Genomic DNA, 461,373 nt, shown 5'->3' with positions numbered 1-461,373 from the left:
TGGGGCACCGCTTCTGATGCTCGCTCTATGGGCGATTTTATTAATAATTGGATCACAATTAATCAGCGTTGGAATTCACCTAAACATATCTTGGGTTTAAGTTACGGAACGATAAGAGCGGTAAGTACAGCTGATTATTTAAGTGCGGCTTACGGAATGGATTTGAATGGTCTTATTTTAATGGGAACGGCAATTGATTTAGGTGGTTTAGCTTCTGTTGATAACAATATTTTAGCCTATATTGGATATATGCCAACGATGGCAACTATTGCTCATTATCATGGCAAAGCTGGCGTAGGTAAAACATTAGAAGCTTTTGCAAAAGAAGCGCGAGAATTTACCATTAAAGAATATGTGCCAGCATTACTCCTTGGAGAAATGATGCCAGCTGAAGAAAGAGATAAAGTTGCAGAACGCTTCGCGTATTTTACCGGCCTAAGTAAAAAGTACATATTACAATCAAATTTAAGAGTGTTAGTACCTAGGTTTAGAAAAGAGTTATTACGAGATGAAGGTTTAACTATCGGTTATAGCGATGGGCGTTACACAGGACAAGAGTTTGATAATGCTGCTGATGAACCTGTGATGGGAGATCCGTCTAATTATAGAGAGCTAAGCATGTATAACGCTGGATATAATCATTACTTAGCAGAAATTGGGGTAAAAATGGACACCCCATATAAGCTTGTAAATTATAATGTTGGTAAGAATTGGGATTGGCAACCTGACATGAAAGCTTTTACTGACCCGCAACGTTACAGAGTTGCAAGGCGTTCATTAGTGAGTGAAGTTGCGAGTAAATTAGGTTCACTCATGCGTAAAAATGAAGACTTAGATGTGATGGTGGCTTCAGGTTTATACGACATAATCACTCCATTTTTTAATACTGAACGTAGTTTTGCTAATAATGGTATTGTGCTTGATCGCGTTAATATTAACTACTATGAATCAGGCCATAAAATATGGATAGATACTAAATCTCGTGAAAAGCTATCGAATGATATTCGTCAGTTCTTTTTATCGCAAAAATAAATATGAGCGTTGTAACACACGTTTCATTTTACTGAGACTGAAATAATAAGTTTAAAATAGGAAATAGTATGAGAACTTTAGTGAAATTAGTAGGTTGTGCATTAGCGTTAACGCCTCTTATAGGGAACAGTGCTGATTTTGTTGTTGTACACGCAGGTAAGTTAATGTCGATACCTGGCGAGAGCGTTAAAAGTAAACAAAGTATTGTGATCCGTGACGGAAAAATCACAGATGTTAAGTCGGGCTATATATCAGCTAGCTCATTGAATATCACTAAAGATGACACCATCAAAATCCATGACTTAAAAAATAAGTTTGTATTGCCAGGCCTTATCGATGGTCATGTTCACATTACTGATGAACTGGATAATAAACATAAAATTCGTAGAGTCGAATTCTCTGACCCGGATACGGCTTTATTTGGTGCTAACAACGCAAAACATACACTAGATGCAGGGTTTACCACCGTGAGAGATTTAGGTGGTCGTGGTGGTGATTCAGTATTTGCATTACGTGATGCTATTGCAAAAAACTATATTCCTGGTCCGAGAATTTATGCCGCAGGGTTTGTTATTTCTCCTACAGGTGGTCATGGACAACGTCATGGATATAGACAAGAAGTATTTGAAGTTGTTAACCACAGTGGCGTATGTGACGGCGTTGCTGATTGTCGCCGTGTTGTACGTGACCAAGTAAGGCGTGGAGCAGATCAAATAAAGTTTGTGGCTACTGGTGGAGTAACATCAGAAACAGCAGCCGGTACGGGGCAGCAGTTTTTTGATGATGAAATAAAAGCTATTGTTGATACCGCTCATGCATTGGGGCGAAAGGTTGCAGCTCATGCGCATAATGCAGATGGTTTGAATGCGGCATTACGTGCAGGTGTTGACTCAATTGAGCATGGTACTTTTTCTGATAAAGAATCCTTACGTTTATTTAAGAAAACAGGCGCTTACTTAGTACCAACATTATTAGCAGGAGCAACCGTTACAGAAATAGCAATGAGTGAAAATTCATACTACCCATCAGCGGTTAAAGCGAAAGCAATTAAAGTGGGCCCTAAGCTAATAGAAACCTTAAGAGTAGCACATGATAATGGTATTAAAATTGCCTTTGGTACTGATAGTGGTGTATCTAAACATGGACTTAACGCAAGAGAATTTGAATTATTAGTGCAAGCGGGATTAACGCCTACAGAAGCCATTCAAACGGCCACTGTTTATGGTGCAGACAATCTTGGAAAATCAGACGTTTTAGGTTCTATTGAAGCAGGTAAATATGCTGATATTGTTGCGGTAGATGGTGATCCGACTAAAGACATTAAAGAGTTAATGGATATTGACTTTGTGATGAAAGAAGGTGCTGTTTATAAACAATAATAAGCAGCGTATTGCTTTTATTCATTGTGAATAAAAGCAATACCAACTTCGTTAGTATCAGTTTGTTCCTCGCTATCTATCAATCTACCTATAAATTAATCCTCTTATAAAAAAGGAAACGAGTGTGCTAATACAATTCAATGTTATTTTTTATAAAGCCCACCTAGCGAGAAGAAAGTACCTCCAGTTATTCTTTACTTATTTTTTAGCAATAATAGGTGTAATGGGATTATCTGGTTGTGTATCAACAGATAGGGCGCAATCTATTTTAGCTGACGAATCACGTTTATCATCTACACCGCTTATTCCACGTAGTGATCTTTTTGGTTATCAAAAATACTCAGCACTTAAACTTAGCCCTGATGGAAAACAAGTTGTTTATAAAAAATTGTTTAATGGTGTTTTAAATCTTTGGGTTGGTCCTGCAAATAATCCAGAATATGCAAAACCTGTTACTTCATTTATGCGTGCTCCTAAACGTTTTAGTTGGAGTGTAGATGGAAAGTTTTTACTGATTTTAGAAGATATAATTGGTAAAGAAATGGAACAACTATGGTCTGTAAATCTTGAATCAGGAGTTTTGAAAAACTTAACAAATGATACAACTGTTCGTACTGAAATTATAAAAATATCAAAAAAATATCCTACTAAAGTTTTAGTGAGTATTAATGAAAGAGATGGGCGTTTTCATGATGTATTTTTAATTGATATAGCAACGGGCGAACGTAAAGAAGTGTTCCGTAATGATGGTCACTTTATTGGCTTTTATGCAGATTCTGACTTAAAAGTACGCTTGGGTGTACATGGAAATGAAGATGGATCTTCAACATATATTCGTTTAGGTGAGAAAAAAAGAACGGAACTGATGACAGTGCCATTGGCTGCGCTTCGTAGTACAAAGATATTGTCGTTAAGTGATAATGGAATATTAACATTACTTGATAGCATTAATTCTGAATACTCAAACTTGGTTACCATTGATATGGCTACGGGCAAAAGAACGTTGGTTGCTGAAGCTATAGAAGCCGACATCGACGCTGTTTTTTATGATAAAAAATCTAAAGCTCTATGGGCGACACGTGAAGATCCTATTGTACCTAAATGGACGATTAGATCACCAGAGGCTGCTAATGAGTTTGCCGCACTTGAAAAGACCTTCGGCACTTCATTTTCTATTGTAGGGCAACCTAACAATAAAAAATTACTGATTCTACAATCACTTAATGGTAAACCTGAAAGGTATCATTGGTGGGATAGGGATACTAAAACGGCTACGCTTATTTTTTCAACGCGGCCCAATCTAGAAAAGCATACCTTAGCCCAGCGTAAGCCTGTTATGATACCAACTCGCGATGGTTTGTCGCTTCCTTCTTATTTAACTTTGCCGCCAGGTACGCCATTAAATGCAGAGGGCTTTCCTGTAAAAGCAATTCCACTTGTTGTTATTATTCATGGAGGGCTTTGGCTGCGTTCTAATCTTAGGTTTAATGACGTTAACTATTGGTTAGCCGACCGTGGCTATGCCGCATTGTCTATTAACTATCGTGGTTCTGTAGGTTTTGGTAAGTCGTTTACATCCGCTGCTGATAAACAGTGGGCTGGAGATATGCATAATGATGTGATTGATAGTGTGGATTGGGCTATTGAAAAAGGCATAACCGTACGTGATAAAGTTGCCTCTTACGGTCGTTCGTATGGTGGTTATGCTTCTTTAACTTCATTAACGTTTACACCTGATCGCTTTCAATGCTCTGTTGCAATGGTAGGTCCTTCAAACTTACAAAGACTTATAGCGGATATGCCCGATTGGTGGCGATATCAGTACCCTCAATGGGTTAATCGTGTAGGTGATCCTAACGACCCAGAAAGTGCTATTGATTTAATGGATCGTTCACCCATCACACGAGTTGCTGATATTGAAGGGCGTTTACTCTTAATGGCTACTGGAGATGATCCTCGTGTACTTATGCGTCAATCTGAATCATTAGTTGGCGCTATGGACGCTTTAGGTAAGCCAGTAACTTACTTACTTTATGAAAAAGAAGGTCATAATGCTTATCCTGCTGAAGTGGTTATTTCTTTACGTGCGGTTACGGAGCATTTCTTAGCTGATTGCCTAGGAAATGCCGCAGAACCTTTTGGTTCAGATTTAGAGCGTTCAGATATGGAAGTTAAAGCAGGGGGGCATTTAATTAAAGGTTTACCAGAAGCGTTGAAAGCAACGGGAGAGAAACGGTTTTCTAAACCTCATATATCTAATGATATTTATAACTAACCGTTAGTTTAATCAGGTGTGTCAGTGACGCACCTGAAATCATTTAACTAGAACTCTGATTAATGGATTTTATAGTGATTTAACATTAACGTGGCTAGACATATGTTCCAAAGGCAATTCTGTTTTATAACAAATTTGTTTTAATGAAAAACTACTTTTTATATGGCTAATACCTTCCATTTCTGTGAGTTGCTCTAACAGTTCTTGATAGCTAGTTAAATCAGGCACGGCAACTCGAACTAAGTAATCAAAATCACCTGTCATTAAATAGCACTCCATTACTTGTGGCCATTGGCTTATTTTGTTTTCAAATTTTTCTAAATTATTCTTTTTTTGGCGGCTTAAGGTAATTTGAATAAAGACATTAACAGGCAACCCCACTTTTTTAGGATCGAGTAAGGTGACTTTGCCTCTAAAAAAACCCGCCTCTTGAAGTAGCTTAACTCGTCTTGAACAAGGTGAGGCTGATAATGAAACTTTATCAGCTAATTCAAGATTAGAAATGCCTGCGTCTTGTTGTAACTCTTTTAATATTTCTATGTCGGTTTTATCTAAAATTAAATTGCTCACGTTGAATTCCTTATTTCTACTATGTTTTGTTTTTGTGGTGATACTCTCTAATTTTATATTTATTTTTGGTTTTTTACACCACTATTTTGCATTTTTAGACGTTTTTTGGTAGGACTAGCTACGGTTTTACATGATATATTTTTCTTATAATTTTAAAACATTCACGCGTTTTAAACATAATAGATAAAGCATTCTGCTTTGGAGAAAACATTAACATGAATGATGAAAAACCGTTGAGCTTGCACGTACCAGAGCCGTCTTCTAGACCGGGCGATAAACCCGACTTTAGTCATATTAGCGTACCTGAGGCAGGCGTTGTTCGTAAGCCTGAAATAGATTGTACGCCTGCGAGTATTCGTGATCTTGCCTATGACATGGTTAGAGTTATGGATGATAACGGCAGGGCTGTTGGTGATTGGATCCCTGATGTTGATGATGCCTTTTTGCTAAAAGGTTTAACCGTAATGTTAAGAACACGGATATTTGATGAGCGTATGTTCATGTCGCAACGCCAAGGAAAAACCTCTATTTATGTACAGTGTCGAGGTGAAGAAGCCATCGCTTGTGCACAACGTATGGCGTTATCGCAAGGCGATATGTGTTTTCCAAGCTACAGACAACAAGGGCTATTGATTGCTCAAGACTTTCCAATGGTAGATATGATTAATCAAATCTATTCCAATTCAAAAGATAAACTAGGCGGGCGTTCATTACCTTTTTTCTATTCAGAGCGCGATTATGGTTTTTTCTCTATTTCTGGCAACTTAGGCACTCAATTTATGCAAGCCGTCGGTTGGGCAATGGCGTCTGCTATTAAAGGCGATACAAAAGTTGCTTCGGGTTGGATAGGTGATGGTTCAACGGCGGAAAGTGATTTTCACTCAGCACTTGTTTTTGCGTCAACTTATAAGCCGCCAGTGGTATTAAATGTCGTGAATAACCAATGGGCAATATCAACCTTTCAAGGTATTGCGAGTGGCGAGTCAGCTAATTTCGCCTGTCGTGGTCATGGTTTTAATATTCCTTCTATTCGTGTTGATGGCAACGACTTCTTAGCGGTTTATGCTGTGTCTAAATGGGCAATCGATCGTGCGCGTAAAAATTTAGGCCCAACATTAATTGAATGGGTAACTTATCGCGCCGCCGCTCATACCACGTCTGATGATCCAACAAAATATCGTCCAGCAGATGAAGCCGAACATTGGCCATTAGGCGACCCGATTGAGCGTTTGAAAACACATTTAATTGCTAAAGGTGTTTGGGATGAAACCAAACATGAAGCGCTAACTAAACAGATAAAAGCTGAAGTTAAAGCCGCAGCAAAAGAGGCTGAAAGTTACGGAACCTTAGGTAAAGGTGCGGTTCCTCCTGTGAGTGAAATGTTTAACCATGTTTATAAAGACATGCCTCCTCACCTTCGTAAACAACGTCAAGAATTGGGAGTATAAAAATGCCAGAAGGAAAAGTTATGCCTCAACATAAAACAACTGAGAAACAAGTGTCTCGTAAAAATATGATAGAAGCCATTCGTGATGCCCTTGATGTAAAAATGGCGCAAGACGATAACGTGGTTGTTTTTGGTGAAGATGTTGGTTATTTCGGTGGCGTATTTAGAGCAACAGAAGGTTTGCAGGCTAAATATGGTAAATCACGTTGTTTCGACGCACCAATTTCTGAGCTAGGCATTATAGGGGCTGCCGTAGGCATGGGCGCTTATGGTTTACGACCTGTTCCTGAAATTCAATTTGCTGATTATATTTTACCAGCATACGACCAAATTGCTTCTGAAGCAGCACGTTTACGTTATCGATCTTCGGGTGAGTTTATTGCGCCAATTACCATTAGAACACCTACTGGTGGTGGTATATACGGTGGGCAAACCCATTCGCAATCACCTGAAGCATTGTTTACTCATGTTGCAGGATTAAAAACGGTTATTCCTTCTAATCCTTACGACGCTAAAGGTTTGCTTATTGCGTCAATTGAAGACGATGATCCCGTTATATTTTTAGAGCCTAAACGATTATACAACGGCCCATTTGATGGTCATCACGACAGACCGGTAACCCCTTGGTCTGAGCATGAATTAGGTGAAGTTCCAGACGGTCATTACACCGTACCTTTAGGTAAAGCGGCTATTGCCCGTGAAGGTTCAGACGTTACTATTTTAGCTTACGGCACTATGGTGCATGTTGCTATATGTGCAGCTGAAGAAACAGGTATAGATGCGGAAGTTATTGATTTACGTACGCTACTACCACTTGATGAAGAAACCATTGAAAAGTCTGTTAAAAAAACTGGGCGCTGTATTGTTGTCCACGAAGCCACTAAAACCAGTGGTTTTGGTGCTGAGTTGATGGCCATAGTTCAAGAGTTATGTATGTACAATTTAGAAGCTCCTATTATTCGAGTTACTGGCTGGGATACACCATATCCCCATGCACAAGAATGGGATTATTTCCCTGGGCCTGCTCGCGTTGGTGATGCATTAAGAAAAGTGATGGGAGAATAGAAATGAGCAATTTTTTAATTGAAGTACCAGACATTGGTGAAGGTATTGCAGAAGTTGAAGTTGTTGAGTGGAATGTTGCAGTTGGTGGAACCATCGAAGAAGACGATGTGTTATGTGTCGTAATGACCGACAAAGCGACTGTTGAAATTCCATCTCCTGTAGACGGGACAGTAACGTGGCAAGCTTGCCAAGCGGGCGATATGATTGCCGTTGGTGCCGACTTTGTAAAACTACAAGTAGACGCTAGTGTTGCAAATTATGATGAAAATACAGTTGTTAGCTCTGCACCTGAACAGGAAGTTGAAGCACCAGAAACAACGGTAGAAAACGCAGTTGTTGAAGAAGGCGTAGCGGTTCAAAACTCATCTTCAACTAATAACTTACCGGGTAACTATTATATTGATGTACCTGATATTGGTGAAGGTATTGCCGAAGTTGAAGTGGTTGAGTGGAGCATAAATATTGGCGACAACATCGAAGAAGACGATGTGTTATGTGTCGTAATGACCGACAAAGCCACCGTTGAAATTCCAGCTCCTACAGATGGAAAACTAGTATGGCGTGCTAGCGAAGCGGGAGAAATGATTGCTGTTGGTTCAATGTTTGTACGTTTAGACGTTGAAGGTGCAGGTAATATTTCTGAGTTAGCGAGTCAGGCACCATCAAATAGTAAAGCTGAAACACCTGCTGTTACGCAAGTTAAAGTCGAACAAGCAAAAAGTGCAGTGGCTCAAACTAATGTAGCTCAAACTAAAGTTGTTAAGTCAGCTAAAGCGGCATTTGAAAAGCCGAATATATCTAAAATACCTACAGCAAATGCTCATGGTAACGCGCCTACTTTTACTGGCGTTCCACGCGCCGAAGGAGAAAAACCAACAGCAGCGCCTGCGGTTCGTCAACGTGCTATGAATGCCGGTATTAATTTAAATTATGTACGAGGAACAGGTCCTGCTGATCGCATTACTCATGATGATTTAGATGCCTTTATCGCGGGTCAATCGTCAGCTATAGCTTCTACATCTTCCAATTCTAGTACCAATGCTGTTGCTAACGAATCAATTGAAGAGGTTAAAGTTATTGGTTTACGTCGCAAAATTGCCGCCATTATGCAAGATACCATGCAACGTATTCCTCACTTTACGTATGTGGAAGAAATTGACGTTACTGAATTAGAAAAGCTTCGTGCCAAGCTCAATAAAGAACGTACAGATGATCAGCCCAAATTAACCATGCTACCTTTTTTCATTAAAGCCTTGGTTATTGCTTTAAAAGATTACCCTGAAATGAGCGCACGTTTTGATGACGACGATAATATTGTATATCGCTATGGCGCAGCTCATGTCGGTATTGCAACTCAAACAGACAGCGGCTTAGTTGTACCGGTTATTAAACACGCTGAAACATTGGATTTATGGCAATCAGCCGACGAAGTTAAACGTTTATCAACAGCAGCGCGTAGCGGTAAAGCTAAGCGTGAAGAATTAAGCGGTTCAACGATCACTATAACAAGCCTTGGCCCAATGGGCGGCATTGTTACTACACCCGTTATCAACTCTCCTGAAGTGGCCATTATTGGTATTAATAAAATCGCTAAACGACCTGTTTGGCAAGATGGTGGTTTTGTTCCTCGCGATATTATGAATATTTCATCTTCGTTTGATCATCGAGTCATTGATGGTTGGGAAGCGACACTATTTGTACAACGTATTAAAAGCTTGCTTGAGTCTCCAGCAACCTTATTCATGTAGGAGTGAAAATGACTAATTTAGTTTCATGTAAAGTATTAATCGTAGGTGCAGGCCCTGGCGGATATGTTGCTGCAATTCGTGCCGGACAGTTAGGGCTAGATACCGTGATTGTTGAAGGCGACAGAGCTGGTGGAACATGCTTAATTCGTGGCTGTATCCCGTCAAAAGCGTTAATTCATGCGGCATCACGTTTTGAAGAAATTAATGCGCATACTGGCGACGGTAAACTCGGCATTTTAGTACCACAACCTGCGCAGCTTGATATGCCAAAATTGATCGACTGGAAAGATTCAATCGTCGCGCGTTTAAGTAGCGGTGTTGAAGCTTTACTGAAAAAGAACAAGGTGAAACAAATTAAAGGTTGGGCTAATTTCTCAGACGCTAAAAATTGTACGGTTGATACTGCAGAAGGTGTTGTAAGTATTAAAGCGGAACACGTTATTTTAGCAACGGGATCAACTGCAACTGAATTGCCTTTTTTACCCTATAGCGAAAATGTTATTTCGTCTACGCAAGCACTTGATCAAAACGAATTACCTAATCATTTAGTGGTGATTGGGGCTGGTTATATCGGCCTAGAAATGGGCATCGCTTACCGTAAGTTGGGTGCTAAAGTGACCTTTATTGAAGGCATGGATTCTATTGTACCGCTGTTTGATAAAGAGCTAACAAAGCCGGTGACCACATGGTTGAAAAAACATAATGTAGACATTGAATATTCAGCTCGCGCCCAGTCGGTTGTTGACCATGGTACAGGTGAAGGAGCCACATTAACCTATACCGACAAAAAAGGTATTGAGCATTCAATTCATGGCGACAAAATCTTAGTCACTGTTGGCCGTCGACCTAATACGCAAGGTTACGGTTTAGAGAATATGTGTGTCGATATGAATGGCGCTTTCGTTAAAGTTGACAAGCAATGTCGTACAGCAATGAAAAACGTTTGGGCAATTGGTGACTTAGTTGGAGAACCTATGTTGGCACATAAAGCGTCAGCACAAGGGGAAATGGTTGCCGAAATTATTTCTGGTTTAAAGCGAGAGTTTAACCCAACGGTTATTCCTGCCGTTTGTTTTACTGAACCTGAACTTGTTGGTGTGGGTATAACGGCCGCGGAAGCAAAATTACAAGGTACAGAAACCCTTGTAGGTAAATTTCCTTTTGCTGCTATAGGTAAAGCGTTAGCAATGGAAGCCGGTAACGATGGCGGTTTTGTTCGTATAACCGCCCGTAAAGATAACCATGTGGTTATCGGAATTCATGCTGTGGGTGCTCATGTTGCAGAGTTAAGTAATCAATTTGCTACTGCGATTGAAATGGGGGCACGGCTAGAAGATTTAGCTAATACCATTCATGTTCATCCAACATTAGGCGAAGCCACTATGGAAGCTGCCATGTCGACCTTAGGTCATGCGATACATATGTAATTAGAGTGTTGCTGATTAACGTAATAAATATCTTGAGATAAAAATATGCAAATAGAATTTAATGAAGAAGAAATAATGATTCAAGACACAGCAAAACAATTTGCTGAAGCTGAATTAAAACCTAATGCTGAATTAGTTGAGCAAGAAAGCGGTAAAGAGCTGTTTTTATCGAATATTAAAAAACTCAGCGAATTAGGTTTTATGGGCATTAATATCGATAGCCAATATGGCGGTATTGAGGCTGGCAGCGTTGCTTTTTCTTTAGCGATAACTGAACTTGCCCGAGGATGTTCTTCAACTGCAGTTACCACATCGGTAACGAATATGGTGGCTGAAGTGATTCAAGCTGTAGGTAACGAAGAGCAAAAATCACATTACTTACCCAAAATTTGTAGTGGTGAGTGTTTTGCTGCTGGTTTTTGCTTAACTGAAACGGTTGCAGGTTCTGATCCTGCAGGTATGAAAACCCAAGCAGTAAAAGAGGGAGACGAATACGTGCTTAACGGCACTAAAACGTTTATTACTTCAGGGGATTATGCTGGCGTATTTGTTGTGTGGGCAGTAACAGATCCTAGCTTACCTAAAGGTAAAGGCATAAGTTGTTTTTTAGTGGATGGCGATACTCCAGGTATCACTATTGCTAAAGCTGAAGAAAAAATGGGGCAAAAAGCCTCTTCAACGAATCAAGTGATTTTCGATAATTGTCGTATTTCTGCTTCTGCTTTGTTAGGTAAAGAAAACCAAGGTTTTAAAATAGCGGTAACTGAACTAGCGGGTGGCCGTATAGGCATAGCTTCATTAGCATTAGGCTTAGGGCTTGAAGCGATTGAATACGCTAAAGACTATATTAAAGAGCGTAAGCAATTTGGTCAGTCGTTATCAAACTTTCAAGGTTTGCAATGGATGTTAAGTGACCGATACACCGAACTAGAAGCGGCTCGTTTGTTAATCATGCAAGCGGCTGTTAACAAAGATAATGGTTTACCATTTTCTACTTCTGCCTCTATGGCAAAGGTATTTGCATCTGAAAAAGCGAACGATGCTTGTTATACCGCATTGCAACTATTAGGTGGGGCAGGGTACATAAAAGAATATCCGATAGAGCGCTTAGCTAGAGATGTCAGAATTACCACTATATATGAAGGTACAAGTGAAATTCAGCGAGTGATCATCGCTAGAGATATCTTAAAAGATTAATAAGCGTTAATAAATCAGACATAAAATAGAAAATATAAAGAGAAGTAAATGACAATTACAATAAATTCAAAACATCCAAATGAACGTGGTACTTGCCCAGCTGAATATAGTTTTGGTGAAACCTTCTCTGATCATATGTTTATGCAGCAATATACCCCAGATAAGTGCTGGCACAATCAAGAAATTTATCCTTATCAGCCTTTATCGTTAGATCCTTCCGCTGCGGTTTTACATTATAGTCAGGAAATATTTGAAGGCCTAAAGGCGTACCGAAACGTGAACGATAGTATTAATTTATTTCGTCCTCAAGAAAATATAAAGCGCTTTAATCGTTCAGCAAAACGTATGGTAATGCCAGAGGTTGACGAAGCTTTGCATTTAGAAGCGTTAAAGTCGTTAGTTTACTTAGATCAAGATTGGGTGCCTCATCAAAAAGGTTCATCCTTGTATATACGCCCAACGATGATCGCTACAAGTGCTAAATTGGGCCTTGGGGCTAGTATGAACTATAGCCATTATATTATTGCAGGGCCAGCAGGAAGCTATTTTAAAGGTGGATTAGTGCCTATTTCAGTTTTTGTTGCTGATGAATATCGTCGAGCTGTAAAAGGTGGTGTTGGCGAAGCTAAAACAGGTGGTAATTATGCTGCGAGCCTTTTTGCTTCAGAAGAAGTTATTAAATTAGGTTACTCGCAAGTGCTTTGGTTAGACGCCGTAGAAGGTAAATACATTGAAGAAGTTGGCGCAATGAACATTTGTTTTGTGTATGAAAATGCACATATTGTAACGCCTGAGCTCAGTGGCAGTATTTTACCGGGAATTACACGAGATTCTATTTTGAAACTAGCTCCAGCATTAGGCTATGAAGTAAGCGAACAGCGTTTAGATATTGACGTGATTTTAGCTGATATAGCCAGCGGGAAAATAACCGAGGTATTCGGTTGTGGTACGGCTGCAGTTATATCCCCCGTAGGAAAGCTGGGCTTTAAAGGAAAAGAATACGTTATTAATAATAATGAAACCGGTGATGTCGCTACAAAACTTTATGACAACTTAACCGGTATTCAATACGGTACTTGTGAAGATAAATTTGGTTGGGTTGAGTCAATTTAATTGAGGTTAGTAGTGCTAATTCAAATTAACGAGGAAAAGTAATGAATATTGAAAATAAAGTTGCTGTGGTAACGGGTGGAGCATCGGGCTTAGGCAGAGCCGTATTAGAAGAATTAAATAAAACAGGTATAAAAGTCGCGGTTTTTGATCTTAACCAAGAGCAGGGCGCACAACTTTCAGCGGAATTTGGTAACGATAAAGTTATGTTTGTTTGTACCGATGTAACCAACGAAACGTCTGTTGAAAGTGCTTTTGAGTCTGTTATTGCTCAGTTTGGCCGTGTAGATATTTGTATTAATTGTGCCGGTATTGCCCCTGCTAAAAAAGTACTCGATCGCGACAAAAAAGCGCAAGCGTTATCCGCTTTTAGTTTAGCCATTAATATTAATTTAATTGGTAGTTTTAATGTTGCTCGAATGGCAGCTGAAAAAATGGCATTAAATGAACCTAATAACGACAACGAGCGTGGTGTTATTATTAATACCGCATCAGTTGCTGCTTATGATGGGCAAATGGGGCAAACCGCTTATGCGGCAAGTAAAGGTGGAATTGTCGCTTTAACTCTACCTATGGCGAGAGATTTAGCGTCTTCAGGTATAAGAGTAAATACCATAGCCCCAGGGATTATGGGAACACCTATGTTATTAGCGATGCCTGAAAAGGTACAAGAGTCATTGGTTAATAATATTCAATTTCCTAAACGTATGGGAGCACCTAATGAGTTTGCTCGCCTTGCGTTACATATTATTGAAAATTCATACCTTAATGGTGAAACCATTCGCCTAGATGGCGCTATTAGAATGCCAGCAAGGTAAGTTACTTAAGTAAGTTTTTTACGGATATAGCAGAGAAACGTGTGATATATGTTTTTCTGCTATTTTATTTGTTTAGTAGAAACGGCAATTATTGCTTTTTATGCGGCAACTTCTTTCCTCAAAAATAGCTATTTAACCTGAGTTCGGTTTAATAAGTAGTTAATTCATTGAAAAATAAATATTAAAATCTTGGTTTGCTTCTAGCTTGATATTTTTACTTAATTCAAGGCAAATTTATGCGTCAATAGCTGGTCTATTGCAAGTGAATTTAACGCCGAAGTTAGTAAAAATAGCGGCTAGAAGAACATTTATTAAGTTAAACTCAGGTTATTTAACCTGAACCTCCTTAAGTTTATTAGCTTTGATATTCTCTTTATTTTGGTTCGGTTTATGCAGGTAGCATCAGATAAATACCTACTGTAAAGGAACTACTATGTCTGCTGCTATCACGTTAACAACTTCGCAAAGTGTATTGTCGCAACTTTCAGCATTATCACAAAAACCATCAAACCAGAGTGTCGAAGGAACGTCGTCGTATACTAGTGCCATTGAAAATAAGTCTTCCACGAGTAACTCGATAGATGAACTTAGGCGTTCAACTAAAATTACAAGTATAAATCCTGAAGAAGTAAGAAGTCTTTTTAATCAAATTAAAGCTAAGTCTAATACTGAATTAGAAACAAATAATATTACCAATAAAAAGTTAGAGCCATTTGATTATTTAAGTAACAATATTGATGAAATTATGGATCATCCTATTGAGGTTAAAATCGAACGTGATGAAATTGAAATAGCTATTTTATATAACAGTTTAGGTATCAATTATCTTGATGTTAAGCGCATTGAAGTTCGTATGGAATTATTAGAAATTGCTAGGGAGGAGGTCAGCGAAAACGCTAAAAATGGGAGTATAACCAAAGAGCAAGAGCAGTCTTTGAATAAAATTATAAAAGGTCACATGGAGTCGTTACTTGAACAAAAACAAAATCTATTAGAAAGAAAGCACATTACTGAAAACGAAGATTTACTTCTTGAGCAGTTAAAACGTAGTTCTGCTGTGATAGCCCATGAATAAAATAGAGTATTATCCTCACCTGTGATGAGATAAATGCTCAATTAGGGTATCAATAAACTTTCTTTTAGCGGTGCTTAAATGTTTTCTGCTGGGGTAAACAACTGAAATAGGTAGAGGTTGAGGCATAAATTCTGTGAGTAATTGAACGAGTTCTCCTTTGTTTATTTGTTCTTGTGCCATAAAGTCAGGTATATATGAAATACCTAATCCTGCGGTAGCAAACCTTTGTAGCATAATATCGTTATTTGCTTCTAAATTCCCTTTTACTTTTACCAATATATTTTTCTTTTCATCGATAAACTTCCACTTAAATGGGGTTTTCATTATGGTATTAATAATACAGTTATGATTTGTTAACTCTTTTGGGTGAGCAGGTATCCCGTATTTTTTTAGATAACTTGGGCTTGCAACGACAATAAGAGGGAAAAGGTGAATTTGACGAGAAATCAAGTTCGAATCTTCTAATACTCCTATTCTTACCGCTAAATCATAACCTTCTTCTACAAGATTAACTTCTCGATTGACGAAATTTAACGACAAGGAAACATTGGGGTATTTTTGAGAATATTCATTTAGCGCATTTTGCAGTATGTTTTCACCTAATACAGGAGGCGCAGTAAAGTGGATATGATCTTTTACTATTTTTTCGTCGGTACTTAAAGAAATTAACTCTCCAACGTTTTGTGTAATAACGTCCATTTTTTGCAAATAACGTCTGCCATCATTGGTTAAGCTGATTGAACGTGTTGTTCTATTGATTAATCGTGTATTTAAGTGTTTTTCTAATTCATTTATTTGCCTACTCACTGCTGAAGGCACCAAATTTAAATGGTTAGCGGCTTTGCTAAAGCTTTTGTGTTTGCATACTTCTTGAAAAACTTCGATTGATTTGAGTAAGTTCATTGTTCACTTATTATGAAAGGTGAATTCATTTTTATATTATTTATCACTTAATGTGAATTGTCTATGATCTGTTTAATATACCTTGGATCTGTTAAATACATCCAACTAATCAAAATTTATTCTTTATTTTTAATCTTCGTACAGGAACATAAATGGTTACTACAAAGCGCCTTAGTAAAATTACAATTGTACTTCATTGGTTTATTGCTTTTTCAATTATAGGTTTGCTAGCTTTGGGCTGGTATATGACTAATTTTGAGCTGTATCAGTATTATCAAATTCATAAATCATTAGGGGTTATATTAGTTGCGTTTGTTTTAATACGTGTTGTTTGGCGTATAAAAAAAGGTTGGCCTGAACACGCATCTAATTACCCTAAACATGAAGTTGTATTAGCGAGTGCTACTCACTGGGTTTTAATTGTATCTACTGTTTTAATGCCTATTTTTGGAATGTTATATTCCGGAGGGAGTGGTCATGGTTTTGGTATATTTGGCTTAGAAATTTTTCCAAGTAATCATAGCCTTGAAGATCCTTCTGTTGTTGTACCATTAAGTGAATTTTGGAGTGATTTTGGCCATATTGCTCATGAATATAATGGTTATATATTAATGGCAGCTATTGCTTTACATGTAGTAGGTGCCTTTAAACATCATATTATTGATAAAGATACTACGCTTTCGCGTATGTTAGGTAAGTAATCCATATGTTTATACATTATCAAAAACACACGTTACCCTTTAAAGAATTTGTTGGTTTGATGGCACTTGTTATGTCATTAGTTGCTTTATCGATAGATTCTATTTTACCAGCCTTAGGTGCTATAGGTGATTCTATGGGGAATAAAGATCCTAATGATAATCAGCTAATGGTTGGTTTTTTATTTATAGGTTTAGCGCTGGGACAATTTTTATTTGGGCCTTTGTCTGATTCGATAGGTCGCCGTAAAAGCATGTTAATCGGTTACTCTATATTTTTTATAGGAAGCCTGTTAGCTATTATAGCGAGAGATTACGACACCATGCTGTTTAGCCGATTTTTACAGGGCTTTGGTGTTTCAGTGGCTAGAGTATTATCAACCGCTATTGTACGAGATTTATATAGTGGAAGACGCATGGCTAAAGTGATGTCTTTTATTATGATGATCTTTATATTAGTGCCTATGCTGGCGCCTATTATTGGGCAATCGATACTAACGTTATTTAATTGGCAAGCTATTTTTATTTTTACTGGGCTTGTTGGTTTAATTTCATTATTTTGGTATTTAATCAGGCAAGGAGAAACTTTAGCGGTTGCAGACAGAACCGATTTTACTTGGTTAAGGGTAAAGCAGTCTTTCCATATCATTTTTACTGATCGTAAAATTATTGGTTATGTTGTTGCTTCAGGTTTTATTACAGGACCTTTTGTTTTCTTTCTGGGTTCTTCGCAGCAATTACTACAATTTTCTTATGCGTTAGGTGAATATTTTCCTCTATATTTTGCAGGTATTGCTTTTGTTTTAGGTATTGCTTCGTTTGTTAATGGTAAACATGTTGTTAAGCATGGCATGTTAAAAATAGCATCGATTTCTTTATCGCTATTAGCCGTATCGTCAATTGTGTTTTTTGTTACTTCTCTTTTTTTTGATGGTTTACCGCCTTTATGGATAACAACTATTTATTTGTTAATTTTATTTTTTTGTTTAGGTCTTACTTTTGGTAATTTAACTGCATTATCGATGGAACCTCTAGGGAATATGGCTGGTATGGGGGCTGCTATTGTTGGTTCTGTATCTACGCTAATGTCAGTATTAATTGCCATTGTTATTGGTCAATTTTTCGATGGCACTACCTATGTTTTAACGCTAAGTTTTTTAGCTGCCTCAGTAACGATTTTATTGTTATTTAAGTGGATTAATTCAGTGCAAGCAGTGATCACTAAAAAGGATCTAGCGGTGTAGTCGGTGGGAAGATAAACCAAAACATTTAATTGTCTCGGTTTATCTTAGCCTATATTAGAACAAAATTTTATTTCGTACGTGTTAGGGCTTGGCTTGAATTAAATACTTGCAAAGCTGCCGTACTAACAAAACCACCTGAATCACTGAATTGAATCGTAACCGTGTTGTCTTCTTGCAAAGCAGTAAGGGCTACGGGAATTTCAATCACACCAAAGTAATTATCTCGACCAGGATTTACGGCACCTGTTTCTTGATCATAGCCTCTAAAATCAACAGGAACAGTAACTTCTGTAGTATTTACCCTAACTGTAGGTGTTAGTGACTTACCGTGGTCACGTCCAATACCTAAACGTAATACTGCTTCACCATTTGAACCAACAACAACATCATTGATATCAAAGGTAATGGCGGTATTAGCCGTGATAGCTTGTTTAAAATCACTTGAATAATATTTAGTTTCTTCGCTCGTTTGGTTAACGGTAATATCTGTGTTGTAAGTGACTTTAATGATCATGGTACCTTCACCATCAAGTGTTACCGAATCAGGTAAGCTGCTTGTGTTGCTTTCTTCAAGTGAAGATGTCCAGTTGTCGGTTTTTAAATGTTTAATATTTACAGCGCTGATATTAGCTGTGTCGATACCAAAGGCGTTTAAGTTAACGTCAGCTTCATCAAACTCTAAGTTGTTTAAAATTATATAAGCATCATCCCCGTCAACATAAGCATCAACTTGAATATCTAAATCAGAAGACCAAGTATCAACTCGAGTACCATTAACTTCTGCCCATAGGTTATAAAATAATGCTATATCAGAATAAACCCATTCAGTTTCAGTAGTAACTCCAGTACGTTCAAACTTTTGTACCATTAAACGTGGGCCGTAAGGAATTGAAACACCATTTTGTGTGGTTCTACCCCATTCTGCTTTTACCACAATAAATGGAATGGTTTTAGCGATCACATCAGGGCGTTCTAAAAAGCTCATTAACATTTTATTGGTGGCACGCATAACTAAGGTGTCTTTTTTCGGCGTCCAACCAAGGCTTCTTTCACAATGACTTGCTGCGCCATATTCTGAAATAACATAAGGTTTCATTTCACCTATGGCAATACGGCTATAGTTTTCCATCATATCCATAGTTGCTTCCATATTACTGCCAGAGCGATATTTTTCGGTATTGCCCAGACAAGGGAAGTCATATAAATGGATTGAATAAAAATCCATTTCAGCGCCTGAGGTGTCGATAAATAATTTATCTCGGTCTTCCCAGCGTTGGAAGTTGTCTTTATCAAAATCAGGGAAGGCGACTGTGTAACCACCTACTTGAATGTCATTATTTTCAGCAACTTTACGCACTTCAGCTTTGATGGTGTTATGGAATTTAAATGCTGCTAATGGTGTTACATAATTAGCATCATTTGGATTGCGAACGGTTGTTAAGTCATAAAGTGGCTCATTCATAACCTCAAAATATTTAGGTTTGGTTTCCCAAGTATCAGTATCATTATTTTTGAAAAATTTTGATAAATATTGAGATATAAAGTGGCCCGTTGCTGTACCTAATGGCTCTGCTTGAGTATTTGTTTGAGAAAATGACCATGCATTACCCGTTAATGCATTAATATTTGTACCTTCAGGCCAATAAGGGTGTTGTTGAGCACCTTGTATCATATCAAGCGCGCGTGCTTTAATTTGTGGAAGGCGTGCATCAACATGCTTTTTAGCCGTAGAGTTGGCATAAGTCCAACGAAAATTTCCACCGGCTTTAGTTGCGCTTGCTTCATCAACAAATCCTGTTTTTGTAGGATCTTCATTAACATTACGTAATGCCCAGCTGATAGAGCCAGTTACACGCCCAAAATAAACATCATTATCGGTAACAAAGTTAACCATTAAATCGGGGTCTTCATTGGGAGCATTTCTTGATTGCCCATCGTTTTCTCCCCAATCGTTTTCTGAGGGTGATGAATGTATGGTTATAAACTTTTGACGGTCAAAAGTTTCGATTCCACCCACGCTGTGCTTAGTGTCAAAATTAATATCAACTTGAATGCCTGATGGAGGAATAACAACTACGGCTTCTGCAGTGGTTATAGAGAAAGTGCCAGACACGCCGCCAATCGTTAATACGGCATTTACTGTGGTAGCAGAGGTTGCTGAACTTAATGCCTTAACTCTTACTTTTTGGTTGTTGCTAACTGTACCAGCAGCAGATGTATAAGCCCCATCATTAATAGAATATTCACCGCCAGTAATAGAAATGGTAGTGTTGCTGTTAATACCAGAAACCGTTATTTCGTTTGAAATAACTTCAATGCTGTTTGCAAGGTTGGTTTGGTCAACAAAGTTATAATTGTTTGGTGTTGTATCTACTGCCGGAGGTGTTTCAATAGGTGGTTTTGTAGTTGTATCACTACCATCACCGCCACCACAACTGGCGAGAGCGATTGTAAATAAAGCTGCTTGGGTACAATGTACCAGATGTTTTTTCTTTATGTTTAAACTCATTGTATCTTCTTACCGTTAGTTGTTTTTATTTTATATGTTTTTTTATATGTTTTTTTATAGGGAAACGTAGTGTAAATATTTTCTAATTCAATCTCTTTGTGTATTGTTAACTATTTATTGTTAACTTGTTTTGTGTTCTTTAGATTATCATAATTCAGTATTAAAGCTAGGTTTTGGATTGTTAAGGGCGATATGAAATTATAATGCTTTGTTTTTTAATCTAATTAAGTGTTTTATTTTTTGTGATTTTTGTTAGATAAATAAAGATATAGCGAGTGAAGGGGAGGTTTTATCAGGGCGTTTTTAGTAAACGTATTATGTTATCCTGAAGAGCCTAGCGTATTTTACACTAGGCTTTATGAAAAGAGCTGTGGCTTATTAATGATTTTTTTTATAAGGTGATATTTCTGAAATTGTTAAAGTTTGCTGCGTAAAAATATCGCCTTTAACATCTTTTAAGCTGAGTGTGATAGTTGGGTCGGTTTGCTGCCAATTAATCAATAATTCGCCGTAATTAACTTTGTGAGTATATTTCCCCACGCGGTGTTTATTCGGGCTAACTTCTTTCCATTCTTCTGTTAAACCTGAGCTTGTTACTTCCCATAAAGGGTAGTCAAGATCGTTTGTTACTTTTGATAATTCTCCCCAATGAGTATCGCCACTGATAATAATAACGCCATTAATTTTGTGTTTTTTAATTAACGACATTAATCGATTACGATCATGAGGGAAGTTTGCCCACGATTCCCATCCAGTAAATTCAGGTAATAGCTGTAAACTTGAAGCGATAACTTTAATTTTTGCGGGTTTTTGTAACTCAGCTTCTAACCATTGCCATTGCGTTTCGCCTAACATAGAAGCTGTTGGATTTTTAGATGGGGAGTAAGGACCCATATTTTTAGGTTTACGTTCAGTAAAATACTTTTCTTTGCCTACAGAGTTGAGTTTCTCTCTATTCCAGCGTAAGTCAGGCATAATTACGTGAACTTTTTGATTGTTTTCTCCATACATGTACGAGGTATAAATACCGTCTTTGCGGGTATAACGGGCAGAGTTCTTTGGTTCGTTCCAAAAATCTAACATAAGTTTTCTTGAGGCTTCTTTTTGTGGGTATTCACCGCCTGCGTCATTCTCACCGTAATCATGGTCGTCCCAAATAGCGATAGCGGGTGTGTTTTCTAATAGTGTTTTTATGCCTGCGTTATTACCTAATAAAGTATATTTATTGGCGAGATGTGACATGTTTTCAGTGTCGCCATAAACGTTATCCCCTAAAAAAATAAAGAGATCTGCTTTTTCTTTGTTGATGGCATTTAAAATAGGCATAGCCTTATCTTGATGGCTACATGAGCCAAATAGAATTTTTTGTGTTGCAAGTTGTTGAGGGTGTGATGATTCTGCAAAGGCTTGCGAAGTTATTATTACCGTAGTGAATATGAAGGAATATATAAATTTGAACATGTGCTACTCGTGGGTTTAATAGTAAATAACCTGAGTTCGGCTTAATAAATGTTCTCCTAGCAGCTACTTTTACTAACTTCTGCGTTAAATTCACTTGCAATAGGCCAGCTATTGACGCGTAAATTTGCCTTGAATTAAGTAAAACTATCAAGCTAGAAGCGAATCGAGTTTTTAGTTATTACTTTTCAAGGAGTTAACAATATCTTAAACCGAACTCAGGTTAAATAGGTTATTAGAAACAAAAATGTTACTAGGCAATGTCTTGCCTAGTAACATGTAAAGTCGTATTACTGCTGAATTAATCGTGTTGAACTTTATCGATTAAAAGCTAGTAGTAAACGTAATAGTTGCTGTACGTGGTGCACCAATAAAGAAGGTTGTACCATTGCCTGTGCCTGTAGAAAGGTAATCTTCATCGGTTACATTACTAACTACAAAAGCAATATCTATTGTTTTAAATGGGCTGTTTTGTATTTGTGCACTGTAGCCTGCATTTAAATCAAATATAGTGTACGAGTCAGCTGCACCGCGGTCGCCAGTGTATTTTACGGATGCGCCTGCGTATAAGTCGCCTTGTGTGTAGTCTGCTGCAACTACAAACATATCGTCTACAGAATCAACAACTTTCTGACCCGATTCAAATCCAACAGCATTACCTACATAAGTAGAATCGTTATTCGTGTAAGAAGAATATACTGATAAGTTATCGTTAATTCGGTAATTTAGGCTTAATTCAAACCCGTTAGACTCAATACCACCTACGTTTAAGTATGAACCGTTTGTACCTATGGTGTAGTCAATACCGCCTGTATCGCTACCTGGTGCAATGAAAGTAATTCTGTTTTCAAAGTCAATTTGGTAATACGTTGCAGAAAATTGAATATCTTGCGTATTGTAGCGTAAACCTAATTCCATATTTTCAGCAGTTTCAGGCTCAATTTGAGTAAGAGAAGATGAATCTCTTTCTAAAACGCCGTCTTTAATTGCTGAGAAGTTTTCGCTAAAACCAGCAAATAATTCAATTTCGTCATTAACTTGGTAAATACCACCAATGCTGAATAAAACATCTGAATCACTGTCTACTTTACCGGTAACTTGGTTAACAAACTTATCAAACTTTTCTACGTCAACCATGTACTTTTGAGCGCCAATGTTTAAAGTGAAATCGTCAAACGATATGGTATCTTCAACGTAAAGTTTTAATGTATCAGTAGTAAACTCATTATCATATTGGATCCAGTAAGGTGCGCTATCAAAGTGATGATAAGTACGAGCATCTATCACTTTATGCCAATCGCGAGACTCGTCACGATCAGTTTTTTCCATCCATAACCCCATTGAAATATCGTTATTAGCGATAGTGAGGTCGAAGTTAGCTGTTAAACCTGTACGTTGTTTTTCATAGTGTGTATGGCGGTAAGACATAACCGGTACTGCACCGTCAGCAAAACAGTCTTCATGATATGCTGGGCCTGAATTATAAGGAAATGGGTGTGTTGCAGAACAGCCTTCAATTTTTGTTAATGGGTTACCTAATGCATCTGTAAACGTAACATTTCCACTGTTTTCACCACCTTTATTGGTTGGATTACCATTTGTGTCAACAGGTGATGCTAAGTAAGGAGGGATCCAATCACCACGACCTGAGTTTTTATGAAAGTAAGGTGTTACTTGGAATGCCATTGTTGAATCAATATCGTATTCAAATTTAACATAACCTAAGGTGTTTTCACGTAGTGTTGACCAACCTTCAGCAAAGTATTGATCAATATGAGGAACGCCTGTCCAATTCCATGTTAAACGATCCCAATCAGGTGTTGCATCAAATTGTTCACGCGTTACTGAGTTGTAGTTGTCTTCGTCAGCATCGTCGTAAGATAAACGACCTGTAATGTTTAATTGGCCTAAATCGGTTACAAATTTAACTTCAGCATGTTGTCTTTCTGAACCACCGTTAGAGCCTTCGCCAACCCAACGACTTGTCGATGTTTGCGAGTAACTTGCGTAAGCAGTAGTGTTACCAAAAATCTCACCTGTATCGTGTCTTACAAAGTAACGAGATGCATTATGGTCGCCTTGTGTGTAAGCTATTTTAGTTTCTTGAGACATTAATGGCTGTGAACTAACAAAGTTAAATGTGCCACCTAATGCTTCTAACGAAGCTGATGAAATGTCTGAAGTCCCTTGAGAAACTTCTACGGTTTCCATGTTTTCAGTATCTAAATAACGGTTTGCTTTTGCGCCACCGCCATAGTTTGAACCACCGTTTGGAATACCGTCGATAGTCATACCTAATTGTTGTTGGTTGCCATCAATACTAAAGCCACGCATAGTAATTGAAGTAGACCAATCGTCACCACCAAAAGCATCACCTTCATTGATACTAATACCCGGTAACTTGTTCATTACACCAATAACACTGGTAATATTTGGCACTTGTTTGGTCATTGAGCTATCAATAACGTGATTAGCACGGGTTAATTTTTTTACAACAACAGAGACTTCTTCCATTGATGAGTCTGTTTCAGCGGCTGCATTTACAGATAACGTAGATAAAACTGCAAGTGCGATAGCACTTTTTATTGGTTTAAGATTCATGACTTGCCCTTAGATAAAAAATTATAGTTTTTAATGGGGGCATTATGATGAGGGTTTATGACAGTTCTGGTGAGAAAATATGACTGTTTGGTTATAGTAAAGTTTCAGAATTATGAAAGATATATGGCTGTAGTACTTTGAGATGTAAATAAAAAAATGAGCCATAGAGGCTCATTTTTATTGGCTGTGATTTTTATTTAAAAATTAAATTGTTTTATTGGTGAATATTCTTATGAGTAATGTTACAGCTAAAATAGCGCTGTATATGCCAAAAACAACAATCATCATTTGCGGCATAGTAAAGTTAAAAAATTGCCAATTAATTTCACCACAATCGCCCGTAGCTTCAAACAATAAAGGTAACCATTCATGTAAAGGTGCCCACTGTGGAAAATTAGGTACAATTTCACAAACATACATAAATGAAAATTCTGAGGTTTGTATATCAACATGTTCAATGGCAATCAGTAATCCCCAAACAGAGCTGATCCCCCATAGTATGTAAGATAATAATCGAAGAGGCATTGATTTATTACCTAACATTCCAACAATACCCGCCGCAAATATTCCCCAAAGTGCGGTTCGTTGATAAATACACATAATACAAGGAGCTAAGCCGAGTACATATTGAAAATACAATGCGGCAATCTCTAGCCCTAATGCACTTATTGTTAATAAAAACCAAGCTCGAGAATTGGTCACTAAATTACTTATAAATTCCACAGTAAAACCTTATAACTATTGATAATGCTACATTATCTTAACTCAATAAAAAGCGCCATAATTGGCGCTTTGAAATATGTAACACAATTTTATTATCTCTTAATGTGCTGCAGGTGCACTATGAGATGAAGTTGCAGAATGATGTTGAATTGTTCCAGCTTCATACATTTCAACCGTTCTATCCGCTAAATAACCTGATGAAATAGCGATTAAACCTACCAGTGTTAACACGATTGTATAAGGTAGCGCCATAATAACCATTCTACCGTAAGACAAACGTACTAACGGAGCAATTGCAGAGGTTAGTAAGAATAAGAAAGCAGCTTGACCATTAGGTGTTGCTACACTAGGTAAGTTAGTACCTGTGTTAATGGCTACCGCTAATAAGTCAAATTGGTCGCGCGTAATTTGTCCAGCAGCCAATGCTTTTTGAATTTCAGTAATGTAAACCGTACCAACAAATACGTTGTCGCTCACCATTGAAAGTAAACCATTTGCCAAGTAGAACATGACAAGTTGCATATTACCTTCGTAAGTTAGTACCCAATTAATTACAGGGGTAAATAATTGTTGGTCAATAATTACAGCAACTACAGCAAAAAATACAGCAAGTAACGCGGTAAAGGGAAGTGCTTCTTCAAAAGCGTGCCCAATTTGGTGCTCTTCTGTAATACCGGTGAAGGTGGTTGCTAAAATAATTACCGTAAGGCCAATTAAGCCAACAGGCGCTAAATGTAGTGCTAAGCCAATAATTAACCAAATGGCAATAACACCTTGCATAATAAGTTTTATTTTATCGCTTTTAGTACGTTTTTGGCTTTCAGCTACATCATAATCATTTAAAATTGTACGTACGGTAATCGGTAGTTTTACACCATAACCAAACAATTTAAACTTCTCTAAAGAAATACAGGTAAGCATACCTGCAATAAAAACAGGGATTGTTACTGGAGACATACGAATGGCAAATTCTACAAATTCCCAGCCCGCTTGTTGTCCTATAATTAAGTTTTGTGGCTCACCAACAATAGTACAAACACCACCTAAAGCCGTACCGACACCTGCGTGCATTAGTAAGTTACGTAAATACCCTCTAAATTGCTCTAAGTCGTCTCGACTAGGTGCTGGTAGTTGGTTGTCTTCATTGTGGTCATGAGATTGACTTGAGTCTTTACCTGAAGCAACTTTGTGGTAAACCGAGTAGAAACCAATGGCAACACTAATAATTACGGCAATAACGGTTAGTGCGTCTAAGAAGGCTGATAAAAAAGCACCTGAAAAACAGAATAAAAAGGATACCATGACTTTGGACGTTACTTTTGTGACTATTTTGGTGAACAAAAATAGCAGTAAGTTCTTCATAAAGTAGATACCAGCAACCATGAAAATAAGTAAGAGAATAACCTCAAAATTCACAATCATTTCATGCATAACCTGATTAGGTGATGTCATGCCAATAGCTACGGCTTCAATTGCTAGTAAGCCGCCGGGTTGTAACGGATAACATTTTAATGCCATAGCCAGAGTAAATATAAACTCTACAACTAATGCCCAACCTGCTGTATACGGGTCGACAAGGAAAAATATAATAGGATTTATCACTAAAAAAGAAATTATCGCGAGCTTGTACCACTCGGGAGAGTTTCCTAAAAAGTTTTTATAAAATGCAGCCATAGATGATTGTTGCATAGTTGACCTTTTGAAGTTAAGTTAAGTTGATGTTTATTGATTTTTTATAATTGTAATTTTTCTATATTATAGAGATAAATATTAATACTCTAAGTAGTTTAAGCCGTATAGTGACGCTTGTAAATAATCAGTAAAGCGGTTTTATATCAGCTTGTGCCTATACACTGTTCTGGTACAATCAGTACAATAAATAATAAAAATATTAAGTGATTGGTGATTTATGGTTATTAAAGCGCATAGTCCAGCAGGCTTTGCTGAGCAATACATTGTAGAGTCTATATGGAATGGTGGCTTTCCTCCTGGTTCTATTTTACCAGCTGAACGTGAATTGTCTGAACTTATCGGTGTTACACGCACTACGTTACGTGAAGTTTTACAACGTTTAGCGCGAGATGGTTGGCTAACCATTCAACACGGTAAGCCCACTAAAGTAAATAACTTTTGGGAAACCTCAAGTTTAAATATTTTAGAAACATTAGCACAATTAGATCAAGAAGGTATTCCTGATTTAGTTGATAATTTATTATCGGCTCGAACGAACATCAGTGCAATATATATTCGTGGAGCTTTGAAAAACAGTCCGTCGCAAGTTATTGAAATATTAAGCGGTTATAAAAATATTACTGATGACGGTGTCTCTTTTGCTGAATTTGATTATAACATTCATAAAGAGCTTGTTGTTGCTTCTGGTAATTCTATCTATTTATTAATATTAAATGGCTTTAAAGGCTTGTATTCTCGATTAGGTAGCTTGTATTTCTCTCATCCTAAAGGTCGTGAAATTTCTCGTCAGTATTATGAAAACTTGATTGAATTGGCTAACGAAGGAAAGTTTGATCAGGCGGTTTTTGTAACACGTGATTATGGTGTGGAATCAGGTAAGCTTTGGTTAGAGTTAAAAGACGAAATGTTGAAAGAACTGGTAAAATAAGTTTACGTTTTTGTTAAAAATGATTAAAAAAAGGTAGCTATTATTAGCTACCTTTTTTGATCTGAAATAAACTTATGGCACTTCTTCTGTTGTTTTAATTGGGCAACTTGCCAATATCTTTTGGTTACCTTGCTCATCTTCTTGCATTATTTTTACTTCAAATTGCCATAAATAAAATAAATGCTTTATTACTTCATCTTTTGAATCCCCCAAAGGAATTTTTTGATGTGGAGTGTATTTTAACGTTAACGATCTATCGCCATTAACCTTTGCATCAATAATTTGAATATTGGTTTCTTTATTACTTAGGTTGTATTGGTTAGACAATGCGGTTCGTATTTTTTGATAACCCTGTTCGTTATGAATAGCGCTTACTTCTAAAAAATTGTTTGAATCGTTATCATGAATATGAAATAGCTTAAAGTCGCGCATTAATTTAGGCGATAAATATTGGCTAATAAAGCTTTCGTCTTTAAAGTTTTCCATCGCAAAATGTAACGTGTCGAGCCAATTACTGCCTGCAAATTCAGGAAACCATTGCTTATCTTCTTCTGTTGGGTGCTCGCATATTCTTTTTATATCAATAAACATATTAAAACCTAAAGCATACGGATTTATGCCTGAATAATAAGGGCTGTTATATTCAGGTTGAGCAACCACATTGGTATGGTTATGAAGAAATTCGAGCATAAATTTATCGGTGACTAATCCTTCATCGTATAAGTGATTCAAAATAGTGTAATGCCAGAAACACGCCCAACCTTCATTCATTACTTGAGTTTGTTTTTGAGGGTAAAAATATTGTGATATTTTACGAACAATTCTTACTATTTCTCGTTGCCAAGGTTTTAGTAGGGGCGCATTTTTTTCGATAAAATATAAAATGTTTTCTTGTGGCTCTGACGGAAAACGAGGTTTAGGCTTATTTTTTACTTCTTCACTTTCGGGTACCGTTCTCCATAAGTTATTGACCTGTGATTGTAAGTATTCTTCTCTCGATTTTTGGCGTTTTAGCTCTTCTTCTAACGATATTTTTTGTGGCCGTTTGTATCTGTCTACACCATGATTCATTAGCGCATGACAAGCGTCTAATGTGGATTCTACTTCACTAATACCATATTTATTTTCACAGTCTGCAATATAGTTTTTAGCAAACAATAAGTAATCAATAATTGAGCTGGCGTCAGTCCAAGATTTAAAGAGGTAATTACCTTTAAAAAAAGAATTATGTCCGTAACAAGCATGCGCCATAACAAGGGCTTGCATGGTCATTGAGTTTTCTTCCATAAGGTAAGAAATACATGGATCTGAATTAATCACAATTTCGTAGGCTAATCCCATTCTGCCTCTTCGGTAGGTTTGTTCTGTTTGAATAAACTTTTTGCCGAAGGTCCAGTGATTATAGCCAATAGGCATACCTACACCCGCATAGGCGTCCATCATTTGTTCAGCGGTTATTACTTCAATTTGATTAGTATAAGTATCTAACCGGTAATGCTTAGCCACACGTTCAATTTCTGTTTGGTATTCACCTAATAGGTCAAAAGTCCATTCAGGTGAGTCACTTAAGGGGGCTCTTTTTTTCATATCATGAACTCCTATTTACATAAATGAATTAACTTGAATCCGGGGGGATTACCATTAAAGCCTTTAGTGGCTTTGTTAATTTCATTCATGCTCATTCATCAATTAAGCGGCTTGCTCAGCACGTTTTTTAAATAACTCTCTAAATACTGGGTATATATCGGTAACATCTTTAATATGTTGCATAGCAAAGTGATTTTGAGTTGCTGCAACGGTTTCGTAGTGTTGCCATAGCGTTTGATGTGCTCGTTGAGTTATCTCGATGTAACTGAAGTAACGCGCTACAGGTAATATATTTTTCTCTAAGATATTCGCGCATTTAGGCGAGTCGTCAGCCCAGTTATCGCCATCAGATGCTTGCGCTCCGTATATATTCCAATCTTTTGAGTCGTATCTCTCTTTAATTATTTTATCCATTAACTCTAAAGCGGTTGAGGCTATAGTACCGCCTGTTTCTTTAGAGTAGAAAAAGGTTTCTTCATCAACTTCTGACGCTTGTGTGTGGTGGCGAATATAAACCACATCTATGGTTTTATAGGTACGTGTTAAAAATAAATATAAAAGCACGTAAAAGCGTTTTGCGATGTCTTTAGTGGCTTGGTCCATAGAACCTGATACATCCATTAAACAAAACATAACCGCTCTAGAAGTAGGTATGGCTTGTTTAGCGTAGTTTCTGTAATGTAAATCAAAGCTGTCAATAAACGGTACTTTAGCTATTTTGTCTTTAAGGTCTTGAATGCTTTTTTTCAGTTCTTTGGTTTTTTTTATATTGTCGTGTGGATCTTGCTCTAACTGAACAAGTGCAGCTTCAAGCTCTTTTAATTGTTTACGTTTGCTTGATGTCATGGCGATACGTCTAGCAATAGAGCCTTGTAATGATTTAACAATATCTATATTTGAAGGTACACCTTCAGCGCAATAACCGCTACGAACTGTTTTATACTCAACAATTTTACTCAGTTGAGATTTTTCTAAATTAGGTAACTCTAAATCTTCAAACAGTAGATCAAGATATTCGTCTTTAGAAATTGAAAACACAAAGTTGTCATCACCTTCACCAGAGTCACTTGCTTCACCTTGTCCTGAACCTTGGCCTTGCCCTTGTTGTGGACGCTCTATGTGGTCTCCTGTGGTAAATTGGTCATTACCTGGGTGTACAACATCGTTAATGCCGCCTTTACCTTGATGGAATACAGGTTCGCCTAAGTCTTTTTTAGGAATGGTAATGCTTTCACCTGAGTTAACATCAGTAACGCCGCGTTGGGTTACTGCATCAGATACCGATTTTTTTATTTGAGTTTTATAGCGGCGTAAAAACCTTTGCCTGTTGACGGTGCTTTTGTTTTTACTGTTTAAACGTCTGTCAATAAAATTAGCCATAACGCCTCTTTATCATTGGTGTTCACTTTTCACCTAGTGAAAAGTGAATTTTTGCTTCGATGGTCTAGTGAGTTAATTCCTTTAAATGCTGAGTAACTCCATTATTTAATGGAATCGTACTATGAAGATTTTCTTACACGTAAATACCATTCAGATAAGAGTCTTACTTGTTTTTGGGTATAACCTTTACTCATCATTCGCTCAACGAAGTCGTCATGTTTTTGTTGATCGTCTGTTGATGTTTTAGTGTTAAAGGAAATAACAGGCAGTAAGTCTTCAGTATTTGAGAACATTTTTTTCTCGATTACTGTGCGGAGTTTTTCATAACTTGTCCACGCTGGATTTTTGCCATTGTTGTTGGCTTTGGCCCGTAGAACAAAGTTAACTATTTCATTTCTAAAGTCTTTAGGATTACTAATACCAGCTGGTTTTTCTATTTTCTCTAGTTCATTATTCAATGCTTCTCTATCAAATAATTGACCCGTTTCAGCATCGCGATATTCTTGATCTTGAATCCAAAAATCTGCGTAGGTTACGTAACGATCAAATATATTTTGTCCGTATTCCGAGTAAGACTCTAAGTAGGCGGTTTGAATTTCTTTACCAATAAATTCAATATATTGTTGAGACAAATAACCTTTAATAAACTCTAAATAGCGTTCTGTGGTTTCCTGTGGAAGCTGTTCACGTTCAATTTGTTGCTCTAGTACATAAAATAAATGTACTGGGTTTGCGGCAACTTCCATATGATCAAAGTTAAATACGCGTGATAATATTTTAAAGGCGAATCGAGTCGATAGCCCCGACATGCCTTCGTCCATACCTGCGTAGTCTTTATATTCTTGATAAGACTTGGCTTTAGGGTCGGTATCTTTAAGACTCTCGCCATCGTAAACACGCATTTTTGAATAGATGCTAGAATTTTCTGGTTCTTTTAAACGAGATAATATTGAGAACTGTGCAAGAGTTTCTAGTGTGTCTGGCGCACATTGAGCATTAGCCAGTTCGCTGTGTTCTAGTAATTTTTTGTAAATTTTAACTTCTTCGCTTACGCGCATACAGTAAGGCACTTTTACGATGTAAACACGGTCTAGAAAAGCTTCGTTGTTTTTGTTGTTTCTGAAGGTCTGCCATTCAGACTCGTTTGAATGAGCAAGTAATATGCCGTTAAAGGGCAGGGCTGATAAACCTTCGGTTGGGTTGTAATTACCTTCTTGAGTGGCAGTCAGTAACGGATGTAAAACCTTGATAGGGGCTTTAAACATTTCTACAAATTCCATTAAACCTTGGTTAGCCCTACATAAAGCGCCTGAATAGCTATAAGCGTCAGGATCATTTTGTGCAAAATGTTCTAGCTGTCTTATGTCTACTTTACCAACTAGTGCTGAAATGTCTTGGTTGTTGTCATCACCGGGTTCTGTTTTAGCTATGGCTATTTGATCAAGAATTGATGGGTAAAGTTTTAGTACTTCAAACTTGGTTATATCACCTTCAAATTCATGTAAACGTTTGGCTGCCCAAGGTGAAATTATAGTATTTAAGTATCTTTCGGGAATGTTGTATTCGTCTTTTAATATTTTTCCATCAGCATTCGCATCAAATAAACAGAAAGGGTGATCATTCACTGGGCTACGCTCACCATTAACACTAAGCACATAAATCGGTTCTTTTTGCATAAGTGCTTTTAGCTTTTCAGCAAGAGAGGATTTACCGCCACCAACAGGGCCGAGTAAATATAAAATTTGTTTTTGTTCTTCTAAGCCTTGAGAGGCGTGTTTAAGGTAGGAAACAATTTGTTCAATAGCTTCTTCCATACCATAAAACTCTTTGAAGGCAGGATAACGTGAAATAACTCTGTTTGAAAATATACGGCTTAATCTAGGCTCTTTTGAAGTGTCGATCATCTCTGGTTCGCCAATCGCATTTAACAGACGTTCTGATGCGCTGATATAGGCATTTTTGTCTGTACGACAAATTTCAAGAAATTCTTGAATGGTAAACTTTTCTTCCTTCGCTAAATCGTACCTTGATTGATAATGTTGAAAAATACTCATGCTAACCTCCAGAAACTTAAGTTATGCTTGAAAGGAGTTGTAATACTAATTTCACGAATGAAACCAGTTTAAAGATTAAAAATCCTTATCTTTAAGACTAGTAGAAAGTTATAAAGTTGCGTATATAAAATTAAATAAAAATTGAATTAATTCAATGGAAAGCCTTAAAACAGGCATATTAAATTTTAATATTTAATAGAGAGTGGCTCTGTGGATATTATTTATAAAGGGGATAAGACTATTACATCAGTTACGTATTTTTTTGAGGAGGAGTAAGGTTTTTGGCTAAGGTTATTTATTCTTTTTGTTCAAACCGACTTAAAATTATAATTAAGTCGGTTTGAACACGTAAAGTATTACCAAATTTTTACGCGTTTTTCAGGAGCTATATACATTTTGTCACCTTCTTTAACATCAAAGGCTTTATAAAACTCAGGCATGTTTGATAACGAACCTAATGCTCTAAATTCTCCTGGTGAATGAGGGTCTGTGGCCACTCTATTTCGCATTGATTTTTCTACGGTTTTTGAACGCCAGACTTGTGCATAACCCATGAAGAATCGTTGATCACCCGTTAAGCCATCAATAACGGGAGCTTCTTTACCATTTAAAGAGGTTTTATAAGCTTTATAGGCGATAGTTACACCTGATAAGTCTCCAATGTTTTCACCTAAGGTTAATTCACCATTAACGTGTAAATCATCAAAAACTGCGTAACTGTTGTACTGAGCAACTAGGTTGTCTGAACGTTCTTTAAAGGCAGCTAAGTCTTTGTCTGTCCACCAATTTCTTAAATTACCTTTGGCATCATATTTACTGCCTTGGTCATCAAAGCCGTGTCCCATTTCATGGCCGATAACAGCACCAATTCCGCCATAGTTAACAGCATCGTCAGCAGCCATGTTGAAAAATGGTGGTTGTAAAATAGCGGCAGGGAAAACAATTTCATTTACCGTAGGGTTGTAATAAGCATTAACGGTTTGTGGTGTCATTCCCCATTCCCATTTACGGATAGGGCCTCCTAATTTTTCTACTTCTTTTTTATGGGTAATTTCGCCAGAACGTATAATGTTTCCTACGAGATCATTTGCTTTAATTGTTAAGGCTGAATAATCTTCCCATTTGTCTGGATACCCAATTTTGGGTGTAAATGCAGCAAGTTTTACATGAGCCGCTTTTTTAGTATCGGTAGACATCCAATCTAACTCGTTAATGCTATTGCCGTATGCTGATCTTAAGTTTTCTACCAATTGGCTCATTCTTGATTTAGCTTGTGGAGTAAAGTGCTTAGCGACATAAACTTTACCAATAACTTCACCTAAATTTGCATTAACTGTTGATACACCTCTTTTCCACATAGGACGTTGTTCTTCACGACCACTTAATTGTTTTGAAAAGAAATCAAAATCTTCGTTATCTAATTCAGCGGTTAAGTATGAAGAAAATTTACTTAAGGTGTGAAACGTTAAATAGGTTTGCCAGTCAGCCACTGAGGTTGCATTGAACACTTGACCAAAACCTGCAGCGTAATCGGGTTGATTAACAATGAGGTCGTTTTGTTGAGAAACGCCTATTGCATCTAAGTAGGTTACCCAGTCAAATTCGCTGGTTACTGCTTTATCTAAGTCAGACACATTAAACTTGTTATAACGTTTTTCGCTATCTCTTGTTTGTACGCGAGTCCAATGATATTCCGCTAATTTTGTTTCTATTGCCATAATGGACAGCGCTGCTGATTTACCATTTGGTAGCTTAGCTAAATCAAACATTTTCTCTATATGAGCTACATAACCTTGGCGAAGTTTTACGAAGCGTTCTTCTTCATTAAAGTAATAATCTTTGTCAGGTAAGCCTAAACCACTTTGCCAAACATGGGTGGCGTAGCGGCTAGAATCTTTAGCGTCTACGCTAATATAAAATTCGAAAGGGTTTGTAATACCTACTGCTTGATATTGACCAAAAAAACGCGCGATATCTTGTTTGCTTTTAAGATTATTAATGGAGGTTAGAATTGATGATATAGGTTTAATGCCTAAAGCATTACGTGTTTCTATATCGGTAAATGACTTGAATAAATCGGCTACTTTTTGCTCGTCACTACCGGGAGTTAGGTTTTGTTTTTTGGCTAATTCTTCAATAATCGCTTTAACGTTGTCATCGGCTTCGTCGCGTAGGTCATAAAAAGCGCCTATCGCTGTTTTATCGCTGGGGATTTCTGATGTTTTCAACCAGCCACCGTTAACGTATCGGTAGAAGTTATCTTGCGGGCGAACTTCTGCATCAATATTGGCTTTTGTTATACCTGATACTAATGTTTTGTTTGGTGTTGTTTGTACTTGAGTATTCTCATTTTGGTTTTCAGGTGTTTGATTACAACCTGAAAGTAATATAGATGTGCAAATGGCACTCGCTATCAATGTTTTCATGTAGTTACTCTTAATAATGATTGATTAGACCTAGTTAACTTTTGAGATGATTTTTATGACAATCAATAAAGCCTTTTGAGGGGATATACTCTAAAGATAAACAGCCCTAGTTATTTAAGCTATATATTTTTATAACAAAGCTGAAAATTTTTATACAACGCGATACGACCATTGGTGATAAAAACAAGCTGAGTTATTTATTCATTCATTAGAAAGTAACTTACTCACTTTATTTTCACAAAGAAAGTAAGTTATTCAGGTTGAGTAAAAATTATTTAAATTACAGACTTTTAAATTACAGTATTTTACGAGGAGGGAAGGCCACGTTTGAAAAGATTAGCCCTGCCACTAACGACATAAAAATAAGGAATGTTTGTGATCCTAAGTCGTAAGAGTTGAGCATGTTTTGTCCTGAAACTGCGGTATTTAAGCCGATGTAGACTTTACTCCCTGGTACTAAAACAACAAGACCAAGTAGTTTTACAACGCTTGAAGGTAGATTGGTTATTCTTGAAAATAAATTACTGTATATCCCTAAAGCAAATGCTCCAACAAAAGCGCTGAGGGGGCCACCTAAGAAAAGTGCTGCCCAAACGCTTGCACCATAAGCAATATAACCTGAAACAATTCCCCAAGGCGCATCTTTTAATCGTGCTTTAAACTGTACAACTAAACTTACTGATAGAACGGTTACAGCTAACCAAGCGGTCCAAGAAGGAATAAATGTTGATTGAACCATTTCTACTTCTCCCCACATTAAGCGTCCTATCGCTAAACCTAAGAAGCCACCAAAGTAGAGTTTGAATAACGACATTAAAGCATCCATTATTCTTGCTGTGCCTGATATTAAGTTTCTGGCGGCAAGCTCTGACAAGCCAAGAGTTAATGCTAAACCGGGAATAAAGGCAATAATACTCGATAGAATAACTAAGGAGGTATTTAAACTAGGATCTATTAGGGTGATAGCTGAAGCAAGTATCGCTACAGTGAGAGCGGATATTGGCTCTAACATGTCAGTAACACGACGAGAAAACTCACTCCATAGTACAAATAAGTACACCACCAAACCTAAGATAGCAGACCAAAAAACATCATTCCAACTTGTGTGCATTAACATGGCAAATGCACCACTTGAACCGCCAAAGGCTAAAAATGTTAAAAAGCGTCCGTATGGCGTAGGTTTTTTTTCTATTTCGTCTAAACGTTTAATGGATTCAGAAAGTGTTCGTTGTCCAGAACTTAACTCATCAACTAGTTCATCCGTTCTCGCTAATGAACCTAAGTCGAGCTCGCCAGGGCTTACACGTATAACATGAGCATACTCTTGTTCGTCATCTGTTTCGGATAAAACAAAAGTAAGAGAGGTAGGCGTTATTAAAAAACATGAATCTAAACCCAGAAAAATAGAGACATTATGTAAATGTGCTTCAAGACGATAAGCCGGAGTACCAAATTTATGAAGCGCTTTGCCTAACTTGATAATAAAGCGTCTTTTTTCTTCGAAGTCTATACTTTTTTCCATAAATGGTATTCCTAATATTTTAATAGGGTATATTAGTCGTATTGTATAAAAATGTAATGAACTTTTTGATATAAAACTTAGTTTGATAAGGATTGATTTATGGCGCTTCTGGTTATTTTGTTGGTTATTTTTGCTGCGGTTGCTTTGATGGTGATTTTGGGAGAGCGTTTTGGTAAACCAATGGAACAAGAGCAACAATCTAAGTTATCTAAAATTGCTGCCATTGCGTGTTTTATATTAATTATTTCGTTGGTTATTAAAGAAATGTTTTAAAGCCTGATAGGGTTTATTCAGCATTAAATAATGTTTTTAATGCTAACTTTTGATAACTCGCTTTCTCGCCAGAAGGTCGGTATGTACATTCGGTAATTTCAACATTATTGTTAAAGTCTTTGGTAATAATAATCGTTGAGCGTGTGCCGTAGTCAGGTGAAGTAATAAAAATAGAACTTAGCAGGGCTTCTCGTTCTGTGGGTAATCCTGTTTTAGGTAGTTTTTCTGGTGGTGCTTGAACTGTGTCGTTCATTAGGGCTAATAATAAATCACCATCAAGTTCATTTTCATGTTTTTCATCTGTAATTAATGCCTTTAGCTTTTGTTGTCCACGCGTCATTTTTGGCCAACTGTCTGTAAGTGCGCCATTACAAATGCTGTAGACGCCATTATCTATTAGGTGTTCTTTTTTATGTACACTATCAAAGCAGTAGAGTTTATCTAAACTTCCATATATCAAATTAAACCCATTGTAAATATGACTATGATTAGCAAGATGCGTTTTAATATTTTGATTGTTGGAAGTTATGTTTTCTTCAGATAGTGCTTCAAGTACTAAATTACCACGTGATGTTTTGGTGTTATCAATTAAATGGGGTTGTCTGAAATTAGTGAGCGCTGAAAAATGCTCAGACTGAGTTAACCCTAACCAAGTGCCGCCTGCCTGTAAGTCTTTTCCTGCTAATATTGAGTTTTCAGGCCATACGTGTAAATTTTGTGTTGGTCTTTGGTGAAATTCATCTCTGTTTGCACAGATAATAACGGGATATTTAGGATGTTGCTTTAAAGCGATAAATAAAATGCACATGATTAATTTAATACTACGTTATGTGTGAAAAATATAACCTTAATCGGGATATTCAGGTTAGATAAGTTTAAAAGCATAGCGCTATGCTTTAAACTTCATAGTATTAAAGTGAACGTGATGAAACAAGGTGTTTATGTTTGAATTACCTAATATAAGTTTAAAAAATAAAGTCTCGCAAAGTGAGTGGAATACTCGAGTCGATTTAGCGGCTTGTTATCGTTTAGTGACTTTACATGGTTGGGATGATTTAATTTACACGCATATTTCAGCGCGTATTCCTGATACAGATCACTATTTAATTAATGCTTTTGGTGTGGCGTTTGACGAAGTAACGGCATCGAATCTTGTTAAAATAGACATAGACGGTAATATTATTGATGCTGATTGTCCTTTTGAAATAAACCCTGCTGGCTTCACCATTCATAGTGCAATACATGCGGTTCGACATGACGATATGTGCGTTTTACACCTTCATACCAATGCAACTATTGCTGTGGCTAGCGTAGAAGAAGGTCTATTACCGTTAAGTCAGTATTCTATGTTTGCTCTTGCTTCGATGAGCTATCACGATTATGAAGGCTTAGCCGTTAACCCAGCCGAAAAAGTTAAACTGCAAAATAACTTGGCAGACAAAAACTTTATGCTATTAAAAAATCATGGTGCATTAACTTTAGGAAAAACCATAGGCGACGCCTTTATGCACATGTACGATTTAGCGCGCGCATGCGAAATTCAAGTACAGATAATGTCTATGGGTATGAAACCTAATTATGTCGATCAAAACATAATTGACGGTATTAAAGCCCAAGCTAATATTGTACATACAGGATTAACGGGCGGACAAAAAGCTTGGCCTGCTATGTTAAGACGCGCGTATAAACATGATCCGAGCTTTGCTCAATAAGCTATAACGTACCGATTAGCAGATATTAAAATTTTATTTATTCCCCTTTTTATATAGAGAAACAGATGAAAGTAACTCACGTAGAAATATTCGATATACATTGTCCTGAACGTCCACCTTGGAATCCCGTTTTTATTCGTATTCATACTGATGAAGGTATTACGGGCGTAGGTGAAGCGGGTTTAGCTTACGATTGGGGACACAGCGCGGCAGCGGCTATGATCAAAGAAATAGTTGAAGCTGTTTTGATTGGTTACGACCCATTTCAAACTGAAAAATTATGGTCGCGTATGTTACGTGAAAGCTTTTGGGGATTAGGTGGCGGCCCGGTTTTATATTCGGCAATGAGCGCAATAGATACAGCGCTTTGGGATATAAAAGGTAAAGCCTTAGGTGTACCGGTTTATCAGTTATTAGGGGGGAAGGTTAATGATGAATTACGTACCTATGCTAGCCAATTACAATTTGATTGGGATACCACTATTACTAAATTAATTGAGCCACAGCAGTACGCTGAAGCGGCTTTAAAAGCGGTAGCTGAAGGTTATGATGCCGTGAAAGTTGATCCTATTGTTTACGATGCAAATGGTGAATCGTCATTCGATCGCACTAAACTGTTTACTAAACCGCAAATGCGTTTATTTGGTAATCGCTTACGTGCTATTCGTGATGCTGTTGGCCCTGACGTTGATATTATTTTTGAATCTCATTCATTAATGGGTGCAGCTTCCGCTATTCAAATGGGCGAAGTGATCGAAGAAGTTGGCTGTATGATGTACGAAGAGCCAGTCAATTACTTAAATTCAGCGGTACATAAAAAAGTAGCTGACAATGTAAAAGTGCCTATTGCTGGCGGTGAGCGTTTATATCATCGTTGGGATGTACGTCCTTATTTTGAAGATCAAAGTATTGATGTGTTACAACCAGATGTCGGTTTATGTGGCGGTTTTACTGAAGCCAAAAAAGTGTGTGATTACGCTGATGTTTACGATATTCGTATTCAAGCTCATGTATGTGGTGGGCCAGTTGCTACGGCAGCGTCTTTACACTTAGAAACCGCAATTCCTAACTTTTTAATTCATGAGCATCATACGTATGCGACTAAGTCTTGGAACCGTGAATTATGTATTCAAGATCCTCAACCTAAAAATGGCATTTTCAAAGTATCTGAAACACCGGGTATTGGTATTGAATTAAATGACGAAATAGTAAAACGCTCGCCACATGTAGTGGTTAAGTAAGCATAATAATTAAAAATCAATCAGATTGAGGTTAAGTATATTCAACAGGTAAAGCTGTGGTGTACTTAATCTCTTCCATTGCGAAGCTTGAACTAATATCAGAAAAATTAGCACGCGTTATTAGTTTTCTGTAAAAGGTATCGTAAGCCTTCATATCTGGTACAACAACACGTAATAAATAGTCTACCTCACCACTCATTCGATAAAACTCTACAATTTCTTTAAAGTCGTTAGCGACTTTTCTAAAATCATTTAGCCATTGAGGGTTATGTTGATTAGTTTTAATGGTAACAAAAACTGTTAACCCTACATTGAGCTTTTCTGGATCGGCTATGGCTACACGGCCTTTTATTACGCCTGATTTTTCTAATGCTTGAATGCGTCTCCAGCACGGTGTTGTTGATAGGCCTACTTGTTTAGCTATTTCGCTTACTGCGGGAGTACAATCTTGTTGTAGTAATTGAAGGATTTTCTTATCAAACTTATCCATAAGGAACTCTATGTTTTATATTTAACTATAAAAAGAATTTTGTTCTAATTTTTTTGCTTTTACAAGAAAAAACAACTTTGCTTTATCAAGGGGGAAATTAAAAATTATACCAATGCTTGGTGTTTTCTAAATAGAGTTTTGCTAATTCTTGTGAATTATATTTTGAAAGCTGAGTTTGATATTGCCACAGCGCTTGGTAGCTTTTACTGAACAAACAAAGGGGAAAGTTACTGCTTAACATTACTCGGTTTATGCCAAAGGTAGTCACACATTGTTCAATCACTAAATCACACCATTGCGTATTATAGTTTCTGTTTAACATTTCCCAGCCAGAGCACTTTATTGCGCATTGTTTAAATTTTGCGAGTTTAGTTAAGCCGTTTAGCCAGTTGTTATATTCTTCTGAGTTATTCAGTGCAGGTGATATTTCAGTGAAGTAAGGTGGAAAGCCTGCATGGTTAATAATAATTGTTAGCTCAGGTAATTGTTCTAACAGCTGAGTTAACTTATCAATGGCGTTGAGCTCAGATAAAAGCATTTGTAGATCGAAGCTGAGTTGATGATCAGCTAATGCTTTTAAGTTAGTTGGTGTGTTGTGATGATTTAAAATATCGACTGCTGTGTCATCTAAAATATGCCGACAACCTACAACACTTTTGTAATTTAAGAGTGTTTGTAGTTGTGTTAAAAAATTGTTTGGCGATAACGTTAAATCGACACAAGCCACCGATTTAAATGACTTTTTACAGTTTAATTCTAGCCACTGTATTTCTCGCCAAGGTGCTTGGTTATCAAAACCAGCTTCAATATGTACAAAACCAGAGAGTTCAGGGCTATTTAAATCGCCGAGTAAATTAATGTCTGCTTCTGAAAAATTTTGGATAATGATATGCTTATCTGGCCAAAAAGGTGGGTTTTCAGGTTTTAACCATTGATATTGACCAAGTGTTAAATCAAACAAATGAATATGTGGGTCAATAAATTTCATGTTAAAACCTGATATAAAGTCTATTTAAAATAACGGTATTATTGCGCTGTATAGCCGCCGTCTATTACTTGTAAGCTACCGGTAATAAACCTTGATTTATCTGAAGCTAAAAATAACACAAGCTCAGCCACTTCTTCTGGTTGGCCTAGTCGCCCTAAAGGTTGCAAGTTAGCTTCTTCTTGATGGATTTTAGCTTTATCTTCGCCTGAGCGTTCGCAATATTTATCTATGGCTTGATGGTAAAGAGGGGTTTCAATGGTGCCAGGACAAACCGCGTTCGAACGAATATTGTAGCTTGCGTAATCTAAAGCGGTTGTTTTTGCTAATGAGGCTAATGCCGCTTTACTTAAATTGTAGGCAAATGAATTACGTTTAGCGATTAATGCTTGATCAGACGCCATGATAATAATAGAGCCTTGGTTGTTCGATTTCATTGATGGCAATACGGCTTTTACTGCAGCATACGCACCTTTAACATTGATATTAAAAACACGCTCAAAGTCAGCTTCCGTTGTATCTTCAATCGTGCCTGAAAAATGTACTCCTGCGTTTGATACCAGAACGTCTATTGTATATTCATCACTAATGCTTTTGATGACTTGTTCGACTTCTTGCACATTGGTGATATCACATGATTTAAATGTACCAAATGTTGAGGCTTTAATATCTAAGTTAAACACTTGGTAATTGTTGGCCAAAAAAAGCTGAATAATACTTAAACCAATGCCTGAACTACCGCCAGTGACAATGCATGTTTTTTTCATGGGAGTATTTTTTTAAGGAAATAAAAACTTAAGGGGATATTAACGTTATTAGCTTAGAACTTCTATTGTTTCAATGCGGATTGTTATTTTGTGTTGCGGAATAAAAAAGCCAAATATTTTTATATACCCGTTACCAATCAAGAGGCTATTTCAGAGTGCTTGAGCGATATCAATTCAAGGCAACGCTTTGTAATAATGGTCGTTCCCTTATAAAAAGCGTTAACGAAGAAGTGATTTTGCTCAAGCGCTTCTTCGATGGGTCTAAAAACAATTTATGCTTCGTTATTAACTTTAGTCAGGTTCCTACATGGATGTAGGATATTAGGGTAACGCAGGAGCAGTTACCGAGAATAACCATGACGTCAACTTAATACCTTGCATACATGGATGTATGTACTTAGATTTCGTCTGGAACATGAAATCTGTGCCTAAATTGTTTTTAGTTCCCACTGAAACCTGCATCTTGAATGATAACGGGTATAAACACTTGGCTTGATATGAGATGTTTTTAATTTATTTAGCGAGTTCAATAAATGCTGCCGTGTACATTTTTAAATTCAACATAAACTGATCCATAGTAATAAATTCACTTTCAGTATGCCCAGAGTATTCAGTATTTGGCATAGACGGCCCAAAACTTATTGCTCTTGGGAACATTCTTGAATTAGTACCACCACCAATTGATATTGGCTTAGCGCTTTTAATGCCTGTGTAGTGTGAAAAAATTGTCAATAATGTTTCTAGCTGAGGCGCATCTTGCTGAACCCAAGGCTCTTTTACTGTGGTGCTTACATCGGTAAGTACATATTCATTACTGTTTGACCACTGAGTTATCGCTTGCGTAATTTGCTCTTTAAGCACTGTAGTGTCTTTTCCACGTGGGCGACGAATATTAATATTTAGCTGCATGCCATTGTCTAGCTGTTTTAATACCGTTGGAGATACCGTAAGTGGCCCCATAAATTCATCGCTAAATGCGATGTCGCCAAACTTTTTACCGTATAAGCCAGTGCCAATATTATCGTTAATAAAGTTAACTAATGCGCCGCTTGTATTGGTTGGCCAGCGTTTAAATGAAATTAAATCGGCAAGGTAAGTAATTGCATTTACACCATCTTCAGGTTTTGAAGAATGTGCTGATTTACCTAAAGCACTTATTGTTAATTTTTGATCCGTTAGATCAAAGCTAAATCCTATGTTGTTATAGGCCTTTGCTTTATTCATTAATTTTTGCAGCAGTTTTACGTCTGCGTTTTCAATAATAACAACAGCATCTTCAGGAATTTGGCTACCAAAAAAGCCACCAGTAAAAGACTTTAAGTAAGCTTGTTGAGTGTTAATGCTTTTATTGGGAAATGTTAAGCTGATTGTTCCATAACCTTTTTCTGCTATAACGGCAGGGTATTCAGCATCAATAGTAATATTGGTTTCTGGTAAATCATGAGTTTTAATATATTCTTCTAATGGTGCCCAGTCAGACTCTTCAGCCATGTATATATATAGCTCTAAACGCTTATTAAGTTGAATTTTTTTATCTTTAATTGCTTTCATTGCATATAAAGCGGTAGATATTGGGCCTTTGTCGTCTTCCGTTCCACGACCAATGATAAGCCCCGGCTTTGATGTTAAATCAATAGTATAAGGCGACTGTTTCCATTTGCTTGGGTTTGCTGGTTGTACATCACCATGGGTAATTATGCCTAGTCGTTCTTTTGCATTACCTAGGCCAATAATAACTACGAAACCGTCATCTTTAAAATCAAGACCAAGCTCAGTAGCTTGCTTTTTTAGTTCTTGTTTAAAGGCTATATGAACAGGGTTTTCAGGAGAAGGAACGCCATCAACCACAACGGTATTGTGTTTTACCAATTGAGCAAGGCTATTTACCATGTCTGTTTTATAGGTATTTACAGCATAGTTTGCCGTTTTATCTGCTAATGTACTCACTTCATTTGCGTGAGTTGAAGTGGTAAACATTAATGGAGTTAAGAGCGTTAATAAACTGAGTTTTTTAAGCACGAGATATCCTTTATTTTTAATTACTGTTGATGATAGCTGGATTCATTACCCATGATTAGAGAAATAATGAATAGATACTCCTATAGTATTTAATATTATAAATTAAACCACTAAAAAACCGACCAGCGTAGCTTTTTAATCGTTTAATACCTTTTGAGTTATTATTTCAATGCAGATTATAAATTATTGGTTGTTTGTTTATTTCTTAATGGTATGTTTATAAAGAGTAAAACCATATTTTAAGTTATGGTTATACATTATGGCTAAATTTAAAGAAATGCACTTTAATGATTAGAAGTGTATACGCTTTGAGTTTGATCTTTAAACTATTTGTTATTGTTTTTAAGTAAAATGAAAGGGAAGGTAACATGGTACTTACACCACAAGAGTATGCTCGGCAGGTTGAAGATTTATTTGTTTTACCTGATATTTATTTAAAGTTAAAAGAAATAATGGACGATAAAAAGTCATCGTTGAGTGATATTGCTGAAGTTGTTGTACTTGATCCTTCTTTATCTTCTACTTTATTGAAATTAGCTAATAGTGCTTTATTTAGTTTTCCTCGTGAAATTGATTCTATCGCGCGCGCTATTATGGTTTTAGGGATTAAAGAAGTACATAACTTAGTTAATTTGTATGGTGTAACTAACGCATGTAGTAATGTTGAAACGACGATTGTTGATATGGATAGATTTTGGGAAGTCAGTGTTGATTGTGCTTTGCTCTGTAAATTTTTCGCCCAAAAATTAAAGTTAAAAGATGTTGATGGGCTTTTTCTATCTGGTTTAATGCATAACATAGGGGAGCTGGTTGTTGTTCAGAGCTCTCCAAAACAAGTTGAGTTTTGTCAAAAATATAATAAAGAAGAAACACCATGGCAATTACAAATGGATGTTTTTGGTTTTACCTACTCAGAGTGTTCTGTTGAGTTACTCAATCTGTGGCAGTTACCTGAATCGTTGATTGAGCCCATTAGGCATTACCACAATATCAAAACAGAAAGTGATGTAACCTCTGCAGCTAAGTTATTAAATATTTGCAGTCGGTTAGCGTTAATTAATTCACATCCTGGTATGTATTCTAAACAAAATTTTGTGATGCCATCATTGCTTGAGGAATTTGAGTTATCTATTACGGATATTGATGAAGCTTTGAATTTTTGTAATGTGGAAGGTTTAACTATTATGTCAGCTCTCGCGTTAAAAAATAGCTAATCTGAGGGATTTTCTCATGGTTTTTAAGGTAAAATGTTTTTATTTTATAAACGACTGATTAGGAAAACTATGACACTACCCACATTATTAACTCAATTGTCTGAAGCACCAGAACAAGTTTCTTTTGATGAGGTTATCAATACAATTGCAGAAAATTACCAATATACTCCAAGTACTTTCTCTAATGGGAGTGTAGTAAATGACGCTGGAACGAATGAAGGTTCATGTAAAATATTTGCTTTTGCTAAATTACATAAGCTTTCTAAAGAGCAAACATTAGCGTGTTTTGGTAAATATTATCGTGAAGATGTTTTAAAACACCCTGAAGGTAATGATCATGGAAATATTCGTAACTTTATGATTTCAGGTTGGGAAGGTATTGTATTCTCTGGAGATGCTTTACTTAAAATCTGATTGATGTGTGGTTAAATTATTTTGAGGTTTAACCACTAGCTTTTTTCCGATAAGGTCAAGTTCATGCAAGCTAGGTATACTTGATCTTAGTTCTTCTTCTAATAAATCTAGCTGTCTTAAGTTACTACAAAATATTCTAGCTTTCTGATCCAATACGCGAGTTTGAGCACTTAATTCAGACATGAGCTCTTTTTCTAAAGGAGTCATTTTATTATTAATAATAATGTTTTGATTATCTTTTTTTCTATCTTGTTCTCTTCCTGTACGTTCTACTATTGCATCACCAACAGCCATTAAAATACTACCTAATGATTGGGTAACTATGTGTTCTATTTCTTTTTCAAATTGACCTGAAAAAATTTCATCAAAATCATTAAAGCTTTGAGGTGCAACATAGTAATTATTGTCGCTATGATTAAATCTATTTCTTAAATTCCATTGCATATCATTAAAGCGTTTTTGAAACAATCTATGCGATTCACTATCTTTTTTAGATAAGCCTCCAATAGCTTTATTTACCGCTTCTAACCCTACATCAACCCCTTCAATCGCTATAGATATAATTTGTGGAACTTGTTCGCGTAAACTTCTTGAGTATTGATTTAATAATTCTTTTTGTTTATTTGTTAATAATGCTTCTCGACCTGAAACAAATAATTGTTGATCTCGTGTGATCTGGACATAGGTTTGATTTTCTTGGCGTAAACGAACATGAATAGGATCTATGACTACGCCATATTTAAAGCTTATATTACATTCAGCGTAAACAGAATGTGAAACAAGTCCTGTAAGTAATATGGGTAGTGCATAGCGCTTCAAAGTGAAATTCCTATATTCGAGTATTGGTGGTAATGCTAATTAATTATTGTTAATTAACTATGAGTGATAGGCTTTATATGAACTTTCCTTTCAAAATAAGTCATTTTACTTGGGCCATATTCACGTTTCGTTTTATCATTGAAATCCCCAACATTCATTTGCACACCATGATAAATGCGTTCGGTTGCTTCAACATAAACTTCAGTCATATAGGTTTGCATTTGTTCTTCTATGTTTTCTTTTTCAAATAAAATATCACCCATTTTAGCTGCATGAAATTGATAGGTTGAAACCACTTTTTTAAGCATTTCTGGGTTGGCTTTATCTTTAGGTAGGGCTTTGAGTTTATTTGTAGCTACTTTTAGTCCTTGTGTTTTTTCTGTTTCAATTTTTAATTGTTCATCAATCTCATGTAATTTATCTTTAAAGTCTTTGATTTTTCTATTAAAAGTAATCGTTGTTGAGCTGCCAGCCGTAGCACCTACAGTGCCAGCATGTACTGAATTGATAGCATTAATGTAGCCGGCAATTAATTTTCCATTTGCTTTATCTTCTGAACCAACCCAAAGTTTGTCATTAACATGAATGATACTATGCATTAATTGGTTTTCTATTCTCAAAATGTTACAGGTAATGTCTGAATACTGGCAATATTTCGCAAATACATTACCCTCAGCTTTAATGTTAACACTCATGGTAATATCAGTAGTCGATAGATCTTCAACTTCTTGTTTTTTACCTATAATGCCACCAATAATAGTGATATCCCCACCTGCTTCTAATTGCGCAGATTCCACAAAACCACCGACTGTAATATCGCCTTTGGCATATACTTTCATGCCTTCGCAAACATCACCATCTATAATTACGCTGCCTTCAAATTTGATATGACCTGTTGTTACATCAACATTTTTAAGCTTGTACACCTCATCTATTTCCATACCATTTTCTATAGAACGAGGTAAGCCGATTGAAGTTGAAATGAGCACATTTTCATTTTTGGGACTAATAACCGTACCTTCACCGGCTTTCATTTGAATGTCTTCACCGGGACTTGGTTCTAGTGGAATACCTGTAACGGTATAGCCTTTTATACCTTCCGTAAGTGGAATAACTTTAGCAAGAGGCTCGCCTATGCGCACACAAATAATATCACCTAAATCTCTCATATCAACGCTGCCATCATCACGCTCTTTAGGACGTAATATGCGATCTTGAGCACACTGTACAAGTTGTTTTATACGAGCATTTTTACCGTTAATAGGCGTTTTACCTAAAGCAATAACACCTTTTATTAGCATACCTTCAGATTCTTTAAGTGATTGTTGAGCTAATTTTATTAGACCTTCTTTGATAAAGCCTTTTTTTATGCCTACTGCTTGCGCTGCAGCTAATATATCTTTTGGAGAGAGGTTTTTGCCACCTAAGGCGGTAGTAATTTCTGCTGTTGCTTTCATCGCGTCATCATCTACTTTTATTTCGATTGTCGCGTCTTTTCTTTCTAAAATTTGATAACGTATTTCTCGACCGCTTTTATCTTCTTGTAGCGGTTTTAATATACTGTTTAATTCAGCAATGGCATTTTTGATATTACTTGTATTAATTTGTAGGTTGCTATATTCAGATTTTTCAATTAATTCGAGAATAGAGGCCTCATTAATGACAGTATTGTTTTTGATCGGCTGTAAAACCAAGTCGATGTTATTTTTTTTATTTTCAACAAAGTTAACCTGAGTCACGTAATGTAATCTCCATGTTATATATTTTTATTATTTAAATATAACTTTCTTGATGTATTTTAATAAATGCAGGGGTATTTATTTTTGAATAATCAATTTTGTATTCTTTATTATCTAAAGCTTGGATAAACAAGAGCGTTTTTTCTTCACCAAAGCATTCGACAGAGCCTATATCAATCACTTCTTGGTAAACTTTTTTGGCTTCAGATCTTTTACGTGGGACTTCACCAGTGTATACACCAATACCTCTATTACTAATAATAATAACAGGGTGACCACCATTAATGATTAAAAGATCAAATTTTCTATTTTTGTGGATTATTGTGTTTCTTCCACTGGTGATAAAGTTTTTTTCAATCAAAATAAGTCCCTAATTTTATCTACTGATTTAAATTGTATTCATGAGAATGGGTAAGTTTTTTATAAAAATTATAATAAAATACGTTGGTTATAAAGTTTTACTTAACAGAAATAATAGCAATAAAAACTGCTTTAATACTAAATATATAAAGTTTTAATTTACTAAGCAATAAATAACAGGCCTATCTCAGTAAATAAGCCTTTAAAAAATTTACATTATTTTATGTATAAAGGCTTATGGTTACTTTTAATTAGAAGTCTACGAACTAAATCTAAGCATCTTGCTGCCACTATTTTTTGGAAGCTATTTCTATCACTTTTTATAATAAAATGTTGAGTATTAATAAAAGTAGTATTTCCCCATGCTATCCATACCGTACCTGTTGGCTTTTCTTTTGTGCCACCTGTTGGGCCTGCTATACCTGATACGGCTATAGCTATATCAGCATTACTATGCTCAAGCGCACCTTTTGCCATGGCAATAACGGTTTCTTTACTCACGGCACCATAACTCTCTAATGTTGTTGGTGGAACTGACAGCATTTTAGTTTTCATTTTATTGGAGTAAGTTACATAACCGGCTTCAAATATTTGAGAAGAACCTGCTAACGCGGTTATTTGGCTTGCAATTAAACCACCTGTACAAGATTCAGCCGTGGTTATCGTTAATTTATTATCTAATAATTGCTGAAACACACATATAGGCAAAGTTAAGTCATCGTCTTTTATTTCACCTAATATATGGTCATCCAATACCTGATGTACTTTTGTTAGCCATGTTTCTTTTAATGTGTAGGCCGCTTTTGTGTGAGTGGTTAATTTTAGTTCTAAAGTAGGGGAGTTAGCACGGTAACCGATTTCTATATTTGATGGTAAGTCAGGTAAGTGTTCATCAATTAACATTTGAAGTTTGGACTCACCAATACCAAAGGTTTGTAATCGCGTAGTATGAAGAAATTCTTGTTTCGGTAATTTACTTTTTAATTGAGGAAGTATTTCTTCATTAAGCATTATTTTTAATTCGCTCGGTACTCCGGGCGTGCAAAAAATATCACAATTATTTAGCTTGATGTGAATCCCCACTGCACTGCCTGTTTTATTATGAATAATATTGCAATTTTCAGGTAATAAGGCTTGTTTTAAGTTAGCTTTATCAAGTGTTAATTCTCTTTTTTCTGCCCATAGTTGAAGGTGCTTAATAGCTTGTGGATTTTCTTTTAAAGTTAAGTTTGCGGCAATAGATAACGCTTCAGAGGTTAGGTCATCACTTGTTGGGCCTAATCCTCCATTTATAATAAGTATGTCCGCAATTTCACTCATTACTTTTATTTCATTAATAAGTGTAGGTAAGCTATCGGCTAGAGTTACACGTCGGTTAACATCAATACCTATATCTTTCAATTGCTTGGCTATATAGGCGGAGTTGGTATCAATAACATCACCGTTTATAAGTTCATTACCCGTAAGTAGTAATTGCAAATTGATATGAGACATGAATTAACCTTAAAAAATAATAATAGGGATTATCATAAATACTATCTTGATATATTTATACTTTTATCATTGATTTTGTTCTATTAATGTCGACTCAAACGTATCTAATAAACCTGTTTAGCGTTAGAATAAATACAAGGCTTTAGGTTAAGGAGTACTTATATTTTGGCTAAGCTATTTGATCGAAATATGCTTTTAGGGTACTGGTATCGTGGAGATTCCGATGCCCATGGTAACCAAATGACAGAGTTTGCCCGTATAGAGCCAGACGGTAGTTTTGAATTTTCATTTATTCAATATAATCAACAAGGAGAAGTTGTTGAAGAAATTACTGAGTTGGGGGATTGGGGATTAGTAGGCGATATTCACTTTACCATAACAAAAGGTGAGCTCATCGATGAAGAGCATTACGGTGCTGATATGGCTGATGAAGAAAATTATCAAGCCTATAAAGTACTGGAATTAGACAGCAACATTGTAAAATACCAACACATAATTACTGAAGAAGTATTTATCCTAAGGCGTGTTGTTGATAAAATAGCACACTGCTAGTGACAGTTTGATTTAGCTAATAGCACTGTTATCTATTGTAAGTTAGATTTATGTAAATGTTTTTCGTTTTTTGAACGAATACTATTTACCGCATTTTTTTAAATTTTGAGAGAGCAATGAAAAGAATTAAAGACGCAAGTTTAATCACAGCAATAAAAACTCCTTATAATGAGAAAGGTGAAATAGACCTTGCGACCTATGACTTACTTGTGGCTAAACAACTAGAAGCTGGCGTAGACGGAATTATTGTTGGAGGCACTACTGGCGAAGGTCACTTACTCAGCTGGGAAGAGCATTTAATGCTTATTGCTCATAGCGTTAATCAATACGGTGAACAGTTAATTATTGTGGGAAATACGGGTAGCAATAATACCCGTGAAGCAATAAAAGCAACAAAAAATGGTTTTGCTATGGGGATGCATGCTGCTTTACAAATTAACCCATATTATGGACGTACTTCAGAGAAAGGGGTTTTAGAACACTTTAAAGCGGTTTTAGAAATTGGTCCTGCTTTTATTTACAATGTACCGGGTAGAACAGGGCAAGATGTGACTCCTGATATTATCGAACCCTTATCGACTCATAAAAACTTTATTGGTGTAAAAGAATGTACAGGCAATGATCGTATTGCTTACTACGAAAAACAAGGCATTGCTTGTTGGTCGGGTAATGATGATGAAAGTTTTGCGGGTAGACATGAGTTCGGTTCGCATGGTGTAATTTCTGTTACGTCTAATATTATTCCTAAAATTATGCGTACATTAATGGATAAACCTGATCATGCGTTAAACGATAGTGTTAAAAACTTAATGAGCTGGATGTTCTGCGAGCCTAACCCTATTGCATTAAATACGGCACTTATGATGACCAAAGCGGTTAACCCTGTGTTTAGATTGCCATATCAAGCATTAAACCTTCAGCAAAGAGAAGAGGGCTTAGCGCTTTTAAAAGAGATAGATAGTAGTGATCTTGTTGGTGATGGTTTATCGCTAATGTCTGACGACGACTTTACTTACAGAGCTTAACTTTTATTTAATGCTAAATTGTTAGAGCAGCTAAGGAAGGCCTTAGGTGCTCTGGTAAGCTAAAGGTTTTATACTCAGGTGTTGTGTTTATTTCACCTAAAGGGCAATCAAACGATAACGAAAATGCACACAGCTGCAGATCAATATTTTTTTTAATCTTCTCTTCAAGCACATTATCTTTTTCTTTATTACCATGTAATCTGTCACCAATAACCGGCATGCCAATACTAGCCGAGTGAATACGTATTTGGTGTTTTCTACCCGACTCTATTTTTACGTTAACTAAAGACACATCAATATTTCTATTGTAATCAATACAAGTAAAAGTACTGAGTGCTTTCTTCCCATCCACGTTAATACTAATATTGTCAGGTTGTGAGCGTTGGTTATGATCACCATGAACTAAAATTAGATAATGTTTTTCTAATTGATGATGTTCAAATTTTTGACTAAAAGCTTGTGCCATTTTTTTTGTATGAGCAATAACAATAAAACCCGTTGCCGCCCGGTCTAATCGATGCACAATAAATACAGGACGCTCTGGCTGTAAATGAGTTTGAGCCCAACGTGCTATTGTACAATGGTCGCTCCATTTAGAGCCTTGCGAGAGCATACCGTAAGGTTTGTACCATACACTATAATCGCCCATATCTTCGATTAAGATTGCTTCATTAGGCTCTTGCTTAAGTACACCTTCGTTATAATAAAAATGTAATTCATCACCTTTTTTTAAGGTTTTTTTTAATCGACGAAAACGCTGAGTTGATTTACCTCTAGTTAACCACAAGGCACCTTTAGCTATCGCTTTTTTTATATCCGCAATACTTATGTTACAAACCGCGTCTAATTCAATTAATGCATTGCTCGCCTCAGTAGTAACAATAAGGTGTTTTTCAAAAATAATATTATCAGAAGTGTTCATTGAGTTTTTCAAATAAGTAGAACGAAAATAGTTCAAGCTAAAGTTATAAGGTGTAGTTTATCAAACAAGACAATGATCTGTCGGACTTTTGATAGTAATATACAAAATTAATGAAATGATACTTTTAATTAAATAGCAGGGGTTGTAATGGAACGTGATTTAACACTTTTTCCTCAAGATGATATTGGTGAATACTTATGGGATGCCGTTAATACGGGAAATGATATTAACCAAGAAAGAGAAATTGAATTTACTGTTATTTTTAAGTCGCAAGAGCAAGCACTAAAGTTTGGTCATTTATTATTAGAAAACAACCAAAAATTGTCTTTATGTCCGTTTGATGAAAATGCTGATTATCCATGGGAAGTTACCGCTTATCCGTTTATTGGTGCTTCGTATGAAAATATTACGGCTTACCGCCATTTATTAACCGAAAGCTCAGCGCCTTTTGAAGGGGTATTTGATGGTTTTTATTTTCCAGTTAATTAGTTCCTTTCTATAAGCTAAAGAGCACTATGATTGATATTAAAAAATTTGATGGCATCAAAAAAACGAGTGCTAAATCATTTAATAACCAAAAAGCGTTAATAAAAAAAGTCATGGCGGGGAGGGTTATTACTTGCGAAACCTGCGGTACGCAAATAAAGCTTGTATTACCTGAGCAATCTAAAACACCAGGGCTATATTGTACTAAAGGCTGTACCGATATTGCTTTAGATTTTGAGCTTTAGCTATACCCGTTAGCAATCAAAATGCGTATTTCAGAGTGCTTGAATGATAACGGGTATATATGTGTCGATAACTTTCTCAGGCAGTAATGTTAATAATTGGCTGAAAGAATTTAGCGCTTATTTTTCACTATGTAAGTATGTATCTAAACTGAAATCTATAAAAAAGTCGCAATATCATTAATACTTTTTTTAGTGGTTGCATGGTGAGGTATGCTTGCATCTTCAGCAGGGTAGCCAGCAATTATGAGCATGTATGGTCGTTCATTATCGCTTCTATTACATACTTTACTTAAAAATGTCATAGGTTTAGGTGTATGAGTTAATGTCGCTAAACCTGACGAATGCAGGGCATTAATCAAAAACCCCGTCGCTATACCTACCGATTCATGTACATAATAATTCGTGTTTTTTTCTTCAGCTGTTATGCCTCCTTTCTTTTCGCTAAATATCGCAATTAACCACGGCGCATGTTCTAAGTAAGGTTTATTTGCATCAGTACCTAAAGGTTTTAAGGCATCTAACCATTCATCACTGGCTCTACCATTATAAAAATTTTGCTCATGGGCTTCAGCTTGTTCGCGTATTTGCTTTTTTACATCATGTGAGTGTATTGCTACAAAATGCCATGGTTGATGATTAGCACCACTTGGCGCAGTTCCCGCAGCTTTAATACAGTTTTCAATAATCTCTTTCGGCACAGTACGATCGCTAAACTTTCTAATAGAATGTCTGCGTTTTATGTTGGTATAAAATTCTTGCGATTTTAATAGCATCTCATCTTGTGGATATTCTATAAAATCGGTTAGTGGTGATGAGTCGTGTTCTTGCATGCTATTGTTTCCATATTATTTGAGCTGTTTGGAGATTACTTCATTGTAACGGTTATTTAAATTTAGATAATAAAAAAAGACGCTAAAAGCGCCCTGTTTTAAGTTATATGTTTAATCAGCTTTTAACTTGTTAATAAGCTTTGTTCATCAGCCCAAGAAAGTGCTTGGTTATAATATTCAATGGTTTGGTCTTTTGTTAAGCCTAGTTTATCCATTGTTGCGGCAGACTCATCCCATTGTGCGTGCTCTATAAATTCAACCAATTGAATTAGTTGAGCCATATCACCTTTTTTTGTGAGTAAAGTATCTTTAATTTCTTGAGCTAGCGGTAATTTAGCTAAAACACTTTCAATATCTTCATCTAATATTGCATCTATCAGCGAGAGTAAACCTGTTAAGAAAGCGATAGAGCTATTTATATTACTTTTTACGTTTTCAGCCGCAAGTTCACAAAATTTAGCTCTTGCCATTGCTGAATTAATTAGTTCTGAGGGCTTATCTGGATTGATATTTGCGGTAAACATTAATCCTATAAATCGTTTTAATTCTACTAGTCCTAATGTCACTAAGGCTTGTTTAATGGTAGATATTTCAGCTCTTCTTCTAAAAATAGCTGAATTGGCGTATCTTAATAATTTGTACGAAAGTGTAACATCGCGTTCAAAAACAGAGGTAATGCTTACCAAGTCTAAATCCGGCTTTGATGTTTCATAAAGAAGTTCTGCCATTGCCATTTGAGATGGAGATAATGATTTTGTTTTGATCATTTCAGGCTTAGCAAAAAAGAAACCTTGAAATAATTCACAACCTAATTCAACGGCTTGGTTATATTCTTCGTATGTTTCTACTTTTTCAGCCAATAACTTGATATGAGGAAATTTTTCTATTGCGGAAATAACTTCTTTAATTTCGTCAACATTTGATACTTGCCAATCAATTTTAATTATTTTTATATAAGGATAAAAGTGTGACCAAACCGCTTGATGTTCATAATCGTCGAGTGCGAGTGTGTATCCTTTTTCATATAAATCCTTACATAGAGCTAATAAACGCTTACCCGGTTTTATTGTTTCTAAAATTTCAACAACGACTTCATCAGTCGTTAGCATTTCAGGGTAACCTTTACTTAAGGTTTCAAGAGTAAAATTAATAAACGCTGGTTTATTTGAAGTGAATTCAGATATACCCATATTGAATTTACTGGCTTCAACCATTTTACTGGTTGCCACATCGCCATCAACATCTGGAAAAACATTGTCTATGCTATCTCGAAAAAGTAATTCGTATGCATATAGTTTTTTGTTTATATCTAAAATAGGCTGTCTAGCCGCGTAAAAATACATATTACCCCTAGTACTCTATTTTGACTTTAATCGGTTTTAAAAGTATTCACCCACATATGAACTATACACTTAGATCTTAAATTTTTCCTGAGATGAATACAAAATAAGTAAAAATAATTTGATTTATATAGAGTTTTCCTTCGTTAGTAAGAATATATTGTAATTAATAGGTTATTTCATTAAGTTTTTTGTTTTTTTTGTAATATATTTTATACGTTAGTAAATAAGAGCTAATACATGTTTAAGATATAAAATATATACTTATGCTTTAGTATGTTACCTTTTAAATTACTTATTCTAAGAGGAGAGCAATTTGGAAGTTGGTAATTATATTTCATTAGCTATTTATTTTATTTTAATGATTTTTATTGGTGTGTATTCCTATCGGAAGTCAGTAAAAGATATTTCTGGTTATATGTTGGGAGGACGAAGTTTGAGTCCTTCTGTAACGGCATTATCTGCTGGCGCCTCAGATATGAGTGGTTGGATGTTAATGGGCCTTCCTGGAGCAATGTTTGTCTCAGGTTTAAGTAGTATTTGGGTGGCGATAGGTTTAACTTTTGGTGCGTTACTTAATTATATTATTGTTGCTCCGCGTTTAAGAACTTATACCGAACTCGCTAATGATGCTATCACTCTACCTGATTACTTTGAGAATCGTTTTAATGATAATACTCATGTATTGAGGGTTGTTGCATCACTTGTTATTGTTGTTTTTTTTACTGTTTATACTTCATCAGGGGTTGTGGCCGGAGGGAAGCTATTTGAGAGTGCCTTTGGATTGTCTTATGAACTAGGTTTATATATAACTGCAGGTGTTGTTGTTGCTTATACGTTATTTGGTGGTTTTTTAGCAGTAAGTTTAACTGACTTTGTTCAAGGTTGTATTATGTTTATAGCTTTGATTTTAGTGCCTGTTGTTGTTGTTATGGATGTAGGTGGGATTAACGAACTTCATCAAAGTGTTGTTGCAATTGACCCTGATTTATTAGATATGTTTAGTGGTGTTACGTTAATCACTATTATTTCATCGTTAGCTTGGGGTTTAGGGTATTTTGGGCAACCTCATATTATTGTTCGTTTTATGGCTATTCGTTCTGTTAAAGATATTCCCGTTGCTAGAAATATAGGTATGAGTTGGATGATTGTTTCTGTATGTGGTGCTATGGCAACGGGCTTTGCTGGTATCGCTTATGCTTCATCAGCTAATTTAGATATTAAAGATCCTGAAACTATTTTTATCGTTTTGTCTCAATTACTTTTCGATCCATTAATTGCTGGTTTTTTACTTGCTGCTATTTTAGCGGCGATTATGAGTACTATTTCATCACAGCTGTTAGTCACTTCAAGCTCATTAACGAATGATTTTTATCAGTTATTTTGTAATCAACAGGCTTCAGATAAGCAATTAGTCTTTATAGGTAGAGTTTCTGTTTGTTGTGTGGCGTTATTAGCTATATTTTTAGCTCAAGATCCTAATAGTTCTATTTTAGATATTGTAAGTAATGCATGGGCTGGCTTTGGAGCAGCTTTTGGGCCTGTTGTTATATTAAGTCTTTATTGGAAAAAAATGACTAAAGATGGCGCATTAGCTGGCATTATCGCTGGTGCAGTAACGGTCTTGCTTTGGATATATCTTCCTGTTTCAATTGGAGGGCAATCTCTTAGTTCTTTGGTTTATGAAATTGTTCCCGGTTTTATTGTTTGTACGGCGACTATTTTGTTTGTTAGTTCAGTAACGTATAAACCATCGTCAGAGATAGAAACTGTTTTTGATAAGGTTCAAGGTATTCATCAATAGTGGTAAATTAATGGTTATCAAGCCTAATAATTAATTGATATTATAAGTATAAAAAAAGGTTAGCCATATTGGCTAACCTTTTTTACAACTGATTTCTATAGTTAATAATCAAATGATTAGATTGACCAAGTTACATTTGATTTTATATTTTCTTGCCACTTTTGTAATGACTCAGTTTTATCGCCTACAACAATAATGCTAGCATCTTTAAATTGTAGAGACTTTCCATTTAACTCTTGATTTGAAAAGCTATTTATAAAAGCTAAATGTTCGCTTTTAGGAATAATAAAAACGTTAACGGGGGAGTTTTCACCTTTATACACGAGATGTAAACTCTTCATTTTATCAAAGCGACAGTAATCTGCAAAAATCAATTCACCGAGCTTATCCGAGAAACTGCCGTGAAATGAAGCCATCTTTTTGTTTAATGACGCTAAAGTTACTGTGGCATTATCATTATTTGAGAAATGTGCAGCTTCATGAGTTGTGTGTGCAAATGCATAGTCTCCCATATTGGTGTAAGCGTTTGAGAACTGCATAAAGTTAATCGTTAACCCCATAGCAAACGCTACTGATGCAGCTAAAGCTAAATGAATTCTTTTTTTCTTTTTCTGTTGTTGATGACTGTCAAGTGCTTGACGTAAAATAAGTTTTTGCGCCATATCATCAGGAACAGGTACTTTAAGTGCGTTTAATATTTGTTGATCCAGTTGCTCTATTTCTCTAGCAAATTTTTGTTTACTAGGATCTGAAGCTTTCGCGTTAATAATATCTTCGTCTGCGCATTGAGGATCTGCGTATATACTTCGTCTAAATTGCAAATCATCCATTGTATGTACCTCGTACTTCTGGTTCTTTTTCTAATGCATCTTTCAGCTGGTTTCTTGCTCTGAATAAGCGTGTCATTACTGTATTTTTATTTAAAGATAGAAGGCCTGCGATTTCTTCACCGCTAAAACCACCTATCACCTGTAAAACAAGAGGTTCTCTGTATTCCTCTGGGAGTGAGCCTATCTTTTCACGTAACCAATGATTTTCAATATCTTGTTCTGAATTAATCGATTGAGTATCTATTATCGTAGCTTCTTCATATTCACTCATATCGAAACGTTTTCGTTCGAAACGACGTGCATTTTCACGTCTTAAAATAGTGATCAGCCAAGACTTAGCCGCTTTTTCATCCTTAAGTGAATCTAAAGCGCGCCAAGCACGTAAAAAGGTTTCTTGCACTAGGTCTTCTGCGACTTGTTTTTCGTGGCATAACCAGTATGCATAACGATATAAGTCGGCATGAAGAGCTTTAACGAGTGCTTCGTATCTAACTTGTTTAGTAGCCATGTTAGAAGAGACCTGAGAGGGGGCTTTTTTATTTCCAAATAGTTTTTTTATCATTAAAATATTTTTATAAGTTGGTTGATAGCGATGGAAAGCAAGGGATTACTATGACATTTTTTGGGGTGTTTTGCGAGTTCCCCATAAGCCTAGGTTAATAAACTTATGGGGAAATATATACTATGGGTTTAACGTTATTGGTTGATTTTGAGTGTTTTGGGGCTGCTTATTAATATCAACAATAAGTGATTTTAATGTATTACCATTCCAATTTTTGGCTGCTTTCCCATAAAAACATTGTTGAAGATCCATAACCGCTTGGTTGAACTCTGTTCGGTTAATAAAGTGTTTGGCATCTTCTAATGTTGTAATGTTAACGTTAGAAAATAATTCAGCGACCCATGGTGCAATTAGTTGTAGAGCTTTTTCTCCATTATTTTTGTCGCATGCATTAATTAAATCTTTGTAGCTATTTTGAGTGACTGCTTTTATCGTTTTAGTGTTTTTCTTCTTTTTATTAAATGAAGAGATTAACCAAGCAAAGGAGGTTAGTAACCAAAGGGCTAAAAATAGCCATTGTAGCCACGAAGCTTCTTTAACTATAACGGTTTTAGTTTCTAATGGTTCATTTTCATTAACTGTTGCAGGAATGGTTTGCGCAGTGCTATTGGTTGCGTTGTTATTTTGTTTATCATTAGCCATGTCTTCATTAGGTGTAATGGTTATGCTTTTTGCGGGTATAACGGCATATTGCATTTTATTAGTAACTGTATTCCACCAAGGAATACGAATTTCAGGTAACTCATAAGTGCCTACTTTACTTGCTACTAATGCAAAGTTTTGTTTTTTCTGACTAACGAGTTTGCTGTTATTCATACCAGTATGAAGTTCTGCTTGATCGGGATAAACTTTTATTCCCGATGGAACACTCATTTCAATTTTAGGTAATTGTTCTTCAGAAAGGCCAGCGGCTGTTAATATAACTGTTCTTGTTATGGGTTCACCTACCATAAAACTTTCGTTATCAGGTTGCCATTCTTGATGTAAGGTAAGTATTTCACTGGGTAACCAAAAGCCTTGGTAATTATCAGGAATAGGTTTTACTGTTAAGTTAATATCTTCGCCTAAAGCACTAACGGGTTTAGTGTCAGCAAAGCTTAAAAAATTACTTCTACGATTTGTTTGTGAAATGATTTCGCCAGAAAAAACCGGTGTTTTTATAATGAACTCACCACTGTTTTGCGGGTTAATCGCGTAATTACGTTCAATAACGCGATATCGTTTACCGTTGATAATGGTATCGCTTTCTTTATCTTTACCTATTTGAGTGATTGATGCGCCGTCTAAAGTTGGTTCAGATAAACTGCCACGCTTTAATTCTGCAGCAAAGTGAAGCTTGACTGTTAAGGTCAGTTGTTCTTGTACATAGACTTCTTTTGACGACACGTCGGTAGTAATAAATATGTCTTGGGAAGCGGAAGTCTTTTGGTTACTTGTTTTTAGTACTTCTAATGAGATAGGGCTGGTAGATAACGATTCTATCGTTAGGGCTGGAATCGTAAATGTACCTGCTGTACGAGCAATAAGTACTGTTGTCCACTTTGTTGTGCGTGTGGTATTAAAATTGACCATGCTCGTTTGTGAACTAACTGATGTTCGTCCAACAATAAAATCTTTTAGCAATGGTGATGTATCTAATGCATTAGTATCAACATCATCATCAGCAATTACTTGTAGAATAAAGGATTCTTTTTCCATTACTGGATTTTTATCAACGGTTGCTGTTACTTGTGTTAAGGCAAAAGCCGACTGAATAAGTAATAAGCTTGTTAATGTTGATAAAGCTATTAAACGAATAAAATGTATTACCACTTTTTAGTTGCTCCTAAACTACTTCTGTTTTGACGACGTTTTTTGTATTCCAATTGCATTTTATTGCGTAATAATTGGTAAGGGTCATCAGTCACTTTATTTAATATTTGTTGATGTTTTTGTTCCGATTCTTGGGCTAACTTTTCTGCGGCTCTTATCGCTTGAGCTTTTTGTTCTTCTGTTTCTTCTGAGTCGATTTCATCTTGTTGTTCAGCTGAGGATTGAGTTTGTTCGTTATTTTCAGATTCATCGGCATCGTTTTTTTCCGCTTGTTTTTGCTCTTCCGTTTGTTCTGAATCTATTTCATCGCTTTCTTCATTTTGCGATTGAGAGTTATCTTGTTCGCCATTTTGTTGGTCGTTTTGTTGTTGGCTATTTTGTTGATCACCTTGCTGTTGATTTTCACTGTTTTCGTTATTATCTTGATTGTTTTCACTATTCTGGCTTTCTTGTTCTGATTGATCTTGATCGCCATCTTTTTCTTCTTGGTTATCACCTTTTTGATTCTGATCCGATTGCTGTTGCTGTTCTTGTAGCTTTTCGAGCAAGGCTTTATTGGCTTTAGCATTTTCAAAGCTGGGATCTTTTTCGAGTGCTTTTTCGTAATGTTTTATTGCTTCGTCGAGTTTGTTCAATTTAGCTAATGCATTACCTTGGTTATATAAAGCATGAGCTGTATCGCTTTGTTGAAATGATTTTAAGGCTTCTTCAAAGTTTCCTGCTTTGTATTGAGCACTGCCTTGCCATAGTGGATCGTTAAATTGCTCTGCGGCTTCTTTATATCGTTTTTGATCAAACTTAGCTTGCGCTTGCTGATTTTTAGTTTTCCATAAATCATCCCAAACATTTGCGTACACTTGGTCTGTAGGTGTTAATAGTATAGCTAGTGGAAATAAAGCGAGTAATCGGCCTCGTCTAAAATACATTAATACCAAAGGTAACATTAGGAGAATAATATAAGGCCCGGCTTCCTCCCATTGGTCTCCTGTATTTGAGCTTTCCTTTTTTTCGGTTTCTTTGTTGTCGGATAAACTATTGGCGCTTTTAAGTAACTTTTTAATATCATCGCTATTGTTGTTTAATTTAACATATTGGCCGTTACCGCGTTCTGCTAAGCCTTTTAGTGAATTACCTCTTAGTTTAGGAACAACGATGGCGCCATTATTGTCTTTCATAAACTCGCCATTGCTTAATTTTATGGGAGCGCCATTTTTTGTACCTACACCTAAAATATTTAATCGATAGGTGTGGTTTCTAGACCACTCTGTAATATCTTGAATTTCGCTGCTTTCAACGCCATCAGTAAACCAATAAATGTCTCCGTCTATGTGTCCTGCATTTTTTAACATTTCATCGGCAAGCGTGAGTGCTCTCATAGGATCACTTCCTAACTCTGGCATAAGTTCGGGAGAAAGAGAGGGGAGTAATAGTTTTATATTATTAATATCTTCCGTTAACGGACTAATAATAAAAGCATCACCAGCGTAGGCTATTAGGCCCATCTCGCCTTCGTTAATATTATCGAGTAAATCTATCGCTTTATAACGTGCTCGCGTTAGTCGGTTGGGTGATAAATCAGTTGAATACATAGAATATGACATATCCATGATCAATACCGAACCACGTGCGAGTTGGTATACGGGTTGAGGAAGTTTTTGCCAGCTAGGACCTGCCATAGCAATTATGGCTAATAGTCCAAGAATAAAAGGCATGATCAATGATAATGGTTTGTTTTCTTTTGGATTTTTAATTAATACATGGGCTAAATGTTTAGGTAATAAGCCTTGCCAACCTGATTGGCTTATTCTCATTTTTTTTAATAAATAAAGCGCTAAAAATAAACCTATAAGCGCTAAAAACCAATAGGGGCGAATAAAGTGAAAATCAGCCATTGCTAGATACTCCTATTTGAAATGCGAGAAGTAATGTTTGTTAAACTCAAGTAGATAAAGCATAGCGTTAGTGCTATCCCTAAAGGCCAGTAATACAATGCGCTAAGAGGACGCATTTGTTTTTGGTCTTGTTCTACGGGTTCTAGCGTATCAAGTAATTGATAGATTTGTGCTAAATCAGCACTGCTCCGTGCTCTAAAATAATGCCCATTGGTTTTATCGGCTATATTTTTAAGTGATTTTTCGTCTAAGTCGCTTGAAGGGTTAACTTGTCGTGTGCCAAAAATAGACTGTTGAAGCATAACATCAGCCCCAATACCAATAGTATAAATGGTAACATCTTTAGCGATAGCTATTTCTAACGCTTCTTCGGGGGTTATTTTTCCTGCGGTGTTTTGTCCATCGGTAAGTAGTAATAAAACACGATTAGATTCTTCAGCTTCGTTAAATCGCTTCACAGCTAAAGCGATAGCGTCACCTATGGCTGTTTGTTGGCCTACTAAACCTAATACCGTTTCGTCGAGCATTTGTTGTACTGTTTTTCGGTCAAAGGTCATAGGGGTTTGCATGTAGGCATCATCACCAAAAAGAATTAAACCTAAGCGATCACCTGTTCTTCTTTCAATAAAGTCACCTAATAGCACTTTGAGCATATCAAGGCGATTCACGGCTCGGCCGTTTAATGACATATCTTCTACTTGCATACTGCCTGAAAGGTCAACGGCTATCATCATTTCTCGACCTTCTGAAGGGATGTTTACAGCTTCACCCAGCCATTGTGGTCTAGTAGATGCCAACACTAATAATATCCAAATAATAGTGAGTAATATTAATGATGTTTTTTTGTTTGACGTTGCAGCAACAGAGCTATTCATGCCTTCGAGTAATACGGGCACTTTTAAAGGAACAACTTCTGATTTATTTTTTGATGGTAGCCAGTATACGAGTAAAGGAAGTGGCAGAGCAAAAAATAGGTATGGCCATTCAAAATGGATCATGACTTATTCTCCGGTAATGCTTCACTGACCGCTAAGCTGTTTGTTGTAGCAGCGAGATTATTCTTGGGAGGTAATGCATGTTTTAGCCAGTATATTGATGCTTGATGAAAATTATTATTCTCTTCAACCGAGCTATTTTTTTGGTACATGTTTTGTAATGAGTCGGCGCTTAATGTTTTAAACTTTTCTTGATGCTGTAATGGCAGAGTGTTTTGTAGAAATAAATAAAAACCTTCGCCATATAAATTTGCAATGTTTTTTCTTGGAAAATACTGTAAAGCGGCCCACTTTAGTACCGTAACACATTCTTCTATTGTTGTTTCGGTAGAGCTAAGTTTTGATAGAGCTTGCTGCTGAGAGTGTTTTATTTTTTTATTTTTAATTATTTTAAAACTAATAAATAAGAGTAGTGCTATACAAATAATAGCTAAAATCCACCAACCAATTGCAATCGGGTAGTTGTGTATTTTATCGGGTAGTTGAATATCTTGCAGTTGTGCTAACGGGTCCACGACGTAATCCCATTTTTTAATTGAGTTTCTAAGGTTGTACCAGCCGAAAAATGTAAAATACGAGCACCCGCTTTAGCGAGTAATGCTTCTTTATTTTGGGTTAATTCTTCTGCTTGCTGTTTATATTTTTTAGCTAAGTTTTTATCGCCAATTAATAGCTGCTGTTTTTTCTTACCATCGGTTACTGCTACATTAATTTTTTTATCGCTTTTTGGAAGTTCAATTTCAAGTGGATCGCTAATCAGGCAAACCACCAGTTCACAATGACGACTTATATTGGTTAAGTGCCGGAGTGACTCTTGCGATAAATGATTACCATCGGTAATTAAATAAACTAAGCTTCCAGGTTTTGATAGTTGTCTTATTCGTCCGCAGTTTTCATCAAAAGACTTTTGGGCTGAACCTTTGCTTGTATCACTTTCTGAGTGTGTATTAAATAATGCTTCAGAGGTGTTTTGATGAATATTTGATAATGAGTACAGGTAATGTAAAACGCCTTGCTGGCGACTACGAGGCTTTAATTCAGTGTGTTTATACTGATTAAAAACAATACCGCCAATACGGTCGCCGCGTTCTTTTGCATGCCAGGCAACAAGTGCTGCCAAATGTGATGCTTGAACAGATTTAAATAATAGCTGGCTACCAAAGAGCATGTTGTCGTTTAAGTCGGTTGCAATAAATACTGGGCGTTCAACTTCTTCACGAAATACTTTGGTATGAGTTATGCCTGTTCTCGCTGTAACTCGCCAATCAATAGCTCTAATATCGTCGCCAGTTTGATAATGTCTTACTTCATCAAACTCCATACCTCGGCCTTTACTACGGGCAAGGTAATTGCCTGACATTTTACCATGTAGGTCTTTTCGGGCAGCTAAATTAATTAGTGAGGTTTTTGTTTGGTATTGAATGAGTTCATTAATTGATACATCAATGCCATTAGAGAGTATGTTCGCTAATACCTGCGTTGTATTATGTTGTGTTACTTTTTGTTTTTTCTGACTAAACCACATAATGTTTTTCTTGTTTCATATGAATGGGGCTAAGCAACAGCAACTAAACTTAATAAATGATCAAGTAATTGATTGCTGGTTATACCTTCAGCTTCAGCTTGGTATGTCAGTAAAATACGGTGTCTTAATACGTTATGAAATACGGCTTGAACATCTTCAGGACTGACAAAGTCTCTGTTATGTAACCATGCTCTGGCTCGTGCACATCGATCTAAAGCAATAGTTGCCCTTGGGCTGGCACCATAAGCTAACCAAAGCTTTAATTTATCGTCATATTTTTCAGGCGCTCGAGTTGCCATGATCAAATCAACAATATATTTTTCAATGCTAGGGGCCATGTGAATTTTCATGACTTCATCACGAGCCGAAAAAATATCTGCTTGCGAGATTACACTAATGGCTTTTTTAGCTTCTTTTAAAGCTTCACCACGGTTAAGCTTTAAAATAGCTAATTCGCTTTCAGCATCAGGGTAATCAATTTCAAGGTGCATTAAAAATCTATCGAGTTGTGCTTCAGGTAAAGGGTAAGTACCTTCTTGCTCGATAGGGTTTTGTGTTGCCATAACAAGAAATAGTTCAGGTAGTGGATACGTTTTTCTACCGACAGTAATTTGACCTTCTGCCATAGCTTCTAATAAAGCCGATTGTACTTTAGCTGGCGCACGGTTAATTTCATCCGCTAATACTAAGTTTCTAAAAAGAGGCCCTGGTTGAAATACAAAGGTTCCATCTTCAGGTCGGTAAATATCTGTACCGGTTAAATCTGCTGGCAATAAATCAGGAGTAAATTGTACACGATGAAAGTCTGCTTCTAAACCATCTGCTAACGCATTTACTGCTCGAGTTTTTGCTAAGCCCGGAGGACCTTCAACAATTAAATGTCCATTAGCTAATAAAGCAATAAGTAAGTTTTCTACTAGTGCTTTTTGTCCAATAATTTGTTCAGATAAATGTTCTTTTAACGATGAGAAATGTGCTATTGCCATAACGTATACTTAATTAGTTCTTAGTTTTGGGGTTAAAAGGCTTTAATGTTAACTATTTTTGTAAAATTAACTTTAAAAGCACTCATTTAGATTAATAACAGATATATGGTTAATCATTTAGAAAACAACTGCTAGTCTCAATTTGTAAGTAAGTTTTTCATTAAATATTAAGAATATTACAACGCAAACAAATTAAGAGGCGTTATATTTATTGAATATTTGATAAAAAAGGTTAGAATTAAATCAATTTAAGAGGTCTGACCTCTCAAGCTAAAGCAATGTAAAAAACGTTTTAAATATTTTAAGGCAAGAGCTTATACCAATCGCTATTAATGGGAAATAATATGAAACAAACTAAGTTAGTCACATCAAGTGGTGAGCGCATCGCCGTTGTCGCAGGGCTACGTACACCATTTGCAAAACAAGCGACTGCATTTCATGGAGTGCCAGCTGTCGATTTAGGCAAAATGGTTGTTAATGAATTGCTTAAAAAGCATGACATTGATCCTGATATTATTGAACAGCTAGTTTTTGGTCAAGTGGTTCAAATGCCTGAAGCCCCCAACATTGCGAGAGAAATAGTTTTAGGTACAGGTATGAATGTTCGTACCGATGCTTATAGTGTTTCGCGTGCTTGTGCCACAAGCTTTCAGTCAGCTGTAAGCATTACTGAGTCTATTATGGCCGGGATGATTGATGTAGGTGTGGCTGGCGGTGCTGATTCTACTTCAGTTGCACCGGTTGGAGTCACTAAAAATTTGGCAAAAACCTTATTAGATTTAACTAAAACGAAAACGCTAGGACAAAAATTATCCTTAATTAGACGATTAGGTTTGAAAGATCTTATGCCCGTTCCACCTGCGGTAGCCGAATATTCCACTGGATTATCAATGGGGCAAACGGCTGAGCAAATGGCAAAAACTTATTCAATATCAAGAGAAGATCAAGACGCGTTAGCTCATCGTTCTCATACTTTAGCCACTCAGTCATGGGCTGAAGGGAAGTTGGCAGGTGAGGTTATGGTTGCTCATAGCGAACCTTATAATGGCTTTATTGATAAAGATAATTGTATTCGTGAAAATTCTGTTTTGGAAAGCTACGCGAAATTACGTCCTGTATTTGATCGTAAATATGGCAGTGTTACAGCGGCAACAAGTTCTCCTTTAACCGATGGCGCTTCTGCTATTTTACTCATGCGTGAAGGGAGAGCAAAAGAGCTAGGTTATAAGCCGTTAGGTTATATTAAAAGTTATGGTTTTTCTGCCATTGATGTTTGGGAAGATATGTTAATGGGACCAAGTTTTTCAACACCTATTGCACTTGCAAGAGCGGGCATGGAGTTAAAAGATTTAGACTTAATTGAAATGCATGAGGCTTTTGCTGCACAAGCTCTAGCTAATGTGAAAATGTTTGGAAGTCAATCATTTGCTCAAAAACATTTAGGAAGAGATAAAGCGATAGGTGAAATAGATATGGATAAGTTTAATGTTATGGGGGGCTCGTTGGCTTATGGACATCCATTTGCGGCTACAGGCACACGTTTAATTGTTCAAACGTTAAATGAATTAAATAGAAGAGGTGGTGGAACGGGTTTAACCACGGCATGTGCGGCAGGTGGTTTAGGCGTAGCAATGATAGTGGAGACAGACTAATGACTAAAACAGCAGTTAAAGAAGACCTTCAAAGTACATTCACATTAATCAAACAAGATAATGGTATTGCCCATCTCATTATGGATGTTATTGGCGATGCTATGAATACGCTAAAAGCTGAATTTGCTGAACAAGTTGTTGGTATGTTATCTGAAATAAAAGCTGACGATTCAATTAAAGGTATTGTACTGCTTAGCGGTAAGCCGGACTCTTTTGTTGCAGGTGCCGATGTTACAATGATTGCTGAATGTAAGTCTGTAGAAGAAGCAACGGCTTTGTCTCGACAAGCGCATACGGTTTTTGAGCAAATTGAAACGTTATCTATCCCTATTGTTGCGGCGATTAATGGTGCATGTTTAGGTGGTGGCTTAGAGTTAGCTATGGCTTGTCATTCACGAGTATGTAGCGATAGTGCTGAAACGGCTTTAGGGTTACCTGAGGTTCAGTTGGGGTTGCTACCCGGCGGCGGTGGTACGCAACGTTTACCTAAACTTGTTGGTATTCAAAAAGCTTTAGATATGATGCTAACAGGTAAGCACTTGCGTCCAATACAAGCATTAAAATCTGGCTTAGTTGATCATGTTGTTCCTAAAAGTATATTAATCAAAACAGCTGAAGATATTATTTTATCTAACAAGGTGTCTCTGTCTGTCAACGCACGCTATTTAAATACAACACGTAAAATATCTTTGATGGATAAATTATTAGAAGGTAACCCTATCGGGCGCAGTATTATTTTTAGCCAAGCTAAAAAAACGGTTTTATCTAAAACTAAAGGGAATTATCCGTCTCCCCTTAAGATCATAGATTGCGTAAAAGTGGGAGTTCAAGAAGCCTCTGCTAAGGGGTATCAAACAGAAGCTAATCATTTTGGCGAATTAGCTAAGAGTGAGGTTTCAGGGCAGTTACGCCAGTTGTTTTTTGCTACAACGGAAATGAAGAAAGAATACGGTGTTGAGGGTGTTAAACCTAAAAAAATTAACAATGTAGGTGTATTAGGCGGTGGGTTGATGGGAGGTGGTATCGCCTTTGTAACAGCAACTAAAGCTAATGTTCCCGTGCGTATTAAAGATATTTCACATAAAGGGATTAGTTACGCGCTTAAGTATGCTTACAATCTATTGAATAAAAAAGTTCAACGTCGTTTTATTCGTGCGAGCGAAATGCAAAAACAGCTTTCAGCGATTTCAGGAACTACTGATTATACGGGCTTTAAACATTGCGATATAGTGATTGAAGCCGTATTTGAAGACTTAGCTTTAAAACAAAATATGGTTAAAGAAGTCGAGTTAAATAGTAGTGAAAAAACTATTTTTGCGAGTAACACCTCAAGTTTACCTATTGGGAAAATAGCAGAAAAAGCTGAAAGGCCTGAAAATGTCATTGGCCTACACTATTTTTCACCGGTAGATAAAATGCCTTTGGCAGAAATTATTCCTCATGCTACGACTTCTGAACAAACCATTTCTACTACTGTTGAATTTGCTAAAAAACAAGGGAAAACACCTATTGTTGTAGCCGATAAAGCGGGATTTTATGTGAATAGAATTTTAGCGCCTTATGTAAATGAAGCTGCATTTATGCTACTTGAAGGTGAATCTATTGAAACCATAGATAAAGCGCTAGTCTCTTTTGGTTTTCCTGTTGGGCCATTACAATTACTTGATGAAGTGGGTATTGATGTCGGCTCAAAAATAAGTCCCATTTTATATAATGAGCTAGGTGAACGATTTGCCACACCTCCAGCCTTTGATAAATTAATTGAGGATGGACGTTTAGGTAAAAAATCAAATAAGGGCTTTTACAGTTATGGAAAAAAAGTAAAAGGTAAACAAGCAGATGAATCAATTTATGGTTTATTAGGGGTTGTTAAAAACGCTAAATTATCAAATGAAACCATTAGTCAACGCGCTGTATTTTTAATGCTAAACGAAGCTGCTCGGTGTTTAGATGAAGGAATTATAAGGAGTACTAGAGATGGTGATATTGGCGCTATATTCGGTATTGGATTTCCTCCTTTTTTAGGTGGTCCGTTTCAATATATCAATCAAATTGGCGCGAGTTACATTGTTGAGAAATTAAAGTTCTGGGGGCAAGAATATGGTGAGCGTTATACTCCATGTGAAGCTTTGATAAAAATGGCACAAGAGAATAGCAGCTATTAAGCTTATTTTAAAATAATAGATAGGCTAAAAATAGCCAGGTTAACGGACTATTTTTTCCATAAAAGAGGCGGTTTAATGCCTCTTTTTTATATATAGATAGTTGAATTTGTTCTAGCCTTTGTCTTGAGGCACTGTATTAATATTGCTATATTTTCCAACAATAATTTATTAAGAGTTTATACTCTAATTTCTATGAGACTGACTTATGTTGTATCTTCTATTGCTTATAGGGGGCGTCTGCGCTGCTTTTTTCTATTGTCAGGCATTAAAAAGTGGTTTAGGTTACAAACGCTGGACTTTAGCCGGTATGGTGTTTGGTCCATTTATATGGCCAATGTTTTGTATGCAGAAAAGAATGAAAGTTAATAAGAAGTTTGGGTTTAATAGCTTAATATTTAGAGCTTAATATTTAAAAAAATAAAAAATAAAAAATAAAAAATAAAAATTATAAAATGGCGAACATCCCTGTGGCGCTATTTATAATGGTTAATCAACGATTAAGACCACCATGAATTTGCAGGCATTTCTTTAATTTCAATGCGATCAGCAATAGTCTTTTTTTTGGGCTTTTGTGCAAACAAAGCTTTAAAAATAGAAATCATATTATCTCCTACATACGTACATTACGACGAGCTGTTTTTTCGATAGAAAATTCATCTTGCATACGTACATTACGGCGAGCAGCTTCTTCTATAGAAAATTCATCTTGCATACGCACATTACGGCGAGCAGCTTTTTCGATAGAAAACTCATCTTGCATACGTACATTCCGGCGAGCAGCTTCTTCGATAGAAAACTCATCTTGCATACGTACATTACGACGAGCAGCTTCTTCAATAGAAAATGCATCTTGCATACGTACATTACGGCGAGCAGTTTTTTCAATAGAAAATGCATCTAGCATACGTACATTGCGACGAGCAACTTCTTCAATAGAAAATGCATCTTGCATACGCACATTACGACGAGCAGCTTCCTTAAACTCTACTTGATTTACATCTGCCACAGGAGCCGGTTGTGTCATTACTAGCGATAAAATAATTGAACTTAGCATGTGTATTCCTCATTAATTAATTATTATTAGTACTATTTTTTAATAGCATGATTAATAAAGCGAAATGCATGCCATAAATATAGAGTTGGCTCTAGGTTATGTATAATAAGGCTTTGAATTATTAGTGGAATGATAAGTCGTAATTTTGACACTACTCATACCTGTTTAATTTTTTAAGTGTTGGGTTATTGAATAAAAAGAATAATAGTAGGGAACTATTTAGTTTATGCTTTTTAATTGGTTATTTATTTTATACGAAGCATAAATGCGCAATGAATTATTATGATTGATCTTAATAATATGTTGATAGGGTAATTTAGGAAGATTACTTAAATGTATCTTCCTAATAAATTATCAATTTATTAGTCTTCGTTTAGACTAATTATTGAAAGAGGTAGATTTATTGGTGATCTGATGTGAGAGTAAATATTTTTGAAAATCATTTTCCGGTAAAGGCTTGCTGTATAAGTAGCCTTGCAGTTGTTCGCAACGTAAACCTGATAAAAAACTGAGTTGTTGATTAGTTTCTACACCTTCAGCAACGACATGTAAGCCTAAGTTATGGGCAATGGTGACTATAGTCGCTACCATATTTCTACCTTGTTCAGAGGTTTCAATATCATCAACAAAGGCTTTATCTATTTTTAACGTATTTAATGGGAATTTTTTCAGATAGGCTAAAGAAGAATAGCCCGTCCCAAAATCATCTAGCGACAAGTGAATACCCATAGCTCGTATTTGTAACATAGTGTCTATGGCTTGTTGTGGTGAATCCATAACCGTGCCTTCCGTTATTTCTAGCTCTAAGTGTTTTGCAGGAAGTTGGCTTTCTTTTAGTATATCGGAGATCATACCCACTAAATTGGGCTGAGTGAATTGAACTGCTGATAAGTTTACAGCAATTCTGCCTTCAAAGAGGCCAGAATCAACCCATTTTTTAGTGGCAAAACAAGACTTCCTTAAAACTATTTCACCAATATCAATGATTTGACCTGTTTCCTCTGATACAGGAATAAAAACAACAGGGCTGATGATGCCTTTTGAGGGCGTTTCAAAGCGAACTAGCGCTTCCATACCTGCTATTTTTCCTGTGCTGATTTCAATTTTAGGCTGATAAAATACAGAGAAATAATCTTCTTTTAATCCATAGCGAATTAAGTTTTCAATTTGTAGTCGTTTTACAGCTTTTTTGTTCATTGATTCACTGAAAAATTGATATTTATTACCACCTGTGTTTTTTGCGTGGTACATAGCTGTATCAGCATTTTTAAGTAATTCTTGTGATGACGCCCCATCTTCTGGAAATAAAACAATACCTATACTGCTATATAGCACCACTTCTTGATTTTTTAATTTCATTGGTTGAGCAATAGTTTTCAGTATGTTTTTAGCAATAGTGGTTATTGTATGAATGTCATTGGTATTTTCTACCATGATACTAAATTCATCCCCTCCTAAACGATATACAGTGTCTTTTTTTCTACTGGAGGAAATAATACGTTGAGCAACTTTACATAATAAAGCATCACCAACACCGTGCCCCATTGAATCATTAATTTTTTTAAAATTATCTAGATCGAATACTAATAAGGCATGGGGCACTTTAGTTTTAACTAAACGGGTTTGATTCGCTTGGAAATACGAACGGTTAGGTAAGCCTGTTAATGTGTCTGAGTTAGCTAGTTTTCTTAGTTCTGCTTCATTTTTTTTACGCTCAGTAACATCTGAAAATACTCCTACAAAATGTGAAATATTATTATTTTCGTCTTTTATAATATCGATATTTAAATCAATAATATAAATGTCGCCATTAGCATGTTTATCTTCTATTTCACCATGCCACCCACTCTGCGTAATAAGATGTTTTTTGATGTTTTGAGTAAAGCTTTCAGGATATTGTTTAAAGCGTAAACTTTTACCTAACATATCACTTTTATTGACTTGCGTAATACGCTGATAAGCTTTGTTTACATCGACTATGGTAAATTGTCGATCATAAATGACAACAGCATCTGATATATTTTCAATGCATTTAGCAAATAATTTTAATCGCTCATCTGCTCTTTTTATTTGACTGATATCTTTTAGGGTTCCTGTCATACGAGTAGGAGAGTCGCTTTCATCTCGCTCTACTATTTTTCCTCTATCGAGTACCCAAATCCAGCGTTCATTTTTGTCTTTTACTCGATAAGTTGCCTCAAAATGATCTGTTTTTTTACTGAAGTGCGCTTCTAAGGCTTCTCTAACTCTTGGAATGTCGTGTTGATGTATGTTGGTTTGTTCAGCGCCAACATTTCTTTTTCCATCTTGGGGAAACTCTAAGATCCCCCATATGTTAGAACGAAAAATTTTACCGCTTTTAATATTCCAATCCCACATTTCATCTCCACTTCCCCATAATGAAAGTTTTAAGCGCTCTTCACTAAGCTCTATTTGAAGATGAGATAAACGTTTTTGCCTTAACTGAAATAAAAAATACATAAAAATAAGAAAAGTGAACAGTGTGTATACCGTAATGGCTAATTTAGATAACCACCAAGGAGGCATGATGGTTATATTTAATGTTTTAGTTTGGCTTATTACCGGGTTTAATAAGTCTATAACTTGAACTTCAAATGTATAGGAACCCGCATCTAAATTAGTGTAAGTAGCTCTACGATTACTATCGTCTGTTTCAATCCAGTTTTCTTCTAAACCTTTTAGACGATATCTATAGGCAATTTGATTTAATATTTTAGCATTTGGTGAGATAAACTCTAAACTAAAAGGTGATTGTTCGTGTTGTAGGGTAAGTGTTTTTGTATTATTTAATTGTGTAGTTAAAGTAAACTTTGCTTTATTTTTTTTACTCTCATTGTTAGGTGTAATATCTATTTTTTTATTGGCAATTAATAAGTTAGTAAGAATTGGCTGATGTATTTTTTGTTTTTTACTTGCTACTTCATTTAAATTTGCACGATGAAAACCATTAAGCCCGCCAAAATAAGCGACTTTGTCTGATGAATACAAAATACTATCGTTGATAAATTCATTTTCTTTAATGCCGAATTGTTCCCCATAATTAATTACTGTTTTTTTAAAGGGGTTAATTGAGGAAATACCTTTATTGGTACTAAACCATGCATTATGTTCGTCATCAACAAAAATACCATTGATGGTATTATTAACTAATTTATTGTTTTCGTTAAATACTTGGGGGATCTGTGTTTCTATATCAAATAGTAAAATACCTTGATCAAAGGAGCCTAACCATAGCCATTTTCCTGATTTGATTATGCTTTTTGAATTACTGATAAGGTAATTATCAGTTTGAATATTATAAATGCTTTTAAATGATTTTGTTTTTAATGAAAACTTCACAATTTCATTATCTATTGAAGTAGCCCAAATAAAGTTTTCATTTTCGTTTTTTTCTAAATATAAGCTTGTTACTTTGGTCGTGCTAACTTCATCTGCTAAATAGCTCACAAATTCATGTGTTGATAATTCATAGCTAGTTAATATGTTTTTATTATTGAAAAACCACAAAGAGTTATCTGTTAAAACTATATTACTTTCGAAAGGGTAGTTGGAATTTGACTTCCATCTAGTGTGCGGGGTCAATGAATTTTGAATTAGGTTATATTCAAGCAGCTTGTTGTTCATTGTTAAGATAATGATTTTTTCAGGTGATTGACTTATTATGTTTGAAATACCTTCATCAAATTGAATAGGAAGTTTAGTACTTTCTTGTCCACTGATGTTGAATATACTTCCATCACCTCTAGCTAAAAGTACACTTCCATCCGATAGCTCTGTAAATTTATCAACAATTTGGCTGGCAGCTTCATCGTTAAATTTATAATGATTAAAACTCATTGATATTGGAGAAAAAATATTTATTCCGCCGTAAGTTCCCACCCAAATGTTATCGGAAGAATCTTTGAATAAATTATAAATGGTGTTATTAACTAAAGAATAATTTGAATCGTTAGTTTTATATTGAACCGTTTTTTGATTGTGTAAATTAAAGGTTGTTAAACCGTTTCTGGTTCCGATCCATACCTGTGTATCATCTTTTTGAATAATAGACTTAATAATATTTGATGAAATAGCAGAGTTAGTAGAGTCTTTCGTAAGGTGATTCTTGAGTTTGTAGTTTCTATCCACTACGTATACACCTTTATCTGTAGCTAGCCAATAGTCATTATCTACTACGGTAATATCTGACAGCTTATTAGCATTAATAGATAAACCCCACTTGTTTTCTGTTTGTAACGATATTGCGTTTGTTAAGTCTTCGCCTACGATATAAATGCCGTTTTCATACGTACCTAACCAATAATTTTTTTGGGCATCTTGAAAAAACACTTTAATTTCTTTGAGTTGTTTTTCATGATTTCTAATTCTTACTGGGTTAAAGCTATTATCTTTCTCATTATAGTAATGAATACCTGATGCGGTAGTGACCCAAATGACATTACTTTGATCTTGGTATATATCCCAAATAACATTGTCTTGAAGTGTCGCTATGTTGTTTTCATCATGATAGAAGTTTTCAAAGTTATCCGTATTAGGAATATATCGGCTTAAGCCGTTTTGGGTGCCTACCCAAATTGTACCGGTATTATCAATAAAAATTTTTCGTATAAAGTTATTTGCGATTGAACTCTTATCTAAAATATTATTTTTATAATGAATAAAGTTTTTACCGTCGTATCGATTGAGGCCATCTTGTGTTGCTATCCACATAAAACCTTGCTTATCTTCAGTAATACCATAAGCATAACTTTGAGATAAACCATCTTGAGTGGTTAAGGATTTGAATTTTAATTGAGGAATACTGAAGTTCTCATTAGCAACTGCATGATGAGTTGAGCTAAATAGCGCAAAACAAAATGAAAAAGTAATAACAACTTTTTTTAATGGTGTAGCCCAAAGGCGGCTTAAAAAAATAAACACTACAACAACCTTGAAAGTATATGCGTTTAGGAATGATCACTACAACTTTGTTTAAAAGATTCTATTTTAAACGTGTAATCACTATGATTTTATAATTATTTTAGTATCACACTGCTATTTAAAGTCATGGTTGAGACTAAGTCAACTATTCACTCGAGCAAGTATAATATAAGGGGTTAAGTAAATAGTTAGGCTTATGTATTAATGTTATCGGCAGGTTTAATGTTTTCTTTCGTAATTATTTAATAAATATAAAGTATTTGTAATATCTTTATTTTCTATATTGCTAGCTTGTAATTGATCTTTACTAGTAAAAGATAATAAATTAATTCTGTCTGGTGAGTTAGTTGTGCTTAATGTTTCTTTTAAAAAGTTTTTTATCTCAAGTAAAGTTAAGTTATTTATTGTATCGATAAGCTGCCTTTTTTGATTAAAATTACATTCATCGGTACAAATAGCAGCCCAAAACCTTTGGCTTTTAATACGTAAACTTGAATCTCTTTCGAGTAATTGACTTGCTAGGCCCTGTTTAACATGCTCCCAGTGTTCATTGTCCATACCTTCAATATTTTTATAAGCATTATTAATAAAAGCATCAATAGCACCTGATAAATGTGGAGATTCTGTATTGGGAGATTGAATATAAAAAGCAATACCTGGGTATCTATTAATTGGAATAAAATTAACCCCTACTAAATAACCATATTGTTTTTCGGTACGCATTTCTTGGAAAAATAAAGGGGATAACAACTGGCTGGTTAACATGCTTTTTGCAACAGACGTTAAGTCTTTTTTAGGAGCAGGGTAGTAAGTGATAGTAGCGTGGTCATGCTTAGGTAAAATAATAGGACAAGTAATTTCACCGTGATTTTCAATAGATATCACAGAAGGCTTAACGCTGTGTTTTATATTTATGTTTTTTATGAAGAATTGCTTAATGATATCTCCTATATATTCAGCATTTTTTATTGTCCAATTTCCATGTATTAATGATTTTACCGAAACATGTTCAAAAATCTTATGTATAAATTGATTGAATTGATTATAGGTTACTTTTGTTAATGCATTTGCAAGAGCTACACAGCTTGGGTTGTTAGGTTGAATTGAAGAACTTAAAAAAGAAAATAGCTGTGAAATAGACTTACTTGTATCGGTATTTTGCCAGTGTTGGATCAGTTGTTTTTTTAGTAAACTAAATTGGTTTTCTGTGAATTTAGTTTGCTTTAAATCTTTTAGTAATCGTGCAAGTAGATGGCTTTGTTTGTCGGTAAAGCCAGACAATTGTAATGTTACTCCTCCTTGATGCGCGTATAAGTGATATTGTATTCCTGCAATTTCAGCGTCGTAGTGTTTTTCAATAACGGAGTCGGTAAATAAATCAACAAATAATCGAGTTATTGCAATATTTTCATCGGATTGAATAATTATAGGTGAGTCGATACCTATATATATGTAACCCTTTGGAACACTAAATGTTGTATCTTGTTTAAACCACAGCTCATAACCATTCTCTTTGTCGATACATGTTGGTACTGAAGGTAAACTTTGTTTTTCTTGTTCGGTAAGCTTATTTGATAATACTGACGGATTTTTAATTATATATGGGTTTTTAGTGGGAAGAGCTAAAGCGTCGATAGTTTGAGTGTTTTCCCAGTGGTTTAATAACTTATCGCTGATTTTAGATACCGTATAAGGAACTCCATACCACTTGCTTGTTTGATCAAAAGTATTTTCTTTGCTGATATGAATAATACGCATATTACTCGGAGATAAGTACTGCAGCAAATTATTAACTTCTTCTTGGCAATATCCATCCATAGCATAATCACCAAATATGTAGTCTTTTTCTGGATAATGTTGCATGTTGACAACTAATTGACAGGCCGAGTCAAGTGGCTTTAACTTTTCAGCATATTGAAAAGCAATATCAGCTAAGGTTTGTTTTTCTTCATAATAAAAATGAGCTAAGGGTTTTTCTTTCATTAATTGAATATATTGAAAAACAATGGCGACAATGTCATTTATATGCTTTTCACCAATAGATGTTAATTGAAAGCTGATATTAAAATCTTTAAAGTTGGAACCATTAATTCCTGAACCTGCTGTTAACCCCATTGCCCACTGCTTTCTCTTTAATAAAGAATAAATACTTCCTATACCTTCATGCCCTAATAAGTAGGCTAAAATAGACTCAGGTTTGTTTCTATATAGATTGTCTATCGCAGGCATTGCAAAACTAATAATGAGCTGATGCTCGTTTTTTACTGGGTATACATTAATTAATCTTGATTGATGCTCAGGTAAATATAACGGAGCTTCAATTTTATTGATCTGGTTTTGAGTACTAGGAATACTGGAAAACTTTGATTTGGCTAACGCTTTTAACTCGTTTAATGGTTGTGGACCTTCAATAACAAGTGTCATTGCTGATGCTTGATAATACTTTTTATAGAATGCTTTTATTTCTTGTTGAATACTTTGGTTGTTTCTATCAGCAAGTGTTTCGTGATTCCCTACAGAAAATTTTGAAAAAGGGTGTGCTTGGTTGATGGTTTCCTTATGTACATCGTAAAGTCGTCGAATATCATCTTTTAATTTTAATTTATATTCAGCATCAATGTTTTCTCTTTCTGATTGTACAAATGTTTCAGAGAGAAGGGGGGAGGTAAAAAATTGACTAAAACGGTCTAAGGCCTCTTCAAAATATTGATGATTAATATCTAAAAAGTAACAAGTATGTTCAGTTGCTGTCCATGCATTATTGCTCCCACCGTGTTGGCTGATAAATTTTTGATATTCACTACCATCGGGATATTTTTCTGTTCCTAAAAATAACATATGCTCTAAAAAATGCGCTAAGCCTTGTCTGTCAAAAGGATCACTAAAATGACCAGCATTAACGGCAAGTGCTGCAGCAGACTTTTTAGTTTCATTATTATTTACTAATAAAACACGTAAACCGTTTTTTAATGTAAGAGGTAAATAGTGTTTATGATCATTAGGGCTTTTTTTCAAAGGAGGCTCCCGCTTTAGTTTATTGTATTTTTTTATACGTCACACGAAAACTAAGCGATGTGTTGTAATCTATTTTTGAGCTTTTTAAATTACCGTATGGAATAAGATGAGTCCATTATATTCTTAACAGTTGTTATAAAAAAAAGTGGTATTGCTTTACTATAGCCTCAATTTGGGAAAGCTGTTGCATACATTGAGTATGCGTGGATAATTTATGCAAGTTTATATAATGCGTCATGGTCAAGCATTTACTTCGGGTAGTAGTGACGCACTTCGTGGATTAACGGCTCAAGGTAAGTTAGAAGCTCATGTTATGGCCCAGTGGCTAGATAATAAAAAAATTACTATTGATCAAGTTATTGTAAGTCCATTTATCAGAGCTCAAGAAACTACAAAAGAATTAATTAATTATTTAGGTGATGATTTATTAATTACCACACTAGACTTTATTACCCCATCAGGTTCTGCTGAGCAAATGCATGATTATATAGACGGTGTTTGTGTGACGGATAAAATTCAAACCCTGCTAATTGTTTCTCATATGCCATTGGTAAGTTACTTGGTAGCAGAATTAACCGTTGATGGGAATGGACCCATTTTTCAAACCGCGGGAATTGCTCATATAGATTACGATGTAAAACGTATGAAAGGTCACTTGGTGAGTTTAACTTCTCCAAGTGATTTGTGTTGATAAGTTTAGCCATTTTTATTTAGCTAAATTTATCTTCTATTTCAACTAGCGCTAAAATAGCACCATTCCCTCCCCATTCTAGTGGTGCTTGATGAAAGGCCATTATATCAGGGTGTTGTACTAACCAATGGGGAACTTTGTTTTTGAGTATTCGAGAACCTAGCCCATGTATAATGCAAATACAGTGAGCATGTTCTTTTTGACAAGCAAATAACAACGAAGCAATTTCTAATTTGGCTTGCTGCTGATCAAGTCCATGAAGATCTAAAATCAGATCCGGCGCGTAATCACCTCTACGTAATTTTTTAGCTTCAAAGGTATCAACATCTTCACGTATATATTTTAATGGTCCTTGCTGATTAAGATCTGGTTCAAAGTCATCAGAAAAATAAAATTGCGCGTTTTGTTTATTTGATTCTTTATCTTTAATAATTCTTTTGGTCTTAGTGCTTTTCTTTGAGGGTTGGATTTTATCCTGTACAATAGGTTTCACTTTACCTACAGCATCTTTGAATAGTTGTTTTTCTTGTGGCGTTAAGCTGTCTTTTAGTTTCATGGCGTAAGTTTAAAAACATCTATCATTAATCACAAGTCTCTTATAGGAAAACATGTGAAAGAGTTGAACTTTTCATCTATTAATGAGCAATTAAATACAACGGGCGATTTTGTTCGGTTTGCAACAAGTCAGTTTAACCAGGCAGATCTTTATTTTGGGCACGGTACAAATAACGCCTGGGATGAAGCTATTTCGTTAATTATGTTTACGTTAAATTTACCTGAAAGTTTATTTGAGCAAGTTTTTTCTTGCCAGTTAACCTCAGACGAAAAAAATGACGTATTATCTATTATTGAAAAACGTATTGTTGAAGAAATCCCTGCTGCGTATTTAACTAATCAAGCCGTTTTTGCCAATTTACCCTTTTATGTTGATCAACGTGTTCTGGTACCTCGCTCTCCAATTGGAGAGTTAATTGAAAATAGATTTGTAAATTTAATTGATGAAAACAGCGTACCTCATAGAATTTTAGATTTATGTACAGGCAGCGGCTGTATAGCTATCGCATGTGCTTATGCATTCCCAGAAGCTGAAGTTGATGCGGTTGATTTATCGATTGATGCGCTAAATGTTGCCAACATTAATATAGAAAATCATGGCTTATCAGAACAAGTTATTCCAATTCAATCTGACGTTTTTTCTGGGGTTGAAGGGCAAGTTTATGATTTAATTGTGACTAATCCTCCTTATGTTGATCAAGATGATGTTGATTCCCTTCCGCAAGAGTATTTACATGAGCCTGAAATGGGCTTGGGATGTGGCGAAGATGGGTTAGACATTGTAAGAAAAATATTAGCGGAAAGTGCAGCGCACTTATCAGAAAATGGTATATTAATTTGTGAGGTTGGTAACTCACAAATTCATGTTGCATCAGTATATCCCGAAGTACCATTTAAGTGGTTAACCTTTGAACATGGTGGTCATGGTGTATTTATGTTAACCAAAGCACAATTAGAAGAATTTTCAGACATTTTTAAACAAAATGTATAGATTCATTTTGAGTTTTATTTTCAGTAAAGGTAGTTAATTTAGTATGTCAGGTAATACGTTCGGAAAATTATTTACAGTAACCACTTATGGTGAGAGCCACGGTTTAGGTTTAGGCGCCATCATTGATGGTTGCCCTCCTGGTTTGTCGTTAACGGAAGAAGATCTGCAAGTTGATTTAGATCGACGTAAACCTGGTCAATCTCGATTTACTACAGCTCGTCGTGAAGACGACGAAGTTACTATTATGTCAGGTGTATTTGAAGGTAAAACAACCGGTACGCCAATTGGCTTAGTGATCAAAAATAAAGATCAGCGTTCGCAAGATTACGGCAATATCTCTGAAAGCTTTCGCCCAGGGCATGCTGATTATACCTATTGGCAAAAATACGGTATTCGTGATTACCGTGGCGGCGGGCGTTCTTCTGCTCGTGAAACGGCTATGCGAGTGGCTGCAGGCTCTATTGCGAAAAAATTCCTAAAAGAAAAACTCGGTATTGTTATTCGTGCTTGTGTAACACAAATTGCAGATATAAAAGCTGAAACGTACGATTGGGACATTGTAGAAACTAACCCGTTTTTCTTCCCTGATGCAAACAAACTTGAGCAACTTGATGAATATTTACGTGATATTATGCGCCAAAAAGATTCTATTGGCGCCAAGTTAACGGTTGTTGCTGAAAATGTGCCTGTTGGTTTAGGTGAGCCCATTTTTGATCGATTAGATGCTGATATTGCTCATGCGCTGATGGGCATTAATGCCGTTAAAGGTGTTGAAATTGGTGACGGTTTTGAAGTGGTTAATCAAAAAGGCTCTGTACACCGTGATGAACTTACGCCTAATGGCTTTGCCAAAAATAGTGCTGGTGGTGTTTTAGGCGGCATTTCTTCAGGTCAAAATATTGTCGCACATATTGCACTTAAACCGACATCAAGCATTGGTGTTAGTGGTAAAACCATTAACAAACAAGGTGAGTCTACTGACTTAATCACCAAAGGTAGACACGATCCGTGTGTTGGTATTCGAGCAGTTCCTATTGCTGAAGCTATGCTGGCGTTAACGTTAATGGACCATTTTATGCGTAATAGAGCACAAAATGCTGATGTTATGTGCGAAACGCCAGATATATCAAAATAATTAATCCTATTCTTTTAAGGGGAATAGTATAATTTATCATCATAAGCCGATATAAAACTTTACTTTATATCGGCTTACTTTTTTATGTTTCATTTCTCATTCAAGTCTTTTTATTCCTAGGAAAATAAATGAAGTCTGCATTGTTTTTACGTTCGTCATTTAGCTACTTTTGGTATTTTGGCTTACTTGGCTTGATCATTCCTTTTTTACCACTGTTTTTAGATGGAAAAAATTTTTCGTCAGTGGAGATAGGAGAAATCCTTGCTATTTTTACAGCAACTAAAATTATTGGGCCTACATTATGGGCTGTTTTGGCTGATAAAACAGGCCAGCAGCTAGGAATTATTAGGTTAGGCGCTTTTTTAGCCTGTGCTTTTTTTACGTTTCTTTTTTGGCTAAATGATTATTGGCCCGTTGTTTTTTGTTTAGCAACTTTCAGCCTATTTTGGACCGCAATTTTACCTCAGCTTGAAGTTATGACACTTAACTCTATCAGGCGAAGTGCCCAAATTTACGCACGTATTAGATTGTGGGGAAGTATTGGTTTTATATTTTTTGCTGTTGTAGCAGGGGAAGTCATTGAGCAATTTAGTTCGGAAGCTTTTACCTACATAGGTTTTATTATTCTATTTGGTTTGTTTTTATCTACATTATTGATTAAGCAATCTAAAATTAAGCAGTCTCAAATAACTAAAACATCATCTATTAAAGGTAAACTTTTCAATATAAATTTTGCTGTATTTTTCATTGCGGGTTTATTACTGCAATTAAGTTTTGGGCCTTATTACAGTTTTTTTGCTTTGTATTTAAGAGATTTGCAATACCCTGGTTTTGCCGTAGGCATATTAATTTCTTTAGGGGTTATTGCTGAAATCACGATTTTTATTTATGCAGGTAAAATATTTAAACATTTTAGTGTTAAAAATATTTTAGTATTTAGCCTTATAACAACATCTTTCCGCTGGTTTTTAATGGGGCATTTAGGTGATTCTATGTTAGTTATGATCCTATCTCAGGCTATACACGCCGCAAGTTTCGGTTTATATCACAGTGCTTCAATACAGTTTTTACAACGACATTTCGATCCTAGTCAACAAAATAGGGGGCAAGCCGTATATATTGGTGGTGTTTATGGTATCGGTGGTGCAATAGGTGCGTATTTAGCAGGTGTACTTTGGTTAAATGGAGCGGGGTCAACTACTGCTTTTGATATGGCCATGCTTGCTGCATTTATTGGTGCTGTTTTCGCTTTATTTATTAAGGTAAATGATCGAGACAAAATTACTTAATCCGATTTAATTAACTCGATTAGGGGGAATTAATCTGAATTAAAGCCAACTAGGGAATAGCTATAGTTGGCTTTAAGGTCATTTTTGAATTAATTTATATTACAATGAAGCGTGAGGACCAAAAACCTCATAATGAATACGCTCTTCACAAACACCTAGTTTCATCAAGTCCGTTTTAGCAAACTTCATAAAACCAACAGGTCCGCATAAGTAAAAATTACCATCGTTTAACGGTAGATCAACTTGGTTGAAGTTAATAAAACCATGATGAGTATTCTCTTTTTCCGTAGCTTGTTCTTTATACCAAGTATTGTAAGACCAGCCTTTAGTATGACATAAATCTTGAGTTCGCTTTGCGAATGAATGCTGATCCTCGTTTTCACAAGCGTGAATATAATGAATTTGATTGTCGTAATCTTCATCAGCCAGTTTTTCTAACATAGCTTGCATAGGCGTGATCCCAACACCTGCAGAAACTAAAACCACAGGCGCGTCACGATTTACAAAAAAGAAGTCACCTGCAGGAGCATGTAAATCCACCAAATCGCCTACATTTAGGTTGTCGTGTAAGTGGTTAGACATTAAACCATTTTGTTCACCTAGCTCTCGCTTTACCGAAATACGATAGCTTTTACCGTTAGGTTTATCAGAAAGAGAATATTGGCGTATCTCAATGTTTTCACTTCCATGAGGTGTTAATTCTATACCAATATATTGTCCTGCTTGATAATCAAGAACAGGTTGTTGATCCATAGGCTCAAAAACGAAGCTTGTAACTAAAACAGATTCCACTTTTTTATCCACTAAACAAAAAGCCCGTTTACCACGCCAACCGCCATAACTAGCTTCACGTTCACTGTATAACTCTTCTTCGCGGTTAATAAAGATAGTCGCTAAAACGCCATAAGCAGCGGTCCAAGCTGTCTCTACTTCCTCGGTAAATTGTTCTGGCAGTAATTCTCGTAAGGTTTCAATTAAGTGTAAACCTACAATTTTATAATGCTCTGGTTGAATATAAAAACTAGTATGCTTTTGCGTAATACGTTCAACAGCGTGTTTTAATACGGCTAAATTATCAATATTTTTAGCATAAGCTAATATAGCTTCAAATAATGCTGTTTTTTGACGTCCTGTTTTTTGATTACTCATATTAAAAATATTTTTTAATTCAGGGTTATGAGCAAACATACGTTGATAAAAATGGTCTGTAATAGCTGGACCTCCAGCTTCTAATAAAGGAATTGTACTTTTTACAACAGCAATATGTGCGGTAGTTAACATTAATGGCTCCTAAGTGATTAAATATGTAATGCCCACCTATTAGTTCATTTACATTGCTACAAGGTAAATAAAGCCTAATTAAAAAATGGGTAAATTATTGTTAAAAACGTAATGAACTAAGTATTACAATAGTTGAGCCATCTTTTATTTATGTTTTAATTTCAAAGGGTTATGTTTTTATTTGTATGTTGTATTGATTTTAAGAGTCAAAATGACTTCTTTATTTTTGTGTCTTTTTGACTTGTTGTTTTTTATTTGACACACTGGGTTGTGTTTTACTTAAATGATTAATGCTATGAATGAAATTTCTTCAGCGGCACTTATTGAATTGTCGTTAAATTTAACTAAAAGTCTCACTAGTAATGATCGTTTTGATAATTTGTTATCGACAATCAGAAAAGCTATTACTTGCGAAGCCGTTGCGGTACTTGCAGTTAAAGGTGAATACTTGGTGCCTTTAGCGCTACAAGGGTTAAGTAAAGACACGTTAGGGAGACGCTTTGTTATAGCAGAACACCCACGCTTAACTAAAATTTGCCAATCAGAAAAGTTTGTTAGGTTTCCAAGTAACTGCCCATTACCCGATCCGTATGATGGTTTGTTAATTGCTCATGACGGCGACTTACCTATTCATTCATGTATGGGGATACCGCTACACTTTGAAGACCGATTAATTGGTATTTTGACTTTAGATAGTTTAATTCCTGAACTTTTTGACAACATTCCTGAACGTACATTGGAATTGATCACCGCAATGGCTTCAGTGAGTTTAAATACTGCTTTAACACTTGAACAGTTAGAGCGAAATATTGATCATTCCAACCAAGTTGTTGCTGCATTAAGTCAACCTAATGTTGTTTCTGAACAAAATGAATTAATTGGCCAAAGCGCCAAAATGATACATTTGAAGAAAGAAATAACACTTGTGGCATCATCACATTACAACGTATTAATACAAGGTGAGAGTGGTTCAGGTAAAGAGCTAGTGGCACATGACATTCATCAACAATCTTCTCGAAACACTTTACCTATTGTTTATGTTAATTGTGCCGCATTACCTGATAATTTAATCGAAAGTGAGTTATTTGGTCATGTTAAGGGGGCTTTTACCGGAGCTGATAAAAATAGAGCAGGAAAGTTTGTTATTGCCGATGGTGGTACTTTGTTTTTGGATGAAGTAGGTGAGTTACCTTTAGCTGCACAAAGTAAGCTACTTAGAGCTATTCAAAGTAATGAAATTCAAGCTGTAGGGCAAGACAAACTAATCACTGTCGATGTAAGAATTATTGCAGCGACCAATCGTAATTTACAAAATGAAGTTGAGAAAGGAAATTTTCGAGCCGATTTATTTCACCGTTTAAATGTGTATCCAATTGAAGTGCCACCTCTAAGAGAAAGGGCAGGGGATATTGCCTTATTAACAGGATTCTTTATTGAAAAAACGAAACGTAAATTAGGTATTAAGCAACTTAAAACATCACCAGATGTTATTGAGTATTTATCGGCTTATCATTGGCCGGGTAATATTCGTGAGTTAGAACATTTATTAAGCAGAGCCGCTTTAAAGGCTTTTGCTAAACAAAAAAATAAAGCGGTGGTTAAAATAACATTATGTGATTGTGATAATTTAAGCAATGAGTTTTTTAATCAAAATAGAACAACTCTCCAAGAAAAAACGAAAATAATAGCTGAAAGCTCTGTTCAGTCGTCAATGAACTTACGGCATGAAGTCGATGAATTTCAAAAGATGCTGATCAGTAAAGTATTAACGGAAGAAAAGGGGAGTTGGAGTATGGCAGCTAAGCGTTTAAATACTGATAGAGCTAATTTAAATCGTTTGGCAAAAAGATTGGGGATTAGTGTAATAAAAACAGTCGCCTAAATATCTAATTGTATTAGGTTGCTGTTAACGAAAAATAGGTATAAAAAAGGTGAACTGAGTTCAGTTCACCTTTATCAAGCTTAAAAATAATAGAAATTACTTAACTTCTTCACCAGCTGCTTGTTTATCGGCATGGTAAGAAGAGCGAACCAGTGGACCACAGGCTGCGTGGTCAAAGCCCATTTTCATAGCTTCTCTTTGAAACATGTCAAAGTCGTCAGGGTGTACGTAACGTTCAACCGGTAAATGATGCTTACTTGGTTGTAGGTATTGACCAATGGTTAACATGGTTACACCATGAGCGCGTAAATCACGCATTACTTCTAGTATTTCTTCGTTAGTTTCACCTAAACCAACCATAAGGCCTGATTTAGTAGGAACAGTAGGATTAGCTTCGCCAAATTTCTTCAATAAATCTAATGACCATTGGTAGTTGGCACCTGGGCGAGCTTTGGTATATAAGCGTGGTGCTGTTTCCATATTATGGTTGAAGGTATGAGGAGGATGAGCGTTCAGTATTTCTAATGCTTTATCCATACGACCACGAAAATCTGGAACTAATATTTCAACTTTGGTGTGTGGAGAATGTACGCTAATTTCTTTAATACATTCAGCAAATTGTTGTGCGCCGCCGTCACGTAAATCATCCCTATCTACTGAGGTAATAACTACGTATTTAAGTGCCATGTCTTTCAAGGTAAGAGCTAGTTTTTTAGGTTCGTCTTGATTTACAGCTAAAGGACGACCGTGACCTACATCACAAAACGGACAACGACGCGTACAAATATCACCCAAAATCATAAAGGTTGCTGTACCGTGGTTAAAACATTCAGATAGGTTAGGACATGAGGCTTCTTCACATACTGAGTGTAAATCATGTTTACGTAAAGCTGACTTTATCGCGTCGATACGATCTGTTGTTCTTGGTAACTTTATACGTAACCATTCAGGTTTACGTAACATTGTTTCTCTTTCAGAAGGAACAACTTTAATAGGGATATGCGCCATTTTATCGGCGTCACGCAGTTTAGTACCAGCTTCTATACGTGATGATTTAGTTGTCATTTAATGTTTCCAACCCTGTTTTATATACAATAGTGTTTGAGTTTAAAAGAGTGCTTATATGTTTAACTAAAGACTCTCCAGCTTCTAATACATTTTTTGGTCCATTTAAGGTAGAGGTTTGAACCATTTCTAAACCTGCGTATCCGCATGGGTTAATAAGTAAAAATGGCGATAAATCCATGTTAACGTTCAATGCTAAACCGTGAAAAGAACAACCTTTCCTTACTCTTAAGCCTAACGATGCTACCTTTTTGTTATCTATATAAACGCCTGGAGCATCAGGTTTTGCTACCGCTGTAATGCCATAATCATTCAATGAACCAATAATCGCATTTTCGATTAAAGTTACAAGGTTCCTTACGCCCATCTTCCTTCTACGAAGGTTAATTAATACGTATAAAACTTGTTGTCCAGGACCGTGATACGTCACTTGCCCGCCGCGATCTACTTTTACAATAGGGATGTTACTTGTACTTAATATGTGTTCTTCTTTGCCTGCTTGTCCTTGTGTAAAAACAGCAGGGTGCTCAACTAACCAAATTTCATCTAATGTTTCATCATTACGATTATCTGTAAAGCTTTGCATAGCATGCCAAACCGTTGTGTAATCGGTTTGGTTTAATTGTCTAACAATCAAAGAGTCATTCATACATTGGCCTTGGTATTTAACAAACAGGCTGATGTGCTAAATGTATTATAAAAGAATAAAAGTGACATTACATTGTACTGCTTATAAGGATTTATATTTATGATGCGATTATTCGTATTACAGTACGTAACGTACTTCTTCAATAGCAGTAAGTGTTTTATAAATTGTTTCAATATGATCTTTACTTGTTACTGTTACTGCAATTGAAACTGAATGATAGTTTCCTTTCGAACTAGGTTTTATTTTCGGAGAATAATCACCCGGAGTATGTTTTTGTAATTCAGCAATAATAAGGTCTGGCAGCTCATCACAAGCAACACCCATTACTTTGAAGTTTAAAACGGTAGGGAATTCTAATAGTTCATCAAACTTAGTTTGCATTTTTGTACCTAGGACTTTCAGATTTTAGTGATATGAAACTATTTTATCACTAATTTGAGCTGTAGCGCTAACCTCATCTGATATGTTTTTAAAATTTAGCTTGTAGTACTGTAAAGCTGAAAACACAGTTTATACCTGTTTCATTTAGGAGATATTTTATTCAAAATAAAGCGTGATTTTCGAAAAAGAATATTTATTTAACTTGAACTCGATTTTAGAGATATTTAACAAATTGAAATATAACAAAAAATAATTTTATTGAGCCTCTAGCTTGATAGTTTTTCTTAATTCAAAGCAAATTTCGCGTCAATAGCTGGTTTATTGCAAGTAAATTTAACGCAGAAATTATGAAAAATAGCTGCTAGAGAAGTATTTGTTAAGATGAGTTTAGGTTATTTAGTAACTGCTTGTTATAAAAATAAAATTAGAGTTGGCTCAACTCAAGGCAGATAATAGTTTACTAAAAATGAAAAAGGATACGTTCAACGTATCCTTTTTCATTTATCGGCCAAATTGAGTTTGGTTTAAAATAGATCAGCAAACTGTAATTTAACGTAATCCATTAAACGACTAAACATGCTGCCTTCATTGATTTCTTGGAGAGTAACTAATGGGTACTCTGCTATATCTTCACCATTAAGTTGTAAAAATACTTTACCGACAACTTCGCCTTTACTTAAAGGAGCAGTAAGTTGTTTGCTTAATTCGAAATTAGCTTCTAAATTTTTACGCTGTCCGCGAGGAATAGTAATCGGAGTGCTGACCATTATACCTAAATCTACTTCAGGTACACTTCCCATCCATACGCGATTAGTTACAAACTTTTCGCCTGCTTTATACGGCGTATAAGTTTCAAAAAATCTAAAGCCGTAGTTAAGTAGTTTTTTGCTTTCTACTTTACGAGCTCTTTCACTGTCGGTACCCATCACTACACTGATTAAGCGCATATCGCCTTTAGTTGCAGATGTTACTAAGCTATAACCAGCTTGTGAAGTATGTCCTGTTTTTAAACCATCAACATTCATACTTTTATCCCATAACAAGCTATTACGGTTATATTGTTTTATGTTGTTGTAAGTAAAAGATTTTTGTTTGTATATTTTATATTCCTCAGGCACATCATTAATAAGGGCTTTGGCTAACGTTGCCATGTCGCGTGCTGTGGTTTTATGTTCTTGGCTGTCTAATCCGTGGCTATTTTCAAAATAACTACTACTCATACCAAGTTGTTCAGCATGAGCATTCATTAAGTCAGCAAAAGCGCTTTCGCTACCGGCAATATGTTCTGCCATGGCAACACAAGCATCGTTACCTGAAGCAACAATAATACCTTGATTAAGTAGCTCAACTGGTACTTCTGTACCCACTTCAATAAACATTTTAGATGATTCAGGGAAGTTTTTTGCCCAAGCTGATTCACTAATAGTAACTTTATCAGTATTTTTTATATTACCTGAGGTTAATTCTTTACCAATAATGTAGCTTGTCATCATTTTAGTTAAACTAGCAGGTGCTAGTAAACTGTCAGCGTTTTCTTCAGAGATAACTTTACCTGTTGTAAAGTCGATTAATATATGAGCTTTTGCGTTCACAGTCGGAGGAGCTGGAATAATATTATTTGCATGTACGGGGGAGAATGCGCTAAGAGATAATGTACCGAGTAATGTGAAGAGTTTTGCGCGTGACGAAAGCAGTTTCTTCGTCATAAAAATAAGCATAATGTTCCTTTATTCTACTGTTATAAAAGCCAAAATATTTTTCAGCAGTATAGCATTATTATTCTTTATTGCTATGGTGTACTAAGGATGAAGTTGTTACTTTTCGTGTATTTTATACAAAAAATATAAAGGAAGAGATGTTTTTATCATTTTTAGTAATAAGTTAGTTGTTCAGATCGTTAGATTTACAAAATGAAACAGGCAAGGGGAAATAATAAAGCGAGTTATCCTCTTCCCCCTTGATTTAGATTATTTAATGTAGCTTTTAAATGCTTTGGGGTAACCGTTTTGTTTAATTTTTGTGAGTGCTTGTTCAAGCTTCATTTGACTGATAAACGGTCCTATTTTTACTCGATAAACACCGTCTTGATAAGGTGTGCTAATTTTGTAGGTATATTGTTTTTTTAAGGCATTCGATGTTTCTATCGCTATATGTTTATGCTGAGTTGCAAAAACTTGAATATAACCGATGGGTGATGTGTTTTTCTCAAGAGTTTGGTCAGTATTAATGGCTTCAATGGTAACGATTGCCGTCCCTTTTTTTAGCATATCAAGTTTGTAAGCCGCACTGTAAGATAAATCTATAATTCTGTTTTCATGAAAGGGACCACGGTCGTTTACTCGAACAACAACTGATTTTTTATTGAGGTGGTTTGTTACTTTTACATAAGTGGGTAAGGGCAAATTTTTATGGGCAGCACTCATGCTGTACATATTATAAACCTCACCATTTGATGTTAAATGCCCATGAAATTTGTTGCCGTACCAAGAGGCAATACCTGTTTGTTTAAAATTATGAGCAGACTCTATAACTTGATAGTTTTTGCCTCTAACAGTGTAATTTTTATTGCCACCTCTGCTGTGGGCTTCATTTCGGGGGACAGCGTCTAATAGTTCAGCGTTTGTAGGTGTTCGGGTAGGTATACTGTCATTTTTTTGGTGGTATCGACCTGTTTGAGTCGTACTACAAGCACTGAGCAATATTATTAAAAAAACTAACCATTTTTCGTGTTTCATACTCACCCTTGTTTTTTATTTATACTTATTTATGCATGTACGCGTTTATTGGTGCTTATTGCCATGATCATACCAAACCCAGCCATTAGGGTTACCATAGATGTACCACCGTAGCTTACAAGAGGTAAGGGGACACCTACAACAGGTAATAAACCAGAAACCATACCAATATTAACAAAAACATAAACGAAAAAAGTTAAGGTTAAACTACCCGCTAACAATTTAGTAAAGGCTTGTTGAGCATTAATGGCAATGTAAAGCCCTCGTATGACTATAGCTAAGTAAACGGCGAATAATACAGAAACGCCTATTAATCCAAACTCTTCACTAAACACGGCAAAAATAAAGTCGGTATGTCGTTCAGGTAAAAATTCAAGTTGTGATTGTGTACCTTGTAACCATCCCTTGCCATGAATTCCTCCTGATCCGATCGCTATTTTTGATTGAATAATATGGTATCCACTGCCTAAAGGATCTTGTTCTGGGTTTAAGAAGGTTAATACACGTTGTTTTTGATAAGTTTCCATCAAGAAAAACCACAAAATAGGTGCAAAGCCTGAAGCTAAACCAACACAAACCCCAATTAACTTCCAACTAGCACCTGCTAAAAATATAACAAATATACCTGAGCAAGCAATTAGTAAAGAGGTGCCTAAGTCGGGCTGTTTAGCGATGAGTAGTGTAGGCATAAGTACTAAAATAAAAGCGATAATAATATTAGATATTTTTGCAGGTAGATCGTATTGGCTTACATACCAAGCGATGGTGATAGGTACAATAAGCTTCATTATTTCAGAGGGTTGAAATTTCATAAAACCTAGGTCTAACCAGCGTTGCGCGCCTTTACCTATGTGTCCAAATAAGAGTACAGACACAAGTAACATTAAGCCTAAAACAAACATAGGTACAGCCCATTTTTGATAAGACATAGGTGGAATTTGTGCTACAACTAACATAACAACTAAGGCTATGCCTAAGCGAATAGATTGCCTAATGACAATATCTAATTCTTGTCCACCAGCACTGTATACAACAAAGAGGCCTAATATCATTAGGCACACAATACCAATTAATAGAGGAAGGTCGACATGAATACGTTGAAGTAGGGTTCTATGCCTTTGCTGATCTTGGCCTGTTGTTCTCACTTGTGGTTACTCACGTTTTTTTCACCATAAACTTTTGTGTGATGTGGGTGGCGACTTGGATCTTTACTGATAATCACTCTGTCACCAAAATACTGATCCATCATTTGCCTTGCTACTGGCGCTGCGTTTGAGGCACCACCACCTTTTGCTACGTTTTCTATAGCAACTGCTACGACTATTTCTGGTGACTCATAGGGAGCAAAAGAGATAAACATAGCGTTATCGCGTTGATTCTCTTGCGTAGTTTCTGCATCGTATTTTTCATCTTGTTTAATGTTGGCAACCTGCGCTGAACCAGTTTTACCTGCTGCATCGTAAGTTGTTCCTTTAAATGCGTTATAACCTGTTGCTCCGTATTTTTGAACAGTATTATGTAAAGCATCTAGTACTAAATCCCAATTTTTCGGATCTTGTATAATGATAGGGGGTTTGTCTTCGTAAACGACATCTTTAGTGACCGTAGACACTGATTTTTTATTATCAATGATGATATTGGTTGTTTCGGTCGTTGATTTTAATAAATGTGGTATTTTTACTTCACCTTTATTGACCAAAATTGTAATTGCATTAACGAGTTGAATGGGGGTTACTGTCCAATAACTTTGCCCTATACCCACCGATAGCGTTTCGCCGGTATACCATTGTTGGTTATATTTGGCTCTTTTCCATTCAACACTTGGCATAGTACCGCTTCGCTCTTCATGAATATCTAAACCGCTATACTCACCAAAGCCAAACTTTTCCATCATGTTACTTATACGCGTTATGCCTAATCTAAAGGCAAGGTCGTAGTAATACACATTACAAGACTCTTCTAAAGACTTGGTTAAGTTGACTTTACCATGCCCCCATTTTTTCCAATCGCGCCTTTTGGTTTTAACACCTTTAAGTTGATAAAAGCCGGGATCAAAAATTTCATATTCTGGGGTGATCATTTTTTCTTCTAGACCTGTTAAGGCGATAAGAGGTTTTATGGTTGAAGCTGGCGGAAATAGGCCTTGCGTACTTCTATTGATAAAAGGTAAGTCTTTAGAGTTTCTTAATTTATTATAATTTTTGCTACTAATACCGTGAACAAATAAATTACCGTCGTAGCTAGGGTTTGAATACATAGCGAGTATTTCACCATTGCGAGGATCCATAATAACGATTGAACCGCGTTTTCCCGATAAGGCACGTTTAGCGACCATTTGTAATTCAATATCAAGGCTTAATGTAATGTCTTTTCCTGGTACAGGAGGATTAAAGCTTAGGGTTCTTATTATTCTACCTTGGTTATTTATTTCTACTTCTTGGTGACCTATGGTGCCATGTAGTACGTCTTCGTAATATTTTTCTAAGCCTAATTTACCTATATTGCGGGTTGCAGCATAGTTATCAGCTTTACCCTGATCTTCAAGTTTTATGTTGTCACGTTGGTTTATTCTAGCCACATAACCTATTGAATGCGTTGTTAAATCACCAAAAGGGTAGTAACGCTTTAATCGGGCATCAATAAAAAAACCAGGGAATTTATGTTGATTTACCGAAAAAGTAGCAACTTGTTGATCACTCAACCGAGAGTGTATTTCAACAGGTTTAAAACGTCGTTTGCTACGAATAGACTTCAGAACTTTTTCTTGTTTTTCTGCGCTAATATCTAATAATTGACCTACTTCTGTTAGTTTTTCTTGTATGTTTTTAACATCTTCAGGAATGACTTCTAAACTATAAATAGGTTTGTTTTCAGCTAATAAAACGCCGTTTCGATCAAATATAAGACCGCGGTTAGGAGCAACAGGCAATAATTTTATACGATTAGAGTTAGATTTTGTTTGGTATTTATCGTAAGAATTAACCTCAAGGCTATATATATTACTGAATAAGATCAGCAACATAATTAATATTCCGATAAATGAAATAAAAGCTCTACGTGCAAATAAGTTAGCTTCTGCCGTATGGTTTTTTATGGAAATGCGTTTACGTGCTGACACTTAAGGTTATTCTCTGTGATATGGATGGTTGTTATTAATGCTCCACGCACGATATAAACTTTCAGCAACAACTATTCTTACCATAGGGTGAGGTAAAGTGAGTGGCGATAAAGACCACTTTTGTTCAGATGCTTTAATACAAGCAGGTGCTAGCCCTTCAGGTCCACCCACAAGCAACGCAACATCTCTGCTGTCGTGGTGCCAGCGTTCAAGTTGTTGAGCTAATTGAGGTGTTGTCCAAGGTTTACCTTCTACTTCAAGGGTAACAATACGGTTTCCTTTTGGAATAGCCGCTAAGGTTAGTTCACCTTCTTTTTCGAGAATACGAGAAATATCTGCGTTTTTCCCCCGTTTACCTGGAGGGATCTCAACTAAATGAAATGACATATCACGCGGAAATCTTCGGCAATACTCGTTGAATCCTTCCGTGACCCACGATGGCATTTTATTGCCTACCGCGTAAAGGGTAATACGCATAATAAACTATACTATTCCCATAATTGTTCTATTTGGTATAAATCTCTAGTAGGGTCAGTCATAACATGAACGATAATTTCACCTAGATCTACGAGTGACCATTCGCCCACATCATTTCCTTCAATGCCTAAAGGTTCTAAACCTTCAGCTCTACATTCCATAGCAACTGATTGGGCAATTGATTTTACATGTCTGTTTGAGTTGCCTGAACATACGATCATGTAATCAGCAAAACTTGATTTTTTTGATATATCTAAAACGGTAATATCTCGGCCTTTCATGTCTTCTAGTTTTTCAATAACAAAGGCTTTAAGTGCGGTATTTTCCAACGTGTGTTCTCTTTGGTTTTATTAATGGTTATATATGGCCTATATAATATCACTTTTTAAATTCTTAGGTAAGCGTGCATTTAACTTGAATCGAAAACTTACTTGATAATTTCGAGTCGTTATTAGCGCGTTCGATGAATAAAAGAGAATTATGGTCTGTTTTTAATATGGGCTATTTATTTCTATATAACTGATTAGCGTTAATATATTCAATAATATCGCTAGGTAACCATTGTGAGCATTCAAGGTTATTTACTAGTTTTTTTCTAATTTCAGTGGATGAAATATTTACGTCGTCACAATTGTGTAAAAAAATATATCCTGACTTTTTTACTGCGTTGTTATCTGTAGTGATCTCAGCAGAAGAAGATAAATATTGGTGTGTAGCTAATAATTTTTTGCTTTCATTGTTAATGCTCGATAAATCGTAACCGGGCCTAGTATTCACAATTAAATGACATTGTTGCAGAATTTCTTGCCATAAATACCAGGTGGTAAAGCTTAATAATGAATCCATTCCCATAATAAAATACAGTTCACTTGTGGGGTATTCTGCTTTAATTTCTTTCAACGTATCTATTGTGTACGATAGGGTAGAGCGTTTTATTTCTCTTATGTCTAACTCAAAAAAAGGTTCTTTTTTACAAAATAGTTTTGCCATGTTTACACGATGTTCTGTTGAAGCATTTGTACTATTTTTATGAGGTGGCTTATGCGCCGGAATTACGAGGACTTTATCGAGAGAAAACTTTTTGATGGCTTGTTTAGCAGGCTCTATATGGCCTTTATGAATAGGGTCGAAAGTACCACCTAAAATGCCTATTTTTAGTGCTTTATCTCTTATATTCTCTGAGGTGTTCATTAACTATATTCGTAATCTAACGGTAAGTTTGACGTTGTTTGCCCAAAATATAAGGTGATACAAACATCTGAAAGTAACAAATAGGGATTAAAGTCGCTGGCGGTTTTACTGATCAAATCAACTTGTGCTAATCGACTTAAACCCTGCTGTAAATTATGCATACTCATATTGTTTAAGGCATTTTGATATAAGGGCTTTTTCTTATCCCATATACGATAAAATTTATATAAATCGTTGATTGATTCGCCTTGTTTAAGCCTTTCTTGCATTGCAATTAATTGAGATATTTCTTTGTGCATAAACCACACTAATTGACCTATTGGAGCCCCTTCATGTTGAAGCTGATCAAGAATAGAAACGCATTTTTTTAAATTGCCTATTAATAAGGTATCAATCACTTGAAAAGGATTAAATTTAGCCTGATTAATAATAATTTTTTCAGCGTCTTGTATTGTTATTAGATTTTGACCAAACAAAATAGAAAGCTTTTGAAGTTCTTGATCTAAAGCTAATAAATTACCTTCAAATAGCTCAATCATTAAGGGAAGAACATCAGGATGAATATTTAGATTAAGCTGCTTAATTTGGCGATTTAGCCACTGGTGGAGTTGTTTACCTTCAATATCGTATAAAGGTAAAAAACAACCTAGGTTTTCAAAGGTTTTAAACCATTTCTTTTTTTGTTGAGCGGCATCAAGCTTTGCTCCATGAATAATTAAAATAATATCGTTATTAAATTGTTCACTTAACGCTATGAGTGCTTTACTTGCGGTTTCATTGACCTTGCCGGATATTATTTCTATTTCGATAATACGTTGACTGGAAAATAAACTCATTGATTGGTATTCATAAGTGACATTTGACCAATCAAACTTATCATCGGCAGTAAAACGAATAATCTCGTCAAAACCTTGTTGTAAGTAAGTGTTTTTAATTGTGGCTAAGCTATCATTTTTTTGCCATGGCTCATCACCAAATATTAACCAAACAGGTTTGAAGCCTTGATTAAGTGTAGCTGACAAATTGTTATGGTAAATACGCATAATGAATAGCTTAGTTTCTTTGTGTGGTATTTAGAACAGCGTAAACAGTAAAACTTATAATTTTAAACTTGATAAGTTTCTTAAAATTTTATCTGCTGCTTCTTGACGCATTTCACTTAACATTAGCGTTAACTCACGACTTTTTGCAAGCGCTAAATTAGGATCGTCTTGATAATCTCTATTTAATTCAATTTCATAATCTCTGACTTCTTGGTCTTCAAAAATCAATTGATATTTAGCTGAATAAATAAGCTCGTATTCTGCTACCTGACCATTAGAAAATACCGAGAGGGTTCTTCTATCTAAGGTGTCATTTAAAATACGTAATTCAGGTGTTTGTTGTGTTAATTGCGGAGTAATGTTTATTTTATTAAACAATAAATGTTGTTTTACTAAACGTGTTAGCTCGCCATGTTTATCAACTGAACTTACATAGATGTTTTGTAATTGAGGAGAAAGTAAATAATCGCCGCGTAATTGAAATCCACATCCTTGAATTAAGCCGAATGTTAAAATTAAGCATAACCATAAAGTGCAGCTATTTGATTTAACGTTTATTTTCAATGTTACATTTCTCTGATTGTTCTACCAACTTTTACGAATGAGTTGATATGAATTTTTAATAATAAAATTAAGTATTAAAAGGGTAGAAATAATATTTCTACCCTTGAATTACAATAGATATGTGTTTTTAGTTAGCGACTATATTTAATAACTTACCTGGAACATATATCACTTTACGTATTGTTTTATCTTCAATAAATCGAGCGACAACTTCGTCTGCAAAACCTATTGTTTCTACTTGCTCTTTAGTTGCATCGGCTGCTACGGTAATTTTTGCACGTAATTTACCGTTTACTTGTACGATAATCAGTTTTTCGTCTTCCACTAAGGCACTTTCATCAACGGCAGGCCATGGTGTATTTTCAACAGCATTGCCATCGCCAATAATGTTCCAAACATGATGACTTAAGTGCGGAACAATAGGAGTAAGCATTAAAATAACAGCTCTGACGGCTTCTTGCATGACAACGCGATCTTCAACCGTATCTAATTTTGCTTTGGTTAAATGGTTCATTAACTCCATAATCGCAGCAATTGCCGTGTTAAAGGTATTACGACGACCAATATCATCACTTACTTTACCAATTGCTTTATGTAATTCGCGACGTAATGCTTTTTGATCTGCATTTAATGTCACATTTGCTAGTGTTTGTTCAGGTGTTAAAGCTTCTTCTTGAGTAAAGTCGTAAGCAAGCTTCCAAACACGTTTTAAGAATCTATGTGCGCCTTCAACCCCTGAGTCAGACCATTCTAACGTTTGCTCCGGTGGTGAAGTAAACATAATAAATAAACGAACGGTATCAGCACCGTATTGTTGTATAACGGCTTGTGGGTCAATACCATTATTTTTAGATTTAGACATTTTACTCATGCCCGCTGAAATAACCGCTTCACCGTCTATTTTACTTTTAGCTGCTGTTATTTGGCCTTTTTCGTTACGTTCAACTTCTACGTCTGTTGGTGCTATCCAGTCTTGAGAGCCATTTTCAGCTTCACGGTAATAAGTATCCGCTAATACCATACCTTGACAGAGTAATTTTTTGAAAGGTTCGTCACAATCAACTAGGCCTACATCTCGTAATAATTTATGGAAAAAACGCGCATAAAGTAAATGTAAAATAGCGTGCTCAATACCGCCAACATATTGGTCAACAGGTAACCAATAGTTTGCTTTTTCTGGATCAAGCATTTGTGTTTTATCGTCAGATGAACAAAAACGTGCGTAATACCAAGACGATTCCATAAAGGTATCAAATGTATCGGTTTCGCGTAGTGCGTCTTCGCCATTGTATGTTGTTTTAGCCCATGTAGGGTCGTCTTTAATAGGTGATGTTACACCATCCATAATTACGTCTACAGGTAACTCTACAGGTAGCTGATCTTCAGGAACAGCAACAGAGGTACCATCAGCTAAGTTGATCATTGGGATAGGTGTGCCCCAATAACGTTGGCGAGAAACCCCCCAATCACGTAGGCGATAGTTAACTTTAATAGATCCTTTGTTTTCAGCGATTAATTTATCTGAAATGGCTTTAAAAGCTTCTTCAAAGTTTAATCCGTCAAATTCACCTGAGTTAATTAAGGTATTTTTTTCTGTAATAGCAGCTGTTGCAATATCTTCGCCTTCAGCACCCGCAATAACTTGCGTAATGTTTAAGCCATATTTAGTAGCAAATTCCCAGTCGCGTTGGTCGTGTCCAGGAACTGACATTACAGCACCTGAACCGTAATCCATTAATACAAAATTTGCTGCCCAAACAGGAACTAACTCACCGGTAATTGGGTGAATAGCTTTTAAGCCAAGATCAACACCTTTCTTTTCCATTGTTGCCATGTCGGCTTCAGTAGCTTTATTGGTTTTACAACCTTCAATAAACGCAGCAACGTCAGCGTTATTTTTAGCTGCTTCTAAAGCTAGTGGGTGTTGTGCAGCTACGGCTACATACGTAACGCCCATTAAGGTGTCTGGGCGAGTTGTATAAACATCAAAACTTTCGTTCGAATCGGCAACATTAAAGGTTAATTCAACACCTTCAGAACGACCAATCCAGTTACGTTGCATAGTTTTTACTTGTTCAGGCCAATCAGTCAATTGATCTAAATCTTGTAATAACTCTTCAGCATAATCGGTAATTTTAATAAACCATTGTGGAATTTCTTTACGCTCAACTATTGCACCTGAACGCCATCCTCTGCCATCAATAACTTGTTCGTTAGCGAGAACGGTTTGATCAACAGGATCCCAATTCACAGTAGCATTTTTTTTGTACACTAAGCCTTTTTCGTAAAGTTTAGTGAAAAACCATTGTTCCCAGCGGTAGTAGTCTTTATCGCAGGTAGCAAATTCGCGGTCCCAATCGTAACCAAAACCTAACGACTTTAATTGATTACGCATGTAATCAATGTTTTGGTAAGTCCATTTAGCAGGTGCTGACTTGTTTTTGATTGCCGCATTTTCAGCAGGTAAACCAAACGCATCCCAACCCATAGGTTGCATTACATTTTTGCCTTGCATACGCTGATATCGAGAAATAACATCGCCTAAGCTATAGTTACGAACATGGCCCATATGTAATTTACCACTTGGGTAAGGGAACATGGCTAAACAATAAAATTTTTCTTGCTCAGGTTTTTCAACTGCAGCAAATGTTTTGTTTTCGGTCCAATGTTGTTGAACTTCGGCTTCTATAGATTGGGGATTGTAGATGGATTCCATTAACGATTTCTCAGGTATTCAAAAAAATTGCTTATTATTTTCAAGAAATTATTGATTGCATTCTTGATCATATAAGGGGATAAATTAATACCTATAGAATACCTTATCTACATACTATAAATAAACTAATTTAAGTATTTTAGGAATATTGTCTATACTCAAATTAGCTGTATGTCACTTTGTTATCAGTTTAGCTGAAGGGGATAATATGACTAAAAAGTCTAACACTCACAATAATTCACATACTAGCGGTAATGATTTAGTAAGCTGGTTTGATGATTTAAAATCACATGAGCTTACGCATGTAGTTGAATTAGTAGAAGAAGCTAAAAAGTGGGTAAAATCTGCCGAAAGTATTCCAGAAGAAAAGTACCAACAATTTATCGCTAACTTTAAGTTAGATTTAATCGAGTTTTATCAACAGTCACAATCAGATATTCAACATTCTTTATATCTTCAATTATTAAAAGAAACTTTTTGGAAAAATCTTGCGTGCGTAACTGACCAAACACGTGTTGAATGGGCTGAACTTCAAGAAGACTTTGTTCATGATGGTTTGTACAAGGAAGGCGACTATATTGGCTTTGGCGAAGTAGAATGCTTAACTTGTCATCATTTACAGCAAATACACCACGTCACTATTCTCTCATCTTGTATCAAATGTAATGGTACGACTTTTTGTCGAAAAAGCTTAACACCATAAATATATTTATTTTTAATCTGTGCTTTGCTATCTAGCTTAATGTAAGAGTACACTATGCCCTTATTATGGCTTTAAATAGCTTTTTCCCAGCAAAGTGCTTGTTTTCCTAACCTTTATAGTGAGATTTTCATGACATCAGAAACCGTTACCACCTTGGTCAAACCTCAAAAACTAACGGCGCAATTACCAGAATCTCTATTTACTCAGTCAGATGATATTGAAAAAATCAAACAGCCTTTTGTTGGACATGAAAGAGCTAAAGAAGCGTTAGAATTTGGTTTAGCCATGAACTCAGTTGGTTTTAATGTATTTGCAATGGGGGAGCATGGAACGGGCAGACAAACATTAATAAAACAAATGCTTACCGAATCAGCTAAAAATCAAAATACGCCTGAAGAATGGTGTTATATCAATAACTTTGATGATACTCATGCTCCGTATAAGTTATATTTAAGTCCAGGAGATGGCAAACAACTGGTTGCTCGTATTAATACTTTTATTGATGATTTAATTGCATTATTTCCAGAGCTGTTTGATAACCCTAGCTATCAGCGTCAAAAAGCGGCAATCGATCGTGAATTTAACCAACAATATGATGAAGCGATCAGTAAAGTTGAAGAAACCGCTTTAAAGTGCAACGTTATGTTATTTGAAGAAAACGGCGAGATTGGTTTTTCTCCTGTTGTTGATGGAAAGCCGTTAAGTGAAAACGAACTAGCAAGCTTAGATGAAGAAAAGCGCAGCGCATTTTATCAGTCGTTAACAGAGTTAGAAAACCTATTATCAGAAGAATTGATTGAGCTGCCTAAGTGGAAACGTTTATCTACTGATAAGCTTAAAAAGCTTAAAAATGAAACTGCAGCTCAAAGTATTCAGCCTTTATTAAAAGAGTTAGAACATGAGTTTTCGAGTAACTTAGGTGTTTTAAAATACTTATCTAAAGTAAAAGTGCATGTGGTTGATACTGTACTTGATATTTTAGTGGGGGAAGATAACGAAAAACAAAAAGCCAAAGATAATCGTAAACTCATGGTAGAGCATTTTTTACCTAACTTATTAGTTTCGCGAGAAGCGAATGGCGGCGCTCCTGTCGTGTATGAGCAAAATCCAACTTATCAAAACTTATTTGGGCATGTTGATTTTGCTAGCTTTCAAGGAAGCTCTTATACGAGTTATCGTTTGATTCGACCGGGCGCTCTTCATAAAGCTAATGGTGGGTATTTATTATTAGATGCTGATAAAATTTTAAACCAGCCATTAGTGTGGGCACGTCTTAAATTAGCGATAAAAACCCAAGAGGTGACCATAGAAAACCCATATTCTGAGTTTTCTCAGCCTGGTTCGTATAGCCTTCAACCTGAAAAAATCCCGTTAAAAGTAAAAATTATACTTTTAGGTGATGCTGACATCTATTACACCTTGCACGCTTACGATCAAGAGTTCAATGAGCTGTTTAGAGTACTTGCTGATTTTGATCGATACCTTGATAAAAATGACGATAACCTTATAGCCTATGCGAATTTAATTCGACAACGCGCACAAAAAAATCAATATCCAACGGTATCAAACGATGCCATTGTGGAGCTAATAAAGTACGCGCTAAGAAGAGAAGAACATCAACATAAAATATCAGCTAATATCGTTCATTCTAACGACTTATTAGATGAAGCTCATTATTTATGGAATAAGCTAAAAGAAGAAGGTGAACTTACCGCTAAACATATCAAGTTAGCGCTTGCGGCTAAGGAAAGAAGAACAGGACGTATTAGTGAAACATGGTTGAGCGAAATCAAAGAACGACAAGTACTTATTACCACGCAAGGTAAGCAAGTGGGTAAAGTAAATGGTTTAACTGTACTTGAAATTGGTGAGAGTGTTTTTGGTACACCTGCCCGTATTACCGCTACTGTGTATGCTGGTAGTCAAGGTGTTACTGATATTGAACGCGAAGTCGATTTAGGGAAATCTATTCATTCAAAAGGATTTTTATTGTTGACGGGATATTTGGGGCATAAATACGGTCAAGAATTTCCTGTTTCAATTTCAGCTAATATTGCGATTGAACAATCATATGGTCATATTGATGGTGATAGTGCGTCAATGGCCGAATTGTGCGCATTAATTTCATCAATTACCCAACTGCCTATTGATCAGGGGATTGCTATTACAGGTTCAATTAATCAACACGGTGAAGTACAGTCTATTGGTGGAGTGAATGAAAAAATAGAAGGCTTCTATCGTTTATGTAAAGACCGAGGTTTAACTGGAAAACAAGGAGTTATCATTCCTCACACCAATGTGATCAACCTCATGCTGTCTGATGAAGTGATTAATGCGGTAGAAGAAGGTGTATTTGCTATACATGCTGTTGAAGATATTGATCAATCGCTAGAATTACTGCTAGGAGTTACTGCCGGAAAAGCGAATAGTTTAGGACGATATCCAAGAAAAACAGTGCATAGCTTAGCGTTAGAAAAACTTTCTTCTTTTGCTGATATGCTAGAAGGTGGTGAGTAAGTTATTTGGAGTACTTTTTAAATAAAATATAAAAAAGTCTATTATTTACACAGAATACTGAGTTTTATCTTGTATAAATAAGCATAGTCTGTATAATGCGCGCCTCACTTAAGCTGACTTCAATAAGCAATGCTTGATGTGAAATGAGTGGGGTATATCCGCCCAATAGACTTGCCTAGCTAAATGTTCATATTTAGCATACCGATTGTGCCTTAAGTCTTCCTGGTGGTTTCCTCGTATATATATATGCGAGATCTTTGATTAAAATATTTTTTCCCTGAATCAAATCTCGCCAAGAGAAGACAATTTATTATGACAACAACTAACGACGCTCCTGTGAGCTTTGACTCTTTAGGCTTGCCTGAAACTTTATTATCTGCATTAAAAACTTTAGGTTTTGAATCTTCAACAGCTATCCAAGCACAAACTATTCCGCCGCTTTTAGCTGGTAAAGATGTGTTAGGTGAAGCACAAACAGGTACAGGTAAAACGGCTGCATTTGGTTTGCCAGCACTTGCTAAAATTGACCCGTCAATTAGAAAACCACAACTCATGGTGTTAGCGCCAACGCGTGAATTAGCGATTCAAGTTGCAGCAGCTATTGAAACATTTGCTAAAAACATGAAAGGTTTAAAAGTAGCGACTTTATATGGTGGACAATCTTACCAACCACAATTTCAACAACTTGAGCGCGGTGCACAGGTTGTAGTAGGTACTCCAGGTCGTTTAATGGATCACTTACGTCGTAAAAGCTTAAAACTAGATAACCTTTCTTTCTGTGTATTAGATGAAGCAGATGAAATGTTAAACATGGGCTTTTTAGAAGACATTGAATGGATCCTTGAGCATTTACCTAAGCAAACGCAAATGGCGTTATTCTCTGCGACTATGCCTGCGCAAATTCGTAAAGTAGCTAACCGTTTCTTAAAAGATCCAGAACATATTAAAATTGCAGCGGTTAAAAAAGCCAAAGCAAATATTCAACAGTTTGCATGGAAAGTAAGTGGTATTAGTAAAATAACCGCTTTAGAGCGTATTGCTGAAAGTGTTGAATACGATGCAATGATTGTTTTTGTTCGTACACGTAATGATACCGTAGACGTAGCTGAAAAATTAGAGCGAGCTGGTTACCCAGCACTTCCGTTGAATGGTGATATGAACCAACAACAACGTGAACGTACTATTGATCAAATGAAATCAGGCAAATCATCAATCTTAGTAGCAACGGATGTTGTAGCACGTGGATTAGATATTCCTCGTATTTCATTAGTTATTAACTACGATTTACCGGGTGATAATGAGGCTTATGTTCACCGTATTGGACGTACAGGACGTGCTGGTCGTGAAGGTGTTTCAATTGCTTTCTGTCGTCCTCGTGAAATGTATTCATTACGTCATTATGAACGTTTAACGTCTGGCACTATCAATACTTATGAATTACCAAATATTGAAGATATTGGTAAAGCACGTATTGAACGTACTCGTACTAAAATAGTGGACGTTGTTGCTAATAGAGATATTAAAGCAATGCGTGAAATTGTTGAGCAAATGGCTGAACAATCAGAACTTTCAATAACTGATTTAGCAGCTGCTTTATTATTTGAAAGTCAACTTAAGCAACCGTTACAACCAAAAGAAGATCCTAAACCTCGTCGTGATACTCGTGAGCGTAACGACAGAAATGATCGTGGTGCTAGAAATGACCGTGGTGGAAGAAATGAGCGTGGCGCAAGAGATAGCCGTGGCGGAAGAAATGACCGTGGTGGTGAAAGAGCTCCTCGTAAAGCGAAAGAAAACCGCACAGATGTTGATTGGCAAACATACCGTCTAGAAGTCGGTAAAGAGCATGGGGCTAAGCCAGGTGATATTGTTGGTGCAATTGCTAACGAAATCTCTCTTGATAGTAGCTATATTGGCGCAATTAACTTACACGAAAAACATAGTTTTGTTCAGTTACCTAAAGGTATGCCTGAGAAATCGTTTAAGCAATTGAAGAATGTACGTATTCGTCGTCAAGCAATTGATATTAGTGTGTCTGATGCTTCAGCTGCACCTGCAGAACGTCCTCGTCGTACAGAGCGTAGACCAAGCTAATTTAGTTTGATTCATCCACGTTAGGGTGACAGAAACAAAAAAAGACGCTAATTAGCGTCTTTTTTATTACCTTTTAGTAAGGGATATCCTTAATATAATACTTTAGCTTTTATGTATTTAAAAACAGCTAACTTTATAAACTCATTTAAGGTTAGAGTTTATCTATATAAAAGTATTATGTTGGTTGTAGCTTTTAATTAAATATATGTAAAAATTCAGGCCCTAAACCTACTCCAAAAAGAATAATCATTGCGGCTAATAAACCTACCAATAATACTAAGCCACAAGTTACAACCGAACTTGCGTATATAAAACCTTCTTCTTCAGGGATATTCATCATAATAGGTACACCTGAATATAAAAGGTAAACCGAATAAGACATTGCAGCAATACATGCAAGTACAACAAACCAAAGAACAGGATAAAGGGCTACAATACCTACCATTAACAATGGTGTTGCAGTGTATGCTGCAAGTTCTAGTGATTGAGTGAAATCAGGTGAAGAGTCAAAGGTTCTAGCCATCCAGTGTATTAAGTAAGCTAATGCAGCTACACCAACAATTAACGTTAAGTAAAAAATAGTCGCCATAACAATAGCGTTGATATTAGTTAATTTTATTGGATCTCCTACTCCTATGGTCCAACCTATATGTGCTGCTGCAAAGTAGCCACAAATAGCAGGAATCAAAGCTATAGTGCATATATGAATGAGGCTGTAAAGTAAGCTTTCGTGGCGTTTTTCGATTACTTGCCATTCTTCTTTAGGGTGAGTGTATAAGCCCCATATATGATTTAATATCATTGTAATCTCCTTCCACGTTTCCGAACAAAGGACAACATAACGCGATGTCGGTTAGTTTTGTTTAAATTATTATGTAATTATTATTATTAAGTCTTACACCTTATTTATGTAAGATAGCGGGGCAAAGGTCAAGAAATGTTAATAAAATAATCAAAAAAGAGCGTTTTTAATTATGATTTAATCTAAAGGTAGTAACTGTTATTACTTTAACTCACTTTTATTCTAACAATATTCATAACCTCTATTTCGAAGCCTGCTATTTTTTCTTTGGATACATAATAAGTAACATTAACTCGATTATGAATTAAAGATTTATACATTTCTTTACGTTTATATTTAAAGGGGACATCTATATTTTCAAACATAATGGTATTGATAAACCAATCATTCTCTTCACGTTGTACGTGTGAAGTTACTTTTAGATTGTTTGTATGAATAAGTTCCTGGTGCTTTTTTAATAATTTGTCACTTTCAGATTTCATTGTTGCTAAGTTTGTTACCTATAAATTAATATTTTTCTAGTATCTCAATAAATAGACTTTTAAAATAGAGGAATTGCTCAATATTGTTAGCCTATATGATTTATTCAGATTTATTATTACCTATTAAACGCTTTTTAAATGTCGAAACTTCTAAATCATGGGTTGATGAAGCGATTAAACCTGAAAATTTAAATATTTTATTAATTGATCATTTAATTTGTGAGCTGAAAGCTGCTCAGTCTGCAATGTTTCTTATCCGAAAGTACGCAGTTGATAAAAAGAGTGGTGATATTTTATTGGAATGGTTACGGCCATTTGAACAATATATTTATAAAAGAGAAGGTGATTGGCGGGATCTTGCCGCTAAAAATAAGCTCACTAAATCTGTCGTCCCTAAGTCTAACTCTTTATACGGACAATATTTAATTGATAAAATGGTGTTACTAATCAAAGAAGAGTTACACCACTTTTATCAGGTGTTAGAAATGATGGATTATTATGACATTGAATATGAAAATATAACTTCATCTCGCTATGCTAAAGGCATGCTAACTCACGTTACAACACATGAACCCGATACGTTAATCGATAAGTTGATATGCGGTGCTTATATAGAAGCTCGCTCTTGTGAACGATTTGCTAAATTAGCGCCTCGTGTTGATAAACGGTTAGGAGACTTTTATGTTTCTCTTTTAAGATCCGAAGCCCGCCATTACCAAGATTATTTAGAGTTAGCCCAATTAATATCTGTTAAAGATATCACTGCAAAGGTTGAGTATTTTGGAAAAGTTGAAGCTGAATTAATATCAAGCCCTGATAGTGATTTTAAGTTTCACAGTGGAAAACCATAGTAAGCCACTTAAAGTGCCTGCCGTTTTATTTGTGTTGTAGTTACGCAATCTTTTATATGTGTGTAATACTTTTCTTATTAATTAATATTAGAAAAGGCAAATTTAATTGGAAAAAAATGTTCAGTTGATATCTTTAGAAAAAGAGCAGGTTTCTCTTACACTCAGCCATTTTACATTAGAAATCGTAAAGGCAAATTCTGATAAAGAAATCTTTTCACTTTTAGCTGACTATTTACCACTCATTTTACCTGCAGAACGTTGTAGCATAACTTTGCTTACTCCTGATGAAAAGCAACTAGAAATATATGCATTGAACGGTTCTGATGGTGCTTTATCTATTGGTAAGTTTTTACCTTTAAGTAATTCATTTGCAGGAGACTCTATTTTAGAGAACAAAACCTTATGGCATAGCAATTATAAAAATAGTTTAAAAGTTGATGCTCAGCAGCTCTATAGCCAAAATATAAAAAGTATTATGAATGCTCCCATTAAATATGAGCATAGTGTTATTGGTACTGTAAATATAGGGAGCCTTTCTGAAAATGTATACAATAGTGATAGCGCAGAGCTGATGTCTTTAGTGGCTAAACTTGTATCTTCTTACCTTGAAAGACAAGATTTACTGGTACAAGCTGAGAAGGGGGTTGAACGTTATAAAAGTTATTCACTTGAACTAGAAGAGCTTGCAAGAGTTGCACAGATATTGTCTGGAGCGATGAATGAGAAAGAAGTTTTTTCGATTATAACGGAATCTGTAAGTAAAATTGTCTCAGCACAACGTATTAGTTATGTCGTATTTAATGAAGAAACCCAGCTATTTGATGTGCAAGTTATTTTTCCAAATGCAGTTGGTGACTTTTCAATTAACTTCCCTTTAAAAAATACTGCTTTAGGTAAAGTATACAAGAGTGGAGAAGCATATTTTTTTGAAGATTTTTCCGTTTATAATTATATTGATATTAAAATACTTGAAACAATTGGTTTGAAATCTAGCTGGACTTCACCCGTTAAAATTAATGGAAAAATAGTGGGACTATTAAATGCTGCAAGTGTTTCTATTGTTGAAGATGGTTATAAGAAACTTAGTGTCTTAAACATGTTAAGCGGTATATTAGGTGTTACTTTAGCGCGTGTTAAATTGCAGGGGAAAATTGAACATCAAGCCGCTTATGATGAATTAACAGGGTTACCTAATAGAAATCAATTAAATGTTTTTATGGAAAAGGCTGTAGCCATAAGTCAAAAGACACCTTTTACAGTGCTCTATTATTGATTTAGATAGATTTAAAACAGTTAATGATACTTTGGGGCATGCTGTTGGTGATTTGCTGTTACAGCAAGTCACAACTCGAATACAGCAAAAAATACGTAAAGGTGACTTTTCTGCTCGGCATGGTGGTGATGAATTTGTTGTAATATTAAGTGATTGTGAATCTATCAAAATATCAAAAAAAATATCTCAAAATATTATAAATAGTCTTAAATTACCTTTTTTTGTCGGAGTTCACACCATACATATAGGCGCTAGCATAGGTTTGAGCTACTTTCCTTTAGATAGTTTAGAACCAGAAGAGTTGCTCAAATATTCAGATATAGCAATGTATTTTGCAAAGCAAAGTGGTCGTAATAATGTACAGCTATATTCTCGTCATTTATCAGATGCTGTTAAGTATAATCAAAAGGTAGATAATCTCTTAAGGCAGGCTATCGGTAAAAATGAATTACATTTAGTTTACCAACCTTTATTTTTAAAAAATAAAGTCATAGGTATAGAGGCTTTATTACGTTGGACAAATGAAGAGCTTGGTATTGTTCCTCCTGATATTTTTATTCCAATAGCTGAAGAGAGCCTGTTAATATCTGAAATTACAGAGTGGGTTTTACAGCAAAGCATTGGTACTATTAAAAAATTAAGAAATTTGAATCCTGATCTTTATGTTGCTGTTAATATTTCCGTTAAAGATTGTTTAACGCCTAAAAAACTCCAAAGCAATATTTTAACGTTATTAAATGAATATGAATTACCTGGAGATTCATTAGAAATAGAGCTTACAGAAAGTGTTTTTATTGAGGAGCTAGGACCAATAGAAACTTTGTTTAATAATTTAAAATCAGAGGGCGTTAGGTTTGCAATTGATGATTTTGGAACAGGTTATTCATCTTTAACGTATTTACTAAGCTTACCTTTTAATACGATTAAAATAGATCAATCTTTTATTAGGCAAAGTGACAAGGTTAAGTTAGGTGTCATTAAAGGGATTATTGATATAGCAAAAAGCTTGTCAATGCAGTGTATTGCTGAAGGTGTTGAAACAGCAGAGCAAAAGTATCACCTTGAAAAGCTTGGTTGTAAAAGGTTTCAAGGTTATTACTTTAGTTACCCACTAGTAATAGAGGAGCTAATAGTGTTTTTAAAAAAATCAATAAATTCTAACTAAGTTGCTGTTTTAGTACGATTTCTACCTGATAGTTTCGCTTCATACAATGCCTTGTCTGCTCGCTGAATTAAATCTTGCCAGTGTTTTTCATGTTTTGTTTCTGCTATTCCAATTGAAACTGAAATTTGTGGTAAAAAATTATCTGAATTCTTTTGCTTTAATTTTAAATTATTAATTGTTAATCGTATCTGCTCGGCAATGTTTTTAGCTTCATTTACAGGTTTATTTACAATAATAACCATGAATTCTTCACCACCGTACCTAACTGCTATATCAATATCAGAGATATGGTTTTTAATAGATAAAGCTACTTTTTGAATAACTTTATCACCAATTAGATGACCAAAATTATCATTGATGCGCTTGAAATGGTCTATATCAATCATTAAGCTGCTATGTGTTTCTCTAATATCTATGTCTGTAAGTTTTTGTTCGTAACCTCTACGGTTTAAAAATCCGGTAAGAGAGTCAGAGATCGCATCTTGTTTGGCTTTACTTAACTTAGATTTTAGCTCACTAATTTCATTATTAGTTTTATTCAATTCTTCTGATAATGATTTATGTTGTTCAACGGAGCTGTTAACTGTATTTTGTACGTAAGAAATAATTTGTTGCAGAGAGTTACTTTTCTCTGATTTAGTTAGTGCTTTATCTATTTTTTGTAAATTATTTACAGCTTGCTCTTCTGATAGTAATTGTTGTTTCAGCATGCAAACTACGCTATCAATTGTAGTATATAAAGGAGAGAGGTATTCTTTATCTAATTGAGTGACTTGGGATATGTGTTCATCATATAATTCATTGATTCTAAAGTCATTAATATTGTTTCTATCTATTAGGTTATTAAGTTGTTTTGTCAGTATTATATTGGTTGCATTTGCATAAATATAGAATAATTAATAGGTGTAGGAGATAATTGAAATTTTTCTAATAGTTCATTAGTTAATTGGGCATATTTTTTTGTAGCTTGATAATTTTGGTATTTCACCTATTTCCCCCTTAATTATGATCTATAACAAAGCATAATATTTATAGCTTTGTATATTCTCTTCATCCACTAATTTGTTTAGTGGATTTTCTTATTGAAATTCAATATTGATAATATCTCAAGTTGGATGAAAATGACGGTCATTATTTAAAAAAGGGTGTTCAATAATGTTCTTGTTGTAGGAGTCACTTTTAACCAAGCACCTTGTTCATACCAGTCGCCTAATACTATTCTTTGAGCGGGTTTATTGTTCGCTGTAAGTTCATGTATGTTAGGGCGGTGGGTATGACCATGGATCATTAATTGACAATTATATTTTTCTAAATCTTTAACAACTTCAGACTCTGTTACATCCATAATATCTAAAGATTTTTTTTGTTGAGCCAGTTTGCTTTTTTTACGATAATTATCTGCTATTTTTTTTCTCAACCATAACGGAAGGCTTTTCATAAAACCTTGCCACCACCAACTACGCGATTTTTTTCTGAATTTTTGATAATCAACATCGCGCGTACAGAGTGTATCGCCATGCATGAGTAAAACTTTTTCACCGTAAAGGTCGATTAGCTGTTTTTCAGGTAATAAAATCATATTGGCTTGCTTAGCGTAATGCTTACCGAGTAAAAAATCTCTATTGCCGTGAATGAAATAAACCTCAGTACCTGTTGCTGTTAAAGTTTTTATGGCATTTATAACAGCATCTGTTAACTCAGTTTTGTAGTCGTCTCCAAACCAAACTTCGAATAAGTCGCCTAAAATATAGAGCTTCTCGGCTTCTATCGCATCATTTTTCATAAATGCCAAAAAACAGGCCGTTATATCAGGCCTGTTTTCCGCTAAATGTAAGTCAGCTATAAAGTAGATGATTTGTTTTTTATTATTTATCACTAAAAAATTTGAATCCAAATATTTAATTTAAGCTGCTTTCTTAAGCTTCAATAACTGTTTCTGTGATAATGATTTCTTCTTTTGGTACATCGTCGTGATGACCTAAACGACCTGTATCAACTAAAGTCATTTTATCTACAATGTCCATGCCTTCTACTACTTCACCAAAAACACAGTAACCCCAGCCTTGAACTGTTTCACTTTTAAAATCTAAAAAGGTGTTATCAACTAAGTTAATAAAAAATTGAGCAGAAGCTGAATGAGGATCTTGTGTACGAGCCATAGCTAAAGTACCTCGTGTGTTACTTACACCATTATTTGCTTCGTTTTTAATGCTTTCACTTGTACTTTTTTCTTCTAAACCTGACGAAAAACCACCGCCTTGTGCCATAAAACCTTTAATTACACGGTGAAAAATAGTGCCATTATAAAAGCCATCTTTAGCATATTGTTGGAAGTTTTTAGCTGTAACAGGGGCTTTATCAAAGTCTAATGCGATTTTGATATCGCCTAATGTTGTTTTAAAAGTAATCACTATATGTTCTCTCTATTTATACGAAATTTACAATGTGGAGATTGTACCTCAAGATTTCAATTATTTCTCTGTTAAAATCTATCCATCTGATGATTCAAAAGAAATGTTGATGTACAATTACGCTTCGATTTTTTGTTTAAATACAATTAACCAACTTCAATAAGTGCCATACAGATTTTATAAGCACAATAATAGGAATACGAAATAGTTATGCTGCAAATTTTTAATACGCTTAGCCGAAAAAAAGAAATCTTTAAACCTATCACCGAAGGGAAGGTTGGCTTGTATGTTTGTGGTATTACCATTTATGACCGTTGTCATATAGGACATGCACGAACTTACGTAGCTTTTGATATTATTGCTCGCTACTTAAAGTATTCTGGCTACGAGCTTACTCATGTGCGTAATATTACTGATGTTGATGATAAAATTATTAAACGTGCATTAGAGAATAACGAAAGTTGTGAGTCTTTAACTATGCGAATGACGGATCAAATGTATCAAGACTTTGATGATTTAAATATCATGCGACCTGATATTGCACCAACAGTTACAGGTCATATGCCTGAAATTATTAACCTTGTTTCTACACTTATTGAAAAAGGTCATGCATATGTTGCTTCAAATGGCGACGTGATGTTTGAGGTTAGTACATACGAAGATTATGGTAAATTGAGTATGCAAAACCTTGATATGCTTCAAGCGGGTTCACGTGTTGATGTTGATGACGCTAAAAGAAGCCCGTTAGATTTTGTTTTATGGAAAATGGCTAAACCTGATGAGCCTAGTTGGGATTCGCCTTGGGGTAAAGGTCGTCCGGGGTGGCATATTGAATGTTCTGCCATGAACCAAAAGCATTTAGGTAAGCATTTTGATATTCATGGTGGCGGCTCTGATTTACAATTCCCTCATCATGAAAATGAAATAGCTCAGTCGTGTTGTGCAAATAATACGCCTTATGTTAATTACTGGATGCATGGTGGTATGGTGCAAATTAACAAAGAGAAAATGTCTAAATCGCTAAATAACTTTTTTACATTACGTAGCGTTTTAGACGAGTATGACGCCGAAACGGTTAGATTCTTTTTAACATCGAGTCATTATCGTAGCCAGCTAAACTACTCGCAAGACAATTTAACGCAAGCACGTTCTAGTTTAGAGCGTTTATACACAGCATTACGTGATGTAACTCCTGTAAAAGTAGAGTTGGCTGGTAATGAGTACGTTAATCGTTTTGAAAAAGCGATGGATGATGACTTTAACTGTCCAGAAGCTATGCCAGTTATCTTTGAATTATCTAAAGAGATTAACCGCATAAAAGATCAAGATGCAAACAAAGCTGGGGAGTTAGCTTATATTCTTATTGAATTAGGCAAAGTGCTAGGTATTGCACAAAGCTCACCAGAAGAGTTCTTTAAAGGTAGTGTTGCAAATGATTCTGAAGCTGAAGAAATTGAAGCGTTAATTAAACAACGTAACGATGCGCGTGCTAATAAAGACTGGGCATTAGCAGATGAAGCCAGAGACAAACTGAAAGCGATGAATGTTATTCTTGAAGATTCAGCTGGAAAAACCACATGGCGTAAAGCTTAATCTTAACTCTCTTTGTTTTAGTTATGTTATTTTTAACTATCCAATAAATAATAGAATTAAACCTAATAAAAAAGTCAGCTAATTAGCTGACTTTTCTTTTTAAATTGAACGCTTTATATTTTAATCGTGAGCTTCACACGCTAATAAAGTATTTTCTATTAAGCTTGCTACTGTCATGGGGCCAACGCCACCAGGTACAGGTGTGATAAATGATGCTTTAGTTTTAGCAACAGAAAAACCTACATCGCCTACTAGTGAACCATTTTCTAAGCGGTTAATACCTACATCTATCACTATAGCGCCTTCTTTAATCCAATCGCCTGGAATAAATTCTGGTTTACCAACGGCAACAACTAATAAATCAGCGGCTCTTACTTTTGACTCTAAATCTTTAGTAAAGCGATGAGTTGTTGTAACTGTACAACCCGCAAGGAGTAATTCTAAACTCATAGGTCTACCTACAATGTTTGAAGCACCTACAACAACAGCATCTAAACCATGAGTTTTTATGTTAGTAGTTGTTATTAATTCCATAATACCTTTAGGTGTACAAGGGCGAAGACCTGGTTGGCGCAACACTAATTTACCTACATTAGAAGGATGGAAACCATCAACATCTTTATTAGGATTAATATGTTCAATCACTAAATTAGAATTCAAATGTGTAGGAAGGGGTAACTGAACCAAAATTCCATCAATTGTATTATCTGAGTTTAGCTCATCAATTAATGCGAGGAGATCACTTTCAGATGTCGATGCTGCTAGATCGTAAGATTTTGATATAAAGCCTACTTCTTCACATGCTCTGCGCTTACTTCCCACATAAACTTCAGAAGCAGGATCTGATCCAACTAATATAACGGCAAGGCCGGGAGCTCTTAACCCACTCGCTATACGTTGATCAACCTTATGTTTTACAGATGTTCTAATTTGTTGGGCAATTTCTTTGCCATTAATTAATGATGCTGTCATATTACTTCTATATATTATGATGGGTGAAAAAACGACAGCATTTTCTCATAATTTTAAACGTAATTGTATAAGGATTTTATATAAATAAAATTATGGTGATGAAATAATGAAATTATTGCCATCAAGCGTTATTTCAACATTAATGAGTTGATAATTATACAAGATGATGCAAAAGTGACCGAACGCGTTTTTTTTTATAAAAAATGTTTGACGCGACCCAGTCAACTAGGTAATATCCGCCCCCGTTGAAAGCAAGTAATGTTTTTAGCAATGTCGGTGATTAGCGCAGCTTGGTAGCGCACTTGGTTTGGGTCCAAGGGGTCGCAAGTTCGAATCTTGCATCACCGACCACTTTTAATTTTTAATTAAAAGTTTAGTTCTGTAGGCCATGTGCGCCCTTAGCTCAGCTGGATAGAGCAACGCCCTTCTAAGGCGTGGGTCGTAGGTTCGAATCCTACAGGGCGCGCCATACAGTGGTGGCTGTAGCTCAGTTGGTAGAGCCCCGGATTGTGATTCCGGTTGTCGAGGGTTCAAGTCCCTTCAGCCACCCCATTCAGGCTAGTAGAAATAAAGTATATCGGTGATTAGCGCAGCTTGGTAGCGCACTTGGTTTGGGTCCAAGGGGTCGCAAGTTCGAATCTTGCATCACCGACCACTTTATTCTTTTCATATTATTCAATATCTTAATCCACTAAATTTATGTTATTCATCTTTAATTACTTTTCTATAATTAAAGTTTTCATGAATAAAATATTTACTTTCTCATTTTTCAATCTTTGTAAGTGACATATAAATTAATACGATTTTATCACTTGTGCTCGTGTTACTATCGTTTTTTTTTATAATTTAATAATAAATACAATTATTTATTATTAAATTAAAAATAAATTGTTTATACGCTCGACTATTGCTATGAGCATCGCTATAATTTCGCGTCATAATTTTTAATCTGAACATCTTTATTTGTAATTTTAAGCTTCGCTATTAATTTTAGGGAGATTAAAAGCAAACTCTACTTGTTATTGTTTGTTTACTGTATTTAGGTGAGTTATTGATAGCGTACTAAACGCTAAGTTTTGAGGTAATTAAATGCAAGTTTCAGTTGAGACTACACAAGGTTTGGAACGTCGTTTAACGATTTCTGTTCCTGCAGAATCAGTAGATGTTGAAGTTAAAAATCGTCTTCGTCATATAGCTAAAACACAACGAATTAACGGATTTCGTCCGGGTAAAGTTCCACCATCAGTTATTCAAAAGCGTTACGGAAAGTCTGTACGTCAAGAAGTAGCTGGTGAGCTTATGCAGCGTAATTTTGTTGATGCGATTGTAGCAGAGAAAATTAACCCTGCTGGAAGACCAAACTTTGTTGCTAAAAGTAATGAAGAAGGTAAAGCATTAGAATTTGAAGCGACTTTTGAAGTGTATCCTGAAATTAAGTTAAATGATTTAGGTGCAATTAAAGTTGAAAAACCAAAAGTTGAAGTAACAGATAAAGATTTAGAAGAAATGTTTGTTACGTTACAAAATCAACATAAAACGTGGAAAGAAAATAAGCGTAAAAGTAAAAAAGGCGATAAACTAACTATCGATTTTACTGGTCGTATTGACGGTGAAGATTTCGAAGGTGGTAAGGCTGAAGGTTTTGAACTTGAACTAGGCGCAGGTCGTATGATCCCAGGTTTTGAAACTGATATCATCGGTATGAAAGTCGGTGAAGAGAAAACGATTAAAGTCACTTTCCCTGATGATTACCACGCTGAAAACTTAAAAGGCAAAGAAGCTGAATTTGATATTATTGTTCATAAAACTGAAGGGCCAGTAGTACCTGATGTTGATGAAGAGTTTGCGAAGCTTTTTGGTGTAGAAGAAGGTGGTGTTGAGGCGTTACGTGAAGAAGTAAGCAAAAACATGTCACGTGAATTAACTCAAGCGGTTAAAGCTAAAGTTAAAGAGCAAGTTATTGATGGGTTGCTAGAAGCTCATGATGTTGATATTCCTGCATCATTAATTGCTCAAGAAGTTGACGTTTTACGCCAACAAGCCATGCAACGCTTTGCTGGTCAAATGGATCCTAACAACTTACCTGAGCTGCCTGCAGAAATGTTTGAAGAGCAAGCTAAAAAACGTGTGAAAACAGGTTTATTATTAGGTGAAGTGATCAAAGTAAATGAATTAAAAGTTGATGAAAATAAGGTAAATGAGCTTATTGCATCAGCGGCATCTGCTTATGAAGATCCAAAAGAAGTGATTGAATATTACACAACGAACAAAGAGCTTAATCAACAAATGCAAAATGTTGCATTAGAAGAGCAAGCTGTTGAAGTTGTTCTTGCAAGTGCAAAAGTTAAAGAAAAGAAAGCAAGTTTCAAAGATATAATGAATCCTGAAGGAAAATAAGCCTTTTAGATTGACATTTTATCAAGCAATCGCTTAAATGGCTTGTATGGAAACATACAAGCCATTTTTTTAATCTAAGGACAATCTGTTGTTTACTTCTCATACTTCTCAAAATTTAACAAGTGTTACTGAAAACGCTTTGGTACCAATGGTTGTTGAACAAACACCAAAAGGTGAACGTTCATATGATATTTATTCTCGTCTTTTAAAAGAAAGAGTAATATTTTTATGTGGTCAAGTTGAAGACCATATGGCTAACCTTATTGTTGCTCAGCTTCTTTTTTTAGAATCAGAAAGCCCAGAAAAAGATATTTTTCTTTATATAAATTCACCGGGTGGTTCTGTTACTGCAGGTATGGCTATTTACGATACCATGAAGTTTATTAAACCGAATGTAAGTACAGTATGTATTGGTCAAGCTGCAAGCATGGGGGCATTTTTATTATCAGGCGGAGAAAAAGGGAAACGTTATTGTTTACCTAATGCTCGAGTGATGATTCATCAACCTCTAGGTGGTTTCCAAGGGCAAGCATCTGACTTTGAAATTCATGCTAAAGAAATTCTTTATATTAAAGAGAAAATGAATCGTTTAATGGCTGACCATACAGGTCAACCAATAGAAAAAGTGTCAGTAGATACTGACCGTGATAATTTCTTAAGTGCAGAAAGTGCAGTTGAATATGGATTAGTTGACGCCATATTAGAGCAAAGACAAGATAAATAATTTTATCTTTTATCGTATATCACTTTTTTGCAAAAGTGATTAAATACTTAAATGTATAAGTAAATTCAAATTATAGAATTAGAGGTACCGTATGACCGATATAACTAAAGGTGACGGTGATAACGGCAAGTTGCTGTATTGTTCATTTTGTGGAAAAAGTCAGCACGAAGTACGTAAGCTTATTGCAGGACCATCTGTATTTGTTTGTGACGAATGTGTTGAGCTGTGTAACGATATTATTCGTGAAGAAATTAAAGAAATTTCGCCAAAGCAAGATAAAGAAAAATTACCTACTCCAATAGAGATCAGAGAAAGTCTTGATGATTATGTTATTGGACAAGACCATGCCAAAAAAGTGTTGTCTGTAGCTGTATATAATCACTATAAACGTTTACGTAATGGAGACTCCCATAATGGAGTTGAATTAGGTAAAAGTAACATATTGCTGATAGGCCCTACAGGTAGTGGTAAAACATTATTGGCTGAAACACTAGCCAGATTATTAGATGTTCCATTTACTATGGCTGATGCAACAACATTGACTGAAGCCGGTTATGTAGGTGAAGACGTAGAAAATATTATTCAAAAATTATTACAGAAATGTGATTACGACGTTGAAAAAGCACAGCGTGGTATCGTCTATATTGATGAAATTGATAAAATATCTAGAAAGTCTGATAATCCATCCATTACTCGAGATGTTTCCGGTGAAGGTGTTCAACAAGCATTATTAAAACTGGTTGAAGGTACTATTGCTTCTGTGCCACCTCAAGGCGGCCGCAAGCACCCACAACAAGAGTTTTTACAAGTTGATACCTCAAAAATATTATTTATTTGTGGTGGGGCTTTTGCTGGTCTTGATAAAGTTGTTGAGCAACGCTGTCAAACAGGTACAGGTATTGGTTTTGGCGCTGAAGTTCGTGGTAAAGATACTGAAAAATCACTTACAGAGCGATTTAAAGAAGTTGAGCCACAAGATCTTGTGAAATATGGCTTGATCCCTGAATTTATAGGTCGTCTACCTGTTGTTGCAACTTTAACTGAACTTGATGAAGACGCGCTAATTCAAATATTACAAGAGCCTAAAAATGCATTAACTAAACAATTTATAGCGCTTTTTGATATGGAAGGTGTTGAGTTAGAGTTTAGAAAAGATGCTTTATTAGCTATTGCGAATAAAGCTATGGTTCGTAAAACAGGAGCTCGTGGTTTACGTTCAATTGTTGAAAGTGTATTACTTGAAACTATGTACGAATTACCATCTCTAGAAAATGCAAGCAAAGTGGTTGTTGATGAAACAGTCATTAAAGGTGAATCCAAACCTATTGTGATTTACGAAACACAGCAAGAACAGGCCGTTTCAGAATAGCCCTAACAAATAAAGTTAAATAGTTGTTTGAAACTAAATAAAAAAGAGCTCTAGTGGCTCTTTTTTTTATTTGGCTGTTGAAAGCTTTACTATAATCCCCATATACTTTTTAAGTGTAAATTCTTCATACTAATTCCCGAGAGAGTAATCTATGAGCGATGAGTTATCTGGCGTACCTGAAATTCCAGTACTGGCCTTACGTGATGTTGTTGTATACCCACAAATGGTGATCCCACTATTTGTGGGCAGAGAGAAATCAATTCGTTGTTTAGATATCGCTAATGAAAAGGATAAACAAATATTTTTAGTTGCACAAAAAGATGCGGCTATTGATGATCCTTCTTTTAACGATGTCTACCAAACAGGTACGGTTGCTTCTATTTTACAAATGTTAAAGCTTCCTGATGGCACTGTAAAAGTACTTGTTGAAGGGGTTAAAAGAGCTAAAATTTCTGAGTTTGTGGAAACTGAAGAATACTTTACTGCGAATATTGATTTTCTTCAAACAACTGATAGTGATGTTGAAAATAGCGAGGTACTGGTTCGATCTGCTATCTCACAATTTGAAGGTTACGTAAAACTTAATAAAAAAATACCTCCAGAGGTATTAACCTCCGTTGCGGGTATTGATGATCCAGAACAGCTTGCTGATACGATGGCTGCTCATATGCCTCTTAAATTAGAGGATAAACAAAAAGTATTGGAAATCGTCAATATTTCAGAGCGATTAGAATATTTAATGGGGTTAATGGAAGGCGAAATTGATCTTCTTCAAGTAGAAAAGAAAATTCGTACACGTGTTAAAAAACAAATGGAAAAAAGCCAGCGTGAATACTATTTGAATGAGCAAATGAAAGCCATTCAAAAAGAGCTAGGTGATATGGAAGATACTCCTGATGAAGCGGAATTAATTAATAAAAAAATTGATGATGCTCAAATGCCTAAAGAAGCTAAAGAAAAAACGTTAGCTGAGGCTAAAAAATTACAAATGATGTCACCAATGTCAGCCGAAGCTACAGTAGTACGTAGTTATATTGATTGGATGACAAGTGTACCTTGGAAAAAGAAAAGTAAACTTAAACGTAATTTAGCATTAGCTGAAGAAGTTTTAGATCAAGACCATTACGGTTTAGATAAAGTAAAAGAACGTATTTTAGAGTATTTAGCCGTTCAGCAAAGAGTTACTTCATTAAAAGGACCTATTTTATGTTTAGTTGGTCCTCCTGGTGTAGGTAAAACGTCATTAGGACAATCTATCGCTCGATCTACGGGGCGTAAATATGTACGCATGGCTTTAGGTGGTGTGAGAGATGAAGCTGAGATTAGAGGGCATAGAAGAACTTACATAGGGTCTTTACCAGGCAAGCTTATTCAAAAAATTGCAAAAGTAGGTGTTAAAAATCCATTATTCTTATTAGATGAAATAGATAAAATGGCCTCTGATATGAGAGGAGATCCAGCTTCAGCACTTTTAGAGGTTTTAGACCCTGAACAAAACAGTAGCTTTAATGATCATTACTTAGAAGTTGATTATGATTTATCTGATGTAATGTTTGTTGCTACATCGAATAGCATGGATATTCCAGGCCCATTACTTGACCGTATGGAAGTTATTCGTTTATCAGGTTATACAGAAGATGAAAAATTAAATATTGCTAAAAGTCATCTTCTTAAAAAACAAATAGAGCGCAATGGTTTAAAAGAAAGTGAAATTACCATCGAAGACAGCGCAATTATTGGCATTATTCGTTATTACACTCGTGAAGCGGGTGTACGTAGTTTAGAAAGAGATATTTCTAAACTTTGTAGAAAAGCCGTCAAAGCTATTTTATTAGATAAAAAACTTAAAAGTGTTGTTATCAATCAAGATAATTTATCTGAATATCTAGGCGTACAACGTTTTGATTACGGTAAAGCAGATGAACAAAATCGTGTAGGACTTGTAACGGGTTTAGCATGGACATCTGTTGGTGGTGAATTACTGACTATTGAAACGGCTTCAGTTCCAGGCAAAGGTAAGCTTACCTATACCGGCTCATTAGGCGATGTTATGCAAGAATCTATTCAGGCCGCTATGACAGTTGTTAGGAGTAGAACCGAGAAGTTTAGAATTAATGAAGATTTTCACGAAAAGCGTGATATACACGTTCATGTTCCTGAAGGTGCTACACCTAAAGATGGTCCAAGTGCAGGTGTTGGTATGTGTACCGCTTTAGTTTCTAGTTTAACGGGAAACCCTGTGAAGGCCGAAGTTGCAATGACAGGTGAAATAACGCTACGAGGTGAAGTTTTAGCTATAGGCGGTTTAAAAGAAAAACTACTTGCTGCTCACCGTGGCGGAATTAAAACAGTGATAATTCCTAAAGATAATGAACGCGATTTAAAAGAAATTCCTGAAAATGTAATTGCTGATTTATCTATTCACCCTGTTAAATGGATTGAAGAGGTGTTAGATATTGCACTTGAAAACCCAATTGATAAGGTGAAATTAAAAAGTTAACGTAGTGGATTTTGGGCATTTTTTGAATAAAATGCCCAAAAAAGCGTAAAAAAGTAAAAAAAAATGAAAAAAAGTGAAATTTTAGCTTTTCAAACGCTGAAACTGTGGTAAGTTAACAACGCTGAAAAGGTGGAACCCCAATATAGATAGGGGTTCTAGTCGAGATAATAGAAAGTCTTTTAAATCTATTATCTAAATTTAAATTTCTTTAACTCAGTGCTTGATGTTCAAAAAAAAGCTTGCTATAAAATGCTTTTGCAGGACGCTACAAACAAATGATAGCGCTGGAATAATAACAATTGAAGGGGAAAACTGTGAATAAATCTCAACTAATCGAAAAAATTGCAGCTGGTGCTGATATCTCTAAAGCAGCTGCGGGTCGTGCATTAGACTCTTTTATCGAAGCTGTTACAGAAGAATTAAAGGGTGGCGATCAAGTAGCGCTAGTTGGATTTGGTACTTTCTCTGTGCGTGACCGCGCAGCTCGTACAGGCCGTAATCCTCAAACAGGTGCTACAATCGAAATTGCTGCAGCTAAAATTCCATCTTTCAAAGCTGGTAAAGCATTAAAAGATGCATGTAACTAGTCACAGTTATATAGTTGAATGAAAAAACCACCTTTTTAGGTGGTTTTTTGTTATATAAATTTTAAATTATAGTAATATCATTCCGCTTAATTATTTAGCGCATTAAGGCAAATAAAGTAAGTATTTAAGTTGAATGGTATTCAGAATAACTAAAAGTGCATTTCTAGATAAAAAATATTTTACATTTATCTTTTAATCTAGCTTCAAGGCGTGTGTTCATTCTGTTAAAATCACGCGCAAATGATCAACAGATTTAATTAAGTATCATAATAGAAAATAATTTAATTAAAATTTGAAATAAGCACTCGGTGTAATAAGAGAGAGAAATGTTAGAAAATATTAGAGAAAGTTCTCAAGGTATGGCAGCTAAGATTATTCTTGGTTTAGTAATTTTGACTTTTGCATTAGCTGGAATTGGTAGTTATACAAATTCTACAGATACTTCTGTTGCGGATGTAAATGGTGAGAAAATTACTCAGCAAGATTTCAATAAAGCATACCAAGCACAAAGGAATAGAATGCAACAACAGTTCGGTGAAATGTTTGAAAACCTAGCTGCTGATCAAACCTATATGGCTAACTTTAGAAACGGTATTGTTGATAACTTAATTAACGAGCGTTTAGTTGATCAAAATTCAGCTAACTTATCTATTAAAGTTTCTGATGAGCGAATTAAAGAAACAATTCGTACTATGCCTGAATTTCAAATTGACGGTGTATTTGATAACAATCGTTATTTAGCACTAATTAACCAAGCAGGTTTTTATCAGTCTTCGGATTTTAGAGATTATTTACGATTAGAAATGAGTCGTCGCCAATTAACTCAAGCATTAGTCGCAAGTGAATTTGCATTACCGTACCAAAGTAGTATGGCTGCAAAATTACAAAATCAAAAACGTGATATTCGATTCGCCACTATTGATTTAGAGCAATTTAAAAGTTCAATTGAAGTGACAGAAGAAGAAATTAAAAATTTCTATCAAGAAAACCAAGCGCGTTTTATGAATCAAGAAAAAGTTAAAGTTAATTATATTGCTTTGAATGTGGCTGATATTGCAAAAGATGTAATGGTTTCTGATGAGGATGTGAAAGCTTACTATGACGAAAATATTAAAGATTTCCGTCAAGAAGAACAACGCAAAATCTCTCATATTTTAATCGAAATTAACGACGATGATGAAGCTAAAGCCAAAGCTGAAGCTGAGTCAATACTTGCTAAAATAAATGCAGGTGAAGACTTTGCCGAATTAGCTAAAAAATATTCAGCAGATACTTTTAGTGGTGAAAATGGTGGTGACTTAGATTGGTTAGAGCGTGGTTCAATGGATGAAATATTTGACGAACAAGCCTTTGCTTTAAACGGTGTGGGTGATGTAAGTAATGTTGTTAAAACTGAATATGGTTTCCATATTATTAAATTAACGGATCTTAAAGCAGAAGAAACACAACCGCTAAGCGATGTATTTGAAGAATTGAAAGTAACAGTAAGTAATCAAAAAGCTCAAGAAGAGTTCTTTGTACTGCAACAAGAAATGGCGCGTGTAAGCTTTGAATTTCCGGATAGCTTAGATGATGCAGCTGAAGCAGTTAAAGCGAAAATAATGACCTCTGATTGGTTATCGCGCGCGGGTAATTCTGCACCGTTCGAAAACCCTAAAGCAATAGACGCTGCGTTTTCTGATTTAGTACTTACAGAAAATCTTAACTCTGATGTTATTGAAATAAGTGACTCAATGGCGATTGTTATGCGTTTAAACGAACACCAAACAGCTAACGTTAAATCTCTAGATGAAGTTACAGAAGCGATTAAATCAACTTTAGTCGCACAGAAAGCTAAGGAAGAAGCTCAAAGCACAGTAGATGCTTTATTAGCTGAACTAAAATCTGGATCTGATATTTCAGATAAACTAGTACAATATGGCACTAGTTTTGAGACTAAAGCTGATTTAGCGCGCTTTGCAACTGATATTGAACGCTCAATTGTAGATAAAGCATTTACTTTAGCACACCCTAAAGAAGGTTCTGTGTCAGCCGGATTATCTGATTTATCAAATGGTGGTTTTGCTTTAATTGAAGTGCAAGCCGTTAATGCAGCTGAAGGAAATTTAGATGCTAACATTGAAAACCAGCAAGTAAATCAATTAGCACAATCTGCTTATTTAAGTTATGTAGAGGCATTAAAGGCTAATGCTTCAATAACTAAGAACTCTTTAGTTACATCAGTAAACTAAATATATTAACTTTAAATGGATAATAAAAAAGCTGCTTAATGCAGCTTTTTTTATGCTTAATAGAAGTTATTGGCGGGATAAAAGTTGAAATTGTTGGCTCATAATAAATTTTTTCGTATATTTTTTCTGTGGGGCAGATAATACGTCGAGTGTTTTCCCTTCCTCTATAACTTTTCCTTTGTTTAAAACAATAATATCATCACTAAAATGCTTCACTATGCCTAAATTATGAGAAATTAATATAAATGCCAGCCCCATTTGTTCTTGTATATCGAGTAATAAATTAATCATTTGGGAGCGTAGGGATGGATCTAAAGATGCTAATGCTTCGTCAAGTATAATGACTTGTGGCTTTAGTATAATCGCACGCGCAAGCGAAATTCTTTGTTTTTGGCCGCCTGAAAACATGTGAGGGTAAAAATTCATATGATCTGATAATAACCCTACTTGTTGTAAAGTTTCGCTGATTAACTGAGAACGCTCTAATTCATCTAAGTTAGTATTGAGCTTTAAGGGTTCATCTAATAACTGTTGAATGGTTAAGCTAGGATTCAAAGTTGTACTTGAATCCTGAAATATCATTCTAATATGTTGGCACCGTTGTTTAAAGTTACCTGCTTGTAGAAGCTGCCCATTAAGTTTTATTTCACCAGAAGTAGGTTTTTCAGCACCTACTAATAATTTAGCAAGGGTTGATTTCCCCGAGCCTGATTCTCCAACAATCGCTAACGTTTTATAGGCATGTATATTAAATGAAATAGGATATAGGGCTGTATGTTTCTTCCTATTAAAAACGTAGCCGGGCTTTTTAAATTCTTTTGATAGTTTGTTAACATTAAGTAAAGGGATCAATTTAATATGTGTCCTTTAATGAGTAATGGCAACTAACGATATGGCCATGATAATTTTTAGCTTTTGGTGCATTTACACATGCTTGTTGTGCTCTAGGGCATCTTGGGCCTAAACGGCAGCCTATTGGTAAATGTTGTAAAATAGGTATACTTCCAGGTAATGCTGATAACTTTGATTTTGGCTCTAGTGTTAAACTGGCATGAGAAGTACTTTCTACCAAGGCTTTAGTATATGGATGAAAAGGGGTTGTAAATATTTGCTCTGTAGTTCCTGCTTCAACAAATTGACCGCTATACATCACTGTAATTCTTTTAGTCCAGTGTGCCATGTTTTCTAGATCATGGCTGATTAATAAAACGGACATGTTTTTTAATTGATTTAAACTGGCTAATAAACGAAAGATTTGACCTTGGTTAGTACTTTCCATAGCCGCTGTTGGTTCGTCAGCAATAAGAAGTATAGGGCGCCTAGCAAGAGCCATTGCAATCATAACCCGCTGACACAGAGCTTCTGTTAGTTGGTGGGGGTAACTTCGAGTACACTCGGTATGTTTTTTTATACCTACTTTATGTAATAACGTAATGGCAGCGAGTTTTCTTTGTTTCTTTTTCTGCCAAAAAAAGCCGGTTAGTTGCTTATCGTCAACAGCTTCCTCTAACTGTTCTCCGATGGTTGTTGTTGGATCTAAGCACGACATGGGCTCTTGGAAAATCATAGCAATGTCTTTTGAAATTATTTTTTTCCTTTCTGCTATTGATAATCGCATTAGATCATTACCACGCCAGTGGAACCTGTCAGCATCAACTATCCATTTTTCATCTAATACACCTATTATTGCCTGAGCAAGTAAAGACTTTCCAGAACCAGACTCTCCTACTAAACCACGTAATTCACCTTCTTTCATCACAAGTGAAACACGGTCAACAGCGACAATTTTTTTATTTCCAGATAGCATAACTATTGAAAGGTTTCTAATATCAAGTAAATTCATTAGTATTCCTTTCTCTGCTTTAACGCATGGCGCAATCCTTCACCAACAAGGTTGGTTACTATAACTGAAAATAATATGGCTAGCCCTGGAAAGTAAACAGTCCATGGCGCTATATAAAATAAATCAATACCATTAGAAACCATGGTACCCCATTCAGGTATATAAGTTGCTGCTCCTAGCCCTAAAAAACCTAAAGCCGCAATGTCTAGAATAGCTGCCGATTGAGCAAGGGTCGCTTGTGTTATTATTTTTTCAATAATATTTGGAAAAATAGAATACTGTAATATTCGTAAAGAACTTGCACCATCGAGTTTTGAAGCTAGCACATAATCTTTTGCAAACTCTCTTTTTACTTCATTTCTTGTTGTATGAATAAATTGAGGTATGAGTACAATAATAATGGCTAAAACAGTATTGCTTAATCCTGTTCCTAATATGGCAACAATAACAATAGCGAGTAAAAGTGAAGGAATAGATAAGATAACATCTAAAAAATGATTAAGAAAACTTGATTTAAACCCTGACGTTAATGCTGATAGAGAACCAATGACTACCCCAATAACTGCAGAGGTTATAACAATTATAAAACTTAAACCAAAGGTAAAAGAAGCACCATGCATTAGCATGGATAACATGTCTCTACCTAGTTGATCTGTGCCTAATAAAAAACTGACATTACCATCATCATTCCATGCTGGAGGCAGTAATATAAACTCTAAATGAGTTTGAGATGAAGAAAAGGGCGTTATTATAGGTGCAAATATTGCTAAAAACACCAAGGCTAAAAAACAACTGAAAGCCAACATTATCATTGGCTTTGCTTTGAACTTGTACCATAGTTGTTGGAGTGGAGAGGGAAACTCTTCTTCTTGGTATATATTCTCACGCGCCATGTTTACGATCTCTTGCTAGTGGATTTAATGCGGCGTAAATAAAATCTGTTAATATATGTACAATAAATATGAAGCTCGATAACGCTAAAAGTCCACCTTGTATCGCGGTATAGTCTCTTTGAAATATACTTTCTATTAGCCATCTCCCAATACCGGGCCAGCTGAAAATAACCTCAGTTACCATTGCTAATGTGACTAAATTTGCAAATTGTAATCCTACATGCCTGATCACATTTACTAAGGAGTTTCGAATAGCATGGCGATAAATAATTTGCCAAAAAGTTAACCCTTTAGCTTTAGCTGCAGTGATATAGCTAGAGTCCAATACTTCAAGCATAGAGGTTCTTGCTAGTCTAATAAAAATAGTCATCGGAGCTATAGCAACAACACTTGCTGGCATTATTATATGTAACGTTGCATTCTGAAAGGCTTGCCATTTATATTCGCTGTCACTTAATAAAATATCAAAAAATTGAATACCTGTAATATGTTTTATTTCATAAACTAAGCTGATTCGACCTGCAGAAGGTAGCCAGCCTAATTGAATCGAAAAAATTAAAATAGCTAATAATCCTAGCCAAAAGATAGGAATGGAATACCCTAACATAGATACAAATAATATGGCTTGATCTGGTATTTTTTCATGGTTAATCGCTGCAAGAAAACCGATAGGAATACCAATCGCCATAGCGATAAATAAAGCGACAACACTTAATTCTATTGTTGCCGGTAATAGGTTCATTATTTCAGAAGAAATAGGAAGGTGACTGGCAATTGAAATACCGAAATCACCATCAAATAAGTGCGTTAAATAAGCCCAGTACTGTTTAATAATATGACTGTTGTATTGATATTCTTCTGCTAATAATGCTCGCTGTTCAGGGCTTGCATTGATTTGGCCTGTTAAGTTGGTAAGCGCATCCCCTGGAAATAAAAAGCTTAAGCTAAAGGATAAGGCCGTTAGCATAATGAAAGTGAATATAAAAAGGTTTAGCCGTCTTAAAGTAAATACCAACATTAGTTTTTATTTACCTCTACAAAATTAATTCCGCCAAATGATTTTAACAATTGTCCTGATATTTTTTTGTCACGCGCTTGAAATCTTTTAGAATGAGCAATAGGAATAAGTGGTACCTCATCTTCAATAATTTTTAATGCATTTTTATAATATTTTTTTCGTTTATTTAAATCAGTAGTTTGTAACGATTGACTAATAAGTTTATCAAATTCTTTGCTACACCAAAAAGTGCCAGTACGACCTTGTTTTGAAGAAGGACAGCTTAACAACGGAGTAAAAAAATTATCAGGATCAGGATGATCTGCTGTCCAACCTAGTAATACAGCCTGATGTTGTCCCTCTGTTATTAATTGTAAAAACGTACTCCATTCATATTTATGAATAATATTGACTGTTATTCCTATTTTTTTTAAATCATTGGCTATTAATTTTGCCATAGTGAGTGCATCTGGGTTATAGGGCCTCTGTATAGGCATAGCCCACAAATTCATAGTAAAACCGTCAGGATAGCCTGCTTCATTTAATGTACTGATGGCTTTAGCGATGGAATATTCCTGTTGAGGTATATGGGCATCATATGCCCATGATGTTGGCGGTATTATTGTGTTAGCTACTTCTGCTTTGCCAAAGTAAACCGTATCGATGATAGCTTCTTTATTAATGGCATACGAAATAGCTTTACGTACTAATTTATTGTTAAAGGGAGGTTTGTTGGTATTAAAGCCTAAATAGCCAATATTAAATGATGTTATTTCATTTAATATTAGATCTGGGCGTTCAATAATTTTTTTATGGGCTATGGGGTACGCTACAATATCGCACTCTTTTGCGAGTAACTTAGTCAGCCTACCTGTGTTACTAGGTGTTATGTCAAAGATTAATTGTTCAATATTTATTTTTTTCTGCCAATAGTTTTCATTGGCTAAGTAGCGAATAAAAGAGCCTGCTCTATATTCTTTGTATTTGAATGGGCCTGTACCTATAGGTAATAAATCTATTTGCTGGTGAGAATCTAATTCAGATAGATATTGCGCGTATTCAGCCGACAGTATTACGGCGAAGTCGGTTGCTAAATTTGCTAAAAAAGAACTATCAGGTCTGCTTAAAGTAAAACGAACTGTAAATTCATTTATTTTTTCTATGTTAGTGACTAAAGAATTGAATTCAATACTTTGAAAGAATGGATATAATCCACCTGATACTTCATGGTATTCGTGTTCTACATTTAATATTCTGTTAAAAGAAAATATCACATCTTCAGCATTAAGCTTTCTTGAAGGCGTAAAGTAACTTGTATGATGAAACTCTACATCTTTACGTAAATAAAAAGTGACTTTTTTACCGTCTTTAGTTATGTGCCAAGATTTTGCAAGGGAAGGTGATATTTCATGTTCATCGCCACTGTAAGCAACTAAACGATTGTATAATTGATTAGATGTGGCGTCAGTTGTTACACCAGAAGTAACCGTTTGAGGGTTAAAGCCTTCAGGAGACCCTTCGCTGCAGTATATGATACTTTTAGTACTCAATAATGTGGTGTCTTCATCGTTGCATCCTTGTAATAGGACGCTAAGAAAAGGTAGTGTTAAAAAATATATTATGGGATTGAATGACATCAATTAATCCTCATTAGTCATTTTTCCATCTAATAAATTATATTTTTTCAAATAACCACGTAATTGATGATAGGTAAGTTCTAAAGCATCTGCTGTTTTTTTCTGATTAAACTGACAGTGTTTTAAAGCTTCTTGGATCAATTCTTTTTCATAGTTTTGAGATAAATCTTTCAGCGAAAGCGGAAATTCATAGTGTGCTGCTTTTTGTTCTTTTTGGGAAGTATTATTCGTAAAATGAGCACTTTCATTTATTTCATTTTCAATTTTAGCTAGCTTTTCATTATTTTGCACGATCCGATCATGTGTTTTTACACGCTGTGATGGTCTGTAGGGAGACTCAAAAGGATCAATAACTAATTCATGTACGGGGAGATGAGGGTTGTTACATCTATATACACTACGTTCAACAACATTTTTTAGTTCTCTGACATTACCAGGCCATGAATATTCTAATAAACTGCGCTTAGCTTTATCGGTAAAACCACTAAAAAGTTCAAACTCTAATTCTCTGGCCATTGATATAGCAAAATGTTCAGCGAGTAAAAGAATATCTTCTCTTCTTTCCCTTAAAGGAGGTAAAGTAATAACATCAAAAGCTAGTCGGTCAAGTAAATCCGCTCTAAATTCCCCTGTGCTTGCTAATAAAGGCAAATCTTCATTAGTGGCAGCTACAAGGCGTGCATCTGTCTTTATGGTTTTAGAGCCCCCAACACGCTCAAATTCACCATATTCAACAACTCTAAGGAGCTTTTCTTGAATTAAACCTGAGGTGTTGGCGATTTCATCTAAAAATAAAGTTCCTCTATCAGCTCTTTCAAATCGTCCTTCGTGGCGCTTAGTAGCACCCGTAAAAGCACCGGGATCATAACCAAATAATTCTGTTTCTAATAAGTTTTCATTTAATGATGCACAATTTAGTTTTAAATAACTTTGTTCCCAACGTTTTGATAAATAATGTAATCTTTCAGCAATAAGCTCTTTACCTGTACCTCGCTCACCAATAATTAGCACAGGTTTACTCAAAGGAGCAATTTGAGATATTTGCTCTAAAACTTCTAAAAAACTGTTGGATTGGCCAATAAGATTATCTTGTTTATTAAAACGAGCCATGTAGTAGACCTAATATTTGGTTTATTTCACTAACAAATAGTGTATTTTATTAATCATTATCATTAAAGTGTTTTTATTAAATAATTTTAATAAATAAAAACATATACTTACAGAAATTTAAAAGTTGGCGTGGAACATGAATATACTTTACGTATGTTTTTACCATTTATTTTCACAATAGAGGAATAAATTATGGGAATTTTTTCAAGATTTACCGATATTATTAATTCAAATATTAATAATATTTTAGACAAAGCAGAAGACCCTGCAAAAATGGTTCGTCTTATTATTCAAGAGATGGAAGATACCTTAGTTGAAGTGAGATCTTCTTCAGCCAGAACTTTAGCTGATAAAAAAGATTTAGTACGCCAAATTAATCGTTTTGAAAAAGAAGTACAGCAGTGGCAAGACAAAGCTGAATTGGCTTTAAGTAAAGATAGAGAAGATTTAGCCAGAGCTGCATTAGTTGAAAAGAAAAAATGTGCTGATAACGCTGACTCACTAAATAATGAGTTGAGTAACATTGAAGAGCATATTGCTAAGTTACAGGAGGAAATATCACAGCTACAAGATAAACTAGCTGATGCTAAAGCGCGTCAACAAGCTATTTTAATACGCGAAAAAACAGCGCACTCACGCTTAAAAGTGAAAAAGAATATTGATAGTAATAAAGTTAATGAAGCGCTTGGGCGTTTCGATCAATACGAAAGAAAAATTGATGATATTGAATCACAAATAGAAGCTTATGAAATAGGAAGTAAATCGTTAGCTGATGAAATATCAGAACTTGAAACAGATGAAAGTGTTGATAATGAATTAGCCGAATTAAAAGCTAAAATAAAGAAAGGTTAATTCTTTTTAATTAATAGCACTATTGAAGGAGAAAACGTGTGGAAGAAATTCTTGTAGCCCCTATTATTATTTTTATGCTAGTGGTAGCGCCTATTTGGCTTGTTTTACATTATAAAAGTAAACGTCAAATTAGCCAAGGATTAACGACAGAAGAGTATACTCAATTGTCGGAGTTATCTGAATTGGCAGATAAAATGACTGATAGAATAAAAACCCTTGAAGCCATACTTGATGCAGAAACGCAAGATTGGAGAACTAAAGTATGAGTATAAAAGGTAAAGGTGAATTATTTAGAGATCCTGATAACGGTAAAGTAGCAGGTGTTTGTGCGGGTTTAGCTAACTATTTTGGCTGGGAAGCTTGGTTAGTAAGAGTGTTAGTTGCTTCTGGCACATTATTGGGCATGAGCTGGTTTATTGTCATTTATATCGCAGGTTGGTTTATATTAGATAAAAAACCGAAGCAATCTAAATCTTTTAAGCAAACGACTACGAATAATGCTAAGTCGGAAGAAGATCGCAATGCTGATTTAGCTAACGAATCAATCAAGGTTAAAGCAAAAGTTTGGCAAGCGGGAGAGCCACCCAAGCAAGCTTTTCATGATATAAAACGTAAATTTACACTATTAGAAAGCCAATTAAGGGCTATGGAGCGATACGTTACGTCGCCTGAATTTACTGTTTCAAGAGAAATTAATAAATTATAGGTAAGAGAAGGCTTTTCTTTTTTATATGAAATAAAACCATTTTTACTGATTTGTCATATTTATTTATCTGTAAAATAAGGTATTGTGTCGTATCAATATTTAATTAAAGTTAATTCAGTTTATAGTCTAGTTAATTTGTAAATTAGGCTGTGAAATTAATGGTGTAATTAACCTAAAAACCAATAGATATAATGGCTCTTATTAAAAAAGAACAACTTCAAAAATTTAAACGTAAAGCAAACGATTTACTTAATCGAACGCTTGACCAACACATAACTCTTGCAGTAACAGGGTTAAGCAGAAGCGGTAAAACAGCATTTATTACTTCTCTTGTTAATCAGTTAATAAATGAAGGTAATAACTCACACTTAAGCTTTTTTAATCCGGTGCATCAAGGCCGTTTTATTGCGGCTAAGCGCGTACCACAAAAAAATCTTCATATCGGCCGGTTTGAGTATGATGCTTCATTAGCTGCTTTCTGTAATGAACCACCCTCGTGGCCTCAAGCGACTAGTGGTATTAGTGAATTACGATTAGCTATTCGTTATACACCTAAAAATTCATTACTAAAATATGCGAAAGATACCGCTACTTTATATTTAGATATTACTGATTATCCCGGTGAATGGTTGTTAGATTTACCTATGTTAAATCAAACGTATGAAGAGTGGTCTGAAAGTACGTATGCTTTAATGCTAGAGTCGCCTCGAAGTGAGCTGTCAAAATCGTTTATTGAAAAAGTGAATCAATTAGATCCATTTGAACCTGTTGATGAGCAACACCTTGCCGATTTAGCTAAAGAATATACCGAACTATTACATCAGTTTAGGCATGATCTTGGTTTGTCTGTCATACAACCAGGTCGTTTTATATTGCCGGGTGATTTAGCTGATGCGCCTATTTTACAGTTTTTTCCTTATAGCGCTTTTGAAAATATTGACATAAATGCCTATCAAAATGCTCAAGATGATACTTTAATTGGTATGTTACGCGCTCGATTTATCGAATATAAAGAAAGGGTAGTGCGTAAGTTTTATAAAGAACACTTTATAAATTTTGATAGACAAATCGTTTTAGCGGATTGTTTAACGCCATTAAATAACGGTGAATCGAGTTTTAACGACTTGCAACATGCCATAACCTTAATTTTAGAGAGTTTTAATTATGGACAATCAAGTTTATTTTCTCGCTTGTTTTCTCCTAAAATTGATAAGTTATTATTTGCTGCTACAAAAGCGGATCATGTCACTCCTGAACAACATCAAAATCTTGCTTCATTATTAAATCAGTTGGTTTATAAAACTAAGCATCAATTAAATTATGAAACGATTGAAATGAAAACATTAGCCATCGCTTCAGTTAAAACAACACAAGTAGGTAATAGTTTACACAACGGTAAACCTTTACCTGTATTGCAGGGAAGAAGGGCGGATAATGACAAGTTGATTACGTTATTTCCTGGAGCTGTGCCTGACAAGTTACCTAAAAGTAGCTTTTGGGATGATCAGCAATTTAATTATATTGCCTTTAAACCACAACAAATATGTGATGCACACGAATGTTTACCTCATATTAGAATGGATCAAGCTATGCAATTTCTATTCGGAGATAAAATGAAATGATTGATAAATTTCAACAACAAATATTATTTGATGAAATAGATAATACAGAACAAGAGAATCAAAAGCTTACCACTAACCAAATTGTGTTTGAAAATAATGACTGGCTCCCTGAGGCTCAAGATCTTGTTGAAAATAATGAAGTAATGGAAAAGTCAAAGCCTCGTTGGTTATGGCGAATAGCCTTTGCTTTATTTGCAGGACTTCTTTCATATGAATTGATTGAGTTTTTTGTTTCAGGTTTTCAGCACACTCCTATTGTCGCAAGCCTGTATGGCCTTCTTTTATTTATTATTAGTATTATTTTTGGTACGACGGTGTATAAAGAGATTTCATCATTACGTCAGTTATCTCGTCAAGATGATGTACGCACTCAGTTTCAGAGTATTTTAGAAGACAATCACAAATATGATGCTAGAAAGTTATGCGAGAAAATAACAGAACAACTACCTTGTGATATTTCTTCAAGTAAAGAAAAAGCTTGGGAAAAAATTATTCAACCGGAATATACCAATATAGAAGTTGTGAATTTATATTCAAAAGAAATACTGTCAAGTGTCGATCAAAAAGCCTTAGATGAGGTTGCTAAATTTTCAACCGAGTCTGTCGTACTTATTGCTATAAGCCCCGTAGCCCTTATAGATATGATGCTAATGTTTTGGCGGAATCTACGTATGATCGATAAAGTTGCAGGGCTTTATGGATTAAAATTAGGTTATTGGAGTCGCATACGTTTAATAAAGCATGTATTTATTAATATGGCTTACGCTGGGGCTAGTGAGATTGTTGCTGATTTTGGTGCAGACTTATTAGGCGCCGATTTATTAGGGAAACTTTCTGGTCGTATGGCTCAAGGCTTAGGGGCTGGAATGTTGACTGCTCGTTTAGGAATAAAAACTATATCATTGTGTCGACCTATTCCTTTTCAAAATCAACCACCTAAATTAAATGATATTCGTAAGAAAATTATTATGCAAATTAAAGGGCTAATTCAACCCTCATAGTGATAGCTTTCCTCCTTATTCAATATATAACGTATTTAGTTTATTTATAACTGAATACGTTTCTCTTTAATTTTAATTGTGTGAGTGTATTTTTTAAATTACGTTTTTGTAATTTTAACTGTACATAATGTGTTTTTTGGATAAAAAATACCCGATTAGCGTTTAGTGCATTTGGTTAAAAAATTGTCGTACTATCTAGTTATCCTATTACTAATAATTGTAATTAAAAGTTGCTCTGTAGTTTAGAGTAAAAATAAGGTTAGTTAGAATGGCTAAATCAACAAAATACATATCAAAAACCGCTAATGAAAATGGTTTCATTGATTGGTCTGAAGAAGAAAACTCTATTTGGAATGAATTAATTACTCGACAATTAAAAGTTGTTGAAGGTGTTGCGTGTAATGAGTTTACTCAAGGCCTTAAATTATTAAATTTATCTTTAGATCGAATTCCTCAACTTGCTGATGTAAGTAAGGTACTTAAAAATACAACAGGTTGGCAATGTGAACCTGTTAACGCGCTTATCGGTTTTGGAGAGTTTTTTAAACTCCTATCTGAACGAAAATTTCCTGTAGCTACTTTTATTAGAACACGTGAAGAGTTTGACTACTTACAAGAGCCCGATATTTTTCATGAAATATTTGGGCATTGTCCATTGCTGACTAACCCGTCATTTGCAGATTACACGCAGGCTTATGGCAAAATGGGACTAAATGCGACCAAAGAACAACGAGTATTTCTTGCTCGTTTATATTGGTTTACGGTGGAGTTTGGTTTATTAGATACGCCTGAAGGGATTAAATTATACGGAGGAGGGATTTTATCTTCACCTAAAGAAACACAACATGCTGTGTTTAGTGATAAAGCTAAACGTGTTCCCTTAAATATATTAGATGTACTAAGAACACCTTATAAAATTGATATCATTCAACCTATCTATTACACCTTAAAAGAGGTGAGTAACTTAGACGACATTAGAAAGCATGAAGTTTGTGAAATCATGTCATTTGTCGAAGAAGCGAAGCAACTTGGTTTGCATAACCCTATGTACTAAAAATTATAAAATAATTATTTAATAAAAAAGGCAAGAGAGCTATGAATAACGAATTATCAACACAGCAATGTGAGGCCTGTCATGCTGATGCCCCACAAGTAACGGAAGAGGAACTAGCTATACTCTTAAAAGAAATTCCAGACTGGACTCCTATTATTAAAGAAAATGTTATGATGCTGGAAAGAGTATATACCTTTAAAAACTATAAACTTGCTTGGGCTTTTGCTAATAAAGTTTCAGCACTTGCAGAGGAAGAGTTTCATCATCCTGCGACCTTACTCGAATGGGGTAAAGTAACAGTAACATGGTGGACTCACGCAATTAAAGGCTTACATAAAAACGACCTTATTTGCGCCGCTAAAACAGATAAACTTTTATAAATAATATAAGCCATATTTAATTAACAACTATTTCCTTAAAAGGTGCATTTTTTTATTGTTGTAACTAATAGTTTACAGTAAAGTGTGCTTCTCTTTGTTGTTTAAGGTTTGTTGTATGCGCTTAGAATTAATTTGTCGTAACCGGGTGGGAATTCTTAAAGAAGTATCTTCTATTTTTGTTGAGCACAACATAGATTTGGTCGGAATTGAAGTACACCAACCCGGACACGTTTTCATAAACACGCCTAATGTAGATTTTACCGAACTACAGAAAATCATGCCGCAACTACGTTTAATTGATGCAGTAGATGATGTTAAAACTGTCCCCTTTATGCCATCAGAAAGGGAAAAAAATGAATTTGAAACACTACTAAGAAGTTTTCCTGATCCCTTTATATCTATTAGTGCTAAAGGGCAAATTCGTATGCTTAATAATTTATCATCTTCTATGATGGGAAATAGTGGTAGTAATTTAATTGGGGAGCAAGTTAATAGTATATTAAAAGGCTTTAACTTCAATAAATGGCTAGATGGAAATGAAGTATTAGCGCAAACGATCCGATTAAAGCTTCAAAACGAAGATTTTGTGGCTGATTTAATGCCAATTCATGTAAGCGAATTTGAGAATGATAATGTGTTAGCTGGCGCTATTATTATTTTGAAATCAGAACGACGATTAGGGCAACAAATAAGTGCATTAAAGCAAATCGATGATAATAATTTTTCTGGTATCCAAGCAACAAGTGGCTCTATGAGAAAAGTGATTAGAGAAGCTAAAAGAATGGCATTATTAGATTCCTCTATTCTTATCTCTGGTGAAACAGGAACAGGTAAAGAGTTATTAGCGCATGCATGCCATGAAGCAAGTGAACGAGCGACTAACCCATTCATGACCTTAAGCTGTGCTGCATTACCTGACGATGTAGCTGAAACGGAACTGTTTGGTTTAGGTCATCAAGATAAATCATCAAGTAAAAAAGGCTTATTTGAATCAGCAAACGGTGGCACTATTTTCCTTGATGAAGTGGGCGAAATGTCGCCAAAATTACAAACTAAACTATTACGTGTTATCCAAGACGGAAGCTTTAGAAGAGTTGACGATGAACAAGAGATAAAAGTAAATGTTCGTATTATTGGTTCTACCAATAAAGATTTATTGCAAATGGTCTCTCAAGGTTTATTTAGAGAAGATCTCTATTATCGGTTGAATGTTTTAGGTTTAAATATTCCATCTTTACGAGAAAGACGTTCTGATATTATCCCTCTTGCTGAATATTTTATTGCTAAATCAGGTCTTAAAATAGGCAAAACTAACGTATCAATGTCAGACGATTGTAGAGAGTTCATTGAATATTACCCATGGCCAGGTAATGTCAGACAATTAGAGAGTGTCTTAATTAGGGCCGTATCTTTAATGGAAGGAAATGTAATAACAACTGAATATATAGATCTTCCAGCATATACAAGAGAACATGGATATTTAGAGCAAGATTTTGAAGGTACACTTGATCTTGCAGTTAAAAAATATGAAGCAGACTTATTAAGAAAGCTTTATCCTGCTTATCCAAGTACACGCCAATTAGCTAAAAAACTCGGTTTAAGCCACACCGCTATTGCCAATAAACTGCGAGAATATGACATTAATAAAAAAACAGTAAAAATATAATATTGATTTTTGTACGCGCTTTTAAATTATTATTAAATTCGCTCCATCAATAAACTCTGCTACTTTAACAAGTAAAGATGCTCAATTTATTAATGGAGTTAGTACTAAACAAAAAGATACATAATAATCCTATGATTATCACCAAGTAGATTTATACTTAAAGATAGTCGAATCGTATTTCTATATTAATAAGGTTGTTAAAAATATGTCTTCAAGTGATTCAAAACCCTCATCTTGGGCTCTTGTTACAATAATCATTATCATGGTTATAGGGCTATTTTTATCTTGGAAATTTTTTCTTTCAGAGCCCGATAACGAAAAAGTAGTAGAAACAATTAATGAACCTACTATTATCGAAGCGCCACTAGTAGAAGATATTAATAGTCGTGAGCAAGTCGAAGAGAATATAAATAATCCTATTATTGAAGAATCAATAATAGAGCCGCCTTCCACAATAGAAGTCAAAGAACCCAAAGCTGTTATTAAAGTAGAAATACCTGCTTTAAACGAAAGCGATTCATGGGTTAAAGATAAACTTACTTCAATTATATGGAGAAAAGAATTACTTGAACTGTTAATTGACGAGGATATGGTACGAAGATTTGTTGTCTTCGTTGATAATTTTTCACAAGGCAATATTGCTTATAGCCATAGCCCCTTTATTAAGCCAACTACAAGCTTTGCAGGAAAAAAGGTTATATCAGAAGACGAAGCGCAAGTATTATGGAAATTTGATGAATCTACTTTCAAACGTTTTTCTCTTTATGTAGATTTATTTCGCTCTGTAAACTCAGAAACTTTAGTTGAATGGTATAAAGAATTACACCCGTTAATAAAACAAGCTTATTCAGAACTGGGTTATCCAGATCAAGATTTTGATCAGGTGCTACAAGTAGCTATAACTAAAGTGCTAGACCTTGAGTTCCCAAAAGAAAATAAGGAGCTTGTTAGGCCAAGTGTTATGTATCGATATAAGTCAGAAGAAATGGAGGCTTTAGATGATGCGGATAAACTCATGTTACGTATAGGTAAAGATAATTTACTTATTATTAAATCAGTACTTTTAGAAATTAATGAAAAATTGAATAAGCGTGAGTAGATTTAGTCAAAAAACACCCATAAAGCATACTTAGAATTATACTTTTGTATAAAAAAAAAGCATATAAACGATATCTTGTTTTTAGTACTTGCAACAAGGTATTGCTTTAGGGATAATCCACGCCGTTAAACACTATCTATGGTGACCATTTCGGTCCCCTCGCAATGATACTTTGTGAACTCAGCCAGGTCCGGAAGGAAGCAACTGCAGCAAAGGACTCATGTGCCGAGGTGTGGCTGATTTGGTTACCACCACCCTATCTTATATTCTAAATAAAACTGCTCTAAAACGATACAGTTATCACTATACCGTTTATATCAATTTATTGAGCTTGATGAAGTTTCATAAATTGAAGGGCTTTATCCACAGCTTCTCTAACATTACTCTCCATTTCAAAGCGTTCAGATGCAGGTAAATAAAAAGCCATATCTACTTCATGTCTAATATAACGAGTAGGGAGTTGATTAAGAACCACACAAGTCAGATCTGCAATAAAATCATCATCGTATTTTTCGTCTATTTTTAATTTAGTAAAGTGTTGTGAAACTAAGTTCTCATAGTAGTTATGAATATCATCAGCTATTTTCATATAAATTCCCTAAAATTGTTAAGCTAAAGCTAGTATAGATTAATTTAACATTTAAGGACTTGTTATTAAAAGGGGAATATGAAAATTGATTATATTAAGGTTACTAGGTTACTTCGAAGTAGCAATTATTCTAGTTACGGCTTTCAAATTTAACAATTTCTGCTTCTATTTTTGAAATAGCTTGTCTGCAACGGCCTAAGCGTTGATGTAAGGCAAGTACTTCTTGTGATAATTTATCTACAGTATTTTTGGGTGCTTTTATGCGTTCTTGTTCTTTATCGTGTAGCATTTGTGATAAACGACGTTCAAATTCATGATGTTCAGACAAGTTTTGATACAAGTTTTTTGTAGGCTGAATAACAGCTTTTACTGCTTTTTTATAGCGCTGGTTCTTTATAGCATTTAGCCTATTTTGAGCTTCGTTATGAATATTACTATTGGATTGAAATGCATTATGTAGTGAGGTTATTTGTTTTTCCAATATATCTATTTGGTATTTTGATAGTTCATCATTTGTGTTTTTAATTAAACGTTCTAGCTGAGCTGTTTTATTTTTTATTTCTTTAACGTAATCAATAAACAAGTCACTGTTAGTACTAAATAAATCAATTGAAAATAATGGAGAGTCTTGTAATAAAACATGTGCTTTTAATTTACTATTACTGTTATCAAGCTCTATTGCTGTTTGTTCTAATTCAGCTAAGATTTGATATATTTTTTTTATTGAAATAACATTTTTCATCATATTAATTTTGCCATGCTTGATAGGCTAAATTAATGGCCATTCCAATGACTATAATAGCAAACATGGGGCGAATAAATTTACTTCCTAATTTTATAGCGAAGTGTGAACCCACCATAGCACCCAACATAATAAAAACACCTATAGATAAGCCTAGAACAAAATTAACATGACCTAGGTAGATAAAAGTTAATAAACTAAAGAAGTTACTAATAAAATTTGTAGAACGAGCAAGTCCGCTGCTAATTAAAATATTGGTTTTATAAAGAATCGTCGAAGATACCGTCCAAAATGCCCCAGTCCCCGGACCAGCAACTCCATCATAAAAACCTAATGTTAAGCCCTGTATTACTTGTTTTGATAGTAATTGTTTGTTTTTCTTGGGTAGGTCGGTTGAGTCTTTTATAACATTTTTGGCAAAAAGAGTATAAATAGCCGTGAAAACAATAATAATTGGTAATGCTTTTTCTAAAAAAGAAGTACTTAAATAATTAACAACTAAGGTACCTGCAATTGCGCCTACGGCGGTTGTATATAAGGAATATTTCCAAAAAGAAGGGTTAAATAATTTATTTTTATAAAAAGTGACAGACGCAGTGAATGAACCAAATGATGCTGCTAATTTATTGGTTCCTAAAGCTAAGTGTGGAGGTAACCCCGATGTTAATAACGCGGGAATTGTTAACATTCCACCACCGCCTGCTATAGCATCTATAACTCCAGCTAAAAAGCCGATGCTGCATAGAGTAATCCATGTATTAATATCGAGTACTACATCGATCAAAATATTTTCCTAGGTATTCGTAAAATTTGGGGCGACATTATAACATAATCATACCATAAGGCTGTTTATCATTTTGGTATAAGTAGCGTGACTAAATCACCATTATTTTAACTGGTGTCAGTTACTCCAGTATGTAAAATACTCCGCTATAAATGAATAAAAAATGACCTTATTTGTTTTAAATTGAGCAAAAAGTAACTTTTATTGTAAGAATGTTTGACTTAGTACGAATGAATTAGTAAAACATACGACGGCAAATATAAATGTAGTGGTAAAGCTCATCGATATGAGGAGTCATCACTGATTATAATTACTGATAAAAATATTATTCACGTGTAGTAATTTGTCGGGGTATAACATTATAAAACACAATATAAATCTTCTATAACGTTTCGTTATAAACCCGTTCTCAGTAGTTGACAGAAATGTCATCTGGGAATATCGTATTGTTCTTATTCTAGAGAAATAAAATAATACCTATTTAAGAGATTTTTTCATTTGCGTTAACAATAATATTTGTTATCAAAATTCAATAGCAATTGGTTGGGAACTATGTCCAAATTAAGTAAAAAAAGCCTTATCGCTTCTTCAGTGATTGGCGCATTAACATTAGCAGCGAGCACTTTTGCAGTTGCAGATCAGTTAACTGATCTACAATCAGCAGAAGCGCGTACTTTCAAAGCATCGATTAAGTCACAACAAAAAATCGAAAGCATCTATGAGCAAACAATTGATCTTTTAGGTGAATACCGTAATACAGTTGATGAAGCTGAGGTGTTATCTGGTTATAACGATCATGTTCAACTTATGGTTAACGATCAACTTAAGAATCTTGCTTCTTTACAAAAGCAAATCGACGGCGTTGATAAAATTAAACAGGGTGTTGTTCCTTTAATGTACAAAATGATTGAAACATTAGAAAAGTTCGTAGAACTTGATGTTCCAATGAATATTGATACACGTAAAGAACGTATCGAAGCTTTACGTACTGTAATGGGTGACTCTAACGTTACTACATCAGAGCAGTTTCGTTTAGTTCTTGAAGCATATGAAATTGAAGCTAACTACGGTACAGCTTTCGAGTCTTACCAAGGTGAACTTGATTTAGGCGACCGTACTATTACTGCTGATTTCGTTTATATGGGCAGAGTTGCTTTCTTAGCTCAGTCTTTAGATATGAAAAATGCTTGGGTATGGAATAATGAAACTCGTTCTTGGGAAGAACTTGGAGATGAGTACATTAAAGCCGTTAAATCAACTATTGCAATGGCTCGTAAGCAATTACCAATGGATTTAACTAAATTACCAGTTTTCGCAGCAGGAGCTAAATAATGAAAAAGTTTCTTAATTATGTAATGCTTACTGCTTCTTTTACATTAGCAGCATCAGCATCAGCTAATGATTTAAATAAGTTATTAGAGCAAGTTAAAGCGGATAGAATTTCTGAAGCAAAACTTGATAAAAAACGTGAAGCAGAATTTATTGCTGCTAGAGCGGACAAACAAGCATTATTAAATAAAGCTAAACAAGAGTTAGCTAACCAAAATGCTCGTAATAAACGTTTAACCAAAGAATATGCTGCGAATGAAATTAAGCTAGCACAAAAAGAAGTTGAACTAGATAACGCTAAAGGTACTTTAGGTGAAATGTTTGGTGTAAGTCGTTCGGCAGCAGCTGACGCTTTTGGTCAAATCTCATCTTCAATCGTTAGTGCTCAATACCCAGGTCGCGGTGAAGCATTAAGCCGTATTGCTAACTCTAAAGAAATTCCAGCGTTAGAAGATTTAGAAGAGTTATGGTTTGCGTTACAAACTGAAATGACTCAATCTGGTGAAGTTGCACAGTTTACTGCTGAAGTAACTAACTTAGATGGTTCTAAATCTACAGAAACTATTACTCGTATCGGTACATTTAACTTAGTATCGGATGCTGGTTACTTAACTTATAATGATGAAGTTGGTCAAGTTCAACCTTTAGCTAAGCAACCTGCTGGCTATATTTCAGGTACAGCTTCAGATTTCTTCAATACTACATCTGGTTATGCTCCTGTTTACGTGGATCCATCTCGTGGCGGTATCTTAGCGCTTGAAACTCGTAAACGTACTTTAATGGAATTTTACCATCAAGGTGCTGAAGTTGGTTATGCGATTACTGCATTGTTAATTTTAGGTTGTTTAATTGCTCTTGAACGTTTAATTGTTCTAGGTTCAATGAGTGCTAAAATTAAAGCTCAAGAGAAAAACCTTGATACACCTAATGAAAATAACCCTCTAGGTCGTTTACTTAAAATTTACCATGATAACAAGTCTGTTGATGCTGAAACGCTTGAACTTAAACTTGATGAAGGTATTTTACGTGAAACTCCAAAAGTTGACCGTGGTATTAACTTAATCAAAATGTTTGCTGCAATAGCGCCATTAATGGGTCTATTAGGTACAGTTATCGGTATGATCATGACATTCCAAACAATTACATTGTTTGGTACAGGTGACCCGAAAATTATGGCTGGTAACATCTCTCTAGCTCTTGTTACAACAGCTTTAGGTTTGATATGTGCTTTACCTCTAATACTAATTCACAGTGTAATTGCTGGTCGTAGTAAATCTGTTCTGCAAAAACTAGACGAGCAAAGTGCTGGTTTAATTGCTGCAATCGCAGAGAAGGAGTCTAAATAATGTTATTCCTGATAGAGCTTATAGAATCTGTCAGGAGTTTTATTGCGACAGGTGGTAACGTACTTTATGTTGTTGCCTTCGCTCTCTTTTTGATGTGGATAATGATGATTGAACGTTATTGGTTTTTATCATCAGTGTACCCAAAAATGAAAGACGAAATTGTTGGACGTTGGGATGCACGTGAAGACACTACGTCTTGGTATGCACATCGTATTAGAGATACTTGGATCTCCGAAGCGACAGAATTATTAGAGCAACGCATGCTCACAATTAGAACTTTAGTAGCTATGTGTCCACTTATCGGACTACTAGGTACGGTTACAGGTATGATTGGTGTGTTTGAAGTAATGGCACAGCAAGGTACAGGTAACCCACGTTTAATGGCTTCAGGTATATCTATGGCAACAATTCCTACAATGGCAGGAATGGTAGCAGCTTTATCAGGTGTATTTTTTAGCTCAAGATTAGACGCTAAAGTTAAACTAGCAAAGGCTAAACTGGTTGACAGTTTACCTCATCACTAGAGAGAAATTCGAATGGCACGTAAACGTACTCGTGAAGACGAAGAAGCAGTAATTGATATGACACCGATGCTTGATATCGTGTTTATCATGTTGATCTTCTTTATTGTAACTACTTCTTTTGTTAAAGAAGCTGGTATTGAAGTTAATAAACCTAAAGCAGCTAACCAAAGTAAGCAAAAGTCAGCTAACATTTTCATTGCGGTGAAAGATACTGGTGAAGTTTGGTTTGATAAACGTCGTGTAGATATCGAACGTTTAGCAGCGAACATTGAAAAGGCATTAGCTGAACAGCCTACTGATGTTGTAATCATCCAAGCTGACAAAGACGCTAAACATGGTGTTGTTGTTAAAGTGATGGATGCGATAAAAGATGCAGGTATAGACAGAATCTCTATTGCTGCAGCTAAGGGGTAGTCTATGGTTCGCTTTTTAGTATCAATACTACTAGGCGCAGCGGTAACATTTGTACTATTTTCATTTATGGCTTTCCTTGTTTCTAGCGGTGATAGAAACAAGGAAGAACAGTTAGAAAATATAATAGTAGAAGTTAACACTACGCCACCGAAGTCAGCAGCTGAAACACGTAGACGTGTTCCACCGCCGCCTCCACCGCCGCCTAAGTCTCCACCTAAGCCTCAAGCTCCCGAGCCTGAAGCAAGTAATGATACAAGTGGCATTAGCTTTAATATGCCAGGTATTAAACTAGCAGGAGCAAACGCAGGTATTTCTGCTCCAGGCGAAGGTTTTGGACGTGATGGAGATGCAACACCTATTGTTCGTATTGAACCTAAATATCCAATACAAGCAGCGCGTGATGGTAAAGAAGGTTGGGTTAAACTTTCATTTACTATCAACGAAATTGGTGGAGTTGAAGATGTAGACGTTATTGAAGCTGATCCAAAACGTGTTTTTGATAAAGAAGCTAAACGCGCTCTTCGTAAGTGGAAATATAAGCCTAAAGTTGTTGATGGTAAGCCACAACGTCAACCTGGTTTAACAGTTCAATTAGACTTTAAAATGGATGGGGGTAATTAATAATGAATAAAATTATATTATCTTTAGTTGTTGCTGCTTCTGTAACTGCAGTGCAGTTACCTCTAACGACTGCTGCTTTTGCAGCAGGCGTTGGCGCTGAAGAAAAAGCTAAACGCCCAACGCAGTTAGTTGGTCCATCTGTTGGTAAAAAAGTTGGTGCTGCATTTGAACTATATTCTGCAGATGATATCCCTGGTGCATTACAAGTTTTATTAGACATTGAAGCGAAAAAAGATTACGACAAAGCTTACGTAAATCGTTTTATCGCAATAATGTATGCCACCATGGGTAAAAAAGAAGAAGAAGCTATTAAGTATTTAGAATTAGCTATTAAGCCAGACATCTTAAATGAAGGTGATCACGGTGAAGCTATTAAATTACTAGCTGATTTACAAATGCAGACTCAGAAGTACAGAGGCGCTTTAGAAAATTATAAAGCGTGGATGGACTTTACGGGAAAATCTGATGGTGAAACTTGGGTTAAGATAGCTAACGCTCATTATTCACTAAAAGAATTAGATAAAGTTATAGCTCCAGCTGATAAGGCGATAGCGGCTTTTGGTGATAAGCAAAGTCAAAATCCTTACATTTTAAAACTTACGTCATATTATGAACGTAAAATGTTTAAAGAGGCAGTTAAAGTACTAGAAACCACAGTGCAATTATTTCCGGATACTAAAACGTATTGGGTACAATTAGGGCAGTTCTATACTTTAGTTGAAGATTATGACAAAGCATTAGCGACTTTAGATTTAGCTTATAAACAAGGTTATCTTGAGAAAGAGTCTGAAATTAAAGTGCTTGTTAGCTTATATGCACAAAAAGCTATTCCTTATAAATCAGCTACATTGTTAGAAAAGCATATTGCGGCGGGTACAGTTAAAAGAGATGATAAAAATCTTACTATTTTAGCTAACTCATGGCATGCAGCTCAGCATATTGATAAAGCAGCTAAGTACTACGGTGAATTGGCGAAAATGACCAATGAAGCTAAGCATTATAGCAAGCAAGGTATGTTGTTAAAGCAAGATGAGCAATTTAAAAGTTCTATCGTTGCTTTAAATAAAGCATTAGAACTTGGTATTGAAAATAAAGGTCAGATATACATGAGTATTGCTGAATCTCACTTTTATTTAGAACAGTACAAACAAGCTCATAATGCTATACAAAAAGCTATGGACGATCCTAAAACTAAGAAAGCAGCTAGAGGCTGGGCGGGTTTTATCAAGGATACGGCTAAACGTAAAAAAGTATCTATATAATATCATTTATAATACTTTATTAAAAAACCAGCTATTAGCTGGTTTTTTTTATGCCTAAAATTTATTTAGTATGATTTAGTGTTTTTGTTTATTTATATCAGAAGTCATACTAAACGTATTAATGGGGAGGGACTTATTTTATACGAAGAATAAATGCAAAATAAACAGATTCATCGTTCTAGGAAGAACCTAAGCTCTTACTTCCTGTAGGTGAGGCATTTATTTAATCACTAGTTGTTCTAATGATTAAATAAATATGTCGTTGACCATTCATAAATGCTCAATTGCTTAATATGATTGCTATTAATGTTTTGTATTGGGTATTATTTTAATAAAAGAATATGCTGTCTTCGAGCTATTTGGGTTATGTAAAATACAAAATTCTTAAGAGTTTACCCCTGTTAATTTATGGACTTTATCATACTTATTATTTGATCTTTGTTGTTGAGTCTTTTCACATTTTGAAAAAGTTGTTCTGCTTGCGGGTATTGGAGCTTTAAGTATTTTAACCATTGTTTTAAACGGCTAGAAAAATAATAACTCTTGTCTCCATTTAATTCTAAAGTGCTATAAAGTAGAAGCAATTTTTGTAATTCAAGCCAACTCATTGGGGCTGCATTATATTTAATCGTATTTGCTATATTTGGTAGGGATAAAGCTCCACGGCCTAACATGAGATGAGGGGTATTTGCTTTTTTTACGCATTCTAATGCTGTTTCACGATTCCATATTTCTCCATTAGCAATAATTTTTATTGTAGACTGAGATACGGCGTTGTTTATATATTCCCAATAGGCAGGAGGGTTATAACCATCCAATTTAGTTCTTGCATGAATTGCTAGTTCACTAGCTCCTGAGGTATTTATAGCTGATATGAGCTCATTAAAAAGCGATGTATCATCAAAGCCTAAACGGATCTTCGCTGATAGTACTGAAGTATCATTAATAGAAGTTTTTATTGTTGATAGTATTTGGTAAATTTTTTCAGGATCTTTTAATAGTACAGCTCCACCTTTGCTTTTATTAACAGCCTTAGCAGGACAACCAAAATTTACATCGATACCATGAGAGCCGAGTTCTATGGCTCTTACTGCATTCTCCGCCATCCAGTGAGGTTCTTGGCCAAGTAATTGAATACGTAAAGGGGTATCCTTACCTGTTGATCCATCATCTCGTAATTCAGGGCATATCCTGTAATAAACGTGTTTAGGTACAAGAGAGTCTACTACTCTTATAAATTCAGTAACACACAAGTCGTAATCATTAATAGAGCATAATATGTCTCTCATTAAAGGGTCTATAACGCCTTCCATTGGCGCCAATATTAACTTATTTACTGTTGTTTTTGTTTTGAAGGAATGAATATTAATGTTCCGTACATTTAGGTTAGTTAATGGAATTTATGCTATTAATTGATGCCATAGGTATTATCTAGGAAGTATGAAATTTAGATAGGTGCTAATGTGAATCGAAGCTAATCTAAACATTGCAGGCTGTATATTTTAAGTAAACAGCCTGATGTCATTATTTTTTAAATGTTATCTTTACCAACTGAAACATTCAAATCTTGTAAAATACCATCATGTATATTGTAGATAAAACCATGAACCGTTATATCTTGGTTGTTTTTCCAAGCATTTTTTAAAATGGTTGTGTGTGATACATTTGTTACTTGCTCTATAACGTTTAATTCGCTAAGTAGATCTGCTTTTTTTTCAGGATCTGAAACTGTATCTAATTCTTCTTTATTGAAACGATGTACATCTTCAATATGTCTCAACCAATTATCTATTAGGCCATGGCTTTCATCATCAAGAGCCGCTTTTATTCCTCCGCAGCCATAGTGTCCGCAAACAATAATATGTTTTACTTTTAAAACATCTACGGCAAATTGTAAAACAGATAAACAGTTTAAATCAGTATGTATTACTAAGTTTGCAATATTTCTATGAACAAACACCTCTCCGGGGAGTAGCCCCATTAAATTATTTGCAGGAACTCTAGAGTCTGAACAGCCTATCCATAAATATTCTGGTGCTTGCTGTTCGGAAAGTGATTTAAAAAAATTAGGATCGCTTTTTTTTATCTCTTCAGCCCATTCAATGTTTTGTTCAAATAAATGTTGGATAGATGCCATGAAATACTCTTAATGGATTAAAATTGCCTAAGTTTATAGTAAAAAAGCAAAGAGAAAAATATACTTATTAAAAATTTAGTCGTTTATCTGTTTCAATATATGTTTTTTACAGCATATAATTTTGCTTTAAAGACTAACTTATTTGTTGTTAATGTATTGAGTATATATAATTAAAAATTTTAATTGGGTTCATTTTAATGGCTACAGCAAGTGCATTACACATATTAGTAAAAACAGAAAAACTCGCACAAGAAATACTTACGCAATTAGAGAAAGGTGCTGACTTTTCTGTTTTAGCAAAAAAATATTCAGTTTGCCCATCTAAAAAGAAGGGAGGCGATTTAGGTGAGTTTAAAAAAGGGCAGATGGTTAAGCAATTTGATGATGTGGTTTTTAAGAAACCGCTTTATAAAGTACACGGTCCTGTTAAAACGAAATTTGGTTTTCATTTAATTAAAACGTTATACCGAAGCTAATACTTTATAGTTACGTAAGTTATTTAATCTTCTTTTTTTTCTTCTTTTTCAAGTAGGGCATTACGCGCTTCAATTTTTTTTAACTGTTCTTCGGTTAAATCGAACTTTTTTGCTGATTGTTTTAGGAGCAAAACAGCACTTGCTATGAGCCCTAAAGCAATTGCAGCTATTATTATTCCAGTTAATGACATGATATGTTCCTTTTATTCATTAGGTTGCTTATTACGCTGTTTAGCGAGTTGTTGTAATTGTTTAGACTGTAAATGAAGACTTGAACGTACTAATCTTTCTCTATCATCATCTCTTATATGATGAAAAATCACTTTATGATGGTATTGATTTTCGGCACTTTCTATTTGAATCACCTCTGCATGACAGTATATCGCACAGTTCTCATGGGTTAAAAATATCTTTATTTCAATAAATTCATTTAACGAAAAAGCTGTATCGTGAATAAATTCAATTCCCGCACCACCAAAAGCAACGCCTTGGTAACGTTGATTTTCATCATCTTGTTCATTCAACATGTGATTGATGAGTAAATCAATTTTTTGAGCTTGAATGTTTAAATATTGAACGAGTTGTCCTGCAACTCCAGTTACTACTCCTAAAGGAGCCATTGCTGCTCGATCTAATGAAGCAATGTCGTTAACTAACTTAAATGGTGTCGGTATATCCTTTAAAAAGTCATTATATGAAATAGTTTTACCGTTATTTAAGCGTTTGGCATTAATATTAAAATCGTGGTCGATAGAAAAAAACTCATTGTATTGATTTAATTTTAAATTATTGTGTTCGTCAGGCATTGTTCTCACTCTTACTTTGTTATTGATTAAGTATAAAAGGGTTTTGTGAAATAGACATCTAAAAATATGTAACTCATGCTTTTTAATTTATTTTTAGACAAAACTTATTATATTTGATTACAAAATAGAGAAATTATTCTGCGTATAGCCGCAATTCATTGTGTTATGCTTAGCTTCCGAACGTTTTTTAGTTTTATAATATAAAATCAATTATTTAAGAACTCTTTAATCCATGTTTTTACCAGCAAGTTTTTTTATTGGTCTACGTTACAGCAAAAGTCAGAGACATTCTGGTTTTGTTTCTTTTATTACCTTTTTTTCTATTGCAGGTATAGTCTTGGGTGTCGCATCACTTATCACTGTTGTTTCTGTTATGAATGGTTTTGAAGGAGAGCTTAAAAAAAGAATATTAGGTATTGTTCCTCATGTGGTCGTTAATGTAAAACCATCAACAGACTCAATTACTGTTGGCTCTAAAGTATTTAATAATTGGCAAGAAACAAGTGAAAAACTACTCTCCTTGCCCCATGTAACTTATATAACTCCTTTTCTTCAATCGGAAGCACTAATTCAATCTAATAAGGCATTACAAGGCGTCTTACTTGTTGGTGTACTCCCTGAATTAGAGCAACACAACATTATAAATACGCATATGGTGTTGGGAGATTTAGTCAGTTTAAACGAAACACCATATTCTGTAGTTATTGGTAAAGCTTTAGCTTATAAGTTAAATGTTACGCTAGGCGACACTATACGTATTGTTTTACCTAATAAAACTGTTTTTACACCTATGGGACGAATTCCTGTTCAGCGTACTTTTACAATTACAGGGGTGTTTAATGTTGGCTCAGAAGTAGATGGTTCTGTGGTTTATATGCATAGTAAATATGGTGCAAAGTTGTTAAAACAAAAAGGCGATGGCATTAGTCATTTACGTTTGTATTTAGACGATGCTTTTAATGCTGAAACACTAACGGAACAAGTACAAAGTGAATTTACTGAATTAGAATTTATAACATGGAAGAATAGTCAGGGCGCTTTGTTTTCAGCGGTTAAAATGGAAAAAAATATGATGTGGCTTATGCTGAGTTTAATTATTGCTGTTGCTGCTTTTAATATTGTGTCAGCCCTTGTTATGGTGGTTATAGATAAACAAGGTGAAATTGGTATTCTTCAAACGTTAGGTATGAACAGAAAAAATATTTTGAATATTTTTATTGTGCAGGGGGTATCTAATGGTGTTTGGGGAGTATTGATCGGAACGATATTAGGTATATTAATCACATTAAATTTAAATACCATTTTATCAACGGTTGGGATTAGTATTTTAGGGCCTGCTTTTTCCGGCCAAAATTTACCTGTAAATTTGAATATATCAAATGTAGCTGTGATTATATTCTCTGCTTTATTTACTAGTTTTTTAGCCACATTATATCCTGCTTATAGAGCATCCAAAACATTACCAGCTGAGGTTTTACGAAATGAGTAATCGTTTACTGTGTAAAGCAGTATCAAAATCCTATTTTAATGGGAAACATGAAACTAAAGTGTTGAATAATTTAAATTTAAGTGTTGATTCTAGCGAGTTGTTAGCCATTGTTGGTAGTTCTGGGTGTGGTAAAAGTACTTTTTTGCATATAGCTGGCGTACTCGATTCACCTTCTTCAGGTGAGGTTATTATTAATGGTGTTAATGTGCACACCTTAACTGATAAAGAAAGAGCGACTTTTCGAAACAAACATATTGGTTTTATTTATCAGTTCCATCATTTAATGATGGAGTTTTCAGCAGTAGAAAATGTAGCTATGCCATTACTGATAAGAGGGATATCAGCTAAACAAGCCAAAAAATCTGCAGAAGATATTTTAGCACAAGTTAACTTGTCTCATCGTTTACATCATAGGCCTTCAGAGTTATCTGGTGGAGAAAGACAACGTGTTGCTATTGCAAGGGCATTAGTGACTAATCCTTCGATTGTTTTAGCTGATGAACCTACCGGTAATTTAGATTTTGATACTGCTGAACAAATATATAAATTAATCAGGGAATTAAACGAAAAATTAGAAACAAGTTTTGTCATTGTTACACATGATTTAGTGCTAGCTAGTAAGATGGATCGTCAATTAACTTTAGCGCACGGACAACTCAAAGAGATGGAAATAGCACAGTAATGTTCAAACCATTAAGTTTATTTATAGCATTACGTTATGTTCGGAGTCGTCAAAGTAACGGTTTTGCTTCTTTTATTTCAGCCTCATCAACCATTGGTATAGCTTTAGGCGTTATGGTACTTATTGTTGTGCTCTCAGCAATGAATGGTTTTGAAAAAGCATTAGCAGATAAATTACTTTCAGTTATTCCACATGGACAATTAATTGGAGTCAATACACCTATTCCTCAATGGCAAAAAAAAGCATCACAGGTGCTAAAATCACCACACATAGTTGCTGTAGCGCCGATTATTAATGAATCAGGTATGATGCAATACAAAGGTGAGGTTAAGGGGGTCGAGTTAAAAGGTGTTGATCTGAAGCTTGAAACACAAGTTTCATCAATTAAAGACTATATTACGCAAGGGCAGTGGGACGATTTATCATTAAAAAATAGTATTATTATCGGTGCTGGGGTAGCAAAAAAACTTCAGCTTTCATTAGGTGATTCTGTGCAGTTATTGCTGCCACAAAGTGTTCATTTAAGTAATAGTAACAGCGTTCATCAACGATTTCCTATTCCTTTGACTAAGCAAGTTAATGTCGTTGGTATATTTAAATTTGGCGGTATTGTGGATGATATTAATGTATATATGTCCTTTCAAAGCGTGTCTGACTTTATGGGGTATAATTTAAATGAATCTCAAGGGCTCAGTGTTAAGGTAGATAATGTATTTAAAGCACCTCTTATTATTAGAGAGGCTGCATATAAATTAGACCATTATGTATATGTTTCTGATTGGACAAATGAGCAAGGGCATTTATTTAATGATATACAACTTGTTAGATTGGTTATGTATATTGTGTTAATTATTGTTATTGCTGTTGCTAGTTTTAATATTGTTTCTACGCTTATTATGGCGGTTAATGATAAAAAAAGTGATATTGCTATTTTAAAAACAATGGGAGCAAGCTCATTTACTATTATGTATAGCTTTGTGATACAAGGCTTCATTAATGGGATTGTTGGGGTTACTTTGGGAGCTATCTCAGGAATATATTTGGCGAATAATTTAACGCATATTATTCGTGAAATAGAAGTGCTTTTTAAAACTAAGTTTCTTTCAGCTGATATATATTTTATCGATTTTTTACCGTCTGATTTACACTATTCTGATGTGTACATTACGGTGCTTACCGCTTTGTCTTTATCGTTAATTGCTACTATATATCCTGCCTGGAGAGCTACAAAAATAGAACCAGCTCAGGTGTTAGGGCAAATATAGTTTTTATAGCGAATATATTAATCAGGTAGAATCACTTCGTTATCGCTATAGGTACGGTTTTTACCTGAATTTTTTGCTTTATATAAGTTTTTGTCAGCTGCGCTAATCGCAGATTCAATACTACTATTACCAACTATGGTGCTTATTCCCATGCTCACAGTGGTATCAAAAGCTTGCTGTTTACAAAGAGGAACATTATTTCTGATAGTTTTATGAATTTTTTGTGCAGTAAGTCCTGCTTGAATTGAGTTTGTATAAGGTAATATAAATAAAAACTCTTCTCCACCCCAGCGAGCAACTGTATCTTGTGTGCGTACACAGGTTTTAAATATTTTAGCTAACTCAACTAAAACTGCGTCACCCACATTGTGTCCATAATCATCATTTATTTTTTTAAAGTTATCAACATCGCAAATAATAATGCTTAGTTCTGTTTTATTTCGAACTAAGCGACGCTGTTCATATTCGATTACGTTGGTGGCGTCTCTGCGATTGGATAACTGAGTTAAAGGATCTATCTTAGATAGTTGCTCGAATCGATCACTTACATCTCTCATTGCTTTATATGATGTTTCTCGAGAATACTCATATAAAGCTGTTAATGCTGAAACGGTAAGAAAAGAAGAGATAAGTCTAAGTTTAAAATCTAGAGGGTATTGAATGGTTGATAAAGAGTCTATAGGAAGTAATAGTATTAAAGATGATATACCTGTAAATATAATTAAATTAAATACACCAAGCCTTAAGCCACAAATAAAAAAGGTTACAGGTGCGGTCAAAAATATCCACAATGGACCTGTGTTATTAGCTCCGCCAGAATAAAGTAGATAAAACATTAAAATATAAAGTTGATATAAAACAAGTCCAGAAGATAGTCGGTAATTGCTGGTTATTTTTTGAGTGACAGGACCTAAAGTGAAAATAGTAGACACAATAAGTAATACACAAGCGAGTTGAGTATTGCTATTAATTAGGGCTAAAACAGCAGTTATTCCGGTAATGACAGTACCGATTAAAGAAAATAGATAAATAACCAATATTCTTCTGTTTTCTTCTTCAGTATTAGACTCTTTAGCGCCAGAGTGTAGATATGTTAGTAGTAACGATTTTAATGCATTCATTATTTTTTTCTTTAGAATAGACAATTTACAATAACGACACCTCATTAAAAAGTATAGTATTTATTCTAAGATTTATATTGTTTATCTTTATTAAAGCGTTATTTTATTCTTAAGCTTTTACGTTTATTCCATTCTTTAATGACTGAAAAGCGCCATACGCTATGAATTCCCACATAGCCAATTATTGAAAAAACAACAGCACACACTAAGCAACCTAATAAAAATGCTGGCCCAATAGTTGTTAAACTATCAAGTATCCATTGCCAACTTGCATGAAATTCAAATTCTTGTGCAGGGGCATTTATTATCCAGGTCCCTACTAAATAGCAAACATAAAAAATAGCAGGCATAGTTAAAGGGTTTGTGATCCAAACTAAAGCAATAGAGATGGGTAAATTGGCGTGAACTAAAATAGCAATCCCCGCAGCTAATACCATTTGAAATGGTACAGGGATAAAAGCAAAGAATAACCCTACAGCAAAAGCTTTAGCTATAGAGCGTCTATTTAAATGCCAAAGATTAGCATTGTGTAATAAATCACCAAAAATTTGTAAATATTTGTTGGTTTTTATAGAGTGAGCATCTGGCATTAAACGCTTAATAAATTTTTTAGGCATAAATAAAAATAATTTAAAACTTTTTTTAGGAATTAATCACTATGGATGGGTGGCTAATCACGTTCTTTATAGGTGCTATATTGTCATTATTTATGGCAATAGTACCAGAGTTTTTTTATGTCATTTTCTTTACTGGTTTAGGTTTAGCTTGTTTATTGTACCAAAAGACACGAACGATTAGTGGGCTGTTTTTAGGTATTGCTTGGATTTTATATTCTGGAGTACAGTATCAACAAGTTTGGCAGAAAAATAATATTGATGTTAATACCTTATTTAACTCGACTCATTTTGTAACTGGTAAGGTTAAAACTATACCTGCCACAATAGAGTTAGACTTACCAATCGAGGACAAAAATAAAGAACAACTTTTTAAAAATAAAGTAAAAAATAAAATTAAATATAAACGTAATTATAAATTTAATTTTGAAATTACGCATATTGATCATCAAGTATTACCTACTCCTCTTATTACTCGTCTTAGTTGGAATAAATCGTCAAAGCTTATTCAGCAAGGTAATGAATGGTTTTTAAAAGTAAAATTAAAACCACCTCATGGTTTTGCTAACCGTGGAGGATTTAATTATCAAATGTGGCTAAGGCAAAACAATATTGTAGCTACTGGTTACGTTATAAATCATAAACACAATGAAAGAGTAAATAACAAAAACAGTTATCGTCAGCAATTATATTCACATTCCCTAACCTTATTGCCGCCAGGGCAATTATCTTCTTTATTAACTGCATTAAGTTTTGGAGAAAGAAGTACTATAGATCAAGCAACTTGGTTAGTACTCAATAAAACTAATACACAGCATTTAATTGCGATTTCAGGGCTACACTTAGGTTTGATCGCCACAGGAAGCTTTTTAATTATCAGTTTTTTAATTAAATATATTCCCCTACGTTATTTTTTTAAATCATCTCTGCAATCACCTAATGTTGATTTGTTGTTGTCAAAAAACAGTAAACTTATTGCTGTGCTTTTTAGCTGCCTAATTGCTTTTTACTATGCTTATCTTGCCGGTTTTTCTTTACCTACAGTAAGGGCATTAGTCATGCTTTTATTTTTTTGGGGCTTTAGGATGATAGGGGTTAAACCTCGTTTATTAACATGGCTGTTTCTTACTGTTTTTATTGTTCTGCTACTAACACCAATGAGCTTAATTAGCGGTAGTTTTTGGCTATCGTTTTATGCCGTGAGCTTGATTTTATTAACCGTGTGGCGCTTTCAGCAGTCTTTTACAGGTAAAAGTAAGTTAATAACGTGGCTTAAGTCTCTTTTTTGGGTTCAGCTTAGTTTAAGTATATTTATGTTACCTATTTCTATGTTGTTTAACTATCAACTGTCTTTAGTGTCTATCGCCGCAAATTTAATCGCTGTACCATTAATGAGTTTTACAAGTATCCCTTTGTGTTTACTTGCTGTTTTGGTTATGCCATTTAGTGATCTTTCTTCTTTATTTCTATATCAATTAGCTTCTTTTACTACAGAAATTTTATGGCACTGGCTAGTGATATTGTCTGAACAACCTTGGGCTTTAGTTAACGTTTCGTTTAGTCATATTCTGGTAGGTAGCATCATCATTTCAATAATAGGGGGAAGTCGTTTTTTATCAGTTAAATGGAAATATCTCAGTGTAATATCATTTTTTTGTTTGGTTGTTTTTTATTATATTCATTTTTTCAATAATCAGAATAGAGACTGGAAAGTGACGGTATTAGATGTGGGGCAAGGATTAAGTATTGTTGTGGAAAAAAACAATAAAGCGATCCTTTATGATACGGGAGCAAGTTACCCTAGCGGATTTAATATGGTAGAAGCTGCAATATTACCTTACTTGAAATATCAAGGCATTCACACATTAGATAAAGTGATTATTAGTCATAGTGATAACGATCATGCTGGCGGATTAAATAAGTTAAAAGAGTTACTTAATATTAAGAAAGTGATAGCAAGCGATCCGGTGTTAAAAGGGGATGAAAAATGCACTAAAGATGGAAGTTTTATCTGGCAAGATTTAAGTTTTAGCGTACTTTGGCCATCGAATGAAATGAATTATGTGGGCGATGAAAACGACCATTCTTGTGTAATAAAAATTAGTGATGGCAGTAAAAGTGTATTACTCACAGGCGATATTTCTACTCGTGTTGAAAAGTTACTTGTTGCGAACTTTGAAGTTCTACCAGTATTAAACTCAGATGTTATTATTGCACCTCATCACGGTTCAAATACTTCATCAAGTCAGGCTTTTATTGAAGCTGTATCGCCTAGATATGTAGTGTATAGCTCAGGCTTTATGAATCGATGGAATATGCCTTCTACTTTAGTTCAAAAAAGATATGATGAAAAAGGTGTCTTAGCTTTTAATACTGCAGAGCACGGCATGGTCGAAATAAAAGTACAACTTGATAAATTTAATGAAGTGCCCCATAACAGCAATAACAAAAGAATCACAGTGACACCATATAAACGAGGGATCTACCCTTTTTGGTTTGCACAATAGATACTTTGTTTTGTACCTATGATCCTTGCAGGTATTTGGTGTTCGGAAATAAAAGATGTATCTAATTTTTTTATAAAAATAGATTAATGTGTTTAAACATTGCTTAACGTTTTTTGTATAGCCATGATTTATAATTCAGATTAGCGAATAAATTCAGCTCCAATTAGTTGGTGTACAAGTAAAATAACGTTAAAATAATCATTAACCCAAGATGAGGTTAATTAATTTTAAATGAATGAGAGACTTAATGTCTAAAAACGAAACAGCAAACTTACCTGAAGAAGATACTTGGCAAAACTTTAAACGACTGATGTCGTACACTAAACCTTATAAAATGGGGTTTGTGGCAGCAATAATAGGTATGTTAGGTTATGCGGGCGTTGACACTTTATTCTTTTCTCAGCTACAGCCATTAATCGATGAAGGTCTTTCAGGCACAAACCCTAACTTTATGAAATGGGCACCTTTATTTGTTGTTGTTTGTTTTGTTGTGCGTGGTATTTGTCACTTTATTGGTAACTATTGCTTAGCTTGGGTAGGTAATCATGTAGTTGCGGATATTAGACAAGCGTTGTTTCAGCACATTATGTTTTTACCCGTTGCTTTTCATGATAAAGAATCGACAGGGTCGTTAATATCTAAATTAACATTCGATACAGAACAAGTATTACAGGCAACCAGTAAGGCACTACTGACTTTAGTTCAGCAAGGTGCTTTTGTTATTGGTTTACTGATTGTTATGTTTTATAAAAGTTGGGAGCTTTCAGCCATATTCTTACTCATTACACCTATTATTGCCGTTATTGTTACTATTGTTTCTAAGCGTTTTAGAAAAGTCAGTAAAAGCATTCAAAGTGCCATGGGGCAGGTTACTACGGCAGCAGAACAAACGTTCAATGCTCATAAAGTGGTTTTAACGTTTGATGGGCAACAACGAGAATATGATCGTTTTGACAAAATTAATAGACATAATCGTCAACAACGTATGAAATTAGTCGCTACGCAGTCAGCTAGCGTTCCTCTTATTCAAATTATTGCCTCTTTTGCCTTAGCTTTTGTACTGTACGTGGCTAATCTTGATGGGATGAAAGAAACCTTAACTCCGGGGATTTTTATTACCGTAATAACCTGCATGACTATGCTACTAAGACCTTTAAAAATGCTTACAACCGTTAATAGTGAGTTTCAAAATGGTATGGCGGCTTGTGCTAGTATTTTTAAAGTTTTAGACGAAGAAAAAGAAAAAGATACGGGTCAACTTGCTTTAGTTAAAGCAAAAGGATCCTTATCATTCAATAATGTAGATTTTTCATATAAAAATGATAAAAAATTAGCATTAAAAAAATTAAATTTTTCAGTTAACCCCGGAGAAACTACTGCTTTTGTTGGTCGTTCAGGTAGCGGTAAATCAACGGCTAGTTCGTTATTACTTCGCTTTTATAACGCGACCTCAGGTGAAGTACTCATCGATGGTGTAAATATTACTGAATACAAGCTTAAAGACCTTCGCAAGCAATTTGCTTATGTTTCTCAGCAAGTCGTTTTGTTCAACGACACATTAGCGAACAATATTGCTTACGGTAATCCAGAAGCTACAGAAGAAGAGATTATTGCAGCGGCAAAAAATGCCCATGTATTAGAATTTGCGGAAAAAATGCCCGAAGGTTTAAATACCAATGTTGGAGAAAATGGTGCATTGCTTTCAGGTGGTCAAAGGCAACGGGTTGCAATCGCTAGAGCATTATTATGTGATGCACCTTTTTTAATTTTAGATGAAGCGACAAGTGCTTTAGATACTGAATCTGAACGACATATTCAAGATGCCTTACAAGTTTTACAACAAAATCGCACTTGTATTGTTATTGCTCATAGGCTTTCAACTATTGAAAGTGCTGATAATATTGTTGTCATGGAAGAAGGTGAAATTATAGAGCAAGGTGATCATAAAACGTTACTTGAAAAAGATGGTGCATACGCGCAGTTACACCGTTTTCAATTTAGTTAATTATTATATTTATGAGACTTATTGAAAAAGTATGGTTTAAACAACACCAAGCTAAATGGCTTGTTGTACCTTTGTTATTACCTATCTCTTTGTTGTTTTTTGTTCTTACGAGCTTGCGACGTTTCTTTTATCAAATAGGTCTTTTAAAAGCCTGCAAAGTTTCAGCACCCGTTATTATTGTTGGTAATATAGGTATTGGCGGTAACGGAAAAACTCCTGTTGTTATTTTTTTGATTGAACAATGCTTAAAACTTGGTTTGAATGTAGGTGTAGTAAGTAGAGGATATGGTGGTAAGGCTCCTCATTATCCTTACTTACTTGATAAAAATAGCACTGCAGATGAAGCAGGGGATGAACCTATATTAATTTATAAACGCTGTCAGACCCCTGTTGTTGTTGGCTCAAATCGCGTAGCAGCAGCAAGATTATTAATTGAGCAAGGATGTAATATTATTATTGCTGACGATGGCCTACAACATTATAAATTGGCTAGAGATATAGAGCTTATTATTGTTGATGCTAAACGCAAATTTGGAAATGGTTTACTACTACCCGCAGGACCTCTACGAGAAGGTGCATGGCGCTTAAATACGGTTGACTACGTTATTTTTAACCAGCCCTCTGTACCTGAAAAATTTCAAAAGGGTCAGTTAGCAATGGATAATAGGTTAAACTATTTAGATATGGTGTTGTGTCCTCAATTTGTTTGTAATGTAAAAACTAGAGAAAAAATATCTTTACAACTATTTATAAAGCAATATAAAAAAGTTAACGCAATGGCTGGAATAGGTGATCCAGAACGTTTTTTTACCACGTTACGCAATCAGAAATTTGAGGTTGAAAACGCATTAGGCTTTGTCGATCATCATCATTTTACAGAAAATGACTTAAACCATTTTCCTTCATCAATTCCCTTATTAATGACTGAAAAAGATGCGGTAAAGTGTCAAGCCTTTGCAAAAGCGCATTGGTGGTATGTACCTGTAGGTGCTGAGTTTTCAGAACAAGAAATTACACCATTATTAGATAAAATAAGAGTACTCACTTCCAAAACAGATAATGTTAACAACTAACGTAACTAAACTAACACAAATTAAAAAGAGAATATCTCATGGCTTTTGATACAAAATTAATGGAAATATTAGCGTGTCCCGTCTGCAAGGGAAAGTTAGATTATAATAAAAATGATCAAGAGCTTATTTGTAACTTTGATCGTTTAGCATACCCCATAGAAAAAAATATACCCGTACTTTTAGAAAACGAAGCACGTAGAATCACTGAAGAATAATTTAATTAAGGCGTATTTTAAATGTCATTTATTGTAGTTATACCAGCTCGATATGAATCGACGCGCTTACCGGGTAAAGTGTTAGCTGATATTAATGGTAAACCCATGATTCAATGGGTTGTTGAAAAAGCTAAGCTAAGTGGCGCAAGCCAAGTTATTGTTGCAACAGATAACGATGAAGTAGAAAGTGTTGTTAAGAGCTTTGGCGGAGAGGTGTGTAAAACACGTAGTGATCACCAGTCAGGTACTGAACGACTAGCTGAAGTGATGACCACATATCAGTTTACCGATGATCAAGTTATCGTCAATGTACAAGGTGATGAACCCTTTATTCCACCCGAAAATATCGCGCAAGTGGCAGATAATTTAGCTATTCAAAATAGTGCTAGAATGGCAACATTAGCAATAAAAATAACGGATGTAGAAGAAGCGTTTAATCCTAATGCCGTAAAGGTGCTTTGCGATAAAAATGGCCATGCACTATATTTTAGCAGAGCAACTATTCCATATGATCGTAACCGTTTTTTAAATAAAGATGCCATTGCGGAAATAGGTGACTTCTATTTAAGGCATATTGGTATTTATGCATACAGAGCCGGTTTTATTAAAGATTATGTTACTTGGCCAGCTAGCCAATTAGAACAAATTGAATCTTTAGAGCAACTACGAGTTCTATGGCAAGGTGAAAAAATACATGTCGCTGTTGCTGAATCAACGGTGCCTGTAGAAGGTGTTGATACACCTGAAGATCTTGAAAGAGCGATTCAATACGCGAAAACCCTTAGCAACTAATATTATTAATTTGAGCCTTTGTTGACTTATAAATAAACAAAGGTTCTCTTCTTCCTTTCTTAATTAATCAACTTGGTATAAGCACCACTCAACGTGTAATACTTGAAATTCAGTATTATTCACTTTTATTATGTTAAATATGATAAATGCCAATTAAGTTATAAATTCCTTTTTGGGAGTTCACTGCTGTAGCTCTAAGCTGACGGATTTATAATTTCAATTGGTGTAATGGAGAAAATAATAAATGAATTTAATAAAAACAATCACATGCCTTGCTGTTATTACAGGGCTTTCAATACCTGCAGTTAGTTTTGCTAAAGACAATAAAGAAGAAAAAGAACCTGTTCACTCAAGTTGGCTAAGCCTTTCTAAAAAAGAATTAAAGGCTGTTGAAGCGTATGCTAACGAATATAAAGATTATATTTATAAATCACCAACAGAACTTACTTTTGTTACTGAAACCGTTAAAAGGGTTGAAAAGAAAGGTTTTAAAAAACTTACAGATAAAAGTAAGTTAACACCTGGATCTCGTTTTTATGATGTAAATAGAGATAGAACCATCTCGCTAATAGTTGTAGGTAAAAAATCATTAGAAAATGGTACACGTATAGTAGGTGCCCATATCGATTCACCACGTTTAGAGTTAAAAGGGCGCCCATTATACGAAAAAGAAAAGTTTGCCTTATTTCAAACTTATGTACACGGAGGTATTAAAACCTATCAATGGGTCAATGTACCATTAGCGCTAGTAGGGCGTGTCGATAAAAAAGACGGAAAAACTGTTAATATTTCAGTAGGTTTTAATGAAAACGATCCTATTTTACTTGTGCCAGATTTAGCGCCTCACGTTGATCACGATAATAGAAGTCGCACCAGCCGAGAAGTGATTAAAAAAGAAGAACTAGATGTTATTATTGCCGCTAAACCTGCTCTTGATACTCCTATTAAAGATGTAGTTACCAACTTTTTACTTACAGAGTATGATATTAGCCTTGAAGACTTAGTGTCTGCTGAATTAGCTTTAATACCTGCTTTAAAGCCTCGTGATGTTGGTTTTGATCGTAGTATGATCGCCGCATACGGACATGATGATAAAGCATCAGCTATTGCAGCCGTTAATGCATTAATAGAACAAAATAAACCTGAATATACTTCTATAGCTTACTTAGTTGACAATGAAGAAGTGGGTAATATTAACAACACTGGGGCAGGTTCAAGTTATTTGGTTGATTTGCTCAGCCAGCTTTTATATAAAGAAAAAGGCGATAGTTATAATGATTACCAGCTACGCAAAGTATTAAGAGAAACCAAAGTTATTTCTGCCGATGTAAACCCTGGTGTTAACCCTTCTTGGGCTGGCGTATGGGAATTAGGTAATGCTCCGCGTTTAGGTAATGGTGTTAACTTAAAACTTTATGGCGGTGGTTTTAATGCTAACTCAGAGTATATGGCATGGACGCGTAACTATTTAGATAACAATAAAATCAAATGGCAAACCTCTACCTATAAAGGTAAAGCATCGGGTGGAACAATAGGGAGTGATTTATCAAATGACAATATGGAAGTTATAGACTTTGGTATCCCTATTCTATCTATACATTCCCCTTATGCGGTTGGTTCTAAAGTCGATTTATATTCGCTTTATAAAGCTATGTCAGCTTTTTATCAAGAAAAGTAATAATAAGTAGAGTTAAACGCATTTGTTTTTAGCAACCGAAAACAAATGCGTTATTAAGATTATATGATAATTGATAAATGCAGAGTTGTTAGGTATTTAAGGTTTCTTTAGCTAACACAGGATTAGCATACATAGTTAACAACCATTTTTTCTGTTCGTTAGTCAATTGTTGAAGCCTATTGTAAAGAGGGTTGTCACTTGGCTCAATTTCTGTATTTTTCAGTAGCTCATAAGCTTTTTGATTACTGTCGTAAAGTTTATAATTAGCAATGATTTTTTCATCAATGGCTTGAGCTATGGCTTTGCTATCTTCAAAATCACCTAGGATAGGATCGCAAAACTCAATATGTACATGTCCTTTTTTACCTACCAAACCTCGGGTTATGCTATCAAAATCTTCATTTTCTGATTTTTGATATTCACCGGTTGCTTCTTTTGCTGCTAACTCTTTTGCTTTATCTTGATCGCACGGATCAAATTCGTAAGAAATCGCTACAGGAATAATATTTAACTGCGTTAAATAGTCGCTGATACTCGTTTCTTTACCTTTATTTAACAGTAGCATAGAAATAAGTGCAGAATTGGTTTTATCAATACCATCTTTAGCTCTGCCTTCACGTTGAGCTATCCAAATATTTTGCTGATTTTCAGATAACGTGTAGTGAATGTAACTCGAAAGCTGTTTTGATGCTGTTAGCATGGCTCGTTTAGTTTTTTCACTGCGCTTCACAATAAAGCTTTTATTTAAACGCATTAGGTCAGACACCCAAGGTTGGTTTAATAAATTATCGCCAACAGCAGCTTCTACCGTAGTTATTCCACTTTGATACAAAGCTAAATTAACTAAAGCAACATCCATAACAATATCGCGATGATTACTAATAAATAATGACGGTTTATTTGGATCTATTTTACTGATGCCATTATATGAAAAGTGCGAGCAACTCGTATCAATTAAGTGATAAAGATACTTAGCAACTTCTTTTTGAATATCATCTATACATTTAAATTTTCTTAAACGACTTTTAAAATAAACTTTAACAATAAGTTTGGCTAACGACGGGAAAATTTTATAGGTTAGCGGTAGTTTTATACCGGCAATTGAAGCTTGCAATGCTGGCTCATTAATTAACTTTTGTATTACAGCAGTTACCTCATCATTTCGATAAGGTCGTATATCATCAAACATCTAAGGATCCAAAGTAGCGTATAAATAAAAATAATTTGATAATGAATTATTTTCTTAAATTGTATGAACGAATCGTATAACAGAAGTTCAACATATATAGCCACATTATATCGTAAATATTAGCTTCGTTAATGATTTTATTGTGTATTGGTAGGTATTTTTTCTTTAACCCCAAAAGTGAACCTAAAAGATAAATATTGAGGTTAAAGAAGAGGGGGAAAATTAAAGTTTAGCAAGGCTAGTTTGAGGGTGATTGTTGTTTTTTTGATATCTGCTTAATACTTTATTAATGACTTTTGGAGCTTTTCCATTTTGTGCTACAAAGCTAATAATATCTTGGTTATTACATTTTACATTGTTAGCAACGAACACCTTACTTAGTCCAGACTCTTTAATTTTTACATGTAATTGGGCCTTACTGCCTTTTACTGCAGCAATACATATTTGTGTTGTACTTGAATTATTAGCTGCTTCAAATGAGGCCGCAAAAATAGAGGTTGTTGTAAATAAAAAAAGTATAGAAACAGTTAGTTTTTTAGTTAGTGTTTTCATTTTTTTCTCCTTGTTGTTGGTTTTATTGTTAGAGCAATCAAAATGCCAAATTGTAAAAAACATTAATAATCATATGGTTGTATTTTATTTGGTTTGTTTTACTACTTTGTGGTTTATTTTTTTTCTTTTTGGTTTGGTTGTTTTGACTATTATTTGGTTTTTATGGCTACTTTTATTTTTACGAACATTGGTAGCTAAAAACTAATACTATGCTATAGATAAAGAGAGTGAGATATAAAGCACTCAGGTGAAGAAAATAATCTTATTTTACTTAAGAAAACGATAACGCAGCAAAAATGCAAAATTAGCGTTGCCTTATAGATTCATTTAACGCAATTTGCTTGTTGTTCTTTTGGCATCGAATGACTCTCAACTATCGCAATGCCTAGATTAAATCGTGTTTAATTTGAACGACATTTATAGGCCGAAGGTCAACAGCCCCTAACCAATATGAGTCGTACTAAAACTAAGCTGTAAAGTTATAAAAGGAGTATTTTAGTTACAAGTTCTTACTGTTTATGAAAAATATTAATCAATTTAAAACAAGTGGTTATGATTTTAAAAAAAATAAAGCATAAAAAATACTTGCCTTTTCACCTGTAAGCCCTCAGGTTATTTAGTGAGTAACAATTAAAAGGAAAACCTATGAAAATAAATCTTTCTGGTCATCACGTTGAAGTTACAGATTCAATCAAAGAACATTTAGAAGAGAAATTTGCCAAAATTGCTAGCCACTTTCCTACAGTTATCGCACTTGATGTGATTCTTTCTAAAGAGCACGGGCAATATCAAACTGAAATTATTACTAATTATGAAGGTAGCCGAATATCTACGTCAGCTAAAAATGATGTTATGTATCCTGCTATTGCTGCTGCAACTAAAAAGTTAGATGCAGCACTGAACCATAGAAAGGGTCAATTAAAAGCAAACTTACATACTAAGCCAAATCCAACAACTCCTATTATTGCACATGAAATTGTGCAAGAGATGAACTTGAACTCATAGTTTTATTTTAAGTATCTCAATTTAACGTCAGGGGGGAACTCCTGACAACTTCCTTCCTCTTTTACGTCAATTAATTACCGGTTTCGTGTGATAATTTCTAACTCTGTAATACTCTTAGATAATGAATATGAACTTAATGCTGTGCGCGCTCAAGGTGCTGGTGGGCAAAACGTTAATAAAGTATCTTCGGCTATCCATCTTAGATTTGATATTAATGCTTCTTCATTACCTGATTTTTATAAAGAAAGGCTACTAGCACTTAAAGATAAAAGGATCACAAAAGATGGCGTAATTATTATCAAAGCACAGGTTCACCGTACTCAAGAAAAAAATCGTGATGATGCTCTCAAACGTCTTCAAGAGCTTATAAAAAGTGTAGCTATAGTGCAAAGAGCACGACGAGCTACTAAGCCAACAAAAGGCTCGCAGAGAAAACGTATTGAGCATAAAAAGCAAAGAGGTAATGTAAAAACACTACGAAAAAAAGTTGAGCATTAATGTGTAGCTTGATCCCTTCAATATCTCACTCTTAAGTATCCGTTATTATCCAAAATATGGTTATGTTATTAGTGCTACATATTGTGTAGCGCTGTTAAGTTGTATATAGTTTTCTTTATTATTTTATTAGAGAAAACAATATGTCATTTCCATTACCCGGAGAACCTGTAAGAGGCTCTAAAACAGGCAAGCCTATTATGGCGTTATTCGATTTATTGGGCCGAACTTGGGCGCTTGGTATTATTTGGAATTTACAAAAGTCATCATGTACTTTCAGAGAGCTGCAGCAAAGGTGTGAAAACATCTCACCAACTCTTTTAAATAAACGTATCAGCGAGCTAAAAGAAACCTCCATTGTTGAAAAAAGTTTACATGGTTATTGCCTAACTCATTTAGGAAATGAACTTTTTAATCTCATTGAACCCCTAGGAAGTTGGTCTGTTAATTGGAATCATTCGTTAAAGGAAGGTATGGATGAATAAATTAACGCCTAATTTTTCATTTACTGAAATGTGTTTAGATAGAGCTTCATCTAAACGTAAAAGTGATGAATGGCTACTCGAGCAATTAGCGAATGAAGAGTGCCAAATAATTCCTACTTGGAGAGGGCAGTTTTTATTCAATAAAACAACCTTATTTGTATTTAATAGTGGCTATAAGTCTAATGTACTTTCTGAGATTTTAGGTCGGCATGATAAAGAGCGTTCTTGTATATTTTTAGGTATGGACAATACATCACCCATTTTTGTTATTGATATTTCTTATATGGAGGAGGATAACTTATCTCGCATTTGTAATAAAACGATTGAATTAATTGACTTAAGAGCTTCACTCGCTTTTGTAACAAGTAAACAAGCTTCGATTTTGGGATATGCTCATTGGCTAACTCATTGGCATAGATCTCATCACTTTTGTGGATTTTGTGGGAGTTCAACCAAACCAAAAAATGCAGGACATTCATTGATTTGTATAAATAACGAGTGTGGTAAAGAAGTCTTCCCAAGAACCGATCCTGTAGTGATAATGTTAGTTGAATATAAACCTAAGAATGGACCTGCGCAGTGTTTGTTAGCAGAACATCATAGAATACCTGATAAAGTAGTTTCAACACTCGCTGGCTTTGTTGACCCAGCGGAAACTATAGAACAAGCAGTAATACGTGAAGTGAAAGAAGAAGCTGGCGTTAACGTTTCTACTGTCAAATATATCACTTCGCAGCCGTGGCCTTTTCCTAGTAGTTTAATGCTTGGATTTTATGCAACAACCGATGAGTCGTTAATTAATATAGACGACGAAGAAATTCGTGACGCAAAGTGGTTTACTGCTGATGAAATACGTACCTTTGATGAGTGGGGAGATGAGGGGAATAATTACAAATTACCTCGAAAAGAGTCTATCTCTCGCTTTTTAATTAATGCATGGGTAGAAAATAATTAGACAGAAATTTATTGAAAAGAGAAGGTTGGAAGTATACATGTTAAATAACTCCAACCTTAATCATTTAAGTCGTCATATTAATGGGATCTAGTTAATTTAGTTCTAAATACTAATGTACTCAATAAGGCGATTAATCCCCAAAACATAGAACCGCCACTGCTATCATCTGAAGGCGTTGTAGGTTCAGGTTGATTAATTAGGGTGTTTTTTACCGGAGTTAAGTTTTGAGCCGTTGCTGAAGATGAATCAACAATAACAATTTGATATACGGTAATAAAATTTTCAGCTCCTGCTGTTATATTGCCATTACAATCAAAGTCAGTTAAAGGTATTTCAGAAAAGGCACCACCAGCATTACATTTTTGAATGCCAGCTATTGCTTCCATTACAGCAATGTCACCAGCAATAACTTGACCAAAAGCTGTAAAGCCACCATTTTGAACATCTAGATTAGCGCTGTTGTTATTGACATTAAAAAACCATTCAGTTGTTGCACTGTTAGGGTTTCCACCCAGCTTTGCCATAGCAATTGTGCCTTTTACATTAGAAAAAACAGGCTCGTTAATGACTGGAGTTTTTCCAGGAATAGTTTCCAACTCGGCACCGTTAAAAGTATAGCCGCCACCTTGAAATATAAAGTTAGACACACTTCTATGAATAATACTGTCGGTATATGCACCATCTTCCACGTAAGCTAAAAAGTTTTCTACTGTTTTTGGCGTGTCTTCATCAAATAAGTTAACTTGAATATTTCCTTGCGATGTCTGAAATTCAACAATAGTTGCATAACTTGTAAAGCATGAAAATACGGCGGTAAGACTAAAAATAGATGCAAAATAATTGCGTTTTAACTTATTTATCATAAGTACCTCATAATTATTGGAATTGTTTTTTTATATATTGAGTTGGATAGTAAAGTTTATGTATTAAAACAACAACAGGCAATCTGTACTGTTTATTAGTAATAAACAAAATAATAGCTTAACTTTTTGATATTAAATATAAATATAATAATGTGATTTTTTGTAACTACTCTTAATTGTTTTAATGTTTAGAGGTGTTTCTTCATTTATAAATATCTTGATTAAAAAATAGTCTTAATATATAAATTTAATGAATAATAAAAATAATAGAGATAGTAACGTTATGAAGGTTAATAAAAAGCTTTGGTCGTTTATTTTTGGCTGTTTAATTGCAACATCTTTTGTTTGGTTAATCAGTGTTGGTAAAAATGCTACGGTTTTAACATTTTTTCATCAATATCCGGATTTCGTGATTGATTATTATTCTTTAATGGTAACGGCTTTGGCTACTGTAATTATGACACTTGTTATTGTTTTTATCATGAATGGAATTTTTAGTGTATGTGCTAGTGAACATCCTTTTTGGTTAATACTTCCAAGTATTGCTTTTGTTTTATTAACTCTATTTACATCAAAATTAATGTTAGCGCCTATGCTTTCAGCAGCCGTTCCAGCGTTAACTGTATTAGTGTTTACTGCTGTTATATTTAGGTTTTTAAATATTAACCGAGCAAATAATAAAAAAGCCACTTAAAAAAGTGGCTTTAATTAAAAAGATTGACCCGTCCTAAATAATACTTACTCAAGAGGCAACCTGCATTTTAAAGGGTTACGGGTATATATTGTTTAAAGTGAGCTACTTGGTACGCTTGTTGGGCTAATGTGCTCAATAGGGTAGCAACCTAGTACTTTAATAAAGTTAGTGTGCTGAGTTATTTCAGCAATAGCTTCTTGTAAAGCTAAGTTCTTTAAATTAGCTTCTACATCTAAATAGAACATCTCTTCCCAAGGTCTACCTTGAATAGGACGAGATTCTAATTTACACATGTTAATACCCTTTTCTTTTAATACAATTAAGCATTCAACTAAGGCACCTGGTTTTTGGCTGGTGGCTAAAACAATAGCGGTTTTAGCTGGAATTTGTTCAGCTACATCGACAGGTTTACGTGCAACAAGAATAAATCTACTGTGATTCTCTGCTTGATTAGCTATAGACTTTTCTAACGCATGCAGTTTGTATAAATGTCCACCTTCTTCACTACCAATAACTGCAACTGTTTTGTCTTGTAATTCATAAGCTTTAGCCATAGCTTCTGCTGTACTTTCGCAATACTCAATACGAATGTTTTTTTGCTTATCTAAAAAATTACTACATTGAGCAAAAGGTTGGCCGTGTGCGTAAATTGTTTTGATATCGCTAAGCTTGGTGTTTACAGCAGTAAGTAAGCAGTGCTCTATCGGCTGAGTAATTTCACCTACAATAGAAAGGTTGGTGTGCTGTAATACATCGTATACTTGGTTAATGCTTCCTGAACTGGTGTTTTCAATAGGTAACATGCCGTAGTCTACTTGACCTGACTCAACACGTTGCATTATTTCAGCAAAGCTTTGACAACCTGATTCAATTATTTTTTCAGCTCGGCGAGAAAAATATCGATGGCTAGCTAAATAGCTGTATGAACCTTTATCACCTAAAAAGGCAACGCTTACCGTAGGAACCTGAATGTTAGGGTTAGCGAGGGTTTGTAAATAAGCTTGTTGATTTAATACGGAATCTTCAATAATAGTATGGAAAACACTAGTAACATAATGAGCATCTAAACCGAGTTTTTTACCTTCTGTTATTAGCCTAATAAGTAGTGCTTGTTCGCGTTGTTGATCACGTACTGGTCTTATTTGGTGTGCTTTGCTTTTAGCTACATTCAATGTAAGAGAACGTCTTTGGGCAAAAAGCTCTAGTAACTGTTGGTCGAGCTTAGTAATTTTTTCACGAATTTTGTCAAGATCTAGATCTTCGTTCACCGCATTTTTCCTATAAAATCAAATGAGAAATCGTTAACACCAATATTTTTATTTTACATATAAAAAAACCTCCAACTAGGAGGCTATTATTGTTTTTTTACCAAACAAAAATCCCCTCGTCTTTAAATAAAGAAAGGAAAAAGTATAAATCGTAAAAAATAAAAAGATTGAATAAGGTTCATCCTCATATCGTAGCTATGTAAGGTAATTTATTCAACCGTTTATTTAGATGAATTTAATAAGATCTATAACTTGTGTTTATTAGGGAATACATAACCAAATAATGTACACAGGACAAAATAAACTAATTGCCCAAACAAACGAACGCAAGGTACTGAAATTGAGTAAATATAATAGGTTATATATCACTCTAGCAATAAGATAAGTGATTGCGGCTTGTTGAATAAGTTCTCCGGTATGATTGGTTGCAACAGCTATGAGGATTGCAGGGCAGAATATAATTAATGATTCAAACGCATTTTGGTGAGCAGCTAATGCTCTAGCGCCTAGCCCGCTTAACTTTTCTTGTTGGCTTCTAGGGTGATTGTTATCATATTTTCCTAAGCGCTGCATTGCTACCACTACAGGAATTTTAGCTATAAAAGGCAATAATACGGCAATAAATAAAGTCCAAATAAGTAAAGTCATTCTAACTCCTTGTTTTATAAATATTCAATATATCGACTTTACACTAAAAATGTATGTAGGTTTTATTATTCTTTTTATGTCTATTTCCATGATATAAAAAACAATCAATTAATCTTTAATGAATTCTTAAATATAGGCGTTTGTATTAGTCGTGTTATTTGTTAAGATAATGTGAAGAGTTGGTTATCGTTTAGGTTATTTAGCATTGGTTTTAATTGATTAGTGTTAAGCAGTATAAGTTTATATTTATTACTCATTAAATATATCAATTGTTTAGTGGCGATTAAAAATATAAATCTAATTCACAAGTATGTGTAATTGAAGAAGTTAACACTTCATAATTCAATAGCTACCACTTTATATGACTATTTATCATGGTTGATATATAGATAAATTTTTAAGTCATCGGCAGTAAAGTCAGATTGGCTCAATTAATGGTACATAAAATGTCACAAGAAAGCGCTCGCTACATACAAGTAGGTGAATGGGTATTTGAAGTTAAAACAGTTAGAGCATTACGTGTAGATGAATATGGTAAGCCTTATTCAGCTATTGCCAATTGTAATTTAAATGGCGATACAATGTATGTAGATGGTTTATTAACTAAAGACGAACAAGAGTTTAGTAAAGAAGATTTTTTAACTTTTCATAAATTTTGTAAAAAAATGGGGTTAGAAGGTTTTTCATATCATAGATACCATAATGGTGAGTCGGTAACGAAAGACGTAAAAGTTGAAACTCTAGATAACAAAACAACTAATACTGATGTCCCTATGAGGTTAGTGACTTAACAAAAGGTTATTTTAACAATAATCACCTTTTGATGTGATTGTAGCTACTTACTTTTTTGGGTGCTTTAATGGATAATTTTGCTGTAATAATTTTAGCCGCAGGAAAGTCTTCACGATTAGGTCACCCAAAACAGTTAGTTGAAATAAACGGCGAAAGTTTATTAGCTAGGCAGTGTAGAGTTGCTTTGTCAATAACGAAACATGTGTATTGTGTTTTAGGTTACGAGGCGGACTTATTAAAACCTTTATTAATATCACTGCCGGTAAAGGTTGTTGCTAACCCTCTTTGGCAACAAGGCATGTCATCTTCTATTAGTGTGGCTATAAAATGTTTACCTGAAGCAATTGAACACGTAATGATTGTTTTAGTTGATCAATGGCAAATAAATAAATCATTACTCATACCACTTATTGATACCTCATTAGATAATAAATGTAATATCGTTACCTCATCTTGCTCCCGTAATAACAATATGCAAGCTAATCATAAAACTCAGTTTTATCGTCCGTCAGAAAAGCGAATAGGTCCCCCCACTATTTTTCCAAAAAAATATTTTTCTGAATTATCTCTTTTATCAGGAGAAAAAGGTGCTAAAGCATTAATGATGAAACAGATAGATCAAGTCATAAAAGTTAATTTACCTGAGGCCTTTATCGATTTAGATACGACAAACGATTTATCAAAACTGAGAGATGTTTACCCTGAATAATTCTACTATCTTTAGTTTTGTTTCTTTAATAAATCAGCAAAACTGCTAAAATAGCATTTTTATTCGTGACCCCAATTAGGACAAATAGTTTATGGCGTCGTTACAAGATCAATTGTTAAAAGCAGGCTTAACTACCAAACAAAAAGCACGTCAAGCTAATAGCGACCAGCGCAAAAAAAATAAGCAAAAAAGAAGTGGCGTTAAACACGATCTGAGCTTACAAGAAAAAGTAAAACAAGATTTAGCAAAAAGCAAAGAAGAGAAAGCGAAAAAAGATGCTGAACTTAATGCTGAAAAAAATAAGCAGCTTGCTCAAAAAGAAACACATTTAAGAATCCTTCAAATCTTACAGCATCATAAATTAACCCGAATAGAGGGGGAAACTGAGTATAACTATACTTTTAATAATAAAGTTAAAAAATTATTGGTCGATGTTATTACTCATAAAGCGCTTGTTAATGGGCGCTTAGCTATTTGTGGTTTAGATGATACAACCTACGTTGTTACTTCAGAAACAGCAGAAAAAATCGCAACATTAGATAGCTCTATTATTTTGGTTCAAAATGATAAAGTTGAAACTAATGATGTAGTCGAAGATGATCCATACGCTGAATTCCAAATTCCAGACGATTTAATGTGGTAATGATATAACCTCATACCTTGAATGGTGTGAGAAATTATCAGTGTATTGAATGTAATTTACTTTATGTTCGGTCCTTTAGTTGAACTAACCTTAACTACGCTAACTTTAGCTACGTTAATTTTAATTAAATAAAATAAAAAGAGTTAATATGTTTATTATCAGATGGATTTTAGGTCGCATTATTTTAGGTTTAAATTTTATTTTCTCGCCTAGTTCGCCTAAGCGGGATGTAAATGCACAAAATGAAATTAATGCCCAAACACAACATTTAAGTTTATATCAATTACCTGCGTGTCCGTTTTGTGTAAAAGTACGTAGAGCAATAAAACGCCAAGGTTTACAAATTGATATTCGTAATATTAAAGATGAAACATACCTTAACGAACTAGTGAACGAAGGTGGAAAAAGAACGGTTCCTTGTTTAAAAATAGCTAAACCGGGTGAAACTGTTACTTGGTTGTATGAGTCAAAAGATATTATTAATTATTTAGGAAAAATTGCTTAATTCTCCAGTAAGTTTTAACTCTCAATTCTATTTACTGTATTAAGTATGAAATGAATCATGCTTAATACGGTCTTATCATTTAACAACCTATTAATTTTAGAATCTAGTTCCTTTTAAGAGAGTGAGTACCGCATGCTTATTAAAACTCCGGCTAAATCAGCTTTAACAGAAAATAGTGTTACAGACGAGAATGTTTATACTGATAGACGAAGTTTGTTAAAAAAAATGGGCTTTTTAGGGGCCGGTACTTTGTTAGCAAGTTCGGCTAATGCTAAAGGTTTTGATCTGTTTTCTTCTGATGAAGAAGCGGAAGCCTTTAAAACAAAAGCGATAAAGTATTCACCCGCTAAAAATACCATGAAAGGTGAAGTACTTACGCCAGAAACTAAAGTGATTAGCCATAACAATTTTTATGAATTTGGTACTAAAAAATCAGATCCTATAAACAACGCTCAAGCATTTAAAGTTAATCCGTGGACGCTAAAAATATCAGGTGAAGTGAATAAACCGTTTACTTTAGATTACGATGACCTATTTAATAAATATACCATTGAAGAACGTATTTATAGATTACGTTGCGTTGAAACATGGTCAATGGTTATTCCTTGGTTAGGTTTTTCGTTATCTAAAATAATTAAACAAGCCGATCCAACCTCAAAAGCAAAGTATGTAGCCTTTGAAACCTTACATGATCCTGAGCAAATGCCAGGACAAAGAAGTCGAAGAGTTGGTGGTGGTATCGATTATCCTTATGTTGAAGGTTTACGCATGGATGAAGCGATGAATCCTCTTACGCTAATGAGCGTAGGTTTATATGGAAAAACACTACCTGCTCAAAATGGCGCACCTATAAGATTAGTTGTGCCTTGGAAATATGGGTTCAAAAGTATTAAATCGATTGTAGGTATTAGATTAGTAGAAAAAATGCCACCTACAACATGGAATATATTAGCCCCTAGCGAGTATGGTTTTTACGCGAATGTAAACCCTGCTGTTGATCACCCACGTTGGAGCCAAGCGAGTGAACGTAAGATAACATCTGGAGGGTTATTTTCTCGAAACAGAATCGATACTTTACCTTTTAATGGCTACGGCGAAGAAGTTGCTGATATGTATAAAAATATGGATTTACGGAAAAACTATTAATGCAGGTTAAAAAATATTTTCCGCCTATTTGGTTACTTAAAACCTTTGTGCATGTTTTTTCGTTATTACCTTTGATTAACTTGTATTGGCTGGCGTTTATAGATGAGTTAGGCGCAGATCCCGTTAAAGAGGTGATCCACTTCACTGGAATTGGAGCACTTAACTTATTCTTATTGTCGTTAACAATCTCTCCATTAGCTAAATTTTTAAAACAAGGAAAACTGATTAACTTACGTAGAGTGGTTGGTTTATATGCCTTTTTTTATGCAGTATTACACGTATTAAACTTTTTATTTTTTGAAGTACAATTCGATTTTAATTTATTTATTGATGAGATATTTGATCGGCCTTACATCACGATAGGAATGGTTGCTTTACTGATTTTAAGTGCGCTAGCTATTACCTCAATAAATAATATACGGAGAAAAATGGGGAAGGGGTGGCAAAAACTGCATAACTTAACTTATTTAGCAGGGATACTTATCGTGACTCATTTTTATTGGTCGGTTAAGTCTGAGCTAAGCAGCCCATTAATGTATATTGCCGTGCTTATTTTTTTACTTTACTTACGTCGCGACAAATTTCGTCGGTGGTTGTAAGCCTTTTTTGGAATTTGGGTTATCCGCCGAATTAAAAAACGACATAAAAAAACCGATATTATAATGTAATATCGGTCTTTATTATTTGTTAACTTGCTTTACCGTTAAGGTAATTATAAGTTTTTAGCTTTCTAAGTAATCAGTTGTTTTTACTGAAAACTCTTTTAATAAATCATCAATTAATCGGTTGATTTCACCTGCCATTAACGAGAAATCAGCATCTAACTTAGCAATAATATCATCGCTATCAATATCATCGTTTTGCTCTTGTAATACATCAAAAAACTTTAAGCGTTTAATGGCTAAATCATCACATAAAATAAACGAGATTGCGTCGTCCCATTCTAAAGCAACCTTTACTACGTACTTATCAGCATCTAAATGCGCTTTTATTTCATCGCTTGCTAGGTCTTGATTTTTAACGCGTACCACAGCACCGTCATCACCAAGCGCATTAAATTCAGCTTCCATACCCAAATTAAAGTTGTCGCCAAGTTCAGTACCTGCTACCCAATCTGTCATTACTTCATCTGGTGCTTTTTCAGGTGATACAGAAGTAACAGGTAATGTGCCAAGCGCTTTACGTAATAAAGCAAGAAAATCTTCTGCTTTACCTCTTGACCCCGTATTAATAACAATAATGTTATGTTCAGGGCTTACATAGGCATGTGTATCGGTTACACGTGAAAAGGCGCGAGGTAGTAATTCAAAAATAATATCTTCTTTAAATTGTTCTTTTTCTTTTTTAGTTGCTGAACGCGAATGTTCTTGTTCATGCAACGCTATTTTAGCTTCTAATTGATCTTTAATTACTGGAGCTGGAAGAATTTTTTCTTCTTTTCTAGCACATAATAAAAAATTATTGTTAACGCCATGCACAATAGTATCGCCGTGCTTACCTAATGCGTTTACCCAACCAAAATGAGATTGTTCTGTAGAAGCACAAGGCGTGAATAAGTGCTCAGAAAGTCGTTTTTCTATATCTTGTTCAGACCATTCAAAAGGGCGCGTGAAAGCAAAAAAATAAAGGTTCTTAAACCACATTGATAATAATCCTGCCCCATATTTATAGGGATGTTGAGTGAAGAAAGTGGGTAATAATAGCTTAATTGATTAGGTTATTCATTGAAAAGTCCTTTTAAGATTCACTTATTTGTCATTTTATTTTTTAACGACTATGGTTACATTGAAATTTAGCGATAAAAAGAAGAAAAACTGATCATAATAAAGAAATAAAAAAACGATAAATATAAAACAGGTTTTTCTTTGTTTAGTCATAAAAAAGAAACCAAAAAGAAATAAATTTTTAATGGTAATGTAATAAAACTTTAAAGTTTTTGTCGCATTGTAATAAATTTGTCACAAAAGGACGGCAAAATACACCCCATTAAATAATACACTTTCAAACAATTTAAGGCACAACATGAAACTTACACATAATATACTTGCCATTGCTGTTTTATCTTCGTTATCAATAACAACATATGCTGCAGACGTTACTATCTACGGAAAAGCTAACGTTACGGTTCAGTCTTCAGATGATGGCAAAGGTTCTTTTACTGAAGTAAAAAGCAATGCGTCACGTATTGGTGTTAAAGGTACTCATGAATTAGAAGAAGGGCTTGAAGTTGTTTATAAAGCTGAATTTCAGGTAGACCTTGATGGTGATAGTGCTAAAGGGGATAGCATTACCGATCGTAATCAATACATAGGTTTGCGTGGTACCTTTGGTGAAGTGTTATTAGGTAAAAATGATACGGTTTTAAAGCAGTCGCAAGGTAAAGTTGACCTTTTTAGTGATTTAAATGGTGACATTAAAAATTTATGGAAAGGTGAAAACCGTATGGCTGACACGGTTACATATAAGTCGCCTAAGTTTTCAGGTATTCAACTAGGCGTTACTTATATTGCAGAAGATAGTATTGAAGCGGACAACGCGTACTCTTTATCTGTTGCATATGGTGATACTAAACTTAAAAAATCAAAAGTTTTTGCTTCTGTTGCAATGGATTCAGAAGTTAACGGATACGACGTAGTGCGTGCAACGGTACAAGGTAAAGTTTCAGGTGTTACGTTAGGCGCTATGCTACAAACACAAGAAAGAATAGATGGCTCGGCTGAAATGGATGGTTTAATGGTATCGGCTAAGTATTCTGTTAATAAAGTAACGTACAAAGGTCAAATACAAACCGCTAACTTTAAAGAGGGGGATGATCAATCTGGCATTACTTTGGGGGTTGACTATGCTTTAGCTAAAAGTACCAAACTTTTTGCTTTTTACACCAATTTTGATTTGGATAGCCAAGTAGATAAAGAATATCTAGCGGTCGGTATTGAATATAATTTTTAGTTAATGGTATTAACTTGATAAAAGCCGCATTAAATGCGGCTTTTTTATGATTAAAAGATAGTGAACTACAGTTCTTCTTGATATTATTCACTTAATCTCTCGTTTTGTCATAAAAGTGTCACTTAAATTTAGCACAATGAACATATATACCGGTTGTTATTCCAGATAAAAGTCTGAAATAAGTATCTTGAATGGTAACGGGTATGAATATTGTTACTTCTTTTACGTTTTTAATTAAGAGGTAAATTTAACATGGTTATATTGACCGCTTTTTGAAACATAGCAGGAATTTTATGAGCAGACGTATTTTAGTTGTCGAAGACGAAACGCCGATCAGAGATATGATTACATTTGTTTTAGAACAAAACGGATTTAATGTCGTTGAAGCTGAAGACTTTGAACAAGCAACAAAAAAAGTTGTTGAACCTTATCCTGATCTTATTTTATTAGATTGGATGTTGCCAGGCGGCACCGGGGTTAAACTAGCAAAATCACTTAAACAAAACGAATACACACGTAATATCCCTATTATTATGTTAACTGCCAGGGGGGACGAAGAAGATAAAGTGAAAGGCTTTGAAGCCGGAGTAGACGACTACGTAACTAAACCTTTTTCGCCGAAAGAGCTTATTGCTCGTATAAAAGCGGTTATCAGAAGAGTATCTCCTACATCTTTAGAAGAAGAGATTGAATTTCATGGTATGAAATTAGATCCTGTTTCTCATCGTGTTTCTATTCATGATAGCAATTTAGACTTAGGTCCAACCGAATTCCGTTTATTACATTTTTTTATGACACATACCGAACGCGTTTATAGTCGTGAACAGTTACTCGATAATGTTTGGGGAACTAACGTGTATGTTGAAGACAGAACAGTAGATGTTCATATTAGGCGATTACGTAAAGCAATCACCGGGCAAGGTCATGAAAACTTTATTCAAACGGTTCGCGGTTCTGGCTATCGTTTTTCTGGAAAATTATCGTCATAAACTATGCATTTTAAATTAATTATTCGTACTTTATTTTTACGATTAGGTACTTGGCTTTCATTAAGTGTTTTACTCGGGTATTTACTAGGTAGTGTTTGGGCCGCTTTAGCATTATGCAGTCTTACGGTTATAGCTTGGCACTACCGTCATTTGTACGAATTTATTAATTGGATATGGCAAAGTAAAGCCATTTCTCCACCACAAGCTGATGGTGTTTGGGGGGATATTTATAATGGATTATACCGACAAATAAAAAGACATCGCCAAAAACAAAAAAAATTGAATGATAAACTTCGTCAATTTAGAGATGGTGCAGAGGCGTTACCTGACGCAGCTTTAGTGTTATCTAAAGACTTTATTATTCAATGGGGCAATAAAAAAGCGCAAAAACTATTAGGTGTGCGTACTTCAGGCGATGTTGGTCAGCGTATCGATAACTTAATTCGCTTTCCTGAGTTTTCTAAATATCTTGATGCACATAATTGGGATACACCTTGTCATATTGTTTCTCCTGTTAATCATGAAATTCATTTAGAACTTCGATTTATGGCTTACGGAACAGAGCATTTACTTTTTATAGCGCGTGATGTGAGTAAAATTCGTCGTTTAGAAGAAATGCGCCGAGACTTTGTTGCTAATGTTTCGCATGAACTAAAAACACCTCTAACCGTAGTGAGAGGTTATGTTGAAATGATCCAAATGGAAGAAGAAACTTTTAATCCCCATTGGAAAAAAACTTTTGCGACTATCGAATCTCAAGTTTCACGAATGGATCGGTTAGTTGAGCAACTTTTAGTTTTATCACGAACAGAAATTAATATTGATAACCATGATCAACATTTAGTTAATGTGCCTGAGTTAATAGAAGATTTAGTTGAAGATTCACAATGGTTAAATCAAGATAAAAAACACACCATAACAACCGAAATCGATAGCTCCTTTGGTTTGTTAGGGTTTGATACTGAGTTGAAAAGTGCATTTTCTAATTTGTTGTCTAATGCTATTGGTTACACTGAATCTAATGGAAATATTCATGTTACCTGGAAAAAATCGGGTAATAGAATGATGTATAGTGTGAAGGATGACGGTCCTGGTATTAGTAAACAGCATATTAACCGTTTAACCGAACGTTTTTATCGCGTAGATAAATCAAGATCTCGTGATACAGGAGGCTCTGGTTTAGGACTTGCCATTGTTAAACATGTTCTTAATCATCACCACGCTGAACTTAATATTAAGAGTGACTTAGGGAAGGGCAGTGAGTTTATTATTTACTTTGATACTAAAAGTATGGTTTCTTTAGTTAACTAAAATACTACTTAGCTTATTATTATATTTGATAGTCTTGACTGTTTTATACTTTTTATCATGGAGTTGGTGTTCATAGTACCTTAAGTATAGGTGTTCGCTCATCTTTATAATAATCTATTATTACAAATACATTTCCTTTTTGTTTCTAATTTATTTCTTTTTTGTTTCATTTGTCATTTAACTGTCACATAAGCGCCCTATAATTTTTACATTGCGTTTATATACTAGATCGCAATCAATTATATATAACAACATTCGTCGGAGAGTGACATGGGTTTTAAACGTGCTTTAAGCATTTTAAGTTTTACAAGCTTAGTTAGTTTTTCAACTTTAGCAGTTGATAATACATTACCAGAATACAAAAAAGTAAGTGGTGTTTCAGGCAACCTTTCATCAGTAGGTTCAGATACTTTAGCTAATATGATGACTTTTTGGGCTGAAGAATTTAAACGTACTTACCCAAATGTAAACGTTCAAATACAAGCAGCGGGTTCTTCTACTGCTCCTCCTGCATTAACGGAAGCTACTTCAAACTTAGGGCCAATGAGCCGTACAATGAAGTCTAGAGAAATAGAAGCATTCGAAAAAAGATATGGTTACAAGCCTACAGCTGTTCGTGTAGCTATTGATGCGTTAGCGGTATTTGTTCATAAAGATAATCCAATTAAGGGTCTACGAATTGACCAAGTTGATGCGATCTTTTCTAACAACAGAAAATGTGGCGCTGATAAAAATGTCGATCGTTGGGGTGACCTAGGCTTAACAGGTGACTGGACTGGTAAAGATGTTCAATTATACGGTCGTAATTCAGTATCTGGAACATACGGTTACTTTAAAAAGAAAGCCTTGTGTAAAGGTGACTTCAAAAATACAGTAAATGAGCAACCAGGTTCAGCATCAGTAGTACAGTCAGTATCTGCGTCTTTAAATGGTATTGGTTACTCAGGTATTGGTTATAAAACTTCTGGTGTACGTGCATTACCTCTTTCTAAAAAAGGTGATAATTTTGTAGAAGCAAATATGGAAAATGCTGTTTCTAAAAAGTATCCACTATCACGCTTTCTATATGTTTACGTGAACAAGCATCCTAATAAGCCTTTAGCGCCTATGGAAGCTGAATTTTTGAAGATGGTTTTATCTAAATCAGGTCAGACGATTGTAGAAAAAGATGGTTATATTCCATTACCTAGAAGCGTTGTAGATAAAGAGTTTAAAAAGTTAGGTTTAACTCACTAGTTAACTTAATAACTTTTAAATAGAAAAGCCTGACAGTGTCAGGCTTTTTTGTGTTCTAAATTATGAGAAGTAAATTAAGACTTGATCAAAAGCTCAATCCCTAAAGGTTTGAGTAGCTCAATCTCATAAAACAATTCATTATCTACAATAGGGTGTTCAATTAGCCAATCACTATCAAGAGATAAGCTTAATATATCGTCAGCTGCTTCAACCACTAAGGTATAGGTGTCGTTAATATGGCGTTGTTGAGTAAGTAAAATACTTAAGCGGATTATCACACATATTTTTTCTAGTTTTTTCGGTTCAAGTAAATACCACTGAAAATGATTAATCGGTGTTATTTTTTTTCGTTGATTGCCTACTAACCATGCTAATGCTTGTTGCTGTTCCTGATTGAATCCCGGTAAATCAGCGTATGAGAGAATATATGCGCCATGTTTATGATAGCCTGAAGGGTTTATGTCTAATCCAATTTCATGTAGCTGTATTGCTGCTTTTAGAAGCTCTTTATAGGTGCTTTTATTCATTTTCCAGTTAGGTTGTACTTGGTTGAATATTGCAACAGCTTGTTCGTTTACTGTATTAGTGTAATTTTCATCAATACTAAACCTTTCCATTAAACTTGTAATCGTACGGCTGCGTATATTGTTTGTTTCGTTGGCTGTATTGTCGAGTTGTTCAAATAAAACACCTTCTCTAAGTGCATATTGGCAATGGCTAAACTCATTGATTTGTAATGTTTCCATTAGCGCGATGGTAATTGCTACACCTGCACAAATGACGGGTACTCTATTTTCTTTTAAGCCACTAATGTTGATGTTATTTATATGTTCACATTGAATTAATTCTTTTTTAAAGTCGTTTAACTTTTTTAGAGTAACGGGTTTATCAATATGTTCTTTATGATTAATTACTTTATAAATAGATTTTAACGTACCTGATGTGCCGATAACTTCTTGCCAAGGCGATTTTTTAAAACGTTTTATAATAGAGTCTATCTCGCGTTTTGCCCCTTTAATCGCTTTTTTAAATGCTGTTTCAGAAATTAAACCCTCAGCAAAAAACTGTTGAGTAAAGCTAACACAGCCCATAGTTAAGCTGGCTAAGGCGTGAATATGATTGCTTGTACCTATAATGCATTCAGTACTACCACCACCAATATCGATCACTAAACGTGTGCTTTTAGAATGAGTTAAATTATTAACGGCTTGATAAATGAGGCGAGCTTCTTCATGCCCTGAAATAATTTCTATATCGAAAGGGAATACTTTGGCAGCTTCTTTTAAAAATTCTTCCGTGTTTTTAGCTTCACGTAAGGTAAAAGTTGCAACGGCTCGAAAGTTTTCTTTGGTTAAATGTTCTGTTGTGGCAGCAAGGTTTGCTAAAATATTTACACCTCGCGAAATTGCTTCTGAAGACAATACTTTATCTTCAGAAAGACCATCTGCGAGTTTAGCTTGGTATTTTTCGGTGTGCAGTATTTGTATATGATTATTAATACTGCGAGCAAGAACAAAGTGAAAGCTATTCGAACCAATATCTAATGCTGCTAAGTAGTTGTCAGCGGCATTGTGTAAAGCAGGTTCAGAGTTATTCATAGAATTTACGTCAGTTTCATATTTTCTATCATCATAATATCTTTATTTTCTTCTGCAACTAAATAATCATAAATAGCCATTTGTGATCTCACTTTGGTTTTACTATTACTTGTTACATATTTATTACTGTTTGTTTTATCGATAATACGAGCTTTAACATTATCTTTAAAATGTAAATCTATGGTATGAATGATACGTTGTTTTAATGTTTCATCGTAAATAGGGCAGCCAACTTCAACACGGTGATCTATATTACGCTCCATCCAGTCACCAGAAGTAATAAATACTAGTTTAGCTCCTTGGTTATGAAAAATCATCACGCGTGGGTGTTCTAAATATGAATCAACAATAGAGATGACTTTAATATTGCTACTTAATTCTTTTACGCCAGGTACTAGTGAACACATACCTCGGATCACTAGTTTTATTTTTACGCCAGCTTCGCTTGCTGTGTAAAGTTTGTTAATTAAGCTTTCATCTACGAGATTATTAAGTTTTAAAGTGATTTCTGCTTTTTTATTATTTTTTGCTGTTTGTATTTCGTTTTCAATCAATTGATTTAAGCGTCTTCTTGATGTCAAGGGGGATACAATTAAATGGTTAAACCGAAAGCGTTTATAGCTGTGAGAAATAAACGAAAATACATTATCAACTTCTTGGCAAATTTCTTTATGTTTAGTAAATAAGGCAAAGTCGGTATAGATCCTAGCGTTACTTTCGTGAAAGTTACCTGTACCAATGTGGGCATATTTAACTAATTTATCGTTTTCACTACGTATAATAATGCAAAGTTTTGAATGTATTTTTAGAGTTTCAATACCAAATTCTACGTGTATGCCAGCATCCTTCATTAATTTAGCCCATTCAATATTGGCTTCTTCATCAAAACGCGCTTTTAGTTCAACTACAACGGTAACTTTTTTACCGTTTTTAACGGCTTCAATAAGCGATTGAATAATCCTTGAGTTTTTAGCTACACGATAAATATTAATTTTAATTTCTTTTACTAAAGGATCATAAGAGGCTTGGCGAACAAACTCAGTAAAGTGTCTAAACCTATGATAAGGATAGTAAAGTAATATATCGTTTTGTGTTATAGCCTCAAATACAGAAGGGTACTGAGCAAACCTTTGGGCATCTAGGGCTTTTAGTTTTTCTTTAACTAAATATTTATCACCTAAATTCGGAAATTTTATAAAATCTTTAAAGTGACGATAGCGAACACCTGGAACAAGATTATCCAACTCTCTTATTTTTAAAGATTTACGAAGAAAAAGTAGCATGTATTGCGGCATTTTTTCATCGTGTACAAGCCTAACTAAGTCAGCTTTTAAACGTTGTTTAATACCTTTAGACATTTGATCGAGTAAGCTTTCGTCTAATTCATCGGTTAGATTATATTCAGCATCTCGCGTCAACTTCATTGAATATGCATCAATCGAGTCGTAGTCAAATACGCCATGAAATAGTTTATCGATAAAAAACAAAACAACATCGTCTAACATAACTATTTGTTTTTCTTGATTAGGTGACGTAGTTGGTAAAATGATAAAGCGTTCAATATCGTAACGAGGGATTTCAACTAAACAAAATTGATTGCTTTCATCTTTATTAAGTGAAACCAGAAAATAAATGGCATCGTCATCAATACATGAAGATAACTGTGTTTTGTTGTTAATAATAATAGGTGTTATATGACGAATAATTCGATTGTCAAAATATTCGGCTAACCATTCTTTTTGAACCGAAGAGAGTTTATTTTTAAAGGTTCTATTGGTTGGATCATTAAAAATGATATTTATACGTTTCTTTTTTATTTCATCAAAAATAGTATCGGCTACAAATTTAAAGCGGCGAGTTAATTCATTCACCTTTTCTATAATATTAGTATGTAAAGTTGTCCATTCGTTGGTTGAATTTTCTTGTGCTGATTCTAAAATAGCACTGCGACGAATATTGGCAACTCGTACTCTAAAAAATTCATCTAAGTTAGCAGAATATATACCTAAAAATCGAATTCTATCAACAATAGGAACGGTTTCGTCAGAGGCTTCTTGTAATACTCTTTCGTTAAAAGATAACCAACTTAATTCTTTATCAAAATATGTCGTCATACTGCTCGTCTTTATCGTAATATCAAACAGACTGATTTGTTGTTAACAGAACAATAAATTAGTCTGATTTGAATAATTCGTCAATCATAAAAGGTGAGTATATGGGCTTCTTGTTACTGATTTATTACGATTTTTATGACAGTACGTGGTTGCTTAGCAATTAACGAGATACATCAACAATAAGGTCGTCAGCTAAACACTCAATAGCATCAATTAATTCATCAACTTTTTGGTCATCTACTGCAACAGTCACTTTGGCTTTAAATAGCTCTTGTCCGCTATGAGCGGCAATCTCTGTTTTACTGACGACTTTTAATAGGTTACCACCTTGTTTATGAATAACAGAAGAAACTTCTTGTATAATGCCTTCACGATCGTTTGCAGTAAGTTCAAGAATAATACTCGGTTGTTTAACATCTTGTGCATTGTCTGCCACTTTAATAATACTTTCTAAACCATCAATTTCTTTGAGTGCGTTTATTAATAAAGGGCTTTTAGACTCAGGCACTACGATTTCAATTGAACCTGAAAAGTATCCTGACATATGGTGCAAGCTACTACTTTTCCAGTTGCCGTTATGTTGGCGAACAACATTTGAAATAGTGTCAACTAATCCGGGGCGATCTAAGCTGATAAAAGAAATGATTAAATTTTTCATGTTGTTTCCTTTTTATTTAAAACACTTATTGTATTTATTATTAAGGCTAAAGCTAAATATGCAGCTTACGTGATGTTTTACTCTTGAAAGTAGCTGAGCTGAGAAAGTTCTTTGTTAAGCTGGTCGTTATCGCCAAGATTTAATTCTATAAGCCTACGTAAAATCGAAATACTGTCGAGATCGATAGAATTACAACGTAATCCTATTTCAGATTTATGTTCGTGCACAATAGTAATATTCATTGATACTCGAGAAACATCACCATCAAGAGAAAAGTGTAATAAGCCGGTTTGGTTTACTAATGTTGGTTTGTCTACATTGCATTTTATTAATGCTCCAGACAATGAAATATCGTGAAGGGTAACCGGGTAGCCGACATCATTTATTGTCAACCTTGCATCGATTGAAAATAATACCCGTGTAAAAATTCGTCTATTTTCCATAACTTTGCTCAATTAATAGCGTTTATCACTTTAGCATAGTTTGTTTGGCGTAATTTTGAAACAAAAATTAGAAACTTAGATGGGAAATATAAAGGCACATAACGTGTGATATGTGCCTTGTTTTATAAGGTTATTAACCTATTTTTTTGTATTTGATTCTATGAGGTTCTATTGCGGCAGAGCCAAGCGTTTTCTTTAACCACTCGTCGTATTCAGTAAAGTTACCTTCGAAGAAGTTAACTTGGCCTTCATCGCGGTAATCAAGAATATGTGTAGCAATTCTGTCTAAGAACCAGCGATCATGCGAAATAACCATAACACAACCCGGAAACTCTAAAATAGCTTCTTCTAAAGCACGTAAAGTTTCAACATCTAAATCATTGGTTGGTTCATCAAGTAGTAATAAGTTACCACCCACTTTAACCAGTTTAGCTAAATGTACACGGTTACGTTCACCGCCTGATAAGTCTTTAATAAACTTTTGTTGGTCGTTACCTTTAAAGTTAAATCGACTACAGTAAGCTCTTGCCGGAATTTGGTAAGTGCCTATTTCTATAATGTCGGTACCTTCAGAGATTTCTTGGAACACTGTATTGTTCTCGCCCATGTTGTCTCTGAATTGATCAACACTAGCAAGTTTAACGGTTTCGCCTAGCTCTGCTGTACCACTGTTGGCTTCTTCTGCACCAGACAGAATTTTAAATAACGTTGACTTACCCGCGCCGTTGGCACCGATAATACCGACAATCGCGCCTTTAGGAACACTAAAGCTTAAATTGTCAATCAGTACTCTGTCGCCAAACGACTTAGTTAAGTTTTTAACGTCTAATACTTTATCACCTAGGCGAGGTCCTGGTGGTATGTATAACTCGTTAGTTTCATTACGTTTTTGAGACTCTTGACTATTAAGCTTTTCAAACTCAGCCATACGCGCCTTACTTTTAGTTTGACGCGCTTTCGGGTTTGAACGTACCCACTCAAGCTCTTGTTTAATGGTTTTTTGTAAAGCACTTTCAGCTTTACTCTCTTGCTCTAAACGGGCATCTTTTTGTTCTAACCAAGAAGAGTAGTTACCTTCCCATGGAATACCATGTCCTCTATCTAACTCTAAAATCCAGCCGGCAACGTTATCTAAGAAATATCTATCATGAGTGATCGCTACAACGGTACCAGAGTACTCGTGTAAGAAACGTTCTAACCATGCAACTGATTCAGCATCTAAATGGTTGGTTGGTTCATCAAGTAATAACATATCAGGTTTTTGCAATAATAAATGGCACAAAGCAACACGACGACGCTCACCACCACTTAATACGGCTATTTTTTGATCCCACTCAGGTAGACGTAAAGCATCAGCTGCACGCTCTAAAACGTTATCAATGTTATGACCGTCTTGACTGTTAATAATATCTTCAAGTTGGCCTTGCTCTTTTGCTAGTGCATCAAAATCAGCACCTTCTTCAGCATATTCGTTATACACTTGGTCTAAACGCGCTATTGCATTTTTTACTTCAGAAACTGCTTCTTCAACCACTTCTCGAACTGTTTTGCTTTCATCTAATATAGGTTCTTGTGGTAAGTAGCCAATATTAGTGCCAGCTAAAGCTTTTGCTTCACCCTCAAATTCAGTATCTACACCAGCCATAATACGAAGTAGTGTTGATTTACCTGAACCGTTTAAACCTAAAACACCAATTTTAGCGCCAGGGAAAAACGATAAAGAAATGTCTTTTAAAATAGTACGCTTAGGAGGAACCACTTTTGATACGCGGTTCATCGACATGATAAATTTATCTGGTAATGGTTGAGCCATAGAAAAACCTTTTGCTTAGAGATGAAATTATATGGCCTGTATTTTAGGTTATTCGAGGGAGATTAAGCAAATATGATTGTAGTAATTTTGTGAATGAGATTAAGGCGAAGATTAGATGTATTTTAATAACAGCTTTGTTATTGAAACAAAGCAAGTGTTAATAAAAATAAACGCCATTAAAGAGATTTTAATTGGTGTAAAATACAACAATCTTCAACGTGATGATTTTTACAAGAAACAGCTAAGGTAGCAAGTGATTGTTCTAGTAAGGCAAGCTCTCTTTGGCTTTGTTGAATACGTGCTAATTGATCCGCAATAATTTTATCTACGCTAGCACATGATGCCTTTGGATCTTGCTGTACATCTATTAATAGTTTTATATCGCTAATGGCAATATTTAATTCTCTGCATCGCCTAATAAATATGAGTGTTTCAACATTTTTCTGGTGGTATAGCCTATAACCGTTGTCTTTTCTTAGAGGAGGTTCCAATAAACCTACTTCTTCATAATAGCGAATGGTTTTTGCTGACACATTGACCTTACTTGCTATTTCACTTATTTTCATATTGACCTTCCAGTAGCTGTAACCTTTAAACTTGGCGTATCATATAATACCTTGTAAGAAATACCACCTATGTTTAACTCTGCTTCACCCGCAATACTTGTTTTTACTTTAAGTTTACTACCGTTGAGTTATGCCAGCGGAATTGAAATGGAAGGTGAGCACCACGAACAAGATGAGCATGAACACGAACATGCCGATAAAGTAGAAAAAATTATTGTACAAGCAACACGTTCTGGCCGAATTGCAGATGAGCAACCTATCCGCGTAGAGCTTATTAACCGAGAAGAAATTGAAGAAAAAGCCGCTATGCGCCCGGGCAATATTTCAATGTTAGTTGCTGAAACTGGTGGCGTACGCATGCAAACTACTTCACCCGCCTTAGGCAGTGCCAATATTCGGTTGCAGGGGCTGTATGGTCGTTATACACAATTATTGGCAGATGGTTTACCGCTTTATGGTAATCAAGCTTCTTCTATCGGTTTAATGCAAATACCACCTACCGATTTAGGTCGTGTTGAAATTATTAAAGGCTCAGCCTCATCGCTATATGGTGGCTCGGCACTGGGTGGCGTCATTAACCTTGTATCGAGAAAACCAGGCGAAGAGCTAAAAGGTGAAATGCTACTCAATGCAACCACGCGTAACGGACAAGATCTTACCTCGTATATTGAAACACCATTGACAAAGTCTCTTAAAGGTTCATTAACTGCTGGCGCACACTATCAAAAAGCGCAAGACATTGATAATGATGGCTGGATTGATTTGGCCGATTATGAAAGATATACCGCTCGACCTCGACTTTTTTGGGAAGGCGATGCCGGTGAAACCCTTTATGCAACAGTCGGAGTTATGACTGAGCAACGTGTAGGCGGAAATTCAGTTGGTGGAACCGTTGCTGATGGTAGCTTCTATCAGCAATTACAAGAGTCACAACGTATAGACAGTGGTTTAGTTTTTAATATGCCCGTTTTAGACTCCCTTACTTTGAATACTCGAGCATCGGCCATGGTGCAAGATCATACTCATGGCTACGGTGAAATTACTGAAGATGATCAACACGAAAGTTATCTACTTGAAAGCAGCCTTGCTGGATATAGTGATAAGAGTGACTGGGTTGTTGGTATAGCGTATCAATCTGAGGTTTACGCTTCTGATATTTTTCCTGAGTTTGATTATTCTTATGAAGTCCCAGGAATATTCGCCCAATTAGATTATGAACTGAGTGACCAACTTACTACATCTTATAGCGCTCGTGTTGATGAACACAGTGAGTATGGCACGCAATTTAGCCCAAGAATATCGCTGTTATATCGTCCTTCAGATTTAACTATAAGAGGTTCATTTGGGCGTGGTTATTTTGCTACAACACCTTTTGTTGAAGAAATTGAAGCTGTTGGTTTATCAAGGCTTGAAAAAATCAACAATTTACAAGAAGAGCAAGCTGAAACAGCCTCTCTTGATTTTACTTATACTTTTGAAAATATTGAAACTAGTTTGACCTTATTTGGTTCAAACGTAGATAACGTGGCTAAATTAGAGGCTTTTTCATCGAATAACAATAATGTATTAGATGGTGTAAGGCTGTTAAATACCGAAGGCGAAAGCAAAATTCGCGGTTCAGAAGTTTTGCTACGTTACCACTGGGAAGATATCAAACTTACTGCGAGCTACTTATACTTAGATGCGACAGAGGTGTCTCCAAATGGACAAGGCAGAAGACAAATTGCATTAACACCGCAACATTCCGCTGGCCTTGTTGCAATGTGGGAACAACATGGGAACTTTAGAGCGGGTTTTGAAGCCTATTATACAGGGCCGCAACGTTTAAATGATAATCCTTATATTGATGAATCGAATCCATATTGGCACTTAGGTTTAATGGGAGAAATGACCTTTGGTCGCGTAAGTTGGTTTATTAATTTAGAAAACTTATTAGATGTAAAACAAACAGATGAGCATCCATTATTACTATCCTCTAGAGCGGCTACAGGGCAATGGACAACAGACATATGGTCTCGTAATGACGGATTTATTGCAAATGCTGGTGTTAGAATTAAATTTGGCGACTAATTATGATCATTAAATATTGAAGGCTGTATAGCCTATAAATTTATCGTTTAAACTTAAAGCTACTATACCCGTTATAGTAGCTTTTTCATTTTAGGATAAATGCCTTTCATCAATTTAAGTGCTGTCTTTACCTGTTAACAGTGCACGCTGATGGTGCGTTTTATTGGTGCATTCATGTTTGTTACCTAGCAGTTTAATATTATATTTTATTCGTTTTTCTCTAGAATTAAAGTGCTCACGCCTTTATTTATAAGGCCTATATATAGGGTTTTATTATTGTGTAAATTTTTTATTTCGCTATTTTTATAGTGGCATATATAGTGCTATCTCATAGTCGGTATCAATTTTAATACGGCTATAGGTTCAATATGTATCGCAATCAAAACACTTCTGTTTTTGAAAAACCCTCTTTAGTAATTATCGGTAATGGAATGGCGACGGGTAGGTTATTAGACGAAATATTGGAGCGAACGCCGGGTCAATATCAAATTACGGTTATAGGAAAAGAACCTTACGGAAGTTATAACCGCATTATGTTGTCGTCTGTATTGGCCGGTGAAACAACGATTGATGGTATTATTCAAAAAACACCTCAATGGTATAAAGATAATCAAATAGAGTTTATCAGTGGCACAAATGTTTCTCATATAGACAGTGAAAATAAAAAACTGATCTTACAAAACAGCCAAAACCATGAAAGTTTAGAAGATCAAAAAATCATATCATACGACGAACTTGTACTTGCTGTGGGTTCTCGTTCTGCAAAAATTCCGGCTAAAAATCAAAACGTAAAAGGCTTGTTTAACTTTAGAGATATTAAAGACACTGAGCAAATTCAGTCTTTTGCCAATCAAGCTTCCGCACTGAAAGGCGAAGATAAAAAAGCGTTGGTTATTGGCGGTGGTCTTTTAGGTTTAGAAGCGGCTTACGGTTTAGCGATAAGTGGTGTAAAAGTTACCTTAATTCATCGGAATAAATGGTTGCTAAATCGTCAGTTAGACCAAGTGTCGGGCACTATGCTGCAAAATATTATGGCGGCTAAAAATATTAATTTTATTTTAGGTCACGAAGTCGCCCAATTTACTAGCAACACTAATAAAGAAGGCGAAAACATTTTATCAGGTGCTGAATTAACGAATGGAGAAACAATTACTGCTGAGATGGCCGTTATTGCAACAGGGATCACACCAAATAAAGAGCTAGCAGTTAGTGCCAATATTATTACGGAGCGAGCCATTGTTGTTAACGACTTTATGCAAACAAGCAATAGGTATATTAGTGCGTTAGGTGAATGTTGTCAGCATAAAAACTCAACATTTGGGTTGGTTGATCCTATTTGGAGTCAATGTAAGTCGTTGGCTGAGCGATTGTGTCTTGGCCGATTATCTGCCTTTAAAAACGCACCCGTGCCAACAAAGTTAAAAGTATCGGGTGTGCAGTTGTTTTCTGCAGGTGTTGTTGAATCATCTGATACCACACAAACCTTTGTTATTACCGATCAAAAGTCATCCATATACCGAAAAATTATTATTAAAAACGACATTATTGTTGGTGTTGTTTTATTTGGTGATGTCAGTTCAGGAATGGTGTATTTCGAGATGATGCAAAATAAACAAAAAGTATTGCATGCAATGCCTGAGTTATTAATAGGTCATGAATTTATGGCCATTGAAGCTGAAAATAAAGATCAGCGTAGTGAAGCTGCGTAATAAAACAATCAGGTAATCTTTGGGTAAGAGCGTACATTTTAGAGAATTAAATGAATTCAAATATAATTTTTACAGATAGACAGGATGCTACGGTTGGTTTAGCTTCTTCAATTCATAAAACCACTTGTCCTTATTGTGGTGTAGGTTGTGGAGTATCAACCACAGTTATTGATAATAAAATTGTTTCGGTAACTGGCGATAAAAATCACCCATCAAATTTTGGACGTTTATGCGTAAAGGGCTCATCGTTGCATGAAACGGTTGCTGATACAGGGCGAATTTTGACCCCTAAAGTTTTTGGTAAACAAGCCTCGTGGGAAGAAGCTACATCAACGGTTGCAGAGCATTTTAAACAAACTATTACCGAACACGGCCCAGACTCTGTCGCTTTTTATGTTTCTGGTCAAATTTTGACTGAAGACTACTACGTTGTTAATAAGTTAATGAAAGGCTTTATTGGTTCAGCCAATGTCGATACAAACTCGCGGTTATGTATGGCTTCTGCCAGTGTTGCTCATAAAAGAGCATTTGGAGAAGATGCGGTACCCGGTTGTTATGAAGATTTAGAGCAAGCTGAGGTTATTTTTATTGTTGGTTCAAACCCTGCTTATGCTCATCCGATTGTGTATCAACGTATTGTAAAAGCTAAAGAAGATAACCCTCAACTTAAAGTGGTGGTTATTGATCCTAGAGCAACAGCAACCAGTAAAAATGCAGATCTACATATAAAGTTAAAACCCGGATCAGATGCTTTTTATTTTAATGGTTTACTTGCCTATTTAGCTGAAAATAATGCGATAGATACCGATTATATTGAACAACACTGTTTAGGTTATAGCGAAGCACTTGATACCGTTAAATCACAAATGCCTACGTTAGAAAATGTAGCAAAAGCCTGTGATATTAAACTCAAAACGCTACTTGAAAGCTACCAACTCTTTGCACAACATAAAAAGGTTGTGAGTATGTTTTCAATGGGGATTAACCAATCATCTTCTGGAGTGGATAAAGGTAATGCGATTATTAATTGCCACTTAGCCTCTGGAAAAATAGGTTATGTGGGGGCAGGACCTTTTTCTATTACAGGCCAGCCAAATGCTATGGGCGGACGTGAAGTGGGCGGGCTTGCCAATCAGTTAGCTGGGCATATGCACTTTGAAAACCCCAATGAAATTGACTTAGTTCAACGCTTTTGGAATGCACCTAAAATGGCACAAAAACAAGGCTTAAAAGCCGTTGATATGTTTGATGCTGTTAACAGTGGAAAAATTAAAGCTATTTGGATCATCGCAACCAACCCTGTAGTCAGTATGCCTAATGCTAATTTAGTAAAAAAAGCATTACAAAAATGTCCTATGGTGGTGGTGAGCGAAAGTTACGAAAGCGCTGAAACGGTTAACTACGCTGATGTAGTGTTACCTGCAACAACTTGGGGTGAAAAAGAAGGTATGGTAACGAGCTCAGAACGTACCATTTCTTTGCAAAAGTCTTTGGTAAGTGCACCAGGGATGGCTAAAAATGATTGGGAAATTGTAACTTTAGTTGCCCAAAAAATGGGTTTTAGCGATGCCTTTACCTATAAACATGCACACGATATTTTTAAAGAGCATGCGGCATTATCAGGTTTTGAAAATATATCTGCCGATGAAAATATACATAGAAGCGATACTGAGCATAGCGTACATCGTGCTTTTGATATTTCAGGCTTAGCCAATTTATCATTAGATGAATACTTAAACTTTACGCCAACACCTTGGCCCATTAATGCAGAAAACCCAAAAGGAACTAAACGTTTATTTACCCAAGGTGGGTTTGCCACTAAAACAGGTAAAGCTAATTTTGTTCCTGTTGTGGCTAAATATCCGCAAGTAGTGCCTAGTACCAAACAAGTGGTCATGAACACGGGCCGTATACGAGATCAATGGCACACCATGACACGCACCGGGCGAGTGCCTAAGTTGATGACGCATTTAAGTGAACCTTTTATACAAATAAATGCTAAAGATGCAAAGCGACTAAATGTAGCAGATAAGGCACTCCTTCAACTAGATAACTTAGGGTCAACTTATATAGGCCGCGCGCAAATAACGGATGAGCAAAGAGTCGGTGAAATATTTGTTCCTATTCACTGGAATGATAGTTTTTCTAAATCAGCTAAAGTTTCGGCGTTAATAAGTTCTATTACCGATGCGTTATCTGGGCAGCCTGAATTTAAACAGTGTCCGGTTAATATCAGTGCTTTTAATGCTAAATGGGCTGGGTATTTGGTGAGTACAATGCCTGTAAAATTAACAACAGATTATTGGACTATGGCAACGATCGAGCAAGGGGTTAAATACGTAATAGCAGACAAACAAGGTTTACCTTATTGTGCAGATAATAGCGAAACGTTTTTACAAACACATTTTCCTGAAATTTCTGATTGGCTGGTGTTAAAAGATGATAAAAGTCATATTTTAAGAATAGCGGGATTTGTTGATAACGTACTCACATGCTTTTTTGCTGGCGGAACTGATCTATCGGTAAAATACAGTACACAGTTTATCGAGAAACAAATAGGGCAAAAGCATAATCCTAAAACACGATTTAAACTATTGTCAGCCTTAGATTCAGATGGCTCGTTAGATGTAGGTGAAATTATATGTTCGTGTTTTCAAGTAGGCGAAAAAACCATTAAACATGCTGTTGCGTCTGGAGATTGCTCGTCTGTTGAAGCTTTAGGTAAGCAATTAAAATGTGGAACAAATTGTGGTTCGTGTATTCCCGAATTAAAGGCCTTTATTAATTCTTGAGTGTTGTGTTCTAAAAGGAGTGCTTTCCATAAAATTTAATGGAATTGATATTACTCCTTTTTTTCTTTCAGCTTAGTTCGGTAATTGTTGGCAACAATTTTAATAATATCTCGCCAAGTAATAATACCAATAGGTTCATTTTTATCGTTTACTATGGGTAAACAAGAAATGTGATTGTCATCAAACAGTAAGGCCGCTTCGTTTAGTGAAATAGATGCTTTTGCCGTTACAAGGTTTCTACTCATAATTAAATGGACTTTTTTGTGTAATAAAAAAGTATCTTTAGCGGTTTCTATACGAGTGCCTACAGACGGGCTTAAATGTTTAAATATGTCTCTGTCAGTAATAATTCCCATTAATTCTTTATTATGGAGAATGAGAATGTGATGAATGCTTTTGGCATCGATGATCTTTTTGGCTTTTTCTAAATCGTCATCCATATCTAAGGTGACTAAACTACGCGACATGACAGTTTCTACACTCATAAGCTTGTCCTTATTTAATTAAGCTGTAACAAACAGGTCTTAATATATTATTTATTTTAGTATACTAGGCAAATAAATACTAAATCATTATAGGTAAAAGATCGTTATGACAGATCAACCAAATATTATCAAAACATTTATGACTGATGTAAAAGCCTCTCAAACCTTATGGGCTTTACAAGAACCAGAGTCAGAAAATTATGTAGTACTAGACTCGGTTAACTTTGAAAACACAGAAGTTATGCCTTTGTGGTCAAGTGCTGAACTTGCGCAAAACCATTGTCTTGAAGAATGGAAAGACTATCAGCCTACCGCTATTTCAATTGCTGAATGGATGGAGTTTTGGATCGAAGACCTAAACGAAGACAATATTATTATTGGACTTAATTGGCCAGAAGAGGGCGATTGTGTAGAAGTTGAATTGGCTGAATTTACACAATTATTATCTGAAATTGAAGTCTATAAATAAGTTAGACCTGTTAGCCATATATCCCCATGTCACCTCAGAATGCATGATGCAACTGGCATTATAAATAAATTAGTCTTAAAACTTATTAGGTTATAGGGCTAATAATGAGTAAATTTAAATCTTGTGAATATATCTGTCACAAAACTGTAATATTAATGACATATAATTTAATCTGAATTTAATATTTATAGTATATAAAGGCAGATTTAGTGGCTCTAGCATTTAAATCAACTGGCACACGTCAGCTTAAAAACTCTTTAGCAAAATGGTTAATTACACTCGGCGGTATCAGTGTTTTATTTACCCTTGTGCTAATTTTTATGTATTTACTCTACGTAATTAAACCTGTTTTTGATTCAGCAACCGTAGAACAGACCTCCCAGCTTTCTCTTACGTCATCAACTAAAACACTGAGTGTTGGTGTTGATGAGTTAAAAGAAGTGGCTTATCAAATTAATGAATTAGGCGACATTCGATTTTATCGTTTAACAGATAAAAACGGACATAAAATAGGAAGTCAGTTATTTTCTCAACAATTAGTTTCTAATGGTGGTGAAATTAAACATGTTGTGGATTCAGGTATTAATTACAAACTTATTGTTGATTCAAATAACAACAATATTGTTATCGCTCCTAAGTTTCAATCTGTTTACACCGCTGACAGCCGTGAAATCATTGCAAGAATTGACTACCCGCTAGGAGAAGAACCTTTAGAGCTTGATGAAAATAATGCAAGTTTCTCTAAAATAGCTTTTGCAATGGACTCTGAAAAAGCTGTATTTGTTGCCAAAACAAACGATGGTCGATTAATTAAAACCACATTATTATCTGAAGACAGTTTTGATTACGATCCTGCTTTTGACACGATTTTTCAAGAGATTGAATTCTACTCAAAAAAAGTAGATGAAATTCTTATTACGCCAGATTTGTCGTTAGCCTTTGTTCAAAGCGGTAATACTATATCGGTATTTGAATTAGACGATGAAGATAATGTTACTTTAAAAACTGAAATAAAACCTAAAACAACCATTACTTCTATGGCGTTACTTTCGGGTAGCAGTTCAATTTTAATTGGTGACAATAAAGGTCAAATTAGCCAATGGTTTGAAGTGGCTGGTGAAGGTGGTAGAGATTTTCAAAAAATTCGTTCATTCAATAATAGTACGGGCGAGGTTGTAGCAAAAATTTATACTGAGCAATTTCGTAAAAGTTTTTATGGCGTAACTGCTACTGGTGTTGTTGACGTGTTCTATACCACCAGTGAAGCACAATTATGGAATGGAAAACTTGTCAGTAGCCAACCTGATGCTTTTGCTGTATCGCCAAGATCTGACGCGATTATTGTTGTAAATAATAACGATCTAAAAATATTTTCAGTACACAACGAACATCCAGAAGTTACATGGTCTGCACTATGGAATGAAGTATGGTACGAAGGGTACGCTGAACCTGATTACATTTGGCAGTCAACGTCGGGCACTGATGACTTTGAAGCTAAATTTTCTTTAGTTCCTATTTCTTTTGGAACCATAAAAGCCGCATTTTACGCTATGTTGTTTGCTGTGCCTATTGCGTTAACCGCTGCTATTTATACGGCATATTTTATGACTCCTGCTTTACGTAAAAAAGTAAAGCCTACTATTGAGTTGATGGAAGCATTGCCTACTGTAATTTTAGGTTTTTTAGCTGGGTTATGGTTAGCTCCACTTATTGAAAGCTATTTACCTGCAATATTTTTAATGGTGATATTCCTACCACTATCGACTCTTATTGCAGCATTTGCTTGGTATAAATTACCGAAAGAACTAAAAATTAAAATTCCTGAAACTTTAGCTCCAGTTATTTTAATTCCCGTTATATTAGTCTCTGTTTACTTTGCTTTTGCGTTATCGCCTGTACTTGAGCTACATATGTTTGGTGGCGATGTTCGTCAATACATTACCAATGAACTAGGTATTAACTTTGACCAACGTAATGCCTTGGTTGTTGGTATAGCAATGGGGTTCGCTGTAATTCCTACTATATTCACCATGGCTGAAGATGCAATTTTCAGTGTACCTCGTCATTTAACAAGCGGCTCGTTAGCGTTAGGCGCTACACAGTGGCAAACATTAATTAAAGTTGTGCTATTAACGGCTAGCCCCGGTATTTTCTCAGCGTTAATGATGGGGTTAGGACGAGCGGTGGGTGAAACCATGATTGTACTTATGGCAACAGGGAATACCCCAATACTTGATTGGAGTATTTTCCAAGGCATGAGAACTCTAGCGGCTAACATCGCGGTAGAAATGCCAGAATCAGAAGTGGGTAGCTCGCACTACAGAATTTTATTCTTAGCTGCATTTGTTTTATTCGTGTTTACTTTTGTAGTTAACACACTTGCAGAATTTATTCGTCAGCGTTTACGCGACAAATATAGCTCGTTATAAAGGCAAGTTATTAGGTAAATATGATGAAAAATAGTAATAAAGAGCAACAAAATATGAATAAATGGTTTCGTTCAGGATCGCCTTGGATATGGTTATCCGCTGGTGGTGTAAGTATTAGCTTAATATCTGTATTGGGTTTGTTATGGCTTATCGCTTCTAAAGGTTTATCTTACTTTTGGCCAGCCGATATTTATGAATTTAAGTCAATTAATGATAAAGGCATTCACGGTACCGTTATTGGTGAAATATATGACCGTGAATTTATTCCGGCTTCTCAATTAGCACATACAGCAGTTAAATTGCCTCCTGGCCAAGAAACAGTTGAGCGTTTACTTGTTAAAACCGGTAACCGTGAGCTAGTCAGCTTAGATTTTAGATGGTTATTAGTACCTGAAATTCAAACAACAACCAAGCCCGAAGAGGTTGTTGTAATTGAACGTAGAACTAACGGTAACTTTTATGGTTATATCGAATCGGTTATTTTAGAAGGCAAAGAAGTTGATATAACTCGATTACCTGAACTACTTGAGCGTGTTGACAATTTTCAAGAAGAAATTGATTCACTACAAAAAACGCATATTGGTGCTATTAATTATAAAATTGAACGTACTCGTTTAAAAGAGCGAAAATATAAGCTTGATAATGAATTAACAGAGGATTTAGCTAAAGAGTTAAATGGTGAGGTTGCTGCGTTAGAAGCTGAATATAAAGTACTTGAAGCCGAGTTAATGGGCTTGCGTGAAGAGATAGCACGTGACCAATTAGTCGTAAGAGCTATGGATGGTCAAACAGTTACCATTAACTTTGAGCACATTCTTAAAATCACTTATAACAATAAGCTTAACTTTTTTGATAAATTTTTAACCTTTTTAGAACAAATTAGCGCCTTTTTAGTTGATGACCCAAGAGAAGCAAATACCGAAGGTGGCGTATTTCCAGCTATTTTTGGTACGGTACTTATGGTGCTGTTGATGACCGTTATTGTTTCACCATTTGGCGTTATTGCAGCTATTTATTTACATGAATATGCGGGTAAAAATGCATTAACTAAATTGTTACGTATTGCTGTAATTAACTTAGCGGGTGTACCTTCTATTGTTTATGGTGTGTTTGGCTTAGGTTTCTTTGTTTATATGGTAGGTGGAAGTTTAGACCAATTGTTCTACCCAGAAACACTACCAAGTCCAACATTTGGTACGCCAGGTGTTATGTGGTCTGCTATTACGCTAGCAATATTAACACTACCTGTAGTTATAGTCTCAACAGAAGAAGGCTTAGCACGAATTCCATCAGCAATGAGACACGGTAGTTTAGCCTTAGGTGCAACAAAAGCTGAAACCTTATGGCGAATTATATTACCTATTGCTAGCCCCGCAATTATGACCGGTATTATATTAGCGATTGCGCGTGCCGCAGGTGAGGTTGCCCCTTTAATGTTAGTAGGGGTCGTTAAAATGGCGCCTAACTTACCATTAGATGGAAACTTTCCATTTTTACATCTAGATAGAAAGTTTATGCACTTAGGCTTCCACATATACGATGTAGGTTTCCAAAGTCCTAACGTAGAAGCAGCAAGACCACTTGTTTATGCAACTGCTTTATTACTTGTCACCATTATTGTTGCTTTGAATATGACCGCTGTTTCTGTTCGTAATAGATTACGAGAGAAATACAGAATGTTAGAGCATTAAGCTTTTAACTTCAGTATCGGTAAACACTATTTAAACAATTATTTATATGAACAATGGAGGGAAACCTCCAAAAATGAGAGAAAAATATGATCTCTGTAACACCAAAAGCTGTAATTGATAGCCCAAATAAAATTGACTTAGCAAACTTGTCACCAGAGCAAGTGGCCTTAGAGATTAAAAATCTCAACCTTTATTATGGTGAAAAACAAGCACTACAAAATATATCTATGGCTATTCCTAAAGGCCAAGTAACTGCCTTCATTGGCCCTAGTGGTTGCGGTAAATCTACGTTATTGCGTTGTATTAACCGTATGAACGACTTAGTTGATATTTGTAAAATAACGGGTGAAATTAACCTACACGGCGAAAATATATATGGTCGTCATGTTGATGTAGCAGAGCTGCGCAGAGCTGTTGGTATGGTATTTCAACGACCTAATCCATTTCCAAAAAGCATCTATGAAAATGTTGTGTATGGCTTACGTATCAAAGGCGAAAATAATCGCAGAGTTTTAGACGAAGCCGTTGAGCAAGCTCTAAAAAGCGCAGCACTTTGGAATGAAGTTAAAGATAGACTACATGACAGTGCATTAGGTTTATCTGGTGGTCAGCAACAACGTTTAGTTATTGCACGTGCAATTGCTATTCAACCCGAAGTGTTATTACTTGATGAACCCACGTCTGCGCTTGATCCTATTTCAACGCTTACTATTGAAGAGTTAATTAATGATTTAAAGCAACAGTTTACCGTTGTTATTGTAACGCACAACATGCAACAAGCTGCTCGTGTATCAGATCAAACAGCCTTTATGTATATGGGCGACTTAATTGAATACAGTGATACCAACACGTTATTTACGACACCTTCTAAAAAGAAAACAGAAGACTATATAACAGGTCGTTACGGTTAAAGTAGTCTATCTTTAATTCTAAGGTAACTTCTAATTAAATAACATTATTCAATTAAATAGTAAAAATAATAAAAGGTGAGGCATGGACAGTTTAAATATAAGTCGTCACATATCGGGACAATTTAACGAAGATTTAGAACGCATTATTAATCTTGTAATGCAAATGGGCGGTTTAGTTGAAAAGCAACTAAACGAAGCATTAGAGTCAGTAAGCCAAGGTGATGAAGACTTAGCTAAAAAAGTACTTTCAAATGACTATCAAGTAAATAACCTTGAAGTTGTTATTGATGATGAATGTACGCGTGTTATAGCTAAACGTCAGCCTGCTGCTGGTGATTTACGCCTAGTGATGGCGATTATAAAAACCATTGCAGACTTAGAGCGTATCGGAGACGAAGCTACAAAAATAGCTAAGGTAACGTTAGAAAGTTTAACCAGTAAGCATAAAGAGCTTTTACTAAATTTAGATAATTTAGGTCGTAGAGTTTTAGAGTGTTTACAATTAACGCTTGATGCTTTTACTCGTATGGACGTAGATGCGGCATTTAAAATTCATCAAATAGATGAAAAAATAGATCGTGAATATGAAGCGTTAATGCGCCAATTAATGACCTATATGATGGAAGATCCTCGTTCGATTCCTCAAGTGATGAGTGTTATATGGTCTGCAAGGGCATTAGAGCGTATTGGCGATCGTTGTCAAAACATATGTGAGTACATTATTTATTTTGTAAAAGGTAAAGTTGTGCGTCATACCAGCGTTGAAGATATGAAAAAAATATAATTTATTTAACTCATTTAATAATTTGGTAACTTATATTAAATAAGTTATCCCCACACTTTAAATTAAAGGTCTTTATTTTATCGTTGTTCGTCGACAAAGCATTTGCTAATTATAGCAAATAAGTTAATATCCGCCGCGAATTACAATAAAGAGAACCCTTTACTGGAAATTATTATGGCCAGAAACACAATATTAGGTGTCTTTGCTAAGTCTCCTATCAAACCACTAGAAAAACACATCAGGTTGGTTGCTAAGTGTAGTAAACAACTCATTCCTTTTTTCAATGCTTGTACCGCACTCGACTGGGACAAAGCTGCTGAAATCCGAACTAAAATATCAACGTTTGAAAAAGAAGCTGATGCGTTAAAGCGCCAAATCAGGTTAGGGTTACCGGGTGGTTTATTTATGCCCGTTGAACGTACAGATTTACTTGAGCTACTCTCGAAGCAAGACAAAATAGCAAATAAAAGTAAAGACATTGCAGGGCGTGTTTTAGGTCGTAAAATTGTTATACCTGAATCGTTACAAGTGTCTTTTATTGCTTATTTAGAACGTAACTTAGATGCTATTCAAAAAGCAACGGAAGCGATTAATGAATTAGATGATTTATTAGAAACCGGCTTTAGAGGGATTGAAGTCGAGTTGGTTGAGAAAATGATCCTTCAATTAGACTTAATTGAAAATGACACAGACTCGATGCAAATAAAGATCAGACAAGAATTATTAGCAATTGAAGCCAATTTAAATCCTGTAGATGTGATGTTTTTATATCAAATTATCGACTGGGTAGGTGAACTTGCCGATATAGCGGAGCGCGTAGGTGCTCGTTTAGAAATTATGTTGGCGAGAAAATAAGGGTTAGTAATGGATATTTTAATTTCGAGTGGCTCAACCCTAATCATAATGGCTGCAGTTGTTGGCTTTTTTATGGCGTGGGGCATAGGAGCAAATGATGTTGCAAATGCAATGGGAACTTCTGTAGGTTCTAAAGCATTAACCATTAAACAAGCTATTATAATAGCAATGATCTTTGAATTTGCGGGTGCATATTTAGCGGGGGGTGAAGTTACATCAACTATTCGTAAAGGTATTATCGATGCAAGTTATTTTGTTGATTCTCCCGAATTACTTGTATTTGGTATGATTTCAGCTTTATTTGCGGCAGCAACGTGGTTGTTAATTGCTTCGATACTTGGTTGGCCTGTTTCTACTACCCATTCTATTGTTGGTGCCATTATAGGTTTTGCTGCTATTGGTGTAAGCCCTGATACGGTTGCTTGGGGCAAAGTGATGGGTATTGTAGGTAGTTGGATAGTAACACCATTAATATCAGGTGTTATTGCTTTTGCCATATTTAACAGTGCACAAAAACTTATTTTTGATACCGATAACCCTTTAAAGCAAGCTAAGCGTTATGTTCCTTTTTATATGTTTTTAGCGGGCTTTGTATTAGCGTTAGTTACTATTAAAAAAGGTTTAAAGCATATTGGTTTAGATATTGGTGCTCAAGAAGGTTATATTTACGCAATTATTGTTGCGTTAATTGTAGCTATTATTGGTAAAATATTTATCTCACGTCTTCAATTCAATGAAAAAGCAGCTAAAACAACGCTTTATGCTAACGTAGAAAAAGTGTTTGCTGTTTTAATGATAGTAACAGCATGTTGTATGGCATTTGCTCATGGTTCAAACGATGTAGCTAACGCTATAGGGCCACTAGCCGCCGTTGAAAGTATTATTAGTAATAATGGTGAAATAGCTAAAAAAGCCGCTATTGCTTGGTGGATATTACCACTTGGTGGATTTGGTATTGTCGCGGGTCTTGCATTATTTGGACACAAAGTTATTGCAACAATCGGAAACGGTATTACGCATTTAACACCAAGCCGAGGCTTTGCCGCTGAATTAGCCGCAGCTTGTACTGTTGTTATTGCTTCAGGTACTGGGCTTCCTATTTCAACAACGCAAACATTAGTTGGTGCTGTATTAGGTGTAGGAATGGCACGAGGTATTGCGGCTATCAATTTAGGTGTAGTACGTAACATTGTTATTTCGTGGGTTATTACATTACCTGTAGGTGCAGGGCTTTCTATCCTATTCTTCTGGATACTAGAAGCTTCTTTCACTTAATTGTAGCTATTAACCAGCTAAGCTAAGTTATTCTTGGCTGGTTTAACACGTATAAAAAAGCCCCGATAATTTATCATTATCGGGGCTTTTTAATAAATACTAATCTATTACGTGCGCGATGTTACTTCTAATAAATGATAGCCGAACTGCGTTTTTACAGGGCCTTGCACTTTATTAAGCTCAGCGCTGAATACAACTTCATCAAATTCTGGCACCATTTGACCTCGACCAAAAGATCCTAAATCACCACCTTGTGCTTTAGAAGGGCAGTTTGAATGCTCTTTAGCAACTTCAGCAAAATCTTTACCTGCTTCTATTTCTGCTTTAAGTGCTAAACATTGTTCTTCAGTATCGACTAATAGATGACGAGCTGACGCTTGACTCATAAATTTTCCTTAAGTGTTATTTAATAATTAACCGAACAATATCGTAATTTTTCGATCATTTAAACCGTGATTAGTTTATTTTTAACTTTATTGAGAGTTGAAGAAAGCCAGTAAAAGATAGATGATATCAATATAAGTATTATTACTGCGCCTATCTAAACGAATGAATCTACCTAATTTAAAACATTTACAGTATTTTTTGTCTTTACATGAACATCAAAACTTTAATCGGGCTGCCGCCGCTTGTTATGTTAGCCAGTCAACATTAAGTAGCGCAATATTAAAACTTGAAGAACAACTTCACTGTCAGTTAATTGAAAGAGATCATAAATCTTTTATTTTTACTGCACAGGGCTTGTCTATTGTTAAAATGGCGAGAGAACTATTAGTTTCTACTAATGAATTAGTTACATATGCTCAACAGCAAGGAAACCCCAATGGAGGCTCAATTCGTATCGGCTGTATTCATACTATAGCTCCTTATTTATTGACTGATTTTTTACGTGTCTGTCAAAAAAACATACCTGATCTTTCCTTGTATTTAATTGAAGGTACAACAGAAAACCTCATGTTAATGTTAGCCAATGGTGAGATAGACTTAATTGTATTAGCTTTACCTGTTGCTAAGCATAGTTTTAAAAGTAAAGTTGTAGGACAAGATTCATTCTATTTAGCTGGTAATAGTGAGTTAATTGATTGTTATTCTAAAAGCAAAGACTATAAAAATTTACCGCCACAAAGTGTTTTTTTATTGTCTGAAGAGCATTGCTTAACAGATCATGCTGTTTCTGCATGTAACTTTACTGATAAAAGTCGTATTAATCCTTTTTTAGCGTCGAGTATTTCTACTTTAATTCAAATGACGTCATACCATAATGGAATAACTTTTTTACCTAGCATAGCGGTTAGAAAGGGCGTTGGTGTGAATGAAAACTTAACTATTAAAAAACTCGATGACTCTATGTACAGAGATATTGGTATTATGTGGCGACCAACTACGGTACGCCAGCAACTGTTTTTAACATTAGCTGATTTAATTTCTGATTTACTATAAAGCTATAAAATTATATTTAATTACTTGTTAATACTCGTTTTTACTATCGTATTGGTAAAGGCAATTAATCCATATTTTATTAAATAACCCTCCTTAAATTTTCTGCATAGATTTAACCTTTAATTCGCCTATAAAAAAAGGAATTCAGCTTAAGATAGATTAATTGATAAAAATCAATTCTCTTGCGTTGTTTATATTTTGTCCGGACAAATTATGTGTAACTGTTAGGCAAGATAATAATAAATAAAAAACAATAAGCATGAATAATGTATATAACACAGGAGAGGTGTGCCACATGAAGAATCAATTTGTACCAAAATTAATTAGTTACGCTGTGAAGACGGCATTAATTACATCGATAGTCTCTACTACGCAAGTTTTAGCTTTTGAAGAGGAGCAAGCTAAAGATAAGGTGAGTGGTATTGAGCATATTGAAGTAACATCGCGTCATAGAGGAGAGTCTTTAAATAAAATTCCGTTATCGGTTATTTCATTTGGTATGGAAGAAATGGAAAAAGCAGGCATGACTAACGTGAATGATATTGCCTCTGCGTCCATTGGTTTTTCAATGGAAAAAACATTTGGACGTCAAGCTGACATTCCTGTTATTCGAGGTGTTTCTTGGATCCCAGGGTTTGGTTCACAAAAAGCTTCTTATTTTATTGATGGTGTTTATTTTGCAGGTTCAATTCAAAGTTTACCTCTTGATTTAATTGAGCGTGTCGAAATTGTGAAAGGCCCTCAAAGTGCTTTATATGGTAGACGTACTTTTTCAGGCGCTATTAATTTAGTTACACGTAAGCCGACGGATGATTTGTCTGGATATGTAACGGGTACGCTTGGGCAAAATGGTAATCAAAAAATAGGAGCAGGTGTTTCTACTAAACTCAATGATGTTTTTGCTGTTAGGGCAAGCTTATCAAATGATAGTTATGATGGTGAGTGGGAAAACGGACTTGCTAACGGACCTGGAGTTGGTGGTGAAAAGTCTAATTCACAGATGGTGGGCTTGTATTTTACCCCTTCTAATAATACGAGTATTGACCTTAATTTTGTACGTAATGAAACCGATGATGAACACAGTGTTTTTCATTTTCAAGGTGCAGATGAAAACAACTGTTACTTAGATACTCGTGCTTACTACTGTGGTGAAGCTAATTTAGATAACCCCATCAGTATTGGTGGTGTACTTGATAATGATGACTACGGTTTACGCTCTACGCGTCAGCATTTAAGCTTAAAAATAAGTCATATTTTTGATTTTGGTGAATTAACTTGGATCAGTGGTAGAAATACCTATGAATCTGAAGGTGGCGTCGATCAAACTTATGCAGGATTTGACCAAGTTTTTAGTTTTGGTTACTTTGGCGGCGGGCCTTATTTTGAGAGCGCTGAAGGCTGGCATACATTAGATAAGGAAGAAAAAGACGAATATAGCCATGAAGTTCGTTTTGCTTCTTCTGCATTTGATGATCATTTATTATGGTCGGTTGGAGCATACATTTGGCATAGTGAAGACGATCCCTTAGTTGCTGAAGCATTTTCATCTGAGGAGGATAATAAAGCGTTAATGGCAATGATATCGTACGATGTAACTGACGATTTTAATGTGTCGTTAGAATTACGTAAGTCTACTGATGAAATTAATTCGCAAGCGTACGATAACTTAATTAATACGGCAGGCTTTGAAAATGCCAGTAATGAATTTGATAGTACGACTACGCGTTTTATTGCTGAATATAGTATTAATGAAGATACCATGGTGTACTTTACCCGTGCAGAAGGGAATAGTCCTGGGGATTTTAATACAAACTCTCAAATTCCAAGTGACTTAATTAATATTCAAGAAGAAGAAGTCTTGATGTATGAAGCGGGTGTAAAAGCAACATTATTTGATGGTGATTTATATCTATCTGCTGCAGTTTATAATATGGATTGGGAAAAACAACAATTAACAGATAGCTTTTTACCTGAAGCTGGCGGAATTCCCGTATCTTACACATCTAATGCAGGTAAAACCGATATTTCAGGGATAGAAGTTCAAACAACCTACGTTTTTAATGACTATTTTGATATGAATTTGGGTTTTTCTCGTACTGATGCTGAATTTGTTGAGTTATTTGATGGTAACCATTGTCGTATTATTTCTGGTTTAAGTTCTTCTGAATGTAATCAACCTGATAACCTTAAAAAGTTTGGAGACTTATCAGGAAATACTCCTCCACAAGTACCTAAAAATGAAGTGACCTTAGCAGTAAATTACAGTGGACCGTTAAATGAACGTTTTGATTTATTTGGTCGTTTAGATGTTAACTATGACTCAACACGATATGCGCATGTACATAATCTTATTGAAACAGGGTCACGTACTATGGTTAATTTTAACATGGGCATTGAAAACGATACGTGGAAGTTATCTGCTTGGGTTAAAAACTTAACCGATGATGATACACCTACTTATGTGTTTAGGTACATTGATGCGCAAAGTTTTGCTTTAGCAGGCCGTGCTTTTCCTATAGCTCCTAGCAGAGGGAGAGAAGTTGGTATTACAGCTTCATATCGTTTTTAAACGTTCGAGATAATAATATTACGCATATAAAAAGCGAACTTTATGGGGTCACTTCATAGTTCGCTTTTTATTTAAGTAAACTCTAATACAGAGGAATTAAAATGATTAAAACATATTTATTCATTAGCTTATGTAGTTTCATTTTAACGAGTAATGCGTACGGTATAGATAAGCCAAGGCAAATCGATAAACTATTGAAAAAATTTGATTCGTTAGTCCAAGGAGAGTTTGATAATTACAATCAAGTAAATTTTGAGGAAAATGATTTCCTTGCAAAAGATGATAAACCTCAAAAAAAGCATGCAAGACTTTATAAACGTGTTGTTAGAATAAACGCGCCTACATTAGGAGAGTATGTTTATTACCATCAAATTCATGACGCTGGCAAAAAACAGCCTGCATATCGTAAGTCGATAGAAGTACTTAGTGTTGATGATAAAAACAAATGATTATTGCTGAAAACTATCGGTTTAAATCACCTGAAGATATTAAAAACTTATGGGAAAGTAATAAGGTTATTGATATTCGTTACGATGATTTGAGAAAGGTAGGAGAACAATGTTATACCGAATACCAACTAGTAGGTAAAAGTTTTGTGGGTTCCATTGATCAAAATCGTTGTAAAGTTGATTCTAAAAAGTTTGGTTACATAAACTTACGTACTCAAGAAGTTATAAGTGAAAGCGAACTATGGCATTTAGAAGAGGGTTTTTTACCTTCAGGTGAAATGTTGTTTGGCCGGGAAGATGATATTCCAATAAAAATGCGTAGAGCGAAAAATTTCACATGTTGGGCAGCACTTAAAACAGATAAATTAAAACCAAATGGGGAGTTTTATTGGGATTTATTTTCAAATATTGTTTTGCATAATCAAGGGGATATTATGGAAATTTCTACAACAGAAAAGGTACCAAAACATTACTTTATTCGATTAAAGGAAACAGTATTTCCAGCAGGAGATAGACCAGACGTTTTTGAAATGTTTATTCATGATAAAACTGATTCTGATACAAAAGCGCTTGCTTATACATGGACGAATACCGAAGCAATACATCTTGGTATTAATTTACGTTGGATGCAATCAGCTTGCAGTTTAATTAAAAAGGCTAATTAACCTGAACTCGGCTTAATAAATGTTATTCTAGCAGTTATTTTTACTCACATCGGCGTTAAATTCACTTGCAATAGGCCATCCTTGAATTAAGTAAAAATATCGAGCTAGAAGCGAGATGAGGTTTTAATGTTTACTTTTCAATAAGTTAACTACTTTTTAAACCGAAATCAGGTTAATTAATTTACTTTATTTAAGAGGAAGATTAATTAAATAGATACTATAAATATACGTTTTTAAAAGATATTAAATTGGAATCTGTGAATAAACAAGTAAGTGGGTTATTAATCAATAAGCCCACTTATAAGAATAATTAATTAGTGTAAGTTTTTGCTGTTTTTACATTGAATAGCGTTTTTATCTTTAGGTGTATCACCATGCATTAAGTGATCTTTACTTTGAGAGCTTTGATTAAAAGATAATTTAGCGAGAATTTGCTGTAATTTATCGTTAAAGATAGTCGCTAATTCAAATATTTCATTCTTTTTAGTGAAACTAGATGCAGGTATATATTCATTAGGAATAGATGATGTTAGATTTAATAAAGGCCTATTAATAACTTCATTAAAACTATTTATTGAAAATATATTTATTTTGTTATGTTCTTCAACAAGCTTTATCACTTGGTGAGATGAGATACCTGAAGTGTTATAAGTTACCGCTTGCACGATAAACTGTTTGTCTGCAGCATGAGAAATAGTAGAGCATAAAGCAACAGTACAAAGTACGGTTGTTATAAATACTGAGACGACTTTAGATTTCATTGTTAATTCCATTATGTTTATTATCTGTTTGGGGACTAGTTGCAAGTTAAACAGTAGATAAAAATGTAACTAATTATATATCATTGATAATATAACTTCCTAAACTTATTTATGCTAATTCTATAAGATAAATAGCATAATTATCAAGATAAACAGTGCAATTAATAGACAAGTATTGTGTTAATTAAATAAATATACATAAAAACTGTGTAAATATACAGAGTGAGCAATTTATGTAATAGGTTGTTTTATTGGATTTAAGGGATTGAATATAGATGATTAAAATGGGGTATCTCTATAATCAATTGATCATTTCTACTGATTGAATAGCTTTATTAAGAATAACTCATAATTAGCCCTATCTACATACCGATAGGGCTGTGATAACTTTTAACTAATGAGTTTGTTTTTTTAGTGTACGGTAATGATGTAAAAGAGGCTCTGTATAGCCACTTGGTTGACTTTCCCCTAAAAATACAAGCCGTGTTGCAGCTTCAAAAGCTAAACTATTATCTAAATGATCTGCAATGGGTATATAAAGTGGATCGTTTTTATTTTGCTCGTCTACTATTTTTGCCATTTTAGTAAAACTTTTCATTACTTGTTCTTTAGTACAAACATTATGTTTAATCCAGTTGGCAATGTGCTGGCTAGAGATACGCAATGTAGCCCTATCTTCCATTAAAGCGACATTATTTATATCGGGTACTTTTGAACAACCAATGCCTTGATCTATCCAACGTACAACATAACCTAATATGCCTTGTACATTGTTATCTATTTCATTAAGAATTTCTTCTTCAGACCAGTTAACTTCATCTGCAAGAGGGATAGTAAGAATATCATCTACTGAAGCGGGGATTCTTTTTAATAATTTTTTCTGGACATCAAATACGTTTATTTCATGATAATGCAGAGCGTGTAATGTTGCTGCCGTTGGTGAAGGAACCCAAGCTGTTGATGCACCTGATTTTGGGTGGTCTATTTTAGAGGCAAGCATGTTTTTCATTTGATCTGGAATGGCCCACATACCTTTACCTATTTGTGCTTTACCGCTAAATCCACAGGCCAAACCAATATCTACATTGTTGTTTTCGTAGGCGCCAATCCATATTTTATTTTTAATTTCTGCTTTTCGTGCAAAAGGACCTGCACACATAGAGGTGTGTATTTCATCACCTGTTCTATCTAGAAAGCCTGTATTAATAAATACAACACGTTCTTTAGCTGCATAAATGCATGATTTTAAATTAACACTGGTTCTACGCTCTTCATCCATTATCCCCATTTTTATTGTAAGTTTAGGTAGAGAAAGCATCTGTTCAACACGTTCAAATAATGTATTAGTAAAGGCGACTTCTTCAGGACCATGCATTTTTGGTTTTACAATATAAATTGATTTTTTACGAGAGTTTTGAATAGCTTGGCTGTTTTTAATATCATGCAAGGCGATTAATGAAGTAATTACAGCATCTACTATACCTTCAGGTACTTCGTTATTGTTTTGGTCTAATATTGCAGGTGTTGTCATTAAATGACCTACATTACGAACAAACATTAAACTACGACCTTTTAAGGTAATTTCATTATTGCTTAGGCCTTTATATATACGATCTTTTGCCATTACTCGTTTGATGCTTTTACCATTTTTAAGAATAGATTCTTCTAAATTACCTTTGTTTAACCCTAACCAGTTTTTATAGGTAGTAATTTTATCTTCAACGTCTACCGCAGCTACAGAGTCTTCACAATCCATTATAGTTGTTAATGCTGACTCTAAAGTGATGTTGCTTATGCCTGCTTTGTCGGTTTTAGCTATTTCACTTGCTGAATTAAAGTTGATTTCAAAGTGCAACCCATTTTGCACAAATAGTAATGTTTTAGGTGATTGAGTTTCACCTGTATAGCCTTTGAATAATTGCCGTGCTTGTAGATGAGTTGTTTCATTGTTGCTAAGTTTAGCGACCAGATGATTGTCAATAATTTCATATTTAATAACATCGCTATGACTAGCATTTATTAAGGGGATAGTCTTATCAAGAAAATCTCTTCCAAAAGCAATAACCTTATTACCGCGTAGCGGGTTGTATTGTGTTGTTTTTTCCGCGCCGTTCTCATCAGATATTATATCGCTACCATATAAAGCGTCATATAAACTCCCCCAGCGGGCATTTACTGCATTGAGTGCAAATCGAGCATTCATTACAGGGACTACAAGCTGAGGTCCTGCTAAAATGGCTAATTCGTCGTCAACATTTGATGTGGAAATATTGAAATTCGGAGCTTCTTTAGCGATGTAATTTATCGCTTTTAAGAATTGTTTATATTCTTTAAAATTAAATGTATTACCTGAATTTTCTTGATGCCACTGATCAATTTTGTCCTGCATACTTTCTCGTATATCGAGTAAGTTTTTATTTATGGGGCTTAAATCAGTTAAGAGCTTAGAGAAATCCCTCCAAAAAGTGTCTTTGTTAACATCAATTCCAGGTAGAACTTCATGGGAAATAAAATTATAAAATTTTTCATCTATTTGTAAATTATCAATATTTTTTCTAGTAGACATAAGTTTTATCCATGGTTGTATTGATGTTGAAATGATTCATTGTTTATTCCAAAATTTATTTGTTTTACTAAGGTAATGCAATTTATGCTGAGTAAATTATTATTAAAACGTAATTTAAATAATACAGGGGCTATTTAAAGTTATTGTTTTTATTGTATTTTAAATGAATTTTTACTTTTTATTTAAATCTATGATAAATAATATTCATAAAGTAAATTATGATTTTTATATTTATAATGTTCAGTGAATGTAGTCACTATTTATTTTTGTTTTAATACTTTTTAATCAAGACTTTTCTCATCGTTAATTCAAACAAAAAAACATAAAAGGAATTAAAAAAGGGCTAACGACTGCTGTAATTACAGCAGATAAAATTAAAGCTAAAGAACCATAAGCCGAGTGTTCGTAACTAATTTTACTTATGGTCGCTGTACCCAGTGCATGGCTTGCTGCACCAATAGCTAAACCTTGTGCTTCAGCAGATTTAACATTAATGAAATTTAGCCAACTAGGCCCTAATAATGCCCCAAAAAAACCAGCAAGAATAATCGCAAATGCTGTAATTGCACTGTTGCCGTTTAGTGCGTCAGTAAGTGCTATACCTATAGGTGTAGTAACTGATTTTAAAGATAGCGATACGGCTATTTCGGGTATAGCAATAAGTGATACTGTAAGGAGTATACTCACAGGAATAACAATAAATACACCCAATGTTAATAATAGTAAAATGACTTTCCATTGACGCTTTATTGTGTGTAATTGCTGATATAAAGGGAAGCCAAGTGCAACTACAGCTGGTTCTATAAGGTTAGTAAGTGGTCGTGTTGATTCAAAGTATTGCTGAAATGACATATCTATATAAAGTATAAATAGCGCTATAACAAAAATAGACAATAGCAATGGATTTAGCCATATAGCCTTTGATTTTACCTGTAGTTTGGTAAAAACTTGATAAATACATACAGTAGAGACTATAAGTATGATTGATAATGCGACTGAAGGTAATTGATCTATATACATGTCTTTATATTACTAAAGGGTTGAACGGTTTGTAATATGAACATTGTTTTGTTTATCCATTGTTCTCTCAAATAACAACCCAACGATGGTAAGAAGAATGAATGTGCTAATAAATATAATAAAAACAATAGCTAAACCGTGTTTTTGAATTAACTCGAAGTGCTCTATAATTCCAACACCAGCAGGAATAAAGCAAACACTCATGTTTTTAATAGCCCATTCGATACTTAACTTAATTCTATCGGCAGACAATATTTTAAAATGTAATAGTAAAGTAAAACATATCAAACCATACAAGCTAGAGGGGAGTCCGCCAATGAGATAGGCGGTAAGTTTTCCTATAATGACACAGCCTGTAATTGCTAATATGCTATAAATAGTATTTTTCAATATGTATAACCTTGTTGAGTCGATTTAACTCTTTAACATTCTGAAGCTGCTTCTATAACAAGCTGCCTAAACCATATGTGACTTGCATCGTGATGCAAAAGTGGGCTCCAAATCATTTTCAATTCAATATCAGGGATATCAAAAGGAGGACTAACAATCGTGTAATTATTATCGTGCTTATGTAGCATAGCTGCTTTTGTTGGTAAGGTTGCAACTAACCCATCTTCATAAGCTAACTGCATAGCAACATGATAGTTACGAGTAAATACCTTTATATCTCGTTTTTTGCCGAGTCTTGCTAATGACTCGTCAACCCAACCTAGTTTTTGTACGTCTTTAGGATCCATTCCAACACCGACCCCAAAACCTGTTTTAGATACCCAAACATGCTTAGATGAGAGGTAACTGTTTAAGTTAAACTTAGCAACTACTGGATTATCTGCGCTTAATAAACAAGAAAAGGTATCTCGCCATACTGTTTTTTGATGAAATGATTGAGGCAGTTCATCAAAGCGATTAATAGCCATATCTATTTTACCTGCTTCAACGTCATGAAACGTTACATCACTCGGTGTCATAATATCAATGGTTACATTAGGTGCTATTCTATTAACTTTTTTTAAAAGAATCGGTAGTAGAGTCGAGGCTGCATAATCGCTTGCCATGATTCTAAAAACACGTTGGCTATTCTCAACGTTAAATTCTTCTTCGCCTTGTAATGCTTCTTCTAATTCTAATAGTATTTTTCTTATCGCTGGGGCCAAAGCTCTTGAACGCTCTGTAGGTACCATTCCATCAGATGTTCTTACTAAGATAGGATCATTGAATAAAGTTCTTAATCGTTTTAATCCATTACTCATGGCGGGTTGAGTAATATTTAATTGACTAGCGGCTCTTGTTACGTTTTTTTCTCTTAATAGTACGTCTAAATAAATAAGAAGGTTTAAATCGATTTTTGAAATATTCATGATATTAATAGCCTATAGTTAAGGTATAAATGAAGTATATTTCATTTATACCTAGGTAAATCAAGTCATTTTTTTAGTTTAATTTATTTGATTGGTTTTATACGCGTGTTTGAAATTTTAGTTTTTTAATTTATGCATTGTAATTAAAGAACTTTATTTTTTTATTGTATAAATAAAGAACTTGTTATTTATTTTAATGATGGCAAGGATAAATTATATATATTTAGTAAATGGTTGTCGATGAATTAATCTCGATGTTGTTGGTTTTGTATTGTTTTAGTTGCTGTTACAAATAATCAGCTGATTTTAATCATAAATTCTAGTGATAAGTTTTTTTAATAAACTTGCTTAGATACATATAAAAAATTGGAGATAACCATGTCTACTTACCAAAGTGCTATTGAGGCTGTTAAAAATATTAAGTTACAAGCAGGAGATTCTTGGAATACTATCAATCCAGAGTCAGTTGCTCGTATGAGAATACAAAATAAATTCAAAACGGGTTTAGATATTGCTCAGTATACTGCCAATATTATGCGTGCTGATATGGAAGCTTATGATGCTGATAATTCGAAGTATACCCAATCTTTAGGATGTTGGCATGGCTTTGTTGGTCAACAAAAAATGATTTCTATCAAAAAACATTTTGGTGGTAAAACTGATCGTCGCTATTTATATCTATCTGGTTGGATGGTTGCAGCGTTACGTAGTGAGTTAGGTCCTCTTCCAGATCAATCTATGCATGAAAAAACTACTGTAGCTGCTTTAGTTAAAGAGCTTTACACTTTTCTACGTCAAGCGGATGCGCGTGAATTAGGTGACCTTTTCCGTAAACTAGATTCTGCTAACGAAGCTGATAAAGCCACTATTCAGTACCAAATTGATAATCATGTGACTCACGTTGTTCCTATTATTGCTGATATTGATGCTGGTTTTGGTAATGCAGAAGCTACATATTTAATGGCTAAGCAAATGATTGAAGCCGGTGCTTGTGCACTTCAAATTGAAAACCAAGTTGCTGATGAAAAACAATGTGGTCATCAAGATGGCAAGGTTACCGTACCGCATGCTGACTTTCACTCTAAGATACGTGCATTACGTCACGCTTTTCTAGAGTTAGGTATCGACAATGGTATTATCGTTGCTCGTACAGATTCCGAAGGTGCTGGTCTTACTAAAGAGATAGCAGTCGTTAAGGAGCCTGGCGATCAAGGTGATCAATACAATTCTTATCTTGACGTTGAAGAGGTTGATGTAGCTAACATGGCTGAAGGTGATGTGTGTTTTAACCGAAATGGTAAAATTGTACGCCCTAAGCGTTTACCTTCTGGTTTATATCAGTTCCGTGAAGGTACGGGAGAAGAACGTTGTGTATTTGATTGTATTGAAGCGATTAAGGCAGGCGCAGACCTTCTTTGGATTGAAACAGCAACGCCAAATGTTGCAGACATTACTGCAATGATGAATGAGGTTCGTAAAGAAATACCAAATGCTAAGCTTGTTTATAATAACAGCCCTTCATTTAACTGGACTTTAAACTTCCGTCAGCAAGCCTATGATACTATGGTTGAAGCTGGTGAAGATGTTTCTAGTTATATTCGTGCTGATTTAATGAATGCAGAGTACGATAATACCGAACTGTCTAAACGAGCAGATGACAAGATCCGTAGTTTCCAATCTGATACTTCGCGTGAAGCAGGTATTTTCCATCACTTAATAACACTTCCTACTTATCACACTACAGCATTATCAGTAGATAATTTAGCTAAAGAGTACTTTGGTGACGCCGCTATGCTTGGTTATGTTGAAGGTGTACAACGTAAAGAGATACGTCAAGGTATTGCCTGTGTTAAGCATCAGAACATGTCAGGGTCTGACATTGGAGATGATCACAAAGAATATTTTGCTGGCGAAAATGCACTCAAAGCCGGTGGTGAAAAAAATACATCTAATCAGTTTTAGTGGTTTATACGGCTTTTGTAAAAAGTAGATAATAAAAAACCGTACAATTGTACGGTTTTTATACAGGCCGACTTAAAGTAGTCGTTATTAAAAACTATAAACTAACGTAATAGCTGTTTGAGTATCAGTTCTTTTATTGCCTTCCGCAACTTCAGTGTTATGGTCTACTTTAAATGAAAACTTTAACTGTAATGTTTCAATTAACTTAGTAGTAATTGAAGACTCAGCTTTATACTTGCTGTTTTCACCTGATTTAGGCGCATATTTAGCACTTAATGTTTGTTTAAATTGCACAAAGTCATTTATTTTTCTTAAATAAAGTACTTGCGCTTGAACAATAAATGCACTGTTAGTTACGTCACTATTTTTTAATACGTCACGCTTATAACCTGGACCAATATCTGCGAAAAAAGAAGCAACTTCAGTTTTATACCACTCACGACCCCAACCTGCAGAAAGTGAACTTTGGCTATCAAAGTTACCTGTTCTACTGTCTTCATAAGCTAAGTCACCATATACATAACTTTTATTAGCTTTATTTAACGTGTAATTGGTTTTTGATTCAATGGTCCACTTTTGATCTGTAGTTTCAAAATCTTTAGAGCCGTCAGTTTGTGTTTTATCAGCTTTTTTAATTAACAGATCAAAAGCAAGTGTGCTACGCCATAAATCTTTTTCGTATTTTAAATCGTAACCGGCCTTTAAATCGGTACTTCTAGTATTACCTGATTTAAAAAGCATACCTAATTCAGCCGATGATGTAATCGCTGGTTTTTCAGCTGGCTCAGCAGCTAAGGCTACTGAGCTAGTTAATGTTAAGCCAAGTGCTGCGGCTACAATTAATTTATGGTCCATGTTAGTCTTCTTTATTCATATGCAAACCCATTTGAGGGTAAGGAATTTCAATGCCAGCTTCGTCTAGAGAAACTTTAATTGTTTCTAACAATTCAAAGTATACAGGCCAGTAATCTGCTGATTTAACCCAAGGACGAAGCACTAAATTTACAGAACTATCGGCTAGTTCACTTACACCAATAGTTACAGCCTGATCTTTTAATACTAATTCATGTTCATTAGCTATTTTAGCTAAGATTTCTTTAGTTTTAGCAAGGTCGGCGTCGTAGCTTACACCAATAACTAAATCTATTCTACGAGTAGGTTTAGTTGAATAGTTGGTAATTGTACCACCGGTGATTGCTGAGTTTGGAATGATCACTGTTTTGTTATCACCAGATCTTAACTGCGTAGAGAAAATATGAATTTCTTCAACTACACCCGCAGTACCTGCAACTTCAACGAAGTCACCGCTTTTAAATGGTTTTAATATAATAAGTAAAACGCCAGAAGCGAAGTTAGATAAAGATCCTTGAAGTGCTAAACCTACAGCTAAACCAGCAGCACCAATGATTGCAACTAGCGATGTAGTATTAAAGCCCATATGAGAAATGGCAGCGATAATAGATACAAAGAATATTAAGCTAAACAATATACTACCAACAAAGCTTGAAACGGCTTTATCAATATTTTTCGCAAGCATAATTTTAATAATTGTGTTGCTTACTACTCGAGCAACCCATTTACCTATGATAATAATCGCAATAGCGATAGCAAAATCAATTAGATACTGTAGAAATAGACCTTGGTTTTCAGCAAACCATTTGTTAATCATATCCATGTTATTACCTTTTTGTTGTTTAATGTTATTTATTTTAATCAAAATGATTATATAGCATGTTTTTTATTATAAAAAGGTTATGGGTGAAAAAATGTTAATATTTTGTTAAATATGTTTTTGTGTGAGATGTTGTAACCATCACTTGATACTAAAAAAGGGCAAATATAAAAATTATATTTGCCCTTTTAAAAAATGAATTTAAGTTCGATTGAATTTAAATATTATATTTTCTACACATGTTCTCTAATGAAATTGGTTTAATCTTATCTGCATTACCAGCTGTTTCAAATGCTTCATACCTGTCTTTACATATTGAATACATTGCTTTTACTGAGTGTGCTAAATATTTACGAGGATCAAACTCGGCAGGATTGTCATTCATAAACCTTCTGATAGCGCCTGTTGAAGCTAAACGTAAATCAGTATCTATATTGATTTTCCTTACACCATTTTTAATACCTTCTTGAATTTGAGCAATAGGTACGCCGTATGTTTCTCCAATAGCCCCCCCATTCTCATTAATTATGGCTAACCAGTCTTGTGGTACAGAGGAAGATCCGTGCATTACAAGATGAGTGTTGGGTATACGTTTATTTATTGCTTTAATACGGTCAATGGCAAGAATGTCATCAGTAGGTGGGCGTGTAAACTTGTAAGCACCATGAGATGTGCCGCACGCAATAGCTAATGCGTCTACATTGGTTTTTGAAACGAAGTCTGCTGCTTCATCAGGGTTTGTTAACATTTGTTCTTTATCTAATATTCCCTCAGCACCAACTCCATCCTCTTCGCCTGCCATACCTGTTTCTAAAGAACCTAAACAACCTAATTCACCTTCTACAGAAACACCACAAGCATGCGCTATTTCTACAGTTCTTTTGGTCACGTCTACATTGTATTCATAACTTGAAGGTGTTTTACCGTCTTCAAGTAATGAACCATCCATCATAACTGAAGAAAATCCTAGTTGGATAGCGCGCTGGCATATAGCAAGTGAAGTACCATGATCTTGATGCATTACAACAGGTATATGTGGAAATTCTTCTATTGCTGCTAATATAAGATGCTTTAAAAATGGTGCGCCGGCATAGGCTCTAGCTCCTGCAGAAGCTTGTAAAATTACAGGACTATTCGTATCGTTAGCTGCCAACATGATAGCTCTAACTTGTTCAAGATTATTTACATTAAAAGCTGGTATTCCATATCCATATTCCGCCGCATGATCTAACATTTGACGCATAGAAATTAATGCCATTACAACACTCCTAGAGTTTTATATATGTTTTAAGTTTATTTCGAATCGAAACTATTTTGATTTCGCAGTGTAATTGTATCAGAAAACAATAGTCAAAATCACGATATAATATTCCGTTTAAATACTATAAAAGTGAATTTATGGTGTTATTAAGTAAGTGTGTAATAAATTTACAACAACAACCTGTTTTTAATTGGTTTCACCTGTGTTTCGATGTGAAGTTTATGTAATTTTACTACAAAAGGTAAAATGTTTTTTTATACCATTTTAAATGTATTAATTTATATATTTTATAAGAAGGGGAGGTATTTAAGAAAATTGATTAAAAAGGTTTTATCTTCGAAGAGATAAGAGCGAAGAGAAAACTTAATAGGAGGGGGGAATTGTAATTATGCTCATTTCATAAATGAAACAAGCATAATGAACTATTGTTGGTTATATTATTTACCGCGTTGTTCTAGTATTTCAACAGCAGGTAATACTTTGCCTTCAACAAATTCTAAAAATGCACCACCACCTGTTGATATATACGATACTTGATCTGCAAGATCAAATTTATCAATAGCTGCGAGTGTATCTCCGCCGCCCGCAATTGAAAAAGCATCACTCTCAGCAATAGCTCGAGCAACGATTTCAGTACCTTTAGCAAATGCATCAAACTCAAATACACCACATGGACCATTCCAAAGAATAGTTTTAGCATTCTTTAATATTTCGGCTGCTTTTGCTGCTGATTTAGGACCGTAATCGATAATTTCTTCGTCGCTTGTGATCTCACTTGGATCTTTAACCGTTGTTACCGAGTTATCATTCCATTCACTAAAGCCTTCTTTTGTTGTTGTTACATCTTGCGCAAAAATAACTTCGGTTTCTTTACATAATCGCTGAGCTTCAGGAATAAGGTCTTTTTCATATAAAGAGTTACCCACTTCATTTCCTGCTGCTGCAACGAAAGTGTTTGAAATACCACCACCAACAACAAGTACATCTGCAATTTTAGATAACGCATCTAAAACAGTTAATTTAGTTGAAACTTTTGAACCACCAACAACAGCAACTAATGGGCGGGCAGGATTATCAAGTGCTTTACCTAATGCTTCTAATTCAGCTGATAGTAAAGGGCCAGCAGCTGCAACTGGAGCAAATTTAGCTACGCCATGTGTAGAGGCGTGGGCGCGATGAGCTGTACCAAAAGCGTCCATTACAAAAACATCACATAATGCGGCTAACTTTTTAGATAGCGCTTCGTCATTGGCTTTTTCGCCAACATTAAAACGTATATTTTCAAATACAACCAACTCACCAGCAACAGATTCAACACCGTTCAAGTAATCTTTTTCTAACCTTACTGGAAAGCTCAATGCTGCTGCTAAGTAGTCAACAACAGGTTGTAATGAAAATTCGTCATTAGCTTCGCCTTCAGTAGGGCGTCCTAAATGTGACATCACCATTACTTTTGCTCCAGCTTCTAAAGCTAGCTTTAATGTTGGTAATGCCGCTCTTAAACGAGCATCAGACGTAATTTTTCCATCTTGAATGGGTACGTTTAAGTCTTCTCTAATAAGTACACGTTTTTGTGATAAATCTAGATCGGCCATTTTAATAATAGACATTTTGGATCCCTATAATTTTGTTAAATTAAAATTGTTAAATTAAATTGTTAATGTGTAGCTTTGTTTTAAAGATACTTAGCCATAATGCTTGCGGTATCTAACATTCTGTTAGCAAAGCCCCATTCGTTGTCACACCATATTAATAGTTTAACTAGGCGTTTATGACTAACACGTGTTTGGTTACCGTCGACGATACATGAATGTGGGTCATGATTGAAATCAACAGAAACTAAAGGTTCTTCGGTATACCCTAATATGCCTTGTAGGCCATTATTTTGGCTGTTCTGTATTGCTTGGTTAATTGCTTTTATATCTACATCTTTAGACACGGTTAAGCTTAAATCCATTGCTGTTACATTTATGGTTGGTACACGTACGGCAATGGCTTCAAAACGACCTGAAAACTTGGGTAATATTCTCTCAATACCAATAGCAAGTTTAGTATCTACAGGAATAATTGAATGGCTTGCCGCTCTGGCTCTTCTTAAATCAGGATGGTAAGCATCAATAACTTGTTGATCATGCATTGATGAGTGAATAGTGGTTATTGTTCCACTTTCCACACCAAAAGCGTCATCAATAGCATTAATAACAGGGACTACGCAATTTGTTGTGCATGAACCGTTAGAAACAATATTGTGTTTCTGAGACAAAAGGTGGTGGTTAACACCATATATAATCGTAGCGTCAACTTCTGCATCACTTGAGGCGGGGTGTGAATATAATACTTTCTTCGCACCTTGTTTTAAGTGTTGTTCACCTTGATCGTATTGATCAAATTTACCGGTACATTCAAGTACTATATCTACTTGGTGTTTAGCCCAAGGAAGGTTAGATAATTGTTTTTCGTGAGATAAGTGAGTAAGTTTACCATCGATCAGTAAGTTCTCATTGTGAAGTTCTACAGGACAAGAGAAGCGTCCGTGAGTTGAGTCGTATTTTAATAAGTGAGCAATACCTTCGGGTGTTGCAATTTCATTAATAGCGACTAGATTAAATTCATCTGTTCTGTTGCTTTCAAATAAAGCTCTAGCAACATTACGACCAATTCTTCCAAAACCATTTATGGCAATATTTACAGGCATATAAACTACAAAATAAAAAAGAACCTGCAAAACAGGTTCTTTTGTTTAAAAATTAAAATTAAAGGCTTTCTACCGTTTTAACAATATTGTCTACTGTAAAACCAAAGTGCTCTAATAATACATTACCAGGAGCTGATTCACCGAATGTTGTCATACCGATGATTTTTCCAGCAAAACCTACGTATTTATACCAAAAATCAGTATGAGCAGCTTCAATAGAAACTCTTTTCGTAACGCTAGATGGTAAAACAGCTTCTTTGTATGCAGCGTCTTGTTCATCAAAAATGCTGGTTGATGGCATAGATACCACGCGAACTTTATCGCCTAGTTGTTCCGCCGCTTGCATCGCTATACCTACCTCAGAACCCGTTGCAATTAAAATAACCTCAGGTGTACCAACACTATCTTTTAAGATGTAAGCTCCTTTAGCTATGTTGTTTACTTGCTCAGTTGTTCTTGATTGAGCAGGTAATCCTTGGCGTGAAAAGATAAGTGATGTAGGAGCATTTTGACGTTGAATAGCGTTTTTCCATGCTACTGCAGACTCAGTTGCATCAGCTGGACGCCATGTCACCATATTAGGCGTGTTACGTAAATTAGCGAGTTGTTCTACAGGTTGATGTGTAGGACCATCTTCACCTTGACCAATTGAATCATGGGTATAAACAAAAATGTTTTGAATGCCCATAAGTGCTGACATACGTACTGCATTTCTAGCATATTCCATGAACATCATGAAAGTTGCGCCGTAGTTAATAAAACCACCGTGCAAAGAAATACCGTTCATAATACCGCTCATACCAAATTCACGTACGCCGTAAAAAATGTAGTTACCAGCAGCATCTTCTTGAATGCCTTTTGAACCAGACCATAATGTTAAGTTTGAACCCGCTAAATCTGCAGAGCCACCTAATAATTCAGGTAAGATTTGACCAAAGGCTTCGATAGAATTTTGAGAGGCTTTACGAGATGCAATGTTTTCAGCTTTATCTTGGCATTGTGCGATATATTCATTGGCTTTTTGTTCGAACTCTGCAGGTAAGTCACCTTTGATAACACGACGTTCATATTCTGCTGCTAATTCAGGGTAAGCTGATTTGTAAGCAGAAAACGCATCGTTCCATTGGGCTTGTTTAGCTTGGCCTTTTTCTTGTTGGTTCCATTGTGCAGCAATATCTGCAGGGATAGTAAACGGAGCATGTGGCCAATTTAAAAATTCACGTGTAGCAGCTATTTCGTCGTCACCTAAAGGTGCGCCGTGGCAGTCATGACTACCTGATTTGTTTGGTGAGCCAAAACCAATAATTGTTTTACAACAAATCATCGTTGGTTTGTCGGTAACCGATTTTGCTTCGGCAATTGCTGCTGTAATTTGTTCAGGATTGTGACCGTCTACACTGATCACGTGCCAGCCGTATGAAGCAAACCTTTCTGGTGTATTGTCTGTAAACCAACCTTCAACTTCACCATCAATTGAAATACCGTTGTCATCCCAAAATGCGATAAGTTTACCTAAACCTAAAGTACCAGCTAATGAACATACTTCATGAGAAATACCTTCCATTAAACAACCATCGCCTAAGAAGCAGTATGTAAAGTGATCAACAATCGCATGATCTTCACGGTTAAATTGCGCCGCTAACGTTTTTTCGGCAATCGCCATACCTACAGCATTAGAAATACCAGCACCTAAAGGGCCTGTCGTTGTTTCAACGCCAGGAGTGTAACCATACTCAGGATGACCAGGTGTTTTAGAATGTAATTGACGGAAGTTTTTTAAATCATCAAGTGATACGTCATAACCAGTTAAATGCAATAGAGAATAAATAAGCATTGAGCCATGGCCGTTAGATAAAACAAATCTGTCTCGGTTTACCCATTTTGGATCTGTTGGATTATGATTTAAAAAATCACGCCATAAAACTTCAGCTATATCAGCCATACCCATAGGTGCACCAGGGTGACCTGATTTTGCTTTTTGAACAGCATCCATACTTAATGCACGTATTGCATTCGCTAGTTCTTGACGAGATGTCATAATTACTCCGCTTAGAATTGATTGGATTTATAAATATGTTCATTTTCACCTGAACGTACTTATAACTCAAATGTTATTCTGCTATTTGTTATATTTTATTTGCAAAGACATATCATTTTTGATTATGAAAACGAAATATACCTATAAAGTTTAAGTGATTGTCAGTATATTAATATTCTGTTTTTAGGCCTTTACGCATTCAACTCCTTTATGAAAAAACAAATTTATCAGCCTGTATTTGCTATTTGTATGTACGTTATCGTGTGTTTGTTAACCATCATGATGATTAAACCGTTTTCTATGATAGTTTTTTTAGGTTCGTCGGCGGGTATCGCGAGCGCTATTATTATTTTATGGGGATCACGCCAACTTTTTTCGGTTGTTTTAGCGAGTATTATTTTTAATACGTTTTTATATTTTTATTTGTCAGTTGAATTTGAGCTGGCTGTTGTCATGATTTCATTATTAGCCACTTGCTTACAAGCTCTTTGGGCAAAGAAACTAACTTATCAAATGGTTACTCAAGGTCAATGGTTGGATAGCCGAGTAAAACTTTCTGTATTTTTATTTAAAATAGGCCCTCTGGTTTCCTTAATTTCAGCTTTCGCTTCAGTACTCATTGCTGTCTTATCTGTAAAAACATTTGATGTGAATTTATTTTATATTTTCTGCCGTACTTGGTCGATGAGCATTCTTATTTCAATATTTGTTATCCCTGTTTTATTGTTTCTTAAAAAAGAGCATAACTTTAATAAAGGTAAACAACTTTTTGTTATAACGTCTTCTGTTTTAGGGGCGCTTTCTATTGCCTTGCTTTTTAAAATTTTTCAAGATCAGCATCAACATTATCGTAATGATGATTTTTATAAAGCTCAAACACATATAACAACAGAATTTGAACGAAAGCTTCTGATTATTGAACAACAGCTAAACGCTTTAAAAGCTTATTTTGAAGCAAGTAAGTTGATTAATTTAGAATCATTCAATCAATTTTCAGCGAATATACTCAGTGATTCTTCTATGATTGAATCACTTGAGTGGGCGCCTGTAGTAAAAAATAAATATAGAGATAGTTATGAAAAATATATGTCTGAGGTGTTAGATACACATTATGTGATTAGCCAACAAACCCTTATGGGAAATACGGTAAAGATTAACGATGCACCTATTTATATGCCTGTTCAATATGTTTTTCCTCGATACCAAAATGAAGAAATTTTAGGTATCGATTTACTTAGTCATATTGATAAAAAAAATGCGATAGAAGAGGCTATAAACTCCGGGGAAATTTCGGCAACATTACCGATTAACATGATTGAAGGTGATTTTACAAACCCTGCTATTTTGATCGTTTTACCTGTATATAATAGTAATTTAACGCCTGATTTTGGTAAATATAACCAAAAGGGGAAAAGCTCAACGTCAGGCGTGGTAGTTGCTGTAGTAAGAATATCATCCCTTTTTAATAACATTGATCGTTTTATTAATGAGAACAATATTAATTTATTAATAAAAGATGTTAACAACCATGACTATTTTACTATCATTGGGCAAGAGTTTGACGCAACCAATAAACTTGTTAATCAGTATGATAGTAATGTGTTTTCTCGAAAGTGGAATACTCAAATTTCAGAAAAATATACTTGGGTATTACAGGATAAAACATGGCAAACATGGATGATGTTATTTGGGGGAACATTTGGTGGACTTGTTTTTCAGTTATTGATTTTAATGATGGCGGCTTATTCAACTGAACTGAGTAATAAGGTGACTCAAAAAACTCGTGAACTTATTTTATCTAAAGAAAAGTCAGATAATGAAAACCAAGCAAAAACAGATTTTTTACAATCGTTAAGTACTGAATTACGAGTACCTTTGAGTGTTATAAAGCGTTTGATTGAGGTCTTTCCAAAGAAAAATCTAGCGGAAATTGAAAAAGAATATATTGATAATATTTCAAATGCATCGCTTAATTTAGAGCAGTTAATTGATACGTTAAATGAATTATCAAGTATTGAATCAGGTAGATTAACTCTTAATAATCAATCGTTTGATTTTATTTTGTTCTTAAAAAGAATGGAAGAAATAGTAGAAGCACAAGCAAAAAATATTAAATTTTTAATTCAAGAAGATGTTCCTCAGTTTATTGAATCTGACGAGTTACGATTGCAACAAGTATTTATTACTTGTGCCGAAAACGCAAAAGAGTTGCTTGATAATAATAATATTTGTATCTCTGTTAAAGTTCATTTTCATCATCAAAACAGTGCAACAATAGTATTTGTTTTACATGCACTTAGAACAAATAATTCGATTCAAGACGCTTCCGTTGTTATAAATAATAATCCTGAGGGTATAAAGTTTAATTTGAGAATGGAAATGGCAAAAGAGCTTTGTAATAAATTGGGAGGTAACATTAACATTGCTCAACTTCCTTCGGGTGAGTCGATGATACATGTTTCTGTAAAAGTGAAAATATCGCAAGAGCAAGAAGTTGGGTTAGGGCGCTTTAATATACCGTCTATAAATCATAATACAGCCTTAAATGTTAAGCGTATTTTATTTGTAGAAGGAAAAAATAAAACCAATAAAAATTTATATCGACAGTTAGTATCTTTAAAGTTTTATGTGGATGTTATTACTGATGTTAAAGAGATTGACGCAAAACTCTCCACGAAAGAATATCATTTGGTTATTTTTGATTGCTCGGAAAGTGATATGAATATAGCGGCAATACCTAGCCCAATAAAAGGAGAATTTTCACGTACACCTACGATAGCTCTTTTTAATCAAGCATTAGAAAATAAGATGTTGTCTTTAGTTAACCATAAATTTACGTCTTATATGGTATTACCTATGACAACTGAAAACCTTCGAAACTTGTTAGCAAATTATCTAAAGTAGTTCATATACCCGTGACCAATCCAGGGGCTATTTTAGAGTACTTGAGCGATATTAATTCAAGACAATGTTTTGTAATAATGGTCGTTTCTTTGTAAAAAGCTTTGTTGATAAAGTGATTTTTCTCAAGCGTTTTTTTAGTCTCCACTGAAACCTGTATTTTGAATGGTTACGGGGATATATGTTATATGAACACTTTACATATTTACACGATAACGATGAGTTTTTAACTTTTACGCATCGTGATGTTCTGTAGACACCGTGAGATTTTTTTTCACTACAGATAGTATTTCATTTTTAGTTGATGGCTTGATAATGTAACCTTTTAAGCCGTAATGGGCCCATTTTTTTACCAATTCTTTGTTTTTATTTCCTGTTAATGCAATAACCGGGGTGTCGATTCCTTCTGAAAGTTGACGGATTTTTTTAGTGGCATTTAATCCATCCAAATTAGGCATAAATAAATCCATTAATATTAGGTCATAACGACTTTTTTTAATTTTATCTAATGCGCATAAACCGTCTTCAGCTTCATCAACATGATAGTTTTCTTTTAAAAGTACATTAGTGATCATATCTCGGTATAACTTGTTGTCTTCCACCACTAAAATAGAATGAGTTAAAACATTTTTTACAGTAGGCTCTTCTACGGGTAATACTTCCTCATCATTCAACTCATTAGTATCTTGCTCGGTATTATCTCTCTTTTTAATGGAGGCAACATGAGTAATTAAACCTTTTCTTTTTTGTTTTTTTACTGGCAGGCTTTCTTTTAGTGACTTCTGTTGTGAAACGAGTTGCGCGATTATATTATCAAGACTTTTACGAATATCTTCTTCAAGTAAATGCAATAAAGGATGTACATGATCTTTTGTTATATTTTGTAATAACTCTTGTGGTGAGTTAATTTCTTGTGCATTGTTGATTAAATCGGAAGAAGGTACTTTAGATATGTCTTCACCACTTTGTAATATCTTTTTTAATAAATGTTGTTTACAACGACTGCCTTCATCAATCAGAGCTGAAAGCTCTTCATCTATTTGTTCACTTAACTCTTCACTGTCTGTTTGTATTTTACTATCAGCTTGAGTTTGAGTTAAGCCGCTTTGTACAACCATAAGTAATCTTAATCTTTCATATAAGGGTTGATATACAAAATAATTATCAAAAAGGTTTTTCATACAGCATCGAAAGGCTAAAGAAGACTCTTTGTTATTACATAATACAATACTGTAATGTATATGATTAAGTTGAGATTCTTCTACTAAAAAGGTGTAATACTCCACCGATTTTTCTACGTTAGACAATGCAAATAGGATAACCGAAGGGGCTATCTGATTAAGATATTCAGCGGTATCTTCATCTAGAGTTAGCGTTCTGTATTCATCTATATGAGTGGCTAAAATATTAGCGGCTCCTGAGGTGTCTTCGTCACTGTCGACGATCATCACTACTTTGGGGTGGCGGCTTCCTACCGGTAAGGGCTTAGCTTTCATTTTTTATTACTCCGTACACTTGCTTAATTGAGTTATTAATTAAAATGATGAGTTCCTTACATTTGTTTTTATCATTAAGTATAGAAGTGTCTTCTAATTTTTGTAAATAATCTGCTGTTTGTTCTGCACCTATTGCTTTAGCTGAGGTTTTTAGAAAGTGAGCTTCTTCTTTTATGAGCTTGAAATCACTTTCACTATAGGCGCTACTTAGTTTAGTTATAGATTGCTTTGCTTGTTGTAAAAACTCTATTTGAAATCTTTTTATTAACTCTGCGTCATCGCCAACAAGCTCAAACATAGTGTTTTTATTAACTATTTTTAATTGATTCTCTGTCATTATTTATACCATTTTTTGAGCATTGCTCTTAAATCTGATAACTGAATGGGTTTACTTAAAAAATCATTCATTCCTGAAGCAATGCAATATTCAGCATCACCACTCATGGCTGCACCTGTTACTGCAATAATAGGTGTTGCTTGTTTTTGTTGGGATTTTTCTAAGGTTCTGATTTGCTTGGTCATTTCGTAACCGTCAATATTTGGCATGTGACAATCAGTTAAAATAAGCTGATAGTTTCCTTCTTCCCATTTTATTTTTCCTTGTAAGCCGTCATCCGCAAGCTCACATTTGTATCCTAATCTATCGAGTTGCTTTACGATGAGCTTTTGATTTAAGGGATTATCTTCAACAACGAGTATACTGGCTTGAGTACTTTTTTTATGATTGTTTTCTTCTGTAATATCAAAGTCAAAATCGAGTTCATCTAATCCTAATACATCGTTATTTTCATCTTCGTCAAGCTCTAAGGAGCTTAAATCTAATTCGTCTAGGTTAAGTTCAAAACCACTTTGCCAAGTATGTTGCATGCATTGAACGAGTTGAATTCTTGTCATGGGTTCAGAGCAACTTACTCGAATATTTTTAAAAGCTTTTCGTGCTGTATCTATTGATTTTCTATTTACTGCAATGGTGATACGGCTTTTGTCTTTTATCTCTTTAAGTAAATGTAGAATGGTTTGTATATTGGTTTCGTTATTGTTTAATAGAATTAACAATATATCGAAGTTATCTTTGCTTTTAACGTATTCACTTAATGTATAGCTGTTAACATGAGCACCTTCGTAGGTTAAATAGTGGCTAAAAACCTTTGCTTTATTGGTAAGTTTTTCGTTGCAATCGATAATTGAAATTTTAATATTAGATAAAGATTCGATATCCATCGCGATTGTTTCTTGTGATTTTAAGAAGGGGAGTTCAGCATCAAAACTAGAACCTTTACCTTTTTCACTGATTAAGGTTATTTTTCCTCCCATCATTTCAGTTAGTTTCCCACAAATGGCAAGTCCTAATCCTGTCCCCCCATATTGTCTGGTTGTCGAACGTTCAGCTTGTATAAATGGTTTGAATAGCTTTTCTTGGTTTTTTTTATCAATCCCAATACCATTGTCTATTATTTTTAAGCTGATGATTCCTGAAGTATTTTTTTTCTGTTTTATCGTGGTTACAAGGCTAACTTCTCCCAATTTCTTAAAAGATGAACTTGTGAACTTTAATGCGTTACCAATAAGGTTAAATAGAATTTGACGTACCCGCATTGGATCGCCTGTAATAAACATGGGAGTATCGGGGTCTTCAAAAACGTGTAAAGATATATCCCTTTTTATTGCAACAGGAATAAATACTTTAATTACATTATCAATAACTTCTGATATTGAAAAAACACGTTCTTCTAGTTCTAATTTTCCTGCTTCAATTTTATTGATATCCAATATATCGTTTAAAATAAATACAAGGTTTTCAGCGGAAGTTTTTGCAGTATCAATTAAATCTTTTGATTCTGGTGTTTGTTTTGTTCCCGTAAGTAAGTCTAATGAGCCTATCACGCCATTCATAGGTGTTCTCAGTTCATGGCTCATCATAGAAAGAAAGTCTGATTTTATCTGACTTGCATTTTCAGCATGTTCTTTGGCTTTTATTAATTCAGCGGTACGTTCTGAAACACGCTCTTCAAGTTGAGCATTTAACTTTTTAAGTTTTTTTTCTGCTTCTTGTATTTCTGTTTCATCAATACAAATTCCATCTAAACGGTAGACTTCACCTAAATCATTACTCACCGCTCGACCAATACTTTGGAAGTACTTAATGGATTTATCTTTAAGTATAATACGATATTTAAAGGATAAATCTTCACCTGTACTAAAAGAATAACGTGTGATATTCCCCATTTTTTCTCTGTCTTCTGGGTGAATAATAGATACCCATTTATCTAGTACTCCAATATCTTCTGTTTTTAAACCAAACATTTCATTAGCAAAGTGATCCCACTCACAATGCCATTCATTATTGATAAGTCTAATACACCAAGTCCCTATTTTACCGGCTTTCATGGTAATGTTTTTACTTTCTATTGCGTCATTCAAGTTGTTAAGAATTTCTTTGTTTAGGGTGCAATCAGTTAGTGTACCTATTATCGTTTTGGGCTCTCCATTTTGATAAAATGTTTCTCCTTTTATATTAAACCAGTAGGTTTGCTTGTTTATCTCCATTCTAAATTCAAAATTAAGTGGCGATTTTGATTGAATATGAGACTTTAAAAATATTTCGAACAGTACCAAGTCATCTTGGAATATAGCCTTTTTAAACATATCCCATGAATAAATATCATGGGATTCTATTTGGAGTAATTCTTTGAACTTTGCTGAAAACACTGCAGATTGCTGAGCAATGTCTAATTCCCAAATTCCAACATTACTGCTTTCAATTGAATTGATTAACCTAGATAAATAGATACTTTCTTGTTGATATTTGTACTGCCAATTTTCTTCTAACGATAATAAAATTAAACGATAATTGTTATTTAAAGGGCTAATACTGGCTTTATATATAGAGTTAAAAGTGTTTTTATTTTTATATGATAAGTAAATATGTGATGGGGCTTGCGGATTATCAATAAATCCTTCAATGCTTATATTTGTATCAAAAGGGGAAAACAAATCAAAAAGTGCATTATTTTCTGTAAGTTCTGCTGTAATAGTTAATAACTTTAATGCGAGTTCATTAGAAGCAATTATCTGATAATTTTTAGTCACCGCAATACATGGAAAAGGGATGCTAATTAACTGTTGGAGCGCTTCACATTTCATTACCACAACCTGATTAAAGTATTTTTAATTAAAATGTATTAAAAGAGGATATTAAAAATATAGCAGTTAAATGAAATATATCTATTAATGTCATAAATATACCTGTTATCAATCAATAGGCTATTTCAGAGCATTGTTGATGAAGTGATTTTGCACAAGCGCTTTTATGATGAGGCTAAAATCAATTTATGGGGCTTATTAACTTTAGTAAGGTTTAGGGGATTAGGGTAACGCAGGAGCGGTTACTGAGAATAATCATGACGTAAATTTAATGCCTTGCATACATGGATGTAGGCCTTAGATTTTGTTTGGAACGTAAAATTTGTACATAAATGGTTTTTAGTTCCTACTGAAACCAGTATCTTGAATGATGAGGGGTATATAACTCACCTATATCAAGCTGAGAGGTAAGCTGAAATGTATTTAATATTGTCGGTATATTGAAACCGAGAGGTAAATATCTAAAAACACTTTAGCGTGTTTTTTAGGCGTTGCAGATTAAGTGAAGTGTACCTCTATTAAAATAAGTTTACGTTATAGCATTACATTAGTGAGTAATAAAAAGCATAAGAGTAAAAAATAAAATAATAACAGTGTTAAAGGCAATTATATAAGCAAAGCTTTTCCATGTTTGTTTTATGGTGTAGCCTTTTGAGTCGATATACCACCACCAAATTAAGCACATCAGTATTGGTAATAAAAAGAATAATTTTATCATTGTCGAGTTTCATTATTAATTGCAATTTCAACATCATAGCTTAACTATCATTTATCCGCACCCGAATTCCTTTAAAAATTTTATACCCGTTACCACTGAAACCTGCATTTTGAATGATAACGGCTATATTCATACAGGTTAACTATTCAAAGGAATGCGCGATAAGGTAGTAATCAGCTGCATTTTAATAGGGCTCTAGTTAGATGAATTATTATTAATTAATACCGTGAGTGGTTTTCTAATGAAATATAAAAACAATAAACTAGGAATAACCATTACGGCTGTAAGAATAAAAAACAGTGCCCAATTGCCATCCAGCCAGTCTACAACTATTCCTGAGTATGAACCTAACATCACTCGTCCGAAAGTACCTAAAGATACCATTAACGCGTACTGGCTCGCGGTAAATGTTTTATTACATAGTACAGAGATAAGAGCAACGAAGGCAACAGATCCCCAAGCTGAGGTAAAGCCATCAACAAAAACAGTAGCTGCAAATAGTAATTTATTTGGCCCTACAAATGCCATTACCGCAAATAAAAGGTTACTTGCTCCCATAGCGATACCACCAATAAACAGACCTTTTAATATGCCGTATCTAATAGTAAATACACTACCAATTAAAGAAAAAACAATAGTGGTTGCCCAATTGATCATTTTTGAATAATAAGCAATATCGCTATTAGAAAATCCAACTTCGCGATAAAACACAATAGACATTCGTCCTAAATAGGCTTCACCTAATTTAAATAAGAAAATAAACAGTAAAATAGAAAGCGCTAAGCGAGTCCCATTTCTATCGAAAAACTCTTGAATAGGTGCGACTAAGGTCGTTAAGAGCCATGCTGTAATTCGATGAATAAGGCTTGGAACATGTGAATGATGTAACGGAGTGTTTTGTCTAATGGTTAAGTTTAATTTACTTAATTGTTGAACAAATATAAATAACAATAACACGATAAATAAGGTGATAAAGGTAAAACGGTAATCAGCAGAGATAAAAGCGTCAGGCCAAGCAGGGTAACCAATATTGGCATAAATAATTGAAACAAAAATAGTCGGCAGTATTAGTAAAATAAATAAAGGTTTATGCCCCTGTTTTGGGAGAACATTTAGGTAATTTGCTTGAATTGAGTCTAATTCTACTTCTCTGTTAGTTTCTGGCTCTTTCACTATAAAGGCGGTTAACATGAGAATTGCCATTATAATAGATAAAACAAAAAAGGCTTCAGGCCAAGTCCAGTTGGGTTGATCTACCAATAAAAATGGAATGCTTCCTAAACCTGCAAAGCCTGTCCACCATCCAGCAGTTGCCATCGCTGAACCCGCTGACATATAGTTATTATCGTCACCCGAGAGTATGTCTATTCTATATGCATCTATTGCTATGTCTTGACTCGAACCAAAAAAGGCAATAGTTAGCCCTAAAAGGGCAACTAAACTTAATTGACTTGCTACATTGACTTGGCTTAATTGGTAAGTTGCTAGCACAATAAATACTTGTGTAAACATTATCCAACTTCTGCGTTGACCAAACCTTGATGTTATAAAAGGAATTTTGAGCCGATCAACAAAAGGAGACCATAAAAAGTTGATGCTATAGGTTACAAATATTAAACCAAATAATCCAATACTTGAACGACTAAGCCCCTCATCTTTTAACCAGCCACTCATGGCCGAGCCAGTCATTACCCAAGGAAAACCGCTAGCAATACCAAAGCAAAAAATACTGAGTAATCTTTTATCTTTAAAATAACGAATTGTGTCGAAAAGGGAGTTGGAACTTGGCATTCAAAAAATTCAAATAATGTTAGATACGTAAAGCCTATCAGACTGCTTGTAATGAAAGAAGTTAATTATATGGAATGTTACAATGTTGTAGTATTAATATGTTAAATTTATGAGGCTTTAGGTTAGATTTTTATGCGATAGGTCTCCAACCTATACAATCTAGAGGGTAGCTACCAGTACCTGCAAAAAAGTCTATGCAGGTTGTTATTTCACTTTTAAAATATAAATTATCATTTAAAGAATGTGCGCCATGGAGGCTTAATTCATGAATTAGGTGCCAAAAAACTCTTTCCCTTGCATTAGCGGGGGTTTCATCTTGTATTTTCAGTAATGTCCATTCATCCATAGTATTCAATATAAATTGATCTAATTCAGAGTGGTGCAATGAATGACTTATTACGGCTTGAATGTAAAAAGTAGTTTGTGTTATTTTTTCATTGATAAACTGCTCAATTATCATATTGTTTACTCTTTGAGTACGACGTTTTCTTGTAATTCAATTGTTCTGAATTAAAACTTCCTTGAATGTCAGTATTTCCTATAGGTTAAATGCTCTTTGTTATATATGTATCGTTTAAAAATAAACAAAAGTCAAAGAAGTTTAATTTGAACTTCAATACTTGCTGACTACATTTCTATTTTTTTGAGTGTATTTTGTCTATTCTTCAGGTAATAATGTGGCTTTGATTATTATAACAGGTTCAACAGGCACATCTTCCCAAGCCATACCATCATGGTAATGTGTTTTTACTTTTGCTATAGCTTCTAGTACTTCTTGCCCTTCGGTTATACTGCCAAAAACAGCGTATCCCCAACTTCTTCCCGGATCTAAGTTGGTGTTATCGTCTACATTGAAAAAGAATTGTCTATTGGCTGTATGGGGTCTAGATTCTTTCGCCATAGCAATAGTCCCCATTTCATTTTTTAGGCCATTCCCTGATTCATTAATAATATCTTCGTTTACTTTTTTAATAGTAAAGTCTTTATCATAACCGCCACCTTGTACGATAAAGTCGTTAATTACACGATGAAAAATAGTGTTGTTGTACTCATTTGTAACAACATAATTAAGAAAGTTATCTACAGTTATCGGTGCTCTTATTCTGTCGAGTTCAACAATGATATCTCCCATTGATGTTTCAAGTTTTACCTTTGGGTATAAGTTATTGGGATCTATTACTATATCTTTAGCTTGAAGTGCTGTTGCAGAGAAAACACAAAATAGAAGAAGAGGTAATATGAATATTTTGAACATAATAAATGCCTAAATCATTAAAAATAAAATCATTAAAACGTATCAGAGTTATTTGTTTGTTGCTTAATTGCACTTTGTATTTCATTACTATTTATAATTCTTACAAGTAATGAAGCTAGTTGGTGATTGAAGTCTCGTTCTAATACAGCAATATCAGCAACTAAGGGGCCAGCACTACTACCCGTTGTATTAAAGTTTTTGGTTGTGACTGTGTTTGAATTTGATACCGAAACGTTTAATGAAATTGTATTTTTAGCCGTGTAATTAACTAAGCTTTGTTGAACGCTAATCAAGGCAGTATCAATAATAATATCAACCTGTATGTTAGCGAATGGGTCAATTGTAATACCTTGCTTACGAAAAACAGGGCTTATCGCGTTATTGACTATATTGGTTAAACTCTCTTGGCTTGAGAGTATTTTTGCTGGCTCACCATCTTCTATTATTTGAACAACTTGACTCCCTGTACGTTGGTCAATAACGTTAAGCTGAATTCTTTTATCAAAATATACCCCCTTCGAATACCCAATGAGTTCAGGTGACACTACAATGTGTTTAGGTAAGGTTGTACACGCTGTTATTAAGTTTAATAAGGTTATGGTTAACAATAATTTTAATTTCATCGTTTAATTGCCGCTGTAGTTACAAATTTATCATTACTGGCAATGAGTTTTTCATTACCAAAAATTCTCTGTAACTTAATATGATAAGCTAATTGACGGTTACCTATAATACGTAACTCGCCTCCCTTTTTTAATACTCTATGGCTATCTTTAAACATTTGCCAAGCAATATGATCCGTTGTTGCCGTTTGTTGGTGAAAAGGAGGGTTACATAAAATTAAATCTACGCTTCCACCTTCTACACTACTTAAACAGTCATTAATGTTGAATGTACATTTTTCTGCTAAATCTGGAAAGTTAGTTTTAATATTTTCTTCTGCTGATTTTATTGCCATAAATGATTCATCATAAAAATGAATTTCAGCCTGGGGTTGTTGGTCTAAAACTGATAACCCAACAACACCATTACCACAACCTAAATCTATCACTGTTGAGCCAGCTGAAACAGTTGGTAGGTTATTAATAAAATAGCGAGCGCCAATATCTAGCTTTTCTCTAGAGTAAACATTTGACCTATTTGAAATAGAAAATATTTTCCCTTGCTCTTGAATTGATGGCATTTCCCAACAAGTAGGGAATGGTGATGCTACGTTGGTTTTGTTTTCTATATGAGTAAAAACAAGACGTGCTTTTTTCACGGCTAATGAGGTTGTTGTTTCTCCTAAATGTTTTTCGAATAATTTTAATGTTGAGCTGTGAATTTCTTTGGCTCTATCGGCTGCGATGAATACGGTATTTTCGGAATACTTAGCATTTATTTGCATAAGCTGATCGATTAAAAAGGACTTACTTTTGGGGATTTTATATAAAATTAAATCAATATTATCGGGTAAGTCATCAGTACTGGTTAAGTAGGTAATATTTTCATGAGTTATGTAGTTTTGTTCAACATTTAATTTTATACCTTGCTGACTAATATAAGAGTCATTAACACAAAATACATGATGGTCAGATAGATTACAGGTTAGTGCTCCAAAGGCATCGTTGAAAACGAGTATGTTTTTTGAAGAATCCGTTAGATTATTATCATTTAAGTAATTAATTAAATACTCATCAGCGGCATCCCAAGCTTGTAGGCTACGATTAACTTGGCCTACAGGGAAGCGGTCTAAAAAAAGATTTTTATCATTAAAAATAAAAGGGCTGATCATATTAAAATTTACAACGAAAAGGTGGATGTTGGAGAAGTCTATTGTGTCAAAAATTAATGATTGCTGCTAGTCGCTTTCAATATAAATAATCAAAACTATTTATCTTTGCTAAACACAAGTTTAGCGAAAATAGCATTATTATGTGAAGCAATTTGATGGATTATTTTACTTTATAGGCTACGCTTATTAGTAATGTTAATAAAAATAACATGAGGGAATATATGGCTATTGAATTGTTAATAGAAGAAAAGCTTATCAACGCGTTTTCTCCGTTGCATATTGATATTACTAAGGAAAAGTTGTTGTTTGATTTTCCTGATCCTGAGCAATTTCATTTTAATGTTGTAATGATATCTAGAATATTTGAGGGGCTAAGAATAAAGCAACGCCACAAAGCTATTAATAGCATTTTAGCAAAAGAACTGATTGAAAGTATTTCAGTACTTACACTTCATACTTACACCGAAAAAGAATGGTTGTATCGATATTCTTCTTTACCTCTATTCATGGGATCTCCGTACTTTAATAAAAAAATAGCATAGCAATATTAGGTCGGTGTCGTTTGAGCAATAATAAGAGGAGATAAAAGTAGTATAAAACATAATTATTTTAAAATAATTATGTTTCCACTTTTGAAATTCTGTTATTTTTGTCCGTATAATAATTACAATATATGGGTTTTCACTCAATGGGAAATAATCTCATTCAATCATTTATTCATTTTATTGATAAATTTACACATTTAACTGGCAAGTTTGTTTCTTGGTTTTCTCTTTTTATGGTACTTATTACCTTTATTATTGTTGTACTTAGGTATGGCTTTAATATGGGCTGGATCGCTATGCAAGAGTCAGTTTTATATATGCATGGATTAGTTTTTCTTTTAGGGTCAGCTTATACGTTAAAAGAAAATGGCCATGTACGTATCGATGTTTTTTATCAAAAATACTCTGTAAAAACTAAAGCGTTAGTTGATTTATTTGGTACTGTTTTTTTACTTATTCCCGTTTGTACTTTTATTTTTTACATTAGCTGGGACTATGTTTTAGTTTCTTGGCGTATTATGGAAACATCATCTCAACCAGGTGGCTTACCCTTTGTTTATTTAAGTAAAACCTTTCTATTACTTTTTTCAATAACACTTATTCTTCAAGGTATTTCAGAAATACTTAGAAATGCACTCATATATAAGAACGAGCAAACCAATACAGTAAATAATATCGAGGGTGTAAGTTAATGGAATACCTTGCGTTATGGATGTTTTTATTTGTTTGTATTGTTTTAATTATTGGTTACCCCGTTGCATTATCCTTAGCAGGTTCAGCGTTGATTTTTGCCGGCGTAGGAATACTTTTTGATGTATTTGATGCCAGTATTCTATCAGCGTTACCTAGTCGCTTATTTGGTATTGTTAATAACCAAACTTTACTTGCTGTTCCCTTGTTTGTATTTATGGGAGCTATGTTAGAGCGCTCTAAAATTGCAGAGAATTTACTTAATGCAATGACATTGTTGTTTGGTAAATTAAACGGTGGATTAGGGATCTCAGTCATCATAGTTGGAATGATATTAGCTGCAAGCACAGGAATTGTTGGTGCTACGGTAGTCACCATGGGGATGTTATCGTTACCTACTATGCTTAAACGGGGGTATTGTCCTAAATATTCATCAGGTGTTATTTGTGCTACGGGTACATTAGGTCAAATTATTCCTCCATCAATTGCTTTAGTTTTATTAGGCGATGTTCTTTCAAGCGCTTATCAAAAAGCACAATTAAACATGGGGATCTTCAACCCTAAAACAGTTTCGGTAGGTGACTTGTTTGCTGGTGCTGTTATTCCCGGTTTGATACTTGTTGGCCTTTATATTCTTTATACAATTACACTAGCTATTTTAAAGCCTTCTTCTGTTCCACCTCTTGATGATGAAGAAGTGAATAAGTTGATGAATGGTGAATCAAAGCTGAGTATCTTTTTATCTGCTCTTATTCCTCCTCTATTATTAATGTGCTGTGTTTTAGGGTCTATTTTATTAGGTTATGCAACGCCTACGGAAGCGGCTGCAGTTGGTGCTGTTGGCTCATTAATATTAGCTGCTTGGCAAAAACAGTTAACCTTACCTAACCTGCAATCGGTTATGCAAAGTACGGTAAAAATATCATCTATGGTGTTTCTTATTTTGATTGGAGCGAGCTTATTCTCTTTAGTTTTTAGAGGCTTCGGTGGTGAAGAGCTTATTCATAGTGTATTTGAAGGAATTCCTGGAGGTGTTATTGGTGCAACAATTGTTGTAATGCTTATTATTTTCTTTTTAGGTTTTATATTAGATTTTATTGAGATCACTTTTGTTGTTGTTCCTATTGTTGCCCCAATTTTATTAGCCATGGGACTTGATCCTGTATGGCTCGGTATTATGATTGCTATTAATTTACAAACGTCCTTTTTAACACCTCCATTTGGCTTTGCTTTGTTTTATTTAAGGGGCGTTGCGGATAAAAGTCTTAAAACGATCGAAATTTATAAAGGGGTTGTTCCTTTTATTTTAATACAAGTACTCTTGTTAGGTGTTTTGGCTATTTGGCCTGAGCTCATAACCTGGTTACCTCAAACAATATATGGATAGAAAATATGATAATACTTAAAAATAAAATGTTTTCCTTGTGCTCGTTACTTTTAATGAGTGCTATTGCAATTACAGGGTGTGGTAGCGACAAACAATCAATTTCTCAAGCTGGAGCGGCCGAAGTTAAAACGTATAAATGGAAAATGGTAACTTCTTGGCCTAAAAATTTCCCTGGTTTAGGAACAGCTCCCGAAACATTTTCTAAATATGTAGAAAAAATGAGTGGCGGACGTTTAACCGTTAAAGTATTTGGAGCCGGGGAGTTAGTTCCTGGTTTAGAGGTTTTTGATACTGTTTCTCAAGGTACGGTTGAAATGGGACATAGTGGGGCTTATTACTGGAAAGGGAAAATCCCAGCAGCACAGATGTTTAGTACTATTCCTTTTGGTATGACAGCCACTGAAATGAATGCATGGCTACACTTTGGTGGTGGTTTAGAGCTTTGGGAAGAGTTGTATAAACCTTTTGGTCTTATTCCTATGGCTGGCGGAAATTCAGGTGGGCAATTTGCAGGTTGGTTTAAAAAAGAAATCAATTCAGTTGATGACCTTAAAGGCTTAAAAATGAGAATGCCTGGTTTAGGTGGCGAAGTACTTAAACGTGCGGGTGGTATTCCTATTAATTTAGCGGGTGGAGAAATTTTTTCATCATTGCAAAGTGGCGCTTTAGATGCATCTGAGTGGGTAGGGCCTTATAACGATCTTGCATTCGGGTTTTACCAAGTTGCTGACTACTACTATTCATCAATATGGCATGAAACAGGCACAACACTTGAATTTATGATCAACGAAAAAGCTTTTAATGAACTGCCAAGTGATTTACAAGAAATAGTAAGAATAGCAGCAAAAGCGGTTAATCAAGATATGCTTGACGAATATACTGCTCGAAACAGTAATGCATTAAAAGTGTTGGTTAACGAGCACAATGTTAAATTGAAACAATTTCCTGATGATGTTTTATTGGCGTTAAAAAATCATACAAACGATGTTTTAGCGGATGAGGCTAAAAAAGATAAAGATTTTGCAAGAGTATTAAAGTCTTACCAAGATTTTCTTTCAAAAGCTCGTGATTACAACAATTTAACGCTAAAAGAATATTTACAAAATAGATAAAATTTATCTGCAAAGTGTCGCTGTTTTAGTTACACTTTGCATAATTCAACTGCTCGTACCTCTTATTTTTTTCAGCAGAGTAAACTATGCCCATTAAAATGAAGAGCAATAATGCTATACGGATGAATTTTCTCTAAATGATTGCTCATGTTTCCGACTAGTACTATCGAGCTCAACAATCGATAACATATATAAATATAAGGTTTTTTTATGGTTATTAAGCCAAAAATTCGTGGTTTTATCTGTACCAATGCACACCCTGTAGGTTGTGATACTCATGTAAATGAACAAATTGCTTATGTTAAGCAGCATGAACAAGCTAACACTAAACCAAAAAATGTACTGGTTATAGGTGCATCTACTGGATACGGTTTAGCCTCTAGAATTACAGCGGCTTTTGGTAATAATGCGAAAACATTAGGTATTTTCTTCGAAAAACCACCAACAGAAAAGAAAACAGCTTCAGCAGGTTGGTATAACACTGCTGCTTTTCAAAAAGCTGCAGATGAAGCTGGTCTTTGGTCTAAAAACATTAATGGTGATGCTTTTTCTCATGAAATAAAGGCTAAAGCGATTAATACCATTAAAGAAGAGTTAGGCCAAATAGATCTCATTGTTTATAGTTTAGCATCTCCACGTAGAACCGATCCTGATACAGGTGAAGTATACTCTTCAACGCTTAAGCCTATTGGCCAGAGTGTTACCACTAAAAATTTAAATACTTCAAAACGTGTTATCGATTCTGTTTCTGTAGAAGCAGCTTCTGAAGAAGAAATTCAAGGCACTATTGACGTTATGGGTGGAGCAGATTGGGAGCTTTGGATCAAAGCACTTAATGAAGCGGGCGTATTATCAGAAGGCTTTAAAACAGTTGCATACACATACATAGGTAAAGAATTAACTTGGCCTATTTACGGTAAAGCAACTATTGGTAAAGCCAAAGAAGACTTAGACCGTGCAGCATCAGCAATTAAAGCTTCAACACAAGCTATTAAAGGTGAAGCTTACGTTACTTCACTTAATGCGGTAGTTACCCAAGCAAGCTCAGCAATTCCTATTATGCCATTGTATATTTCTGCTATGTTTAAAGTAATGAAAGCTGATGGTACATATGAAGGTTGTATAGAACAGATTCAAAATTTATTTGTTGAAAATATTTATGGTGAAACGCCTCGTTTAGACGAAGAAGGGCGTTTACGTCAAAACTACAAAGAATTAGAAGACAGTGTTCAACAACGTGTAACCGATATTTGGAATACTGTTGATACCGACACTATTGATGAGTTAACTGACTATGAAGGTTACCATCAAGAATTTTTAAAACTGTTTGGATTTGGTGTTGATAGCGTTGATTATGACGCTGATGTAAACCCTGTTGTACAAATTAATCACTTAGATTAATTTTCAACCAAGGTTGCACCAATTTGAAAAGCCGATAATTAAAATATCGGTTTTTTTTGCACTAAAATATAACTTTTTGCATGAATTTTGAGCTAATAATTATTTATTAACCTAAATTATAATGAAAAGTTGTAGCGACCGTAGAATGATATTGAATTATTGTGCTAAAATCGCGCCAGAAAAATTTTAACCTAGAGCCAGTGGAAACAAGTTTATTCTCTGTTTCTTACTGAAATACACTGAAATCAATATTTTTATTTGTACTGGTTATGTTCATGCGTAAATGGTTTGAATAAAAATCTTTGATTTTGATACTCCCATCAAAAGTAGTGCAAGTGTTTATGATTACAATAAAAAAAGGTCTGGATGTACCTGTAGTTGGTTCGCCCCAACAAGTGATCCACGATGGCAATGCCATTAAAACCGTTGCAACACTAGGTGAAGAGTTTGTGGGTATGCGACCTACCATGTTTGTTAAAGTGGAAGATCGTGTTAAAAAAGGTCAGGTTCTTTTTGAAGATAAAAAGAACCCTGGCGTTAAATTCACAGCTCAAGCATCAGGTGTTGTAAAAGAAATCAACCGTGGTGAAAAACGTGTTTTACAATCAGTTGTTATCGAAATAGATGGCAACGAAAAAGAGACGTTTCCAAGCTACTCAGCAAATGAACTATCTAAACTAGATCGTCAAGATGTTGTAAATAACCTCGTTAATTCTGGGTTATGGACAGCATTACGAACGCGTCCGTATAGTAAAGTTCCTGCTATTGATTCAACACCAACAGCCATTTTTGTTAGCGCAATGGATACAAACCCAAATGCAGCTGATCCTGAAGTTATTATTAACGAACAGGCAGAAGCATTTAAACAAGGTTTAATTATTCTTTCACGCTTAACTGAAGGCGATATTTTTGTTAGCAAGGCACCAGGAGCCAATATTCCTGTTGAAGCTAATGTAAAAGTAAACGAGTTTGCAGGTAAACATCCTGCCGGCCTTGTTGGTACGCAAATACACTTTTTAAAACCAGTAAGCGCTGAGAAATTTGTTTGGCATCTTGGTTACCAAGACGTTATTGCATATGGTAAGTTATTTACTACTGGTGAACTTGATAGTACGCGTGTTATTTCATTAGCTGGTCCTGCTGCTAAAAACCCTCGTTTAGTAAGAACCTTATTAGGTGCTTCAACTGTTGAATTAACTGAAAATGAAGCTAAGCCTGGTGAATTACGTGTTGTTTCTGGTTCATTGTTATCAGGTTCTACGGCGAAAGGTGTTCATGGTTATTTAGGTCGTTACCACGTCCAACTTTCTTTAATTTTAGAAGGTCGTGAAAAAGAATTTATCGGTTATATGTATCCTGGACCAAATAAATTCTCAGTAACTCGTGCATATATGTCTCATTTCTTCCCTAAGAAATTATTTAATATGACGACTACGACTAACGGAAGTTCTCGTGCAATGGTTCCAATCGGAAACTATGAGCGTGTAATGCCTTTAGATATTTTACCAACGTTGTTTTTACGTGATTTAGCTGCTGGTGATACAGACAGTGCACAACAACTTGGTGCTTTAGAGCTAGATGAAGAAGATTTAGCGCTTTGTACGTTTGTTTGTCCAGGCAAAACAGATTACGGCGTTCTACTTCGTGATTGCCTAACCATAATAGAGAAGGAAGGTTAGTCATGGGTATCAAAAAGTTTATTGAAGATATAGAACCGCATTTTGAAAAAGGCGGTAAACATGAGAAATGGTTTGCTCTCTACGAAGCCGTAGCGACAGGTTTATTTACTCCGGGTTATGTTAACAAAGGCAAAACTCACATTCGTGATAGTATTGACCTTAAGCGTATCATGATCACAGTTTGGTTAGCCGTATTTCCTGCCATGTTTTTTGGTATGTACAATATTGGCTTTCAAGCAACTGAAGCATTAGCAGCTGGTTATGCTTTACCTGATACATGGCAAGTAGGCCTATTTGAAACACTAGGTGGTAGCTTAGCTGCTGATACTGGTTGGTTTGGAATGATGCTCTACGGAGCTGTGTTCTTTTTACCTATATATGCCGTGACATTTATTGTTGGTGGTTTCTGGGAAGTTCTTTTTGCTGCCGTACGTAAGCATGAAGTTAACGAAGGTTTCTTCGTAAGCTCAATCTTATTTGCATTAATTGTTCCTGCTTCTATTCCTTTATGGCAAGTGGCTATCGGTATTACTTTTGGTGTTGTTGTTGCTAAAGAAATATTTGGTGGAACAGGTAAAAACTTCTTAAACCCAGCATTAGCCGGCCGTGCATTTTTATTCTTTGCTTATCCTGCACAAATCTCAGGTGATTCTGTTTGGGTTGCTGTTGACGGTTTCTCTGGTGCCACAGCTTTAGCTGCAGGCGCTGCGGCACAAGTAGGTGAAATTAGTTACGCTTTAAATGCTGACTGGTGGAATGCATTCTGGGGCTTTATTCCTGGTTCTGTTGGCGAAGTATCAACATTTGCAATTCTATTAGGTGGTGCTTACATCCTTTATAAAGGTATCGCATCGTGGCGCATCGTATTAGGTGTGTTTGGTGGTATGGTTCTAACAGCTACTCTGTTTAACTTTATTGGTAGCGACACTAATGCAATGTTTGATATGCCTTGGTATTGGCACTTTGTTGTAGGTGGTTTTGCTTTTGGTATGATCTTTATGGCAACAGACCCTGTTACGGCTTCTTTCACTAATACTGCTAAGTATTGGTATGGCGCATTGATTGGTGTAATGGTTGTACTTGTTCGTGTTGTAAACCCTGCATTCCCAGAAGGTATGATGTTAGCTATTCTATTCGCTAACCTATTTGCACCTTTATTCGATTACTTTGTTGTACAAGGTAACATCAAAAGGAGGCTTGCTCGTAATGTCTAGTAATAAAGAAACTCCTATCAAAACGATTGGTTTTGTATTAATTGTTTGTTTAGTGTGTGCTGCATTAGTATCTATCTCTGCAGTTCAGCTTAAGCCTTTACAGGTAGCGAACAAATTACTTGATCAACAAACTAAGATTTTAGAAACAGCTGGTCTATTAGATGTTGCTGGTGATGATATCGTTGCAACGTTTAACAAATATGTTGACGCTAAAATGATTGACCTAGATTCAGGTGAATTTATTGAAGGTGACCCATTATTATTTGATGAACGTCGTAATTCACGTGATGCAACTAAATCTGAAAAACCTGATAATGACATTGCAGGTATCAACCGTCGTTCTAATAACGCTGTTGTTTACTTAGTACGCAACGACGAAGGTGAAGTTAACACGATTGTTCTTCCTATCGTTGGTTCAGGCTTATGGGATTTAATGTACGGTTACGTTGGTTTAGAATCAGATTTAAATACTGTACGTAGTGTTGTTTACTCTGATCATAAAGAAACTCCGGGCCTAGGCGCTGAAGTAATGAATCCTAAGTGGAAAGCATTATGGCCAGGTAAGAAGATTTATGACGACAAAGGTGAACCTAAAGTTCATTTAGTTAAAGGTGGCGCAAAAGCTAACGACATCCATGGTGTTGATGCTTTATCAGGTGCAACTTTAACAAGTAATGGTGTTACACGTACATTACAGTTTTGGTTTGGTGAAGAAGGTTACAAACCTTTTATTGCTAAGTATCGCTCTTCATTAGGTAAGGGAGGTGTTAACTAATGGCTTCAGAAACAAATAAGGTTTTAACTAAACCTATTTTTGACAACAACCCTATAGCGCTTCAAATACTTGGTATTTGTTCTGCTTTAGCGGTAACAAGTTCAATGGCAAATGCATTAGTAATGACATTAGCTGTTGTTGTTGTTACAGCATTTTCTAACTTGTTTATTTCGATTATTCGTAATCAAATACCTTCAAGTGTTCGTATTATTGTTCAAATGGCAATTATTGCATCATTGGTAATTGTAGTTGACCAAGTACTTAAAGCTTTCTCTTATCAATTATCGAAAGAGCTTTCTGTATTTGTTGGCTTAATTATTACTAACTGTATCGTAATGGGACGTGCTGAAGCTTTTGCTATGAAAGAAAAGCCTGGTGTTAGTTTCATGGATGGTATTGGTAATGGTCTAGGTTACGGTTTTATCCTAATGAGTGTTGCATTTGTTCGTGAACTATTTGGATTCGGAACCGTATTTGGTATCGAAATATTACCATTGATTCAAAATGGTGGTTGGTATCAAGCAAATGGCTTATTAGTATTACCATTTAGCTCATTCTTCCTTATTGGTTTCTTAATTTGGGCAATTCGCCAATGGAAACCAGAACAAGTTGAGAAGGATTAGAACTCATGGAACATTATATTAGTTTATTAGTTAAAACGATTTTTATTGAAAACATCGCTTTAAGTTTCTTCCTAGGTATGTGTACTTTCTTAGCTGTGTCTAAAAAAGTAAGTACTGCTATGGGATTGGGTGTAGCTGTTATCGTTGTACTTGGTATTGCGGTTCCAGCTAACCAAATAATCTACCAAGCAATATTAGCGCCTGGTGCTTTAGATTCAATTATGGGGATTACAAACCCTAAAGAAACAATTGATTTAAGTTTCTTATCATTTATAACGTTTATCGGTGTTATTGCTGCATTAGTTCAGATCCTTGAAATGGTGTTAGATAAATACTTCCCTGCGTTATATCAAGCATTAGGTATCTTCTTACCGTTAATTACGGTTAACTGTGCGATTTTTGGTGCGGTATCATTTATGGTATCTAAAAACTTAACGCTAGGTGAATCTGTTGTTTATGGTGTTGGCTCTGGTATCGGTTGGGCATTAGCTATTGTATTGCTTGCTGGTATTCGCGAAAAGATGAAATATTCTGACGTTCCAGATGGCCTTAAAGGTTTGGGTATTACGTTTATTACTGCAGGATTGATGGCTTTTGGCTTTCTTTCTTTCGGTGGTATTTCGTTATAATAAGATTAACAAGGAATACGAGTTGTAACTTGTATTCCCCTAGAAAAGTATAAGGAAAAGTCGATGGAAATCATTCTCGGCGTAGGCATGTTCACTGCGATCGTTATAGCTTTGGTTCTAGTAATCTTATTTGCTAAATCGAAGTTAGTTGCAGAAGGTGACGTGACTATTAGTATAAATGGCGATCCAGATAAAGCAGTTACGACTAGTGCTGGCGGAAAGCTATTAGGCGCACTTGCTGACCAAGGTATTTTTATTCCTTCAGCATGTGGTGGTGGTGGTACTTGTGGACAGTGTCGTGTACATGTTCATTCAGGTGGTGGAGATATTTTACCAACTGAGCAAGGTCATATCACTAAACGTGAAGCTAAAGAAGGTTGTCGTCTTTCATGTCAAGTTGCTGTTAAGCAAGACATGGAAATTGAAGTAGAAGACGAAATCTTTGGTGTTCAACAATGGGAATGTGAAGTTATCTCTAACGATAACAAAGCAACTTTCATTAAAGAGCTAAAACTACAAATTCCAAATGGTGAATCTGTACCGTTTAGAGCCGGTGGTTATATTCAAATTGAAGCGCCAGCTCATCACGTTAAATACAGCGATTTTGATATTGATGAACAATACCGTGGCGATTGGAATCATTTTGGCTTTTTTGATGTTGAATCAAAAGTTGATGAACCAACGTTACGTGCATACTCAATGGCTAACTATCCTGAAGAAGAAGGCATTATCATGCTTAACGTGCGTATTGCTACGCCACCTCCAGGAAGATTACACTTACCAGCAGGTAAAATGTCATCGTACATCTTTAGCTTAAAGCCTGGCGATAAAGTTACTATTTCAGGTCCATTTGGTGAATTCTTCGCGAAAGATACCGATGCTGAAATGGTATTTATTGGTGGTGGTGCTGGTATGGCGCCAATGCGTTCACACATATTTGATCAACTTAAGCGTTTAAACTCTAAGCGTAAAATGAGTTTCTGGTATGGTGCACGTTCACTACGTGAAATGTTCTATGAAGATGACTATAACGGCTTAGCGGCTGCTAATGACAACTTTGAATGGCACGTTGCACTTTCAGACCCTCAACCAGAAGATAATTGGGATGGTTTAACAGGTTTTATTCATAACGTATTACATGAACAATACTTGAAAGATCATGAAGCGCCAGAAGATTGTGAGTACTACATGTGTGGTCCACCAATGATGAATGCTGCTGTTATTCATATGCTTAAAGACCTTGGTGTAGAAGACGAGAATATCATGTTAGATGACTTTGGTGGCTAATATTTTATTTTAAGCTTGCCTATTGGCACTACTTCAGCGTTGGATGTACTCATTGACTATCGTCAACTCCGTGCATCCGCTTTGAATTAGCACCACTATTCTTCGCTTAACTTTAAAATATAATTCACACTAAAATATTTAATTAATATTTTATTTAAAGGCGACTTAGGTCGCCTTTATTATTTATATAAGTGCAATTTACTATCTGATAGAAGTGCATTTACATAAATAATAATCTTTTGGAAGTTGTATGAAAAACTTAATATTAATCACGCTTGTTTTAACTTTACTGACGGGATGCTTTCCTAGTAAAAACTTAGACAAAAAAGAAGTACTACTGCAAGGTAGAACAATGGGAACCACTTACAATATTAAAGTGATAGTAGAAAACGACTCTATTGATACCCAATTACTACAAAAAGATATAGACAGTGCGCTTGTTAATGTTAACCAAGAAATGTCTACCTATATTCCTGATTCAGAGCTTTCACGTTTTAATCAATTACGATCGTCAGAGCCTGTTACTTTATCTAAAGGTTTAGCGCGTGTTATTGAAGAAGCTATTCGTTTAGGTAAATTAAGTAATGGCAAGTTAGATGTTACCGTAGGACCTTTAGTAAACTTATGGGGGTTTGGTCCTGAATATCGTCTTGAAAAAGTGCCTTCTGATGAGTTACTCGAACAAACTAAAAGTAAAGTAGGTATTGAAAATATTGAGTTAGTTGATGGTCGATTAAGTAAAAAAATTGATGAACTCTATATTGATTTATCTACCATTGCTAAAGGCTACGGAGTCGACCTAATTGCCGAGTTAGTAGAAAGCAGAGGCATACACAACTACTTAGTAGAAATTGGTGGTGAAATGCGTTTAAAAGGCTTTAAAGATACTGGCGAGTTATGGCATATCGCTATAGAAAAACCAGTAACAACCGAACGCGCTGTTCAGCAAGTTGTTGTTCCTAAAAATAACGCTGTTGCTACTTCTGGTGATTATAGAAATTATTTCGAATCTAACGGGCAACGTTTTTCTCATATTATTGATCCTGCTACAGGAAAACCTATTAATCATAAGTTAGTATCTGTCACGGTTATTCATCCATCATCAATGACGGCTGATGGTTTATCTACAGCATTAATGGTGATGGGCGAAAAAGAAGCGTTAGCTTTTGCAGAAGAGAATGAAATAGCTGCTTACTTTATTAGTAAATCAGAAAATGGCTTTGTTGAGCAAAGCACGGTAAAATTTGCTCAATATCTTAAATAAAAAATAATTAACGAGAATATTGTTTACATATACTCGGTCTATATTAAAAGTTGTGCTTTAAATAGAATAAAGCATGAATACATTTGAACAAAATATTAAGGTTACATTGTGGGTATCTTTTTAATTACATTATGTTTTTTTCTCGTGGTTGTTGCTGCAATGGCCGTTGGTTATATTTTTCAAAATAAAACACTTGCGGGCTCTTGTGGTGGTTTATCTTCAATGGGCATTGAAAAAGCTTGTGACTGTGATAACCCGTGTGAAAAAAGAATTGAACGTGAAAAAGCCGCTGCTCTTAACGAAAATTCTATAGATATTAAAAATATCTAATTATAGTCGACTATTTTAACGACCTAATAGCTTTACAGCTTTATATCACTCCAACAATTAAATAAGTGGTGCAGCATGTATCACTTATTTCTTCCTTCATTATCTTCCTCATTGTAAATACCTAACAACTCCTTTAAACTGTTTTTATATACAGTGTTTTTGGGTTTTCTATGGTTCGTAAAATTATTCATATCGATATGGATTGTTTCTATGCCGCAGTAGAAATGAGAGATAATCCTGAATTAAAACATGTACCTATGGCCGTTGGTGGTAATGGTCCTCGCAGTGTTTTATCCACTTCTAATTATATAGCTCGCCAATATGGTGTACGTTCAGCTATGCCAAACGCTAAAGCCTTTATGTTATGCCCTGATCTTATTATTGTGAATGGCAGAATGGATGTATATAAAGAAATATCGGTAAAAATTAGAGCTATCTTCCAAAAGTATACAGACCTAATAGAACCTTTATCGTTAGACGAAGCTTATTTAGATGTTACCGACTCTAAACACTGTCAAGGTAGCGCGACGCTTATTGCTGAGCAGATAAGACAAGATATTTTTGATGAGCTCAATCTTACCGCTTCAGCAGGTATAGCTCCCAATAAATTTTTAGCCAAAATTGCCAGCGACGAAAATAAACCTAACGGACAATGTGTTATTACGCCTGACAAAGTTAACGACTTTGTTGAAAAAATGTCGCTCAGTAAAATTCCTGGTGTAGGCAAAGTAACGTTTGAAAAACTTAAAGCGCATGGTTTAGAGTTTGGGCGAGATGTTATCGCCTACGAAAAATCTGAACTTATTAATAAGTTTGGTAAATTAGGCATCTCTTTATGGCATAAATGTCATGGCGTAGATAATAGGGAAGTGGTTACTAGTCGAATACGTAAGTCTGTAGGTGTTGAGAGAACCTTTGCTCATGATATTAACTCAGTAGAAGAACTGAGTGAGTATATGCATGAAAAGCTGATTCCTGAGCTAAAGCGGCGTTCTGAATCTTATCTTCAAACACGTGATATCAGTAAATTAGGAGTTAAAGTTAAATTCAAAGACTTTCATCAAACCACTAAAGAATTTAAGCATCATAGTTTTGACGATGATATTTTTAATCAGCTTTTACAAGAAGCATTAGCTCGCGGAGAGGGTAAAGCGGTGAGATTATTAGGTGTACATATTGGCTTGGGCGAAGAAGCTGACGAGCAACATCAATTTGAGTTGGAGTTATAAAGAGAGTAGGGCTACAGCTAACTTATATTGCTAATGCAACCCTTAATTAGTTTTAAAATTTAATGGACTTGGTATTACTCAACGTTTAACACTACTTTGATTGTTGCTGATGCAAGGTTAGCAACATCATATATAATAATCTCGTCGTGATATATACCAGAACCTAACGTGTTGTAATCGACTAACGTAATAATAAGTTCGCTTGGTTTTTCTGTCTCTTTAGATACAGCAATCCAGTCTTCATTTCTTAAGGCTTGCCATTCGCTATCAATATTACCTAAATTAACAATAAACTGTTCATCTTGGGGGTTAGATAACGGTACATTAAAGGTTACTTCAAGCGTATCAGGTATAAAAGGTGCTAAGTTAAAAGTAACGTTATTGCGTGTTTTATCGTTGGCTATTATATGTTGAGCGCTCAGTGAAAAACTTATATCAACAGGCGATACATTAAATAATTGAGTATTGTTAGAGGCAGAAATACTCGCCATTAATTGTTGTTGCGTACTGTAGGTATTAATGTGTGTTTCATAAAGGGTTGGTGAAGTATTAGGTACTTTAATTGTTCTTATATAATGAGGCTGATTAAGGCTATTTAGGTAAACAGAGTGAGTAACTATATTATCTTCACTTGAGGTTATATCTTCATTTACAATTGTTTCAGTGGCTTGATCCGCTCTTAGTACCGTTTCTTCTTTTGCTAATAAACCATTATCAGTAAAGTTTGTACCATCAAAACTCAGCCATTCAGATGTTTTACTCACAAGGTATAGATTTTTTTCATCGTTAGTTACAGCTAAATCTATAATAGGTTCTTCATCAGGAAGGTTCGTAGGGTGATAGGTATGAGTTAAGCTAGTAGCTACTTTTTCTTTGGTATAGTCGTTTACTTCAACTTTAAATCTTTTTATTTGAGACAAGTTTGTATCAGAATTATCTATAGCAAATATACTATTGCTTAACTCGGCTACTACAATTTTCGTTGGGTCAAAAGCATCGGCTACATTGAAATAAAGTTGTTTTAAGTTTTCGTCTGCAAATTCAAAAGCTGATGTTAATACAAAATATCGGCCAGACAATCTAACGATACGATCTGGGGTAGCAACTATCGTCCAATCTTCAATCTCATTTAAGGTATTGTCTGCTAAATTTATTTTATATCTATGGGTAACTGTAGATGTTTCATCATCACTCGTTGTTGTTTCAGTTGCTTGAGCCAGCAAGTAGGTGCCTTGTGGATGCATAACAAACTGTGCTACTTGGGTGCCTTCAGGTGAGGCAATTAAAGTATTAAGCAATTCCCCCGTGTAAATATTGAATACTTTAATTTCATTATTTACACCAACATATACTAAAGGCTGCGAAGGAGATGTTGCAATCGCATTAGCGTTAATCAAATCACTATTAAGCGCTATATCTTGTTTTTCAGTTAGGGTAGTTGAATGAAATAAACTTACGCTTACAACATCAGTAATGGCTTCGTTTGTCGTATTCGATTCAATACTAATGTCGGCTAGTGATGTTTCATTTTCAGTTACTTTTGAAGTATCCGCGCTTATTTTAAGGGCATTTCCACCAGCTAAAGGCGTTAAGGTTAGCCAATCAGCCGTTGTAGTCGCTGTCCAATTAATCACCTTTTCTGCATTGTTTGATATAGATATAATCGTTTCGGTTATGTTGCTATTAGGCGTAGAAACTAAAGCAACGTGTGGCTGGTTGGCAAAAAGGTAAGTGTTATCTAATCCCAGTTCTACAGGAATAACAAATTCTTCGTTTGTTACCGTATTTTTTAATGTGATTTCTGTTTGGTATACATCTAAACTGCTAAAGGAACTAACATCAGCAGTGCTGGTTAACGTAAGTGTTTTAGTTTCAGTATCTTGAGTTAAAACAGGTGTTAGCCAAGCCGCTGTTGTAGAAGCTTCCCAAGTATCGTCTGTTGAATTGATTAACGTAGTTGTTTGGCTGGGTACATTAGTTTTACCTGCAATGGTTTTAAAACTAACTGTTTGAGCAATTAATATCGAAACATCTATATCGTGATGAACAAGGTTAATATCTGTTCCTTCAATAGCGCCTGTAGAAAGCCTAATTTTAGTTTCATATAAATTAGGCCTATATAACTCACTATCTACTAATTCAATATAAACCGTTGCGGAATTTTGAGTTACATTCTCCGTTCTAAACTTTATCCAAGATAGTGGCGTTGAATCGGGAGAAAAACCGACTAATAAGCCATCACCAGAAAATTCAACGTCAACTTTTAAAGATTGAGTCGACTTTTCCTGCGCTACCGCGCTAAAGGTTAACGATGTTTTGTCAGCTGATATTGTGTAGCTTTCTTTGTCGCTTGAACTACCACACGATTGCAGAACAACCAATAAGCCAGCTAGAAGAATATTTCGAATGGTTAACATGTTTTTTAACATACAGATCCCTGTTTAGTTTTACAGCTTTTTGGACTGTTTTTATATGGCTATATTTTGCGTGATCATCGTGCAAATGTAAAAGCTATTTATTCTCTTGTTTATTTGCTTAAAATATTCAGTAAAATAAGCCTACTCATTGTATAGGTTTAAATTTAATTGAATAAAAGTATTTTACATTCCGCTATCGGGTTGTTATCTCGTAGAGAACACTCCACAAAAGAATTAACGCAAAAACTTTTGTTGAGAAAGTTTGAACAAGAAGAAATAACGCCGGTTATTGAATACCTTATTGAAGAAAACTACCTAAGCCATGAACGCTTTGCTGAAAGCGTGTTTAGAACGCGTGTAAATAGAGGTTATGGTTGGTTGTATATTAAAAATGAATTAACGCAAAAAGGTATTAGTTCATCATTAATTTCTCAATTAAAGAATAATCAGCAAATTGATTGGTATCTTCAGGCCGAGCTTGCGTATAATAAGCGTTTTGGTACAACAGCTGTTATTGATCAAAAAGATAAAGCAAAACGTGCACGATTTTTACAAAGCAGAGGTTTTTCCTCTGATGAAATTTTCGCTATTTTGTAAGTAACTACAATACGAATATAAATAATTAAATGTTAACGAGTTGGATTTCCCATGATTAAAACGAGTGCTGAATTACGTCAAGCATTTTTAGATTTTTACGCATCTAAGCAACATCAAATTGTAGCAAGTAGTTCTTTAGTTCCTGGTAACGACGCTACCTTACTTTTTACCAATGCTGGAATGGTACCATTTAAAGATGTTTTTTTAGGTGCAGAGCAACGTAGCTATACGCGTGCTACCTCTTCGCAGCGCTGTGTTAGAGCCGGTGGTAAACACAACGACTTAGAAAATGTGGGATATACCGCTCGTCATCATACATTTTTTGAAATGTTAGGTAACTTTAGTTTTGGCGATTATTTTAAAGAACATGCCATTACTTATGCATGGGAATTTTTAACCACCGTATTAAAATTACCCAAAGAAAAACTGCTAGTAACTGTTTATGAATCAGACGACGAAGCATTTAACTTTTGGGCTGAAAAAATAGGTGTACCTGTAGATAAAATTATTCGTATAGGTGATAAATCTCCAGATAAAAAATACGAATCTGATAACTTTTGGTCAATGGGTGACACTGGGCCATGTGGTCCATGTTCTGAAATATTCTACGATCATGGTGAAGGTATTTTTGGTGGTCCTCCGGGATCTCCTGATGAAGATGGCGATCGCTTTATCGAAATTTGGAACCTTGTTTTTATGCAGTTCAATCGCCAAAGCGATGGAGCAATGGATCCACTTCCTAAACCTTCTGTTGATACAGGTATGGGGCTTGAACGTATTGCGGCTATTATGCAAGGTGTTCACAGCAACTACGAAATTGATATTTTCCAAGGTTTAATTTCTGATATTGCTAACTTGTTAGACTGTAAAGATTTAGAGCATAAATCATTACGTGTAATTGCTGATCATATTCGCTCTTGTAGTTTCTTAATTACTGATGGTGTTATGCCATCAAATGAAGGCCGAGGTTACGTACTTAGACGTATTATTCGTCGTGCAATTCGTCATGGGCATAAGTTAGAAGCTAAAACAGATTTCTTTTATAAAATAGTAGCGTCACTAGCTAAGCAAATGGGCGATGCCTACCCTGAATTAGTTGATCAACAAGCTATTATTGAAAAAATACTGCGTATTGAAGAAGAACAATTTGGCCGTACGCTTGACCGAGGCATGGCATTACTTGAAAACATACTATCTGAAATGAAAGGTAGTGTAATTTCAGGTGAAGACGTATTCAAACTTTACGATACTTACGGATTTCCGGCTGATTTAACCGCTGATATTGCACGCGAACGTGACCTAACTATCGATCAAGATGGTTTTGATCAAGCCATGACACGTCAACGTGAACGAGCGCAACAAGCTAGCCAATTTGGTACAGATTACAACGAACAATTAAAATCTGATCAAATAAGTGATTTTAAAGGCTATACGCAATACCAATTATCATCAACGGTTGTAGAACTTTTTGCGAACGGCGAATCAGTAACAGAGCTGAAAGCGGGTGAGCAAGGCGTTGTAATATTAGACCAAACACCATTTTACGCAGAGTCGGGCGGACAAGTAGGTGACTCAGGTGTTTTACGTTCTGACGCTGGCGTATTTGAAGTTAAAGACACAGTAAAAGTAGGTAATGCTTTTGCTCACCAAGGTGTGGCACAAGCAGCAATTAAATTACAACAAAAGGTTAATGCAGAAATTAACCTTGAAAGCCGTAATAATATTGTTAAAAACCATACCGCTACTCATTTACTTCATGCCGCTTTACGTAAAGTATTAGGTGACCATGTTACGCAAAAAGGCTCGTTGTGTGATGCTGAAAAATTACGTTTCGATTTCTCTCATTTTGAAGCCGTAACAGCAGAAGAATTGCATACCGTAGAGCGCATGGTAAATAATGAAATACGTACAAACCATAAACGCAACACCGAATTAATGGCAATAGACCAAGCCAAAGAAAAAGGCGCTATGGCACTATTTGGTGAAAAATATGACGAAGAAGTACGCGTAGTAACACTGGGGGAATTTTCTACCGAATTATGCGGCGGTGTTCATGTAAACCAAACGGGCGATATTGGCTTATTTAAAATAGCGTCTGAATCTGGTATTGCTGCTGGCGTTAGACGTATAGAAGCTTACACAGGTAACGGTGCGTTAAACTTTGTTGACGAACAAGCCAGTACATTAAGTAAAATTGCATCAATGGTAAAATCTGACACAAACAGCGCAGCAAGCAAAGTAGAGCTACTTATTAGTAAAGGTAAGCAACTTGAAAAAGAAATTGCCCAGCTAAAACAAACATTAGCGGCTCAAGCAGGTTCTGACTTAGTTAGCCAAGCAATCGACATTAATGGTATTAAAGTACTTATTGCGAATCTGGAAAACGCCGAAGCTAAATCATTACGTGGTATGGTAGACGACCTTAAAAACAAAATGGGCTCAGCTATTATCTTTTTAGCAACAGCTAACGACGATAAAGTGAGCTTAATTGCTGGTGTAACTAAAGACTTAACCAATAACGTTAAAGCGGGCGAATTAGTTAATGTAGTAGCCCAGCAAGTAGGTGGTAAAGGTGGCGGACGTCCAGATATGGCGCAAGCCGGTGGTAGCCAACCAGAAAACCTAGTAGCAGCACTTGCAACCGTTAAACCATGGTTAGAAGAAAAATTGGGCTAATAGCGCTTATTTAAATTAAATAAGAGTGAAACAACCTAAACATAAAAAGACGCATCCCGCGTCTTTTTTTATAGCAGTAATATTTTAAATACATTAAGGATGAAGAATGAACTTTCAAAAATTTAATATCCCAGTAAAAACGATTATATTTCTAATCGTCGGCTTTATTTTACTGATGGGATCTATTTATACCGTTAACGAAGGGCATATAGGGATAGTTAAACGTTTTAGCGAAGCTAAAGAACAAGTAAACCCTGGGCTACACTTTAAAGTACCTTTTATTGATAGCGTAGAAGAAATAGAAGTAAGAACACGCAAAAACGAAGAAAGAATGGCCTCTAGTACAAAAGAACAAATGCCCGTTACCATTAGCGTTTCTGTTAACTGGACAGTAGATAAAACTGCAGCATTAGAGCTATTTAGACAATACGGCGGTCTTTCACAATTTGAAAGCAGAATATTAGATCCAAGGTTTAGATCCGCAACGAAAGACGTGATCCCACGCTTTGATGCAGAAAAGCTTATTCAAGACAGAGCAAGCGCGATTCAAGCCATTGAAGCTAACTTAATTGAAGAGATGAAAGACTTCCCAGTAACAGTAGATAACATTCAAATTGAAAACATTCAGCTACCTGCTAAGTACTTAACATCTATTGAAACTAAGCAAACAGAAAAAAACTTAGCAGCTGCCGAAGAACATAAACTCGCAAGACAAAACCTAGAAGCCCAACGAGATGTAAACACCGCTAAAGCAAAAGCTGATGGTATTAAATTAGTTGCTATTGCAGAAGCAGAATCTATTCGTATCAAAGGTTTAGCCGAAGCAGAAGCCATTACAGCAAAAGCGAAAGCATTAGGCGACAACCCATTAATTGTTAAGTTAACAGAAGCTCAAAATTGGGACGGTAAATTACCTTCAACCATGTTAGGTGGACAGAACATGCCTATTTTAGATATGCGAGCTAAATAACCTCAGCTCGGGATAAGTAAAGTTACTCAACAAGCTATTTTTACGTCTAACTTCGTTGAATTTATTACTAATAGCCAGCTATTAGATAGAAAAATTCGCCTTGTTATACACAAAAATATCAATGTTGAGAAGCTAATATAGCTTAGGAAAACAACGATACATATTAGGTTTTTGATAAATAATAACTTTAATTCATTCGCTAACATTCATTAACCCGAGTTGAGGTTAAATAGTTTTTAAAATATATGAGTTTTATATAAACGAAAAAAGACGCTAATCAGCGTCTTTTTGTATTTTAAAATCAATAAATTACCTTGATTAAGGTTAAGTGCGTAAATGCAACGGAATAACAACTTTTAAACGTTATAGACCACTATCAAAACAAATAAAATTTAGCTTTATATTCCTAAAAATACATCAGTTTTAGAAGTTATCAGAAAACTCTTCAGGCGCTTTTCTTGCTTTACGCGAACGGTTAACTTTAACTAATGCTGAACCCTCATCAATAGTAGTACAGCTCACATCAACTCTTTTGCCTAACTCTGTTTGAACAATAGTTTCAGAGCAGACACTTTTAACCAATTTTCCAATAGATTGTAATAAAATATTTGAGTCATTAATGGCTTATGAGTAACTAGAGGTAAGGGGGTATACAAAGGACGATTAATCGACGTATGTGATGAATCACCTAGAGAATATATTTTTAGCTTCGACTATTTAACAAAAATGGGAGTTCCACTTAGAGATATTAGTTATTGTGATAATACTTTTAATAAAGGAGATTATTCAGATACGCATCGAGAAAAAATTGATTCTAATAATGAATAATCACAGTGAACACTATTAATATTTGCTTGAATCCATTCATCTTTTGTAACACTCGACCATGATATTTGAAAGCCACTGTTAACAGTTATATGTTCGAATAAAATGCGCTGTGAACGGCCATTACCTTCGCGAAATGGGTGGATAATATTTAAGTCACCATAGAATTCAGCCATTTTAATGATGAACTTTTCTATATTAAGCTGTTGGAAATAATTTTCTTGAGCTAATAAAGTAAATATTTTATCGGCTTCACGTTGTATATATTCAGGACGACAAAACATGGTGTCGCCTTTATTTATACCTATCGTTCTAATTAAACCTGCCCACAGATACAGATCACTAAAAAGTGTTTTATGAATATTTTGCAGATAAGTAAAATTATAGGGAGGTGGAGAGAAATCAATTGATTCAGAGGATAATAATGAAATATCTGTTTCAGCTAATTCTAATAATGCATTATCTTTTATATTGAGATTGTTAATTAAGATATCTGTATTTTTATAGCAATAAGGGTCATCACCTGTACCATATTTCATCGATACCATTTAAGAAGCAAGTGCCTTATATTTAGCAATAGTTTCTTCTTTGGATAATGCCATTGGTTTTGAGTTTTCAGTTGGAGTAACACCTTCTAAACGTAAACTATGAAGATAATTTTCCGTACGATGTTGTTTAATATATTCAACTTTTTCAGAAAAGGTTAATAAAGCCAAGATAAACTCCTCAAAAAATTAGTACAATAAAATAGTAATATCATTATATAACAATATCACTATCTTTATAACTATTCCAAATTGTTAAAGCGCACTGCTTTTAATAAAAAAGTAACGTTATTAAGTTATTTCCATAGTTGTCTGACGTAACGTCATAAGGTGTGAAACACATGATGATGGGCTTCAACAGACTGCTGCACCTAATGCAAGTTTAATTTAAATAAGAAAGTCAAAGTAAACCAGCGCGAGAGCACTGAGGCGGAGGGCGAAGCCTGAGCAACGACAACGAAAGCGAGCAAGCGGTTTACCGTCTGCTCGTTTTTTTTATACCTATTAATAATATTAAATAGAGAACAATTGCAGCTTTAACGATTTCTCTTCGTCGTTAAAGAACGTTGTTGAACAAACGAAGTGCGTTAGTAAGTCTTTGATTTTAATAGGCCCCCGTTTAGTAATACGGGGGTAAAGGTTAAGGGGTTGATGAACTATTAGCTTAGATGGTTTGTTTTTTTTCCTAAGCGTTAGCGCGTTTGTCTTCTATACAGAGTATGGTTAGTACTTTTTTTCACACGCTTTAAATTAAGGTATAAAAGTAAGTGATTGAACACAAAGTATAATTTTGATACTTTGTTTTAAATAAAAATTAATTAAGCGTTATATTATAGTTTTTGGAATTATTATGAATTTAACAAAATATCAAGTATTTATTAGTTCAACATATTCAGATATTGAAGACGAACGAGATAGTATAATTAAAGCCGTTCTTGAGATGTATCATATTCCAATTGGAATGGAAATGTTTAGTGCTGAAGATGAAGACCAGTGGGAAATTATAAGAAGAACTATTGAAGTTAGTGATTATTATATTTTGATATTAGGTTTACGATACGGCTCAAAAACCTCTGATGGTATAAGTTTTACACAAAAAGAATATCAATATGCTTTGGAAAATAAAATTCCTATTCTTGCATTCGTTATGAATGAAACGGTGCCTTTATCTAAAGACAAAAGAGATGATGATCTTACTGAAATTAATAATTTCAGAGAATTAGTCTTGAAAAACTCTAGAATGGCACAGTTTTGGAGCTTAAAAGAAGAATTAATAAAAAACGTTTCTATATCTTTAATGAAACAAATTATGCAAAAACCTGCTGTAGGTTGGGTTAGAGGTGATAAATTGGGGTCTGAAGAGGCCCTTACCAAAGAACTAGCCTCTCTTAGTAAAGATAATCGACAGCTAAGAGAAAAAATTAGTGATTTAGAATCAAGAATATCACCAAAAAAACCTATAATAGAGGTGGCTATAGATCCTCCTAAAGTCGATGAAAATTTTAATAAGTTTGAAAAATTAATATTACCTAATAAAGTTGATTTAAATGATATTGCAGAACATCTGCAAAAATTTATTTCAAATGAAGACATTGAAAAATATAATCGTGAATTCCCAACTGAATTAGAGATAGAGCATTATAACAATGAGAAAGAAAGGATATATAAGCTAGATAATTATTCAACTCCTTTAGTTCTCCATGTTAGTAATAAAGGTTCCATGAAAGCTAATAACTTGTTCATAGATATTATTTTTCCTGATGGTCTTTTAGTGTATATCAAAGGTGAAAAATTTAGTAAACCTAAAAACCCTTTACCGAATAACCCAATTAAAATGGCACAATCTCGATATAAAAAAAATCAAGAAGAAGCGTTTAGAAAATCCATTTCTCACATATCATTAGATAATGTTTTTGGGGCTGATAGTCAAACTAGGTTCGATATGAGAAATATGAATGAACTTCTTGTGCGTAATGTTATGCCTATTACTAACATTAATCAGGATAACTGGACAAATTTGAAGGGCAATAAAGTAACTATAAAACTTAATAATTTACTTCATACAAGACGTCGAACGTTTGATGATGAATATATGCTTGTTCCTCTTAAGTCTGGAAGTTATCAAATTGAAATAAGAACAATTTGTGAAGAGTACGAATCGACTGATATTCAGATGATTGAAGTAGTGGTATAAAAGCTTTATAACAGGGATAAATAACAATAGGAGCTTTACTCGTTCATTATTTTAGCTAATAATTATTGGGAAGTTATATGCAATTTAGGTAAATATAAAAGCTAATTTTTTATCAATAAATAAAAATCTAACTTTTGATTTGTCTGGATATATTTTTTCGAAAGTTTTGAAACTTTTGAGGTTTCGCATTCCCGCTTCAAATTTCCCTTTGTGCTTCCCGCATATATTTTCATATTTTTCAAAGCTGTCACCAATTGATATTTTTCCCTTTGAACAATAGAAATCAGAATTTGCTGAACAGTTAAACGAAATGAATAAGATTAGCCCTATATATTTGTTCATAATATTTTTGTTTATATTTTTTAGGGTACTGTTTGGGTACTTAAATAAAAAACCCTTTACAACCTATTTATTGTAAAGGGTATTGTGTGGTGGAGCGGGGGGGAATCGAACCCCCGTCCAAAAAACCTACATCCTCGGTACTACATGCTTAGTCGATTATTTATTTAACCAATTGGACGCCAATCGACAGGCTTCGTCATGGTGAGCTTAATACTATTTCGCGGTTCAGCCTTAAGCGTGCTTCCCTCGCTATCCTATTTGGGGTGACCATCGATCCTCTAAACAACAGGACAATTTTTGAGGCGATGGCTAGCCTAAGCGGCTAGTGCGAACGTTTCGTCGTTTGCAATTATAGTTTTGCGGCTTTTTACGAGGCCAACCGCCCCTCGGCATGCACCTTGGGTTTCGTGAATCTTGTCGAATCCTAGATCCGCCCCAAAGTTTTTATTAAAGTTTTCACTTTAATTTGTTCTACAACGTGCATTGTACAGCGCTTTCTTTATTTAAACAACGTGGTATTTTTTAACCAGTTAGCGCTCTAAATTTTTGTTTTTCATTAAACGGCTTTTATCAACAGCCCATTCTCTGTCTTTAATATCGGCACGTTTGTCGTGATCTTTTTTACCTTTACCTAGGAAAAATTCTAATTTAACCCAGCAGGCTTTCCAGTACATTGCTGTAGCTATAAGTGAGTAGCCATCGCGTTCTACGTAAGCGCTAACTTGTTCTAGCTCTCTGCGGTTTAGTAGTAATTTTCGGTCACGATTTGGATCACATACTACGTGGCTAGATGCGGCATTGAGGGGCATTATTTCAGCACCAAGCAAATACGCTTCGCCATTTTTAATATGTACGTAACAGTCTGATATGTTTACTTTACCACTTCGGATTGATTTTATTTCCCAACCCTGCAAGCTCATTCCTGCTTCAAACTTGTCGCTTAAAGTGTAGTTATGACGAGCTTTTTTGTTTTGTGCGATAGTATTGTTATTTGGTTTCTTTTTTTTTGCCATGTTAGTTCCATTCTTTTTGCCAAAATAGATAGCAAGCGGCGCCATTATACGGGGAATCTATAGTATTTAAACGGCTTATTTATCATTTTTCATATTAATGCGTTTTTTGTTGAGTTTTGATATGATGCTAGGCTTGTGAATTGGAGGATAAATGCCAACTATAAGTCGTAGTGCGTTAGTCATGCACAGTGTTGAAGAGATGTACAAGCTCATTAATGATGTTGTTTTGTATCCTCAATTTTTACCTGATTGTAGTGACAGTAAAATTATTTCTCAGGATGAAACCTCAATGACTGCGTCGTTGCTTGTTTCAAAAGGTGGAATTAAGAAGTGGTTTACTACTAAGAATACATTATTGAATAATTCTAAAATTGTGATGAATTTAGTTGATGGCCCATTTAAAAAGCTAACGGGTGGTTGGGTATTAACACCGTTATCTGATGAGGCGTGTAAAATAGAGCTTGCTTTAGAATATGAGTTTTCAAGTAAGATTTTTGATTTGGCTTTTGGTAAGGTTTTTAATCAGTTAGCTAATAATATGGTTAAGTCTTTTACAACTAGAGCAAAAGAGGTTTATGGGTAAAATGGAAGCTAATAGTACGTTGGATAATAAAATTACTATTGAAGTTGTGTACGGTACACCTACAAGTCAAAAGATTGTTGAAACCATTGTAGATGCAGAAACAACTATTGAAGAAGCGATTAAAGCTTCAGGTATTATGGCTATTTATCCGGAAATTGATTTAGCAGTTAATAATGTTGGTATATGGAATAGGGCAGCTAAATTAACTGATACGCTGGTTGATTTAGATAGAATTGAAATTTACAGGCCTTTAATTGCAGACCCTAAAGAGGTAAGAAAGCGCCGAGCTGAAAAAGCTAAAGAAGAAGGTCGAGCGAATAAAATTACAGGCGGTAGAGTTAAGCCATTGTAATATTGATGCGTAAAAATTTTGTATTAAAAAAGGCTGATATTCAGCCTTTTTTATTGCCTTACCCCCTATTTTATTAGAATAATTGGGATGGCGTTAGATACTTAGTTTTCTATTGGGGTGTTATATGACTCAGGTAGTTCGAAGTCGCCTGAAGCTGAAACTAGGAGGCCATTTTCAAACACTACGGTAAATTGCTTTTGGGCGTTATATTTTTCACCTTTACCTGATTTTAAACGGTAAACATAGTGCCATGTGTCGTCGTGAAACGAGTCAACAATTACAGGGCTGCCTAAAACGAATTTAACTTGTTCTTTCGTCATATTTAATTGAAGTTTGTCGATGTCTTTTTGTACTAGATAATTACCTTGTGGCATATCTAATCTATACACCCAACTCGAACAAGCACTAATTGATAAACATAAAATAAGGGTTAAAACGCGAAACAACATGTATTAAATTCTTCCTATTTAGGGGTAAGTGCAGATAATAACTAAGCTAAGCTTCATATACAAAGCTATTTTGATTTTATCTAACTTTTATACTTACTCAGCTTGTTTTTTAACCTTAACTGGCAAGTAGTTCTTGGGCATTTGCTAAGCTGGTATCTGTTATTTTATTACCAGCAAGTAAACGCGCAATTTCTTGGACTCGACCATTTTCAGAAAGTTCAGTTACGGTTGTTTCTGTTCTAGCTCCATCGGTTAACTTTGCAACAAATAGCTGTTGATGGCCTTTACTTGCTACTTGAGGTAAATGAGTTACACAAATAACTTGAGTGTTTTTAGCCAGTGTTTGTAATTTTGAACCTACCATAGATGCTGTTGGACCACTTATACCAACGTCTACTTCATCAAAAATGAGTGTAGGAGTTACAATTTTTTCGGCTAAAATAACTTGCATGGCTAAGCTGATCCTTGAAAGTTCTCCGCCTGAGGCTACTTTGTCCATAGCTTCAAGAGGTTGCCCAGGGTTGATGCTAACTAAGAAAGATACGTCGTCGCTACCGGTAATAGATAGTTTTTCATTTTCAGAAGGTTGAATATTTGCCTTGAATTGACCATGAGGCATATTAAGTTCTTGAATGTTAGCTGTTATTAATTTACTTAATTTTTGGGCTGATTTTATTCGTGATTTTGTGAGCGCATTAGATGCTTCAAAATAGTTTATTTTAGTTTTTTCTATCTCGTGAGCTATTTCTATTAATCTATTTTCATCTGAACTTATGTTTTTTAATTCTAGAGATAGCTCAGCATGAAATTTTGCAAGATTTTCAGGCGCTATGTGATGCTTTTTAGCGAGTAGGATCGTTTGAGAATATCTTTCTTCAATCATTGCGTAAGTTTGTGGATCAAGTTCTAAGTTATCGTAGTAGTGTTTTAATTCACTATTGGCATCTTCAATTTGAACAAGGGCTTCGTTAATCGTATTCGCGATGTTGGAAAGTTTGTTATCTAATTTAGATAAGTTATTTAAGCTATCGCTTGTTTTTCTGAGTGAATCAACAATATTAAAATTATCGTCTTCAGATAGGGTTTGTATTGAGTATAGGGTATCGTTCAAAATATCTTGTGCGTTACTATGGCGTTTGTATTCAATTTCAAGTGCTTCAAACTCGCCGTCTTGCAGTGAAAACTCATCGAGCTCTGTTACTTGATATTGTAATAAAAGTTGCTTGGCATCTCTTTGTAACTTAGTTTCATTTAATACCTCCAATTCGTTACTGAGCTTTTTGTAGTGATGAAAATAGTATTGAACGTCGTTGAGTAAATGGCTGTGATTTGCGTAGCCGTCTAACATTTTGCGTTGTTCGGTACTTTTCATAATTAATTGGTGATCTTGTTGGCCATGTATATTAATAAGTAAGCGGCCAATTTCTTTTAATTGAGTAAGAGGAACCTGACTACCATTAATATAGGCTTTAGAACGACCTTCTGCTGATACCACTCTGCGCAGTATACATTCGTCTTCTTCGTTGATTAAATCGTGCTGAGTTAACCATTTAAGCGCAAGTTTATTTTTTGAAATATCAAACGTGGCGGCTAGTTCTGCTTTTGGGGTTTCAGGCCTTACTACGTTGGTTGTAGCTCTTTCTCCTAAACATAAACCAAGAGCATCAATAGCAATAGACTTACCAGCTCCTGTTTCACCTGTAATGGTTGTCATTCCATTTTGCCAGTCAATATCTAACGATTTTACAATGGCGAAATTTTGTATATTTAAGTGTAGTAACATAGTACGAATCAATAGTTAAAAATGATTAACTGTTAATTTATACAGTAACTGTTTTTTATGCAAGTATTGAATGAAAAATAGTTTGATTTTTTAGCTATTGGTTATTTATGTATTAACGCATGCTATGTTTAAGGTATTAATTTAAATCATTAATGTATCATTTTTTATCGCTGTTTTGCTATTAACATTATAGTGGTTCAATTTTGTTCATTCTTATCATTAATTGTTTATCAGCAGGTTTTATATGGATCTTCATTAATCATGAGAGTTCTTGTTCAGGATTTTCTTGGTTGTAGCTAGATTGAGCTAAATCAATTGAAATATTTATGTCAAAAGTCGTGAAAAACTATAAAAAACGTTACAACAATAAGAAAATTTAAAAACTCCTAAGCTATGTAGTGAATGGTTGCTTATTAGACATTAGCTGAGGTTAGCTTTTGTGAAACTATGAGCATATTTAGGGCAATATTATCCGAGATTTTCTGCCACTTGTGGAGCTGGTTTAAGCTCATAGCTGACATTAATGTTCAAATTTTAACGTTGACTATGAGCTTTAATAAATTAACTTTATAAGAGGTTCACTGCTTCAACTTTAATGATAATAAAGATGCTATCGCCACAAATAAACTTGATATCCATAAGCAGGCTTCTAGCCCGTAATTTTGATATACCCAACCTGAAAGCACAGTACCAATTAATCTCCCCATAGCATTAGCCATATAGTAGAAACCAACGTCAAGGGACACACCATCATTACCTGCATAACTTACAATTAAGTAACTATGCAAAGAAGAGTTAATGGCAAAAACAGCACCAAATATTAACAATCCTATAATGATTGAAGCTTGAATGTGAAAATTAAAGTGTAACGCTAAGGCTATCGCCGCAGGTATTACGGTTAGGTAGCTTGCCCACAAAAATGCAGATTTACCTGTTGGTACTTTTCCCTGATTTTTACCGGTAAAATAAGGCGCAAAGGATTGTACTATGCCATAGCCAATAACCCAGCTCGCCATAAATCCACCAACCCACCAATGATCCCAATTAAAGGTTACAGCTAAAAACACAGGTAATGCCACCACAAACCAAACATCCCTTGCGCCAAATAAAAACATTCGCGCCGCAGAAAGTAGGTTGATTGATGAACTTTTTGAGAAAATATCTTTAAATTTAGGTTTGTTTTTCGCTTTCCCTAAATCTTCTTTTAAAGTGATTAAACTAAATACCCATACAATGGCTAACAGTGCAGCCATTAAGATGATTGCCCCTTTAAATTCCAGTAAAGTTAATAGCAATCCTCCTAAAAAGAATCCGACTCCTTTTAGTGCATTTTTAGACCCCGTAAGTATAGCAACCCACTGATAGAGCTTGCCTTCAGCGCCTTCTGGTACGAGTAATTTTATAGAGCTTTTAGCGCTCATTTTATTTAAATCTTTGGCAATACCAGATAACGCCTGTGCGATCATCACATAGATAACCGTTAACATTTCAGCAGGCACAGCTAACATACCAAGAGCGACTATCTGCATGGCTAAACCAATATTCATGGTTTTATTTAAGCCAAGCTTTGCACCTAACCAACCACCAACAAGGTTGGTAATAACACCAAATATTTCATAAAACAAAAACAGCATGGCAATATTTAAAGGGCTGTATCCTAATTGATGAAAATACAGCACTACCAGCATACGTAGCGCACCATCTGTTAAGGTAAACGCCCAATAATTGCCTGTTATCACCAAGTATTGTTTAATCGCTGGAGGTAACATTTTGAGTGATAAAAGCCCCATAAGAATTAACCTTTATCTGCCAAACCAACCATACGCGCTAATTCTGCGGTTCTATTGGCATAACCCCATTCATTGTCATACCAAACATAAAGTTTTACTTGTGTATCATTTACGACCATTGTTGATAATGCATCAATGATGCTTGAACGTGGATCCGTTTTATAATCAATCGACACAAGTGGACGTTCCTCATATCCCATAATGTTTTTTAATTCACCTTGGGCTGCTTGTTTAAGTAATTTATTTACTTCTTCAACGCTTGTGTCACGTTCAACCTCAAAAACACAGTCAGTAATTGAAGCATTAGTTAAAGGAACTCGTATTGCATGGCCATTTAATTTCCCTTTAAGTTCAGGGAAGATATGTGTAATTGCAGTAGCCGAGCCTGTTGTTGTTGGTATTAAACTGGTGCCACAAGAACGTGCTCTACGCAAATCTTTATGTGGTGCATCAATGATCGTTTGAGTATTGGTGATGTTATGAATGGTGGTCATTGAACCATGTTTAATGCCTATTTTTTCATTAATAACCTTAACTACTGGTGCTAAACAATTTGTGGTGCATGAAGCTGCAGTAACAATTGGATGAATAGCTTTATTGTAAAGGTTCTCATTAACTCCCATAACAATGTTCAATACACCATCTTCTTTTACAGGAGCGGTAACCACCACACGCTTAACACCTTGGTCTAAGTAAGCCTGTAACAATGCTTTAGTTTTAATTTTTCCTGACGCTTCAATAACTACATCACAACCAGACCAATCAGTATCTTGAGTCGCTTTGTTATGTGTACATGGTATTGCTTTACCATTAATAACGATTGAATCATTTTCATGAGTCACTTCATGGTGCCAACGACCATGTACTGAATCAAACATCATTAAGTGTGCAAGTGTTTCAGCATTGCCAGCAGGATCATTAATGTGAACTATCTCAATATCATCCCAATCGAATGCTGCGCGCATTGATAAACGCCCCATACGGCCAAAGCCATTAATGCCAATTTTAATCGTCATAAGTGTGTCCTAAATATGTTGTTTAAAGTTATAAATATGAATTAAAGTAATCGAGTTGAGCTGAATTTTTTAGAGCTTTAGGTCGTATTTTTTGAACTTCTTCAATAACCTTTTCACTAGGCCATCCAATTGTTAATAAAATCAGTCCAATCACTAAACCTGTTCTACCAGAGCCACCTTTGCAGTGAACCGCAATGGTACCTTTGTTATTTATCACTTCTAATATGCTTGTCTTTGTGGCTGCCCATTCAGATTCAAAGGCTTGGCTTGGAGCGGCATCATCTAAAATAGGAAGTTGCACCCATGCAATGTCTTGTTTTTTACATTCTGTTGGTAAGGTGAGTGCATTGTTCTTTTCCATTTCCTCATTAAACATCAAGGTAATAAGCATGCTTGTGCCGGCCGTTTAAGTGTTGAAATAGATTGAGATAAATTAACTTCTCTGGTACCAGGGCAAGGGGTAAATATAAGTTGAGCACCGTTTTCAAGGGGGAAAATATCAAATGGATGTGTTGGCATATTATTTCCTAAAAATGAGTTTATATGGTTACTTAAACCAATGTTGCGTTCGATTAATAAAGTAAACTAAAGAAAGCATAACAGGCACTTCAACAAGCACACCGACTACAGTGGCAAGTGCAGCTCCTGAATGTAAGCCGAAAAGTGATATAGCAACTGCAACAGCTAGTTCAAAAAAATTAGATGTACCTATTAAACATGCTGGTGCCGCAATGTTATGGGGTAGTTTCATCCACTTTGCGGCTATATAGGCAATAATAAAAATACTGTATGTTTGAAGCATTAATGGAATAGCAATTAAGCCAATTGTTTCAGGTTCAGAAATAATAGTATTTGCCTGAAAGCCAAATAACAGAACGACAGTTGCTAACAAACCGATAACTGACCAAGGTTTTAATCTTGATAAAAGCTGATGTAATGACTTTTCACCGTGGCCATTATTCAATACTTTTCGAGTCAAAACGCCCGCAATTAAAGGCAGCAAAACATAAAGTACGACAGAGATTAGTAAGGTTTCCCAAGGAACTTGAATATCGCTCACGCCAAGCAATAATGCAGAGATAGGTGCAAAAGCAAAAATCATGATCACGTCATTTACTGATACTTGAACTAAGGTATAGTTCGGATCACCTTTAGTTAACTGTGACCATACAAACACCATAGCCGTACATGGGGCAACCCCTAATAAAATCATTCCTGCGATATATTCTTGAGCAGAAGCAGGGTCAACTAAATCAGCAAAAAAGAAATTAAAGAACAACCAACCTAAACCGGCCATAGTGAAAGGCTTAATCAACCAGTTTATAACAATAGTTAATACAAGCCCTTTAGGGTTTTTCCCCACATTTTTTATCGCTGAAAAGTCAATTTGAACCATCATGGGATAAATCATCACCCAAATAAAAACAGCGACGACAATATTTACATGTGCAATTTCAAAACCGGCAATTGTTTGAAATGCATTGGGTTGCCATAAACCTAAAACCACCCCAAGCACAATGCTTAAGCCAACCCATACCGATAAATAACGTTCAAAAGCTCCCATCATTAAATCCTTTATTCATTCTTTAGAGAAAATTTATTTACAAAAACTTTATTTACAGAAACTTGCTCGATCAGGTCTGTTCTGCATGTTAGCTAAACGCTGAAGTTCGTTGCTGATCATGGGAATATTATTTTCTGTAGTTTGTGCAATAACTGACTTAGCCCATAGCGGAAGTTCAGGGGTAATACGATAAAACACCCATTGACCATGTTTTCTATCGGTTATCACTTTAGCTTTCTTTAAAACAGCAAGGTTACGTGACATTTTAGGTTGGCTATCTTCATCCATCGCTTGCATTAGTTCGCAAACACAAAGCTCACCGTGGTAATGAGTTAACATTAATGTTTTCAGCCTAATTTCATCGGTTAGGCTTTTATAAAAAGAGAGGGGTTCAAAACCATTAAGTTGATCATCTTGTGTGTTAACTAACTTTTCTGTAGCGCCACTACTAATACTGATGTTTTTTTCTTCAACCAAAAGAAACATAGATAAGCGGTTATTAAGCTCATTTAATGTAGTAGAGAAAGGGGTACTGCCAGAGCGCTCTTTTGGATCAGGAAAATCCCATGCTAATTGCTTAACTGCATTAGGATAGCTGCGACATTCATTATTGGCTTTGTCGCATAAAGTAATAACATAATCAAAAGCTTGGCCTTCAAAGACCTTAATATTTTTAGCAACTAAATTACCCGCATCTAAACCAAACTTCTCTAGCGAATCAATGGTACGAGGATCAACGGTATTAGGCTGAGTGCCGGCACTATAAACATCATACTTATCACCGGCTTTATGCCTTAATAAGGCTTCTGCCATTTGAGACCTAGCAGAATTAGCAGTGCATAGAAAAAGGACTTTTTGTTTACTTGTTTTTTTCATAGTAATCAATAAAAATAAAATATACGAATAATTATATATATGAAAAATAATATATACAAGGTGGTTGTTATATTTTACTAATTCATGAGGCTAGAAAATAACGTTGAAATATTAGGGGGATTAATTTTAAGGAGTATTAGTAAATATTTTGTTAAATTTTCTCATAGGTTGAGTTTTTTCTCGCGCGTCTAAAAGATTTACATCTACATAAGTAAATACATAGTGATTATATTTAAACGGTGTAAGACATGTCTTACATTGATGTAGGATATAAAGCTTTTTTATTGAGTGTTGTTTTCTTATGGTTTTATTATCACCTTGATATTATTGGTTATTATTATTATTTTTACTGTAAGAAGGTTTATTTTTAATAAGTTTTTATTATAGGTAGCTTCGCATAAATATTTATGAGCGTATTATTACCTACGTCAGGAGACAGTCAGTTAGGAAAATTGATAAGCATCAGGAAGACGCAAAAAATTAAACATATAAGTAACTAAGGGGTAGTTACTGCCATGGAAAGGTTTGAAGGACAACGAAAGATTCGTTTAAGGATTACTAAGGATAGTTATTAAGGATGATTCAGGACCACTAAATTGCAGGATGCAGATGGATAGTTAGAAAAACACGGATGTGAGCATTAGGAATATGCTAGATATTAAACATGTAAGTAACTAAGGTGTAGTTACTGCCAAGGAAGGTTTGAAGGACAACGAAAGATTCGTTTAAGGATTACTAAGGATAGTTATTAAGGAAGATGCCGGACCACTAATTGCAGGACGCAATGAAAAAGCTAGTTAGAATGCGATTCAGATGAATCGCATTTTTTTTGTCTAAAAATCATGAGGGGTAAAACAGCGAATAAATTTATTATATTTAGGCGTTTGTCTTTAATACGAAATAAGGCTATTTATTTAATGGAACTGATATTAGTTTATTTTGTAAGGGGGCATATTAACGCCATCAACTTTGTAGCCCCTAAGCTGCATTTCACCTAGATATGACGATTCACCATCTCCACTAAACTCAAATTCAAAAATACTTACCCAGTGTGGGCCATGTTTTTTATCAAAATTCATTCGACTTGATTTTCTTGCAAGCGAAATAAACTGTAAGTTTTCGCTATTGCAGTAAGTATTTATATGGCTGCGAGCGTATTCTGATATTTTTCGTAAATAAATAAAATACCAAAAAATAAGGCATACTATCAGTAAGTAATATATGTTTTCCAAGATTGTTACCCTTTATTTGTGGTTTGAAAAATATGACCAATAGCCAGTGATAAAGCTTCACTTCTTTGTGGAGCTCTCATTACTTCAAATATTTTGGGGCGTATAGAGGGAATAGCAACAAGATCTTTAAATATTTCTAAAAATAATGCTAAATCATCTTTTTTAGCGAGAGCTTCTAATAATTTTAATAAGGTGTTCGTATCTTCTAAAATGTCCCATAATCGACCGGCATATAAAATGATGTTTTCAGTTGATATTGCTGTGTCTTTTTCGAGTTTTGAAGTTAAATATTCAACAACTAAGGGATGTTTGCTCGAGCTGGCTAAACTTCTTAATAAGTTGTGTTGTGAATTTTCGGTAATGTTAGGTTGTTTTAGCTGATTTAAAATGCTTTGTATTAACACTAGTGGTAGTTTTTGGTTTTCGAGTGTAATGCATAATGGATTTAAAACAGACTCAGGTAAAAAGGGGATTGATTGAGCAAGTTTATTAGCATTACTTGATTCGTTAATTTGCGCGGCAAAGTCGTTAATCCCTTGTACGCCAATATTCTTCCAATTATCCCAACCTAAATTACCTGATATATATTGGGTAAATAAAGGGTAATGTTCACTCATTTTTCTTTTCAATTCAGTATTAATAATACTGTTTAATGCCGCTAATTTATATTGCGCAGGTGTAAAGTGATAGGGATTATTTTTGAGTAGCTCTTCCTGCTTTTCTGATGGTGTATCAGTAATATTATTACCTAGAGCTTCAATAATGATAGCAATGTAATGATTTCTAGCACCTTGGTTTAATAAGCCTCTTTCATCGAGAGGTAATTTAATAAACCATAAAAAAGGCTGTATTGATTCTTTTTGCCAAAAAACTAGCGCTAAACATGCGTGCGACTGTATAGGGTAAGGATAGGGGAGCTGGTTTAATTCTATTTTATTAAAGGCATCTTTGGTTATTTTATCTATTTTTCTGCCTACATCGTAAACCCTAAATTGAGAACCAGATAAAGTGAGTAATTCTGAAATGGAAGAAATAGTAGTCATAGTTAAAATATGTATCGAATAATAAGCGCATTATAGAGATAATAGAAAGTGAACTCCACGATAAAAACTTTAGATACTCATATTTAGACTCATTTAATGATTAAGTCGTCGCTGAACTTCATGATGAACCCAGATCAAGCCTTTTTATGTGTGCGGTTAACTTTTTATTAAATAGCCTATGAGTAGTAATAGATAATAATGACTGAATTACTAGAAAACCAAGATGAAACCCCGGAAAAACCTGTATTAAAAATACTTTATCAAGATGAATATTTAGTTGCGGTAGATAAGCCTTCAGGGTTGTTTGTACATCGTAGTTATATGGATAAAGACGAAATTTATTTTGCTTTGCAGTTGGTTAGGGATCAAATAGGGCAATATGTTTATCCTTTACATCGATTAGATAGACCTACTTCGGGAGTTTTACTTTTTGGTTTAAGTGATGAGGTGGCTCGTTTAATGGGGCAAGCATTTACTAATAAAACGATACAAAAAACCTATTATGCGTTAACCCGTGGACATTTATTGGGTGAAGGATTAGTCGATTATCCTTTAAAAGAAAAGCTCGATAAAATTGGTGATAAGTATGTAGATCCAAATAAGGAAGCACAAGAAGCGCAAACGTATTTTGAATCGTTAGATATAGCAACTTTGAATGAAACCGTAGGTAAATACGATTCAGTGAGATACTCCGTTGTTAAATTAAAGCCAGTAACAGGAAGAAGGCATCAAATAAGGCGCCATTTAGCGCATTTACGTCATCCTATTATTGGTGATATAAATTATGGAGATAATAAGCAGAATCCATTTTTCAATCAGTATTTTGGCTTCAAACGTTTAATGTTGCATGCGAAAACGCTTAATTTTACTCACCCCATAACGCAAAAGCCTATAGAAATACAGGCTGACTTTGACCAACAATGGCAGAACGTATTTGAGCGATTATCGCTTAATATAGCTGAATTAAGCGATTAATATAAAATTGAGAATAGGTTTTGTTTACTAGCTGTTGAGTCTAAAAGTAGTCTTATTTATATCTCGTTAGATTTTAGAGGGGTAGGGCCTTGTATTGAAACCGCATTATTATCATTATCGATAAGTGCGCTGTAAATATTTTGAGGCTCTGAGTTATCTATAAATTTAGGTCCTTTAATACTTACTGCATTAACAAACATATCACTGTAATGAGTTTCTCGTTGTTTGGCAAAAGCTAACATCATTTGTTGATCTGTTGTTATGGGTCTATTGATTAATGACATCAGTAAGTAATGATCAGATACTGCTACTTTTTTTACGAATGTCATTTTTTTAGGAGTTGAATTACACGCAGTAATGAGTAAACCTAAAATAATGGTAGTAACGACACTTTTTATTTTCATAACAACAACCTAATTTGAAATATACTTAATCTTTTTATTAGGTATATCAAGTGCTGTGCCATGTTTTTAATGGTATGAATTTTAAGGTATTATTGGACTGGTTTTTGTTTTAATATGTTGTTAATGTGCTGTTAATTAATTGAAGTCAAAAAAATGACAGGAAAGGTAGTTAATGATAAAAAGTAAAATGAGAAACGAAAAGCAGCGATATAAACGCTGCTTTTTTGATGATTTACGTTATGCCGTTCAATTAATCGATAGAACGTAATAAGTCGTTTAAACCTGTTTTGCCTAAAGTTTTAGCATCAACTTTTTTAACTATTACTGCACAGTATAAGCTGTAAGTTCCACATTTAGATGGCATGTTGCCTGAAACAACTACAGAGCCTGCAGGAACACGACCGTAGGTTACTTCGCCTGTTTCACGGTCTAAAATTTTAGTTGATTGGCCAATATAAACACCCATTGAAATAACAGAACCTTTTTCTACTACGACGCCTTCAACTATTTCTGAACGAGCACCAATAAAACAGTCGTCTTCAATAATGGTAGGGCCCGCTTGTAATGGCTCTAAAACACCACCGATACCTACACCACCAGAAAGGTGAACATTTTTACCTATTTGTGCACATGAACCAACGGTTGCCCACGTATCAACCATGGTCCCTTCGTCAACAAAAGCCCCAATGTTAACAAATGAAGGCATTACAACAACATTTTTACCTATGTAACTGCCTGTTCGTACTGAAGCGCCAGGTACTACGCGAACACCATCGGCTTTAAATTCTGCATTGCCGTATTCTGAGTATTTCATTGGTACTTTGTCGTAGAATTTACTTTCAGCGCCGTCTAACGTTTCGTTATCCCAAATACGGAAAGATAAAAGTACTGCTTTTTTAAGCCATTGGTGAACAACCCACTCACCGTCAATTTTTTCAGCAACACGAGCCGAACCGTTATTTAAAGCATCTAAAGCATCTAATACAGCTTTTTTTACTTCTGGTGTTACTGTTGAAGGGGTGATATCAGCACGATTTTCAAATGCTTGTTCAATGATAGTTTGTAATTCAGACATTATATTTCCTAATGTTTTCTAAGGTGAATTTGGTGTAGAGGTTTTTTCGCACAACATAAGTGTAAGTGCTTCTTGCTCTTCTAAAGTAAGTGCTTGTTTATATTTGTTTGATAAAGTAAAAACATCTTCTGCTTTTTCACCAAACGTTGTTATTTTGGCTGAATGTATTTGCACTTCAAATTGTTGAAATACATCAGCAATATTTGCTAATAAACCAGGCGTATCTAACACTACTATTTCTAGCATTGTTGTGTTTTTAGTTTTTGTTTCTATAAAGTTAACTTGAGTAGGTATATTAAACTGTTTAAAACGCTTAGCTAAAGGCGCTGGTTTGATTAAACATTGTGATTCAGATAATACATTTGTTAATGCTTCTTCAATAGCACGAGTTCTATTAACGTCATCAATAGGTTTTCCTTGATGATCAAGTATAACAAAGGTATTTGCAGTATAACCTTTGTTGCTGGTGATTATTTTGGCGTCATGAATTGATAGTTGTTTAGCGCCTAAAAGCGACACAATATTATAAAAAATATTGGGTTGTTCTTTAGTGTAAACAAAAACTTCAGTTCCACCTCTATAAGGAGTCGAGTTAATAATAACTAATGGTTTTTTTCTATCATGCTGAATGATATGTTTAGTGTGCCATGCTATTTGTGCGGGTGCATAACGTAAAAAATAATCGGCTTTAAACTCTTTCCAAGCTTTAACTGTTTGCTCTTCCGTTACATTTTGAGTTAACAGTAGTTCTGTTGCTAGTTGCTGGTTTTCTCGAATTTTAGCTCGTAAATCAACGGGTTTTTCTAAGCCTCTTAAAAAAGCACGTTTGGTATTGTAATACAATTCTTCTAATAAATTTGACTTCCAATTATTCCATAAGCTTTCATTGGTTGCTCTCATGTCGGCAACCGTTAAGCAGTACAAATAATCTAGATGGGTTTCATCTCGAATAATATCAGCAAATTCTTTAATAACGTTTGGATCTGAAATATCTCTACGCTGTGCTGTAACAGACATTAATAAATGGTGTTTAACTAACCAAGAAATTAAACGTCCGTCGTGATCGCTTAATTGGTGTAATTTAGCAAACGCTAATGCGTCTACCGCGCCTAATTTCGCATGATCACCACCTCGACCTTTTGCTATGTCGTGGAATATACCAGCAATATACAAAAGTTCAGGTTTGCGAACTCGTTGAACTATTTTACTACATAGTGGAAATTCATGATTATGTTCTAATTGGCTAAAACGATATAAATTTTTAATTAAACGATAACTATGCTCATCAACAGAGTAGGCGTGGAATAAGTCAAATTGCATTTGACCTACAATATTACGCCACTCAGGTAAGTAGGCTGCTAATATTGAATGTCTGTGCATTAATGTGAACGCTAAACCTAAACCTTTAGGATGTCTCATTAATTGAATAAAGGTTTTTCTACAGCCGGCGTAGTCCATCATGCCTGATACTAAACGACGTCGAGCGTTTCTCATTAAACGAAGTGTATTTGGGTGTAAATCGGTAATTTCATCATGTTCTGCTATTAGCAAGAACATTTCCATAATTTTAATCGAACGTGTAAAAATACGCTTGTTGGTTACTTTTATTTGACCATCAACAATAATGAAATCATCATTGATTGTAGTTACTTTTTTGTATTTTTTATCGTTGATAATGGCGTATTCAAAATGTTGGAGTAGCATTTTGTTTAATTCGGCAACACGACCAATAATTCTGAAGAAACGTTTCATCATTCTTTCAACGGCGAGTTTTCCGCCATCACCAAAACCAAGTAATTCAGCTACGCTTGCTTGATGATCAAACAATAATCGGTTTTCGCTTCTACCAGCAACAAAGTGTAAAGCACAACGCATACGCCAGAGGTAATCCTGACACTCTACAAGTTCGAAATATTCATTACTAGTAAGGTATTTATGTTCTACTAGTTCTTCAAGTGAGTCTGCAACAAAGTGACGTTTAGCTACCCAACCTATGGTTTGAATGTCTCTTAACCCACCAGGGTTAGCTTTGAGGTTAGGTTCAAGTGTATAGGATGCACCATGATATTGTTGATGCCTATTGTATTGCTCATCACGTTTGGCAATAAAGAATTTTTTAGAGGTCCAAAAAACGTCTTGATTGAGTAAGGGCTGTAATTGTTCTGTTAATGCCGTATTACCACAAACTTGACGCATTTCCATTAAGTTAGTTGCTATGGTTACGTCATTGACTGCCTGTTTTAAGCACTCTTTAACGCTTCGAACACTGTGACCAATATCAAGTTTTACATCCCATAGTTGAGTAATAAAAGTTGAAATTTTATCTTCTAGCGCTTTATCTGTGTTTTCTTGCGTTAATAATAATATATCTACATCAGAATATGGGTGCAATTCTGCTCTACCATAACCACCAACAGCCAATAGGCTAATTTGGTATTCGTCAAGTTCATGCTGACTCCATAACTTAGTCAGAATATTGTCAACAAATTCAGCTCTTGCATTTACTATCGTGGTAATGTCTTCATCAGGGAAGATTTCTCTTTGCCATTCATGAAAAGCTTGGCTTAGTTGGCAAATTTCAGCACTAGATATGAAAGGGGCACTTATTGCTAATGGTTCAATAAACTGACAAGGAATAGTTGACTCAGTATTCACTTTTTTCTTCTTATAGTAATTAATAAACTTAGAAAGCATGATTAAATTGAACGCTAGTTATGTAAAACTTTAGCTAGAGTTTCTTCCTTTCTTAATGTGAGTATTTCACAACCTGTTTTAGTGACTACAATTGTGTGTTCCCATTGCGCTGATTTTTTACCATCAATGGTATAAACCGTCCAATTATCTTCTTTATCTAATAGGGTATTAGCTCGACCTAAATTAATCATAGGCTCGATAGTAAAACACATGCCTTCTTCCATTTTTGTTTTATCATTATTTTTATAATGAACAATTTGAGGCTCTTCATGAAAAACTTGACCAATACCATGACCACAATATTCTTTAACAATAGAATAACGACCGGACTTTTTAATAAACTTTTGAATCGCAGTACCTATTTCGCCAAAGGTTATTCCAGGTTTTACTTTTTTAAGACCTACATAAAGCGCTTCTTGAGTAATACGGCATAAACGATTGTCTTCTGGAGTTACATCACCAATAAGAAACATTTTACTTGTATCGCCATGAAAACCATCTTTAATAACCGTGATGTCTATATTTAAAATATCACCATTTTGTAATTTAGTGTCGTTAGGGATGCCGTGACATACTACGTGATTTACTGAAGTACAAATTGATTTAGGGAATCCGTGGTAATTTAAAGGCGCAGAAATAGCACCTTGTACTTTTTCGGTATATTCAGCACAAATGGTATTCAATTCGTCAGTTGTTACGCCCGCTTTTACGTGGGGTTCAATCATTTCTAGTACATCTGCAGCTAATTGGCCTGCAATACGCATTTTCTCTATTTCTTCCTGACTTTTTATATTGATTCCCATTGATGCCTCATTTAATTCTTAATGGTTTATTACTGTTTTTGGATACAAATAATTTTAAAGCTAACACTTATTTTTAAGGTTAACTATTTTGCCTAACTGCTTATATGATGTCTATCTAGATTTTTTGCTCTAATTCATTGCTTAGCTCAAGTTCTATAGCTTCTACAATAGCTTTTGGGTGTTTTAAGTATAGATTATGATTTAATAGTATAAGCTTTTCGTCTATCGCAAGTAAGAGAGCAGGGATAGCTTTGGTTCCCATAATGTCTTGTAGTTCTTCAAGACTGCTTAATAATATTTCAGCATCTTTTGTGAATTTTTCTAACGTAAATACTTTATTTGGTGGTGAAAGTTTAAATTCAGTCACAATATCACTGATATCATCAAATGAACGCAATTCGTTTGCTTGTTCAAAGTGAGCTTTAAATAGAGCGTTTAATACTTCTAATCCTACTTGAGGAACTTTGTTTGAAACCCAAGACATTACGTTAGCCGTCAAAGTAGAGTCTTTAGCTTGTTTTAATTGCGCTAAATAAGCATTGCTAAATGTAGTTGAACTATCATCTTCAATAGTTTCGATTGTTTTTTTTGAAATGTTTTCATCGCCTTCATATCGAGCACAATGTAATAAGTTAAGTGTAAACTCAGGGTGTGCGGATATTATTTCGTTAACTAATGGCAGCGTAACATAGCTCCAAGGGCAATGAGTGTCATAAATGTAAAAGAGTTGTACAGACATAATTTTTTGATTCGATATTATTAAACTGAATTGTTAAGTCAATTTTAACGCGCAATGAGCCATTAGCATAGAATATTCTTAATTACGTTAAAACTTTACTTGAAAAAAGATTATTTCTTCTAATTCCTAGTAAAAACAGTGCTGTTGTGGTATAAAGTGCGCCGCTAATAACCTACATGGTTTTGACTATGTATTATTAAGCATTACTGAATTAGCATTTATTGTTAATTTTAAACATAAACTCACATACATCTAACAAAGATATACTGGGGTGCTCAGCTTAATCCTATTAAAGATTAAGCGAATAAAGAGTCTTGTATATTGGGTGTATGAACGCTTAACCCTCAAAGGAAAAAACATGCCAAACGTTTCAATGCGCGATATGCTTAAAGCTGGTGTTCATTTCGGTCACAAAACTCGTTACTGGAACCCAAAAATGAAAAGCTACATTTTTGGTGCTCGCGATAAAGTTCATATCATCAACTTAGAACAAACTGTACCTATGTTTAACGAAGCTCTTGCTTTCATAAACAATGTTTCATCTAAAAAAGGTAAAGTGTTATTTGTTGGTACTAAACGCGCTGCAAGCGATGCAGTAAAAGATGCTGCTATCAAATGTGATCAATTTTACGTTAACCACCGTTGGTTAGGTGGTATGTTGACTAACTGGAAAACAGTTCGTCAATCAATTAAACGTTTAAAAGATTTAGAAGCTCAAAGCTCTGACGGTACTTTTGAAGCGCTTACTAAGAAAGAAGCTTTAATGCGTACTCGTGAAATGGAAAAGCTTGAAAAAAGTCTTGGTGGTATTAAAAACATGGGTGGTTTACCTGATGCTTTATTTATCATTGATGCTGATCACGAGCACATTTCTATTAAAGAAGCTAACAACTTAGGTATTCCTGTAATCGCTGTCGTTGATACAAACTCTAACCCTGATGGTGTTGATTACATTGTACCTGGTAACGATGATGCGATTCGTGCCGTGACTTTATACTTAGATTCTGCTGCAAATGCAGTATTAGAAGGTCGTGAGAAGAATATCGTTGTTCAAGCTGAAAAAGACGGTTTTGTTGAAGCTGAATAATTAGCTCTTAACGTTTATTTCATGTGGCGGTAATAGATAACCTTTATTATCGCCAACTTATTTAATACTTATGCCCAAAACTTTATTGCGCGGGGATAACTAAAAATTAGGAATTAACTCATGCAAATTACTGCTGCAATGGTTAAAGAATTACGTGAACGCACAGCTGCGGGCATGATGGATTGTAAAAAAGCTTTACAAGAAGCTGAAGGTGACATGGAACTTGCTATTGAAAATATGCGTAAGTCTGGTCAAGCTAAAGCTGCTAAAAAAGCAGGTAACATCGCTGCTGAAGGTACTATTTTAATTAAAGTTGTTGACGGAAGCGCTGCTTTAGTTGAAGTTAACTGTCAAACAGACTTCGTAGCAAAAGATGATAACTTTTTAGCATTTGCTAATGAAGTTGCTGACGCTGCATTGGCTTCAAAAGTTTCTGTTGAAGAGCTACAGGCTCAATTTGAAGAAAAGCGTATTGCTTTGGTAACTAAGATCGGTGAAAACATCAATGTACGTCGTGCTGTTTATATTGAAGGTGCTGCTTTAGCTTCTTACAGTCATGGTGCTACTATTGGTGTTGTTGTTGCTGGCGAAGGCGATGCTGAATCACTTAAGCACATTGCAATGCATGTTGCTGCAAGTAAGCCTGAATTCATCAATCCTGAAGATGTTCCTGCAGATGTTGTTGAAAAAGAAAAAGCTATCCAAATCGAAATCGCGATGAACGAAGGTAAACCTCAAGAAATCGCTGAGAAAATGGTTACTGGTCGTATGAAGAAATTTACTGGTGAAGTTTCTTTAACAGGTCAAGCTTTCATTATGGAGCCTAAGAAAACTGTTGGCGCTGTATTAAAAGAGAAAGGTGTAACTATTTCTAACTTCGTACGTTTAGAAGTTGGTGAAGGTATCGAGAAGAAAGAAGAAGACTTTGCTGCTGAAGTTGAAGCTCAAATTGCAGCTGCAAAAGCATAATTTTAAAGTTTTTTGACGTTTAATTAGTTTTTGATGGTGTTATTTTGTAAATAGACTTTCGATAGTTAGCTAAACGTACTAGAATAGCCGCGACCAAATTTGGTCTCGGCTATTTTTTTATCTTCAGAAAAGTACAGGAATGTTTGTTATATGAGCGTGAACCCCAAACCTACATATCGTCGTATATTATTAAAACTTAGTGGTGAAGCCTTAATGGGCTCAGAGGGATTCGGTATTGATCCGAAAATCTTAGATCGCATGGCTCAAGAAATTAAAGAACTCATTGAAATGGGGATTCAGGTTGGCTTAGTTATCGGTGGTGGTAACTTATTCCGTGGTAAAGGATTAGCCGACGCTGGAATGAACCGGGTTGTTGGTGACCAAATGGGTATGTTGGCCACGGTTATGAATGGTTTAGCAATGCGTGATGCGTTACATCGTGCGTTTGTAAATACGCGTTTAATGTCAGCTATTGATCTTGCTGGTGTTTGTGACCGTTATAACTGGGCTGAAGCAATCAGCTTGTTAAAATCAGGTCGAGTCGTTATTTTTAGTGCAGGAACAGGTAACCCTTTCTTTACTACTGATTCAGCAGCGTGTTTACGTGGTATAGAAATTGAAGCTGATGTTGTTTTAAAAGCAACTAAAGTAGACGGTATTTATTCTGAAGATCCAGTAAAAAATCCTGAAGCAACACTTTATAAACACCTTACTTATGCTGAAGTACTTGATAAAGAGTTACAGGTTATGGATCTCGCTGCATTTACATTAGCACGTGACCATAGTATGCCTATTCGAGTCTTTAATATGAATAAGCCTGGTTCACTTAAATCTGTTATTTTAGGTGAAGATGAAGGTACCATTATCGACCACGCAAAGAATTTAGATTAGTTTTAAGGAATATCAACGTGATTAATGAAATAAAAAAAGATGCCCAAGAGCGCATGGGTAAAAGTATTGAAGCGTTAAAAAATAGTTTAGCTAAAATAAGAACCGGCCGAGCTCATGCCTCTTTACTTGATAATATTTCTGTAGATTACTACGGAATGGAAACACCTTTAAATCAGGTTGGAAACATTTCTGTTCCAGATGCTAGAAACCTTGCGATTACTGTTTTTGATAAAGGTATGATTGCCGCTGTTGAAAAAGCAATTTTAAAGTCTGATTTAGGTTTAAACCCTCAATCAAATGGTACACTTATCCGTATTCCTCTTCCTCCTCTTACAGAAGAACGCCGTAAAGATTTAGTTAAAGTTGTTCGAGGTGAAGCTGAAGGTGGTAAAGTTGCTATTCGTAATATTCGTCGTGATGCTAACTCTGACTTTAAAAATCTTTTAAAAGATAAAGAGATCAGCGAAGATGAACATCATCAAGCAGAAGATGAAATTCAAAAGATCACTGATACATTTATTAAGCAAGTTGATGATATTTTGGCCGGTAAAGAAGCTGAATTAATGGAAATTTAAATTTTTAATTGCTTATTAATAAACGCCGTAGATAATACCTGTTGGTAAATTTCTACGGCTTTTTTATATTGTAGAATAAGTTATATCAAACGAATTCGTAAATGAACTCTGTTGATATTTAAAAGGTTAAAAGAGTAAATGTCAGAAGATTGTCAAAAAATTCCACAGCATGTCGCTATTATTATGGATGGTAATGGACGTTGGGCACAATCACGTTCAAAGAATAGGGTTGTAGGGCATAAAGCTGGAGTGGAAACTGTTCGCTCTTCAGTCACATCTGCTAGAAAGTTAGGTGTTAAAGCATTAACTCTTTTTGCTTTTAGTAGTGAGAATTGGCTTCGTCCTGAATCTGAAGTTAGTGTCTTAATGGAACTATTTATGTTTGTATTAACTCGTGAAGTTAAGAGATTACATAAAAACGGTATCCGCTTCCAAATAATTGGTGATGTTAGTCGCTTTTCTGAAAAATTACAGAAAAAAATCAAAGCTTCTGAAGAGTTAACTAAAAACAATACAGATATGGTACTTTCTATTGCTGCTAATTATGGTGGGCGTTGGGATATTACACAAGCTACTAAGAATATTGCAAAGAAAGTAAAGAACGACGAATTAGCTTTAGATGATATATCTGAACAATTGATGAACGAACATATATCACTTAATGAACTACCTGATCTTGATTTATTAATTCGTACAGGTGGTGATTATAGGATTAGTAATTTTCTTCTATGGCAAGCAGCTTATGCTGAGTTTTATTTTACTGACATATTATGGCCTGACTTTGATCGTAAAGCCTTTGAAGAGGCATTAAATTCTTTTGATAAAAGAGAAAGACGATTTGGCTTAACTGGTGATCAAATCAAAAATAATACCCTATCGGGAAATTAGTGATAAATATTGTTTATAAAGCATATATTTATTTTTGTTAGTGTAATAAAGTGATTTTTAAACCTTAATTTGTTGCAATTATCAAAACAAAAAAAGTACATAAAAAAAATAAAAAAGAACTTTAATGTAAAAAGGGTAAAATTTGTTAAAACATAGAATTATTACTGCACTTGTATTAGCTCCTGCCACTATAGCGAGCATTTTTTATTTACCTTTGCCTTATTTTTCAGCGTTAATGTTGGCTGTTATGGGAATCGGTGCTTGGGAGTGGGGCCCTTTAATGGGCTTCGCTAATATAAGGAGGCGGTTAGCGTTTGTTCTTGTAACGAGTATATTAATTGCACTTCTTTGGTATTACTTCCCCTTACTTGAGTTATGGATAACCACATCAAATCTTCAAAAACCTATTATTTATATACTTTGGTTAGCTGTTGCTTGGTGGTTCCTGTCGGCAACATTAACTTTTCTTTATCCCAGATATAGTAAGTTTTGGTCTAGTCATCGATCAATTAGAGGTGTTTTTGGTTGGTTAACACTTGTGCCAACATGGCTTGCTTTTATTGTTATACGGAGTAGTGAATACCAGACTGATAGTTACCATGGCGCACAATTAATTATGTTTTTATTTTTGATGGTCTGGAGTGCAGATATTGGTGCTTACTTTGTTGGTAAAGCGTTTGGAAAAAATAAACTAATGCCTAACGTTAGTCCTGGGAAAACAATGGAAGGTTTTATTGGTGGTGTTGTTGTTGCCTGCGCTTTAGTTACCGTTGCAGGTGTTTCAATGGGTTGGCAATCAGACCAGTTTTACTTGGTTATTCCTATAACTATATTAATTACAACCGTGTCTGTTTTAGGTGATTTAAATGAAAGTATGTTTAAAAGGCAAGCAGGCATTAAAGACAGTGGTTCTATTTTACCTGGTCACGGTGGAATTCTAGATAGGATTGATAGCTTAACTGCTACGGCTCCTATATATGCTTTATGTTACGCGTTAATAGGCTGGTAATTAGTGTCTGATATAAAAAATGTAGTGCGTCGTTTATGTATTTTAGGTGCAACAGGATCTATTGGTTTAAGCACCTTAGATGTCGTTCGCAGGCATCCCCATAAATTTGATGTAGTCAGTTTGTCTGCTTATTCCAATGTTGATGTTTTACTTTCACAATGTGTCGAATTTTCACCTGAATCTGTAGTTATGGTTTCAGAACCTCATGCTGAACAGTTGAAAACTCTTTTGGTTAAAAAAGGCCTTGAAAGTATCATTGTTTATTCAGGGGCGGCAGCATTAGAAGAAATTTCCAGAGAAGTAACTACTGATACTGTAATGGCTGCTATTGTTGGGGCATCAGGTTTAATGCCCACTATGGCAGCAGTTAATGCAGGAAAACGTGTTTTACTTGCAAATAAAGAAGCTTTAGTAACTTCTGGAGCTATCTTTATTGAAGCGGTAAAAGCAAGTGGTGCGCAACTTATTCCGATCGACAGTGAGCACAATGCCATTTTTCAATGTTTACCTATTGAAGCTCAAAATACTCCGGGCTACTGTGAACTCGCCTCGAATGGTGTGAGTAAAATATTACTTACCGGTTCAGGAGGACCCTTTAGAACGTACAATATTGAGCAATTAGATAGCGTGACAGTAGAAGAAGCTTGTGCCCATCCTAATTGGGATATGGGGCAAAAAATATCTGTAGATTCTGCCACTATGATGAACAAAGGTTTAGAACTTATAGAAGCCAAATGGTTGTTTAATGTTGAACCTGAAGATATTCAAATTGTTTTACATCCTCAAAGTACGATCCATTCAATGGTGCAATATAAAGATGGTTCTGTTCTTGCTCAAATGGGTAATCCGGATATGAGAACGCCTATTGCGCATGCTTTATCGTTTCCAGATCGAATAGAGTCGGGGGTTGAACCACTCGATTTTTTTAATACTCCTGCATTTGAGTTTCAACCTGTCGATTTTGTTAAATATCCAAATCTCAAATTAGCTATTGAAGCCTGTAAAAATGGCCAAGGGGCATGTACAGCACTTAATGCAGCAAATGAAATTGCAGTAGATGCTTTTTTAAACAAAAAAATAAAATTCACCGATATATATAAAATAAATGAAACTTCTGTGAATAAATTTGTCTCAGAAGAGGTAACTTCAATTGATGACGTTATCAATTTAGATGAGCGAGTAAGAGAATTTACTACATCGTTGTTAGTTAATTATTGTAGAGAAGATAATCACGCGAAAGCGGATAGAGATAATTATTAGTATGTTTGAGTTTTTTTGGAATTTAGTCTCATTTGTTATTGCGTTAGGTATTTTAATTACTGTTCATGAATACGGTCATTTTTGGGTTGCTCGTAAAAACGGTGTAAAAGTTCAAAAATTTTCAATCGGTTTTGGTAAAACGCTTTGGAGCAATATAGGTAAAGATGGTACTGAATACGTTATTGCTTTAATTCCTCTTGGCGGTTTTGTGAAAATGTTAGATGACCGTGTTGATGACATTTTACCAGAAGATTCAGATAAAACATTTAACAGTAAAACGGTTTATCAACGTATAGCTATTATTGCTGCAGGACCTTTTGCTAACTTTGCTTTTGCTATTGTTGCTTTTTACTTAATGTTTTTAATTGGTGTACCTAGTATTAAGCCAATGATTGGTAATATTGAGCCAACCTCTATTTCAGCAAAGGCAAACTTACCGGCTCAAAGTCAAATAGTTGAAGTAGCTGGGAAGAAAGTTACCGATTGGCAAGACGTAAATCTTGCATTAGTGGGGGAGATTGGCAGTAGCACTATTGAAATTAAAACGAAACAAGAAGACAGTGTTAATATTACTACTAGTTTATTAAACACTAAAGAATGGCAGTTTTCACCTGATAAAGTTTCAGCTATTGATAGTCTAGGTATAAAGCCTTTTCGTCCAAATGTTTATAACGAACTTGCTGTCATCCATCCTGATAGTCCCGCCGCCATTTCAGGATTAAAAGTAGGTGATGTTTTATTAGAAGTTAACGGAATTTCAGTCAAAGATGATTGGTATGATTTCTCAAATAAGATCCAAACATTAGCAGATCAATCTGTTGAAATTTTAATAGAGCGAGAAAGTATAGCTCAAATCATTACCGTTGTACCGAAAGCTATATCAAGAAATGGTACAAAAATAGGTTATTTAGGTGTAACACCTAAATCAGATAAGTACCCTGAAAAATTTAAAATAAATACATCGTATGGGCTTTTAGAAGCTTTAGAACAAAGTATAAATCGAACATGGAATTTAGTGGTATTAAGTTTTGACATGATAGGTAAATTATTAACAGGTGATGTTTCTGTTAAAAATTTAAGTGGACCTATATCAATAGCACAAGGAGCTGGTGATAGTGCTAATTTCGGATTAGTTTACTTTTTAGGCTTTTTAGCCCTTATTAGTATAAATCTGGGCATAATTAATTTATTACCACTGCCAGTACTTGATGGTGGGCATTTACTCTATTACATTATAGAGCTCTTCACTGGGAAACCCGTACCTGAAAAAATACAAGAGGTTGGGTTTAAATTTGGTACTATTACACTATTGTGTTTAATGAGTATCGCTCTGTTTAATGATTTGTCTCGACTTTAGTAAAATTTCGACACTGACTATTTAATAAAAGAAGTAAATAAAGTTTATATTTTATGATGATAAAAAAAATTGCATTAGCTACCTTGCTTACAAGTTCAATGAATTCAGCAATAGCAACAGAGGCGTTTCAAGTCGAAGATATCCAAGTTAAAGGATTACAACGTGTTGCCATAGGTGCAGCGTTGACTCATATTCCATTTAATATTGGAGATACACTAAACGATTACAGAATTTCTCAATCAATAAAATCTTTATACAAGTCAGGTCATTTTAATGACATCGCTGTGTATAAAGATGGCAACTCAATTATTTTTAGAGTGCAAGAAAGAGAGACGATTAGCGAAGTAACTTTTGATGGCAACAAAGATTTAAAAGACGAACAGCTAACTGAAAGTTTAGATGACAGTAATATTCGAGTAGGGGAGACATTAGATAAAACAGTACTTACCGGTATTGAATTAGGTCTTGAAGACTTCTACCACAGTGTGGGCAAATATAATGCTGATGTAAAGTCTGAGATCACCCATTTACCTCGTAATAGAGTAAAGATCGATTTTACTTTTAAAGAAGGTGATGCGGCAGCCATAGAACAAATTAATATCGTGGGTAATGAGCTTTTTACCGATGAAGAATTATTAAAAAATATCGAGTTAACTTTTGATTCTCCTTGGTGGGATTTTATGGCGCAAGATCGCTATCAAAAACAAACCCTGCAAGGTGATATGGAAACGATAGAGAGTTTCTACCTAGATCGCGGCTATTTACAATATAAAGTTGACTCAACTCAAGTTTCAATGACTCCAGATAAAAAAGGCGTTTATATAACGTTAAACATTACTGAAGGTGAAAAATATACCGTTAGTGATGTTGAATTTATTGGTGAACTTGTCGGTTTTGAAAACACAATTAAAGCTATTTCGCCATTACGAGCTGACAAATTATATAATGGTGCATTGGTTACTTATAACGAAGAAATGATCAGTAAGTTTTTTGGTCGTTTTGGTTATGCTTACCCTAAAGTTACTACCATTCCAGAAATTAATGAAGAAGATAAAACCGTTAAGTTAGTTGTATCTATTGATGCAGGTAAAAGAGTTTACGTTAACCGTATTAACTTTAAAGGTAATGATGTAACAGCTGACCGCGTATTGCGTAGAGAAATGCGCCAAATGGAAGGTTCATGGTTATCAAATAATAACGTGGAATCTTCTAAAGCTTGGTTACAGCGTTTGCCATATATGGAGAGTGTTGAATTTGAAACGACTAAATTACCTGGTGAAGATGATTTAGTTGATGTCGATTTTACTGTAAAAGAGCAACCTTCAGGATCTTTTACTGCAGGTATTGGTTATGGTGATACAACTAAATTAAGTTTAAATGCGGGTATTCAACAAAATAACTTTTTAGGTACAGGTAATCGCCTTGGCTTAAGCCTTAATACAGTAAGCTATCAAAGTAGTGCCAGCTTATCTTATACAGACCCTTACTTTACTGTTGATGGTGTTTCACTCGGTGGGAGTGTTTTTTATACTGAATTTGATGCGGGTAGAGCTAACCTTGAGCAATACAACAGTAAAAAGTTTGGTATTGGTGCTAACTTAGGTTTTCCTATTAATGAATACGTTCGTTTGAATTTCGGTTTAAATTATAAAAACGAAACAATCACACGATTACAGTCTTACGAACAATTAGAAACCTTTTATGATTTGTATGCGGACCCTAATGATCCAGGAGCAAAGCTGCAATTTGAAACATACGATTTTTCGGCAGCTATTGTACGTAATACGTTAAATAGAGGTACTTTTCCATCAGATGGTTCAAACCAAAGTTTATCTTTTAAGATCACAACACCAAATTCGGATTTACAGTTTTTTAAAGTTAACTTAGATACCAAATGGTACTTTCCAATATCAAGAGATCAACGTTGGACCTTCTTAACACGCTTCCAAGCAGGTTATGGGAATGGTTATGGAACCATTAATGGTAATGATCAAATATTCCCATTCCAAGAAAACTTTAGAGCAGGTGGTGCAGATACGTTACGTGGTTTTGAAACCAATATTGTTGGACCAAGAGCGATTATCCGTAACTCTAGAACTATTCCTTCACCTTCTGGTGAGGCAAATTGTTGTTTTAGCGTAGATAATGATTCGATATATTTATCTCGTCGTTCAATTGGTGGTAATGCACTTGTATTGGCCGGGGTTGAGTTAATTGTTCCAACACCATTCTTGGATGAAGGGTTTTCAAACAGCGTTCGCTCAAGCTTTTTTGTTGATGCGGGTAATGTATGGGATACTGAATTTAAAGTAGATGATTATCGTGATTTATCTCCAGTAGAATTCGGACAAATTAGAGATTTTTCTGACCCTAATACTTACAGAGCTTCTGCTGGTATGTCAGTGCAGTGGCTTTCGCCAATGGGACCAATGATCTTTAGTTTTGCTAAAACATTGAAATCTGAGTTTGATGATGATACTAAGTTCTTTACGTTTAATATCGGTCAAACCTTTTAAAAATTAAATTGATCCCTATATAGTTATAATGATCAGCAACTAAAATAAAATAGAAAGATATTTAGGAGTACAAATTGAATAAATTTATGAAATCTTTAGTAATGACTACAGCAGCATCGGGAATGTTATTAGCTGGTTCAGTAATGGCTGCCGATCAAAAAATAGGTGTAGTTAATTTTCAAGAAATTATGAGTAAAATTCCACAAACAGCTATTGTTATGCAAACATTAGAAGCGGAATTTAAAGACGAAAAAGCAGAGCTTGCTCAATTAGAGAAAGACATTAAGTACTTTCAAGAAAAGCAACAACGTGACAGTTCGTTAATGAGTAAAAAAGAAAAAGAAAAGCTTGAACTCGATATCACAACTAAATATCAAGAATACCAAACAAAAGGTAAAGCTTTTCAACAAAAAACAGGTGTTCGCCAAAACGAAGAAACCACTAAAATTATTGCATTAGTACGTCAAGCAATAAATAGTATCGCTGATTCGGGTAAATACGATTTAATTTTAGAGCAAAAGGCTGTTGTGTTTTCAAAGCCTACTGCAAGTATTACTGACAAAGTTGTAGAAAAAGTTAGTAAACTTAAATAACCATGATAAAAAAAAACTTCACGCTAGCTGAAATAGCGAAAGAAATTGGTGCAACTGTTAACGGTGATGAAAATTGCCAAGTTAACAGTTTAGCCACTTTAGCAAATGCTAAAACAGGGCAAATTGCGTTTTTAGCGAATAAAAAATATCGTCAACAATTAAATCATACGCAAGCCAGTGCGGTTATTATCAATAAAGAGTGTTTGGACGATGTACCTACAAATGCTTTAATTATGGATAATCCTTATTTAGGATATGCACTTACAGCTCAATTACTTGATACCACGCCAAAACCATCCTCATCTATACACTCATCAGCGGTTATTCATTCTTCTGTAGCCTTAGGCGAAAATGTCTCTGTGGGCGCAAATGCGGTTATAGAAGCGGGTGTTGCACTTGCTGACAATGTAATTATTGGCGCAGGCTGCTTTATTGGTGAGAATACTTCAATTGGAAGCCATACTGCCATGTGGGCTAATGTCAGTATTTATCATAATGTTAAAATTGGTACTCATTGCTTAATTCAAGCGAATACCGTTATTGGTTCAGATGGTTTTGGTTATGCTCCTGTTGGTGGAAAGTGGCTTAAAATACCTCAACTAGGTTCTGTTATTATTGGTAACAATGTTGAAATTGGAGCAAGTACAACAATTGATAGAGGTGCTTTAGACGATACGATTATTGAAGATAATGTTATTCTCGATAATCAAATTCAAATAGCACATAACGTTGTGATAGGCGCCGGTACGGCAATGGCCGCATGTAGCGTTATTGCTGGTAGCACCACTATTGGTAAAAATTGCACTATAGCAGGCCTTGTAGGAATCAATGGACATATTGAAATTGCCGATAATTGTATTTTTACCGGTATGTCTATGGTCACCAAATCTATGACTAAACCTGGCGTTTATTCTTCAGGAATGCCTGTTTCACCTAATAAAGAGTGGAACAAAATGAATGCTCGAGTTAGAAGGCTAGATAGCATATCCAAACGCCTTAGTACTTTAGAGTCTGAAATATTAGAAAAAGATAAGTAACTTATATCATTTATTTGATAAAATTATTTTAGTTAAATTACTTTCATAAGGAATAATGAATTGGAATCTCAAAAAAATGAGTTAAACGTTCATGAAATTCAAGAGTTAATCCCTCATCGTTACCCAATGTTACTCGTGGATCGTGTTCTTGATTATGTGCCAGGCAAAACTCTTCACGCAATCAAAAATGTTACTTTTAATGAACCTGTATTTACAGGGCATTTTCCTGAACTTGCAATTTTTCCGGGGGTTTTAATACTCGAGGCATTAGCGCAAGCAACAGGGATTTTAGGCTTTAAATCGAGTGAAGGTCGCCAAGATGGCGAAATGTACTTATTTGCTTCTATTGATAATGCTCGTTTTAAACAACCAGTAGTTCCAGGTGATACTATGCACTTACATGTTGAGTTTATCAAAGAGCGTCGTGGTATGTGGAAGTTTCATGGTGAAGCGAAAGTAAACGGTAAAGTGGTTTGTTCTGCAGACTTAATGTGTGCCAGACGTAAACTATAAAACGATTTCAAAGAAATTAAATGGTGAAAAGATGATTCACGAACAGGCTATTATTGAGCCAGGTGCTGTTATTGGGAAAAATGTAACAATTGGACCTTGGACATATATTAGTAAAAATGTCGTTATTGGTGATGACTGTGTAATAAGTTCTCACGTTGTTATTAACGGCCCTACACGAATCGGTAAAGGAAATCGTATTTTTCAGTTCGCTAGTATTGGTGAAGACTGCCAAGATTTAAAATATGCTGGTGAACCAACAGAGTTAATTATTGGTGACAATAATACATTTAGAGAATCGTGTACTATTCATCGCGGTACTATTCAAGATAATAGCCTAACTCAAATAGGCAGTCATAATTTATTTATGGCTTATACACATGTAGCTCACGATTGTGTGGTGGGTAATCATTGTATACTAGCAAACAATGCATCAATTGCAGGTCATGTACATGTAGGTGATCATGCTATTTTAGGTGGTATGTCTGGTGTTCATCAGTTTTGTCATATTGGTGCTCATAGTTTTATTGCCGCTAATGCACTTGTGTTAAAAGATGTACCTCCTTATGTAATGGCATCTGGACAACCGGCAAAACCTTTTGGATTGAACTCAGAGGGGTTAAAACGTCGTGGTTTTGATAAAGATGTTATTTTAACAATTAAGCGTGCATACAAAGACGTTTACAGAAAAGGCTTATCAGCTGATGACGCCATTGAGTCAATAAATAAATTGTCTGATAACATGCCAGAACTAGCACTATTCTCTGATTTTATTCGAGATTCAAGCCGCGGTATTATTCGTTAAATACCGCATACACTTTGCCTTCACTGTATAAGAAGTATTGTGACTTATCATTCAAACGAAACTCATTCGGTTATAGCTTCATCATCTAAAACTCCTGTTATCGGTATTGTTGTTGGAGAGCATTCTGGGGATACTTTAGGTGAAGGCCTAATTATAGCGTTAAAACGTACTTACCCTAATGCTAAATTTGTTGGTATTGGCGGCCCCAAAATGCTTAATCAAGGTTTTGAAAGTTTATTTGCTATGGATGAACTTTCTGTTATGGGCATTGTTGAAGTTTTAGGACGTTTGAAACGATTAATGTATGTGCGTAAAAGTGTTGTTAATTATTTTAAAGAGAATAAGCCTGATATATTCATTGGTATAGACGCACCTGATTTTAATTTAACCCTAGAAGAAAAATTAAAACGGTGCGGTATTAAAACGGTTCAATATGTGAGTCCTTCCGTCTGGGCTTGGCGTGAAAAGCGTATCTTTAAAATAGCACGTGCGACCCATCTCGTTTTATCATTACTTCCATTCGAGAAAAAGTTTTATGATAAACATAATGTACCTTGTACCTTTGTAGGGCATTCTCTTGCTGATGATATTCCATTAGTTTCAAGTAAACTTGAAGCAAGAAAATCTCTTAATTTACCTGAAAATGCTAAAATTCTGGCTCTTATGCCGGGTAGTCGTGGTGGTGAGTTAGCTAAATTAGTAGCGCCGTTTTTAAAAAGTGCTTTAATACTTGCAGAGCAAGATGAAAACTTGTTATTTATTGCTCCAATGATCAGTGAAAAAAGAGCAGAGCAATTTACTACGCTTAAAAATGAAATAGCACCTCACTTACCTGTACAAATTATTATTAATCAAACACACAAAGTGATGGCGGCAAGTGACTGTTTATTAACCGCTTCAGGTACAGTAACTCTTGAAGCCGCTTTAATTAAACGTCCTATGGTGATTACGTATAAATTCAATTTTATTACTTATATGTTGGCAAAATGGTTAGTAAAACTCAAATGGTTTTCTTTACCTAATTTATTAGCGAATGAAACGCTTGTGCCTGAATTATTACAAGATGAAGTGGTACCAGAAAAAATAGTACCTTTGTTACAAAAATTTCTTAATGAAGATCAATCAAATTTAAATGACAAATTCATGAAAATTCATCAAAGCCTTAAACAAGATGCAAGTGAAAAATCGGCTCAAGCAATTATTGGATTAATGGGATCATGACTGAAAAAACAAAAAAAAATTCAGTGAAAGAGGTGATTAAAAAGCCTAAAGTTATTTTTCCCCCATTCGAATACCCACTCGCTTATTGTATTGCCGGTGTTGATGAAGTTGGTCGAGGTCCTTTAGTCGGTGATGTTGTTACTGCTGCTGTAATACTTGATCCAGACAATCCTATTGAAGGTTTAAAAGATTCTAAAAAATTGTCAGAAAAAAAACGACCATTACTCGCCGAAGAAATAAAACAAAAGGCAACCTCTTGGGCAATAGGTAGAGCAACACCTGAAGAAATAGATACGTTAAATATATTGCACGCCACTATGTTGGCTATGCAACGTGCTGTACAAGGGTTAGATGTTACCCCTGATTACGTTTTAGTGGATGGTAATCGATGTCCTGTATTTTTAAGTGAAAACGGAAACATAGAAACGCAAGCCGTAATAAAAGGTGATGACAGAGTTGCTGAAATCAGTGCGGCTTCAATATTAGCTAAGGTTGCTCGTGATGAAGAAATGGTCGCCTTAGATAAATTATATCCAGAATACGGCTTTGCCCAACATAAAGGTTACCCAACTAAAGCACACCTAGAGAAAATTATTGAACATGGCGTTCTAAGTTGTTATCGCGCGAGCTTTAAACCTGTCGCTAAAGTTATTCAAGAGCAAGGGGTTAATAAACCTTAATGTCTGATAATCAGCCTGAAGATACAAGTCAACTCGTAGAAATATCATCAGAAACCGATGTACCTATGGCTAGAGATCCTAAGTTTGTACATTTAAGAGTACATAGCGATTACTCAATGTGTGACGGCTTAAATAAAGTTAAGCCAATAGTGAGTAAGGCCGCAGATTTATCAATGCCAGCTTTAGCGCTTACTGATCAAACAAATTTATGTGGTTTAGTTAAATATTATCATGCTACTCATGGAGCAGGTATTAAGCCTATTATTGGGGCTGATTTTTGGGTGCAAAGTGATGAATTAGGAGATGAACTTTTTCGTCTTGTGGTGTTGGCGTCTAATAATAAAGGCTATAAAAACCTAACTGAACTTATTTCTAATGCGTATCTTAGAGGACATATTCAAGGTAAAGCCGTTATAGATAAGAGTTGGCTAATTGATTATTCAGAAGGTTTAATTCTTTTATCTGGTGGTCGAGAAGGCGACATAGGTAAAGCTCTCACAAAAGGAAACATGGCATTAGTTGATGACATGGTTACTTTTTATCAGCAACACTTTAACAATAACTTTTTTTTAGAGCTTATACGAACAGGTCGTGAGAATGAAGAAACGTATTTACATTTAGCAATAGAAACCGCTCAAAAGTATCAACTTCCTGTAGTTGCAACCAACGAAGTGATGTTCTTAACGGAAGAAAATTTTGATGCACATGAAATTCGAGTTGCAATTCATGATGGTTTTACCTTAGATGATAAACGTCGGCCTAAGCGTTATAGCAAAGAGCAATACTTACGTTCTGAAGAAGAAATGTGTGAACTTTTTGCTGATATTCCTGAAGCATTAGCCAACAGTGTTGAAATTGCTAAACGATGCAATGTCACAGTAACTTTAGGTGAATATGTTTTACCTGATTTTCCTACCGAAGGCTTATCAATAGAAGATTATTTAGTTAAAGTTTCAGAAGAAGGTTTACAAGAAAGGTTAGAGTTTTTATTTGATAAAGATGCGCCTGACTTTGCTGAAAAACGAAAGCCTTACGATGAGCGTTTAGCAATTGAACTAGAAGTAATTAACAAAATGGGCTTTCCCGGTTACTTCTTGATCGTAATGGAGTTTATTCAATGGAGTAAAGATAATAATATTCCTGTAGGGCCAGGCCGTGGTTCAGGCGCGGGTTCTTTAGTGGCCTACGCTCAAAAAATTACTGATTTAGATCCCCTTGAATATGATTTACTTTTCGAACGATTCTTAAATCCTGAGCGTGTATCAATGCCTGATTTTGATATCGACTTTTGTATGGATCGTCGAGATGAGGTAATAGATCATGTTGCCGAACTTTATGGTCGTGATGCTGTATCTCAAATTATTACCTTTGGTACTATGGCAGCAAAAGCGGTAATTCGAGATGTTGGCCGCGTTCTTGGTCATCCTTATGGTTTTGTTGATCGTATCTCTAAATTAATTCCTGGTGATCCGGGAATGACCTTAGCAAAAGCATTTGAAGTAGAACCCAAATTACCAGAAGCATACGCACAAGATTCTGATGTGAAAGATCTCATTGATATGTGTCGTATCTTAGAAGGTACTACCAGAAATGCTGGTAAACATGCGGGTGGTGTTGTTATTTCACCTACAACTATTACCGATTTTGCACCACTTTATTGTGATGACGAAGGTAAAAACCCAGTTACACAATTTGATAAAAATGATGTGGAAGATGCTGGTTTAGTTAAATTTGATTTTTTAGGTCTTAGAACGCTTACTATTTTGCAGTGGGCCATTGAAATGGCTGATGAAAAACTATTAAAAGCGGGTAAAGAGCCTATTGATATAGCTAGTATAAATTTAGAAGACCCTGCTAGTTTCAAAGTATTATTAAATGCTGAAACAACCGCTGTATTCCAATTAGAATCTAGCGGTATGAAATCTTTAATCGCTAAATTAAAACCTGATTGCTTTGAAGATATTATCGCACTCGTAGCATTATTTAGACCTGGGCCACTACAGTCAGGCATGGTTGATAACTTTATAGAACGTAAACATGGACGTGAAGTTGTAAGCTACCCTGATGAAACATGGCAACATATAGATCTTAAGCCGATATTAGAGCCTACCTACGGTATTATCTTGTACCAAGAACAAGTAATGCAAATAGCGCAGGTTTTAGCGGGATATTCTCTTGGCGGGGCAGATATGCTTCGTCGAGCCATGGGTAAGAAAAAACCCGAAGAAATGGCAAAACAACGTGCCGGTTTTGAGCAAGGAGCTATAAACCGTGGCGTAGATGGCGAATTGGCCATGAAAATCTTCGATTTGGTGGAAAAATTTGCTGGTTACGGTTTTAACAAGTCACATTCAGCTGCTTACGCATTAGTTTCATACCAAACCTTATGGATGAAAACTCACTATCCCGCGCCATTTATGGCGGCTGTAATGTCTGCCGATATGGATAATACCGATAAGATTGTTACCCTAGTCGACGAATGTGGAAACATGGGCATTGATATTCTTCCGCCAGATGTTAATGCCGGACATTATAAATTTACTGTAAATGAAGATAATCAAATTGTTTACGGTATTGGTGCGGTTAAAGGTGTGGGTGAAGGCCCAATTGAAGCCATTATTAAAGCACGAATAGAAGGTGGTCCGTTTGTTGACTTATTTGATTTTTGTGCACGTTTAGACCTTAAAAAAACGAATAAAAGAGTGCTTGAAAAGCTAATTAAAGCTGGAGCAATGGATAATCTAGGGCCTCATCGAGCTGCATTATTCGAAACTTTACCTGAAGCAATAAAGGCTGCCGATCAACATGCTAAAGCTCAAGCATTAGGACAAGATGATTTATTTGGACTGATTAACGAACAACCTGAAGATACAAGGCAAGCTTTTAAAGCCGTAACTCAGTGGCCTGAAGAAGTTTGGCTTAATGGTGAAAAAGAAACCTTAGGTTTATATCTAACGGGCCACCCCATTAATCGATATTTATCTGAAATAAAGCACTATGCCAGTGGACGATTAGTTAGCATGCAACCTACAAATAAAGATAAAACAACCGTAGCTGTTGGTTTAGTTTTAGGTGTTAGGGTTATGGTGAATAAACGGGGTCGTCGATGGGCATTAGTTACCTTAGATGACAAAAGTGCGCGTATTGATATTCGACTTTTTCCTGATGATTATGATACCTTTGCCGAGCTACTTGTTACTGACGCTATTTTAGTGTGTAGTGGACAGGTCAGCTTTGATGAATATTCTGGTGGCATTACAATGACCGCCCGAGATATAATGACCATTGCTGACGCAAGAGAAAACTATGTAACATCTCTTGATATACACGTAAAAAGAGCAGCAATTGGTAACAATTTTATAGAAAAATTTTCTCAGGTACTGTCTCCTTTTAAAGATGGTACTTGTCCTGTTAGAGTATTTTATCAACGCGAAGAAGCGCAGGGAATGCTTGAACTAGGCGTACAATGGCGAGTTACTCCAGAAGATGCTTTATTGCATGAACTAAGAACACTACTTGGTGAAGAGTGCTTAGCGTTACAATTTAAATAAGAGTTGTGTACTACAGCTCAAAGACTTAGGTAAAAAATTCACATGTCATTAAATTTTTTAGACTTTGAACAGCCCATTTCAGAACTTGAAGCAAAAATTGAAGAATTAAAGTCAGTTAATTCTGGTCAAGAGCTTGATTTAGATCTTGAAGATCAAATTATGCAACTTCATGAGAAAAACAAAGAACAAACCAAAAAAATCTTTGCCAACTTAGATCCTTGGCAAACGGCTCGTGTTGCTCGTCATCCACAACGCCCTTATACGCTTGATTATATTGAACGTATGTTCACAGAATTTGACGAATTAGCGGGTGACCGTGCTTATGCTGACGATAAAGCTATTGTTGGCGGTACTGCTCGCTTAGACGGTATGCCAGTGATGATTATTGGTCATCAAAAAGGGCGTTCAACAAATGAAAAAGTTAAACGTAATTTTGGTATGCCACGTCCAGAAGGTTACCGTAAAGCTTTACGTTTAATGAAAATGGCTGAACGTTTTAATATGCCTATTATTACCCTTATTGACACTCCCGGTGCTTACCCTGGTATTGGTGCTGAAGAGCGAGGTCAATCAGAAGCTATCGCCACTAACTTAAAAGTTATGTCGCGATTAACTGTACCTATTGTTTGTACTGTTATAGGTGAAGGTGGTTCTGGTGGTGCTCTTGCTATTGGTGTTGGTGACAGAGTTAATATGTTGCAATATTCAACCTATTCAGTAATTTCACCAGAAGGTTGTGCTTCAATTTTATGGAAAACAGCTGAAAAAGCACCTGTAGCAGCAGAGGCTATGGGGATTACAGCAAAACGTATTAAAGAATTAGAATTAATTGATAACGTAGTTGAAGAGCCTTTAGGCGGAGCTCATAGAGATATGGATCTTATGGCCGAATGTTTAAAACAAGAACTTAAGCGTAACTTAGCTGAGTTAACTGATTTGCCTAAAGATGAACTTATTGAAAAACGTTACGATCGTTTAATGTCTTACGGTTATTGTTAATTTAGTAACCTGTTATAACTTTCCAGCGTTAAGCACTTAACGCTGGAAAATATTAAAAGAGTAAGGCTAATTTTATGTCGTTAGAATCCACTCTATTTAATTATATTACCACCTACCTTCAATCACATTCTAATACACATATTATTATCGCTTATAGTGGTGGAATAGACTCTCAAGTTTTATTACACGCATTATCAAACTTTAAAAACAACATTTTAAATAATCCTCAAAACATTAACCAAGCATTGAGTTGTTCAATAAGTGTGTGTCATGTTAATCATGGCTTAAGTAGTAACGCACTTAAATGGGAAAACTTTGCTCAACAGCAATGTAACTTGCACCAATTACCTTTAGATATTTGTAGGGTTAATGTAAAAGCTAAAGCGCAACATAGTCTTGAAGAGCTTGCTAGAGATGCTAGATATGACGCGCTTAAGTCTCTCATCAAAAATAAAGAATTTAAGCATGTATTAGTGCTTACGGGCCATCATAATGATGATCAAGCTGAAACTTTTTTATTAGCTTTAAAGCGCGGTTCTGGCTTAAAAGGTTTGTCAGCCATGAAACAAGAAATGGTCTTTGGCACTTCATTATTAGGCAGACCGTTATTAGGTATTTCAAGAAGCGAAATAGAGGCCTATGCGCAAGAGCATCAATTAACTTGGATTGATGATGAATCGAATGAAGACGTTCGATTTGATCGTAACTTTCTACGTCACCAAGTTATGCCTATTATTACTGAGCGTTGGCCGAGTTTTTTAAAAACGATGAACAGAAGCGCTGAACATTGCCAAGAAGCTGAGCTATTGTTAACAGAGTTGGCAGAGCAAGATCTTGAAAATATTAAAATAGGTGTTAACATGTTATCGTTAGTTAAGTTACAACAATTATCTCAAGCACGGTTTAATAATGTTATTCGTTATTTTTTAAGTATTCATCAATGCTTAATGCCTAGTACTGCGCAATTAATCCAATTACAAACACAGCTTTTAGCTAATAATGATAAAAGCCCTGCGGTAAAGGTTGGTAATTATTGGCTAAGACGTTTTAAACAATGTGTTTATTTAACGGCTGATTTTAAAGACGTATCTGACTTTTATTCGTGTGTTAAGTCTGAATTAGAATCGATTATAGATAATGTTGTTCAACTACCTGATGGTTTAGGTGAATTACTGTTTAAGCACAAAAGTAATGAAAAAATTGCTGATAAGCATGGTGATTTAACTTCTAAAAACATTCAAAATTGTCAGGTTATTGCACCAGTCTTATCACAAAAAGTTACCATTCGGTTTTCTCATAATAATCCTACTTGTATACCTGATTATCGACAACATTCACGCTCATTAAAAAAGATTTTACAAGAATTAGATATCCCTACATGGCAGAGAAAACGGTTACCTTTTGTTTATTATGATGATCAGCTTGTGGCTGTAATAGGATATTTTGTTTGTAAGGAGTTCATACCTAAAGAGAAAGATGACACTTTGCAGATAATATGGAATGCTTGACTAAAAAACGCCACTTAATTAAGTGGCGTTTTTTAGTTGTATTAACGAATATTTATTTAACCGGATTTCAGGTTATTTATCCTTATCAAGATAATGAGATGCTGCTGCAGTAAATACAACATCCGTTGAGCTATTCAGAGCCGTTTCTGCCGAGTCTTGTATCACACCAATAATAAAACCAATCGCTACCACTTGCATTGCAACATCGTTAGGTACGCCAAATAAACTACAGGCTAACGGAATAAGTAGCAATGAACCACCAGCAACCCCTGAAGATCCACAAGCTGAAATGGACGCAACTACACATAATAATAGAGCTGTAGGAAAGTCTATTTCAATGCCTAGGCTATTTGCGGTCGCAAGGGTTAAAACTGTTACTGTAATAGCAGCACCAGCCATATTTATCGCTGAGCCTAATGGGATTGAAATAGAGTAAGTGTCTTCGTGCAATTTAAGTTTCTTACATAAAGCTAAATTAATTGGAACGTTTGCTGCTGAACTTCGGGTGAAGAATGCTGTAATACCTGACTCTTTCAAACAAGTGAAAACTAAAGGGTAGGGGTTTTGTTTAGTAATAACATAAACAATTAATGGGTTAACAATTAAAGCAATGATTAACATAGAGCCAACGAGTACCGTTAATAGCTGACCATATTCAGCAAATACAGCAAAGCCAGTACTTGCAATGGTGTTAGCCACTAACCCAAATATACCAATAGGTGCAAAACGAATAACGAGCTTTACAATGCTTGTTATCGCTTCGCTAAAGTCGTGAACCATCGTTTTAGTGCTTTCATTGGAATGCTTTAGAGTAAGCCCTAACCCAATTCCCCACGCTAATACGGCAATAAAATTACCATTAATAATCGCTTTAACAGGATTTTCTACCACTTTAAATGCAAGGGTTGTTAATACTTCACCAAGCCCTTGAGGTGGGTTTGCTACAGCACTGGCAATATCTAAAGTTAGCGTGGTTGGAAATAAAAAACTTAAGATAACTGCAACAAAGGCGGCACTTAGTGTTCCTATTAAATACAGTGCGATAATAGGTTTTAGATTAGCATCGTTGTTTGGCTTTTGATTGGCAATTGAAGACATAACTAAAACAAAAATTAGTATGGGTGCAACAGCTTTAAGTGCATTAACAAAAAATTGGCCCAACACTGAAAACGACTGCGCCGTATCAGGGGCTATAGTCGCAAATATTGATGCAAATATAATAGCGATGATAATTTGGCTAACTAGCCCCATCGATTTTATTTTGGCGAGTAAAGAAAGGTTTTCGTTATTTGAGGTCATAAATTAAGCCTAAGTTATTGTTTTTATAATTTGAAAATTTTTTAATCATCTATAATGATGTAGACAGTTTTTCTTATTGTTAGCTTCTTGTCTACCATAATTCGACTAAGTAACGCTTTTAAGTGTTTATTCTTATTTACAATTGTTGTTTTTGCTATTGGGTCGTATAATTAGCGCACTTTTAATTTATCAATTTTGAGACATTAACATTTAGGAAAGCAAATGGTAGCGCAACAAGCATTGGAACAACGTAGTAATAACAGCTGTGAACTGTGTACAGAAAAGAATAATTTAGCTGTTTATCCCGTACCGCCGACAAGCGATTTAAGTGCGCAACAAAGTATTTTAGTGTGCAATACTTGCTTAACACAAATTGAAGGTAATGCTGATTTAGATATTAATCACTGGCGTTGTTTAACTGACAGTATGTGGAATCAAGAACCTGCTGTTCAAGTCATGTCGTACCGTATGTTACATAAATTATCTACGGAGAGCTGGGCTCAAGATGCGTTAGATATGATCTACATGGAAGACGCTGTAAAAACATGGGCTGAACAAGGTATTGCTGCAGCAGAGCGAGCAGGGCCTACCAGAGACAGTAATGGTGCAGAATTACAAGACGGTGATGATGTTACCCTTATTAAAGATTTAAAGGTAAAAGGAGCAAACTTTACCGCTAAACAAGGCACATTGGTTAGAGGCATAACGTTAACTGACAACCCTGAGCATATTGAAGGTAAAGTTAACGGTACTCGTATTGTATTAGTGGCTGATTATTTGAAAAAAGCTTAGCTTTATTTTCTATTCCGTTTTATTTATATTGATGAATTCGTTTTATTATTTATGTATTGATTGAATTCATCAATATTACTTCCTTTTTATATCCAACGCCTTACCGTTAATAAATAGTTTTGATAATCTCCTTTAAATTTTTCTGATAATATTTTTTCTTCTGGTTTTATTTGATACTGCGTAATAAACCAAATAAACAGTGGGATAGGTAAAAAAGCTAAAACATTTTCGTATAAAGCACTTACGGCAATTAAAAATATGAGCATAGCTAAATACATTGGGTTTCTTGAATAGGCATAAATTCCTGAATTAACAATCACTGAAGTTTTTTCAGGTTTTGCAGGGTTAACTGTAGTTTGATGTTTTCTAAAAGAATATATCGCAGTAAAAGCAAGCAATATAGATATTATGGTGAGTAACCCAAAAACAATAAATTTAAAGGAAAAATCAAACCTAAAGTATGGAAAAAACTTCACCATCAACTCCATTAGTATCATGGCAATGAATACCTGAAAAACAGGCAGAATTTTTTGTTCCATAAGATGTCCTTAAATTTTAAAATGAAAATTGATCGATCTAGTTTCCCACTGAAGCCTACACCTTTAAGGTAACGGGTATATACCCGTTATCATTCAAGATGCAGGTTTCAGTGGGAACTAAAAACAATTTAGGCACAGGTTTCATGTTCCAGACGAAATCTAAGTACATACATCCATGTATGCAAGGCATTAAGTTTACGTCATGGTTATTCTCGGTAACTGCTCCTGCGTTACCCTAATGTCCTACATCCGTGTAGGAACCTTACTAAAGTTAATAACGAAGCATAAATTGTTTTTAGGCCCATCGAAGAAGCGCTTGAGCAAAATCACTTCGTCGTTAATGCTTTTTATAAGGGACGACCATTATTACAAAGCATTGCCTTGAATTGATATCGCTCAAGCACTCTGAAATACTCATTTTGATTGGTAACGGGTATATAAGTTAGGAGATGATCTTTTTATTTTTTAGTTCTTTCAAAATGTTATTACAATTTTCTGTTAAACATTCTCGTAGTAATCTCACGATAGGAGTAATTGATTGTTTACTTGGGCATATTAGCCATAGTTCTGTCATCGTTGGTTGGTAGTCATGCATTACTGAAATCGCTTTATGGTTAATTAAATCATTTGACATATCTAAAGCTGATTTTACCGCTAAGCCCTTACCAGAGACACACCAACGCCTTACTAAGTCACCGTCATTAGCGACTCTATTACCTTGCATTTTTATTGAATAGTGATGAGTTTTGTTAGTAAATTTCCATGTGTCGTAAACGGTACCATTCATTTGATAAAAAAGACCGTTATGGTTCGTTAAGTCTTTCGGATGTTCTGGCGCTTTATTTTTTTGTAAATATTCTGGCGATGCGCAAAGTAAGCGAGGTACGTCACAAATTTTAAAACCGTACATGTTTGAATCTGTTGGAGCACCATATCTTAACGCAATATCTACAGAATCACGGTAAAAGTCTAAAGCATGATCATTTAAGATTAATCTTAAATTTAATTTGGGGTGTTGCTCTGCTAGTTCATCAAGCCATGGTGTAATAATGTTGCGACCTAAATCTGAAGAGGTTGTTAAGCGTAATTCACCCGTTATAGATTCCTGGTCAGTGAGTAAATCTTGTTGGGCCTTATTAAGCGTTTCTAACGCTTGAATACATTGTGGAATATATTTTTCGCCGCTTATAGATAACCTTAATTGCCGTGTAGAGCGAATAAATAATTCAAATCCTAATTGTTTTTCTACACGCTTTATTGCTGCACTTGCTCTTGCTACTTGAATATCTAGATGAGTAGCCGCTGCGGTTATACTACCAAATTCAGCTGTTTTTATAATAATTTCTAAATCGGAAATTAACAATTTATGTATGCTCAAATAACTATTGAAAGTGTAAGCATTATTATTAATGTTTTTACTAAATATAGCAAAGGCTTGTCAGTCTTTGCTATCCCCCCAAAAAAATTATAGTTTATTAATATAAGCGTCTAAGCCTTTTTTAGATAAAGCTACAGCCTCTAACGAGCTTAGGTTGTTAGGGTATTCTTCTTGTTCTACTACTATCCACTTTGTGCCACCTACAGTTGAATTTGCTTTTAATAAGCTTGACCAATCAGCACTATCTTGACCTATTATAGGGAGCTTTTTTTGATCTGACTTCATGGCTTCAGGTATGCGAGATTTGTAATGGGTTGTTAATGTTCTTCCTGGATAACGCTTTACATATTCAACAGGATCTTTCCCAGCGTAAACTACCCAGCCAACGTCTAACTGTAAAATAACGTTTTGAGAGGTGTTTTGTGCAATATAATCCCAATAGGTACTGTTATTAAATGAGTTAAATTCATGATCATGGTTATGAAACCCGGTTTTCATATTATAAGGAGCAAGTTTCTTTGCTATTTCATTGAGTAAGCTAACAACTTCTTTTACTCCTTCTGGATGCCATGAGCGTTTGTCCCATCCGATAATTAAACTATCAACGCCTAATTTTTGATAAAAGTTAACAGTTTTTTGAAAGTTTTCCTCGTTAAGGGCTTTAAATGAAACATGAGCACCACTTGCTTGTAAATTTAAAGTACTTAAGTATTGCTGGAGGTCCTCTGGTTTGTTTTTAAAAGGACCAAATTCATTAGCAAACTCTACCCCTGAAAATCCCATTGCTGATAGTTTTTTTAGTGTGCCTTTATAATCAATTTTGATTTGATCTTTGACTGACCATAATTGAACGCTTAAAGGGGGGATTATTGTTTTATTATTTTTGGTACTACAGCTTATTTGAGACATGGTCAGTATGATTAAAGCTATTGAGACGAGTTTATTTTTCATTTTCGTTTCCTTAAATACATTTTGCGTTCGTTTTTTACACAATAATCAACTTCGCGTTGTTAATACCATACAAGTTAAAGATAAATTGCTACAACAGATTGATGTTACTGAAAGTGTAGCAATAGGGATTGTTTAGGGAGTAATAAATAATCGGATATTAATGCAATATTTTCGGCTTTATAGAATTATAAAGAACCAAAAAACGTTAGTTATTTTTAGAATATTTTTTTACAATAAAAGATTTACTATTTAAAGAAGTAGCATGTATAAAAATATCAATGCAGGAAAAGGAATAAGTAAAGTAAAAATAATTGTTTCACACCATTCTATAATGCGATAAAAAGTAAACCAACTTTGTGTCTTCGCTTTTGTAGAAGGTAAGTTTTTAAAGAAAAATATAAATGAAGCGATTACTAGCGCCTGTAAAGCAAAAAATAAGATGAATAAAGCTAACCATACCAATACGTTTGGTGTGGTTAAACTTATTTGGTTTTGTAATGCAATAAATAATATAAAGCTAAATAAGCTCCATTGTAGTAAACGCCACCGTGTATTCCAAAACAGAGTCGCTACTTGATTAAAGACATTGGGGGTTAGCATATACTTCATGTGTTTTAATTAATATTCTTACTACCAATTTCATTAATCATATTGGTATAAAGTGATTGTTGTAGCTTAGTATAACCAAAATACACATGAATATGCAGGTTAGCATACACTTTACTATGACTTTGAATAAGCTTGGCAGCTTAGGTTATGTAAGTAAAGAAACGTAAAGTGCTATTTAAACAAACAAAGTTAGTGGTAAAATATACCAAAACAATACACTCAATTGGTTTTATCTGGAGATAAAAGTGAAATTTTTGAATAATTTTATTCTAATGATGCTGGCAATATTTACGATGGCTTCAATAAGCGTAAAGGCCAGTAGTATTGCTGATTATTTAGTTAGCCTAGAAGATCAAGAAAATGAAAGTGTAGAGCTAGTTGAAGAGCAAGAAAGAATAAATCATAAAATTTCCCGTGTGCAATCTGATTTAAGTAGTAAAAATAAGGAAGGGGAATTTATTAAAAATATTCAAATAGAAGTTGTTGAGTTAACCGATAATCAAGGCCTTAAATATGTAGGTGGTAAAGTGTCAAAAGCTGATTTATCAGTATACTTGCAGCAAATGAAAAATATATTAGGTAGTGAGTTTACATCTTTTAGGGAAAGGCAGGCTATAAGAGATCATCATACTTTTCATGTAACATTAGTTAACCCTTACGAACTTCAAGCAGTAACTAAAACAATTAAGTTTGGAGAAAAGTTTTCAGTGTCTTTATTAGGCCTTGGGCGTGTTCAAAAAGAAGAACAAGCGACTTATTTTGTTGTTGCCCAATCACCAGAAGCACAATATTTTAGGCAAACATTAGTATTACCAGCTAAAGATTTGCACGTAACATTGGGGTTTAAACCAGATGATATTTTTGGTGTAAGTAAAGATGAAACATCTTTAATAAAAGGCTAAAAGTTTATTTAAATGAACTGTCTAAATATCCCTTCTCTAATCCAACTGTGATCGATGAACAGGTAAGTACTTAAAAAATTTCATTTTAGTTATCATATTTAACGTAAGTAAATTGTGATGATTTTGTGATAACTCCGTGACGCTATCGCGAAACTTTCCTTGCATACTGAACTTGAATTATTTCAGTCACCAAGGATAAAAAATGAAATTTAATAAAACTATCGCGGCATTAATGCTTGCAACATCAAGTATTGCTGCTAACGCACAACAATTAGAAGTTACTGTAACAAACCTTACTCAAGGTATGCATTATACCCCTCTTATTATTGCCGCTCATACTGCCGATGCTTCTTTATATAAATTAGGTGAAACAGCGTCTCCTGAGTTACAAGCAATGGCTGAAGGTGGTGACATTTCAGGCCTATCTACTATGTTAACTGGTGTTAATGCTGACATGGTTGCAAACCCTGCTGGCGGCTTATTAGCTCCAGCTCAGTCGACTACGGCTATGCTTGATACGGCTGATGGTAATATGTATTTATCAATTGCGAGTATGTTATTGCCGACAAATGATGCATTTGTTGCTCTAAACGGTTGGAAAATTCCAAGTGAAGCAGGTACCTATAAAGTTATGCTAAATGCTTACGATGCAGGAACAGAAGCAAATGATGAATTAATTATCATGGGCGGCGGAGCACCAGGTACTCCAGGTATTCCAGCAGCACCAGGTGGTAATGCTGGAACAGGTGGGACAGGTGTTACATCTATGGAAGCTAATACAACAGTTCATGTACATCGTGGTAATTTAGGTGATGATGATTTAACAGGTGGTACAAGTGATGTTGATAATACCGTACATCGTTGGTTGAACCCTGTTGCTTCCGTTACTATCGTAGTGAAGTAGGAGGTTATGATGATTTCATCTAACACATATAAAAAAGCGTCGTTATCAGCAGCGATAGCCTTAAGTCTTTTCGTTAGTGCTTGTGGTAGCGATAATGATAATAAAACTGCAACACCTGAACCGGTAGAACCTCCAGTTGTTCCAACGCCAGTAAATTACGAATACATGGTTAAAGTTGTTAATTTAACTACAGCACAACCTATGTCTCCTGTTGCTGTTGTTTTACATAATGAAGGTAAACTTTGGGAAATAGGTATGCCAGCTTCCACTGCTTTAGAAAATCTTGCAGAAAGTGGCGATAATTCAGCCGTACTTAGTGAAACTATGGTGTTATCTGGACAAAGTGGTGCATCACCATTACCTCCAGGAATGAGTGAAACGATTACTGTCAGTATTGAAGATACTATGCCAAGTAGTATTTCTATCGCTACTATGCTGGTAAATACCAACGATGCTTTTACTGGTGTAACGGCAAAAGATATAAGTAATTTAGCTGTAAACGAAAGTATTTCTTTATTAACAAGTTCATATGACTCAGGTACCGAGAAAAATAGTGAACTTATGGCAACTATCCCAGGTCCGGCTGCAGGCGGAGAGGGATACAACGAAATGCGAGATGACGTTGATTATGTTGCGATGCATCCAGGTGTTGTTACTAAAGATGATGGCTTAGCTCAGTCAGTATTAACACAAGATCATCGGTTTGATAATCCGACATTAAGCATCACTATTACACGGGTAGAGTAGTGTTAAAAAGAGGTTGTGTCGTTGCAACCTCTTTTTCTTAATGATCAAGGATCGCCAAATGGATAACATTTTGGTTGTGGAAGACGAACAAGATATCGCTGATTTAATTAGAGTTAATCTAGAAGAATTAGCATTAAATGTAGAACATAGTTTAACAGGTGAAAAAGCATTAGAGCTCGCTTTAGCCAATAATTACGATGTCATTATTCTTGATGTTATGTTGCCGGGTATGTCAGGTTTAGATGTATGTAGGCAACTACGTGAACAAAAACCTGAGCAAGCTATTCTGATGTTAACGTCTCGTGATTCTGAAATAGATAGAGTGCTAGGCTTAGAATTAGGCGCTGATGATTATATGACTAAGCCTTTTAGCGTAAGAGAACTCCAAGCAAGAGTTAGAAGTTTATTAAGGCGTGCACACTTACTAAGTAATGCTCAACAAACATCAGAACCTGAACAGTGTTTAAAAGTAGGTAGTTTACAGATCGATCATTTATCACATAGAACAACATTAGCTGGTAAAGAATTGGAGTTAACTTCCACTGAATATGATTTATTACTGTATTTAGCGTCTCACCCAGAACAAGTATTTTCTCGTTCTCAATTATTAAGTTCTGTATGGGGATATCACCATAGTGGCTATGAACATACGGTAAATTCACATATAAATCGTTTAAGAAGTAAAGTAGAAAAAGATGCGACTAATCCTGAAATTGTACAAACCGTATGGGGGGTTGGTTATAAATTTTGTAAACAAGGCGTAAGTTAAGGTGTAAATATATGAAACTATCGTTGTACCAGCGACTTTCATTGTCATTGTTTGGTGTTTTTATTGCTATTGTTTGTGTATTTTATTTTTGGTCTCAGCAAGTTGAACAAAATACACGTTATGAATCTGAGCAGCAATTACATTTGTCGTTAGCGGCAAATTTAGCGAGAGATAATCCTTTACTGCAGCAGGGGGTTTATGATCATGATGCGCTTGAGAATCTCTTTCATACACTGATGATATTAGGGCCTGCATTTGAGTTTTACTTTGCTGATCCGCAAGGGAACTTATTAACGCATTCAATTGATGACTCTTTAATTAAAAGAAATAAAATTGATTTAGTGCCTTTAATTCAATTAACTCGAAATAAAGCACCGTTACCTATATACGGTGATGATCCTCGTCATTTAACACGTAAGAAGGTTTTTTCAGCAGCTCCAGTATTTAATGGAACACAACTACAAGGTTATTTGTACGTCATTGTTGCCGGAGAGCGATATGAGTCAGCATATAATAAAGGACACGGTAATCGTCAGGTAGAACTCTCTATTGTATTTGCTGTTGTAGCAATATTATTTTTATTTGCAGTAATGTTAGGCTTATTTAGATATTTCACTAACCCATTACGACATTTAATTGCGGATATACATGCATTAAAAGCAGTAAATTTCGATAAATCGAAGGTAAAACTACATGCATGGATGGGAAATAGCCAAAATGAAGTACATCAGCTAGGTTGCGTATTTCATGATATGGTCCAGCAAATTAATGATCAAATAGAACAGCTGAAACAAACCGATGTTCATAGAAGAGAATTATTAGCGGATATTTCTCATGATCTAAGAACGCCATTAGCATCATTACAAGGTTATATTGAAACTATAGCAATCAAAGGAGATTCAATAACGAGTGAAGATCGTAATAAATTTATAAGAACAGCATTAAAAAATTCGAGTCAGTTAAAAATGTTGATTGATCAAATTTTTGAATTAGCCCACTTAGAAGGTGGTCAAGTTTCAATGAATTTAGAAAACTTTAACCTTACTGAATTACTTTATGATGTTGCTGCAAAATTTCAGTTAAAAGCCGAAGTACTTAATATAAAACTTAGTATTATTCCTGAGTTTTCGCATATTCAAGTATATAGCGATATTGGAAAGTTAGAACGTGTGTTAAGCAATTTAATTGATAATGCATTAAGGCATACACCTGCTGGAGGGAATATTATATTAGAAACTTCAGATGTTAATAACGGACAATGTTACTTAACCGTGAAAGACAACGGTACGGGTATTAAGGCTGAAGAAATAGCGTATATTTTTGATGCAAGATACCGAGCCAGTAACGCTATTCAAGGTGAGAGTAAACACGCTGGTTTAGGGTTAGCTATCACACAAAAATTACTTGAGTTACTTAAATGTGAAATTAGAGTACAAAGTCAATTAGGTGAAGGGACATCGTTTTCTCTTAACTTAAAAAATGTGACTACATAATTTTAAGTTTTCAATAAAAATGCAGCGAGAGCTTAATGCCAGTCAGTTAACAACTGACTGGCTTTTTTTATTGGGATATTTACTCGGTTTGGGTTTAACACCCCGAGGATATGCTCGCTCACGCTTTGTTGGTAAAATGTGATGCTCTACCTGCTCTTGCAGTTGCTCAATTGATTTAGGGATACGCCCAGCATTTTCTATAAACATCGTGTGAATTAAGTTAATAATACTGATAGCACATGTCGTAAAACTCAGGCGTTTTGCATATATCCCTGGCTTTTTCTGCGCCATTTTTACCATCTGATATCTTAGCAAGTTATAGCTAAGCATTACGCCCCATAACTCTTGCGCTATCATTTCAGGTTTTTTGCTGCGTAACGTGAAATGACTATTCAATAAGGTTTGTTTCATTTCTCTATAGCCAAGCTCGATTTCCCACCTGTCACTATATAAGTCAACAATATCAGCCTGAGGAAAACCCATAGGGTCGGTGAGTGAAGTGAGGATATTCACTTCTTTTCCCTTGACGGCCTAGGGAGCGAACGACTTCATACTGTGTGCCTTTTCTCATCGGTTGCATCCAATGACGATTTTTTCCTCCATGGTGCCATTGATTGAGCAAGCCCAGTGAATAAAAGCCTCTATCAAATAACGTCAGTGAATTATCTGGCGTAGAGTCAATTAAGTCTTCGGCTAATACCATTTCACTTGAGCGACAACTATCAAAGACACTCCCCATTAATAAATGGCTAGTTAACTCCATTAAGCAAACCATACGCACTTGAGGAAAGGCTGTGTCACCATACTGATTTTTCCACACGGAGAATGCATGTTGATTTTCAGAAGTATCCGGTGCGCGCCAAATGACACCATCAACACCCAGTAGTGATAGCCCGGACCATGTGTGTGGGGCGCATCAGCATTCCACATTTACTGACTTTGCTCAAAAACCTGTTTAACGGCATCAGCCCTAAGCCGCTGCCTAGCCTGTGCAACCGCACTGGGTGCAACTAGCGCTTTTTTCCCAGGTAATGCTAGCCCCAACTTGCTGACAATGTCCCACAGTGGGTCTTCACGATAAAACGACATACAAATGACTGTCCAAACGGCCATTTCAACAGGAAGTCTTCTTCGCCTAATAGTTGCAACTCCTGCTATTTCAGCACACTGGTTGATAAAGTCAGGGCATAAGAAATCACTCAGTTGACCTAATCCTTCTGAGTTTGGGGGCATAGCCGTTGGCAAAAGAAAGGCTGTTGTTAGTTGCAAAAGAAAAGGCTCCTGAATGAATTCAGAAGCCTTTATATACTAACCAGAAGATCGGTCAATGGATCGTTAAATATTTCTTAACTGATCGGCATTAAGCGAAAGCTGCATTTTTAATTATTTATACGCTCTAATTATTAGGTTTTAATACGTAGCTCTTCAGATGCAAAATCATCTACATCAATGGCTATTTTTCTTCCTATTTCTGCTCTACAGAGTAAATCAGCTTCTTCTTGAGTAATAATTCCAGCAGCTAATGCTTCTTCAGCGACTAAGTTTAATCTATAAAAAGGTAAGTACTTATCTAGCCCTTTACATGCTTTGGTGTAAATCGGTTCACAAGCTATAATATCTTCTAAAGTTTGCTCTAATTGTCCCATTGGAAATGCAGGATCACGTTGTAAATATTGCCATTTACCTAATCGACTTCTTGTTTCGCTTGGTGTTTGTAATATTTCAGAAACTGCCTGGTCGGTAATATCAGAAGGCTTTTGTAACCAAGTTCCTAGTGGGAAGATTGTGCATTGTAAAAAAGCTTTAGCGGCTTTACTAGGAAAGTTACTAATAAGGTCGTTTATTGCTTCTTGGATTTTAAATAAACTATCTTCTAACGCCCATTGAACGAGTGGGAAATCTTCTATTTTTCGACCTTCATCGTTGTAACGTTTAAGGGTTGCAGATGCTAAATATAAATAGCTAAGTACATCACCTAATCTAGCTGAAATGCGTTCTTTTCTTTTTAATTCACCACCTAAAGTTACCATTGAAATATCTGACAACATGGCAAGGTTTGCACTAAAACGGTTGAGTAGTTGATAATAACGAGTTGTTTCGTCGTTAAAAGGGGTTCGTTGTAATCGTGCTCCGGTAAATGAAAACCATAAGCTGCGACAAATGTTGCTGATAGAAAAACCCACATGACCAAAGAATGCATGATCAAAATCGTCTAACGCTTGTTTTTCATCTTCATTCTGGGTTGCTGCTATTTCGGCTAAAACATAAGGGTGACAACGGATTGCTCCTTGCCCGTAGATAATCATACTACGCGTTAATATGTTTGCACCTTCTACGGTAATCGCGATAGGAGCACCTTGGTAATTTCTAGCAACATAGTTACTTTTGCCCATACAAATACCTTTACCACCATGTATATCCATTGAATCTGATACACATTGACGCATTTTTTCTGTTAGATGGTATTTGGCAATAGCTGAAATAACTGAAGGTTTTTCGCCTAAATCAATAGCGCCAGTAGACATTGTGGTTACGGCATCCATTAAATAAGCATTACCGCCAATGCGTGCTAAAGGTTCGTGAATACCTTCCATTTTACCAATGGGGAGTTTGAATTGACGTCTAATTCTTGCGTAAGCTCCCGTGGCCAAAGCCAAAGATTTAACGCCGCCTGTGCTGTTTGAAGGTAGGGTTATTGCTCTACCTACCGATAAACACTCAACCAGCATGCGCCAGCCTTGGCCTGCCATTTCTGCGCCGCCAATAATAAAATCTAATGGTACAAAAACTTCGTTACCTTGGGTTGGGCCATTATGAAACGGAATATTTAATGGAAAGTGTCTACGGCCTGTTATAACCCCTTCAATATCTGTAGGGATAAGAGCACAAGTTATACCTAAATTTTCTTCTTCACCGAGTAAGTGTTCAGGATCTTGTAGTTTAAAAGCTAAGCCTAATACGGTTGCTACAGGAGCTAAGGTTATATAACGTTTGTCCCATGTTAGCTTCATGCCTAGCACTTCTTTCCCGTCAAATTGTCCTTTACAGACTATGCCAAAATCTGGAATGGAGCTGGCGTCTGAACCTGCTTCAGGGCTTGTTAAAGCAAAACACGGTATTTCTTCGCCTGTAGCTAAACGTGGTAAATAGTAATCTTGTTGTTCTTTTGTTCCGTAGTGTTGTAAAAGCTCTGCTGGCCCTAATGAGTTGGGTACCCCAACGGTACTTGCAAGCACTGAACTGACAGAAGACAGTTTTTGTAATACTCGTGATTGTGCGAAAGCACTAAAGTCTAAACCACCAAATTCTTTTTTGATAATCATGGCAAAAAACTTTTTGTCTTTCATGTATTGCCACACTTCCGGTGAAAGATCGGCAAGTTCATGAGTCACTTCCCAGTCATTTACCATAGAGCATATTTCTTCAACAGGGCCGTTTAAAAAAGCTAACTCTTCAGCACTTAATCTAGGTTGGGGATAATTATGTAACTTATTCCAGTCAGGTTTTCCTTTGAATAACTCTGCTTCAAACCATGTTGTACCTGCATCAATAGCTTCTTGTTCGGTTTGAGACATTTCAGGCATAATGCCCTTAAATATTTTAAGTAGGGGAGCACTTATGTATTCTTTTCTTACTTGGGCTAAATTAAGAGGTAATGCTACAATAGCGAATAAGAACCAGCCTATAAAGGTGACTATATCCGCAAAGGTACCTATGGCCATTAAGGTGGCAAATGATAGTGTAAACGTTGATAGTGAAGCTCTGTTATAGGCCATAAATATACAAAGCGAGATGGCAATTATTATCCAAGTGAAAAATTCCATATAATCTTCCTAAATTTTTAATGTTATATATGCTAGGTAAACATAATCTGTTGCTTTTACAAAGCAATTTTCGAAAACTTAATCTTATATTTATTATTTTAGTTCATTTTTCTGCTGTAAGGAGTGTTTATTTTGTGCGAACTTTTAGCCATGTCGGCTAATGTACCTACTGATATTTGTTTTAGCTTTAGCGGGCTAATGCAAAGAGGTGGAAATACCGGTCCACATAAAGATGGATGGGGCATTACATTTTATGAAGGTAAGGGCTGTAGGAGCTTTAAAGACCCCTTACCAAGCGCAGCATCTCCCATTGCTAAGTTGGTGACAGAATACCCAATTAAAAGTCAATCTGTTGTGTGTCACATTAGACAAGCAAATTCAGGTGGTATAAGTTTAGAAAATACGCATCCTTATACACGTCAAATTTGGGGGCGACATTGGACTTATGCTCATAATGGCCAGTTACAAGATGTACATAACAAACTTAATGTTAAATATCATATACCCGTAGGAGAAACAGATAGTGAGTTTGCTTTTTGCTGGTTGTTGGATCAAATTCATCTAAAATATAAAGATAAACAACCCGATGACGTTGAATTATTTCGTTATGTAGCAGAGTTAAGCGAACAATTAAATGAGTATGGTGTTTTTAATATTATAATTACTAATGGTGAATGCTTATTTGCGTATTGTTCAAATAATTTGCACTGGATAACGCGCAAAGCTCCGTTTGGTAAGGCAAGTTTAATAGATGCTGAGATGGAGGTGAATTTTAATCATGAAACCACTGATAAAGATATTGTGACGGTTATTGCTACGCAACCACTTACTCATAATGAAGAATGGCAAAAAATGTCAAAAGGACAATGGCAATTATTTAAGCTAGGGTGCTCAATTGCGAGTAGTGAAACAGTAGAGTAAATTTGGGGGATGCCTTTAAGTGTTGGGAAGCTTTAATTACATTTTATTCAATCTGAGTTCGGCTTGTTAAGTGGTTAACTTGTTGAAAAATAAACATTAAAATATAGGCTAGAATGATGTTTATTAAACCGAACTCAGGTTATTTAATTATTTAGTTGTAGTAACGGATGTTAATTGTGCTTCAAACTGCTCGGTACCACCTTTAACCTGATAAAGACGTACGAGTAAGTAATTGAGTTCTGGAGCAAACCAGGCGTAAGTTGTTCGCTCTTTCTCAACCACTTCTCTTTTTAATTTAATGGTTTTAACTAAACCATATGGCAGCATAAGATCTTCTTCGCCATCATATTCATAAACATAATTACGAGTATCGCCAGAAGACTTTATAACAGGGTATACAAAGTGTTTTTGTTTAGGGTTTTTAATTAGGTTAAGTCTATGTTGTAAATGGTAGCTTAGGCTATCTTGAATATTTTCAGGGAACTCAACACTTATGGTTTTATTTTCTTTTATATTACTCGCACTATTATTTGCTATATCGTAGCTCCATTCATAAAACTTATCTCGGCCAGTGCCTTCGCGACTGTATTTATAATGAGTTGGAGTAACATGATTGTTTGATAAGGTTACGATCGATTCTTCTGTACGTTTATCATCAAAAATTAACCATTCAATATCGGTTTTATAACTATAGCGGTAGGTATTATCCGTGAGTTGTTCTAATTTTCTGGTGCCAGTACCCACTTGTTTTGACTTGTGAATAATACTGTATTCAGCGGTAAAAGGGACAATAAGAGAGTGAGAGGTTTGAGTTATATTTTCAGAAGGTTGTAAAACAGGTGCTGATTGAGCCCAAGTAAATGAAGATACAGAAAATAAAACAATACATTGATAAAGCGGTTTTAACATATATATTCCTTTAACGCAGTTTTACTTTTTATTGTGTTTTAAGTAAAACTGCATCAATCAAATTAAGCATTAGCTATTCTTCGCTAGCATAACCTGATACTGGAATGATATCACCATCAAATAATGCTTTTTCGCCTTGCATAACTACGCGTTTCAAACAACACCATTTTACCACTAATGGATAAATACGATGCTCTTGTTCGTGTATTCGGCTTGCTAAATCTTCAGCAGTGTCACCATCAAAAATAGGCACTTTAGCTTGTAAAATAACAGGACCACCATCAAGTTCTTCTGTTACATAATGCACACTAACACCGTGTTCATTATCACCAGCATCAATAGCACGCTGATGTGTGTTTAAGCCTTGGTACTTAGGCAACAAAGATGGATGAATGTTCAATAATTTCCCTTGAAAATGTTGAACAAAAGCAGGAGTCAATATTCTCATAAATCCAGCAAGCACAATAACGTCTGGTTTATATTGGTCTATCACTGTTATAAGCGATTGATCGTAATCTTCTCGAGAGTCAAAATCTTTGTGAGATAATATAGAGGTTTCTATATTGGCATCTTTAGCACGGGTTAAACCATAGGCAGTAGGGATATTAGATATAACACCCACTACCTTACCAGGAAAACCCTCGGTTTTGCAGGCATCTATAATTGCCTGCAAATTAGTACCGCTGCCAGAAATTAAAACAACAATTCGGCTAGTCATTAATGATTAACCTTTATTAATAATAACTTGTTCTTCACCTGCTGGTAAATCGGATATTGCACCAATATGCCAAGCTTTTTCACCGTTATTGCTAAGTATTTCAATACTTTTTTCTAGCTCTTGTGCTGGAACAACAATGATCATACCTACGCCACAGTTGAATGTACGGTACATTTCGTGAGTCGTAATATTGCCTTTTTCTTGTAACCAGTTAAAAATTTCAGGCCATTCCCACGTACTTCCATCAACAACAGCTTGAGCATTTTCTGGTAAAACTCTAGGAATATTTTCCCAGAATCCACCACCAGTAATATGAGATAAAGCGTGAACATTGACTTCTTTAAGTAAGGCTAAAACAGATTTAACATAAATTTTAGTTGGTTCAATTAAATGGTCGCCAATTGACTTACCATTTAATAACTCGTTCGTATCTGTGTTGTTAACTTCTAATACTTTACGGATAAGTGAATAACCGTTTGAATGAGCTCCCGAAGAACCTAAAGCAATAAGTTGGTCGCCTGCAGTAACAGCACTACCATCTAATAAACGAGATTTTTCAGCTATACCTACACAAAAGCCAGCAATATCGTAATCACCTGCGTGATACATACCAGGCATTTCAGCCGTTTCTCCGCCAACTAGAGCACATCCAGATAAAACACAGCCATCAGCAATACCTGAAACAACCGCAGATGCTACGTCTACATCTAATTTGTCGGTTGCATAGTAATCTAAGAAAAATAGTGGTTCAGCACCTTGAACAATCAGATCGTTCACACACATAGCAACCAGGTCAACACCCACAGTATCGTGTTTCTTTAAATCAATCGCTAAACGTAATTTAGTACCAACACCGTCTGTGCCAGCAACCATTACAGGCTCTTTGTAACCTGTAGGAATTTGACATACAGAGCCAAATCCGCCTAAGCCACCCATAACTTCTGGGCGGGTAGTGCGTTTAACTGCACCTTTGATATTTTCAACAAGCGCGTTACCTGCATCAATATCAACGCCAGCATCTTTATAGCTTAGGGATTGTTTTTGTTCACTCACAGTGGGGACCTCAATAAAATTACTAATGGGATGTTAATGGCGCATATTCTACCAGCGCTAACGCTTGGTTAAAATCTTTATAATAAATTATTTTAATATGTGACTAAATTTATCAAGTATATGTTAATATTTTCACAATTATTCTTTTAATTTATTTTTATATGTTTAGATATTGGATTGTTTTTACTCTTCTTTTTTCATGGAATTCAGCTTTTGCCGTTGAAGTCAGTGATCTTTATACGGCTAAAGTTGCACTTAATTCCCAAACACAACGCGATCAAAGTAGTGCTTTGAAGGCTGCACTAAAGGCTGTTTTAGTAAAAATAGCGGGTGATGAGCAAGTATTATCGAATGCTTTTATTAAAAATGAAGTTCAACATTACTCTAAATATTTAACTCAATTTAATTATCTTACGGATAATGGCGTAAATAATTTAGTAGCTTCTTTTGATGAAAACAAAATTAATCAGTTATTTTTTCAAGAAAACCTTCCTTTATGGGGCAAACTTCGTCCTTTAGTTTTATTTTGGGTAGTCACAGAAGATGGATTAAAACGCCGTATTATTTCAGAAACGGATGAATCACCCTTGCACGATGAAATTTCGGCGCTTGCAACACAAAAAGGTTTACCTGTTATTTTACCTTTGATGGATTTAACCGATACGCAAAATATTCAAATACCTGACTTATGGGGACGTTTTATTGACCCGATAAAGCTAGCTTCACAACGCTATGCCCCTGAAAGTGTTGTTATTATTAGAGTGTCTAAAAACGCTATATTTACGGCGGATGAAGAACCTACTACTGATTGTAATTTATTATGTAAACAGTCAGCAATATCAATTGATTGGCATATTGTAACGACTCAAAGTGACAAAGTGGAGACGGGTAATCAATATAAGGGAGTTGATGAACTTGTATTAATGAAAACCGTCATGTCTGATATTACTACACATATATCACAGCGATATTCCTTAACCACTGAAACAGACCACGATTTAATTATTGATGTAGCTAACATTGACTCGTTAGCTAAATATGTAGATGTAACACAATTTCTTGATAAGCTTTCAGTGATCAGCTCTTTTAAGTTAATTAAAGCGGAAGGCAATAATCGACGTTTTGAATTAACTCTTATGGGGTCGGCAGATACTTTATTTGCCTCTTTGAAATTAAATAATAAGTTGAAGCAGTATGTTGATCCTCTATCGGGTCAAAGTGCTGATGATATTCCTGTGTTTTTTTGGGGAACTGAGTGAAATATCCCTCTCAATTGAGTTTATCTGTTCAATTGCCTGACGATGAAACTTTTCAAAGTTTTCAAAGCCAGAACAATCATGCGGTTGTTATTCAGCTTCAACAATTTATTGATCTTGTTTTAAAGCAAGAAGCGCACCCTACGGCTTTGTATTTGTTTGGTATACAAGGTGTAGGCAAGTCACATTTATTACATGCTAGTTGTGCGTATGCAGAAGGGCTTGGTTTATCGTCATTGAGTTTATCTTTTAGTGAACTTGCTCAGCTTTCAATTGAAATGTTTGATGGTTTAGAACAAATAGATGTCATTTGTTTAGACGATATTCATTTAATTGCGGGTAATGATGAATTTGAACGAGCGGTATTTGATTTGTTTAATAGAGTGACTGAACAAGGAAAGTGCCTGATTATTTCAGGCGATCAAAATGTGAGCAACTTAAATATTCAGTTACCCGATTTACTATCAAGATTAAGTTGGGGGTTAACAGAACAAGTTAAACCTATTGACGATAATGAAAAAATATTGGCGCTTCAATATAGGGCAGAACAACGAGGCTTAATTTTAGCTAACGATTCAGCTAAGTTTTTGTTAACTCGCTTATCAAGAGAAATGAGTAATTTGATTAATGCGTTAGATGAGTTAGATAAAGCGTCGATTAGAGAACAACGAAAAATAACCATTCCTTTTATTAAAGAAATATTTCATCATATATCGTCTTAATTTTTAACTAATTACTACATATACCCGTGACCATTCAATATTTACTCTGAAATACGCATCTTGAGCGGTAACGGGTATATAAGCTATCTTATTTTGTAGGCATTGCCTTTTCTTCAAACAATAAACGGAACTCGTTTATTGGTCGATTTTGGTTAGCTGCTCTTGTTTGAGACGATACTTGTGCTTTGGCCAAAGACTTGGGTGCGGAACTTGGGCTAATATCTAAGTTATCAATCCAAGATTTTCCCGATGCCATAGCAATAGGTGCTGGTAAATTATCTAGTATGGGGTGAAAGTCATTAAACTCAGGCAATATACGCTCAACAACAAATGCTACTCTCGGTTTAATATTTTCATCGCTAATGCGTCCACGTTGTCCCCACTCAACAATATAATCACTAGCGGAGCCGCCCGCATTGACTTGATTAGTAATAGCAACATCTCGATCAATGTTGTATCGAGCTTTCATCATAAAACCATCGAATAGCATAGCGTAATCTTCTCTGATACTTGAATAGTTATAGTATTGAGGAGCTACTTCAGGAGAAAAAAAGTGAGCAATATCTTGTGGTGTATAGGATTTTTGAGTTGGGGTAGCTGAAGCACCATGAAAACTTACTTGGGCTAACGCTCGCATTTCATTACCATTTAAAGGATGCATTTGGCTCAGAATATCAGATTGTATTGGGCTGGTAATGGCTGCGTTTATTCTTTTGCTTTTATCTAAAGTAAACCAACGACTTTTCGGGAAAAAGTCATTGGCATGAGCAAGTTCATGATACATAAGCCCAATCGCACGATAAACCCCATCGTCAATATTGCGAGATCTTCTTGTATCTTCAGAAATATAAGTACTTAAATAATCGTTATTTCGAACATATCGCCAAGGTATATCAAACTGTAAATCGTTACCAAAGCTTGCACGGTAATCAGGAGCTTCATTTAGCGTATCTCGTTCTTCTGGAGTTAGCCAAAAATTATCGGGATCTAAATAAATAGCGCCCGTTGCTCCCCAATAAAAAGAAGGTCTTATATCGTAAGAAATAACGATAGCGGTTGTTGCTCTAAGCATATTCTTAAGATCGTTATGTATATCGTATTGCTCTAAAAATGTTTTAAATCGATCGCCCATCCATTGATGAGAAACCACAACTCTATCCATTATGTCATCAATGCTTGGCGTTACTGTATCGTGAGCTATTAAAGGTAATTTATTGAGCGTGCAATTGCTGTTAATGGTGATGTTATTGTTATATACACAATCTACTAAGCTATTTTTATAAGGAGAATCTGGGTTGTATGCAAAAGTGTCACTGACTCTTTCATCAAAAAGAGCGTTGTTGTTAATTTCGTTTTTATTCTCAATTAATACGGCTACAGTATCTCTATATATCGTATTAGTATTTGTTGCTGTTACTTCAAAAGTAACAAAACTGTCTTGCTCAACATTAGGTGCATTAAAAAATATAGCTGTTTTACCTGATGTATTAGTATCAGTTAAAGTAACTTGAGGCCCAGATGTTTGTTTCCAACTAATGGTATTGATAGGTAAATTAGAAGCTAGGCTGGTGCGTAATGAAACTTTATTACCTTCTGATACTACATGACCTAATCGTGCTGAAATACTCGAAACGCTATCTGTTACATCTAGTTCGTGTGTAAGGGTTTCAGTGTTGCCATTTTCAGTAGTAAAAGAAGCTTCAAATACATAATTACCAGAAGATGTTGGTGTAAATGCAATCCCTTTACTATTAGGTGTAAGAAAAGTAACCGGTTCGCCAGATAATTGATTCCATTGAATATTATTGATCTCTGTTTGAGGGTAATATAAAAATAATTCAACGGCTTGGTTAATCGCAACGTTGTCATCAAAAGCATTAATGGCATTTTTTACGACTTGTTTTATAGGTAAAGGCTCTGGAGGGGGAGTGATTGGAGTTTCTTTATTTGAAGTACTGCCTCCTCCACATGCTGCTAATAATAAAGTGGAAATACTTAATAATACTAATTTCATAACACGTCCTGTTTTGTTATATACCCGTTATCATTCAAAATGCAGGTTTCAGTGGGAACTAAAAACAATTTAGGCACAGATTTTACATTCCAAACAAAATCTAAGTATATACACCCATGTAGGAACCTGACTAAAGTTAATAAGCCCCATAAATTTTTTAGACCCATAGAAGAAGCGCTTGAGCAAAATAACTTCATCAACAGTGCCTTTTATAAGGGAACGAGCATTATGACAAACCACTGCCTTGAATTGATATCGCTCAAGCACTCTGAAATAGCCTCTTGATTGGTAACGGGTATAATCGTTGTTTATTTTACTTTCTTTTCTCTGATACTTAGACCTAACTCTTGTCCTTTAAATTTCGCATAATAAGTACCACCTATAAACATTAATGTTGCAAAGCTTAGTTCTATTAATGCCCATACAGTATCTTGGGAAGATACCCATAAAGTTGTTAATGAATGTAAAAAATAAAGCATTACTACAAAATTTGACCATGCATAAGTGTATGGATTACCTTGCAATAAACCTTTTAATGGAAAAATTAAAGGCAGGGTGAAAAATACTAAAGATAGTGTTGGAGATAGTCCATTTGATGGATTAAGTATAAGAAGCCATAAAGGCATGAAAAAGAGTAATCCGAAGTAGCCTGTAAGTGCTATTTTTTTTAATGTACTTGTTGAAAAGGTTGATGCATTTATCATTAATGTTTACTCAATTAAAACAAAGTTAATACGTTTTCAGGAGGCCTACCTATAACAGCAGTATTACCATTGGTAACTATTGGTCTTTCGATTAATTTAGGTGTATTTACCATAGCGGCAATAAGTACTTCGTTACTTGCATCTTTTAAATTTTGCTCTTTAAATTCAGCCTCTTTTGTTCTCATCATTTCAATAGGAGAAATGTTTAATAAACCTAATAGCTCGTTAATTTTAGTTTCGTTTAATGGTGTTTTTAAATATTCAACCACAGTAACATCTTGATTGTTTTCTTCTAATAACTGTAGTGTTTGTCTGCTTTTTGAACATCTAGGGTTGTGGTAAATTGTTAGCATAGTTTACTCTTTAACATTATTTTAAAAGTTGAATGGTTATAATCGCTGCAGTTTTTCTTCATGCGCTCTTAGTTGCAGTATTCTGGCCTTTAGCCTTTTAATAAACAAGGGGGAATCACTTGAAAATTTAATTGCTGTTTGTAGTTCGTCTATAGCTTTAGGGTAAATACCCAAAAGGGCAAAAACTTCAGCTTGGGAAGCGTGCATTAACCCTATTTTTTTTTGTTTTCTGTATATTGTAGTTAATAGATCGTTAGCAATAAAATGCTCAGGTTGTGTGATCAAAAAATCTTGTAACATTGCACTTGCTTGCTCTAATTCGTTTGCTTCTTGTAAAACATTAGCGTAATTAAGCGCTACTATTTGATTATTTGGCATAAGCAAGTTTAGTCGTTTGAGAAGCGCTATTGCTTTATCAAATTCCTTAGTGGCTATATAAACATCGGAAATAGCATCAGCGTAAAATAAATTATTTGGATCGTTTTTAATTAATTTTTCTAAAATTTCTCGAGCTTGTTGAGGCGATTCATTTTCAAAATAGGAAAGGGCTAAGCCATATAATGCAGCTTCTTTAATTTCATATCGTTCATGTTTTAATAAACCTTCAAACATACCAATATTTGCTTTGGCGTTACGCTCATAGCGAGCAGATATTCGTGCCTTTGTTAATTCAAAAGATAAGCTAGGTTTAATATGAACAACAGGATAATTTTGAGCTCTAATACGAGCGTCAGAAATACGAGAGTCAGGTAATGGATGTGTTAAAAGCATTGCAGGTGGCTTGCTAATATATCTGAATTTTTCAGCCATTTTACCAAAAAAATTGGGCGCCCCAGTAGGATCAAAACCACTGTTAGCAAGTAAAGCAATACCTACTCGGTCAGCCTCTTTTTCATTACCACGCGTATAATTAATACTTGCTTGTTGGCTGGCCGCCATTGAAGTGCTAAGTGCAGCCATACCTAAATTAGGGTTAATAAGTGCTAGTAATATACTGCTGGCAATACCCGCCATTGAAAGGGGCTGGCTTCTACTTTGGGCTTCAAGCCTTCTCGCTAAATGTCTTTGCGTTACGTGTGAAATTTCATGCGCAATAACAGAAGCTAACTCACTTTCATTTTCTGCGGTAGTAATTAAGCCGCTATGTATACCTATATGTCCACCAAAAAATGCAAAGGCATTGAGCTCTTTTGAGTTAACAATAAAAAAATCAAATGCATAATTTACATCATGAGCGTTTTTAACCAGTAAATTACCTAAGCTATTGATGTATTCATTTAAAACAGGATCATGTAATAAAGGCTGTGATGCACGTACTTGTTTCATCATGGCATTGCCAATAAATTGCTCTTTATCTATTGATAAAGCACTAAAACCAGCAGCACCAATTTCAGGAAGCTTATTTTTGTTATTTTTTGCAATGGTCGAAGAGCAAACAAGTGCTAATGATATTCCCACTGAAATAAGTAATCTTTTTGTTTTTAACATAGTGATAATTAAATTTTTTGATTTAACATGTTTAAGTTTAAAATAAACGCTAAAAATCAATAACCTCTAGTGATTTACGGGGATGATAAGCTATGTCTGCTTTTAGGATACTAATAATATCAAAATAATAGTAAACCTGTTGATGTTATTTATAGCTTGTTTATGCGTAACGAGTCTTAATATTTATACATATTGTAATGTTTAATAGACCTTGTAAATGAGCATTTTGTTACATTTCATTCGTCGTTATTTTTTTTCATTTAAAAGCGCGTTATTATCATTATTTGTATATCCGCTAGGTGGTATATATGTTAACTTTTGCACATGTTTTTTTTAATGATTCTCTCTTTATTTAAGAGAAGAGTGTAAACAAAATTATAAAAGGTGTTAGTTAACGTTCATGCTACACGAATATGATGCAACAAATGATAAGTGTCCACTTCCTTTAGTAAAAATGCGTGTAATTTTGAAAAAAATGCAAGCTAATGATAAGTGTTCGATTAGTATTGCTGATAAAGGTTCAAAAAATGATATCCCTAAGTATTTATCAAAAGCGGGATATCCATTCTCTAGTACAACACTTGATAATGGTGTTGTCGAATTACTGATAGAAAACAGGTAAGTTTTATTTATGGTTCAGCTTTTTACAAACTGGTATAAACGCCACTTTTCAGATCCAAGTGCTATCGCACTATTAATACTGTTAGTGTGTATATTTTTATTCGTTTATTTTTTTAGCCAGCTACTTATGCCTGTTTTTGTGGCAATAGCTATTGCATTTTTATTAGATCTACCGGTAAATAAACTTCAAAAAATTGGTGGCTCGCGAACTGGCTCTGTAACTATAGTTGTATGTGGTTTTGTCAGTTTTACTTTAGTGACTATGTTGGGTTTAGTGCCTGTAATGTGGCAACAAACGAGTAATTTAGTGCAAGAAGTACCTCATATGTTGTCTGAAGGGCAAACCTATTTATTAACATTGCCTGATAAATATCCTGAGATTGTAACACCGGATCAAATTGAAAGTATGATCAAAATGGTGAATGAAAAATTAATAGAGTGGGGCAAACTTATTTTAAAAGCTTCGTTAAATTCTATTTCTGATTTAGTCGCTTTGATGATTTACCTTATTTTAGTGCCTTTAATGGTATTTTTCTTTTTGAAAGATAAAAAGGCCTTATTATTAAGCTTAACTAAGTTTCTTCCTAAAGAAAGAAGAATGGCGTTACAAGTGGGTAATGAAATGAATCAACAAATCATGAATTACATTCGCGGTAAAGTGATTGAAATTTTGATTATTGGAATTGCTTCAACAGTAGCTTTTATCGCACTAGGACTTAACTATGCGGTATTGCTTGGTGTATTAGTGGGGCTGTCTGTTTTAGTACCATTTGTGGGGGCAACGATTGTAACACTACCAGTTATATTAGTTGCCTTATTTCAATTTGGTGTGACAGCCGAGTTTGGGTATGTCATGTTAGCTTACGGGATAATTCAAATATTAGATGGTAATTTATTAGTGCCTCTATTGTTCTCCGAAGCGGTTAACTTGCACCCTGTAACCATTATTATTGCGGTGATATTTTTTGGCGGTTTGTGGGGTTTTTGGGGAGTGTTTTTTGCTATACCTTTAGCGACTTTAGTTAAAGCTATTTTAAATGCTTGGTCTTCTACTACACAGTCAGAATCGATAACGCAGACTTAACTTATCATTTTATTCAAAGTAACCTTTAGTCGTTTTATATTTATTAAAGGTTACTTTTATATGATTCTTCGCTTTTAAATTGATTTAATTTGAATTCGAGTTATGTAGCTTTTCCTATAATTTTTCTAGCCATTTCATCTGCTATTTCACCGGTTGGACGATTTTCTTTCGCTGAATTTTCAAATACACTCATTAGTGTTTGATAAATATTATGCACTAATATCATGGCTTGAGCTGGATCGTAGGCTTCAGGGTATATTTCAAGTGCTACGTTAATAATACCTCCGGCATTAATGACATAATCAGGCGCATATAAAATGCCTTTTTCGTGCAACAACTTACCATGACGACTTGCTGCTAATTGATTGTTAGCACAACCTGCAACAACAACAGCTTTTAGTTGGTTAATAGTGTTATCGTTAATAGATGCGCCTAAAGCACAAGGTGAAAATACATCAACATCTTGCTTGTATATATCGTCTAAGCTTACGACTTTTGCACCTAATTCACTTTTGGCTTTATTTAATATATCTTGATTAATATCGGTAACAATTAATTTTGCTCCTGCTTTATGTAGTTTCTCACAAAGGGAGTAACCCACAGATCCTAAACCTTGAACAGCAACAGAAATGCCTTCTAAAGAATCTAGATTTAATCTATGTTTAACAGCTGCTTTTATACCTAAAAATGTACCTAAAGCCGTAAAAGGACCAGGGTTACCACTTTTCCCTTCTAAACCAGATACAAAGTCGGTAACTTGATTCACAACAGCCATATCAGCGGTGGTTATGTTTACGTCTTCTGCGGTGTAGTAGCGCCCACCTAAGTTATTCACCGCTTTGCCAAATGCTTTAAATAAAGCGTCTGATTTTAAGTTTTTAGGATTACCAATAATAACCGCTTTACCACCACCAAGTTTCAAACCCGCCATGGCATTTTTATAAGTCATTCCTTTTGATAAACGTAATGCATCGGTTATAGCATCTTCTTCGTTTGAGTAATCCCAAAATCTACATCCACCTGCGGAAGGGCCTAAGTTAGTATTATGTATTGCTATGATTGCTTTTAAGCCTGATTCTTCATCGCTACAAAAAACCACTTGTTCGTGATCATCAAAATCAACTAAGTTAAAAACGGACACTCGTATACTCTCCAATAAAGCAAAATAGTTGTTAGCAACTTAGTGAATTTAACACCAATATTATTTATGAGTATTGGCTATAAACTTAAGTTGAATAATTTAAATATGTGCCTGAAGATCAATTTTATATATCGATATTCTGAAGCATTTTTGCAAGATATCATTAAGTTTAAAGGGGTTCTAATTTTGCTGAAAATAGTTTGGATTATTTTCGTCAATTTATAGTTACAGGCGAATTATTGTTGGGATTTGAAAGATGCGCGGTATAAAGTTTCGAGAGGTGGGGGGTATTCGTTTTTAGTGAATATGCCCGTTACCGATATATATCTTAATTGGTAACGGGTAAATTCTAAATTGACTAAATTAGTCGAGTTCAGCAATAAAGCTTATTGCGCGGCCAATGTAAGACGCAGGAGTCATAAGTGCTAATTCATCTTTAGCTGATTGAGGCATGTCTAATGTTGCAATAAATTCACGCATAGAATCAGCATTAACACGTTTTCCACGCGTTAATTCTTTTAGTTTTTCATATGGCTTTTCAATGCCGTAACGACGCATAACCGTTTGAATAGGTTCAGCTAAAACTTCCCAGTTTTTATCTAACTCGTCTAATAATGCTTGCTCATTAACTTGTAACTTGCTGATGCCTTTTAAGGTAGCACCGTAAGCTATTAATGCATGACCAAAACCAACACCTAAGTTACGTAAAACTGTAGAGTCAGTTAAGTCACGTTGCCAGCGAGAAACTGGTAATTTTTGTGCTAAATGACCAAAGATAGCATTAGCAATACCTAAGTTACCTTCAGAGTTTTCAAAATCAATTGGGTTAACTTTATGTGGCATGGTTGAAGAGCCAATTTCGCCTGCAATTGTTTTTTGTTTGAAGTGACCAAGTGCAATGTAACCCCAAACGTCACGATCGAAATCGATTAATATAGTGTTAAATCTTGCTACTGCGTCAAATAATTCTGCAATATAATCATGCGGTTCAATTTGTGTGGTAAACGCATTCCAAGTTAGGCCTAACGAGGTAACAAATTCGTTTGAAAACTTGTGCCAATCAACTTCTGGGTAAGCAGAGATGTGGGCATTGTAGTTACCCACAGCACCGTTAATTTTACCTAACATTTCAACTGCCGCAATTTGGTCGCGTTGACGTTTTAAACGTACGTAAACGTTGGCCATTTCTTTACCCATAGTACTAGGTGAAGCAGGTTGACCGTGTGTACGACACATCATTGGCATTGTTTGGTATTCAACAGCTAATGCTTTTATTTCTGCTAAAATTTCATCAATTACAGGTAGTAATACTGTCGTACGACATTCCGTTAACATTAACCCATGAGATAAGTTGTTAATGTCTTCAGAAGTACAAGCAAAATGAATAAACTCTGTAACCGCATTTAATTCAGCGTTATCAGCTATTTTATCTTTCAAGAAGTACTCAACCGCTTTAACGTCGTGATTAGTTGTCGCTTCAATTTTTTTTATGCTTAGTGCATCTTCTTCACTAAAGTTTTCAACAATAGCATTTAATACGGCATTTGCTTCGCTGCTAAAAGCTGGAACTTCAGCTATTTCAGAGGTTTCTGCTAATTTTTGTAACCAACGTACTTCAACGGTTACGCGGTATTTTATTAAACCAAACTCACTGAATATAGGGCGTAAGGCTTTAGTTTTGCTGCCATAACGGCCATCAACTGGTGATATAGCACTTAATGCTGAAAGTTCCATGATATTTCCCAAATTAAAATTAAATAATATGTTTTAAAAACAAGAGCATTAAGCTATTTGTTTTAGTAATGATTCTGCACATTCCACTATTTTTGAACGAGCAAATAAAATATTTCGACGTTTACCGCCAACTTGTCTCCAAAGTACCGCTGAACGTATACCCGCTAATAATAAAGCTCTAATTTTATGTTGATTAGTTGGTTGCTTTAAAATAGTGGGATCACCCGCTACTTGAATGGGTGAACCTAATGGACTAATTAAGTCGCTATATATACTGGCAATACTAGAAATCAGGGTTTCACTGTTTATGTCATAGTGAGCAAGTTGTCGTTCACACTGTTCTATTCTTTCGCCAAGTAAAACCATTTGCTTATTACGCTTACTTAAACGACGTTCTAACCCTAATAAACTCACTACATAACGAGTGAGTTCAGGATCTTTATTTTTTGACTGGTTACCTAAATGCTGAATTAATGTTTCAAGACCCACTTTTAAGTTTGCAATATCGTTTCCGTAGACATCTAACGTGCTTGTAGGAGATGTGTTCATAATGCTGTTAAGCAATACGGTTAATTCTGCATCGTCTATTTGGCCTGAACGAGATAGTTTTTGAACCCAGTAGGCGACTTGGCAGATGGCTGCTAATGTGAGCGTTTGTTCTTTCATTATAAATTCTATACTTTCTCTAGTGAGTCTGAATTATTTTAACGGATAAGCGTATTGATAATACCGCCACCTAGGCAGATATCATCTTGATAAAAAACAACTGATTGCCCAGGAGTTACTGAACTTTGTTGTTCGTCAAACATAACAAGATATTCACCATTTGCCATAGGAGATAAATTACAGGCTACATCGTCTTGGCGGTAACGTGTTTTAACGGTACATTTAATTGGTTCATTAAGTTCGTTTCTATTAACTAAATGTAATTGGTTACCAATTAAACCTTTAGAAAATAGGCGAGGGTGGTTATGCCCTTGACCAACAATTAATACGTTACGGATTAAATCTTTTTCCACAACGTACCAAGGCTCTTCGCCTGAATTGGCTAAGCCGCCAATGCGTAAACCTTTTCGTTGACCTAATGTGTGATACATCAAGCCATCATGTTTACCAATGACTTCACCTTCTGCTGATTCAATATTACCGGGTTGAGCAGGTAAATATTGAGCGAGAAAGTCTTTAAATTTACGTTCACCAATAAAACAGATGCCTGTACTGTCTTTTTTATTGTGAGTAATTAAATCTGCTTGTTCAGCAATTTCACGTACTTTAGGTTTTTCAATATTACCAACAGGGAATAAAGTTCGCCCCACTTGTTCGTGACTTAAGGTATATAAGAAATAACTTTGATCTTTGTTACTGTCTAAACCACGCAACATTGCCCATTTACCGTTTTGATATGCACGTTGTACATAATGCCCTGTGGCAATGTAATCTGCATTTAAATCTTCGCAAGCAAACTCTAAAAAGGCTTTGAATTTAATTTCTTTGTTACACATAATATCAGGATTAGGTGTTCTGCCTGCTTTATATTCAGCAAGAAAATATTCAAAAACATTATCCCAATATTCAGTAGCGAAATTAATTGTATGGAGTTTTATCCCCAATTTATCGCAAACTGCTTTAGCATCTTCTAAATCTTGGGCTGCAGCACAATACTCATCGGTATCGTCTTCTTCCCAGTTTTTCATGAATAAACCTTCAACCTGATAGCCTTCTTGTTGCAATAAATAAGCTGAAACTGAAGAGTCAACACCACCCGACATACCAACAATTACCTTGGTTTCAGAAGGTGGCTTAGTTGATAAGTCATTGTTATTCAATGGGGGCGTTTGTGTTGTAGAGTGTGTAGTCATCAAAAAATTAAATCATAGAAAATAAGGCGCGGAATTATAGCATGTGTGCAGTGGAGTAAACAGACTAAATATTACTTTTTAATACCGATAATGGTATTTTTTGACCTAGCTTTTTGTGTAGTAAGTAGTCTTCAATACACTCTAATACCATAGGGCTTCTTAGTTCAGACGATCTCGCTTTTATTTCATTATAGGTAAGCCAATGTGTAGCCAGTATTTCATCGTCTTGTGGAGTGCCTTGCATACAGGTGTTAAGCTCAATAACAAAGCAAAAACGAACAAAATATAGATTAAGTTCAGGTCGGTGGTAATAATAAATACCATTTAAATACTGAGGGGAAAGTGCTAGGCCTGTTTCTTCTAATATTTCTCTTTCTGCAGCAGCAATTAAATTTTCGCCGGCTTCTATGTGGCCAGCTGGTTGATTAAATACATTTTTACTATTTTCTAACTCTTCAACTAATAAAAATTTGTCATCACAAAATATTACCGCAGCAACGGTTGTGTTAGGTTTGAATTGATCATCACCATGAGTATTTTGAATTGTATTCATTGTTTATTTTCAGTCTTATATAATATTAAACTCGCCATTGTTGATGTTGTTTATGTTGTATTGACCTATAGAATATCGAATTAATCTTAAAGTAGGAAAACCTATATGAGCGGTCATACGACGTACTTGTCGGTTTCGTCCTTCTTTTATGGAAATACTTAACCAGGTTGTAGGAATGTTTTTTCGTTCTCTAATCGGTGGGGTTCTCGGCCAGATATCTGGTTCCTTCATAACCGATACTTTAGCAGGTAAGGTTAAACCATCTTTAAGGTTTACCCCTTTTTCTAACTGAAGTAAATCATTTTCAGTAGGAGAGCCTTCAACTTGTACCCAGTAGGTTTTTTCCGTTTTTTGTTTAGGGTTAGCTAATTTATGTTGTAATTTTCCATCATTTGTTAATAGCAGTAACCCTTCGCTGTCTCGATCTAGGCGACCTGCAGCATACACGCCTTTTATATTGATATAATCAGCTAATGTTTTTCGTTTTTGATCGTCTGTAAACTGGCTTAACACATCAAACGGCTTGTTAAACAATACAATTTTTCGTTGTTCATCTGTTGTTTTAGGGGCTTTAAAACTAGTTGATTTTGTTCTTCTTTGTTTTGTATTCATTATTTTTATCAAACTTTGGGCCTTGAAAGTCTTATTCTCTTATCTAGGGCTATGTTAATTTTCGTTAAAATCCTGTAATATGCGCGCGAAAATAAATTTTAATAAAGTGCATATCGATATAGCTGTATTGAATGTTTATGCATTTACTCGTGGTATTGGCAATATTTACAGTAGGAAACTCAATGACAACCGAAAAATCTAAGATTATATATACTATTACTGACGAAGCACCAGCGCTTGCGACACATTCGTTATTACCTATTCTTCAGGCTTTTACAGCCACTTCAGGTATAGACATTGAAACTCGTGATATTTCATTAGCTGCACGTGTTCTTGCAAACTTTCCAAAATATTTAACTGAAGATCAACGTGTAGATGATGCCTTAGCTGAACTTGGTCAATTAGCTACTACACCAGAAGCTAATATTATTAAGTTACCTAATGTTAGCGCATCAGTACCACAATTACACGCCGTTATTAAAGAACTTCAAGCTAAAGGTTATGCATTACCTGATTATCCAGAAGAGCCACAAAACGACGCTGAAAAGTCAATTAAATATACGTACGACAAAATTAAAGGTAGTGCAGTAAACCCTGTATTACGTGAAGGTAACTCAGATCGTAGAGCGCCAGGTTCAGTTAAGCAGTACGCTCGTAAAAACCCTCACTCAATGGGTGCATGGAGCAAAGATTCAAAGTCTAGTGTTGCAAGCATGGCTGCAAACGATTTTTTTGGTAGTGAGCAATCGACTACCGTTGAAAATGCAACTGAAGTAAAAATTGAATTTACTGATAACTCAGGTGCGGTAACGGTTTTAAAAGATCACTTGTCTTTATTAACAGGTGAGATTATTGATGCCGCTGTTTTAAGTAAAAGTGCGCTAGTAGCGTTTTTTGAAGAAGAAATTAATAAAGCGAAAGAAGAAGATGTTTTATTATCACTTCATCTAAAAGCAACCATGATGAAAGTATCTGACCCTATTATTTTTGGTCATGCTGTAAAAGTTTACTATAAAGATGTATTTGCAAAATATGCAGACGTATTTGAGCAATTAGGTGTTGATGCTAACAATGGTATTGGTGATGTTTATTCTAAAATTGAACGTTTACCTGAAGCGAAAAAAGCTGAAATTTTAGCTGACCTTCAAGCGGTTTATGAAACTCGCCCTGCATTAGCTATGGTTGATTCTGACAAAGGTATTACTAACTTACATGTACCAAGTGATGTAATTGTTGATGCTTCTATGCCTGCAGCTATTCGTTCTTCTGGTGGCATGTGGGGTCCTGATGGACAATTAAAAGACACTAAAGCGATGATTCCTGATCGTTGTTACGCTGGTGTATACCAAGCAGTTATTGATTTTTGTCGTGAAAATGGCGCATTTGATCCAACAACTATGGGAACTGTTCCTAATGTTGGCCTTATGGCTCAAAAAGCTGAAGAATATGGTTCTCACGATAAAACCTTTGAAATGGTGAGTAATGGTACTGTGCGTGTTATTGATGCTAATGGTGCTGTTTTATTAGAACATGCTGTTGAAGCGGGTGATATATGGAGAATGTGTCAAGCTAAAGATTTACCTATTCAAGATTGGGTTAAATTAGCCGTTAATCGTGCAACAGCAACTAAAGTACCTACTATTTTCTGGTTAGATGAAAATCGTGCGCATGATGCTGAAGTCATCAAAAAAGTGAAGAAGTACTTACCAGAACATAATACTGATGGTTTAGATATTCGTATTATGTCGCCTGTTGAAGCAACTCAATTTACAGTTGAGCGTCTTGCTAAAGGCGAAGATACAATTTCAGTAACAGGTAATGTATTACGTGATTACTTAACTGATTTGTTCCCTATATTAGAACTAGGTACATCAGCTAAAATGTTATCAATCGTTCCATTAATGAATGGCGGTGGATTGTTTGAAACTGGTGCCGGTGGTTCAGCTCCTAAGCATGTTCAACAATTCGAAAAAGAAAATCATTTACGTTGGGATTCTTTAGGTGAATTTTTAGCACTTGCTGCTTCTTTAGAACATACAAGTAATACTACAGGCAACAATAAAGCCCAAGTACTTGCTGATACATTAGACAGAGCAACAGGTACATTTTTATCTGAAAATAAATCACCATCTCGTAAAGTAGGTGAATTAGATAATCGCGGAAGCCACTTTTACCTAGCATTATACTGGGCGCAAGAATTAGCGAGTCAGTCTGATGATGCTGAGCTTAAAGAAACTTTCGTAGCAGTAGCGCAAGCATTATCAAACCAAGAAAGTAAAATTGTTGATGAATTAAATAGTGCTCAAGGTCCAGCACAAAATATCAACGGTTATTACTTTGCTGATGTTGAGTTAGCGTCTAAAGCAATGCGTCCTAGCGCAACGTTGAATACTATTATTTCTACTTTGTTGTAGATATTAGTTTTCTTTAAAAAGCTGAGTTTTTACTCAGCTTTTTTTTTTGCTTATTGATTTATTTTATAGCCAATAAATTCTGTAACTTCAATTGCTTAATTTCTATATTTCTTCTGTTTATACCCATTATTACCTTTTAGTGATTAGTTTCTTATTCATTTCTGCGATAGTTTGTCTGTAAGTAAGTGTGTTTGGTTTCACCACTAGTTTCATAAAGCATACCTTACTGTTTAATTCACCGTATTCGGATGCAGCAGAGGAACTTCATATGTCAAATAAAGTAATAATTCCAGAGTCAGGTAGTAAAATCACAGTTATTGATGGAAAGCTAGCCGTTCCTAATAATCCTATTATTCCTTATATCGAAGGTGATGGTATTGGCATTGATGTTACTCCAACTATGATTAAAGTGGTTGATGTTGCCGTTAAAAAAGCTTATGCCGATGAACGGAGTATTCATTGGATGGAGGTTTACGCTGGTGAAAAAGCTACTGAAATCTATGACTCAGAAACTTGGTTACCTGATGAAACATTAGAAATGTTCAAACAATATAAAGTGGGTATCAAAGGTCCTCTTACTACACCTGTTGGCGGTGGAATGCGCTCGTTGAATGTAGCCTTACGTCAAATACTTGATCTTTATGTTTGCCAACGTCCTGTACAGTGGTTTACGGGAGTACCAAGCCCCGTTAAAAACCCTGCTGAAGTTAACATGATTATTTTTAGAGAAAACTCTGAAGATATATATGCCGGCATTGAGTATCAAGCCAATACACCAGAAGCGAAGAGAGTTATTGAGTTTTTAACCAAAGAAATGGGCGTAACTAAAATTCGTTTTGAAGATAATTGTGGTATCGGTATTAAGCCTGTATCTAAAGAAGGTACACAGCGTTTAGTTCGCCAAGCAATCCAATATGCAATCGACAATGATAAAGACTCAGTAACGTTAGTGCACAAAGGTAATATTATGAAGTTTACCGAAGGGGCATTTAAAGACTGGGGGTATCAGTTAGCTATTGAAGAGTTTGGTGCTGACTATATCGACGGTGGTCCATGGTGCTCACTGATTAATCCTAATAATGGTAAAGAAATAATTATTAAAGATGTCATTGCTGATGCTATGTTGCAACAAATATTGCTAAGGCCAGCTGAATACAGTGTTATCGCAACATTAAATTTAAATGGTGATTATCTTTCTGATGCATTAGCCGCACAAGTTGGTGGTATTGGGATTGCTCCAGGCGCTAACTTAAATGATGAAGTTGCTATTTTTGAAGCAACTCACGGCACGGCACCTAAATATGCAGGCTTAAATAAGGTAAATCCTGGTTCAGTAATCTTATCGGCAGAAATGATGCTAAGGCATATGGGGTGGTTTGAAGCCGCAGATTTGTTACTTAAAGGTATGTCGGGGGCAATTAATGCTAAAACGGTAACTTATGATTTTGAACGTTTAATGGATGGGGCTACATTGGTAACTTGTTCTGAATTTGGTGACTGTATTATAGATAATTTGTAATAAGTTAATGGGAATAAAAAACAGAGATTAACGTGTTTTTTATTCCCGATGTAACTTATAGTAAATGATTAATCTTCTTGAGACTCTACTTCGGATGGAGTAATGCTTGCTGCGTGCTGACCTTTAGGTCCTGCATCAATTTCGTAATTTACATCCTGTCCTGCTTTTAACGTTCGATAACCTTCCATTTGAATTGTCGAATAGTGAGCAAATATATCCTCACCTCCCTCGTCAGGACGAATAAAACCAAAACCTTTAGCATTATTGAACCATTTAACTGTACCTTGTGCCATACTTCTACATCCTTTATTAAAAATGAACTTGGTATATTATTTATGTTTCTTAAGCATTTTTTAAATCAAGTAGTGATTAAAAAAACATCACTAATGAATCGTAGATAAATTTAATTATTAGTCAAGTTAAATTTACCTATTTTTTCATCTTATTAAACTTTAAAATAGTGAGAAAAGTTACAGCAAAATTCTCATCTACAGGCTAATATATAATTATGAGTAAATGGAAAGAGCTCACAGATAACCAAGAGCTACTTGAAGAAAAAATTGAAATAGACAATGTAAAACCTCCGATGTATAACGTTATATTATTAAATGATGATTATACGCCTATGGATTTTGTGGTTGAGGTCTTACGTATGTTTTTCAATATGAATGCAGAGCAAGCAACCGATATTATGCTCGATATTCATTATAAAGGTAAGGCATCTTGTGGAACATTTACCGCGGAAATTGCAGAAACTAAAGTAAGTCAAGTAAGTAGTTACGCTATTGAAAATCAGCATCCCCTTAAGTGTACAATGGAAAAAGTGTAACCCGTAAGTTTTGACAGTGGAGTAAACTATGCTAAATAAAGATTTAGAAATTTCATTAAACTTAGCTTTTCGTCAAGCTAAAGATTCCCGTCATGAATTTATGACGGTAGAGCATCTACTACTCGCACTATTAGACAATCCTGCTTCTATTGAAGCTTTGAATGCTTGTGGTGCAGATATATCCAAATTACGTGAGGAGTTACTTAATTTTATTGGTGAAACAACGCCAGTAATTCCTGAAAGTGAAATTGAAAGAGAAACTCAACCTACCTTAGGATTTCAGCGAGTATTACAACGTGCTGTTTTTCATGTGCAATCATCAGGTAAAAGTGAAGTAAACGGTTCTAATGTATTAGTGGCTATTTTTAGTGAGCAAGAATCGCAAGCCGCCTATTTCCTTAAAAAATCAGAGATCACTCGTTTAGATATTGTAAACTTTATTTCTCATGGTATTTCAAAACTGGAAAGCAATGAACCTCTACACGCAGCAGAAGATGTTGAACAGAAAGTTGAGGAAGAGCGTACTATAGATAACTTTGCTGTAAATCTTAATGAAGAAGCACTTAAAGGTAATATAGACCCACTGATTGGTAGAAGTGATGAGTTAGAAAGAACATTACAAGTATTAAGCCGTCGTCGCAAAAATAATCCGTTATACGTTGGGGAAGCAGGTGTTGGTAAAACAGCAATTGCTGAAGGCTTAGCAAATTTAGTTATTTCAGATAAAGCTCCAGAATTTTTAGCTGACGCAACCATTTACTCATTAGATATGGGCGCATTATTGGCGGGAACTAAGTACAGAGGTGATTTCGAAAAGAGATTCAAAGCTGTTTTAAAAGAGTTAGAAACTGATACGAATGCCATTTTATTTATTGATGAAATTCATACTATTATTGGTGCTGGTGCTGCTTCTGGCGGTATGATGGATGCTTCCAATTTACTTAAACCTTTACTATCATCTGGAAAATTGCGTTGTATTGGCTCTACCACATATCAAGAATACAATAGTATTTTTGAGAAAGATCGCGCACTTGCAAGACGATTCCAAAAAATTGATGTAGCAGAACCTAGTGTTGATGAAACAACTAAAATCTTACAAGGTTTAAAAGAGAAATACGAAAGTCATCATGGAATTCGTTATACCAACAAAGCGTTAAAAGCTGCCGCTCAATTATCGGCTAAGTATATTAATGAGCGCTTTTTACCTGATAAAGCGATAGATGTTATTGATGAAGCAGGTGCTAAACAACAATTAGTTGCGCCATCTAAACGCAAAAAAATTATTAATAATACGGACATTGAGACTATTGTTGCTAAAATGGCTCGTATACCAGAGAAGTCAGTCTCTTCAACAGAAACTAATAGCCTTAAAACGTTAGATAGAAATCTTAAAATGGTTGTATTTGGTCAAGATCATGCAATTGATGAGCTTTCATCTGTTATTCGTTTATCACGTGCTGGCTTAGGGAATGAAGAAAAGCCTATTGGTTCATTCTTATTTGCTGGTCCAACAGGCGTAGGTAAAACTGAAGTTACACAACAACTCGCTAAAACGTTAGGTGTTGAGTTATTGCGTTACGATATGTCTGAGTACATGGAAAAGCATGCGGTGAGCCGACTTATTGGTGCTCCTCCTGGATATGTAGGTTATGAGCAGGGCGGTTTATTAACTGATGCAGTACTTAAACATCCTCATTCCGTTGTGTTGTTAGACGAAATTGAAAAAGCACACCCCGATGTATTTAATATTCTTTTACAAGTGATGGATCACGGTACATTAACCGATAATAATGGTCGCAAGGCCGACTTTAGAAACGTTATTATTGTATTAACGACCAATGCTGGTGTTACTGAAACAACAAAACAATCTATAGGCTTTAAGCAACAAGATACGAATATTAATGCGATGGAAGAAATCAATAAAGTTTTCTCTCCTGAATTTCGTAACCGATTAGATAATATTGTTTGGTTTAACCACTTAAGTACCGAAATTATTCATCAAGTTGTTGATAAGTTTATTGTTGAACTTCAAGCACAACTCGATGTAAAAGGTGTCTCTTTAGAACTTTCAAAAGCAGCGAAAGATTGGTTAGCCGATAAAGGTTATGATAAAAACATGGGGGCTAGACCTATGTCTAGGTTGATCCAAGAACACTTGAAGAAAAATTTAGCGAACGAATTGCTCTTTGGTGATCTAACTCATGGCGGTGTAGCTAAAGTAGATGTGAAAAAAGATAAGTTAGTGATTCAATGCGAATCGAAAAAAGAGTTAGTGGAGCACTAGCTGCTAACTTTAGTTAAGGTAACTTAGTTAACTCATAATAAAACCACCTTTTTAGGTGGTTTTATTATGTTTGAGTGTTTATCCACACTTAATCACAAATTATTTCTACAGATTTAAATTACCCAATACTTTGTTATTGATTTGATAAACAGAACAAAAATTAAAATGGTAGTTGATATTAAAGACATAAAAAAACCCAGTTGTGATCAGCTGGGTTTTTTGTTGGTTTTATAAAGTTATTATCTTGCGCGGAAGATAATACGACCTTTAGATAAATCGTATGGAGTTAACTCAACAGTAACTTTATCACCCGTTAGTATACGGATATAATTTTTTCGCATTTTACCAGAAATGTGTGCAGTAACCACGTGACCATTTTCTAGTTCAACTCTGAACATCGTATTTGGCAATGTATCTAAAACAGTGCCTTGCATTTCAATATTTTCTTCTTTCGCCATTGGGCGTAAAACCTCTAAAGTTGATCTACCGTTAATTGCAATGTATAAAATTCTAAACGGTGTAATTAATGATGAATAAAAAGCTGCGCAGATGATGCCGAATTGAGCGCCTAAAGTAAAGTAAATGTGCTATTTATTTGTTGTAATCCAAGTATTATTGATTAATTCTTGGTATGGGAAGTATTTATTTTTATAATTCATTTTTTGACAGCTATCGATTTGATAACCTAAATATAAAAACCTTTTGTTGTATTCATTACTTAATTTGATTTGATTGAGTATCGAAAATACACCTAAACCTTTTGAACGGTAATCAGGATGATAAAAAGTATAAACGGCAGATAAGGCATCAACGAGAATATCGGTAACTGCAACTGAAATAAGTATGTCGCCATCCCATGTCTCAATAAATAATTGCTCGGATACGCTACTTTTTGTGAATGTTTCATATTGAACTATTGTTGCCGGAAACATACTACCGTCATGGTGTATTGTGTTTATGTAGTTTTCGTAAAGCTCATAATAAATGTCTTTAGGCTCATGAGATACTTTCAATGTATAAGCTTTGTTTTTATTAAGTAAACGTTTTTGACTTTTTGATGGTTTAAAATCTTGGCTAATTAATCGAATTGATTTACAGGCATTACAATTTATACAATGAGGGCGATATATTTGGTCGCTGCTGCGTCTAAAACCGTTTGCCATCAACCAAGAGTATTGTTCAGTGTTATGTAAGCGTTCATCTACCGCAACGAGCAGGCGTTCTTCTTCATCAGGTAAATAATTACAGGGAAAAGATTGAGTTATTCCAAATTGATAGTCATTAGGCATATTACGACTCTATTTCTTTTGGTAGCCAAAAATCGTGAGGAATGTTTATAGATAAATGTTTTTGTTGTTGTTTAATAAAATACTCTCTTGATACCTCAATACAGCCCATATCAGCCAAGAATGGATTTAATAATTGGCAGTCTATCATGTTTATATTAATGCTCTCTAAATGCTTAGCAAGCGCTACAAGGGCTATTTTTGAAGCATTACTGACTTTATAAAACATTGACTCACCAGAAAAATAGCCATTAATCGCTACGCCATACAAACCACCCACTAATTCATTATTTTGCCATACTTCAATACTATGTGCATGTCCTTGTGTGTGCAGTTGTTTATAAGCATTAATCATGTCGGTAACAATCCACGTATCTTCTTTTCTAAAAGGGGCGTGTGCACAAAGGTTGATAACATCGTTAAAAGCTTTGTTAATTGAAACGCTATAATTTTTTTGTTTTAAAACTTTCCTTAACGTGCGATTTATTTTAATGGATGATGTGGTAATTATAGCTCTAGGATCAGGGCTCCACCACATGATTGGATCATGAGCAGAATACCAAGGGAATACACCGTGTTTGTAAGCGCTGCATAAACGCTCAACACTTAAATCTCCGCCAAAGGCAAGTAACCCATTAGGTTCTGTAAGGGCTTGGTGTAGAGGAGGGAAGACCAAACTCTCACTGTTAAGTAATTCAAGAGTTTGGCTCATTTTAATAGACTTATCGTTATAAATTTAGAAATGTTAAGAATTAAGAGTTTTTAGCATCTAAATAACGTTCAGCATCTAATGCGGCCATACAACCAGCACCCGCAGACGTAATGGCTTGACGATAAATATGATCAGCAACATCACCCGCAGCAAAAACACCTTCAACACTTGTTTGCGTTGCGTTGCCTGAAGTACCACTTTGAATAGTTAAGTAGCCATCTTTCATTGCTAACTGGTCTTTGAATATATCAGTATTAGGTTTATGTCCAATAGCAATGAATGTACCCATTACTTCAAGTTCTTCAGTTTTATCAGATTTAGTATCTTTTAATCTAATGCCTGTTACGCCCATGTCATTACCTAGTACTTCATCTAAGGTACGGTCTAAATGGAGAATGATTTTGCCTTCTTCCACTTTTTTATATAAACGGTCTGCAAGAATTTTTTCAGAACGGAAAGTGTCACGTCTGTGCACTAAATGTACTTCTGAAGCTATGTTAGCTAAATATAAAGCTTCTTCAACAGCAGTGTTACCACCACCAACAACAGCAACTTTTTGGTTACGGTAAAAAAACCCGTCACATGTTGCACAAGCTGAAACACCTTTACCCATAAATGCTTCTTCAGAAGGTAAACCTAGATATTGAGCTGAAGCACCTGTACAAATAATTAAAGCATCACAAGTGTATGAAGCCGTGTCACCTTTTAATTTAAAAGGACGTTCACTGAAATCTACTTCGTTGATATGATCAAATACAATTTCAGTATCAAATTTTTCTGCATGTTTTTGCATACGTTCCATAAGCGCAGGGCCGGTAAGGTCGTCTGCATCACCAGGCCAGTTTTCAACTTCTGTTGTTGTTGTTAACTGCCCACCTTGTTGCATACCAGTGATCATTACAGGTTTTAAATTTGCTCTTGCGGCATATACTGCAGCCGTGTAGCCAGCAGGTCCTGAACCTAGGATAAGTAATGGACAATGTCTGGTTTCGCTCATGGTGTACTCCAATAGATGAAATGAATAACTTACTTTAGTTAGTAATTGGGATTTTAAGGGATTATATCAATAGGGCAACTAACTTTTATTAAAAAAAATGCATGAAAAGTTATAAAGTGTAGGTATCTTTTTACAAGATAATGAGTGATAGGCGTTTTTACGTATCTACCACACATAAAAAAAGCGCGACTAACTCAATGTTAATAGCGCTTTGAATTTTATTTGCTCGACCTTTTATAAATCAAGCGACAAAATTTTATAAAGTAGCAATTGCGTCTTCAGGTGCAACGTAGTCATAACCTAATACATCAGCTACTGGCTTGTAAGTGATTTTACCACCTAAAACGTTTAAACCATTCATAAGATGAACATCATCAAGCATCGCTTGTTTTGCACCTTTATTCGCTAAAGTAACTGCAAACGGCATAGTAGCATTTGTTAATGCCATTGTTGACGTGCGTGCTACGCCACCAGGCATGTTCGCTACACAGTAATGTACAACATCGTCAACAACATAAGTTGGATCTTGGTGAGTTGTTGCTTTAGACGTTTCAAAACAACCACCTTGGTCAATTGCAACATCTACTACTACAGCACCTTTTTTCATCATTTTGATGTGTTGCGCGGTAACTAATTTTGGAGCGGCGGCACCAGGTATTAGTACTGCGCCAATCACCAAGTCAGCATCTACAATTAATTGATCCATTGCATCAGCTGTTGAGTAAACCGTTTTTAATCTCCCATCAAATTCAACATCAAGTTGACGTAAACGAGGAAGTGAACGGTCAAGAATTGTAACATCAGCACCCATACCAACAGCCATACGAGCTGCTTGAGTACCAACAACACCACCACCAACGATTAATACTTTTGCAGGAGCAACACCAGGTACACCACCTAATAAAGCACCTAAACCACCTTGAGCTTTTTCAAGTGCGTGAGCACCAGCTTGAATAGACATACGACCAGCTACTTCAGACATAGGTGCTAATAATGGTAAACCACCAGCAGCAGCTGTAACTGTTTCGTAAGCAATACAAGTTGCGCCAGAGGCAACAAGTAATTCTGTTTGTTTTGGATCAGGAGCTAAATGTAAATAAGTAAATAAAACCTGGCCAGGGCGCAGCATTTTACATTCATTAGGTTGAGGTTCTTTTACTTTAATGATCATATCTGCAGTAGCAAAAATTTCTTCTGCAGTATCTATTATTTTTGCACCAGCAATAATATATTGCTCGTTTTCAAAACCGATGGCAGCACCACCGTTACTTTCTACAAGAACACTATGTCCATTTACTGTCAGTTCTTTTACACCGGCTGGCGTAAGACCAATACGGTATTCGTGGTTTTTAATTTCTTTAGGTACGCCGATAATCATAATTGTTTTCTCTAATTGTTATTTTAATGGGGTTTTATTTAACGCTAGTATAGTTGTGTTTTATTGAATTAACCTGTCGTTATTTTATAAATATTAGGATATTATTCTGTAGAAATTCTTTTATTAAGATTAATGTATTGTTGAGGGGTGGTGATGAGAAAGTTAGATCGTATTGATAAAAATATATTATATGAACTGCAAAAAAATGGTCGTTTAACTAATATTGATTTATCTAAGCAAGTTGGTTTAAGTCCTACGCCTTGCTTAGAAAGAGTTAAGCGATTAGAAGCTGATAATTTTATCACTGGATATGTTGCAACACTAAACCCTCAGTACTTAGATGCTGCCTTATTAGTTTTTGTTGAAATAACATTAACGAAAACAAGTCCTGATGTGTTTAATGACTTTTCTAAAGCGGTACAAAGTTTAGATGTTATTCAAGAATGCCACTTAGTTTCGGGAAACTTCGATTTTTTACTTAAAACGCGCGTAAAAGATATGTCAGCCTACAGAGAATTACTGGGTGAAACATTACTTAGGTTACCGTCTGTGAGCGAAAGTCGTACATATGTTGTTATGGAAGAAGTAAAAGCTAACAATGTGTTACCAATTAAACGCTAAAATAATGTTATTAAGTTCAATATTTTGTTATTTTATAAGGTATTAAATTCTTCAATTTTTCATGGTAGATATATTGTCTCAAGAATCTTCTAAATTAAACGGTGTTCAACGCCTACTTGAAGCTGGATTATTAGTTTCATGTGTTTTCGCTATGTACATGATGCTTATCTTGTTTACATTTGATTCGGCTGATCCTGGCTGGGCACAAACAGGTTATCAAACAGCTATTCGCAATATGGGGGGCGCTGTAGGTGCCTACTTATCTGATTTATTATTAAACCTTTTTGGTGTTGTCGCTTATAGTTTACCCTTTGTTATTGCCATTACGGGTTGGTTGATCTTCCAAAAATATCATAAATTAATGCAGCTTGATTATTTAACTTTGGGTTTAAAGTTTGTTGGTTTTATTCTGCTTTATGTAGGTATTACCTCAATAGCGAGTATGAATTTTGATGATATATTCTATTTTTCAGCAGGCGGAATTATTGGTGATGTACTGAGCAATACCTTTTTACCTTATTTCTCATTTGTGGGTAGTACATTAATCTTCTTGTTACTTTGTGGAACCGGTTTTGTTCTATTAACGGGATTTTCACTATTAGCTTTTGTCGATATGATTGGCTCGTACACCATACGAGGTATGCAATATCTCGTTAACCTTCCTCACTTATTGAAAGAACATTTTGGTACATCTAATACTGATGAACAACCCAAAGTAGAGCCTGAACAGGTTAAAACTGAAGAAGAAAGTGTTAGTACAACCTCAAGTATAAAACAAAAATTTACCGATGTTGCTGCTAAAATTACCGCTAAGAAAGAACCTGTAACAACCACATCTAACCAGAATGATGTTGAACATGCCTTTTCGTCTCTTTCCTCTAATAACGATAGCAACCTTATTAACCCAAGCGAAAACGATATTCCTTTTCAATTGGATGATGAATTAGAACCTTTTGTTGATATTAACGACATCATGGGTGAGCCGTTAGCCATTAACGTACAAGAACATGTTAATGAAGAAGAAATAACAGCAGCGTTTGAAGATGTTGAAAAGATAGTAATACCTGTTTCCACTAAGCCAGCAGTTCAATCGCCATCTACAGAAATAGAAGACAAGTACAAAGGAATGCCTGGACTTGACTTATTAGATCGCCCAGACCGTGCCAAACACCCCATTGATCAAGAACAACTCGATCGAGTTTCTCGCTTAGTCGAAGAAAAGTTACTTGAGTTTGGGATTATAGCCGAAGTGGTTGGTGTTTTCCCTGGACCGGTGATTACCCGGTTTGAATTGAATTTAGCCCCAGGCGTTAAAGCCAGCAAAATTACCAACTTATCGAAAGATTTAGCTCGGTCGCTATCAGCAAAAAGTGTTCGCGTTGTTGAAGTGATCGAAGGTAAGTCTGTGATTGGTATCGAATTACCGAACAAACACCGTGAAACCGTATTCTTTGCCGACGTTATTTCTTGTGAAAAATTCTCTGAGTCAAGCTCAAAATTGGCGATGGCTATTGGTAGTGATATATCAGGAGAGCCGGTTATTGCTGATCTAGCCAAAATGCCACATCTACTCGTTGCAGGTACCACAGGCTCAGGTAAATCTGTTGCAGTTAACACCATGATTGTCAGTATTTTATATAAAGCTTCGCCTGAAGATGTACGTATGATCATGATAGATCCCAAGCAAGTAGAATTATCAGTATACGACGGTATACCTCATTTATTATCTGAGGTAGTTACTGACATGAAAGAAGCAGCAAATGCGCTGCGTTGGTGTGTAGGAGAAATGGAGCGACGTTATCAGTTAATGTCAAAGCTTGGTGTCAGAAATCTTAAAGGTTATAACGCTAAAGTTGCTAAGGCGATAGAGGCCGGTGAACCGTTAATTGATCCTTTATGGGAACCCAAGGATGCCTTTAGCCAAACACCACCCTTATTAACAAAATTGTCGTCAATTGTGATTATTGTTGATGAGTTTGCTGACATGATGATGATTGTGGGTAAAAAAGTTGAAGAACTTATTGCCCGTATTGCACAAAAGGCACGTGCTGCAGGTATTCATTTAATTCTAGCGACACAACGACCATCTGCTGATGTTATTACGGGGTTAATTAAAGCCAATATTCCAACGCGTATGGCGCTAAGAGTTCAATCTAGAATAGAGTCGCGCATCATTTTAGATCAACAAGGCGCAGATCAACTCTTGGGAATGGGGGATATGTTTTATTTACCGCCAGGTGAAGCTGTACCCATCCGAGTACATGGCGCTTTTGTTGATGACCATGAAGTGCATGCGGTGGTTAGTGATTGGAAATCAAGAGCAGAGCCTAATTATATTGAAGATATTCTGTCAGGCGGTAGTGATCAAGAAATTTTATTACCCGGTGAAGTTTCAGAAGGTAGTGAAGAAGAAGAGCTTGATACCATATTTGATGAAGCTGTTAATTTTGTAACTGAAACTCGCCGAGTGTCTATTTCAAGCGTGCAACGTAAGTTTAGAATTGGCTATAACCGAGCCGCTCGTATAGTTGAACAAATGGAAACTCAAGGCATAGTTACTACTCCTGGTAATAATGGTGCTCGAGAAGTATTAGCTCCACCTCCTATTAAGGATTTTAACGATGAATAAAAAATATAAAATGATATCAACAGCCCTGTTAACTTTTTCCTTAGGTAGTTTTTCAACACTGCCAAGCTTAGCTGCTGATATGAACACACCTATTACAGAAAACAATAATTTAAGTCATATTATTGCGAATACTTCACAAGAATATAAAAGTGAATTAATAAATAAGTTGGGTGAAATTGATCAATTCAGCGCCTTGTTTGAACAAGAGGTTATTGATAATGCCGGCAATGTATTACAGCGTGGAGGAGGCGATTTAGCTGTTAAACGTCCTAACCTTGTACATTGGAATACCACCTCGCCAGACGAGTCTCTTATTGTATCTGACGGTAAATCTATATTCTTATTTGACCCATTTATCGAGCAAGTAACTGCTTATAAACTCGATGGTGCAATAGCTAATACACCTATTTTATTGATCACAACGAATAATGAATCTTTATGGGAACAATATTCTGTTAGTCGTACATCTAAAAATAACTATGTTATACATGCTAATGACGTGAATAGCCGTATTAAAACATTAGAAATTAATTTTAATGATAAAAGTGAATTATCTGGTTTTACCTTTCTTGATGTCACCGGTCAGTTAAGCAAAGTTTTACTTAAAAACGTAAATTTATCACCTAATTTAGCCCCGTCACTTTTTACTTTTACTATTCCTGAGGGCGCTCATTTAGATGACCAGCGCTAATGGCACACTTGATTTAAGTTTTGATGAAGATCCTCAATTTCTTCCTCTTGCTGCTAAATTACGACCTAAAACCCTAGCTGACTATGTTGGTCAGGAACATATATTGGGTATGGGAATGCCGTTACGGCTTGCTATTGAGCAAGGGCGTTGTCATTCCCTAATATTTTGGGGCCCACCTGGCACAGGTAAAACGACACTCGCTGAAATTATAGCAAGTCATTCAAATGCTGAAATTGAACGCGTGTCTGCGGTAACTTCTGGTATTAAAGAAATTCGTCAAGCTATTGATAGCGCTAAACAGCGTGCTATTCATCAACAAAAAAGAACCGTCTTGTTTGTTGATGAAGTTCATCGTTTTAATAAAAGTCAGCAAGATGCTTTTCTACCACACATTGAAGATGGCACTATAATTTTTATTGGTGCGACAACTGAAAATCCTGCGTTTGAATTAAACCAAGCGGTTTTATCTCGAGCGAGAGTTTATACCCTTAAAAAACTCTCTTTAGAAAACTTAGCGGTAGTATTAACTAAAGCTATACAGTTTGAAGAAAATAGTGCTGTTGGCAGTTTAAAAATTAATATTGACGAAGGTGCAAAAAAACAACTTTTTGCTAGTGCAAGTGGCGATGCAAGACGTTTACTTAATCTCTTTGAAAATTGTTTAGAAGTTATTGAAACTGTTAACCAACAAAAACGTATTAATATAGAAACGGTTATTAAAGTCGCTGGCGATAAAATTGCCATGTACGACAAAGGTGGCGATGCTTTTTATGATTTAATTAGTGCCTTTCATAAATCTGTTCGAGGTTCAGATCCCGATGCTGCTTTATATTGGTATGCAAGAATTTTAACGGGTGGAGGTGATCCGTTATATGTAGCAAGACGCTTGCTTGCTATTGCGAGTGAAGATATTGGTAATGCGGATCCTCGTGCTATGCAATTGGCCATTAATGCATGGGATACTTTTCATCGCGTTGGCCCAAGTGAAGGTGAACGGGCGATTGCGCAAGCTGCGGTTTATATGGCGTTAGCTCCCAAGAGTAATGCGGTATATATGGCTTTTAGTAAGGCGAAAGAACTAGCAAAAGCGACCTCAGACCTTGATGTACCTTTTCATCTAAAAAATGCCACTAGCTCAATCACCAAAGAGTTGGGACACGGCGCGGAATACCGATATGCTCATAACGAGGAGAATGCTTTTGCTGCTGGCGAATGTTATTTACCTCCTGAAATTGCAGATACACAACTATATGAACCTACGGATCGCGGTTTAGAAAAACAACTCAAAGAAAAACTTAACTATTTAAATACACTTAACAGGAATAGTAATGACCAGCGGTATTAGTAATTTAAGCCTTTATATTTTTGTGGCATTAGGCGGAGCTTGTGGCGCCAGTTTACGATTTTTTGTTTATCAATTAATTTTAAATTTGGGCGGAAAAGGATTCCCTTTTGCAACGCTGGCGGTTAATATTTCGGGTTCTCTTGTTATGGGAGTGTTATACGGGTTAATCGAACAAGGTGTAATTGAAGTAACTGTATATAGAACCCTTATTGGTATTGGGTTTTTAGGTGCTTTTACCACTTTTTCAACATTCTCATTAGACACCTTATTAATATTGCAACAAGGTGATTATTTTAAAGCGATAATGAATATTTTTCTTAATGTTGGCTTATGTATATTAGCAGCAGCATTAGGCATGTTCCTTGTCTCCATTTTTAACAAATAAAGAAAACGTGACTCCTCATGCTAGATCCAAAATTATTTAGAACAGATATTGAAAAAACAGCTGAATTATTAGCTTTACGTGGTTATCAGTTAGATACAGTAACTTTGTCGAACCTTGAAGCAACACGTAAAGAAATACAAGTTAAAACTCAAGATTTACAAAACCAACGTAATACTCGTTCAAAATCGATTGGACAAGCGAAAGCGCGGGGTGAAGACATTCAGCCTTTATTAGCTGAAGTAAGCCAATTAGGTGATGAACTTGAAGCCGCTAAAGAAGAACAAAATATAATCCTGCAAAAAATTAATGACATTGTAGCAGCAGTACCGAACCTAATTCATGAATCAGTACCGCAAGGTAAATCTGAAGATGATAACGTTGAAATTAAACGTTGGGGTACTCCGCGTGAATTTGATTTTGAAGTTAAAGACCATGTTGATGTTGCTGGCGCAATGGATAAAGGTTTAGATTTTGAAAGTGGTGCTAAACTAGCAGGAACACGTTTTGCGGTAATGCGCGGACAAATAGCTAAATTACACCGTGCGTTAGCCCAGTTTATGTTAGATACACACAGTGAAGAGCATGGCTACGAAGAAATGTACGTGCCTTATTTAGTTAACCATGATTCACTTTTTGGCACAGGTCAATTACCTAAGTTTGGTGAAGACTTGTTTCATACAGAGCTAAATAACAAAACGTTTTCGCTTATTCCAACAGCTGAAGTTCCGTTAACTAACTTAGTTAGAGATGAAATTGTTGAAGAGGCAGATTTACCTATTAAAATGTGCGCACATACCCCATGTTTTAGAAGTGAAGCCGGTTCATACGGAAGAGACATTCGAGGGCTTATTCGTCAGCATCAATTCGATAAAGTTGAAATGGTTCAAATCGTTAAGCCAGAAGATTCTTTTGAAGCATTAGAAAAACTGACAGGTCATGCAGAAGCCATTCTTGAAAAACTAGGTTTACCATACCGTACTGTTGTGTTGTGTACGGGCGATATTGGTTTTAGTGCAACTAAAACCTTTGATATTGAAGTATGGTTACCAGCGCAAAATACGTACCGTGAAATTTCATCATGTTCAAACATGGGGGACTTCCAAGCGCGTCGTATGCAAGCACGTTACAGAAGTGCAGACTCTAAGAAACCAGAACTTGTTCATACCTTAAATGGCTCAGGTTTAGCTGTTGGTCGTACGTTAGTGGCCGTATTAGAAAACTACCAACAAGCAGATGGTAGTGTTGCTATTCCAGAAGTACTTCAACCTTACATGAAAGGTTTAAAAAGCATAGGGTAATTTAACCTGTATTTTAATTCCTTAAAAATCCGATGTTTATCATCGGATTTTTTGTTTTAATGGGGGGGTAAGAGATATTTAAAAAATTAAAGAATAATATTGCCAAATCGAGGGTCTTATCCGGTATATCGTTTTAAAGGAGTGCTAGCGTGATCCGTAGCCTTGCTATACAAGTTGCAATTTTTGTTATTATTTTTAATGTTATTTCGTGGTTTAGAGCAACATCTATGTTGTCTACTGAAACACAGCTATCGCCAGAGTCTAGCGTGTTAACTACATTAATGAATGAAAAAATTCAGTTACTTTCAAATGATAAAGAAACTGTTATTTATTTTTTTGCCCCTTGGTGTCAAATATGCCATTTAAGTATTGAAAACCTAGAAGAGTTTTATTTAGAAAATGAAAACATAAATGTTATTGCTGTTGCTTTAGATTATGTTGATGTAAAAGAAGTCAGAGATTTTGCCAATCAGCACGAATTAACATTTCCAATCGCATTAGGAAATGAAGCGATTAAACATCAATTTAGCATTAGTGCTTATCCTAGTTACTACGTTATTGATAAGGAAAATAAAGTGGTAGAAAAATCACTGGGGTATTCTTCAAAAGTAGGTATGTATCTACGCACCTTGTAGGCTATTTGAACTTTTACTTTTCTTACTCTCCATTCAATAGCGCCGCTGTTATCTTTTTTAATTTCAACAGAGTCTAAGTCTTTTGATCTGAGATATGATTGTGTACACTTATGCTTTATAGATTTCAAAAGCTTATATGTTATGCAAATCACATCAAATTTCGACAGCGGAAATATTCACGTTGTTCAAGCATCAAACCCGTCAAATATTCAATTAGAAATCAAAAAAGATAATCAGTCAGAGTTTTTTCAGTGGTTCCATTTTAAGTTACACAACACCGATCGTTGTGAACATATTCTTCATATCATCAATGCAAGCCAGTCAGCCTATGTTAAAGGTTGGGAAGGTTATCAAGCGGTTGCGTCTTATGATCGTCAAGAATGGTTTAGAGTACCTACCACTTATGATGGAGAGCAATTAACGATCACGTTAACACCTGAATTTGATTCCGTGTATTTTGCTTATTTTTGTCCTTATAGTTACGAACGTCATCAAGATCTTATTCATACCGCGCAATTAGACATTGATTGTCAACTAGATGTATTAGGGCAAACATTAGATGGTCGCGACATGTCACTACTCGTTGTTGGTGAACCGAGTGATGAGAAGAAAAAAGTATGGATCACAGCCAGACAACACCCAGGTGAAACGATGGCTGAGTGGTTTATGGAAGGTTTTATCGATAGATTGCTTGATGAAGACGATGGAGTTGCTCGCTCTTTGTTAAATAAAGCGGTATTTTATCTTGTGCCTAATATGAATCCTGATGGAAGCGTAAGAGGGCATTTAAGAACCAATGCTGCAGGCGTTAACTTAAATAGAGAATGGCAAAACCCTTCTTTAGAAAATTGTCCTGAAGTGTACTTAGTTCGCGAAAGAATGTTAGAAACAGGTGTAGACCTTCATTTAGATATACATGGAGATGAAGCCCTACCGTTTAATTTTGTTTCAGGTTCTGAAGGCATTCCGTCTTACGATGAACGCTTGAAAAATCTAGAAGATAAATTTAAGCAAATATTGTTGGCCATTACGCCTGAATTTCAAGACGATATAGGTTATTCCAAAGATGCGCCTGGCGAAGCTAATTTAACGGTTTGTTCAAATTGGGTAGGAGAACAATTTAAATGTTTAGCCTATACTGTTGAAATGCCTTTTAAAGACAATGAACTACTGCCTGATTACAGCGTTGGTTGGTCTGATGAACGCAGTAGTTTATTTGGTCGTGATTTTTTAACGGCGATTCATCACGTTATTAGCGATGTATAAATTGTAAAAACATAACGCGGTTAACTTAAAATAATAATGATAAAAGAGTAGGAGAACTCAGTGCAAGAATTAGTGAATACACTTAATAGTTTTATTTGGAGCCCCGCGTTAATTTATTTATGTTTAGGCGCAGGTGTTTTTTTCTCCATAGTTACACGTTTTGTACAAGTTCGACAAATTAAAGAAATGTGGCGTTTACTCGTTACAGGTAAAAGTTCGAAAAAAGGTATTTCATCGTTTCAAGCATTAGCTGTTTCATTATCTGGCCGAGTAGGAACAGGTAATATTGCAGGGGTTGCTGCCGCCATTGGTTTTGGTGGTCCTGGTGCGGTTTTTTGGATGTGGGTTGTTGCCTTTTTTGGTGCTTCTACCGCCTATATCGAATCAGCCAATGCTCAAATTTACAAAGAAGAAGTTAACGGCGTTTATCGTGGTGGTCCGGCTTATTATATTGAAAAAGCAACAGGGCAAAAATGGTACGCTTGGTTATTTGCTTTATCAACCATTTTAGCTTGTGGAGCCTTGCTACCAACGGTGCAGTCAAATAGTCTTGGTGAAGCTGCTGTGATGGTTTTTGGTAAAGGAGACATGTTAAGCACGTTTTTTGGTGATATAGCATTTACTAAACTGATGACGGCAACGATTATTGTCATATTGCTTGGTTTTATTATTTTTGGTGGTATTAAGCGTATTGCCAACTTTACCCAAGTCGTCGTTCCTTTTATGGCTTTTGCCTACATTATTATCGCCTGTATTATTATTGCCCTACATATCGATAGATTACCTAGTGTTTTTATGCTCATTATTAACGATGCTTTCTCGCCTATGGCTGGAGTGGGGGCTGCTATTGGTTGGGGTGTCAAACGTGGTGTTTATTCAAATGAAGCAGGGCAAGGTACTGGGCCTCATGCCGCAGCAGCAGCTGAAGTTCAGCATCCGGCACAACAAGGTTTAGTACAATCTTTTTCTGTTTACGTAGATACGCTTTTTGTTTGTTCTGCAACCGCCTTTATGATCCTTATTACACAATCGTATAACGTTCAACTTGAAGGTCAATCAAGCTTTATTGTGCAAAATATTGCTGGCGATATTGCCGCAAATAGTCCCGCATTTACTCAAATTGCGGTAGAAAGTATGTTTAAAGGAATAGGGAAACCATTTATTGCTTTAGCCTTATTCTTCTTCGCGTTTACGACCTTACTGGCTTATTATTTTATTGCTGAAAACAATGTAGTTTACATTGAACGCACCTTAAAAATCCCAGGTTTAACTTTTATGTTAAAAGTACTTATTATGTCAGCAACCTTTTACGGAACCATAAAAGCCGCTGATGTAGCATGGGGTATGGGCGATGTAGGTGTAGGGCTCATGGCCTGGTTAAATATTATTGGGATTATCGTTATGTTTTTTATTGCGAAGCCGGCAATTAAAGCATTAAAAGATTATGAGAAACAAAAAAAGGCAGGTGTTGAAAAATATACATTTGATCCAATAAAGCTAGGGATTAAAAATGCTAAATTTTGGGAAGATAGATTAAAAAAATAATCGATAAAATAACTCGAAATCTTTAAATAAAACGCCCACTAGGGCGTTTTTTTTTGTAGAATACACGGGTATTTATTGTGTGAGATTATTATGGCCGTTATTAATTGTCCTAGTTGTAAAAAAAAGATATCAGATAAAGCAAAAACCTGTACTCATTGTAGTATTGAAATAGCCGGTATCGACCAAGCTAAATTAGCCCTTATAAAACAAACCAATGCGATTAAGCAGCAACAAAACTTAATGACACATTCTTTTATTGCAATGTTGTTGTTTTGTGGTGGTTTTTTATTCTTTTATCTAAAGGATGCACAACCGGGTACCATTGAATATATAGGGTCTATAGCAAGTACTGTACTTGGCTTTATTCTTTATCTTGTAACTCGCGTAAGACTTCTTCTTTTAAAACGTAGCAAATAGCGTTAACTAATAATATCTAGCAGAGTAAAATTATGAATATTGTACAGCTTGTTGAAAATATGGATGAAAGCATGTATTTACGATTAAAGCATGCAGCAGAAACGGGGAAGTGGCCAGAAGGTACCAAAGTAGATCAAGCTCAACGAGATTCGTCATTACAAATAGTAATGGCCTATCAAGCTAAACACTTAAACTCTGATGAAATGTTAACAATCGGTGCTAACGGTGAAATAGTAACAAAAACTAAACGTGAACTTAAAGAAGCGTTTTCCGACCAAAATAATATTGCTAGGTTTTCTGATATATGATTTTTTCGAAGTTTTTTAAAGCAAAATGGCAACACAAAGACAGTAACGTACGTATAACTGCTATAAACGATTTAAATATAGCTAACCCTGAAGATAAAAATATTCTCATCAATTTAGCTCAGCAAGATGAAAACGAGCTAGTTAGGCGCACCGCATTAATTAAGTTAGCTGATTTCGACCTTTGGCTAAATGAAAGTGATAACAACAGCAATAAAAGAGTAAAAGAATACGCACAAAAGCAAGTTACTCAAATACTTTCGGGTAATCATCAAATAACGTTATCAGACGAAAGCAAGTTAAAGTATATTCAAACCGTAAAAAGTTTAGCTGGATTGGAAGCATGGTTAACCACAGAAACAAATGATAAATTAGTTATCGCTTTATATGAGAAAATTAACAAGCCACAACTGTTAACGTCTGTTTTTACTCAAAAGCCAAAACTTGCTATTCAACGTTATTTATTAGAAAAAGTCACTGATAAATCGCAACTTGAAAAACTCGCTAAAAAAGCTTGCAACGATGAAATTACCGCAGAAATTAATAATAAAATAGCTGAAATAGATCGTCTATTAGAACTACCTAGAGCTCTTAGTAAAAAAACACAATTAAATTTATCTAAATTTTTAGCATTAACTGACGTAGCTGATTACGGGGTTATGTTAAGTAAAAAAGAAGAATTACTGGCCGAATGGCAAAGTCTATCAAGCGAATTTGATTGTTTAACTGAGCAAGAAAAAGACGTGTTTATAACTAAGCACGCCACTATTGAAACACAGCTAGATAAAATATTTGCACCAAAAGCTGAAGCTTATCAACAAAAGCTTATTGCTGATAAATTAGCTGAAGAACAACAAGCCGCTAAAGTGTTTTTTGAGAAAGAAATCACTCAAATCAACCAATCATTAACCACGTCTATTTTTGAAGATGCTGAAGTTGACGAAACATTATTTGAGCTAACGTTTACTCGTATTACTCAACAACTGAATGAATCTGTTTTAAGTAGCGCTGACAAAAAACACTTTTTAAACGTATTAAAACAACAACAAGATAAATTGAAACAAATACCTAATATTGCGAAATCAGTAACGGATGCCACTCAACTTATCGCTAAAATATCTCAACTAGCTTTACCTAGCAGTAATGAAGAGTTTAATGAACGTCAGCCTATTTATAATGACTGGTTAAGCCAATGGAAAATTGTTGAGAAGCAAGCGTCTGGCGTTTTACCTGAATCTATTACTAATGCCCAAAAAGAAATAACGTTAGCGTGGAATGCCGGACTAGCGCCTTTTATCGCAGAACAGAAAAAACAATTTAGCCAAGTTCAAAAGAAAATCAACGAATTAAAACGTTTTATTTCAGGTGGTAAATATAATATTGCATTTGGTATTTTTAAGCGCATTGAAAAATCGTTTGAGCAATTATCTGAAAAGCAAAAAAGTAGAATTCAAAAAGACTTTGACACGGTTAGCGAGAAAATGGCTGAGTTAAGCGATTGGGAACATTATATTGCTACACCACGTAAACAAGAGCTTTTAGAAGAAATACAAGCGCTTGTTAATACTCCACTTGATAATCCAAACGACCAAGCAGCTAAAGTAAAAGAATATAGAACTAAATGGAATTCTTTAGGGCATGCTGATGATGATATTGAGCGACAACTTAATACTGAATTTAACGAGTACTGCGAACAAGCATTTGCACCATGCCGTTTATACTATAAAGAACAAGAAAAAATAAGAGAGCTGCACTTATCAGCTCGATTAGCCGTATTAAACGAAATCACAACCTTTGTACAAACATGTGAACAAGAACCCGTTGATTGGAAAAATGTTGATGTACAACTCAATAAGTTTCAACAACAATGGCAAGCTGCTGGCGAAGTAGAACGTGGTAAATATAAAGAAATTCAAGCGCAATACAATGAACTAGTACAACCCATTAAAAAGCGTTTACGTGCTTATCATGATGATAATGCTGTATTAAAAAAATCGTTAATTGAAAACGCCGTTAAAGCGTCAGAAAACGACGATATTTTTGCTGCAATCAACACCGTTAAAGATCTGCAAAACCAGTGGAAACACATTGGTTATAGTGGTGTTAAACATGAAAATAAATTGTGGAAAGAATTTAGAGCAGTAAACGATGCTTTGTTTAAAAAGCGTGACGAAGTACAAGAAACTAATAAAGCGCAGCATCAAACATTGCTTGACCAACTTAATACGCAATTAGACGATCTACAAACTGCGACTAAAAGCTATGAAAGTATTAACGAATTAAGCATGGCTCAATCAGATGCGCAAGCTATATTATCGCAAGCACTCAGTCTTAAACCGGTTAATAAAAAGTTTGTACATAAAACTGAAGCGTTTATATCAGCAATTAATGATAAAACGAATCAAATTAAGAATAATAAAGAAAAACAAACATGGCATGCTATTTTTACTGTGCTTGAGAGCATGGCACAAGAAGACGCTAATGCTGAAGAGATCCAAGCAACAGAGTCTTTTAATCAAATATCACCTGCTTGGAAAAAACGTTTAATTGATGTTATGCAAAAGTCTGAACAGGTTGATCGACTTGAAGATACCTTAATGCTTGAGATTTTTGCCGGGCAAGAATCACCAGAAACATACAAAGCTGAGCGTATGAAAGTTCAAGTAAAACTTATGCAAGAACAGATGGTTTCAGGCAACACCGTTGATTTACAAGCTAGCTTTATTTCGTGGTTACAAAAAGGGGCTATTAATCAAACTGATTTAACCTTAATAGAACGTATTAAACCTATTTATTGTTAACTCACTTTTTACTTTAAGTTGAAGTTAACGGTGTAACTAATAATGAATTGATGATTTTTTATTCCTTAAAAAGGTCAATTCATTTATTTAATACTAGGGTCTATTGAACTTTCTGAGGGCAATAAATACTTCAAAAGCTCAATAGACTTTACTCAAAACGTACTTGTCTGGAATACCTTAATTTTTTATCAGGTATGAAAACTAGAAGACTTCCTATCACTCTTAAAATCATTCGATAAAAGCACTTCAATTACGTCAATAAATTTTTCATCACTATTCTCTAAAAATCAATGCGTAGACTGAGCGTAGCTTAATGAATTAGCTAATATTTTGAAATATAAGACTTTTCCCTATTATTCTCAGTTTTCATTAAAATTAGTCGCTTGAATTACAATGAAAATAAATTTCAATCGCTTCATGACTTTATAATTTTAGATTAAAAATAAGTAGGATATGTATGTACAAACATACTAGCTATCTATTAATATGATGTTTAAGTTGTTAGGATTTTTATTTTTTGATGTGAATATTAAATCAGTCAGCGGAAGTGAAGCTTTGGCTGACCTAACGTATGTGTAAACAAAGCGATTAAATTGCTCTTTTAATTACCTGTTCATTATATTTTGCATCAAGACGTTAGTTATTATTTATATTGAAAAGTTAATAAAAAAATACTTATAACGACAACATTTATATTCAAATTATCGATAGTAAGGAAAACGAATGTTAACAAATATTAATACAGGTGATGGTAAATTAACCTCCGGTTTTTGGGCGAATCGCGTCGAAAACTATATGGACATTATCTACAACCTAGAAAGCGCATTATTGCATGAAGAAAATGCAGCCCGCTTATTAAACTTTGGTATTGCAGCAGGGGAAGTAGAAGGTAAGTTTTTCTTAAACCCATGGTCTGATGGTGACTGTTATAAGTTTTTAGAAGGTTGTGTTAACCAATACGCTGTAACTAAAGATGAGCGTATTCTTGATGTTATTAATAAATACATTCCTTGGATTGAAGCGTCACAAGAAGAAGATGGATACATAGGTACACAAACTTTACTAACTGATGAAGGTCGTTGGACTGATACTGAAAACCATGAACTTTATAACATGGGGCACTTATTTACCACGGCTTGTATTCATTACGAAGTTACTAATGATAAACGTTTATTTGACGTTGCTATTAAATGTGCAGAATACCTATGGGTAACATTCTCTTCACGCCCATTTGAGTTAGCACATTTTGGTTTTAACCCAAGCCAAATTATGGGCTTGGTTGAACTTTACCGTATTACCGATGAAAAACGTTACCTTGAGCTAGCTGACATATTCATTACTATGCGCGGTGTAAATCCAGAAATTGGTGGCGACTGTAACCAAAATAAAATTCCATTACGTGACGATACACAACCGGTAGGCCATGCAGTAACTGGCGCATATTTATATGCTGGTGCTGCTGACGTTTACTCGCACAATGGTGACAAAACATTATTAGATGCAATTGAACGTATTTGGGCTGATTTTGTAAAACGTCGTGTTTATATTACAGGTGCTGTAGGTCCACAATACGTAGGTGTATCTGATCGTGGCGACCCAATCTATGAGTCATTTGCTTCAGAGTATGATCTTCCTCATCGTGTTGCTTATAATGAAACTTGTGCAAATATTGCTGTGGCAATGTGGGCTAAACGTATGTTCCAGTTAACGCAAGATGCTAAATACGGCGATTGGATGGAAACTATTTTATTCAATGCAGGTATTTCTGGTTCTAACTTAGATATGACTCGTTATTTTTATGCAAACCCATTAGCACATCGTAAGTGTAATCATATTGAACCAAGCTTTGGACAATATTCACACGTACCAAATGAGCGATTCTTTACGTTCGATTGCTGGTGCTGTCCACCGCAATTACTTCGTACATTTACAAGTATTCCTAAGTTTGCTTATTCACTTTCTAAAACGGGTGTTGTAGTTAATTTATTCGTAGGTAGTGAATTAAATACTACGCTTGAAAATGGTGAATCAGTACAACTTGATGTAAAAACTAACTATCCTTGGGATAAAGATATTTCGATTGAAGTGGTTAATGCACCAGAAGCTGGTATGGATCTAACTTACCGAATTCCATATTGGTGTAAAACGGCAACATGTAATGGTGTAGCGGTTGAGCCGGGCATGCATACAGTTAAGGTATCTAAAGGCCAAACACTTAACATAGTGTTACCAATGAAAGCTGAACTATACGCAGCAAACCCATTACTAGAACAAGCTAATGGTATGACAGCTGTTAAGCGTGGCCCAGTTGTGTACTGTGTTGAAGGTACTGATATTGCTGAAGGATACAAAATTGATGATTTAGCTTTATCAATTGATACTCAATTTGAAGAAATTGAAATTTCAGATCTCCCATATCAAATGGTTGGGCTTAAAGCTGAACTGAACGTTCGTCCACAGGGTGATGATTTATACTTCAAATTAACACCTGATTCAGATAAAAAAGTGGAAGCTCGCTTTATTCCTTATTTTGCTTGGGCAAACCGTGAAGAGCAAGATATGAGTATTTGGTTACCAAGAGGGTAACTCGGATAGTAGATATATACCCGTTACCAATCAAGAGGCTATTTCAGAGCGCTTGAGCGATATCAATTCAAGGCAATGCTTTGTAATAATGGTCGTTCCCTTATAAAAAGCATTAACGCAGAAGTGATTTTGCTCAAGCGCTTCTTCGATGGGTCTAAAAACAATTTATGCTACGTTATTAACTTTAGTCAGGGAATAACCATTACTGAAACTTAATGCCTTGCCTAAATTGTTTTTAGTTCCCACTGAAACCTGTATCTTGAATGGTTACGGGTATATACCCAAACTACTTTAGTGGTTTGGGTATTTTTCTGTAGTGTTATTGATTCTCTAAATAACTAAGTACTACTTCATGATGTGTTTTAGTTTTAAATTTATTAAATACATGGCTGATGTTGCCGTCTAAGCCTATTAAAAAGCTTAAACGATGAATGCCGTCGTATTCTTTTCCCATGAATTTTTTCAAGCCCCACACCCCAAAGTCGTCGGCTACTTTGTGTTCTGGATCCGATAACAATGTAAAATTTAATTCATCACGCACACAAAATTTAGCTAAACGTTTAGGTTCGTCAGGGCTAATACCAAATACCACGGTATTTAAAGCATCAAGTTGTTCTTTGCTATCGCGTAAACCTTGAGCTTGCACGGTACATCCGGGGGTCATTGCTTTTGGATAAAAATAAACTAATACTTGTTTTTTACCAATGTAAGAAGCGAGGGATACTTCTTTTTCGTTTTCATCAAGTAATGTAAAAAGGGGAGCTTTTTCACCTACGGTAATTGTTTTCATGAGAGAACCTTAGTATGTGCGGTTAAAAGTAAATGATTAAATTATAAGAGATTTGAATTAGCGGGTTTAATACAGCCTTGAACGCCTATTTGTGCACATAATTCAATAAAGTCGCCTTCTAGAACATCAATACTAGTATCTTCTGTTAAGGCAATTAAAATGGTTGCGCTTGTGGTACTGTCTTTAGGGTCAATAACTGATTTTAAAGAGGATATATCTATTTTTCTTGCTGTAAAGAACGCGGTAACCGATTTAAGTATACCTGGTTGATCTATACCCGCATATTGCACCTCATAATGATGAGTAAAATCAAGCGGTTTATAACCAGAAGTACGCTTCATCATGGTAATTAACTCAAGTTTATGAGAGATAATTGGAAACTTAGATTCAATTAAGTTAATGGCTTTCGCGCTTCCTTCTAAAAGCATTATCAGGGTGAATTCTTCACCAAAAATAGCCATTCTGCTGTCAATGATGTTGCAGCCACATTTGCTCGCTAGCTTTATTATTTCGCTAACGCTGCCCGTACGATCTGAGCCCATAGCGTTTAGCACTAAATATTGAGACATTGTGTGAAATAACCTTTTAAATTATGTGATTTATTCATTTTGTTCAGAGGTGGTATTGTATCTCATATAACATTCATTAGTACACTAATAGAGCGACTTACAGATAATATTTAAAATTTATTACCGTGGTTTCTTGTGTTTGTAAAATGAGGCAAGTACCATGACGCATTAGTTCAAACCTATGTTGTAATGAAATGTTCAGTTTTGTTTGAACTTAATCCTATATTTGTTATCCAAGTTGTTAGTTTTTAATAGGTAATTTTAAGTAAACTTATCTAAGCAACGTATATTTTATTCGGTTAACATCCATTGTAATATTAATTATTGCACATGAGATTCAGATGGTATCCGCAGGAGTTTTAATGAATCGTAAATTATTTTATATTTCGCTATTAAGTTTATCTATAACAACAGCGTGTAGTAGTGTGAGCAATAAACAAGCTCATGGAGATTTTGATTACGCTAATAGAGATGAAGCCAAACCTTTAACGATTCCTGAAGGGCTAATTAAACCTAAACAACACCCAGATTTTTATATACCTGAAGTTGCTAATTCAAATGCACCCGTTGGTGAGCAAATGGATATTAGAGCGCCTGCTTTAGTTATTCCTATTGCAGCCGCATCAAGAATTGAAGGTAATGAAGGCGAAGCCCAAGTTTGGTTTGATCAAGTTATTGATGATAAAGACTTATTAGACTTTATTCGAAGCGCGGTTAAGTCTCAACTAGCGACTGACAATGTTGCGTTAACTCCAATAGGCTCTGATAATCTTGTATTTGAATCTGATTGGTATACCACTGAAAGAGAAGATGGATTTTGGTTTTTAAAAGAAGTGGTAGAAACCGAAAGTATGCGTTTTAAATACACGTTAGATACTAAGCCTCATGGTAGAAGTGTTGCTATTAAAGTTGATTTAATTGATTACTCTAAAAAAGATGCTAACGGAACGATTACTGAAATTAATCGTATTGATCAGCATCGTGCTGAAATGGCAATGTTAAATACGTTAATTGGTGAAGTTGATTATCAATACCGTATTTATAAACATGAGCTATTACAATCTAAAGCGAATAAAACGATTGTTACTATAGGTAAAAATAAACAAGATGAACCTGCGTTTATTGTTGATATGGAATTAGATTCATTATGGACAAGTGTTCCTACATTCTTTAGTGATAATGGTTTTGAAGTAACTGATTTGAATGAAAGTAAGCATATTTATTATGTAACTTATGCCAAACCTGAACCAGGCTTTTGGGATAGTATTTGGGGGGATGATAAACCTGTACTTGATATAGCTGATGGTAAATATAAATTTATATTTACGGATATAGAAAAAGAAACCGCGGTAACTATTTTAGATGAAGCAGAAAACGCATTACCTGCTGAAACACTAGAGGCTATTCTACCTGTAATGAAATCAGGTTTATCTTTCGAGAACTTATTTCAATAATCAATTGTTAATATATTGATGTTAGGAAAGCTCTGCTTAGGTAGAGCTTTCTTGTTTTTGTGGAATGAATTTTATAGGAACAAACATTAATCCATCGCTCGCGTTATTGTTACTTTTTATAGGGCGAGTCTGCTTTATTACTTACCGTAGGCATTTTATGATCTGTTTTGTGGCTGCGAGGTAATGTTTCTTCAAGATCGTTTAGTCCTTTTTTTCGTAAAGGCGTTTTCGCATTTTTTTGCAAGGTACTTAAATTACCAATGTAAAATAAAACGACGCCTATAATGACAATAGGAATAAGCCATTCGCCCATATCAATCATATTTCTGATCCTGTATTTATATTATGAACATATTGGGTAAGGATATTAGGTAATTTATTTAAAATAGCCTGCTTTCCTAATATGTTTGATTGCTCAATAGCTTGAGTTAATGTTTCAATGGTCATATTACATAAACACGGTTGCGCTAATGGTGCGTATGATAAATGCCAAGGTTCAACAGCCACTCCACCTCTGTCTTCATCGTAAGGGAAGAAAAAGCCAAACCTTGGTGCGTATTGTACGAGCCATAAACTGAGCTTTTCAAAGGGGCCACCTTGTTCGTATTCCCAAGGTTCTAGCTGCAATTTTTGATTTTCTAACAGTAGGTTGTCTGCATAAACATCTATGTCAGTCCCCCAATGATGTCTACTGGTACTCGGTAATGCTGAGTATACTAATATAGCGTCTACTTTTTCATTATCAGATAAATGTGTTAAATCTACTGTTTCGTTAAGCTTGTTTTTAGTGGCAAGCTCACCGTTGAACTTTCTATTCCAAATGGAGAGTTGTCTGTCGAAGCTACGATAACCACTGGCTATTTTAAGATTAAAGCCAGCGATTAGTGCAGCATCACAAAGTGATTGCCACGCTAATAGCATGTCTTTATGAATACCCACATGCGCTGTAAGCCAAGTAATATGCTCATCACTTTGTCCGCTAAGCTGTGAGGTATTCAATAACATGTTTATTTACCTAAAACATTAACAAGTGATTGATAATAAATATCAACTAAGTTGTTTAAGTCACTACATGAAACACTTTCGTTTACTTGGTGAATTGTTGCGTTACATGGGCCTAATTCAATCACTTTAGCACCTGTTGGGGCAATAAATCGTCCGTCTGATGTACCACCGGCAGTAGACAACAGGGTAGGTTTACCCATAGTAGTTTCTATTGCATTGGTTACTGCATCTAACCATGGGCCCGGTTCGGTAATAAAAGGTTTACCGTTGAAGGTCCAATTAATGTCGTATTCAAAGTCATACTTATCAAGTATTGCGTGCACTTTGTTTACAATTATTTGGTCTGTTAACTCAGTGCTGTATCTTAAGTTAAATAAAGCCGTAATATCCCCTGGCACTACATTGGTTGCACCCGTACCTGAGTTTAAGTTTGATATTTGAAAGCTTGTCGCAGGGAAAAAATCATTACCTTCATCCCAATGACATTGGCTTAGTTCGGCTAATGCTGGCATGGCTGAGTGAATAGGGTTTTTAACATGCTCTGGGTAGGCAACATGACCTTGTTTTCCATGAATAGTTAACTCACCAGAAATGGAACCACGACGACCATTTTTAATGATATCGCCTACTTCATTAGTACTAGAAGGTTCACCAACAATACAATAAGTGATTTTTTCATTACGAGCTTCTAACGTATCAATAACGCGTGTAGTGCCGTTTATAAAAGGGCCTTCTTCGTCACTGGTAATAAGGTAAGTAATTGAACCTTTATGATCTGGGTAGTCAACTACAAAACGCTCAGTTGCTATGATCATGGCGGCTAAACTGCCTTTCATGTCTGCAGCACCACGACCATATAACATACCATCTATAATCGTTGGCTCGTATGGCGGTGTATTCCATAACTCTAAATTACCTGCTGGAACCACATCGGTATGACCTGCGAAGCAAAATACAGGATCTTGTGTACCTTTTCTTGACCACAAATTGGTTGTGTCTTCAAACACCATAGATTCATTATTAAAGCCTATAGCACCTAAGCGGTTTGATATTAGGTCTTGGCAGCCAGCATCTTCTGGGGTTACAGATTTACGTGAAATAAGGTCTTTTGTTAATTCAATAACGGGTGTGTTGATACTCATAGTAAGTTTTCCTGATATAAATCGTCTTTAAAACCAACACACGTGATGTCGTTTTTGATAAGAATAGGGCGCTTTAATAAAGTGGGTTGTTCAATTACGGCATTGAAGATTACATCGTCGGTTAAGTTATCTTTAATTTCTGACGGTAAGTTACGAAATGTTGTACTGCGTTTATTTAATAATACATCCCAGCTGCTTCTATTAACCAAAGAAGTGAGTAGCTCAGGTGTTAAACCATCGACTCTAAAATCGTGAAATGAAAACTCAATATTATTTTTTTCTAACCATTTAAGTGATTTTTTTACGGTATCACAGTTTTTTATGCCGTAGATGGTTGTCATCTTTAACCCTTGTTATTGTTCGAAACTTAATGTGGTGAATATATACCCGTTACTACTGAAACCTGCATCTTGAATGATAATGGGTATAAATATGGTATTAGCTAATACTGAACCTATTAATGAAAGGTATAAGTAAAAGTAGCAACTAAATTTTGAATGAAATTATTTTAACATTAAAGCAATGGTAAAAGGTAGGGAGGAGAGAAATACAAGTATTTATATTACATTTTTTGAAGGTTTTATTATTAAGGATCCTAATTTTTATACCCAATAATTCAATGATATCCACAAAACCTGTGGATATCATTGTTAACAACCCTTTATATGTTTATTAAGTTGCTGTTTTATAGTGTTTATATGGTGCTGTGTTGTTTTTGAACGCTTAGTTTTTTGATATATTTATACACAATTACTGTACAAATTACGTATTAGCTTGTATAGCGGTTAACGCAATTGTGTATACAATGTCATCGACTAACGCTCCTCTTGATAAATCATTCACGGGTTTTCTCATACCTTGTAGCATTGGGCCGATGCTAACAAGATCCGCGGATCGTTGCACCGCTTTATAGGTGGTATTTCCTGTATTTAAATCTGGAAATATAAATACAGTGGCTTTACCTGCTACGGGGCTATTAGGTGCTTTTTTCTTTGCAACACTTTTCATTATGGCTGCGTCGTATTGTAGTGGTCCGTCTATGATCAGATCAGGGCGCTTTTCTTTCGCTATTTTAGTCGCTAGCGTGACTTTTTCTACATCAGCCCCTGTGCCCGAAGAACCCGTGCTGTAGCTGATCATAGCAACTCTAGGTTCTATACCAAACTTGGTTGCAGAGTCTGCCGATTGAATAGCAATATCAGCAAGTTGTTCAGCATTAGGATCTGGGTTAATGGCGCAATCACCGTATATAAGAACTTGTTCGGGCAATAACATAAAAAAGATAGATGACACTAAGTTACAATTATCAGCGGTTTTAATTAATTGTAGGGCAGGTCTAATGGTATTGGCTGTGGTATTTACTGCGCCAGAGACTAAACCGTCTACTTGACCTAATTTCAGCATCATGGTCGCAAGCACTACATTGTCGGTAAGTTCTTGTTTGGCAATCGCTTCAGTTACACCTTTGTGTTTTCTTAATTCAACAAGGGGAGCGATATAATTATCTACAATGTTTTCAGGATCTGTAATAAGTAAGCCTTCTGGTAATTCAATACCTTGTTGTTCGGCAATACGTAAAATATTTTCTTTGTTACCCAATAATTGACATCTGGCTATATTGCGCTTAACGCATATTGCGGCAGCTTTTATGGTTCTTACATCTTCACCTTCTGGCAAAATAATAAGTTTATTCGCTTTTCGCGCAAGTTCGGTTAGTTTATGCCTAAAGGCGGGTGGAGATAGTAAGCTATTGTGTTGAATAGATTGTGATAAGGTATCTAACCAGCTACTGGATAAATGATCGGTAATATGTTGTTTTACTTTTTCATGTCGTTGTATGTCATCTTTAGGAATTTCTGGTGTGAAGTTCATAAGATAACGGGAGGTTTGCCATGTGTCAGACTTTACAGAAAGTACCGGTAAGCCTGCTTCAAGCGCCTGTTTACATAAGTCGAGTACATGTTCGTTAGGTACGTAACCATTAGTTAATAATAATGCGCCTACTTTTGTACCGTTAAGTGCAGATAAACAAGTCGCAATAATTATATCGGTACGATCGCCTGGCGTAACAATTAATCGGCTTGGTTGTAAATGGCTCACTAAGTTATCAACGGTACGCGCACAAAAACTGATACTTCTTATTCTTCTGTGTTCAAAATCACCTTTATTAATCAGTGTCGCATTTAAATAAGTACTAATATCGCAAACTCTGGGGGCCACTAGATCCATTTCCCATGGAACAGAACCTAATAGTTTAAATTGTTTATTCTTAAAGATAGATAATTCAGGAAATAAATCGGCTTCGTCATTAGATTCAATTTCATTTTCTCTGGGTAATAAACCAAATTCATCTTCGTTAGGTGAATTAACTTTATTAAGAATGCAACCGAGTAGCTTACTATTTTTAATTCCACCAAAAGTTTCAGCTGTTACTTCTATACGATCTTCAAATTCTTCAGCGGTATCGTTACCCGGTGTTGTAACTAAAACAATATTGGCAGAGAGTGTTTGTGCTACATCTCGGTTAATTCTGCCTGCATATGGCTGGCGCGTGGTAGGAATTAAACCTTCTATAATAACTACGTCGTAGTGTTGGCTGAAGTTGTCGTAGTTTTCTACTATTTTTTCAAGAATAAATTCACGTTGTCCGTCAGCCATTTGTTCTTCAACATAGCTGAGGGGAATAGAATGATCGTCAGTTGACCAATTAATATGATCTTTTTTATTTTTTAATACACTGCGAGAGGGTTGGCTAATGGGTTTGAAGTGTCCTACTTTAATTCCACGTTGTTGACATGCATGCACTAAACCAACAGCGATACTGGTAAGGCCTACACCAAAACCTGCAGGGATTAACATTATTTTATGATGCATCTTCTTATTCCCCTTCGTTATTTAAAGAAAGTAATTGCTGTGTTTGCTCCGCAATAACAAACTCTTCGTTTGTAGGGATAACCCAGCATGAACGTGAGTTATTCGCTGCAATATTACCGCTTTGACCAAAACGAGCTTGTTCATTTCTTTCATCATCAATATGAAAGTTAAGTATTTGTAGATGAGATATCACCATTTTTCTTACCAGCATTGAATTTTCACCAATACCTCCGGTAAAAATAATACCATCTAGCTCTGATAAGCTTGCGGTATAAGATGCGATAACTTTAGCTATTCTGTAACTGAATACCGTTAATGCTAATGTAGCTCTACAGTTTGGTTCATCAGTCATTGCTTCTTCTAGTGTTCTGCAATCGTTACTGATACCCGAAACGCCTAATAAACCACTCTTACTATTAAGAATTTTATTAACGTCATCAATTGGATAACCTAGTTCATTCACTAAATAAAATATAATGCCTGAGTCAACATCACCACTACGTGTTCCCATCATGACACCTTCGTTGGGTGTAAACCCTAAACTTGTGTCAGCACTCTTGCCATTTTTTATTGCGGTAATACTACAACCGTTACCTAAATGGGCTGAAATAAAGTTACATGCTTCGATGGGCTTATTAATTAATTTTGCTGCTTCAGTTGATACAAAATAATGGCTAGTACCATGAAAACCATAACGTCTAATACTATGTTTTTCATATAACTCATAAGGTAAACCGTAGATAAAAGCTTTCGAGGGAAGTGTTTGATGAAAAGCAGTGTCAAAAATGGCAACTTGAGGAAGCGATTCAAATGCTTTTTCGCAAGCTGTAATACCCATTAAATTAGCTGGATTGTGTAAAGGCGCTAATCGAGATAAAGACTCGATTATTTTTTTTACTTCATCAGTAATTAATGTGGGGGCACTATAGTTTTCACCACCATGTACAACGCGGTGCCCAATAGCGGCAACATTATCATTAAAACCTAAAGCCTTTAATTCATCTACTAGTATAGCTATAGCTAAACTATGGTCGTAGGGAGCTAATATGTTTTTAACCTTAACATTTTCTTTATACTTTATTTTGATAGTGGCTTTATCTGTAAACAATTGCTCAGCCAGACCCGTTAAAATAGTCTCAGTTGATAAGGGATTAATTAAAGAAAACTTAAGGGAGGAGCTACCGCAGTTAATAACCAAAATAAGTTGTTTTGTCATTTGTAAAGCATATCCATTAGGTGAGTGTAGATTCTTAATATAACTATAGAAGGTGTAAAATTAAAAACATTGATTTAATACAATAAAGCGTAAAAAAACGTGAATATTTTAATGCCTTTTCAACATATTATTGAAGATAAGCTAAATGCTTATTTTTATATCGCAATATCGAGGTGATTTAGCTGAATTTGAGGGAAATAATATTTAAATAACAATATACTAAGAAGCCGTTATACTAGGTTATAATAAATTAGTAATTGAAATAGTTGTCTTCTTATCTATTACTTCTTTTATCGAAGTTGAATAAGTTGTTTGAACGTATTAATGATGTTTGGAGAAATCATGGATAAAAAAATTAGCTCGCGCACTACTAGTAACAAAGCTTTACGTCTTAATCTTGATGAAAAAAAATACGGTACTATCGTTGAAATTGGTGCGGGTCAAGAAGTTGCTAGGCAGTTCTTTTTAGCAGGGGCCGCGGCAGGTACTATTGCTAAAACAATGTCTGCTTATGACATGAAATTTTCAGACGCAATTTATGGTGTTCAAGAAGATAGACGATATGTAAGCAAAGCACGTGTAAAAGCTATGATGGCACAAGAGTTTGATCTTGTGGTTGATAGAGTCGGGGATATTCGTTCTAAATCTTCTCGTTATTTTTCTTATGCGGCAACGGTTGCTGCTAAAAGCTTTAATCGTAAAAATGAATGTCATGCTTGGTGTGGTGTAAGAGTACAAATGTACCCAGGAGCGGAGCCTTCAACAATAACTATTCATGTAAGAATGCATGACGATACCGCTGAAGCGCAACAACAAGCACTAGGTGATTTAGGTGTTAACCTCATTTATGCCGCTTATTACTATTTTGAAAACCCTAAAAACATTATTGATTCGCTTAGTGATAATATTGGTAAAGATCGTATTGAAATTGATGCGATTGAATTCGAAGGCCCATATTTTGAAGATATCGACAACCGAGCCATTAATCTACATTTGATTCGTAGTTGGAAAACACGCGCTATTATGTTTAAGCCTGATGGCTCGGTAACAGTTCCTGCTGATATGTTATACAAAAAGAATGTATTAACGATTCGAGGGTCTTTTAAGCCAGCCACTAAACTCAATGTTGATATGATCGAGCAAGGCACCAAGTCGTTTAATGCAATAAATGGTTTGGATGGCAAAAGTACTATAGCGATTGCTGAAATTTCACTTAACGATCTTCATGGTAACGACGCAAAAGTGCCTGAGGCCGATATTATTGCAAGAGTGCAATTATTAAATGCGTTAGGTTATAGCGTAATGATTTCCGATTATACTCGTTACTTTTCTCTACGCGCTTATTTCCGTCAATATACTCAACTACAAATAGGTATTGTTGTGGGCATGATGAATATGCGACAAATTTTTGATGAAGAATTTTATCGTGGTGTTGAAGGCGGTATTTTAGAAGCATTTGGTAAGCTATTTCCTGATAACACCCGTATATTTGTTTATCCTGAATTAGAAAACGGCGAAGAACTTGTTGATTTTACTCAAGTAAAAGTTCCTGCCCATTTACGCTTTTTATATCAGCATTTATTAGAAAATCACTTTATTTCAGGTATTGAGTGTAGCGACAAAAAGTTACTTAAAATTTACTCTAGAGAAGCATTGAAACAAATTTCAGCGGGTAAATCAGGTTGGGAAGATAACGTGCCTGAAGCTATTGTTAAAGAAATTAAAGAGAAAAAATTACTCGGTTATCGATAATTTTTTATTACTATTTAAGCAGGATTACATTTGTTTAAAGCTCTTTATACCCGTTATCATTCAAGCACTCTGAAATAGCCTCTTGATTGGTAACGGGTATTAATATGTTTTTAAAGGGCTTTTTGATAAAAGGTCATCTTTTATTCTATATCTTTAATCAAAACAGAGGTATCGCAACGATTAAATCCTTTCTCTTGTAATCGCTGATACGAAGCGTCTACCATTTTAGCTACAGGTAAATTTATACCAAGTTGTTCAGCTTGTTCTAAGCAAATATTTAGATCTTTTCTCATCCAGTCTATAGCAAAACCGAAATCAAATTGCTCTTCTGCCATGGTATGCGTTCGTTGTTCAAGCTGCCAAGACTGAGCCGCACCATGTTTAAGTACATCTCTTACGGTAACTAAATCTAATCCTGACTTTTTAGCGAGTGTTAAACCTTCTGACAACCCTTGTAAAATACCGGCTATACACAGTTGATTAACCATTTTACAGGTTTGGCCTGCGCCTACATCGCCTAAACGAGTTACTTGTTTAGCATAGATATTAATCGTGTTTTCAATGTCTTTAAATTCTTCTTTATCGCCACCAACCATAATTGTTAGCGCGCCATTTTTAGCACCTATTTCACCGCCAGATACGGGGGCATCAAAAAAGGTGTTGTTTTGTTTAAGGCATGCTTGAGATATTTCTTTAGCCACTTCAGCAGAGGTTGTTGTATGATCAATTAAAATAGCACCTTCTTTTAATCCTGCTAATATTCCATTTTCTCCAAAGCAAACCTCTCTTAAATCGTTATCATTTCCCACACAACACATAACCAATTCAGCCTCTTTGACTGCTTCTTTAGGTGTTGGTGCGGTAGAGCCGTTATATTCGTTTTTCCATGCTAAAGCTTTTGCTTCTGTTCTATTAAAAGCGGTTACTTGTAAGCCACTTTTTTGTAAATGGCCTGCCATTGAATATCCCATTGTGCCTAAACCAATAAATGCTACTTTCATTTAAAAACTCTCCATAAAAAACAATAGAATTATTTAACCAGTATTAAAAATAATAAGCGATGCACTTTCCATCTATTTGGTTATTTTCTTTTAAATAGTGTGAAAATTTATGTTTTAAAAAATATTAGCTAGTACAATGTTGTTAATTGTACTAGTTTTTCTTGTGGGAAAAGAATGTCTCAATTATGGAATTGGCTTGATGGCTTTCATCTAAGAAAAAAGCAACAGACCTTACACCAAGCACTTTATCAACAACTTCAATATGCTATTGAACAAGGCTTATTGAAGGCTGGTGATAAATTACCTACGCATAGAGAGCTGGCAACAAGGTTAAGTATTGCTGTAGCTACCGTTACTAAAGTATATAAAGCCGCCGAAAGCGCTGGTTTACTTAATGCAAAAGTAGGTAAAGGGAGCTTTGTTTCTGCGTGTCCTGTATTACCACAAGCGATCAAAGCGAATGATCTTCAATGTATCAATTTATCAATTATCAAACCGCAAGTTAATATTGCAAACCAACAAATTACGCAGCAACTTAAAAGTTTGAGTGAGCAAAATCAATTATCAGAATTAATGGATTATAATGTTGCAGGGGGTAGCCTAACGGATCATCAAGCGGCGACACGTTGGCTGTTATCACAAGGCGTGCTAATAAATAGTAAGCAAGTGTCGCTATGTAGTGGTGCGCAGCATGGTTTAATGGTGCTAATAAGTACCTTAACTGATTATGGTGATTGTATTGCTGTAGAAAGCTTGTGTTATCCGGGCATTATTTCACTTGCTAATCAGTTCGGACGAAAACTTATTCCGCTTGAAATGGATGAAGAGGGCATTACACCGGAATCGTTAGAGCAAGCTTGTCAGCAATACGGTATAAAACTATTGATTGTAGTTGCCTCCCATCAAAATCCAACAGCTTCTATTATGTCTGTTAAGCGAAGAAAAGATATTGCTCAAATTGTCACTAAGCATAAAGTTTGGATGATAGATGATGACGTTTACGGCTTTTTGAATCCTGAACTTCCTGCACTCTCTAATTTCGTACCTGAATATGGTTTTTATTTAAGCAGTTTATCTAAATCTATTTTTCCGGGTCTACGAGTCGGGTTTATTGTTTATCCTGAGGCGTTTAAACAACGTATAGAGGCGACAATAAGAAATACTATATGGATGCCGGTTTCATTAACGCTAGCTTTAGCGTCTAAACTTATTTTTTCAGGACAAGCTTTAGTCATTCAAAAACAGCAAAGAGACATAGCGATTCAACGTCAAATTATTGCTAAACGTATTTTAAAAGGTGAGCAGTTATCGTCTCAAATAAATAGCTTCCATTTATGGTTAAGGTTACCTTCGCCCTGGACGAGTGATAAATTTAGTCAAGCATTAGAAGAGCGTGGTGTGTTGGTTTCAAGTGCTGATTATTTTAGAGTCAGCCACATAAATAATAATCAGCAAATTAATGAAATTAAAAGTCATAAAGTTAATAAAGACGAAGCGGTGAGAATATCTTTAATGGCGGCAAAATCGGAAGATGAATTAATTTTTGCCTTAAAAATACTTAAAAGACTATTAACGAAGAATTAATCGAGTTTTTAACCTTAAAGCTCGATATAGCATTCGAATTTGAATAAACTAGTGACATAACTCAATACGTTGTTGAATTAAGTATATCGATTTAAGAATGTTGAATTAGGAATATAAATGAAAAAATTATTACTTTGTGCTGTTGCAGCGCAAATTTTATTAAGTGCATGTAGCACATCGTCTTCAGGTAGAAATCAAATAATGCTTTATTCAAATACTGAATTGAGCAAAATGGGCGCTACATCTTTTGAACAAATGAAAGCAGAAGTAAAAATTAGTCAAGATCCTGCTACTAACCAGTTTGTACAATGTGTTGCTGATGCTATTACGATAAACGTACCTAAATCTGCTCACGACGGTGAATGGGAGGTTGTGGTATTTGATTCGCCACAAATTAATGCTTTTGCACTACCCGGTGGCAAGATAGGAGTTTATACCGGTATTTTGAATGTTACTGAAAATCAAGATCAGCTTGCTGCCATTATGGGACATGAAGTGGGGCATGTTATTGAACATCATTCAAACGAACGTTTATCTTCAAACCAAGTTGCTCAAGGCGGGTTAGCTATTGCTGGTGTAGCGCTTGCAGCGAAAGGTAATAAAAATAAAGCCTTGTGGATGGCTGGATTAGGTTTAGGTGTACAATATGGTGTGTTAATGCCTTATGGTAGAACACACGAAAGTGAAGCCGATATAGTAGGGCAAGACTTAATGGCTAAATCAGGTTTTGAACCGAGCGCGAGTATTAAGCTTTGGCAAAATATGGCGAAAAATTCAAAATCAGCACCACCTGAATTTTTATCAACTCATCCGTCAAACCAGACACGTATTAAACAATTAACGGCACATTTACCAGTGTCTAAAAAATTGATGACGGGAACTAAAACACCAAACTGTGTAAAGCCGAGTGTTATTCCTATTTCGAAAGTAGAAGAAAAAGCGAAGAGTTAAAGGTAGATAAACGCTTAAAATACGAATATATAAAAGGCGTAAACCTAATAAGTTTACGCCTTTTTATATGAATTCTTATTTTGTTGCTCGCCAGAACGCGTAACCACCAACAAAAAATAACACCATAGGGTAGTAAGAGCTTAAAACAACTTCTACAGGTGAAATCTTTAACGTAGCGCCTAATAGTAAAGCTTGAGCACCATAAGGTAATAGCCCTTGGCTTATACAAGCATAAATATCTAATATACTGGCAGAATAAGCTGGCGGTAGTTCACCGTCGGTTGCCAAGTTTTTTGCGGTTTCACCCGTAACAATAATTGAAACGGTATTGTTGGCGGTAAAGAAGTTACAGGCAAATGCTAAACTTGCGATACCAATGCCCGCTGAGCGTTTTTTATTATTAGGGCAAAGCTTATTTGCTAAAGATTTTACTGCAGCAGTAAGTGCAGCAAGGCCACCTTGTTGTTTAATAAGTTCACTTAAACCACCGATAAATAAGGCCAGTATCATGGTGTCTTGCATACCTGCAAAGCCTGTGTTGATATCACTAACCCAGCTTCCTAATTGATAGCCATTCGACAACATACCAATCAAGGCAGCTAAAATGATGCCAATAACTAATACAACAAATACGTTTACCCCTGACAACGCCAATATAAGAATAACAATATAAGGGATAAGGCCAATAAATGAGATGTCTTGCGTTTGCTCAAAAGGAATGTCTTCTCCCATAAATACAAAAATGGCTAAACAAATAAGTGCTGCGGGAATAGCAAATTTAAAGTTAACTTTAAATTTGTCTTTCATTTTGGCCCCTTGGCTTCGGGTTGAAGCAATAGTGGTATCAGAAATAAAAGATAAATTATCGCCAAATATAGCGCCAGAAATAATACAACCCGCTACAAGTCCAGCATCTAAATTTGCTGATTCAATAAAACCTAAAGCGATAGGAGCTATTGCCGCAATCGTACCCATAGAGGTGCCCATTGCCGTAGATAAAAAAGCCGCTACAATAAATAATCCGGGTAAAAGTAAGTAATCAGGAAATACAGACAAACCTAACTGAACACTTGCATCAACACTGCCGGTTGATTTAGCTACGGTGGCAAAAGCGCCTGCTAATAAGTAAATAACACACATGGTAATAATGTTGTTATGGCCAGCACCATCAATAAACTGATTGATTTGTGTGTTTATAGATTCTTTACCTAAGAAGATCGCGAAGAGAATAGCCGGGATAATAGCGATACTTGCAGGTAATTGGTAAAAAGCAAAATCAACACCATTAAGGGTTAAAATAATCCCTGTACCTAAAAATAGCCCTAAGAATACCCCAAAAGGTAATAAGCTAATTAATCGTTTTTCTTCGGTGTTTGAGGTATGTGAAGTACTGTTTAAATTCATAATGTCATCTAATTAGAGCATAGAGTTGCATTATTCACTTTATTTTTCAAAGGCTCAAGCTTTAGCAAAACTATTCATTCACAGATAAACACGAATAAAAAATAACTTATATCAAATTAATCATATTATTCTCTTAAAATCTTACTGTAGGGTATATATGTTTTATGGTATTCTTTCGCGCGAATTTTATTAAAGCCAAGCAGTGTTTAAAAAGCAATCTTAATCATTTTCAAATTTTAAATGATTAATGACTGACTTAAACGTAGAAAGGCAAATCAAATATAAGAGCCCCCAAATGTCTGATAACAAATTTGAATCAATCGAAGCACGAGTAAGTTACGGTGTAGGTCGTCAATTAGGTGACCAATTACGTAACAACCCTTTTAAAGATTTTGACGTAACAGCTGTTCAAGCAGGTTTAGCTGATGCAATTGCAAACGTTGCTAGCCAAGTAGATGACGAACAATTAAATGAAGCATTTGCTATTGTTTCTAAAAAACTACAAGAGCAAGAACAAGAAGCTGCTAAAGCATTATCAGCTGAAGGCGAAGCGTTTTTAGTAGAAAATGCAAAGCGTGATGAAGTAACTGTAACTGAATCAGGTTTACAATACGAAGTATTAGCAACTGGTGAAGGCGAAAAACCAACAGCAGAAAGTACTGTACGTACACATTATCACGGTACTTTTATTAATGGTGACGTTTTTGATAGCTCTGTAGATCGCGGTCAACCAGCTGAGTTCCCTGTTGGTGGTGTTATTGCTGGTTGGACTGAAGCATTACAATTAATGACTGAAGGTTCAAAATGGCGTTTATACGTTCCATTTAACCTAGCTTACGGTGAGCGAGGTTCTCAAGGAGCTATTCCTCCGTATGCAACATTAATATTTGATGTTGAACTATTAGCTATTGTTAGCTAGTAGTTATTTTAAAGCCCTCAGTTGAGGGCTTTTTTATATCTAACTCATTAAAAAATAGGTTTATTGATAGATGCAAGTAGAACAAGAGTTAAACGTATTATTTACGCGCTATATTGAAGCGTTTAAATTTTATAACATGGATGCAGTGCTTAGTTGTTACCATTTACCTTGTACTTTACATACACCTGAAAAAATAGCTTACTTAGCTAATGAAGAACAATTTAAACAAGAATTTATAGATATATTTACCATGTTGAAACATGCCAATATTTCGAAAATAGTGGCGGCAAAAGCCAGTTATCAATATTGTCAGTATAACTCATTAGATGTATGTATAGATTGGTTGTTTTATGATGAAAATAATGAACTATTTACTGACTTCACCGCGTTTTATCATATTGCTAATAGTGATAGAAAATCCGAGAAGATCGGCAAAATAGTCAGCGTTGTTTCACACGAGTTACAAAATTCGATTGAATTAGCTCAACCTTTTAAAATATTGTAGATTTAAAAATTAAGAGATAAAGAATGAAAGTAAAAGTAGCTATATTAGGGTGTAGCGGTCGTATGGGTCGCAATTTAATTCAAGCAGCAGTAGAACATGAATCTATTGAATTAGTAGGTGGAAGCGTTAGAGCAACCTCTTCTTTTGTTGATTTTGATTTAGGTGAGTTAGCTGGCATTGGTGCCATTGGTTCTAAAACATCGATTGACTTAAATGAACTACTTGAAGCTGATGTGTTTATCGACTTTACCTCAATTGAAACCACACTTGAAAATATTAAATGGTGCAAACAACATAATAAAGCCTTAGTTATTGGTACTACAGGCTTTACTGATGCACAAGTGGATGAAATCAAACAAGCAGGTGAAAGTATTCCTGTTATTCTTGCACCTAATACGAGTGTTGGCGTGAACTTATTATTTAAGCTTTTAGAGATAACTGCAAAAGCAATTGGTGAGCATACCGACATTGAAATATTTGAAGCACATCATAGATTTAAAAAAGATGCACCGTCTGGTACCGCAGTAAAAATGGGGCAAGTCATTGCCGATACGTTAGGTCGAGATTTAAATAAGTGCGCTGTTTATGGTCGAGAAGGTATCACGGGTGAGCGAGATAAAGAAACCATAGGTTTTGCAACAGTTAGGGCTGGCGACATAGTTGGCGAACATACTGCCTTTTTTGCGGATATTGGAGAACGATTAGAAATCACCCATAAAGCCAGTTCACGTATGACTTTTGCTTTAGGTGCTATGCGTGCCGCATTTTGGTTGAGTGAAGCTGATATTGGCTATTATGATATGCAAGATGTATTAGGATTGAAATAAAGAATTTTTGTAGATAACTGCTACTTTTGGCAGTTTTGAATAAAAATTCAAATTAAAGCTTGTTTTTTACATTTTTGACTAGACGAAAATGTAATACAAGCGTAAAATAAGTGGATTTTGTCAAAAATTAAGTCTTTTTAAAAAAAAGCGTTGTTTTTGGCATTTTTTCTATGTGGTATTTAATAAAAATAATAAATATCACTTTTATGCTTAATAATGGAATTTATTTAGTTGTTCATTGTTAAGTTTGTTTTCTTCTTTACGGAGGTTAAATTGACTAAATCTGCCATTTTGGTGCTTGAAGACGGCACTGTATTTAAAGGTACTGCTATTGGTGCAAGTGGGGCGGCTGTTGGTGAAGTAGTATTCAATACTTCAATGACGGGTTACCAAGAAATTCTTACCGATCCCTCATATGCAGAGCAAATTGTTACGCTTACTTATCCTCATATCGGTAACACCGGTACTAACTCAGAAGATGAAGAGTCAGGTGAGATTGTAGCAAAAGGTTTAGTTATTAGAGATTTACCTTTATTAGCAAGTAACTTCAGAAATGAGGAAAACTTAAGTGACTACTTAAGTCGCAATAATATTTTAGGTATTGCTGATATTGATACACGTAAGTTAACACGTATTTTACGTGAAAAAGGTGCTCAAAACGGTTGTATCCTCGCTGGTGAAGTTGCTGAAGGCGAAACACTTGACGAAGCCGCTGCATTAGCACAAGCAAAAGCATTTCCAGGCCTTAAAGGTATGGACTTAGCAAAAGTTGTTTCTACTAAAGAACAATACGAGTGGACAGAAGGTAGTTGGGTGCTAGGTCAAGGCTTTGTAACGCCAACAGAAAAACCTTTCCATGTTGTTGCTTATGACTTTGGCGCAAAACGTAATATTTTACGTATGTTGGTTGACCGTGGTTGTAAATTAACCGTTGTACCTGCACAAACACCTGCTGCAGATGTTTTAGCCATGAAACCTGACGGTGTATTTTTATCAAATGGACCAGGTGACCCAGAGCCATGTACTTACGCCATTGAAGCGATTAAAGAAATTTTAGCCACTAACTTACCTGTATTTGGTATTTGTTTAGGTCATCAGTTACTTGGTTTAGCTAATGGCGCTTCAACCATTAAAATGAGTCATGGTCATCATGGTGCTAATCATCCAGTTAAAGATTTTAACCGCGATGTAGTGATGATAACGTCACAAAATCATGGGTTTGCTATTGATGAATCAAACATGCCTGCAAATATTGAAGTAACGCATAAGTCGTTATTTGATGGAACCATACAAGGTATTCATTTAACTGATAAGCCTGCATTTAGTTTTCAAGGCCATCCAGAAGCAAGTCCAGGGCCACATGATGCGGCACCTTTGTTTGACCACTTTATTGATTTAATCAAAGCTGCTAAAGCTTAAGCTAAGACAAGAGAGAGAAGAAGAAATGCCAAAACGTACCGATTTAAAAAGTATCTTGATCTTAGGCGCTGGACCAATTGTTATTGGTCAAGCATGTGAATTTGATTATTCAGGTGCACAAGCTTGTAAAGCGTTACGCGAAGAAGGTTACCGAGTTATTTTAGTTAACTCTAACCCTGCAACTATAATGACAGATCCTGAAATGGCTGATGCAACTTACATCGAGCCTATTCATTGGGAAGTTGTTCGTAAAATTATTGAAAAAGAACGTCCTTGTGCAGTATTACCAACAATGGGCGGTCAAACAGCACTTAACTGTGCTTTAGAATTAGAAGCTAAAGGCGTATTAGCTGAATTTAATGTTGAAATGATTGGCGCTACAGCTGATGCAATTGACAAAGCTGAAAACCGTGAGCGTTTCGACCAAGCAATGAAAAATATAGGTCTTGAATGCCCTAGAGCTGAAATTGTTCATACCATTGATGAAGCGCATGATACTTCTACGCGCATTGGTTTTCCATGTATTATCCGTCCATCTTTTACTATGGGTGGTACCGGTGGTGGTATCGCTTATAACCGTGAAGAGTTTGATGAGATTTGTACACGTGGTTTAGATCTTTCTCCAACGTCTGAATTATTGATTGATGAATCTTTAATTGGTTGGAAAGAGTATGAAATGGAAGTGGTTCGCGACAAAAATGATAACTGTATCATTATCTGTTCGATTGAAAATTTCGACCCTATGGGGATTCATACGGGTGACTCAATTACTGTTGCTCCAGCACAAACATTAACAGATAAAGAATACCAAATTATGCGTAACGCCTCTATTGCGGTATTACGTGAAATTGGTGTTGAAACAGGTGGTTCAAACGTACAGTTTGGTATATGTCCTGATACAGGTCGTATGGTTATCATCGAAATGAATCCACGTGTATCACGTTCATCAGCACTAGCCTCTAAAGCTACGGGTTTTCCAATTGCTAAAATTGCGGCAAAACTTGCTGTAGGTTATACCTTAGATGAGTTATCTAACGATATTACAGGTGGTGCAACTCCAGCATCATTTGAACCAACAATTGATTACGTTGTTACTAAAATTCCACGTTTTAACTTTGAAAAGTTTGCTGGTTCTGAAGATAGATTAACCACGCAAATGAAATCTGTTGGTGAAGTTATGGCCATTGGTCGTAATCAACAAGAATCAATGCAAAAAGCATTACGCGGTTTAGAAGTTGGTGTTAGTGGTTTTGACCCTATTGTTGATGTGACTAAAAAAGGCGCTAAAACTAAAATTATGCACGAGCTTCAAGAAGCTGGTGCAGATCGTATTTGGTATGTTGCCGATGCATTTCGTTTAGGTTTAACCATTGAAGATGTTTTTAATGCAACTAAGATTGACCGCTGGTTTTTAGTACAAATTGAAGATTTAATTCTTGAAGAGAAAAAAGTAGCAGAAGGCGGCATGAAGTCGTTAACCCCTGAATACTTAAGACAATTAAAACGTAAAGGTTTTGCTGATTTACGTCTTGCAGACGTAATTGGTGTTAATGAATCAGAAATACGTAAAAAACGCCATGCTGCTAACATTTTCCCAGTTTACAAACGTGTAGATACTTGTGCCGCTGAATTTAGTTCTGATACGGCTTACATGTACTCAACTTACGATGAAGAGTGTGAAGCTAACCCTACAGACAATGACAAAATCATGATTTTAGGTGGCGGACCAAACCGAATTGGTCAAGGTATTGAATTTGATTATTGTTGTGTTCACGCGGCATTAGCATTACGTGAAGATGGTTTTGAGACTATCATGGTTAATTGTAACCCTGAAACTGTTTCTACTGATTACGATACATCTGACCGTTTATATTTCGAATCAATTACTTTTGAAGATGTACTTGAAATTGTACGTGTTGAAAAACCTAAAGGTGTAATTGTTCAATACGGTGGTCAAACACCACTTAAATTAGCTCGTGCTTTAGAATCGGCAGGTGTCCCTATTATAGGAACATCACCAGATGCTATTGACCGTGCGGAAGACAGAGAGCGTTTTCAACAAGCTGTTGAACGTTTAAACCTTCTTCAACCAGAAAATGCTACTGTTACATCAATTGATGAAGCAATGGCTAAAGCTGAAGCGATTGGTTTCCCATTAGTTGTTCGCCCATCATATGTATTAGGTGGTCGTGCAATGGAAATTGTATACGACTTAGATGATTTACGTCGCTACATGACTGAAGCTGTAAGTGTTTCTAACGACTCACCTGTATTACTAGACCATTTCTTAGATGATGCTGTTGAAGTTGATATTGATGTAGTATGTGACGGAACAGATGTTGTTATTGGTGGTATCATGCAACATATTGAGCAAGCAGGTGTTCACTCAGGTGACTCAGCATGTTCATTACCTGTATACAGCTTAAGCCAAGAAGTGCAAGACGTTATGCGTAAGCAAGTAACAGATTTAGCATTTGAGCTAGGTGTTATTGGTTTAATGAACACACAAATGGCAGTTAAAGACGGTGAAGTATATCTTATTGAAGTAAACCCTCGTGCCGCACGTACAGTGCCATTTGTATCTAAAGCCACAGGTGTTCCATTAGCTAAAATTGGTGCACAAGTTATGGCGGGTAAAACCTTAAAAGAATTAGGTATTACTAAAGAAATTATTCCACCATACTTTTCTGTTAAAGAAGTGGTTATACCTTTTAACAAATTCCACGGTAGTGATCCTCTAGTTGGCCCAGAAATGCGTTCAACAGGTGAAGTGATGGGCGTTGGCGAAACGTTTGAAGAGGCATTTGCTAAAGCTAATTTAGGTGCTGGAGTGTCTGTTCCTAAAGATGGCCGCGCATTAATTTCTGTTCGTAATAGTGATAAAGGTCGTGTACTTGATTTAGCTAAGAAAATGGTTGAATTAGGCTACGAGCTTGATGCTACACACGGTACTGAAATTATTTTACGTGAAGCTGGCATTCCTGTTCGCCGTGTAAATAAAGTACATGAAGGTAGACCACATATTCTTGATAGAATTAAGAATAGTGAATACACTTACATTATTAATACGACTGAAGGTCGTAAAGCCATTGAAGACTCAAAAGCTTTACGTGGTGGCGCGTTACGCTATAAAGTAGCTTACACAACTACTTTGAATGCCGCATTTGCAGCATGCCAAGCCCATGCCGCAGACGATAGAAATACGGTTAACTCTATTCAAGAATTACACCTTCGTTGTAAGTAAGCCCCTAGCTTTATGCTGAGTAGTGATTTAAGATGTTAAGTCGCTACTCACATTGTATTTATTTTTGAATAAAGCAATTTACCCGTTGAGTAAAAATTATTTTTAAAGTGGTGTTTCTAACGAAAGACCACTTTTTTATTTGTTATAGCAATTTTATTATTAATGAGATTGATATTATTAAAGATTAAGAAGAAATAAAAAATGACTAAATATCCAATGACACTTCTTGGCGCTGAACAGTTAAAAGAAGAGCTAAGAATTTTAAAAACAGAAAAACGTCCACGTATTGTTAAAGATATTGCTGAAGCACGTGAACATGGTGATTTAAAAGAAAATGCTGAATACCATGCAGCAAAAGAAGAGCAAGGTTTTTGCGAAGGTCGTATTCAAGATATTGAAGGGCGTCTTTGTAATGCTCAAGTTATTGATATTACTAAAATACCGAACACAGGAAAGGTTATTTTTGGTGTTACGGTTAAATTATTAAATATCGATACAGAAGAAGAAGTGACTTATCAAATTGTTGGCGATGATGAAGCTGACTTTAAAACAGGCCGTATTTCATTAAACTCTCCAATTGCTAGAGGTTTAATTGGTAAAGAAGTTGATAGTGAAATTGAAATCACAACTCCGGGTGGAGTGGTTGAATACGAAATTATTTCGGTAGATCATATTTAATATTTATATCATTTTATAGGTATTAAAAAAGGTGCTTATGGCACCTTTTTTTATAGTCGAATTATAAGATTTCATATTAATAACATTTCACCTTTTTTATCAATAATAGCCCTAGAGAAGCTAAGTATTAAACTATTCGGCAATTGCTACTAAAGTAGAAGTTACATCTGATGCATCAAATTGTTCTTCAGTTTGATTCACAAGCATAGCATCGGCTGTTTCTTCAATGTTCAATGTTAATATGCTTATGTTTTCCATAGCTTGAGCTAATTCAGCATTTACATTGGTTGTAATAACTACATCGTTTACAGATTCAACTTTTACTAGCTCTGCAGCTTGTGTGAACATTGAAGTAGCTAAAGTAAGCGCGAGTATTACAGTATTTGTTAACATTTTTACGTTTTTCATTTTTGGTACCTCTAAAAAAATACATTAATTTACGTATAGATTTTTAGGACCTATTTTCTCAATATTAATTGTGGGTTGGGAGTCACAATTTTTTCTATAACCCATCTAATTATGGGGTTGAGATGAAGTCCTTCATCTATGGTGTGTATATTAAGCTAATGCATTGAATAATAAAAACGATCAAATTTAATGTTATTCATTAGATAAACTAATGGATACTTGAGTGGGATTTGGATATGATATTCTTGTAAGTAATAAGACTAAATATAATAACAACCTAGTTGAGTGAAACCTAATAATGGCAAGTAAACTACCACCTCTGAACGCATTAAGAGTGTTTGAAGCCGCTGCTAGACAGCTTAGTTTTACACGAGCTGCTGATGAACTTTTTGTTACGCAAGCCGCTGTTAGCCATCAAATTAAAGCATTAGAAGAATTTATTGGAATTAAATTGTTCATGCGGAAAAATAGATCGCTATTTTTAACAGAGGAAGGTCAATCTTATTATTTAGATATTAAAGATGTTTTCAATCTTATTAAAGAATCAACAGAGAAATTACTCGCCCGTGGCGAAAAAGGAGCTATCACGGTTAGTGTGCAAGCGAGTTTTGCTATTCAATGGCTTGTACCTCGATTAAAGGCTTTTAGTCTTTTACATCCTGATATTGACGTACGTATAAAAGCGGTCGATCAACCAGACAATTTATTAACTGAAGATATCGACATTGCTATTTATTATGGTCACGGTAGTTGGGGAGATGTAAATGCTGTTAAATTACATCAAGAATATTTAATTCCTGTTTGTTCTCCATTAATTTTTTCTAGCGGTAAACCGTTGAAGCGCATTGAAGACTTAGCAAACCATACCTTATTACATTATAAGTCGAGGGAAGATTGGAAACGCTGGTTTAAAAAAGTAGGTTTGAAGGGGATAGACGTAAATAATGGTCCTATATTTAGTCATTCCGCTATGGTTGTACAGGCAGCTATACATGGTCAAGGTGTCGCTTTAGCGCATAGCGCCTTTGCTAAACCTGATATTGATTCAGGGCGCTTAATTTGCCCTTTTAATGAAATTTTAGTGAGTAAAAACTCACATTATATTGTCTGCAGAGAGCATCAACTTGAGTTAGGTAAGATATCAGCCTTTAGAGATTGGGTTTTAAGCACCGTAGCGCAAGAACAAGAAGAAGATTTATATGACAACGATTAATTTCCCCTCCATTATTGAAAACTTTGTTGAAAAACCTAAGGCTTTGTTTATTTTTGCTCATGGAGCTGGAGCAGATAAAAGTCACAATTTCATGGAACGTTTTGCTTTAAAGTTAAATGAAAAGAATATAAATGTAGTACGTTTTAATTTTCCCTATATGGATAAACGTTTACTTGATGGGAAAAAGTACCCTCCTAATAGAATGCCTTTATTAGAAGATAGTTATTTATTGTTACTTGAAAAATACATAAAAAACACTTCCATACCATTATTTATTGGCGGAAAGTCTATGGGAGGTCGTGTAGCTGCAACACTCTCAAAACAGCTGCTTGAGCACGTTAAAGGTACTATTTGTATAGGTTATCCTTTTCATCCTCAGAAAAAGCCTGAAAATCTGCGTTTAGCTCCATTGCAAGAGACTGTGTTACCTATATTGATCCTTCAAGGTGATAGAGATGCATTAGGTAATAAAGAAGAGATAGAAAATTACGCGTTATCTGATTTATGTGAAGTGGTTTATTTTGTAGATGGTGATCATGATTTAAAGCCACGAGTTAAGTCTGGTTATACTCATCAACAACATCTTAAAACAGCAGTAGAACAACTTGTCAGGTTTATTCATGAAAAATCTTAAAATGATACGGTTATTATTGCTTTTTGTTGGTATAAGTGGCGCTTTTTCAGTATTATTCGGCGCTTGGTTTGCTCATGCAGGGCAAACATTATCTGCAATTGATAAAGTTAGAGTTGAAAATGCGCAGTTTTATCAATTTATTCATACGCTTGCTTTATTTATAACAACACTTTGGTATATAAAAATACCATCGAAGTGGTTGTTAGGTTCTTGCGTATGTTTCTGTTTAGGTATTTTGTGTTTTAGCGGAAGTTTATACGTTAAAACATTTTTTGCATTTTCTGATATCGGCATTGTTATCGGAAAACTAGCACCTGTAGGTGGTATGTTATTAGCTTTAGGTTGGTTGTGTATTATATTTATTGGCAAGAAATTGCTCGAAAATTATGATCAAGCACATCGTTAAAAGCTATTCATTCACTCTTTGGGTAATTACCCTCGTTCATTAGAAAGTAAATAAGAAAGTAAATATGGCCTCTATTATATTATATTGTCGCCCCGGCTTTGAAAAAGAGTGTGGAGCAGAAATTCAAGAAAAAGCAGCATGGAATGAAGTGTACGGCTACTTAGAATTGAAAAAAAATGAAGGGCTTGTTTATTTTCATTTAAATAATGCGGAAGAGGGCGAGCAGCTGATCAGTAAAATGCCACTGAGTCGTTTGATTTTTGCTCGTCAGTGGTTTTTAACGATAACAGAAAAGTTAGATTTACCTGACTATAACCGTGTTGAAGCTATTACTGAAGCCCTAGGTACTGATTGGCAATATGCTGATTTACGTATGGAAATGACGGATACAAATGAGGGTAAAGAGCTTTCTAAATTTTGCCGTAAACTCGCCGTTCCACTTAGGCAAGCATTAAGAAAAATAGGCTCTTTAACAGAAAAAAATGATAAAGACGGTGCAATACTACATGCCTTATTTTTAAGTGGTAATGAGGTTGTTTTAGGTTATTCACACGCGCACAATTCCTCTTTACATGTTATGGGCATACCTCGTTTAAAATTCCCTAATGCAGCGCCTAGTCGCTCAACCCTTAAACTTGATGAAGCCTTTTTATACTTTATTCCTAAAGATGAATGGGATGAACGTCTCACTTCAGGTATGAATGCCGTTGATTTAGGTGCGGCACCTGGGGGATGGACATATCAGCTAGTTAGACGCGGTATGATGGTAACTTCTATTGATAATGGCGCTATGGCTGATTCATTGATGGAAACGGGCCAAGTAAAACATAAAATGATGGATGGTTTTAAATACATACCAACTAAGCAAAATAACTATTGGTTAGTATGCGATATGATTGAAAAGCCGCAACGTGTAGCTAAACTAATGGCTGAGTGGTTATTAAAAGGGTACTGTAAAGAAGCTATGTTTAACTTAAAGCTTCCTATGAAAGGTCGTTACCAACAGGTAAATGAAGATCTTCAAACTATGAAAGATATGTTTAATCATTATAAAGTTAAATACGAGCTTTACGCTAAACATTTATATTATGATCGTGAAGAAGTGACTGTTCATGCAAGGATTTTATCACCTTTACCCGAATTTGAATAATACCAAGATCATCTCATAAAACAGAAAACCCTAAATTATTAGGGTTTTTTTATTGTGTTTATCAAAGAAAAAGATAAAAGCTTTAAAGTAACTTGAAAGACTCATAAGCGTTTTTGCCAGAAACAAGTAATACATTGTTTTTAAAAAGTAAGGGCGTACATTCTTCTTGTGTTGTTATGCCGTCTGATTTTACATGATGAGTTCTATAAAAAGTTACTTGGTAGTAGTCGTTATCAATACGCTTAGCTTCTGTAATGTCTGGGCTTCCCAAGAAATGTAAAGCTTCATCAAAGGTAAATTGATTTAATTGTACCGTAGTTAAAAAGTTTCTAATGTAATCTTCTCTTTCTTCCCACTGCATTTTAGAGGGATTATCGTCATAAAATTTTAGTACCAGCGCAAAACTAATAGCATATATAGCTAATGCAATAATGGCGCGTATTATAAATTTATGATTCATGAAAAGCCTTGTTTATATAAATACTAGTATTTGTAATTGTTAACGCACATCATGATGTATTTAAATGTGAGTGTTTAGATAAATCTTATAAATAAAAAAGTGTTATGTGAAGTCGTTTGATCCTATTTAAAAGGGATCTAAACGAATCTAGACTATTTTATGTATTATTGATATCGAATATCTTTTAAATTAAAACCAAGCGGAATATCATTTTTTAATGATAATAATTTTCGGCTTAACTCTATGGTATTCATGTGTTCAGTTAGTTTTTTAGCAATGCTGCTTTTAAGGTTTTCAGCTGAGGTTATGGCTGTAAGGGTACCGTATTCATTTAATAAGTCTGAGGCGGTTATTTGCCCTATACCTGGAACCCCTGGTATTTTATTGGTGTTATCGCCTGTTAGCGTCCATAAATCAATCAGTTGTTCGGGGGTTACATTAAACTTTTCAAGTACATAAGCCTCGTTTAAGTAACGCTTATTAAAGTAATCGTAAACATTAATGTGATTATTAAGCATCGATAAAAAGCATTTGTCTGTAGAAATAATTGTGACGTTTTGCCCCTTCAAAGCTACTTTAATGGCAAGTGTTGCAATTAAATCGTCAGCTTCATCTGTTTCAGATATTAGTGAGTCTACGCTCATTTCCATTAGTTCATCTTGAATACAGGTGAGATGATTAGCCAGATGTTCAGGCATTTTTTTTCTTCCCTTTTTATAATCAGGGAAGATTTCGTAGCGCCAACATGGATTGGCACTATCGAATACCGCTAGGATATGGGTCGGTTGTTGTTGATCAATTATTTTTTTTACCGCATTCACACAAGCTTGTTGAGTGTTGAACAATACTTGTTGTTTGGTATTGTCCGACAACTCATTATTCATTAAAAAAGGGCGCTCTTGTACCGCGTAGATTCTTCTAATTAAATTTAAAGCATCTATAAGTACAAGGTGTACGCTCATTTTATTCTCCGATAACACGATAGCAAGGCTGGTATTTAGTGCCGGGAAGTTTCATACGTTGTTGTTCAACAAAAGATGTGAGAAGTTTATCCATTAAAGCCATGATTTTAGGATCTCCTGTTATCTCAAATGGGCCATGATCTCTTACTTCTTTTATGCCTGATGATTTTACATTACCGGCAACAATACCTGAGAATATGCGCCTTAAATTTGCAGCGAGTGTCGAGGTTTCTTGATCATAACTGATATTTTGATTTGCCATATTTTCATGTGTGGGTTCAAAAGGGTGTTGAAAATCAGGCTCTATAACTAAAGACCAGTTAAAGTGATAAGAATCACCAATATTTTTTCGATAAGTGAGTACGTCTTCAAGCTCTATTTTTAACGTTTTTGCCACTTTTTCAGCATCACCAATAATAATTTTATACAAGCTTTGCGCTTTGGCACCTAAGGTTGCGCCAATAAAAGCATCTATTTCTTTAAAGTATTCTTCACTTTCTACAGGTCCCGTTAAAATAATAGGGAGTTTTTGTGCTTGGTTTTTACTGTTAAGCATTATACCTAATAAATAAAGTAATTCTTCTGATGTACCTGCGCCACCTGGAAAAATAATAATACCATGAGATATACGTACAAAAGCTTCAAGCCTTTTTTCAATATCAGGCATTATAACTAATTCATTAACAATGGGGTTTGGTGGCTCTGCTGCAATAATGCTTGGCTCAGTTAAACCTATGTAACGACCAAAATTATTACGTTGTTTTGCATGACCTATCGTGGCTCCTTTCATAGGGCCTTTCATTGCGCCAGGCCCACAACCGGTACAAATATTAAAACCACGTAAGCCAAGTTGGTAACCCACTTCTTTGGTATATTTATATTCAATTTGGTTGATGGAATGACCACCCCAACAAGTTATTAAATTAGGATCAGTTTCGGGTTGAATAACGTTAGCATTACGTAAAATATCAAATGTTACATGTGTTATTTCGCTAGAGTCGTTACTGATATTTTTATATTTAGTATTGGTAAATAATATATCTCTTAAAACAACAGATAAATGTTCTTGAATACCTTTAATTATGACGCCGTCAACAAATGCGTGTTCAGGTGGGTTTTCTAGGTCTAACTTTATACCGCGCTCACGCCTTAATACTTGAATGTGAAAATCAGTATATTTTTGATAAATTTCTTCGGCATCATCTGTGTGGCTACCTGCGTTTAATACGGCAAGAGAACAGTTTCGGTATAAGTTGTATAAATCGCTTGTTGCTGATTTTTGAAGTTGATCTACTTCTACTTGAGAAAGTAGTTTCATGTTTCCTACAGGATTAAGTTGTGTATGCATGTTTATTCCTTTTCTGAAGGCCTAGGATGAAATGTTTGATGTAATAGGCCAAAGTATTAACACGATAAAAAATATATAGTGTTAATACTTATGATGATAAATGAAGGTTATACGTAAACTACTTGATTTTTTCCTTCGGCTTTAGCTTGATAAAGAGCCTCGTCGGCTCGCTCGAATGCGGTATGGGTATTATCTTCTTTGTTAATATGGCTAGCGCCCACTGAAATGGTAATGCTGACTTTATCGTTTTTAAATTTAAAGGGTAAGCGGGCTATTTGCTGTCTCAGAGTATCTAATCGCTTTAAAAGTTGTGTTTTGTTAATTTCAGACATAATTAACACAAATTCTTCACCGCCATAGCGAGCTACAAACGCATGTTCACCAATTTGTTTTTTCAGGGTGTTTGCTATTACTTGTAATGTTTTATCGCCTGCAGTATGGCCATAAGTGTCATTTATCCGTTTGAAATCATCTAAATCTAAAACAACAATCGCTAAATCAAAATTGTTACTGTGATACTTCATAAGTGCTTTGGCGTAGTAGTCATCAAAGGCGGCTCTATTAGCAAGCTTAGTTAAGGCATCTGTCATGCTTTTAGTTTGTTGTTCTTGAATCCGTTTTTCAAAGGTTTTGCTTTGTTCTTCTAGTGATTTTACCTTAGCCGCCATGTCATGCATTTTAGCTTGTAGTAAGTTGTTTTGTTCTTGCTCAAGTTCTGATTTTTTTTGTAAAGTAACGGCTATGCGCTTTAACTTGTCGTTAATATCACTTTTTATTGTATTAAGAGATGTGGCGTTATTAATATCTGTTGCCATTTCACCGACTTGTTTTTGAAGTATATTGTTTATTTTTTCATGTTTAGAGCCTGACTCCGAGCTCATTTCTAATGTACTTTTAACTGCTGATTGCACTGTAGAAAGCGTTTCACTTAATGTTGATAAAAATACTTTTGCTGTATTTCTTTCATTTTTTAAGTCTTCTACAATAACATCGAATACTTCAAAAAAACGGTCTAATAAATTGTTATTAGACATGTCAGGCGTTATTTTTGCTTTAACTGTTGAGAGTTGTTTTGTATTAATATCAGATAACGCAAGCTCATTTAATATACCAGAAAACTTCTCGATAAATTCTTTGCTGACAGGTTGTTCAGTACTTAATTCATTTATATTGTTTAATGAGTTTACTGTGGTTGTGACATCAACCGTTGGAGTGTTTTTTGAAGCTAATACGGTCGTGTAAAAAGAGACTAACTGACTTAATAGAGGAATATATTGAACCACCGCATCTTTTTCATCTTCGCTACTTTCTAATAAAGCGCGTAAATCACGTCTAAGTCCGCTAGGTAAACCATTAACTTTTTGTAATGATTTACCTGCTAATAAAAAATCGTTGTGTAGGGTTTTTATATTGGCAGCATTGGTTGTAGAGTGTTGCTGTAATAGTTGAGATATTACTGAAATTTGCTTTTCAATATCAGCTAATGCAGCCGATTTTTTTAGTAAACTTCTTAAATTGGCTAACTTATTATCTAATGTTTTATCCTGGCCTTTACAGGTTTGAGATAATTTTCCAATAAAATCAACTAACATTGAAGATTGAGTCTTCAAGTCATTTTCTAATGACGCACGCGATGAAATAGCGGCTTCTAATTTACGCTTTAATTGAGTTACCTGCGTATCAGATGATGGTGTATCGCTCATAAAAGGAGTTATGTCCTGCCAATCGAATCATTTAAATTAATCCCTTAATTATGCTTAAAACACAATAAAGCGATTCGAAATTAAAATATGTATTTAACTAGTATATATCAAAATTTAGCATAGCACTGATTATTGTGATAGCGATTTGTATTGATAAGTAATTAGTTCGTATGTACTTTATGACATTTATGTTAATAATTTGTAGTTAATATATTCGTTAGCTTGAATAGTAATAAATATGACAAGTTAGCTACTTACTGTCTTAATGTTCTTAAACAAGGAGCAATAGCATTTTCTGTTGTTCTAAAAGGATTAATGTCTAATCCACCTCTTCTTGTATAACGAGCAAATACGGTAAGCTTTTCGGGTGTAAAAGCATTCATTAAATCTGTAAAAATCCGTTCAACACATTGTTCATGAAACTCGTTATGCTGCCTAAAGGAAATCAAGTAACTTAATAATGAGGCTTCATCTATTTCAGCACCTGAATAAGTAATATAAACACTGGCCCAATCGGGTTGATTGGTAATTAAACAATTAGACTTTAGTAAATGGCTAACTAAGCTTTTATTTTTAACAGTAATATTATTGTTAGCAAGTGTTAGTAAGCTAGGGGTAATATCGTAAGTATCAATAGTTACATCTATGTCATCAATGCATTTAGCTGAAATAGGTGTAATATTTAAAGGAGGACATTCGTCAACTTTAAAAAGAGCTACACGTGCTTGGCTGCCAGCTGTTTGAGAAAGATCTTGTGTTAGTCGTTCTTGTACTTCATCCCAAGATGCAAATTTACTTTGATTAAAACTATTGAGATAAAGTTTAAACGATTTCGATTCAACAATATTTGGGCTAGTACAATCAAACCTAAATTCAGCAACAGCAACAATGGGTTTACCTTTATTGTTTAACCAAGAAAGTTCGTAACCGTACCAAACATCTTCGCCATTAAATTTGAGATCATTTGCTTTTATTCCTAAACCATCTCGGTTTAACGAGCGAGGTACGCCTTGTAATAAATTGGGATTGTACTCACTACAGTACTCAGTAGGTTTACCTAAAGATAAATCGTTTAGTTCGATAGAATTTTTGTATAAAGTCATAAAGGGCTTGTTATCAATATTGTGTTAACGTATTTTGCACGCAGAATATGCGTTTATTTTAAAGGATCTTTCTCTGATATGACATTACCAAATACTTCTGTAAAAAATACGTTGTTAGCATTTACCACTTCTTATATCGAAAAGTATCATGAAGTTCATCACCAATTACCTGTCGTTGTATCAGATAAAGACTGGGTTTCTCCTTGTGAACAAGGGCAAAGTAACGAAGAAGAAAGTTACTGGAAGCCTATTGAAATTGATGGTGATCTAAATTTTGAAAATGTTGAAAAAGCGCTTGAATTTTCACTTCATCAAGATATAAAAGATTATTTTACTTGTGTATATAGTGAATCAATTGAAGCGGAGAGTGAAGACGGCAAGCTTTCATTACTTTTACCATGGAATAAAGATGACTTTGAAAGGTTACAGCAAAACCTGATAGGTCATATTATGATGAAGCAAAAGTTAAAACAGAATATTACTATTTTCTTTGCGGTAACAGATGAAGACGACATGATTATTTCAATTGATAATGAAACGGGTGCAGTTTGGGTCGAACAAGTAGGGTGTTTGCCTCATAAAAAATTAGCTAATAATCTTGTTGAATTTATTGCGGGTTTAACGCCGAGTGTGCAGGCTTCTTAGATTAAACCGCTAGTTTACTTTTTAGCTCTTCGTTTTCGAGTAAACTTTCTTGGGGCAGATGATTGCGGTAACCCTGTAAAACTAATGTTTTTTACTTCGTTAATTAGCTGTCCTAAGTTTTGTTCAACACCGCCAATAAAGGTTTGATAATTAAGTGATTGAGTACTTATTGACTCAAGCTGAGACTCCCAAAGGGCGGTCATATCGGGTTGTGAAATTTGTAAGGGCAAAGCGGTAATTAATTTTCTCCCTATTTCTGTTGCTCTTATTTCTTTTCCTTTTCGTGTTAAAAATTGGCGCTTAAAAAGTAATTCTATAATGCCAGCACGTGTTGCTTCAGTTCCTAAACCGTCTGTTTCTCGTAAAGCTTTTTTAATGTCAGGGTTAGTTACATAGCGAGCTATGCCAGTAAGGGCTGACAAAATAGTCGCGTCGGTAAAAGGTTTAGGTGGGCTCGTATTTTTTTCTATCAAATTTCCTTGTAAGCAATGTACTGTATCGCCCACTTTTATGTTAGGTAATTGGGGGGCTGAAAACTCTTTATCTTGAGAGTGAGTATCTTTGTTTTTATTAAATGAGGGAAATAAATCTTTCCAACCATTTTTAACAATATCTTTTTGTTTACTAATGAAAAGTCCGCCGCTTATAACCGTATCAATTTGTTTATCTACATATTCAAAATTAGGATAAAACTGCGCGATATACTGGCGTGCTACTAACTCATAAATTTTTTCTTCATGAGGAGTTAATATTCCTGTTGGTTTATTTTTAGCAGTAGGAATAATGGCATGATGTGCACTAACTTTTTTATCATTCCATACTCGGCTTTTTTTCTTTAAATCAGCCGATTTAAGCATAGGTGCAAGTTTATTTGAAACTTGGCTAATGGCACTGGTAACGGCTGTTACATCGTTTAAATGTTCAACGGGTAAATATTGGCAGTCTGATCTTGGGTAGGTGATGAGTTTGTGTTTTTCGTAAAGATTTTGACAAGTATCTAATACTTGTTTTGCGGTCATACCAAATGCTTTTGCAGCCGCTATTTGCAAACCAGATAAACTAAAAAGTAACGGCGCTTGTTGCTGTTTTTTATCTTGCGTTACTTTGGTTATTTTACCCGGTTGATCAGTAATTCGGTTAACTACATTTAATGCAAGTTCTTTTGATAGTACGCGTTTTTCTTCATCCATGTAAGGTTCGCAAGCTTTGCTTGGTTGCCATTTTCCTTGAAATTTTTCACCGTTGTTTGTGGCTATGTCTGCTAGTACCTCATAAAAAGGTTTTGAAATAAAGTTGTCTATTTCAATATCACGATTTACCACTAAACCTAAAATAGGTGTTTGAACTCGTCCTATAGATAATACACCTTGGTAGCCAGATTTTTGTCCTTGCAGCGTGCATAAACGTGTCATATTTAAACCGTAAAGCCAATCAGCTCTTGCTCTAGCAAGGGCTGATGTAGCTAAGGGAATATAATTTTTATTAGGCTTTAGGTTGTTAACAGACTTTTTTACCGCAGCAAAATTCATATCACTGATTAAACAACGTAAGGCGTTATTTATTTTGGTTTTGGAAGCTCCGCAATAACTAATGGCTTCATCTACTAGAATTTGACCTTCTCTGTCTACATCGCCAGAATTTACGATAATATCTGATTGCTTAATTAAGCGTTTAATCACCGTCAGTTGTTTTCGTGTTTTACTTTTTGGTTTTAATTGCCATTGTTGCGGAATAATAGGTAGATGCTCAACAACCCATTTGTTATATTTTACATCATAATCTTCAGGCGGAGCTTGCTCTAGCAAATGGCCAATACACCAAGTAACAATATCGCCATTTCCTGCTTCAATAAAGCCATCATTTTTTTTATGTGGCTTAGGCAATACGTCGATAATTGCTCTTGCTAAACTGGGTTTTTCCGCAATAAATAACTTCAATTCTATTAAACCTGTTTACACTACTTATTAGTTACACTGTTTATTTATACATCCTTTATTGCTAAGTGTAAAATAAATCGAAAGAATTTAACTTGTTTTTTATTTTTGAGTTAATTGTTGTAGCTGTGCTTTTACTTCGGCTAGTTCTGCTTTAATAGGTCCAAGTGCGTTATCTATTGCTACCGTAATAGCCTCATTAATTAATTCAGCAGATAATTCATCATTCTCAATTAAGGGAGTATTTTTACTCTTATCTTCTGGTGTTGATGTTTCAAATAAAACGCAATTCTCAGGTTCGTGTTGCCAACTTCTTAATGCACTAATTATTTGAGGTAAAGGTAATGGACCTGCGACTTTTGATTTAATTAAAGCAACGCTAGGTTTTTTTCCTTCATTAGCTAATTGATTGGCGATAATTATAATTTTTTCAAAGTTAGTCATTTTTATAAACCTAAAGTTAATGTAGCTAAATTTTAGTGTATTTTACTAAATTTAAATACGATTATCTTTAATTTATAAATAAAATAAATTTAAATCAATTAGTTATACTTTTGGTTTGGTGTTTGCTAATTGAATTAATACTCAGTGTTGTGATGACTTATTATTGCTCAGTGATCACAGTAATTCTTTTATCTTATACCCGTTACCAATCAAGAGGCTATTTCAGAGCACTTGAGCGATATCAATTCAAGGCAATGCTTTGCAATAATGGTCGTTCCCTTATAAAAAGCATTAACGACGAAGTGATTTTGCTCAAGTGCTTCTACGATGAGTCTAAAAACAATTTATGCTGCGTTATTAACTTTAGTAAGGGAATAACCATGACGTAAACTTAATACCTTGCATACATGGATGTATGTACTTAGATTTCGTCTGGAACATGAAATCTGTGCTTAAATTGTTTTTAGTTCCCACTGAAACCTGCATCTTGAATGGTATCGGGTATATATATAATCCATCAAAAAGTTATTGATATGCTAGGTGTTGCTGACTTTACTGAATCTTACCAAGTTAAAGAACAAGAAATTAAAGTACTTTATTTTAGAACACAACGAATACATAAAGATGGGTTAACAACAAAAGATGAATGTACTTATTCACACTTCGAAAATGGTGTTTTAACCGATACAGGTGAAGGTAAAAGTTATAAAAGGCTGATAGCGATGTAATATTAGAATCATTTGTTTGAAATTTGCTCACTATAAAATATGCTGATATTGTATATCGTCTATAATTATGTAGACCGTTTTAATTCAATAGTGGTTTAACTTTTAAAATTATTCTGGATAGAGTGAGGAAATAGGATGGGTGATACCGTGTCTGAAAAAACTGATTTAAATGTTAGAGCTGAATATTTAGCCGCTGAAGATTTAAAACTTGCTGCTTCTTTATTGTATCAAGCCTACCATGATGATCCTGTTTTTCTTGAAATATTTAATGGCGACAAACCTGATTACGAGCAAAGGCTAAGAACATCAATTCGCGAAGAACTCAATGCTTTTTGGACAGCTAAACAACCTATGGTTGGTTTGTATTTAGGTGAAAGTATTGTTGGTGTTGCTTGTTTAAATAAGCCCGACACAGGAATGGGAAAAGATCGATTTTGGCATTGGCGTTTAAAAATGCTTTTAGGCGCTGGTTATTTTAGTACTAAGCAAATGATTGAAAAAGAAGAAAAAATACTTGCTGCAGTGCCTTTGAATAAATTCCATATGTTATCGTTTATTGCTATACATCCGTTGCATCAACATCATGGTTTTGGGCATTATCTTGTTGCTGCCATTAATACTATTTTAGAAGAAGACAGCGAAAGTGAAGGGGTTGTGGTTTATGTAACAACGAAAAAATACCAAGATTTTTTTAACGATGTTGATTACAAAACGTTTTCAGAAGTAAGTGTAGGTAATGTATCAGGCACTTTAATGGTTCATTATCGTTAGTGTATTATCCTCGTAATTTAATTTAGTTATTCATTAAATAAAACGGCTTTTAAAGCCGTTTTTTCTTTTAAAATCAGGTAGAATCCCTTCAAATAAATCGCGCTAACAAAATATCTCTTATATGAAAATATTGCACACCTCTGATTGGCATTTAGGACAACACTTTTACGGCAAAAGTCGTGCTAAAGAACATCAACTTTTTCTTGATTGGTTACTTGAACAAGTTCAAGAAAACAGTATTGATGCGGTAATTGTTGCTGGCGATATTTTTGATACGGGCACACCGCCAAGTTATGCGCGTGAAATGTATTTCGACTTTATTAGTCAAATGCATAACATTCATTGCCAACTTATTATTATGGCGGGTAATCACGACTCGGTTTCTATGCTGGGCGAGTCTAAAACTTTACTTAAAAGTTTATCAACTAGGGTTATTCCAGCGGTTAGCGATAATATTGATGAGCAAGTTTTCACTATAAATAACAAGCAAGGCGAAGCGCAAGCTGTTATATGTGCTATTCCTTTTATTCGTCCGCGAGATGTGATTAAAAGTAGTGCAGGGCAATCGGCTTCGCAAAAACAGCAATCATTACAGCAAGCTATAAGTGGCCATTATCAAACCTTGTTTGATCAAGCAGAAAATTTATCGAAAGGACAATATCCTATTATTGCCACAGGGCATTTAACTACGGTTGGCGTAACCACGTCTGAATCAGTAAGAGATATTTATATTGGTACATTAGAAGCCTTTCCGGCTAATGCTTTTCCTGATGCTGACTATATTGCTTTAGGGCATATTCATCGCGCACAAAAAGTCGCAAAAACAGAACATATTCGTTACTGCGGGTCTCCTATTCCACTCAGTTTTGATGAGGCTAGTCAAACCAAGCGTGTTGTTATGGTTGAATTTTTAGCGTCCGACAAAAAAGATGGTTTTGAACGTATTATTAGCGAAATTGACATACCGTGCTTTCAGCCTTTAGTGACTTTAAAAACAAACTTAGAGTCGTTGAATAAAGACATAGCTCCATATTTATCTTTAGTTGATAGCGCCACTTCTGATCTTCAAGATAACACTAAAATTTGGTTAGACATTGAAATAAATAGCGCTGAATATTTACAAGACTTAACTGCGCGTATTGAAACCTTAATTGAAGATTTTCCAGTAGAAATTTTATTGATCAGACGTAGTAAAAAAGCGCGAGAATTAATGCCAAGCCATCAAAAGAAAATCACCTTAAATGAACTCTCGTTAGATGAGGTTTTTGAAAGCCGTTTAGCGGTCGAACATTGGGAAACCGAAGAGCAACAAGCGCGTAAAACTCGAATTACCCATTTATTTCAACATGCCGTAGAAGAAGCCCAAGAAGAATTAAATAGCAAAACAGTTAAAAATGAGGAGAAAGCGCAATGAAAATTTTAAGTTTACGCTTTCAAAATATTAACTCGTTGAAAGGTGAGTGGAAAATTGATTTCACACAAGCGCCATTTAAAGACAACGCCTTATTTGCTATTACCGGTGCAACAGGCGCGGGTAAAACTACTATTTTAGATGCTATTTGTTTAGCTTTATATCACCGTACACCACGACTTACCGTGTCTGACAATCAAAACCAGTTGATGACACGTCATACCGCATCTTGTTTGGCCGAGGTTGAGTTTGAAGTAAAAGGTAAAGGTTACCGTGCTTTTTGGAGCCAACGTAAAGCGAAAGGGCAAATCAACGGTAACTTACAAGCCGCTAAAGCTGAACTTGCAACGCTTGATGGCGAAATTTTGGCTGAAAAATTACAAACCGTTAGAACCGAAATCGCTAAAGTCACTGGCTTAGACTTTCCACGTTTCACCAAGTCTATGATGTTATCTCAAGGCGAATTTGCGGCTTTTTTAAATGCACCGGCTAAAGATAGAGCTGAACTTCTTGAAGAACTTACCGGCACTGAAATTTATGGTGTTGTTTCACGAAAAGTCTTTGAGCAACATAAACACGAAAGTAATGAATTAAAGTTATTACAAGCTCAAAGCAAAGGCGTAACCTTATTAAGCGATGATGAAGTTTCAGTTATTGAAAATGATATTGCAGAAAACAATAAAAAAGAAGCGGAACTTCAACAGCAACTCGCCTTATCGCAACAAGCTAAAACGTGGGCGAGTAATTTTCATGAAATAACGCAAAAATTAACAAAAGCTACCGAGCTATTTGCAGAGTGTGAAGTAAAAGAAAAAAGCTCACACAACGAGTTAGAACAACTTAAAGCTTCAGAACCCGCTGAGCGTTTACGTACGGACTACGAATTAAAAGAACGAACAGCTAAGCAACTTACAGCTCAAAAAGAGCAATTAACTCGATTAAAAAATCAAATAGCTTTCGCTCAAAAAGATGTAAAACATACGCAAAATCAGCTTGATGAATTAAAAAATATTCAGCAAAAATCAGAAGATGAACGTATTGCACAAGAAACTTTGATTGTTGAAAAAATAATTCCGCTCGATGGTGAGTTAGCTCAACTTCATAAACAAAGTATCGAGCTTGAACAAAAACTAGCAAACGCTACAACAACCATAAATAAACATAATAGCGAGATAAAAAAACAGGAAACGCAAGCTGCATCATATAAAGAAAGCTTTGCCATATCGTCGCGCTTTATTGAAGAAAATTCATCGTTAATTACCTTGCCTGAAAAACTTCCGTTATGGAAAAATCAGTTTCAGCAAATTAATCATATCAACCAAGGCATTACTCAATTAACACAAAAAAATCAAGAAAGTGCAGAACAAATACAACAACTTTCTACCCAAAAAAACAACCAAATTAACGCTAACCAACAGGCTAACGAACAATACACTAATGTTATTAAGCAGTCTGAACAGCTTATTCAAAATAAGTTTGCCTTATTACAACAAAATCCAAGCACACAAGAGCTAGTAACTAATAGCAATAACCCGATTGAAGAAGGCGAAAATGTATTAAATGAAAGGTTAAGCTTTTTACAAAATAACCAAAATGTTCAAGCGCAAATTATGCAATGTGCACAGCGTTACTCTGTGTTGCAACAAGCGAATGAACAAGTGCTACAAAGCACGCAAGGCTTTAAGCAATCTATAACAAATTTTGATGCTCAGTTAGCACAATTAAGAATTGAATATAAAACTACAAATCAACAATTTAAAGATGTTGAAACCATATTAAATCAGCAGAAAAAAATTGTAGAATTAACAGAACATCGTAATAACTTACAAGCAGGAGAGGCTTGTCCGTTATGTGGTTCTGTAGAGCATCCAGCGATTGAAGAGTATAAAAACGTTCAGCAAAACGAAACAGAATATCGATTTAATCAATTAAAGCAAGAAGTTGAACGTATTAAAGACAGTGGTGCACAACTTAACTTAGAAAAAGCCAAGGTAGAAACAAGCTTAGCTTCAGCTGAAAAAGATCTTGAAAGTAAGGTCGTAGAGCAAAATGCCTTGATAGCACAATGGAATGAACAAAAATCTGCTATTGGATTATCGTGCGAATTAAAAGAACTTCAGCTTATTGAGCAAACGATAAAAAATAATGAGAGCGAACTACAACAAACGAATCAACTTGTTAGTCAGCTAAATCAGCTAAGCCAACAGTTAAATACTATTCAGAAAGAATTACATACGTTAGAAAAATATCAACTTGAAGGCACAAATGCACTTGCTGCTTTAGACAAGCAATTGTCAATTACCCATGAAAACCAAGCGGTAATGGCTCAACAAATTACCCAGCAAAAAGATAGCGCTGAACAAAGCTTGCAAACATTAACGCAAGACATTCATTCGGTTGGTTTAACTATTCCACCTATCGAACAAGCCGAACAATGGCTAATAAATCAGTCAGAGCAAGTGTCGGTTTATCAACAGCATGTAACCCAAGTTAATCAAATAAAAGAGCATTTAAGCGAATGTGAAAAACAAATCGCGATAGTAAATTCTCAACAGCAACAAACTCAACAAGAGCTTGATCAATTAGCCATTCAAAAAGAAGAAATTAAGAAAAAACACAAGCAGAGCTTTGAAGAAAGAACCGCCTTATTTGCCGAGCAAGAAGTCAGTCAGGTGAGGGCTGAAATAGCAGAGCAACGCAAACTTGAACAAGTCGCCTTTACCGAGCTACAAACCAAACATAACGATTTTGTTAAAAAGTTTCAGACGATAGAAGGTCAATATACAGCAAGTAAAGAGCAATACGCGGCATTAGAAATAGAGCAGGATACCGCAATTAAAGCATTTGAAATAGCTATTCAACAAAGCATGTTTGCAGATGAAGCCAGCTTCAAAAATGCACTAATGAGTGACGAACAGCGTAAAACGTTAGTTGAACTAAAAGAAACGTTACAGCGAGATAAGCAGCAATCGCAAATTTTAATTGCGCAACACACCGAAACCCTTGAAACTTTAAATCAGCAAAAAGAACAGTTAGTAAAAAAAGGTATTAAAGATTTTGATATTACACAAGTAGAACAAGCGTTAGCCTTATTGAGCGAGCAGTTAAAACAAACACAACTTTTGTTAGGCCAAAAAACTGAAAACTTAGCACAAAATAAAAAGCTAAAAGTACAACAACAAAAGTTATTAGACGCAATGTTAGAAAAACAGAAAACTGTTGATGACTTAGCTCATTTAAATGGTTTAATTGGTTCATCAGACGGAGGAAAATTCAGACGCTTCGCACAAGGCTTAACCTTAGCGCATTTGGTTTACTTGGCTAATCAGCAATTAATTAAGTTACATGGTCGTTATCAGTTACAAAGGCAAGAGCAAGATACGCTTGCCCTTGAGGTGATTGATACGTGGCAAGCGGATACTGTGCGCGACACTAAAACCTTATCAGGCGGTGAAAGCTTTTTAGTCAGCTTAGCCCTCGCTCTGGCACTTTCAGATTTAGTGAGTGCAAAAACAAGTATCGATTCACTGTTTTTAGATGAAGGTTTTGGCACGTTAGATAATGACACGTTAGAAATAGCGCTTGATGCGTTAGATAACCTAAATGCCAGTGGTAAAACCATAGGTATAATCAGTCATGTTGAAACATTAAAACAGCGTATAAGTGTTCAAATTGAAGTTAAAAAGGTGAGTGGTTTAGGGATTAGTGAGTTAGATAAGTCGTTTAAAATCATGAGTGATTAGAAAATAAATTATTGGCATGCGTATCGGTTTTCCTCTCTACAGAGTTTTAGCCAATACCCGCTTCATAAGTGAAACGGGTATTGGCACATTTTAACTTTTATCACTAATGCTAGAGTTGGAATGTCTTCTCTAAACTTGGTTCATTGTTCTTTTTCATTTCTTCAAATAATGACTTTTTTAAACGCTCAACAACTGTTTTATATGTAGGGTTGTTGTATTGGTTTACCTGTTCATTAGGATCATTTTGTAAATCATATAACCAAGGTTTTTCTTTAACATCTAAAATAAGTTTATAGCGATTATCAACAGCAGCTACCCAGCCTTGTTCATAATAGGTTACACGGCTGTCTTCAATTAATTTTTTATCATTACTAAAATCATTACCAGCATTCAAACCTTGAAATGGAACATCATTTTTCACTTCCATAATATCTAGTATTGTCGGAGCAAAATCCATTGTTGTATAAGCTTTACGAATAACTTTACCTGCAGGAATTGAGTTAGGGTAACGAATTAAAAATGGGATCCTTGCTGCCGCTTCAAACGGCACACTTTTATTTAAACGTTTGTGCTCGAAAAACATATCACCATGATCGGCGGTAAATACAACAATGGTATTTTCTGCTAGGTTATTTTTTTCTAAGAAGCTAAGTAATTTGCCTACGTTATCGTCAATATGTTTAACCATTCCAAAATATTGAATAAGTGGTGTTGGATTAAACTTTTTCGCATCGTTTTTATCGCCACCTTTCGCCCAACGAGGTTTATATGGAGAATATTTTTGGCTCATACTTGTTGGAGCAATAGGCTTTAAATGTTCATACATTTTATCGTAAGGTGGACGAGCATGGTCTGGTGTATGTGGATCAGGAATTGAAACCATTAAAGCGAAAGGTTTATTTTTGTCACGCTCTAAAATCTCTAATGCTTTATCAGTGAAATAATCGGTTAGGTGGATTATTTCATTTTTAGGGAGTTTAGACGCTTGTTTTGCGCCGATTCCCTTCAATCCATTTTTTTGAATGTGAAAATATGGCGCGTGGCCGCCTGTCATCATGTAACGGTTGTCTGTAAAGCCCGCTTTGTATTTAATATCAAATAAGTATTTACCATGGCCAGCTAAGTGCCATTTTCCTACATAAGAAGTGGAATACCCATTTTCTTCTAATACATGAGCAAAGGTTTTTACGTTTTTACTTAGATGTTCGCCATTACTCGGTGCGCCTGTTGCATAAGGACGTAACCCTGTAACAAAAGAGGCCCTTGATGGTGTACATACAGGTGCTGATGAATAAAAATTCATAGCAATAGCGCCTTCTTTAGCTAACCGGTCAATATTAGGAGTATCTACGTTATTTCCTTTACCCCAAATATCTCCTTGAGCATTAGGTAATAAATTACGGTACGCACTAATTGTACGAAAATTATGTTCATCTGTTTGAATAATCAATAGGTTAGGCGGCTGTTTGGCCACAGAATAAAAACTTAAGTTTATTAACAATAATAAACTTAGTAGGTTTATGAAAAATTTCATGTTTTGTCCTATTGTGCTTTATGTAAAGCTTATTGGGTTTTGTACATACTTCCTAGTGCCTTATATGAAAATAGGTAGAGTACAGATTTTTTATACTTTAGGGATTGCGTTATCCCTTGTGATGATACCTAAAAATAACTAGTAGTCTACTTTTTTACTAAAGAGATGAATAAAATTTTAGGGTAATTGATTCAACTACATGATTAAAAAACAAAAAATTGTGGTTGATTTAGTTTATTTAAATGGTTCAGTTGAGTCGTTTAGGTTCAAGTCAAGTTAGACACTCAGTTTACGTTTATTTAAGTTGATACTCGTACAAATATTCTTTAAAAATTAGTTAACGAATTGAGATGATTTGAATTAATATAAGAAGCACAACTCCTTAGTAACTTTACTAGATAGGTAAAAATATGATTCTTTATGGCAGCTATACATCACCGTTTGTAAGACATTGTCGCATTGCTTTATTAAGCGCGAATATCGACTTTGAATTTGTTGATACCGACTATGCGAGCAGTGCTGAAAAATCACCAGCGAAGAAAGTACCATTTTTACAAGATGGTGATTTAACGTTAACAGATTCAAGCAGTATTTTATTGCATATTAAACAAAAAAATGGTCAAGCGGGATTTGTTGATGTTGCAGACTTTGATCTATACGCATTAGTAAATACAGCACTTGATTCAGAAATTAATTTATTCATCTTAGGTAATAGTGGCATTACGCCTGAAAACAATGATTACATGCAACGTCAGAGAGATAGAGTGAGTGATTGTTTAAAGCAACTTAATACGATAATTAGTTCAACAACTATTAGCGAACATAATTACTCTGATGGACAAATTCGCTTAGCTTGTTTACTTAGTTGGGGAGTATTCCGTCAGCGTTTTTCAATTGATAGGCATACTGGGTTAAGTGACTTTTTAGCAAAAATTAATACTTGGGAATTATTTGAAGCAACAAGTCCAGATAAAGCTTGATAGGACTGTTGAACTTTTACATTACTAGTCAATTTATTAGACACCGTAAAGTTAACTTAACTTCAAATTATAATCTTAATTTATAATATTTTTTCCATGATTTTACTCTTCTATATGGAGTTACTAACCTTGACTCCATATAACTGCCTAGATACTATGCACACCTCAGTTTAATATGGATTTTATCATTCATGAACAAGTTCTTTTCTCTACTATTACTTGGCTCTTCATTTCAGTGCTTTGCTGACACTCCTTATATTGGTGTAGATTATTTATCTACTAATATTGAGCTTTCTAGTGAAGAAGCTAAACCCAAAGCAACAGCTTTACGAGTAGGTGTTAGTAATAACAATATGGCTTTTGAAGCTCAATATTTAGTCGCTAATAATACCGATAATATTCTTCGTACAGAATTTGATATAGAAAAAAGTATCGGGCTCTATTTTGTTATGCAATCAGGTATTGTGGATGGTTTCGGTTTAGATCTTTCAGCAGGCTATGCAATGACTGAAATGACGGTTTCGGGTCCTGAAGAAGCATACAATGGTACCGATGATTATAATGGTTTCTCGTGGGCTATTGCTATGCATCAACAAGTTCCTTACTTAAAAAACACTCAAGTTAGGCTCGCCTATCAGTCACTTTATAAAGATAGCGATATTGAAATTACGGCTATTTCTCTTGGTATAACTTATCAGTTTTAGTACCTATTACCTTGCTGTATAAAAGGAATTCAGATGAAAATTCAAAAAAAATCACTGCCTTATAGGCTTCTCATTAGCTCTTTAATATCAAGCTGTTTCGCTATAGTGGGTTGTAATTCAGATCATAATTCGGCTGAGTTAGCCCGTTCAGTTGAGCTAGAAAAGCTACGTGCTGATGGCACTATTATCGAAAAAGTAACCATTATTAATGATCATATACGTTTATCTAAAGATGATAAACATCAACTTAAAGTGATGGGGCTTGATAGTAATGGTAAACTACGAGATGTAACCAATGAAATAAAAAGTTGGACTTCAAGTGATCCTAGTATTGCTACTGTGGATAGTAAAGGTTTAGTAACGGCAGTAGCTAATTCAACGGTTAATCAAGGTATTGTCACTATCACAGCCACTACTATTTTAGAGGATATTTATGGTGAAGGTGAAATATCCGTCAGTGACGTAGGTGTAACAAATATTGCATTAAAGACAATTTCACCAATAACCGATGAGGTATATGACGGTAATATTTATACTTGTATCGGTACTCCTATAAGAGGAGATGTCACATACAATGACGGCTACGTATCAGAAAACACAGTAAAAAATATGGAGTTTAGCCTGAATAAAAATACAAGTGCAACTATCACCACTGACGGTACTTTGTATACCTCGTCCGCTACAATTGAAGATATTATTATTACAGCAAAAATAGGTAATGTTTCAAAGTTATTAGCTGTTACAGCTGATCCTCAATTTTTAGATAATATCGATGTTTTACGTAATGACGAAATAACTAGTTTGATCACCTTAAACGTTGGTGAACGTATGCAAATTAGCAGCCAAGCAACTTTAGAGTCTAAAGCTTCTAAACAAGATTTTGTTATTGATAATGCTATCTCTTGGTCACAAGTAGGTCAGAACGTTAGTGGTATAACAACAGAGGGTGATAATAAAGGAACTATATTAGCACTTAAACCAGGTGTTACAAGATTAACTGGAACCTGTGGTGGTAAAGAAGCTATAGCGACATTACAAGTTACAGGTGAAGCAGATATAGACTCTATGCAAATCAATGATGGCACCGATATCACTCTTGAGCCTTCAGATTCAATAGAGTTAACATTAACCGCTAATTATAAGGGTACACCTGCAAGCTTGAATGTTTCTGAATTTGCTCAATGGAGTACTAACGGCGGAAGTAAGCTAGTAGAAGCTAAACCTGTTGAATTAGGTACGAATAAGGCGAGTTATAAATTAACAAGTACAGGAAATGCTAAAGGCGTTGTAATTGTTTCTGCTATTTATGACGGAGTTGCAAGTACTATTCGTGTAAATATTGAGTAAATACTTGGCCTTGTTTAATTAAACGGTTAAACAAGGCTTAACTTAAAACCAACTACGTTAAATAACCTGAGCTATGGTTAAGCTATTTTACTCAGTAACGCTATTTAAGCACCTATCTGCGTTGTTTTTACTTCCAATAACCAGTTATTGGTACGCAAAAACGCTTTGATATACTCTTAAATTTCATCACTGAGCTTAATTGTCTTATAAAAACTCCAGACATACCGAGTGCTTTTTATAAATATTTATTATAAATCAAAATATTATAAAACCCGTTAACCAAAGTTCAGGTTAAATAAGTAACTAGATTGTAGAACTGTACGAAAGACTCACAAAATCTAACCCCGGATTTGGGCTTTTAAACCCTGCATTTGAGTAATGCAAATAGCGTAATGCAATGCTATTTTTTTGATTTTTCCCAAACTTATAAACTAAGCCTAATCTGTCTTCAAACTGGTAATGAGTACTTACGTTTTTTCCTGCAAACTGCGTATCATCTAATAATGATACGCCTATGCCTAACTCTGCATATAACGGGTTGGAGTAGGCACTGCCAATTTGATACCTAATTACTGGCGACATCGCTAATACAAAGTTTGTATCATGTTTGTTTTCTGCGCCGTATTCCCAAAAATTCACACTAGTTTCAACATAAAGTTCTAGGTTTGATGAAAATTGCTTTAAGTAATCAGTATGACGCTGATAGGCAATTTTAATACCTTCTACGTCGCCTTCGCCACGAATGTAGTCAACAGCAATCACATTACTATCTGCATGAGCTATAGGTAAGTGTGCAGCTGTTGTGAAAAGTAATAGGGCTGCTGTGTATGTTTTTAGGTTGTTTAATATGTTCATTTTTTCAGTTTCTATTAATGTGTTTGGTAATGTTCAGTAAAGATATGGTACAAATAGAGGTCATTGGAAAGGCTTCTAAAAGTCTTCATTTTGAATCTAATCGTCCAAAGATATAAATTCAGGCTGAGTTATAAATCGATTTCGATGGTATTGCTGTTTTTTGCCGGAACAGCACAACATATCAGTACTTCGTTTTTATTTATTGGTGCGCTAGGTTGATTTCTGTAAGTCACTTCTCCTGATAATAATGTCGTTACGCAGGATCCGCATTTACCATTACGACAACTAAATTCAGGCGTTAACCCATGCTCTTCAGCTGTTTCTAAAATCGTTTTATCACCTTGGCTCCATGGTTGTTCAAACTTAGATTTGGTAAATTTGATCACACTGTTTTCAGCTTCAAGATTTGGTTGAGCAGATGTGGCAAGAACAACTGTTCTTTTTATTGATGCAGGGCCAAAAGCTTCCGCAAAAATACGGGAATCTTTAACGCCTAATTCAGACAAAGTATTGTATTGTGATTGCATGAATGCTGTCGGACCACAAAGAAAAAAGTCATAGTCGTCGAGAGACAATATTTGTTTATAAATAACTGCACTTAAACGACCGCTACCGTTAAAATCAATTCCTGCTTTTTCTGTTGTTAAAGGTTGGCTGATAAAGCTCAAGTAGCGTATAGCACCGTTTGTTACTTGTTCTAATTGTTTAAATTCAGCTAGAAATGCACGGCTATTTGTTGTTTTAGCTGCATGAATAACGGTTAATGGGCGAAGCTGTCGCATGCGAATACTTTCATTGTAAACATGCAAGGCCATCGACATCATGGGAGTAATACCTACACCCGCGGCAATAAGTACGGCGGGTCTTTTTTCTAAAGCATTTATATAAAAGTCGCCACGAGGTGTTTTTACTTCAATAACATCACCTTGCTGCAAGTTGTTATGTAAGTAGTTTGAAACAATGCCTTTATTTTCTTTTTTTACTGAAATTCTGTAATAGCTTTCATCAGGTGCTGATGAAACGGTGTAAGTGCGAATATGTGCTTTTTGATCAGGCAAAGAGGGTATTTTTACCGTTAAGTATTGTCCTGCTTTAAAGGTTAATAGCGCGCTGTTGTCGTTAGGCTCTAAATAAAACGAACGAATGTCTTCACTTTCGTTTGCAACTTTAGTTACTTTAAAAGTTTGCCATTGATCTTGTTTGGCTTGAGCAGCAATGGTTTTTGCGGTTTCTTCCCAATTACCTGTCATTAATGTATTCGGAGAAAACTCGCCTAAGTTTGCTCGAAAAGGCAAAGCGTCTTTTAATCGAATACCGTGATTAAGTGTAAACTTCCACGCTCTTTCAGCGCCTTTAAAGGCTTGTATTTCTTCGTTAGTCTCTTCATTAATAAGTGTTTCATTAGCACCCCATAATAATTCTACAGTGCCCGTTAACATTAATAATTCGCCAGTTGAAAAATCAATAAATATTAAGCCGCCTTTAGGGTTAATCAAAAAATTACCTAAGGTATTAAAAAATTGATTACCCGCGTAATCAGGTATTGTTAAGGTGTTTCCTTCTATTTTAATAAATCCAGGACGGCCTCCTCGGTGAGACACATCAACACCTTCTATTTTGGGTTGATCTTTTGATCGAACAAAGCTTGAAACAAAAAAAGTATCAGCAGTTTTAATTAAAGCTTTTGCTGCTTGGTCAAGTGTTGAGAAGGTTTGTTTTTCATAATGCTGACCCTGTTCGCCTACTTCACGAATAAAGTTGAGGCTTCTGTGTTGAATATACTGCGGACAATTACCGAAGGATTGGTCAACGTTAACGGTTATGTTATTTTCATTCGATGTAGCGATACGCCCATTTACTCTATTGCGTCGTCGTGTATTGAGTTCTATACCAACAAAACCTAGAGGTCGGCCTGTTTCTTTTAATGATTCGCCAAGCGGATCACCTTGAATGGCTGTACTTGCTATATTTAATGAAGTGGGACTTGGTGATTCAACAAAGCCCGGTTTACCGGGTAAAATTGAAGCCCATGGCCAGCCGTTATTGTCTACACTACCCACAACCATAAAAGGCAGTTGCGCAAAAAATTCTCTGTGTTGATCTGGCATAAATGAACGCACAGCTCGATGACCAATGTTTTCCATTTTTTCACGTTTGCCTATGCGTGCTTGTAATTCATGTTCACCACGATGAAAAGGTGATAATGGAGTTTTATTATTGTCTTGAGTTGTTATTTGCTTATCCATAAATACCTCGGTAAAACGATTGGGAAGTTATTTAAGAGAGCATGTCGAAATTAACGTGGCATGCTCTATCGGTGTATAAGTTGTATTATATTTACTCAGCTAATAAACCCGCTTTGGTTGTTGGCATCGCTTTAAAACCTGATAACGATTCAATGTTTGATAATAAACGACGAACATTAGGGTAGGGTTCCAATGAAACACCACCTTCAGGAGCATGTGCGGTATAGCTATAAATAGAGATATCAGCAATAGTCGGTGCATTACCTACTAAAAACTCACGACCCACCATATGATTTTCAAGCTTAGTTAATACTTTTGCAGCGGTTGCTTTAGTAAAATCGTGATCAATTGGCACATTAAATACCGTAACTAATCTTGCAGCAGCAGGACCATAAGCTAATTCGCCTGCGGCTAAGGTAAGAAATTTTTGTACTTCAGCTTCTAATTGAGGATCTTGCGGGAGATAATCTGGCGCATATTTTCTCGCTAAGTAAACTAAAATAGCGTTTGAATCGCTGATCACAATATCGCCATCTTCAATCGTTGGTACTTGTCCTAATGGGTTCAAGGCTAAGAAAGGGGCTTGTTTATGTTCACCTTCTGGTAAATTAATATTATTTACTTCGTGCTTTATACCCGCAATGCTTGCAAATAACTCTACGCGGTGAGCATGGCCTGAAAGTGGAAAGCTATGGATCTTTATTGAATTTGTCATTTTTATTCTCTCTTAAGTACAGTGATGGTGCTTATTTTAAATGAGTGACTACTATATTTTTGATTCGAATCGAAGACAATAACTTGAAATATGGAATCTTTATGTACATTATGGGGATAATAGGTGAGAAATGAGATAAGCTAATGGATACGATAAAGTGTATGGAAGCATTTGTGGCTGTTGCTACGAATGAGTCTTTTACTGGTGGGGCTAAGCAAATAGATGTTAGTACTAAACTTGCTAGTAAATATGTACAACAGTTAGAAGAAAAGCTAGGTGCTCAGCTATTTTACCGTACTACCCGAAGTGTTACGTTAACCGACACGGGTAAAGCTTACTATGAACGTTGTGTGCCTTTACTGGATCAATTTGATGAACTAGAAGGCATGGTTCAACAGCGACAATCAGATCTCGCTGGACCTATAAGAATAACAGCACCAACAGGGTTTGGTAGTAAAGAACTGGTAGAAGCAATAGCGGCATTTCAGCTTGTTCATCCTAATGTAAGTATTGACCTGCACCTAGCGGATCATCTTGTTTCTATTGTAGAGGGAGGATTTGATTTAGCCGTTCGCTTTGGCAAATTAGATGATTCTACATTGATCGCTCGTAAGCTACGCGACATGCGTATTGTTGTTGTTGCATCACCTGATTATTTACGTAAATACGGTGAACCTAAACACCCGAGTGGATTAACAACGCATAATTGTTTATTACAAATGACCACCAAGGAACCTGCCCATTGGAGTTTTAAGCTAAAAGGCGAAATAAAAACCTACAAAATGCAGGGGAGCTTTCATGCCAATTCACCACGCGCTATTGTGCAAATGGCTGTGCAAGGTGTTGGTATAGGCAGAGCACCATTATATGCAGTCAATTCGCATGTGGAAGACGGCAGCTTGAAGATATTATTTGAAGCTGCGGAAGCATCAGCAATTGGTCTTTATGCTGTTTATCCGCCTAACCGACATTTAACGGCACGTATTAGAGCTTTTATTGATCATCTTGTAGAGTATTATGATTTTTAATGAATTGGTAATTTCTACAGACTAAATTAGCACGACTTTATTAATTTTCTTTTGAATTAAAATAAGCTCTTTATTTATAAAAGGGGATTAAATAATACTTATAAGCATTAGCCCTTGTGCATAAACTATATACGTTATAATATCACACTTAATGTGTGACAATCATTTGCCTTTATTTTGTTAAACGTATTACCTAACAAATTATCTAACTTTTTAGTTCAATTACAGCGCGTCAATGCACGTCAGGTTTTTGTACCTATCGTATTGGCTTTTGCGTTGTTGTTTTCGTTTATAAGCCATGGAAACCACTATGATTTAGCTCTTGGTGACTTAACAAGTAGCAGTGCAGAGCAAAACTGTCATTTATGTCAGCAAAATATAGATAATGTTGATAATAATGTTGAAATTATTCAACCACTGGTCTCACGCTTTTTAAGCTTTTCATCGAATGTTGTTAAACCGTTAGCACATTCAAACTATTCAGTAACACCACCTTTAAGAGCTCCGCCTGTTCAATTGTAATACTTAAAATTTATCTTACCGTTACCACTATGTGTTTCGGTATTTTTAACGTTTATTTTTGAGTTCACAGGAACATCCAATGACTTTTATTAAAAAAAGTACGATGGCGTTTAAGCTGTCGTGTTGTACTTTAGGTATGCTTGCAATACCTCAAACATTCGCACAAACAATTTCAGGAAAAGTAGTTAATACTGCCGGAAAGCCTAGCATTAATAGCCAGATTGTTCTTGGCCATAGTAATAAAAAAGTATTTACAGATAACCAAGGTTATTTTGAAATTTCAGGATTAGATGCTGGCGAATACGAACTTCATATTGTCGCTAAAAACTATAGTCATTTTAATCAGCACGTTAGTGTAGGCGATAATGACTTAAGCGGATTGTTATACACATTAAAGCCAAGTGTGATGGAAAACATTGATGTTTATGCCACGCCATTACATTCCTCTTCAATTGAGTCAGCATTGCCAATTAACGTGTTATCAAGCGACGAGTTACGATTAAAACAAGCGTCTACTTTAGGTGAAACTCTTAAAGGGGAATTAGGTGTTCATTCAAGCTACTTTGGTCCTGTATCAAGTAGCCCTATTATTCGTGGTTTAGATGGGCCGCGTGTCATGGTGACTCAAAACGGCCTTGATGTAAGTGATGCTTCTCGCGTAGGTCCTGATCATGCCGTTTCATCTGAAGCAAGTACCGCAACACAAATTGAAGTATTACGTGGACCTGCTACATTATTTTACGGTAGTGGCGCTATTGGTGGTGTAGTGAATGTAGTTGATAACCGAGTGCCTACTAGCATAGATAACCAAGTAGATTATTTAGTTAAACATAACGACGTGTCTGATGAAAACGAAGCTTCTTTTAATGTAAATAGCGGTGTAGAGCTTGATAACGATACGGCTTTAGCTTTTCATGTAGATGCTTTTTATCGTGAATCTAACGATTATAAAATTCCGTTAACAGCCCTAGAGCATGACGAACATGAAGAGCATGAAGAGCATGAAGGCGAAACGGAAGAAGAGCACGAAGAACATGAAGAATTAACTGATACCTTAGAAAACTCTTCTTCAAGAGCTAAAGGTTATAATGCGGGTGTTAGTTATTTAATGGATAACGGCTTTATAGGTTTTTCTTACGGATATTTAGATCGTAAGTACGGCTTACCTGGACATGAACATCATCATGAAGATGAACACGAAGAAGACCATGATGAAGCAGAGCACGACGCACATGAAGAAGAGCAGGTATACAGTATTTTAGAGCAAGACCGTTACCAAATTTTAAGCGATCTAACTTTTGATAATGACGTATTCCATCGTGTTGCTACTAAAATTGCGTATACCGATTATATTCATCAAGAAATTGAAGATGGTGCTCCGGGGACTACTTTTAAAAATAAAATGTTTGAAACGCGTTTTGACTTATACCATAAACCTTTAAACGACTGGAAAGGTGCTTTTACACTTCATTATAAAAAATCAGATTTTGAAGCCATAGGGGAAGAAGCATTTACGCCTCCTTCAAAAACAGCGATGACGGCACTTGCATGGTTAGAAGAAAAACACTTTGATCAATTTCTTGTGCAAGCAGGAATACGTCTTGAACATGTGTCATTAAAAGCAGAGCTAACCGATGAAAGTGAAAATTTTATTCATTTGAATAATGATATGAAAGATCAATCATTCACTCCATTAAGTTCATCTTTAGGCGTTGTATGGAACTTTACTCCGGGCTACAACTTAGGTTTATCGTTAGGGTATTCTCAGCGTGCGCCGTCTGCCAGTGAAGTATTTTCAAATGGCCCACATATTGGTACCAGTACCTATGAGCTAGGAGCGCTATACAAAATAGATGAAGCTACAGAACAAGTGGTTTTATCCGATAAAGATGTTGAGCTTGAATCAAGTTTGAGCTTTGACGTTACCTTTAGAAAGTTCGAAGGTGATTTAGGTTTTGTTATGAGTGCTTTTTATAATCGAATTGATGATTATTATTTTCAACGCAATACAGGGTTTACCAGCGAAATATTTGAAGACGAAGAAGAGCATAACGAAGCAGATCACGAGCATGAAGAAGAAAGCTTTCTACCTATTTACGCCTATGAACAATCAGATGTCGATTTATATGGATTAGAATCTGAGCTGATTTATCAAGTATCTTCAAACTTTACCGCTAAAATTTTTGGTGATTACATCAGAGCTAAATTAACGCAAGGCGACAACTTACCAAGAATTCCACCTTTACGTATAGGTTCTGAATTTAATTACACTGGCGAAAATTTTTCTGCATCGTTAACTGCTCAACGTTATTTTAGCCAAAATAAAGTAGCAAATAACGAAACATCTACTGCAGGTTACACCATGGTAGACGCAAACGTTAATTACTATATAGATAATATTGGTGACGATTTTGTGGTGTTTTTAAAAGTAGATAACATTACTGATGTTGACGCTAGAGTGCATTCATCTTTCTTGAAAGATGTAGCGCCACTACCTGCAAAAGGTGTCAGTTTAGGTGTAAGAGGGAGTTTTTAAGTAAGCATTCGAAAGTGATAAAGGTGGAATGAAAATTCCACCTTTCATCATGAAATGTTTACTCTTTATCTCAGAAAATTGAATTTAGACACTAGCCGAAGTATAACGTTAAATGCCTTCATTAATTCAGTGTCTATTACATGAAATTTATAATAAATCAGTTAATCAAACATTCAATAAATTACCCAGGAAAAAAATACATAAAACCTCAATTATTGCTCTCAGCATTTAGCGTCATGTCGTTATCGTGTACCTCGATATATAACTCAAACACTAATAACACAGCCACTTCCCAAGTTGGTACTCAAAATACAGTTGTTATGCCTGCAGTTATTCAAAGTAAACCGAATTTAAATGCTCACACTTTAAATAAAGAGATAACCCTAGAGCAAATAATGTCAGATCCTGATTGGTTTGGTAGAGCGCCAGAGGCTTGGTATTGGGGGGATGACAGTAACACTATTTTTTATCAACAAAAGCGTGAAGGTAATATTTTACGCGATTTATTTGTTAAAAAAATTGATGAAAAAGGTAATGGAAAACAAGTTAATTTAGCTCATTTACATCAAGTGTCAGATAAAGACGCGATGCTTAATCATGACAAAACACATGAGGTTTATACCTTTGAAGGCAACGTCTTTATTAAAACGCTCGCTAGTGGCAATGTACATCAGTTAACGTATACATCAGCTGTTGAAACTTCACCGATGTTTTTAAACAATGGTGATGTGGCTTATCGAATTGGTAATGTTTTTTACAGTGTAAATTTAAAAAATAATCAAATTAAAGAGTTAGCTAATTTATTAATGACTTCGAAAAATGAAGCTGAAAATATTTCAGCTAACGAGTCTTACTTAGCGAATGAGCAAACGAAGCTGATTAAATATCTTAAATTGCAAGAAGAAAACGCGCAGCTGATTAAAGATCAAAAACGCACTTGGCGTGTTAAAAATAGCTCAATTACGCAAACTAATTTTTACTTTAATAAAGATTACAAAGTCGTTCATGCGAGCTTATCGCCTGCAGGAAATAAAATAATAGTCAGTGTAGCAAGCTCTACCGCTATGTCTGACAGTAGCGATGTTATGCCTGATTACGTGGGGAAATCGGGTGATATTGCGATCAAACCTGTACGCAGTCGAGTAGCCGATAATCGCCAATATAATGAATATATTTATTTGTTAGACATTACCGACGGCACTATGGCCTATATACCTTTTGATACATTGCCCGGATTTGATGAAGATGTATTAGCTAAGGTGCGTGCAGAAAATTATAAAAAACAGGGCCATGTTTATCAAAGTGAAAAGTCTCCTCGGTATATTCATGTCATGGAAGCGAATAATCCTATTCAATGGAATGAAAAAGGCGATAATGTCGCCATTTTGTTTGAAGCGTGGGATAACAAAGACCGATGGTTAGCAACGGTTGACTTTTCAACCAAAAGCTTTGAATCGCAACATAGATTACATGACGATGCTTGGATCAATTGGTCGTTTAATGAGTTTGGTTGGTTAAACGCAACAGCAAAAAGTAACGACGCCTTATATTATTTATCGGAAGAGTCGGGTTACTCACATATTTATGTTAAGCCATTAAAAGGTAAAGAAAAACAGCTAACGTTTGGTAAGTATGAAGTAAACGATTTAGTTTTATCGAATAACCAAGACGCTTTATTTTTTAGGGCAAATCAAAAGCATCCTGGTATTTATGAAATTTACCAACTTGATTTACAGTCTGGTGACGTTACTGCGGTAACCGATCTAGGGGGCGATAATTATTATCAATTAAGCCCTGATAATACCAAGCTGTTAATTTCTCACTCTGAAATAAACATGCCTCCTGAACTTTATGTGGAAACTGTTGATGATACACCTGAAGCTATTCGCTTAACGCATACGGTTTCAGAGGCTTTTTTATCAATGCCTTGGTCGTTACCAAGTATTGTCGCTATTCCATCAAGCAATCAAGCTGAGCCTATCTATTCAAAAGTGTATTTACCTGAAGGGTTTGATAGTAAAAACATTAATGATAACAAGGGGAAAAATAAAGCCGTTATGTTTTCACATGGCGCTGGTTACTTACAAAATTCTCATTTAGGTTGGTCAGGATATTTCAGAGAATACATGTTCCATAGCATGTTAGTACAAAAAGGCTATGTGGTTATTGATATGGACTATAGAGCTTCCGCTGGATATGGACGCGATTGGCGCACGGCTATTTATCGCCATATGGGAAAACCAGAAGTAGAAGACATGCGAGATGGTGTTAATTGGTTAGTTGAAAATGCTAATGTGGATCGCAACCGTGTGGGAACTTATGGTGGCTCATATGGTGGATTTTTAACCCTAATGTCTATGTTTACTCAACCTGATTTATTCCAGTCAGGCTCTGCTTTACGCTTAGTGTCTGATTGGGCTTATTATAATCATGGCTATACGTCTAACATTTTAAATACACCTGCTGACGATCCCATTGCGTACGAACGTAGCTCACCTATTTATTTTGCCGAAGGGTTACAAAAACCACTATTAATTAATGCACCTATGGTTGATGATAACGTGTTTTTTCAAGATACCGTTCGCTTAGTACAGCGATTAATTGAGTTAGAAAAGCAAGACTTTGAAACGGCTATTTACCCCGTAGAACCACATGGGTTTGTACAGCCTAGTTCTTGGTTAAATGAATACCGTAGAATATTTAAATTGTTTGAAACTACTTTATAACTATTTTTTCGACTTTTTAACATGGTAAAGAGAAAGTAAACCAATAACTCCACCGCCTATCATGCCCCATAAGTGAGCGTCTATCGCAACAGTAGCAGATATTAAGTCTGCTACTTCTTGGCTTGCTCCTTTTACTTGTTCGTGAATCACCTTACCTACAACGGCAACAAGTAACACAAAGCCCGTTTTATCTTTATTTTGAATGTCTTTAATGGCTCCCCATATAAATAAACCGTGTAAAACCCCCGATAAACCAACATATTGCATAATTTCAGGTGAATAAACATAAACACCAAAGGTTGTGGTAATAGCGCAAACAATAAAAATAAGTGTGTAGTTAAGCAGGTTATAAAATTGACCGTGTAAAGCCCACAGCAAAATAACCGCGCTTATATTTAGAATAAAATGATTAAAGTTAGTATGTAAGAAGTGTCCTGTAAGTCCTCGCCAAAATTCACCCTCTATAAATCGATTACGTTGAAAAGCTAAAGAATCTACATCGAAAATAAAAGCGAGTGTAGATAAAATAATAACCAATAAAGGTAAAGCGATTTGATGTTTTTTAAGCGGGAGTGATTTTATTGTGAACATATCAATTTTTGTTGAATTTTAAAGGTTATTCAATATCGTAACCGTCTATTTATTTGATAGTATACCTATTATATTTTGAATGCACCTGTGTAAAAACTGGATGTGCAGTTTAATTACAGTAGTTAAAGATGAAAAGAGAATGTTGTCCCCTTTGTTTACGTGCAAAATCAGCCTGTATTTGTCATTTATTTACAGAAATCACAAATGATATTCACGTAGTTGTGCTTCAACACCCAACAGAAGTAAAGCAAACCAAAGGTACTATAACGTTATTGGCCAATTCCTTAGTTAATTGTACGGTAATTGTTGGTGAGGTTTTCAAAGAGAATGCTGAATTAACTGAAATTTTATCTTTATACCAAAATGAAATTGCCTTGTTATACCCAAGTAAAAATGCAAAAACGTTAACAAATGAAATGGTTAAATGTGATAAAGTTTTGAACTCAATAAAGTGTATTATTTTAATTGATGGTACGTGGAAAAAATCTTATAAGATGTATATGCTAAATGACTTTCTACATGACATTCCACATTTAACACTACCTGAAAATATTCAAGGTAAATACCATATTAGAAAAACACAAAAAGCGCAGGCATTATCATCTTTAGAAGCTTGTGTTTATGCTTTAAGTTCAATAGAAGCTAATTCAAATAAATATAAACCATTATTAAACCGTTTTAGCCAGTTTAACGATTTTCAATTGTTATTCAGGCAAGGTCATTAATTTAAGTTCATCAGTAAGGAAGGTTATGATTTTTCCGTTTAAACAGTCGATTATTTTTAGCGCACTGTTAATGATTTCATCGTGTGGCAATAGTATTTCACCAGAACAATCGAATTCTCTAAATATTGTTAAAAAAGCAGAGCAAGAAGACCGAGAGCCAGAAGCAGCAACAGGGCTAAAACAGAACAAAGATGTTTTTACTGAAAAGTTTATGGTTGCCGCGGCTAATCCTTATGCAAGCCAAGCGGGTTACAACGTACTTGCTAAAGGCGGCAGTGCGGTTGACGCTGCTATTGCTGTTCAGTTAGTTCTTACCCTAGTTGAACCACAATCTTCAGGTATTGGTGGTGGTGCTTTTATGCTTTATTGGGATAAAGCCAATAAACATTTAACTACTTTTGACGGTAGAGAAACAGCGCCAGAAAAAGCAACGTCTGACTTGTTTTTAGATGAAAATGGCAAAGCAGTTCCTTGGATAAAAGCGGTTGTAGGTGGTCGTTCGGTTGGTACGCCAGGTGTATTGGCAGCTTTGCATCAAGCACATCAAAAATATGGTAAGTTGGCTTGGAATGAGCTGTTTGTAGATGCGATTAAACTTGCTGAAACGGGTTTTGTTGTTTCACCACGTTTAGCTAAATTAATTTCATTAGCTTATAACCCTGGAGTAAAACAGCTACCTGAAATAAAAGCTTATTTTTACCCTAATGGTATCGCTATAAAAGCGGGCGATATTTTAAAAAATCCCAAACTAGCTAAAGTTTATAAAAGTATTGCACAAGAAGGTATTGCTGTTTTTTATGAAGGTTGGATCGCTAAAAAAATTGTAGATAAAGTTCAACATACGCAAATTGCACCGGGACGTTTATCGCTTAGCGACTTAAAGCAATACAAACCTAATCAAGTTGATGCCGTATGTGGTGAATATCGAGTTTACAATATTTGTGGTATGGCTCCGCCAAGCTCTGGTGGTATAGCGGTTATTCAAATGTTGGGGCTATTAAGTCATTTCGATTTAAGCAAACAACAACCAAACAGTATTGAATCACTACATTTATTTACGCAAAGTTCGAAACTCGCATTTGCTGATAGAGAAAAATATATCGCTGATCCTGCATTTTCAAATGTACCTGTTGCTGGCTTATTAGCCCCTGATTATTTAGCTAAACGAGCTAAGTTAATTGATCCGAAAAAAGATATGGGGAAAGCACAAGCTGGCGCTCCTAAAGGTGCGCTCGCTTTAGGTTTAGATAATGCGATAGAGCGTCCGTCAACCAGCCATATTTCAATTGTAGATGCCGAGGGGAATTCCGTATCAATGACAACAAGCGTAGAAATGGCGTTTGGTTCAGCTGTTATGGTTGAAGGTTTTATACTGAATAACCAGCTAACAGATTTTTCATTGTCGCCTACCCAAAACGGAAAGTTAGTGGCTAACCGTGTAGAGCCTTTTAAAAGACCAAGAAGTTCAATGGCCCCTACTATGGTATTTGATCAAAACAATAATTTAAAGTTAGTGCTGGGTTCTCCAGGAGGCAGTCGAATTATTAATTATGTAGCGCAAACCATTGTAGGAGTTTTAGATTGGGACTTGTCACCTCAAGCGGCGGTTAACTTACCTAAAATAACCAATCGTAATGATTCAACAACTCTTGAAAAAGGCACTTCGTTAGAAGCGCTAGCACCACGTTTAACGGCAATAGGTCATAAGGTAGGTGTTCGTGACTTAAATAGTGGGTTACATGTCATTAAAGTACTTAAAAATGGCTTACAGGGGGCGGCTGACCCTAGGAGAGAAGGTAAAGTGTTAGGTCAGTAGGTTGTTCGCGTTCTACGTAAAAATAATGAAGATTAAAAAAACCGAACATAGCGTTCGGTTTTTTGTAAATGGAAATAATAAAATTATTTAGTTCACGATTTACTTTGTAAGTTTACGAGTTAATAATCCAGCAAAACCTAAAGCAAAAATAGCTAATGTAGATGGCTCAGGTACAGAAGATATAGGCGGTTGTACAATAACTCTGTCTGTTATACCGGCATATTCTACATTTAATTGAGAGTAGTTATAAAAGCCGTAAGCGCCATCACCAAACTCGGCAACACCTGCATCAATATTACTAACACTTAGTTCAACGACACCATCCACTTTAACTTGAATGAGTGAGGGGGTATGGACAATGTCAAAGCTATATGTTGTATTATCTACCCATCCTGTAGAGCCTAGATTATTTGCTCTTGCAACTTCATTTACAGCACCTGCAGTATGCGCCCAAAATGAACTTTCAGCCGTACCATCTACCACGTGACTTAATGATAACCCATCAAGTGAAGAACCTAATCCAGGAAATGTCTGATCGTTTTGCTTCCAATCGATTAACCAATAATCAGCTGAAGCACTACGTAATTCATCATTTTGGTAACCCAAAACAAAACCGATAAAATCATCATCACTTGCTGTTTTTACTGTGATCTCACCTGATATCGCTGTTCCTCGTGCATTATTACCGTTTTCAAAAAAAACTCCTGGTATACCGTTAACTGTTTGAATAACAGAATCATTACCTGCTTGTACAGTCCATGTTCCTTGTCCATCACTCTCCCATGTTGATAAATCAACTAATGCGGCTTGAGCAACAGAACCAAATAATAAGGTAGAGCATAATAGAGTAGCTTTTATATAGTTATTTTTCATTTTTAAGTCCTCGATTTACTTTGTATTAAATTTATTACTTATAAAGCATAGAATAAGCCAAATAGGATAAAGTTACTTTTTTCAATAGGTTAATCATGTTAAAAAATATAATATCAGTTGGTTGTAAAAAAAACTGACATTGAATTTTTAACTAAAATGAGGGGAGTAGATGAAACATTATGATGATGAGCTAAATAAATAATGGTTATTTATTTAGCTCATTTAGTAAGATAATAGGAAGTTAAAAAGGGTCTTTTAATATTTTATTGATAACCCATTTATCATCAACTTGTATAAGAGATAAACGTTTCACATCTTTAGTTTTATCTCCTCTGTACAGTCCATCAAAAAATACAGTGATAACGGCTGCGTCTTTAAATTGTTCTCTTACTTTTACACCGCTATCGTCAGGCGTTATGTCTACTTTATCAAATTGCATATTGAATAGATGACGTCCAACGGCTTGAGGTGACTTGTAGTGCAGGATAATTCGAGATAATTTAGGGCTGCATACACTTGCCGCTTTTTCTATATTTTTTTCGTTATATAAAGCATCAAAAAATGCAATAACAACTAACTCAGGGTTATCGATTACTGTTATATCATGCTTATCATTACCGCAACCTGAAGCTAAAAAAGCTAAACCGAGTAATATATATTTAATAAAGCTCATAAGTTCCTTGAGTACATTGTTTTTATAATTAACTTATTGGCATTGTAAGGTTATTTTAGGTAATAAAAAAGACGCTAAAGCGCCTTTTTTTGATTTACTGACCCATACGAGAATGGGGTTAGTGTTTTTTTTGTATTATTGAACCAATTCTTTATCAGAGAAGCTATCAGTAAATAATGCACTTGATAAGTAGCGTTCAGCTGAGCTTGGTAAAATTACAACAATGTTTTTGTCTTTATTTTCAGGTTTTTCTGCTAATCTTTTAGCTGCAACTACTGCCGCACCTGAAGAGATGCCGGCTAAAATGCCTTCTTCTTTCATTAAACGATGTGCCATTGCCATAGCGTCATCATTCGACACTTGTTCAACAGCGTCAACTATAGACAAATCTAGGTTACCAGGAATAAAGCCAGCGCCAATGCCTTGAATTTTATGTGGACCCGGTTTTAATTCTTCGCCCGCTAATTTTTGTGTAATAACCGGTGAGTCTGTTGGTTCTACAGCTACACAGGTGATTTCTTTGTTTGCCACTTTTTTAAGATAGCGTCCAGTACCTGTAATTGTGCCACCTGTACCAACACCAGCAACAAAAATATCAACATTACCGTCAGTATCTTCCCAAATTTCAGGGCCTGTAGTTTTTTCATGAATTTCTGGGTTAGCAGGGTTGTCGAATTGACCTAAAAGAATGGTGTTTTCAGGATCGGCATCTCTAATTTCTTTTGCTTTAGCTATAGCACCGTTCATGCCTTTTGCGCCGTTAGTTAATTCAACTTTTGCACCTAAAGCTGTTAATAATTTACGGCGCTCTAAGCTCATAGTGCTTGGCATAGTTAATGTGATGCCATAACCACGTGCTGCAGCAACAAATGCTAATGCAATACCTGTATTACCACTTGTAGGTTCTACAATGTTTTTACCTGGTGTTAATAAACCTTTTTTCTCTGCGTCCCAAATCATATTTGCACCGATACGGCACTTAACGCTAAAGCTTGGATTTCTTGCTTCTATTTTAGCGAACACATTACCTGTTGTTACGCGGTTAAGCTTTACAAGAGGCGTTTTTCCTACTGACGTTGAGTTATCTTCAAATATATTTGACATGCTTACTTCCTATACATTTTGGCTTTAAGTTTTAATACTGACTTAATAGCACTTTATTTGATATTAATACCAATTTGAATAATAAATTGAGTAACTTAACGTTACAGAACCAACTTGGTATAAATTAGGTATTTAACGAATATCTTGATTCGAATAAATTTACAGTCTTAGGTTATATGCTTATAAATAAAAAAGAAGTGATATTTAGTTATAAGATATACGGGATAATTTGAATTGGCATATATGTTGATATATTACGAGTGATTTTTGTACTCTTATTACGTGTTTTTTCTTAATTATAATGACTTAACCCCGGTATATCTTCTATATTAAAATCGTCAAGCTGTTCAGGTGTCGCAAACTTTAAAATGTAAGTTTCGTATACTTTGGAACGTACAAAAATAGTAAAAATATCCCCATCGAGATGATTATTTAATACCAACTTCCCCATAATTGTTAGGCATTCGCTAACGGGTTTTGCTTTTTTGTAAGGTCTGTCTGATGCCGAAAGGGCTTCAAATATATCTGCTACAGCCATTAAACGCGCAGGAACTGACATTTGTTCTTTTGTTAATCCTTTAGGGTAACCTTTACCGTCCATTGTTTCGTGATGCCCTAAAGCATATTCAGCAACATTTGATAAATGCTTAGGGAAGGGAAGGGCTTCCAGAATATCGCTTGTTACATCCATGTGATGTTGAATGATCAAGCGTTCTTTATCGTTTAACGTCCCTCTTTTAATACAAAGATTAGTCACTTCATCTTCGGTGAGTAACGATTGTTTTTCTCTGTTTATAACAATGCTATAACGAGCGGCTATTTCTTTAATATGCTGTTCTTGCTGATCTGTTAAAAATTCTCCGCCAATATTGATTTTTTGTATAAAAGCTCTATCTAAATTGAGTTGTTTATGGGCTACATCAGATGCTCTTTCAAGTTGTTGAACTTCTATTATATTGCCTTTTTTTAAGGCTTTAATCATACTTTTTTGAAAGCGAATATCTATATCTCGCTTAGCTATTTCAAATTTAGAATCAATAAAGTGAATTCGGTCAAAAATGGTTTCTAGTTTGGTTGATTTATCAATAATGTGATCAGGCGTTACTATTTTTCCGCAATCGTGTAACCAACCTGCTATATCGAGTTGATGTCTTTCTTGTGGTGTAAGCGTAAAGCTTGCCAGTGGTCCTTTATCTTCATCATGTACAGCATCAGCTATTAATAAGGTCAGTTCAGGAACTCTTTTACAGTGACCGCCGGTGTGAGGCGACTTTTCATCTATTACTGCAGCAATAGTTTGAGCAAAAGACTCAAACAGCTCTTCCATATTTTTTATTAATGCTTTGTTTGTTAATGCTATTGCACCAAGTGAAGCAAACGAGAGTATTTGCTCTTCAACTTCGGGTGTAAATTCTACGGTTACTGGTTCACCTTGATCATTGTTTTCTTGAGCATTGATAATTTGAATAGCACCAATAATATCGCCAATGTGATCTTTTAATGGAAACGTCAGCATGGATTGCGTTCGATAACCGGTATCTTTATCCATTTTACGCGCGGCACTTAAATCGTAAGGGAGTTCGTCGTATACATCTTTGATGTTTATAACTTTGGTACTATTAATGGCGTGTGCGATCATGGCACTTTTATTTGGTTGACCATCGATGAATAATGGGATGCTTGGAAATGTAATAGGGTTATTTGAACTACCACCTAAATGTAAATTTAAACTGTTATTAAGAACGGTTCTAAATTCAGCACTTTTATCTTGATCAACCATATAGATTGACCCCGCATCTGCATTTGAAATTGTCATGGCAGCAATAAGCACTTTTTCCATTAAAATTTCGGTATTTTCTTCGCTACTTAATTCAATACTAATTTTAAGTAAATGTTGGAAAACAGTTTCGTTCAAATATTTATTATTCATAATTCGCTATTTTGATTGATGGACGAAAATACCATTCCACGATGTAGGTGGTGAGTTTTTTAATAGTGCTAATCTATCTAAATATATATCATAAAGTGCTTTTGAACAAAAATCATTTTGTTTTAATTGGTTAAAGACTTTTATTGCCTCATCCCATTCACCTAATGTATATGCGTTTATCCCTTTTTTATGTAGTAATAAATAGTCTTCAATTTCTTTATTTGAATCTTCTTTAAATCCTATGGGTTGGTACACTGTAACTGCTTGAGCTTTTCCTTTTACTCTAATTTTGTCAACTTGCCGGCATAAAATATAATTAGGTGACATTTGCTCTAATGTTTTTTCTGTAATAAGAATATCTACGCCATAATACTTGGTTAACGATTCTATTCTTGAGCCTAAATTCACTTCATCACCTAATACGGTATAGGCTTTACGGTAGCTTGAACCCATATCGCCAACATTCATATCACCAGAACTGATACCTACGCCTATATTAACGCTAGGCCAATTTCTCTCATTAAAAATACGGGATAGTTTATGAGTTGCTTGGATCATTTTTAAAGCGGTTACTACGGCATGGGTTGCGTGATCGTCGTCATCTAAAGGCGCATTCCAGAATGCCATAACCATATCGCCTACGTATTTGTCGATAGTGCCTTGATGTTCAAAAATAATAGAGGTGACTTCAGTTAAATAAATTTGCATAAATTCAGTTAACTCTTCAGGAGTAAAATTCTCTGAAAGTTCGGTGAAGCTTCTAATGTCAGCAAAAAGTACAGACATGTTTCTTTTTTCACTTTTGAGTTGTAAATTTTTACCCGCTTTAATAAGTTTTTCTATGTAGGCAGGGGGAACGTATTGGTTGAACATGCCTATAATACTTTTTCTTTTTTGGCTCTCCATTATGAACCCTATACCAGCGTAATAGAGAGTTAGTAATAAAGTTAAGAGTAGATTTTGAAATAAAGGTAGGCTTATTTTTAGTTTATTCCATAAATACCAGTTAATGACTATGTGTATACAGAAGAAAAACGTACTAAAAATGAGTATCTTTGTTGGCGTTTGCTCTGTCATTAAAAAAGAAAGTATTAGCCCTGTAGATATTAATAACAATAACGATATAGCTAAAGTACTGTCTGGCTCAAAAGGAAGAATTTCAGGATGAATTAAACTTTCAAATACGTTGGCATGCACTTCAACCCCAGGGTATTGAACACCAACTGATGTTGCTCGTAGGTCAGATAGCCCAACGGCTGAAGTTCCTACAAAAGCAATACTTCCTTCTAAATGACCTTTAGGTAATTTTTGATTAAGTACATCTGTGGCTGAAATGTATTCAAAACTATGTTTTTTTCCTTTAAAAGGAATAAGTATTTGACCTTTTTCGTTAGTGGGAATAATGTTTTTTCCAAACTTAACGCCTTGTAACCATGAGATATTATTATTTGATTTAGTTACGGCTTGTATTGAATCGTTTAAGGTATAAACACGTGCTGCTTCTAGTGCTAACGAAGGATAAAGCGTGCCGTTATAGTTAAGTACAAGAGAGGCTTTTCTGATAAATCCATCACTTTCAGGTACGGCATTAATAAAACCTGCGCCTAATGCGGATGTTTGTAGTTTTTCAATATTGCCTAATGCATTATTAAATACGCTGATCTCGGATGACTCGTTTTTATTTTTTGTCCAAATAATTGAGCTAGGCGGTATATAGCCAGTATTTTCGGCTTGATTATCAAATAAAAAACCTAAAACGACTTCAGAATTCTCTAATGTTTTAGAAAAAATAGTATCAGCATCAACAGACTCTGATAACGCGGTAACTTGAGTGCTTAACTGTTTATTTAATTGAGGATTTTTATTTAATATTTCATTGACGGGGTTTCTTTCGGGCTCTGCAAAAAATATATCAAATGCGATAACCACCACACCCGCTTGATGAAGCTTTTCTACTAATTCAGCGACTTTACTTCTGCTCCAAGGATAGCGACCTTGTTCCTTCATGCTTTTTTCATCTATATCTATAATAACGATATGTTCATCAAACTGCCGCTTTTGGGCGGGCAGGTTTGTATTAAGCCTGAAGTCGTACAATATCCCTTCAATACGCTGAATAACTTCTTGTACTTGAGAAATATTAATAAACTGTAAGCTAATAACGAAGCAAGTTATACAAACACCAATAAGAAAGCGTGCGGTGAATAGCTTGTTGCATGTGCTTATTAATATATTGTGTAAGAGGGATTTCAAGTGAATTTTTAAACCTCGGATGCGAACAGCTTTTTAATAAAAAATGTACTTAATAAAATAGAATGATTATTAGCTTAACGTAAACTCATTGTATTTAAATCAAACGTTGAATCTTCTTTTGCACAAGCAATTTGTGTTATTCCTGTATTTTTTGACTGAATTGATTGTTCTTGCGCGAGCAACTCTTGGTCTGTTCTACAAGGATCGTGACTAATAAAAAAGAGTTGTTTTACATTGGCTTGAATAGCAAGTTTCATAACTTGTTCATAAGTACTATGGCCCCAACCATGCTTTAACGGCATATCATGGTTATTATATTGAGCATCATGAATTAATACATCAGCGTCAGATATAAATTTGATCCACTCATCCCATGTTGTGGCTGCCGAAGCAGGCGGTATTAATTCATTATCGGTAACATAAGCTATTTTTTGATTGTCGCCTTGTAAACAGTAAGCCGAACCTCCGTCAGGGTGATTTAAGGCTTGTGTTGTTATAATAAAGTCATTTAGCTTAAATTTACTTTGAGGCGATGAAATAGCATTTAATGTGATAGAGGAGGGGAGTTCGTTGTATTTTACCGGGTGACTTGAGCCAGACATTTGTTTTAGTATCATGTCGTTGTCATTGTTGTCCATAATTCCCGTTATAATATTAATTTTAGTACTTGGGCAGTATATAGGATGGAAATATGGAAAACCTTGAATATGATCCCAGTGACTATGTGTAACTAAAATATTAATTGTTTCTTTGTAATGATTTAACTTTTTGTTGAGCTTTGTAATACCTGTACCTGAATCTAAAATAACAAAGTCGCCATTATTAAGCTCAACATATACGCATGATGTATTACCACCAAACAATACGGTATTTTTCCCCGGTGTCGGCATAGAACCTCTAACGCCGTAAAATTCGATTTTCATTTATTTTAATACCATTAGTTCTTCTTTTTAAGTAAGCGAACATTATCTACAGACTTGTTTGTCGGCTTATAATATATAGATGTTAATTTTATTAAAGGCTAACATCTATATATTTTCTAATAATTGAGTTTAAATTTAACTTTGTACCAAATTACTGTTAAAAATTTTTAGTTTGTTCGTTATTAAAGAACGGTAATAATAACTTTTGCTGTTGATTTTTTACCATAAAAATTTGTAATTTGATAAATAAAGAAATCTTCGCCGCTGTAATCAGTGTTTGGTGTATAAGTAAAGTTACCATTACTTTGTAATGCTAGTGTTCCGTGTTCTACATCCCTTGTTTTTTCTACTGAAAGCTGAAATAGAGACAGTATTTGTCCGTCATCATCATTATCAAGTATTGTGTTTACCGTAAGAGATTGATTTGTATTTACAGAGTAAAAGTCATTTCTTGCTAAGGGCTTGTTAGAAGATGAAGAACTAGGTTTTACCGTTATATTAACTACCGTATCATCATATTCACTATAAGTATCAAGTACTCTGTAGGTAAAACTGTCTCCGCCAACAAAATCTGTATTTGGTGTGTAAGTAAACGTACCATCAGAAGAAATAGAAACACTTCCGTTAGAAGGAGAAGATATTAATGGAGTACTTACTGTTAAGGCATCTCCATCAACATCGGTATCGTTATTTAATACAGAAGAAGCATTTAGGGTAGTATTTTCGTCTGTTACATAAGTATCTGCTACAGCCTTTGGTGCCGTGTTTACTGAAGCAATATTAATTGTAACGATAACTGTTGAGGTTTTGTTGTAAATATTTCTAACTTCGTATTCAAATGAATCAAAACCTGAAAAACTACTTTCTGGGGTGTAAGTAAAATTACCATTACTTTCTAATATTAACGTGCCATGTAATGGCGCTACATGTGGAACAGTTGTTACGGTTAATAAGCTAGTGTCAGCGCTATTGGTTTGGTCGCTTAAATCATTATCTAATAGGTTTGAGCCTGATAAAATTGTACCTTGGTTAATATTATAAAAATCTGTTACAGCTAAAGGATTACCGTGAGCGCTAGGATCTGTTGAGACTGTTATATGTATAAGGCCTTCATCTTGCTCTCCATTGCCATCATCCACTTTGTAGGTAAAAGTATCTGAACCTACGAAGCCGATGCTAGGAGTGTAAACAAAGGTACCGTCGCTAGCAAAATTAACAACTCCATTCGAAGGTGAAGATAAAAATGAGGTATCAACAGTTAAAGTATCTCCATCGGCATCAGTATCGTTACTTAGTACAGACAGTGCATTTAATGCACCACCTTCAAGCATAGTGTAGTTATCTGTTACTGCTTTAGGTGCTACATTCACATTAATGACATTAATGCTTACATTACCTGAGGTTGAGCCTCCTTGGCTATCTTCTAGCTGATAAGTAAAGTTATCTATACCACTAAAATTAGTTTCAGGTATGTAAGTAAAGCTACCATCACTACTCAGCGTTAAACTACCAAAAGAGGGATTTCCGCTCATGCCAACATTTATGCTTAAAGAGTCGCCGTCTTGATCTGTGTCATTTTTTAATAAGGCATTAAAGCTTGAAGCTATAACGGTAAGGCTTGTGTTTTCTTGAGTTGAATATATGTCAGATACGGCGACAGGTAGATCATTAACGGGATCAATATTTAATGTAACTTGTGCATTGTTAAAGCCACCTTGACCATCAGATAATCTATAAGAAAAACTGTCTGTTCCATTATAATTAGCATTTGGAGTATAAATAAATGTACCGTCAGTATTGATGATTAATGTACCGTTACTTACATTGGTAAATGGTGTTGTTGAGGCCGTTAATGTGCCACCGTCAGAGTCAGTATCATTATTTAAAAAAGATGAACCTATTAATACTTCATCTTCATCAAGCGTATAAGTGTCGTTAATGCCTATAGGATCTGAATTTAAAGAGCCAACTAAGCTTACTGATATAGAGAGGGTTGCTGTACTTTCTTCTCCTGATGGATCCGAGGTTGTGTAACTTATTTCTGCTAGTCCTCCAAAGGTAACTGAAGGAACAAAGCGTAATTTATTATTTTCAACGGTTACCGTTCCGTATGCTTCATCTAGTGTAAAAGGTTTTATAGTTAATTCATCACCGTCAATATCTTTATCGTTAAGGAGTACGTCAAGTATTAACTGGGTTTCAGAATTAGTTTGGGCTTGGTCATTAATGGCTACAGGTGCATCATTTATCGGGTTTATCGTGATACTTGCCTGAGCTGTTGTGATAGCACCTTTATTATTTAATATTTGATAAGTAAAGGTATCTAAACCATTAAAGTTATTTTTAGGTAAGTAAGTAAAACTACCATCTGTGTTTAATATAAGGCTACCTTGTTGTGGAGCAACAAGAGGAGTTGTATTAACGGTTAAGGTACCCCCATCGATATCAGAATCGTTAGCAAGTAAGCCAGAATTTGAATTAATGCTAAGTGTAATATCTTCATTTATTTGATAATTGTCGTTATTTGCTGTTGGAATATCAGCAACAGGATTAACGGTTATGTTTACAAAAGCCTGAGACGTTTTACCTAAAGTGTTCATTATTTCGTATTGAAACCTATCAATACCGAAAAAATTAGGGGCAGGTATGTAAGTAAAAGTACCATCTATCGAAAGGTTTAATTGCCCATGAGTTGTTGATGTTAATAAGGTTTCGTTTAACGATATCGACAATGAATTTGGATCTTTATCGTTTGCAAGTATACTGTTATTAATAGAGTTGATAATAAGCGTTGTATCTTCATTTATTTCATAAATATCATTTAATGCAATAGGAGGAGCATCACTCCCTGAAGATAAAATTGTTACTTGGGCACTACTCGTTCCACCTTTATTATCTGTAACTTGATATTCAAAGCTATCTTCATCAATAAAACTACTGTCTGCTATATAGGTAAAACTACCATTTGAGTTGAGTTGTAAAGTACCGTGTAGAGGGGGCGATACAGGGAGTATATCAACAAATAAAAAGTCGCCATCAATATCTGTGTCGTTAGTTAATAAACCCGTACTGGTTATTGCTAGTGAGTTATTTATGGCTAAGGTATATGCATCGTTTGTTGCTATAGGTTCGTCATTTACATTATTAATTGTAATTAAAACATTTGCTTGTGCGCTATTGTTTTCATCATCTAATATTTGGTATGTAAAACTGTCTTGTCCAAAAAAATCTTTGTTGGGCTGGTAGCTAATATTACCTGCATTGTCGAAAGTTAATTGTCCGTTTACAGGTGGCGTTATAATCGAATCTAAAGTGAGTAAGCTGTTTTCAGGATCAATATCGTTATCAAGCACATTAGTGCTAAGTACATTATCTTCGTCGATTATAACATTATCGGTAACCGCTTGAGGTGGTTGGTTTACAGCAACTTTTGTAGCTGCAACTTGAAAAGGAGCTGATTGGCCACTTTCGCCTTGTTCGTTTATACCGGTAATGAGAACATAATAATTGGATGTTTCGTCGATTACCGCTATGTCTGTTTGGTTTGTATTAATAGCGAGTTGTTGGCTACCGTTTGATAAGCTAAGCACACTTGTTGGAGTTAAATTTGCTTCAGTTGCCGAGTAAACATTATATCGGTTAAGTGATGAGCCACCTTGCCAATTAACCGTGATTTTGTCTTCTGATCTTGTTGCACTAATACCTGTAATTTCAATCGGGCTCCAGTCTATAGATATTGCATCTAGCATTGCTGTGTTTTGTGCGCTATCTGTAACAAACAACTCTATACGTAAGTTACCTGCTTGAACACCTGAAAGCTGAGGATTAAACCCTGTGAGTGTTCTATTAAATGTAGTACCGCAATTATTTGAACATACAGAGATAGTTTGTTCAACGCTTGGTAGGTAAAGTGAAATATCTGTTATTTGATCTGGTTCTTCAACGTTAATGGCAAAAGTTAAGTTGCCTGCAACACTACTTGTATTATCTTTGTAAACAAAGTCGCCTTTAGCGTTTGAGAATTCTGCATCTACAATGGCATTTTGGGGTTTGGTAATACCTTTAACTTTTTGTATTTGTATTTGATTTTTACCTTGTATTCCAGCAAGAGATATTGAATTATTATTTGTATCAATAATAGGTGATGGAACTTCAGGAGTAGATGGGTCAACAGTAATTGGAGATTGACTTATTTCATTAGATACAGAGCCTTCGCTACCACATCCTGCAAGTAGTAAACTTGAGGTTATTAATGAAACGGCAATAATACTTAATTTACGCATTGTTAAAATCCTAATATTGATAATCGTAAGCTAGCTCTCAGTTATTTAACTGTGAAAGAGCCTGTTGCATTTACGCTTGTATCTTCAATTTCTTGTAAATCAAAATTTCCGGTAATTTCGTCTAACCCATTAGAAAAATCAGCTGATATATTGCCATCTGCGAGCTTATTAGCATGAGAAGCAAAGTTAACACCTAGATCTAACTGGTCAACATTGATTAATCCTGAATAGGTTGCAAACCATTCGCCTTGATCGTCCGTAAAGCTAAGTGAACCGCCAGGGACTGTTCCATTGTCAAAATCAACCGCTAAATTAAGTATTAAGTCGCTAGTAGCGCCAACAGATGAGCTAACATTACTCTCAGTTATTTGTTGGTAGTCAAAGGTGCCGGTTCTTTCTGATATTAATTCTGCAATGGTTTGGATATCTTCTATATCTTCGATTTTCTCTATAATGTCTTCTGTTATTTCTTGATCATTATTTTCTGAAGCTATTTGGACATATTCCTCAGAGCTAGTAGATTCATTAGTTGTTGGTGTTTCAGGTGTATCAATTGTAGCTGTTTCAGTATTAACATCTGTAGATGCTGTGTTATCGTTTTCTTCTGTAACGTCTTCTGAAGCTTCTTGCGAAGTGTTATAACCTAAAGATAATATTTCAGGCGCCTGTGTAAATGGGGTGATTTCACCTGCTTGGTTGACTGAGGCAAAAGCAAAACCTTCGGTAACGCCTAATGAAAGAGATTGATTGTTATTTAACGCTATATCTATATTGCCACTATAAACACCAAAATAAACATCATCTCCTGATACTTCAACTGCAAAGTGAGTTCCGCGAATACCAATTGAACCAACAGGGGTTTTTACTTGATAATCACCACCTGTTTTTTTTATCAGTCCACTGATTGAACGTAAGCCACCGCTGATCACTTCCAGTGTTGCTGAACCTTTTTGTGTTTCTTCGTTAAATACATAATTACTGACGTTAATTTCTGTATTTTCTTTGAGGGTAATTAAACCGCCATCAGACATACTAAATTGCGCTTTACTATTTTCACCGGTGGTGATGTGCTCAACAGACATTATTTTAGAACGACGCTTTAAAGATCGAACATTGTTTGTTTTTGGGTTTACAGCGTTAACAACTCCTTTTGCTAAAAGTGTCTTTCCTGCAATTATTTCTTCAGGGGTTGCGTAACTTGTACCTGCGTAACCTAAACAGCTAAGTAGTATTAGTTTAGGTGATACTTTTGTTAGTAAAGTTAAATCGCTTATTTGAATGTGTGTTCTCATATCATTTACCCTTAAAAGTTCATATTAGCAGTTATGCTAATGTCTGAACGTTGATAAGAAAAGAGTGCTAAATTACTGTCTTTATCTTGCGCATTAATATTTAAATTGTATGACCATCTTTTAGACTGAGTGTATTGCAGGTTGATAGATGCAAGCCACATGTCATCATCGCGTTGTTCAAGAAAGAACGGATGTAAATCTTGATATTTCTTCTGTTGAAAGGCAACCATGCTGCTAGCGAGCCAAGCGTTATTTATAAGCCATAAATTTGAATAACTTACGGTAGTTATTTTTTGGCTATTATAGTGGTAAATATTTTCATCACTTTTTTCATCGGCATAACTTAAAGCGAAAGAATGCTTTAGGTTATTTGAAAAGTAATGGGCTGCTAAATTAGTGGAAATATTATCTGTATTTAATGATTCGCTGTTTTTGTTTTTTGTTTGACCAACATCTACACCTGCAGCAATTAACCATTTAGGGCTTAGCTGCTTTTCGATGTTAGTCGTTAACATGGTTTTTGTTCGGTATAAGTCGTCGTCTAACCATAAAGGTGTAAATTTTAAACCTACGGATAAACGACCAAAACCAAAAGTATGCTGATATTGAAAATTTAGGTCAGCAAACATTCGATTATATTGAGATTCATTTTGAAAATTATGTGTAGTGCCTTTTCCTGAAAAGTTAATTTGAGATACCTGCGAGAATTTTTTACTCCCTGAAGCGCGGTAAGTTAATGCAGCGTAATTGTCGCTGTTCTTCTTGCTGTCATTATTTAAAGGAAAAGTAGCTCCAGTTAGTGGGATAAATATATTATCTTCTGTTGTTCCTGCATTGATATTCGAATCGTGTCCTACATTTAATGACACACGTTGTGATAGATGAAACGATTGTTTATTTAATTTTGATTGAGATAAATTTAATAAACTATTCGCAGACTCTTTAAGTTTTACAGACGCTTTAGGATTATTAAGAAGTTGTTGGCTAGTATCAATTGCTCCTTGGTAATTTGCAATTTGATAATTGACTTTAGCAAGTAAATATTGAGCATCTAACCAGTTGGGTTGATTTGTTGTTACACGTTCAAATGCAAAAACAGCATATTCTGCTTGGTTGTTTGCTAAAGCTGCAACACCATATAAAAAATCAAAAGAGGTTTCACCAAGGTATTCGTCTTTAAGTCGTTGAGCAGTATTCCAAGCGTTTTGAAAATCCTTTTCATTTATCTCTTTTTTTAATTTATCTATAGTGGCAGCATTTTGCATTTCAGCAGAGCTTGCTTGATGAGAGATGCAAGAAAGAGATAACAATATAGGGAAAAGCGTTTTTTTAATCATATTTATCCACAACTAATAAGAATATTTATTTAAATAATCAAACTAAGTAAGCAAAAGGAGCTTCTATAAAATTTTAATTTTTTGAATTAAATAAATTACATTTTTTTACAATTAGCCTATTTAAACGCCATCGTACCCTTTACAGGTAGCGATAATCAACAAAATTGTAAGGTAATTCTTGTTTGGTAAATAAGATGTTATCTATATGATTTTTATGTAAATTTACAGTGTTTTAAAATTAACTTTTTACTTGGTTATAATTAACATTTTTATAACAATAATTCTTTTTACATTAATGTCTTTAATGATAAAGCTAATGTCAGATTTTCTGTAAAATTAACTTAGCATTTAGCCTAATGCTAGGCTGAAGAAAGAGTAGGGGCGGGTCAATGTTTTTTTATTAAGCTATGGAGTATAATTGTAAAAGTATTATCAAACATGGCATATAGTTTTTCATCAATAATAAGAGTTTAATTCTTTTTGCCTGATTTTTCCTCTTCGTTCGTCACCTACGGTGAGTACTCAAAAAATAAGATTATTTATGATAGAAGGTTCATCCAATATTGAAGGTGGTACTAATCCATTAGAAAAAAACATCGATGCTTGGTTTGTACAGGAAGTGCTACCTCACCAAAAATCATTAATGGGGTATATGTGTAACTTAACACGAAGAGATGCTTCTGATGTCGCAGACTTAGTACAAGAAGCATTAACGCGTGTTTATAGTGCAGCAAAAAATAAGCGGCCGAAAGAAGCAAGAAATTTTTTATTTGTTACCGCTAGAAATATTTTTTTCGATGAAGCTAGGCGAGCTAAAGTCGTGACCATAGAAACGGTTGCTGAATATGAAGATGTTAACATTCAATATGAAAGTATCGCACCAGAAGAGCAGGTTTCTGCTGGGCAAGAATGGAAGATGCTGAATCAAGCACTCGATCTACTGTCACCTAAAAATAAGGAAGTTATTATGATGCGCAGAGTGTATGGTTATTCTCAGCGAGAAACAGCAAGTAAGCTTAAAATGACGGAAGCTGCTGTGGAGTCGCATATAAAACATGGGATTTTAAAATTAGCCGATGTGTTTTTAAAAATTAAGCGAAATACTGAAATTCCATTTATTAAATCAAGGGGTAATAGCAACCAGAAAACTGGAGGCAAATTACAATGAAAAGACAAGAAACTGAAAATAATGCGGCGTATTGGCTGGCCAAATTAGATAAAGATAATTTAATTGATTTTAATGATATTGATCTAGCTTTTTTAGCTGCACGAAATAACGACTTTAAAGCCTGGGTTGAAGACTCTGATTATAATCGCGTTGCTTTTTTGCAATTGGTTTATGTATGGCAGCATGATGCTTTAGCCCATGCTTATGAATCACGAGTAGTGAAAGTAACAAAGAAACGCAGCATTTTTATAGCAATGGCTGCAACAGTAATGTTACTTATTATGCCAATGATGCAATTTTTAAGTCATAGTAATAAGGATGTTTATGAAACTAATATTGGTAAGCGTCAATCTGTTTTGTTAGTTGATGGCTCAAAAGTAGAACTTAATTCTGAATCTAAAATTACCGCATCTATTACGGATGAAGAACGCGTTGTTACACTTGTTAAAGGCGAGGCTTTTTTCGATATAGCGCATCTGAATGGGAAGCCATTTCGAGTATTTACCGGCGAACAAATTATTACGGTAATTGGTACTAAGTTTTCAGTACATAAAGTGGGGGATGATATAAAAGTTGTTGTTAGTGAGGGTAAGGTTCAAGTCGATCATTTAAAACAAACGGCCAGTTCAGAAATGGCGGTTTTAGTGGCAGGTAATATTGCACAAACTAAAGATGACGAAATTGTTGTTATTAAAGATACAAAAGAAGCTGTAGAACAAAAATTAAGTTGGCGAACAGGTCTTATTACTTTTGATGGAACAACACTCGAAGACGCTATAGCTGAATTTAATCGTTACAACAAAGTTAAGTTAATCTTTAAAGGCAGTGACATATCACAGTTAAAAGTGAGTGGGCAATTTAAAAGCCAAAATTATGATGCTTTTTTACGTTTGATATCTGAAGGTTATGGCTTAAAAATAAGTTATTCAGATTCAAATAAGGTTATTGAAATATCGAGCTAGCTTATTTAAATCTTAAATAACATTAACAACGGTAAGTTTTTTGACATTATTAAATGTAATGACAAAGCTTACCGTTTTTTGTTTTGGATCTTATTAAAATTAAAATAGATGTTTTACTGCTTAGTTAATAAATAAGCAGATTGTTACAAGGTAAGTTTACATTTACTTAAAATTTATAGGGTAACTTGTATTATATATAGTTTTTGTTTTTTGATTAAGCTGTTGATTTTGTTGTGTTTATTTTACCTTTAAATGGTTTTAAATAATTAAAATTATATTTTTTATAAAAAAATGCCTGATAATTAACCTTTATTCGTTACTTAAGATATGAGAGTAATTTTACAATTATTTTAATATCGTTATTTTCATAATAATAAAGCGAATTAGGAACCCACAGATACTTTAATTCCTTAACAATCGCTAATCATTCAATAAGAATAATTAGGACACTAACATGAATAATCCTTGTAATAACAAAAGTAGTACAAGAAAGACTTTAATCGCTAGCATAAGCGGACTTGCTATGGCCATTAGTGGCGCATTAAGTGCAGCGGAAGTTCAAAATACTATTTCATTTAATATTGAAAGTGGTTCATTAAAATCCGCACTTAATCAATATATGAAGCAATCAGGGCGTCAGGTTGTTTACTTTGATGAACATATTAAAAACTTAAAATCACAGGCGATTAACGGTGATTTAAGTAGCCAAGATGCCTTAACAAAGTTATTACAAGGTACTAACCTTGTTATAAAAGTAGATAAATCTACGGGTGCAATACTCATTAAAGAGGTTGCGACAACAAAAAAGAATAAGACTGAAGTTAACACTGCCTCAATAGAAAAAACTTCAGCCCAATCTCAACTTAGTCCAGTCAACAACCAATCAACCGAAAATAAAAAATTGAAAGGTGAGCAAACCGAGAAAATTACTGTTACGGGTTCTCGAATGATTGGTGTCGCTTCAATCTCTCCAGTTATTTCACTCACCAGTGAAGACTTTGCAAAAAAAGGGCTAAAGTCGGTTGAAGATGTTATTCGTTACCTACCGCAAAACCATTCATCTATTAATTCTGGTGGTGGTGTCGATGCTTCACGACCGGGAAATAATGATGGAGCTACAACGGTAAATTTACGAGGTTTAGGTGATGGTGCAACACTTGTATTAGTTAATGGAAAACGCATTAGTGCTTCAGCTAACGATAGCGCTGCAGGTGGGGGATATACCGACATTTCAAATATTCCTTTTGCAGCGATAGAGCGTGTAGAAATAATAACCGATGGCGCTAGTGCGATTTATGGCTCCGATGCGGTAGCCGGTGTGGTTAATTTTATTCTTAAAGATGATTATTCTGGCTATTCAATTACTGCACGATACGAAAATAGCTCAACCGATGCCGATGGTTTTTCTATTGAGCAAACGGCAGGTTATAGTTGGAACGGCGGTAACATTACGGGCTCATTATCTTACAAAAAAACAGACCCTGCCAATTCACGTAAAGCGGGTCTATCTTCTTCACTTGATCATCGTGCTCAGGGAGGGCGTTTTTTTGACGGAGCTTCTCAACCTGCTCATATTGGATTTAGAGGGCGCTTTTTACCAACAGAAGCTCCAGCCGGCACAGAGTTTGCTATTTTACCTGAAGGTGATGGTACACAAATCGATATAAATGATATTGTGTGGGTATCAAGAAGCGATGTTAATAACCAAGAAGGGAATTACTTTTTATTACCTAGCAAAAACCCTGGTTTTAGTACATCAGCGACGCCTGAAACTGAATTTACCTCTGCACATGTTAGCTTTTTTCAAGAGTTGGGCGAGCAATTTGAATTGTCTTTAACAGGCCTTGTATCTAAAAGGAAGAGTCAAATCTTTCGCGATGGTTATATTGCGTCGCCCATAGTGCCAGCATCAAATTATTATAACCCTTTTGGAACAAGTATTAGGGTAAATCAATATAGCTTTATTAATGAAATAGCAAATGGTGACTTAACTACCCCAAGTTCTACTATTGAGTCTGAGCGTTATAATATATCGGGTACGCTATCGTACTTTCTTCCAATAAAAGATTGGGTTGCGGAGCTTTCTTTTAGTACCGGTAAAGATAAAAACCATAGCGAAATAATTGAGATAGATGAACGAGGTGATAAATTTGCTGAGGCATTACAGAGTGGCGACCCTGCTAACGCAATTAACCTTTTTGGTGATGGAAGCGTACAGCTTGCTAATTTAAACGAGTTAATTTATATAAATGATAATGGTAACAGAGAAGGTACTCAAGAAGGCTATTTATTAAGTTTAAATGGTAGTATTTACGACTTACCGGCGGGTAGCGCTAAATTTTCGGTAGGTGCTGAGCGTCGTACTGACGGTATCGATTTTAAAAACTATCGTTTAAATCCTATTGGCGGGCGAGCAAACCCCGAGTTAGATGGATTTGTTCCTGAAACCGAAAATACAGCTTATTATGCAGAGTTGTATTTACCTCTTATTAATAAAAAGATGAATATCCCTTTTGTAGAAACATTTTCTGTGCAACTCGCAACTCGCTACGACAAATATGACTACGAAGGGGCATTTAATGGTTTACCTGCAACCCCAGATGAAGAATTAGAGCTGGTATCAAAAAGCTTTTCAGACTCGGTAAATCGAGTGGGGTTACTGTGGTACCCAATTGAGGACCTTAAAATAACTTACTCGTGGAGTGAAGGGTTTCTTGCACCCACCATCGTTGAATTATTTGACCCTGTAGAAGGTCCTGATAGCTATTATCCATTCTTCGATCCTAAAAACCCAAGCGGTGCTGATTTTGTTTACCCTTTAACTCATTTTGGAGGTAACCCTGATCTTAAAAGCGAAACGTCTGTAAGTAATACCTTTGCTCTCGACTATCAGCCAGCGAGTATAGAAGGCTTACGCTTAAATGTGGTTTGGAGTGAAACCAAATTTAAAGATGTAATAGGGACCTTTTTTAATGTTTTTGGACCGACTTCTACCTACCCTTTTGAAAATGAAGAGCTTTTTCCTGATGTAGTAGGAAGAGATGCTGATGGGTTTTTAACAACGTACGAAGCATTTCAACCCGTTAATTTTGCAACCAAGAACAGTGAAAGTATAGATATACTTGCTGAATATCGTTTTGATTCTTCTTATGGTGAGTTTACGGTAGGTGCTTTTGCAACTCATACGTTAACATTAGAGTTTGTTGCTGCGCCAGGAATTGAGCCTTTTAAGCAAAATGGTACTGAATTAGGGCCTTCAGATTGGCAAGGTAATATTTACATTGATTGGTTTAATAATAACTGGTCTGCGAGTGCTAAATATAATTATAGTGGTGGTTATACGGTAAGAGATGAAACCGCGATTAATCCTGATGTTGATGGCTATAAAACTGTTGATGTTCAGTTGAGTTACAGCACAAAAGACAATTGGAAATTGTCGGCAGGCGTTAATGATTTATTTAAAGCCGATATACCATTTGTAGATAATCGATTTGGCGTTAATTCATCGCGCGTTAACTTTCGTGGTAGAACAGCTTATTTAGTGGTTTCTAAAGATTTCTAAATAAGCCGTTACAAATACAAAAGGCTTATCTTTTTGATAAGCCTTTTTCTTTCTATGGAGACTATCTTTCTCATATTTCTACACCCTATAACATAACCTGAGGTTTTTTAAATGAATTTTATTGAAGTAAATGATGATAATTTTGAATCAGAAGTTATTCAGTCTACAGTGCCAGTGTTAGTCGATTTTTGGGCGCCGTGGTGTATGCCATGTAAGCAGCTTGCGCCTGTATTAGCTGAGCTTGCTGACCAATATCAAGGTAAAGCTAAAATTGTAAAAATTAATACCGAAGAGTCGCCCGCTACTGCTGCAAAATTTGGTGTTCGTAGTATTCCTAACGTGTTTTTATTTAACGAAGGGGAGAAAAAGTTAAATTTAATGGGATTAAACCCTAAAAGCAACTACGAAAAAGTTATTGATAATGCCTTAACTGATGCTGGCGAGCCTGACTTAGCTGAATTACTTAAAGATGATGAATTTAGAACGTCGTTTGTACTTACCAGTGACATTGAATCGTTACAAACAGCGGTGGCTGAGCACCCTGAAATTGCTAGTAAGCTTTTATCTGGTGGTGTATCACCGGTGTCTGCAGTGTTAGATAGATCTATAAATGAACGCGTTCATGTATTGCTTTCAGCAAATCCTGAACTATCGTTTATTGAGCTGGCAGGATTAGGTAAGCTGAAAGAAGTAGAGTCTTTACTTGCTGACGAAACTCTTGATGTTAATCAAACCGATATTAATGGCACTACGGCTTTTTGGTTAGCTGCACGTCATGGTCAATATGAGGTTTGTAAATTATTGATTGATAATAAAGCAGACATACATATGTACCCTAAACACATGCCAGTAAGTGCTGTAGCGCTCGTTGCATCAAGGAATAGTACAGATTTATTGAAGTTATTAATTGAGCACGGTGCTGATATTCATGCTAAAGGACACCGGGGTGAGTCTTTATTGCACATGGTTACTTCTGCTGATTTTTTTGGTGGAAAATTAAACAAAGAAAACATTCAGTTATTACTTGATAAAGGCTTAAATAATTCATTAGTAGATAATGATGGAAACACACCATTACAAGCTTTAGAACTAAGAATTGAACGCTACGGTAAAAATGGTGAGAAAGATATGACCGAAGAAAAAAATAAATATCAAACCTTGGTTGAAATGCTCGACTAATTTTTATGAATTAGAAATTAGTTGACTGATTTTTACATTCTATTCGTTTAAATAGTATATGGACAAATACCCCAACCTTTATAAATTGTTCATATTAATTGCCCTACCCAAAACATAAGGATTTGTTTGGGTTTTTTCTCATTAATTCTAAATAAGGTCTTAAAAATAATGACAACAGCTATTATCAATACAACAGACGCAAGCTTTCAACAAGATGTTTTAGCATCAGACACCCCCGTCGTTTTAGATTTTTGGGCCCAATGGTGTGGTCCTTGTAAAAACTTGTCTCCGGTACTCGATGAGCTTTCATGCAAATATGAAGGTAAAGTTAAAGTGGTAAAAGTGGACACAGAAAAAAATCCAAAGCTTTGTAAGCAGTATAATGTACGTGGTATTCCTCATGTATTATTAGTTGATAAAGGAGAAATAGTACAAGATATTGGTAATTTCCGTTCGGTTAATCATTTATCTACTTTAATTGATGGCTATTTAAATGGGTTAAGTGCTACAGGATCTTTAGAGGCTAATCTAGATGATTTAGCTTTTCGTGAAGAGTTTTTATTGCAAGGGGATATCGATCGCGTTAAAGCATATTTAGTTGCTAATCCTAACGTTGTAAATGAGCCACTGCAAAGAGGGGCTCCCCCAATTTCTATGGCTATTGCTTTTAAATTGCAAGAGCGTATTGATTTGTTGCTAACCTTTAATCCCGCACTGTCATTTTCAGATAATGTCGCCCTAGGTAATATTGAGCCGGTAAAAGAAGTAATTACTCGTCACCCTGAATATTTAAACCCAACGGGGGAACGTGAAAACTCACCATTAGTGCCTGCAGTTGCTATGAAGCAAAGGGCTATGGCTGAAATGTTATTAGATGCTGGTGCAGATGTTAATTGGCAAAACTCTGTTGGCTCTTACGTAGTACTACAAGGTTTACTATCCGATAATGATGTAGAAACTATGAAATGGCTAATGACTAAAGGATTAAATATTAAAGTGATTATGCGTGGTAATAACACGGCACTGCATATTGCTGGTTATCAAGGCCACTTTGAAATGACTCAATTTTTACTTGAGCAGGGGTTAGACCCTAAAGCAAAAAATGAGAAAGGAGATACACCGTTAGCTTTTTCTAAAAAAGTAGCCGAAAAACGTACTGATGGTAAAAAAGTTATTGAGTTGCTGGAGCAATACTAATGTTGCCTATGTTTCAGGCTTTGAAAAATGTTAAAGAATACCTAGTTCGTACATATCATGTGGCAAAGCCTTATTGGACGTCACCAGAGTATAAAAAGGTTGCGTGGGCCTTATTGTTGACCATGCTCGCCATTGAAGGTGTACAACTTTATTTAGTCTCTAGTTTAAGCTACGCGAATCGAGACTTTATGGATGTACTGGATAATCGCGAATTTGAAAAGTTCTGGAGCGTGTTTTGGTTTTGGATAGGTTTGTTTGGTGTAATGCTGATTTCTTATCTTGCTCAGATGCATGTTAAATATCATCTGATTATAAGTTGGCGTGAGTTTTTAACAAATCGTTATCAAGCAAGATATATTAATAACGGTATATTTAACCAGATGGGGCTTAAAGATTACAATGTTGATAACCCCGATCAGCGTATTTCTCAAGACACCTATAATATTGCTAATGAAACGATAGAATTAGGCATAAGCTTATTATCTAATGTTGGCCATTTAGTGGTATTTAGTTTTATTTTATGGGAAGTTTCGGGCGCTTTAGAGTTTGATGCCATGGGCGTTGATTTTTATATACCCGGTTATATGTTTTGGGTTGCTTTAGTTTATGCAATACTAGCTATTTGGTTAACTCATAAGTTTGGTAAGCAATTAATGCCATTGAACTTTGAGCGCCAACATAAAGAAGCTAACTTTCGATTTCACTTAGTTAGATTACGTGAAAACGCAGAGAGTGTTTCTTTACTAGGTGGTGAAGCGACTGAGAGAAAGCAGTTAAAGCAGGAGTTTGGTGACATTAAAAGTAATTGGATCGAATTACTTAAATATAAAAAGCGCCTGTTAGCATTAAATATGGGGATGGGACAGTTATCACAGATATTTCCATACCTTGTAGCAATGCCAGCCTTAATTGCAGGAAATATTGCTATAGGTGGTTTAATGCAGCTGCGTGGTGCTTTTATGTCAGTAGAAGCTTCAATGACTTGGTTTGCTACTAGATATGAGGTTATCGCTGAATGGAAATCAAGTGTTGATCGTATTATTTTATTAGAAGAAGGCATTAAAGCAGCAGAAAACGATTCTAAAGACAGGCGTTTAATTGTTGAAAAAAATAATGCAAATGAAATACAAGCTGAAAAGGTATCTATTGCACTCCCTACAGGTGAACTATTAGCTGAAAATGTCGATTTTGTTTTAAAGCCTGGAAACAATGTCGTTATTACAGGAACCTCTGGTAGCGGAAAAAGCACTCTTTTTAGAGCACTTTCGGGGTTGTGGTTATGGGGGAGCGGCGTAATAAAACAGCCTAATAGTAAAACTATGTTTATACCGCAAAAATCTTACCTACCAAAAGGAACATTAAGAGAGGTACTTTTATATCCTAGCGATGGAAATAATGTTAGCGATGTTCGATTAAAGCGTTGTATGGAAATATGCATGCTGTCTAAATTTATTGATAAGTTAGATGTAGATGACGATTGGTCTAAAGTATTGTCAGGTGGTGAACAACAAAGGATCTCTTTTGTTAGAGCTTTGCTTGCTGAACCTGCTTGGTTATTTTTAGATGAGTCAACGTCAGCGTTAGATCCGAAAACAGAGGCTGAGATTTATAAAGCCCTTAAACGTGAGCTACCTAATACCACCATAGTGTCAATTGCGCATAGAGAATCGCTCAAGCAATACCACAGTGTGGAGTTAAGGTTAGATGGTTTAACAAAAACAACCACTTTACATACCATATAGTGGATTACGGAATATCTCATAATTAGTGAGTAACCGTTGTACTAACCCTTTTAAAATAGGCTTTTATATTAAAGCCTATTTTTTTGCCTGATTTTTGAGTTCTGTTCGTTAATTAACTTATAGAAAAACTTTATACGCAGTTATTCCTCACCGTTATCTACGTAACATTTTCTTGATTCGACAAGGTATCGCTAAAAATGCGGTATTAGGCATTGTAATTTGCCCACACATGATTAATCAGAATAATAGGAGACAACATGACTCTAGTAAAAGAGTGTCCAGTTTTAATTATAGGTTCAGGCCCTGCAGGATATACCGCTGCAATATATGCAGCTCGTGCATCGTTAAAGCCTGTTATGGTGACAGGCCCACAACCAGGTGGTCAACTTACTATTACAACCGATGTAGAAAACTACCCTGGCTTTGCAGATCCAGTTCAAGGACCTTGGTTAATGGAGCAAATGCAACAACAAGCAGAAAATGTTGGTACTGAAATGATCACCGATATGATCTCTGAAGTGGATTTTTCTTCGCAGCCTTATAAAGCTAAAGGGGAGTCTGGTACACAATATCTTGCACAGTCTGTCATTATAGCAACAGGCGCTCAAGCACGTTGGTTAGGTTTAGAATCAGAGCAAAAGTTTAGTGGTTACGGGGTTTCTGCTTGCGCTACCTGTGATGGATTTTTCTACCGTGGTATGGAAGTTATGGTTATTGGTGGTGGTAATACAGCGGTTGAAGAAGCACTTTATTTATCTAATATTGCTAAAAAAGTTACCTTGGTTCATCGTCGTGACGAATTACGTTCTGAGAAAATTCTTCAGGAACGATTATTCGAAAAAGATAATATTGATGTTATATGGAATTCAACATTAGAAGAAGTACTTGGCGATGAAGAACCTCTTGGAGTAACTGGTGTACGTTTGAAAAATGTTAACACGGGAGAAACTTCAGAACATAAAACTGAAGGCGTTTTTGTTGCAATAGGCCATAGTCCTTCAACGGCTGTTTTTAAAGGGCATATTGATATGGATGAGTCGGGTTATATATTACATATGCCAGACTCAACAGCAACAAACGTTCCTGGAGTCTTTGCTGCGGGCGACGTTACAGACAAAATATATCGACAAGCTGTTACGGCTGCGGGTATGGGATGTATGGCGGCTTTAGAAGCTGAGAAATTTATAGCAGGCCATTAATAACACCAAGCTGTTATTTAAACTTAAATAACAGCTCATTCATTTCAGTTGATAACGATATACTCGTTATCAACTTTTATATTATTCGTTTGGGAGTACCATTATGTCTGTTAGTCATCATCCGGCATTTGAATTAATAAAAGAAAAAAAAATTGAATCATTAAACGTTCATTATCAAGAATTTAAACATAAAAAAACAGGGGCTATTCACCTCCATTTGGCGTCTGAGAGTGAAGAAAATGTTTTTATGGCAGCGTTTAGAACTGTGCCTGAAAATTCGACGGGGGTGGCTCATATTTTAGAACATACGGCATTATGCGGTAGCGAAAAATATGCAGTAAATGACCCTTTTATGTCAATGGTTAGTCGCTCGTTAAATACTTTTATGAATGCTTTTACGAGTTCAGATTGGACAGCTTACCCTTTTGCGAGTTTAAATAAAAAAGATTTTAATAATTTATTAAACGTATACCTAGACGCTGTGTTTTTTCCAACACTAGATCCATTAGCATTTGCACAAGAAGGGCATCGTTTAGAGTTTGCTGAAGCGAATAACCCTGATTCAGAGCTATTGTTTAAAGGCGTTGTGTTTAATGAAATGAAAGGCGCATTAAGTGCCGATAGTGCTCAGCTATCTCAGGCTATTGAACATCATTTATATCAAACGGTAACAAACCATTATAACAGTGGTGGTGATCCTGAAAATATTACCGACTTAACTTACGACGAGTTTAAAGCTTTTTATGAGTCGCATTATCACCCGAGTAATGCCATGCTTTTTACTTTTGGAGATATAGATGCAATAACTCACCAAGCAGAGTTTGAAGAATTAGCACTTAAACGTTTTAGCAAATCAGATATAAAAATTGAAGTTGCTAATGAAGTTCGATATACCGAACCACAATACCGTGAAACTTATTACCCGGTTGCAGCTAACAATAGTGTTGAAGATAAAACCTACATCGCAATAAGTTGGTTATTGGGTGAGTCAGCAAATATTGAAGAGTCTATCAAAACACAACTTTTAGTTAAGTTATTAATGGGCAATAGTGCTGCCCCACTTAGAAAAGCATTAGAGGCGTCAGGTTTAGGTAAATCTTTACTTCCGCTTTCTCCATTGAGCTACGCCGCTAAAGAAACGTCTTTTACTGTAGGTTTATCGGGTTCAAACCCTGAAAATGTTAAAGCTATTGAACAGATTGTAATATCTACATTAGAGGATATAGCCGAGAATGGCTTACCTCAAAATATGATTGATGCTTGTTTACATCAGTTTGAATTAAATAAACGTGAAGTCGGTGGTGGTCAATACCCTTATGGTTTAGAGCTTCTTTTAGGTGCTTTAACTGTTATGAACCATTATGGTGATGGTTTAGAAGCATTAGATTTTGATCCTGTACTCGCTAAATTACAACAAGATGTAAAAGATCCTGCTTATATAAAGAATTTGGTTAATAATCTATTGCTGAACAACCCACATCGTGTGTGTTTAATGTTTAAACCAAGTACAACATTAGCGGAAGAAAAAGTAGCGGCTGAAAAAAATAAATTAGCAGAAATTAAGGCAGGGCTTAATGATCAAGATAAGCAACGTATTTTAGATAATATGGCTAATTTGAAAGCTCGCCAAGAACAAGATGTAAATCGAGACGTTTTACCAAAAGTTACTAAGCAAGATATCCCATCAAAATTAAAACATTGCACGCCTGTGTTTGAGAATAAAAATAACTTGCCTATTACGTGTTATGAAGCAGGTACTAATGGTTTAGTTTATCAAGAAGTCTTTATTGACATGCCTACTCTTAACAAAGACGAAGTTGCGTTAATGCCTATATATACCTCAATGGTCTCTAACTTAGGCATTGGTGAAGATAGTTACCTTGATATTCAGCTTAAAAAATCAAGTGTACTTGGCGATTTTTCGTGTAGCGCAATATTTAAAGCTGATATAAATGATGTCAATAATATTCATGCAAAGCTTATTTTTTCAGCCAGTGGTTTAAATAGAAATCAACAAGAAATGACTAAGTTTTTACAAAACGCTATTGAAAAAATTCGTTTTGATGAAACAAAACGTATAGGCGAACTAGTGCAAATTATGCGTAATAATTTAATGCGACAGCTGGTGCAAAATGGTCATAAAATGGCGATGATGGCTGCGGCTAGTTCAATAAGTGCAGCTGGTTACCTTACTGAAAGTCAATCAGGTTTTAGTTTTGTTAAATCAATAAGTGAACTTGAACAGAAAATAGGTAAGGCTGATGTTGTTATTGAATTATCGAAACAATTACAGCAATTGCATAATAAAATACTGTCTTGTTCTCGAGAAGTACTTGTTGTGGGAGAAAACGCTAATTTAGAACAATTTAGTAAAGTTGTTGACGAGCACATTACAACACCAAACATTGAACAACAAAATGCTTTTTCAATGGCGTTTGAAAGTAAAAAACAAAATATTGCTTGGGTAACTAATACACAAGTTAACTTTTGTTCTAAAGCTTATCCTAGTGTGTCTTTTACACATGAAGATGCCGCTAAACTTACTGTATTAGGTAATGTTTTAAAGCATAATTTTTTACATCGAGTTATACGTGAACAAGGTGGTGCGTATGGTGGTGGTGCTGTTCAAGATAATACAACGGGTTCGTTTAAGTTTTTCTCTTATCGTGACCCTCGTTTAAGTGAAACGCTTGCTGATTTTGACAAGGCAAGTGATTGGCTACAACAAGCTGATATTACAGACTCTATGATAGAAGAAGCCATTTTAGGTGTTATTGCTAATATGGATAAACCATTATCACCAGCTGGACAAGTTTCTGCTGCTTTTGAGCAAATGCTAACGGGAGAAAGCCTTGAAGCAAGAGAGAAGTTTAGGTCTCAAGTACTAACGGTTAATAAAGAAGATTTAAAACACGTTGGACGTAAGTATCTTGATCCTAATAAAGCAAGCATTTCAGTACTTACAAATAGCGATGGTGCTGAGCAGCTTGGTTTTACAACTATAGAATTATAATAATTTATTATACGAGTGCATTATTCAACATATATTTTAAGGAATACCATGAATTTATCTGTTTTAGCAAATAACCAAGATTTATTATCCATCGAAACAGAAGCTTTAATTGTTTTTGTTAGTAAGGAACAACAATTATCAAAGGCGGCGCAAGCAATAGAAAACGCTATGCCGGGGTTGATATTAGATCGACTTAATGGCGAAGACTTACGCGAAGAGTCTGGTCAACATATTGTATTGTTTAATCCATCAGGTATAGAAGCTAAACGACTTGTTGTTATGTACCTTGATAGCTTTTGTATGGAGAGAGATGCATTTGAAGAGTTTCAATCGAGTTTAGTGAAGTCTTGTCATGAAATTGGCAAATCAGATGTAAGTATTTGTTTAGAAGATCTTGAAGTTTCAGGCCATGACTTTCCATGGCTACTAGAGCGATTTAGTGAAAGTTTTACATTGAGTGCATACCAATTTAATGCGTATAAGCTTGATTCAAAACCAAAGAAATTAACATCGGCTTCTTTCGTTGTAGCACAAGAAACTGATCTTTCAGTAGCACAAGAGTCTATTAAAAAAGGTTTAGCAATAGGCGAAGGTAAAAACTTTGCTAGAAACTTAGGTGATTTACCGCCAAACGTTTGTAATCCAAGTTACCTTGCGAAAGAAGCTATTAAATTTTCTGATGATAACGAACAGGTATCAGTAAAAATTCTTAATGGTAAAGAAATGGCAGAAAAAGGAATGAATGCGCTTTTATGTGTAGGTAAAGGTTCTATTCAGCCAAGTAAACTAATTGTATTAGAGTACAAAGGCGGTAAAGAAGGTGAAGCACCTTACGCGCTTGTAGGTAAAGGCATTACGTTTGATTCAGGTGGTATATCAATAAAACCTGGCGCGGCTATGGATGAAATGAAATACGATATGTGCGGTGCGGCAAGTGTTTTAGGTACTATGGTTTCTGTCGTTAAGTTAGGTTTGCCTATTAATGTTGTGTGTGTTGTTGCTGCGGCTGAAAATATGCCGAGTGCTAATGCAACAAGACCTGGCGATATTATTAAAAGCATGTCAGGTAAAACAATCGAAATACTCAATACAGATGCTGAAGGCCGCTTAGTATTATGTGATGCGCTTACTTTTGTACAAGAATATAAACCTGCTACTATTATTGACGTTGCAACATTAACGGGAGCTTGCATAGTTGCATTGGGTGGTCATGCTTCTGGTTTATTTAGTAACGACGAGGAGTTTGCTGATCAGCTTAAAGCGTCTGGTGAGCAATCGGGTGATCGTGTTTGGCAATTACCTATTTGGCCTGAATATACTAAACAATTAAAAAGCCCGTTTGCTGATCTGGCTAATATCGGTTCACCAGGCGGAGGTAGCATTGTGGCTGCATGTTTCTTAGCTGAGTTTGTTAAAGGTCAGCGATGGGCTCATTTAGATATTGCAGGAACAGCATGGAAGAAAGGCAGTAATAAAGGCGCAACAGGTGCTTCTGTTGGACTAATGACTACCTACTTGATGAATCGTTAATACGTAATATCAATTTATTGTTTTATAAAGCCTTAAGCGTTTTGTTTAAGGCTTTTTTGATCTCGCAAAATCAGTTGCTAGAGGCGTATTTTTTAAGCCAAGTTGAGGTTTATTAAATTATTTAAAAATAACATGATGGATTTTGGTTTGTTATTCGTTTAAGTATTCTCAACGTAAATTAAGCGTACTATGCACGAAAACCGACTTTTTAATTTTAATTTTATACTATTACTACAAGGGTTATTGGTAAGCCAGTTAGGCTCAACAATCTACTTTGTAACTATTGCTATTTGGATAAAAGACAATACATCATCGGCTGCTACTATGGGGTTGTTGGGCGTCGCTACATTCCTACCGAGTATAATTATTGGGCCTATTGCAGGAGCCTTTGTTGACAGGTGGTCAAGAAAAAAAACAATTGTTTTTTGTGACTTTATTTGTGGAATTGTTCCAATAGTTATTGCTTATTTAATGATTTTTCATCCAGAAGAAAAAACAATTATTGTGTATTCACTTTTTCTTGCTGCAATAATCTCCAGTATTATGTCTTCATTTTTTAGACCAGCTGTACTCGCCAGTATCCCTAATTTAGTATCTAAAAAACATATTATTCAAGCCAATGGGTTAATAAATAGTTCTTTCAATTTAAGTGTTGTTATTGGGCAAGCGTTAACAGGCATTTTAATTGTATTTATAAGTGCCCCCCTACTTGTATTAATAAACGGTGCGAGTTACATATTTTCGGCATTTACCGAATGTTTTATTCGTTTCGATAATAAAAAAAAGTCAGATATAGAAACTAATAAAAACTCCAAAAATTTAATTAACGAACTTTTAGAGGGATTAAAGTACTTTCAAAGCGTTAATGGACTTTTCCCTATAGTGCTTACTTATTCAGGTTTTATCTTTTTTTCATCTGCGGTTGTTATTGGATTGCCTTATTATGTTGAAATTCAATTAAATCAAACTAAAGAGTGGTTTGGTTACTTAATGGCAACAACGGGAGTCGGTTTATTGCTTGGTAGCTTATTAGTGGTTACCCCTTTATTTAAAGCATTAGATAAATCACAGGTTATTATTTATTCAATACTTATATCTGGCGTTTCTTTATTGGTCTTTGCTGTTACAACTTCAACCTCTGTTGCTGTGATTATGTCGATAATTAGAGGTTGTGTTTTTGGTTTACTCTCTGCTTGGTTACCTTCTATTATTCAATTAGTTAGTCCTGAATACCTTAGAGGGCGTACTCTTGCTATATTCAGCTCATTTACGACAGCAGCATTGCCTTTAGGTTATATTTTGTCTGGGTTATTAATCGACTTTTTCGAACACAATACAAAAATTGTTTATTTCTCTTGCGGACTTTTTACCATTGTTAGCGTATTGCCATTAATGATAAATGCTAATTTTAAACAGCTAGTTAGGTCAAATAACTAGTTAAAGAGTGTTTGTTTTGCCTGATTTTTTATATATACCCGTTACTATTCATGCAGAGCAGTTAATCACACTTTATTTTAAACTTGGTGTTGTAAAAAAAATATAGGTTAGATTATTTTAATGAAAAGCTTAATGAAGAAAATTTTAGTAACAGGTTTCGAACCATTTGGTGAAGACGACATTAACCCTAGCGAAAAAATCCTCGAACATATTAATGGATTAACATTAAGAGGAGGAGAAGTGGTTACTTGCTTGTTACCTGTTGTTAGAGAAAAATCAATAAACCAAGCTATTTTGGCGATTGAACAGCATAAGCCTGACGTAGTTATATTACTTGGACAAGCGGCAGGTCGAGATACGATAACGCCTGAGAAAGTAGCCATAAATTTTGATGACTTTTCTATACCTGATAATTTGGGCCAACAAGTAACTGATGAGCCTATTGTGGTAGGAGGGCCAGATGCCTATTTTTCAACATTACCCATAAAAGCTATTTCAAAAGAGATAGAGTTAAAAGGCATACCCGCTAAAGTGTCTTATACTGCGGGTACTTTTGTGTGTAATCATTTGTTTTATGGCGTACGGCATTATTTGCGCGACAGTGATATTCGTTGTGGCTTTATTCATATTCCGCTTATGGATGAACAAAATACGCAAGGAGATTTACCTTCTTTGCCAATAACTGATTTAATTAAGGCCACAGTTATTGCCGCTCAAAGCTGTATTGATTATACAACCGATATTAAAGAGCAGGGCGGTCAAATTAGTTGATACATTTTATTTAGCTTAATAAAAAACCTCAATAATGTCATGTTATTGAGGTTTTGTTGTTTTTAGTTGGGGGTTGTTTTAATAAGCTAGCGTGGTGTTCTGGCGGCTTTGTCAGTCATATTAAATACTTGCATGGTTACACTACTCACATTACCGCCCGTATCGGGAAAGTTAACCGTTATAGTATTATTTTCTTGTAATAAATCGTAGCTTACGGGGATTTCAAGTACACCAAAAAATTCAGGTCGTGTTTTTAAATCGTGACCTCGAATATCTTTAATAACAGCGACTTCAGAACCATTAATTTTTACTACAGGGTTTAGCGACTTACTGTGCGCTCTGCCAACACCCAATCGAATAATTGCTTCACCGTAATGGCTGTTTACATTAACGTCTTTAATCGTAAAGCTAATATCAGTATTTGCAGTAATAGGCTGCAAGTGTTTATCAGAGTAATACTTAGTTTCTCTTGATGTTTGATCTATGGCTAAGTCGTTAGCATAGGTAATTTTAATAATCGCAGTAGATTCTGTATCTACGGTATACGATGAAATATTATTTGCTAAGGTTTGTTTATCAAGTACCGCTGCTTTTGTGTTTTCGTCAAAATATAAATGTTTAACGTCAATACTTTGAATTGGCGTTTTGTTTTTATCTACTAAATTTAGCGCAATTTCAGCTGGCGATGTTGTATCAAGGTTGTTGATAATTAAATAGGCAATGTTGCCATCAATATAACTGTCTACCTGAATGTCTAAATCGTTTGATGTGGTATCAATACGAGTGCCTTTAACCTCTGACCATAAGTCGAACCATAATACGTAATCAGAATATATCCACTTGCCGTTGTCTTGAACATTAAGACTGCCGTCTAATTCATCTTCTAAAATAAATAAACGAGAACCATATCGGTTGCCTGTGGCATCAATACCATTAGGACCTGCCCACAATGCTTTTAAAATAACAAATGGCATTGAATATATAACTTGGTCTGGTTTGTCCATTAAACTTAAGGTCATTGATGAGAATGAGCGAATATTCCACCAATCGCGTTCTTTTGTATAAGGTTGCTTATGAGACAACGTAGGAGAGAAAAAGCCTAATTCAGATATAGCCCAAGGCTTACGTTCACCTATTTTGATAATACTGTATTGATCAATTAAGTCGAGTATTGCTTCCATATTTGCGCCTGAACGATACTGTACTTTGTTGTCTCTAAAGTCATCGTAAATATGCACAGAATAAAAGCCTGATTCTTTACCTGCATTATCTATAAAGGTTTTCCATGTATTTCTAAAATAATCGAAGTTATCTATTTCAAGTCCTGGCCAGGCAGCAGTATAGCCACCAACGAGTACATCAGGATGATTTTCATTTATTTTTTTAGCAACTACAGCATGCATTTTAGAAATATTAGCAGCGGTTGTTTGATGTTTAGCTGCAGAGTAAAACGGTTCGTTTACTACTTCAATTAACTTGGGTTTTGGTTGGCCAGATTCTCCGCCTTCTCCAAAGTAATGAGTTAAATACGCTGAAAAATATTCGCCTAAGGCTTCGTAGCCAGATAACCATTCGTTAGAGTTACAAGGATTTACATTACACGCTACACCTTGCTCACCTAATGGGTACATAACCATTTGTCCGCCTTGCATCATATTTTTAGACCGTTCTTCTAACGCTTTAATATTTACAGGATCCTGTAGGTATCTATTTTTATAGTTGTTTTTTACGTTTTGGCCTTGTTTTTTTGTTTCAGCTAAAGATATTTGTCCATTAACTGAAGTGCCTTTTAATTGGCTTAAAAACCAGGGTAAGCTGCCGTTGTTTCGTCCTAAATATACATCGTAGTCTTTAAGAAATTTGTCTCTGATTTCAGCACTTGGCCATTCATTATCGTTAAGTGATGCATGCAAAGTAATAAACTTGCTACGGTCGAAACTTGAGGAGTTACCTGTTTGATGTTTCATATTTACATTTACATCTACTGTTAATACAGGCAAGGCAGTTGTAATGCTATAAGTGTCGGATACACCACCAACCGTTAAAACTACATTTGTTATTTCGTTTGAAGCATTAGCAGAATTCGCTCTTAATGTTATTTTTTGGCCGTTACTTACCGTGCCTGTATTCGACGTATAATTACTGTCATCAATTTTGTATTCTCCACCGACAACCGATACAGCAACAGCTTCTGTAATGCTTGAAATAGTAATAGTGTTTGACTCAAATGAGGTATGAGCTTTTGCATTGGTAATGTCAGTAAAAGTGAAAGCAGCAGGAGTCGTATCTTTAGTTGGTGTCACCGGAATATTAGGTTGTTTAGTTGTGTCTGAGCTACTGCCACATGCTTGTAAAATAGTAAAAGAAAGTAAAGCGAGTGTTCTAATAACTTTTTTGTTTTTAATTGTAGTGTTTTTCATTTTTAAATCTTGGTGTTTAAATATGATTAAAGTGTATGCGTTTTTGTTTATAATTTAAAGCTTTGTTCATGATAAATTGTTAACAATGGGGTTTTGTTGGTATATGTTATTTAAAATCATTAGGTTAGCATTAATTAATAATATTCTTATGTTACCAAAAGCGTAGGAATAAGCTCTTGTCTCTCTAAAAACAGCGTGTATTAGCCTTAATCATTATTATGATGTTTGTTATATTCTTATTGACTATTAGTGTGTATCTCTTTATTTTAGTTTCTCTTATTTAGCCTCGTAATGAGGTGTTAAAAGTCCATTTTAAAAAGGAAAGTTTATGACTAAATTATTTATGCTTTTTGTACTTATTTTAACAAGTTTTACTTCTCTAGCGGAGTCGACAGTTGATAAGCCACCGAAAGATTCAGTTCTTTTGACTGTTTTCTTAAAACACGATCACAGTAAAAACTTAAATGAAATTCAAGAAATTTTAACGGAGCAAGGTTTCTATGAAGCATTTCCGCCTAAAGGCGTTTCTGTTGTAAGTTGGTATGTAATGATGGGGATAGGGCAAGTGGTTACGTTAGAAGTGCCTGCACATCAAGTTCGTGATGTTAACCTTGCTATAGAAAAAACTGCTTGGAAAGCTTTTACAACTGAGTATTATCCTACCTATAATTTATACCCTGTTTACCAAGATAGATTAAAAAATAAAGCTAAAGTGTCATACAAGTAAACATTTTATCTTAAGTTCATAGATAGAACAGAATAGTTGATAGTTGAAGATTATCGCTATTTTGTTCTACTTATTATGTATTTAACCTGAACTCTGGTTAAGCTATTTTACTCAGTAATGAAAGCTGAGAATTTAAAGTAACTCTTCTACTATTTTTTTCAATAAAAAAGTTTCACGTACTATCGATAAACCTTTTTTAGCGCTTTTAGCTAGTGTTTCTTCGTTATGTTTTATGGCTTGATGAATGTTAATCCAGACGGGAGTCATGCCATTTTGTATTTCATAGCTTTCTAGCTCTGTCGCACGTAATTCATTATCAATGTTACACACGTAGCAATACGACTCCATGTGTACAATATCAAAGTCGCTTTTATGCCAAGGTCGGTATTCTTCATATAAACCAAAGGGTTGTATGTTCGTAACATTATGAGCACCGGTTTCTTCACGTAGTTCTCTGATCAAGCCTTCTATATTGCTTTCACCTTCGTCAATGCCACCACCGGGTAAGGTATAGTCGTGATATCTTTGAGTATATAAAAGCAATATTTGATCACCATTAAGTACAATAGCGCGAGCCGCTTTACGTGTAAAACATGAGTTTGAAAGGTCTGAAACGTCAGGATGTATGGTTGATTTTAATAATTTCATTAAAGGTTTTTAACTCTGATTAATCAAGGAGTACAAAGGGTAAAGCAAACATTAACTTTACCTTATTGAATAAACAAACCCTAGTATTACTTAGTTACACTAAGCTTACTGGCTATATCTATAAAGCTTTGAATATATTCAATTTCAATGTCTGTTTCTCGCAATCCTATAAATATTTGTTTATCAATTCCGTGTTTACCCAGTTTAATACCTTTAATAGGTAATGCTTTTGAATACTCTTTTACTAGCCAAGCAGGAAGGGCTGAAACACCACGTTTGCTTGCTACCATTTGCAGCATAATATCAGTTGTTTCAATTACTTTATGTTTATGTGGGCTACATTGTTCAAGGGCTAAAAACTTACTAAAAATATCAAGACGTTCAGTTTCTACAGGGTAAGTGATTAATGTTTCATTACTTAAGTCTTGAGGTTTTATAAAGCTTTTATTGGCTAAAGGGTGATCTTTGTGTGTTACTAAAACAAGTTCGTAATCAAAAACGGGTAGGTAGGTTAAGCCTTTTTTAAAGAGTGGA

The 461,373-nt window shown here is 35.2% G+C and carries 389 protein-coding genes, 4 tRNA genes, 2 other RNA genes and 2 pseudogenes (2 of these 397 running past the window's edge); 212 read left to right on the top strand and 185 right to left on the bottom strand.

Going from position 1 to position 461,373, the window contains the following annotated elements:
• The 3 genes from B0X80_RS02220 to B0X80_RS02210 form a co-directional block, all read left to right on the top strand.
• On the top strand, positions 1–1,032 hold the 3' portion of the coding sequence (locus B0X80_RS02220; protein WP_077338181.1) for a S10 family peptidase. It extends 507 nt beyond the left edge of the window; 1,032 of the gene's 1,539 nt are visible here — the last part of the coding sequence; its start codon lies beyond the left edge, outside the window; it ends in the stop codon at positions 1,030–1,032.
• Between the two features lie 68 nt (positions 1,033–1,100).
• Entirely contained in the window at positions 1,101–2,411 is a 1,311-nt protein-coding gene (locus B0X80_RS02215; RefSeq protein ID WP_077338180.1) for a metal-dependent hydrolase family protein, read from the top strand.
• A 124-nt stretch (positions 2,412–2,535) separates the two neighbouring features.
• The gene (locus tag B0X80_RS02210) at positions 2,536–4,686 is read left to right on the top strand and encodes a S9 family peptidase (RefSeq protein WP_139345280.1); all 2,151 of its coding nucleotides are present in this window, start codon (positions 2,536–2,538) and stop codon (positions 4,684–4,686) included.
• A 69-nt stretch (positions 4,687–4,755) separates the two neighbouring features.
• On the opposite strand, the gene B0X80_RS02205 is transcribed toward B0X80_RS02210, so the two are convergent.
• Positions 4,756–5,256, bottom strand: coding sequence for an Lrp/AsnC family transcriptional regulator (locus B0X80_RS02205; RefSeq protein WP_077338178.1), 501 nt, complete (start codon positions 5,254–5,256; stop codon positions 4,756–4,758).
• Between the two features lie 215 nt (positions 5,257–5,471).
• Here B0X80_RS02205 and B0X80_RS02200 point away from each other — a divergent pair, with 215 nt between their 5' ends.
• From B0X80_RS02200 to B0X80_RS02165, 8 genes are all read left to right on the top strand, one after another.
• Positions 5,472–6,704, top strand: a complete 1,233-nt coding sequence (locus tag B0X80_RS02200) for a 3-methyl-2-oxobutanoate dehydrogenase (2-methylpropanoyl-transferring) subunit alpha (RefSeq protein WP_077338177.1) — start codon at positions 5,472–5,474, stop codon at positions 6,702–6,704.
• A 50-nt stretch (positions 6,705–6,754) separates the two neighbouring features.
• Positions 6,755–7,768, top strand: coding sequence for an alpha-ketoacid dehydrogenase subunit beta (locus B0X80_RS02195; RefSeq protein ID WP_077338363.1), 1,014 nt, complete (start codon positions 6,755–6,757; stop codon positions 7,766–7,768).
• 2 nt (positions 7,769–7,770) lie between these two features.
• Positions 7,771–9,516, top strand: a complete 1,746-nt coding sequence (locus B0X80_RS02190) for a 2-oxo acid dehydrogenase subunit E2 (protein ID WP_217697122.1) — start codon at positions 7,771–7,773, stop codon at positions 9,514–9,516.
• An 8-nt stretch (positions 9,517–9,524) separates the two neighbouring features.
• Positions 9,525–10,943 carry a dihydrolipoyl dehydrogenase gene (lpdA, locus tag B0X80_RS02185; RefSeq protein WP_077338176.1) on the top strand — a complete coding sequence of 473 codons (1,419 nt, stop codon included), beginning with the start codon at positions 9,525–9,527 and terminating at the stop codon, positions 10,941–10,943.
• A gap of 45 nt (positions 10,944–10,988) precedes the next feature.
• Positions 10,989–12,140 carry an acyl-CoA dehydrogenase family protein gene (locus B0X80_RS02180; RefSeq protein WP_077338175.1) on the top strand — a complete coding sequence of 384 codons (1,152 nt, stop codon included), beginning with the start codon at positions 10,989–10,991 and terminating at the stop codon, positions 12,138–12,140.
• Positions 12,141–12,188: 48 nt separating this feature from the next.
• Entirely contained in the window at positions 12,189–13,253 is a 1,065-nt protein-coding gene (locus B0X80_RS02175) for a branched-chain amino acid aminotransferase (RefSeq protein ID WP_077338174.1), read from the top strand.
• A gap of 41 nt (positions 13,254–13,294) precedes the next feature.
• Positions 13,295–14,068 (top strand): 3-hydroxyacyl-CoA dehydrogenase, encoded by a 774-nt coding sequence (locus B0X80_RS02170; RefSeq protein ID WP_077338173.1) that lies wholly within the window; start codon positions 13,295–13,297, stop codon positions 14,066–14,068.
• A gap of 433 nt (positions 14,069–14,501) precedes the next feature.
• Positions 14,502–15,143 (top strand): hypothetical protein, encoded by a 642-nt coding sequence (locus B0X80_RS02165; protein ID WP_077338172.1) that lies wholly within the window; start codon positions 14,502–14,504, stop codon positions 15,141–15,143.
• A gap of 15 nt (positions 15,144–15,158) precedes the next feature.
• On the opposite strand, the gene B0X80_RS02160 is transcribed toward B0X80_RS02165, so the two are convergent.
• Entirely contained in the window at positions 15,159–16,046 is an 888-nt protein-coding gene (locus B0X80_RS02160) for a LysR family transcriptional regulator (protein ID WP_077338171.1), read from the bottom strand.
• Positions 16,047–16,198: 152 nt separating this feature from the next.
• Here B0X80_RS02160 and B0X80_RS02155 point away from each other — a divergent pair, with 152 nt between their 5' ends.
• Together B0X80_RS02155 and B0X80_RS02150 are read left to right on the top strand one after the other, a co-directional pair.
• Positions 16,199–16,747, top strand: a complete 549-nt coding sequence (locus B0X80_RS02155) for a cytochrome b (RefSeq protein ID WP_077338170.1) — start codon at positions 16,199–16,201, stop codon at positions 16,745–16,747.
• A gap of 5 nt (positions 16,748–16,752) precedes the next feature.
• Positions 16,753–17,988: a multidrug effflux MFS transporter gene (locus B0X80_RS02150; protein WP_077338169.1), complete on the top strand. Its 1,236-nt coding sequence runs from the start codon at positions 16,753–16,755 to the stop codon at positions 17,986–17,988.
• A gap of 67 nt (positions 17,989–18,055) precedes the next feature.
• Here B0X80_RS02150 and B0X80_RS02145 read toward each other — a convergent pair whose 3' ends face one another.
• The 5 genes from B0X80_RS02145 to nhaB form a co-directional block, all read right to left on the bottom strand.
• Positions 18,056–20,497: a hypothetical protein gene (locus B0X80_RS02145; RefSeq protein ID WP_077338168.1), complete on the bottom strand. Its 2,442-nt coding sequence runs from the start codon at positions 20,495–20,497 to the stop codon at positions 18,056–18,058.
• Between the two features lie 378 nt (positions 20,498–20,875).
• Positions 20,876–21,958 (bottom strand): alkaline phosphatase D family protein, encoded by a 1,083-nt coding sequence (locus B0X80_RS02140; RefSeq protein WP_077338167.1) that lies wholly within the window; start codon positions 21,956–21,958, stop codon positions 20,876–20,878.
• Positions 21,959–22,279: 321 nt separating this feature from the next.
• A complete protein-coding gene (locus B0X80_RS02135; RefSeq protein WP_077338166.1) occupies positions 22,280–24,556 on the bottom strand; it encodes a TonB-dependent receptor domain-containing protein in 2,277 nt (758 codons plus the stop codon).
• A gap of 204 nt (positions 24,557–24,760) precedes the next feature.
• Positions 24,761–25,279 carry a disulfide bond formation protein DsbB gene (gene dsbB / locus B0X80_RS02130; protein WP_077338165.1) on the bottom strand — a complete coding sequence of 173 codons (519 nt, stop codon included), beginning with the start codon at positions 25,277–25,279 and terminating at the stop codon, positions 24,761–24,763.
• A 99-nt stretch (positions 25,280–25,378) separates the two neighbouring features.
• Positions 25,379–26,968, bottom strand: coding sequence for a sodium/proton antiporter NhaB (nhaB, locus tag B0X80_RS02125; RefSeq protein ID WP_077338164.1), 1,590 nt, complete (start codon positions 26,966–26,968; stop codon positions 25,379–25,381).
• 220 nt (positions 26,969–27,188) lie between these two features.
• On the opposite strand from nhaB, the gene fadR reads away from it, so the two are divergent.
• On the top strand, positions 27,189–27,899 hold the full coding sequence (gene fadR / locus B0X80_RS02120) for a fatty acid metabolism transcriptional regulator FadR (protein WP_076418231.1): 711 nt from the start codon (positions 27,189–27,191) through the stop codon (positions 27,897–27,899).
• 72 nt (positions 27,900–27,971) lie between these two features.
• Here the strand turns inward: fadR and B0X80_RS02115 are convergent, their stop codons facing one another.
• From B0X80_RS02115 to B0X80_RS02095, 5 genes are all read right to left on the bottom strand, one after another.
• Positions 27,972–29,486, bottom strand: coding sequence for a SpoVR family protein (locus tag B0X80_RS02115; RefSeq protein WP_077338163.1), 1,515 nt, complete (start codon positions 29,484–29,486; stop codon positions 27,972–27,974).
• Between the two features lie 102 nt (positions 29,487–29,588).
• Positions 29,589–30,866 (bottom strand): YeaH/YhbH family protein, encoded by a 1,278-nt coding sequence (locus B0X80_RS02110; protein ID WP_077338162.1) that lies wholly within the window; start codon positions 30,864–30,866, stop codon positions 29,589–29,591.
• Positions 30,867–30,985: 119 nt separating this feature from the next.
• The gene (locus B0X80_RS02105) at positions 30,986–32,920 is read right to left on the bottom strand and encodes a PrkA family serine protein kinase (RefSeq protein WP_077338161.1); all 1,935 of its coding nucleotides are present in this window, start codon (positions 32,918–32,920) and stop codon (positions 30,986–30,988) included.
• 356 nt (positions 32,921–33,276) lie between these two features.
• Positions 33,277–35,346, bottom strand: coding sequence for a M13 family metallopeptidase (locus B0X80_RS02100; protein ID WP_077338160.1), 2,070 nt, complete (start codon positions 35,344–35,346; stop codon positions 33,277–33,279).
• A gap of 295 nt (positions 35,347–35,641) precedes the next feature.
• Positions 35,642–36,868, bottom strand: a complete 1,227-nt coding sequence (locus B0X80_RS02095) for a threonine/serine exporter family protein (RefSeq protein ID WP_077338159.1) — start codon at positions 36,866–36,868, stop codon at positions 35,642–35,644.
• Between the two features lie 99 nt (positions 36,869–36,967).
• Here B0X80_RS02095 and B0X80_RS20410 point away from each other — a divergent pair, with 99 nt between their 5' ends.
• Positions 36,968–37,141, top strand: coding sequence for a hypothetical protein (locus B0X80_RS20410; protein WP_175623856.1), 174 nt, complete (start codon positions 36,968–36,970; stop codon positions 37,139–37,141).
• Positions 37,142–37,154: 13 nt separating this feature from the next.
• On the opposite strand, the gene B0X80_RS02090 is transcribed toward B0X80_RS20410, so the two are convergent.
• The gene (locus B0X80_RS02090; protein WP_077338158.1) at positions 37,155–37,949 is read right to left on the bottom strand and encodes an NRDE family protein; all 795 of its coding nucleotides are present in this window, start codon (positions 37,947–37,949) and stop codon (positions 37,155–37,157) included.
• Between the two features lie 133 nt (positions 37,950–38,082).
• Here B0X80_RS02090 and B0X80_RS02085 point away from each other — a divergent pair, with 133 nt between their 5' ends.
• Positions 38,083–38,853 (top strand): class II aldolase/adducin family protein, encoded by a 771-nt coding sequence (locus B0X80_RS02085; protein ID WP_077338157.1) that lies wholly within the window; start codon positions 38,083–38,085, stop codon positions 38,851–38,853.
• 65 nt (positions 38,854–38,918) lie between these two features.
• The gene (locus B0X80_RS02080; RefSeq protein WP_076418223.1) at positions 38,919–40,094 is read left to right on the top strand and encodes a mandelate racemase/muconate lactonizing enzyme family protein; all 1,176 of its coding nucleotides are present in this window, start codon (positions 38,919–38,921) and stop codon (positions 40,092–40,094) included.
• Positions 40,095–40,125: 31 nt separating this feature from the next.
• Here B0X80_RS02080 and B0X80_RS02075 read toward each other — a convergent pair whose 3' ends face one another.
• From B0X80_RS02075 to B0X80_RS02060, 4 genes are all read right to left on the bottom strand, one after another.
• Entirely contained in the window at positions 40,126–40,584 is a 459-nt protein-coding gene (locus tag B0X80_RS02075; protein WP_076418222.1) for an Lrp/AsnC family transcriptional regulator, read from the bottom strand.
• 97 nt (positions 40,585–40,681) lie between these two features.
• A complete protein-coding gene (locus B0X80_RS02070; RefSeq protein ID WP_077338156.1) occupies positions 40,682–41,572 on the bottom strand; it encodes an amidohydrolase family protein in 891 nt (296 codons plus the stop codon).
• 38 nt (positions 41,573–41,610) lie between these two features.
• Positions 41,611–42,336 carry an SDR family NAD(P)-dependent oxidoreductase gene (locus B0X80_RS02065; RefSeq protein WP_077338155.1) on the bottom strand — a complete coding sequence of 242 codons (726 nt, stop codon included), beginning with the start codon at positions 42,334–42,336 and terminating at the stop codon, positions 41,611–41,613.
• A gap of 513 nt (positions 42,337–42,849) precedes the next feature.
• Complete coding sequence (locus tag B0X80_RS02060; RefSeq protein WP_245825365.1) at positions 42,850–44,355, bottom strand: dipeptidase; 1,506 nt, start codon at positions 44,353–44,355, stop codon at positions 42,850–42,852.
• A 368-nt stretch (positions 44,356–44,723) separates the two neighbouring features.
• Here B0X80_RS02060 and B0X80_RS02055 point away from each other — a divergent pair, with 368 nt between their 5' ends.
• Together B0X80_RS02055 and B0X80_RS02050 are read left to right on the top strand one after the other, a co-directional pair.
• Complete coding sequence (locus B0X80_RS02055) at positions 44,724–45,569, top strand: HDOD domain-containing protein (protein WP_077338154.1); 846 nt, start codon at positions 44,724–44,726, stop codon at positions 45,567–45,569.
• Positions 45,570–45,638: 69 nt separating this feature from the next.
• Positions 45,639–45,983, top strand: coding sequence for a HopJ type III effector protein (locus B0X80_RS02050; protein ID WP_077338153.1), 345 nt, complete (start codon positions 45,639–45,641; stop codon positions 45,981–45,983).
• On the opposite strand, the gene B0X80_RS02045 is transcribed toward B0X80_RS02050, so the two are convergent.
• The 4 genes from B0X80_RS02045 to B0X80_RS02030 all read right to left on the bottom strand — a co-directional run bounded on the left by B0X80_RS02045 (position 45,969) and on the right by B0X80_RS02030 (position 50,395).
• Positions 45,969–46,802: a DUF2884 family protein gene (locus B0X80_RS02045; RefSeq protein WP_175623855.1), complete on the bottom strand. Its 834-nt coding sequence runs from the start codon at positions 46,800–46,802 to the stop codon at positions 45,969–45,971. The genes B0X80_RS02050 and B0X80_RS02045 overlap by 15 nt on opposite strands.
• A gap of 53 nt (positions 46,803–46,855) precedes the next feature.
• Positions 46,856–48,541 carry a flagellar assembly protein A gene (locus B0X80_RS02040; RefSeq protein WP_077338151.1) on the bottom strand — a complete coding sequence of 562 codons (1,686 nt, stop codon included), beginning with the start codon at positions 48,539–48,541 and terminating at the stop codon, positions 46,856–46,858.
• Positions 48,542–48,575: 34 nt separating this feature from the next.
• Entirely contained in the window at positions 48,576–48,902 is a 327-nt protein-coding gene (locus tag B0X80_RS02035; protein ID WP_077338150.1) for a hypothetical protein, read from the bottom strand.
• Positions 48,903–49,117: 215 nt separating this feature from the next.
• On the bottom strand, positions 49,118–50,395 hold the full coding sequence (locus tag B0X80_RS02030; protein ID WP_077338149.1) for a CinA family nicotinamide mononucleotide deamidase-related protein: 1,278 nt from the start codon (positions 50,393–50,395) through the stop codon (positions 49,118–49,120).
• Between the two features lie 165 nt (positions 50,396–50,560).
• Between B0X80_RS02030 and B0X80_RS02025 the strand changes: the two genes are divergently transcribed.
• Both B0X80_RS02025 and dapA read left to right on the top strand, forming a co-directional pair.
• Entirely contained in the window at positions 50,561–50,947 is a 387-nt protein-coding gene (locus tag B0X80_RS02025; RefSeq protein WP_245825364.1) for a hypothetical protein, read from the top strand.
• Between the two features lie 116 nt (positions 50,948–51,063).
• A complete protein-coding gene (gene dapA / locus B0X80_RS02020) occupies positions 51,064–51,972 on the top strand; it encodes a 4-hydroxy-tetrahydrodipicolinate synthase (protein ID WP_077338148.1) in 909 nt (302 codons plus the stop codon).
• A 13-nt stretch (positions 51,973–51,985) separates the two neighbouring features.
• Here dapA and B0X80_RS02015 read toward each other — a convergent pair whose 3' ends face one another.
• Complete coding sequence (locus tag B0X80_RS02015; protein ID WP_077338147.1) at positions 51,986–52,894, bottom strand: RluA family pseudouridine synthase; 909 nt, start codon at positions 52,892–52,894, stop codon at positions 51,986–51,988.
• A gap of 147 nt (positions 52,895–53,041) precedes the next feature.
• Between B0X80_RS02015 and B0X80_RS02010 the strand changes: the two genes are divergently transcribed.
• Entirely contained in the window at positions 53,042–53,383 is a 342-nt protein-coding gene (locus tag B0X80_RS02010) for a ribonuclease E inhibitor RraB (protein WP_077338146.1), read from the top strand.
• Between the two features lie 26 nt (positions 53,384–53,409).
• Positions 53,410–53,625, top strand: coding sequence for a hypothetical protein (locus B0X80_RS02005; RefSeq protein ID WP_077338145.1), 216 nt, complete (start codon positions 53,410–53,412; stop codon positions 53,623–53,625).
• Positions 53,626–53,780: 155 nt separating this feature from the next.
• Here the strand turns inward: B0X80_RS02005 and B0X80_RS02000 are convergent, their stop codons facing one another.
• Both B0X80_RS02000 and B0X80_RS01995 read right to left on the bottom strand, forming a co-directional pair.
• Entirely contained in the window at positions 53,781–54,455 is a 675-nt protein-coding gene (locus B0X80_RS02000) for a nitroreductase family protein (RefSeq protein ID WP_077338144.1), read from the bottom strand.
• Between the two features lie 122 nt (positions 54,456–54,577).
• Positions 54,578–55,798 (bottom strand): EAL and HDOD domain-containing protein, encoded by a 1,221-nt coding sequence (locus B0X80_RS01995; RefSeq protein ID WP_077338143.1) that lies wholly within the window; start codon positions 55,796–55,798, stop codon positions 54,578–54,580.
• A 313-nt stretch (positions 55,799–56,111) separates the two neighbouring features.
• Between B0X80_RS01995 and putP the strand changes: the two genes are divergently transcribed.
• Positions 56,112–57,599: a sodium/proline symporter PutP gene (putP, locus tag B0X80_RS01990; RefSeq protein WP_077338142.1), complete on the top strand. Its 1,488-nt coding sequence runs from the start codon at positions 56,112–56,114 to the stop codon at positions 57,597–57,599.
• A 116-nt stretch (positions 57,600–57,715) separates the two neighbouring features.
• Here putP and B0X80_RS01985 read toward each other — a convergent pair whose 3' ends face one another.
• The 8 genes from B0X80_RS01985 to B0X80_RS01950 all read right to left on the bottom strand — a co-directional run bounded on the left by B0X80_RS01985 (position 57,716) and on the right by B0X80_RS01950 (position 66,201).
• Entirely contained in the window at positions 57,716–58,429 is a 714-nt protein-coding gene (locus B0X80_RS01985; protein ID WP_077338141.1) for a DUF3379 family protein, read from the bottom strand.
• A complete protein-coding gene (locus B0X80_RS01980; protein WP_245825363.1) occupies positions 58,422–58,937 on the bottom strand; it encodes a sigma-70 family RNA polymerase sigma factor in 516 nt (171 codons plus the stop codon). The genes B0X80_RS01985 and B0X80_RS01980 overlap by 8 nt, the downstream gene beginning before the upstream one ends.
• Positions 58,938–59,111: 174 nt before the next feature.
• On the bottom strand, positions 59,112–60,803 hold the full coding sequence (locus B0X80_RS01975; RefSeq protein WP_089024823.1) for a BatD family protein: 1,692 nt from the start codon (positions 60,801–60,803) through the stop codon (positions 59,112–59,114).
• The gene (locus tag B0X80_RS01970) at positions 60,797–62,695 is read right to left on the bottom strand and encodes a vWA domain-containing protein (RefSeq protein WP_077338140.1); all 1,899 of its coding nucleotides are present in this window, start codon (positions 62,693–62,695) and stop codon (positions 60,797–60,799) included. Before B0X80_RS01970 ends, B0X80_RS01975 begins: the two co-directional genes overlap by 7 nt.
• A gap of 2 nt (positions 62,696–62,697) precedes the next feature.
• Positions 62,698–63,693, bottom strand: coding sequence for a vWA domain-containing protein (locus B0X80_RS01965; RefSeq protein ID WP_077338139.1), 996 nt, complete (start codon positions 63,691–63,693; stop codon positions 62,698–62,700).
• Complete coding sequence (locus B0X80_RS01960; protein ID WP_175623854.1) at positions 63,690–64,205, bottom strand: DUF4381 domain-containing protein; 516 nt, start codon at positions 64,203–64,205, stop codon at positions 63,690–63,692. The genes B0X80_RS01965 and B0X80_RS01960 overlap by 4 nt, the downstream gene beginning before the upstream one ends.
• On the bottom strand, positions 64,193–65,215 hold the full coding sequence (locus B0X80_RS01955) for a DUF58 domain-containing protein (RefSeq protein ID WP_077338137.1): 1,023 nt from the start codon (positions 65,213–65,215) through the stop codon (positions 64,193–64,195). Before B0X80_RS01955 ends, B0X80_RS01960 begins: the two co-directional genes overlap by 13 nt.
• 29 nt (positions 65,216–65,244) lie before the next feature.
• Complete coding sequence (locus B0X80_RS01950) at positions 65,245–66,201, bottom strand: AAA family ATPase (protein ID WP_076419356.1); 957 nt, start codon at positions 66,199–66,201, stop codon at positions 65,245–65,247.
• A gap of 344 nt (positions 66,202–66,545) precedes the next feature.
• Here B0X80_RS01950 and fadI point away from each other — a divergent pair, with 344 nt between their 5' ends.
• Together fadI and fadJ are read left to right on the top strand one after the other, a co-directional pair.
• Positions 66,546–67,853, top strand: coding sequence for an acetyl-CoA C-acyltransferase FadI (fadI, locus tag B0X80_RS01945; protein ID WP_077338136.1), 1,308 nt, complete (start codon positions 66,546–66,548; stop codon positions 67,851–67,853).
• Positions 67,853–70,018 carry a fatty acid oxidation complex subunit alpha FadJ gene (gene fadJ, locus B0X80_RS01940; RefSeq protein ID WP_077338135.1) on the top strand — a complete coding sequence of 722 codons (2,166 nt, stop codon included), beginning with the start codon at positions 67,853–67,855 and terminating at the stop codon, positions 70,016–70,018. The genes fadI and fadJ overlap by 1 nt, the downstream gene beginning before the upstream one ends.
• A 610-nt stretch (positions 70,019–70,628) precedes the next feature.
• Here the strand turns inward: fadJ and B0X80_RS01930 are convergent.
• From B0X80_RS01930 to B0X80_RS01920, 3 genes are all read right to left on the bottom strand, one after another.
• Positions 70,629–71,072, bottom strand: a complete 444-nt coding sequence (locus tag B0X80_RS01930; RefSeq protein WP_077338133.1) for a hypothetical protein — start codon at positions 71,070–71,072, stop codon at positions 70,629–70,631.
• Positions 71,073–71,450: 378 nt separating this feature from the next.
• On the bottom strand, positions 71,451–76,013 hold the full coding sequence (locus B0X80_RS01925) for an EAL domain-containing protein (RefSeq protein ID WP_077338132.1): 4,563 nt from the start codon (positions 76,011–76,013) through the stop codon (positions 71,451–71,453).
• 219 nt (positions 76,014–76,232) lie between these two features.
• Positions 76,233–79,028 (bottom strand): insulinase family protein, encoded by a 2,796-nt coding sequence (locus B0X80_RS01920; protein WP_077338131.1) that lies wholly within the window; start codon positions 79,026–79,028, stop codon positions 76,233–76,235.
• Positions 79,029–79,242: 214 nt separating this feature from the next.
• Here B0X80_RS01920 and sixA point away from each other — a divergent pair, with 214 nt between their 5' ends.
• The gene (gene sixA, locus B0X80_RS01915; protein WP_077338130.1) at positions 79,243–79,719 is read left to right on the top strand and encodes a phosphohistidine phosphatase SixA; all 477 of its coding nucleotides are present in this window, start codon (positions 79,243–79,245) and stop codon (positions 79,717–79,719) included.
• 19 nt (positions 79,720–79,738) lie between these two features.
• Here sixA and smrB read toward each other — a convergent pair whose 3' ends face one another.
• Complete coding sequence (gene smrB / locus B0X80_RS01910) at positions 79,739–80,275, bottom strand: endonuclease SmrB (protein WP_077338129.1); 537 nt, start codon at positions 80,273–80,275, stop codon at positions 79,739–79,741.
• Positions 80,276–80,329: 54 nt separating this feature from the next.
• Between smrB and prmB the strand changes: the two genes are divergently transcribed.
• The 3 genes from prmB to B0X80_RS01895 all read left to right on the top strand — a co-directional run bounded on the left by prmB (position 80,330) and on the right by B0X80_RS01895 (position 83,689).
• Entirely contained in the window at positions 80,330–81,265 is a 936-nt protein-coding gene (gene prmB, locus B0X80_RS01905; RefSeq protein WP_077338128.1) for a 50S ribosomal protein L3 N(5)-glutamine methyltransferase, read from the top strand.
• A 43-nt stretch (positions 81,266–81,308) separates the two neighbouring features.
• Positions 81,309–82,400 carry a chorismate synthase gene (gene aroC, locus B0X80_RS01900; protein WP_076419365.1) on the top strand — a complete coding sequence of 364 codons (1,092 nt, stop codon included), beginning with the start codon at positions 81,309–81,311 and terminating at the stop codon, positions 82,398–82,400.
• Positions 82,401–82,528: 128 nt separating this feature from the next.
• Complete coding sequence (locus B0X80_RS01895; protein ID WP_077338127.1) at positions 82,529–83,689, top strand: MFS transporter; 1,161 nt, start codon at positions 82,529–82,531, stop codon at positions 83,687–83,689.
• A gap of 99 nt (positions 83,690–83,788) precedes the next feature.
• On the opposite strand, the gene hmpA is transcribed toward B0X80_RS01895, so the two are convergent.
• Positions 83,789–84,970, bottom strand: coding sequence for an NO-inducible flavohemoprotein (gene hmpA, locus B0X80_RS01890; protein ID WP_077338126.1), 1,182 nt, complete (start codon positions 84,968–84,970; stop codon positions 83,789–83,791).
• A gap of 295 nt (positions 84,971–85,265) precedes the next feature.
• Between hmpA and norR the strand changes: the two genes are divergently transcribed.
• On the top strand, positions 85,266–86,852 hold the full coding sequence (norR, locus tag B0X80_RS01885; RefSeq protein WP_077338358.1) for a nitric oxide reductase transcriptional regulator NorR: 1,587 nt from the start codon (positions 85,266–85,268) through the stop codon (positions 86,850–86,852).
• Between the two features lie 96 nt (positions 86,853–86,948).
• Here norR and lipA read toward each other — a convergent pair whose 3' ends face one another.
• The 13 genes from lipA to leuS all read right to left on the bottom strand — a co-directional run bounded on the left by lipA (position 86,949) and on the right by leuS (position 100,791).
• Entirely contained in the window at positions 86,949–87,917 is a 969-nt protein-coding gene (lipA, locus tag B0X80_RS01880) for a lipoyl synthase (RefSeq protein ID WP_076418822.1), read from the bottom strand.
• On the bottom strand, positions 87,907–88,566 hold the full coding sequence (gene lipB / locus B0X80_RS01875) for a lipoyl(octanoyl) transferase LipB (RefSeq protein ID WP_077338125.1): 660 nt from the start codon (positions 88,564–88,566) through the stop codon (positions 87,907–87,909). The genes lipA and lipB overlap by 11 nt, the downstream gene beginning before the upstream one ends.
• 117 nt (positions 88,567–88,683) lie before the next feature.
• Positions 88,684–88,947 carry a DUF493 family protein YbeD gene (gene ybeD / locus B0X80_RS01870; RefSeq protein WP_077338124.1) on the bottom strand — a complete coding sequence of 88 codons (264 nt, stop codon included), beginning with the start codon at positions 88,945–88,947 and terminating at the stop codon, positions 88,684–88,686.
• Between the two features lie 524 nt (positions 88,948–89,471).
• Positions 89,472–90,653, bottom strand: a complete 1,182-nt coding sequence (locus B0X80_RS01865) for a serine hydrolase (RefSeq protein ID WP_089024829.1) — start codon at positions 90,651–90,653, stop codon at positions 89,472–89,474.
• A 261-nt stretch (positions 90,654–90,914) separates the two neighbouring features.
• The gene (locus B0X80_RS01860; RefSeq protein WP_077338123.1) at positions 90,915–91,682 is read right to left on the bottom strand and encodes a septal ring lytic transglycosylase RlpA family protein; all 768 of its coding nucleotides are present in this window, start codon (positions 91,680–91,682) and stop codon (positions 90,915–90,917) included.
• Positions 91,683–91,711: 29 nt separating this feature from the next.
• Positions 91,712–92,827 (bottom strand): rod shape-determining protein RodA, encoded by a 1,116-nt coding sequence (rodA, locus tag B0X80_RS01855; RefSeq protein WP_077338122.1) that lies wholly within the window; start codon positions 92,825–92,827, stop codon positions 91,712–91,714.
• On the bottom strand, positions 92,824–94,800 hold the full coding sequence (gene mrdA, locus B0X80_RS01850; protein ID WP_245825361.1) for a penicillin-binding protein 2: 1,977 nt from the start codon (positions 94,798–94,800) through the stop codon (positions 92,824–92,826). Before mrdA ends, rodA begins: the two co-directional genes overlap by 4 nt.
• Positions 94,801–94,806: 6 nt before the next feature.
• Entirely contained in the window at positions 94,807–95,277 is a 471-nt protein-coding gene (rlmH, locus tag B0X80_RS01845) for a 23S rRNA (pseudouridine(1915)-N(3))-methyltransferase RlmH (RefSeq protein WP_077338121.1), read from the bottom strand.
• 11 nt (positions 95,278–95,288) lie between these two features.
• A complete protein-coding gene (gene rsfS / locus B0X80_RS01840; RefSeq protein WP_077338120.1) occupies positions 95,289–95,606 on the bottom strand; it encodes a ribosome silencing factor in 318 nt (105 codons plus the stop codon).
• Between the two features lie 172 nt (positions 95,607–95,778).
• Positions 95,779–96,468 (bottom strand): nicotinate-nucleotide adenylyltransferase, encoded by a 690-nt coding sequence (gene nadD / locus B0X80_RS01835; protein WP_077338119.1) that lies wholly within the window; start codon positions 96,466–96,468, stop codon positions 95,779–95,781.
• A complete protein-coding gene (gene holA, locus B0X80_RS01830; protein WP_077338118.1) occupies positions 96,468–97,511 on the bottom strand; it encodes a DNA polymerase III subunit delta in 1,044 nt (347 codons plus the stop codon). The genes nadD and holA overlap by 1 nt, the downstream gene beginning before the upstream one ends.
• Before the next feature lie 54 nt (positions 97,512–97,565).
• The gene (locus tag B0X80_RS01825; protein ID WP_245825360.1) at positions 97,566–98,075 is read right to left on the bottom strand and encodes an LPS-assembly lipoprotein LptE; all 510 of its coding nucleotides are present in this window, start codon (positions 98,073–98,075) and stop codon (positions 97,566–97,568) included.
• 127 nt (positions 98,076–98,202) lie between these two features.
• Entirely contained in the window at positions 98,203–100,791 is a 2,589-nt protein-coding gene (gene leuS / locus B0X80_RS01820; protein WP_077338117.1) for a leucine--tRNA ligase, read from the bottom strand.
• A gap of 208 nt (positions 100,792–100,999) precedes the next feature.
• On the opposite strand from leuS, the gene B0X80_RS01815 reads away from it, so the two are divergent.
• The 3 genes from B0X80_RS01815 to B0X80_RS01805 all read left to right on the top strand — a co-directional run bounded on the left by B0X80_RS01815 (position 101,000) and on the right by B0X80_RS01805 (position 106,105).
• On the top strand, positions 101,000–101,494 hold the full coding sequence (locus B0X80_RS01815) for a zinc ribbon-containing protein (RefSeq protein ID WP_077338116.1): 495 nt from the start codon (positions 101,000–101,002) through the stop codon (positions 101,492–101,494).
• Between the two features lie 129 nt (positions 101,495–101,623).
• On the top strand, positions 101,624–104,011 hold the full coding sequence (locus B0X80_RS01810; RefSeq protein WP_077338115.1) for an ATP-binding protein: 2,388 nt from the start codon (positions 101,624–101,626) through the stop codon (positions 104,009–104,011).
• Positions 104,012–104,323: 312 nt separating this feature from the next.
• On the top strand, positions 104,324–106,105 hold the full coding sequence (locus B0X80_RS01805; RefSeq protein ID WP_077338114.1) for a DEAD/DEAH box helicase: 1,782 nt from the start codon (positions 104,324–104,326) through the stop codon (positions 106,103–106,105).
• 193 nt (positions 106,106–106,298) lie between these two features.
• Here the strand turns inward: B0X80_RS01805 and B0X80_RS01800 are convergent, their stop codons facing one another.
• Positions 106,299–106,907, bottom strand: a complete 609-nt coding sequence (locus B0X80_RS01800) for a Yip1 family protein (protein ID WP_077338113.1) — start codon at positions 106,905–106,907, stop codon at positions 106,299–106,301.
• Between the two features lie 206 nt (positions 106,908–107,113).
• The gene (locus B0X80_RS01795; protein WP_077338112.1) at positions 107,114–107,389 is read right to left on the bottom strand and encodes a hypothetical protein; all 276 of its coding nucleotides are present in this window, start codon (positions 107,387–107,389) and stop codon (positions 107,114–107,116) included.
• A gap of 95 nt (positions 107,390–107,484) precedes the next feature.
• On the opposite strand from B0X80_RS01795, the gene miaE reads away from it, so the two are divergent.
• The 3 genes from miaE (at position 107,485) to B0X80_RS01780 (ending at position 110,678) form a co-directional block, all read left to right on the top strand.
• On the top strand, positions 107,485–108,240 hold the full coding sequence (gene miaE, locus B0X80_RS01790) for a tRNA isopentenyl-2-thiomethyl-A-37 hydroxylase MiaE (RefSeq protein ID WP_077338111.1): 756 nt from the start codon (positions 107,485–107,487) through the stop codon (positions 108,238–108,240).
• Positions 108,241–108,346: 106 nt separating this feature from the next.
• The gene (locus tag B0X80_RS01785) at positions 108,347–109,513 is read left to right on the top strand and encodes a GAF domain-containing protein (protein WP_077338110.1); all 1,167 of its coding nucleotides are present in this window, start codon (positions 108,347–108,349) and stop codon (positions 109,511–109,513) included.
• Positions 109,514–109,544: 31 nt separating this feature from the next.
• Positions 109,545–110,678, top strand: coding sequence for a putative bifunctional diguanylate cyclase/phosphodiesterase (locus B0X80_RS01780; protein ID WP_077338109.1), 1,134 nt, complete (start codon positions 109,545–109,547; stop codon positions 110,676–110,678).
• Here the strand turns inward: B0X80_RS01780 and B0X80_RS01775 are convergent.
• From B0X80_RS01775 to B0X80_RS01765, 3 genes are all read right to left on the bottom strand, one after another.
• Positions 110,675–111,388: a GGDEF domain-containing protein gene (locus tag B0X80_RS01775; RefSeq protein ID WP_077338108.1), complete on the bottom strand. Its 714-nt coding sequence runs from the start codon at positions 111,386–111,388 to the stop codon at positions 110,675–110,677. The two genes, B0X80_RS01780 and B0X80_RS01775, sit on opposite strands and share 4 nt — an antisense overlap.
• A 425-nt stretch (positions 111,389–111,813) precedes the next feature.
• Positions 111,814–112,554 (bottom strand): UDP-2,3-diacylglucosamine diphosphatase, encoded by a 741-nt coding sequence (gene lpxH / locus B0X80_RS01770; RefSeq protein WP_077338107.1) that lies wholly within the window; start codon positions 112,552–112,554, stop codon positions 111,814–111,816.
• A 40-nt stretch (positions 112,555–112,594) separates the two neighbouring features.
• Positions 112,595–113,089 (bottom strand): peptidylprolyl isomerase, encoded by a 495-nt coding sequence (locus tag B0X80_RS01765; protein WP_077338106.1) that lies wholly within the window; start codon positions 113,087–113,089, stop codon positions 112,595–112,597.
• 210 nt (positions 113,090–113,299) lie between these two features.
• On the opposite strand from B0X80_RS01765, the gene cysS reads away from it, so the two are divergent.
• Positions 113,300–114,682: a cysteine--tRNA ligase gene (gene cysS, locus B0X80_RS01760; protein ID WP_077338105.1), complete on the top strand. Its 1,383-nt coding sequence runs from the start codon at positions 113,300–113,302 to the stop codon at positions 114,680–114,682.
• A gap of 120 nt (positions 114,683–114,802) precedes the next feature.
• On the opposite strand, the gene folD is transcribed toward cysS, so the two are convergent.
• Positions 114,803–115,654 (bottom strand): bifunctional methylenetetrahydrofolate dehydrogenase/methenyltetrahydrofolate cyclohydrolase FolD, encoded by an 852-nt coding sequence (gene folD, locus B0X80_RS01755; protein ID WP_077338104.1) that lies wholly within the window; start codon positions 115,652–115,654, stop codon positions 114,803–114,805.
• Positions 115,655–115,928: 274 nt separating this feature from the next.
• On the opposite strand from folD, the gene B0X80_RS01750 reads away from it, so the two are divergent.
• From B0X80_RS01750 to B0X80_RS01705, 10 genes are all read left to right on the top strand, one after another.
• A tRNA-Pro gene (locus B0X80_RS01750) sits at positions 115,929–116,005 on the top strand.
• A 41-nt stretch (positions 116,006–116,046) separates the two neighbouring features.
• Positions 116,047–116,123: transfer RNA gene (locus B0X80_RS01745), tRNA-Arg, on the top strand.
• 7 nt (positions 116,124–116,130) lie between these two features.
• Positions 116,131–116,206 (top strand) — tRNA-His (locus tag B0X80_RS01740).
• 26 nt (positions 116,207–116,232) lie between these two features.
• Positions 116,233–116,309: transfer RNA gene (locus B0X80_RS01735), tRNA-Pro, on the top strand.
• Between the two features lie 434 nt (positions 116,310–116,743).
• Entirely contained in the window at positions 116,744–118,051 is a 1,308-nt protein-coding gene (gene tig / locus B0X80_RS01730; protein WP_077338103.1) for a trigger factor, read from the top strand.
• A gap of 88 nt (positions 118,052–118,139) precedes the next feature.
• Positions 118,140–118,775 (top strand): ATP-dependent Clp endopeptidase proteolytic subunit ClpP, encoded by a 636-nt coding sequence (clpP, locus tag B0X80_RS01725; protein ID WP_076418191.1) that lies wholly within the window; start codon positions 118,140–118,142, stop codon positions 118,773–118,775.
• A gap of 91 nt (positions 118,776–118,866) precedes the next feature.
• Positions 118,867–120,144: an ATP-dependent protease ATP-binding subunit ClpX gene (clpX, locus tag B0X80_RS01720; protein ID WP_077338102.1), complete on the top strand. Its 1,278-nt coding sequence runs from the start codon at positions 118,867–118,869 to the stop codon at positions 120,142–120,144.
• Between the two features lie 151 nt (positions 120,145–120,295).
• Positions 120,296–122,644, top strand: coding sequence for an endopeptidase La (gene lon, locus B0X80_RS01715; RefSeq protein WP_077338101.1), 2,349 nt, complete (start codon positions 120,296–120,298; stop codon positions 122,642–122,644).
• Between the two features lie 314 nt (positions 122,645–122,958).
• A complete protein-coding gene (gene hupB, locus B0X80_RS01710) occupies positions 122,959–123,231 on the top strand; it encodes a nucleoid-associated protein HU-beta (RefSeq protein ID WP_076418188.1) in 273 nt (90 codons plus the stop codon).
• Positions 123,232–123,557: 326 nt separating this feature from the next.
• Complete coding sequence (locus B0X80_RS01705) at positions 123,558–125,462, top strand: SurA N-terminal domain-containing protein (protein ID WP_077338100.1); 1,905 nt, start codon at positions 123,558–123,560, stop codon at positions 125,460–125,462.
• A gap of 66 nt (positions 125,463–125,528) precedes the next feature.
• Here B0X80_RS01705 and B0X80_RS01700 read toward each other — a convergent pair whose 3' ends face one another.
• From B0X80_RS01700 to pspF, 6 genes are all read right to left on the bottom strand, one after another.
• A complete protein-coding gene (locus tag B0X80_RS01700) occupies positions 125,529–126,314 on the bottom strand; it encodes a peptide ABC transporter ATP-binding protein (protein WP_077338099.1) in 786 nt (261 codons plus the stop codon).
• Between the two features lies 1 nt (position 126,315).
• The gene (locus tag B0X80_RS01695) at positions 126,316–127,305 is read right to left on the bottom strand and encodes a peptide ABC transporter ATP-binding protein (protein WP_077338098.1); all 990 of its coding nucleotides are present in this window, start codon (positions 127,303–127,305) and stop codon (positions 126,316–126,318) included.
• On the bottom strand, positions 127,305–128,198 hold the full coding sequence (locus B0X80_RS01690; protein ID WP_077338097.1) for an ABC transporter permease subunit: 894 nt from the start codon (positions 128,196–128,198) through the stop codon (positions 127,305–127,307). The genes B0X80_RS01695 and B0X80_RS01690 overlap by 1 nt, the downstream gene beginning before the upstream one ends.
• Positions 128,188–129,216: an ABC transporter permease gene (locus tag B0X80_RS01685; RefSeq protein ID WP_077338096.1), complete on the bottom strand. Its 1,029-nt coding sequence runs from the start codon at positions 129,214–129,216 to the stop codon at positions 128,188–128,190. Before B0X80_RS01685 ends, B0X80_RS01690 begins: the two co-directional genes overlap by 11 nt.
• Positions 129,216–130,745, bottom strand: a complete 1,530-nt coding sequence (locus tag B0X80_RS01680; RefSeq protein ID WP_245825359.1) for an ABC transporter substrate-binding protein — start codon at positions 130,743–130,745, stop codon at positions 129,216–129,218. Before B0X80_RS01680 ends, B0X80_RS01685 begins: the two co-directional genes overlap by 1 nt.
• A 90-nt stretch (positions 130,746–130,835) precedes the next feature.
• Positions 130,836–131,942: a phage shock protein operon transcriptional activator gene (pspF, locus tag B0X80_RS01675; RefSeq protein WP_077338094.1), complete on the bottom strand. Its 1,107-nt coding sequence runs from the start codon at positions 131,940–131,942 to the stop codon at positions 130,836–130,838.
• Positions 131,943–132,134: 192 nt separating this feature from the next.
• Here pspF and pspA point away from each other — a divergent pair, with 192 nt between their 5' ends.
• From pspA to ffs, 10 genes are all read left to right on the top strand, one after another.
• Entirely contained in the window at positions 132,135–132,794 is a 660-nt protein-coding gene (gene pspA / locus B0X80_RS01670) for a phage shock protein PspA (protein ID WP_077338093.1), read from the top strand.
• A 38-nt stretch (positions 132,795–132,832) separates the two neighbouring features.
• On the top strand, positions 132,833–133,060 hold the full coding sequence (pspB, locus tag B0X80_RS01665; RefSeq protein ID WP_077338092.1) for an envelope stress response membrane protein PspB: 228 nt from the start codon (positions 132,833–132,835) through the stop codon (positions 133,058–133,060).
• Positions 133,057–133,500 (top strand): envelope stress response membrane protein PspC, encoded by a 444-nt coding sequence (gene pspC / locus B0X80_RS01660; protein ID WP_077338091.1) that lies wholly within the window; start codon positions 133,057–133,059, stop codon positions 133,498–133,500. Before pspB ends, pspC begins: the two co-directional genes overlap by 4 nt.
• Positions 133,501–133,691: 191 nt before the next feature.
• Entirely contained in the window at positions 133,692–135,122 is a 1,431-nt protein-coding gene (locus B0X80_RS01655) for a YcjX family GTP-binding protein (RefSeq protein ID WP_077338090.1), read from the top strand.
• Positions 135,119–136,123: a YcjF family protein gene (locus B0X80_RS01650; RefSeq protein WP_077338089.1), complete on the top strand. Its 1,005-nt coding sequence runs from the start codon at positions 135,119–135,121 to the stop codon at positions 136,121–136,123. The genes B0X80_RS01655 and B0X80_RS01650 overlap by 4 nt, the downstream gene beginning before the upstream one ends.
• 268 nt (positions 136,124–136,391) lie before the next feature.
• The gene (gene phhA, locus B0X80_RS01645; protein ID WP_077338088.1) at positions 136,392–137,177 is read left to right on the top strand and encodes a phenylalanine 4-monooxygenase; all 786 of its coding nucleotides are present in this window, start codon (positions 136,392–136,394) and stop codon (positions 137,175–137,177) included.
• A 41-nt stretch (positions 137,178–137,218) separates the two neighbouring features.
• Positions 137,219–137,557 (top strand): 4a-hydroxytetrahydrobiopterin dehydratase, encoded by a 339-nt coding sequence (locus B0X80_RS01640; protein ID WP_077338087.1) that lies wholly within the window; start codon positions 137,219–137,221, stop codon positions 137,555–137,557.
• 115 nt (positions 137,558–137,672) lie between these two features.
• Positions 137,673–139,223 carry a transcriptional regulator TyrR gene (tyrR, locus tag B0X80_RS01635; RefSeq protein WP_077338086.1) on the top strand — a complete coding sequence of 517 codons (1,551 nt, stop codon included), beginning with the start codon at positions 137,673–137,675 and terminating at the stop codon, positions 139,221–139,223.
• A 205-nt stretch (positions 139,224–139,428) separates the two neighbouring features.
• Positions 139,429–140,322 (top strand): DUF3014 domain-containing protein, encoded by an 894-nt coding sequence (locus tag B0X80_RS01630; RefSeq protein WP_077338085.1) that lies wholly within the window; start codon positions 139,429–139,431, stop codon positions 140,320–140,322.
• Positions 140,323–140,470: 148 nt separating this feature from the next.
• An RNA gene (gene ffs, locus B0X80_RS01625) (signal recognition particle sRNA small type) lies at positions 140,471–140,567 on the top strand.
• Positions 140,568–140,644: 77 nt separating this feature from the next.
• On the opposite strand, the gene B0X80_RS01620 is transcribed toward ffs, so the two are convergent.
• From B0X80_RS01620 to B0X80_RS01610, 3 genes are all read right to left on the bottom strand, one after another.
• The gene (locus B0X80_RS01620; protein WP_077338084.1) at positions 140,645–140,911 is read right to left on the bottom strand and encodes a late competence development ComFB family protein; all 267 of its coding nucleotides are present in this window, start codon (positions 140,909–140,911) and stop codon (positions 140,645–140,647) included.
• Positions 140,912–141,041: 130 nt separating this feature from the next.
• Positions 141,042–141,656, bottom strand: coding sequence for a primosomal replication protein PriC (gene priC / locus B0X80_RS01615; protein ID WP_077338083.1), 615 nt, complete (start codon positions 141,654–141,656; stop codon positions 141,042–141,044).
• 1 nt (position 141,657) lies between these two features.
• Entirely contained in the window at positions 141,658–142,437 is a 780-nt protein-coding gene (locus B0X80_RS01610; RefSeq protein WP_077338082.1) for a TSUP family transporter, read from the bottom strand.
• 552 nt (positions 142,438–142,989) lie between these two features.
• Here B0X80_RS01610 and B0X80_RS01605 point away from each other — a divergent pair.
• From B0X80_RS01605 to B0X80_RS01580, 6 genes are read left to right on the top strand one after another with little or no spacing between them, the layout of a single operon-like run.
• Complete coding sequence (locus B0X80_RS01605; protein ID WP_077338081.1) at positions 142,990–143,769, top strand: DUF3450 domain-containing protein; 780 nt, start codon at positions 142,990–142,992, stop codon at positions 143,767–143,769.
• On the top strand, positions 143,769–145,112 hold the full coding sequence (locus B0X80_RS01600; RefSeq protein WP_077338080.1) for a MotA/TolQ/ExbB proton channel family protein: 1,344 nt from the start codon (positions 143,769–143,771) through the stop codon (positions 145,110–145,112). The genes B0X80_RS01605 and B0X80_RS01600 overlap by 1 nt, the downstream gene beginning before the upstream one ends.
• Positions 145,112–145,636, top strand: a complete 525-nt coding sequence (locus B0X80_RS01595; RefSeq protein WP_076418676.1) for a MotA/TolQ/ExbB proton channel family protein — start codon at positions 145,112–145,114, stop codon at positions 145,634–145,636. The genes B0X80_RS01600 and B0X80_RS01595 overlap by 1 nt, the downstream gene beginning before the upstream one ends.
• 12 nt (positions 145,637–145,648) lie before the next feature.
• Positions 145,649–146,050 (top strand): ExbD/TolR family protein, encoded by a 402-nt coding sequence (locus B0X80_RS01590; RefSeq protein ID WP_076418675.1) that lies wholly within the window; start codon positions 145,649–145,651, stop codon positions 146,048–146,050.
• A 3-nt stretch (positions 146,051–146,053) separates the two neighbouring features.
• Complete coding sequence (locus tag B0X80_RS01585) at positions 146,054–146,671, top strand: energy transducer TonB (protein ID WP_077338079.1); 618 nt, start codon at positions 146,054–146,056, stop codon at positions 146,669–146,671.
• A 2-nt stretch (positions 146,672–146,673) separates the two neighbouring features.
• A complete protein-coding gene (locus tag B0X80_RS01580) occupies positions 146,674–147,933 on the top strand; it encodes a tetratricopeptide repeat protein (RefSeq protein ID WP_077338078.1) in 1,260 nt (419 codons plus the stop codon).
• A 401-nt stretch (positions 147,934–148,334) separates the two neighbouring features.
• Here B0X80_RS01580 and B0X80_RS01575 read toward each other — a convergent pair whose 3' ends face one another.
• Positions 148,335–149,246, bottom strand: coding sequence for a tRNA-dihydrouridine synthase (locus B0X80_RS01575; RefSeq protein ID WP_077338077.1), 912 nt, complete (start codon positions 149,244–149,246; stop codon positions 148,335–148,337).
• Between the two features lie 218 nt (positions 149,247–149,464).
• Positions 149,465–150,070, bottom strand: coding sequence for a carbonate dehydratase (can, locus tag B0X80_RS01570; protein ID WP_076418670.1), 606 nt, complete (start codon positions 150,068–150,070; stop codon positions 149,465–149,467).
• A gap of 197 nt (positions 150,071–150,267) precedes the next feature.
• On the opposite strand from can, the gene ppiC reads away from it, so the two are divergent.
• Positions 150,268–150,546, top strand: a complete 279-nt coding sequence (gene ppiC, locus B0X80_RS01565) for a peptidylprolyl isomerase PpiC (RefSeq protein WP_077338076.1) — start codon at positions 150,268–150,270, stop codon at positions 150,544–150,546.
• A gap of 23 nt (positions 150,547–150,569) precedes the next feature.
• Here the strand turns inward: ppiC and B0X80_RS01560 are convergent, their stop codons facing one another.
• On the bottom strand, positions 150,570–150,737 hold the full coding sequence (locus B0X80_RS01560) for a DUF2897 family protein (RefSeq protein WP_077338075.1): 168 nt from the start codon (positions 150,735–150,737) through the stop codon (positions 150,570–150,572).
• A 12-nt stretch (positions 150,738–150,749) separates the two neighbouring features.
• Positions 150,750–151,352 (bottom strand): PilZ domain-containing protein, encoded by a 603-nt coding sequence (locus B0X80_RS01555; RefSeq protein ID WP_077338074.1) that lies wholly within the window; start codon positions 151,350–151,352, stop codon positions 150,750–150,752.
• A gap of 232 nt (positions 151,353–151,584) precedes the next feature.
• Here B0X80_RS01555 and B0X80_RS01550 point away from each other — a divergent pair, with 232 nt between their 5' ends.
• Genes B0X80_RS01550 through lolE form a run of 3 tightly spaced genes read left to right on the top strand, consistent with a single transcriptional unit; the run spans position 151,585 to position 154,788 of the window.
• Positions 151,585–152,841: a lipoprotein-releasing ABC transporter permease subunit gene (locus B0X80_RS01550; protein ID WP_077338073.1), complete on the top strand. Its 1,257-nt coding sequence runs from the start codon at positions 151,585–151,587 to the stop codon at positions 152,839–152,841.
• Positions 152,834–153,523, top strand: a complete 690-nt coding sequence (gene lolD / locus B0X80_RS01545) for a lipoprotein-releasing ABC transporter ATP-binding protein LolD (protein WP_077338072.1) — start codon at positions 152,834–152,836, stop codon at positions 153,521–153,523. Before B0X80_RS01550 ends, lolD begins: the two co-directional genes overlap by 8 nt.
• Positions 153,523–154,788, top strand: coding sequence for a lipoprotein-releasing ABC transporter permease subunit LolE (gene lolE / locus B0X80_RS01540; RefSeq protein WP_077338071.1), 1,266 nt, complete (start codon positions 153,523–153,525; stop codon positions 154,786–154,788). Before lolD ends, lolE begins: the two co-directional genes overlap by 1 nt.
• A 17-nt stretch (positions 154,789–154,805) precedes the next feature.
• Here the strand turns inward: lolE and B0X80_RS01535 are convergent, their stop codons facing one another.
• Positions 154,806–155,909, bottom strand: coding sequence for a GGDEF domain-containing protein (locus B0X80_RS01535; RefSeq protein ID WP_245825357.1), 1,104 nt, complete (start codon positions 155,907–155,909; stop codon positions 154,806–154,808).
• A gap of 98 nt (positions 155,910–156,007) precedes the next feature.
• A complete protein-coding gene (locus tag B0X80_RS01530) occupies positions 156,008–156,526 on the bottom strand; it encodes a DUF2062 domain-containing protein (RefSeq protein ID WP_076418663.1) in 519 nt (172 codons plus the stop codon).
• 41 nt (positions 156,527–156,567) lie between these two features.
• On the opposite strand from B0X80_RS01530, the gene B0X80_RS01525 reads away from it, so the two are divergent.
• The 6 genes from B0X80_RS01525 (at position 156,568) to B0X80_RS01500 (ending at position 164,793) form a co-directional block, all read left to right on the top strand.
• Complete coding sequence (locus tag B0X80_RS01525; RefSeq protein ID WP_077338070.1) at positions 156,568–159,030, top strand: DNA internalization-related competence protein ComEC/Rec2; 2,463 nt, start codon at positions 156,568–156,570, stop codon at positions 159,028–159,030.
• Positions 159,031–159,277: 247 nt separating this feature from the next.
• On the top strand, positions 159,278–161,035 hold the full coding sequence (gene msbA, locus B0X80_RS01520) for a lipid A export permease/ATP-binding protein MsbA (protein WP_077338069.1): 1,758 nt from the start codon (positions 159,278–159,280) through the stop codon (positions 161,033–161,035).
• 11 nt (positions 161,036–161,046) lie between these two features.
• Positions 161,047–162,108, top strand: coding sequence for a tetraacyldisaccharide 4'-kinase (gene lpxK, locus B0X80_RS01515; protein ID WP_077338068.1), 1,062 nt, complete (start codon positions 161,047–161,049; stop codon positions 162,106–162,108).
• A 38-nt stretch (positions 162,109–162,146) separates the two neighbouring features.
• Positions 162,147–162,323, top strand: a complete 177-nt coding sequence (locus tag B0X80_RS01510) for a Trm112 family protein (RefSeq protein ID WP_077338067.1) — start codon at positions 162,147–162,149, stop codon at positions 162,321–162,323.
• A 21-nt stretch (positions 162,324–162,344) separates the two neighbouring features.
• A complete protein-coding gene (gene kdsB, locus B0X80_RS01505) occupies positions 162,345–163,115 on the top strand; it encodes a 3-deoxy-manno-octulosonate cytidylyltransferase (RefSeq protein WP_077338066.1) in 771 nt (256 codons plus the stop codon).
• 244 nt (positions 163,116–163,359) lie between these two features.
• A complete protein-coding gene (locus B0X80_RS01500; RefSeq protein ID WP_077338065.1) occupies positions 163,360–164,793 on the top strand; it encodes a zinc-binding metallopeptidase family protein in 1,434 nt (477 codons plus the stop codon).
• 88 nt (positions 164,794–164,881) lie between these two features.
• Here B0X80_RS01500 and B0X80_RS01495 read toward each other — a convergent pair whose 3' ends face one another.
• A complete protein-coding gene (locus B0X80_RS01495) occupies positions 164,882–165,982 on the bottom strand; it encodes a 1-acyl-sn-glycerol-3-phosphate acyltransferase (protein WP_077338064.1) in 1,101 nt (366 codons plus the stop codon).
• A gap of 222 nt (positions 165,983–166,204) precedes the next feature.
• Positions 166,205–166,534 (bottom strand): DUF3718 domain-containing protein, encoded by a 330-nt coding sequence (locus B0X80_RS01490; protein WP_175623852.1) that lies wholly within the window; start codon positions 166,532–166,534, stop codon positions 166,205–166,207.
• A gap of 645 nt (positions 166,535–167,179) precedes the next feature.
• Here B0X80_RS01490 and hpf point away from each other — a divergent pair.
• The 4 genes from hpf (at position 167,180) to nudC (ending at position 169,474) form a co-directional block, all read left to right on the top strand.
• Positions 167,180–167,539, top strand: coding sequence for a ribosome hibernation-promoting factor, HPF/YfiA family (hpf, locus tag B0X80_RS01485; protein WP_076418655.1), 360 nt, complete (start codon positions 167,180–167,182; stop codon positions 167,537–167,539).
• 87 nt (positions 167,540–167,626) lie between these two features.
• Positions 167,627–168,037, top strand: a complete 411-nt coding sequence (gene arfB / locus B0X80_RS01480; protein WP_076418654.1) for an alternative ribosome rescue aminoacyl-tRNA hydrolase ArfB — start codon at positions 167,627–167,629, stop codon at positions 168,035–168,037.
• A gap of 140 nt (positions 168,038–168,177) precedes the next feature.
• On the top strand, positions 168,178–168,519 hold the full coding sequence (locus tag B0X80_RS01475; protein ID WP_077338062.1) for a winged helix-turn-helix transcriptional regulator: 342 nt from the start codon (positions 168,178–168,180) through the stop codon (positions 168,517–168,519).
• Positions 168,512–169,474 (top strand): NAD(+) diphosphatase, encoded by a 963-nt coding sequence (nudC, locus tag B0X80_RS01470; RefSeq protein WP_077338061.1) that lies wholly within the window; start codon positions 168,512–168,514, stop codon positions 169,472–169,474. Before B0X80_RS01475 ends, nudC begins: the two co-directional genes overlap by 8 nt.
• 77 nt (positions 169,475–169,551) lie before the next feature.
• Here nudC and B0X80_RS01465 read toward each other — a convergent pair whose 3' ends face one another.
• On the bottom strand, positions 169,552–170,337 hold the full coding sequence (locus B0X80_RS01465) for a peptidylprolyl isomerase (RefSeq protein ID WP_077338060.1): 786 nt from the start codon (positions 170,335–170,337) through the stop codon (positions 169,552–169,554).
• A 283-nt stretch (positions 170,338–170,620) separates the two neighbouring features.
• On the opposite strand from B0X80_RS01465, the gene B0X80_RS01460 reads away from it, so the two are divergent.
• On the top strand, positions 170,621–171,031 hold the full coding sequence (locus B0X80_RS01460) for an Asp23/Gls24 family envelope stress response protein (protein WP_077338059.1): 411 nt from the start codon (positions 170,621–170,623) through the stop codon (positions 171,029–171,031).
• A 92-nt stretch (positions 171,032–171,123) separates the two neighbouring features.
• Here the strand turns inward: B0X80_RS01460 and pheA are convergent, their stop codons facing one another.
• A complete protein-coding gene (pheA, locus tag B0X80_RS01455; protein ID WP_077338058.1) occupies positions 171,124–172,299 on the bottom strand; it encodes a prephenate dehydratase in 1,176 nt (391 codons plus the stop codon).
• A 261-nt stretch (positions 172,300–172,560) separates the two neighbouring features.
• Positions 172,561–172,947 carry an MAPEG family protein gene (locus B0X80_RS01450; protein WP_077338057.1) on the bottom strand — a complete coding sequence of 129 codons (387 nt, stop codon included), beginning with the start codon at positions 172,945–172,947 and terminating at the stop codon, positions 172,561–172,563.
• Positions 172,948–173,393: 446 nt separating this feature from the next.
• Here B0X80_RS01450 and B0X80_RS01445 point away from each other — a divergent pair, with 446 nt between their 5' ends.
• From B0X80_RS01445 to msrQ, 6 genes are all read left to right on the top strand, one after another.
• Entirely contained in the window at positions 173,394–173,738 is a 345-nt protein-coding gene (locus B0X80_RS01445; protein ID WP_076418805.1) for a hypothetical protein, read from the top strand.
• A gap of 68 nt (positions 173,739–173,806) precedes the next feature.
• Positions 173,807–174,448, top strand: a complete 642-nt coding sequence (locus tag B0X80_RS01440; protein ID WP_077338055.1) for a nucleotidyltransferase family protein — start codon at positions 173,807–173,809, stop codon at positions 174,446–174,448.
• Between the two features lie 91 nt (positions 174,449–174,539).
• The gene (locus B0X80_RS01435; protein WP_077338054.1) at positions 174,540–175,091 is read left to right on the top strand and encodes a DUF2058 domain-containing protein; all 552 of its coding nucleotides are present in this window, start codon (positions 174,540–174,542) and stop codon (positions 175,089–175,091) included.
• Positions 175,092–175,239: 148 nt separating this feature from the next.
• A complete protein-coding gene (locus tag B0X80_RS01430) occupies positions 175,240–175,596 on the top strand; it encodes a glutaredoxin family protein (RefSeq protein ID WP_076418645.1) in 357 nt (118 codons plus the stop codon).
• Positions 175,597–175,728: 132 nt separating this feature from the next.
• Positions 175,729–176,742 (top strand): protein-methionine-sulfoxide reductase catalytic subunit MsrP, encoded by a 1,014-nt coding sequence (gene msrP, locus B0X80_RS01425; protein ID WP_077338053.1) that lies wholly within the window; start codon positions 175,729–175,731, stop codon positions 176,740–176,742.
• On the top strand, positions 176,742–177,341 hold the full coding sequence (gene msrQ / locus B0X80_RS01420; RefSeq protein WP_077338052.1) for a protein-methionine-sulfoxide reductase heme-binding subunit MsrQ: 600 nt from the start codon (positions 176,742–176,744) through the stop codon (positions 177,339–177,341). The genes msrP and msrQ overlap by 1 nt, the downstream gene beginning before the upstream one ends.
• A 123-nt stretch (positions 177,342–177,464) precedes the next feature.
• Here the strand turns inward: msrQ and rdgC are convergent, their stop codons facing one another.
• Entirely contained in the window at positions 177,465–178,385 is a 921-nt protein-coding gene (gene rdgC, locus B0X80_RS01415; RefSeq protein WP_077338051.1) for a recombination-associated protein RdgC, read from the bottom strand.
• A 379-nt stretch (positions 178,386–178,764) separates the two neighbouring features.
• Here rdgC and B0X80_RS01410 point away from each other — a divergent pair, with 379 nt between their 5' ends.
• The 4 genes from B0X80_RS01410 to B0X80_RS01395 all read left to right on the top strand — a co-directional run bounded on the left by B0X80_RS01410 (position 178,765) and on the right by B0X80_RS01395 (position 183,227).
• A complete protein-coding gene (locus tag B0X80_RS01410; protein WP_076418641.1) occupies positions 178,765–179,691 on the top strand; it encodes a porin in 927 nt (308 codons plus the stop codon).
• A gap of 293 nt (positions 179,692–179,984) precedes the next feature.
• Complete coding sequence (gene phoB / locus B0X80_RS01405; RefSeq protein WP_076418640.1) at positions 179,985–180,680, top strand: phosphate regulon transcriptional regulator PhoB; 696 nt, start codon at positions 179,985–179,987, stop codon at positions 180,678–180,680.
• A gap of 3 nt (positions 180,681–180,683) precedes the next feature.
• Positions 180,684–181,991, top strand: a complete 1,308-nt coding sequence (gene phoR / locus B0X80_RS01400) for a phosphate regulon sensor histidine kinase PhoR (protein ID WP_077338050.1) — start codon at positions 180,684–180,686, stop codon at positions 181,989–181,991.
• 270 nt (positions 181,992–182,261) lie between these two features.
• The gene (locus B0X80_RS01395; RefSeq protein WP_077338049.1) at positions 182,262–183,227 is read left to right on the top strand and encodes a PstS family phosphate ABC transporter substrate-binding protein; all 966 of its coding nucleotides are present in this window, start codon (positions 182,262–182,264) and stop codon (positions 183,225–183,227) included.
• Positions 183,228–183,301: 74 nt separating this feature from the next.
• Here the strand turns inward: B0X80_RS01395 and B0X80_RS01390 are convergent, their stop codons facing one another.
• The 6 genes from B0X80_RS01390 to B0X80_RS01365 all read right to left on the bottom strand — a co-directional run bounded on the left by B0X80_RS01390 (position 183,302) and on the right by B0X80_RS01365 (position 190,419).
• Positions 183,302–184,825 (bottom strand): Ppx/GppA phosphatase family protein, encoded by a 1,524-nt coding sequence (locus B0X80_RS01390; protein ID WP_077338048.1) that lies wholly within the window; start codon positions 184,823–184,825, stop codon positions 183,302–183,304.
• A gap of 5 nt (positions 184,826–184,830) precedes the next feature.
• Entirely contained in the window at positions 184,831–186,939 is a 2,109-nt protein-coding gene (gene ppk1, locus B0X80_RS01385; protein WP_077338047.1) for a polyphosphate kinase 1, read from the bottom strand.
• A gap of 160 nt (positions 186,940–187,099) precedes the next feature.
• Positions 187,100–187,597 carry a glycine cleavage system transcriptional repressor gene (locus B0X80_RS01380; protein WP_077338046.1) on the bottom strand — a complete coding sequence of 166 codons (498 nt, stop codon included), beginning with the start codon at positions 187,595–187,597 and terminating at the stop codon, positions 187,100–187,102.
• Positions 187,598–187,674: 77 nt separating this feature from the next.
• Positions 187,675–188,040, bottom strand: coding sequence for a PilZ domain-containing protein (locus B0X80_RS01375; protein WP_077338045.1), 366 nt, complete (start codon positions 188,038–188,040; stop codon positions 187,675–187,677).
• 133 nt (positions 188,041–188,173) lie between these two features.
• On the bottom strand, positions 188,174–189,853 hold the full coding sequence (gene ettA / locus B0X80_RS01370) for an energy-dependent translational throttle protein EttA (RefSeq protein WP_077338044.1): 1,680 nt from the start codon (positions 189,851–189,853) through the stop codon (positions 188,174–188,176).
• A gap of 176 nt (positions 189,854–190,029) precedes the next feature.
• A complete protein-coding gene (locus B0X80_RS01365) occupies positions 190,030–190,419 on the bottom strand; it encodes a MerR family transcriptional regulator (RefSeq protein WP_077338043.1) in 390 nt (129 codons plus the stop codon).
• Positions 190,420–190,488: 69 nt separating this feature from the next.
• Between B0X80_RS01365 and B0X80_RS01360 the strand changes: the two genes are divergently transcribed.
• The 3 genes from B0X80_RS01360 to B0X80_RS01350 all read left to right on the top strand — a co-directional run bounded on the left by B0X80_RS01360 (position 190,489) and on the right by B0X80_RS01350 (position 196,990).
• Positions 190,489–192,489 (top strand): TonB-dependent receptor plug domain-containing protein, encoded by a 2,001-nt coding sequence (locus B0X80_RS01360; protein ID WP_077338042.1) that lies wholly within the window; start codon positions 190,489–190,491, stop codon positions 192,487–192,489.
• 368 nt (positions 192,490–192,857) lie between these two features.
• The gene (locus tag B0X80_RS01355) at positions 192,858–194,198 is read left to right on the top strand and encodes an NAD(P)/FAD-dependent oxidoreductase (protein ID WP_077338041.1); all 1,341 of its coding nucleotides are present in this window, start codon (positions 192,858–192,860) and stop codon (positions 194,196–194,198) included.
• A 50-nt stretch (positions 194,199–194,248) separates the two neighbouring features.
• Positions 194,249–196,990 (top strand): nitrate reductase, encoded by a 2,742-nt coding sequence (locus B0X80_RS01350; protein WP_077338040.1) that lies wholly within the window; start codon positions 194,249–194,251, stop codon positions 196,988–196,990.
• A gap of 50 nt (positions 196,991–197,040) precedes the next feature.
• Here the strand turns inward: B0X80_RS01350 and B0X80_RS01345 are convergent, their stop codons facing one another.
• Positions 197,041–197,475 carry a CBS domain-containing protein gene (locus B0X80_RS01345; protein WP_077338039.1) on the bottom strand — a complete coding sequence of 145 codons (435 nt, stop codon included), beginning with the start codon at positions 197,473–197,475 and terminating at the stop codon, positions 197,041–197,043.
• A 106-nt stretch (positions 197,476–197,581) separates the two neighbouring features.
• Between B0X80_RS01345 and B0X80_RS01340 the strand changes: the two genes are divergently transcribed.
• From B0X80_RS01340 to B0X80_RS01310, 7 genes are all read left to right on the top strand, one after another.
• Positions 197,582–197,944 (top strand): DUF2750 domain-containing protein, encoded by a 363-nt coding sequence (locus B0X80_RS01340; RefSeq protein ID WP_077338038.1) that lies wholly within the window; start codon positions 197,582–197,584, stop codon positions 197,942–197,944.
• A 209-nt stretch (positions 197,945–198,153) separates the two neighbouring features.
• Complete coding sequence (locus tag B0X80_RS01335; RefSeq protein WP_425439682.1) at positions 198,154–200,373, top strand: ABC transporter permease subunit; 2,220 nt, start codon at positions 198,154–198,156, stop codon at positions 200,371–200,373.
• A 53-nt stretch (positions 200,374–200,426) separates the two neighbouring features.
• Complete coding sequence (gene pstA, locus B0X80_RS01330) at positions 200,427–202,064, top strand: phosphate ABC transporter permease PstA (RefSeq protein ID WP_077338354.1); 1,638 nt, start codon at positions 200,427–200,429, stop codon at positions 202,062–202,064.
• Between the two features lie 86 nt (positions 202,065–202,150).
• Positions 202,151–202,975, top strand: a complete 825-nt coding sequence (pstB, locus tag B0X80_RS01325; protein ID WP_077338036.1) for a phosphate ABC transporter ATP-binding protein PstB — start codon at positions 202,151–202,153, stop codon at positions 202,973–202,975.
• Between the two features lie 82 nt (positions 202,976–203,057).
• On the top strand, positions 203,058–203,759 hold the full coding sequence (phoU, locus tag B0X80_RS01320; RefSeq protein WP_076418625.1) for a phosphate signaling complex protein PhoU: 702 nt from the start codon (positions 203,058–203,060) through the stop codon (positions 203,757–203,759).
• Positions 203,760–203,933: 174 nt separating this feature from the next.
• Positions 203,934–204,614, top strand: a complete 681-nt coding sequence (locus tag B0X80_RS01315; protein ID WP_077338035.1) for a TIGR00153 family protein — start codon at positions 203,934–203,936, stop codon at positions 204,612–204,614.
• Positions 204,615–204,623: 9 nt separating this feature from the next.
• The gene (locus B0X80_RS01310; protein WP_077338034.1) at positions 204,624–205,889 is read left to right on the top strand and encodes an inorganic phosphate transporter; all 1,266 of its coding nucleotides are present in this window, start codon (positions 204,624–204,626) and stop codon (positions 205,887–205,889) included.
• Between the two features lie 107 nt (positions 205,890–205,996).
• On the opposite strand, the gene B0X80_RS01305 is transcribed toward B0X80_RS01310, so the two are convergent.
• Entirely contained in the window at positions 205,997–206,275 is a 279-nt protein-coding gene (locus tag B0X80_RS01305; RefSeq protein ID WP_076418622.1) for a peptidylprolyl isomerase, read from the bottom strand.
• Positions 206,276–206,438: 163 nt separating this feature from the next.
• On the opposite strand from B0X80_RS01305, the gene B0X80_RS01300 reads away from it, so the two are divergent.
• The 4 genes from B0X80_RS01300 (at position 206,439) to B0X80_RS01285 (ending at position 211,012) form a co-directional block, all read left to right on the top strand.
• A complete protein-coding gene (locus B0X80_RS01300) occupies positions 206,439–207,329 on the top strand; it encodes a hydrogen peroxide-inducible genes activator (RefSeq protein WP_077338033.1) in 891 nt (296 codons plus the stop codon).
• Positions 207,330–207,624: 295 nt separating this feature from the next.
• Positions 207,625–209,898, top strand: coding sequence for a TonB-dependent receptor (locus tag B0X80_RS01295; RefSeq protein WP_077338032.1), 2,274 nt, complete (start codon positions 207,625–207,627; stop codon positions 209,896–209,898).
• 101 nt (positions 209,899–209,999) lie between these two features.
• Positions 210,000–210,347, top strand: coding sequence for a hypothetical protein (locus B0X80_RS01290; protein WP_077338031.1), 348 nt, complete (start codon positions 210,000–210,002; stop codon positions 210,345–210,347).
• Complete coding sequence (locus tag B0X80_RS01285) at positions 210,344–211,012, top strand: hypothetical protein (RefSeq protein ID WP_077338030.1); 669 nt, start codon at positions 210,344–210,346, stop codon at positions 211,010–211,012. The genes B0X80_RS01290 and B0X80_RS01285 overlap by 4 nt, the downstream gene beginning before the upstream one ends.
• A 314-nt stretch (positions 211,013–211,326) precedes the next feature.
• Here B0X80_RS01285 and B0X80_RS01280 read toward each other — a convergent pair whose 3' ends face one another.
• The 5 genes from B0X80_RS01280 to B0X80_RS01260 all read right to left on the bottom strand — a co-directional run bounded on the left by B0X80_RS01280 (position 211,327) and on the right by B0X80_RS01260 (position 216,717).
• A complete protein-coding gene (locus B0X80_RS01280) occupies positions 211,327–211,773 on the bottom strand; it encodes a hypothetical protein (protein WP_077338029.1) in 447 nt (148 codons plus the stop codon).
• Positions 211,774–212,167: 394 nt separating this feature from the next.
• Positions 212,168–214,339 (bottom strand): malate synthase G, encoded by a 2,172-nt coding sequence (locus B0X80_RS01275; protein WP_077338028.1) that lies wholly within the window; start codon positions 214,337–214,339, stop codon positions 212,168–212,170.
• 303 nt (positions 214,340–214,642) lie between these two features.
• Positions 214,643–215,359 (bottom strand): LrgB family protein, encoded by a 717-nt coding sequence (locus tag B0X80_RS01270; RefSeq protein ID WP_077338027.1) that lies wholly within the window; start codon positions 215,357–215,359, stop codon positions 214,643–214,645.
• Positions 215,360–215,371: 12 nt separating this feature from the next.
• The gene (locus tag B0X80_RS01265) at positions 215,372–215,749 is read right to left on the bottom strand and encodes a CidA/LrgA family protein (protein WP_077338026.1); all 378 of its coding nucleotides are present in this window, start codon (positions 215,747–215,749) and stop codon (positions 215,372–215,374) included.
• A gap of 32 nt (positions 215,750–215,781) precedes the next feature.
• Positions 215,782–216,717, bottom strand: coding sequence for a LysR family transcriptional regulator (locus tag B0X80_RS01260; RefSeq protein WP_077338025.1), 936 nt, complete (start codon positions 216,715–216,717; stop codon positions 215,782–215,784).
• A 378-nt stretch (positions 216,718–217,095) separates the two neighbouring features.
• Between B0X80_RS01260 and B0X80_RS01255 the strand changes: the two genes are divergently transcribed.
• Complete coding sequence (locus B0X80_RS01255; RefSeq protein ID WP_077338024.1) at positions 217,096–218,679, top strand: isocitrate lyase; 1,584 nt, start codon at positions 217,096–217,098, stop codon at positions 218,677–218,679.
• 87 nt (positions 218,680–218,766) lie between these two features.
• Here the strand turns inward: B0X80_RS01255 and B0X80_RS01250 are convergent, their stop codons facing one another.
• The 6 genes from B0X80_RS01250 to tkt all read right to left on the bottom strand — a co-directional run bounded on the left by B0X80_RS01250 (position 218,767) and on the right by tkt (position 226,345).
• Positions 218,767–219,534: a DUF481 domain-containing protein gene (locus B0X80_RS01250; RefSeq protein WP_077338023.1), complete on the bottom strand. Its 768-nt coding sequence runs from the start codon at positions 219,532–219,534 to the stop codon at positions 218,767–218,769.
• A gap of 1 nt (position 219,535) precedes the next feature.
• On the bottom strand, positions 219,536–220,354 hold the full coding sequence (locus B0X80_RS01245; protein WP_077338022.1) for a mechanosensitive ion channel family protein: 819 nt from the start codon (positions 220,352–220,354) through the stop codon (positions 219,536–219,538).
• Positions 220,355–220,568: 214 nt separating this feature from the next.
• A complete protein-coding gene (fba, locus tag B0X80_RS01240; RefSeq protein ID WP_077338021.1) occupies positions 220,569–221,609 on the bottom strand; it encodes a class II fructose-bisphosphate aldolase in 1,041 nt (346 codons plus the stop codon).
• A 440-nt stretch (positions 221,610–222,049) separates the two neighbouring features.
• A complete protein-coding gene (locus B0X80_RS01235) occupies positions 222,050–223,222 on the bottom strand; it encodes a phosphoglycerate kinase (protein WP_077338020.1) in 1,173 nt (390 codons plus the stop codon).
• 65 nt (positions 223,223–223,287) lie between these two features.
• Positions 223,288–224,307, bottom strand: a complete 1,020-nt coding sequence (epd, locus tag B0X80_RS01230) for an erythrose-4-phosphate dehydrogenase (RefSeq protein WP_077338019.1) — start codon at positions 224,305–224,307, stop codon at positions 223,288–223,290.
• Between the two features lie 58 nt (positions 224,308–224,365).
• Positions 224,366–226,345, bottom strand: a complete 1,980-nt coding sequence (tkt, locus tag B0X80_RS01225) for a transketolase (protein ID WP_077338018.1) — start codon at positions 226,343–226,345, stop codon at positions 224,366–224,368.
• A 210-nt stretch (positions 226,346–226,555) separates the two neighbouring features.
• On the opposite strand from tkt, the gene B0X80_RS01220 reads away from it, so the two are divergent.
• Positions 226,556–229,249, top strand: coding sequence for a CHASE domain-containing protein (locus B0X80_RS01220; protein ID WP_077338017.1), 2,694 nt, complete (start codon positions 226,556–226,558; stop codon positions 229,247–229,249).
• Between the two features lie 230 nt (positions 229,250–229,479).
• On the opposite strand, the gene B0X80_RS01215 is transcribed toward B0X80_RS01220, so the two are convergent.
• The 8 genes from B0X80_RS01215 to B0X80_RS01180 all read right to left on the bottom strand — a co-directional run bounded on the left by B0X80_RS01215 (position 229,480) and on the right by B0X80_RS01180 (position 239,424).
• Positions 229,480–230,742: a response regulator gene (locus B0X80_RS01215; RefSeq protein ID WP_245825356.1), complete on the bottom strand. Its 1,263-nt coding sequence runs from the start codon at positions 230,740–230,742 to the stop codon at positions 229,480–229,482.
• On the bottom strand, positions 230,732–231,079 hold the full coding sequence (locus B0X80_RS01210; RefSeq protein WP_077338016.1) for an Hpt domain-containing protein: 348 nt from the start codon (positions 231,077–231,079) through the stop codon (positions 230,732–230,734). The genes B0X80_RS01215 and B0X80_RS01210 overlap by 11 nt, the downstream gene beginning before the upstream one ends.
• The gene (locus B0X80_RS01205; protein WP_077338015.1) at positions 231,079–233,886 is read right to left on the bottom strand and encodes a PAS domain-containing hybrid sensor histidine kinase/response regulator; all 2,808 of its coding nucleotides are present in this window, start codon (positions 233,884–233,886) and stop codon (positions 231,079–231,081) included. The genes B0X80_RS01210 and B0X80_RS01205 overlap by 1 nt, the downstream gene beginning before the upstream one ends.
• Before the next feature lie 913 nt (positions 233,887–234,799).
• Positions 234,800–236,395 carry an AmpG family muropeptide MFS transporter gene (locus B0X80_RS01200; RefSeq protein WP_077338014.1) on the bottom strand — a complete coding sequence of 532 codons (1,596 nt, stop codon included), beginning with the start codon at positions 236,393–236,395 and terminating at the stop codon, positions 234,800–234,802.
• Between the two features lie 130 nt (positions 236,396–236,525).
• Positions 236,526–236,855: a hypothetical protein gene (locus B0X80_RS01195; RefSeq protein ID WP_077338013.1), complete on the bottom strand. Its 330-nt coding sequence runs from the start codon at positions 236,853–236,855 to the stop codon at positions 236,526–236,528.
• Positions 236,856–237,053: 198 nt separating this feature from the next.
• Complete coding sequence (locus tag B0X80_RS01190; RefSeq protein WP_077338012.1) at positions 237,054–237,650, bottom strand: peptidylprolyl isomerase; 597 nt, start codon at positions 237,648–237,650, stop codon at positions 237,054–237,056.
• Positions 237,651–237,682: 32 nt separating this feature from the next.
• Positions 237,683–238,273 (bottom strand): YajG family lipoprotein, encoded by a 591-nt coding sequence (locus B0X80_RS01185; RefSeq protein ID WP_077338011.1) that lies wholly within the window; start codon positions 238,271–238,273, stop codon positions 237,683–237,685.
• The gene (locus B0X80_RS01180) at positions 238,270–239,424 is read right to left on the bottom strand and encodes a methyltransferase (protein ID WP_077338010.1); all 1,155 of its coding nucleotides are present in this window, start codon (positions 239,422–239,424) and stop codon (positions 238,270–238,272) included. The genes B0X80_RS01185 and B0X80_RS01180 overlap by 4 nt, the downstream gene beginning before the upstream one ends.
• A 221-nt stretch (positions 239,425–239,645) precedes the next feature.
• Here B0X80_RS01180 and B0X80_RS01175 point away from each other — a divergent pair, with 221 nt between their 5' ends.
• The 14 genes from B0X80_RS01175 to dinB all read left to right on the top strand — a co-directional run bounded on the left by B0X80_RS01175 (position 239,646) and on the right by dinB (position 253,589).
• Entirely contained in the window at positions 239,646–239,966 is a 321-nt protein-coding gene (locus B0X80_RS01175) for a BolA/IbaG family iron-sulfur metabolism protein (RefSeq protein WP_175623851.1), read from the top strand.
• 146 nt (positions 239,967–240,112) lie between these two features.
• Positions 240,113–240,661: a TRAP transporter small permease subunit gene (locus B0X80_RS01170; RefSeq protein ID WP_077338008.1), complete on the top strand. Its 549-nt coding sequence runs from the start codon at positions 240,113–240,115 to the stop codon at positions 240,659–240,661.
• Complete coding sequence (locus B0X80_RS01165) at positions 240,661–242,046, top strand: TRAP transporter large permease (RefSeq protein ID WP_077338007.1); 1,386 nt, start codon at positions 240,661–240,663, stop codon at positions 242,044–242,046. The genes B0X80_RS01170 and B0X80_RS01165 overlap by 1 nt, the downstream gene beginning before the upstream one ends.
• 5 nt (positions 242,047–242,051) lie before the next feature.
• Positions 242,052–243,158 (top strand): TRAP transporter substrate-binding protein, encoded by a 1,107-nt coding sequence (locus tag B0X80_RS01160; RefSeq protein WP_245825355.1) that lies wholly within the window; start codon positions 242,052–242,054, stop codon positions 243,156–243,158.
• Between the two features lie 210 nt (positions 243,159–243,368).
• A complete protein-coding gene (fabV, locus tag B0X80_RS01155) occupies positions 243,369–244,559 on the top strand; it encodes an enoyl-ACP reductase FabV (protein ID WP_077338006.1) in 1,191 nt (396 codons plus the stop codon).
• Between the two features lie 341 nt (positions 244,560–244,900).
• Positions 244,901–246,238, top strand: coding sequence for a Na(+)-translocating NADH-quinone reductase subunit A (locus B0X80_RS01150; RefSeq protein ID WP_077338351.1), 1,338 nt, complete (start codon positions 244,901–244,903; stop codon positions 246,236–246,238).
• A gap of 2 nt (positions 246,239–246,240) precedes the next feature.
• Complete coding sequence (locus B0X80_RS01145; RefSeq protein WP_077338005.1) at positions 246,241–247,452, top strand: NADH:ubiquinone reductase (Na(+)-transporting) subunit B; 1,212 nt, start codon at positions 246,241–246,243, stop codon at positions 247,450–247,452.
• A complete protein-coding gene (locus tag B0X80_RS01140) occupies positions 247,445–248,227 on the top strand; it encodes a Na(+)-translocating NADH-quinone reductase subunit C (RefSeq protein ID WP_077338004.1) in 783 nt (260 codons plus the stop codon). The genes B0X80_RS01145 and B0X80_RS01140 overlap by 8 nt, the downstream gene beginning before the upstream one ends.
• Positions 248,227–248,850: an NADH:ubiquinone reductase (Na(+)-transporting) subunit D gene (locus tag B0X80_RS01135; protein ID WP_076418587.1), complete on the top strand. Its 624-nt coding sequence runs from the start codon at positions 248,227–248,229 to the stop codon at positions 248,848–248,850. The genes B0X80_RS01140 and B0X80_RS01135 overlap by 1 nt, the downstream gene beginning before the upstream one ends.
• A gap of 5 nt (positions 248,851–248,855) precedes the next feature.
• A complete protein-coding gene (nqrE, locus tag B0X80_RS01130; RefSeq protein WP_077338003.1) occupies positions 248,856–249,479 on the top strand; it encodes an NADH:ubiquinone reductase (Na(+)-transporting) subunit E in 624 nt (207 codons plus the stop codon).
• Positions 249,480–249,542: 63 nt separating this feature from the next.
• Positions 249,543–250,766, top strand: coding sequence for an NADH:ubiquinone reductase (Na(+)-transporting) subunit F (nqrF, locus tag B0X80_RS01125; protein WP_077338002.1), 1,224 nt, complete (start codon positions 249,543–249,545; stop codon positions 250,764–250,766).
• Positions 250,767–251,016: 250 nt separating this feature from the next.
• Positions 251,017–252,030 (top strand): FAD:protein FMN transferase, encoded by a 1,014-nt coding sequence (locus tag B0X80_RS01120; protein WP_077338001.1) that lies wholly within the window; start codon positions 251,017–251,019, stop codon positions 252,028–252,030.
• 108 nt (positions 252,031–252,138) lie between these two features.
• Positions 252,139–252,360, top strand: coding sequence for a (Na+)-NQR maturation NqrM (gene nqrM / locus B0X80_RS01115; protein ID WP_076418581.1), 222 nt, complete (start codon positions 252,139–252,141; stop codon positions 252,358–252,360).
• 170 nt (positions 252,361–252,530) lie between these two features.
• The gene (gene dinB / locus B0X80_RS01110) at positions 252,531–253,589 is read left to right on the top strand and encodes a DNA polymerase IV (RefSeq protein WP_089024822.1); all 1,059 of its coding nucleotides are present in this window, start codon (positions 252,531–252,533) and stop codon (positions 253,587–253,589) included.
• Positions 253,590–253,663: 74 nt separating this feature from the next.
• Here the strand turns inward: dinB and B0X80_RS01105 are convergent, their stop codons facing one another.
• Positions 253,664–256,018 carry a BACON domain-containing protein gene (locus B0X80_RS01105; RefSeq protein WP_077337999.1) on the bottom strand — a complete coding sequence of 785 codons (2,355 nt, stop codon included), beginning with the start codon at positions 256,016–256,018 and terminating at the stop codon, positions 253,664–253,666.
• 156 nt (positions 256,019–256,174) lie between these two features.
• Here B0X80_RS01105 and B0X80_RS01100 point away from each other — a divergent pair, with 156 nt between their 5' ends.
• From B0X80_RS01100 to B0X80_RS01090, 3 genes are all read left to right on the top strand, one after another.
• The gene (locus tag B0X80_RS01100) at positions 256,175–256,603 is read left to right on the top strand and encodes a regulatory protein RecX (protein ID WP_077337998.1); all 429 of its coding nucleotides are present in this window, start codon (positions 256,175–256,177) and stop codon (positions 256,601–256,603) included.
• Between the two features lie 51 nt (positions 256,604–256,654).
• Positions 256,655–259,279, top strand: coding sequence for an alanine--tRNA ligase (gene alaS, locus B0X80_RS01095; protein WP_077337997.1), 2,625 nt, complete (start codon positions 256,655–256,657; stop codon positions 259,277–259,279).
• A 106-nt stretch (positions 259,280–259,385) separates the two neighbouring features.
• On the top strand, positions 259,386–260,249 hold the full coding sequence (locus B0X80_RS01090) for a prohibitin family protein (RefSeq protein WP_077337996.1): 864 nt from the start codon (positions 259,386–259,388) through the stop codon (positions 260,247–260,249).
• Between the two features lie 423 nt (positions 260,250–260,672).
• On the opposite strand, the gene B0X80_RS20405 is transcribed toward B0X80_RS01090, so the two are convergent.
• From B0X80_RS20405 to B0X80_RS20285, 3 genes are all read right to left on the bottom strand, one after another.
• On the bottom strand, positions 260,673–260,831 hold the full coding sequence (locus tag B0X80_RS20405) for a hypothetical protein (RefSeq protein WP_175623850.1): 159 nt from the start codon (positions 260,829–260,831) through the stop codon (positions 260,673–260,675).
• A gap of 200 nt (positions 260,832–261,031) precedes the next feature.
• Positions 261,032–261,613, bottom strand: a complete 582-nt coding sequence (locus B0X80_RS01085) for a putative adenosine monophosphate-protein transferase Fic (RefSeq protein WP_217697120.1) — start codon at positions 261,611–261,613, stop codon at positions 261,032–261,034.
• A gap of 9 nt (positions 261,614–261,622) precedes the next feature.
• A complete protein-coding gene (locus B0X80_RS20285) occupies positions 261,623–261,790 on the bottom strand; it encodes a YhfG family protein (protein ID WP_089024821.1) in 168 nt (55 codons plus the stop codon).
• 679 nt (positions 261,791–262,469) lie between these two features.
• On the opposite strand from B0X80_RS20285, the gene B0X80_RS01080 reads away from it, so the two are divergent.
• Positions 262,470–263,813, top strand: coding sequence for a DUF4062 domain-containing protein (locus tag B0X80_RS01080; protein WP_077337994.1), 1,344 nt, complete (start codon positions 262,470–262,472; stop codon positions 263,811–263,813).
• 429 nt (positions 263,814–264,242) lie between these two features.
• Here B0X80_RS01080 and ssrA read toward each other — a convergent pair.
• Together ssrA and smpB are read right to left on the bottom strand one after the other, a co-directional pair.
• Positions 264,243–264,592, bottom strand: a transfer-messenger RNA (tmRNA) gene (gene ssrA / locus B0X80_RS01070).
• Between the two features lie 93 nt (positions 264,593–264,685).
• A complete protein-coding gene (gene smpB, locus B0X80_RS01065) occupies positions 264,686–265,168 on the bottom strand; it encodes an SsrA-binding protein SmpB (protein ID WP_077337992.1) in 483 nt (160 codons plus the stop codon).
• Between the two features lie 151 nt (positions 265,169–265,319).
• On the opposite strand from smpB, the gene B0X80_RS01060 reads away from it, so the two are divergent.
• Both B0X80_RS01060 and B0X80_RS01055 read left to right on the top strand, forming a co-directional pair.
• Positions 265,320–265,751, top strand: a complete 432-nt coding sequence (locus B0X80_RS01060) for an SRPBCC family protein (RefSeq protein ID WP_077337991.1) — start codon at positions 265,320–265,322, stop codon at positions 265,749–265,751.
• Positions 265,744–266,103 (top strand): RnfH family protein, encoded by a 360-nt coding sequence (locus tag B0X80_RS01055; protein ID WP_245825354.1) that lies wholly within the window; start codon positions 265,744–265,746, stop codon positions 266,101–266,103. The genes B0X80_RS01060 and B0X80_RS01055 overlap by 8 nt, the downstream gene beginning before the upstream one ends.
• A 101-nt stretch (positions 266,104–266,204) precedes the next feature.
• On the opposite strand, the gene B0X80_RS01050 is transcribed toward B0X80_RS01055, so the two are convergent.
• The 9 genes and pseudogenes from B0X80_RS01050 to B0X80_RS01010 form a co-directional block, all read right to left on the bottom strand.
• On the bottom strand, positions 266,205–266,552 hold the full coding sequence (locus B0X80_RS01050; RefSeq protein ID WP_077337990.1) for an outer membrane protein assembly factor BamE: 348 nt from the start codon (positions 266,550–266,552) through the stop codon (positions 266,205–266,207).
• Between the two features lie 115 nt (positions 266,553–266,667).
• Complete coding sequence (gene recN / locus B0X80_RS01045; protein ID WP_077337989.1) at positions 266,668–268,335, bottom strand: DNA repair protein RecN; 1,668 nt, start codon at positions 268,333–268,335, stop codon at positions 266,668–266,670.
• 578 nt (positions 268,336–268,913) lie between these two features.
• Positions 268,914–270,125 (bottom strand): organoarsenical effux MFS transporter ArsJ, encoded by a 1,212-nt coding sequence (gene arsJ, locus B0X80_RS01040; protein ID WP_077337988.1) that lies wholly within the window; start codon positions 270,123–270,125, stop codon positions 268,914–268,916.
• 5 nt (positions 270,126–270,130) lie between these two features.
• On the bottom strand, positions 270,131–271,141 hold the full coding sequence (locus B0X80_RS01035) for an ArsJ-associated glyceraldehyde-3-phosphate dehydrogenase (RefSeq protein WP_077337987.1): 1,011 nt from the start codon (positions 271,139–271,141) through the stop codon (positions 270,131–270,133).
• A gap of 28 nt (positions 271,142–271,169) precedes the next feature.
• Positions 271,170–271,660, bottom strand: a pseudogene (locus tag B0X80_RS01030) (phosphatase domain-containing protein).
• 28 nt (positions 271,661–271,688) lie between these two features.
• On the bottom strand, positions 271,689–272,705 hold the full coding sequence (gene arsB / locus B0X80_RS01025) for an ACR3 family arsenite efflux transporter (RefSeq protein WP_077337986.1): 1,017 nt from the start codon (positions 272,703–272,705) through the stop codon (positions 271,689–271,691).
• Between the two features lie 48 nt (positions 272,706–272,753).
• Positions 272,754–273,518 (bottom strand): metalloregulator ArsR/SmtB family transcription factor, encoded by a 765-nt coding sequence (locus B0X80_RS01020; RefSeq protein WP_245825353.1) that lies wholly within the window; start codon positions 273,516–273,518, stop codon positions 272,754–272,756.
• Positions 273,519–274,510: 992 nt separating this feature from the next.
• A complete protein-coding gene (locus B0X80_RS01015) occupies positions 274,511–274,813 on the bottom strand; it encodes a DUF3301 domain-containing protein (RefSeq protein ID WP_077337984.1) in 303 nt (100 codons plus the stop codon).
• 5 nt (positions 274,814–274,818) lie between these two features.
• Positions 274,819–275,856 (bottom strand): DUF3549 family protein, encoded by a 1,038-nt coding sequence (locus tag B0X80_RS01010; RefSeq protein WP_077337983.1) that lies wholly within the window; start codon positions 275,854–275,856, stop codon positions 274,819–274,821.
• 198 nt (positions 275,857–276,054) lie between these two features.
• Here B0X80_RS01010 and truC point away from each other — a divergent pair, with 198 nt between their 5' ends.
• Positions 276,055–276,831 (top strand): tRNA pseudouridine(65) synthase TruC, encoded by a 777-nt coding sequence (gene truC / locus B0X80_RS01005; protein ID WP_077337982.1) that lies wholly within the window; start codon positions 276,055–276,057, stop codon positions 276,829–276,831.
• 56 nt (positions 276,832–276,887) lie between these two features.
• Here truC and B0X80_RS01000 read toward each other — a convergent pair whose 3' ends face one another.
• The 5 genes from B0X80_RS01000 to B0X80_RS00980 form a co-directional block, all read right to left on the bottom strand.
• Positions 276,888–277,235, bottom strand: coding sequence for a hypothetical protein (locus tag B0X80_RS01000; protein WP_077337981.1), 348 nt, complete (start codon positions 277,233–277,235; stop codon positions 276,888–276,890).
• Positions 277,236–277,485: 250 nt separating this feature from the next.
• The gene (gene dapD / locus B0X80_RS00995) at positions 277,486–278,310 is read right to left on the bottom strand and encodes a 2,3,4,5-tetrahydropyridine-2,6-dicarboxylate N-succinyltransferase (RefSeq protein WP_077337980.1); all 825 of its coding nucleotides are present in this window, start codon (positions 278,308–278,310) and stop codon (positions 277,486–277,488) included.
• 18 nt (positions 278,311–278,328) lie between these two features.
• Positions 278,329–280,965, bottom strand: coding sequence for a [protein-PII] uridylyltransferase (gene glnD, locus B0X80_RS00990; protein WP_245825352.1), 2,637 nt, complete (start codon positions 280,963–280,965; stop codon positions 278,329–278,331).
• A gap of 53 nt (positions 280,966–281,018) precedes the next feature.
• Positions 281,019–281,807: a type I methionyl aminopeptidase gene (map, locus tag B0X80_RS00985; protein ID WP_077337978.1), complete on the bottom strand. Its 789-nt coding sequence runs from the start codon at positions 281,805–281,807 to the stop codon at positions 281,019–281,021.
• A gap of 115 nt (positions 281,808–281,922) precedes the next feature.
• Entirely contained in the window at positions 281,923–282,546 is a 624-nt protein-coding gene (locus B0X80_RS00980) for a hypothetical protein (RefSeq protein WP_077337977.1), read from the bottom strand.
• 358 nt (positions 282,547–282,904) lie between these two features.
• Between B0X80_RS00980 and rpsB the strand changes: the two genes are divergently transcribed.
• The 18 genes from rpsB to tilS all read left to right on the top strand — a co-directional run bounded on the left by rpsB (position 282,905) and on the right by tilS (position 304,002).
• Entirely contained in the window at positions 282,905–283,633 is a 729-nt protein-coding gene (gene rpsB / locus B0X80_RS00975) for a 30S ribosomal protein S2 (protein ID WP_077337976.1), read from the top strand.
• A gap of 120 nt (positions 283,634–283,753) precedes the next feature.
• A complete protein-coding gene (gene tsf, locus B0X80_RS00970; protein ID WP_077337975.1) occupies positions 283,754–284,602 on the top strand; it encodes a translation elongation factor Ts in 849 nt (282 codons plus the stop codon).
• A gap of 150 nt (positions 284,603–284,752) precedes the next feature.
• Positions 284,753–285,493 carry a UMP kinase gene (gene pyrH, locus B0X80_RS00965; protein ID WP_076419719.1) on the top strand — a complete coding sequence of 247 codons (741 nt, stop codon included), beginning with the start codon at positions 284,753–284,755 and terminating at the stop codon, positions 285,491–285,493.
• Between the two features lie 17 nt (positions 285,494–285,510).
• Positions 285,511–286,068, top strand: coding sequence for a ribosome recycling factor (frr, locus tag B0X80_RS00960; protein WP_076419718.1), 558 nt, complete (start codon positions 285,511–285,513; stop codon positions 286,066–286,068).
• Positions 286,069–286,206: 138 nt separating this feature from the next.
• Complete coding sequence (gene uppS, locus B0X80_RS00955) at positions 286,207–286,956, top strand: polyprenyl diphosphate synthase (protein WP_077337974.1); 750 nt, start codon at positions 286,207–286,209, stop codon at positions 286,954–286,956.
• Between the two features lie 142 nt (positions 286,957–287,098).
• Positions 287,099–287,965, top strand: a complete 867-nt coding sequence (locus tag B0X80_RS00950) for a phosphatidate cytidylyltransferase (RefSeq protein ID WP_077337973.1) — start codon at positions 287,099–287,101, stop codon at positions 287,963–287,965.
• Between the two features lie 3 nt (positions 287,966–287,968).
• Positions 287,969–289,225 carry a 1-deoxy-D-xylulose-5-phosphate reductoisomerase gene (gene ispC / locus B0X80_RS00945; RefSeq protein WP_425439680.1) on the top strand — a complete coding sequence of 419 codons (1,257 nt, stop codon included), beginning with the start codon at positions 287,969–287,971 and terminating at the stop codon, positions 289,223–289,225.
• A 1-nt stretch (position 289,226) separates the two neighbouring features.
• Positions 289,227–290,582, top strand: a complete 1,356-nt coding sequence (rseP, locus tag B0X80_RS00940; RefSeq protein ID WP_077337972.1) for a sigma E protease regulator RseP — start codon at positions 289,227–289,229, stop codon at positions 290,580–290,582.
• Between the two features lie 53 nt (positions 290,583–290,635).
• The gene (gene bamA / locus B0X80_RS00935; RefSeq protein WP_077337971.1) at positions 290,636–293,098 is read left to right on the top strand and encodes an outer membrane protein assembly factor BamA; all 2,463 of its coding nucleotides are present in this window, start codon (positions 290,636–290,638) and stop codon (positions 293,096–293,098) included.
• A gap of 74 nt (positions 293,099–293,172) precedes the next feature.
• Positions 293,173–293,691, top strand: a complete 519-nt coding sequence (locus tag B0X80_RS00930) for an OmpH/Skp family outer membrane protein (RefSeq protein WP_076419712.1) — start codon at positions 293,173–293,175, stop codon at positions 293,689–293,691.
• A 2-nt stretch (positions 293,692–293,693) separates the two neighbouring features.
• Positions 293,694–294,728 carry a UDP-3-O-(3-hydroxymyristoyl)glucosamine N-acyltransferase gene (gene lpxD / locus B0X80_RS00925; protein WP_175623849.1) on the top strand — a complete coding sequence of 345 codons (1,035 nt, stop codon included), beginning with the start codon at positions 293,694–293,696 and terminating at the stop codon, positions 294,726–294,728.
• Between the two features lie 60 nt (positions 294,729–294,788).
• Positions 294,789–295,241: a 3-hydroxyacyl-ACP dehydratase FabZ gene (gene fabZ / locus B0X80_RS00920; RefSeq protein ID WP_077337970.1), complete on the top strand. Its 453-nt coding sequence runs from the start codon at positions 294,789–294,791 to the stop codon at positions 295,239–295,241.
• A 31-nt stretch (positions 295,242–295,272) separates the two neighbouring features.
• The gene (gene lpxA / locus B0X80_RS00915; RefSeq protein ID WP_077337969.1) at positions 295,273–296,043 is read left to right on the top strand and encodes an acyl-ACP--UDP-N-acetylglucosamine O-acyltransferase; all 771 of its coding nucleotides are present in this window, start codon (positions 295,273–295,275) and stop codon (positions 296,041–296,043) included.
• 39 nt (positions 296,044–296,082) lie between these two features.
• Positions 296,083–297,264, top strand: a complete 1,182-nt coding sequence (lpxB, locus tag B0X80_RS00910) for a lipid-A-disaccharide synthase (protein WP_425439679.1) — start codon at positions 296,083–296,085, stop codon at positions 297,262–297,264.
• The gene (rnhB, locus tag B0X80_RS00905) at positions 297,261–297,944 is read left to right on the top strand and encodes a ribonuclease HII (RefSeq protein ID WP_077337968.1); all 684 of its coding nucleotides are present in this window, start codon (positions 297,261–297,263) and stop codon (positions 297,942–297,944) included. The genes lpxB and rnhB overlap by 4 nt, the downstream gene beginning before the upstream one ends.
• A gap of 65 nt (positions 297,945–298,009) precedes the next feature.
• Positions 298,010–301,495 carry a DNA polymerase III subunit alpha gene (gene dnaE, locus B0X80_RS00900; RefSeq protein WP_077338346.1) on the top strand — a complete coding sequence of 1,162 codons (3,486 nt, stop codon included), beginning with the start codon at positions 298,010–298,012 and terminating at the stop codon, positions 301,493–301,495.
• A gap of 42 nt (positions 301,496–301,537) precedes the next feature.
• Positions 301,538–302,494, top strand: a complete 957-nt coding sequence (accA, locus tag B0X80_RS00895) for an acetyl-CoA carboxylase carboxyl transferase subunit alpha (RefSeq protein WP_077337967.1) — start codon at positions 301,538–301,540, stop codon at positions 302,492–302,494.
• 74 nt (positions 302,495–302,568) lie between these two features.
• Positions 302,569–304,002 (top strand): tRNA lysidine(34) synthetase TilS, encoded by a 1,434-nt coding sequence (gene tilS, locus B0X80_RS00890; RefSeq protein WP_077337966.1) that lies wholly within the window; start codon positions 302,569–302,571, stop codon positions 304,000–304,002.
• A 72-nt stretch (positions 304,003–304,074) separates the two neighbouring features.
• Here the strand turns inward: tilS and sstT are convergent, their stop codons facing one another.
• A complete protein-coding gene (gene sstT, locus B0X80_RS00885) occupies positions 304,075–305,301 on the bottom strand; it encodes a serine/threonine transporter SstT (protein WP_077337965.1) in 1,227 nt (408 codons plus the stop codon).
• Between the two features lie 222 nt (positions 305,302–305,523).
• Between sstT and B0X80_RS00880 the strand changes: the two genes are divergently transcribed.
• Positions 305,524–306,093 carry a PhnA domain-containing protein gene (locus B0X80_RS00880; RefSeq protein WP_077337964.1) on the top strand — a complete coding sequence of 190 codons (570 nt, stop codon included), beginning with the start codon at positions 305,524–305,526 and terminating at the stop codon, positions 306,091–306,093.
• Positions 306,094–306,179: 86 nt separating this feature from the next.
• On the opposite strand, the gene B0X80_RS00875 is transcribed toward B0X80_RS00880, so the two are convergent.
• From B0X80_RS00875 to B0X80_RS00860, 4 genes are all read right to left on the bottom strand, one after another.
• The gene (locus B0X80_RS00875) at positions 306,180–306,632 is read right to left on the bottom strand and encodes a methyltransferase family protein (protein ID WP_077337963.1); all 453 of its coding nucleotides are present in this window, start codon (positions 306,630–306,632) and stop codon (positions 306,180–306,182) included.
• 442 nt (positions 306,633–307,074) lie between these two features.
• Positions 307,075–307,995, bottom strand: coding sequence for a LysR family transcriptional regulator (locus B0X80_RS00870; RefSeq protein ID WP_077337962.1), 921 nt, complete (start codon positions 307,993–307,995; stop codon positions 307,075–307,077).
• A 102-nt stretch (positions 307,996–308,097) separates the two neighbouring features.
• Positions 308,098–308,961, bottom strand: a complete 864-nt coding sequence (locus B0X80_RS00865; RefSeq protein ID WP_077337961.1) for a sugar phosphate isomerase/epimerase family protein — start codon at positions 308,959–308,961, stop codon at positions 308,098–308,100.
• Positions 308,962–309,210: 249 nt separating this feature from the next.
• A complete protein-coding gene (locus B0X80_RS00860) occupies positions 309,211–309,570 on the bottom strand; it encodes a hypothetical protein (protein WP_139345278.1) in 360 nt (119 codons plus the stop codon).
• A 245-nt stretch (positions 309,571–309,815) separates the two neighbouring features.
• On the opposite strand from B0X80_RS00860, the gene B0X80_RS00855 reads away from it, so the two are divergent.
• The 5 genes from B0X80_RS00855 to B0X80_RS00835 all read left to right on the top strand — a co-directional run bounded on the left by B0X80_RS00855 (position 309,816) and on the right by B0X80_RS00835 (position 314,385).
• Positions 309,816–310,472 (top strand): hypothetical protein, encoded by a 657-nt coding sequence (locus B0X80_RS00855; protein ID WP_245825351.1) that lies wholly within the window; start codon positions 309,816–309,818, stop codon positions 310,470–310,472.
• Between the two features lie 202 nt (positions 310,473–310,674).
• Positions 310,675–311,376, top strand: coding sequence for a spondin domain-containing protein (locus B0X80_RS00850; protein ID WP_077337958.1), 702 nt, complete (start codon positions 310,675–310,677; stop codon positions 311,374–311,376).
• Positions 311,377–311,385: 9 nt separating this feature from the next.
• On the top strand, positions 311,386–312,123 hold the full coding sequence (locus tag B0X80_RS00845; protein WP_077337957.1) for a spondin domain-containing protein: 738 nt from the start codon (positions 311,386–311,388) through the stop codon (positions 312,121–312,123).
• Positions 312,124–312,181: 58 nt separating this feature from the next.
• Positions 312,182–312,892 (top strand): response regulator transcription factor, encoded by a 711-nt coding sequence (locus tag B0X80_RS00840; RefSeq protein WP_077337956.1) that lies wholly within the window; start codon positions 312,182–312,184, stop codon positions 312,890–312,892.
• A gap of 11 nt (positions 312,893–312,903) precedes the next feature.
• Positions 312,904–314,385 (top strand): sensor histidine kinase, encoded by a 1,482-nt coding sequence (locus B0X80_RS00835; protein ID WP_077337955.1) that lies wholly within the window; start codon positions 312,904–312,906, stop codon positions 314,383–314,385.
• 42 nt (positions 314,386–314,427) lie between these two features.
• On the opposite strand, the pseudogene B0X80_RS00830 reads toward B0X80_RS00835, so the two are convergent.
• Positions 314,428–315,618: pseudogene (locus B0X80_RS00830) on the bottom strand (IS4 family transposase).
• A gap of 170 nt (positions 315,619–315,788) precedes the next feature.
• Entirely contained in the window at positions 315,789–318,209 is a 2,421-nt protein-coding gene (fadE, locus tag B0X80_RS00825) for an acyl-CoA dehydrogenase FadE (protein WP_077337954.1), read from the bottom strand.
• 132 nt (positions 318,210–318,341) lie between these two features.
• Between fadE and B0X80_RS00820 the strand changes: the two genes are divergently transcribed.
• Positions 318,342–319,130, top strand: coding sequence for a class II glutamine amidotransferase (locus tag B0X80_RS00820; RefSeq protein WP_077337953.1), 789 nt, complete (start codon positions 318,342–318,344; stop codon positions 319,128–319,130).
• A 147-nt stretch (positions 319,131–319,277) separates the two neighbouring features.
• Here the strand turns inward: B0X80_RS00820 and B0X80_RS00815 are convergent, their stop codons facing one another.
• The 3 genes from B0X80_RS00815 to purM all read right to left on the bottom strand — a co-directional run bounded on the left by B0X80_RS00815 (position 319,278) and on the right by purM (position 321,810).
• A complete protein-coding gene (locus B0X80_RS00815) occupies positions 319,278–320,039 on the bottom strand; it encodes a DUF3108 domain-containing protein (protein ID WP_089024820.1) in 762 nt (253 codons plus the stop codon).
• 73 nt (positions 320,040–320,112) lie between these two features.
• A complete protein-coding gene (purN, locus tag B0X80_RS00810) occupies positions 320,113–320,757 on the bottom strand; it encodes a phosphoribosylglycinamide formyltransferase (RefSeq protein ID WP_077337951.1) in 645 nt (214 codons plus the stop codon).
• Positions 320,758–320,763: 6 nt separating this feature from the next.
• On the bottom strand, positions 320,764–321,810 hold the full coding sequence (purM, locus tag B0X80_RS00805; RefSeq protein WP_077337950.1) for a phosphoribosylformylglycinamidine cyclo-ligase: 1,047 nt from the start codon (positions 321,808–321,810) through the stop codon (positions 320,764–320,766).
• Positions 321,811–321,971: 161 nt separating this feature from the next.
• Between purM and B0X80_RS00800 the strand changes: the two genes are divergently transcribed.
• Both B0X80_RS00800 and hda read left to right on the top strand, forming a co-directional pair.
• Positions 321,972–323,069: a DUF2066 domain-containing protein gene (locus B0X80_RS00800; protein WP_077337949.1), complete on the top strand. Its 1,098-nt coding sequence runs from the start codon at positions 321,972–321,974 to the stop codon at positions 323,067–323,069.
• A complete protein-coding gene (gene hda / locus B0X80_RS00795; protein WP_077337948.1) occupies positions 323,066–323,788 on the top strand; it encodes a DnaA regulatory inactivator Hda in 723 nt (240 codons plus the stop codon). Before B0X80_RS00800 ends, hda begins: the two co-directional genes overlap by 4 nt.
• 88 nt (positions 323,789–323,876) lie before the next feature.
• Here hda and B0X80_RS00790 read toward each other — a convergent pair whose 3' ends face one another.
• The 4 genes from B0X80_RS00790 to bepA form a co-directional block, all read right to left on the bottom strand.
• Entirely contained in the window at positions 323,877–325,802 is a 1,926-nt protein-coding gene (locus B0X80_RS00790) for a hypothetical protein (RefSeq protein ID WP_077337947.1), read from the bottom strand.
• 308 nt (positions 325,803–326,110) lie between these two features.
• Complete coding sequence (locus B0X80_RS00780) at positions 326,111–326,506, bottom strand: DUF2069 domain-containing protein (RefSeq protein ID WP_077337945.1); 396 nt, start codon at positions 326,504–326,506, stop codon at positions 326,111–326,113.
• Between the two features lie 14 nt (positions 326,507–326,520).
• A complete protein-coding gene (arsC, locus tag B0X80_RS00775) occupies positions 326,521–326,859 on the bottom strand; it encodes an arsenate reductase (glutaredoxin) (protein ID WP_077337944.1) in 339 nt (112 codons plus the stop codon).
• A gap of 36 nt (positions 326,860–326,895) precedes the next feature.
• Positions 326,896–328,347 carry a beta-barrel assembly-enhancing protease gene (gene bepA / locus B0X80_RS00770; protein WP_077338345.1) on the bottom strand — a complete coding sequence of 484 codons (1,452 nt, stop codon included), beginning with the start codon at positions 328,345–328,347 and terminating at the stop codon, positions 326,896–326,898.
• Positions 328,348–328,747: 400 nt separating this feature from the next.
• On the opposite strand from bepA, the gene B0X80_RS00765 reads away from it, so the two are divergent.
• Both B0X80_RS00765 and B0X80_RS00760 read left to right on the top strand, forming a co-directional pair.
• A complete protein-coding gene (locus B0X80_RS00765; RefSeq protein WP_077337943.1) occupies positions 328,748–328,969 on the top strand; it encodes a sulfurtransferase TusA family protein in 222 nt (73 codons plus the stop codon).
• Between the two features lie 9 nt (positions 328,970–328,978).
• Entirely contained in the window at positions 328,979–330,052 is a 1,074-nt protein-coding gene (locus B0X80_RS00760; RefSeq protein ID WP_076418783.1) for an AI-2E family transporter, read from the top strand.
• A gap of 100 nt (positions 330,053–330,152) precedes the next feature.
• On the opposite strand, the gene B0X80_RS00755 is transcribed toward B0X80_RS00760, so the two are convergent.
• From B0X80_RS00755 to B0X80_RS00730, 6 genes are all read right to left on the bottom strand, one after another.
• Positions 330,153–331,193 carry a Leu/Phe/Val dehydrogenase gene (locus B0X80_RS00755; protein ID WP_077337942.1) on the bottom strand — a complete coding sequence of 347 codons (1,041 nt, stop codon included), beginning with the start codon at positions 331,191–331,193 and terminating at the stop codon, positions 330,153–330,155.
• Positions 331,194–331,556: 363 nt separating this feature from the next.
• Positions 331,557–332,927: an adenylosuccinate lyase gene (gene purB / locus B0X80_RS00750; RefSeq protein WP_077337941.1), complete on the bottom strand. Its 1,371-nt coding sequence runs from the start codon at positions 332,925–332,927 to the stop codon at positions 331,557–331,559.
• 48 nt (positions 332,928–332,975) lie between these two features.
• Entirely contained in the window at positions 332,976–333,593 is a 618-nt protein-coding gene (gene hflD, locus B0X80_RS00745) for a high frequency lysogenization protein HflD (RefSeq protein ID WP_077337940.1), read from the bottom strand.
• A 38-nt stretch (positions 333,594–333,631) separates the two neighbouring features.
• Positions 333,632–334,786 carry a tRNA 2-thiouridine(34) synthase MnmA gene (gene mnmA, locus B0X80_RS00740; protein ID WP_077337939.1) on the bottom strand — a complete coding sequence of 385 codons (1,155 nt, stop codon included), beginning with the start codon at positions 334,784–334,786 and terminating at the stop codon, positions 333,632–333,634.
• A 64-nt stretch (positions 334,787–334,850) separates the two neighbouring features.
• Entirely contained in the window at positions 334,851–335,339 is a 489-nt protein-coding gene (locus B0X80_RS00735) for an NUDIX hydrolase (RefSeq protein ID WP_077337938.1), read from the bottom strand.
• A gap of 15 nt (positions 335,340–335,354) precedes the next feature.
• Entirely contained in the window at positions 335,355–335,951 is a 597-nt protein-coding gene (locus B0X80_RS00730; protein ID WP_077337937.1) for a pseudouridine synthase, read from the bottom strand.
• Positions 335,952–336,133: 182 nt separating this feature from the next.
• On the opposite strand from B0X80_RS00730, the gene B0X80_RS00725 reads away from it, so the two are divergent.
• Both B0X80_RS00725 and icd read left to right on the top strand, forming a co-directional pair.
• Positions 336,134–338,365, top strand: a complete 2,232-nt coding sequence (locus B0X80_RS00725; protein ID WP_077337936.1) for an NADP-dependent isocitrate dehydrogenase — start codon at positions 336,134–336,136, stop codon at positions 338,363–338,365.
• Between the two features lie 268 nt (positions 338,366–338,633).
• Positions 338,634–339,884 carry an NADP-dependent isocitrate dehydrogenase gene (gene icd / locus B0X80_RS00720; RefSeq protein ID WP_077337935.1) on the top strand — a complete coding sequence of 417 codons (1,251 nt, stop codon included), beginning with the start codon at positions 338,634–338,636 and terminating at the stop codon, positions 339,882–339,884.
• Between the two features lie 68 nt (positions 339,885–339,952).
• Here the strand turns inward: icd and cspD are convergent, their stop codons facing one another.
• Complete coding sequence (gene cspD, locus B0X80_RS00715; protein ID WP_076418775.1) at positions 339,953–340,177, bottom strand: cold shock domain-containing protein CspD; 225 nt, start codon at positions 340,175–340,177, stop codon at positions 339,953–339,955.
• Between the two features lie 215 nt (positions 340,178–340,392).
• On the opposite strand from cspD, the gene clpS reads away from it, so the two are divergent.
• A complete protein-coding gene (gene clpS / locus B0X80_RS00710; RefSeq protein WP_076418774.1) occupies positions 340,393–340,713 on the top strand; it encodes an ATP-dependent Clp protease adapter ClpS in 321 nt (106 codons plus the stop codon).
• A gap of 28 nt (positions 340,714–340,741) precedes the next feature.
• Positions 340,742–342,997: an ATP-dependent Clp protease ATP-binding subunit ClpA gene (gene clpA, locus B0X80_RS00705; RefSeq protein WP_077337934.1), complete on the top strand. Its 2,256-nt coding sequence runs from the start codon at positions 340,742–340,744 to the stop codon at positions 342,995–342,997.
• Between the two features lie 239 nt (positions 342,998–343,236).
• Here the strand turns inward: clpA and infA are convergent, their stop codons facing one another.
• The 5 genes from infA to ald form a co-directional block, all read right to left on the bottom strand.
• On the bottom strand, positions 343,237–343,455 hold the full coding sequence (gene infA, locus B0X80_RS00700) for a translation initiation factor IF-1 (protein ID WP_011043571.1): 219 nt from the start codon (positions 343,453–343,455) through the stop codon (positions 343,237–343,239).
• A gap of 129 nt (positions 343,456–343,584) precedes the next feature.
• A complete protein-coding gene (locus B0X80_RS00695) occupies positions 343,585–344,286 on the bottom strand; it encodes an arginyltransferase (RefSeq protein ID WP_077337933.1) in 702 nt (233 codons plus the stop codon).
• 1 nt (position 344,287) lies between these two features.
• Positions 344,288–344,995, bottom strand: a complete 708-nt coding sequence (gene aat / locus B0X80_RS00690; RefSeq protein ID WP_077337932.1) for a leucyl/phenylalanyl-tRNA--protein transferase — start codon at positions 344,993–344,995, stop codon at positions 344,288–344,290.
• A gap of 40 nt (positions 344,996–345,035) precedes the next feature.
• Positions 345,036–345,992 (bottom strand): thioredoxin-disulfide reductase, encoded by a 957-nt coding sequence (trxB, locus tag B0X80_RS00685; protein WP_076418770.1) that lies wholly within the window; start codon positions 345,990–345,992, stop codon positions 345,036–345,038.
• Between the two features lie 256 nt (positions 345,993–346,248).
• Positions 346,249–347,370: an alanine dehydrogenase gene (ald, locus tag B0X80_RS00680; protein ID WP_077337931.1), complete on the bottom strand. Its 1,122-nt coding sequence runs from the start codon at positions 347,368–347,370 to the stop codon at positions 346,249–346,251.
• A 153-nt stretch (positions 347,371–347,523) separates the two neighbouring features.
• Here ald and lrp point away from each other — a divergent pair, with 153 nt between their 5' ends.
• The 13 genes from lrp to B0X80_RS00615 all read left to right on the top strand — a co-directional run bounded on the left by lrp (position 347,524) and on the right by B0X80_RS00615 (position 363,894).
• Complete coding sequence (lrp, locus tag B0X80_RS00675) at positions 347,524–347,991, top strand: leucine-responsive transcriptional regulator Lrp (RefSeq protein ID WP_077337930.1); 468 nt, start codon at positions 347,524–347,526, stop codon at positions 347,989–347,991.
• 73 nt (positions 347,992–348,064) lie between these two features.
• The gene (locus B0X80_RS00670; RefSeq protein ID WP_245825350.1) at positions 348,065–350,620 is read left to right on the top strand and encodes a DNA translocase FtsK; all 2,556 of its coding nucleotides are present in this window, start codon (positions 348,065–348,067) and stop codon (positions 350,618–350,620) included.
• The gene (gene lolA / locus B0X80_RS00665; RefSeq protein WP_077337928.1) at positions 350,613–351,311 is read left to right on the top strand and encodes an outer membrane lipoprotein periplasmic chaperone LolA; all 699 of its coding nucleotides are present in this window, start codon (positions 350,613–350,615) and stop codon (positions 351,309–351,311) included. The genes B0X80_RS00670 and lolA overlap by 8 nt, the downstream gene beginning before the upstream one ends.
• Positions 351,298–352,656, top strand: a complete 1,359-nt coding sequence (locus B0X80_RS00660; RefSeq protein ID WP_077337927.1) for a replication-associated recombination protein A — start codon at positions 351,298–351,300, stop codon at positions 352,654–352,656. Before lolA ends, B0X80_RS00660 begins: the two co-directional genes overlap by 14 nt.
• Positions 352,640–353,041 (top strand): fluoride efflux transporter CrcB, encoded by a 402-nt coding sequence (crcB, locus tag B0X80_RS00655; protein ID WP_077337926.1) that lies wholly within the window; start codon positions 352,640–352,642, stop codon positions 353,039–353,041. Before B0X80_RS00660 ends, crcB begins: the two co-directional genes overlap by 17 nt.
• 17 nt (positions 353,042–353,058) lie before the next feature.
• Positions 353,059–354,339: a serine--tRNA ligase gene (gene serS / locus B0X80_RS00650; RefSeq protein ID WP_077337925.1), complete on the top strand. Its 1,281-nt coding sequence runs from the start codon at positions 353,059–353,061 to the stop codon at positions 354,337–354,339.
• 149 nt (positions 354,340–354,488) lie between these two features.
• Positions 354,489–354,974, top strand: coding sequence for a TlpA family protein disulfide reductase (locus B0X80_RS00645; RefSeq protein WP_089024819.1), 486 nt, complete (start codon positions 354,489–354,491; stop codon positions 354,972–354,974).
• A gap of 141 nt (positions 354,975–355,115) precedes the next feature.
• Positions 355,116–356,240 carry a M14 family metallopeptidase gene (locus tag B0X80_RS00640; RefSeq protein WP_077337924.1) on the top strand — a complete coding sequence of 375 codons (1,125 nt, stop codon included), beginning with the start codon at positions 355,116–355,118 and terminating at the stop codon, positions 356,238–356,240.
• A gap of 60 nt (positions 356,241–356,300) precedes the next feature.
• Positions 356,301–357,785, top strand: coding sequence for an alanine/glycine:cation symporter family protein (locus tag B0X80_RS00635; RefSeq protein ID WP_077337923.1), 1,485 nt, complete (start codon positions 356,301–356,303; stop codon positions 357,783–357,785).
• 90 nt (positions 357,786–357,875) lie between these two features.
• Complete coding sequence (locus B0X80_RS00630) at positions 357,876–358,202, top strand: hypothetical protein (protein ID WP_077337922.1); 327 nt, start codon at positions 357,876–357,878, stop codon at positions 358,200–358,202.
• A 32-nt stretch (positions 358,203–358,234) separates the two neighbouring features.
• Positions 358,235–358,510, top strand: a complete 276-nt coding sequence (locus B0X80_RS00625; protein WP_076418758.1) for a YeaC family protein — start codon at positions 358,235–358,237, stop codon at positions 358,508–358,510.
• On the top strand, positions 358,507–361,308 hold the full coding sequence (locus B0X80_RS00620) for a DUF349 domain-containing protein (protein ID WP_077337921.1): 2,802 nt from the start codon (positions 358,507–358,509) through the stop codon (positions 361,306–361,308). Before B0X80_RS00625 ends, B0X80_RS00620 begins: the two co-directional genes overlap by 4 nt.
• Positions 361,309–362,031: 723 nt before the next feature.
• Positions 362,032–363,894, top strand: coding sequence for a glycoside hydrolase family 127 protein (locus B0X80_RS00615; RefSeq protein ID WP_077337920.1), 1,863 nt, complete (start codon positions 362,032–362,034; stop codon positions 363,892–363,894).
• A gap of 319 nt (positions 363,895–364,213) precedes the next feature.
• Here the strand turns inward: B0X80_RS00615 and bcp are convergent, their stop codons facing one another.
• Both bcp and B0X80_RS00605 read right to left on the bottom strand, forming a co-directional pair.
• On the bottom strand, positions 364,214–364,684 hold the full coding sequence (bcp, locus tag B0X80_RS00610) for a thioredoxin-dependent thiol peroxidase (RefSeq protein WP_076418755.1): 471 nt from the start codon (positions 364,682–364,684) through the stop codon (positions 364,214–364,216).
• Positions 364,685–364,725: 41 nt separating this feature from the next.
• Positions 364,726–365,253 (bottom strand): glycine cleavage system transcriptional repressor, encoded by a 528-nt coding sequence (locus B0X80_RS00605; RefSeq protein ID WP_076418754.1) that lies wholly within the window; start codon positions 365,251–365,253, stop codon positions 364,726–364,728.
• A 362-nt stretch (positions 365,254–365,615) separates the two neighbouring features.
• On the opposite strand from B0X80_RS00605, the gene bamC reads away from it, so the two are divergent.
• Entirely contained in the window at positions 365,616–366,707 is a 1,092-nt protein-coding gene (bamC, locus tag B0X80_RS00600; RefSeq protein ID WP_076418753.1) for an outer membrane protein assembly factor BamC, read from the top strand.
• Positions 366,708–366,816: 109 nt separating this feature from the next.
• Here bamC and B0X80_RS00595 read toward each other — a convergent pair whose 3' ends face one another.
• The 6 genes from B0X80_RS00595 to B0X80_RS00570 form a co-directional block, all read right to left on the bottom strand.
• Positions 366,817–367,029, bottom strand: coding sequence for a hypothetical protein (locus B0X80_RS00595; RefSeq protein WP_245825349.1), 213 nt, complete (start codon positions 367,027–367,029; stop codon positions 366,817–366,819).
• Positions 367,026–367,712 carry a M15 family metallopeptidase gene (locus tag B0X80_RS00590; RefSeq protein ID WP_077337918.1) on the bottom strand — a complete coding sequence of 229 codons (687 nt, stop codon included), beginning with the start codon at positions 367,710–367,712 and terminating at the stop codon, positions 367,026–367,028. The genes B0X80_RS00595 and B0X80_RS00590 overlap by 4 nt, the downstream gene beginning before the upstream one ends.
• 2 nt (positions 367,713–367,714) lie before the next feature.
• Positions 367,715–368,854, bottom strand: coding sequence for a succinyl-diaminopimelate desuccinylase (gene dapE / locus B0X80_RS00585; RefSeq protein ID WP_077337917.1), 1,140 nt, complete (start codon positions 368,852–368,854; stop codon positions 367,715–367,717).
• Positions 368,851–369,195 (bottom strand): Spx/MgsR family RNA polymerase-binding regulatory protein, encoded by a 345-nt coding sequence (locus B0X80_RS00580; RefSeq protein ID WP_077337916.1) that lies wholly within the window; start codon positions 369,193–369,195, stop codon positions 368,851–368,853. The genes dapE and B0X80_RS00580 overlap by 4 nt, the downstream gene beginning before the upstream one ends.
• A 421-nt stretch (positions 369,196–369,616) precedes the next feature.
• The gene (gene pta, locus B0X80_RS00575; protein WP_077337915.1) at positions 369,617–371,728 is read right to left on the bottom strand and encodes a phosphate acetyltransferase; all 2,112 of its coding nucleotides are present in this window, start codon (positions 371,726–371,728) and stop codon (positions 369,617–369,619) included.
• Positions 371,729–371,732: 4 nt separating this feature from the next.
• Positions 371,733–372,944: an acetate kinase gene (locus B0X80_RS00570; RefSeq protein WP_077337914.1), complete on the bottom strand. Its 1,212-nt coding sequence runs from the start codon at positions 372,942–372,944 to the stop codon at positions 371,733–371,735.
• A gap of 342 nt (positions 372,945–373,286) precedes the next feature.
• Here B0X80_RS00570 and B0X80_RS00565 point away from each other — a divergent pair, with 342 nt between their 5' ends.
• Positions 373,287–374,696 carry a nicotinate-nucleotide adenylyltransferase gene (locus B0X80_RS00565; protein ID WP_076420570.1) on the top strand — a complete coding sequence of 470 codons (1,410 nt, stop codon included), beginning with the start codon at positions 373,287–373,289 and terminating at the stop codon, positions 374,694–374,696.
• Between the two features lie 140 nt (positions 374,697–374,836).
• Here B0X80_RS00565 and B0X80_RS00560 read toward each other — a convergent pair whose 3' ends face one another.
• Positions 374,837–375,697: an NAD(P)-dependent oxidoreductase gene (locus B0X80_RS00560; protein ID WP_077337913.1), complete on the bottom strand. Its 861-nt coding sequence runs from the start codon at positions 375,695–375,697 to the stop codon at positions 374,837–374,839.
• Positions 375,698–375,871: 174 nt separating this feature from the next.
• Here B0X80_RS00560 and B0X80_RS00555 point away from each other — a divergent pair, with 174 nt between their 5' ends.
• Positions 375,872–377,281, top strand: coding sequence for an aminotransferase-like domain-containing protein (locus tag B0X80_RS00555; protein WP_077337912.1), 1,410 nt, complete (start codon positions 375,872–375,874; stop codon positions 377,279–377,281).
• Positions 377,282–377,398: 117 nt separating this feature from the next.
• On the top strand, positions 377,399–378,232 hold the full coding sequence (locus B0X80_RS00550; protein WP_077337911.1) for a M48 family metallopeptidase: 834 nt from the start codon (positions 377,399–377,401) through the stop codon (positions 378,230–378,232).
• 75 nt (positions 378,233–378,307) lie between these two features.
• On the opposite strand, the gene B0X80_RS00545 is transcribed toward B0X80_RS00550, so the two are convergent.
• Positions 378,308–379,636, bottom strand: a complete 1,329-nt coding sequence (locus B0X80_RS00545) for a Na+/H+ antiporter NhaC family protein (RefSeq protein ID WP_077337910.1) — start codon at positions 379,634–379,636, stop codon at positions 378,308–378,310.
• Between the two features lie 295 nt (positions 379,637–379,931).
• Here B0X80_RS00545 and bamJ point away from each other — a divergent pair, with 295 nt between their 5' ends.
• The 6 genes from bamJ to greA all read left to right on the top strand — a co-directional run bounded on the left by bamJ (position 379,932) and on the right by greA (position 387,228).
• Positions 379,932–380,555, top strand: a complete 624-nt coding sequence (gene bamJ / locus B0X80_RS00540) for a BamJ family beta-barrel-assembly machinery protein (protein WP_077337909.1) — start codon at positions 379,932–379,934, stop codon at positions 380,553–380,555.
• Positions 380,556–380,625: 70 nt separating this feature from the next.
• Positions 380,626–381,060, top strand: coding sequence for a hypothetical protein (locus B0X80_RS00535; protein WP_077337908.1), 435 nt, complete (start codon positions 380,626–380,628; stop codon positions 381,058–381,060).
• Positions 381,061–381,083: 23 nt separating this feature from the next.
• Positions 381,084–381,887, top strand: a complete 804-nt coding sequence (gene dapB / locus B0X80_RS00530; RefSeq protein WP_077337907.1) for a 4-hydroxy-tetrahydrodipicolinate reductase — start codon at positions 381,084–381,086, stop codon at positions 381,885–381,887.
• 273 nt (positions 381,888–382,160) lie between these two features.
• On the top strand, positions 382,161–383,306 hold the full coding sequence (gene carA, locus B0X80_RS00525; RefSeq protein WP_077337906.1) for a glutamine-hydrolyzing carbamoyl-phosphate synthase small subunit: 1,146 nt from the start codon (positions 382,161–382,163) through the stop codon (positions 383,304–383,306).
• Positions 383,307–383,331: 25 nt separating this feature from the next.
• On the top strand, positions 383,332–386,550 hold the full coding sequence (gene carB / locus B0X80_RS00520; RefSeq protein ID WP_077337905.1) for a carbamoyl-phosphate synthase large subunit: 3,219 nt from the start codon (positions 383,332–383,334) through the stop codon (positions 386,548–386,550).
• A 201-nt stretch (positions 386,551–386,751) separates the two neighbouring features.
• Positions 386,752–387,228: a transcription elongation factor GreA gene (greA, locus tag B0X80_RS00515; RefSeq protein WP_077337904.1), complete on the top strand. Its 477-nt coding sequence runs from the start codon at positions 386,752–386,754 to the stop codon at positions 387,226–387,228.
• A 132-nt stretch (positions 387,229–387,360) separates the two neighbouring features.
• Here greA and B0X80_RS00510 read toward each other — a convergent pair whose 3' ends face one another.
• Positions 387,361–387,636 carry a hypothetical protein gene (locus tag B0X80_RS00510; protein WP_077337903.1) on the bottom strand — a complete coding sequence of 92 codons (276 nt, stop codon included), beginning with the start codon at positions 387,634–387,636 and terminating at the stop codon, positions 387,361–387,363.
• Between the two features lie 298 nt (positions 387,637–387,934).
• On the opposite strand from B0X80_RS00510, the gene B0X80_RS00505 reads away from it, so the two are divergent.
• From B0X80_RS00505 to rlmM, 4 genes are all read left to right on the top strand, one after another.
• Positions 387,935–388,849, top strand: a complete 915-nt coding sequence (locus B0X80_RS00505) for a transcriptional regulator GcvA (protein WP_077337902.1) — start codon at positions 387,935–387,937, stop codon at positions 388,847–388,849.
• Entirely contained in the window at positions 388,836–389,483 is a 648-nt protein-coding gene (locus B0X80_RS00500) for an alpha/beta family hydrolase (RefSeq protein WP_077337901.1), read from the top strand. The genes B0X80_RS00505 and B0X80_RS00500 overlap by 14 nt, the downstream gene beginning before the upstream one ends.
• Complete coding sequence (locus B0X80_RS00495; protein WP_245825348.1) at positions 389,470–389,889, top strand: DUF423 domain-containing protein; 420 nt, start codon at positions 389,470–389,472, stop codon at positions 389,887–389,889. Before B0X80_RS00500 ends, B0X80_RS00495 begins: the two co-directional genes overlap by 14 nt.
• 64 nt (positions 389,890–389,953) lie before the next feature.
• On the top strand, positions 389,954–391,039 hold the full coding sequence (gene rlmM, locus B0X80_RS00490) for a 23S rRNA (cytidine(2498)-2'-O)-methyltransferase RlmM (protein WP_077337900.1): 1,086 nt from the start codon (positions 389,954–389,956) through the stop codon (positions 391,037–391,039).
• A gap of 82 nt (positions 391,040–391,121) precedes the next feature.
• Here the strand turns inward: rlmM and B0X80_RS00485 are convergent, their stop codons facing one another.
• From B0X80_RS00485 to queF, 5 genes are all read right to left on the bottom strand, one after another.
• Positions 391,122–391,499 carry a DUF3192 domain-containing protein gene (locus tag B0X80_RS00485; RefSeq protein ID WP_077337899.1) on the bottom strand — a complete coding sequence of 126 codons (378 nt, stop codon included), beginning with the start codon at positions 391,497–391,499 and terminating at the stop codon, positions 391,122–391,124.
• Positions 391,500–391,663: 164 nt separating this feature from the next.
• A complete protein-coding gene (xni, locus tag B0X80_RS00480; protein WP_077337898.1) occupies positions 391,664–392,461 on the bottom strand; it encodes a flap endonuclease Xni in 798 nt (265 codons plus the stop codon).
• 1 nt (position 392,462) lies between these two features.
• Positions 392,463–393,809: a nucleotide 5'-monophosphate nucleosidase PpnN gene (gene ppnN, locus B0X80_RS00475; RefSeq protein ID WP_077337897.1), complete on the bottom strand. Its 1,347-nt coding sequence runs from the start codon at positions 393,807–393,809 to the stop codon at positions 392,463–392,465.
• 107 nt (positions 393,810–393,916) lie between these two features.
• Entirely contained in the window at positions 393,917–395,512 is a 1,596-nt protein-coding gene (locus B0X80_RS00470) for a GGDEF domain-containing protein (RefSeq protein WP_077337896.1), read from the bottom strand.
• Between the two features lie 254 nt (positions 395,513–395,766).
• Positions 395,767–396,615: an NADPH-dependent 7-cyano-7-deazaguanine reductase QueF gene (gene queF / locus B0X80_RS00465; RefSeq protein ID WP_077337895.1), complete on the bottom strand. Its 849-nt coding sequence runs from the start codon at positions 396,613–396,615 to the stop codon at positions 395,767–395,769.
• Between the two features lie 78 nt (positions 396,616–396,693).
• Between queF and syd the strand changes: the two genes are divergently transcribed.
• Positions 396,694–397,260, top strand: coding sequence for a SecY-interacting protein (syd, locus tag B0X80_RS00460; protein WP_077337894.1), 567 nt, complete (start codon positions 396,694–396,696; stop codon positions 397,258–397,260).
• Positions 397,261–397,274: 14 nt separating this feature from the next.
• Here syd and B0X80_RS00455 read toward each other — a convergent pair whose 3' ends face one another.
• Positions 397,275–399,197, bottom strand: a complete 1,923-nt coding sequence (locus B0X80_RS00455; RefSeq protein WP_077337893.1) for a DNA topoisomerase III — start codon at positions 399,195–399,197, stop codon at positions 397,275–397,277.
• A 99-nt stretch (positions 399,198–399,296) separates the two neighbouring features.
• On the bottom strand, positions 399,297–399,638 hold the full coding sequence (locus B0X80_RS00450; RefSeq protein ID WP_077337892.1) for a hypothetical protein: 342 nt from the start codon (positions 399,636–399,638) through the stop codon (positions 399,297–399,299).
• Positions 399,639–400,129: 491 nt separating this feature from the next.
• On the opposite strand from B0X80_RS00450, the gene B0X80_RS00445 reads away from it, so the two are divergent.
• From B0X80_RS00445 to B0X80_RS00430, 4 genes are all read left to right on the top strand, one after another.
• Positions 400,130–400,366, top strand: a complete 237-nt coding sequence (locus tag B0X80_RS00445; RefSeq protein ID WP_077337891.1) for a DUF3192 domain-containing protein — start codon at positions 400,130–400,132, stop codon at positions 400,364–400,366.
• A 135-nt stretch (positions 400,367–400,501) separates the two neighbouring features.
• On the top strand, positions 400,502–401,137 hold the full coding sequence (locus tag B0X80_RS00440; RefSeq protein ID WP_076418734.1) for a GNAT family N-acetyltransferase: 636 nt from the start codon (positions 400,502–400,504) through the stop codon (positions 401,135–401,137).
• Between the two features lie 121 nt (positions 401,138–401,258).
• Positions 401,259–402,551 carry an exonuclease subunit SbcD gene (gene sbcD, locus B0X80_RS00435; protein ID WP_077337890.1) on the top strand — a complete coding sequence of 431 codons (1,293 nt, stop codon included), beginning with the start codon at positions 401,259–401,261 and terminating at the stop codon, positions 402,549–402,551.
• Entirely contained in the window at positions 402,548–406,291 is a 3,744-nt protein-coding gene (locus tag B0X80_RS00430; RefSeq protein ID WP_077337889.1) for an AAA family ATPase, read from the top strand. Before sbcD ends, B0X80_RS00430 begins: the two co-directional genes overlap by 4 nt.
• A 109-nt stretch (positions 406,292–406,400) precedes the next feature.
• On the opposite strand, the gene B0X80_RS00425 is transcribed toward B0X80_RS00430, so the two are convergent.
• The gene (locus B0X80_RS00425) at positions 406,401–407,825 is read right to left on the bottom strand and encodes a sulfatase-like hydrolase/transferase (RefSeq protein ID WP_077337888.1); all 1,425 of its coding nucleotides are present in this window, start codon (positions 407,823–407,825) and stop codon (positions 406,401–406,403) included.
• 410 nt (positions 407,826–408,235) lie between these two features.
• Between B0X80_RS00425 and B0X80_RS00420 the strand changes: the two genes are divergently transcribed.
• From B0X80_RS00420 to B0X80_RS00410, 3 genes are all read left to right on the top strand, one after another.
• Entirely contained in the window at positions 408,236–408,805 is a 570-nt protein-coding gene (locus tag B0X80_RS00420) for a glutathione S-transferase family protein (protein ID WP_077337887.1), read from the top strand.
• 191 nt (positions 408,806–408,996) lie between these two features.
• Positions 408,997–409,509 carry an outer membrane beta-barrel protein gene (locus B0X80_RS00415; protein ID WP_077337886.1) on the top strand — a complete coding sequence of 171 codons (513 nt, stop codon included), beginning with the start codon at positions 408,997–408,999 and terminating at the stop codon, positions 409,507–409,509.
• 33 nt (positions 409,510–409,542) lie between these two features.
• On the top strand, positions 409,543–410,856 hold the full coding sequence (locus B0X80_RS00410; RefSeq protein ID WP_077337885.1) for an Ig-like domain-containing protein: 1,314 nt from the start codon (positions 409,543–409,545) through the stop codon (positions 410,854–410,856).
• Positions 410,857–411,159: 303 nt separating this feature from the next.
• Here the strand turns inward: B0X80_RS00410 and B0X80_RS00405 are convergent, their stop codons facing one another.
• The 3 genes from B0X80_RS00405 to B0X80_RS00395 all read right to left on the bottom strand — a co-directional run bounded on the left by B0X80_RS00405 (position 411,160) and on the right by B0X80_RS00395 (position 414,672).
• Complete coding sequence (locus tag B0X80_RS00405) at positions 411,160–411,711, bottom strand: acyloxyacyl hydrolase (protein WP_077337884.1); 552 nt, start codon at positions 411,709–411,711, stop codon at positions 411,160–411,162.
• A 128-nt stretch (positions 411,712–411,839) separates the two neighbouring features.
• Positions 411,840–413,957, bottom strand: a complete 2,118-nt coding sequence (locus tag B0X80_RS00400) for an FAD-binding oxidoreductase (protein WP_077337883.1) — start codon at positions 413,955–413,957, stop codon at positions 411,840–411,842.
• 91 nt (positions 413,958–414,048) lie between these two features.
• Positions 414,049–414,672 carry a glutathione S-transferase family protein gene (locus B0X80_RS00395; protein ID WP_077337882.1) on the bottom strand — a complete coding sequence of 208 codons (624 nt, stop codon included), beginning with the start codon at positions 414,670–414,672 and terminating at the stop codon, positions 414,049–414,051.
• 143 nt (positions 414,673–414,815) lie between these two features.
• Here B0X80_RS00395 and B0X80_RS00390 point away from each other — a divergent pair, with 143 nt between their 5' ends.
• The 4 genes from B0X80_RS00390 to B0X80_RS00375 all read left to right on the top strand — a co-directional run bounded on the left by B0X80_RS00390 (position 414,816) and on the right by B0X80_RS00375 (position 421,484).
• Positions 414,816–415,700 carry a LysR family transcriptional regulator gene (locus B0X80_RS00390; RefSeq protein ID WP_077337881.1) on the top strand — a complete coding sequence of 295 codons (885 nt, stop codon included), beginning with the start codon at positions 414,816–414,818 and terminating at the stop codon, positions 415,698–415,700.
• Positions 415,701–415,877: 177 nt separating this feature from the next.
• Positions 415,878–416,222, top strand: a complete 345-nt coding sequence (locus tag B0X80_RS00385) for a hypothetical protein (protein ID WP_077337880.1) — start codon at positions 415,878–415,880, stop codon at positions 416,220–416,222.
• Between the two features lie 79 nt (positions 416,223–416,301).
• Positions 416,302–418,758, top strand: a complete 2,457-nt coding sequence (locus B0X80_RS00380) for a TonB-dependent receptor (protein WP_245825344.1) — start codon at positions 416,302–416,304, stop codon at positions 418,756–418,758.
• Between the two features lie 236 nt (positions 418,759–418,994).
• Positions 418,995–421,484 (top strand): S9 family peptidase, encoded by a 2,490-nt coding sequence (locus B0X80_RS00375; RefSeq protein WP_175623860.1) that lies wholly within the window; start codon positions 418,995–418,997, stop codon positions 421,482–421,484.
• Here the strand turns inward: B0X80_RS00375 and rrtA are convergent, their stop codons facing one another.
• Positions 421,485–422,075 (bottom strand): rhombosortase, encoded by a 591-nt coding sequence (gene rrtA, locus B0X80_RS00370; RefSeq protein WP_077337878.1) that lies wholly within the window; start codon positions 422,073–422,075, stop codon positions 421,485–421,487.
• A gap of 128 nt (positions 422,076–422,203) precedes the next feature.
• Between rrtA and B0X80_RS00365 the strand changes: the two genes are divergently transcribed.
• Positions 422,204–422,800 carry a tRNA-uridine aminocarboxypropyltransferase gene (locus tag B0X80_RS00365; RefSeq protein WP_077337877.1) on the top strand — a complete coding sequence of 199 codons (597 nt, stop codon included), beginning with the start codon at positions 422,204–422,206 and terminating at the stop codon, positions 422,798–422,800.
• 25 nt (positions 422,801–422,825) lie between these two features.
• Entirely contained in the window at positions 422,826–424,616 is a 1,791-nt protein-coding gene (ggt, locus tag B0X80_RS00360) for a gamma-glutamyltransferase (RefSeq protein WP_077337876.1), read from the top strand.
• Between the two features lie 99 nt (positions 424,617–424,715).
• Here ggt and B0X80_RS00355 read toward each other — a convergent pair whose 3' ends face one another.
• From B0X80_RS00355 to B0X80_RS00315, 9 genes are all read right to left on the bottom strand, one after another.
• Positions 424,716–425,489 carry a PEP-CTERM sorting domain-containing protein gene (locus tag B0X80_RS00355; RefSeq protein WP_077337875.1) on the bottom strand — a complete coding sequence of 258 codons (774 nt, stop codon included), beginning with the start codon at positions 425,487–425,489 and terminating at the stop codon, positions 424,716–424,718.
• Positions 425,490–425,730: 241 nt separating this feature from the next.
• Positions 425,731–426,162 (bottom strand): hypothetical protein, encoded by a 432-nt coding sequence (locus B0X80_RS00350; protein ID WP_077337874.1) that lies wholly within the window; start codon positions 426,160–426,162, stop codon positions 425,731–425,733.
• 135 nt (positions 426,163–426,297) lie between these two features.
• Entirely contained in the window at positions 426,298–427,266 is a 969-nt protein-coding gene (cysK, locus tag B0X80_RS00345) for a cysteine synthase A (RefSeq protein WP_077337873.1), read from the bottom strand.
• Positions 427,267–427,558: 292 nt separating this feature from the next.
• The gene (locus B0X80_RS00340; RefSeq protein WP_077337872.1) at positions 427,559–429,196 is read right to left on the bottom strand and encodes an HD domain-containing phosphohydrolase; all 1,638 of its coding nucleotides are present in this window, start codon (positions 429,194–429,196) and stop codon (positions 427,559–427,561) included.
• Between the two features lie 6 nt (positions 429,197–429,202).
• Complete coding sequence (locus tag B0X80_RS00335; protein ID WP_245825343.1) at positions 429,203–431,449, bottom strand: CHASE2 domain-containing protein; 2,247 nt, start codon at positions 431,447–431,449, stop codon at positions 429,203–429,205.
• 74 nt (positions 431,450–431,523) lie between these two features.
• Positions 431,524–432,372, bottom strand: a complete 849-nt coding sequence (locus B0X80_RS00330) for an MBL fold metallo-hydrolase (protein WP_245825341.1) — start codon at positions 432,370–432,372, stop codon at positions 431,524–431,526.
• A 182-nt stretch (positions 432,373–432,554) separates the two neighbouring features.
• Positions 432,555–436,655, bottom strand: a complete 4,101-nt coding sequence (locus B0X80_RS00325) for an Ig-like domain-containing protein (RefSeq protein WP_077337870.1) — start codon at positions 436,653–436,655, stop codon at positions 432,555–432,557.
• A 41-nt stretch (positions 436,656–436,696) separates the two neighbouring features.
• Positions 436,697–437,947, bottom strand: coding sequence for a FecR family protein (locus tag B0X80_RS00320; protein WP_077337869.1), 1,251 nt, complete (start codon positions 437,945–437,947; stop codon positions 436,697–436,699).
• An 11-nt stretch (positions 437,948–437,958) separates the two neighbouring features.
• Positions 437,959–439,284 (bottom strand): surface lipoprotein assembly modifier, encoded by a 1,326-nt coding sequence (locus B0X80_RS00315; RefSeq protein WP_077337868.1) that lies wholly within the window; start codon positions 439,282–439,284, stop codon positions 437,959–437,961.
• A 541-nt stretch (positions 439,285–439,825) separates the two neighbouring features.
• On the opposite strand from B0X80_RS00315, the gene B0X80_RS00310 reads away from it, so the two are divergent.
• The 11 genes from B0X80_RS00310 to pcp all read left to right on the top strand — a co-directional run bounded on the left by B0X80_RS00310 (position 439,826) and on the right by pcp (position 457,044).
• The gene (locus B0X80_RS00310) at positions 439,826–440,452 is read left to right on the top strand and encodes an RNA polymerase sigma factor (RefSeq protein ID WP_077337867.1); all 627 of its coding nucleotides are present in this window, start codon (positions 439,826–439,828) and stop codon (positions 440,450–440,452) included.
• Positions 440,449–441,414, top strand: a complete 966-nt coding sequence (locus B0X80_RS00305; RefSeq protein WP_077337866.1) for a FecR family protein — start codon at positions 440,449–440,451, stop codon at positions 441,412–441,414. The genes B0X80_RS00310 and B0X80_RS00305 overlap by 4 nt, the downstream gene beginning before the upstream one ends.
• A 454-nt stretch (positions 441,415–441,868) precedes the next feature.
• Positions 441,869–444,976 (top strand): TonB-dependent receptor, encoded by a 3,108-nt coding sequence (locus tag B0X80_RS00300; protein ID WP_077337865.1) that lies wholly within the window; start codon positions 441,869–441,871, stop codon positions 444,974–444,976.
• A 111-nt stretch (positions 444,977–445,087) separates the two neighbouring features.
• Positions 445,088–446,155: a thioredoxin gene (trxA, locus tag B0X80_RS00295; protein ID WP_077337864.1), complete on the top strand. Its 1,068-nt coding sequence runs from the start codon at positions 445,088–445,090 to the stop codon at positions 446,153–446,155.
• A gap of 168 nt (positions 446,156–446,323) precedes the next feature.
• Positions 446,324–447,352 carry a thioredoxin gene (gene trxA / locus B0X80_RS00290; RefSeq protein ID WP_077337863.1) on the top strand — a complete coding sequence of 343 codons (1,029 nt, stop codon included), beginning with the start codon at positions 446,324–446,326 and terminating at the stop codon, positions 447,350–447,352.
• A complete protein-coding gene (locus B0X80_RS00285) occupies positions 447,352–449,094 on the top strand; it encodes an ABC transporter ATP-binding protein/permease (RefSeq protein ID WP_077337862.1) in 1,743 nt (580 codons plus the stop codon). The genes trxA (B0X80_RS00290) and B0X80_RS00285 overlap by 1 nt, the downstream gene beginning before the upstream one ends.
• Before the next feature lie 257 nt (positions 449,095–449,351).
• A complete protein-coding gene (gene trxB / locus B0X80_RS00280) occupies positions 449,352–450,293 on the top strand; it encodes a thioredoxin-disulfide reductase (RefSeq protein ID WP_077337861.1) in 942 nt (313 codons plus the stop codon).
• A gap of 103 nt (positions 450,294–450,396) precedes the next feature.
• Positions 450,397–453,306 (top strand): insulinase family protein, encoded by a 2,910-nt coding sequence (locus tag B0X80_RS00275; RefSeq protein WP_077337860.1) that lies wholly within the window; start codon positions 450,397–450,399, stop codon positions 453,304–453,306.
• A gap of 48 nt (positions 453,307–453,354) precedes the next feature.
• Positions 453,355–454,836: a leucyl aminopeptidase gene (locus tag B0X80_RS00270; protein ID WP_077337859.1), complete on the top strand. Its 1,482-nt coding sequence runs from the start codon at positions 453,355–453,357 to the stop codon at positions 454,834–454,836.
• Positions 454,837–455,025: 189 nt separating this feature from the next.
• Complete coding sequence (locus B0X80_RS00265) at positions 455,026–456,273, top strand: MFS transporter (RefSeq protein WP_077337858.1); 1,248 nt, start codon at positions 455,026–455,028, stop codon at positions 456,271–456,273.
• 132 nt (positions 456,274–456,405) lie between these two features.
• Positions 456,406–457,044 (top strand): pyroglutamyl-peptidase I, encoded by a 639-nt coding sequence (gene pcp / locus B0X80_RS00260; protein WP_077338339.1) that lies wholly within the window; start codon positions 456,406–456,408, stop codon positions 457,042–457,044.
• An 86-nt stretch (positions 457,045–457,130) separates the two neighbouring features.
• On the opposite strand, the gene B0X80_RS00255 is transcribed toward pcp, so the two are convergent.
• Complete coding sequence (locus B0X80_RS00255; protein ID WP_077337857.1) at positions 457,131–459,464, bottom strand: hypothetical protein; 2,334 nt, start codon at positions 459,462–459,464, stop codon at positions 457,131–457,133.
• Between the two features lie 328 nt (positions 459,465–459,792).
• On the opposite strand from B0X80_RS00255, the gene B0X80_RS00250 reads away from it, so the two are divergent.
• Positions 459,793–460,191, top strand: coding sequence for a hypothetical protein (locus B0X80_RS00250; RefSeq protein ID WP_077337856.1), 399 nt, complete (start codon positions 459,793–459,795; stop codon positions 460,189–460,191).
• A gap of 132 nt (positions 460,192–460,323) precedes the next feature.
• Here B0X80_RS00250 and B0X80_RS00245 read toward each other — a convergent pair whose 3' ends face one another.
• Both B0X80_RS00245 and B0X80_RS00240 read right to left on the bottom strand, forming a co-directional pair.
• A complete protein-coding gene (locus B0X80_RS00245; RefSeq protein WP_077337855.1) occupies positions 460,324–460,839 on the bottom strand; it encodes an NUDIX hydrolase in 516 nt (171 codons plus the stop codon).
• Between the two features lie 86 nt (positions 460,840–460,925).
• Positions 460,926–461,373 carry the 3' portion of a LysR family transcriptional regulator gene (locus tag B0X80_RS00240; RefSeq protein WP_077337854.1) on the bottom strand. Its footprint extends 446 nt past the window's final position, so 448 of the gene's 894 nt are visible here — the last part of the coding sequence; its start codon lies off the right edge, out of view — the gene reads right to left on this strand; it ends in the stop codon at positions 460,926–460,928.

It is taken from the genome of Pseudocolwellia agarivorans, assembly GCF_002000085.1.
GTDB classification, from domain to species: Bacteria; Pseudomonadota; Gammaproteobacteria; order Enterobacterales; family Alteromonadaceae; genus Pseudocolwellia; species Pseudocolwellia agarivorans.
The sequence above is the reverse complement of the archived record's forward strand: the minus strand, read 5'-3'. Positions and strand labels throughout refer to the sequence as shown.

Bases quoted from the DNA above. Each gene is read 5' to 3' on its own strand.
- B0X80_RS02215 (WP_077338180.1), top strand. From the start codon at position 1,101: ATGAGAACTTTAGTGAAATTAGTAGGTTGTGCATTAGCGTTAACGCCT.
- B0X80_RS02200 (WP_077338177.1), top strand. From the start codon at position 5,472: ATGAATGATGAAAAACCGTTGAGCTTGCACGTACCAGAGCCGTCTTCT.
- B0X80_RS02190 (WP_217697122.1), top strand. From the start codon at position 7,771: ATGAGCAATTTTTTAATTGAAGTACCAGACATTGGTGAAGGTATTGCA.
- lpdA (WP_077338176.1), top strand. From the start codon at position 9,525: ATGACTAATTTAGTTTCATGTAAAGTATTAATCGTAGGTGCAGGCCCT.
- B0X80_RS02180 (WP_077338175.1), top strand. From the start codon at position 10,989: ATGCAAATAGAATTTAATGAAGAAGAAATAATGATTCAAGACACAGCA.
- B0X80_RS02175 (WP_077338174.1), top strand. From the start codon at position 12,189: ATGACAATTACAATAAATTCAAAACATCCAAATGAACGTGGTACTTGC.
- B0X80_RS02170 (WP_077338173.1), top strand. From the start codon at position 13,295: ATGAATATTGAAAATAAAGTTGCTGTGGTAACGGGTGGAGCATCGGGC.
- B0X80_RS02165 (WP_077338172.1), top strand. From the start codon at position 14,502: ATGTCTGCTGCTATCACGTTAACAACTTCGCAAAGTGTATTGTCGCAA.
- B0X80_RS02160 (WP_077338171.1), bottom strand. From the start codon at position 16,046: ATGAACTTACTCAAATCAATCGAAGTTTTTCAAGAAGTATGCAAACAC.
- B0X80_RS02155 (WP_077338170.1), top strand. From the start codon at position 16,199: ATGGTTACTACAAAGCGCCTTAGTAAAATTACAATTGTACTTCATTGG.
- B0X80_RS02150 (WP_077338169.1), top strand. From the start codon at position 16,753: ATGTTTATACATTATCAAAAACACACGTTACCCTTTAAAGAATTTGTT.
- B0X80_RS02145 (WP_077338168.1), bottom strand. From the start codon at position 20,497: ATGAGTTTAAACATAAAGAAAAAACATCTGGTACATTGTACCCAAGCA.
- B0X80_RS02140 (WP_077338167.1), bottom strand. From the start codon at position 21,958: ATGTTCAAATTTATATATTCCTTCATATTCACTACGGTAATAATAACT.
- B0X80_RS02135 (WP_077338166.1), bottom strand. From the start codon at position 24,556: ATGAATCTTAAACCAATAAAAAGTGCTATCGCACTTGCAGTTTTATCT.
- nhaB (WP_077338164.1), bottom strand. From the start codon at position 26,968: ATGCAACAATCATCTATGGCTGCATTTTATAAAAACTTTTTAGGAAAC.
- fadR (WP_076418231.1), top strand. From the start codon at position 27,189: ATGGTTATTAAAGCGCATAGTCCAGCAGGCTTTGCTGAGCAATACATT.
- B0X80_RS02115 (WP_077338163.1), bottom strand. From the start codon at position 29,486: ATGAAAAAAAGAGCCCCCTTAAGTGACTCACCTGAATGGACTTTTGAC.
- B0X80_RS02110 (WP_077338162.1), bottom strand. From the start codon at position 30,866: ATGGCTAATTTTATTGACAGACGTTTAAACAGTAAAAACAAAAGCACC.
- B0X80_RS02105 (WP_077338161.1), bottom strand. From the start codon at position 32,920: ATGAGTATTTTTCAACATTATCAATCAAGGTACGATTTAGCGAAGGAA.
- B0X80_RS02100 (WP_077338160.1), bottom strand. From the start codon at position 35,346: ATGAAAACATTGATAGCGAGTGCCATTTGCACATCTATATTACTTTCA.
- B0X80_RS02095 (WP_077338159.1), bottom strand. From the start codon at position 36,868: ATGGAAAAAAGTATAGACTTCGAAGAAAAAAGACGCTTTATTATCAAG.
- B0X80_RS20410 (WP_175623856.1), top strand. From the start codon at position 36,968: ATGGCGCTTCTGGTTATTTTGTTGGTTATTTTTGCTGCGGTTGCTTTG.
- B0X80_RS02090 (WP_077338158.1), bottom strand. From the start codon at position 37,949: ATGTGCATTTTATTTATCGCTTTAAAGCAACATCCTAAATATCCCGTT.
- B0X80_RS02085 (WP_077338157.1), top strand. From the start codon at position 38,083: ATGTTTGAATTACCTAATATAAGTTTAAAAAATAAAGTCTCGCAAAGT.
- B0X80_RS02080 (WP_076418223.1), top strand. From the start codon at position 38,919: ATGAAAGTAACTCACGTAGAAATATTCGATATACATTGTCCTGAACGT.
- B0X80_RS02075 (WP_076418222.1), bottom strand. From the start codon at position 40,584: ATGGATAAGTTTGATAAGAAAATCCTTCAATTACTACAACAAGATTGT.
- B0X80_RS02070 (WP_077338156.1), bottom strand. From the start codon at position 41,572: ATGAAATTTATTGACCCACATATTCATTTGTTTGATTTAACACTTGGT.
- B0X80_RS02065 (WP_077338155.1), bottom strand. From the start codon at position 42,336: ATGAAAAAAACATGCATTGTCACTGGCGGTAGTTCAGGCATTGGTTTA.
- B0X80_RS02055 (WP_077338154.1), top strand. From the start codon at position 44,724: ATGGTACTTACACCACAAGAGTATGCTCGGCAGGTTGAAGATTTATTT.
- B0X80_RS02050 (WP_077338153.1), top strand. From the start codon at position 45,639: ATGACACTACCCACATTATTAACTCAATTGTCTGAAGCACCAGAACAA.
- B0X80_RS02030 (WP_077338149.1), bottom strand. From the start codon at position 50,395: ATGTCTCATATCAATTTGCAATTACTACTTACGGGTAATGAACTTATA.
- dapA (WP_077338148.1), top strand. From the start codon at position 51,064: ATGAAAAGAATTAAAGACGCAAGTTTAATCACAGCAATAAAAACTCCT.
- B0X80_RS02015 (WP_077338147.1), bottom strand. From the start codon at position 52,894: ATGAACACTTCTGATAATATTATTTTTGAAAAACACCTTATTGTTACT.
- B0X80_RS02010 (WP_077338146.1), top strand. From the start codon at position 53,042: ATGGAACGTGATTTAACACTTTTTCCTCAAGATGATATTGGTGAATAC.
- B0X80_RS02005 (WP_077338145.1), top strand. From the start codon at position 53,410: ATGATTGATATTAAAAAATTTGATGGCATCAAAAAAACGAGTGCTAAA.
- B0X80_RS02000 (WP_077338144.1), bottom strand. From the start codon at position 54,455: ATGCAAGAACACGACTCATCACCACTAACCGATTTTATAGAATATCCA.
- B0X80_RS01995 (WP_077338143.1), bottom strand. From the start codon at position 55,798: ATGTATTTTTACGCGGCTAGACAGCCTATTTTAGATATAAACAAAAAA.
- B0X80_RS01985 (WP_077338141.1), bottom strand. From the start codon at position 58,429: ATGGATGATTTGCAATTTAGACGAAGTATATACGCAGATCCTCAATGC.
- B0X80_RS01980 (WP_245825363.1), bottom strand. From the start codon at position 58,937: ATGGCTACTAAACAAGTTAGATACGAAGCACTCGTTAAAGCTCTTCAT.
- B0X80_RS01970 (WP_077338140.1), bottom strand. From the start codon at position 62,695: ATGGCTGATTTTCACTTTATTCGCCCCTATTGGTTTTTAGCGCTTATA.
- B0X80_RS01965 (WP_077338139.1), bottom strand. From the start codon at position 63,693: ATGATCCATTTTGAATGGCCATACCTATTTTTTGCTCTGCCACTTCCT.
- B0X80_RS01955 (WP_077338137.1), bottom strand. From the start codon at position 65,215: ATGTGGTTTAGTCAGAAAAAACAAAAAGTAACACAACATAATACAACG.
- B0X80_RS01950 (WP_076419356.1), bottom strand. From the start codon at position 66,201: ATGGCAATAGCACATTTCTCATCGTTAAAAGAACATTTATCTGAACAA.
- fadI (WP_077338136.1), top strand. From the start codon at position 66,546: ATGAAACAAACTAAGTTAGTCACATCAAGTGGTGAGCGCATCGCCGTT.
- fadJ (WP_077338135.1), top strand. From the start codon at position 67,853: ATGACTAAAACAGCAGTTAAAGAAGACCTTCAAAGTACATTCACATTA.
- B0X80_RS01930 (WP_077338133.1), bottom strand. From the start codon at position 71,072: ATGCTAAGTTCAATTATTTTATCGCTAGTAATGACACAACCGGCTCCT.
- sixA (WP_077338130.1), top strand. From the start codon at position 79,243: ATGCAAGTTTATATAATGCGTCATGGTCAAGCATTTACTTCGGGTAGT.
- smrB (WP_077338129.1), bottom strand. From the start codon at position 80,275: ATGAAACTAAAAGACAGCTTAACGCCACAAGAAAAACAACTATTCAAA.
- aroC (WP_076419365.1), top strand. From the start codon at position 81,309: ATGTCAGGTAATACGTTCGGAAAATTATTTACAGTAACCACTTATGGT.
- B0X80_RS01895 (WP_077338127.1), top strand. From the start codon at position 82,529: ATGAAGTCTGCATTGTTTTTACGTTCGTCATTTAGCTACTTTTGGTAT.
- hmpA (WP_077338126.1), bottom strand. From the start codon at position 84,970: ATGTTAACTACCGCACATATTGCTGTTGTAAAAAGTACAATTCCTTTA.
- norR (WP_077338358.1), top strand. From the start codon at position 85,266: ATGAATGAAATTTCTTCAGCGGCACTTATTGAATTGTCGTTAAATTTA.
- lipA (WP_076418822.1), bottom strand. From the start codon at position 87,917: ATGACAACTAAATCATCACGTATAGAAGCTGGTACTAAACTGCGTGAC.
- lipB (WP_077338125.1), bottom strand. From the start codon at position 88,566: ATGAATGACTCTTTGATTGTTAGACAATTAAACCAAACCGATTACACA.
- ybeD (WP_077338124.1), bottom strand. From the start codon at position 88,947: ATGCAAACTAAGTTTGATGAACTATTAGAATTCCCTACCGTTTTAAAC.
- B0X80_RS01865 (WP_089024829.1), bottom strand. From the start codon at position 90,653: ATGACGAAGAAACTGCTTTCGTCACGCGCAAAACTCTTCACATTACTC.
- B0X80_RS01860 (WP_077338123.1), bottom strand. From the start codon at position 91,682: ATGAAACACGAAAAATGGTTAGTTTTTTTAATAATATTGCTCAGTGCT.
- rlmH (WP_077338121.1), bottom strand. From the start codon at position 95,277: ATGCGTATTACCCTTTACGCGGTAGGCAATAAAATGCCATCGTGGGTC.
- nadD (WP_077338119.1), bottom strand. From the start codon at position 96,468: ATGAACACCTCAGAGAATATAAGAGATAAAGCACTAAAAATAGGCATT.
- holA (WP_077338118.1), bottom strand. From the start codon at position 97,511: ATGCGTATTTACCATAACAATTTGTCAGCTACACTTAATCAAGGCTTC.
- leuS (WP_077338117.1), bottom strand. From the start codon at position 100,791: ATGGAATCCATCTACAATCCCCAATCTATAGAAGCCGAAGTTCAACAA.
- B0X80_RS01815 (WP_077338116.1), top strand. From the start codon at position 101,000: ATGACTAAAAAGTCTAACACTCACAATAATTCACATACTAGCGGTAAT.
- B0X80_RS01810 (WP_077338115.1), top strand. From the start codon at position 101,624: ATGACATCAGAAACCGTTACCACCTTGGTCAAACCTCAAAAACTAACG.
- B0X80_RS01805 (WP_077338114.1), top strand. From the start codon at position 104,324: ATGACAACAACTAACGACGCTCCTGTGAGCTTTGACTCTTTAGGCTTG.
- B0X80_RS01800 (WP_077338113.1), bottom strand. From the start codon at position 106,907: ATGATATTAAATCATATATGGGGCTTATACACTCACCCTAAAGAAGAA.
- B0X80_RS01795 (WP_077338112.1), bottom strand. From the start codon at position 107,389: ATGAAATCTGAAAGTGACAAATTATTAAAAAAGCACCAGGAACTTATT.
- miaE (WP_077338111.1), top strand. From the start codon at position 107,485: ATGATTTATTCAGATTTATTATTACCTATTAAACGCTTTTTAAATGTC.
- B0X80_RS01775 (WP_077338108.1), bottom strand. From the start codon at position 111,388: ATGCTGAAACAACAATTACTATCAGAAGAGCAAGCTGTAAATAATTTA.
- cysS (WP_077338105.1), top strand. From the start codon at position 113,300: ATGCTGCAAATTTTTAATACGCTTAGCCGAAAAAAAGAAATCTTTAAA.
- folD (WP_077338104.1), bottom strand. From the start codon at position 115,654: ATGACAGCATCATTAATTAATGGCAAAGAAATTGCCCAACAAATTAGA.
- tig (WP_077338103.1), top strand. From the start codon at position 116,744: ATGCAAGTTTCAGTTGAGACTACACAAGGTTTGGAACGTCGTTTAACG.
- clpX (WP_077338102.1), top strand. From the start codon at position 118,867: ATGACCGATATAACTAAAGGTGACGGTGATAACGGCAAGTTGCTGTAT.
- lon (WP_077338101.1), top strand. From the start codon at position 120,296: ATGAGCGATGAGTTATCTGGCGTACCTGAAATTCCAGTACTGGCCTTA.
- B0X80_RS01705 (WP_077338100.1), top strand. From the start codon at position 123,558: ATGTTAGAAAATATTAGAGAAAGTTCTCAAGGTATGGCAGCTAAGATT.
- B0X80_RS01695 (WP_077338098.1), bottom strand. From the start codon at position 127,305: ATGAATTTACTTGATATTAGAAACCTTTCAATAGTTATGCTATCTGGA.
- B0X80_RS01690 (WP_077338097.1), bottom strand. From the start codon at position 128,198: ATGGCGCGTGAGAATATATACCAAGAAGAAGAGTTTCCCTCTCCACTC.
- B0X80_RS01685 (WP_077338096.1), bottom strand. From the start codon at position 129,216: ATGTTGGTATTTACTTTAAGACGGCTAAACCTTTTTATATTCACTTTC.
- pspF (WP_077338094.1), bottom strand. From the start codon at position 131,942: ATGGCTCGTTTTAATAAACAAGATAATCTTATTGGCCAATCCAACAGT.
- pspA (WP_077338093.1), top strand. From the start codon at position 132,135: ATGGGAATTTTTTCAAGATTTACCGATATTATTAATTCAAATATTAAT.
- pspC (WP_077338091.1), top strand. From the start codon at position 133,057: ATGAGTATAAAAGGTAAAGGTGAATTATTTAGAGATCCTGATAACGGT.
- B0X80_RS01655 (WP_077338090.1), top strand. From the start codon at position 133,692: ATGGCTCTTATTAAAAAAGAACAACTTCAAAAATTTAAACGTAAAGCA.
- B0X80_RS01650 (WP_077338089.1), top strand. From the start codon at position 135,119: ATGATTGATAAATTTCAACAACAAATATTATTTGATGAAATAGATAAT.
- phhA (WP_077338088.1), top strand. From the start codon at position 136,392: ATGGCTAAATCAACAAAATACATATCAAAAACCGCTAATGAAAATGGT.
- B0X80_RS01640 (WP_077338087.1), top strand. From the start codon at position 137,219: ATGAATAACGAATTATCAACACAGCAATGTGAGGCCTGTCATGCTGAT.
- tyrR (WP_077338086.1), top strand. From the start codon at position 137,673: ATGCGCTTAGAATTAATTTGTCGTAACCGGGTGGGAATTCTTAAAGAA.
- B0X80_RS01630 (WP_077338085.1), top strand. From the start codon at position 139,429: ATGTCTTCAAGTGATTCAAAACCCTCATCTTGGGCTCTTGTTACAATA.
- B0X80_RS01620 (WP_077338084.1), bottom strand. From the start codon at position 140,911: ATGAAAATAGCTGATGATATTCATAACTACTATGAGAACTTAGTTTCA.
- priC (WP_077338083.1), bottom strand. From the start codon at position 141,656: ATGATGAAAAATGTTATTTCAATAAAAAAAATATATCAAATCTTAGCT.
- B0X80_RS01605 (WP_077338081.1), top strand. From the start codon at position 142,990: ATGTCCAAATTAAGTAAAAAAAGCCTTATCGCTTCTTCAGTGATTGGC.
- B0X80_RS01600 (WP_077338080.1), top strand. From the start codon at position 143,769: ATGAAAAAGTTTCTTAATTATGTAATGCTTACTGCTTCTTTTACATTA.
- B0X80_RS01595 (WP_076418676.1), top strand. From the start codon at position 145,112: ATGTTATTCCTGATAGAGCTTATAGAATCTGTCAGGAGTTTTATTGCG.
- B0X80_RS01590 (WP_076418675.1), top strand. From the start codon at position 145,649: ATGGCACGTAAACGTACTCGTGAAGACGAAGAAGCAGTAATTGATATG.
- B0X80_RS01585 (WP_077338079.1), top strand. From the start codon at position 146,054: ATGGTTCGCTTTTTAGTATCAATACTACTAGGCGCAGCGGTAACATTT.
- B0X80_RS01580 (WP_077338078.1), top strand. From the start codon at position 146,674: ATGAATAAAATTATATTATCTTTAGTTGTTGCTGCTTCTGTAACTGCA.
- B0X80_RS01575 (WP_077338077.1), bottom strand. From the start codon at position 149,246: ATGGAAGGCGTTATAGACCCTTTAATGAGAGACATATTATGCTCTATT.
- can (WP_076418670.1), bottom strand. From the start codon at position 150,070: ATGGCATCTATCCAACATTTATTTGAACAAAACATTGAATGGGCTGAA.
- ppiC (WP_077338076.1), top strand. From the start codon at position 150,268: ATGGCTACAGCAAGTGCATTACACATATTAGTAAAAACAGAAAAACTC.
- B0X80_RS01560 (WP_077338075.1), bottom strand. From the start codon at position 150,737: ATGTCATTAACTGGAATAATAATAGCTGCAATTGCTTTAGGGCTCATA.
- B0X80_RS01555 (WP_077338074.1), bottom strand. From the start codon at position 151,352: ATGCCTGACGAACACAATAATTTAAAATTAAATCAATACAATGAGTTT.
- B0X80_RS01550 (WP_077338073.1), top strand. From the start codon at position 151,585: ATGTTTTTACCAGCAAGTTTTTTTATTGGTCTACGTTACAGCAAAAGT.
- lolD (WP_077338072.1), top strand. From the start codon at position 152,834: ATGAGTAATCGTTTACTGTGTAAAGCAGTATCAAAATCCTATTTTAAT.
- lolE (WP_077338071.1), top strand. From the start codon at position 153,523: ATGTTCAAACCATTAAGTTTATTTATAGCATTACGTTATGTTCGGAGT.
- B0X80_RS01535 (WP_245825357.1), bottom strand. From the start codon at position 155,909: ATGAATGCATTAAAATCGTTACTACTAACATATCTACACTCTGGCGCT.
- B0X80_RS01530 (WP_076418663.1), bottom strand. From the start codon at position 156,526: ATGCCTAAAAAATTTATTAAGCGTTTAATGCCAGATGCTCACTCTATA.
- B0X80_RS01525 (WP_077338070.1), top strand. From the start codon at position 156,568: ATGGATGGGTGGCTAATCACGTTCTTTATAGGTGCTATATTGTCATTA.
- msbA (WP_077338069.1), top strand. From the start codon at position 159,278: ATGTCTAAAAACGAAACAGCAAACTTACCTGAAGAAGATACTTGGCAA.
- lpxK (WP_077338068.1), top strand. From the start codon at position 161,047: ATGAGACTTATTGAAAAAGTATGGTTTAAACAACACCAAGCTAAATGG.
- B0X80_RS01510 (WP_077338067.1), top strand. From the start codon at position 162,147: ATGGCTTTTGATACAAAATTAATGGAAATATTAGCGTGTCCCGTCTGC.
- kdsB (WP_077338066.1), top strand. From the start codon at position 162,345: ATGTCATTTATTGTAGTTATACCAGCTCGATATGAATCGACGCGCTTA.
- B0X80_RS01500 (WP_077338065.1), top strand. From the start codon at position 163,360: ATGAATTTAATAAAAACAATCACATGCCTTGCTGTTATTACAGGGCTT.
- B0X80_RS01495 (WP_077338064.1), bottom strand. From the start codon at position 165,982: ATGTTTGATGATATACGACCTTATCGAAATGATGAGGTAACTGCTGTA.
- B0X80_RS01490 (WP_175623852.1), bottom strand. From the start codon at position 166,534: ATGAAAACACTAACTAAAAAACTAACTGTTTCTATACTTTTTTTATTT.
- hpf (WP_076418655.1), top strand. From the start codon at position 167,180: ATGAAAATAAATCTTTCTGGTCATCACGTTGAAGTTACAGATTCAATC.
- B0X80_RS01475 (WP_077338062.1), top strand. From the start codon at position 168,178: ATGTCATTTCCATTACCCGGAGAACCTGTAAGAGGCTCTAAAACAGGC.
- nudC (WP_077338061.1), top strand. From the start codon at position 168,512: ATGAATAAATTAACGCCTAATTTTTCATTTACTGAAATGTGTTTAGAT.
- B0X80_RS01465 (WP_077338060.1), bottom strand. From the start codon at position 170,337: ATGATAAATAAGTTAAAACGCAATTATTTTGCATCTATTTTTAGTCTT.
- B0X80_RS01460 (WP_077338059.1), top strand. From the start codon at position 170,621: ATGAAGGTTAATAAAAAGCTTTGGTCGTTTATTTTTGGCTGTTTAATT.
- B0X80_RS01450 (WP_077338057.1), bottom strand. From the start codon at position 172,947: ATGACTTTACTTATTTGGACTTTATTTATTGCCGTATTATTGCCTTTT.
- B0X80_RS01445 (WP_076418805.1), top strand. From the start codon at position 173,394: ATGTCACAAGAAAGCGCTCGCTACATACAAGTAGGTGAATGGGTATTT.
- B0X80_RS01440 (WP_077338055.1), top strand. From the start codon at position 173,807: ATGGATAATTTTGCTGTAATAATTTTAGCCGCAGGAAAGTCTTCACGA.
- B0X80_RS01435 (WP_077338054.1), top strand. From the start codon at position 174,540: ATGGCGTCGTTACAAGATCAATTGTTAAAAGCAGGCTTAACTACCAAA.
- B0X80_RS01430 (WP_076418645.1), top strand. From the start codon at position 175,240: ATGTTTATTATCAGATGGATTTTAGGTCGCATTATTTTAGGTTTAAAT.
- msrP (WP_077338053.1), top strand. From the start codon at position 175,729: ATGCTTATTAAAACTCCGGCTAAATCAGCTTTAACAGAAAATAGTGTT.
- msrQ (WP_077338052.1), top strand. From the start codon at position 176,742: ATGCAGGTTAAAAAATATTTTCCGCCTATTTGGTTACTTAAAACCTTT.
- rdgC (WP_077338051.1), bottom strand. From the start codon at position 178,385: ATGTGGTTTAAGAACCTTTATTTTTTTGCTTTCACGCGCCCTTTTGAA.
- B0X80_RS01410 (WP_076418641.1), top strand. From the start codon at position 178,765: ATGAAACTTACACATAATATACTTGCCATTGCTGTTTTATCTTCGTTA.
- phoB (WP_076418640.1), top strand. From the start codon at position 179,985: ATGAGCAGACGTATTTTAGTTGTCGAAGACGAAACGCCGATCAGAGAT.
- phoR (WP_077338050.1), top strand. From the start codon at position 180,684: ATGCATTTTAAATTAATTATTCGTACTTTATTTTTACGATTAGGTACT.
- B0X80_RS01395 (WP_077338049.1), top strand. From the start codon at position 182,262: ATGGGTTTTAAACGTGCTTTAAGCATTTTAAGTTTTACAAGCTTAGTT.
- B0X80_RS01390 (WP_077338048.1), bottom strand. From the start codon at position 184,825: ATGAATAACTCTGAACCTGCTTTACACAATGCCGCTGACAACTACTTA.
- ppk1 (WP_077338047.1), bottom strand. From the start codon at position 186,939: ATGACGACATATTTTGATAAAGAATTAAGTTGGTTATCTTTTAACGAA.
- B0X80_RS01380 (WP_077338046.1), bottom strand. From the start codon at position 187,597: ATGAAAAATTTAATCATTTCTTTTATCAGCTTAGATCGCCCCGGATTA.
- B0X80_RS01375 (WP_077338045.1), bottom strand. From the start codon at position 188,040: ATGGAAAATAGACGAATTTTTACACGGGTATTATTTTCAATCGATGCA.
- ettA (WP_077338044.1), bottom strand. From the start codon at position 189,853: ATGGCTCAACCATTACCAGATAAATTTATCATGTCGATGAACCGCGTA.
- B0X80_RS01365 (WP_077338043.1), bottom strand. From the start codon at position 190,419: ATGAAAATAAGTGAAATAGCAAGTAAGGTCAATGTGTCAGCAAAAACC.
- B0X80_RS01360 (WP_077338042.1), top strand. From the start codon at position 190,489: ATGTTTAACTCTGCTTCACCCGCAATACTTGTTTTTACTTTAAGTTTA.
- B0X80_RS01355 (WP_077338041.1), top strand. From the start codon at position 192,858: ATGTATCGCAATCAAAACACTTCTGTTTTTGAAAAACCCTCTTTAGTA.
- B0X80_RS01350 (WP_077338040.1), top strand. From the start codon at position 194,249: ATGAATTCAAATATAATTTTTACAGATAGACAGGATGCTACGGTTGGT.
- B0X80_RS01345 (WP_077338039.1), bottom strand. From the start codon at position 197,475: ATGAGTGTAGAAACTGTCATGTCGCGTAGTTTAGTCACCTTAGATATG.
- B0X80_RS01340 (WP_077338038.1), top strand. From the start codon at position 197,582: ATGACAGATCAACCAAATATTATCAAAACATTTATGACTGATGTAAAA.
- pstA (WP_077338354.1), top strand. From the start codon at position 200,427: ATGAATAAATGGTTTCGTTCAGGATCGCCTTGGATATGGTTATCCGCT.
- pstB (WP_077338036.1), top strand. From the start codon at position 202,151: ATGATCTCTGTAACACCAAAAGCTGTAATTGATAGCCCAAATAAAATT.
- phoU (WP_076418625.1), top strand. From the start codon at position 203,058: ATGGACAGTTTAAATATAAGTCGTCACATATCGGGACAATTTAACGAA.
- B0X80_RS01315 (WP_077338035.1), top strand. From the start codon at position 203,934: ATGGCCAGAAACACAATATTAGGTGTCTTTGCTAAGTCTCCTATCAAA.
- B0X80_RS01310 (WP_077338034.1), top strand. From the start codon at position 204,624: ATGGATATTTTAATTTCGAGTGGCTCAACCCTAATCATAATGGCTGCA.
- B0X80_RS01305 (WP_076418622.1), bottom strand. From the start codon at position 206,275: ATGAGTCAAGCGTCAGCTCGTCATCTATTAGTCGATACTGAAGAACAA.
- B0X80_RS01300 (WP_077338033.1), top strand. From the start codon at position 206,439: ATGAATCTACCTAATTTAAAACATTTACAGTATTTTTTGTCTTTACAT.
- B0X80_RS01295 (WP_077338032.1), top strand. From the start codon at position 207,625: ATGAAGAATCAATTTGTACCAAAATTAATTAGTTACGCTGTGAAGACG.
- B0X80_RS01290 (WP_077338031.1), top strand. From the start codon at position 210,000: ATGATTAAAACATATTTATTCATTAGCTTATGTAGTTTCATTTTAACG.
- B0X80_RS01285 (WP_077338030.1), top strand. From the start codon at position 210,344: ATGATTATTGCTGAAAACTATCGGTTTAAATCACCTGAAGATATTAAA.
- B0X80_RS01280 (WP_077338029.1), bottom strand. From the start codon at position 211,773: ATGAAATCTAAAGTCGTCTCAGTATTTATAACAACCGTACTTTGTACT.
- B0X80_RS01275 (WP_077338028.1), bottom strand. From the start codon at position 214,339: ATGTCTACTAGAAAAAATATTGATAATTTACAAATAGATGAAAAATTT.
- B0X80_RS01270 (WP_077338027.1), bottom strand. From the start codon at position 215,359: ATGTATATAGATCAATTACCTTCAGTCGCATTATCAATCATACTTATA.
- B0X80_RS01260 (WP_077338025.1), bottom strand. From the start codon at position 216,717: ATGAATATTTCAAAAATCGATTTAAACCTTCTTATTTATTTAGACGTA.
- B0X80_RS01255 (WP_077338024.1), top strand. From the start codon at position 217,096: ATGTCTACTTACCAAAGTGCTATTGAGGCTGTTAAAAATATTAAGTTA.
- B0X80_RS01250 (WP_077338023.1), bottom strand. From the start codon at position 219,534: ATGGACCATAAATTAATTGTAGCCGCAGCACTTGGCTTAACATTAACT.
- B0X80_RS01245 (WP_077338022.1), bottom strand. From the start codon at position 220,354: ATGGATATGATTAACAAATGGTTTGCTGAAAACCAAGGTCTATTTCTA.
- fba (WP_077338021.1), bottom strand. From the start codon at position 221,609: ATGGCATTAATTTCTATGCGTCAAATGTTAGATCATGCGGCGGAATAT.
- B0X80_RS01235 (WP_077338020.1), bottom strand. From the start codon at position 223,222: ATGTCTATTATTAAAATGGCCGATCTAGATTTATCACAAAAACGTGTA.
- epd (WP_077338019.1), bottom strand. From the start codon at position 224,307: ATGCCTGTAAATATTGCCATAAATGGTTTTGGAAGAATTGGTCGTAAT.
- tkt (WP_077338018.1), bottom strand. From the start codon at position 226,345: ATGACATCTCGTCAAGAACTAGCGAATGCAATACGTGCATTAAGTATG.
- B0X80_RS01220 (WP_077338017.1), top strand. From the start codon at position 226,556: ATGAAAAAACAAATTTATCAGCCTGTATTTGCTATTTGTATGTACGTT.
- B0X80_RS01215 (WP_245825356.1), bottom strand. From the start codon at position 230,742: ATGAAAGCTAAGCCCTTACCGGTAGGAAGCCGCCACCCCAAAGTAGTG.
- B0X80_RS01210 (WP_077338016.1), bottom strand. From the start codon at position 231,079: ATGACAGAGAATCAATTAAAAATAGTTAATAAAAACACTATGTTTGAG.
- B0X80_RS01205 (WP_077338015.1), bottom strand. From the start codon at position 233,886: ATGAAATGTGAAGCGCTCCAACAGTTAATTAGCATCCCTTTTCCATGT.
- B0X80_RS01200 (WP_077338014.1), bottom strand. From the start codon at position 236,395: ATGCCAAGTTCCAACTCCCTTTTCGACACAATTCGTTATTTTAAAGAT.
- B0X80_RS01195 (WP_077338013.1), bottom strand. From the start codon at position 236,855: ATGATAATTGAGCAGTTTATCAATGAAAAAATAACACAAACTACTTTT.
- B0X80_RS01190 (WP_077338012.1), bottom strand. From the start codon at position 237,650: ATGTTCAAAATATTCATATTACCTCTTCTTCTATTTTGTGTTTTCTCT.
- B0X80_RS01185 (WP_077338011.1), bottom strand. From the start codon at position 238,273: ATGAAATTAAAATTATTGTTAACCATAACCTTATTAAACTTAATAACA.
- B0X80_RS01180 (WP_077338010.1), bottom strand. From the start codon at position 239,424: ATGATCAGCCCTTTTATTTTTAATGATAAAAATCTTTTTTTAGACCGC.
- B0X80_RS01175 (WP_175623851.1), top strand. From the start codon at position 239,646: ATGGCTATTGAATTGTTAATAGAAGAAAAGCTTATCAACGCGTTTTCT.
- B0X80_RS01170 (WP_077338008.1), top strand. From the start codon at position 240,113: ATGGGAAATAATCTCATTCAATCATTTATTCATTTTATTGATAAATTT.
- B0X80_RS01165 (WP_077338007.1), top strand. From the start codon at position 240,661: ATGGAATACCTTGCGTTATGGATGTTTTTATTTGTTTGTATTGTTTTA.
- B0X80_RS01160 (WP_245825355.1), top strand. From the start codon at position 242,052: ATGATAATACTTAAAAATAAAATGTTTTCCTTGTGCTCGTTACTTTTA.
- fabV (WP_077338006.1), top strand. From the start codon at position 243,369: ATGGTTATTAAGCCAAAAATTCGTGGTTTTATCTGTACCAATGCACAC.
- B0X80_RS01150 (WP_077338351.1), top strand. From the start codon at position 244,901: ATGATTACAATAAAAAAAGGTCTGGATGTACCTGTAGTTGGTTCGCCC.
- B0X80_RS01145 (WP_077338005.1), top strand. From the start codon at position 246,241: ATGGGTATCAAAAAGTTTATTGAAGATATAGAACCGCATTTTGAAAAA.
- B0X80_RS01140 (WP_077338004.1), top strand. From the start codon at position 247,445: ATGTCTAGTAATAAAGAAACTCCTATCAAAACGATTGGTTTTGTATTA.
- B0X80_RS01135 (WP_076418587.1), top strand. From the start codon at position 248,227: ATGGCTTCAGAAACAAATAAGGTTTTAACTAAACCTATTTTTGACAAC.
- nqrE (WP_077338003.1), top strand. From the start codon at position 248,856: ATGGAACATTATATTAGTTTATTAGTTAAAACGATTTTTATTGAAAAC.
- nqrF (WP_077338002.1), top strand. From the start codon at position 249,543: ATGGAAATCATTCTCGGCGTAGGCATGTTCACTGCGATCGTTATAGCT.
- B0X80_RS01120 (WP_077338001.1), top strand. From the start codon at position 251,017: ATGAAAAACTTAATATTAATCACGCTTGTTTTAACTTTACTGACGGGA.
- dinB (WP_089024822.1), top strand. From the start codon at position 252,531: ATGGTTCGTAAAATTATTCATATCGATATGGATTGTTTCTATGCCGCA.
- B0X80_RS01105 (WP_077337999.1), bottom strand. From the start codon at position 256,018: ATGTTAAAAAACATGTTAACCATTCGAAATATTCTTCTAGCTGGCTTA.
- alaS (WP_077337997.1), top strand. From the start codon at position 256,655: ATGATTAAAACGAGTGCTGAATTACGTCAAGCATTTTTAGATTTTTAC.
- B0X80_RS01090 (WP_077337996.1), top strand. From the start codon at position 259,386: ATGAACTTTCAAAAATTTAATATCCCAGTAAAAACGATTATATTTCTA.
- B0X80_RS01085 (WP_217697120.1), bottom strand. From the start codon at position 261,613: ATGAAATATGGTACAGGTGATGACCCTTATTGCTATAAAAATACAGAT.
- B0X80_RS01080 (WP_077337994.1), top strand. From the start codon at position 262,470: ATGAATTTAACAAAATATCAAGTATTTATTAGTTCAACATATTCAGAT.
- smpB (WP_077337992.1), bottom strand. From the start codon at position 265,168: ATGGCAAAAAAAAAGAAACCAAATAACAATACTATCGCACAAAACAAA.
- B0X80_RS01060 (WP_077337991.1), top strand. From the start codon at position 265,320: ATGCCAACTATAAGTCGTAGTGCGTTAGTCATGCACAGTGTTGAAGAG.
- B0X80_RS01055 (WP_245825354.1), top strand. From the start codon at position 265,744: ATGGGTAAAATGGAAGCTAATAGTACGTTGGATAATAAAATTACTATT.
- B0X80_RS01050 (WP_077337990.1), bottom strand. From the start codon at position 266,552: ATGTTGTTTCGCGTTTTAACCCTTATTTTATGTTTATCAATTAGTGCT.
- recN (WP_077337989.1), bottom strand. From the start codon at position 268,335: ATGTTACTACACTTAAATATACAAAATTTCGCCATTGTAAAATCGTTA.
- arsJ (WP_077337988.1), bottom strand. From the start codon at position 270,125: ATGGGGCTTTTATCACTCAAAATGTTACCTCCAGCGATTAAACAATAC.
- B0X80_RS01035 (WP_077337987.1), bottom strand. From the start codon at position 271,141: ATGACGATTAAAATTGGCATTAATGGCTTTGGCCGTATGGGGCGTTTA.
- arsB (WP_077337986.1), bottom strand. From the start codon at position 272,705: ATGGGAGCTTTTGAACGTTATTTATCGGTATGGGTTGGCTTAAGCATT.
- B0X80_RS01020 (WP_245825353.1), bottom strand. From the start codon at position 273,518: ATGGCAGAAGCCTTATTAAGGCATAAAGCCGGTGATAAGTATGATGTT.
- B0X80_RS01010 (WP_077337983.1), bottom strand. From the start codon at position 275,856: ATGACTACTATTTCTTCCATTTCAGAATTACTCACTTTATCTGGTTCT.
- truC (WP_077337982.1), top strand. From the start codon at position 276,055: ATGACTGAATTACTAGAAAACCAAGATGAAACCCCGGAAAAACCTGTA.
- B0X80_RS01000 (WP_077337981.1), bottom strand. From the start codon at position 277,235: ATGAAAATAAAAAGTGTCGTTACTACCATTATTTTAGGTTTACTCATT.
- dapD (WP_077337980.1), bottom strand. From the start codon at position 278,310: ATGTCTGAATTACAAACTATCATTGAACAAGCATTTGAAAATCGTGCT.
- map (WP_077337978.1), bottom strand. From the start codon at position 281,807: ATGGGAATCAATATAAAAAGTCAGGAAGAAATAGAGAAAATGCGTATT.
- B0X80_RS00980 (WP_077337977.1), bottom strand. From the start codon at position 282,546: ATGTCTGTACAACTCTTTTACATTTATGACACTCATTGCCCTTGGAGC.
- rpsB (WP_077337976.1), top strand. From the start codon at position 282,905: ATGCCAAACGTTTCAATGCGCGATATGCTTAAAGCTGGTGTTCATTTC.
- tsf (WP_077337975.1), top strand. From the start codon at position 283,754: ATGCAAATTACTGCTGCAATGGTTAAAGAATTACGTGAACGCACAGCT.
- pyrH (WP_076419719.1), top strand. From the start codon at position 284,753: ATGAGCGTGAACCCCAAACCTACATATCGTCGTATATTATTAAAACTT.
- uppS (WP_077337974.1), top strand. From the start codon at position 286,207: ATGTCAGAAGATTGTCAAAAAATTCCACAGCATGTCGCTATTATTATG.
- rseP (WP_077337972.1), top strand. From the start codon at position 289,227: ATGTTTGAGTTTTTTTGGAATTTAGTCTCATTTGTTATTGCGTTAGGT.
- bamA (WP_077337971.1), top strand. From the start codon at position 290,636: ATGATGATAAAAAAAATTGCATTAGCTACCTTGCTTACAAGTTCAATG.
- lpxD (WP_175623849.1), top strand. From the start codon at position 293,694: ATGATAAAAAAAAACTTCACGCTAGCTGAAATAGCGAAAGAAATTGGT.
- lpxA (WP_077337969.1), top strand. From the start codon at position 295,273: ATGATTCACGAACAGGCTATTATTGAGCCAGGTGCTGTTATTGGGAAA.
- rnhB (WP_077337968.1), top strand. From the start codon at position 297,261: ATGACTGAAAAAACAAAAAAAAATTCAGTGAAAGAGGTGATTAAAAAG.
- dnaE (WP_077338346.1), top strand. From the start codon at position 298,010: ATGGCTAGAGATCCTAAGTTTGTACATTTAAGAGTACATAGCGATTAC.
- accA (WP_077337967.1), top strand. From the start codon at position 301,538: ATGTCATTAAATTTTTTAGACTTTGAACAGCCCATTTCAGAACTTGAA.
- tilS (WP_077337966.1), top strand. From the start codon at position 302,569: ATGTCGTTAGAATCCACTCTATTTAATTATATTACCACCTACCTTCAA.
- sstT (WP_077337965.1), bottom strand. From the start codon at position 305,301: ATGACCTCAAATAACGAAAACCTTTCTTTACTCGCCAAAATAAAATCG.
- B0X80_RS00880 (WP_077337964.1), top strand. From the start codon at position 305,524: ATGGTAGCGCAACAAGCATTGGAACAACGTAGTAATAACAGCTGTGAA.
- B0X80_RS00875 (WP_077337963.1), bottom strand. From the start codon at position 306,632: ATGGAACAAAAAATTCTGCCTGTTTTTCAGGTATTCATTGCCATGATA.
- B0X80_RS00865 (WP_077337961.1), bottom strand. From the start codon at position 308,961: ATGAAAAATAAACTCGTCTCAATAGCTTTAATCATACTGACCATGTCT.
- B0X80_RS00860 (WP_139345278.1), bottom strand. From the start codon at position 309,570: ATGAAGTATATGCTAACCCCCAATGTCTTTAATCAAGTAGCGACTCTG.
- B0X80_RS00850 (WP_077337958.1), top strand. From the start codon at position 310,675: ATGAAATTTAATAAAACTATCGCGGCATTAATGCTTGCAACATCAAGT.
- B0X80_RS00845 (WP_077337957.1), top strand. From the start codon at position 311,386: ATGATTTCATCTAACACATATAAAAAAGCGTCGTTATCAGCAGCGATA.
- B0X80_RS00840 (WP_077337956.1), top strand. From the start codon at position 312,182: ATGGATAACATTTTGGTTGTGGAAGACGAACAAGATATCGCTGATTTA.
- B0X80_RS00835 (WP_077337955.1), top strand. From the start codon at position 312,904: ATGAAACTATCGTTGTACCAGCGACTTTCATTGTCATTGTTTGGTGTT.
- fadE (WP_077337954.1), bottom strand. From the start codon at position 318,209: ATGGAATTTTTCACTTGGATAATAATTGCCATCTCGCTTTGTATATTT.
- B0X80_RS00815 (WP_089024820.1), bottom strand. From the start codon at position 320,039: ATGTTAAAACCGCTTTATCAATGTATTGTTTTATTTTCTGTATCTTCA.
- purN (WP_077337951.1), bottom strand. From the start codon at position 320,757: ATGACTAGCCGAATTGTTGTTTTAATTTCTGGCAGCGGTACTAATTTG.
- B0X80_RS00800 (WP_077337949.1), top strand. From the start codon at position 321,972: ATGTTTAGATATTGGATTGTTTTTACTCTTCTTTTTTCATGGAATTCA.
- B0X80_RS00790 (WP_077337947.1), bottom strand. From the start codon at position 325,802: ATGAAATTAGTATTATTAAGTATTTCCACTTTATTATTAGCAGCATGT.
- B0X80_RS00780 (WP_077337945.1), bottom strand. From the start codon at position 326,506: ATGATAAATGCATCAACCTTTTCAACAAGTACATTAAAAAAAATAGCA.
- arsC (WP_077337944.1), bottom strand. From the start codon at position 326,859: ATGCTAACAATTTACCACAACCCTAGATGTTCAAAAAGCAGACAAACA.
- bepA (WP_077338345.1), bottom strand. From the start codon at position 328,347: ATGTTAAAAACAAAAAGATTACTTATTTCAGTGGGAATATCATTAGCA.
- B0X80_RS00765 (WP_077337943.1), top strand. From the start codon at position 328,748: ATGCTACACGAATATGATGCAACAAATGATAAGTGTCCACTTCCTTTA.
- B0X80_RS00760 (WP_076418783.1), top strand. From the start codon at position 328,979: ATGGTTCAGCTTTTTACAAACTGGTATAAACGCCACTTTTCAGATCCA.
- purB (WP_077337941.1), bottom strand. From the start codon at position 332,927: ATGGAACTTTCAGCATTAAGTGCTATATCACCAGTTGATGGCCGTTAT.
- hflD (WP_077337940.1), bottom strand. From the start codon at position 333,593: ATGAAAGAACAAACGCTCACATTAGCAGCCATCTGCCAAGTCGCCTAC.
- mnmA (WP_077337939.1), bottom strand. From the start codon at position 334,786: ATGACTACACACTCTACAACACAAACGCCCCCATTGAATAACAATGAC.
- B0X80_RS00735 (WP_077337938.1), bottom strand. From the start codon at position 335,339: ATGAATACAATTCAAAATACTCATGGTGATGATCAATTCAAACCTAAC.
- B0X80_RS00730 (WP_077337937.1), bottom strand. From the start codon at position 335,951: ATGAATACAAAACAAAGAAGAACAAAATCAACTAGTTTTAAAGCCCCT.
- B0X80_RS00725 (WP_077337936.1), top strand. From the start codon at position 336,134: ATGACAACCGAAAAATCTAAGATTATATATACTATTACTGACGAAGCA.
- icd (WP_077337935.1), top strand. From the start codon at position 338,634: ATGTCAAATAAAGTAATAATTCCAGAGTCAGGTAGTAAAATCACAGTT.
- cspD (WP_076418775.1), bottom strand. From the start codon at position 340,177: ATGGCACAAGGTACAGTTAAATGGTTCAATAATGCTAAAGGTTTTGGT.
- clpS (WP_076418774.1), top strand. From the start codon at position 340,393: ATGAGTAAATGGAAAGAGCTCACAGATAACCAAGAGCTACTTGAAGAA.
- clpA (WP_077337934.1), top strand. From the start codon at position 340,742: ATGCTAAATAAAGATTTAGAAATTTCATTAAACTTAGCTTTTCGTCAA.
- infA (WP_011043571.1), bottom strand. From the start codon at position 343,455: ATGGCGAAAGAAGAAAATATTGAAATGCAAGGCACTGTTTTAGATACA.
- B0X80_RS00695 (WP_077337933.1), bottom strand. From the start codon at position 344,286: ATGCCTAATGACTATCAATTTGGAATAACTCAATCTTTTCCCTGTAAT.
- aat (WP_077337932.1), bottom strand. From the start codon at position 344,995: ATGAGCCAAACTCTTGAATTACTTAACAGTGAGAGTTTGGTCTTCCCT.
- trxB (WP_076418770.1), bottom strand. From the start codon at position 345,992: ATGAGCGAAACCAGACATTGTCCATTACTTATCCTAGGTTCAGGACCT.
- ald (WP_077337931.1), bottom strand. From the start codon at position 347,370: ATGATTATCGGCGTACCTAAAGAAATTAAAAACCACGAATACCGTATT.
- lrp (WP_077337930.1), top strand. From the start codon at position 347,524: ATGAGAAAGTTAGATCGTATTGATAAAAATATATTATATGAACTGCAA.
- lolA (WP_077337928.1), top strand. From the start codon at position 350,613: ATGAATAAAAAATATAAAATGATATCAACAGCCCTGTTAACTTTTTCC.
- B0X80_RS00660 (WP_077337927.1), top strand. From the start codon at position 351,298: ATGACCAGCGCTAATGGCACACTTGATTTAAGTTTTGATGAAGATCCT.
- crcB (WP_077337926.1), top strand. From the start codon at position 352,640: ATGACCAGCGGTATTAGTAATTTAAGCCTTTATATTTTTGTGGCATTA.
- serS (WP_077337925.1), top strand. From the start codon at position 353,059: ATGCTAGATCCAAAATTATTTAGAACAGATATTGAAAAAACAGCTGAA.
- B0X80_RS00640 (WP_077337924.1), top strand. From the start codon at position 355,116: ATGCAAATCACATCAAATTTCGACAGCGGAAATATTCACGTTGTTCAA.
- B0X80_RS00630 (WP_077337922.1), top strand. From the start codon at position 357,876: ATGGCCGTTATTAATTGTCCTAGTTGTAAAAAAAAGATATCAGATAAA.
- B0X80_RS00625 (WP_076418758.1), top strand. From the start codon at position 358,235: ATGAATATTGTACAGCTTGTTGAAAATATGGATGAAAGCATGTATTTA.
- B0X80_RS00620 (WP_077337921.1), top strand. From the start codon at position 358,507: ATGATTTTTTCGAAGTTTTTTAAAGCAAAATGGCAACACAAAGACAGT.
- B0X80_RS00615 (WP_077337920.1), top strand. From the start codon at position 362,032: ATGTTAACAAATATTAATACAGGTGATGGTAAATTAACCTCCGGTTTT.
- bcp (WP_076418755.1), bottom strand. From the start codon at position 364,684: ATGAAAACAATTACCGTAGGTGAAAAAGCTCCCCTTTTTACATTACTT.
- B0X80_RS00605 (WP_076418754.1), bottom strand. From the start codon at position 365,253: ATGTCTCAATATTTAGTGCTAAACGCTATGGGCTCAGATCGTACGGGC.
- bamC (WP_076418753.1), top strand. From the start codon at position 365,616: ATGAATCGTAAATTATTTTATATTTCGCTATTAAGTTTATCTATAACA.
- B0X80_RS00595 (WP_245825349.1), bottom strand. From the start codon at position 367,029: ATGATTGATATGGGCGAATGGCTTATTCCTATTGTCATTATAGGCGTC.
- B0X80_RS00590 (WP_077337918.1), bottom strand. From the start codon at position 367,712: ATGTTATTGAATACCTCACAGCTTAGCGGACAAAGTGATGAGCATATT.
- dapE (WP_077337917.1), bottom strand. From the start codon at position 368,854: ATGAGTATCAACACACCCGTTATTGAATTAACAAAAGACCTTATTTCA.
- B0X80_RS00580 (WP_077337916.1), bottom strand. From the start codon at position 369,195: ATGACAACCATCTACGGCATAAAAAACTGTGATACCGTAAAAAAATCA.
- pta (WP_077337915.1), bottom strand. From the start codon at position 371,728: ATGCATCATAAAATAATGTTAATCCCTGCAGGTTTTGGTGTAGGCCTT.
- B0X80_RS00570 (WP_077337914.1), bottom strand. From the start codon at position 372,944: ATGACAAAACAACTTATTTTGGTTATTAACTGCGGTAGCTCCTCCCTT.
- B0X80_RS00565 (WP_076420570.1), top strand. From the start codon at position 373,287: ATGGATAAAAAAATTAGCTCGCGCACTACTAGTAACAAAGCTTTACGT.
- B0X80_RS00560 (WP_077337913.1), bottom strand. From the start codon at position 375,697: ATGAAAGTAGCATTTATTGGTTTAGGCACAATGGGATATTCAATGGCA.
- B0X80_RS00555 (WP_077337912.1), top strand. From the start codon at position 375,872: ATGTCTCAATTATGGAATTGGCTTGATGGCTTTCATCTAAGAAAAAAG.
- B0X80_RS00550 (WP_077337911.1), top strand. From the start codon at position 377,399: ATGAAAAAATTATTACTTTGTGCTGTTGCAGCGCAAATTTTATTAAGT.
- B0X80_RS00545 (WP_077337910.1), bottom strand. From the start codon at position 379,636: ATGAATTTAAACAGTACTTCACATACCTCAAACACCGAAGAAAAACGA.
- bamJ (WP_077337909.1), top strand. From the start codon at position 379,932: ATGTCTGATAACAAATTTGAATCAATCGAAGCACGAGTAAGTTACGGT.
- B0X80_RS00535 (WP_077337908.1), top strand. From the start codon at position 380,626: ATGCAAGTAGAACAAGAGTTAAACGTATTATTTACGCGCTATATTGAA.
- dapB (WP_077337907.1), top strand. From the start codon at position 381,084: ATGAAAGTAAAAGTAGCTATATTAGGGTGTAGCGGTCGTATGGGTCGC.
- carB (WP_077337905.1), top strand. From the start codon at position 383,332: ATGCCAAAACGTACCGATTTAAAAAGTATCTTGATCTTAGGCGCTGGA.
- greA (WP_077337904.1), top strand. From the start codon at position 386,752: ATGACTAAATATCCAATGACACTTCTTGGCGCTGAACAGTTAAAAGAA.
- B0X80_RS00510 (WP_077337903.1), bottom strand. From the start codon at position 387,636: ATGAAAAACGTAAAAATGTTAACAAATACTGTAATACTCGCGCTTACT.
- B0X80_RS00505 (WP_077337902.1), top strand. From the start codon at position 387,935: ATGGCAAGTAAACTACCACCTCTGAACGCATTAAGAGTGTTTGAAGCC.
- B0X80_RS00500 (WP_077337901.1), top strand. From the start codon at position 388,836: ATGACAACGATTAATTTCCCCTCCATTATTGAAAACTTTGTTGAAAAA.
- B0X80_RS00495 (WP_245825348.1), top strand. From the start codon at position 389,470: ATGAAAAATCTTAAAATGATACGGTTATTATTGCTTTTTGTTGGTATA.
- rlmM (WP_077337900.1), top strand. From the start codon at position 389,954: ATGGCCTCTATTATATTATATTGTCGCCCCGGCTTTGAAAAAGAGTGT.
- B0X80_RS00485 (WP_077337899.1), bottom strand. From the start codon at position 391,499: ATGAATCATAAATTTATAATACGCGCCATTATTGCATTAGCTATATAT.
- xni (WP_077337898.1), bottom strand. From the start codon at position 392,461: ATGAGCGTACACCTTGTACTTATAGATGCTTTAAATTTAATTAGAAGA.
- ppnN (WP_077337897.1), bottom strand. From the start codon at position 393,809: ATGCATACACAACTTAATCCTGTAGGAAACATGAAACTACTTTCTCAA.
- B0X80_RS00470 (WP_077337896.1), bottom strand. From the start codon at position 395,512: ATGAGCGATACACCATCATCTGATACGCAGGTAACTCAATTAAAGCGT.
- queF (WP_077337895.1), bottom strand. From the start codon at position 396,615: ATGACTTTATACAAAAATTCTATCGAACTAAACGATTTATCTTTAGGT.
- syd (WP_077337894.1), top strand. From the start codon at position 396,694: ATGACATTACCAAATACTTCTGTAAAAAATACGTTGTTAGCATTTACC.
- B0X80_RS00450 (WP_077337892.1), bottom strand. From the start codon at position 399,638: ATGACTAACTTTGAAAAAATTATAATTATCGCCAATCAATTAGCTAAT.
- B0X80_RS00445 (WP_077337891.1), top strand. From the start codon at position 400,130: ATGGTATCGGGTATATATATAATCCATCAAAAAGTTATTGATATGCTA.
- B0X80_RS00440 (WP_076418734.1), top strand. From the start codon at position 400,502: ATGGGTGATACCGTGTCTGAAAAAACTGATTTAAATGTTAGAGCTGAA.
- sbcD (WP_077337890.1), top strand. From the start codon at position 401,259: ATGAAAATATTGCACACCTCTGATTGGCATTTAGGACAACACTTTTAC.
- B0X80_RS00430 (WP_077337889.1), top strand. From the start codon at position 402,548: ATGAAAATTTTAAGTTTACGCTTTCAAAATATTAACTCGTTGAAAGGT.
- B0X80_RS00425 (WP_077337888.1), bottom strand. From the start codon at position 407,825: ATGAAATTTTTCATAAACCTACTAAGTTTATTATTGTTAATAAACTTA.
- B0X80_RS00420 (WP_077337887.1), top strand. From the start codon at position 408,236: ATGATTCTTTATGGCAGCTATACATCACCGTTTGTAAGACATTGTCGC.
- B0X80_RS00415 (WP_077337886.1), top strand. From the start codon at position 408,997: ATGAACAAGTTCTTTTCTCTACTATTACTTGGCTCTTCATTTCAGTGC.
- B0X80_RS00410 (WP_077337885.1), top strand. From the start codon at position 409,543: ATGAAAATTCAAAAAAAATCACTGCCTTATAGGCTTCTCATTAGCTCT.
- B0X80_RS00405 (WP_077337884.1), bottom strand. From the start codon at position 411,711: ATGAACATATTAAACAACCTAAAAACATACACAGCAGCCCTATTACTT.
- B0X80_RS00400 (WP_077337883.1), bottom strand. From the start codon at position 413,957: ATGGATAAGCAAATAACAACTCAAGACAATAATAAAACTCCATTATCA.
- B0X80_RS00395 (WP_077337882.1), bottom strand. From the start codon at position 414,672: ATGACAAATTCAATAAAGATCCATAGCTTTCCACTTTCAGGCCATGCT.
- B0X80_RS00390 (WP_077337881.1), top strand. From the start codon at position 414,816: ATGGATACGATAAAGTGTATGGAAGCATTTGTGGCTGTTGCTACGAAT.
- B0X80_RS00380 (WP_245825344.1), top strand. From the start codon at position 416,302: ATGACTTTTATTAAAAAAAGTACGATGGCGTTTAAGCTGTCGTGTTGT.
- B0X80_RS00375 (WP_175623860.1), top strand. From the start codon at position 418,995: ATGTCGTTATCGTGTACCTCGATATATAACTCAAACACTAATAACACA.
- rrtA (WP_077337878.1), bottom strand. From the start codon at position 422,075: ATGTTCACAATAAAATCACTCCCGCTTAAAAAACATCAAATCGCTTTA.
- B0X80_RS00365 (WP_077337877.1), top strand. From the start codon at position 422,204: ATGAAAAGAGAATGTTGTCCCCTTTGTTTACGTGCAAAATCAGCCTGT.
- ggt (WP_077337876.1), top strand. From the start codon at position 422,826: ATGATTTTTCCGTTTAAACAGTCGATTATTTTTAGCGCACTGTTAATG.
- B0X80_RS00355 (WP_077337875.1), bottom strand. From the start codon at position 425,489: ATGAAAAATAACTATATAAAAGCTACTCTATTATGCTCTACCTTATTA.
- B0X80_RS00350 (WP_077337874.1), bottom strand. From the start codon at position 426,162: ATGAGCTTTATTAAATATATATTACTCGGTTTAGCTTTTTTAGCTTCA.
- cysK (WP_077337873.1), bottom strand. From the start codon at position 427,266: ATGTCAAATATATTTGAAGATAACTCAACGTCAGTAGGAAAAACGCCT.
- B0X80_RS00340 (WP_077337872.1), bottom strand. From the start codon at position 429,196: ATGAATAATAAATATTTGAACGAAACTGTTTTCCAACATTTACTTAAA.
- B0X80_RS00330 (WP_245825341.1), bottom strand. From the start codon at position 432,372: ATGAAAATCGAATTTTACGGCGTTAGAGGTTCTATGCCGACACCGGGG.
- B0X80_RS00325 (WP_077337870.1), bottom strand. From the start codon at position 436,655: ATGCGTAAATTAAGTATTATTGCCGTTTCATTAATAACCTCAAGTTTA.
- B0X80_RS00320 (WP_077337869.1), bottom strand. From the start codon at position 437,947: ATGAGAACACACATTCAAATAAGCGATTTAACTTTACTAACAAAAGTA.
- B0X80_RS00315 (WP_077337868.1), bottom strand. From the start codon at position 439,284: ATGATTAAAAAAACGCTTTTCCCTATATTGTTATCTCTTTCTTGCATC.
- B0X80_RS00310 (WP_077337867.1), top strand. From the start codon at position 439,826: ATGATAGAAGGTTCATCCAATATTGAAGGTGGTACTAATCCATTAGAA.
- B0X80_RS00305 (WP_077337866.1), top strand. From the start codon at position 440,449: ATGAAAAGACAAGAAACTGAAAATAATGCGGCGTATTGGCTGGCCAAA.
- B0X80_RS00300 (WP_077337865.1), top strand. From the start codon at position 441,869: ATGAATAATCCTTGTAATAACAAAAGTAGTACAAGAAAGACTTTAATC.
- trxA (WP_077337864.1), top strand. From the start codon at position 445,088: ATGAATTTTATTGAAGTAAATGATGATAATTTTGAATCAGAAGTTATT.
- trxA (WP_077337863.1), top strand. From the start codon at position 446,324: ATGACAACAGCTATTATCAATACAACAGACGCAAGCTTTCAACAAGAT.
- B0X80_RS00285 (WP_077337862.1), top strand. From the start codon at position 447,352: ATGTTGCCTATGTTTCAGGCTTTGAAAAATGTTAAAGAATACCTAGTT.
- trxB (WP_077337861.1), top strand. From the start codon at position 449,352: ATGACTCTAGTAAAAGAGTGTCCAGTTTTAATTATAGGTTCAGGCCCT.
- B0X80_RS00275 (WP_077337860.1), top strand. From the start codon at position 450,397: ATGTCTGTTAGTCATCATCCGGCATTTGAATTAATAAAAGAAAAAAAA.
- B0X80_RS00270 (WP_077337859.1), top strand. From the start codon at position 453,355: ATGAATTTATCTGTTTTAGCAAATAACCAAGATTTATTATCCATCGAA.
- B0X80_RS00265 (WP_077337858.1), top strand. From the start codon at position 455,026: ATGCACGAAAACCGACTTTTTAATTTTAATTTTATACTATTACTACAA.
- pcp (WP_077338339.1), top strand. From the start codon at position 456,406: ATGAAGAAAATTTTAGTAACAGGTTTCGAACCATTTGGTGAAGACGAC.
- B0X80_RS00255 (WP_077337857.1), bottom strand. From the start codon at position 459,464: ATGAAAAACACTACAATTAAAAACAAAAAAGTTATTAGAACACTCGCT.
- B0X80_RS00250 (WP_077337856.1), top strand. From the start codon at position 459,793: ATGACTAAATTATTTATGCTTTTTGTACTTATTTTAACAAGTTTTACT.
- B0X80_RS00245 (WP_077337855.1), bottom strand. From the start codon at position 460,839: ATGAAATTATTAAAATCAACCATACATCCTGACGTTTCAGACCTTTCA.